Genomic DNA, 461,373 nt, shown 5'->3' on the forward strand with positions numbered 1-461,373 from the left:
ACAGCGGCACATCAAGCTTCGCTGCATCGCTCATGTGCACGCGAATTTCATCGCGGACCTGATCGACCAAATCCTCACGCACTTCCAGCACCAATTCATCGTGCACCTGCAGGATGACTTTGGCGTCGAGGCCTGATGCTGTCAGCCAGCTATCCACGGCAATCATGGCTTTCTTGATGATGTCCGCCGCGGTGCCTTGCATCGGGGCGTTGATCGCCGTGCGTTCGGCACCTTTGCGCAGGGCCGGGTTTTTCGCGTTGATTTCTGGCAGGTACAAGCGACGACCGAAGATGGTTTCAACGAAACCTTGTTCGGCGGCCTGGGCACGGGTGCGCTCCATGTACTCGAGCACGCCTGGGTAACGGGCGAAGTAACGGTCGATGTAGGCCTGGGATTGCTTGCGATCAACACCAATCTGTTTGGCCAGGCCAAACGCGCTCATGCCGTAGATCAAGCCGAAGTTGATCGCCTTGGCACTACGACGCTGATCAGTGGTGACCTCCGCCAGTTCAACGCCGAAAACTTCGGCGGCGGTGGCCTTGTGCACGTCCAGATCGTTGCGGAAGGCGTGCAGCAAACCTTCGTCCTTGGCCAGGTGAGCCATGATTCGCAGTTCGATTTGCGAATAGTCCGCTGCCAGCAGCTTGTAGCCTTTGGGTGCGACGAACGCCTGACGAATCCGACGACCTTCGGCAGTGCGGATCGGAATGTTCTGCAGGTTTGGATCGCTGGACGACAAACGTCCGGTTGCCGCTACGGCTTGGTGGTAAGAGGTGTGAATCCGTCCGGTGCGCGGGTTGATCTGCTCTGGCAGGCGATCGGTGTAGGTACTTTTCAGCTTGCTCATCGAGCGGTACTGCATCAGCACTTTGGGCAGCGGGAAATCCTGTTCGGCCAGTTCCGCCAGCACGGCTTCGGCGGTGGATGCCTGGCCCTTGGCGGTTTTGCTGAGGATTGGCAGGCCGAGTTTTTCGTACAGGATCACGCCCAATTGCTTCGGCGAACCGAGGTTGAATTCTTCCCCGGCAATGGCGAACGCCTCGCGCTCGAGGGCGACCATTTTCTCGCCCAGCTCAACGCTCTGAATGCCCAGCAGGTTGGCATCGACCAGCGCGCCTTGGCGTTCAATCCGTGCCAGCACCGGCACCAACGGCATTTCGATTTCGCTCAGGACCTTGCTCAGGCTCGGGATAGCGTTGAGTTTTTCCTGCAGGGTTTGATGCAGGCGCAGCGTTACGTCGGCGTCTTCGGCAGCGTAAGGCCCGGCCAGTTCCAGGGAGATCTGGTCAAAGGTCAGTTGCTTGGCGCCTTTGCCGGCGATGTCCTGAAAACTGGTAGTGGTGTGATTCAGGTACTTGAGCGCCAGGCTGTCCATGTCGTGACGGGTCGCGGTGGAGTCCAGCACGTAGGATTCGAGCATCGTATCGAAAGCGACGCCTTGGACGGTGATGCCGCAGCTCTGATCGCCACCGATGGCGCAGTTGGCCAGGATGTTCATGTCGAACTTGGCGTGCTGGCCAACCTTGAGTTTGCTCGGGTCTTCCAAAATCGGCTTCAGCGCGCGCAGCACGGTGTCGCGATCGAGCTGATCCGGCACGCCCATGTAGGAATGGGTCAGCGGGATGTAGGCCGCTTCGTTGGCTTGTACAGCGAAAGACAGGCCCACCAATTGCGCCTGCTGCGCATCGATGCCGGTGGTTTCGGTGTCGAAGGCAATCAGTTTGGCGTCGTTGAGCTTCTTCAGCCACAGGTCGAAATCAGCCTGGGTGAGGATCGTGGTGTACTTGAGTTCGGTATCGACGGCCGCTTCTTCAGCCACCGGAGCGGCGACTTCCTGGCCGGAACGCTTGGCGTCGCGCTGGTTGTCTTCGAACCAGCTCTTGAACTCCAGCAGGGTATAGAGCTCGGCGAGTTTGTCGTGATCCGGCTTGCCCATTTGCAGGTCGTCGAGGCCGATATCCAGCGGCACGTCGATCTTGATGGTCGCCAGTTGATAGGAGAGAAACGCCATCTCCTTGTGCTCTTCGAGCTTGGCCGGCAGGGTTTTTGCCCCGCGAATCGGCAGGGTCGGGACGATGTCGAGTTGCGCATAGAGCTCGGTCAGGCCGCCGTTCACGCCGACCAACAGGCCGGAAGCGGTCTTCGGGCCAATGCCCGGAACGCCCGGAATGTTGTCGGAAGAATCGCCCATGAGTGCCAGGTAATCGATGATCTGCTCGGGAGCGACGCCGAATTTCTCCTTCACGCCTTCCACGTCCAGTGCGCTACCGGTCATGGTATTGACCAAGGTAATGTGGCCGTCGACCAGCTGCGCCATGTCCTTGTCGCCGGTGGAGATCACCACCGGGCGGTCGGCCGCCGCACTGCTGCGGGCCAGCGTGCCGATCACGTCATCGGCTTCGACGCCTTCGACGCACAACAGCGGAAAGCCCAGGGCGATCACGCTCTGGTGCAGCGGCTCGATTTGCACGCGCATGTCGTCGGGCATGCTCGGACGGTTGGCTTTGTATTCGGCGTACATGTCATCGCGAAAAGTCCCACCCTTGGCGTCGAACACCACGGCGAACGGACTGTCCGGGTACTGCTTGCGCAGACTCTTGAGCATGTTCAGCACGCCTTTGACCGCACCGGTCGGCAAACCTTTGGAAGTGGTCAGCGGCGGGAGGGCGTGAAAGGCGCGGTACAGGTAAGAAGAACCGTCCACCAGGACGAGGGGGGCTTGGCTCATGAGCAGGATCAACCTTTTCGGCGGGTCCGGCGCTAGAATAGCGGGACCGTTGACGACAAAGGGACAAGGTTATCATGCGCACACTAAATCGCCTGTTGCTGGCTGGGTTGTTTGCATCCGTTCCGTTGGCCGTCATGGCGGCGGACGATGCACCGACACCGGAGCCGGAAGTTACGATCCGCACGGAAGGGGACAAAACCATCCAGGAATACCGTCAAAACGGTTTCCTGTATGCGATCAAGGTCACACCGAAAGGCGCACCACCGTATTTTCTGGTGCGCGCGGACGGGACAGATGCAAACTTCATCCGCTCGGATCAGCCGGATATGCTGATTCCGTCGTGGAAGATCTTTGAGTGGAAGTAGTTTCTTAATTTCAATCGGCGCTGGCTCAAGCAGCGGCGCCCGTACTGGCAGTTCAAACATGTCTGTGTTCACCCCGCTGGCTCGGCCCGAGCTGGAAACCTTTCTCGCCCCTTACGGGCTCGGCCGCCTGCTTGATTTCCAGGGGATTGCCGCCGGTAGCGAAAACACCAATTTTTTCATCAGCCTGGAGCAGGGCGAATTTGTCCTGACCCTGGTTGAGCGTGGTCCGGTTCAGGAAATGCCGTTCTTCATTGAACTGCTCGACGTGCTGCATGACGCCGACCTGCCAGTGCCTTATGCCTTGCGCACCACCGACGGCGTCGCCTTGCGCGAACTCGCCGGCAAACCTGCGTTGTTGCAGCCACGTCTGGCTGGCAAGCACATCAAGGAAGCCAATGCGCAGCATTGCGCTCAGGTGGGCGAGTTGCTCGGCCATCTGCATCTGGCGACCCAGGCCAACATGATCAAGCGCAAGACCGATCGCGGCCTGGACTGGATGCTGGAAGAGGGCACGCAGTTGCTGTCGCACCTCAATGCCGAGCAAAGCGATCTGCTGCAACGGGCGCTGGACGAAATCACACAGCAGAAGACGAAAATTCTGGCGCTGCCGCGAGCCAATATCCACGCCGACCTGTTCCGCGATAACGCGATGTTCGAAGGCACGCACCTGACCGGGTTGATCGACTTCTACAACGCGTGTTCGGGGCCGATGCTCTACGACGTGGCGATCGCCTTGAACGACTGGTGTTCGGACGAGAGCGGGTTGATCGACGGGCCGCGGGCGAGGGCGTTGCTCGGTGCTTATGCAGCGCTGCGACCGTTCACGGCGGCCGAGGCGGAGTTGTGGCCGACCATGCTGCGCGTGGCGTGTGTGCGGTTCTGGTTATCGCGGTTGATCGCCGCCGAGTCGTTTGCCGGGCAGGATGTGTTGATTCACGATCCGATGGAGTTTCAGCAGCGTCTGGCGCAGCGGCAGAAGGTCAGCACTCATTTGCCTTTCGCGCTTTAAAGTCAAAAGATCGCAGCCTTCGGCAGCTCCTACACCGATCTTTGTAGGAGCTGCCGAAGGCTGCGATCTTTTTTATGGGGTTACAACGACTCCAGACACCCCGCCAAATCATTCCCCAACTTCTCCAGCACCTGCTCATACCCCTGAGCGGTCGCTGGCGTGTACCCGCCCAGCGCGTCCAGTTCCGCCAGCTTCACCGGCAGACCCGCCACCAGGGTTTCCGCCAGGCGCGGACGCAGAGGCGGTTCGCTGAACACGCAGGTTTTGCCGACTTCCTGCAATCGAGTGCGCATCGCCGCGACGTGCTGGGCGCCGGGTTGGACCTCGGCAGCGACGCTGAATACGCCGGTGTGCTTGAGGCCGTAGGCGTCTTCAAAGTAGTCGAAGGCCTCGTGGAATACGAAGTACGGTTTGCCCGCGATGCCAGCCAGACGCGCCTTCAAGCGAAGATCCATGGCATCCAGACGCTCATCGAACGCCTTGAGGTTGCTTTGATAACGCGCGGCATTGGCCGGATCGGCTGCGCTCAGGTCTGCGGCCATTTTTGTGGCGATGACACGGGCGTTGACCGGCGAAAGCCACAAGTGCGCGTCCAGGCTGCCTGGACGGTGATCGTGGTCATGCTCGTCGGCTTCTTCGGCGTGGGAGTGGCTATCTTCGGCGAAATGTCGCAGTTTCAGGCCCGGTAAATCCTGCACGGCGACGCTGGGCAGCGTACGACCATTCAGCACGCGGGGCAGGAAACCTTCCATGCTCGGACCGATCCAGTAAACCAGATCCACCGATTGCACCTTCCGTACGTCGGATGGGCGCAAGGCATAGTTATGAGGCGAGGCGCCGGGCGGCAGCAAGACTTCCGGAATCGCCACACCGTCCTGCACCGCAGCGGCGATCAGCTGCAGAGGCTTGATACTGGTGAGAACTTTGACTTCGGCGTGAGCTGAGCTGATCAGCAGAAAACTTGCGATAAATGCGACAAAGATAGAAAAAAGTCGGGACACGATGACCACTCGAAGAGGCGAGAACGGGTAACATAATAACGTCTCTCACAAAACTCGTCGCCGCTCATGCCTAAAACACCGATTGCCAGCCGTCCCCACGACCACTCTCATTGCGTCCATAGCGCATTGTCTGAGGCCGATGCTTTGTGCGCACGTCAAGGCCTGCGCCTGACCGCCTTGCGCCGGCGGGTGCTGGAACTGGTCTGGCAAAGCCACAAGCCGTTGGGTGCCTACGACATTCTCGCGGTACTCAGCGAGCAGGACGGCCGCCGTGCGGCGCCGCCGACCGTATACCGTGCGCTGGACTTCCTGCTGGAAAACGGCCTCGTCCACCGCATCTCCTCGCTGAACGCCTTCGTCGGCTGCAATCACCCGGGGCACGCCCACCAGGGCCAGTTCCTGATTTGCCGCGAATGCCACGCCGCCATCGAGCTCGAACAGAAATCCATCAGCGACGCGATCATCAGTAGCGCCAAGGATGTCGGATTTGTCGTCGAGGGCCAGACCGTTGAAGTGGTCGGCCTCTGCTCGGGTTGCCAGGGGGTTTGATGAGCAACGCGCTGATCCGCCTCGAGAAGGTTGCCGTCACCTTTGCCGGGCAAAACGTGCTGGATAACATCGAGCTGAGCGTCGAGCCCGGACAGATCGTCACCCTGATCGGCCCTAACGGCGCCGGCAAGACCACGCTGGTGCGCGCTGTACTCGGTCTGTTGAAACCGGACAGCGGCAGCGTGTGGCGCAAGCCGAAACTGCGGGTCGGTTACATGCCGCAAAAACTTCACGTCGATCCGACGTTGCCGCTGTCAGTGCTGCGCTTCTTGCGTCTGGTGCCGGGCGTGGACCGCGCCACGGCCTTGGCGGCACTCAAGGAAGTCGGCGCCGAACAGGTGATCGACAGCCCGGTGCAAAGTGTTTCCGGAGGCGAAATGCAGCGCGTGCTGCTGGCCCGGGCATTGCTGCGCGAGCCGGAACTGCTGGTGCTCGACGAACCTGTGCAAGGCGTCGATGTGGCCGGTCAGGCTGAGCTCTACAGCTTGATCACACGATTGCGCGACCGCCACGGCTGCGGCGTGTTGATGGTGTCCCACGATCTGCACCTGGTGATGAGCACCACCGACCAAGTGGTCTGCCTCAACCGTCACGTCTGCTGCTCCGGGCATCCCGAGCAAGTCAGCGGTGATCCGGCTTTCGTCGAGCTGTTCGGAAAGAACGCACAAAGCCTGGCGATTTATCACCACCATCACGACCACGCCCATGACTTGCATGGCTCGGTGGTCAGCGCCGCCCCGTCGGCCCCTACCCACGTTCACGGAGATAGCTGCAAGCATGGCTGATTTTCTGCTCTACGCCCTGCTTGCAGGTCTGGCCCTGGCGTTGGTCGCGGGCCCGCTGGGTTCGTTCGTGGTCTGGCGGCGCATGGCTTATTTCGGCGACACCCTTTCCCATGCCGCGCTGCTCGGCGTGGCGCTGGGTTTTCTGCTGGATGTCAGCCCGACTGTTGCGGTCACCGTAGGCTGCCTGCTGTTGGCGGTGTTGCTGGTGACTTTGCAACAGCGCCAACCGCTGGCGTCCGACACGCTTTTGGGAATTCTCGCACCGAGCACGCTCTCTTTGGGTTTGGTCGTACTAAGCTTCATGCACGAAGTGCGGATCGACCTGATGGCTTATCTGTTCGGCGACTTGCTGGCGATCAGCCCGACCGATCTGGCCTGGATACTCGGCGGCAGCGCGGCTGTTCTGGCCTTGCTGGTGACGTTGTGGCGGCCATTGCTGGCAATCACGGTGCATGAAGAACTGGCCAAGGTTGAAGGTCTGCCGGTGGCGGCGTTGCGCTTGACCCTGATGTTGTTGATCGCTGTGGTGATCGCGGTGGCGATGAAAATCGTCGGTGTGTTGCTGATTACGTCCTTGCTGATCATCCCGGCGGCTGCGGCACAACGTCACGCCCGGTCACCGGAGCAGATGGCACTGGGCGCGAGCCTGCTGGGTATGCTCGCGGTCTGTGGCGGGCTGGCGCTGTCATGGTTCAAGGACACCCCGGCGGGCCCATCGATTGTTGTGGCGGCCGCCGCGCTGTTTCTGCTGAGTTTTGTCCTGCCCCGTCGAGGGGTGTAGACTTGCTCGTTTTTTGCGCAAATAGAGAGTCGCAGGAATGAAGCTGTTAGCCTCCCGTTATCTGCTCCTTGTTGCATTTTCGCTGCTACTGGGCGCTTGTCAAAGCACGCCACCGGCGGCCACCGAGGCTACCGGTTCACGGGCCACGGCCATCGCACAGCTGCAACAAAGCCTGGCCAGCAGCGAACTGGCGACTGCCGAAGATCAGCTGGCTGCCTTGCAGGCCGAGTCGCCGAATGATCAATCCCTTGAGCAATACCAGCGGCAACTGGCCGAAGCCTATCTGCGCCGCAGTCAGATCGTGCTGCAAAAGGGTGATGTGAATGCGGCTGCCACGGCGCTGAGTCGCGCCCGGTCGTTGATGCCCAAGGCTCCGGCGCTGACTGGCGGGGTCAACAATGCCATCGTTGATGCCCGCAAAGCTGAACTGGATAGAGCCGAAGCTGCGCTCATGGCTGCCGAAGCCAAGCCACAGGCCAAGGTCATTGATCCAACGGCTGAAAGCACTACGGTTGCGTTGAACCTGACGGATATGACCAAGCTTCGTCGTCAACTGGATGCGATCGCCGCCGATGTGGTGAATTACCAGTGCGACGTGAGTATTCAGGCGCCACGCACCCAGGACTTCCCGTGGTTGACCACGTTGCTGACCAAACGCGTGAAGAAGCTCGATTCGGATTTTGACCTGAACCTGGAGAAGCAGATTCTGCGCAACGTGCCGGCGCAGATGGTTTTGAGTCCGCGTAAACCCTAAAAGCATCGCGAGCAAGCTCGCTCCTACAGGTTCGGTGTCGTTCGTTGATTATGTGAACGACTCAATACCTGTAGGAGCATGGCTTGCCCGCGATGGCGTCCTCTCTATCTACACAAACCTTAAGCCGGAATCGCCTTGGCCTTAGGCTCCCTGTCCCACACCCGATGCTGCCCGATCGCGGCAAAAAACGGCTTGATCAACTTCGCATCCGCCCCCACGATCAACCCCGCATCAGCCTCCAGCTTCAACACATCCAGCAACTGTTTGGCCTCGCCCTGCAGCGCAATCGCCTTCAAGTGCTTGTACGCCTCCAGCACGTAATGCAGCGCCACGCCGTCAGTGCTCAACGCCTTGATCGACGCCGCGCCACCGGGCACAAACACCGCGTCGAACGCCACCGAAGGCAAGCCTTCCATCGACGCATCGACCGGCAGTGCCTTGCCATCGGCGGTGGTCACCGGAGCAGAAGTCGGGCCGAGCAGTTTGGCGTGCGCACCTTCTGCCTTCAGCGCTTTCTTCATGGCATCAATCGCTGCACCATCGACGCCATTGGCTGCCAGGATTGCCACTTTGCGGGTTTTGATATCCGCCGGCAGCAAGTTGGCCTGGCTCAGGGCCGGCGAGCGATCCGGTGAGGTTTTGCGTACTTCGACCGTCCCGGCTTTGGGCGCGGGCAACCCCAGGTTCTGCGCCACACGCTTGGCCAGTTCAAGATCGATATTGGCCAGAATCTCATTCACCTGGCGCGCGCGGATGAACTCCCGCTCAACCTTGCCCAACTCGAAGCTGTAAGCCGAGATGATGTGCTCCTGCTCGTGCTTGCTCATGCTGTGGAAAAACAGCCGCGCTTGGGAGAAGTGGTCGCTGAATGATTCGCTGCGCTGACGGATCTTGTTGGCGTCGATGCGTTCTGGGTAACTTTCGAAACCGCCATCTTGTGCTGCCGGCGGTGTTTCTTTCGGCCAACCGCTATCAATGGAGTTCGGCTCGTAGGACGCACGGCCCTTGTCGATGGTGGTGCGATGCAACGCGTCCCGTTGACCATTGTGGAACGGTGCCACCGGGCGGTTGATCGGAATCTCGTGAAAGTTCGGCCCACCGAGTCGGCTGATCTGCGTATCGGTGTAGGAAAACAGCCGACCTTGCAGCAATGGATCGTTGGAAAAGTCGATCCCCGGCACGATATGCCCAGGGCAGAAGGCAACCTGTTCGGTTTCGGCGAAGAAGTTGTCGGGGTTACGGTTGAGGGTCATCTTGCCCAACGGGGTGATCGGCACCAGTTCTTCCGGAATCAGCTTGGTCGGGTCGAGGATGTCGAAGTCGAATTTATGTTCGTTTTCCTCCTCGATGATCTGTACGCCCAGTTCCCATTGCGGGTAATCGCCCATCTCGATCGACTCCCAGAGATCGCGACGGTGGTAATCCGTGTCTTTACCGGCGAGTTTCTGCGCTTCATCCCACACCAGCGAACAGGTCCCGGCAGTGGGGCGCCAGTGGAATTTGACGAAGCGCGATTTACCTTCGGCATTGATCAGGCGGAAGGTGTGCACACCGAAGCCTTGCATGCTGCGCAGACTTTTCGGGATCGCCCGGTCGGACATGGTCCAGATCACCATGTGCGCCGACTCCGGTACCAGAGAGACAAAATCCCAAAAGGTATCGTGAGCTGAACCGCCGGTGGGCATCTCATTGTGCGGCTCGGGTTTCACCGCGTGCACGAAGTCAGGGAACTTGATCGCATCCTGAATGAAAAACACCGGCATGTTGTTGCCCACCAGGTCGAAGTTGCCTTCGTCGGTGAAAAACTTCACCGCGAAACCTCGTACGTCCCGCACGGTATCGCCCGACCCGCGAGGGCCCTGCACCGTGGAGAAACGGACGAAGACCGGGGTTTTTTGGCTTGGGTCTTGTAGGAACCCGGCCTTGGTCAGCACGGAATGGGTTTCATAGCTCTGGAAGTAGCCGTGAGCACCGGTGCCGCGGGCGTGGACGATACGCTCGGGAATGCGTTCATGGTCAAAGTGCGTGATCTTTTCACGCATGATGAAATCTTCCAGCAACGATGGCCCGCGGGCGCCGACCTTCAGCGTGTTCTGGTTGTCCGAGACTTTCACACCCTGATTGGTACGCAGGGCCTGTTCAGTGGCGTCGGAGCGAAACTGTTCCAGGCTGTCGAGCTTGGCATTGGTGTTACCGCGGTCCGGGGTATCGGTCCCGGCCAGTGCGCTTTTGGTTGCGGCAGGTTTTTTAGTACTCATCAGACAAAACTCCTCGTTGCGATTCCCGCCGTAGCCAGGACTCTTGAGCAATACCCCAGGCACGGACCGGGGGCGTTTTCGAGTTGCCTAATTAGTGACTGATGACGTTTTGTGCCGTTCCTTTTTTCTAACCTTTGATCGCGTTATTGCCAAATGGAAGGTTGAATGCGGAATAAATGCTAATAACCTCTATACGGACAGGCTAAAATGCGCGCCCGGCTAACCGCTGATCCTTTTCCAACGCGCCCCACAAGGTTCGCTACGTGATCGAGTTTCAAAACGTCCACAAAACCTACCGCGTCGCCGGTAAGGATATTCCCGCCCTGCATCCGACCAGTCTGACGATTGAGAACGGTCAGGTCTTCGGTCTGATCGGCCATTCCGGTGCGGGAAAAAGTACCCTGCTGCGTCTGATCAATCGCCTGGAAGAGTCCAGTGGCGGCAAGATATTCGTCGACGGCGAAGAAGTCACCGCGCTCGACGCCAACAGCCTGCGACGTTTCCGTCAGCAGGTCGGGATGATTTTCCAGCACTTCAACTTGCTGGCGTCCAAGACCGTGGCCGACAACGTCGCGCTGCCGCTGACACTGGCCGGTGAACTGTCGCGCAGCGACATCGACCGGCGTGTGGCCGAATTGCTGAAGCGGGTCGGCCTGTCCGACCACGCCAAGAAGTACCCGGCGCAGTTGTCCGGTGGCCAGAAGCAGCGCGTCGGCATTGCCCGCGCCCTGGCCACCAAGCCGAAAATCCTGCTGTGCGACGAAGCCACCAGCGCACTGGACCCGCAGACCACTGCGTCGGTCCTGCAATTGCTGGCCGAGATCAATCGCGAGTTGAAGCTGACCATCGTCTTGATCACCCACGAGATGGACGTGATCCGCCGGGTCTGTGACCAGGTGGCGGTGATGGACGCTGGCGTGATCGTCGAGCAAGGTTCGGTGGCCGAGGTGTTCCTGCATCCGAAGCACCCGACCACCAAGCGCTTCGTGCAAGAAGACGAGCAGATCGACGAAAGCGAGCAGCGCGACGACTTCGCTCACGTTCCAGGCCGCATCGTGCGTCTGACCTTCCAGGGCGAAGCGACCTACGCGCCATTGCTGGGTACCGTCGCCCGGGAAACGGGTGTGGACTACAGCATCCTGGCCGGTCGTATCGACCGCATCAAAGACGTGCCCTACGGGCAGTTGACCCTGGCCGTTACCGGTGGCGACATGGAAGCGGCGTTCGCCCACTTCACCGCAGCTGACGTCCACATGGAGGTGCTGCGCTGATGGAAGTCCTGACAAGTTTCTTCGTCAATATCGACTGGTTCGAAATCTGGCTGGCCACCGGCGACACCTTTCTGATGCTCTTCGGTTCGCTGTTGTTCACCGTTTTGCTCGGCCTGCCGCTGGGCGTGCTGTTGTTCCTCTGCAGCCCGCGTCAGTTGCTGGAAGCCAAAGGCGTCTACGCGATGCTGTCGCTGGTGGTGAACATCCTGCGTTCGCTGCCGTTCATCATTCTGCTGATTGTGATGATCCCGTTCACCGTGTTGATCACCGGTACGTCCCTGGGTGTCGCCGGTGCGATTCCACCGCTGGTGGTGGGCGCTACGCCATTCTTCGCGCGGCTGGTGGAAACCGCCCTGCGTGAAGTGGATCGCGGCATCATCGAGGCAACCCAGGCCATGGGCGCGACGACCCGGCAGATCATCACCAATGCCTTGCTGCCGGAAGCCCGCCCGGGCATCTTCGCGGCGATTACGGTGACAGCTATTACACTGGTGTCCTACACGGCGATGGCAGGTGTGGTCGGCGCGGGTGGTTTGGGTGACCTGGCGATCCGTTTCGGTTACCAGCGTTTCCAGCCTGATGTGATGGTCGTGACGGTGATGTTGCTGCTGGTGATCGTTCAGGTACTGCAAACTGTTGGCGACAAATTGGTTGTCCATTTCTCCAGAAAATAAAGCGTTCACGTAAATAAGACATGAGCCGGCCATTCGCTGGCAGGCGCCAAACTCAGGCGCCTCACAAGGAGTTAGCTGAATGAAAAAACTACTCGTAGCGCTCGCAGCCGTTGCAGCGTTCTCTGCTCAGGCCGATGAAACCCTGACCGTCGCGGCTACCCCGGTTCCGCACGCAGAAATCCTCGAGTTCGTGAAACCGGCCCTGGCCAAAGAAGGCGTGGACCTGAAGGTCAAGGTCTTCACCGACTACATCCAGCCGAACGTGCAGGTAGCCGAAAAACGTCTGGACGCCAACTTCTTCCAGCACCAGCCGTACCTCGATGAATTCAACAAGGCCAAGGGCACCAATCTGGTGGCCGTTGCCGGCGTGCACCTGGAACCGCTGGGCGCTTACTCCAGCAAGTACAAAGCGCTGACCGAGCTGCCAGGCGGCGCCAACGTGGTGATCCCGAACGACGCCACCAACGGCGGCCGTGCGCTGTTGCTGCTGGCGAAGGCTGGCCTGATCAAGCTGAAGGACTCGAACAACATCCTCGCGACCGTCAAGGACATCACCGAGAATTCCAAGGACCTGAAATTCCGTGAACTGGAAGCCGCGACCATCCCGCGCGTGCTGACCCAGGTCGACCTGGCGCTGATCAACACCAACTACGCGCTGGAAGCCAAGCTTGACCCGTCCAAGGACGCGCTGGTCATCGAAGGCAGCGACTCGCCTTACGTGAACATCCTCGTTGCCCGTCCAGACGACAAGGACAGCGAAGCGATGAAGAAGCTGATTGCTGCCCTGCACAGCCCGGAAGTGAAAGCCTTCATCCTCGAGAAGTACAAAGGCGCGGTCGTGCCGGCGTTCTGATCTGAAGCTTTAACAAAAAATGGGGCGCATCGAATGCGCCCCATTTTTTTATGCCTGAAACACCGTCCCCTGTGGGAGCGAGCTTGCTCGCGATAGCGGTGTGACAGTCGACATAGATGTTGGATGTACCGGCCCCATCGCGAGCAAGCTCGCTCCCACAGGGGACGGTGTTTATTTAGTTGCGTTTGAGCATCACCGGCAGCTGCGCCACCAATTTCACGTTGTTCAACGGCGCCCGAATGAACCCACGCTGCGTCCCGTCCGGCCCGATCACCGCCAGGTTGCCGCTGTGGTCAACGGTGTAGTTCGGCTTGCTGGTGTCCGCCGGAATGAACGGAATACTCACCGCGTTGGCCAGTTTCTGAATGTCTTCAACCGACGAAGCCGTCAGCCCTTGGAACTGCGGATCGAAGTAGCCCAGGTACTGCTTGAGCTGCTGGGGCGTGTCGCGATTCGGGTCGACGCTGACCAGAATGATCTGCAACTTGGCCACAGCCTCTGGCGGCAGTTCGCTCTTGATCTGGCGCAGTTGGGCGAGGGTGGTCGGGCAGATGTCCGGGCAGAAGGTGTAGCCGAAGAACAGCAGCGACCATTTGTCTTTCAGCTCGTTGACCGCCACCGGTTTGCCGTTCTGGTCGGTCATCGTCACGTCCGGCAGGTTGCGGCTTTGCGGCAGCAGAATGATCCCGGCGTCGATCAATGCTGTCGGGTCGCCCTGGCCTTTACCGGACAGCACTTTGTTGATGGTCAGGCCCAGGACCAGCGCGATCAGGGCGACGAGGATGAAGACGGTTTTCTGGGTTCGAGTCATAGGTTCAACAGTAAGTAGTGGTCTACGAGCAGCGCGATAAACAGCAGGAACAAGTAGTAAATAGAGTACTTGAACGTGTTGATCGCCGCGTGCGGCCGAGTGCCACGGTACAGCACCACGGCCCATTGCAGAAACCTCGCGCCCAGTCCCAGCGCACAAATCAGGTAGAGCACGCCGCTCATGTGGATCACGTACGGCATCAGGCTCACGGCCAGCAGCGCGAAGGTATAAAGCAGGATATGGACCTTGGTGTAGTGCTCGCCATGGGTCACTGGCAGCATCGGGATGTCGGCCTTGGCGTACTCCTCTTTGCGGTGAATGGCCAGCGCCCAGAAGTGCGGCGGGGTCCAGGCGAAGATGATCAGCACCAGCAACAGTGGTTCGGCGCTGACGTGGCCGGTGGCAGCGGTCCAGCCGAGCAGCGGCGGGGCGGCTCCAGCCAGTCCGCCGATGACGATATTTTGCGGTGTCGCGCGTTTCAGGAAACCGGTGTAGACCACCGCATAGCCGAGCAGTGAGGCCAGGGTCAGCCACGCCGTCAGTGGATTGGTGAAGGCCAGCAGTACGGCTTGCCCAAGCACCGCCAATACCAAGGCAAACGTCAGCGCGGCCGCCGGCGACACTCGGCCTTCGGCCAGGGGACGTTTGTGCGTGCGGGCCATGACCGCATCGATGCGCCGGTCCACGACATGGTTGACCGCCGCCGCACCACCGGCACACAGCGCAATCCCCAGATTGCCGAACACCAGCACCGTCCACGGCACCCCGGCGCGGGTTGCGAGGAACATGCCGACCAGCGAGGTGATGAGCATCAGCACCACCACTTTCGGCTTGGTCAGCTCCAGGTAGTCACGCCAGATCGCCTGACTGTGACGTGCGCCGATCAGAGTCGCCATGGCATCTCTCCTTTTATTGTTATGGGCCCGGCTGAGTGTTTGCGCGGGCTGAACCGCCAGCGCGCAGGGGGTTGTTGCTTGACCCGAACCAGACTGGTTCGCGCGTGATAATTGACCAGCACCATCGTCAGCAACAGCGCCGCGCCGCCAGCGTTATGCGCGACGGCCACTGGCAGTGGCAGGTGAAACAGCACATTGCTGATGCCGAGGGTGATTTGCGCGGCGAGTGCGATCAGCACCAGCCCGGCCAGGCGCGTCATGCCGACCACCTTCAGTTGCCAGGCCAGCCCCAGCAACACGAGGGTCACCAGCAAAGCGCCGATGCGGTGAGTCAGATGAATCGCTGTGCGGGCATCGCTGTCCAGTTGTCCGCCGAGGTAATTGGGGCCGATGTGTTGGGTCAGGTGAAAGCCGTTGGCGAAGTCGGCAGCCGGCAGCCATTGACCATGACAGGTCGGGAAGTCGATACAGGCCACCGCTGCGTAGTTGGAACTGACCCAGCCACCGAGGGCAATTTGCAGGATCACCATAAGCAGTCCGGCGGTCGCCCAGTACTGCAAACGCCGTGGCACGGTCAGCGCTGGTAGCACGCCGGACAATCGCAACGTCAGCAAAAACAACAGGCTCAACGTCGCAAAGCCGCCGAGCAAATGCCCGGTCACCACTTGTGGCCAGAGCTTGAGGGTCACCGTCCACATGCCGAATGCCGCTTGGGCAATCACCACTGCCAGCAAAAACAACGGCAACTTCACCGGCTGCCCTGGGTGACGACGATGAACCCAGGCGCGGCCGGCCAATACCGAGATCAACAGCCCCAGCGTGCCGGCGAAGTAGCGGTGAACCATCTCGTTCCAGCCCTTATGGGCTTCGACGGGAGCGTCGGGAAAATGCAGTTCGGCATGGGCCAATTGAACTTCGCTTTTCGGCACGCTGATAAAGCCATAGCAACCCGGCCAGTCCGGGCAACCGAGCCCGGCGTGGGTCAGGCGGGTGTAGGCGCCGAGCAACACCACAATCAGTGCCAGCAAGGTGGCAAACAGCGCGAGGCGAAATCCAGGTTTGGCCATGACGATGCCCTTATCCGATGTTCGACAGTTTCAGCAAATGGCGCAGGTCGTTGAGCAGATCCTTACCCTTCACCGTCGGGTCGTAGCGCAGCACCAGATTGCCATGCGGATCGATGATCCACAGCTGCGGCACTGACTGGTCGCCGGCGGTCTTATGGAAGTCGGTCAAATTCAGTGGATAACGCTGTAATTGAGGATACTCGCGCGTGAGCTTGGCGTCGTAATCGCTGCTCAGCGGTTGCGCCGCGGCGATGGCGTGACTGGCGCGCCCGGCATCGCGGCCCAGTCCAATCTGGACTTGCCGCGCCAGGTACACCAGTTGCTGGCAGTCCACCGAGCAATCCTTGGGCGCGGTCACCAGTATCTGCCAACGATCCTCCTGCGCCTGCACGCCGAGGTCGGCGCGGGTCTGGCCGTTGCCGATCAGTTCGCCGTGATAGCTGCGACCTTCCGGCACCCAGAACTGCAATTTGTACATGCCGGTGGCGAGGATCATCGGACCGATCACCCCAAACAGGATCAGCAGCAACTGCAAGCGCCCTTTACGCCGACTCGCCGGCGTTTTCGCCTCAGACATGCTGGGTGGATTCATGGCCGCTCCCATGGTGTTTCTCCTTTGCGTTGTGCCAGCCGAGATAGAGATAGAGGCCGAACAGGGCGATCGACATGGCGAACCACTGCACGGCATAAGCCAGGTGTTTTTCCGGTCCCATGGCGACTACCGGCCAGTCAGCCTGGTAAGTCGCGGGACCGCTTTCTGCGCGTAATTCGTAGGCAAAACCTTCACGATCCAGCGCCGTCCAGAGCTTGGCCGGTTCGACCGCGGTGATCAGTTGTGGCCACGTGGTGGTATTCGGGTCGGCGTGCAATTGGAAAGTGGCGCCGGGGGAGACGTAGACCCAGGCAACGAGACTCAAGGCCTGAGTCGGTGTGGTGAATTGCGGTGGGGTGCGGCGATCCGGCCATGGCAGCCAGCCGCGATTGACCAGCAGCCAGAGCCCGGTCGCCTGATCCTGAAACGGTTGCAGCAGTTCGACGCCAACCTTGCCGTCGCGCTGACGGTTATCCAGCAACAGGCTGTGTGCGGTATCGAACTGGCCGTGTAGGTGAACCCGGCGGAAGGCCGGATCTGCGGTGTGTTGCAGCTCGGTGCTGGCCATCGGTTCGGCGGCCCGGCGCTCGGTGTAGCTTTGCAGCAGCGCGCTTTTCTCTGCGCCCCGGCTCAATTGCCAGAACCCGAGTGACACCAGCATGGGCAACAACACCGCGACCACCAGGGTCGGCACGATGCCCGGCCGAAAGCGCTTCATGGCGTCGCCAGAAAGTCGATAGTCGCGATAGCTATACTCAAGTGCATCGCCTTTCCCCCGGAGTCTCACCATGCTCAAAGCAGCCATCGTCCTGATGCTGATTGCCACGGTTGTCAGCCTGTTCAGCGGCCTGTTTTTTCTGGTCAAGGACGACAGCAGCTCGAACCGCCTCGTCATTGCCTTGAGTGTTCGTGTCGCGCTGGCCGCTATTACCGTCGGCTTGATTGCCTGGGGTTTTTTCAGCGGCCAGTTGGTGTCGCACGTACCTTGGTAAGCCTCAGAGCACGTAGACGAAAACGAAAAGACCGATCCACACCACGTCCACGAAGTGCCAGTACCAACTCGCGGCTTCAAACGCGAACTGATGATCGGCGTCGAAGTGCCCGCGCATGATCCGCATCAACATCACAAACAGGATGATGGTGCCGATGGTCACGTGGGCGCCGTGGAAGCCAGTGAGCATGAAGAAGGTCGCGCCGTAGATGCCCGAACCGAGCGTCAGGCCCAGTTCGTGGTAGGCGTGCATGTATTCTTCGGCCTGAAAACCAAGGAACGCGCAGCCCAGTAACACGGTGAGTGCCAGCCAGATTTTCAGCGCGCCGCGATGGCCCTTTTTCAAGGCGTGGTGAGCAATGGTCACAGTGACGCTGGAGCTCACCAGCAGAACGGTATTGAGCAGCGGCAGGCCCCAGGGGCTGATGACTTCCTTGGCTGGCGGGAAGAGTTTCGGATCAGGGGTCTGCAGCAATGGCCAGGCAAACTGGAAGTTCGGCCAGAGCATATGAGCGAGGCCTTTGGCCCCTTCACCCCCGAGCGCCGGGCCGGAAATGTTTCTCACATAAAACAGCGCGCCGAAGAACGCGATGAAGAACATCACCTCCGAGAAGATGAACCAGCTCATGCCCCAGCGGAACGAGCGATCCATCTGTGCGCTGTACAACCCCTGGCGGCTTTCCTTGATTACCGTACTGAACCAGCCGAACAACATGTAGGCCACCAGCAGGCCACCGACGAAAAAGATCAGCGGGCCGTGGGACTCCGGCCGCGCCGCCTTCAGGTCGTTGAACCAGGTGGCCAGGCCGAACACGGTGACGAACATACCGACCGTGGCAATGATCGGCCATTTGCTCTGTGCCGGAACGTAATAATGTTCATGAGTTGCCATTTATTGTTCTCCTTATCGGGCACGCTCAGCCGCCAGTGTTTGCAGCTACCGGTGGATGTCGGGCGGTGATATCGAACAGCGTGTAGGACAGCGTGAGGTGCTTCACATCCTTGGGCATGTCGCGATCAACGATGAAACGTACCGGCATCTCGATCCGTTGACCGGGCTGCAGCACTTGCTGGGTAAAGCAGAAACATTCTGTCTTGTGGAAGTACGCCGCCGCGGAACTGGGCGCGATGCTCGGAACTGCCTGGGCGCTCATCGGGCGATCGGTGGGGTTGTGCGCGATGAAGATCATCTCGTTCACCGCCCCCGGATTAGCCGTCAGCTCATCGCTCTTGGGGTAGAAATCCCAGGACATGTCGGCGGCATTGGTCGACAGGAACTGCACGCGAACCTGTCGCGAGGTGTCGACCGTTTGTTCGCCCTCATACTGCCCGCCGGTCTTGCCGTTTATGCCGAACGCCTTGCACATCACGTCGTAGATCGGCACCAGGGCAAACCCGAAGACAAACATCGCCACCACCACCAGCAACAGGCGCGTGACCAGTTTCTTCAACGAAATCGAATCAGCCATGGCTTCCAACCTCTACGCATAACCCGGTAGGAGCGGGCCTTTGTGGCGAGGGAGCTTGCTCCCGCTCGGCTGCGAAGCAGACGCAAAGCTTTTGGGGCCGCTTCGCGACCCAGCGGGAGCAAGCTCCCTCGCCACACAAGCTCGCTCCCACAAAGGCAAGGCTGTTCATTTCACTTCCGGCGGCGTGGTGAAGGTGTGATACGGCGCCGGCGACGGGATGCTCCACTCCAGACCTTCAGCCCCATCCCACGGTTTGGCCGGTGCTGGTGGGCCACCACGGATGGTCTTGATTACGATGAACAGGAAGAAGATCTGCGTGGCGCCGAACATGAACGCACCGATCGACGACACCATGTTGAAGTCGGCGAATTGCAGGTTGTAGTCCGGAATCCGCCGCGGCATGCCCGCCAGCCCCACGAAGTGCATCGGGAAGAACGCCATGTTCATGCCGATGAACGAGAGCCAGAAGTGCAGCTTGCCAAGGGTTTCGTCGTACATGTGGCCGGTCCATTTCGGCATCCAGTAGTAAGCCGAAGCGAAGATCCCGAAGATCGCCCCCGGTACCAGCACGTAGTGGAAGTGCGCGACCACAAAGTAGGTGTCCTGGTACTGGAAGTCCGCCGGGGCGATGGCCAGCATCAACCCGGAGAACCCGCCAATGGAAAACAGGATCACGAACGCCACCGCAAACAGCATCGGTGTCTCGAAGGTCAGCGAGCCTTGCCACATGGTGCTGGCCCAGTTGAACACCTTCACTCCAGTCGGCACCGCGATCAGCAACGTGGCGTACATGAAGAACAACTCGCCCACCAATGGAATGCCGACCACGAACATGTGGTGCGCCCAGACGATGAACGACAGGAACGCGATACTCGCCGTCGCATAGACCATCGAGGTGTAGCCGAACAGCGGCTTGCGTGAGAAGGCCGGAATGATCGAGCTGACGGCACCGAAGGCCGGCAGGATCATGATGTACACCTCAGGGTGACCGAAGAACCAGAACACGTGCTGGAACAACACCGGGTCACCGCCACCGGCGGCACTGAAGAAACTGGTGCCGAAGTGGATGTCCATCAGCATCATCGTCACGCAGCCGGCCAGTACCGGCATCACCGCGATCAGCAGGAACGCGGTAATCAGCCAGGTCCAGACGAACAACGGCATTTTCATCAGCGTCATGCCGGGCGCGCGCAGGTTGAGGATGGTGGCGATCACGTTGATCGCGCCCATGATCGAACTGATCCCCATCAAGTGGATGGCGAAGATGAAGAACGTCACGCTTTCCGGTGCGTAGGTCGTCGACAGCGGGGCGTAGAACGTCCAGCCGAAGTTCGGTCCACCGCCGGGGGTGAACAGAGTCGATACCAGCAGGATGAACGCCGCCGGCAATAGCCAGAAGCTGAAGTTGTTCATCCGTGGCAGGGCCATGTCCGGAGCGCCGATCATCAACGGGATCATCCAGTTGGCGAGGCCGACGAAGGCTGGCATCACCGCACCGAAGACCATCACCAGACCGTGCATGGTGGTCATCTGGTTGAAGAATTCCGGCTGGACGATTTGCAGTCCCGGCTGGAACAACTCGGCACGAATCACCATCGCGAACGAGCCGCCGAGCAAGAACATGGAGAACGCGAACCACAGGTACAGCGTGCCGATATCCTTGTGGTTGGTGGTCAGCACCCAGCGCATCAGGCCTTTGGCGGGGCCGTGGGCGTGGGCGGTGCCGGTATGAACATGGTCATCGACGACAGCAGTCATGTCCTGTCTCCTGCAAACAGATGGGCTGGGCAGGCCGGGGCGCGATGCCCCGACTGGTTCCTTACGTGCGCAATAGACCGGGTCATTTGCTTTCCGCCTGTTTCAGCTCCAGCACTTCTTTAGGGGTGACCATGTCGCCCTTGTTGTTGCCCCAGGCGTTACGTTCGTAGGTCACGACCGCTGCGATATCGACTTCCGAGAGCTGCTTGCCGAACGCCGCCATGGCGGTGCCGGGCTTGCCGTGGAAGACAATGCTCAGGTGTCCTTCTTTCGGTCCGGTGGCGATTTTCGAGCCCTTGAGCGCCGGGAACATCGGCGGCAGGCCCTGACCTTCGGCCTGGTGACAGGCGACGCAGGTGGTGTGGTAGATCTTGTCGCCGCGCTCTTTGAGCTCGTCGAGGGTCCATTCCTTGCTGGTCAGCTCTTTGAGCTGCAGGGCTTCAGCCTTGCGCTCGCCCAGCCATTTTTCGTAATCGGCCTTTTCCTTGACCTCGACCACAATGGGCATGAAGCCGTGGTCCTTGCCGCACAATTCGGCGCACTGGCCACGGTAGATGCCGGGCTTGTCGACACGGGTCCAGGCTTCGTTGACGAACCCCGGAATCGCATCGCGCTTGACCGCAAAGGCCGGCACCCACCAGGAGTGGATGACGTCGGCGGAAGTCACCAGGAAGCGCACCTTGGCGCCGATCGGCAGCACCAAAGGCTTATCGACCTCAAGCAAGTAGTGCTCGCTCTTGGCTTCCTTGTTGTGGATCTGATCGGCGGGCGTGGTCAGGTTGCTGAAGAACTCAACGTCCTGGCCCAGGTATTTGTAGTGCCACTTCCACTGATAGCCGGTGACCTGGATATCGATATCCGGCTCACTGGCGTCGTACATCTTGATCAGGGTTGCGGTCGCGGGAACCGCCATGGCCACCAGGATCAGGAAGGGCACGATGGTCCAGAGGATTTCAACGGTGGTGCTTTCATGAAATTTTGCGGCCACCTGCCCGGTCGAGCGGCGGTGGAGAATCATCGACCAGAACATGGCGCCGAAGACGATGATGCCGATCACTACACAGATCCAGAAAATGGTCATGTGCAGGTCAAATACTGCGTGACTGATTTCAGTCGCTCCTGGCGCCATATTCACAGTCCAGGCCGCTTGTGCCTGACTGAAAATCGACCACAACAGGAGGCCCATCCAGACGTGTGGATGTCGCATCATTGCGGGTTCCCCTTATCGTTCTTTTTATCCCGCCGGCTTTCACCTGCGGCAAGGGAGCGGCTTTGTCAGACTACGAACTTGAATCGCCGGGCCTTGCTACGTGTGCAGTCGGGCGTCATCAGCTAACTCCATTCCCACCCGAGTATAGACAGCGACTGCCACCTCGCAATGTGAGGGCGTAAATCATCTGAAACAGCTGGGACTTGCGTTCCAGGGCACGAATGGAGAAGGATGCAGACGAGTGGTGGCAAACCGATATAACTTTGATGTCTCAAGGATGAAATAATTATGACAAATGCGTCTTAGCATTTTTCGTATGCCAGCTAAGTTATGTCTTCCCTATTTCATTGCCTTTGTTTCCTGGAGTTTTCATGAACACCGCCGCATTGCGCGAGCAGATCCAAAAAGCCCAACAACACGAAGCCGAAACCGGCCAGCTGACTCGTCAGCTGGAAACCCAACTGCCACACCTTCACTCCGCCATCCAATTGCCGGATGTCGACGCCAACGGCGTGATGACGCGTTTTGTGGCCGCGTATATAGAGCAAGTGCCGGACCTGCTGGACGCAGCCAATGAAGTCGCCAGGGAAGCGGGTATCGAATCACAGATCAAACCGGTGCTGAAAATCGCCGAGCAGTTCTTCCTTCAGCCGCCGGCGATCATGGCCGGTCATGTCGGTCTGGACAGCCTGCTGGACGAAGCCTATCTGGCGCATCGGTTGGTTGAAGAGGTTAACGACCTGTACATCAAGCATTTTGGCCAGCCGCTGATCCCCTTGGACACGACTGTTGCCAACCTGATTGCTCACCAACTGATCGGCGAGGAGTTTGCCAATCAACTGGATGAGGCAGTGCATCACGCCGTGGACGAGATGCTTAACGAAGAGAGCTTCGCGCTGGAATCGGTGGAAGCCTACCGCGAGAAACTCAACAGTCCGGACACTGGCGCGGCGTGGAAGCGCTGGCCGTGCCTGTCGCGCCAGCTGGGCGTAGAGCTGGAACTGGATCAGCCAGCCGCTTGATACGTTGCCCATAAAAAAATCGCAGCCTGTTGGCTGCGATTTTTTTAAGCGGCTGCGGAGCCGACGCCCGTCGTGGTCCGCAATCGCCCTTCCAGCCTGCGCTTCAACCCCCGCGCTTCAATCAACAGTTTTGATCCCTTGGCTGCATTGGCCCGACCCCATTCCTCCAGCAACTCCAGACACGAGTGATCGATGTAGCTCAAGTTATTAAGTGGCACATGCACCGTCGCGCCTGCCGGAATGGTCCCCAGCACCTGGGTCAGCGCCGGCACTTTGAGAAAGGTCGCTGCACCTATCAATCGCAGTTCCATTTCGCCGTCCTTGGGCAGATCGATCAGGCTGATTTTCAGCCGCGAAGCCTTCCAGGCCAGTTTGGCCAGGGTCAGGCCGAAGCCGATCAGCACGCCAGTCAGCAGGTCGGTGAAGATGATCGCCAGGGCTGTTGCCGCGTAGGTGAACATCGGCATCCGCCCATAACGGCCCAGACCGCGGAAGGCCTTGAGGTCGACCAGTTTGAAACCGGTGTAAACCAGAACGCCCGCCAGGCTCGCCACCGGAATGCTTTGCAGCACGCTGGACAGCAGCAACACGAAAGCCAGCAGCCACAGGCCATGGAAGATCGCCGACAGTCGCGTGGTGGCGCCGGCCTGGACGTTGGCCGAACTGCGCACGATCACGCCGGTCATCGGTAGCGCGCCGAGCAGACCGCAGAGCATGTTGCCGACGCCTTGAGCCGACAATTCCCGGTCGAAGTCGGAGCGCTGGCCACTGTGCATGCGGTCCACCGCGGCGGCCGAGAGTAGGGTTTCGGCGCTGGCGATGAAGGCCACGGCAAATGCGGCGATCAGCAAGGTCGGATCAGCCAGATTGAGCAGATCCGCAGGTTTCAGCCAGTCGATGGCTTCCGCCAGGTTGGCTGGGACTTCCACTCGTTTGACCTGTAAGGCGAGCACCAGGCTGGCGACGGTCGCCAGGCCTACGCCAAGGAGCGCGCCGGGAATGAAGCGCAGGGAATGGGGGCGAAATTTCTCCCACAACCACATCACCGCAATCGTCGACAGCCCGAGCAAACCGGCTTGCCAACCGAAGGAGGGCAAGGCCTGGACGACGGCAGCCGGGAAGGCTGCCAGATTATCCAGCCCCGAAGGCTTGGGCACGGAGTCGAGCATCACATGCACCTGTGATAGCACGATCAAAACGCCAATCCCGGCGAGCATGCCGTACACCACCGCAGGCGCCGTGACCCGAAACCAGCAGCCCAGTTTCAAACGCCCGGCCACCAGCTGCAGAAAACCGGCCAGCAGCAGGATTGGCCCGAGCATGGCGATGCCGTGCTGGCGTACCAGTTCAAACACCAGAACCGCCAAACCGGCCGCCGGGCCGCTGACTTGCAATGGTGAACCGGCAATCCAGCCCACCACCAAGCCACCGATGATCCCGGTGATCAAACCCTTGGACGGCGGCAGCCCCGAGGCGATGGCGATGCCCATGCACAAGGGCAGGGCGACGAGAAACACAACCACGGACGCCAGCAGCTCCCGTGGCAGAACAGCTTTAAGTTGAGCAGCACGCATGGTGACTCTCCCGAAGTTTTCTTCAGGCGTGGCGAAGCCGGGCTGCCTGATCGGCAGCCTCGGCTAAACCACACAATGATTTAGGAAGATTTAGAAGCGCGCTTTAGGCGTCGCCACCGGAATCGGATGGCTGCCGTCGAGCGGCAGGAAACAACCCTTGTCCGCGTCGTAAGCTCTGATTTCGCTGGTTTCGATGTTGTAGATCCAACCATGGATAAACAGCTGACCATTGGCCATGCGCGAGGCCACCGACGGGTGTGTGCGCAAATGTTGCAGCTGAGCGATCACATTCTCCTCGGTGAGGACGTGCATGCTTTCGTTTTCGTCAGCGCAATGGCAGTTTTCCTGGACCATGGTTTTTGCCACTTCGGCATGACGCAGCCAGGCTTTGACCGTCGGCATTTTTTCCAGGCTTTGCGGGTTGAGCACTGCGCGCATCGCGCCACAGTCGGAGTGCCCGCAGATGATGATGTGCTGCACGCCGAGGGCCAGAACGGCGTATTCGATTGCCGTGGAAACACCGCCGTTCATTTGCCCATAAGGCGGCACAACGTTGCCGACGTTACGGGTCACGAACAGGTCGCCGGGGGCGCTTTGGGTGATCAGCTCAGGAACGATGCGCGAATCGGCGCAGGCGATGAACATCGCTCTGGGGCTCTGGGCCGTGGCGAGTTTTTTGAAGAGTTCTTCCTGCTGTGGAAAAACTTCGTGATGAAAATGCAAAAAGCCGTCAACGATATGCTTCAGCGCTGCATCGGCGGTTTCCGCCTCCGGTTGGGCTGAAGCCGACGCAGCCAACGGCTGTTTATCCTTGTCACTCATGATTCATCCTCTTTGGCGGAGTCAGGGAATTTTCCCGTTTTGTCCGGTGTGAAGCCAGTGGCTGTTTAAAAAAACATCCAGGCCGAGAATCTCGACCCGTCAGTCACTCGATGAACAAGGTAGCGGCCGAAACTTAACTCAAACTGAATAAAACGCTCTAGAACGTGTGTTCCAGGTCACAGAAAACGTGACCGGCGTAGTGGCAAAGTGTATTCCACACTACTCAACCATAGGCCAATTGTCCTCAAATCAACGACATCTGGCGACCCGGCGGACAGAAGGCTTCGCAGTCCAGATTGAAACCTTCCCGACGATTGAGCCCCAGGCGTTTGATGGTTTTGGCAAATCGTTGCGCCAGCAGATCGGCAAACGGCCCTTCGCCACGCATCCTGGCACCGAAGCGACTGTCGTAGAGCTCGCCACCACGGCTCTGACGAATCAGGCTCAACACATGCGCGGCACGCTGAGGATAGTGGGCCGCCAGCCACTCTTCGAACAGCGGCGCAACTTCCAGCGGCAGGCGCAGCATCATGTAGGCCGCACTTTGCGCCCCCGCGGCATGCGCTTCGGTGAGCAGGCTTTCGAGTTCGCTGTCGTTGATCATCGGAATCATCGGCGAGCACAGAACGCCCACCGGAATTCCCGCTTCACGCATCACGCGGATCGCCCGCAACCGGGCCTTGGGTGCAGCGGCGCGCGGTTCGAGGATGCGTTTGAGCTCATCGTCCAGAGTGGTGAGGCTGATCATCACCGCCACCAGCCTTTGCTCGGCGAGTTCGACCAGCAGGTCCAGATCCCGAAGAATCAGCGAGCCCTTGGTAATGATGGTCACCGGGTGACGATAACGCAGCAGCACTTCGAGGGTTTTGCGGGTGATTTTGTGTTCGCGCTCGATCGGCTGATAAGGGTCCGTGTTGGAGCCCAGATTGATCGGCGCACATTGATAGCCGCGCTTGGACAGTTGTTCTTCCAGCACATCGGCGGCGTTGGTCTTGGCGATCAGTTTGGTTTCGAAGTCCAGACCTGGCGACATGTCCCAATAAGCGTGGCTGGGCCGCGCGTAGCAATAGATGCAGCCATGCTCGCAGCCGCGATAGGGATTGATCGAACGATCGAAGGGCAAGTCCGGCGAGTTGTTGCGAGTGATGATGGTTTTCGCCGTTTCGATGCGCACCTCGGTGCCTTGGGTGATCGGCGCTTCCTGATACCAACCGTCATCCTCGGCCACCGAGCGATTCGGCGCGAAGCGGTTGTGCGGGTTGGTCGCGGTACCGCGGCCGCGAGGTGGTAGGGGAGTAGCCATCGACAAGACCCTTTGGCTGTATGTTCATACAGTATACGGCCTCGACAAATTCGGCCAGTGCCGTTCGGCGCCTGATCACTCTAAAAAGCCTGGTTCTTTGTATTTCTACCAATTGGTTAAAGTGTTCGTCATTATGAGATACATATAACGCCTGGCATAATTATAAGAGCTATAAGTAATATCCTCCTCACACGAAGTTCTCGTGTTCAATTATTAAATGGAATTAATTAATGTCGAATTACAATCAGCGCGGTATTTTTTTGCAGCTGTTGCCAGCGTCTATTGTTAGTCCAAAAGAAGTTCGGGTTTCCATGCAGTTTGCCCTAAAGGAAGAGGGTTACGATCCGGAAAACCGTGCTGTCACTTACTCTCTGCTGGACTCGAGCACCCGCGAGGCCGTATCGAACGACGGCGGCAAGACTTTCACCATGGGTCCTGCCCGTGCTGATGTGGACGGTGATGGTGACATCGACGCACAAGACAAGGCCGTTCTGCTGGCCTTGGCGAGTGCCTATTCGAAGATCGCCAATCCGTAATCGCGATTGAACGCATGCAGTCGGTGAATATTGAGTGCGCGGTAGGTTGTCACTGAACCTAAAAAAGCGGTATGGAGTTTCCATACCGCTTTTTTATTTTATTTAATGAGTCGTTGTTTGGCCAATGTCATCATTTGAAGTCGTTTTCATATCGTCTTCCCTTAACGCCATTACATCACTGGCTTTAACAGTGGCACCTTTATTTCCCCAACTAGTGGCAATGAAACTCACCACATCCGCCACTTCCTGATCCGATAAGCGCCAGGCGAATCCCGGCATGGTAAAGGTCGAAGGCGCCGTATGAGTCGCCGGCAGCGTACCGCCCTTGAGCACGATGTGAATCAGCGACGTCGGATCCTCCGACTGCAACACCGGGTTGCCTGCCAGTGCCGGGAACACTTTGGTGTAGCCATGACCATCGGTACGGTGACAGGCCGCGCAGTTGTCGATGTACACCGAAGCGCCGGGCTTGCTGTCGTCCCCGTTCCACAGCGCCTGTGCGACCTGTTTGTCGTACTGATGCGGCTGATCATTGGGATCATTCGCCGGCAAGGACTTGAGGTAACGGGCAATCGCGGTCAGATCGTTGTCGGTCATGTATTGCATGCTGTGCGTCACCACATCACTCATGCCACCAAACACCGCGCTGCGGTCGCTGCGACCGGTCTTGAGAAACTGCACCAGTTGTTCTTCGCTCCAGCTGCCGAGGCCGTCTTTGTGATCGCCGCGCAGACTTTTCGCGATCCAGCCTTCAAGCGGCGCACTGCCTGACAGAAATGCGCTGCCTTCGCCTGCATTCAGGGCTTTTTCCTGCATGGTCAGGGCACGCGGCGTATGGCACGCGCCGCAATGTCCAAGGCCTTCCACCAGATAAGCCCCACGACTGACCACCGCATCTTCGCCGGGTGCCGCTTTGTAGTCCGCCACGGCCGGGGCAAACATCCAGCGCCAGCCCGCAAGCGGCCAGCGCATGCTCAAAGGCCAAGGGATGTCGCTGGCCTTGTTCTCCTGGGCGACAGGCGCCACGCCGTGCATGAAGTAGGCGTACAAGGCTTTCATGTCGGTTTCGTTGACGCTGGCGTAGGACGGATAGGGCATCGCCGGGTACAACGTACTACCGTTTTTGACGACGCCATGTCGGACTGCCTTGTCGAAGTCCTCGAAGCCGTAGTCGCCCAGGCCGGTTTTATCCGGCGTGATATTGGTGGAATAGATCGTCCCGATCGGCGTTTCCATCGGCAGGCCACCGGCGAACGGCTTGCCATCCTTGGCGGTGTGGCAGGCCACGCAGTCACCCGCGCGGGCGAGGTACTCGCCTTGTTTGATCAGGTTTTGATCAACTTCTGCGGCGTTGATCGAGCCACAACTGAGCAGCGCCAGGGTCGCGATAACAAGTGCTTTCATGGTCATCGCTCCTTAAGCCTGAACCAGCGGGCCGGGGTTTTTCAGGTACTGCTCGCGGATCGCCCGGGCCGACCAGTAGGTCAACGCTGCCACCAGGCCGGTAGGGTTGTAGCCCAGGCCTTGTGGGAAAGCTGACGCTCCGGGGACGAAAACGTTGTGTACGTCCCAGCTCTGCAAGTAACGGTTCAGGGCGCTGGTTTTCGGATTGGTGCCCATGATCGCGCCACCGTTGAGGTGGGTGGTCTGGTAAGACGCGGTGTTGAAGTGATCGCCAACCTTCTTGCCAATCACGGCGATGGCTTTGGGGCCCATCGCTTCGGCGATCTTGCCCATTTTTTCGACCATGAAGCGGTTCATCTTGATGTCGTTTTCCTGCCAGTCGAAGGTCATCCGCAACAGCGGCAAGCCGTAGGCATCGCGGTACACCGGGTCCAGATCGAGGTAGTTGCCGCGGTAGGATTGATGCGCGCCGTGGGCATCCATCGACACTTGATGGGTGTAGTAATCGGCGGTGGCACGTTTCCAGGCACTGCCCCAGGCCGGGGTGCCCGGCGGGTTGGATGTGCCTGCGATCGGTCGGCTGCCGGCCTGGTTGACCCACATCGGCGAGCCGCCGACGAAGCCATGGGGGCCGTGATCGAAGTTGTCGGCGTTGAAGTCGTCCACCGCCACGCCGTTCCCGCCGGCACCAATAAAGTTGTTGGTGTGGGTGTCTTTGTCGAAGTAGGCCTTGATGGTGGCCATGTTCTGGTAAGCGAAGTTCTTGCCGACCACGCCTTCGCCAGTGATCGGGTCGTAGGGCTTGCCGATACCCGAAAGCAACATCAGCCGCACATTGTGGAACTGGAAGGCACCGAGGATCACCAGGTCGGCGGGCTGCTCGATCTCCCGGCCCTGGCCGTCGATGTAAGTCACGCCTGTCGCCTTGCTCTTGGTGCTGTCGAGATTGACCCGCAGTACGTGGGAGTTGGGCCGCAGCTCGAAATTGGGCAGCGGTTTGAGCGCCGGCAAAATGTTTACGTTCGGCGATGCCTTGGAATACATGTAGCAGACATAGCCGCTGCAAAAACCGCAGAAGTTGCACGGGCCCATCTGCGCGCCGTAGGGGTTGGTGTAGGGGCCTGACGTATTGGCCGAGGGCAGGTTGTAGGGTTTGTAACCCACCGCGGTGGCCGCTTTCTGAAACAGCTGTGCGGAGACAGTGTTCTTCTGCGATTCCAGCGGGAAATGATTCGAACGGTCCGGCGCGTACGGGTTGCCGCCCTTGCCTTCGCCGACCAACTGACCGTTCACCGTCCAGGCCTGACCCGAAGTGCCAAATACCTTCTCGGCGTAATCGAAAAACGGTTCCAGCTCTTCATAGCTGACGCCGAAGTCCTGGATGGTCATGTCCTTGGGGATGAAGCTTTTGCCGTAGCGTTCTTCATAGTGGCTGCGCATGCGCAACTCGATCGGGTCGACCCGAAAGTGCACGCCGGACCAATGCAGACCCGCGCCACCGACACCATTGCCGGGCAGGAAGGCGCCCAATTGGCGGTTCGGCAACGCGATGTCATTCACGCTATGGCGAATGGTCACGGTCTCTTTGGAAATGTCCTGGAAGAGTTTTTTCCGCACGCTGTAGGTGAGTTCGTCGATCACCTGTGGATAGTTGCCGTCGGGGTAAGTGTCCTGCATCGGCCCGCGCTCCAGCGCCAGCACATTCAGGCCGGCTTCTGTCAGTTCCTTGGCCATGATCGCGCCCGTCCAGCCAAAACCGACGATCACTGCGTCGACCTTCTTCATTACCGTTGCCATGCTTACGCCCTCTCGCCGCGAATCGAAACTGCCGGGAAGGGGTATTGCTCGTTGCGTTCCACCCAATCCATGAAATCGGCGCGGGCGCCGGGGAAGCCGATCATGGTCCAGCCGACCATGCCTTTATTGCCGCCGTGAATCGGGTCGCAGAAGAACCCTTCTTTGGTGTTTTGCAGCAGCAGGTTGAAGAAAATCTTCGCTGGAACACTGTCGAACTGAGGTTTTCCGGCCTCGAGTTGTTTGAGCAAATCGTCTCGGGTAGCGCTGTCTTGCTCAGCAAATACTTTACCGTTGAACGTTTTCGACCAAGCATCCGTCGCGGCGATGCCCAGGCGATAAATCTCTTTGGGCACCAGTTTGCTCTGCCAGCCCATTTCCGGAGCAGCGTCTGCGTTGAATGGTCCCTGCATGAACCACAGTGCACCGGCCGCGTAAGGCGTGTTCATCTGGCGGTCGATGTATTCGGGCACACCGGCTTCCAGGGCGCCTGGCCCTTGGGCATCGCTCGGAATCAGCTGGGCGACAGCCGCCTGGATGAACGTCCATTCTTCGGCGGTGAAGTAGCTGGGTTCATAGGTGCTGGTGCTGACCGGCGCTTTGCCGGAACTGGCCGGGGCTGCTTCGGGCGCGGCCATCAGGACCGTGCTGCCCAGACCGGTGCTGGCAACGGTGACCACCGGGATCAAGGTCAGGGATTTGCGCAAAAACTCACGCCGCGGGTTGTCTCGATCTTGATCGGACATAGGGGGGCACCTCATCAGGCATTAGCGGTTTTTCAGCCGTCTCGCAGGACGACTTTTCGTTTTGACACCGATGCAGAACGCCAGCAAACGGGGAGCAATAGGGCGCATCGGTAATATGGAGAAACAAATGGTAGCAGGCTAAGCATAAAGATGAACCGATTCAGCTGAAAAACCTCGGTTTTGCGACGAAAGCGATCGGCTGATTCACGATTCTTTGACAGAGGGGTCACAGGCCTTTGACCGCTCGGGGTTGAAGCTGGGCGTCATCTTCCCGATTCTTCCTGAACGGTCACCCCGAGCATGTCTCTACTGCGTTGTTTCCCAGCGATTTGCCTGTCGCTGGCCGCATTTTTAAACCTGACGCTGGCCCTTGCCGACGACAGTGCGTTGCCCCGACCTGCGGAGTGGGCTCAATCGGTTGAGGTGCAATACAACCTCTTCAAAATGTCCCCGACGCTCTATCGCAGTGCATTGCCCGACAGAGGCGCCGTGCCGTTACTGGAAAAACTCAAGGTCGGGACCGTTATCACGTTCCTGCCCGAGTCGGACTCAAGTTGGTTGGCGACGCCAGGTATCGCACAAGTACAGCTCCCCTATCGCACCAACCATGTGGATGACGCGGATGTGCTCAAGGCCCTTCGCGCGATCCAGACCGCCGAAGCCAAGGGGCCGGTGCTGATGCACTGCAAACATGGTTCCGACCGCACGGGCCTGATGGCGGCCATGTACCGGGTCGTGGTGCAGGGCTGGAGCAAGGAAGACGCCCTGAACGAAATGACCCAGGGCGGCTTTGGTGACAGCACTCATTTCAAGGACGGCATCCGTTACATGATGCAGGCCGATGTCGAGAAGCTCCGCACCGCGTTGGCCAACGGCGATTGCAGCACGAGCCCGTTCGCCAGTTGTTCGATGAAGAGCTGGTTCAAATCGGCCCATGTCGAGTAAACCGTTACGTCAGCCGGCAACGGCCTCTGACGAAAGCGCGAAAAGATCTTCGGCGATCGGCTGTTCAAGAAACGCTAGATGCTCGGCGCGAACCGCCGAATAAGACGGCAGATCCCAGGCCTGCAAAGGCGGATTGGTGTCGGGCATGGCGTCTTCCTTGAGTAGAGGCTGAATGTGGTCAGCCTATAAAGGAAGCGCAGGGGAAAGGTGGTAGATAGTTACCACCTTCCACTCCATTCAGGATTGGAAGGTGGTGTTGACTCAGTGTTGCTCGTCAGGCTTTTTCTTCAGTTTCGGGTTCGGGAAAAACTGCACGGCCTGAACCTTGGCGTCCGGCACCTTCAGCGCCGAGGTGTTGACCCGCGTGCCCAATTCCTTGGGCACGGACAGGCCTTGTTCATTCAGCGTGTCGGAATAGCCACAGGCCACGCACTCACGATGTGGGACTTCGTCTTCGTTCCACATCATCAACTTGTCCGGCTCGCTGCAGGCCGGGCAGACTGCCCCGGCAATAAAGCGCCTCTTGGTAATCACTGGACCCTCACTCATGCTGCCGCGACCTCACTCAGGCCGCTGTGACGCAAGAGTGCGTCAATCGAAGGCGGACGTCCGCGGAAGTCGACGAACAGCACCATCGGCTCCTGGGAGCCACCGCGCGCCAGGATCGCTTCGCGGAAGGCGCGGCCGGTTTCGGCGTTGAGTACGCCTTCTTCTTCGAATTTCGAGAAGGCATCCGCCGACAGCACTTCAGCCCATTTGTAGCTGTAGTAGCCCGCCGCATAACCGCCGGCGAAGATGTGCGCAAAGCTGTTCGGGAAACGGTTGTAGGCGGGTGGACGCATCACCGAGACTTCGTCGCGCACACCTTCAAGTACCTGCGCCACGCTACGGCCGTCACCGTGGGTGGCGTGCAGGTCGAAGTCGAATAGCGAGAACTCCAGCTGACGGACCATCATCAGACCGGACTGGAAGTTCTTCGCGGCGAGCATTTTCTCCAGCAGGTCCTGAGGCAGCGGCTCGCCTGTCTCGTAGTGGCCGGAGATCAGCGCCAGACCTTCCGGCTCCCAGCACCAGTTTTCCATGAACTGACTTGGCAGCTCGACCGCGTCCCAGGCCACGCCGTTGATGCCGGATACGCCGGCGTGTTCAACGCGGGTCAACAGGTGATGCAGGCCGTGACCGAATTCGTGGAACAGGGTGGTCACTTCATCGTGGGTCAGCAGGGCTGGCTTGCCGCTGTCTGCCGGGGTGAAGTTGCACACCAGGTTCGCCACCGGACTCTGCAATTCGCCGCTGATCGTGCGGCGACGGTCGCGGGCGCCGTCCATCCAGGCACCGCCACGCTTGTTGGCGCGGGCGTAGAGGTCGAAGAAGAAGCGGCCGACGTGTTGGCCGTTTTCCTTGATTTCGAACAGGCGAACATCCGGGTGCCAGGTGTCGAAGCCTTTCAGTTCGGCGATTTCGATGCCGTACAGACGCTGGACGATAGCGAACAGTCCGCCCAGCACTTTGTCGATCGGGAAGTAAGCGCGAAGGGCTTCCTGGGCGACGCTGTAGCGCTGCTCGCGAAGCTTTTCACCGTAGAAACCGCTGTCCCAGCTTTGCAGGTCCGGGCAGCCTTGTTCGGCGGCGTATGCCTTGAGCTGTTCCAGGTCCTGGGCGGCGAACGGCTTGCTGCGCTTGGCCAGATCGCGCAGGAAACTCAGCACCTGATCGCTGGATTCGGCCATTTTGGTGGCCAGGCTCAGCTCCGAGAAGCTGGCGAAGCCCAAGAGTTTTGCAAGCTCCTGACGCAGGTCGAGGATTTCTTCCATGACCGGGCCGTTATCGTTCTGACCGGCATTCGGGCCTTGGTCCGACGCACGGGTGCAGTAGGCGGCGTAGACTTCTTCGCGCAGGGCGCGGTCCTGGGCGTAGGTCATCACCGCGTAATAGCTTGGGAATTCCAGGGTGATCAGGAAGCCTTCCAGGCCTTTGGCCTGTGCAGCCGCGGCCATTTGCGCCTTGGCCGAATCGGTCAGGCCGGCGAGGGTCGCTTCATCAGTGACGTGCTTGGTCCAGGCCTGAGTGGCATCGAGCAACTGGTTGGAGAAGCGGCTGCCCAGCTCCGACAATTTGCTCTGCACTTCGGCATAACGCTTCTGTTCGGCTTCCGGCAGGTCGATACCCGACAGACGGAAGTCACGCAGGGAGTGTTCCAGGATAGTTTTCTGCGCCACCTCGAAACCGGCAGCTTCGGGGCTGTTACCCAGCGCTTCGAACGCCTCGAACAACTCGCGGTTCTGGCCGAGTTCGGTGGAGTAGGCGCTCAAGGCCGGCAGGCAGGACTCGTAGGCTTCGCGCAATTCGGCGCTGTTGCACACGGCATTCAGGTGGCTGACCGGGCTCCAGGCGGCGCCCAGTCGATCATTCAGCTCGTCCATCGCCAGTACCAGGCCGGCCCAGGTCGGTTGTTTGCCCTGGGTTTTGAGGATCTCGATAATGGCGGCGCGGTTGTCAGCCAGGATCTGTTCAATAGCCGGTTGCACGTGTTCGGCACGGATCGCCGAGAACGGCGGCAGGTCGTAGGACTGCAAAAGAGGGTTGTTCACGCTCACGGTTGGCACCTTGGCTGGAAGAAACATTGCGCCATCTTAATTACAATCGACGCTCACCGCAGCTATCAGCAAAAGAGAGAGAGCCTATCGTGACCCTTCGCAAGTATCAGAACCACACGCCACTCCTGGGCAAAGGCGCCTTTGTCGACGGTTCGGCGGTGGTGATCGGCGACGTCGAAATCGGCGAAGACAGCTCGGTCTGGCCGCTGACGGTGATTCGTGGCGACATGCACCGCATCCGTATCGGCGCTCGCACCAGCGTGCAGGATGGCTGTGTGCTGCACATCACCCATGCCGGGCCGTTCAACCCCGATGGCTTTCCGTTGCTGATTGGCGACGATGTGACCATCGCGCATAAAGTCATGCTCCACGGCTGCACCGTGGGCAATCGGATTCTAATCGGCATGGGCAGCATCGTCATGGACGGCGCAGTGGTCGAGGACGATGTGATCATCGGTGCTGGCAGTCTGGTGCCGCCGGGCAAACGCCTGGAAAGCGGCTTCCTTTATGTGGGCAGCCCGGTGAAACAGGTCCGGCCACTGACTGACAAAGAAAAAGCCTTTTTCACCTACAGCGCGGCGAACTACGTGAAGCTCAAGAATTTGCATCTGGCCGAAGGCTACGACCAGCTCTGACCCTGCGCCCTTATTCAGGATTCAACATGCATTACCAAACCGTATTGTTCGACCTCGATGGCACCCTGACCGATCCACGTGAGGGCATCACCCGCTCGATCCAGTTCGCCTTGAGCAAACTGGGTATCGATGAACCTGACCTGACCAAACTCGAACACTTCATCGGCCCGCCGTTGTTGCAGGCGTTCATGCAGTTCTACGACTTCGACGAGCCCAAGGCGTGGGAAGCGGTGAATTTCTATCGCGAACGCTTCAAGGTCACCGGCCTGTATGAGAACCGCGTATTCGACGGCGTTACACCACTGTTGGAAACCCTCGGCGGGCAAGGGCGACAGCTGTACATCGCGACGTCCAAACCGTGGATTTTTGCCCGGGAAATTGCCCGGCACTTCGACTTCGCCAAGCACTTCAAAGTGATCTATGGCAGCGAACTGGATGGAACCCGGACCAACAAAGTCGAGCTGATCGCCCACTTGATGGCCGAAGAAGGCCTGGACCCGGCCAACACCTTGATGATCGGCGACCGTAAGCACGACCTGATCGGTGCGCGCAGTAACGGGCTGGATGCGGCGGCTGTCGGTTATGGCTTTGGCAGCCGGGAAGAGTTGAGCGCTGAAACGCCGACCTGGCACTTCGAGACGCTGGAAGAGATGCATCAGGCGTTTTTGCAGCGTTAATTAAACCGCCATCGCGAGCAAGCTTTGCTCCTACGGGGGGGGCGTGCCCACTCTTGTTGCCTGACTCGAGCCCGTAGGAGCAAGGCCTGCCCGCGATGGCGTCTTTGCTGACACATCCTGAGCAACAGTTTTACCACCGATCCTCTTTTGCCGTTCTAGCCTCTCTGACTTAGGCCACGATCAAGGAGGATCATCAATGCCAAGCCAGCATCATGCCCACCGACTACGTTCCGGACGATACTCGGAGGAGGGGCAAATCTACTTGCTGACTGCTGTCGTCCGAAACCGTCAGCCTGTTTTTTCCAGTTTTCAAACGGGCCGATTAGTAGTCGATGCATTTCAAAAGGCCCAGCAAGAGCAATTCGCCAACTCATTGGCCTGGGTTGTAATGCCCGATCATTTCCATTGGCTTATCGAACTTCAAAACATTCCCTTGCCGACCCTGATGGCCCGCACGAAATCACGCACAACGGTCACATTAAACCGGGCGCTTCAGAGAGAAGGTCCGATTTGGCAGCCGGGATTCCACGATCGCGCCATTCGCAAAGAAGAAGATCTGCAGGCAGTTGCTCGATACATCGTCGCCAATCCATTGCGAGCGGGATTGGTCGAGAGGGTTGGGGATTATCCGCTGTGGGATGCAATTTGGTTGTGAACCAACGCTAGCGAATCCTTGCTGACGCCATCGCGGGCAAGCCTTGCTCCTACAGAAATCGCGTATTTCCTGTAGGAGCAAGGCTTGCCCGCGATGGCGGCAGTTCAGTCGACGGAGATCTTTTCTGCTAATGCTTTCAACGCCGCCTTGCGCTCCACAACCGGCAACGCGCCGAGCTGCTCGACTGCCGAATAAAACTTCACCCAATCCCCACCCTCCTGTCTGAACAACGCCGCAAACGCCGGCACCCATTGGTCGTACAGCCCAAATGGCAACAGCCGGGCATTGTTCATCGGCGCATTGATCCATGCGTCATAGCGTTTGTCCCCGGCCCATTGGCTGTCGCGCAGCTGCCGGTATTCACCCCGCAATCGTTCGAACTCGTCGGCTTTGCGCTGGCGCATCTGGTCGGCGGGCAGGGGCAGGGTGTACAGCCGTTCGAGTCGCGTGCGGGTATCCAGAACCAATTGTATGAACTGGTCCCGTTGCTGCACCTGCGCGCCGCTGTCCGGCGCCAAGCCGCGGAATGCACGCCATTGGCGGGTGCCTTCCTGTTCGACGAAGGTGGCGAAAGACTCATTGAACTCGGTGTCGTCCTTCACATAAAAACGTTGATGCGCCAGTTCATGGAAGATCAGCGTGGCCAATCGTTCGTCACCCCAGGCCATCATCGAACTGATAATCGGATCGTTGAACCAGCCGAGCGTCGAATAAGCCTCGACGCCACCGATCGACACGTCCATACCTTGCAATCGTTGCAATGCAGCATCACCGCGGGCCGCGCTCTGACTGTAATAACCGCGATAGGCGACGCAACCGGCGATCGGGAAGCAATGGTTCTGTGGTGTCAGGGAAAATTCCGGCGTGGCAAACACGTTCCAGACTACGAACGGCCGGCCAATGTCGGCGTACAAACGGTAACTCTGATTATCCGGCAGCTGCAGCTGTTGGCTGGCGAACGTGCGGGCCTTTTGCGATTGAGTCAGGTGCGCACGCAATAGCGGATCGCGACCGGGATCGGCAATCACTCTGGAAACCGGCTCCCGCGCCCGCAGCAATTGCAGCTGACCACTGGCCAATTGGCCGTAATAGCTGACGCCGGCGCAACCGTTGAGAAACAAAAACAACACGCCCGGAAACAAAATGCGTAAAACGCGATCAAGTAACCCAAGGCTTGGAAGCGGCCTGATCAAAATGAATCATCCCTGGAGAGTCTGCCCGCAAGACTATCCCGCCTGACTGGAGCTCCGCTATGCGCACGTTGATGCTGACAGGAAGCCTGCTGTTGCTGGCAGGTTGTGCTGGATTCGGATTACCCCGCCATGATCCGGCTCAAGCGTGGATCGACCTGGAGTCGAAGCAGGAAGACACCGCGCTGCAAGCGCTTGAAGTCGATGACAAGGCCGCCACCGACAAGCGCTATTTCGAGGTTCAGCCGGGTAGCCATGAGCTCACCGTTCGTTACCAATTCCCGGTCGCGCCAACCAACATCGGACCCGACGCCGAACCACTGTGGCGTGACTGTCAGCTAAACGTGAAATTCAACGACTTCAATGCCGGCGAGCGGTATCAGCTGAAAGCAGGAAATATCGGCTTTCGGCCGTGGGCAAAGCTCTATGATCAGCAGCGAAAAGTGATTGGCCAGGGTGTACCGGCAGGCTGCCAACGCACCTGATCGGCGTTATTCTAAAGGACTAGTCCTTGAGAAAATCATCATGCGCAGGTTAACGCTGTTACTTGCTGCAAGCATCGTTGCTGGCTGTCAGAGCCCGTTACCAGCGGTTAATCCGCAGATGGCCTGGGTCGAGTTTTCTACGCCATTCCCCAACGATAAATTGCTCATGGCCGAACGCCTGGACAATCAGCGGTTGCGCGACGGGCGTTTTTTCCAGGTCACCCCCGGTAGCCATGAGCTGATCGTCCGATTCGACTTTGAAGTGCCCGGTGGTGGGGGCTTAGGTGTGATGAATGGCCCCTCGGAACGCTTGTGCTACCTGACCATCAACTACGATCATTTCGAAGCCGGTCAGCGTTATGTGCTGGAAGGCCGTTCGATAGCGTTCACTCCCGGCGCCCGGTTGTATAACGCCAAGCGTGAAATCGTCGCTGAGGATCGAGAGTCCTATTGCCTCCTGTGAGGTGAATCAGCGGTCGTTCTTCTGGTAGATGATTTTCTTCGTGCCGCCTTCGCACGAGCCAACGACCATATTCTGATCGTGTACTTCGTCGTTGGTGACGATTTCCAGCGTGTAGGACGAGACGTTATTGGCCTGGATCTTGGCTTCAATCTCGGCCTTGAGTTCTTCACAGGATTTCGCTGCCGCCAGGGCCGATGTGGCCAGCGCGCAACAGATAACCGCCAAGGCAAAACGTTTCATGGTTGAAGCTCCTTTGAGGCAGCGCGCACGGTAATGCGCTTTAGCTGCTGTCATTTATTCGACCACAATCTCGCCAGCCAGGTTTTGTTTCAGCGCAAAAAAAGAACGCAGCCTGCCGAGGCTGCGATCTTTTATCGGGGCGCGCGACCACCCCCTATCAGCTGACCAATGTTGCATCCAGGCTGATTTTCGCATTCAACACTTTGGAAACCGGGCAGCCTTCTTTGGCTTTATTGCTCAATTCCTCAAATTGAGCCTGAGTCGCCCCAGGAATCTTCGCTTTGAGGATCAATTTCACTGCCGTGATCGCGAATCCGCCGTCCACCTGGTCCAGGGTGACTTCGGCATTGGTATCGATGCTGTCAGCCTTGAGACCGGCATCGCCGAGAATCATCGAAAACGCCATGGAGAAGCAGCCCGCGTGTGCTGCGCCGATCAGCTCTTCCGGATTGGTGCCCTTGCCACCTTCGAAACGGGCCTTGAAGCCGTAGGGCGCTTCTCTGAGGACACCGGTTTCCGTGGAAATCGAGCCGATGCCGGTTTTCAGATCACCTTCCCAATGAGCCGATGCTTTCTTTGTGATAGCCATGTCTGCCTCCTCAAGATCCGGCGCGAAGCGTCGCGCCTTTGTGGTTTTCGGTTGCTAGGGTTCTGAGGATAGACCTTGGTGCAAAGTTCACCTCATCTGATCGGTCCTCTTATTTCGTAGGAATTTTGGCTCTGCTATTGAAACTCGGGTATATGCCCTCATTGCATAAAACACGCTTATAGATTCGGCAGGTTTTCGTTTGTAAGAAAAAACCTGCGCCCTCAATTGGAGAAGCAGGCTTATGAAACGACTGTCCGATATCAAGTTCTCGACCCTCGATCTGGTGCCCGTGCGGGAGAACGGCAGCGCGGCCCAGTCGCTGCGCAATTCCCTGGACCTGGCGCAGCACGTCGAAAAATTCGGCTACAACCGCTTCTGGGTTGCCGAACACCACAACATGGACGGCATTGCCAGTTCGGCGACTTCGGTACTGCTTGGCTACCTGGCTGGCGGCACCTCGACCATTCGTGTCGGCTCGGGTGGCGTGATGTTGCCCAACCACGCGCCGCTGGTGATTGCCGAGCAGTTCGGCACGCTCGAAAGTCTGTACCCGGGCCGGATCGACCTGGGCCTGGGCCGTGCCCCCGGTTCCGACCAGATGACCGCCCGCGCTTTGCGTCGTGAACGCTCCGGCAGCGCCGACGAGTTTCCGGAAGACGTGGCGGAGCTGATGCGCTACCTCGGCCCGCGCACCCCGGACCAACGGATCATCGCAATGCCAGGCACCGGCACCAATGTCCCGGTCTGGCTGCTGGGCTCCAGCCTGTTCAGTGCACAACTGGCCGGTGAACGCGGTTTGCCCTACGCCTTCGCTTCACATTTCGCACCGCGCTTCATGCATGAGGCCATTCGCGTCTATCGCAATCACTTCAAGCCTTCAGCGGTATTGGATAAACCTTACGTGATGCTCGGTGTGCCGTTGGTGGCTGCTGACACCGACGAGCAGGCCGATTATCTGGCGACCTCGGTCTATCAGCGCATCTTGGCGTTGATGCGTGGCCAGAGCCTGGTGCAACGTCCGCCGGTAAAAACCATGGACGGCCTGTGGCTGCCTCATGAAAAAGAAGCAGTTGGCGATTTCCTTGGCCTGGCGATGGTTGGCAGTCCGCAGAAAATCCGCGCCAAACTGGAAGTGCTGATCGAGCAGACCCAGGCTGACGAGCTGATTTTCACCTGCGACCTGTACGAACATGCCGATCGCGTGCACTCCTATGAGCTGCTGGCCCAGGTCATGAAGGGCTGACACTCAAATAGTGAGCACAAAAAAGCCGACGTCATTACGTCGGCTTTTTCATTTTCGAGGGAGGTCAGCCCTGCTTGTAGACGATTTGCTTGGAGCCTTTTTCACAGGTGCCGACGACTTTCCCACCGGCAGCAGTGCCTTTATCAACGATTTCCAGTGAATAATTAGAAATGCCCTTGGCATCCAGTTTCGCGGCGATTTCGGCTTTCAGCTCTTCGCACGACTTGCCCTGAGCCAGGGCTGTCCCCGCAAGGCTCAATAAACATACCGCTAAAATAAAATTCCTCATCGGTCGCATTCCCTGGTCGGATCTATAGGGGCACCCAGCAATCAGCCGGATGTAAACATGTAGCGCTTTGCCATTCCCTATGGCGCTCGGCCAGCGCGCAGGCTCAGAAGATTAGCTCAAACTCAGCTACTGGCAATCCGGAACCCGACTTTGAGCGTCACCTGAAAGTGCGCTGCCTTACCGTCCTTGATGTGCCCGCGGGTTTCGGTCACTTCAAACCATTCCATATATTTAAGGCTTTTGCTGGCCTCGGCCAGTGCGTTGTTGATGGCGTCTTCAATGCTGCTGGTGGACGAGCCGACGAGTTCGACTTTCTTGTAGGTGTGATGGTCAGTCATGGCGTTCTCCTCAGGGTGTGAAATACAGCCTAGCAGTGATTTTTCGTATTACTTCTGTCGGCCAATCCGAAGTGGAAGTTCAGATTTACTGCACTTTCTCGAACCCCTGAAGTCCCAACCAACACACGCAACTCAATCAATGCAGGAGAGCCACCATGGCCAACACCTCTTTACGTAAAGCCTCATTGCAAAGCATGGAAGCCGAGATCGAGAGTCTGCTGAAATCTTTGGAAAATTTGAAAGACGACGCCTCGGACGAGTCGCGTAAAACCCTTAAAGCCTTGAAAGGAAACGCCGAGAACGCGCTGAAGCATTCGCGCCATCTGCTCAGCGATGCGTACGAAGAAGTCAAAGTCAAAACCCGTGAAACCGGGATTGCCACGCGGGACTACGCTCAGGAACACCCTTGGACGACAGCGGGTGTCGCCGTCGGTGCATTGGGTCTGCTCGCGGCTTATCTGCTGTGCAAACGCGGTGACTAATCCGTCTGGCGCAGCTCGTTTTTGAGCCACTGCGCCAGTTGCCGAGCGCGCCCGTCCGCGGCGCGCTTGGGTAGCCACAACGCCAGTTGCGCCGGGGTTTCACTGAAGCCCCATGGCGCAACCAGGCGCCCGGCCTTCAAGTCCTCGGCCACCAGCGGCTCGGGCGCAATCGCCACACCCAGGCCGGCCACCGCGGCCTCCAGCAGATAATACAAATGCTCGAAACCCTGTCCGTACTTCAACGCTTTGGCGTCGAGGTCGCTTTGCTGTGCCCAGCTTGGCCAGGCCTGAGGGCGTGAGGTGGTGTGCAGCAATGGCTCGCTCAGCAACGCTGCGGGCGGTGCATTTTGCAGTCGTTCGTAGCCGGCGAAGCGCGGGCTCATGACCGGGCCGATCCGTTCGCTCGCCAACTCATAGACTTGCATGTCCGCTGGCCACGGTGGTTCGGCAAACACCAGCAAGGCGTCCAGTCCCGGGCGACGTGGATCGAGATCGCCCTCGCCAGCTGACAGGTGCAGGCGCAGGTCTGGCAGGTCGGTATTCAACCGTCCCAGCCTGGGAATAAACCAGCGTGCCAGCAAGCTGCCCGAGCAACCCAGTACGAACGGCGCATCGACGGTGCTTTGGGTCAGCTCTGCGCACACAGTCCGTAAACGCTCGAACGCCTCGCCGCTGGCATCGCGCAAACGAATGCCGGAATCTGTGAGTTTAAGGCCGCGTCCATCCTTGATGAACAGGCTCACGCCCAAGTGTTCTTCAAGCACCTTGAGTTGCCGGCTGACCGCACCATGGGTGACGTGCAGCTGTTCGGCGGCCTTGCTGACGCTGTTCAGACGGGCAGTCGCTTCGAAGGCCCGAAGGGCGTTCAGCGGAGGAAGGTCATGGCTCATTTTATGTGTGAGTTTTCCTGACAGGTTACGGCGATCTTATCGGTTTTCAGCTCAAAACATCAGGGGTAGAGTTAACCCCATTGTCATCTCACGCATTCAACTGGAGCGACCCATGACCCAGACTAATCTGCGCAACGGCCCCGACGCCAACGGCCTCTTTGGCGCGTTCGGCGGCCGTTACGTCGCCGAAACCCTGATGCCGTTGATCCTCGATCTGGCCCGTGAATACGAATTGGCCAAGGAAGATCCTGCATTCAAAGAAGAATTGGCCTACTTCCAGCGCGACTACGTGGGTCGTCCAAGCCCACTGTACTTTGCCGAACGTCTGACAGAGTTCTGCGGCGGCGCGAAGATTTACCTCAAGCGCGAAGAGCTCAACCATACCGGCGCGCACAAGATCAACAACTGCATCGGCCAGATCCTGCTGGCGCGGCGCATGGGCAAGAAACGCATCATTGCCGAGACCGGCGCTGGCATGCACGGCGTGGCGACCGCCACCGTTGCTGCGCGTTTTGGCCTCGATTGCGTGATCTACATGGGCACCACTGACATCGAACGTCAGCAGGCCAACGTATTCCGCATGAAGCTGCTGGGCGCCGAAGTGATCCCGGTCGTGGCCGGTACCGGCACCCTGAAAGACGCGATGAACGAAGCCCTGCGTGACTGGGTGACCAACGTCGATAGCACCTTCTACCTGATCGGTACTGTGGCCGGTCCGCACCCTTATCCAGCCATGGTTCGCGACTTCCAGGCCGTTATCGGCAAAGAAACCCGTACTCAACTGCAAGACCAGGAAGGTCGTCTGCCGGACAGCCTGGTGGCGTGCATCGGTGGCGGCTCCAACGCCATGGGCCTGTTCCACCCGTTCCTTGATGACAAGAGCGTCGAGATCATCGGCGTTGAAGCGGCCGGCTACGGTATTGAAACCGGCAAGCACGCAGCCAGCCTGAACGGCGGCGTACCGGGCGTACTGCACGGCAACCGTACATTCCTGCTGCAGGACGACGATGGCCAGATCATCGACGCTCACTCGATCTCTGCCGGCCTCGATTATCCAGGCATCGGCCCGGAACACGCCTGGTTGCATGATATCGGCCGCGTCCAGTACACCTCGGTAACCGACGACGAAGCCCTCGACGCGTTTCACAAATGCTGCCGCCTGGAAGGGATTATTCCTGCACTGGAAAGCGCCCATGCCCTGGCTGAAGTGTTCAAACGCGCACCGACCCTGCCGAAAGATCACCTGATGGTGGTTAACCTGTCCGGTCGCGGGGACAAAGACATGCAGACTGTGATGCACCACATGGAACAATCGAAGCAGGAGAAACACTGATGAGCCGCCTGCAAACGCGTTTTGCCGAACTCAAGGAACAGAATCGTGCCGCCCTGGTGACCTTCGTGACCGCTGGCGACCCGAGCTATGACACTTCTCTGGCGATCCTCAAAGGCTTGCCCGGCGCGGGTGCCGACGTGATCGAGTTGGGCATGCCCTTCACTGATCCAATGGCCGATGGCCCGGCAATCCAGTTGGCCAACATCCGCGCCCTCGGCGCCAAGCAGAACCTGGCGAAAACCCTGCAAATGGTTCGCGAGTTCCGTGAAGGCAATACCGAGACGCCGCTGGTGCTGATGGGTTACTTCAACCCGATTCACATGTATGGCGTGCCGCGCTTCATCGCCGACGCCAAAGAGGCCGGCGTTGACGGTTTGATCGTGGTCGACCTGCCACCCGAGCATAACGGCGAACTGTGCGACCCGGCCCAGGCTGCCGGTCTGGACTTCATCCGTCTGACCACCCCGACGACTGATGATGTGCGCCTGCCGACCGTCCTGAACGGCAGCTCCGGCTTCGTCTACTACGTGTCCGTGGCCGGTGTGACCGGTGCCGGCGCAGCAACGCTGGAACACGTTGAAGAAGCGGTTGCCCGTCTGCGTCGCCACACCGATCTGCCGATCAGCATCGGTTTCGGTATTCGTACACCAGAGCAAGCGGCGTCCATCGCGCGTCTGGCTGATGGCGTGGTGGTGGGTTCGGCGTTGATCGATCACATCGCCAATGCCTCGACTCCCGATCAAGCCATTGATGGTGTGTTGAGCCTTTGCTCGGCGCTGGCCGAAGGCGTGCGTAAAGCCCGCGTCAGCTGAAGGTAAAGTTCCTGATACAGAGGAATTAGAGCCTCGCGGCACAGACTAAACAGCAAGACAGAGGGCTTCAGGACTACGTTCTGAAGCCCTTTTTGCTGTATGTGCAGTGAGGAAAGACCCGATGAAAATGCCGAAACGTCTGATTGCCAGCCTGGGTGTGCTGATGCTCAGTGCCACCCCGTTGCTGAATGCGAGTGCTGATCAGCGCGACGATCACGACCGCGGCGGCCAGCAGCAAGGCCATTACGATAACCGCGGTGACAATCATGGCGACGATCACCGTGGCCCGCAGGACAATCATCGCGGCGGCCCTCCGCCACGGGACTTCGGCCCGGTGCGCCAGACTATCCACGATAACCATGGCTATTTCGTACGCGGTGTTCCCCCACCTCCGGGTATTCATCTGGTTCGTGGCCGGCCATTGCCTCACGGCTATTACGGCGAGCGCCTGGATAACCGGGCCTTGGGTCGGCTGCCGTATTACCCAGGGTACGAATGGCGCCGTGCGGGTGGCGACATTGTGCTGATCGCCGTAGGAACCGGGATCGTTTATGAAATTCTCGAAGGGGTGCTTTGAATAGCAGGTAGTTGTTGAAGGCTTCGCGGATTAGCCGCGAAGCCTGTTACTTACGGCAACTCCAGCCCGCCCGCAGCCTTGTGCAACTTCCTCAGATGCTCGCCAACCTGCTTCAGGTTGGCTTCATTGGCGGCCATCTCGGCTGCACGGCTCGGTTCGAGCAGCGCTCTCACTTCTTTGTCCAGATCGCCTGTCAGCGCCTGAAGTTGTTTCTGGCGCAGGCTGCTTTCCGATTCCAGACGCTGCCACTCACTTGGCTGCGGCAATCCATAACCACCGGTGCCGAGCAGCTCCGCCGGACGGCTGAGAAAGCCGCTGTTGGCAAGAATTTGCTGCAAAGTTGCGTTGGCCTTGTCCATGCCGCCGTTCTTCAGTTCCCGAGCGCCCAGATAGCGCTGCTTTACTTCGTCCTGGGCCAGCACCAATTGTTGGCGGAAGGCTGCCTGCTCCAATAACAGCAAGGCTGCGCTGGTGCGCAAATCGGCTTGGTCGATCCATTGCCGGCGCTCTTCAGCTTTCAATGCGAGCCAGTCTTCGACCTTTTCCTGCTTGATCGGCAAGTGCTTCTTCAGCACTTCGAACATCGCTTGATAACGATCGCGGAAGGAGTCGAATCGATAGCCCAGACGCAGCGCTTCGCGGGGATCATCCAGCACGCTGGTGTCCGCCAGTCCGCGGCCCTTGAGCACTTCCAGCAAACCGTTGGGCATGATGCTGTCCAATCCGACCAGTTTTGTATTGTTGGTGCTGCTACGCAGTAACTTCAGGCCCTCTACAGCGCAGTTGTTGGACAGGAAGAAGTAGTTGCCGTCGTAACTCCAGTGCATTTCGGCGGCGTGTTCCACCACGTCTTCGATCTCGCTGCGCGACAGGGTCAACGGCACCGAAGCCAGGCTGCGCAGTTCGGTCTTGGTGTACTCGTCGATCACCTGGGCTAGCGGCAGGACAAACAGGCGTGACGGATATTTGCCCACCAGTCCGTCCCAACTCGACAGCTGTACGTCACCGACGAAGGCGCGGTAGGACAGCACCAGATGCTGATCCAGATCCAGTCGACAATCCGGCCCACGTGGTCGGCCGGGTGCACAGATCACCAACCGCAACATGCTGTGACCCCAGCGGCTGACCCAGTTCTGGTTGGCTTCAGCCAGCAGATAGTCGACGGCGTACACCCGTTCCGGATCGACCTGGCCCAGTGGTGTTTTGGCGAAATCGTTGCCGGCATTGAGGAAGGAGAAGGATTTGCCGCAGGTGTCTTTAGCGGCGGGCGCCCAGCCGAAATGTTCTTTGTAGTAGCGGTACAACGCAGGACGGCGACAGGCGTAGGCCGGGTCGAGAAGGAAATACTCCATGTTGACCGCGACGAACTCCTTGGGGCTGCTCGTCTCGTAAATGTCCGGGCTGCGGGCAATCTGCCGGTTGTACTGTTCGCGTTCGCCACGACGGCCGACATACTGTGGCCAGCCGGCGAGGTCGAGCAGGTGCGGGTCGTCGCTGAGCGTAAAGCGTCGGTCGGACTGGCCGCGGCATTCATCCGGGATACCGACTAGCCCTGAGCTGCTGTTGCGCCGGGTGCAGCGCTGAATCAGCGTGCGCTCCGCGTCTGGCCACAGGCGCGAGCGGTCATAGATATGAGTGAGTTCGTGCAGCACCGTGGCAAGCATTTCGCGGCGCACGGTGCCATGGGGACGATAGGTCTTTTTGGTCGCGGCGCTGCCGTCAGTGAGGCTGGCAAGCAGGTTGCGGTTGAGATCGAGCTCGGACACCAGCGACGCCTGGCCGTAAGCGTTACTTGGCATGTCATCGGTCCAGCCGACGTCGATGCGTCGGTCGAGCTGCTCGATGAATCGCGGCGGCAGCGCCTGCATGGCTTCATCGAGCAACGCCTGACTGGCCTGTTGTTGAGCGGGGCTGAGGCCGTCGGTCTTGAGCCGTAATTGCAAGTCAGCTTGGGCCATGTTGCCGAGCAGCAACATGACCCCGGCCAACAGCCAGGCGCCTGGCGACCTCACAGTGCGAGGATGGCTTCGGCGAGAACCTGATCACTGGCGTCGCGAGCTTCCGGTACGCGGGTGCGCAACGTGTTGAAGGCCGCTTCCAGGTGCGCGCCACGAATCTCGCCATCGCTGGCGACGAAACTGGCCGCATCGTCGTGCGCTTCACGAACGATCTTCGAGTCACGGATGGACGTCGTGGTATCGGAAGTGAAATCAAGGGTGCGCCGGGTGGCGTTGATGAGAATGTTACTGGTGGCAACCAGGGTGTGCGCCTGAGTCACATCGGCCAATAACAGCAGGCCAAGGGTGGCAACAATCAGGGGGCTACGCATGGAACGACTCCGCAAGAACAAGGATAACTATTGGACGAGAATTGCCTGCGCCAGTTCAAGGTCGCTGACATGAAGTTTTGGCTGGGTCCGGCGCAGATAAATAAGGGCGGACTCCAGTTGTACTCCTCGCAGTTGACCGTCACTGGCAATGAACGCCGCAGCGTCATCCTGAGCCGCGAGTAGCAGCTTACGGTCGAAGGGGGCGGAGGTCACCATGCTTGTGGCGTAGCCGGTAGCCACGATGCCTTGTGTAGACAGATTGAAGGCGTCATAGGCATGGACCGAGCCCACCCAGCAGGCTGCCACGAAAAGCGGAGAGATCAACAGATTTGAAAGAAAACGCATGAGACTCGAAAGCTGAAGGCGAGTCGCAAGGCTAGCGCAACGTCCGGTCTAGAGCTAGCGCCGAAACATTGGGACACGGCTGGCGTGTCCCACGTCATTGATGTCGCTTAGATAGTCAGTATGGCTTGCGCCAGTTGTGCGTCAGTTGCGTTCAGCTGAGGTGCCTGGTGGCGAATATGGCCGAGTGCGCTTTCCAGTTTCACGCCACGAATGGTGCCTTCGCTGGCCACGAAGCTGGCGGCGTCATCACGGGCAGCGCGTACGATTTTGTCATCGCGAAAAGAAGAAGTGACATCGGAGGTCGCATCGGACGTGGCCTTGAGCGCGCCGACGACGGCATCGGTGGTCACGATAAAGCTGGTGGCGTGGGAATTGGCGGCCACGGCAAGCAGGGCTGCAGCGCTGAGCAGACGAAGACGGGACATGGTGAAACTCCTTTGGGAAAACTGATTGAGAGGTGGCGCAGTGTCTGTTGAGTCAGACGCCAATCATGCAGCGTTCGCCACGTTTCATCTGGATATTAGGCCTATGAGTGTCGGTTCGAACAGTCCCGTCTGTTCAAGCAGGAAGCTAGCGCCAGAACGGTTTATCCAATTCGTTGAGACGATCCGCGTGGCTGATGTTCAGGTCTGAGAGTTGCCGGTCATCAAGTTGGCCCAGTAAACGCCGGGTTCGGGCCCTTTCCAGGTTATTGGCAACGCCCCTCAGTAATCTACGAAACCAGAGGAAACGAGGCGTTGATAGAGGCGTGGAAACGGAAACATCCAGTAAGTGATTCATGGCGCGGTCCTTTTGCTGGCAGTTCGGGATTTCATGGTGATCCCGTCCTCACTTTCGCAACAGACACACTGAGCTGAAATTGTACTGGTTCAGTTGTTAGATTGGTAAAACTGTACTGGTTAGGCTGAGTCTCTACTGTATGACCCATGTTGAGGGTCCAAAACGACAAAGCCCGTCGTGGTTTCCCACGACGGGCTTTGTTTTTTCAATTTGGAGTGCTGGCGGTGGACCCGGTGGGTCAGAGCCAGCGACGCTAACTTAGCGCCAGAACGGCTTGCTCAGCTCTTCGTAGCGTTGTGCTTCGCTAATCCCTGCGTCAGCCAGCAGACGCGAATCCAGACGAGCCAGTTGATGGCGGCTGGAGATGCGGCGCTGCCACAGCATCAGGTTGGCGAGAACGCGAAGAGGCGTGGAAGCCTGGGTTTTTACAGCGTTGTCTTCGAAAAACAGCTCGGAACTGAGTGTACGTTCCATGGTTGACATCCTTCCGCTTATGGCGGGATTAGGTAGTGGTTTAACTGATGCCAATGATCCTCTCGTTTGGCCAGTCTCTCTAGATACAGTTCACCTGTATTGTGAGGGACCAGTTAACTGTTAAAGGGCGGTGTACTGGTATAAATTGAGGCAACTGTACTTGTCCGCACCAATATAGTGCGTTTTTGCTTGTTTGGCTCGAAAAGGTAGGCAATTACGGTAGGGAAAGACCGGTACAGCAGTACAGTTTTATTCAGGATTAGGTCTGGCAACAGCAAGCTGACGAAACTGTGTTTGCGTCAGCTGCTATCTGTACCAATTACACAGTCAGCATCCGCCCGGTTTCTTCCAGGTTTATGTGCCAACTCAGGGCATCACGCAGGATATGCGGCGTGTGCCCGCCGAGTGCACAAGCGGCTGTGAAGTAGTCATCCAGGGCTTGGCGATAGTCCGGGTGCACGCAGTTGTCGATGATGACCCGAGCGCGCTCTCGCGGCGCCAGGCCACGCAAGTCCGCCAGTCCTATCTCGGTGACAAGAATGTCGACGTCATGCTCAGTGTGATCAACGTGGCTGACCATCGGCACCACACTGGAAATCGCGCCGCCCTTGGCGATCGATTTGGTTACGAAGATCGCCAAATGCGCGTTGCGCGCAAAGTCGCCCGAGCCGCCGATGCCGTTCATCATCCGCGTGCCGCAGATGTGGGTGGAGTTGACGTTGCCGTACAAGTCGAACTCAAGCGCCGTGTTGATGCCGATGATGCCGAGCCGGCGCACCACTTCCGGGTGGTTGGAAATTTCTTGCGGTCGCAGGACCAGTTTGTCCTTGTAGCGCTCAAGGTTGCCGAAAACATCGGTATTGCGGCGGCTCGACAAGGTGATCGAACTGCCCGAAGCAAAGCTCAGCTTCCCGGCGTCGATCAGGTCGAAGGTCGAGTCCTGAAGCACTTCGGAGTACATCGTCAGGTCTTCGAACGGCGAGTCGATCAAGCCGCACATCACCGAGTTGGCGATGTTGCCAATCCCGGCCTGCAGCGGGCCGAGCTTGTTAGTCATGCGCCCGGCAGCCACTTCCTGCTTGAAGAAGTCGATCAGGTGGTCGGCAATGGCCTGGGTATCAACGTCCGGCGGCAGCACGGTGGACGGCGAGTCGGACTGATTGGTGATCACGATCGCGACGATCTTTTCCGGCGGAATCGGGATGGCAGTGCTGCCAATGCGATCGTCGACCTTTACCAGCGGAATCGGTGTACGGGTCGGCCGATAGGTCGGGATATAGATGTCGTGCAGACCTTCGAGATTCGGGTTGTGCGCCAGGTTGATCTCGACGATCACCTGTTTGGCGAAAATCGCGAAGCTGGCCGAGTTACCCACCGAAGTGGTCGGCACGATATGGCCCTGCTCGGTGATCGCTACGGCCTCAATCACCGCGATGTCCGGCAGTTTGAGCTGCTGGTTGCGCAATTGCTCAACGGTTTCCGAGAGATGCTGGTCAATGAACATCACTTCGCCGGCGTTAATGGCCTTGCGCAGGGTGCTATCGACCTGGAAGGGCATGCGTCGTGACAATACGCCGGCTTCGGTGAGCTGTTTATCGAGGTCGTTGCCCAGGCTGGCGCCGGTCATCAGCGTGATTTTCAGCGGGGTGATTTTGGCGCGTTCGGCCAATGCGTGGGGCACGGCTTTGGCTTCGCCGGCGCGAGTGAAACCACTCATGCCGACGGTCATGCCGTCCTCAATCAGAGCGGCAGCGTCAGCGGCGCTCATCACCTTATCCAACAACGAAGGCAAGCGAATACGATCACGGTACATGGATTGTTATCTCGGGCAACGAAAGCAAGGTGTGCAGTTTAGTGATTTCAAAAAAATTCCTCCCGCTACCATGGTCGAATGCAGAGCCCTGATTTAGAGCCTTTGGTCGGTTTTTAGCGGGCAATAAAAAACCCCAGCCTACTAAAGGCTGAGGTTTTGGGTATTGCTGCTTCCGCAGGTTTTACTCGATGGCTTTGACCATGTCTTCGATAACTTTCTTGGCGTCGCCGAAGACCATCATGGTTTTGTCCAGGTAGAACAGTTCGTTGTCCAGACCGGCATAGCCGCTGGCCATTGAGCGCTTGTTGACGATCACGGTCTTGGCTTTATAAGCCTCGAGGATCGGCATGCCGGCAATCGGCGATTTCGGATCGTTCTTCGCCGCCGGGTTGACCACGTCGTTGGCGCCGAGCACCAGCACCACGTCGGCCTGGCCGAACTCGGAGTTGATGTCATCCATCTCGAACACCTGCTCGTAAGGCACTTCGGCTTCGGCCAGCAGGACGTTCATGTGCCCTGGCATCCGACCGGCGACCGGGTGGATCGCAAACTTCACAGTGACTCCCCGGTGAGTCAGCTTCTCCGCCAGCTCCATCAGTGAGTGTTGGGCGCGTGCCACCGCCAGGCCATAACCCGGAACGATGATCACGGTGTCGGCGTTGGTCAGCAGGAAGGTCGCATCGTCAGCCGAACCGGATTTCACCGGACGGGCCTCTTTCGAGCCTGCCGGGCCAGTTGCATCTACCGTGTTGCCGAAACCACCGAGCAGTACGTTGAAGAACGAACGGTTCATCGCTTTGCACATGATGTACGAGAGGATCGCACCGGACGAACCCACCAGCGAACCTGCGATGATCAGCATCGAGTTGTTCAGCGAGAAGCCGATCCCCGCCGCTGCCCAGCCGGAGTAGCTGTTAAGCATCGACACAACCACCGGCATGTCCGCGCCGCCGATCGGGATGATGATCAGCACGCCCAGCACGAAGGCCAGGGCCAGCATCAGCGCGAAGGCGTTCAGGTTGCCGGTCAGCATGAAGGTCACGCCGAGGCCCAGTGTCGCCAGGCCCAGCAGCAGGTTCAGCTTGTGCTGGCCGCCGAACTGAACGGGCGCGCCCTGGAACAGGCGGAACTTGTACTTGCCCGACAGCTTGCCGAACGCGATCACCGAACCGGAGAAGGTGATTGCACCGATGGCGGCACCGAGGAACAGCTCCAGGCGGTTACCGGCAGGAATCGCATCACCCAGTTGCTTGACGATGCCCAGCGATTGCGGCTCTACAACAGCAGCGATCGCAATGAACACCGCGGCCATACCGATCATGCTGTGCATGAAGGCGACCAGTTCCGGCATTTTGGTCATTTCAACGCGCTTGGCCATGATCGACCCGGCGGTACCGCCGACCAACAGACCTACGATGACGTAACCGATACCGGCGGTGGCCAACTCGGCGCCCAGCTTATAGACGAGGCCCACTGTGGTGAGGATCGCCAGCGCCATGCCGAGCATGCCGTACACATTGCCGCGCCGCGACGTGGTCGGGTGCGAGAGGCCTTTGAGGGCCTGGATGAAGCAGATCGACGCGATCAAGTAGAGCGTCGTGACGAGATTCATGCTCATTACTTAGGCGCCTCTTCTTTTACTGCTTTTGGGGCTTTTTTCTTGAACATCTCAAGCATCCTGCGGGTAACCAGGAAGCCACCAAATACGTTCACCGCTGCCAGAGCTACCGCCAGGGTGCCCATGGTTTTGCCCAGTGGCGTCACGGTCAACGCCGCGGCCAGCATGGCGCCGACGATCACAATCGCCGAAATGGCGTTAGTCACCGCCATCAAAGGCGTGTGCAGTGCAGGTGTAACGTTCCAGACCACGTGATAACCGACATAAATCGCCAGCACGAAGATGATCAGGTTGTAGATACCGGGGGAGATAAGCTCTTCCATCGTCTGAATCCCTGCTTAGGCGTTTTTGCGGATGACTTGGCCGTCGCGGCACATCAGGCACGCGGCGACGATGTCGTCTTCGAGGTTGATCTCGAACTGGCCTTCTTTGTTGAAGACCAGCTTCAGGAAGTCCAGCAGGTTGCGCGCGTACAGGGCCGAAGCATCCGCCGCGACTGCACCGGCCAGGTTGGTCGGACCGCAAATGGTCACGCCATTCTCGACGACGACCTGGTCAGCCACGGTCAGCGGACAGTTGCCGCCCTGGGCTGCCGCGAGGTCGATGACCACCGAACCCGGTTTCATCTGCGCCACGGTTTCCGCGCTCAACAGCGTCGGTGCCTTGCGGCCCGGGATCAGAGCGGTGGTGATGACGATGTCAGCCTGTTTGGCGCGTTCGTGCACGGCCAGGGCCTGACGTTGCATCCAGCTGGCGGGCATTGGTCGCGCGTAACCGCCGACACCGACAGCGCATTCGCGCTCTTCATCGGTCTCGTAAGGCACGTCGACGAACTTGGCGCCGAGGGATTCGATCTGCTCTTTTACCGCAGGACGCACGTCAGACGCTTCGATCACGGCACCCAGACGTTTCGCCGTAGCGATCGCCTGCAAACCAGCCACGCCAGCGCCGAGAATCAGCACGCGCGCCGCTTTCACGGTACCCGCAGCAGTCATCAGCATTGGCATGAAGCGTGGATAGTGGTGAGCGGCCAGCAACACGGCTTTATAGCCGGCGATGTTGGCTTGGGAGGACAGCACATCCAGGCTCTGAGCGCGGGAGGTGCGTGGTGCGGCCTCCAGTGCGAAAGCGGTAATGCCGCACTCAGCCAGCTTGGCAATGGTTTCATTGCTGAACGGGTTGAGCATGCCCACCACAACGGTGCCGCTTTTAATCAGCGTCAGTTCGCTGTCGCTGGGGGCGACCACCTTGAGAATCAGCTCGGCACCAAACGCATCGTTGGCGCTGCCAATAATTGCGCCTGCCGCTTCATAGGCACTGTCGACAACGCTGGCGTTAATGCCGGCGCCGCTTTGCACAGTGACCTTATGACCCTGGCCGATCAGCTTCTTGATGGTTTCCGGGGTTGCAGCAACCCGCGTTTCACCGGTCTGGGTTTCGAGAGGAACACCAATGTGCACGTCAAATCTCCTGCGTGATCTTATTGAGTAAACCCAGGCACTTCGGATGGTGCGGCTGGGGGCGGCCGATCAGCACGATCCCGCCAAATCAGGGCGGGGCGCGGCATTTTGCAGGCGAACTTAATGCCCTTCAAGGGTTTATGACGGGTGACGGAAAATTAACTACAAGTCACCCCGTGACCGAATGTCGCAACTGACCGGCTCAATCCCTTGCAGGCCGTGACTTGTAAGGATTCTTGTAAAAATTGAAGAATTTTCACATCGGTCAGGTGAATGAGTCGTTATTGCTCCGCAATAGAGGCTCAAGGCCACGTTTTCAGGCTCTTGTGGGACGTTTGTACTGCTTGTCGGTACAGTCTTCGAATATGCGACAAATACTTATATCTGTAGTGCTTTGATTTTGCTGACTACGGGGTCAGCTAGTAGCGCAAGGCCTTTATCCTTCTAGGCTGTAGCTCTGTGCCTGATTGACCAGCCAATCGCGAAATGCCCTTAAAGAGGCCGATTCGACCTTTCGCTCGGGAATCATCAAGTAATACGCCTTGATGCTTGATAACGCTTGGGCGTTGGCAATGACCAGGCGCTTCTCGGCCAGTTCGCGTTGAATCAGGAACGGTGGAATCAGCGCTATTCCCATATCGTGCATGGCGGCTTGAGCAAGCATGGAGAATAGCTCGTAGCGCGGTCCTGTCATGTCTCGCGGGATATTTAGGTTTTGAGAGTTGAACCACTGACGCCAGGCATAAGGGCGAGTGGTCTGCTGCAGCAGGGGCAATTCGGCGATCTCGCCGGGAGACAGGGTTGTCTTTTTCCCCAGGAGGTTGGGGCTGCACACCGGCATCGGATTCTCACCCATCAGCCTGTGGGATTCGGTACCTGACCAGTCCGCGTCGCCAAAATAGATAGCGGCATCGAAGTCGGTGTCGGCAAACAGGAAGGGGCGTGTTCGGTTGGTGAGGTTGACCGTCACTTCCGGATGCTTTTGCTGGAAGTCCTTGAGTCGTGGCAGCAGCCATTGAGTGCCGAAGGTTGGAACCACTGCCAGTTCGATCACGTTAGCGCCTTGCTGGCCCATCACTGACAAGGTGTCCCGTTCAACCGCATCGAGTTGGGTGGCCACCCGGCGGCTGTAGGAAAGACCGGCCTCCGTCAGCTTGACCCCGCGTCGCGAGCGTCGGAACAGTTCTACGCCGAGGAACTCCTCAAGGCTGGCGATCTGTCGGCAAATGGCGCCCTGAGTGAGCGAAAGCTCCTGAGCTGCCTTGGTAAAACTTTCATGGCGAGCGGCCGCTTCAAAGCTGATCAGGGCCGTTGTGCTGGGGATTTTCCTGCGCATGTACGTCAACCTCACTAATACATTGCATAAAAGCTACTTTGCGATGTTTCGGAGTGAGAAATTAGCACAACAGTATGCAAAATCCTCGTTTGCCGTAACGCCGAACCCGGCCTAGGATCAGCCCACGTTATTTGACCCGATTCGAGAGGACACACTCATGGGCGGTAAAGCTAGCTTCAACTGGATCGATCCCCTGCTGCTGGATCAACAGCTCACCGAAGAAGAACGCATGATCCGCGACACCGCTGAGCAATTCGCTCAACAGAAGCTCGCGCCGCGTGTTCTCGAAGCTTTCCGCCATGAAAAGACCGACCCGGCGATCTTCCGCGAGATGGGTGAGATCGGCCTGTTGGGCGCAACTATCCCTGAGCAGTATGGTGGTAGCGGCCTGAACTACGTCAGCTACGGCCTGATAGCCCGTGAGGTCGAGCGTGTCGACTCCGGCTATCGTTCGATGATGAGTGTGCAGTCCTCGCTGGTCATGGTGCCGATCAATGAATTCGGTACCGAAGCCCAGAAACAGAAATACCTGCCGAAACTGGCTTCAGGCGAATGGATTGGCTGCTTCGGTCTGACCGAGCCCAACCACGGTTCCGACCCGGGCGCGATGATTACTCGTGCACGCAAAGTGGAAGGCGGCTACAGCCTGACCGGCAACAAGATGTGGATCACCAACAGCCCGATCGCTGATGTGTTCGTGGTCTGGGGCAAGGACGACGCTGGCGACATCCGCGGCTTCGTTCTGGAGAAAGGCTGGAAGGGCCTGAGTGCTCCTGCGATTCACGGCAAGGTTGGCCTGCGTGCATCCATCACCGGCGAGATCGTCATGGACAACGTGTTTGTCCCTGAAGAGAACATCTTCCCGGATGTCCGTGGCTTGAAAGGTCCTTTTACCTGCCTCAACTCAGCACGTTATGGCATTTCCTGGGGCGCGCTGGGTGCTGCCGAGTTCTGCTGGCACACCGCTCGCCAATACACCTTGGATCGTCAGCAGTTCGGCCGTCCATTGGCCGCAACTCAGCTGATCCAGAAGAAGCTGGCCGACATGCAGACTGAAATCACCCTGGCGCTGCAAGGTTGCCTGCGTCTGGGTCGTATGAAAGATGAAGGTACTGCGGCGGTCGAGATCACTTCGATGATGAAGCGCAACTCCTGTGGCAAGTCCCTGGACATTGCTCGTATGGCGCGCGACATGCTGGGTGGTAATGGTATTTCCGATGAGTTCGGTGTTGCTCGCCACTTGGTCAACCTGGAAGTGGTGAATACCTATGAAGGTACGCATGACGTCCACGCACTGATCCTCGGTCGTGCGCAGACTGGCATCCAGGCGTTCTATTAATAGGAGAACGGCCATGGGCGCGCTTTCGCATCTACGGGTTCTGGATTTATCGCGGGTGCTGGCCGGGCCCTGGGCCGGGCAGATCCTTGCTGACCTTGGCGCCGAAGTGATCAAGGTCGAGCGCCCGGGCAATGGCGATGACACGCGCGCCTGGGGGCCTCCCTTCCTTAAAGACGCTTATGGCGAGAACACTAGCGAGGCCGCTTATTACTTGTCGGCCAATCGCAACAAGCAATCGGTGACCATCGACTTCACCCGGCCTGAAGGGCAGAAGCTGGTGCGTGATCTGGCGGCGAAGTCGGACATCCTGATCGAGAACTTCAAAGTCGGTGGTCTGGCGGCATATGGTTTGGACTATGAGTCGCTAAAGGCGATCAATCCGAATCTGATCTATTGCTCGATTACCGGGTTTGGCCAGACTGGCCCTTACGCCAAGCGCGCGGGTTATGACTTCATGATCCAGGGGCTGGGCGGTCTGATGAGTCTGACGGGGCGACCCGAAGGGGATGAGGGTGCCGGGCCGGTGAAAGTCGGCGTGGCGCTGACGGACATTTTGACCGGTCTCTATTCGACCGTGGCGATCCTTGCAGCGCTTGCGCATCGGGATCATGACGGCGGCGGCCAGCATATTGATATGGCGCTGCTGGATGTTCAGGTGGCTTGTCTGGCTAACCAGGCAATGAATTACCTGACTACGGGCAATGCTCCGAAGCGCCTGGGTAATGCTCATCCGAATATCGTGCCTTATCAGGACTTTCCTACGGCGGATGGAGACTTCATCCTCACCGTGGGTAATGACGGGCAGTTTCGCAAGTTTGCTGAAGTGGCTGGTCAGCCGCAGTGGGCAGATGATCCACGCTTTACGAACAACAAGTTGCGGGTGGCGAATCGTGCGGTGTTGATTCCGCTTATTCGCCAAGCGACTGTGTTCAAGACGACTGCTGAGTGGGTGCTGCAGCTGGAGCAAGCGGGTGTGCCGTGCGGGCCGATCAATGATCTGGCTCAGATGTTTGCGGATCCTCAGGTTAAGGCGCGCGGGTTGGCGATCGAGCTGCCTCATGTGCTGGCCGGGATGGTGCCGCAGGTGGCGAGTCCGATTCGTCTGTCCGAAACGCCTGTGGAGTATCGCAATGCGCCTCCTCTTTTAGGGGAGCATACGCTGGAGGTTCTGCAGCGGGTGTTGGGTCTGGATGCCGGCGTTGTGGCTGCATTCAAAGAGGCAGGGGTGCTCTGAGGATTTCTTCTATATAGAAGGAGTGGTTTTACTCTCCTATATAGAGAGGAAACGGGCTGTTTTTCGGCGTTCTGCAAGTGTTTGATAGAAAAGCGCAATTAAGGGTTGACGGCAGATGCTGGAAGTCTATAATTCGCCCCACTTCCGGCGCAGTCGAAACGGAAAACTCCTTGGTAAACAATGAGTTACGCAGTTTTCGACAGCGAGTTGCTTCAGGTCATCGAAGCCCAGAAGGAGTTGATTGAGCGGGGTTGTTTGGCTCGATTGACGATTCGATCTTCTCGGTCGAAAGCGGAACAAAAGAGGTGTTGACAGCAGCGAGTAACGCTGTAGAATTCGCCTCCCGCTAACGAGAGATCGAAAGCGCAAGTGGTTGAAGTTGCAAAGGAAACTTTGAAAACTTCGGAAAATAACCGCTTGACAGCAACAGAGGCTGCTGTAGAATGCGCGCCTCGGTTGAGACGAAAGATCTTAACCAACCGCTCTTTAACAACTGAATCAAGCAATTCGTGTGGGTGCTTGTGGAGTCAGACTGATAGTCAACAAGATTATCAGCATCACAAGTTACTCCGCGAGAAATCAAAGATGTAACCAACGATTGCTGAGCCAAGTTTAGGGTTTCTTAAAAACCCAAAGATGTTTGAACTGAAGAGTTTGATCATGGCTCAGATTGAACGCTGGCGGCAGGCCTAACACATGCAAGTCGAGCGGCAGCACGGGTACTTGTACCTGGTGGCGAGCGGCGGACGGGTGAGTAATGCCTAGGAATCTGCCTGGTAGTGGGGGATAACGCTCGGAAACGGACGCTAATACCGCATACGTCCTACGGGAGAAAGCAGGGGACCTTCGGGCCTTGCGCTATCAGATGAGCCTAGGTCGGATTAGCTAGTTGGTGAGGTAATGGCTCACCAAGGCGACGATCCGTAACTGGTCTGAGAGGATGATCAGTCACACTGGAACTGAGACACGGTCCAGACTCCTACGGGAGGCAGCAGTGGGGAATATTGGACAATGGGCGAAAGCCTGATCCAGCCATGCCGCGTGTGTGAAGAAGGTCTTCGGATTGTAAAGCACTTTAAGTTGGGAGGAAGGGCATTAACCTAATACGTTGGTGTCTTGACGTTACCGACAGAATAAGCACCGGCTAACTCTGTGCCAGCAGCCGCGGTAATACAGAGGGTGCAAGCGTTAATCGGAATTACTGGGCGTAAAGCGCGCGTAGGTGGTTTGTTAAGTTGGATGTGAAATCCCCGGGCTCAACCTGGGAACTGCATTCAAAACTGACAAGCTAGAGTATGGTAGAGGGTGGTGGAATTTCCTGTGTAGCGGTGAAATGCGTAGATATAGGAAGGAACACCAGTGGCGAAGGCGACCACCTGGACTGATACTGACACTGAGGTGCGAAAGCGTGGGGAGCAAACAGGATTAGATACCCTGGTAGTCCACGCCGTAAACGATGTCAACTAGCCGTTGGGAGCCTTGAGCTCTTAGTGGCGCAGCTAACGCATTAAGTTGACCGCCTGGGGAGTACGGCCGCAAGGTTAAAACTCAAATGAATTGACGGGGGCCCGCACAAGCGGTGGAGCATGTGGTTTAATTCGAAGCAACGCGAAGAACCTTACCAGGCCTTGACATCCAATGAACTTTCCAGAGATGGATTGGTGCCTTCGGGAACATTGAGACAGGTGCTGCATGGCTGTCGTCAGCTCGTGTCGTGAGATGTTGGGTTAAGTCCCGTAACGAGCGCAACCCTTGTCCTTAGTTACCAGCACGTAATGGTGGGCACTCTAAGGAGACTGCCGGTGACAAACCGGAGGAAGGTGGGGATGACGTCAAGTCATCATGGCCCTTACGGCCTGGGCTACACACGTGCTACAATGGTCGGTACAGAGGGTTGCCAAGCCGCGAGGTGGAGCTAATCCCAGAAAACCGATCGTAGTCCGGATCGCAGTCTGCAACTCGACTGCGTGAAGTCGGAATCGCTAGTAATCGCGAATCAGAATGTCGCGGTGAATACGTTCCCGGGCCTTGTACACACCGCCCGTCACACCATGGGAGTGGGTTGCACCAGAAGTAGCTAGTCTAACCTTCGGGAGGACGGTTACCACGGTGTGATTCATGACTGGGGTGAAGTCGTAACAAGGTAGCCGTAGGGGAACCTGCGGCTGGATCACCTCCTTAATCGACGACATCAGCTGCTCCATAAGTTCCCACACGAATTGCTTGATTCATTGAAGAAGACGATAAAGAAGCAGCCCGAAATTGGGTCTGTAGCTCAGTTGGTTAGAGCGCACCCCTGATAAGGGTGAGGTCGGCAGTTCGAATCTGCCCAGACCCACCAATTTTGTGTGGGAACCTGTAGAAATACGGGGCCATAGCTCAGCTGGGAGAGCGCCTGCCTTGCACGCAGGAGGTCAACGGTTCGATCCCGTTTGGCTCCACCACTACTGCTTCTGTTTGTTGAAAGCTTAGAAATGAGCATTCCATCGTAGGATGGTGAATGTTGATTTCTAGTCTTTGGATTAGATCGTTCTTTAAAAATTTGGGTATGTGATAGAAAGATAGACTGGACGTTACTTTCACTGGTAACGGATCAGGCTAAGGTAAAATTTGTGAGTTGCTCTTAATTGAGTATTATCGAATTTTCGGCGAATGTCGTCTTCACAGTATAACCAGATTGCTTGGGGTTATATGGTCAAGTGAAGAAGCGCATACGGTGGATGCCTTGGCAGTCAGAGGCGATGAAAGACGTGGTAGCCTGCGAAAAGCTTCGGGGAGTCGGCAAACAGACTTTGATCCGGAGATGTCTGAATGGGGGAACCCAGCCATCATAAGATGGTTATCTTAAGCTGAATACATAGGCTTAAGAGGCGAACCAGGGGAACTGAAACATCTAAGTACCCTGAGGAAAAGAAATCAACCGAGATTCCCTTAGTAGTGGCGAGCGAACGGGGACTAGCCCTTAAGTGGCTTTGAGATTAGCGGAACGTTCTGGAAAGTACGGCCATAGTGGGTGATAGCCCTGTACGCGAAAATCTCTTAGTCATGAAATCGAGTAGGACGGAGCACGAGAAACTTTGTCTGAATATGGGGGGACCATCCTCCAAGGCTAAATACTACTGACTGACCGATAGTGAACTAGTACCGTGAGGGAAAGGCGAAAAGAACCCCGGAGAGGGGAGTGAAATAGATCCTGAAACCGTATGCGTACAAGCAGTGGGAGCCCACTTTGTTGGGTGACTGCGTACCTTTTGTATAATGGGTCAGCGACTTATTTTCAGTGGCGAGCTTAACCGAATAGGGGAGGCGTAGCGAAAGCGAGTCTTAATAGGGCGTCTAGTCGCTGGGAATAGACCCGAAACCGGGCGATCTATCCATGGGCAGGTTGAAGGTTGGGTAACACTAACTGGAGGACCGAACCGACTACCGTTGAAAAGTTAGCGGATGACCTGTGGATCGGAGTGAAAGGCTAATCAAGCTCGGAGATAGCTGGTTCTCCTCGAAAGCTATTTAGGTAGCGCCTCATGTATCACTGTAGGGGGTAGAGCACTGTTTCGGCTAGGGGGTCATCCCGACTTACCAAACCGATGCAAACTCCGAATACCTACAAGTGCCGAGCATGGGAGACACACGGCGGGTGCTAACGTCCGTCGTGAAAAGGGAAACAACCCAGACCGTCAGCTAAGGTCCCAAAGTTATGGTTAAGTGGGAAACGATGTGGGAAGGCTTAGACAGCTAGGAGGTTGGCTTAGAAGCAGCCACCCTTTAAAGAAAGCGTAATAGCTCACTAGTCGAGTCGGCCTGCGCGGAAGATGTAACGGGGCTCAAACCATACACCGAAGCTACGGGTATCACTTAGGTGATGCGGTAGAGGAGCGTTCTGTAAGCCTGTGAAGGTGAGTTGAGAAGCTTGCTGGAGGTATCAGAAGTGCGAATGCTGACATGAGTAACGACAATGGGTGTGAAAAACACCCACGCCGAAAGACCAAGGTTTCCTGCGCAACGTTAATCGACGCAGGGTTAGTCGGTCCCTAAGGCGAGGCTGAAAAGCGTAGTCGATGGAAAACAGGTTAATATTCCTGTACTTCTGGTTATTGCGATGGAGGGACGGAGAAGGCTAGGCCAGCTTGGCGTTGGTTGTCCAAGTTTAAGGTGGTAGGCTGGAATCTTAGGTAAATCCGGGATTCTAAGGCCGAGAGCTGATGACGAGTTACCCTTTGGGTGACGAAGTGGTTGATGCCATGCTTCCAAGAAAAGCTTCTAAGCTTCAGGTAACCAGGAACCGTACCCCAAACCGACACAGGTGGTTGGGTAGAGAATACCAAGGCGCTTGAGAGAACTCGGGTGAAGGAACTAGGCAAAATGGCACCGTAACTTCGGGAGAAGGTGCGCCGGTGAGGGTGAAGCATTTACTGCGTAAGCCCATGCCGGTCGAAGATACCAGGCCGCTGCGACTGTTTATTAAAAACACAGCACTCTGCAAACACGAAAGTGGACGTATAGGGTGTGACGCCTGCCCGGTGCCGGAAGGTTAATTGATGGGGTTAGCTAACGCGAAGCTCTTGATCGAAGCCCCGGTAAACGGCGGCCGTAACTATAACGGTCCTAAGGTAGCGAAATTCCTTGTCGGGTAAGTTCCGACCTGCACGAATGGCGTAACGATGGCGGCGCTGTCTCCACCCGAGACTCAGTGAAATTGAAATCGCTGTGAAGATGCAGTGTATCCGCGGCTAGACGGAAAGACCCCGTGAACCTTTACTATAGCTTTGCACTGGACTTTGAATTTGCTTGTGTAGGATAGGTGGGAGGCTTTGAAGCGTGGACGCCAGTTCGCGTGGAGCCAACCTTGAAATACCACCCTGGCAACTTTGAGGTTCTAACTCAGGTCCGTTATCCGGATCGAGGACAGTGTATGGTGGGTAGTTTGACTGGGGCGGTCTCCTCCTAAAGAGTAACGGAGGAGTACGAAGGTGCGCTCAGACCGGTCGGAAATCGGTCGTAGAGTATAAAGGCAAAAGCGCGCTTGACTGCGAGACAGACACGTCGAGCAGGTACGAAAGTAGGTCTTAGTGATCCGGTGGTTCTGTATGGAAGGGCCATCGCTCAACGGATAAAAGGTACTCCGGGGATAACAGGCTGATACCGCCCAAGAGTTCATATCGACGGCGGTGTTTGGCACCTCGATGTCGGCTCATCACATCCTGGGGCTGAAGCCGGTCCCAAGGGTATGGCTGTTCGCCATTTAAAGTGGTACGCGAGCTGGGTTTAGAACGTCGTGAGACAGTTCGGTCCCTATCTGCCGTGGACGTTTGAGATTTGAGAGGGGCTGCTCCTAGTACGAGAGGACCGGAGTGGACGAACCTCTGGTGTTCCGGTTGTCACGCCAGTGGCATTGCCGGGTAGCTATGTTCGGAATAGATAACCGCTGAAAGCATCTAAGCGGGAAACTAGCCTCAAGATGAGATCTCACTGGGACCTTGAGTCCCCTGAAGGGCCGTCGAAGACTACGACGTTGATAGGTTGGGTGTGTAAGCGCTGTGAGGCGTTGAGCTAACCAATACTAATTGCCCGTGAGGCTTGACCATATAACACCCAAGCAATTTGTGAACTCGAAAGAGGCCAGATTGCGGTGTGTGAAGACGAAACGAACCGAAAGTTCGAGATACTCACCAAACACCAAACTATCGCATACCCATTCGCTGGAGCGTGAACCTGAAAAGGCCCACGACCTGGCTACCGAATTTCTTGACGACCATAGAGCATTGGAACCACCTGATCCCATCCCGAACTCAGCAGTGAAACGATGCATCGCCGATGGTAGTGTGGGGTTTCCCCATGTGAGAGTAGGTCATCGTCAAGATTAAATTCCGAAACCCCTATCTGCGTATGCAGGTAGGGGTTTTGTTTTAGTAGAAGTCACCAATTTTGCTGGCACGTTACGCTGTAACGGGCTGGTCACAGAATTTCTTGACGACCATAGAGCATTGGAACCACCTGATCCCATCCCGAACTCAGCAGTGAAACGATGCATCGCCGATGGTAGTGTGGGGTTTCCCCATGTGAGAGTAGGTCATCGTCAAGATTGAATTCCGAAACCCCTGTCTGCTAACGCAGACAGGGGTTTTGTCGTTCTGGGCTCGCTAAAAGAAGAGCGATTAGAACTGGTAGCTCACTGTCGCGGCGACATTGCGTTCTTCGCCCAGGTAGCAGAAGTTCAGGCTGGCACAGGAGGAGACATAGGACTCATTTGTCAGGTTGTTCGCGTTCAGGCGAACATCCACGCCCTTCAACCCTACTTTGCCTAAGTCGTAACCCACAGACGCATCGAACAGCGTGTAGGACGGCACCTTCATGGTGTTTTCCGCGTCGGCCCAGCTATAGCCGACATATCGCACACCACCACCCAATCGCAGACCATCGAGTGCCGCGCTGTCGAACTTGTAGTCAGCCCAGATCGAAGCCATATGCCGTGGCGCCTGGGTCGGCGAGTTGCCCTTGTTCTCGATCACGTCGGTGGCCGTGCTCAAGGTGCTGATCATCGACTTCGAGTACTCGATGTCGGTGAAGGTGTAGCTGCCGAGCACTTTAAAGTTGTCAGTCAGCTGCATGTGCGCTTCCAGTTCCAGACCCTGAGAGCGGACAGCACCTACGGCGCGATAGAAGTTTTCCTGCGGCAGTTTGGTCGCCAGGTTCTCCTGATCGATGCGGAACAGCGACGCGGTGAACAAGTTATCGGTGCCCGGCGGTTGGTACTTCAGGCCCACCTCCCACTGAGTGCCATCGGTCGGTGCCAGGGGATTTCCGGCACTGTCCGAGTAAGAGTTCGGGCTGAACGACTCGGAGTAGCTGATGTAAGGCGCAATGCCGCTATCAAACAGGTACAGCGCCCCGGCGCGACCAGTCAGCTTGGTGCGCTTGTCACTGATTTCAGTGCCCACCGGCCGGCCGGTTTCAGCCAGCCGATTCTCATCGGACGTTTCGACCCAGTCTTGGCGCAACCCGAGCGAGAAGCGCCAGTTGTCCATCTCGATCAGGTCCTGCAGGTACACGCCGGTTTGTTCCAGGCGACGCAGGTAGCTGGTCGGACTGTAGAAGTCGATGTCCGAATTTCCATACACCGGGTTGAACGCATCAATCGGTGCAAGACCACCACTGGTCCAGTCGACCACGGTTTTGCGACGCTGGTAGTCCGCTCCCATCAGCACGGTGTGTTTGGTTGCACCGGTGAGGAACTCTGCTTGCAGCATGTTATCGACAATGAAGGCATGAAGTTTCTCGTCGCCACCGGTGTAATAACGATTCAACTGATTACTGGTCGGTGTGGTCCAGCCATAGGCATAGACCTGATCCAGCTTCACTTTGGAATCGAGGTAACGAAAGTTCTGTCGTGCAGTGAAGACGTCGTTGAAGCGATGCTCGAACTGATAACCGAAGGACTGCTGATCGCGCTGGAAGCCATCAATGCTCGGTTCACCTTCGAAGAAGTGCGGGGAGATCCGATTCCCATTGCGCTGATGGATTGTGCCGTCGGCCGGCACACCGCCGTGATAGCCGCCGTCCGGATCGTGCTGCAGATAGGCTTGCAGGGTCAGCGAGGTGTCTTCGGTGAAATCGATGCTCACCGTAGGCGCGAGGGCGAAGCGTTTTTCTTTGTTGTGATCGAACTGTGTGTCGGACTGATCCGCCAGCCCTGTCAGGCGATAGGCGATGCGTTTGTCATCATCCACAGGGCCGCTGAAGTCGAAACCCATGCCGCGCTGACCCTGGGTGCCCACTGTGGCTTGAACCTGATGATAGGCCTCATACAGCGGCTTCTTGCTGGTCAGCGCCACCAGGCCACCGGGTGAGCTGCGACCGTAGAGCACCGATGAGGGCCCTTTGAGAATATCGACGCGCTCGAGGAAATACGGGTCCACTTGCATGGTGCTGTAGGTGCCGCTGTCCCCCATGGACTTCAAGCCATCCAGATAGATGTTATCCACCGAACCATCGTTGAAGCCGCGCAGCGCCACGTAGTCATAGCGGTGGGTTGCACCATAAGGGTTGGTCAGCACGCCGGGGGTGTAACGCATGGCCTGGGAGACGGTTTGCGAACCTTGATCGTCCATTTGCTCGCGGGTCACCACGGAGACGCTTTGCGAGGTTTCCAGCAACGCAGTACTGGTCTTGGTGGCGATCTGGCTATGCGTTGCGTTGTAGCCGTCCATGCTGCCCAGCGCATTGCCGAGGGCAAAACCTTTGATGTCGGTGGTGGGCAATGCCAGCGCTTCGGTTTCGGCGACCTGGCGCAACACGTAGCTACTGCCATCCTGACTCACGGCCTCCAAACCCGAACCGCTGAGCAAACGTCGCAGTGCCTGATCCGCCGAAAACTCGCCCTGCACGCCGGGTGACTGAAGGCCCTCGGTTTGCGAAGGCGTCGTCGACAAGGTAATCCCCGCCTGACGCGCAAACTGGTTGAGCACATCGCTCAATGGGCCCGCGGCAATGTTGTAACGGTGGCTGCTGACCTCGCTGCCCTCTGCCGCTACGCCCAGTGTCGGCAGCACGCCGACACCCAGCGCGGTAGAGAACAACGCAGCGCGTACGGCGTAGCGCAGGACGCCTGAATCGGCGGCGAAATGAAGAGGATTCTTACTGGTGGTGCGCACAGTCATTGTAGGTTTCCGTAGGAAGTCGCTGAGGTCAGGATTGAAGTGCTTACTGACTAAGCCGGACTTGCCCGGAAAACCCGCCAAAAATAATTCAGGCCTGTCGCTCCAGCGTCACCCACCAGCGAGTGCGATAACGCAGTTGTACCGGCAGGGTTTGCGGCAGGATGGCCAGCAACCTGTCGGTGTTCTCCAGGCGGAAAACCCCGGACAGTCGCAAGTCGGCAATGTCCGCTGAGCACGTCAGATAACCGTGGCGATAGCGTCCGACTTCATCAAGGAAATCCCCCAGCCGCATATTGCGAGTCACGATCAGCCCGTCGACCCAAGCGCCGGCATCCATGTTCAACGGTGGCGCCAACCTCGCCTGGTGATGATCGATCAGATAACTCTGCCCGGCCTGCACCTGGGTCGGTGTGCCATCGGTGGCAAGTGGTGAATGTATGAGGACCATGCCGCCGGTAACACTGAGCCGCGTGCAGTCGCCGTCCTGCCGCAGGATGAAACGTGCTCCCACGCCTTCATACACACCTTGGCGACTTTGCACCCGCAGCGGTCGATCAAACGGAGATCCTTCGTCGATCCCGCCGCACGTCACGATGATCTCGCCGCGAGTCAGTTTGATCAGCCGTTGCTGCGCGTTGTAATCCAGATCCACGGCACTGGCGGTGTTGAGTTCCAGTCGTGTGCCGTCGGGCAATTGGAAACCGCGCCGTTCGCCCGTGGCGGTGGCGAAATCGGAGGTCCACTGTTGCCAGCCCACGGCATCTTTGCCCAGCCACGCCGCCGACCCCATCAGCAACGCACCCGACAGCAGCTTCAAGGCCTGGCGGCGTCCCAGTCCCTGGGCGCTGTTTTCCAACGTATTGAAGGCCACATGAGCACCGGGCACTGCCCGCAGGTTGCTGCTCAACTCGGCTTGCAGCGACTGCACCCGTTGCCAGGCCAGTTCGTGTTCATGGTGTTCGGCCCGCCAGACCTCGCATTGCTGACGTAGCCTGGAATTAGCCGAGTTGTTACGCAGACGCAGCAGCCAATGGATGGCTTGTTTAACCACCTGCTGGTGCGGTTCACCGCGCCGATTCAGCGACAAGTTATCCACAGGCATCACGTTTCATACCGCAGCACGTAGCAGTGATACAGCGCGTCGGCGACATAGCGCTCAACTGAACGCAGAGACAAACCCATCTGCTCGGCGATGTGTTTGTGGGTAAGCCCTTCGCACTGCGCCAGCAGAAATGCCTGACGTACTTTCGGCTTCAGGCCTTCGAGCATACGGGCGATGCTTTCCAGCAACTCAAGCACTAATGCCCGCGATTCGACGCTCGGGGTTTCCGACTCGGGCAAATGGGCGATGGTTTCCAGGTAAGCGCGTTCGATTTCTTCACGGCGCCAAAGGTCGATCACCAACCCACGGGCGATCGTTCGCAGAAAGGCGCGGGGAGCCTTGAGTTCCAGGCGTTCGGTTCTGTGCAGCAGACGCACAAAAGTGTCCTGGGCCAGGTCCGCCGCATCGGCTGCATTACCCAATCGAGCGCGCAGCCACGTATTGAGCCAACCGTGATGGCTACAGTAAAGCGCCTGTACTGCAAACTCAGGTGAGGACATGAACGCGACAGCCCGAACGTCACAAATGATAATTACTCGCATTGTCATCAAGGGTTGGGGATTTTGCAACTGCCGTACGAACAACCGTCATCACAAAAGGCTGACTGGGCGCTCTGGCACGCCGTTCGGCGGGTATCCGACAGGAATGCCGACCATTTCGTACAAACGCCTAAGTTTTCTCCGATTTGTGCCGACAGCCTGAGGAGACATGCGTGCACCAAAGTAGAGCGGCCCCAGAGCCCTGCCTGCGCTGTTACATGGAATGTTGCTACCCGGAACGCATCCCCACTTTTTGCATAAGAAGTCCCATGAAATGAATCTCAAATTCAGCCATAAAATCCTTCTGGCCGCCTCCGGCGTCGTGGTGCTGGCTTTTGCGTTGTTCACTTTGTACAACGACTATCTGCAGCGAAACACCATCCGCCAAAACCTTGAGTCGAGCGTCCAGCAGGCCGGCGATCTGACCGCCAGCAGCGTGCAGAACTGGATGAGCGGCCGCGTGCTGGTGCTGGAAAACCTCGCGCAAAACGTCGCCCATCAAGGCGCCAATGCCGACCTCCCGGGGCTGGTCAATCAACCGGCTCTGACCTCGAACTTCCAGTTCACCTATGTGGGCCAGGCCAACGGCGTGTTTACTCAGCGCCCGGACGCGAAGATGCCTGACGGTTACGATCCGCGTCAGCGTCCCTGGTACAAACAGGCCGTGGCTGCCGACAAGACCATGCTGACCCCGCCTTACATGGCTGCCGTCGGTGGCCTGGTGGTGACCATCGCCCTGCCGGTGAAAAAGAACGGCGAGTTGCTCGGCGTGGTCGGTGGTGACCTGAGCCTGGAAACGCTGGTGAAGATCATCAACTCGGTGGACTTCGGTGGCATCGGCCATGCGTTCCTGGTCAGTGCCGACGGTCAGGTGATCGTCAGCCCGGACAAAGACCATGTGATGAAAAACCTGAAGGACATCTACCCGAACGCCGGCGTGCGCATCGAGAAGGGCAATCAGGAAGTTACCCTGAACAAGCAGGACCGTATCCTTTCGTTTACTCCGGTCAGTGGTTTGCCGAATGCCGAGTGGTACATCGGTCTGTCGATCGACAAGGACAAGGCCTACGCACCACTCAGCCAGTTCCGCACTTCTGCGCTGATCGCGATGTTCATCGCCGTGACGGCCATAGCAGTACTGCTGAGCCTGCTGATCAACGTGCTGATGCGTCCGCTGACCACCATGAGTCGTGCGATGCAGGACATCGCTCAGGGCGAGGGCGACCTGACCCGACGTCTGGCCGTGGAAAGCAAGGACGAGTTCGGTGAGCTGGGCGGTTCGTTCAACCAGTTCGTGGAACGAATTCACGCGTCGATTTCCGAAGTGTCGTCGGCAACCCGCCAGGTTCACGACCTGTCACAACGGGTGATGGCTTCCTCCAACGCCTCGATCGTCGGTTCCGACGAGCAAAGCGCCCGCACCAACAGTGTGGCCGCGGCGATCAACCAGTTGGGCGCCGCCACCCAGGAAATCGCCCGCAACGCCGCCGATGCTTCCCAGCACGCCAGCGGCGCGAGCGAGCAGGCCGATGACGGTCGTCAGGTGGTGGAGAAAACCATTCTGGCGATGACCGAGTTGTCGCAGAAAATCAGCCTGTCCTGCACGCAGATCGAAACCCTGAACGCCAGCACCGACAACATCGGGCACATTCTGGATGTGATCAAAGGCATCTCCCAGCAGACCAACTTGCTCGCGCTCAACGCGGCCATCGAAGCGGCCCGTGCCGGTGAAGCCGGTCGTGGTTTTGCGGTGGTGGCGGACGAGGTGCGTAACCTCGCTCACCGTACTCAGGAATCGGCGGAGGAGATCCACAAGATGATCACCTCGCTGCAGATCGGTTCTCGCGAAGCGGTGACGACCATGAACGCCAGTCAGGTCTCCAGCGAACAGAGCGTCGAAGTGGCGAACCAGGCCGGTCTGCGACTGGTCAGCGTGACCCAGCGCATCGGCGAAATCGACGGCATGAACCAGTCGGTGGCCGCGGCGACCGAAGAGCAGACGGCGGTCGTGGAAACCCTCAATGTCGACGTTAACCAGATCAACCTGCTGAACCAGCAGAGCGTGGCCAACCTCAATGAAACATTGAAGGATTGCGATGCGTTGTCCCTGCAGGCGAACCGGTTGAAGCAGTTGGTCGACAGCTTCAAAATCTGATTCAGGTCTGTTGGACCGCGTTATCGTTCAATCGCGAGCAAGCTCGCTCCCACATTTGACCGCATTCCATTTGAAGGAACTCGGCCAACCTGTGGGAGCGAGCTTGCTCGCGATAGCGGTGGATAAGTCACCGCTGAACCAAAGCCTTACGCAAACAGCTTCAGCACATTGTTCATCGAGTCATCGGCAAAGCCCTGCACGAAATCCTTGAACCCCGGCAATGCTTCGGCACCGCCCTGTGCGGGTTCGGCGATGATGGTCCAGGTCGCTCGGGATTTGCCCGCGCCCAGCGGTTCGACACTCATCGCCGCCCACAAATTGGCCACGCCCAAGGTGTTGTAAATCGTGGTCCAGGTCATGTTCAGCGCCTGGTCATCCCGGGAGTTGAGTTGCTCGACCACCAGGTTGCCGTCCTTGAAGAATTTCTTGCGCAGGGACGACACGCCTTCACCGGTCATCTCGATGTGCGACAGCGCCGGAATGAATTGATCGAAACCGGCAAAGTTGCCGACCACCGCCCAGACCTGCGCGGCATCCGCCGGCACTTTCACTGAAGACACGACGTGGCAGCCTTGAGGATTTTTGATCAGGGTATCGGGTTGTAGGGTTTTCATGGTTTTGCTCCGGTTGAGTGAATCAGATGAAGTTGATTTCTTTGAGGTAGTCGCAGCCGCGACGAAGCAGCGCCGGGGATTTTTCCGGGTAATGCGCACCCATCTGCCGCACGCCCGCCTGGGCGTTGGCATGGCCGATCATTGAGATGTCGCCGATGTCTTCCTCGAAGCCGTTGAGGTAGAAACCGAGCACGCCAAACAACGCGTTGTCGCTGTCGACCCGGCCCAGTTGCTGCTGCCAGTCGGCGACGCTGACCATGGAAAACTCCCGGCCCGCCTCACGAAATGACGCGACGTAGTTGTCCCAGCTCAGAGGCTCGGGGTTGTGCAGGTTGAACACCGCTTTTTCGGCTGAATAACGGCTGGCATGGAAGGCGATGAAGCGGGCGAGAAAGTCCACCGGCATCAGGTCGAAATTCAGCGCGAACTCCGGCACCTGGCCGAGCTGGATCGAACCTTTGAGCATCAGCATCAAGCGGTTCTTGTGCGGCTGGCAGACGCCGGTGAGGCTGTTGAAACTGATGTTGCCGGGGCGATAAAGATTGACCCGTACGCCGCGTTCGCGAGCGCGTTCGAGGATCCGCTCACCGACCCATTTGGACAGGTTGTAGCCGTTCTTGATGTAGATCGGCGGGGTTTGTGCGGCGGGCAATTCCAGCACCCGGCCATCGGCGGCAATCGTGCTGGAAGCCGAGAGCGTCGAGACGAAGTTGAAGATCTTTTTGCTGCGCCCTTCACACAACCGAAGGCACTCGAAAATCGGCTCGACGTTGTCCCGCGCCAGCGACTCGTAATCGAGTACGTGATTGACGTTGGCGGCGTTATGCACCAACGCGCCGAACTGCCGATCCAGTCGCTCATAAACATCCGCTTCGAGCCCCAATGACGGACGCGTAATGTCCGCCGCATAAACCCGCACCCGACTCAGGTCCAGATGGTCCAGGCGGTTTTCTCGCAACGCATGGGCAAAGCGCTCGGTCGCCGATTGCCCACCGCCGTCACGCACCAGGCAGGCGACTTCGCTGGCGCCCCAGGCGAGCAACGCTTCGACGATGTGCACGCCGACAAAGCTGTTGGCGCCGGTAACGATCACCTTGTGCACATCGCCCATACGGTTGACTGGCAACGGCTGGATATCCAGTTCGCGGAAGGCATCGGCCAAGGCTTTTTCGCTCAATACCTCTTCGGTGCCGGAGCCGCGCACCAAGGTCGCCAACTTCGCGATGGTCGGCAATTCGATGAAGCGGTTGATCGAGATGCTGCGACCGAACTCTTCACGCAAACGCAAGAGCATGCGCGACAGCAGGATCGAGTGGCCGCCCAGATTGAAGAAGCTTTCGTCGGTGGAAATATCGCTGGCTGGCAGCTCCAGCAGCTCGGCCCAGATCTCCAATAACAGCGCCTCATCGGCACTGGCGGGCAAGCGCCGCAGCGTGTTTTCGGAGACATTCACGGGCATTGCCAGCAGCGCCTTGCGGTCGACCTTGCCGTTGCTGGCGAACGGCATGTTCGGCAGTTCGGTCCACGCTGTGGGCTGCATGTAATCCGGCAGAAACTGCATCGAGTGGGCTTTCAGCGCTTCGCGAGCGGTGCCGGGTTGGTCCTCCTGAGGCTGCGCGAGGAACGCCAGAATCCGTCGATGGCTGTCGATGACCACCGCCACCTGGCGGTACAACTGACTGTCACGCAGGCAGCGTTCGATCTCTTCCGGCTCGACCCGAAAGCCGCGAATCTTCACCTGATTGTCTCGTCGCCCGCACAGCTCAATGCCGTCGCGGGTCCACTTCGCCATGTCGCCGGTGCGATAGGCGCGCAGGCTCTGGCCATTCGGCAGGCTCAGGTTCAGATAACGTTCGGCGGTCTGCTGCGGGTTGTTCAGGTAGCCCAGGCACACGCCCGGCCCGACGATGTACAACTCACCGACGGTTTGCTCGGTCACCGGTTGAAAATCCTCATCGAGAATCAGCACCTGACTGTTGGCTATAGGTGCGCCGAGGGTGCGGTTGCTGTCGCCGGTGCGCAGTTGCCGCGCGGTAATCAACACCGTCGCTTCGGTCGGGCCATAGAGGTTGTAGAGGTTGCCCTGACGGGTGAGCTGCTCGATGACATAAGGTTCGCAGACATCGCCGCCGGTCATCACATGATCGAGGCATTGCAATTGATCCAGCGGCAGGATGCTCAACAACGCTGGCGGCAAAAAGGCGTGGCTCAGATGCTGATGGCGGATCAGCTCGACCAGTTGCAACGGATCGCGGCGCTGATCGTCGCCGGGCACGATCAGTTCGGCGCCCTGGAGCAGGGTCGGGAAGATATCGATCAGCGACGAGTCGAAACTCAACGACGAAAACTGCAGCACGCGGCTCTGTTCGGTCAGCTGCACATAGTCGGCGTACCACGCGGTGAAGTGCGCGAGGTTGGCCTGGCTAAGCAACACGCCTTTGGGATGGCCGGTGGTGCCCGAGGTGTAGAGCGCCATGCACGGCGCATCTGGATCGGGTCGTTGGTGCATCAAGGGTTGATCGAGATCCACGTCATCGATGTCGATGCGGCTGATGTCGAGTCCCGGCATTTGCGCCGCAAGCGGATGCTCACCGTCATGCAGCAGCAACATCGCCCCGGCGTTTTCCAGAATGTACTGCTGACGTTGCAGGGGATGGCTCGGCTCCAGCGGCAGGTACACCGCGCCACTGCCAAGAATCGCGAGAATCCCCGCGTACAACGCGCTGCATTTTGGCAGGCAGATCCCGATCACCAACGGCCCGTGATGCTGCGCGAGCAACGGCTGCAGACGCTGCTGGATGGCGCGGCTGTGGGCGTGCAAATGCCGATAGCTCAGGGACGTGCCGGCAATGTTCAGTGCGGGTCGTTCGGCACACTGGAGGAAGCGCTGCTCAAGGCGCTCGATCATCGGGATTTGGCTGAGCGCCAGCAGCGCGGGTGCCGCCGTGAGGTTGAGCCGATGGAAAAACGCGAGGTTCTCCAAGTAGAGCAAGTTTTCCACGTGCTCGAAGCGAGCGGGAGCAACAGGCTCAGCCAGTAGAAAATAGTCGGCATCGCGAGAGTAACGGCTGACCAGCAGCGCCACGTGATCGACCAATTCTGCCACTGCCCGCAGACGCAATACCTGGCCGTTGCCCGAAGGTTCATCGGTGATCGGCACGCGAGTGAACAGCGTTGAACCGTAGGTGCACAGCACGTCCAGCGGCGGCAGGCCAGTCATCCCAGGCACACCGATACCCAGTTGCAGCGTCAGTCGCGGCACATCGCCGACGTCTTGAACAGGCAGGCTGGCGTCGTCGATCAGCAAATCAGCATTACCCAACGGCTGCTCGTCGACGGCTGTCAGGCGCACCAGAGAATGACCGTGTTGTTCAAGTTCCAGCGCCAGGTCGGTCAGGGCCTGGCTGTGTCCAATGAGCAAAATGTCGAGACGTCTCATGATGGGCTCCTCGTTAAACCAGGTAATCGCTGAGGGCGTCTTGCACGCACGGCGAATCGAGCAGCGAACTGCTGCGGAAAAACCGCACGATGTTGGCGACCAGCGGGTGATGACGATTGATCGGGAAGGCCAGCCCCGACACTTCGCTCTTCAGTGCGTGGCGTGCGCCATCGGTGATCTGCAAGGATTCGATCAGGCGGAAGTCGAACGACTTCTGGATGTCGTTGGTCAAGTAATGGCCGAGGAACACCGGCAGGATGTGCGCGATGCAGCGGCGGTCGTCCTCGCTCGCGGTGTGCCAGTAGATGCGCACCAGCCGCGCCCAGAACCCGGAGTGGCGACCTTCGTCGAGCAAGTGGTCGGCCATCAGGCCCTTGATCGATTGCTTGACCGTGTCGTCCTTGGCGAACGCGGCGACATCGCCGGTCACGGTGTTCTCGGCGATGGCCACACAGATCAATTCCACGGCACTGCGCAAGTGTTCCGGCGCAAGCGCCACGGCCGCTGGAATGGCTCGGCTGAGTTCGATTTCATCCGGCAGGTCGATGGGTGTGATGCCGGTCATGGCGACGGTCTGTTGCATGAAATCCATCGCCACGAGTGCGTGGTAATCCTCGTCCACCACCACGGTCATGGCGTCGTAGCGGCAGGCGAACGGGAAGGCCACGGCGAAGCGATTCTTGGCGATGCTGCGGGCGGTCTTGTCGACGATTTCGGTTTCGAAAATCACCACGTCGTTGATGAATTTGTAGAGCGTCTGCACCAGCGCAAAGTCGCGCTGCTCCGGGCATTCGTGCAGGAAGGTTTCGCTCAGCACCAACGGTTGGCGGCTCAACGGGTAGATCAGCTTGTCGTCGTTCTCCAGCACACGCCGGGGGCGGGTACGGATGGTCGCGCGGCTTTCCCAGGCGTCGGCGAATGATTGGTAGTCGGCGGCGTTCATGCGTTCACCTCAGCAACCGGTTCGGTCATGCTCAGGCGCAGGCCGTCCCACAGGGCGATGCGGCTTTCCACGGCGGCGATGGCGCTGGCGTAGACGTCTGCCTCGCGTTGCTGATCGCCATTGACCAGCCGGGCGAGGAGTTTTTCAGCGGCGGGGCCGTGGTCTTCGGAGTCGACTTCGATGTGCCGTTCGAGGTAGTAACGGAAGGTCGGCGCCTGTTCGATGCCGATGCCCCAGTCATCGAGAATTCGCTGGAACATCTGCGGGATGACGCTCTCGCGACCATGCAGAAATGCCGCCGCAACGCTGTGCCCCGGCGCATGCAACGCGGTGTGTAACGTGTTGCGCACGAACTGCGCTGCCGCCGGATCGACGTCCACGCTTTGCAGTGCCACGTCGTAACTCACGCCTTCTTTTTGCAGCTCGACGAAGCGTTCGACCACCGCCGTGCTGGCGCCGACTTCGCGCATGGCATCCAGGTACAACTCGAAATGGCTGTAGTGACCCTGGGCTGGGCGATCATCGGATTCCTCGCCCAGCACAATTTCATTGATCAGCCGAGCCGCTTGCGGGTCTCTTGGCGGCAACCAGGGCAGTTGCACGCAGGTGAGTTCCTGTTGCAGACGTTTGGTCAGCGACATGAAATCCCACACCGCAAAGACATGGGTTTCCATGAAACGTTGAAGCACCGACAGCGAATGGATTTCGGAGAAGATCGGATGCGCACTAAGTTCTGCTTTCTTCTGGTTGAGGCGGTCTTTATTCGTTTTCATGAGTGAGCCTATAAGTTGTCTGGAATGCCGTTATGGGGGCTGTGATCAATAAGCAACTGTCGGTTTAAGTTTTCTGTTGGCGAGCGAACGCCTCAAACTTATTGATGTGTGTGCATTAAAATTAAGTTGCCGGGTAACGGCTTGCGGCCTGTATTCAAGGGCGGCGGAGAGAAACTAATACACGAATAAAGTGTCGGGCAAGTTGTTTTTTAATTAATTGAAAGTTCATATTTGTTCGGCGCGAGAAGTTTCAATAAGACTTTTGTTTTAAGTTTTATTTTGGCGTAGTTGCTCCTTCCGACTGATAAGTGTCAGAATTTAAATAAAGAGTGAATGCCTCACTCGAAGCAACTTTCTAGTTGAATCGCTGAAGTGGATAGAGGGAGTGGAAGTTGGCTGGGAGCGACGCCGGTTCTTCCTTTTCCCGTGGCAAGACTCCTTCCTTAGGTTCTTGGTGCGGGGACTGCTTCGCAGGTGCGGTGCGTCGCCCGTTCATTATTTATTGGCAGCCCAAGAGTGAGCGTAAATCACGACAGCCGCTATCACCGGCGTGTCATCGACTCGGAGTCATGGTGGGTCTTGAGAGGAGTAAATCGAGGGTAGGGCTTTGGGGAGGGGCGTAGCGCAGCGCGGCAAGCGAGAACGAGCAGTTCGATCTGCTCGCTCAGGCTTGCCGGCGTGGTTTACTTGGAGGTTTTCTTGTTCAGCGCTTCAGGGCTGTTGAGGTAGCGGGTGATGACCTCGACGCCCCGGTTGAGGTGTTGTTCGAGCAACTTCACCGCGCGCTCGACGTCCCGGTCTTCGACGGCCAGCAACAGCGCCCGGTGATCTTCCTGGGACAGTTTGCCCAGGCCCATGGCTTCCAGGTTGAAGCGCAGGAAGCGCTCCTCTTCGTTCAGTCCGTCTTCCACCAGCCTCAATAGCCGTTGGTTCGGCGCCTTGCAGTACAGCGCCATGTGGAAAAGCCGATTGAGCCGGCCGATTTCGGTGTAGTTGTTTTCCGTTTCCAGGTCGTCGATATGACGGGCGGCCTGCTCGAAATCCTCCTTATCGAGCAACGGGATCGACAGACGCAGGGCTTCGGATTCCAGCAGGATCCGCAGTGCATAGGTTTCCACGGCATCGCCCTGAACCAGCGGCGCGACGACCGCGCCTTTATGAGCGATCACGTTGAGCAACGCCTGGGCTTCGAGCTGGCGCAAGGCTTCGCGCACTGGCATGCGGCTGACACCGAAAAGATCGGCCAAATCTTGCTGACGCAGGGCGGTGCCGCAGGGAATGCGACCGTCGAGAATGGCCGAACGCAGGGTTTCTTCGATCACCGAGCGTGCCAGGTGAGCGGGAATCGGCCCGTTGACCTTGATGCTGTTCAGAGGATTGGGCTTCTGTGTCACAACTACGCACCCTGTTTGACTGAAATAAATTTGGATCCAATGGGACACTAGTGACTGCCTGACAGGTTGTCAAACGGACAAAAGGTCGCCCTGACGTGGCCGCGATGTCTTTTATGGCACCTGCCATACAAAGTTTAGCGCGCTAGCAGTGATCTCACCGTGCCATTGTCTTTTACCGGGCTAACCTGCACCATCGACCGATTTCCACCTGCCTGACCTGGATGCCTCGCATTGGCGGTACGTTTCGCGATCCCTCGGACTTTGCGCTGGCTGTGCTGCGCGTTGCTGCTGGCCGGCGTTATGCTGGGCGGGCTGCATGCCGATTGGGATTTTTCGCTGATCAGCCGTCGCGCGCAGGCATTGTACGGGCCATTGGGCGAAGGGCAGCCACGCATTGATGCCTGGCAGCATTTATTGGTTACGCAAAAGCAAGTTGGCGAGCTCGAACAGCTTAAAGTGGTCAACCAGTTCTTCAATAAGCAGATGCGTTACGAGGAAGACATCGACCTGTGGCACGAGGTCGACTATTGGGAAACACCCATCGAGGCTCTTTGGAAGGGCGCCGGCGATTGCGAAGATTATGCGATCGCCAAGTATTTCAGCCTGCGTCATCTCGGCGTCGCCAGTGACAAGCTGCGCATCACTTACGTCAAGGCCTTGCGCCTGAATCGGGCGCACATGGTGTTGACCTACTACTCAAGTCCCGAGGCCATGCCGCTGGTACTCGACAGCCTGATCGATGCGATCAAGCCGGCCAGCCAACGAACCGATTTGCTGCCGGTCTACTCTTTTAATGCCGAAGGGTTGTGGTTGCCGGGCGCCAAGGGCAACAAGAAAGTCGGTGACACCAAACGCCTGTCTCGTTGGCAGGATGTGTTGAAGAAAATGCAGGCCGAAGGTTTCCCGGTCGAGACGACTAACTAGGAGCACGCGCTCAGATGTCCTTGTTCAAACAGCTGTTGATCGCTATCTGTCTGTTCCTGGTGATCGCCTTCACCGGTAGCTTCGTGGTCAGCCTGGAAAGCTCGCGCACCCAATACGTCAACCAGTTGCGCTCTCACGCCCAGGACGCTGCGACGGCATTGGCACTGTCCCTGACACCGAACATCGACGATCCGGCGATGGTCGAGTTGCTGGTCAGCTCGATCTTCGACAGCGGTTATTACGCGAGCATCCGCGTGGTCGACCTCAAGACCGATCAGACCATCGTCGAGCGCAGCGGCATTCCAGCGGTGAACAACGTGCCGGACTGGTTCGTCAAAATGATCGGGCTGGAAGCGGCCGGTGGTGATGCCCTCGTCAGCCGTGGCTGGGAGCAGGCGGCGCGGGTCGAGGTGGTCAGCCATCCGATGTTCGCGTTGGCCAAACTCTGGCAAAGCGCACTGGGCAGTCTTGGTTGGTTGCTGATCTGCGGTGCGGTGAGCGCGGTGCTGGGCGCGCTGTTGTTGCGCCGGCAACTGAAGCCGCTGGATTACATGGTCAAGCAATCCCACGCCATCGCTCGCCGCGAATTCCTCAGCCTGCCGCAACTGCCGCGCACACCGGAACTGCGGCGAGTCGTGCAGGCCATGAACCAGATGGTCGAGAAGCTTAAAGCGCTGTTCCAGGAACAGGCCGAGCGCAGTGAAAAGCTGCGGGCCGAGTCCTATCAGGACAACCTGACGGGGCTGGCCAACCGTCGTTATTTCGAAATGCAATTGAACGCCCGAGTGAGCAATCCGGAGCAGGCGAGTTCCGGTTATTTGCTGCTATTGCGGGTCAGGGACCTGGCCGGGTTGAACCAGCGGTTGGGCGGTCAACGCACTGACCAGTTGTTGAAAGCGGTTGGCGAGCAGTTGTCCCGAGAGTGCGCAAAATACCCGGAAACCCTGAACCTCGTGACGCGGATTCGCGGCGGTGAGTTCGCCGTGCTGGCGCCGGGGCTGGTGCGCGAAGAAGCGCTGCAACTGGCGCAGAACCTCGACAGTGCCTTGGCGAGTCTGCACGCGACGGGCGCCACCGACGTGGCCTCTGTGGCCTCGATCGGGCTGGCGCCGTTTGTTTTTGGCGACTCCCCGCAAGCGGTGCTCGGGCTGGGCGATCAGGCGTTGGCTCAGGCGGAAGGCCAGGGCGATTCGAGCTGGGTCTGCCTGGATCACAGCGCGTCAGCCAGCGTCGGCGACGACCATCATGCCTGGCACAACTTATTGGAAAAGGCGTTGAACCAGCAGCGTTTCGAGCTGTATTTCCAGCCGGTGGTGGCCGCCCAGGACACGCAGTTGGTGCTGCATTACAAGGTGCTGTCGCGTTTGATCGACGATGAGGGCCAGACCATTCCCGCCGGACGCTTCCTGCCGTGGCTCGAGCGCTTTGGCTGGACCGCGCGGCTTGATCGGCTGATGTTGGAGCTGGTACTTGAGCAGATGGCCGACCATAAAGAGTCGCTGGCGCTGAACCTGTCATCAGCGACGCTGGCCGATCCGCAGGCATTGAATAAAGTCTTCGAGACCCTGCGTCAGCATTCGGATCTCGGGGAGCGATTGACCCTGGAAATCGGTGAGGAGCAGTTGCCGGAGCAAGCCATGCTGGAAGAGCTGACGCGACGTCTGCGCGAACTCGGGTTCTCCCTGAGCCTGCAACGCTTTGGCGGGCGCTTCAGCATGATCGGCAACCTGGCGCGTCTTGGGTTGGCGTATCTGAAGATCGACGGCAGTTACATCCGGGCGATTGATCACGAGAGCGACAAGCGCCTGTTCATCGAGGCGATTCAGCGGGCGGCGCACAGCATCGATTTGCCGTTGATTGCCGAGCGGGTCGAGACGGAAGGGGAGTTGATGGTGATTCGTGAGATGGGGTTGTATGGGGTTCAGGGGCAATTGTTTGGTGAGCCGAAGCCTTGGCAGTAATGCGTCGTCGGTGATGCCGCCATCGCGAGCAAGCTCGCTCCCACAGGGGATTTGGTTGTACGCACAATAGCGGTACGACGCATAACCAATGTGGGAGCGAGCTTGCTCGCGATGGCGTCAGCGCAGGCAACGAAGACGGTGGGCGTTAGATCAACCCCGTCTCATTATCATCGATCAATTGACTCAACCCGCCCAACGCCTCACGGGCCTGGGTCCGGTCCATGAGTTTGGCCTGGGCGGCGGCCGGCAGGTCGGTGACGCGGATCACACCCTTGCTGGTCAACACCTGGATCAAGTCGTCGAGTACCCGGATCATTTCCAGGTCGCTCTGCTTGAGCTGTTTGAGGCTGGTTTCCACTACTTCATTGGCATACCAGGCCTGGATTTCATGGTGGTCGGCCGGCAGTGTTTCCGTGGCCTCGGCGTAGGCGGCGGCTTCCACGCGCACTAACTGACCTTGCGCATCGCGTTGCACGTAGAACATTGAACATCCCTCGGAAATGGACCAGCGTCATGCTTTCAGCAGCATAGGCCAACTGGACGCGAGTATGCGGTGCGGCGACGAAATCGTCACCGGGGTGTTGTGCGCAAACGTGACGGCCGCCCCAGAAGGGCGGCCGTTTTTCGTTGGATCAGCTGTTGTTGTGATCGATTTTGATGGTCGGGTCACTGCCGGCAATCAACGAATTGATGTTGGCGCTGGACCAATTGTTGCCTTCCAGTTTTATCGTCACATCGGGTTGCGCCGCTGCAGCGTCAGCGCCATTGAACTTGCCGGCTGAGCTGACTTGCAGGGACGAAACGCCATCCACGGTGGTGATCTTCAGGAAGTTGTCGATAGTGCTGCCGGTTTCACCCTGCAGCAGATCGCGCAAGTCGATGCGATCACCCTCGCTGGCCTTGAAGTCCTTGATCACGTCGTTGCCAGTGTCGCCAGCCTTCCAGACGAAGGTGTCGGCACCTGAGCCGCCGATCAGAATATCGTTGCCCTGACCGCCCATCAGCGAGTCGTTACCGCTGCCACCGAGCAGAATGTCATTGCCCTTGCCGGCGTCGAGCAGGTCATTGCCACCCTGGCCGAAGAGAATGTCATTGCCGGCACCGCCCAGCAGCGAGTCATTGCCGTCATGCGCCCCGGACACATCGAACACGGTGTAGTGCTCGGTGATGAACTGGTGCACGTTGCTGGTGGTGACTTTGCTGACGTCCACGCCGGTTTGCTGGGCGACGAATGCCTGCATCGCCTGATAACCCTCACCGGCGACGCCGTTGAAGCTCACCAGGTCGCCGAACAGGATGTCGTTGCCATCGCCGCCATTGACCGTGTCGGCGCCTGGCATCGTCGCTTCGGTGTGACCGATGATCGAGTTGGCCAGGTCCGTCGGGTTGATGTTGGTCTGTGGTTTACCGTCGGTGTCGTACGGTTTCAGGTCGTTGGGGCTGATCTCGTTGTTCAGGCCAATCGCTTCGACCTGAGACAACTTGGCCAGCAAGGCGAAGCTGTCGCTGGAATTGTACGCCGAGTTATCGTAGTTAGAATTGGTGGCTTTGCCGGTACCGCCCAGCTCGGACAGCTCAAAGGTCCCGTCGCCTTGGGCATGGACCTGACCGAGATCGTAGCCATACCAAAAGAATCCGTACTTGACTGACAGTGTCAGACTACCGTCCTTGTCGACGCTAATCTTGTGGTCGGAATCGAGCTGGGCGTTATAACTTTCCCCCAACTTGTAGCTGCCCATTTTGAGCACATCATCCAGTTTCACGTTGTCATACAGCGTCGGATTGCCTTGCTCATCCTTCTGATAATAGGTTGGCTTACCGTCTGTGATGAAGTAGGTCAGATTAGTTGCGCCGGCACCCATGCTTTTGAAGAAGTTGGCCGTAGCCTTGAACACATCCTCGTAGTTAGTACCTCCGCCGGACGTCATCGAATCGAGTACCGCTTTGAGCTGGGTCAACGCGGTTGGATCGTTCAGGTTGACCGAGACCGACTTGTTGACCCGGTCATCGAAGTCTGCAATGAAGATGTTCACGGTACCTGAGCCGGTGGCACCGATGCTCTGCTTGAGCGTGTTGAACACCGACGTCAGCGAGTCCTTCGCAGACTTGACCGAGGCGTCGCTCATACTGCCCGAGCTGTCGACCATGAACGCGATGTTGTAATTGGTGCCCGGCACCACGGTCAGCCCGCCGATGTCCGCAACCATGATGTCGTTGCCGCCGGTGCCGACGACATTGTCATTTGCTGCGGTGGCGGTGATCGAGTTATAGACCGCCGGATTGATCGTGATCGGTATCTGTATCGAACTGGTGGCCGAATCACCCTGGCTTTCGGTCGAGACTGCCGTAACTGTCAGCGTGTTGGTACCGGTGGCGTACGGTGCCGGGGTGTAGCTCAACTTGCTCACATCCCACCCGCTGAGGTTGACGACAGCGTTACCGGTCGTGCCCGTGAAGGTGTGCGTGCCGTCGGTCAGGGTCGCACCTGCCGGGATGCCGCCGATCGTGGTGATGGTCTGGGTTTCAGAACCATCAGTGTCCGGCGACGTTACCTTCAAGCCCAACGCAACGCTGCTGTTCTCGGCCACCTGAGAAGTGGTGGCGGTCACGATTGGTGCATCTGCGACCGCGGTCACACTGATGTCCAAGGTGGTGCTTGAGCCGGTGCTGGTGGTGTAGGTCACGGTCGGAACCTTACCGCTCCAATTGCTGGCCGGGGTGAAGGTGTAAGCCCCGTTCGCCGCAAGCACCAAGGTGCCCATGTTGGCGATGGTCGCCGTGGCGCCTGCTGTGTACTCGGTGCCACCCACCGTGAACTTGGCCACGCTCAGGACGTTATCCACATCGCGGTCGTTAGTCAGTACGTTACCGGTGGCGACCTTGTCCTCGAGGACTGTGTTGATGTCAGCAGTCAGCACACTCGCGTCGTCGACCGGGGTGACACTGATGTTCAGGGTCGATGTGTCGTTGGTTCCCGAACCGTCGGTGACGGTGTAGCTGACGGTCGGCACGCTGCCGTTGTAGTTGGCGACTGGGGTGAAGGTGTACGCACCGTTCGCCCCGATCACCAGGGTGCCGACGTTGGCGATAGTCGCCGTGGCGCCTGCCACATAGGTGGTCGCACCGACGGTGAAGTTGACCACGCTGACCGCGCCATCAACGCTGCTCGTGCCGGTGAGAACGCTGCCGGTAAGGGCAGTGTCTTCCAGGGTGGAGACCGTTTCGTTGGCGTCGGTGAAGCTGTCGTCAACCGGTGTGACGCTGATGTTCAGGGTCGAGGTGTCGTTGGTTCCGGAACCGTCGGTGACGGTGTAGCTGACCGTCGGTACCGTGCCGTTGTAGTTGGCGGCTGGGGTGAAGGTGTACGCACCGTTGGCCCCGATTACCAAGGTGCCGACGTTGGCGATAGTCGCCGTGCTGCCTGCCGTGTAAGTGGTCGCACCGATGGTGAAGTTGACCACGCTGACCGCGCCATCGACGCTGCTCGTGCCGGTGAGGACGCTGCCGGTAAGGGCGGTGTCTTCCAGGGTGGAGACCGTTTCGTTGGCGTCGGTGAAACTGTCATCGACCGGCGTGACGCTGATGTTCAGGGTCGAGGTGTCGTTGGTTCCGGAACCGTCGGTGACGGTGTAGCTGACCGTCGGTACAGTGCCGTTGTAGTTGGCGGTCGGAGTGAAGGTGTACGCACCGTTCGCCCCGATGACCAGGGTGCCGACGTTGGCGATGGTCGCCGTGCTGCCTGCCACATAGGTGGTCGCACCGATGGTGAAGTTCACCACGCTGACCGCGCCGTCAACGCTCGAGGTACCGGTCAGCACGTTGCCGGTAGCCACGGTGTCTTCGTTGGTCGTAACGGTTTCGCTGATGTCGGTGAAGCTGTCGTCGACCGGGGTGACGCTGATGTTCAGGGTCGAGGTGTCGTTGGTTCCGGAACCGTCGGTGACGGTGTAGCTGACCGTCGGTACCGTGCCGTTGTAGTTGGCGGTCGGAGTGAAGGTGTACGCACCGTTGGCCCCGATTACCAGGGTCCCGACGTTGGCGATAGTCGCCGTGCTTCCAGCCGCGTAAGTGGTCGCACCGATGGTGAAGTTGACCACGCTGACCGCGCCGTCAACGCTCGAAGTACCGATCAGCACGTTGCCGGTAGCCACGGTGTCTTCGTTGGTCGTAACGGTTTCGCTGATGTCGGTGAAGCTGTCGTCGACCGGGATGACGCTGATGTTCAGGGTCGAGGTGTCGTTGGTTCCGGAACCGTCGGTGACGGTGTAGCTGACCGTCGGTACCGTGCCGTTGTAGTTGGCGGCCGGAGTGAAGGTGTAAGCCCCGTTCGCCCCGATGACCAGAGTGCCGACGTTGGCGATAGTCGCCGTGCTTCCAGCCGTGTAAGTGGTCGCACCGATGGTGAAGTTGACCACGCTGACCGCGCCATCGACGCTGCTTGTGCCGGTGAGGACGCTGCCGCTAATGGCGGTGTCTTCCAGGGTGGAGAGCGTTTCGTTGGCGTCGGTGAAGCTGTCGTCAACCGGCGTGACGTTGATGTTCAGGGTCGAGGTGTCGTTGGTTCCCGAACCGTCGGTGACGGTGTAGGTGACGGTCGGCACCGTGCCGTTGTAGTTGGCGGCCGGAGTGAAGGTGTACGCACCGTTGGCCCCGATGACCAGTGTGCCGACGTTGGTGATAGTCGCCGTGGCGCCTGCCGTGTAAGTGGTCGCACCGATGGTGAAGTTGACCACGCTGACCGCGCCATCGACGCTGCTCGTGCCGGTGAGGACGCTGCCGGTAAGGGCGGTATCTTCCAGGGTGGAGACCGTTTCGTTGGCGTCGGTGAAGCTGTCATCGACGGGCGTGACGCTGATATTCAGGGTCGATGTAACGTTGCTGCCCGAACCATCAGTGACGGTGTAGCTGACGCTCGGCACCGTGCCGTTGTAGTTGGCGGTCGGAGTGAAGGTGTACGCCCCGTTCGCCCCGATCACCAGGGTCCCGACGTTGGCGATGGTCGCCGTGGCGCCTGCCACATAGGTGGTCGCACCGACGGTGAAGTTGACCACGCTGACTGCGCCATCCACGCTCGAAGTACCGGTCAGCACATTGCCGATGGCTGAGGTGTCTTCGTTGGTCGTAACGGTTTCGCTGATGTCGGTGAAGCTGTCGTCAACCGGTGTGACGCTGATATTCAGGGTCGAGGTGACGTTGCTGCCCGAACCGTCGGTGACGGTGTAGCTGACCGTCGGTACCGTGCCGTTGTAGTTGGCGGTCGGAGTAAAGGTATAAGCCCCGTTCGCCCCGATCACCAGGGTCCCGACGTTGGCGATGGTCGCCGTGGTGCCTGCCACATAGGTGGTCGCACCGACGGTGAAGCTGAGCACGCTGACTGGACCGTCGACGCTGCTCGTGCCGGTCAGCACGTTGCCGATGGCTGAGGTGTCTTCGTTGACCGTGACGGTTTCGCTGGCATCGATGAAGTTGTCGTTGACCGGCGTGACGCTGATATTCAGGGTCGATGTAACGTTGCTGCCCGAACCGTCGGTGACGGTGTAGCTGACGCTCGGCACGCTGCCGTTGTAGTTGGCAGTCGGAGTGAAGGTGTAAGCACCGTTCGCCCCGATGACCAGGGTGCCGACGTTGGCGATGGTCGCGGTGCTTCCTGCGGCATAGTTGGTATCACCGATGGTGAAGTTGACCACGCTGACCGGACCGTCGACGCTCGAAGTGCCCGACAGCACGTTGCCGGTAGCCACGGTGTCTTCGTTAACCGTGACGGTTTCACTGGCATCGGTGAAGTTGTCGTTGACCGGCGTGACGCTGATGTTCAGGGTCGAGGTGACGTTGGTTCCCGAACCGTCGGTGACGGTGTAGCTGACGCTCGGCACGCTGCCGTTGTAATTGGCAGTCGGAGTGAAGGTGTACGCACCGTTCGCCCCGATGACCAGGGTCCCGACGTTGGCGATGGTCGCCGTGGCGCCTGCCGCGTAAGTGGTCGCACCGATGGTGAAGTTGATCACGCTGACTGCGCCATCCACGCTCGAAGTACCGGTCAGCACATTGCCGATGGCTGAGGTGTCTTCGTTGGTCGTAACGGTTTCGCTGACGTCGGTGAAGTTGTCGTCGACCGGGGTGACGCTGATATTCAGGGTCGAGGTGACGTTGCTGCCCGAACCGTCGGTGACGGTGTAGCTGACGCTCGGCACGCTGCCGTTGTAATTAGCAGTCGGAGTGAAGGTGTAAGCACCGTTCGCCCCGATCACTAGGGTCCCGACGTTGGCGATGGTCGCCGTGCTGCCTGCCACATAGGTGGTCGCACCGACGGTGAAGTTGACCACGCTGACTGCGCCATCCACGCTCGAAGTACCGGTCAGCACGTTGCCGATGGCTGAGGTGTCTTCGTTGACCGTAACGGTTTCACTGGCATCGATGAAGTTGTCGTTGACCGGGGTGACGCTGATATTCAGGGTCGATGTAACGTTGCTGCCCGAACCATCGGTGACGGTGTAGCTGACGCTCGGCACGCTGCCGTTGTAATTGGCAGTTGGAGTGAAGGTGTACGCACCGTTCGCCCCGATGACCAAGGTGCCGACGTTGGCGATGGTCGCGGTGTTGCCGGCGGCGTAGGTGGTTTCACCAATGGTGAAGTTGATCACGCTGACCGGGCCGTCGACGCTCGAAGTGCCCGACAGCACGCTGCCGGTAGCCACGGAGTCTTCGTTAACGGTGACGGTTTCGCTGGCGTCGGTGAAGTTGTCATTAACCGGCGTAACACTGATGTTCAGCGTACTGCTCGAGCCGGTGTTGGTGGTGTATGTCACCTGTGGAACGTTGCCATTCCAGTCGGCAGCCGGCTTGAAGGTGTAGTCGCCGTTGCTGGCGATGATCAGCGTTCCGACACCGGTAATGGTCGCGGTCTGGCCCGCCGTGAAGCTGCCGTTGACCCCGGTCACGTTGAAGCTGGTGACGCTCAGGACGTTATCGACATCGCTGTCGTTGCCCAGCACGTTGCCGGTCGCGTTGTGGTCTTCGTCGACAGTGATCTTGTCCGCCTGCAGCACGCTTGCGTCATTGACGGCACCGACGTGCACCACCAACGGCAGCGAGGTGCTGGCGCTTGGGGCATCGCCGTCTTTGGCGGTGGCCGTGACGGTCAGGGGGATGTCGCCATTAAAGTTCGTCGGCGGTGTCAGCTTGAGCGTGGACAGGTTCCAACCAGTAATGTCCACCGACGTCGAGCCGTCGGCAGCATTGAAGGTGTGGGTGCCGTCGGTGAGTCTGGAACCTGCCGGCAAGCCGTTCAGTGTGAGAGTGAGTGTTTCCGAACCATCGACGTCGTTGGTGTGGGCCTGGATGGTCGACAACAGGATCGCCTGGTCTTCAAGACCCGAGTTGAGCACCTGAGCGACATTGATATTGTCCAGCAGGCCGCCCAGGCTGTTGCTGTCCCCGGCGCGGAACTCGAGCTTCTGGTTACCATCGGCAGTGACCGGAATGTCGAAACTGTAGTGCTGCATGCCGGTGGTCGAAGTGTTCAGGGTGCCAATGAGTTGGCCGCCCCAGTACACATTGATGAGCGAATTATCCACACCAGCACGCGGTGCATAGTCGAACGACACGTTATAGGTGCTGCCGGCCTTGGCATCGATAGTGGTGTAGAGGTTGCTCGCATCGCCGGTGTTGCGCTCCAGTTCAATGACCTGGTTATCGGCGCCGGCGCCGTAGACGCTGGCCTTGCCGATTTCGACCATGCCACCGCTGTTGTCCGTATGCCAAACGCCGTTGCCGAGCTTGCTGACATTGACGTCGCCAACGGCGCCGTTCAAAGCGACCTCCTGGAAGTTGGTCGAGACGACCATACCGCCGCCGGCCAGTGACAGGCTTGGGGTATCGGTTACTGGCGCAACGACAATGGTGCCGGTTGCCGAAGACGCGGAGGGCATGCCCTGGTTGTCGGTCGAGGTGTAGGTGAAATGGGTGGTACCACTCCAGTCGCCGGTGGGCTTGAAGTAAACCGTTGCACCGTTGGCGGTTGCGGTGATCACGCTGCTGGCGGTCAACGCGATGGTCCCGGCGGCGTCAGCGTAAAACACGCCATTGGCCGGCAGGCTGGTCAGGTTGAAGTGGCCGACGCTGCCGTCGATGTCATTGCCGCCGAGCTGCGCGGCGATCAATTGATCTTCATTGCCAGTGGCCGAGGTGGTACTGACGGTCGGAGCGTCGTTGACCGAGGTGACCGTGATGTTCAGCGTGCTGATGGAATTGGTGTTGGTGGTGTAGCTGATCTGTGGCGCGGTGCCATTCCAGTTCGCCGTTGGGGTGAAGCTGTAGTCGCCGTTAGCGGCGATAGTCACAGTGCCGACACCGGCGATCGTTGCGACTTGACCGGCGGTGAAGGAGCCGGTGACACCGGCGACGGTGAAGGTCGCAACACTCAGAGCATTGTCGACATCGATGTCATTGCCGAGCACGTTGCCGGTTGCAACGTGGTCTTCATCGACAGTGTTGGTATCCGCAGTCAGGACGCTCGGGTCATTGACCGGTGTTACGTTGATATTCAGGGTCGAGGTGACATTGCTGCCGGAACCGTCGGTGACGGTGTAGCTGACCGTGGGCACCGTGCCGTTGTAGTTGGTCGCCGGGGTGAAGGTGTAAGCGCCAGTGGACCCGATCACCAGGGTACCGACATTGGCGATAGTCGCGGTTTCACCGGCCTGGTACTGAGTACCGCCGACCGTGAAATTAACCACGCTGACCGGGCCATCAACGCTCGAGGTACCCGCCAGCACGCTGCCGGTCACTGGGGTATCTTCCGGACCGGAGACCGTTTCGCTGATGTCGGTGAAGCTGTCATCCACCGGGGTAACGCTGATGTTCAGGGTCGACGTAACGTCAGTGCCGGAACCGTCGGTGACGGTGTAGCTGACCGTCGGCACCGCGCCGTTGTAGTTGGCCGCCGGGGTAAAGGTGTAGGCGCCAGTGGACCCGATGACCAGGGTGCCGACATTGGCGATAGTCGCGGTGCTGCCGGCGGCGTAGGTGGTTTCACCGATGGTGAAATTAACCACGCTGACCGGACCGTCGACACTGCTAGTGCCGGCGAGGCCGCTGCCAGTCACTGGGGCGTCTTCCGGACCGGAGACCGTTTCGCTGATGTCGGTGAAGCTGTCATCCACCGGGGTGACGCTGATGTTCAGGGTCGACGTAACGTCAGTGCCGGAACCGTCGGTGACGGTGTAGCTGACCGTCGGTACCGCGCCGTTGTAGTTGGCCGCCGGGGTGAAGGTGTAAGCGCCAGTGGACCCGATGACCAGGGTGCCGACATTGGTGATAGTCGCGGTGCTGCCGGCGGCGTAGGTGGTTTCACCGATGGTGAAATTAACCACGCTGACCGGGCCGTCGACACTGCTGGTGCCGGCGAGGACGCTGCCAGTCACTGGGGCGTCTTCCGGACCGGAGACCGTTTCGCTGATGTCGGTGAAGCTGTCATCGACCGGGGTGACGCTGATGTTCAGGGTCGAGGTAACGTCAGTGCCGGAACCGTCGGTGACGGTGTAGCTGACCGTCGGTACCGCGCCGTTGTAGTTGGCCGCCGGGGTGAAGGTGTAAGCGCCAGTGGACCCGATGACCAGGGTGCCGACATTGGTGATAGTCGCGGTGCTGCCGGCGGCGTAGGTGGTTTCACCGATGGTGAAATTAACCACGCTGACCGGGCCGTCGACACTGCTGGTGCCGGCGAGGACGCTGCCAGTCACTGGGGCGTCTTCCGGACCGGAGACCGTTTCGCTGATGTCGGTGAAGCTGTCATCGACCGGGGTGACGCTGATGTTCAGGGTCGAGGTGACGTCAGAACCGGAACCGTCGGTGACGGTGTAGCTGACCGTCGGCACCGCGCCGTTGTAGTTGGCGGCCGGAGTAAAGGTGTAAGCGCCAGTGGCCCCGATGACCAGGGTGCCGACATTGGCGATAGTCGCGGTGCTGCCGGCGGCGTAGGTGGTTTCGCCGACCGTGAAATTAACCACGCTGACCGGACCGTCGACACTGCTAGTGCCGGCGAGGACGCTGCCAGTCACTGGGGTATCTTCCGGACCGGAGACCGTTTCGCTGATGTCGGTGAAGCTGTCATCGACCGGGGTAACGTTGATGTTCAGAGTCGAGGTAACGTCAGTACCGGAACCGTCGGTGACGGTGTAGCTGACCGTCGGCACCGCGCCGTTGTAGTTGGCCGCCGGGGTGAAGGTGTAGACGCCAGTGGACCCGATCACCAGGGTGCCGACATTGGTGATAGTCGCGGTGCTGCCGGCGGCGTAGGTGGTTTCACCGACCGTGAAATTAACCACGCTGACCGGACCGTCGACACTGCTAGTGCCGGCGAGGACGCTGCCAGTCACTGGGGCGTCTTCCGGACCGGAGACCGTTTCGCTGACGTCGGTGAAGCTGTCATCCACCGGGGTAACGTTGATGTTCAGGGTCGAGGTGACGTCAGTGCCGGAACCGTCGGTGACGGTGTAGCTGACCGTCGGCACCGCGCCGTTGTAGTTGGCCGCCGGGGTAAAGGTGTAGGCGCCAGTGGACCCGATGACCAGGGTGCCGACATTGGCGATAGTCGCGGTGCTGCCGGCGGCGTAGGTGGTTTCACCGATGGTGAAATTAACCACGCTGACCGGACCGTCGACACTGCTAGTGCCGGCGAGGCCGCTGCCAGTCACTGGGGCGTCTTCCGGACCGGAGACCGTTTCGCTGATGTCGGTGAAGCTGTCATCCACCGGGGTGACGCTGATGTTCAGGGTCGACGTAACGTCAGTGCCGGAACCGTCGGTGACGGTGTAGCTGACCGTCGGTACCGCGCCGTTGTAGTTGGCCGCCGGGGTGAAGGTGTAAGCGCCAGTGGACCCGATGACCAGGGTGCCGACATTGGTGATAGTCGCGGTGCTGCCGGCGGCGTAGGTGGTTTCACCGATGGTGAAATTAACCACGCTGACCGGGCCGTCGACACTGCTGGTGCCGGCGAGGACGCTGCCAGTCACTGGGGCGTCTTCCGGACCGGAGACCGTTTCGCTGATGTCGGTGAAGCTGTCATCGACCGGGGTGACGCTGATGTTCAGGGTCGAGGTAACGTCAGTGCCGGAACCGTCGGTGACGGTGTAGCTGACCGTCGGTACCGCGCCGTTGTAGTTGGCCGCCGGGGTGAAGGTGTAAGCGCCAGTGGACCCGATGACCAGGGTGCCGACATTGGTGATAGTCGCGGTGCTGCCGGCGGCGTAGGTGGTTTCACCGATGGTGAAATTAACCACGCTGACCGGGCCGTCGACACTGCTGGTGCCGGCGAGGACGCTGCCAGTCACTGGGGCGTCTTCCGGACCGGAGACCGTTTCGCTGATGTCGGTGAAGCTGTCATCGACCGGGGTGACGCTGATGTTCAGGGTCGAGGTGACGTCAGAACCGGAACCGTCGGTGACGGTGTAGCTGACCGTCGGCACCGCGCCGTTGTAGTTGGCGGCCGGAGTAAAGGTGTAAGCGCCAGTGGCCCCGATGACCAGGGTGCCGACATTGGCGATAGTCGCGGTGCTGCCGGCGGCGTAGGTGGTTTCGCCGACCGTGAAATTAACCACGCTGACCGGACCGTCGACACTGCTAGTGCCGGCGAGGACGCTGCCAGTCACTGGGGTATCTTCCGGACCGGAGACCGTTTCGCTGATGTCGGTGAAGCTGTCATCGACCGGGGTAACGTTGATGTTCAGAGTCGAGGTAACGTCAGTACCGGAACCGTCGGTGACGGTGTAGCTGACCGTCGGCACCGCGCCGTTGTAGTTGGCCGCCGGGGTGAAGGTGTAGACGCCAGTGGACCCGATCACCAGGGTGCCGACATTGGTGATAGTCGCGGTGCTGCCGGCGGCGTAGGTGGTTTCACCGACCGTGAAATTAACCACGCTGACCGGACCGTCGACACTGCTAGTGCCGGCGAGGACGCTGCCAGTCACTGGGGCGTCTTCCGGACCGGAGACCGTTTCGCTGACGTCGGTGAAGCTGTCATCCACCGGGGTAACGTTGATGTTCAGGGTCGAGGTGACGTCAGTGCCGGAACCGTCGGTGACGGTGTAGCTGACCGTCGGTACCGCGCCGTTGTAGTCGGCGGCCGGGGTAAAGGTGTAGGCGCCAGTGGACCCGATGACCAGGGTGCCGACATTGGTGATAGTCGCGGTGCTGCCGGCGGCGTAGGTGGTTTCGCCGACCGTGAAATTAACCACGCTGACCGGGCCGTCGACACTGCTGGTGCCGGCGAGGACGCTGCCAGTCACTGGGGCGTCTTCCGGACCGGAGACCGTTTCGCTGATGTCGGTGAAGCTGTCATCGACCGGGGTGACGCTGATGTTCAGGGTCGAGGTAACGTCAGTGCCGGAACCGTCGGTGACGGTGTAGCTGACCGTCGGTACCGCGCCGTTGTAGTTGGCCGCCGGGGTGAAGGTGTAAGCGCCAGTGGACCCGATGACCAGGGTGCCGACATTGGTGATAGTCGCGGTGCTGCCGGCGGCGTAGGTGGTTTCACCGATGGTGAAATTAACCACGCTGACCGGGCCGTCGACACTGCTGGTGCCGGCGAGGACGCTGCCAGTCACTGGGGCGTCTTCCGGACCGGAGACCGTTTCGCTGATGTCGGTGAAGCTGTCATCGACCGGGGTGACGCTGATGTTCAGGGTCGAGGTGACGTCAGAACCGGAACCGTCGGTGACGGTGTAGCTGACCGTCGGCACCGCGCCGTTGTAGTTGGCGGCCGGAGTAAAGGTGTAAGCGCCAGTGGCCCCGATGACCAGGGTGCCGACATTGGCGATAGTCGCGGTGCTGCCGGCGGCGTAGGTGGTTTCGCCGACCGTGAAATTAACCACGCTGACCGGACCGTCGACACTGCTAGTGCCGGCGAGGACGCTGCCAGTCACTGGGGTATCTTCCGGACCGGAGACCGTTTCGCTGATGTCGGTGAAGCTGTCATCGACCGGGGTAACGTTGATGTTCAGAGTCGAGGTAACGTCAGTACCGGAACCGTCGGTGACGGTGTAGCTGACCGTCGGCACCGCGCCGTTGTAGTTGGCCGCCGGGGTGAAGGTGTAGACGCCAGTGGACCCGATCACCAGGGTGCCGACATTGGTGATAGTCGCGGTGCTGCCGGCGGCGTAGGTGGTTTCACCGACCGTGAAATTAACCACGCTGACCGGACCGTCGACACTGCTAGTGCCGGCGAGGACGCTGCCAGTCACTGGGGCGTCTTCCGGACCGGAGACCGTTTCGCTGACGTCGGTGAAGCTGTCATCCACCGGGGTAACGTTGATGTTCAGGGTCGAGGTGACGTCAGTGCCGGAACCGTCGGTGACGGTGTAGCTGACCGTCGGTACCGCGCCGTTGTAGTCGGCGGCCGGGGTAAAGGTGTAGGCGCCAGTGGACCCGATGACCAGGGTGCCGACATTGGTGATAGTCGCGGTGCTGCCGGCGGCGTAGGTGGTTTCGCCGACCGTGAAATTAACCACGCTGACCGGACCATCGACGCTCGAGGTACCCGCCAGCACGCTGCCGGTCACTGGGGTATCTTCCGGACCGGAGACCGTTTCGCTGATGTCGGTGAAGCTGTCATCGACCGGGGTGACGCTGATGTTCAGGGTCGAGGTGACGTCAGTGCCGGAACCGTCGGTGACGGTGTAGCTGACCGTCGGTACCGCGCCGTTGTAGTCGGCGGCCGGGGTAAAGGTGTAGGCGCCAGTGGACCCGATCACCAGGGTGCCGACATTGGTGATAGTCGCGGTGCTGCCGGCGGCGTAGGTGGTTTCGCCGACCGTGAAATTAACCACACTGACCGGGCCGTCGACACTGCTGGTGCCGGTGAGGACGCTGCCGGTGACCGGAGCGTCTTCGCCGGTGGTCACGGTTTCGCTGATGTCGGTGAAGCTGTCATCGACCGGGGTAACGCTGATGTTCAGGGTCGAGGTGACGTCAGAACCCGAACCGTCGGTGACGGTGTAGCTGACCGTCGGCACCGCGCCGTTGTAGTTGGCCGCCGGGGTAAAGGTGTAGGCGCCAGTGGACCCGATCACCAGGGTGCCGACATTGGTGATAGTCGCGGTGCTGCCGGCGGCGTAGGTGGTTTCACCGATGGTGAAATTAACCACGCTGACCGGACCATCGACGCTCGAGGTACCCGCCAGCACGCTGCCGGTGACCGGAGCGTCTTCGCCGGTGGTCACGGTTTCGCTGACGTCGGTGAAGCTGTCATCCACCGGGGTGACGCTGATGTTCAGGGTCGAGGTGACGTCAGAACCCGAACCGTCGGTGACGGTGTAGCTGACCGTCGGTACCGCGCCGTTGTAGTTGGCCGCCGGGGTAAAGGTGTAGGCGCCAGTGGACCCGATCACCAGGGTGCCGACATTGGTGATAGTCGCGGTGCTGCCGGCGGCGTAGGTGGTTTCACCGATGGTGAAATTAACCACGCTGACCGGACCATCGACGCTCGAGGTACCCGCCAGCACGCTGCCGGTGACCGGAGCGTCTTCGCCGGTGGTCACGGTTTCGCTGACGTCGGTGAAGCTGTCATCCACCGGGGTGACGCTGATGTTCAGGGTCGAGGTGACGTCAGAACCCGAACCGTCGGTGACGGTGTAGCTGACCGTCGGTACCGCGCCGTTGTAGTTGGCCGCCGGGGTAAAGGTGTAGGCGCCAGTGGACCCGATGACCAGGGTGCCGACGTTGGCGAGGGTCGCGGTTTCACCGGCCTGGTATTGAGTACCGCCAACCGTGAAATTAACCACGCTGACCGGGCCATCAACGCTCGAGGTACCGGCGAGCACGCTGCCGGTGACCGGGACGTCTTCGCCGGTGGTCACGGTTTCGCTGATGTCGGTGAAGCTGTCATCCACCGGGGTAACGTTGATGTTCAGGGTCGAGGTGACGTCAGAACCGGAACCGTCGGTGACGGTGTAGCTGACCGTCGGCACCGCGCCGTTGTAGTTGGCGGCCGGAGTAAAGGTGTAAGCGCCAGTGGCCCCGATGACCAGGGTGCCGACATTGGCGATAGTCGCGGTGCTGCCGGCGGCGTAGGTGGTTTCGCCGACCGTGAAATTAACCACGCTGACCGGACCGTCGACACTGCTAGTGCCGGCGAGGACGCTGCCAGTCACTGGGGTATCTTCCGGACCGGAGACCGTTTCGCTGATGTCGGTGAAGCTGTCATCGACCGGGGTAACGTTGATGTTCAGAGTCGAGGTAACGTCAGTACCGGAACCGTCGGTGACGGTGTAGCTGACCGTCGGCACCGCGCCGTTGTAGTTGGCCGCCGGGGTGAAGGTGTAGACGCCAGTGGACCCGATCACCAGGGTGCCGACATTGGTGATAGTCGCGGTGCTGCCGGCGGCGTAGGTGGTTTCACCGACCGTGAAATTAACCACGCTGACCGGACCGTCGACACTGCTAGTGCCGGCGAGGACGCTGCCAGTCACTGGGGCGTCTTCCGGACCGGAGACCGTTTCGCTGACGTCGGTGAAGCTGTCATCCACCGGGGTAACGTTGATGTTCAGGGTCGAGGTGACGTCAGTGCCGGAACCGTCGGTGACGGTGTAGCTGACCGTCGGTACCGCGCCGTTGTAGTCGGCGGCCGGGGTAAAGGTGTAGGCGCCAGTGGACCCGATGACCAGGGTGCCGACATTGGTGATAGTCGCGGTGCTGCCGGCGGCGTAGGTGGTTTCGCCGACCGTGAAATTAACCACGCTGACCGGACCATCGACGCTCGAGGTACCCGCCAGCACGCTGCCGGTCACTGGGGTATCTTCCGGACCGGAGACCGTTTCGCTGATGTCGGTGAAGCTGTCATCGACCGGGGTGACGCTGATGTTCAGGGTCGAGGTGACGTCAGTGCCGGAACCGTCGGTGACGGTGTAGCTGACCGTCGGTACCGCGCCGTTGTAGTCGGCGGCCGGGGTAAAGGTGTAGGCGCCAGTGGACCCGATCACCAGGGTGCCGACATTGGTGATAGTCGCGGTGCTGCCGGCGGCGTAGGTGGTTTCGCCGACCGTGAAATTAACCACACTGACCGGGCCGTCGACACTGCTGGTGCCGGTGAGGACGCTGCCGGTGACCGGAGCGTCTTCGCCGGTGGTCACGGTTTCGCTGATGTCGGTGAAGCTGTCATCGACCGGGGTAACGCTGATGTTCAGGGTCGAGGTGACGTCAGAACCCGAACCGTCGGTGACGGTGTAGCTGACCGTCGGCACCGCGCCGTTGTAGTTGGCCGCCGGGGTAAAGGTGTAGGCGCCAGTGGACCCGATCACCAGGGTGCCGACATTGGTGATAGTCGCGGTGCTGCCGGCGGCGTAGGTGGTTTCACCGATGGTGAAATTAACCACGCTGACCGGACCATCGACGCTCGAGGTACCCGCCAGCACGCTGCCGGTGACCGGAGCGTCTTCGCCGGTGGTCACGGTTTCGCTGACGTCGGTGAAGCTGTCATCCACCGGGGTGACGCTGATGTTCAGGGTCGAGGTGACGTCAGAACCCGAACCGTCGGTGACGGTGTAGCTGACCGTCGGTACCGCGCCGTTGTAGTTGGCCGCCGGGGTAAAGGTGTAGGCGCCAGTGGACCCGATCACCAGGGTGCCGACATTGGTGATAGTCGCGGTGCTGCCGGCGGCGTAGGTGGTTTCACCGATGGTGAAATTAACCACGCTGACCGGACCATCGACGCTCGAGGTACCCGCCAGCACGCTGCCGGTGACCGGAGCGTCTTCGCCGGTGGTCACGGTTTCGCTGACGTCGGTGAAGCTGTCATCCACCGGGGTGACGCTGATGTTCAGGGTCGAGGTGACGTCAGAACCCGAACCGTCGGTGACGGTGTAGCTGACCGTCGGTACCGCGCCGTTGTAGTTGGCCGCCGGGGTAAAGGTGTAGGCGCCAGTGGACCCGATGACCAGGGTGCCGACGTTGGCGAGGGTCGCGGTTTCACCGGCCTGGTATTGAGTACCGCCAACCGTGAAATTAACCACGCTGACCGGGCCATCAACGCTCGAGGTACCGGCGAGCACGCTGCCGGTGACCGGGACGTCTTCGCCGGTGGTCACGGTTTCGCTGATGTCGGTGAAGCTGTCATCCACCGGGGTAACGTTGATGTTCAGGGTCGAGGTAACGTCAGTACCGGAACCATCGGTGACGGTGTAGCTGACCGTCGGTACCGCGCCGTTGTAGTTGGCCGCCGGGGTAAAGGTGTAGGCGCCAGTGGACCCGATCACCAGGGTGCCGACATTGGTGATAGTCGCGGTGCTGCCGGCGGCGTAGGTGGTTTCACCGATGGTGAAATTAACCACGCTGACCGGACCATCGACGCTCGAGGTACCCGCCAGCACGCTGCCGGTGACCGGAGCGTCTTCGCCGGTGGTCACGGTTTCGCTGACGTCGGTGAAGCTGTCATCCACCGGGGTGACGCTGATGTTCAGGGTCGAGGTGACGTCAGAACCCGAACCGTCGGTGACGGTGTAGCTGACCGTCGGTACCGCGCCGTTGTAGTTGGCCGCCGGGGTAAAGGTGTAGGCGCCAGTGGACCCGATGACCAGGGTGCCGACGTTGGCGAGGGTCGCGGTTTCACCGGCCTGGTATTGAGTACCGCCAACCGTGAAATTAACCACGCTGACCGGGCCATCAACGCTCGAGGTACCGGCGAGCACGCTGCCGGTGACCGGGACGTCTTCGCCGGTGGTCACGGTTTCGCTGACGTCGGTGAAGCTGTCATCCACCGGGGTGACGCTGATGTTCAGAGTCGACGTAACGTCAGTGCCGGAACCGTCGGTGACGGTGTAGCTGACCGTCGGCACCGCGCCGTTGTAGTTGGCGGCCGGAGTAAAGGTGTAGGCGCCAGTGGACCCGATCACCAGGGTGCCGACATTGGTGATAGTCGCGGTGCTGCCGGCGGCGTAGGTGGTTTCACCGATGGTGAAATTAACCACGCTGACCGGACCATCGACGCTCGAGGTACCCGCCAGCACGCTGCCGGTGACCGGAGCGTCTTCGCCGGTGGTCACGGTTTCGCTGACGTCGGTGAAGCTGTCATCCACCGGGGTGACGCTGATGTTCAGGGTCGAGGTGACGTCAGAACCCGAACCGTCGGTGACGGTGTAGCTGACCGTCGGTACCGCGCCGTTGTAGTTGGCCGCCGGGGTAAAGGTGTAGGCGCCAGTGGACCCGATGACCAGGGTGCCGACGTTGGCGAGGGTCGCGGTTTCACCGGCCTGGTATTGAGTACCGCCAACCGTGAAATTAACCACGCTGACCGGGCCATCAACGCTCGAGGTACCGGCGAGCACGCTGCCGGTGACCGGGACGTCTTCGCCGGTGGTCACGGTTTCGCTGACGTCGGTGAAGCTGTCATCCACCGGGGTGACGCTGATGTTCAGAGTCGACGTAACGTCAGTGCCGGAACCGTCGGTGACGGTGTAGCTGACCGTCGGCACCGCGCCGTTGTAGTTGGCGGCCGGAGTAAAGGTGTAGGCGCCAGTGGACCCGATGACCAGGGTGCCGACATTGGCGATAGTCGCGGTTTCACCGGCCTGGTACTGAGTACCGCCGACCGTGAAATTAACCACGCTGACCGGGCCATCAACGCTCGACGTACCCGCCAGCACGCTGCCGGTGACCGAGACGTCTTCGCCGGTGGTCACGGTTTCGCTGATGTCGGTGAAGCTGTCATCGACCGGGGTAACGTTGATGTTCAGGGTCGAGGTAACGTCAGTACCGGAACCATCGGTGACGGTGTAGCTGACCGTCGGTACCGCGCCGTTGTAGTTGGCCGCCGGGGTAAAGGTGTAGGCGCCAGTGGACCCGATCACCAGGGTGCCGACATTGGTGATAGTCGCGGTGCTGCCGGCGGCGTAGGTGGTTTCACCGATGGTGAAATTAACCACGCTGACCGGACCATCGACGCTCGAGGTACCCGCCAGCACGCTGCCGGTGACCGGAGCGTCTTCGCCGGTGGTCACGGTTTCGCTGACGTCGGTGAAGCTGTCATCCACCGGGGTGACGCTGATGTTCAGGGTCGAGGTGACGTCAGAACCCGAACCGTCGGTGACGGTGTAGCTGACCGTCGGTACCGCGCCGTTGTAGTTGGCCGCCGGGGTAAAGGTGTAGGCGCCAGTGGACCCGATGACCAGGGTGCCGACGTTGGCGAGGGTCGCGGTTTCACCGGCCTGGTATTGAGTACCGCCAACCGTGAAATTAACCACGCTGACCGGGCCATCAACGCTCGAGGTACCGGCGAGCACGCTGCCGGTGACCGGGACGTCTTCGCCGGTGGTCACGGTTTCGCTGACGTCGGTGAAGCTGTCATCCACCGGGGTGACGCTGATGTTCAGGGTCGAGGTGACGTCAGTACCGGAACCGTCGGTGACGGTGTAGCTGACCGTCGGTACCGCGCCGTTGTAGTTGGCCGCCGGGGTAAAGGTGTAGGCGCCAGTGGACCCGATCACCAGGGTGCCGACGTTGGTGATAGTCGCGGTTTCACCGGCCTGGTACTGAGTACCGCCGACCGTGAAATTAACCACGCTGACCGGACCGTCGACACTGCTAGTGCCGGAGAGGACGCTGCCAGTCACTGGGGCGTCTTCCGGACCGGAGACCGTTTCGCTGATGTCGGTGAAGCTGTCATCCACCGGGGTGACGCTGATGTTCAGGGTCGAGGTAACGTTAGTACCGGAACCGTCGGTGACGGTGTAGCTGACCGTCGGTACCGCGCCGTTGTAGTTGGCCGCCGGAGTAAAGGTGTAAGCGCCAGTGGCCCCGATCACCAGGGTGCCGACATTGGTGATAGTCGCGGTTTCACCGGCCTGGTACTGAGTACCGCCGACCGTGAAATTAACCACGCTGACCGGGCCATCAACGCTCGAGGTACCCGCCAGCACGCTGCCGGTCACTGGGGTATCTTCCGGACCGGAGACCGTTTCGCTGATGTCGGTGAAGCTGTCATCGACCGGGGTGACGCTGATGTTCAGGGTCGAGGTGACGTCAGTGCCGGAACCGTCGGTGACGGTGTAGCTGACCGTCGGTACCGCGCCGTTGTAGTTGGCGGCCGGGGTGAAGGTGTAAGCGCCAGTGGACCCGATCACCAGGGTGCCGACATTGGCGATAGTCGCGGTGCTGCCGGCGGCGTAGGTGGTCTCACCGATGGTGAAATTAACCACGCTGACCGGACCGTCGACACTGCTAGTGCCGGCGAGGACGCTGCCAGTCACTGGGGCGTCTTCCGGACCGGAGACCGTTTCGCTGATGTCGGTGAAGCTGTCATCCACCGGGGTGACGCTGATGTTCAGGGTCGAGGTGACGTCAGAACCCGAACCGTCGGTGACGGTGTAGCTGACCGTCGGCACCGCGCCGTTGTAGTTGGCCGCCGGGGTGAAGGTGTAGACGCCAGTGGACCCGATCACCAGGGTGCCGACATTGGCGATAGTCGCGGTGCTGCCGGCGGCGTAGGTGGTTTCACCGATGGTGAAATTAACCACACTGACCGGACCATCGACGCTCGAGGTACCCGCCAGCACGCTGCCGGTCACTGGGGTATCTTCCGGACCGGAGACCGTTTCGCTGATGTCGGTGAAGCTGTCATCCACCGGGGTGACGCTGATGTTCAGGGTCGAGGTGACGTCAGAACCGGAACCGTCGGTGACGGTGTAGCTGACCGTCGGCACCGCGCCGTTGTAGTTGGCCGCCGGAGTAAAGGTGTAGGCGCCAGTGGACCCGATCACCAGGGTGCCGACATTGGCGATAGTCGCGGTGCTGCCGGCGGCGTAGGTGGTTTCACCGATGGTGAAATTAACCACACTGACCGGACCATCGACGCTCGAGGTACCCGCCAGCACGCTGCCGGTCACTGGGGTATCTTCCGGACCGGAGACCGTTTCGCTGATGTCGGTGAAGCTGTCATCCACCGGGGTGACGCTGATGTTCAGGGTCGAGGTGACGTCAGAACCCGAACCGTCGGTGACGGTGTAGCTGACCGTCGGCACCGCGCCGTTGTAGTTGGCCGCCGGGGTGAAGGTGTAGACGCCAGTGGACCCGATCACCAGGGTGCCGACATTGGCGATAGTCGCGGTGCTGCCGGCGGCGTAGGTGGTTTCACCGATGGTGAAATTAACCACACTGACCGGACCATCGACGCTCGAGGTACCCGCCAGCACGCTGCCGGTCACTGGGGTATCTTCCGGACCGGAGACCGTTTCGCTGATGTCGGTGAAGCTGTCATCCACCGGGGTGACGCTGATGTTCAGGGTCGAGGTGACGTCAGAACCGGAACCGTCGGTGACGGTGTAGCTGACCGTCGGCACCGCGCCGTTGTAGTTGGCCGCCGGGGTGAAGGTGTAAGCGCCAGTGGACCCGATGACCAGGGTGCCGACGTTGGTGATAGTCGCGGTTTCACCGGCCTGGTACTGAGTACCGCCGACCGTGAAATTAACCACGCTGACCGGGCCATCAACGCTCGAGGTACCCGCCAGCACGCTGCCGGTCACTGGGGTATCTTCCGGACCGGAGACCGTTTCGCTGACGTCGGTGAAGCTGTCATCCACCGGGGTGACGCTGATGTTCAGGGTCGAGGTGACGTCAGAACCCGAACCGTCGGTGACGGTGTAGCTGACCGTCGGCACCGCGCCGTTGTAGTTGGCCGCCGGGGTGAAGGTGTAGACGCCAGTGGACCCGATCACCAGGGTGCCGACATTGGCGATAGTCGCGGTGCTGCCGGCGGCGTAGGTGGTTTCACCGATGGTGAAATTAACCACACTGACCGGACCATCGACGCTCGAGGTACCCGCCAGCACGCTGCCGGTCACTGGGGTATCTTCCGGACCGGAGACCGTTTCGCTGATGTCGGTGAAGCTGTCATCCACCGGGGTGACGCTGATGTTCAGGGTCGAGGTGACGTCAGAACCGGAACCGTCGGTGACGGTGTAGCTGACCGTCGGCACCGCGCCGTTGTAGTTGGCCGCCGGAGTAAAGGTGTAGGCGCCAGTGGCCCCGATCACCAGGGTGCCGACATTGGCGATAGTCGCGGTTTCACCGGCCTGGTACTGAGTACCGCCGACCGTGAAATTAACCACGCTGACCGGACCGTCGACACTGCTGGTGCCGGCGAGGACGCTGCCAGTCACTGGGGCGTCTTCCGGACCGGAGACCGTTTCGCTGATGTCGGTGAAGCTGTCATCGACCGGGGTGACGCTGATGTTCAGGGTCGAGGTGACGTCAGAACCGGAACCGTCGGTGACGGTGTAGCTGACCGTCGGCACCGCGCCGTTGTAGTTGGCCGCCGGGGTGAAGGTGTAAGCGCCAGTGGACCCGATGACCAGGGTGCCGACGTTGGTGATAGTCGCGGTTTCACCGGCCTGGTACTGAGTACCGCCGACCGTGAAATTAACCACGCTGACCGGGCCATCAACGCTCGAGGTACCCGCCAGCACGCTGCCGGTCACTGGGGTATCTTCCGGACCGGAGACCGTTTCGCTGACGTCGGTGAAGCTGTCATCCACCGGGGTGACGCTGATGTTCAGGGTCGAGGTGACGTCAGAACCCGAACCGTCGGTGACGGTGTAGCTGACCGTCGGCACCGCGCCGTTGTAGTTGGCCGCCGGGGTGAAGGTGTAGACGCCAGTGGACCCGATCACCAGGGTGCCGACATTGGCGATAGTCGCGGTGCTGCCGGCGGCGTAGGTGGTTTCACCGATGGTGAAATTAACCACACTGACCGGACCATCGACGCTCGAGGTACCCGCCAGCACGCTGCCGGTCACTGGGGTATCTTCCGGACCGGAGACCGTTTCGCTGATGTCGGTGAAGCTGTCATCCACCGGGGTGACGCTGATGTTCAGGGTCGAGGTGACGTCAGAACCGGAACCGTCGGTGACGGTGTAGCTGACCGTCGGCACCGCGCCGTTGTAGTTGGCCGCCGGAGTAAAGGTGTAGGCGCCAGTGGCCCCGATCACCAGGGTGCCGACATTGGCGATAGTCGCGGTTTCACCGGCCTGGTACTGAGTACCGCCGACCGTGAAATTAACCACGCTGACCGGACCGTCGACACTGCTGGTGCCGGCGAGGACGCTGCCAGTCACTGGGGCGTCTTCCGGACCGGAGACCGTTTCGCTGATGTCGGTGAAGCTGTCATCGACCGGGGTGACGCTGATGTTCAGGGTCGAGGTGACGTCAGAACCGGAACCGTCGGTGACGGTGTAGCTGACCGTCGGCACCGCGCCGTTGTAGTTGGCCGCCGGGGTGAAGGTGTAAGCGCCAGTGGACCCGATGACCAGGGTGCCGACGTTGGTGATAGTCGCGGTTTCACCGGCCTGGTACTGAGTACCGCCGACCGTGAAATTAACCACGCTGACCGGGCCATCAACGCTCGAGGTACCCGCCAGCACGCTGCCGGTCACTGGGGTATCTTCCGGACCGGAGACCGTTTCGCTGACGTCGGTGAAGCTGTCATCCACCGGGGTGACGCTGATGTTCAGGGTCGAGGTGACGTCAGAACCGGAACCGTCGGTGACGGTGTAGCTGACCGTCGGCACCGCGCCGTTGTAGTTGGCCGCCGGAGTAAAGGTGTAGGCGCCAGTGGCCCCGATCACCAGGGTGCCGACATTGGCGATAGTCGCGGTTTCACCGGCCTGGTACTGAGTACCGCCGACCGTGAAATTAACCACGCTGACCGGACCGTCGACACTGCTGGTGCCGGCGAGGACGCTGCCAGTCACTGGGGCGTCTTCCGGACCGGAGACCGTTTCGCTGATGTCGGTGAAGCTGTCATCGACCGGGGTGACGCTGATGTTCAGGGTCGAGGTGACGTCAGAACCGGAACCGTCGGTGACGGTGTAGCTGACCGTCGGCACCGCGCCGTTGTAGTTGGCCGCCGGGGTGAAGGTGTAAGCGCCAGTGGACCCGATGACCAGGGTGCCGACGTTGGTGATAGTCGCGGTTTCACCGGCCTGGTACTGAGTACCGCCGACCGTGAAATTAACCACGCTGACCGGGCCATCAACGCTCGAGGTACCCGCCAGCACGCTGCCGGTCACTGGGGTATCTTCCGGACCGGAGACCGTTTCGCTGACGTCGGTGAAGCTGTCATCGACCGGGGTAACGCTGATGTTCAGGGTCGAGGTGACGTCAGTGCCGGAACCGTCGGTGACGGTGTAGCTGACCGTCGGTACCGCGCCGTTGTAGTTGGCCGCCGGGGTGAAGGTGTAGGCGCCAGTGGCCCCGATGACCAGGGTGCCGACATTGGCGATAGTCGCGGTTTCACCGGCCTGGTACTGAGTACCGCCGACCGTGAAATTAACCACGCTGACCGGGCCATCAACGCTCGAGGTACCGGCGAGCACGCTGCCGGTGACCGGGACGTCTTCGCCGGTGGTCACGGTTTCGCTGATGTCGGTGAAGCTGTCATCCACCGGGGTGACGCTGATGTTCAGGGTCGAGGTAACGTCAGTACCCGAACCGTCGGTGACGGTGTAGCTGACCGTCGGTACCGCGCCGTTGTAGTTGGCCGCCGGGGTGAAGGTGTAGGCGCCAGTGGCCCCGATGACCAGGGTGCCGACATTGGCAATGGTGGCGGTCTGGCCGGCTGTGAAGGTGGCATTGACACCGGCGATGCTAAAGGTAGCCACACTCAGGACATTGTCGACGTCGCTGTCATTGCCCAGCACATTGCCGGTCGCAACGGTGTCTTCTGCAATGGTTTGGGTGTCTGCAGTCAAAACGCTCGGATCATCGACCGCCGTCACGGTGAGATCCAGCGTGCTGGTCGAGCCGGTGTTGGTGGTGTAAGTGACTTGCGGCACGGCGCCGTTGTAGTTGGTGTCTGGAGTAAAGGTGTAGTTGCCATTGGTGCCGATGGTCAACATGCCGACGCCGACGATGGTCGCCGTCTGGCCTGCGGTGAAGCTGCCGGTCATGCCGGCGACGGTGAAGCTGGCGACGCTGAGGGTCGTTTCGGCATCGCTATCGTTGTTCAGTACATTGCCGGTCGCGACGCTGTCTTCGGCCTGAGTGCCAGTATCAGCGATCAGTACACTCGGAGCGTTGGTGGCCGTGGTGTTCTGGCTACCGGTATCGAGCGTGGTGGTTGTGGCAGCGGAATCAGGACCTTCGGTTGGGAAACCAATGGTCGGGTCTACCCGGCCAGCAGTTGCATCCAGCATCACGAAGCTGTGGCCGCCACCTGCCGCGCCGCCTGTGCCGGCAGCTGTCGGGCCGGCCGCAGTGGCTTCAAGATCGGTGGTCGGGTCGGCGCCGGCAACGATGGCTTGCTGCAGTTCTTCAACCGATGGCGCGGCTTGTGCAGTGGCTTGCGCAAGGTCAGTGCTGGAATCCGGATCGCTGGCGCTCCACTGAGTGTCGCGGCCCAGGTCCAGGGTCCGGCCGTCAGCCAGTTCGAGCGTAACGGCGCCCGCCGCGCCGGTGTCTACCTGATCGCCGACAAACAACCGATCGCCTTCAACGAGTACGCGGCGCACGCCCTCTGGGGACACAGCGAAAACCTGACCGACAATGCTTTTGACGATGGCCACAACACTGCTCATTGAAGACTCTCCGGGTGTCACATTCAGTAGACGTCCATGGACCTGAGAGCGGTAGATCGCGCTCAGTCTGGATGTACTTTCAAGATATTAGAGGCACAACTTTGACGCGGTTATTCGTCAACAAATTGGCTATATTTTTTCGCTATAAACTTTATGCCAAACTATTGACCTTCTGCCTGTCATCCTAAACACTCGCCTCCGTAATGTCACATTGATATTTAGGCACTGGCCTGCCCCGCGAGTGTGACGCAGTTCAAAAATCAAACTTTCCGACATACGGTCATTCCGGTTGTCATCATCCGATGCAGCGGCACGTTCTGCAGTGATTCAAGACAAGCAATTCCGGGAAACTCCAATAATGCGTTTGCACCTGCTCACGGCTTTACCCTTCGCCCTTGCCGCCAGTTTTGTTCAGGCGCAGTCCCTTCCGGAAGCCATGCAACAGGCACTGGATGTCCATCCGGAAATCCAGGCAGGCGTTAACAGTCGATTGGCCGCGGATTATCAGTTAAAGGCAGCAAAAGGGGGATACCTCCCACGGGTCGATCTGCTGGGCGGTTATGGTCGCGAAGGCACTGACAATGTCACCACGCGTGCCGCCGGCAACAACAATCACTGGGAAAACCTCAATCGCAGCGAGTCGAGCGTGCGGTTGTCGCAAATGGTTTTTGACGGTTTTGCGACCTCCAGTGAAGTGGGGCGTCAACAAGCCACTGTTAATTCCCGTGCCTACTCTTTGCTGGGCACGTCCGAACGCACCGCGCTCACTGTCGCTCAGGTGTATCTCGACGTACTGACCCGCCGCGAATTCGTACGCCTGGCGACCGAGAACCTGAAGAGCCACGAACGGATTTTCGACCAGATCAAACTGCGCACCCAGCGTGGCGTGGGCAGCGGCGCCGACCTCGATCAGGCCGAAGCGCGTATGGCTCAGGCCCGCAACAACCTGATCACCGAGCAGACCAACCTGGCCGACGCCGAAACCAACTTCCTCGCCGCCGTCGGCCAGATGCCCGATCAGCTGGAGCGTCCTTCCGATTTCATGGCGCTGTTGCCAGCCAACCTCAATGAAGCCAGGGCGCAGATGCTGGAAAACAGCCCGATCCTGCGTTCCGCCGAGTCTGACATTGCCGCTGCCGAGAAACAGTACGAAGCCGCCAAGTCGAGCTTCTACCCACGCTTCGATGCCGAGTTGGGTCGCACCGCCGACAACGACCTCGACGGCCAGAACGGTCACAGCAATGAATGGCAGGCCATGTTGCGCATGCGCTTCAATCTGTATGCCGGTGGCAGCAACAAGGCTGATCTGGAATCCAAGTCCTACCTGTCCAACCAGGCACTGGATATTCGCAACAACGCCCTGCGCGTGTTGAACGAAGAGCTGGGTCTGGCCTGGAATGCCTTGAACAACGCCAATGCCCAAGTGCCGATCGCCCAGCAATATGTCGATCACAGCACCAGCGTGCGCACCGCGTACCAGAAGCAGTTCAGTCTCGGCGAGCGCACCTTGCTCGACCTGCTCGACAGTGAAAACGAACTGTTCTCGGCTTCTCGTCGCCTGGCGGAGATCAAGAACATTCAGTTATTTACTCAGTACCGAATCAAGGCGACCATGGGCGAGTTGCTCAAGAGCCAGGGAGTGGTCGCACCGTTGGCATCCGTTGTGCAAAACGACGTGAAGCCCAAGGTTCAACTGCCCGGTATGAATTGAGCAGAACCTTCATTGTTCAATTGTTAGCCCAAGAGTGTGCCGAGCGTGGAATCAGAAGTCAGTCGAGTTCAACTCATTCATGATCCACGCGCGCTGCACGACGATCCATTACTGGACGGCTTGCTGGCTCTTTGCACCCTGCATCAGAAACCGGCCAGCGCCGCGATGTTGACCACCGGCCTGCCGTTGCCCAAGCAGCGCCTGAGCGTTGAGCTGCTGCCCCGCGCGGCCGCTCGCGCCGGCCTGCAAGGGCGGGTGCTGGTACGCAAACTGGAGCAGATTCCGGCGATTGCCATGCCGGCGCTGTTGCTGCTCAAGGATGGTCGCAGTGCCGTCCTGCTCGGCTGGCTGGGTGAAGACCAGGCACGGCTGCTGATCAGTGAAAGCGATGGCGGCGAAAGTGTTGTCAGCCGCGAACTGTTGGCCGATGACTACATCGGCAAAGTGTTCTTCGCTCAACCCCAGCACAAATTCGACGTCAATCACGGCACGCTGATCCCGCGCGCACGCTCGTGGTTCCGCGACACCCTCAAGCGTTCGCGCTGGCTGTACGCCGACGCCATCGCCGCCAGTTTCCTGATCAACATCATTGCCATGGCCGCGCCGCTGTTCGTGATGAACGTCTACGACCGCGTCGTGCCGAACCAGGCCGAATCGACCCTGTGGGTGTTGGCCATCGGCATCACCGGCGCGTACCTGTTCGACCTGATACTCAAGAGCCTGCGCAGCCTCTGCCTGGACCTGGCCGGGAAGAAAACCGATCTGATCATCTCGGCCACGTTGTTCGAGCGCATCGTCGGCATGGCCATGAAGTACCGCCCGGCGCGGGTCGGCAGCTTTGCCCAGAACATCCATGAGTTTCAGAGCCTGCGCGACTTCCTCGCCTCGCTGACCCTCACCAGCCTGATCGACCTGCCGTTTACGTTGCTGATCTTCATGGTCATCGCGATTCTCGGCGGGCATCTGGTGTGGATTCCGGTGCTGGCGTTCCCGATTGCCCTGCTGATCGGCTATGCCTTGCAGAAACCACTGGTGGCGACCATGGAACGGACCATGGCGCTGGGCGCCGAGCGTCAGTCGAGCTTGATCGAAACCCTCGCCGGCCTCGATGCAGTGAAGGTCAACAACGCCGAAAGCGAACGCCAGTATCAGTGGGAGCAGACCATCGGCACCCTCAGCCGCCTCGAGCTGCGGGTGAAAATGCTCTCCGGTCTGGCGATGAACATCACCTTGCTGATCCAGCAACTGGCCGGGGTGATCATGATCGTCTTCGGCGTGTACCAGATCATCGATGGTCACCTGAGCATGGGCGGTTTGATCGCCTGCTACATGCTCAGCGGTCGCGCGCTCAGCCCGCTGGCCTCGCTGTCCGGCCTGTTGACGCGTTACCAGCAAGCGCGGGTGACCATGACCTCGGTCGACCAGATGATGGAGCTGCCGCAAGAGCGCAATTTCGAGGAACGCCCACTGAGCCGCAAGGTGCTGCAAGGCGCCATCGAATGCCGGCAGATGAACTTCACCTACCCGAACCAACAGAACGCGGCGCTGAAGAACATCAACCTGGTCATCAAGCCTGGCGAGAAGATCGGCATCATCGGTCGCAGCGGCTCGGGGAAAAGCTCCCTGGCCAAACTGCTCGTAGGCCTTTACCAGCCGGATGACGGCGCCCTGTTGGTGGATGGCGTCGATATCCGTCAGATCGACGTCAGCGAATTGCGCCACAACATTGGCTACGTGGCTCAGGATATCCAGCTGCTGGCCGGGACCCTGCGCGACAACCTCGTGTCGGGCGCGCGCTATGTCGAAGACGAAATGGTGCTGCAAGCTGCCGAACTGGCCGGCGTCCACGAATTCGCCCGTCTGCACCCACAAGGTTATGAGCTGCAAGTCGGCGAGCGTGGGCAGAATCTGTCTGGCGGTCAGCGCCAGAACGTCGCCCTGGCCCGTGCGTTGCTGCTCAACCCGCCGATCCTGCTGCTCGACGAACCGACCAGCGCCATGGACAACACCGGCGAAGAACGCCTCAAGCAACGCCTCACGGCAGTGGTTGAAAACAAAACCGTGGTGCTGGTAACGCACCGGGCTTCGCTGTTGTCGCTGGTGGATCGTCTGATCGTCATCGACCGCGGCCAGATACTCGCCGACGGCCCGAAAGCCGCGGTGATGGAAGCGTTGAAGAAGGGGCAGATCAGTGTTGCTTAAGTCGGGTTTCAAGAATTCGATCGGCCGTTATTTCAAGGGCTCCGATTCGCTGCATGGCCAGCCACTTCCCGAGGTCAACAAAGCCCTGATCGAAGACGCCCCGCGCGTGGTGCGGCTGACCATCTGGGCGATCATCGGTTTCTTCGTGTTCCTGATGCTCTGGGCCAACTTCGCCGTGATCGACGAAGTCACCAAGGGCGACGGCAAGGCGATTCCGTCGTCCAAGATCCAGAAAATCCAGAACCTTGAGGGCGGTATCGTCTCCGAGTTGTTCGTGACCGAAGGGCAGATCGTCGAGGCCGGTGCGCCGCTGATTCGCCTGGACGACACGCGATTCGCCTCCAACGTTGGCGAAACCGAGGCTGATCGGCTGTCGATGCTCCTGCGAGTCGAGCGCTTGAGCGCGGAAGTCGACGACCGTGCGCTGAACTTCCCCGCTGATGTGCTGAAGGCCGTACCCGGCCAGGCGGCCAGTGAAGAGTCGCTGTACATCAGTCGCCGTCAGCAGCTGCACGATGAAATTGGCGGTTTAGAGGAGCAGTTGATCCAGCGTCAGCAAGAGCTGCGCGAGTACACCTCCAAACAGTCGCAGTACCGTAACGGTCTCGCGCTGCAACGCCAGGAAATCAACATGTCCGAGCCGTTGGTGGCCCAGGGCGCGGTATCGCCGGTTGAAGTGCTGCGGCTCAAGCGCGCCGAGGTCGAAACCCGCGGGCAACTGGATGCGACCACCCTGGCCATTCCTCGCGCCCAATCGGCAATCAAGGAAGTGCAGCGCAAGATCGACGAGACTCGCGGCAAATTCCGCAGCGAAGCACTGACTCAACTCAATGAAGCACGCACTGATCTGAACAAGGCCCAGGCTACCGGCAAGGCGCTGGAAGACCGGGTCAGCCGGACGCTGGTGACATCGCCGGTTCGCGGCATCGTCAACAAGTTGCTGGTGAACACCATTGGCGGCGTGATTCAGCCGGGCAGCGACCTGGTGGAAATCGTGCCGCTGGACGACACCTTGCTGGTAGAGGCGAAAGTTCGCCCACAAGACATTGCGTTCCTGCATCCGGGGCAAGAAGCGACGGTGAAGTTCACGGCTTACGACTACACCATTTATGGTGGGCTGAAGGCCAAGCTTGAGCAGATCGGTGCCGACACCATTACCGATGAAGATAAGAAAACCACTTACTACATCATCAAGCTGCGCACTGATCGCAGCCACTTGGGGACAGATGAAAAGCCATTGCTGATCATCCCGGGGATGGTGGCTTCGGTGGATATCATCACGGGCAAGAAGACCGTTCTCAGCTATCTGCTCAAGCCGATCATTCGGGCCCGCGCCGAAGCTTTGCACGAGCGGTAGGTCTCTGCCGGGGCTGATGGCCTCATCGCGAGCAAGCTCGGCTCCTACAGGAGATCGTGTGGCCGACTACATCCCTGTAGGAGCCGAGCTTGCTCGCGATGGCGGCCTCAAAGGCGTCCACCTCAAAAGCCATATCGTTATTCTCTAACGGTATTTAAATTTCAGTTCTTATATCTATAAAGTCATTCTCCTGCGTACCTGCCGACCAATCGGCGCGCCGCACGACACGAACCAACACGGGACCTCCGTGAGTTTCTTGATCGACGCGCGCGCCCTTGAGCGTGCCGTGCGTGGGAGTGATTTATGTCTGCAGCAACGGCTTCCCCAAGCGCCGCGAACATCGCGCCGCAAACCTTCGACATCAGCCCGTTCAGTGGCGCTGTCGGTGCCGAAATCATCGGCCTCGACCTGTCCCGCCCGATCAATGATCAGGACTTCGCCCGCATCCACCGCGCGCACCTGGGTCATCACGTCGTGGTGTTCCGCGACCAGCGCATTACCCCCGAGCAACAAATTGCTTTCAGCCGCCGTTTTGGCGTGTTGCAGATTCATGTGCTCAAGCAATTCCTGTTGGCCGGGCATCCGGAAATTCTCATCGTTTCCAACATCATCGAGAACGGCCAATCCATCGGCCTCGGCGATGCCGGCAAATTCTGGCATTCCGACCTGTCCTATAAAGAGCTGCCAAGCCTGGGCTCGATGCTGCACGCCCAGGAGCTGCCGTCCGAGGGCGGCGACACGCTCTTCGCCGATATGCACAAAGCCTGGGACAACCTGCCCGAAGCGCTGCGCAAAGCCGTCGAAGGTCGCTCGGCCGCGCACTCCTATACCGCGCGCTACAGCGAGACCAAATTCGAAGGCAACTGGCGCCCGACGCTGACGCCCGAGCAGCTCGCCCAGGTTGCCGAAGTGGTTCATCCGATCGTCCGCACACACCCGGAAAACGGTCGCAAAGCGTTGTTCGTCAGTGAGGGTTTTACCACCCGCATCGTTGGCCTGCCGGAAGACGAGAGCAAGCAACTGCTCGATGAGCTCTACGCCCACAGCGTGCTGCCGCAAAACATCTACCGCCATCAATGGCAGGCCCACGACCTGGTGTTCTGGGACAACCGTTCGCTGATTCATCTCGCCGCCGGATGCCCAAGCTACCTGCGCCGCAAGTTGTATCGCACCACCATCCAGGGCGACGCGCCTTTCTGATTTGTCGGAGAAACTCTCATGTCCAAACGTCTTCCATTTGCACCGTTGGCCGCGGCCATCGGCCTGGGTTTCAGCCTGATCGCCGGCAGCTTGGTGGCGCCGACCGTGGCCCACGCCGAAGGTGAAATTCGCATCGCCGAGCAGTTCGGCATCGTTTACCTGCTGCTTAACGTCGTGCGCGATCAAAACCTGATCGAGAAGTATGGCAAGCAGGAAGGCATCGACATCAAGGTCGACTGGACCCAGCTCTCCGGTGGTGCGGCGGTCAACGATGCGCTGCTCTCCGGTTCGATTGATATCGCCGGTGCGGGCGTCGGTCCGCTGCTGACCATCTGGGACCGCACCCACGGCAAGCAAAACGTCAAAGCCGTCGCCTCCCTCGGCAATTTCCCGTACTACCTGGTGAGCAACAATCCCAAGGTCAAAACCATCGCTGACTTCACTGAGAAGGACCGCATCGCGGTGCCGGCGGTCGGCGTGTCAGTGCAATCGCGCATCCTGCAATACGCGGCCGCGAAGCAGTGGGGCGACAAGGAATTCAATCGCCTGGACAAGTACACCATCGCCGTTCCACACCCCGACGCCACGGCGGCGCTGATTGCTGGCGGCACTGAGTTGACCGGGCACTTTTCCAACCCGCCGTTCCAGGACCAAGAGCTGGCCAACCCTAACGTCCACGTTGTGCTGAATTCCAATGACGTGCTCGGTCCGAACTCGCCGACGGTGCTGTTTGCCACCGAAAAATTCCGCGACGAGAACCCGAAAACCTATAAGGCGTTCGTCCAGGCGCTGACTGAGGCGGCCGAGTTTGCCCAGAACGATAAAGGCGCGGCGGCGGACACTTACATCCGTGTCACCAAAGCGAAAATCGATCGTGCCGCGCTGCTGAAAATCATCGATAACCCGCAGTTCGAATTCAGCGTCACGCCGAAAAACACTTACCCGCTGGCCGAATTCCTCTACCGCGTCGGCGCGATCAAAAACAAACCGGATTCGTGGAAGGACTACTTCTTCCAGGACGCCAAACCGCTGCAAGGGAGCTGACCGAGATGAACGCCCCTTTGCAAGGCCACACGGTCAGCAAACCGATCGCGGCAGCCCAAGCGCTGCTGTCGGTCGACAATGTAAGCCTCGAGTACCGCACGCCTCAGCGTGTGGTTCGTGCGACCCATCAGGTCAGTTTTGAAATCGATCCGGCGGACCGCTTTGTGCTGCTTGGTCCGTCCGGTTGCGGCAAATCAACGTTGCTCAAGGCAGTCGCTGGGTTCATCCAGCCGTGTGAAGGGGAAATTCGTCTTCAGGGGCAAACCGTTCATGCCCCGGGGCCGGACCGGATCGTGGTGTTCCAGGAGTTCGATCAACTGCCACCGTGGAAAACCGTCAAACAGAACGTGATGTTCCCGCTGCTTGCCTCGAAAACCCTCAAGCGCAAAGAGGCCGAGGAACGAGCGCTGCACTATCTGGACAAGGTTGGTCTGGCGGCGTTTGCCGACGCCTACCCGCATACCTTGTCCGGCGGCATGAAAGCGCGTGTGGCGATTGCTCGGGCGTTGGCGATGCAGCCGAAAATCCTCTTGATGGACGAACCCTTCGCCGCCCTCGATGCGCTGACCCGCCGCAAGATGCAGGAAGAATTGCTGCTGCTCTGGGAAGAAGTGCGTTTCACGCTGCTGTTCGTCACGCACTCCATCGAAGAAGCGCTGGTGGTGGGCAATCGAATCCTGCTGCTGTCGCCGCATCCGGGGCGAGTGCGGGCGGAAGTCCACAGCCATCAATACGACTTGCACAGCCTCGGCGGCGTGGCCTTTCAGGAGTCGGCGCGGCGCATTCATCGGTTGTTGTTCGATGAAGGTCAGTCCCCGGAAACCGAGCGTGAGCTGGATTTCTCCGACATCCGCATCGCTTATTGAGCCATTGAGAGGAGTGCCCGATGAGCCTTTTATCATCCCCGCGTGAAGAATTTGAAACGGTGTTGCAACCGCTGACGAGTGTGCCGCTGGAGCGTGAATTACCGCTCGGTCAGCGCCTATGGCAACAAGGCTGGTTACGCAAAAGCCTGATCCTGATTTTGCTCGCGGTCCTGTGGGAGGTGGTTGCCCGCGTACAGAACAACGACCTGCTGCTGCCGAGTTTTCTGCAAACCGGGAGCGCTCTGTATGACGGTTTGCTCAGTGGCGAGTTGCTGGGCAAGGTGTGGATTTCCCTGGTGGTGTTGCTCAAGGGTTACCTGATCGGCATTGTGCTGGCGTTTGCCCTGACCACGCTGGCGGTGTCGACGCAGTTCGGTCGCGACCTGTTGAGTACGTTGACCTCGATGTTCAACCCGCTGCCGGCGATTGCGTTGTTGCCGCTGGCACTGCTGTGGTTTGGCTTGGGGCAGAACAGTCTGATTTTCGTGTTGGTGCATTCGGTGCTCTGGGCATTGGCGTTGAACACTTATGCCGGGTTTCTCGGTGTCTCGGAAACCCTGCGCATGGCCGGGCGCAATTACGGTTTGAAAGGCATGCGTTTCGTGTTGTTCATCCTGATACCGGCAGCGTTGCCGTCGATTCTCGCCGGGCTGAAAATCGGCTGGGCCTTTGCCTGGCGCACGCTAATCGCTGCTGAATTGGTGTTCGGCGCCACCAGTGGCAAGGGTGGCTTGGGCTGGTACATCTTCCAGAACCGCAATGAGCTGTACACCGACAAGGTGTTTGCCGGGTTGGCGGTGGTGATCCTGATCGGCTTGCTGGTGGAAAACCTGGTGTTCAGCACGCTGGAGCGGGTCACGGTGAAGCGTTGGGGGATGCAGCGCTAAGTTCTGCGGTGTCTAGTCTGACCCCATCGCGAGCAAGCTCGCTCCCACAGGGGTCTTCAGCGGTTGCAGATTATGAATACGACAAAGATCCCATGTGGGAGCGAGCTTGCTCGCGATGGGGCCGAACCTGCCACCGCATGGTTCGGGGATGTTTGTTAGCATTGCGTTTGAATCATTCCAGATCAGACACGAGTGCTCAGCATGCAACTCCCGGACATGAACTTGTTGGTCGCCCTCGATGCCTTGCTCGACGAGGGCAGTGTGGTGGGCGCCGCACGGCGGATGAACCTCAGCCCGGCGGCCATGAGCCGGACGCTGACGCGCATTCGCGAGGCCATCGGCGATCCGATCCTGGTGCGCGCCGGTCGTGGCCTGGTGCCGACGCCCAAGGCGCTGGCGTTGCGCGAGCAGGTGCGTGACGTGGTGGAGCAGGCCGCGCTGTTGTTTCGTTCGGCCGATGCGGTGGAACTGGGCACGTTGCGCCGTCGGTTCAACATTCGCGCCAATGACTTTTTCGTCGGTGTTTATGGCGGGAAACTGTTCGACACCATGGATCGTCAGGCGCCGCACTGCGAACTGCGTTTTGTGCCGGAAGGCGATGGCGATGACGAGGCGCTGCGCGAAGGACGGATCGATCTGAGCATCAGCAATACCCGGCCGCTAACCCCGGAAGTGAAGATTCAGAATCTGTTCTCTACTCATTTCGTCGGCCTGGTTCGCGAAGACCATCCACTGTTCGATGAAGAGATCACGGCCGAGCGTTTCGCCGGATTTTCCCATATCAGCATGTCCCGTCGCGGCATCGCCCGTGGCCCGATCGATACCGCGCTCAATGCCTTGGGGCTGGAGCGGCGGGTGGCGGTGATTGCGCCGAGTTTCCATGCGGCAATGTTTGCGTTGCCTGATTCCGATTTGATTCTGCCGGTGCCCAAGGAAGCATTGCTGAGCGTCCAGCGCCTGGGCCTGAAGCTGCGTTCCTTCACGCTGCCGATTCCGCTGCCGACCATAATGCTGACCCAGTCCTGGCACCCACGCTTCGACAAAGACCCGGCCCATCGCTGGCTGCGCGAGACCCTCAAAACCTGCTGCGACGACACGTGGCTGGCCGCACAGCCGACCTCAAGTTGATCACTTACCCCTGTGGGAGCGAGCTTGCTCGCGATAGCGGTGGATCATTCAGCATTAATGTTGAATGTGATGGCCCTATCGCGAGCAAGCTCGCTCCCACAGGGGTTTTGTATTGCTGCATCAAACGCACTTATAAGCTGCCAATAAGTCAATTTTCGTAAGGTCCCACGCTTCTTAAAATGCTTCGGTATTCAAACCCCGGAGCTTGCAGTCATGACTTCCCTCACGGTCACGGCACCTCTCGCCGCGGCCAGCCCGGCTGCCGTCACGCCACCAGTCTTTGGTCCGCGAATCATCATCGGCCTGGTGGGCGTGTTGTTGGCGGTGCTGGTGTCGGGGCTGAACGAGATGGTGACCAAGGTTGCCCTCGCCGACATCCGCGGTGCATTGGCCATCGGCTACGACGAAGGCACCTGGCTGGTCGCCAGTTATACCGCGACCTCGGTGGCGGCCATGGCTTTTGCGCCGTGGTGCTCGGTGACGTTCTCACTGCGACGTTTCACCCTCTGCGCCATTAGCGCATTCACCCTGTTGGGCGTGTTGTGCCCGTTCGCTCCAAACTATGAAAGCCTGCTGGTCATGCGCACCTTGCAAGGCCTGGCGGGCGGTGCGTTGCCGCCGATGCTGATGACCGTCGCGCTGCGCTTTTTGCCGGCCAACGTGAAGCTCTATGGTCTGGCCGGTTATGCCCTGACCGCGACGTTCGGCCCGGGGCTCGGCACGCCACTGGCCGGGTTGTGGACCGAACACGTCGGATGGCAGTGGACCTTCTGGCAAATCATCGCACCGTGCCTGATCGCCATGGTCGCGGTGGCGTATGGCTTGCCCCAGGACCCGCTGCGCCTGGAGCGCTTCAAGCAATTCAACTGGCGCGGCTTGCTGCTGGGGTTTCCGGCGATCTGCATGCTGGTGATCGGCATTTTGCAGGGCAATCGGCTGGACTGGTTCGAGTCGAGCCTGATCTGCGGATTGCTCGGCGGTGGATTGCTGTTGTTGGTGCTGTTCCTGATCAACGAATGGTCGCAACCGATACCGTTTTTCAAGATGCAGATGCTCGGCATCCGCAACCTGTCGTTCGCCTTGCTGACCCTGGCCGGGGTGCTGGTGGTGCTGCTGGCAGTGATCATCATTCCGTCCAGCTACCTGGCGCAGGTCCAGGGTTATCGCCCGGTTCAGACCGCGCCGATCATGCTGCTGGCGGCGCTGCCGCAGTTGATCGCGCTGCCGTTGGTGGCGGCGTTGTGCAACCTGCGATGGGTCGATTGCCGCTGGGTGCTGGGGATCGGCCTGAGCATGCTGACGCTGTCCTGCATCGGTGGGTCGCAGCTGACGTCGGTGTGGATTCGCGACGACTTCTATGTGCTGCAACTGCTGCAAATCTTCGGTCAGCCAATGGCGGTGTTGCCGTTGTTGATGCTCTCCACCGGCAGCATCAGCCCGATGGAAGGGCCCTTCGCTTCGGCCTGGTTCAACACCGTAAAAGGCCTGGCGGCGGTGATCGCCACCGGCGTACTGGAGGCGTTGACCACCTCAAGGCTGCATTTCCACTCGATGATGCTGGTGGACAACCTCGGCAACTCACCCCTGGTCGACAGCGACAGCCCGGGCCTTGCCCACCGGCTGCATGAGCAGGCCGTGGTGCTGACGGCATCGGATCTTTATCTGTGCATGGCCGGCGTCGCACTGGCGCTGATCCTGCTGATTTTCTGGCTGCCGACGCGGATCTATCCGCCGCGCGCGCCGACTTGAATGCTCCACTGAAACAGAAGGTTTTTATGACGACTCAATCAAAGCAAAAAGTGGCCGTTGGCGTCGCCGCGGTGGTGGCGCTCGGTGTGCTGGTGTATTTGCTGGCGCCCGGCCTGTTCGGCAAGCGTACGCAGCAGAACACCAATGACGCCTTTGTCTCGGCGGACTTCACGCTGGTGGTGCCGCGCGTGGCCGGGTTCATCAAGGAAGTGCTGGTGGAGGACAACCAGCAGGTCAAGGCCGGGCAATTGCTGGCGCTGATTGATGACCGCGATTTGCGTGCCGCCGCCCAAGCCGCTGACGCCGAAACGTTAGTGGCCAGGGCGCAACTGCAAAATGCCCGTGCGACCCTTGAACGCCAGGCTTCGGTGATCGCTCAAGCCCAGGCCACGGTCGTGTCGGCCAAGGCTGAAATGGCCTTCGCCGAGCATGAACTGAATCGCTACAACCACCTCGCCGGGGTAGGCGCCGGCACGGTGCAGAACGCCCAACAAGCGCGGACCCGCATCGATCAGGCCACTGCGCGGCTGGCTAACGTGACGGCGGTGCTGGCGGCGGAGCGCAAGCAGGTGGAAATCCTCACCGCTCAGCGTGACGCGGCGGAAGGAGGGCTGAAACGGGCGCAAGCGGCGCTGGAAATGGCCAGCTACGAGCTGTCCTACACACGCATCGTTGCACCTCAGGACGGCATGGTCGGCGAGCGCGCCGTTCGGGTCGGTGCCTATGTCACGCCGGGGAGCAAAATCCTCGCGGTGGTGCCGCTTGCGCAGGCCTATGTGGTCGCCAATTTCCAGGAGACCCAACTGACCGACGTGCAGCCGGGGCAGGACGTGCAAGTGCGTGTGGACAGCCTCGGCGGTGAGGCCCTGAGCGGTCGCGTCGAGAGCATCGCACCGGCCACGGGTGTGACGTTCGCCTCGGTCAAGCCGGACAATGCCACCGGCAACTTCACCAAGGTGGTGCAGCGGATTCCCGTGAAAATCGTCCTTGATCCGGGTCAGCCATTGGCGGAGCGGTTGCGCGTGGGGATGTCGGTTGAGGCGAGTATTGATACCGCCAGTGCGGGCGAGCATGAGGTTGCTCAGCGATGAAGACTTTTGTTGCCGGGGCTGACGTCATCGCGAGCAAGCTCGCTCCCACAAGGGACCGCGTTTCAATGTGGGAGCGAGCTTGCTCGCGAAGAGGCCGCCAGCCTCAACTCACCCTTTGTGCCTTGCTCGTCATGAGTCTTTCAGCCTGCACCGTCGGCCCGGACTTTCAAAAGCCTCAACCCCAGCAAATCGCCGAGTGGTCGAAACCATCCAAGTCCACCGCCAGCCAAGCCACCGCTGAAACCATGGATGAGCGTTGGTGGGAGGTGTTCCACGACCCGAAACTCTCGGCCCTGACTCAACGTGCCTTGACCGACAACCTCGACCTGAAACTCGCCAGCAGCCGTTTGCAGCAAAGCCGCGCTGTGCGTCAGGTGATCACCGCCGACCGTTACCCGAATACCGCCGCCACTGGCAGCTACGGGCGTAAACGCAACAGCGGCGAAGGCTTGAACGATCCGTCGGGACACAACGGTGACTCGGCGTACAACCTGTGGGACGCAGGCTTCTCCGCATCCTGGGAACTGGATTTCTGGGGCCGTGTGCGCCGAGAAACCGAAGCCGCCGACGCCACTCTGGAAGTCGCGGAAAACGACCGACGCGGCGTGCTGCTGTCGGTGCTCGCCGAAACCGCTCAGGACTACATTCAGCTGCGCGGTGTGCAAAGTACACGAGCCGTCACCGAGGAGAACCTCGACGTCGCCCGCCACAGCCTGAAACTCTCGCAGCTGCGCCTGGCCGACGGTGTCGCCACCGACCTGGATGTCGCCGAAGCTGCCGCCCAGGTGGCGGCCATCGAATCGCGTCTGCCCGCGCTGGTGCAGCGCCAGTCGCAACTGATCAACGCCTTGAGCCTGCTGATGGGCGAGCCGCCGCAAGCGCTGTCTGCCGAGTTATCCACAGACGCGCCGGTGCCGCAAACCCCGCGTCAGGTCGCCATCGGCCTGCCGTCGCAACTGGCCGAGCGTCGCCCGGACATCCGCCAGGCCGAAGCCCGCCTGCATGCCGCGACCGCGAGCATTGGTGTGGCCAAGGGTGATTTCTATCCGCGGATCACCCTGTCGGGCAACATCGGATCGCAAGCCATGCAGCTCAGCGATTTCGGTTCCTGGGGCTCGCGCTCGTTCGGTATTGGCCCGCAATTCAGCCTGCCGCTGTTTGACGGCGGTCGCCTGCGCGGCGTGCTGCACTTGCGCGAAGCCCAACAACAGGAAGCCGCCATCGCCTACCAGCAAACCGTGCTGCGCGCCTGGCATGAAATCGACGATCAACTGACGGCCTACAACGCCAGCCAACTGCGCCGCGACAGCCTCGCCGAAGCCGTCCGCCAGAACCAGATCGCCCTGCGCACTGCGCAACAGCAATACGTGGAAGGGGTGGTGGATTTCGTTAATGTGCTGACGGTGCAGGGCGCGTTGTTAGCGACTCAGGAGCAGTTCGTGGAGAGTTCGACCGGGGTGTCGCTGGCGATGGTCGGGTTGTACAAGGCGTTGGGTGGGGGATGGGAGTCGGTGTATCCGCTGGCGGAGACGGCACGGCGTTGACTTGCTTGTAGGAATCAAAACAGCTTTTCCCCAGTACTGGGATCCGCATCGCTGCCGAATGTCGTTGGTCATAAAACCAGCATCGACGACGGCACTGTCGCTGTCCTACAGTGATTGCAAGCATCAAGGTTTTTCACCGGCAGTCTTGAGGGGAGGCAATGGAGGCGCGCAGAGAAACGCCGCTTGACGGCACCCAAGGCCCGCACGAGGCACCCGGCGTCTGGGCGATTGTTCAGCGAATGCTTCGATGGGTGCGCGAGCATTGGCTGCTGCCGATCCTGGCATTGGCCGCACTCGTGCGTTTTTATGACCTTACCGCGGCGGCGATCTGGGGCGATGAAGGTTCCAGTCTGCTGCTGAGCCAGTATTCGCTGGCCGGGATCTGGGTGCATGCCGCCCATGATGTGCATCCGCCGCTGTATTTCATGCTGCTGCATGGCTGGATCGAGCTGTTCGGCAATGGCATTTTTTCGATTCGAAGCCTGAGCGCGCTACCGGGGATTGCCACCGTGGCGCTGGGCGTCTGGCTGGTGGACTTGCTCGCCACGCGCCGCGCCGCGTTGTTGGCCGGCGTCCTGTTGGCGCTGCTGCCTACCGCCGTGCGTTACAGCCAGGAAGTGCGCATGTATTCGTTGCTGGGGCTGTGGCTGATCGGTGCCACGATCGCCCTGGTTTACTGGATCAAACGCCCCGGGCGTAAGCGCTATCTGGTGATTTACGCGCTGCTGATGAGCGCGGCGTTCTACACCCATTACTTCACGGCCCTGTGCGTGCTGTGTCACTGGCTGTATCTGGGGCTGATCCGCGTACAGCCTGGCTATCGCTTGCGACATATCCAGCAGCCCGGCTGGTGGGTGGCGAACATGGCGATCGTGTTGGTGTACTTGCCGTGGGTGCCCAACCTGATCGATCTGATTCAACACATGGATCAACTCAAAGCCAATGGCGATGTGGGGTGGGAGACACCGGTCACCTTCGCCTCGTTGCCTTCGATGATCTGGTCGTTCCTGATCCAGGACGATGGCGAGACCCTGACTACACCGATTTTCATCACGTTACCCTTGGCATTACTGGCCTTGGTGTGGGTGGCGCTGGCGCGGGATCGCAGTGTCATTCGCGGCAGTGCATTGCTGGTGATCTACACCGTTTTGCCATTGTTACTGGTGTTTTCGGTGTCGTTCATCTCGCCGGTGTTCATCGAGCGTTACCTCACCGCGTACGCCCTCGGCCTGCCGATGATTGCCGCATTGGCCATTGATCGCCTGTACGCCGTCTTCCGGGTGTTGGCCGCGACGGTGCTGGTGTTGTTTATCGGCGTCGAACTGGTGGGCCTGAACAACAACGCCACGGTGGATACCAACGATCAAATCAGCGTCATGGTCGACTACGTGAACCAGCACTTCGTTGCCGGTGACCGGATCGTCACCAGCGACATGCTCTGGTACCTCAGTTACGTCTATTACAACCGCACCGACGCCAAACCGCTGCTGTACACCCTGCCGTCGGCCAAGGGTGTTTCGAGTCGGCCGAATGCCTATGGTTTCGGCACACTGGTGACTCAGGATATTTACCTCGACAGCCTTGGCGATTTGCCCAAAGGCAGTGGCCGAGTGTGGTTGATCGGCACCGTCGATGTGCCGGACGAATTCGCGCCGTTGCCCGCAGGCTGGCAGAACGTTGGCGTAACGCAGGCGGGAGGCGCCAACGCGCGCCTGTTCGTGTTGCATTGAGTCTGTAACCAAAATCGCGTTTTCAGACGATTTAGCTTCGCCATCGAAGGACTCCATACAAGCGAGCTTCCTCGCGATGGCGGCGGTCAATTCACCACAAATCTACCCGGCTAAACCTTGACCCGAGCCTGCATGATCTCCGACTCCTCCCAATGATCCAGCACTCGCTCTACGAGCAACTGCACGCCATCGGCCATGCGGCTGAGCGCCAAGGCTACCGAGCGCCGTGTCCCGTCCACATCGTCCGCCAGATTGGCAGCGATGGCGCTGATGGACAGCAGGTCTTCGGAGGCGTTGGCCAGAAGGGTTTCGGTGTTGACCTCGGGGGCGACGGTGAAGAGGTTGCCTTTGCGGTGCCTGGGCGGCTTTTCGGTGGTCGGGGGGAAGTAGTGGGCGAAGGCGCGGTCGGCGGCTTCTTTGAGTTTTTCGGTTTCGAGTGGATCTTCGGAGTCGATTCCAGAGTTCTCTGGAGGATTGGGCGTTACTTTGAACATGGGATACTCGCTTTGATTGCAATGAGGCTGACCTGATGTTCGCTTGCACGCAAAAATTAGGGTGGCAGCTATGTGCGGGGTGCAAGACCGAGTAAAGCTAAATCCCAAAAAACCTCGGCAGACCCGAAGGTCTCCCGCACACAGCCGCCATAAAGCAATCACACCAAGCATAGAAATGCCTGATGACTAGCCAGAAGCAGTATTGGGAAATGTTTTTACCCGGACTTGCACGTCCGTGTCACCGTTTATTCAGTGACAAAGCCAGACTAGACCTGGGCTTGGGCCGGAACAAGTTCACCAACACCGCTACAACTTGAAGGAAATCTCCGACGCGGCTACCGGACGTTGGTGTCTATGGGGAAGGTCAAAAGATCGCAGCCTTCGGCAGCTCCTACATGGGCGCGGCGTACACCTGTAGGAGCTGCCGAAGGCTGCGATCTTTTGGGGCCATCAAGGTTTTGAAGACAAATCCGCCATCCCCTTGAGCAACTCGATCGGCAGCGGAAAGACAATCGTCGAACTCTTGTCCCCGGCAATCGAACTCAGCGTCTGCATATAGCGCAGCTGCATGGCCCCTGGCTGGCGCCCGAGCATTTCAGCGGCCTGCATGAGTTTTTCAGAAGCCTGCAATTCGCCTTCGGCGTGAATCACCTTGGCCCGTCGCTCCCGCTCGGCTTCGGCCTGTTTAGCGATGGCGCGGATCATCGATTCGTTGAGGTCCACGTGCTTGATCTCGACGTTGGCGACCTTGATGCCCCACGCATCGGTCTGGGCGTCGAGCACTTGCTGGATGTCGATGTTCAACCGCTCACGCTCGGCCAGCAGTTCATCGAGTTCATGTTTACCGAGCACTGCCCGCAACGTGGTCTGAGCCAATTGGCTGGTGGCCATGAGAAAGTCTTCAACCTGAATAATCGCTTTCTGCGGATCGAGGACGCGGAAATACAGCACCGCGTTGACCTTGACCGAGACGTTGTCGCGGGTGATCACGTCTTGTGGCGGCACGTCGAGCACCACGGTGCGCAAGTCGACGCGAACCATTTGCTGCACCACTGGAATCAGCAGGATCAGGCCAGGGCCTTTGACCTGCCAGAAGCGTCCGAGCTGGAAGACCACCCCGCGCTCGTATTCGCGCAGGATGCGGAAGGTCGACCCCGCCAGTGCAATCACCAGTAACAGCAGCGCGGCAAAACCCAGTTGCAGGCCCATGGTTATTCTCCACCCGGCGCCGCGTCAGCCGCGGCCACTTCCAGCAATAATCCCTTGCGTGCCACCACCCGGACCCTTTGCCCGGGTTGCAGCGGCGTGGCGCTGAGCACTTGCCACTTTTCTCCTTGCAGGTGCACCCAACCGTTGTAGGCATTGCCGGCCAGCGACATCACCGGAGTCACGCTACCCACCAGTCCTGCATCGCCACTGACGTTTTCGCGCGGTCGGGTTTTCAAAGCGTGGATCAGCAGGAAAATCAGCAACAGGGCACTGATCAGTCCCAGGCCGATCATCAACGGAACCGGCACCTCGGTGTTGGTCAGAATCACCGCACCGATCACGAACATCACAATGCCGCCCAGACCGATCACGCCGTAATTGGGCAAGGCCGCCTCGGCGATCAGAAACGCTATGCCGAACGTGATCAGCCAGATCCCGATGGGGTTGGGCACCAGCAGGACGACGGTGTCCGCCGCGAATACCGATCCGCTCAAGGCCAACAGCAGCGCAACTGCACAACAACGAGTGTTCACGTGACCCTCCGGGAGAGTCATTGATGGTTCTTTATACAGTCTAGCTGAGCTCTGAATTGTACGAATTTTGATCAGTTGTCGGCGTTATTCCGGCGGGCAGATTTCCCGCGCGATGGCGCCAGCGGGCCTAGACTTTTAGTGGAGAGAAAAGGTTTAACCATCGTCCGCGAAACGTTGTTGCGGACTCCGAGGTGCATCATGCGTATGGCAAGAACTGTGCAGGACAGCCTCAATAAGGCTCACTGCGAATTTGACGTCGTCACCCATCCGCACTCGGCCAGCAGCCTTGAAACGGCGCGGGTCGCGGGTATTCCTGCCGAACGGGTGGCCAAATCGGTGATCCTCGACGACAACCACGGTCATTTCCTGATGGCTGTGCTGCCGGCGAGTCGTCACCTGGACCTGAGCAAAGTACGCGGCAGTGGCGAATGGCAGATCACCCGGGAAAGCACCCTGGCGCATCTGTTCCAGGATTGCGAACGCGGCGCGGTGCCTGCGTTGGGCGAACCCTATGGCCTGGACATGGTCATCGACCCACTGCTGACCCGGCAAAAAGACATCTACCTGGAGGCTGGTAACCACAACAACCTGGTGCACATGAGCGTGCCGGAATTCCTGAAAATGGTGCCGCATGCTGAAGTGTGTGAGTTGAGTCAGTAGTTTTTCGGCGTCAGTTACACCGCCATCGCGAGCAAGCTCGCCCCCACAGGAATCGCGTTACCCTGTGGGAGCGAGCTTGCTGGCGATTGACCGCGAAGCGGTCACCAATCATTTGCCATGAAAAAGGAGCTCGACATGGAATCCCCAACCCACAGCCTCCCCTCCCTGTTCAAACAACTCGGCCTGCCTGACGACGCCGAAAGCATCGACAAATTCATCGCCACCCACTCACCGCTTAAACCCGAGCTGCACCTGGCTGATGCGTTCTTCTGGAGCGAGAGCCAAGCGCAGTTTTTGCGCGACGATATTCTGGATGACGCCGATTGGGCGGAGGTGGTGGATCAGTTGGATGTGTTGTTGCGGAAGGGGCGGGGGGTGTAAAAAATCTGAGCGCAAAACCTTGTCACAGCTTTTCTGAAAGGTATTACCTGAGCTGAAGTAGCTTTCATGGCGTTGAGTCCGACTATGAGACCGAGTCATGCAACGTGTTTTGGCAGAAAGAGTCATCAGCATCTCTGAGCTCGCGAAAAACGCAGGAGCTACAGTGCGCGAAGCGCAAGCCGGACCTATTGCGGTGCTGGAAAACAATAAGATCAAGGCATATCTGGTTTCGGCAGATCTTTATGAAGCGATGCTGGTGCGTCTAGGCGATTTCAATCTGGTGTCCTGATGGATCGTAAAAAAGCTGTCCGTCCGCATGAGAATTGTTTCAAAACTTGACCAACTTTCCCCTCAAATGCCATATTGATAGTTAGCAAACTAACAGTGTGTGTTTCCCCTCGTGCCGAAGAACCTCGACGCTCTCCAGATGAACATCAGCAGCTCCATGGTGGTGGCCGCCAGGCATTGGCGCAGGATCTGCCAGACCACGCTGGTCAACTATGGAATCTCCGAAGCCTGCGCCGTTCCGTTGTTGATGATCGGGCGATTGGGCGAGGGTGTGCGGCAGGTGACGGTGGCGCAGGCGGCCGGGATGGAGAGCCCGTCCCTGGTGCGCCTGCTGGATCAGCTGTGTCATGCCGGCTACGTCTGTCGTACCGAAGACGCCCATGACCGGCGCGCCAAATGCCTGAGCCTGACCGAGACCGGCCGTGAATTGGTGCAAGCCGTCGAAATCGAGCTGGTGCGCTTGCGCCATGAAGTGCTCGAAGGGATCAATCAGAGTGATCTGGAAGCGGCGTTGCGGGTGCTGAGAGCTTTTGAATCGGCCAATCATCTGCCGGTGATCAACCCTTGAGCGGATTTTTTACCGGCATGCCCCCGGCGCGGGACTGGTTCTACGGTGTGCGAACGTTCGCGGCATCGATGATCGCGTTGTACATCGCCATGCTCATGCAAATGCCCCGGCCTTATTGGGCGATGGCCACGGTCTACATCGTTTCCAGTCCATTTGTCGGCCCTACCAGTTCCAAGGCGTTGTACCGCGCCGTTGGCACCCTTCTCGGTGCCGCTGCCGCGGTCTTTTTCGTGCCGATGTTTGTCCAGAGCCCCTATGTGCTGGTGGTGGTCATCGCGCTGTGGACCGGGACGTTGCTGTTCCTCTCAATGCACCTGCGCACCGCCAACAATTATGCGCTGATGCTCGCCGGGTACACCTTGCCGCTGATTGCCCTGCCGGTGGTGAATAACCCCTTGGCAGTGTGGGACATCGCCGAAGCACGGACCGAAGAAATCTTCCTCGGCATCGCCGTGGCGGCGGTGGTCGGCGCCATGTTCTGGCCCCGGCGGCTGGCGCCGGTGTTCAACGATTCGGTGAACAAATGGTTTGCCGATGCCTCGACTTACAGCCTGCGTTTCCTCAGCCGCAACGTGCAGCCGGACGAAGTCAGCGCGCTGCGTTCCTCGATGGTCGCGACCTTCAACACGCTGGAATTGATGATCGGTCAGTTGCCCCACGAAGGCGCGCGGCCGCAAACGGTGCGCAACACCAAGGAACTGCGCGGCCGCATGATTCACCTGCTGCCAGTGATCGATGCCCTGGACGATGCGTTGTACGCCCTCGAACGTCGCACCCCCGAGCTTGTAGATAAGTTCGCGCCGTTGCTGGTTGCGACCACCGAATGGCTCGATCACAAAGACGCCGACCTCGCCCGCTGGCAGACGCTGAAAGACCAACTCGAAGCCCTGCAACCGCCCGCCGAGGCGCTGGATGATCGCAAGCAGCTGCTGTTTTCCAACGCCCTGTATCGCCTCGGCGAGTGGATCGATGTGTGGCAGGACTGCCGCAGCCTGCAGTACGCCATCCAGTGCGAAAGCCAGGACAGCTGGCGCGCGGTGTATCGGCACTGGCGGCTCGGTCGGCTTTCGCCATTTCTCGACCGTGGGCTGATGCTCTATTCGGCGGCGTCCACGGTCACCGCCATCATCGTCGCGTCGGTGCTGTGGATTCTGCTTGGCTGGACCGACGGTGGCGCCGCGGTGATTCTGGCGGCGGTGGCGTGCAGCTTTTTCGCTTCGATGGACGACCCGGCGCCGCAGATCTTCCGATTCTTTTTCTGGACGGCGATGTCGGTGTTGTTCGCCAGTCTCTATCTGTTTTTGGTCCTGCCCAACCTGCATGACTTCCCGATGCTGGTGCTGGCGTTTGCCGTGCCGTTCATTTGCATCGGCACCCTGACGGTCAAGCCGCAGTTCTATCTGGGCATGCTGCTGACCCTCGTCAACACCTCGTCTTTCATCAGCATTCAGGGCGCCTACGACGCGGATTTCCTCAGCTTCGCCAACTCCAACCTGGCCGGTCCCGTGGGCTTGTTGTTCGCGTTCGTCTGGACCCTGATCGCCCGGCCGTTCGGCGCCGAACTGGCGGCCAAGCGCCTGACCCGTTTCAGCTGGCGCGACATTGTCAGCCTCACCGAGCCGGCCACGTTGTCTGAGCACCGGCACTTGGGTGTGCAGATGCTCGATCGCCTGATGCAGCATCTGCCGCGCCTGGCCATGACCGGACAGGACACCGGCATCGCCCTGCGGGAAGTGCGCGTGGCGCTGAACCTGCTGGATTTGCTCGCCTATACACCGCGAGTACTCGGCGCACCGCAAGTGCTGCTGCACCAGGTGGTGGCCGAGGTTGGCGAGTATTTCAAAGCCTGCCTCAAGGCTGGAGAACGGTTGCCGGCACCGAGTCCGTTGCTGATGACCCTTGATCGCACCCGTCGCGCTCTCAACACGGAGTGCGATGAAGGTGCGCGTCTGCATCTGCTGCACGCCCTGAGCGGGTTGCGTCTGTCGCTGCTGCCAGGGGTGGAATTCGTCGGCGCCGGCGAGCTTGAAGAACCGCTTCCCCATGGCATCGATGGAGCGCCTTTATGATCGGTGACCTGGATATCAGCGGGGTGTTTCTGCCCACGCTGCTGGTGCTGATGGGCATTACGTACGTGTTGTTCCTGTTGGTGCACGGGTTGCTGACGCGTCTGCACTTTTACCGTCTGGTCTGGCACCGGGCATTGTTTAACGTGGCTCTCTACGCTTTGCTGCTCGGCGCCGTGGACTCACTCAGTCGATACCTGATGACATGAAAAAACCTTTTTTGACCATCGGTCGCGTGGTACTGACCCTGCTGATCGTGACCTTCGCCGTTGTCGTGGTCTGGCGCATGGTGATGTATTACATGTTCGCGCCCTGGACCCGGGACGGCCACATTCGCGCCGACATCGTGCAGATCGCGCCGGACGTGTCCGGGTTGATCCAGCGCGTCGAAGTGCGTGACAACCAATTAGTGAAACGTGGCCAGGTGCTGTTCAGCATTGATCAGGACCGTTTCAAACTGGCCCTGCGTCAGGCCAAGGCGGCGGTCGCCGACCGTCAGGAAACCCTGGCGCAGGCGCAACGCGAAGCCAAGCGTAACCGTGGCCTCGGCAATCTGGTGCCGGGCGAGCAACTGGAAGAGAGCCAGTCCCGGGTGGCTCGCGCCGAAGTGGCGTTGATGGAAGCCCAGGTGGCGGTGGACAGTGCCCAGCTCAACCTCGACCGCTCGACCATTCGCAGCCCGGTGGACGGCTACGTCAACGACCGTGCACCGCGCAATCAGGAATTCGTCACCGCCGGGCGTCCGGTGTTGTCGGTGGTGGACAGCAATTCATTCCACATCGACGGTTATTTCGAAGAAACCAAACTGGACGGCATTCATGTCGGCCAGAGCGTCGATATTCGGGTGATCGGCGACCGCGCTCGCCTGCGCGGGCACGTGGAAAGCATCGTCGCCGGCATCGAAGACCGCGACCGCAGCAGCGGCAGCAACCTGCTGCCCAACGTCAACCCGGCGTTCAGTTGGGTGCGGCTGGCCCAGCGGATTCCGGTGCGGATCGCTTTCGACGACGTGCCGGAGGATTTCCGCATGATCGCCGGTCGCACGGCGACGGTTTCTATTATGGATGACCACCAGCAGGAGCCCGCGAAATGAGCAGGGCCTCGGGTTTGGCTATCGCCGGATTAGGCCTGTTGCTGTCGGCCTGCCAAGTGGTCGGGCCGGATTATCACTTGCCGGACGAGGCCGCCGTACACCGTGAAGACTTGCAGGGCAACTTGGCGGTGAACGGCAAAAATGTCGTCTCGGCACCGGTGCCCAGCGATTGGTGGCGTTTGTATCAGGATCCGCGCCTCGATCAATTGGTCCAGCAGGCCATGGCCTCCAACACTGATTTACGCGTGGCGGCGGCGAACCTTTCCCGAGCCCGCGCGCAGGTCGATGAAGCTCAAGCGGCAGGTGGCTGGAGCGGCGGGGTGAAGATGGGCGCCCAGCGTTTGCAGGAGTCCGGCGAAGCATTCCTGCTGCCGGAGAAAGTGCCGGTGGCCAACGTCGGCGACATTGGCATTACCACCTCGTATCAGTTCGATTTGTTCGGCACTTTGCAGCGCGGCATCGAAGCGGCCAAGGCCAATGCCGATGCGACCCAAGCCGCAGCCGATACTGCGCGGATTACTTTGGTGGCCGACGTCGTTCGGGCCTACACCCAAGTCTGCGCAGCCAACGAAGAGCAGGAAATCGCCCAGCATTCCCTCGACTTGCAAGCCCAGAGCACCACGTTGATCCAGCGCTTGCGCGACGCCGGGCGTGGTGATGAAACCCAGGTCACCCGCTCGCAAACCCAATTCAAATCCCTGCGCGCCGACATGCCGCGTTATGAGGCGGCCCGGCAGGCCGGGTTGTTCCGCTTGTCGATGTTGCTGGCCAAACCGCTGGACCAACTGCCAGCCGGCACCGAGCGCTGCACGGAGCTGCCGAAGATTGCGCAATTGTTGCCGGTCGGTGACGGCGCGACGTTGCTCAAGCGCCGTCCCGATGTGCGGCAGGCCGAGCGTCGACTGGCTGCGTCGACCGCCGGCATCGGCATCGCCACCGGCGAGTTGTACCCGGACATCAGCATCGGCGCGACCGTCGGCACCGTCGGCCTCCTGGAAAACCTCGGCAAGCCGGCGACCAATCGCTGGGGCTTCGGGCCGTTGCTGACCTGGACCGTGCCGTCCAACGGTTCCCGGGCGCGAATCCGCGAGGCCGAGGCGACGACCCAAGGCGCGCTGGCGCATTTCGATGGCGTAGTGCTCAACGCCATCCGCGAAACCCAAACCGGCCTGGCCCAGTACTCCGCGTTGCTGCAGCGTCGCGATGCGTTGGCCGACGCCGAGCAATCGGCGCAGCTGGCGGCAGACCAGACCCACCGCTTCTTCCAGGCCGGCCGCGCGTCGTTCCTGGCGGACTTGCAAGCGACCCGCACCTACACCGACGTGCGGGCGCAACTGGCTTCCGCCAGCACGCAGGTTGCCATGAGCCAGATCGATTTGTTCCTGGCATTGGGCGGCGGCTGGGAAAGCGGACGAACGCAAGGCACGAACTCCGGCAAACCCTGAGGCCGTTGCTATGCTTTGATTTGATGAGGTCGCGCGTCGAACTCATCAATCAAGGCTCGCGTTGGTCATGGGGATTCCAATAATGAAAAACCCTTATGCTCCCGGCTTCTGGTGCGCTATAGCGGCATTGGTGTTGCTGTCGGCCACTTATTTCTACGGCATCATGCTGGCCCACCAGATCGACAAGGCGCTGGTGTTCCTCGACAGCGCCGCGGCACTGATTGCCGTGATGGCAATCGTGGTGGTGGCTTGGGCTTCGGTCCAGGGCGCGCGCATCAAAAAAAGACAGCTCGAACAAGGCAAGACCCTGGTGCTGATCTGGGACACCAAAGTCGCGCTGCGCCGTGTCGAAACGGTGTTCGATCGGTATTTTTGGGGCAGTTACTGGCAACCGGGGCGTACGTTCCAGGAAGTCATGGGCGAACTTACCGGCACACCGCTGGAAAAAAGCCTCGAAACCCTGAAAAAACAATGCCAGGCGCTGGACAAGCAAGTGTCCGAGGAGGGCTGGCACTGGCTCAATAACGCCCGTGAACTCTCCGATGTCGCCACCGCCATGGCCCGCGAACGTTATCAACTGGACTTCTGCGATCCGCGCTCGGAATCCCCAAGCGGCACGGCGGTGATCAATCGCGACTTCGAAGTGCTGGTCTATACATGGACCGCACGGCTCAAGAGCTTTGATCATCAACTTGATGAGATTGAAACGCAGTATTCGTGATTGTGTGTTTGCAGGACTGACGCCATCGCGAGCAAGCTCGCTCCCACAGGTTTAGCGCAACTCCTGTGGGAGCGAGCTTGCTCGCGATGGCGATTTCATATCCGCCGAAACTCTCAACCCCCACGCGCGGTCCATAGACACTCTTTAACCTTTAATCATTGGGTCGCCTGGTGCGCCTGATGCTAATCTCCATCGCACTTTTAGCGCAGTCGTGACCGTAACCCGTCATGGGTTCAGGGAAGACGACCACACCTTCAACAACGGACATTGATCGGGTAATTCATGAATAAATCAGCAGGCGTGCTTCTTGGAATCGTCGTTGCCATCGGCGCAATCAGCGCCGGCGGTGCCTGGTACACCGGCACCAAACTCGAAGGTGTGCTGAACACCTCGATCGCCGACGCCAACAAAGAGCTGCAAGCCGCGCTGGTCGGTTCCAACGGCACCGCGTCCCTGGAGTTGGTATCGCTGGAGCGCCATGTGTTCAGCAGCACCGCGCATTACCGCCTCAAGGGCGAAGGCGAGATGTTCGGTGAAGCTCCGGTGGAGTTGCTGTTCGTCGATCGCATCGAACACGGTCCGCTGCCGTTTTCGCGCCTGATGTCGTTGAAGTGGTTGCCGGTCCTGGCCACCAGTCACTACGAACTGGAAAGAACGCCGACCACCGAGAAATGGTTCGTCGCTGCCAAGGACAAATCGCCACTCACGGGCGTAGTCAACATCGGTTACGACAATGCCACCAACGGCACCCTGCAATTGCAGCCGCTGGACGTGGCGCTGGACGACAAGTCCAACCTGAAATTCTCCGGGCTGAACCTCGATGTCGCCGCCAGCGCTCAAGCGCAGAAGGTCAAGGCCGACGGTTACATGGACAGCCTGACATTGAGCACGGTGGCTGAAGATCAGACGCCGGTGAAGGTCGAACTGAACGGCCTGACCCTGGCCAGCAACCTGACAAAAAGTACCTACGGCTACTACACCGGCGAGAACACCGTCGAGCTGACCGACAGCAAGACCACCTTCGGCGCCAAGCAGTCGGTCTTGGGTTTCAAGAAATTTGAAATGAAGAACCAGACCGAGGAATCCGGCACCAGCGCTTCGGGGCGTGCCGATTACAAGGTGGGTGAAGTGTCCTTGAACGGCAAGGCTGTCGGGTCTGCGCAGATGGCCATGAGCCTGAAGAACCTCGACATCCCGGCAACAATGTCGCTGATGCAGATTTACCAGACCAAACTGCAACCGTACGAGAGGGCCGCCGCTGAGGCCGTCGCTGCGGGTGAACCGGCGCCAGAGCTGGTCCTGACCCCGGCCGAAGAGGCGCAGGTTAAAACCGGCCTGGAGAAACTGCTGGCCGCCGGCCCGCAGGTCGCGCTGGAAAATCTGTCGTTCAACACCGCCAATGGCGAAAGCCGCGCCAACCTGGTGCTTGACCTGACCAAACCTCAATCCATGGACCTGCCACCGGACCAGTTGACCCAACAGCTGATCGCGCTGCTGGACGTCAACGTGAAAGTGTCCAAGCCAATGCTCGTTGACCTGCTGAGCGTGCAGTCGCAAATCGACGGTCAGACCGACGCCAAGCTCATCGCCGATCAGGCCACCGCCACCGCCGACATGTTTGGCAGCATGGCAGTCGGTACGCAGTTGGCAAAACTGGAAGACAACAACATCGTCGCCAAACTGCACTACGCCAATAATCAGGTGGATTTCAACGGCCAGAAGATGACCGTCGAAGAGTTTGTCGGGTTTGTCATGAGCAAATTCGGCGGGAATGTCACCGTCCAGTAAAACCAGGGCTTACAGACCGACGCCCGGCCTCTGCGCAACGCAGACGCCGGGCGTTTTGCTGTCTGGCTTGTGGCGAGGGAGCTTGCTCCCGCTGGAGGCCAAAGGACTCCCACATCCCGTTAATTCAGGTCGCGAATCAACCGCCATGCCTCGTCCACCGGTAACGGCTGTTTCATCCGTTCGGCGAGCATCGCTATCGCGCGTTCTTCTTCGCAAGCCACCGCGGCGACCGCCAATCCGTCCTTGCCGAACAGGCCGATAAAGGGAGGGTGGTCAGGGTCACCTTTGAACTCGACCTCATCCCAGGTCGCGGCGAGGCCAAGGTAGTCGTAGTTTTTACCGAAGTGCCAGGTCCAGAAATAGGGCACGTCGAGGTAATGCTCGTCGCCGCCGAGCATGTTCATCGCCGCGATCCGTGCCTGTTGCTGTGCCAGGCGCCAATGTTCAATTCGTTGGGGCTGGCCGTTGAGCGGGAAGGTCGCGATATCGCCGGCGGCCCAAAGCCCATCGGTCACGCGCATCCCGCCGTCGACCTTCAGCGACTGGTCTTTTTCCAGGGGAAGGCCGGTAAATGCGCCAGTTGCCGGGCTGACGCCAATACCGACCAACACCAGATCTGCCGGTAAACGTTGACCGTTGTCCAGGCGCACCGCTTCGACTTTGGCTGTTCCTTCGATGTGCGTTGCGTTGCCATCCGTATGAAACACCACGCCGTTGGCCTCGTGCAGGGCACGTATCGATTTGCCGACGGCATCGCCAAACTGTTTGGCAAAAGGCACTGCGTGGCGGGCCAGAACGGTGACGTCCAGACCGTATTGACGCAGGGAGGAAGCGGATTCCATGGCAATAAAACTGTCGCCGATAATCACCGCCCGTTGGCCCGGTTTTGCCGAGCCCAGAATCCGCTGTGCCTGATCCTTCGAACGCAGCACGAACACCTGCGGCAGGTCGGCGCTAGGCAGCGTAAGCGGATTGGGTGTGCCACCGGTGGCGAGCAGGGCAGCGTCGTAGCTCAGCGATTGACCATCAGACAGGTGCAACGTTTTGTTCGCGGCGTCCAGGCTCGTCACTTCAGCGTTTATTCGCTCAATGCGCTGTTCGCGGTAAAAGTTTTCATCACGCAGCGGCGGGACTTCTTCCGGCGGCATCTCCCCGGCAATCACGAATTTGCTTAATACCGTGCGGTCGTAACCGGCGTCTATTTCACGGTCGATCAATAGCACTCGGCCACCGAAGCCCTTTTCGCGCAACGCTGCCGCGCACGCCGTACCTGCCGCACCGGCACCGATGATCACAAACGTTCGCTCGTCGTCCGCCGGAGGAGTGTGGGCGTCGGACATCGGCTGATCATCGACCCAGACCTCGTCATCGCGCACTTCCAGCGGATAGCGTTTGAGGCTGTCCAGGGCCGGCGGTTCGCACAGCGCACCGTCCTCGATCCGATACGCCGCCTTGTGCCAAGGGCAGATCAAGCGTCCGTGGCACAGAGCACCGTCGGCCAGCGGCGCCCCGGCATGGGGGCATTCGCCCTGAAAGGCGCGTAATTGATCGCCCACCCGCAGCAGGACAATTTTCGTGTCTGCGATCTGGACCTCAAGGCCCCTATTTTCGGACACATCGGCGAAACGGGCGACGCGATGCAGTGCCATGATCACTCTCCAGGCAAGCGTTTCACTTAACAGTTTGGCGCTTATCTGGAGGTTCAGCCAATTCCCGCTGCCACCGAATGAACGGTCCGGCTATAGTTTGCACGCCGACGACGGCCCCACCCGCACAAGGTGCTCCGGTATGACCCGATTGACCTCTCTGAACCCTTGGCTGGCGGCCGTTGCAGTCGCCCTTTGCGTGCAATTTCCGGCGCAGGCCCAGGAGCGTTTCACCCTGAACATCCCAGGTGTCACCGACGATCGACTGTTCACCTCGGCTGCCGCCAGCGATGCGCCCAATTGCGGTGGGCACAACCAGTCACCGGCCTTGAATTGGAACGCCGGCCCGGCGGGCACCCTCAGTTACGCCATTGTCATGCACGATCCTGACGGGCAAAAAGGCCAAGGCGTTGATCACTGGGTGCATTACGGCATCAAAGCCACGACGCATCAGATTGCTGCCGGCGTCGGCGCAAAATCCGCCCTTGAAGGCGTCGGTGGCACCAACAGCAAAGGCACCACCGGTTATGTCGGTCCTTGCCCGCCGGTTGGCGACAGCGCGCACCACTACATCATCCAGCTCTATGCCCTGGACCTGGCGCCGGAAGCTTTGCCCGCCGGCCTGACGCGCGCGCAGCTACTGGAAAAAATCAAAGGCCATGTGCTGAAAAACAGCAGTGTGGTGCGGCGTTATCACCGCTGAAATTAATTTCGGCCGATTTAACCCGAACCTGAAGAGGGGCTCGTCTCAGAGGATGAATGGATCAATTTCCTCCTGAGGTCAGCCCCCATGTCCCTCCCTCTGCATTTCCTCCGCCCGGCCGCCCAGGGTTTCGCCGCCGGGTTGCTGCTGGCGATTGCCGGTTGCGGCGTTTCGTCCAAGCCTGATTCCGCCTCGGCTCCGCCACCGGCTCAAGGGGCACTGCCCGCTGAAACATTGGTGCGCAACGAGGCTGTCATGGCGGACACCTCGATGGCCAAGCGCAGCGTGCGTCCGGCGCCGAGCTATGCGCCGATGCCGGCGGGCGAGGCATCTGCGCAGGGATATCGGGATGAGCAGCGGGAGCAGTATCAAGCGCTGGCGGATAACCCGATTCACAGCGTGGCCGAAACGCCCGTCTCAACCTTCAGCGCCGACGTCGACACCGGTGCTTACGCCAACGTCCGCCGCTTGCTCAATCAGGGGCGCCTGCCACCGGAAGGTGCGGTGCGACTGGAGGAGATGGTCAATTACTTCCCCTACGATTACGCATTGCCCACCGATGGCTCGCCCTTCGGCGTGACCACAGAGCTGGCGCCGTCGCCGTGGAGCCCGCATACCCGATTGCTGCGGATCGGCATCAAGGCCTCGGACCGCGCGGTCGCGGAACTGGCCCCGGCGAACCTGGTGTTTCTGGTGGACGTGTCCGGCTCGATGGACCGACGCGAGGGGTTGCCGCTGGTCAAAAGCACCCTAAAATTGCTGGTCGATCAATTGCGCGAACAGGACCGGGTTTCATTGGTCGTCTATGCCGGCGATTCGCGGGTGGTGCTGGAGCCGACGTCCGGACGCGACAAAGCGAAAATTCGTACAGCTATCGATCAATTAACTGCCGGCGGCTCCACCGCTGGGGCGTCCGGTATCGAACTGGCCTATCAGATGGCGCAGCAGGCGTTTATTCCCAAGGGCATCAACCGCATCCTGCTGGCCACCGACGGTGACTTCAACGTCGGCATCAGCGACTTCGACAGCCTCAAGCAAATGGCTGTGGATAAACGCAAGACCGGCGTTTCCCTGACCACATTGGGTTTTGGTGTGGATAACTACAATGAACACCTGATGGAACAGTTGGCCGATGCCGGCGACGGCAATTATGCCTACATCGACAACCTGCGCGAGGCGCGCAAGGTGCTGGTGGATCAGCTCGGTTCGACCCTCGCGGTCGTGGCGAAGAACGTGAAGCTGCAAGTGGAGTTCAACCCGGCACAGGTCAGTGAGTATCGACTGTTGGGGTATGAAAACCGGGCGTTGAAGCGTGAGGATTTCAGTAACGACAAGGTCGATGCCGGCGAAATCGGCGCAGGACATACGGTGACGGCGTTGTATGAAATTGTGCCGAAGGGCGAGAAGGGCTGGCTGGAGCCGCTGCGGTATGGCAATCCTGGGGCCGCTGTTTCCGAAAAGGCTGGGGAATTGGCGATGTTGCGTGTGCGCTATCAGTTGCCTGAGGGTGGGAATAGTCGCTTGATCGAGCGGCCGATCGTCAACGGTCAGGTCGGCAAAGCCAGTGATGACCTGCGTTTTGCAGCGGCCGTCGCGGCGTTTTCCCAGCAACTGAAGGACGGGCGTTATACCGGCGATTTCAGCCTGAAGGACACCGAGGCTTTGGCGCGAGGTGCGCGGGGCGAGGATCGATTTGGTCTGCGTGCAGAGTTCGTGCAATTGGTGGAGTTGGCGCAAAGTCTGCGAACCACGACCGCATCAAATAGTGAGCCGCATAAAGGAGGCTACAACTGAAATGTCTGCTCCTGAATCGAGCGACGAATCGCTGCTGGCCCGTTATCGCGCAGGCGACGGGCCGGCGTTCGAGATTCTGTACGCCCGTCACCGCCAAGGGCTCTACCGATTCCTGCTCGGCCTGAGCGGCAAGTCCGAGCTGGCCGAAGAGGTTTACCAGGAAACCTGGTTGAGCCTGATCCGCAGCACCAGTCAGCCACAAGGCCGGGCGAATTTTCGTACCTGGCTTTACCAGATTGCCCGTAACCGCCTGATCGATCACTGGCGCAAACACGGAATCCACAACCCCTTGCACGACAGCTATGACGAACAGATCCACGCGCTGAGCGATGACACGGCCGATCCCGAACAACTACTAAGCCTGAGCCGCGACAACCAGCGCCTCGAAGCGGCCCTGCAAAACCTGCCCGCTGACCAGCGCGAAGTGTTCCTGCTGCGCGCCCACGGCGAACTCGATTTGCCGCAGATCGCCACCCTCACCGAAACACCGCTGGAAACCGTCAAAAGCCGCTTGCGCTACGCCCAGCAAAAACTGCGTCGGCTGCTGGCCGAGGAGGTACTGACATGACTGACGCCCGTCCTACGCCAGAAGACGAAGTGTTGAAGCACTATCGTGAACACGCGACCGGCGAACCACCGGCCCATCTCGACGCGTTCCTCCTGGCTGCCGCACACCGTGAAGTCCCTGCGCAGAAGCCAGGTCTGTGGAAACGCTGGGTTCAGGCCTGCCAGAAACCCCGTTGGCAGGTCGCATTTGCCAGCCTTGTCGGTGTCGCGCTGATGCTTGCACTGGTGCAACGTACGGAGGAGCAACCGCCGAGTTACGACTTCGCTCCTGCCCCCAAAGCGTCTGCACCGGCCGCCAAAAAAGAAGCACCGTCATCGGTTGCGCGTTCTCTGGCTGCCCCGGCCGGCGCCATGTCCGCCCCCGCGCCTGCGGCGCCAATGGCCGATTTTGCTGCCCCAGCGCAGAGCGAATCGATCAGCGCTGAAATGGCTGACGAAGCGAAGGTCAGTAAACACCCGGCGATAGCTCCGGCAAAGTTTATCGACGATCAATTAAGGGAAGTGATCCGCCTGCAAAAGGCTGGTCAGGCTCAAGCGGCCGCTGACCTGATGGCGACATTGCACAAACGCTTTCCCAAAGAAAATCTCACGGCCAGACTCAAGGATTTGCAGAAAAACTGAGAGGCAGAGCGGTCAGTCATTTGGCATCGACACCCGAAAGCGCGCACTATCGACCCATAGCCGATGCGTTGGAGGTAGCCATGGCGAAAAAAATCGACCGCATCGCCCAAATGCTCAACTGCCCGGTGAAGGGTCAGGAATTACGGCGAGCTGTTACCGAGAGTCGTAAGGAGTTTCTGCTGGCGAAGCAGGCAGAGGAAGCGCTTGAGGAAGACGTTCTTGATGAAGAAGAGGTTGAGGACGAAGAGGATGATGAATACGACGAGTTCGATTGGACGACTGAATGAAAAACCGCATTAAGCCCGTTTCCGACGATGACACGGACTCACAGCTTGATCGGTTACAAGCTTCCGCAATTATTGAAGCCATTGCAGCTAGCCGTAACGATCCACGTCCTAATATTGCTGCCGTAACAGTGTTTGCAGAGATTGATGCGCTCATTGATGCCGTTGACGCAGAGCAAAGCGGCTCGTAGGAGGCTCTACTCTTCAAATTGCGGATCCCGACAATTGTCTAGTCCTGAAATAGGTTTACACCTGTTTCACCCTAACGCTCGATGCATCGCATCGGGCGTTTGTATTTTAAGGACGGTTGTCTCTGCTTTGATTGGCGCGCCAGTGCCCGACTGCAGTTGACGAGAAGTCCTCAACCCATACAATCGCCCTCAACACGGCCTCTATCGGTTGAAGTGCTTCGGTGCTGAGACTGCTTAGGGGTTTTTTATTGCCTAGGATTTTTCCGTCTTACCGGTCGCGTTTCTGTCAGTCTTGGTCACTTCCATCCGTCCAGGCCCAGAAGAATCAGATTCGGGAAGCCATCTTCCAGCTGGGAGCATCAATTGGCCTCCATGCGCTTGGGGTGTGGACAGGGCCGATGAGTCAGGATTCACGGTTGCTTTCTTTTGCGCGGTATCATAATTTCATACCATGAATAACAAACAGCTCAGCACCCTGAAAGCAGTATTCTCAAGGCCGACCCCAGCCGCGCTGGAGTGGGCCCGTATCGAGTCTTTATTCGGTGCCGCTGGCGCCAAGACCATTGAAGGCAATGGGTCCCGGGTGCGCTTTGAGCTGAACGGTGTGGTCGCCACCTTTCACCGACCACACCCGGACAAAGAAGCAAAGCCCTACCAGGTTCGTGATGCTCGGGCTTTCCTTGAACAAGCAGGAGTCACCCCATGAGCGTAATGAATTACAAAGGCTATGCCGCCCGAATTGAATACAGCGAGGAAGATGGCCTGTTTGTCGGCCATATTGCTGGTATCAGAGATATTGTTGGGTTTCATGGCGAGTCAGTACAGGAGCTTCGAGATGCATTTGAAGAGGCCGTCACTGATTATCTGGAGACTTGCGCCAAGCTCGGACGCACGCCGCAGAAGCCCTATTCTGGCCACCTCAGTCTGCGTTTAGCGCCGGCACTCCACGCAACTGTCGCCGTAAAAGCGCAGCTAGCCCACAAGAGTATCAATCAGTGGGTAGCTGACGTTCTTGATCGTGAGGTGCATGCCTGACCACTGCCATTGCACCTTCCTGAAAAGAAGCCAGAAGGTGTAAACCTTATTCAGGACGAAGCAACACCCACAAAAAAGCCCCAGACCCTAAGATCTGAGGCTTTCTCGTTTCTACGTTTGGTGCACCAGGCGGGATTCGAACCCACGACCACTGCCTTCGGAGGGCAGTACTCTATCCAGCTGAGCTACTGGTGCAATGCGGGCGCCATGATACTCATATGCACCGCGGGCGTCCATGCTGCTGAATCGCCTGCGTTTTTCCAAAGCGTAACCTGTGTTTGCTACGTTGATCAGAAAAATTAGGCAAATGCGGCGTTTTCGTTCTTTTTTTCGAACAGGCTATTGTCCTTTACCCCCTTTGATCCTAGGATTCGTTTGAGATTTCAAACGCTCTTGTCTGGGTGCTGAACCGCACGAGTTTCAATCAGTGCGCTATTTATGTGCTTCAGCCCGGTGAATGATTTCCCTGACGGCAGCCTATAAGGCGCCTTTCTACAATCATAATTCGCTCCGCGCTTGCCGCGGTGCTGTTAAGGAAAGCCGACATGCAGCTTAAAGACACCCAGTTGTTCCGCCAGCAAGCCTTTATCGATGGCGCTTGGGTTGATGCGGACAATGGTCAGACGATCAAGGTCAACAACCCGGCAACGGGCGAAATTCTGGGCACCGTGCCGAAAATGGGCGCTGCCGAAACCCGCCGTGCAATCGAAGCCGCTGACAAAGCGCTGCCGGCCTGGCGTGCACTGACCGCCAAGGACCGCGCCAACAAGCTGCGTCGCTGGTTCGAACTGATCATCGAGAACCAGGACGACCTCGCTCGCCTGATGACCCTCGAACAAGGCAAGCCATTGGCCGAAGCCAAGGGCGAAATCGTTTACGCCGCTTCCTTTATCGAGTGGTTCGCTGAAGAAGCCAAGCGCGTTTACGGTGACGTGATTCCGGGTCACCAGCCAGACAAGCGCCTGATCGTGATCAAGCAGCCAATCGGCGTGACCGCTGCAATCACCCCGTGGAACTTCCCGGCCGCGATGATCACCCGTAAAGCCGGCCCGGCCCTGGCCGCCGGTTGCACCATGGTGCTCAAGCCTGCTTCGCAAACTCCGTTTTCCGCATTCGCTTTGGCTGAACTGGCCCAGCGTGCCGGCATTCCAGCCGGTGTGTTCAGCGTGGTGTCCGGCAGCGCCGGCGACATCGGCAGCGAGCTGACCAGCAACCCGATCGTGCGCAAACTGTCCTTCACTGGCTCGACCGAAATCGGTCGTCAGCTGATGGCTGAATGCGCCAAGGACATTAAGAAAGTGTCCCTGGAATTGGGCGGCAACGCGCCGTTCATCGTGTTCGACGACGCGGACCTGGATAAGGCCGTCGAAGGCGCGATCATTTCCAAATACCGCAACAACGGCCAGACCTGCGTCTGCGCCAACCGTCTGTACATTCAGGATTCGGTCTACGACGCATTCGCTGAGAAGCTGAAAGTGGCAGTCGCCAAACTCAAGATCGGTAACGGTCTGGAAGAAGGCACCACCACTGGCCCGCTGATCGACGAAAAAGCCGTGGCCAAGGTTCAAGAGCACATTGCTGACGCAATCAGCAAAGGCGCAACCGTTCTGGCCGGTGGCAAGGTTATGGAAGGCAACTTCTTCGAACCGACCATTCTGACCAACGTGCCGAAGAACGCTGCCGTGGCCAAGGAAGAAACCTTCGGTCCATTGGCTCCGCTGTTCCGCTTCAAAGACGAAGCCGAAGTGATCGCGATGTCCAACGACACCGAGTTCGGTCTGGCTTCGTACTTCTATGCTCGCGACCTGGGTCGTGTGTTCCGTGTGGCTGAAGCCCTGGAATACGGCATGGTCGGCGTCAACACCGGGTTGATCTCCAACGAAGTCGCGCCGTTCGGCGGCATCAAGGCGTCGGGCCTGGGCCGTGAAGGCTCCAAGTACGGCATCGAAGATTACCTGGAAATCAAATACCTCTGCCTGGGCATCTAAGCTCGAAGGGATAAGCCCGGCAAGGCATTGCTTCAAACGCAAAGGGCACGAGAGCGCTGTCCCTTTGCGTGCTTCAAACGGAATTTTCTCTGTGGCCGGGAAAGCTGTGGCAGTCGATCATCGCATGCTGCCGTAGTTGCCTCCCTGCCGCATTTTCCTTGAACCACGCCGCCCGATGAGCGGTGAATGAGGACTTTATGAGCAAGACTAACGCATCCCTGATGAAACGCCGCGAAGCCGCTGTACCACGCGGTGTTGGCCAGATTCACCCGATCTTCGCCGAGTCCGCGAAGAACGCCACCGTGACCGACGTTGAAGGTCGCGAGTTCATCGACTTCGCCGGCGGTATCGCCGTGCTGAACACCGGCCACGTGCACCCGAAAATCATCGCCGCCGTGACCGAGCAGCTGAACAAGCTGACCCACACTTGCTTCCAGGTACTGGCTTACGAACCTTACGTAGAAGTGTGCGAAAAAATCAACGCCAAGGTTCCGGGTGATTTCGACAAGAAAACCCTGCTGGTGACCACCGGTTCCGAAGCCGTGGAAAACTCGATCAAGATCGCCCGTGCCGCCACTGGCCGTGCCGGTGTGATCGCGTTCACCGGCGCTTACCACGGCCGTACCATGATGACCCTGGGCCTGACCGGTAAAGTCGTGCCTTACTCGGCCGGCATGGGCCTGATGCCGGGCGGCATCTTCCGCGCGCTGTACCCGAACGAACTGCACGGTGTGAGCATCGACGATTCGATCGCCAGCATCGAACGCATCTTCAAGAACGACGCCGAGCCGCGTGACATAGCTGCAATCATCATCGAGCCGGTTCAGGGCGAAGGTGGTTTCTACGTCGCGCCTAAAGAGTTCATGAAGCGTCTGCGCGCGCTGTGCGACCAGCACGGCATCCTGCTGATCGCTGACGAAGTACAAACTGGCGCTGGTCGTACCGGCACTTTCTTCGCCATGGAACAGATGGGCGTTGCTGCCGACCTGACCACCTTCGCCAAATCCATCGCTGGCGGCTTCCCGTTGGCCGGTGTTTGCGGCAAGGCTGAATACATGGACGCCATTGCTCCAGGCGGCCTGGGCGGCACTTACGCCGGTAGCCCGATCGCTTGCGCCGCGGCCCTGGCCGTAATGGAAGTGTTCGAAGAAGAGCACCTGCTGGATCGCTGCAAGGCTGTCGGCGAGCGTCTGGTCACTGGCCTGAAAGCCATCCAGGCGAAATACCCGGTGATCGGCGAAGTCCGTGCCCTGGGTGCGATGATCGCGGTAGAGCTGTTCGTTGATGGCGACAGCCACAAGCCGAACGCTCCAGCGGTAGCCGCCGTTGTGGCCAAGGCTCGCGACAAGGGTCTGATCCTGCTGTCCTGCGGCACTTACGGCAACGTTCTGCGCGTCCTGGTACCGCTGACTTCGCCGGACGAGCAACTGGACAAAGGTCTGGCAATCATCGAAGAGTGCTTCTCCGAGCTGTGATCTCCAAGCTCTGATCGATTTGTGAACTGATCGACAAAAAAACCCGCTTCGGCGGGTTTTTTTGTGTCCCCGGAACCCAACGATGGCAAATGCGCTGTATCGAATGGCCGGCATTGACTAAGGTGCAAGCACTACTTTGGAGTGTGTAAATGACTGCTGTGGTGTTACCCGTTGCGCCGCGTGTGCTGATTGCCGAGGCCGACCCCTGGTCCCGCGACCTGCTCCAGCAGGTTTTGTTGAATGTGCGCTGCGACGCGCGGCTGGATCTGTGCGCCGATGGTCAGGAAGCGCTGCACCTGTTGGCGGAAAATCCTTACGACCTGGTGATCGTCGACTGGGAGCTGCCCGGCGTCGATGGTTTGAATGTCTTGCGCAGTGTCCGTCAGCGTAAACGCAACCCGCCGCTGCCATTCATCCTGATGAGCAGTCGCAACGACAGCGCCAGCGTGCGCGAAGTCTTGCCGCTTACGCCTGCGGCGTACCTGACCAAGCCCCTGAACATGGAAAATCTGACCCACCGCCTGCAGGAGTTGCTGCTGAACGCCGGTGAAGAGGTGTCTTGCGAGACGCCATCATTGGCGCCGGGCATCACCTTGTCGGCGTACCTGGAGCGTCGTCGTGAGTCTGCGGACGGTGCACCGCTGATGACTGACGTGCAGTTGGCGGTCAAACGCAGCCTCAACCCCAACGGCCTCGATTTGACTGTGCTGGAGGACGAGATCCGCACCGATCCGCAGGTCACCGCCGTGCTGATCGCGGCCGCCAACAGTGCCGCCCATCACCTGGGTGCCACGGTGCAGACCCTGTCCCAGGCGCTGCACCGCCTTGGCACCGGGCAAAGCATGAACCTGATTCTGGGGCTGGCCCTCAAACGCAGTGCCCGCCTCAGTGACCCGTTTCTGGCCGACTATGCCGAGCGCTATTGGGAGCTGTCGCTGCGCACCGCCGAGTATGGCCGGACCCTGGCGCGCTTGCTGGATCTGGATCAGGAGCGCTGTTATTGCGCCGGTATGCTGCATCGCCTCGGCGACCTGGCGCTGTTGCGGTGTTTGCAGGAATGGAAGCAGTCCGGTGGAGAGCTGGATGAATGGGAGGAGGTCGGCGAGGCGCTGGCCGAATTCGGCGCGGCTTATGGTTCGGCGCTTCGCACTCGCTGGCGCCTGCCGCTGGAGCTGCGAGAGTTGATTGCGGCGGTCTACCAGTTCGGTGGCGGGGTTTACTCCCGCGAAGCGCTGGTGATGAACATGGCCGCCCAATTGGCGCGGCTGACCGAGCATGAGGGCATTGAGGAACTGGCGAAGAGCCGGACGGCGCGGTTGCTCAAGATCGGGTTGCCGGAATTGATGCGTTTGCGCAAAAAATAGGCATCACACAAAACCTGTGGGAGCGAGCTTGCTCGCGATGACGTACTGACATTCAACATTGATGCTGGCTGACAGTCCGCTATCGCGAGCAAGCTCGCTCCCACATTGGATCAGTGTTGGGCCTGGGTTCGGGGTCAGCCGCAGACGATGCGGTTCTTGCCCTGGTGTTTGGCTTGGTACATCGCCGCATCCGCGCGGGCAAACAGGCTGTCGACGCTTTCGTCCTCGGCGGTGAGGCTGGTCAGGCCCTGGCTGACGGTGATGCCGAAGGTCTGGTCGCCATGGCTGAAACTTAAGCGCTGAATCTCCCGTTGCAGGCGCTCGGCCACTTGCATGGCCATGTCTGGCGCACAGCCGGGAAACACTGCTGCGAATTCCTCACCGCCAACTCGCCCGAACACATCACCTCGACGCAACGTCGCGCGACCGCTCTCGGCGATTCGTTGCAGCACGTTGTCGCCTTCCTGGTGGCCGTAGGAATCGTTGATCACTTTGAAGTCATCGATGTCCAGCAGCAGGAATGCCAGCGGCGTGCCTTGGTGCCGTGCCTGTTCGAATTCACGGTGGGCGCATTCGAAGAAGTGTCGGCGGTTGCTACTCTGGGTCAGGACGTCGGTGGTGGCCAAGCGTTGCAGCTCGGTTTCCATCTGCTTCTTGTCAGTAATGTCTTCGGCAATGCCGACGATGATCACCGGTTGCCCCGGCTCGGCCTGACGGTTGATGAAGCACTTGTCACTGAGCCAGCGGACCTGGCCGTCGGCGGCAATGATTCGGTATTCGCGGTCTTCATCGGCGCCTTTGACCAGTACATCGGCCAGGCTGCGTTCGGCATAGTCCAGATCGTCGGGGTAAATGCTGTCGCGCCATTGGTTGTAGTCGGACAGCAACAAGCCAGCGGAGCGGCCGAAAATCCGTTCATAAGCAGGGCTGACATAGAGCACCCGACGGGATTCCCAGTCGAAGGCCCAAAGCACCGCGTTGACGCTCACCAGCAGAGCGCTGAACAGTTGTTCGCGTTCGCTCAGGCGCGCCACTTCGCCTTGTGCATGCATCAGCGCCAGCAGGGTTTGCGCGGCCTCGGGCCACTGCGGGAGGGATGAGTCTTGCAGGCTTTTATTGACCATCGACACAAAATCTCAAAGGGCGTGTGCCGCTCGAGGTTCGAAAGCGACCAATACCAGGGCCCGCCTGGATGGCGAAGTGTCTTTGAGATAGGGGATTTGGAGCTAAGTTCCGAAGGGTGCGCCCACGAACGGAGCGCACCGATCAACGGCGTCAGACGGCGGCGGGGCGCAGGGAGTAGGTTTTCAACTGATCGGCGAAGTCGCGCAGGGATTGAATCCCGCTGGCTTCGGCTTCGTGTACCCAATCCTTGATGGCGGCCAGCATATCGTGACCATTTGAGCTGGTCTTGACCCAGATCTGCTGCAAGGCCAGGCGTTTCTCGTAAATTACCTTCAGCGCCTGACTGTGCTCGAGCATGGTCTGGATGCGAATGTGGTGTTTGTCATCCAGCAGGCTGGTTTCCCGCGAGAGCAGGCGCTTGGCGCGGTGGAACTGGTGACGGACCGAGTGATCGACCTTTTCCAGCTCCTGTTTGACCAGCGGTGCGATCACCAATTTGCGGTACTGGGCCATGATCTGGAAGCGGTTGTTGAGGATCGCCATGGCGGTGTCCATGTCCAGGTTGCCTTTGCCTTCGACCCGATGGGCGATGGGCGCGACCCGCTGAACCTTGGCCAGGCGCAGGAAGCTGAAGACCTGGATCCAGGCCCAGCCGAGATCGAATTCCCACTTCTTCACCGACAGTTTTGCCGAATTAGGGTAGGTGTGATGGTTGTTATGCAGTTCTTCGCCGCCGATCAGGATGCCCCACGGCACCAGATTGGTTGCCGCATCGCGGCATTCGAAGTTGCGGTAGCCGATGGCATGGCCCAGGCCATTGACCACGCCGGCGGCCCAGACCGGGATCCACATCATCTGGATAGCCCAGATGGTGATGCCGATGGTGCCGAACAGCAGCAGGTCGATGACGCCCATGATCGCGACGCCCAGCAGCGGGAAACGGCTGTACAGGTTGCGTTCGATCCAGTCTTCGGGGCAGTTCTTGCCGTAGATGCGCAGGGTCTCGGGGTTTTCCGCCTCGGCACGGTACAGCTCGGCGCCTTTGCGCAGAACGGTGGACAGGCCCTTGATGACCGGGCTGTGCGGGTCATCGACGGTTTCGCATTTGGCGTGGTGCTTGCGGTGGATAGCGGTCCACTCGCGGGTGTTCTGTGCCGTGGTCAGCCACAGCCAGAAGCGGAAGAAATGTTTCAGGCCAGCATTCAGCTCGAGCGAGCGATGGGCTGAATAACGATGCAGATAGACCGTGACGCCGATGATCGTCACGTGGGTCATCAGCAGGGTGACTGCCACCAGTGACCAGGGCGACAAGCCGAGAAAACCTTCGTACCACATAGGCTGTTGGGCCCTCGATAAAGAAATAAACAGCCGTAGCATTATCACTTAGCTCACAGATAAAACCAGTCGCCCTTTCAGATAAGAGTGGCTGGATGTTTCTTTAAACTATAATTCCATCCTTTTTGAAGGGATATGGACAGCCGAATGACTGCCACCTATCGCGATGCTTTGCGTGCAGCACTGCTTTACCTTCTGGTTTCTATAGGTTGGCTGCTGTTCAGCGGCTATTTATTGAACAGTTTCTTCGATAGCTCTGCTGAGCTAATGCAATGGCAACTGATCAACGGTTATGCCTGGGTGGTATTCAGCGCCGGTTTGATTTTTCTCGCCCGGGCGCGATTGTTCCGTTGCCTGGGGGTCGGTGCAAAATTGCGTGAGCGCACTAAAGAGCGCGAGCGTTTGCGTCAGGCGGCCGCGGTGTTCGATTGCACGCGTGAAGGGGTGCTGGTCACCGACAACAAAGGATTGATCGTCCATGTAAACCGGGCCTTCATGGCAATCACCGGCTATCAAAGCGAGGAGGTGATCGGCCAGCGCCCCAGTCTGTTCAAGTCCGGTCATCACCCGCCGGCTTTCTACCAGGCGATGTTCGCGACACTCAACAGCACCGGCGAGTGGAGCGGGGAAATCTGGAATCGCCGCAAAAGTGGCGAAATCTACCCGCAATGGCAGACCATCCGCGTCATTGACGACGAGAGGGGGCGTCGCAGCCATTACGTGGCAGTGTTTTCCGACATAAGCGCAATCAAGAACTCCGAACATGAGCTGACGCACCTGGCTCACTACGATCCGCTGACCGACCTTCCCAACCGCTTGTTGTTCACCGACCGCACCGAGCAGGCCCTGGCTTCGGCGCAGATCCACAAGCGCGGCTGCGCGTTACTGATGATCGATCTTGATCACTTCAAGATGATCAACGACAGCCTCGGGCATAGCATTGGGGACCAGTTGCTCAAGGGTGTGGCCGAGCGCTTGAAAGCGATGGTCGGTCCGGGAATCACGCTGGCGCGCCTCGGCGGTGACGAGTTCGCCGTGCTGGCTGAAAGCTGTCCGCAAATGGTGCACGCGGCGGCGCTGGCTCAGCGGATCATCGATGGCCTCAAAGAGCCGTTCCAGATCGACGGGCATCAGTTGTTCGTCAATATCAGCGTCGGCATCAGCCTGTTCCCCGGCGACGCCTTGAGCGCCGAGCAGCTGTTGCGCAACTCCGACTCGGCGCTGTTCAAGGCCAAGAGTGCCGGCCGCAACGGCTACGCCCTCTATACCGAAGAATTGACCGCCCATGCCCAGCAACGGGTCGAGACTGCATTCGAATTGCGCCGTGCGCTGGAGCAGCAGGAGTTGCGGGTTTATTACCAGCCGGTTCACGACCTCAAGACCAGCCGCCTGATCGGCGTCGAGGCGTTGGTGCGCTGGGAGCACCCGCAGCGAGGGTTGGTGTCGCCGGCAGAATTCATTCCCATTGCCGAGCGCACCGGACTGATCGCCGAAATTGATGCCTGGGTGATGCGTCAGGCGTGTGAGCAGATGTGCCAGTGGCAGCAGGCCGGGGTGGTGTTGTCGTTTGTCGCGGTAAATGTTTCTTCTCGATTGTTCGCTCGCCGTGAGCTGTTTGGGCAGGTGGCGAAGGTGCTGCACGAAACCGGGCTGGATCCTGCCTGTCTGGAGCTGGAAGTCACTGAGAGCGCTGTGATGGATGACCCGGAAGTCGCGCTGGAACAGATGCACAGGTTGCGTGAATTAGGTGTGCGGCTGGCCATCGATGACTTCGGTACAGGCTATTCGTCGTTGCTGCGCCTCAAGCGAATGCCGGTCCAGAAACTCAAGATCGATCAGGGCTTCGTTGCCGGGTTGCCGTGGGATGAGGATGACGCGGCGATTGTGCGTGTGATCATTGCGCTGGCCCAGAGCATGGGAATGCAGGTTCATGCCGAGGGAATCGAGCAGGTCGAGCAGGCGCGTTTCCTGCTCGAACACGGCTGCGATCTGGGGCAGGGCTACTGGTTTGGGCGACCGGTGCCGGCTGCACAGCTCAATTGGGCGCGGACTCCCGTTATCAAATAACACGCGCATCTGTTTTTTGTGGCGAGGGAGCTTGCTCCCGCTGGGTCGCGTAGCGGCCCCAAAATGTCACGTCTGCTGCGCAGCCGAGCGGGAGCAAGCTCCCTCGCCACAGGTTTCGAGGCGACCGTAAAAATCGCTAAACCCTCGCAAACCCTCGTCCTGCCAAATAATTTAATTTGGTTATATAAACATTCTTAAATAGTCTTTTTAAGAATATCCGCGCTTATCTACTATTGGTCTCACGCCGCAAGCAGTCTCGCCACTGCCAGGCAACCTCTAGTTGAAGGAGCAGCACCATGAGCGCATCCCTACGTAGCGTTGACGGCCAGGACGAAGCAACCATTTTGCGTGAGATCCAGAGCGCCTTGCGCGATCTGCGTTTTGGCGCGGTGGAAATCACTGTGCACAACGCCCAAGTGGTCCAGATCGAACGCAAAGAGAAATTCCGGTTGCAGAACCCAAGCAACAAACCGAGCTGAAACAAAGATCAAAAGATCGCAGCCTGCGGCAGCTCCTACGGGGGCTTTGTGTAGGAGCTGCCGAAGGCTGCGATCTTTGACAGGCAACCCCGATTCCAGACCATAAAAAGCCATTACAAACAAAATTCCAGGAGCTTTCACCATGTCGTCGATTCGTCATTTCGCTTTGGCCGCCCTGGCCAGTGCCCTTTTTGCTGGTTCCGCGGTTGCCAAGGATTACGAACTGCTTAACGTGTCGTACGACCCGACTCGCGAGCTGTATCAGGACTACAACGCCGAATTCGTCAAGTTCTGGCAGGCAGACCACGCCGGCGACAGCGTGAAAATCCAGCAGTCCCACGGTGGTTCGGGCAAGCAGGGCCGGGCAGTGATCGACGGTCTGCGTGCTGACGTGGTGACCTTGGCCCTGGCCGGTGACATCGACGAAATCGCCAAACTCGGCAAGACCCTGCCGGCGGATTGGCAGAAGCGTCTGCCGGAAGCGAGCACGCCTTACACCTCGACGATCGTGTTCCTGGTGCGCAAGGGCAACCCTAAAGGCATCAAGGACTGGGGCGACCTGACCAAGAATGGCGTGGAAGTCATCACCCCGAACCCGAAAACCTCCGGCGGCGCACGCTGGAACTTCCTCGCGGCGTGGGCCTATGGCCTGAAAGCCAATGGCGGTAACGAAGCGAAAGCCAAGGAATACGTGCAAACCCTGTTCAAACACGTTCCTGTGCTGGACACCGGTGCTCGCGGTTCGACCATTACCTTCGTCAACAACGGTCAGGGCGACGTGTTGCTGGCCTGGGAAAACGAAGCCTTCCTGGCCCTGAAAGAAGACGGTGGCGCTGACAAGTTCGACATCGTCGTGCCTTCGCTGTCGATCCTCGCCGAACCTCCGGTAGCTGTGGTCGACAAGAACGCCGAGAAAAAGGGCAACACCGAGATCGCCGAAGCGTACCTCAAGCACCTGTACAGCCCGGCCGGCCAGGAAATCGCGGCAAAAAACTTCTATCGTCCACGTGACAAGGATGTTGCCGCCAAGTACGCCAAGCAGTTCCCGACACTGGACCTGGTGACCATCGACAAGGATTTCGGCGGCTGGAAAACCGCTCAACCGAAATTCTTCAACGACGGTGGCGTGTTCGACCAGATTTATCAGGCGCAATAACCTGAAATAAGCCATAAACGAGCCCCGGATTTACGTTCGGGGCTTTGCGCGTTCTCAACCAAGGACTCTTATGTCGCGTCGTATCTCCCCCGTCATACCCGGCTTCGGGCTGACGCTGGGCTACACCTTGGTGTACCTCAGCCTGATTGTGCTCATTCCACTGGCGGCGATGTTCGTGCATGCCGCTCAACTCACCTGGGACCAGTTCTGGGCGATTATCTCGGCGCCACGGGTGCTCGCAGCGTTGAAGCTCAGCTTCGGCACCGCGCTCTATGCCGCGATCATCAACGGCATCATCGGCACGCTGCTGGCCTGGGTGCTGGTGCGCTATACCTTCCCGGGACGCAAAGTCATCGACGCGATGATCGACTTGCCCTTCGCGTTGCCCACTGCGGTGGCCGGTATCGCACTGACTGCGTTGTACACCCCCACTGGCTTGGTGGGTCAGTTCGCAGCGGACCTGGGTTTCAAGATCGCCTACACCCCCCTCGGCATCACCCTTGCCCTCACTTTTGTGACACTTCCATTCGTAGTACGTACCGTACAGCCAGTATTGGCTGATATCCCTCGTGAAGTGGAAGAAGCGGCGGCGTGCCTGGGTGCAAAACCGTTGCAGGTTTTCCGCCATATTCTGGTGCCCGCGCTGCTGCCAGCTTGGCTGACTGGTTTTGCGTTGGCCTTTGCCCGCGGGGTCGGCGAGTACGGTTCGGTGATTTTCATCGCCGGCAACATGCCGATGAAAACCGAGATCCTGCCGCTGCTGATCATGGTCAAACTCGACCAGTACGATTACACCGGCGCCACGTCCATTGGTGTACTGATGCTGGTGGTTTCTTTCGTCTTGTTGCTGCTGATCAACTTGCTGCAGCGGCGCATCGAAACCCCATAAGGAGGCGCGAAAATGTCCCAATCGTCTATTAGCGCCGCTTCCTCGGCCAACGCCGCCCGCCGTGGCAGTGCCACTTCGCGGCGAATCCTGATCAGCCTTGGCTGGCTGGTTTTTGCGCTGTTTCTGTTGCTGCCATTGTTCATCGTGGTGTCCCAGGGGCTGAAAAATGGCCTCGGTGCGTTCTTCACCGCGATTTTCGAACCCGACGCTTTGTCGGCCCTGAAGCTCACGGTGATCGCCGTGCTGATTTCAGTGCCGCTGAACCTGGTGTTCGGCGTCAGCGCCGCGTGGTGCGTGAGTAAATACTCGTTCCGCGGCAAGAGCATGCTGGTGACCCTGATCGACTTGCCGTTTTCGGTGTCGCCGGTGATCGCCGGTCTGGTCTACGTGCTGATGTTCGGCGCTCAGGGCCTGTTTGGTCCGTGGTTGCAGGACCACGACATCCAGATCGTCTTCGCCTTGCCGGGCATCGTGCTGGCGACGATCTTCGTCACCGTGCCGTTCGTGGCACGCGAGCTGATCCCGCTGATGCAGGAACAAGGCACGCAGGAAGAAGAGGCCGCGCGCCTGCTCGGGGCCAATGGCTGGCAGATGTTCTGGCACGTCACCGTTCCCAACATCAAATGGGGCCTGATCTACGGCGTGGTGCTGTGTACGGCGCGGGCCATGGGTGAGTTCGGTGCGGTGTCGGTGGTTTCCGGGCACATTCGCGGGGTGACCAACACCCTGCCGCTGCACGTCGAGATCCTCTACAACGAATACAACCACGTGGCCGCGTTCGCCGTGGCGAGCCTGTTGCTGATCCTGGCGCTCTTCATCCTGCTGCTCAAGCAGTGGAGCGAAAACCGTATTAACCGCCTGCGCGCCAGCGCCGCGGAGGAATAAGTCATGTCGATCGAAGTGCGTAACGTCAGCAAGAATTTTCACGCGTTCAAGGCGCTGGACAACATCAGCCTGGACATTCAAAGCGGCGAACTCGTGGCGCTGCTGGGCCCGTCCGGCTGCGGCAAGACCACCCTGCTGCGGATCATCGCCGGTCTGGAAACCCCGGATAAGGGCAACATCGTGTTCCACGGTGAAGACGTCTCCGGCCATGACGTGCGTGATCGCAACGTCGGTTTCGTGTTCCAGCACTACGCGCTGTTCCGCCACATGACCGTGTTCGACAACGTCGCGTTCGGCCTGCGCATGAAGCCGAAAAACCAGCGCCCGAGCGAAAGCCAGATCGCGGTGAAAGTCCACGAACTGCTGAACATGGTGCAACTGGATTGGCTGTCGGATCGCTACCCGGAACAACTCTCCGGTGGTCAGCGTCAGCGTATTGCCTTGGCTCGTGCCTTGGCGGTTGAACCGAAAGTCCTGCTGCTCGACGAACCCTTCGGCGCCCTCGACGCCAAGGTCCGTAAAGAACTGCGTCGCTGGTTGGCGCGGCTGCACGAAGACATCAACCTGACCTCGGTGTTCGTGACTCACGACCAGGAAGAAGCGATGGAAGTCGCCGACCGCATCGTGGTGATGAACAAGGGCGTGATCGAGCAGATCGGCTCACCGGGCGACGTCTACGAAAACCCGGCCAGCGATTTCGTTTATCACTTCCTGGGTGACTCGAACCGGTTGCATCTGGGGGAAGACAACCATGTGCTGTTCCGTCCTCACGAAGTGTCGCTGTCGCGTCATGAGCTGGAGGATCACCACGCGGCCGAGGTGCGGGATATTCGTCCGTTGGGCGCGACGACACGGGTGACGCTGAAGGTCGAAGGCCAGAGCGAATTGATCGAAGCTGAAGTGGTGAAAGATCACGACAGCCTGATCGGGTTGGCGAAGGGCGAGACGCTGTTCTTCAAGCCGAAGGTCTGGCAGAAAGTCGCCAACATCTAAAGCAAAAGCTTCGCGAGCAAGCCCGCTCCCACAGTGATTTGCGTCGTTCACAAATCCCCTGTGGGAGCGAGCTTGCTCGCGATGGCGTCTTATGCCGCAGCGCGATTCGGATTGATTCGCACACCCCCAGCCCGCGCCTCGATCTGCTCTTTCAGGTCATGCCGCAACCCAACCAAAAACGCCAACTCAACCACCACAAACAACGGCCCGACAATCAACCCCGTCACATCATCGACAAACGCCGGTTTGCGTCCTTCGTAGTGATGACCGACAAATTGAATCGCCCAACCCACCACAAACATCCCGATGCCGCTCGCAAGCCAGACCAGCGTGCTTTGCTGCGCGAGTACATGACCCAGCCAGATGCAAAGGCCCAGCAACACCGTCATCAGCACACCCAGCCGTAACTCCAATCGCAGATAAAACCACGCCGAAGCCAGCGCCAAAAGCACTGCCGGTGATACCCAAACCCCGGCCAGCGACCACTCGGGCCGTGACAGCAGCACCGCAACGGCGACGACAATCAGCGGAATACCGATAAAGTGGGTGGCAATATTGCGCGGGTCACGGTGGTAGGCGGCGTATTGACTGAGATGGTCGACGAGGCTTTTCATTGTTGTTCCTCCTGTTGGGTGATGGATCATGTCCCGGGTCCACATTTCGCTCTGTCAGGCAGGCGACAATCTCCAGGAGTTTTCATGGACATGCAGGTTTGGCGTTCGCGGCTGGATAACGGGCAGTGGTTCAGCCATTTACCTGTTTCCTTACAGGATAGTCTGCTGGCCGCGGCCAGGGTGCGGCGGTTGTCGCCAGGCCAGCGGCTGTTCAAGCGCGGCGATCCACCGTGCGGGCTGTACGCGGTGCTCGAAGGTTCGGTGCGGATCGGCGCAGTGAGCGAGCAGGGCAAGGAGGCGTTGCTGAGCCTGGTGGAGTCGCCTCACTGGTTCGGCGAAATCTGTCTGTTTGATGGTCAGCCGCGCACTCATGATGCGTTCGGTCTGGGTCATTGCGTCCTGTTGCACATCTCGCAAACCGTGCTGCTGACGTTGCTTGATCAACAACCGGCGTACTGGCGGCAACTGGCATTGCTGATGAGCCAGAAACTGCGCCTGACCTTCATCAATCTCGAACAACTGAGCCTCATGCCAACCGCCGCTCGACTGGCTCATCGCTTGCTGATGATCGCCGAGGGTTACGGCGAAATCGACCCGCCGCGACGGGTGTTGCAACTACCCCAGGAACAATTGGCGTCGATGCTGTCGCTGTCGCGCCAGACCACCAACCAGATTCTCAAGGACTTGCAGGGGCAGGGGATTGTGAATCTCAAGTACGGCGAGATCGAAATTCTGGATGCGCAACGATTGCGGATGTTGGCAATTATCTAAAACCCGGCGTTAGTGGTGGGCTTTGGACGCGAAGGCGCCTAGCCTGTGATGACGACAATCGAGGTGTGCCATGCGTGTGCTGTTAGTGGAAGACGAACCTGAGACCGCCAAACTCCTGGCTAAAGGTCTGAGCGAGGCAAGTTACTCAGTCGATGTGGCGGTCAACGGTATGGACGGCCGTCGTTTCATCGAGTCTGGCGAATACGAGCTGATCATCCTCGACGTGATGCTCCCGGGGCTCAATGGCTGGCAGTTGCTGCAGCAGATCCGCAAGCTCGGTGATACGCCGGTGCTGTTCCTGACCACCAAGGACGGCATCGAGGATCGCCTGCGCGATCTGGAGTTGCATGAGGATGATTACTTGCTCAAGCCGTTTGCTGTGAGTGAACTGGTGAAGCGAGTGCGCAAGTTGTTGCGGCGGGATCGGGGGCGCTGAGGCGTTTCTGTAGTGTCTGGTCTGGCCTCATCGCGAGCAAGCTCGCTCCCACATTTGATCTCCAGCGGATACGAAAATCGGTGAACACCACAGAACCCATGTGGGAGCGAGCTTGCTCGCGATGTGGCCGGACGAAGCAACACACCTCCCGGATCTGTCACCGCAACCCATCCCGAAACTGCCCCGGTGTCATCCCGGTCCAGCGCTTGAATGCGCGGCTGAAGCTGCTCGTGTCCGCAAATCCCAGCAGGTAGCTGATCTCGCTCAATGAGCATTGCGGATCGCGCAGGTGCAGCAGCGCCAGATTCTCGCGGCTTTCGTTGAGCAACGTATCGAACCGGCAACCCTCGTCCGCCAAGTGCCGTTGCAGGCTGCGCAAACTCAGGTGCAGGGCCTGGGCGATGTGTTCGGCGCTGGGCTCGCCTTCCGGCAATTGCTCCTCAATGGCGTCGCGAACCTTGCGTTCCCAGGTCAGGGGTTTGAGTTGGGCGAGGGTGCGTTTGAGCACGGCTTCGTTGTGCTCGGCCAGTTCCGGGTTGGCGTCGTCCAGGTGGCTGTCGAAGTCCACGACGGCGAATTCCAGTCGGTCTTCATCGGCGGCGAAGTACACCGGTGAGCGGAAGACTTTGTGCCATTGATGCGGGTCCGCCGGTTCCGGGCGGCGCAGGTACACCGCCAGCGGCGCGTAATCGCGGCCCAGACGATTGCGGCAGGTGCGTACGTAAATTGCCGTGAAAGCATCGATGGCTTCGAAGGCCGGGGCCGGATTGCCAGGCGGGATTTTCAGGCGGAAGCGGTAGCGGTCCTCGGCGCGGGTCAGTTCCAAGTCCAGGGCATCGCTGACCACCTGGTGATAACGCACGATGCGCTCGAACACTTCTCGCAGACTGCCGCTGGCGACCAGCGCATAACCGAGTGCGTGAAACGTGGTGGGGCTGACGAAGCGCGATACCCGCAAACCAATAGCCGGATCACCGCTGACCTGCACCGCGATTTCCCACAGGCGCGTGGTGCCGGACAACGGGTAACGGGCGTTCGGGTCGTCCATCAGTTGCGGGTCGAGCCCCGCCTGTTGGCACAGGGCGGTGCTGTCGAGGCCCAGGGCATCGAGTTGCTTGCGCAGGGCGCGGGTCCAGCTGGCGAGGGAGGTCGGTTCAGTCATGCTGATTGGCGCTTCCGGTCAACAGGTTGGCGTTCACGGCTACCGCTTTGCGAGGGTTCACAAGGCAGGATGCGAACATCAATAACCAGAGGATGGAAGCATGCACGGTACTTCTGCAAGTCCCCAGCGACTGAATGCAGCACAACGATCAGCGCATATTCGTGAAGTGGTGCTGGCCAAGGGCGTCGAACTGCGTCAGCGCTACCCGATTCTCAACCATCAGGACGCCCTGGGCGCGGGCATTCTGGCCTTCGCGCTGGTCGGGATGATTGGCTCGGCAACGCTCTACATGACCGGGTACATGGCCTGGTGGGTATGTCTGCTGCTCAATGCGTTTTTCGCCTCGTTGACCCACGAGCTGGAACACGACCTGATTCATAGCATGTACTTCCGCAAACAGCGCGTACCGCACAACCTGATGATGGGACTGGTGTGGCTGGCGCGGCCGAGCACGATCAATCCGTGGATTCGTCGGCATCTGCACCTCAATCACCACAAGGTCTCCGGCACAGAATCCGACATGGAAGAGCGCGCCATCACCAACGGCGAACCCTGGGGTTTTGCGCGGCTGTTGATGGTCGGCGACAACGTGATGTCGGCGTTCATCCGTATGCTGCGGGCCAAGACCTGGGCTCAGAAGATCAGCATCATCAAACGTGCGCTGAAGGTCTACGCGCCACTGGCGCTGGTGCATTGGGGCGCCTGGTACATGTTCCTGGGCTTCCATGCGGCCAATGGCATCGCCTATCTGATGGGAACGTCGATTGAATGGTCGACGACTACTTTGTCGATGATGCAGGTGATCGACATCGCTGCCGTGGTGATCATCGGCCCGAACGTGTTGCGTACCTTTTGCCTGCATTTCGTCAGCTCGAACATGCACTACTACGGTGACGTGGAACCGGGCAATGTGATCCAGCAAACCCAGGTGCTGAACCCTTGGTGGATGTGGCCGTTGCAGGCGTTCTGCTTCAACTTTGGCAGCAGCCACGGGATTCATCATTTTGTGGTGAAGGAACCGTTTTACATCCGTCAGATGACCGTGCCGGTGGCGCATAAAGTGATGCGCGAGATGGGTGTGCGGTTCAATGATTTCGGGACGTTTGGGCGGGCGAACCGGTTTGTGCGCAAGGAAGCAACAAAGGCGCAGGAGGTTCGTGCCGCTCAAGCTTGATCGATGCGTCCGGAAACTCAAAACGGCAAAGGTGCCCGTCATCAATCTGACCCAAAAGGGCGATAGGTTATGACGCAAGCAGGGTTGCCTGGTGGTTACGGTATCGCTGATTGATATATGCGTTTTGGATCTAATAAAGTAATTAAATATTCCTTTATTGGATAACCGTTTCAGTCAATCATCGCATCCAGTGATGTTGTTCGCGCTAGCAGATTTTGAGTTTCCGGGGCCGTCTCCTTGGCAGGGTGCGGTCCCTTTTTTTGTCTATTCAAAACTGCCGCATATTCCTTATAGATCTTAATAAATAGCTTCTTATTCCTTAACGAATATAACTCTCCTCCCTATACTTGCTCAGGAACAGACACGCAGCAGGAGAGCTCCCCCCATGCGCAACGAATCAATTCGCTATCTGATTGTGCCGGGCTGGCAAGGATCGCCGGAAGATCATTGGCAAAGCCATTGGCAGAACAGCCTGCCGAACAGCGCGCGGGTGGAGCAGGCCGACTGGCTGACGCCGCGTCGTGAAGACTGGGTCGCAGCACTGGCTGAGGCAATTGCCGCCGACAGCACGCCGGTGATCCTGATCGCCCATAGCCTGGGTTGCATCACTGTCGCGCATTGGGCTGCCACCGCGCCCGTGCAATTTTTGCGTCAGGTTCGCGGCGCCTTGCTGGTCGCCCCCGCGGACGTCGAGCGTCCGGCCTGCGCACCGGCCCTGCGCAATTTCGCACCGATTCCGACCAACCTGCTGCCGTTCCCGAGTCAGGTTGTCAGCTCCGACAACGACAGCGCCGTGAGCACACCGCGTGCATTGGAACTGGCTCGTAACTGGGGCGCCGAGGCGGGGATTTTGTCGGGTGCCGGACACATCAACGTGAAGTCCGGTCACCAACGCTGGGAGCAGGGTTTTGCCTATCTCTATCGCCTGCAAAACCGAATGGAACACCACGCCCTGCGACGTGCTTGAACCTTATTTTTTTTAAAACGCCCACCCGTCTCCCGACGGTTTTGGGCGGGAGTCTGCCATGAGTTTTGAAGCCTTCGGTCAGCCGCTGCTGACCTTCCCCGACGCAGAAAAAAGTCCTCTGAGCATTCGCGCCAAGGCGCTGGTGTTTGTCGATCCGCGTTCCCGTCAGCTACGCCAGGAGCTGGAGCTATTGGCTCCGCGTTCGATCTCGGTGTTGATCCGTGGCGAAACCGGCAGCGGCAAAGAGTTGCTCGCGCGGCACATCCATCGTGCGAGTGATCGCGGTGGGTTGTTCGTCTCGGTCAATTGCGGCGCGATCAGCCCGACTTACGCCGACGCTGAATTGTTCGGTTATGCCGCCGGCAGCTATAGCGGTTCGGCCAGCAGTCGCGCCGGCTGGTTCGGTTCTGCCAACGGCGGAACGCTTTATCTGGATGAGATCGGCGACCTGCCGCTGCCGATCCAGATCAAATTGCTCGCGGCGCTGGAAAACCACGAAGTCACTCGGGTCGGCGCTCACCAACCGAGCCCGGTGGACGTGCGCCTGGTCGCCGCTACCAGTATCGACCTGGCCCAAGCGGTGGCCGCCGGAAAATTCAATGAGCGGCTCTACCACTACCTCAGCGAAGGCCAACTCGAACTGCCGGCCTTGCGTCAACGGGTGGGCGATATTTTGTCGCTGTCCGAATATTTCCTCGGTATCTATAGCCAACGCCTGGACCTGCCGGTGCCGCTGATCAGCGAAGCCGCGCAGCATTTGTTAGAGCAACACAGTTGGCCGGGCAACACCCGGGAGCTGGAAAACGTCATTCACTTTGCGTTGCTGGTCAGCACCGGCGATGAGATTTTGCCGGAGCATTTGAATCTGCCCGAGGCGCCGCCGTCATTGGTGCAGATCGAGCAACAAGCTGCTCAGCTGATTAAAAACGGCACGGCTGCCGAGCGATCTGCACTCAAGCATTTGCTCGAAAGCCTGACGCAGACGCTGTAGCGATCTGTATGAACAAAATGGAATATGAAAGTGAATAAAAGATATTGTTCGGGAATAAAAAATCCCGGTATTGTCCGCGTCACGCCAGCGATAGCACTTCACTGGCACTCGTACTAAACAAGCCGTCGTCGATGACGACCGTGATTTTCGATAAGGACACTGCATGAAAAAGGTTCTGTTGTTCACCGCATTGGCGGCTGCCCTGACCGCGGGCCTGGCCCAGGCTGGCGAGAAACTGGTGGTTGCGGCGACCCCGGTTCCACACGCCGAGATTCTGGAACTGATCAAACCAACCCTCGCCAAAGAAGGCGTGGATCTGGAAATCAAAGTCTTCACCGACTACGTTCAGCCGAACGTACAGGTCGACCAGAAGCGTCTGGACGCCAACTACTTCCAGACCCTGCCGTACCTGAAGAGCTTCAATGAAGGCAAAGGTACCAACCTGGTGACCGTGATCGGCGTGCACGTCGAACCGTTCGGCGGCTACTCGAAGAAAGTCAAAACCCTGGCTGAGCTGAAAGACGGCGCAACCATCGCTATCCCGAACGAAGGCAGCAACAGCGGCCGTGCTCTGATCCTGCTGCAGAAGGCTGGCCTGATCGAGTTGAAAGACCCGAAAAACGCTCTGGCCACCCCGAAAGACATCGCCAAGAACCCGCACAACTTCAAGTTCAAGGAACTGGAATCGGCCATGCTGCCGCGTGTTCTGGACCAGGTCGACCTGGACATGATCAACACCAACTACGCGCTGGAAGCCGGTCTGAACCCGGCTAAAGATGCGCTGGTGATCGAAGGTGCAGATTCGCCTTACGTGAACTTCCTGGTGGCTCGTCCCGACAACAAGGACAGCGTTGCCATCCAGAAACTGGCCAAGGCCTTGACCAGTCCTGAAGTGAAAGCATTCATCGCCAAGAAGTACAGCGGCGCGGTACTGCCGGCGTTCTGATTCGCGAGATAAACCCCTTCAAGGTTTCAAACGCCGACGGCTGATATAGCGTCGGCGTTTTTTTGCGACAAGTTCAAAAGATCGCAGCCTCGTTTCACTCGACAGCTCCTACAGGGGATACGTATTTCAATGTAGGAGCTGTCGAGTGAAACGAGGCTGCGATCTTTTGCTTTAAGGTTCAGGCCACTCTGGCCTTCAACGCCCTGCGCAACGCCATCAACAACTTCACGATGTCCTGCGGATCCAGCCGCTGTGGCACTTTTACGTCAGCCATTTTCTCTTCCTTGTGATGGTTCGGCCGGGGGAGTCTGGCCAAAAGCGGTCCGTCCTTGGAGGGGGATTATGAAAAAAAGATCCTTCCTACAGCGCAAAGAAAAATAGTCGTCTTCCGCTGCCACAGCAAATTCGGAGGATAGTTTTTTGCGTGATATCAATATGCTTTAACGGTATTTAAATTCTTATTTTTATACCTTTAAAGTCGGTGCCTGCCGGGTAGTTATCCACTGCCCATGGACTGCACCACCGTCGCTTACCCTGCGGCGTCCAGGATGTTCAATGAACTTCGATTACGCATTTATCCTCAGCACCCTGCCGGCGTTTCTTAAAGCTGTGGGCGTGACGCTGCAGGTCGGCTTCATCGCTATTGGCACGTCGTTGCTGGTGGCGCTGATCAACGCGACAATTCTGGTGTTCCGCACGCCGTATCTGCAGCGGCTGGTCGGGCTCTATGTAGAGCTCGCCCGCAACACGCCGCTGCTCATTCAACTGTTCTTCGTCTACTTCGCCTTGCCGGCGCTGGGCATCAAGGTCTCGGGCTTTGCGGCGGCGATCATCACCATGACCTTCCTCGGCGGCGCCTACCTCACCGAAGTGCTGCGCGCCGGCGTCGACGCGGTGCCTCAGGCGCAGCTCGAGTCCGGGCGCTCCATCGGCCTGTCCCACGGGCAATTGCTGCGCTACGTGATCCTGCCGCAAGCCGGCATCCTCAGCCTGCCGTCGCTGTTCGCCAATTTCATTTTCCTGCTCAAGGAAACCACCGTGGTCTCAGCGGTGGCGGTGCCGGAGATTCTCTACACCACAAAAAGCTACATCGCGCTCTACTACAAAACCTACGAAATGCTCGCCGTGCTGACGCTGATTTGCGTGCTGCTGTTTTTGCCGCTGTCGCTGCTGCTCAGCCGTCTGGAAAGGAGGCTTCAGCATGGCCAGTTCGGGTCTTGAGTTGCTCTGGGTGTCATTGCCGCAATTGGGCAAGGGCGCTGCGCAAACCCTGTCGATCTCTTTCCTGAGCATCGCCATCAGCACCGTTGGCGGTGTGCTCTACGGCGTGTTGCGCACGCTGAATTCGAAATGGCTGAACGCAATCCTGCGGGTTTATCTGGAATTGTTCCGCGCAATTCCGGTGCTGGTCTGGCTGTATTTGCTGTTCTTCGGTCTGCCGATTTTCTTCGGCCTGAGCATTCCGAGTTTCTGGTGCGCAGTGCTGGTGTTGTCGTTGTGGGGCGCCAGCGAAGTCGGGGAAGTGGTTCGCGGCGCGCTGCATTCGCTGCCGCGCGGGCAGCGTGAGGCAGGGTTGTCGATTGGCTTGGACGGCCCGCAACTCTACGGCTACGTGCTGCTGCCACAAGCGCTGAAACGCATGACGCCACCGACCATCAACGTCTACACACGCATCATCAAGACCAGTTCCCTGGCGGTGCTGATTGGCGTGGTCGACGTGATCAAGGTCGGTCAGCAGATCATCGAACGCACCTACGAATCAGTGCTGATCTACGGCGCACTGTTCCTGTTTTTCTTTTTCATCTGCTACCCGCTCTCGGCCGCCTCGCGCGTGCTGGAGCGGCGCTGGACGCAAGCATGAGCGCATTGATCGAGTTCAAGGGTTTCAACAAATTTTTCGGCGAGCAGCAGGTGCTCAAAGAGATCGACCTGCAAGTGAAGTCAGGCGAAGTGATCGTCATCCTCGGCCCCAGCGGCTGCGGTAAAAGCACCTTGCTGCGTTGCCTCAACGGTCTTGAAGTCGCCCACAGCGGCAGCTTGAATTTTGCCGGTCGCGAGTTGCTGGACAAGGGCACCGACTGGCGCGAAGTGCGGCAGCAGATCGGCATGGTGTTCCAGAGTTACCACCTGTTCCCGCACATGAGCGTGCTCGACAACCTGTTGCTCGGCCCGGTCAAAGTGCAGAAACGCGACCGTCGCGAGGCCCGTGCCCAGGCCGAAGCCTTGCTTGAGCGCGTGGGCCTTTCGGACAAGCGCGATGCTTATCCAAGTCAGCTCTCCGGTGGCCAGCAACAACGCATCGCCATCGTCCGTTCGCTGTGCATGAACCCGAAAGTCATGTTGTTCGATGAAGTCACCGCCGCCCTCGACCCGGAAATGGTCAAGGAAGTGCTGGAAGTCATTCAGGGCCTGGCCCGCGAGGGCATGACCCTGCTGATCGTCACCCACGAAATGGCCTTCGCCCGCGCCGTGGCTGACCGCATTGTGTTCATGGATGCCGGGCGAATCCTTGAGCAAAACCCTCCCGAGATTTTCTTTACGAACCCGCAAACCGCACGAGCGCAGCAGTTCCTGGAGAAGTTCTCCTACGTCGCCGCACTACCCAAAACGACTCAAAAAAAGGAACTGGAACTGCTATGAAAACTGCCAAGTCTTCTCTGCTGCTACTCCCGCTGCTCGGCCTCGCGTTGCTGGCCGGTTGCAACAAAACCGAAGAACCCACCAAACCGGCGGCCACCAGTGCCAGTTATCTGGAAAAAATCAAAGCCCGGGACAAGTTGATCGTCGGTGTCTTCACCGATAAACCGCCGTTTGGTTTCGTCAATGAAGCCGGGCGTTACGTCGGTTTCGATACCGACATCGGCCGTCAATTTGCCAAAGATCTGCTGGGCGATGAGAACAAGGTCGAGTTCGTCGCAGTGGAACCGGCGAGCCGGATTCCGTTCCTGCAAAGCGACAAGGTCGATTTGATTCTGGCCAACATGACCGTTACCCCGGAGCGTAAGGAAGCGGTGGAGTTCACCAATCCGAACCTCAAGGTGGCGGTGCAGGCGCTGGTGCCGCAGGCCAGTTCGGTGAAAAACCTTGATGACCTGGCGACTCGCACCACCATCGTCACCACCGGCACTACGGCCGATATCTGGCTGACCAAGAACCATCCGGACTGGAAGCTTCTGAAGTTCGAGAAAAACTCTGAATCTCTGCAAGCGTTGGCCAATGGGCGCGGCGATGCGTACGCGCAGGACAACCTGGTGCTGTTCAGCTGGGCGAAACAGAACCCTGGCTATCGCGTGCTGACCCAGACGTTGGGCGCTGAAGCACCGATTGCGCCGGCGGTGAAGAAGGGCAATATCGAACTGCGTGATTGGGTGAATGTCGAGTTGGCGAAGCTGGGTGAAGAGAAGTTTTTGCTCAAACTGTATGACCAATATGTGCGTAAAGAGCTGAGCGATGACACCAAGCCTGAGAGCGTGATTGTCGAGGGTGGGAAGTGGCAGGGGTGATTGGATTTTGAAATGTGGGTGGGTCTAAGATCCACCCCTCACTGTAGAGACCGGTACATCCTTTACACATTTGACCGGGTACATCGTTTACACATTTAACAGGCTTGATACGCGTTTGGCACCGCGTTCAAGCCTGCCTAAAGGGAAAGAGCAAAGGTACAACTCCCACACGCCATCAGCCACTTCCTTCAGCGCGACGTGCTCGTCGATCAGTGCCTCGCCCAGAAAGATCAGGGCCCCTTGCCACTTGATCTCACCATTCTTGCGCACCCGCCGTACTTCGACGTCGGCCCCGTATTCGACCGCCGGCAAATAGCCTGGATAAGGTCTGAGTGACGGGCGATAGATATCCGCTGGCGTCTTCATCTCCAGCGCCGTATGAGGCCGTGCGTGATTGAAATCCTGTACGAAGTCCTCAAAGGCAAGCTGCTGACGCAGCAGGTTTTCTGCCGGCGGCCTGAGCACGGCAGCCTTTAGCGTGCGGTGCATGCGTTCATGCCGACCGTTCTGATCCGGGCGTCCTGGCTTGATTGTTTCGGGGTGGACACCATGCCTGATGAACCAGACGGACAGCCTGGAGAGGCGGGCCAAGCCTGTCGACGCAAATGGCGCGCCGTTATCGGTGCGGATCACATCAGGCATGCCGAACTCCCGGAACGCCCACTCGAAGCCCTGACGCGTAGGTTCACCGTGGGTGCTGGGAAGCGCCCGGCATTCCAGAAGATAGCGACTGGCATGGTCGGTGATGGTCAGCGGATAGCACCAGTGGCCGTCCTGGGTTTTGAATTGCCCTTTGAAATCGGCGCACCAGGTTTGATTGGGTTCGTCGGCCTGACGTAGATGCACGGGCCCATGCGGACGGGGCTGGCGCAGCCGTCGAGGAATCACCAGACCGGCCTTTTTCAGCCACTCTCCAGCGGTGCTGGCAGCCGGCCAAGCGATCTGCGGCTGCGCATTGCGCAGGCGCTGGATCAGTTGCTTCGGCCCGCGATCCGGGTGCTCGCTTTTCTTCGCAAGCAACGTGGCAATGATTTCATCGCGGGTTTGGTGCGGACAGCTCAGCGGTTTTCGCGAGCGCTCTTTCAAGCCATCTACGCCGCAGGTTGCATACCGATCAAGCCACTTATCGACCGTCGGACGGCTAACGCCATATCGTCGACTCAGTTGGCTCTTGCTGTAACTGCCGCTAAGCCAGTCATGGATTAATTTCACTCGCTGATCCATCGGGGACTCTCGATTCCAGGGCATGGTCAGTACCTCCTGACCATGATTGATACCTGTAAACCATGTCCCCGGTCTCAAACGTAAAGGATGTACCCGGTTTTTACCCACCCCAGCCCTCTCCCCACAGGGGAGAGGGGGAAAGGGAGCAGATTGGGGGCCTTTCAGAACCTGAGTTCGACTCGGACTTTCAGGTCGATGAAACTCGAAAGTACAACTCGGTCAGTCCCCTCGCCCCGCGGGGAGAGGGCTAGGGTGAGGGGGGGGATCTAAAGCCCAGCCAATCAATCCGGCCAATACCACGCTGGCTCATCCAGTATCCGCTGCCCGACAATCCCGGTCTGGCCAAGACTCTTCTCCAGCACAATGCAATTGCACTCCGGATCCTCCTGCAACGCAGAAATCAACCGCCGCGCATGAGAAACCACCCACACCTGACACTGCTCCGACGCCCGGATAATCAACCGCGCCAACGCCGGCAACAGGTCCGGGTGCAGACTGGTTTCCGGCTCGTTCAGCACCATCAGCGTCGGCGGCCGAGGCGTCAGCAGCGCCGCGACCAGCAGCAAATAGCGCAACGTTCCGTCCGACAGCTCGGCCGCCGACAAGGGCCGCAACAATCCTTCCTGGTAAAACTCGATCGCAAACCGACCACCCTGAAGCGGCGCGATGTTCAATCGCGCGCCAGGGAAGGCGTCGCTGACGGCGGCCTGCAAGGCTTCGGGGTCGCCGATTTCGCGGATCGTCTGCAACGCGGCCGCCAGATCCCGGCCATCGTGATGCAACACCGGCGTGCGGGTGCCCAATTGCGGTTGGCGCACCGGCGCGTCGGCGTCGCTGCGAAAGTGATCATAGAACCGCCAGCGGCGGATGAATTCACGCAGCTGCAGGACTTCCGGCGAAGTGCGAAAGCTGCCGACCTGATCGAACAGGCTGTCGAAATTCGGCGTGTGCTGAGCCAGCACTTCCCAACCACGACCATCGCGGGCGCGGATCATCGGGCCGTTGCGGTCTACCAGCAGGCTGGCCGGGCGGTAAAACGGGCCGGACCAGATGCATTCCTTCTTGATTTCCGGGTCCAGAGAAAACTCGGAAAGGCTCGGCTCCGGCAGACCCAACGCGATCGAGTAGCTGAAATCTTCCCCGGCAAACCCCAGGCGCAGGCGTTTGGCGCCGTGCCGAACGCTCGCCTCGATCGGGACTTCGCCATTTCGCATCCGTCGGCTGATGTTTTCCGGCCCGGCCCAGAAGGACGAATCCAGCCCACCCTCGCGGGCCAACGCATTGACCACGCCGCCCTGAGCGGTTTCCGCCAGCAGGCGCAGCGCGCGGTAGAGGTTGGATTTACCGCTGCCGTTGGGGCCGGTGATCAGGTTCAACCGACCCAACGGAATCACCAATTTATTGATCGAGCGGTAATTGGCCACCGCGAGGGTTTTGAGCATGGGAAGCTTCCTGCTGCATGGTTCGCCAGTTTGCCTTATTGTCAGCAACACGGTGATCCCTGTGGCGAGCGAGCTTGCTCGCGCTGGGCTGCGAAGCGGCCCCAATGCCATTCAATGAGGTGTCTCAGGCAAAACGAGATAGCAGGTTTTGCGTCTGCTGCGCAGCCGAGCGGGAGCAAGCTCCCTCGCCACAGGGAATGCAGCAACCCCATGCACCTGTTGAACCCTGTTCTAAGCTCACAGTCGTATCGCCATTGGCACGTTCGTGCAACGCAAAGGAGTCTGCATGGTGGGTCCCGGATTGAAAGCAGTGGTTGGCCTGAGCCTCCTTGTCCTGCTGAGTGCCTGTGGCGATAAAAAACCGGTCGAAAAAGACCGTCCGCGGGTATTCGTGCAAGAGGTAAAACCTGCGGATTACGCGGCGACGGTGACCCTGACCGGTGATGTTCAGGCGCGGGTCCAGACCGACCTGTCGTTCCGCGTTGCCGGCAAGATCATCCAGCGTACAGTCGATGTCGGTGATCGGGTTTCGGCTAAACAAGTGCTGGCCAAGCTCGATCCCAAGGACCTGCAAACCAGCGTCGACTCGGCTCAGGCGCAGGTTGTTGCCGAGCAGGCCCGGGTCAAACAGACCGCCGCCGCTTTCGTTCGCCAGCAAAAACTCCTGCCCAAGGGCTACACCAGCCAAAGTGAATACGATTCCGCCCAAGCCGCCTTGCGCAGCAGCCAAAGCGCCCTGACGGCGGCCCAGGCGCAACTGGCCAACGCCCGTGAACAACTGAGCTACACCGCGTTGGTCGCCGACGCGCCGGGGGTGATTACCGCACGCCAGGCCGAGGTCGGCCAGGTGGTGCAGGCCACCGTGCCGATTTTCAGCCTGGCCCGGGACGGTGAGCGCGATGCGGTGTTCAACGTCTACGAATCGCTGCTGACAGAGCCGCCAGAGGGTAAAACGGTGGTCGTCAGCCTGCTCGACAAACCTGAGATCAAAACCACCGGCACCGTTCGGGAAATCACCCCGGCAGTCTCTGCGCAGACTGGCACGGTGCAGGTCAAAGTTACTCTCAACGGATTACCGGAAGGCATGCAGCTCGGTTCGGTGGTGAGTGCCACGGCCAAGACGCCAGGCAAGTCGGCGGTCGAACTGCCCTGGTCGGCTCTGACGAAAAATCTCAGCGACCCGGCCGTGTGGCTGGTGGACGATGAGGGCAAGGCACAGCTGCACACCGTCACTGTCGGTCGCTACCTGACCGGCAAAGTGATCATTAGCGCCGGCCTGAAGGGTGGCGAAAAAGTCGTCATCGCCGGCGGCCAGTTGCTGCACCCCGGCGTGAAGGTGGAAATCGCCGAGAACACCTATAAGGATTTAGCCGAGGGAGCCCAGCCATGAAGCGTCTGTTACTGGTTTGCGCCGGTGTGATGCTGGTGGCCTGCTCGAAAAAAGAACCGCCGCCGGAGCCAGTGCGTCCGGTGCTGTCCATCAAGGTCCAGTCCCTGGACGAAGAAAGCCTGGGCCGCTTCGCCGGCAGTATCCAGGCCCGGTATGAAAGCAATGTCGGGTTCCGGGTGCCGGGGCGTATCGCCAGCCGTAACGTTGATGTCGGTGCCGAAGTCGATAAGGGCGCGCTGCTCGCCACGCTCGACCCCACCGATCAGCAGAACCAGTTGCGTTCCGCTCAGGGCAATCTGGCCAGCGTCCAGGCGCAACTCATCAACGCCCAGGCCAACGCCCGGCGTCAGCAAGAGTTGTTCGATCGTGGCGTGGGTGCCCAGGCACAACTCGACGTCGCACAGACCGACCTCAAAACCACCCAGGCCTCCCTCGATCAAGCGAAGGCTGCGGTCGATCAGGCCAAGGACCAGCTCAACTACGTCGAACTGCGTGCCGACCACAAAGCCGTGGTCACCGCGTGGAATGCCGAAGCCGGGCAAGTCGTCAGCGCCGGCCAGCAAGTGGTGACCCTGGCGCAGCCGGACATCAAGGAAGCGGTGATCGACCTGCCGGACACCCTGGTCGACCAGTTGCCGGAAGACGTGGTGTTTCAGGTTGCCGTCCAGCTCGACCCGAGCATCACCACCACTGCCATCGTTCGCGAAATCGAACCCCAGGCGCAAAGTGCGACTCGTACCCGTCGCGCCCGCCTGACACTGACCGACACGCCGCCGGGGTTTCGCCTGGGCACGGCGATCAGCGTGACCCTCAGCTCCGCAATCAAACCGCGTATCGAACTGCCACTGACCGCGCTCCAGGAGGTCGATGGCAAATCGCGGATCTGGATCATCGACCCGCAGACCCAAACCGTTTCCCCACGAGACGTCAGCCTGATCAGCCGCACTGATTCAACGATGGTCCTGGCCAACGGCGTGAAGTCCGGCGAGCGAGTGGTCAGTGCCGGCGTGAACAGCCTGAAACCTGGGCAAAAAGTAAAAATCGATGAGGACAGCCCGCAATGAAAGGGAGTTTCAACTTATCCGAATGGGCCCTCAAACATCAGTCGTTTGTCTGGTATTTGATGTTCGTCGCGCTGCTGATGGGCGTGTTCTCGTACATGAACCTCGGCCGCGAGGAAGACCCGTCGTTCACCATCAAAACCATGGTGATCCAGACCCGGTGGCCGGGCGCGACCCAGGAAGAAACTCTCAAGCAGGTCACTGACCGGATCGAGAAAAAACTCGAAGAGCTCGACTCGCTCGACTACGTGAAAAGCTACACCCGCCCCGGCGAGTCGACGGTTTTCGTTAACTTGCGTGATACCACCAGCGCCAAGGACATTCCGGAAATCTGGTATCAGGTGCGCAAGAAGATCAACGACATTCGCGGCGACTTCCCCCAAGGCCTGCAAGGGCCGGGATTCAACGATGAATTCGGTGATGTGTTCGGCTCGGTGTACGCCTTTACCGCCGACGGTTTGTCGATGCGCCAATTGCGCGATTACGTCGAACAGGTCCGCGCCGAGATCCGCGAAGTGCCGGGGCTGGGCAAGGTCGAGATGGTCGGTGAGCAGGACGAAGTCCTCTACCTGAACTTCTCCACTCGCAAACTGGCGGCGCTGGGCATCGATCAGCGTCAGGTGGTGCAGAGCCTGCAATCGCAGAACGCGGTGACCCCGGCCGGGGTGATCGAGGCCGGTCCCGAGCGGATTTCCGTGCGGACTTCGGGGCAATTTGCCTCCGAGAAGGACCTGGAAAACGTCAACCTGCGACTCAACGACCGCTTTTACCGTTTGGCCGACATCGCCGAGATCAGCCGTGGCTACGTTGACCCGGCGACGCCGGAATTCCGCTTTAACGGCCATCCTGCCATCGGCCTCGCTATTGCGATGAAAAAGGGCGGCAACATCCAGGAGTTCGGCAAGGCGTTGCACCAGCGCATGACCGACCTGACCGCGGACTTGCCGGTGGGCATCGGTGTGCACACGGTTTCCGACCAGGCCGAAGTGGTGGAAAAAGCCGTCGGCGGCTTCACCAGCGCGTTGTTCGAAGCGGTGGTGATCGTGCTGATCGTCAGCTTCGTCAGCCTCGGCGTACGTGCCGGTCTGGTGGTGGCGTGCTCGATTCCGCTGGTGCTGGCGATGGTCTTCGTCTTCATGGAATACAGCGGCATCACCATGCAGCGGATTTCCCTCGGCGCGCTGATCATTGCGCTCGGGCTGCTGGTGGACGACGCGATGATCACCGTCGAGATGATGGTCACGCGCCTGGAAATGGGCGAGACCAAGGAGCAAGCAGCCACGTTCGCTTATACCTCGACCGCGTTCCCGATGCTCACCGGTACGCTGGTGACGGTGGCCGGTTTCGTGCCCATCGGTTTGAACGCGAGTTCGGCCGGCGAGTACACCTTCACGCTGTTCGCGGTGATCGCGGTGGCCATGATCGTGTCGTGGATTGTCGCAGTGCTGTTCGCCCCGGTGATCGGCGTGCATATCCTCAGCGCCAACGTGAAACCTCACGACGCAGAACCGGGGCGCATCGGTCGGGCGTTCAATTACGGCTTGCTTTGGGCCATGCGTAATCGCTGGTGGGCGATCGGCATCACCGTTGCACTGTTTGTGGCGTCGGTGTTTTCCATGCAGTTCGTGCAGAACCAGTTCTTCCCGTCCTCGGACCGCCCGGAAATTCTCGTTGACCTGAACCTGCCGCAAAACGCCTCGATCGCCGAAACCCGCAAGGCGGTGGACAAGCTCGAGGCGACGCTCAAGGGCGACCCGGACATCGTGCGCTGGAGCACCTACATCGGCGAAGGTGCGATCCGTTTTTACCTGCCCCTCGACCAGCAATTGCAGAACCCGTACTACGCGCAACTGGTGATCGTCAGCAAAGGGCTGGAATCGCGTAACGCGCTAAGCCAGCGCTTGAGCGAGCGGCTGCGCAAGGATTTTGTCGGTATCGGCAGCTACGTCCAGGCGCTGGAAATGGGCCCGCCGGTGGGGCGGCCGATTCAGTACCGGGTCAGCGGCAAGGACATCGATCAGGTGCGCAAGCACGCCATCGCCCTGGCCACCGAACTGGATAAAAACTCGCACATCGGCGAGATCATTTACGACTGGAACGAACCGGGAAAAGTCCTGCGCATCGACATCGCACAGGACAAGGCGCGGCAACTGGGGCTGTCGTCGGAAGACGTGGCCAATCTGATGAACAGCATTGTGGTCGGTGCGCCGGTGACACAGGTCGATGACGATATCTACCTGATCAACGTGGTGGGGCGTGCGGTAGACGCCGAACGCGGCACCCCGGAAACCCTGCAGAATTTACAGATCGTCACGCCGGGCGGCACGTCGATTCCGCTGCTGGCTTTCGCCTCCGTGCGCTATGAACTTGAGCAGCCGCTGGTCTGGCGCCGCGACCGCAAACCGACCATCACCATCAAGGCTGCGGTGCGTGACGAAATTCAGCCGACCGACCTGGTGAAACAACTCCAACCCGACATCGATAAATTCGCCGCCAGTTTGCCGGTGGGCTACAAGGTCGCTACCGGCGGCACCGTCGAGGAAAGCGGCAAGGCCCAGGGGCCAATTGCCAAGGTTGTGCCGTTGATGCTGTTTTTGATGGCGACCTTCCTGATGATCCAGTTGCACAGCGTGCAGAAGCTGTTTCTGGTGGCCAGTGTCGCGCCGCTCGGGCTGATTGGCGTGGTAATAGCGCTGATCCCGACGGGCACGCCGATGGGCTTTGTGGCGATTCTGGGGATTCTGGCGCTGATCGGCATCATCATCCGCAACTCGGTGATTCTGGTGACGCAGATCGACGCTTTGGAGAAGGCCGGTCATGCACCGTGGGATGCGGTGGTGCAAGCCACGGAGCATCGTCGCCGGCCGATTCTGCTGACGGCTGCGGCGGCGAGCCTGGGGATGATCCCGATCGCACGGGAAGTGTTCTGGGGGCCGATGGCCTACGCGATGATTGGCGGGATTATTATTGCGACGTTGCTGACGTTGCTGTTTTTGCCGGCGCTTTATGTGGCCTGGTACAAAATCCGCGAACCGAAGAAAGAGGTGCAATAGCGAGCGCTACGCGCTCATCGCGAGCAAGCTCGCTCCCACAGGGATCCGCGTCCGTCTGGACAACTCGGTCAACTGTGGGAGCGAGCTTGCTCGCGATGGCGGCCGAATTGGCTACACCGGCTTACGCCAAACACTCGCCAACCAAGGCTGCTGCTCCCTCGGCAACCCCGCCGGCCGGTAGTAATGCTCCAACTCCACAAACCCCGCCGCCGTCAGCAATTGCTGCCACGTCTCAAGGTCGTGATAAGCCCCATAACGCGGCCCATTCCACCCTTCCTGATTCTCGCCACGCGGATTGGAACTGAACAACACGCCACCCGGCTTCAAAGCCCCGCGCAATTCCTTCAACACTCGAGGCAATTCCTGGCGCGGAATATGAAACAACACCGCATTGGCGAAGATCCCGTCAAAGCGCTCAGCCGGCAAATCCAGCTTCAGAAAATCTTGCTGCCAGACCTCACAACCACTGTCTTCGCGCGCCATCTGCGCAAACTTCTCCGAGCCATCAAGCCCGACAGCGGTGTGGCCCATGCGCTTGAAGGTTTGCAAATCACGACCCGGTCCACAGCCAAAGTCGAGAATGTCGAACGGTGCCTCACCCTGAACATGCCGCAGCAGCGCATCAATGTTCTGGCTGACATCATGATCGCGAGTCCCTTCGCGAAAACTTTCAGCCACCGAGTTGTAATGGCCCAGGGTGGTGGAGGTGATCTGCTCGAGGTCGGTGGGGGTCTGTTTCATGGTCGGCTGCGCAGGCAATGTGAGTTCGCCGAATATACGCCATGAGACAGAAGGCTGCTGCGCAGCCATCGTCGGAACGCCGCCCGGAGCAAGCTCGCTCCCACACTGGACCGCGCCGAACACAAATTTTGTGTTCACCGAAGATTAAATGTGGGAGCGAGCTTGCTCGCGATAGCGATACAACTGACGACCAATGACTTGAGCCAGGCTCAGCGCTTGTTGAGCCCCCGCGCCAACCGATCCCCGCCCAATTGAATCGCCGCCACCAACACCACCAGCAACACAATCACCGTCAACATGATCTGGCTATCAAACCGCTGATACCCGTACCGATAAGCGATGTCACCCAACCCGCCGGCACCAATCGCCCCCGCCATGGCCGATGAGTTGATCATGGTCACCAGGGTGATGGTGAAACCGCCGACAATCCCCGGCAGCGACTCGGGCAACAACACATGCCAAACGATGTGCCAGCGCCGACAACCCATCGCCTGCGCCGCTTCGATCAACCCGTGATCAACCTCACGCAAACTGACTTCGGCAATGCGCGCAAAGAACGGCGTGGCAGCGATGGTCAGCGGCACCACTGCCGCCCAGACGCCGTACGTGGTGCCGACGATCAACCGCGTAAACGGAATCAGCGCCACCATCAAAATCAGAAACGGAATCGAGCGGAACAGGTTCACGAACGCGCCCAGCGCACGGTTCAGCGCCGGCGCTTCATAGATCCCGCCCTTGGAGCTGGTGACCAGAATCACCGCCAGAGGAATGCCCGCCAGCAGCGCGATCAATGACGACACGCCAACCATCAAAAAGGTGTCGATGAAGCCTTGCAGCAAGCGATCAAACCACATAACCCAGCACCTCCACCTGTTGCGCCCAGTTGCCGGCGCGTTGACGCAATTCCTCTGCGCCGAGGGACGAACCGGTCACCGCCAGCAGCAATTGCCCAAGGGCATGGCCCTGAATCCGTTCCACGCCACCTTGCAACAAGCGCACGCGACCACCGAGGGCACTGAACAACGCGGCCAAGTCGGGCTCATCGCTGGCGCTGCCGGTGAACTGCAAACGCAGCACAACAGCGGCGTCCGAGGACTGTGGGTGTGGCTGCAAGCGGCTTTGCAGTTCTTCCGGCAAACCGTGTTGCAACGGCGCCAGCAAGGTTTTGCTGACCTCGTGCTGGGGGTTGCCAAAGACTTCCCAGACCGGCCCTTGTTCGACGATTCGCCCGTGTTCCAGCACCACGACCCGATCACAGATATCGCGAATCACCGCCATCTCGTGGGTGATCAGCACGATGGTCAGGCCCAGGCGTTGATTGATCTCGCGCAGCAGGCCGAGGATCGATTGTGTGGTTTCCGGGTCCAGCGCCGAAGTGGCTTCGTCGCACAGCAGAATCGCCGGGTCATGCACCAAGGCGCGGGCGATGCCAACGCGCTGTTTCTGCCCGCCGGAAAGCTGCGCCGGGTAGGCCTTGTGTTTCTCCTGCAGGCCCACCAGTTCCAGCAATTCGCGGACTTTCTGCTCGCGTTTTTCCTTGGGCACACCGGCGACTTTCAGCGGCAATTCGACGTTCTGCCAAACCGTCTTGGCCGACATCAGGTTGAAGTGCTGGAAGATCATGCCGATGCGCCGACGCAGCGCCACCAGGCGGTCTTCATCGAACTCGCCGATGTCGACCTGATCGATCAGCACGCGTCCCGTGCTCGGTTGTTCCAGGCGGTTGATGGTGCGGATCAGCGACGACTTGCCGGCGCCGCTGCGGCCGATGATGCCGAACACTTCGCCGCGCTGGATCGCCAGGTCGATGCCGTGCAGCGCTGCGACCGGACCTTGCTGACCGTTGTAGGTTTTGCCCAGGCCGATGAAGCGTACGTGAGCGCGGTTGAGCTGCGGATGCAGTTCGGTTTGTTCGATTTTGTGGGGCTCTGGAATCTCCAGTCGCAGTTGAGTGGCTGCCGTCATATTCAGCTTTCCCAGCCAGCTTGGTAGAGCTTGCCGTGGGCCTTATCCAGCGCTGCACGAACGGCCGGCGAATGCTGGTAGATGTCGACGAATTTGATCAGGCGCGGGTCGGTTTTGCTTTTCGGCTGGATCACGAACTGGATCACGTATTCCTTGTGATCGAGACCGTCGAACAGCAGGGCGGAGCCAGCATCGAAGGTCTTCGACAAGCGGATGTAGGCTGGGTAACCCTGGACCAGATCGGCGTCGTCATAGGCGCGTACCAGTTGCACGGCTTCGACCTGCAGGATTTTGATTTTCTTCGGATTGGCGATGATGTCTTCTTCGGTGGCCTTGTAGCCGACACCTGGTTTAAGCGTGATCAGCCCGGCCTTGGCCAACAGTTGCAAGCCACGACCGCTGTTGATCGGGTCATTGGCGATCGCCACGCTGGCGCCTTCCGGTAGCTCGTCGAAGCTTTTGTATTTCTTCGAGTAGAGGCCGACGTTGTTGATGATTCCCGGCGCGAACGGCACGAGGTCAAAACCGGCGGCGGCCTTGGCGTTCTCCAGGAACGGGACGTGCTGGAAGTAGTTCACGTCGATGTCGCCGGCAGCGAGGCTGACGTTAGGGGCGATCCAGTCGCTGAACTCCACCAGGTCGACTTGCAGGCCTTGTTTCTTGGCTTCTTCGACGGCAGCTTCCAGGGGAATGGCGAAAGCGGCGGTGGTGCCGACTTTCAGCGGCGCGTCGGCGGCGAAGGTGATGGAGCTGAAAAGGCCGAGGGCCAGGGCCAGTGCTTTGACTGGGTGAGAGAGGTAGTTCTTGGTCATGATGAGGTTTCCAGTCAGTGCATAGATGTGTGGTGTTTGGTCGGGCCTCATCGCGAGCAGGCTCGCTCCCACAGGAGTTGTGTGAACACCCGAGATCCAATGTGGGAGCGAGCTTGCTCGCGATGCTTTTAACGTCGAAACGCTGATCCAGTGTGTTGCTCAGGCAAATGCGCCTCTCCGTGAAACAGCTTTTCCCGCAGGCTGCCGTTGTCGTAAGCGGTCTTGTACGACCCGCGTCGTTGCAACTCCGGAATCACCAAATCGATGAAATCTGCATAGCTTTCCGGCGTGACTATTCGCGTCAGGTTGAAGCCATCCAGACCGGTCTCGGCGATCCACGATTCCAGCTCATCAGCCACTTGCTCAGGCGACCCAATCACAGTGATGTAGCGACCACCGAGGGCGTGTTGCTCGAGTAATTTGCGGCGAGTCCAGTCGTTGTTTTGCAGGTTCTTGGTGGCGGACTGGATCGCGTTGCTCTTCACGTACTGGATCGGTTCGTCGATTTCGTACTCGGAGAAATCGATCCCTGTGGAGGCCGAGAAATGCGCCACGCCGGCCTCGGCGCTGGCGTAGCTCAAGTACTCGGCGTGCTTGGCCCAGGCCAGCTCTTCGGTGGCGCCGACAATCACGTTCAGCCCCATGAACACCTTGATGTCCTCGGGATTGCGCCCGGCCTCGACGGCACTGGCGCGCACCTTGTCCACTTGAACCTTGGTCGACGGTTTGTTCTGGCCGCTGATGAACACGCACTCGGCATGTCGCCCGGCGAACAGCAAGCCGCGATCCGAACTGCCGGCCTGGAACAGCACGGGTGTGCGCTGCGGCGAGGGTTCGCAGAGGTGATAACCCTCGACCTGATAGAACTCGCCCTTGTGCTCGACCTTGTGCACTTTCTCGGGCTGCGCGTAGATCCGCTGCTGCGGATCGTTAAGCACCGCGCCGTTTTCCCAGCTGCCTTCCCAGAGTTTGTAGAGCACTTGCAGGTATTCATCGGCCTGGTCGTAACGACGGTCGTGTTCCACCTGTTCGCTCAAACCCATGGCCTTGGCGGCGCTGTCGAGGTAGCCGGTGACGATGTTCCAGCCGACCCGGCCGCGACTCAGGTGATCGAGCGTCGACATACGTCGGGCGAACAGATACGGCGGTTCGTAAGTCAGGTTGGCGGTGAGGCCGAAGCCAAGGTTTTTTGTCACTGCGGCCATCGCCGAAACCAGCAGCAGCGGGTCATTGACTGGCAACTGGATTGATTCTTTGAGCGGCACGTCTACCGAGTTTTGATAGACGTCGTACACGCCGACGATGTCAGCGATGAACAGACCGTCGAACAGCCCACGCTCCAGCAACTGTGCCAGTTCGGTCCAGTATTCGATCGTTTTGTACTGAGTGGAGTTATCCCGTGGATGCGTCCACAGGCCATGGTTGATGTGCCCGATGCAATTCATGTTGAACGCATTGAGCAGGATCTTCTTTTTGGCATCGGCCATCAGATGGTCCCCCGCAATGGCGGGTTTTCATCGTTGAGGTAGTAATTGCCGACCGCGTGATACTTCCAGCGCACAGGGTCGTGCAGGGTGTGCACTCGGGCGTTGCGCCAGTGACGATCCAGACCATGTTCGATCAGGGTTGCCTGGCTGCCGGCCAGTTCAAACAGCGTGCTGCCAGCGGCGAGGGAAATCTCGGTGCTGATGGCGCGGGCTTCGGCGACAGCAATCGACGCGGCGGCGACGGTCTGGGCATTGGTCGTGGCCTGAGCCTTGTCGAGGAATTCGCCGGAGCGTTCCAGCAAGGCTTCGGCGGCGTGCAGACGAATGCTCAAGTGGCCGAAGCTCTTGATGGTCAGCGGGTCCTCGGTGGCTTTGTCGTTGCCGGAATCGATCCACGGCCGGGTCTTGGTGCGCACGAAGTGCAGCGCATCTTCATAGGCGGCGCGGGCGATACCGGTGTCGATAGCGGCATGAAGAATCTGCGCCAGCGGGCCAACGGTGGTCGGGCGCTCGAACGCGCTCTGAAACGGGATCACGTCTTCGGCGGCGACGTAAACATCTTCAAACACCACCGAACCGCTGCCGGTGGTGCGCTGGCCAAAGCCGCTCCAGTCGTCGATCACTGTCAGACCCTTGGCGTTACGAGGGACGAAAGCGAGTTGCTGAACGCCGTTTTCGTCCACGACCGACGTCGGAATGCGCTGGGCATAAATCGCACCCGTGGCGTAAAACTTGCGGCCGTTGATGCGGTAACCGTCACCGTCGCGGGTCAGGCTGGTGACGCGGTCGTGGGCGGTTTTGGTGCCGAGTTCCGCGAGGGCATTGCCGAAGCGTTGGCCGGCCAGCACTTCTGCGTACAGGCGTTTTTTCTGCTCTTCGCTGCCGTTCACCCGCAACACTTCGAGCGCGTAGAAATGGTTCTGCGGGATCTGGCCGAGGGAACCGTCAGCCTGGGCAATCAAGGCGATTACCTTGGCCAGCGTGACGTTGGAAACCCCGGCACCGCCGTATTCTTTTGGCACGCTGATGCCCCAAAGACCCGAGCGGGAAAACACTTCCAGTTCCGGGTGTGGCAAACGGCGTTCGCGGTCGCGCAGGGCACTGTCGCGTTTGAAATCTTCGGCCAGGTCACTGGCGACGATCAGGGCTTGCTCATCGCTGGTTATGACCGCGACGTGGTGAGAAAGAGTCATGTGTTTCTCCAGAGATCTGGTCAAAAGCGTTCTGGTCGTTAAATCCAGGAATGCCGGGCGGGCAGCGTGCCGTTCAAGTGGTAAGTGCCGACTGCGTGATATTTCCAGCGCACCGGGTCGTGCAGCGTGTGCACGCGGGCGTTGCGCCAGTGGCGATCGAGGTTGAATTCGGCGAGGGTGGCGCGGCTGCCGGCCAGTTCGAAAAGCTTTTCGCTGGCCAGCAGCGAGATCTCGGTGGTCAGCACTTTGGCTTCGGCCACGGCAATCGAGGCGCGGGCGGCGGACTCGGCGGTGAGCGGCGCGGCGTTGACTTGATCGAGCACTTGCCCGGCCTTGCGCAGCAGCGCTTCGGCGGCGTGCAGTTCGATCTTCAGTTTGCCGATGTCGGCGATCACATACAGGTCGTCGCTGGCCCGTTCGACCTTGGCGTCAATCCACGGCCGTGCACGGGTTTTCACGAACGCGATGGCGTCGTCGATGGCGCCCCGGGCGATGCCGGCGTCAATGGCCGCTTGAATCAGCTGCGACACGGCACCCTGAATATTCGGGCTGTCATTGATCTTCCAGTTATCCACCACCAGCTCGGCGTCGACCTGCACGTTGTTGAGCAAAATGGTGCCGCTGGCGGTGGTGCGTTGGCCGAAGCCTGACCAGTCATCCACGATGCGCAGGCCTGGTGTACCGCGGCGAACGAAAGCCAGAACCTGCTTGCCATCGTCGTTCAGCGCCTTGACGGCGACCCAGTGGGCGAACAGGGCGCCGGTGGAATAGAACTTCTGCCCGTTGAGGACGAAGCCGTCGCCGCTGGCGGTGATTCGCGCCTTGAGTTCAAGGGTGTTTTTGGTGCCGCGTTCAGGTCCCGCGTTACCGATTCGCCAGCCGTCGAGCACGCTTTTGAACAGCTGCTTTTTTTGCGATTCAGTGGCGCTGCCGAGCACCAGGTTGAGAATGCCGAACTGGTTCTGCGGGATCTGCCCCAATGCCGGGTCGGCCGCGGAAATGATCGCGAATACGTCGGCTACGGTGACGAATGAAACCTGCGGGCCCCCGTACTCACGCGGGATGGCAATGCTGCCTAGGCCGCTGCGAGTGAACTGTTCGATTTCCGACCACGGCAGCTTGCGCTGCTGGTCGCGTTTGGCTGCTTGCAGACGGGCGACTTGCGCCAGCTCATGGGCGGCCTTGATGGCTTGTGCGTCGTTACGCAAGACCTGCGCGGGCAACAACAACGGGGCGATGTCCAGATCACTCTGGACGATTGCATCTGCCAGACTGGACATCAGTGCCGCTCCTTGGCTGCACGCAATGCCCTGGCGATCTGCACTGGGGTGATTGTGTTCCGGACCATACCTACCTCACATCTCATGGAAACGTCGCGATGGTTGCGACGAACGAAAACAAGAATGTCCGGTGGTCCGGTGCATATACCCTAAGCGTGTATAAAAAATTAATAAACTAACTTTTAGGAATATGCATAGAAGGCGGTGCCTCAGAGTCATGTAGCAGCTGGCGAAGCCTGCGTTCGGCTGCGCAGCAGTCGTCAAACCTGAGCTCGCGGTTTAACTGAATGACCGCAGTGTCTGATTTCACGACTGCTGCGCAGCCGAACGCAGGCTTCGCCAGCTGCTACAAGGAATCTCAGTGTTTGCGGGGTTCGGCGGCCATGAGCATCTCTTTCGGCCGGGCCTTCAAATACGGATTGGCACAACCGATCTTCAGCCTGCGCGGTGGTGCCCAGCGGGAGTTGTTGCCCACCCGGTCGAGGATGCAGTAAGTCACTTCCAGCCGCAGGTCTTCGCCGGCTTCGAGAATGATCGCCGGCGGCACCCAGACCTGGATCGGCTGGCCCACATCGCCGGCCTTGAGTCGTGGCAGATCCATGCGCACATCGCCCCAACGCAGGGTGATTTCGTCGTCGGCGGCCATGTTCAGGTAAGGCTCGATGGTCAACGGAACGCCGCGCTTGATCTGGTTCGGATTGACTCCCTGACGGCGAATGGTCTCGGGGATGTTCACAGGCTCCAGACTCTGGTTTTCGTCGCCGCACAGCGCAGACGGTTGGCCGCCGGGGCAGTCGAGTTTGATCTGCACCCGTCTGGCGGCTGAAAGGGTTGGCCCTTGCCCGATCTGCATGATCCGGTAGTGAATGCGTGAGGTGCCATTGGCGATGAAACTCTCGGGCACACGCAGTTGGACCGGTTGGCCGACATCGTCGGCCGTCAGCACTCTGGAGGCCACGTAGCAGTTATCCCAGAACAGTTCGATCAGGTCGCCTTCGTCTATGCCGGAGTAGGGCGCCACATCGATCAGCAGGTGCGCCGCCGAGGTGATGTTGATGCAGGTCTTGTGAGATTGCGCCAGGGTCGGGGCCGCAAGTTCGGGTTTGTTCGAAGTGCTTGTCATGGGGTTTCTCCTTGAAGCCTTGCAGCGAAAGTCCGTTTCTGAAAGTTCGAAAGGCGTGAATTACCGAGCAACAAAGTCATTCACTATTTGGGGGGTTCAATAATGAATGAGTGTGACGTTCAACGCCTGTTGGAGACTAGATAAGAGTGCGCTTGAATAGGTGTCAATAGAGTTGGCTAGTTAAGTATGGTATCTAGTGTTATTCAGAAAAATCCTACGCATTGAAGTTAATAAGCTGCACCGATCTGTCGAACTTGACCTTGTTTTATGGGCTTTCAGTGCGTTGCTGACGGCGAAGGCCAGTTCGGTGAGGGCGCTGGGTTTGGCGAATTTTAGGCGAGGTTATTCTGTTGCAGGACATATATATGTACCGCACGCAGCAATAAAAAATTATCTATTGTTCGGATGGATGAATAAGAGAGGAGAATATATCGGGAGATTTTTTAGTGGGGGTGGTTGTCACTTCCGTCCATGGAAGTTGACAAGTAGTGAGGCGGTGTTTCAGTGGTGAGCGTTATTCAGAAACTTGCTGAGAAACTGCTTCGTCCGCTCTTCTTTCGGGTTGGCAAACAGCGCCTTGGCTTCGCCTTGTTCGACAATCACACCCTTGTCGAAAAACACCACGCGGTTCGCCACGTCCCGGGCAAAGCCCATTTCGTGGGTGACGATGACCATGGTGCGTCGCTCTTCGGCGAGGCTGCGGATGGTCGCCAGCACTTCACCCACCAGCTCGGGGTCGAGGGCTGAGGTGGGTTCGTCGAACAGAATCACTTCCGGCTCCATCGCCAGCGCGCGGGCAATCGCCACACGCTGTTGTTGACCACCGGAAAGGCGTCGCGGGTAAGCATCTTCCTTGCCCGCCAGACCAACCCTGGCCATCAGCTTTTTACCCAGGGCAACGGCTTCGGCGTGCGGGATCTTCTTTACGATGATCGGGCCTTCGATAACGTTTTCCAGGGCGGTGCGATGAGGGAACAGGTTGAAGTTCTGGAACACGAAACCCACGTGCTGGCGCAAACGTCGTACCAGGCCTTGCTGTTGGTTCAGCGGACGGCTGCCATCGATCTCGATGTCACCGACCTTGATCCGGCCGCTGGTGGGTTCTTCCAGGAAATTCAGGCAACGCAGGAACGTGGTTTTACCCGAGCCGCTAGGCCCGATGATCGCCACCACCTCGCCTTCCTTCACCTCCAGATCGATGCCGTTGAGCACGACTTGACCCTTGAACTGCTTTGTCAGTTTTTCCACGACAATCATTGGGTCAGGACTCCTGGTCGTGCCGATTGACCCGCTCTTCCAACTTGTTCTGCAGGTGCGACAGCACCGTGGCCAGAATCCAGTAGATCAGCGCGGCGGCAAGGTACATGGTGAACACTTCGAAGGTGCGTGCTGTGATCAGCTGCGCCTGGCGGAACAGCTCCGGCACCTGGATGGTGGCGGCCAGCGCGGTGTCCTTGACCAGCGAAATGAAGCTGTTGCCCAGCGGCGGCAATGCGGTGCGCATCGCTTGCGGGATGATGGCCCGGCGCAGGGTCTGCGCACGGGTCATGCCGATGCTGGCGGCAGCTTCCCACTGACCGCGCTCAATGGAGCTGATCGCGGAACGCAGGATTTCACAGGCGTAAGCGGCCATGTTCAGCGAGAAGCCGATCAGGGCCGCCGGTAGCGGATCGAGTTCCATGCCCAATTGCGGCAAGCCGTAATAGATCACGAACAGTTGCACCAGCAACGGCGTTCCGCGAAAGAACGACACGTAGATGCGGGCGATCCAGCTCACCAGCTTGAAGCGCGACAGGCGCATCAGTGCCAGGCCGAAGCCCAGCATGAGGCCGAAGAACATCCCGCCCAGGCTCAAGATGACCGTGTAGTAGGCCCCCTTGAGCAAGAAGGGCAGGGAGTCCAGTGCGAGTTGGAAAGCTTCTTCCATTATTTGGTGACGTCAGCGCTGAAGTATTTTTCCGAAAGCTTTTTCAGCGTGCCGTCAGCGCGCAGCTTGTCGATGGCCTTGTTCACGGCGGCCAGCAATTCAGGCTCGCCTTTGCGCAGGGCAATACCGGCTTCCTGACGGGAGAACGCTTCGCCGGCGGCGACAGTGTCCTTGGCTTTCTTGGCGTATTCCAGCGCGGCGAGGCGGTCGATCAGAATGGCGTCGATTCGGCCGACACGCAGATCCTGGAACTTGGTCGGATCATCGTCATAGGTCTTGATAATGGCTTTAGGCTGATTGTCCTTGAGCCATTGTTCGTAGTTGGTGCCCAGGCCTACACCGACTTTCTTGCCGTCCAGATCGGCGGCGGTCTTGATGGTGTCTTTGTTCTTGGTCAGAACCAGCGCCTGAATCCCGGAAATGGTGTACGGCTCGGAGAAGTCATACTTCTTCTTGCGCTCTTCGGAGATGGTCACCTGGTTGATTACGGCGTCCAGACGTTTGGATTCCAGCGCCGCGAGGATGCCATCCCATTTGGTCGGTTGCAGTTTGACCTTCACGCCCAGCTCTTTGGCCAGGGCTTCGGAAAACTCGACTTCGAAGCCAGCCAGCTTGCCGTCAGCGTCGACGAAACTGAACGGTGGGTAAGTGCCTTCCAGGCCAACGTTGATCACGCCAGCGTCTTTGATTTTTTGCAGCTGCTCACCGGCAACCGCTTGCCCCAGCAGACCGGCGCTCAGCGCCAGGCCCAGCGAACCTACCAGCAGATTTCGTCGTAGTGCGGAAAAATTCATGACAAGCCCCTGTGTTTTCTTATGAAGACGCTTTTAGGAATGTTGGCAAATTCGGGATTTGAACGACTGCAATATCCTGCCCTAAAGCATCGTATGCGTCTCGCTGCAAATTCGCCTGCGGCGTGACTATATGATGGCGCTTTTAGATAGGAAAATAATAAATATCAACTTTGTTATTCTTTTTTCGAATATAAGTTGCCTTCGAAAAGATCGCAGCCTGCGGCAGCTCCTACATGGATCATGCCCGGCGCAAATTCCGGGTTAACGCTGATCAATGTAGGAGCTGCCGCAGGCTGCGATCTTTTGATCTTCGATCCTTACAAAAAACTTGTATAGGCAAACAACGCCGGCGCCCCACCGGTGTGCAGGAAGATGATCGGGCCGTCGTTGAAACGCTGACGACCGATGCCATCGAGCAACCCGGCCATGGCCTTGCCAGTGTAGACCGGGTCCAGTAACAGCCCTTCCTGACTCGCCACCAGCTTCACGGCGGCCAACGTCCCGGCATTCGGCTCGCCGTAGCGCGGGCCGAAATACTCGTCCCACAACTCGACCTTGAAACTCGCTGGCAGGCTCACGCCCAGCAGCTCGGCAGTTCGCTCAGCCAGGCCTTGGACTTTCGGGCGTTGGTCTTCATCACTGCGAGAAACCGTGACACCAATCACTGGCAATTCCGGCAGTGCTTCACTCAACGCCAACGCCAGACCGCTATGGGTCCCGGCACTGCCCGAAGCCAGAACCACGGCAGCGAATTGCAGCCCGGTGTCCTTGATCTGCTCGGCCAATTCCAGCCCGGCACGCACATAACCCAAAGCGCCCAATGCATTCGAACCACCAATCGGCACCAGATACGGCTTCTTGCCGTTGTTGCGTAGACGGTCGGCCAGCGCCTGCAATTGCTCGTCGGCGTTGTCGAGGTTTTCCACCAGCTCGACCTTGGCGTCGAACAGGTCCAACAACAGTCGATTGCCGTTACCGACATAGTTAGCGTCGTCGGTGCCGAGAGGGTTTTCCAGCAACGCAACGCAGCTCAGACCAAGCTTGGCCGCAATGGCGGCAGTCTGGCGCACGTGGTTGGACTGAAGCGCACCAGCGGTAATCAAGGTGTCGGCGCCTTGTGCCAGCGCATCGGCCGCCAGGTATTCGAGTTTGCGCAGCTTGTTGCCGCCCATCGCCAGCGGCGTCAGGTCATCGCGTTTGACATACACATCGCGGCCCAACCAGGTCGACAGGCGTTCGAGTTTTTCCAGGGCGGTAGGATGACCGAGCAGGTCGAGACGATTAAAGCGGGCAAGCTGTTGTTTGATCATGGGGTCCGTACTGGCGGAGGGAGATGACAGGACTATAGGCACGCCTATTTAGCGGGGCAACTGCCAATCGGCCTTATGCCAAAAAGTGCTGAGCACAGCACAATCGGTTCTTAATTCGGCTTCCAGACCATGCCGTAAAGTAATCGCGGTTAACGCGGCCAGACAGTCCGGCCGCCCGTGAGGAGTTTTTACCGTGAGCGAGCGTTCCAGTCATTGGCAACTGCAGACCATCGTCAGCCAACTGCGCACCGCGCGTGATCAGTGGCGTGTACAAAATGGCCGTGCCAGCACCGAACAGGGCGGTCGCGAGTTGCCTTCCCGAGCGGCCATGGCAGAGATTCTCGAAGCCCTCTGCGGCGCGTTGTTCCCAATGCGCCTGGGACCGGTGGATTTGCGCGAGGAGAGTGAAGACTTCTACGTCGGCCACACGCTGGACGTTGCGTTGAACGCGTTGCTGGCTCAGGCGCGACTCGAACTGCGCTACGCCGCTCGCCACAGTGCCCAGGCCGACACTGAAGTCGAGGCCAAGACCATTCAGATCATTCAGGACTTCGCCCTCGCATTGCCGGGGCTGCGCAGTCTGCTCGACACCGACGTGCTGGCGGCCTATCACGGTGATCCGGCGGCTCGCAGTGTCGATGAAGTGTTGCTGTGCTATCCGGGGATTCTGGCGGTGATTCACCATCGCCTGGCCCATCATTTGTACAGGGCCGGATTGCCGCTGCTGGCACGGATCAGCGCGGAAATCGCCCACTCGGCCACCGGCATCGATATTCACCCTGGCGCGCAGATTGGTCGCAGCTTCTTCATCGATCACGGGACGGGTGTGGTGATCGGCGAGACCGCCATCATCGGCGAGCGTGTGCGGATTTATCAGGCCGTGACGTTGGGCGCCAAGCGCTTCCCGGCGGATGAAGACGGTCAGTTGCAGAAGGGGCAACCGCGACATCCGATTGTCGAGGATGACGTGGTGATCTATGCCGGTGCGACGATTTTGGGGCGGATCACTATCGGCAAAGGCTCGACCATTGGCGGCAATGTCTGGCTGACCCGCAGCGTGCCGGCGGGGAGCAACCTGACTCAGGCGAATCTGCAGCATGATGACGGGACGCAGAAGTAAGTCCCCGGCTTTTTGGTGACAGATAAACTGTCTTCGCTGGCTGTAGGAGCTGTCGAGTGAAACGAGGCTGCGATCTTTTGACTTTGGTTTTTATGGTGCTTTGAAAAGATCGCAGCCTCGTTTCACTCGACAGCTCCTACAAAATCCTCCAAATCCCCCGTCATACCCATCCTTGAACTAGCGTACGAACAGTACCGCCGAGCCTTGCGATTAGTTCTTAGCACCCTATTCATGTTTAACTTGAACGCTCATTCAAGTTAAACCGCCGGTTTGCTGCCCGCTCACAACAGGAGGCTTGCCTTTGCCGAGTCCGTTATTGATTGCCCTGATTCACCCCCTTGAGGTGCACCTTTCATGAGTGCATCGCCCACCCCCGCCAGCGGTCAGGTCCGCATGAATCCGCCGGTGTTTTACTTCTCGGCGACGTTCATTTTGCTGTTCGGCATCATCGTCATCGCCATGCCTGAACAGGCCGGCGCCTGGCTTCTGGAAGCGCAAAACTGGGCGGCCAACACGGTCGGCTGGTACTACATGCTCGCGATGACCCTGTATCTGGTCTTCGTGGTGGTCACCGCCTTGTCCGGCTACGGCAAGATCAAGCTCGGTGCCGACCACGACGAGCCCGAATTCAGTTATCTGTCCTGGGCCGGCATGCTGTTCGCCGCCGGGATTAGCATCACGCTGTTCTTCTTTTGCGTGTCCGAACCGCTGACCCATTTGGCGCAACCGCCGCAAGGCGAGGCCGGCACGGCGGATGCAGCGCGTCAGGCAATGCAGATTCTGTTTCTGCACTGGGGCCTGCACGGCTGGGGTGTGTTCGCCTTTGTCGGCATGGCGCTGGCCTACTTCGCTTACCGACATAACCTGCCGCTGGCCCTGCGTTCAGCGCTCTATCCGCTGATCGGCAAGCGCATCAACGGCCCCATCGGTTACGCGGTGGACGGCTTCGGCATCATCGCCACGGTGTTCGGTCTCGGTGCCGACATGGGCTTTGGCGTGTTGCACCTCAACTCGGGTCTGGACTACCTGTTCGGCATCGCTCACACCCAGTGGATTCAGGTCGGCCTGATCACGCTGATGATGGGCGCGGCGATCATCGTCGCGGTGTCTGGCGTCGATAAAGGCGTGCGCGTGATGTCCGACATCAACATGCTGCTGGCCTGCGCGTTGCTGCTGTTCGTATTGTTCGCCGGCCCGACTCAGCACCTGCTCAACACCCTGATCCAGAACATCGGCGACTACCTCGGCGCCTTGCCGATGAAGAGTTTCGACCTGTACGCCTACGACAAACCGAGCGACTGGCTGGGCGGCTGGACGGTGTTCTACTGGGCCTGGTGGATCGCATGGTCGCCGTTCGTGGGCCTGTTCATTGCACGGATTTCCCGTGGCCGCACCATCCGCGAATTCGTCTTCGGCGTGCTGTTGATTCCGCTCGGCTTCACCCTGGCGTGGATGTCGATCTTCGGCAACAGCGCCATCGATCAAGTCCTCAACCACGGCATGAGCGCCCTCGGCATGTCGGCCATCGATAACCCATCGATGACCCTCTACTTGCTGCTGGAAACCTACCCGTGGAGCAAAACCGTCATCGCGGTCACGGTGTTCATCAGCTTCGTGTTCTTCGTGACGTCTGCCGACTCCGGCACCGTGGTGCTGTCGACGCTGTCCGCCAAGGGCGGCAATCCCGATGAAGACGGGCCGAAATGGCTGCGAGTGTTCTGGGGCGCAATGACCGCGTTGGTGACCAGTGCGCTGCTGTTCTCCGGCAGCATCGATGCGCTGAAGTCCGCGGTGGTGCTGACCTCGTTGCCGTTCTCGATGATCTTGCTGCTGATGATGTGGGGGCTGCACAAGGCGTTCTACCTGGAGTCGCAGAAGCAGATCGCGCAACTGCATTCCCTGGCGCCGGTGTCCGGATCGCGGCGTGGCGGCTGGCGTCAACGCCTGAGTCAGGCCGTGCATTTCCCGTCACGGGATGAGGTCTACCGCTTCCTCGATACGACGGTGCGACCGGCGATTGAAGAAGTCTCGGCGGTGTTCGTCGAGAAGGGTTTGAACGTGGTCACTCAGCCGGACCCGGCCAACGACAACGTCAGCCTGGAAATCGGTCATGGCGAGGAGCATCCGTTCATCTATCAAGTGCAGATGCGCGGCTATTTCACGCCGTCCTTCGCCCGTGGCGGCATGGGTTCCAAGGAACTCAATAACCGTCGTTATTACCGTGCCGAAGTGCATTTGAGCGAGGGCAGTCAGGACTACGATCTGGTGGGCTACACCAAGGAGCAGATCATCAACGACATCCTTGATCAGTACGAACGGCACCTGCAGTTCTTGCATTTGGTGCGTTGATCGAGAACCGGTGGCGCCGGGCCTTTTCAGGTCTTGGCGCTCAACACCATGAACAGCACCATTGCCGCCACCGGCACGCCGAATACGGCGCTGCCGACCACCAGCTCCGTGCTGAAGGGTTGCCCTGCGTTGACCATGCCGACTGCACCGTTGATCAACGTCAGCGCGAACCACAGTACGACAAAGCTATAGGCCAGGGTCTGGCGGCTGAAACCGATTTTCTCGCCGATGAACAGCATCAGCGCCAGCAGGATCAGGCCGAAGGTGATGATGATCGTGGTGTGCATGGCGTGTGCTCCTGAGATTGCGGCGTCAGTGTGAGCATAGTTAAACCAGCCCGCCATTAACCCGCAAAATCTGCCCGTTGACCCAGCCCGAATCCGGGCCGACCAGGAAGGACACAACGCGGGCGATGTCTTCTGGTTGAGTCAGACGTTCCAGCGGAGGCATCTTGGCGAAGGCCTGGATCTGCTCTTCGCTCTTGCCATGCAGGAACAGATCGGTAGCCACCGGACCGGGGGCCACGGCGTTGACGGTGATGTTGCGCCCGCGCATTTCCTTGGCAAACAACCGACACATGTCGCCACGGGTTCGGGTGTTTGTGGATTGGCTGGGGGAAGTGTTTGCGGGGGCACAGTAGCCGCTGGTCTATAGGGAAATCAGGCCTCTGCACGATAGGCTAATATTTATCAGAGTGTGTATGGTGTGTATTGGAATGGAGCTTCGTCGCGTAGTGTGCGCAGCAGATGCTGCCCACAAGGACGAAGGTGATGCGAAGTCGGGAAATGATCAGGATGATCGAGGAGGATGGTTGGTATCTGGTGGCCGTGAAAGGCAGCCATCATCAGTACAAGCATCTGTGCAAGCCAGGGAGGGTGACGATAAAGCACCCGGACTCGGATCTTCCAAAAGGAACGATCAACAGCATATTGAAACAGGCGGGTCTGAAATGAGGCCCGACACCGGATACGAAAGCCCCGAGCGGGCCACATCACAGGAAGGACTTACCGAAATGAAATTCCCGGTCGTTCTGCACAAGGATGCCGACTCAGAATACGGAGTAATTATCCCGGACGTGCCGGGTTGCTTCTCCGCGGGCGGTACTGTGGCGCAGGCATTTGAAAACGTGAAGGAAGCGCTGTCGTTGCACTACGAAGGCTTGGTGGCCGATGGCGATCCACTGCCGCAGGTGCATGAGATCGACGCTCATCTTGATAACCCTGATTACGCGGGCGGCGTGTGGGGGGTGGTCGAATTTGATATCACGCCTTACTTCGGAAAGTCGGTGCGCTTCAATGCCACACTGCCTGAGCAATTGCTTGAGCGTATTGATCAAACAGTCAGGCGGGATCAGCGGTACAGCTCAAGGTCTGGCTTTTTGGCTGCCGCTGCCCTGCGTGAGTTGTCGGCGTAAATGTTGATCGCTCCTACGCAGAACGTGAGAGCGATCAACTGGCGGCAAAGATGAAATATGTGAAACGTTTCAGCATTTTCTCGAGTCCGAGGATTATCGGCGTTTGTCTGGGCGTATGCTGGGCAACTTGCGAAGCAGTCGATACCAACTTCAAGACAGACAAGAGAGGATTCGATGACCTACACCGCTGCCGAAAACCGCTACGACTCCATCCCTTATCGCCGCGTGGGGCGCAGCGGGCTGGTGCTGCCGGCACTGTCTCTGGGCCTGTGGCACAACTTCGGCGACAGCACGCCGATCGACACCCAGCGTTCGTTGCTGCGTACCGCGTTTGATCTTGGCATCAACCATTTTGACCTGGCCAACAACTACGGCCCGCCGTATGGCAGCGCCGAGATCAATTTCGGTCGTTTGCTGCGTGAAGACTTCAAGCAGTATCGCGACGAACTGATTATCTCCAGCAAGGCCGGTTGGGACATGTGGGCCGGCCCTTATGGCCAAGGCGGCGGTTCGCGCAAATACGTGCTGGCCAGCCTCGATCAGAGCCTGCAGCGCCTGGGCCTGGACTACGTGGACATCTTCTATTCCCACCGCTTCGACCCGGATACCCCGCTGGAAGAAACCGCCAGCGCACTGGCTACTGCGGTGCAGCAGGGCAAGGCGCTGTACATCGGTATCTCCTCGTACTCGGGGGTTAAAACCCGTGAAATGGCCGCGCTGCTGAAAGAGTGGAAAGTGCCGTTGCTTATTCACCAACCGGCTTACAACCTGCTCAATCGATGGGTGGAAAAAGACCTGCTGGACACCACAGATGAACTCGGTACGGGCGTGATTGCGTTTACGCCGCTGGCTCAGGGGTTGTTGACCGACAAGTACCTCAACGGTGTGCCGGCTGATGCGCGGGTCAATCGTCCGGGGGGTGGTTCGTTGCAGGCGGCGCACCTGTCCGAAGCCAACATCGCTCATGTGCGTGCGCTGAATGAGATCGCCAAGCGTCGCGGTCAGAGTCTGGCGCAGCTGGCATTGGCGTGGACGCTACGCGATCCGCGCGTGACGTCGGCGCTGATCGGTGCGAGCCGGCCGGAGCAGATTATCGAGAATGTCGGGGCGTTGAAGAATTTGAGCTTTAGTGCCGAAGAGCTGGCGGAAATTGACCGGTTTGCCCAAGAGGGCGGGGTCAATCTTTGGGAGAAGCCTTCGACGGCTGAGTAAATACTCTTTGCCGGAACTTCTGGCGCCTGTCAGACCGCTATCGCGAGCAAGCTCGCTCCCACAGGGTTTGTGTTCGACGCAGATCCAATGTGGGAGCGAGCTTGCTCGCGATGGGGCCAGAGTAAACAGTAAAGAAGTCAGGGGTTACCGGAAAAACGGCACATCCCCCAACACCGTCGCCCGCTGCATCACCCGCCGAGCCGGCCGGTAATCATCCACGGCGTAATGCTGTGTCACGCGGTTATCCCAAAACGCCACGTCGTCCTTCTGCCAACGCCAGCGGATCGTAAACTCCGGCCGTGTCGCGTGGGCAAACAGAAACTTCAGAATCACCTCGCTTTCGGTTTCCGACAGCTCATTGATCTTCGACGTGAAGCCTTCATTGACGAACAAAGACCGGCGTCCGCTCACCGGATGAGTACGGATCACCGGGTGTGACAGCGGCGGGTTTTTCCTGCGCGCTTCTTCCCACTGAGCCAAGGCTTCCGGCGTGTTGCCATAGCGCTCCAGCGGGAACGAACGAGTGAAATCGTGGGTGGCCGTCAGCCCTTCGAGCAAGTTTTTCATCGGCGCGGACAGCGCTTCATACGCCGCGATACCGCTGGCCCACAGCGTGTCGCCACCAAACTCCGGCAGCAGCTTGGCGCTGAGCACCGCGCCCAGGGCTGGAGTCGGCAGGAAGGTCACGTCGGTGTGCCAGATGGCGTTGTCGCGCACGTCGGTGACGGCGGTGTCGAGGATCAGCACTTCGGGTTGTTCCGGTACATTCGGGTAGATCGGATGAATGTGCAGGTCGCCGAAATTGGCGGCGAAACGTGCCTGTTGCTGCGGTGTGATCGGCTGATCGCGGAAGAACAACACTTGATGTTTGAGCAGCGCCTGCTCGATGGCGTCGCGCTGTTCCAGATTCAGCGGTTGGCTGATGTCGACGCCGCTGATTTGCGCGCCGAGGGCGTAGCTTAAGGGGACGATGGTCAGGTTGCTCATGGTCTTTCTCTTCAATCCGGGGCGCCGAGCTTTTTGTGGGAGCGAGCTTGCTCGCGATTGTGTCAGTCAACATCGCGGTGACTGACACACCGCTATCGCGAGCAAGCTCGCTCCCACATTAAGATCCAAAAATATTCAATGAGCCAGGCCATGCCACGGCACCAGTTTGCGTTGCAGGGCGCGCAAGCCCATCTCCATGGCGAAGGCGATCAGCGCAATCACCAGAATCCCCAGCACCACCACATCGGTGACCAGGAACTGCGCAGCCGACTGCACCATGAAGCCCAAACCACTGGTGGCAGCGATCAGTTCGGCGGCAACCAGCGTCGACCAACCCACACCCAATCCAATCCGCACACCGGTCAAAATGTCCGGCAACGCACTCGGCAGAATCACATGTCGAATCAACTGCGCCCGGGTCGCACCCAAGGACTGTGCCGCGCGCAATTTGGCCGGGTCGACGGTACGCACGCCGGTCGCGGTAGCGATGGCGATCGGGGCGAAGATCGCGAGGTAGATCAGCAAGACTTTCGACAGCTCACCGATACCGCACCAGATCACGATCAGCGGTAGATAAGCCAGCGGTGGGATAGGGCGGTAGAACTCGATCAGCGGATCGAGAATGCCGCGAGCAATGCGGTTGTGGCCGATGGCGATGCCGACAGGCACGGCGGTCAGCACCGCGAAGCCCAGACCCAAGCCGATTCGGCTGAGACTCGCGCCAAGGTGCTGCCACAACGTCGAATCCATGTAGCCGGTGGTCACCAGCAGCCAGCCTTTTTGCAGTACGGCGGAGGGTGGCGGCAGGAACAGCGGTTCGATCATTCCAGTGGCGGTGACGGCCCACCAAATGACCACGAGCGCGACGAGCGTCAGCAGACTTATCAAGCGAGTACTAAGGCTGCGACGAACAGGAATCACCGTCGAGTGCGGTTTGACCGTGACGGCCGGAATCTCATAGCTGCTCATACGGTCTCCTGCCGCTGGGCGGCGCTGCGTTGGGAGAACACTTTGGCGAGCACGTGTTCGCGGGTTTCGATAAAGCGCGGGTCGGACTTGATCGATCGAGCCGACTCCCCAGCGGCATAACGCTGACCGAAATCCAGGCTCAGGCGTTCGACGATTTGCCCAGGATTCGGCGCCAGCAGAATCAGGTCCGTGGCGAGGAACACCGCTTCTTCGATGTCATGGGTAATCAGAAATACCGGTTTTGCGGTGCGCTGCCAGACTTGCAGCAGCAACTCCTGCATCTGTTCGCGGGTGAAGGCATCGAGGGCGCCGAAGGGTTCGTCCATCAGCAAAACGCGTGGATCGGCAGCGAGGGCACGGGCCAGACCGACACGTTGCTTCTGGCCGCCCGAGAGTTGCCAGATTCGGCGGTTTTCGAAACCGGAAAGGTCCACCAAAGCGAGCATTTCCCGAGCGCGCAGTTCACGTTTTTCCCGCGCAATGCCGGCCAGTTCCAGACCGAAACCGACATTGGCCAGCACGTCCTGCCAGGGCAGCAGGGCATCGTCCTGGAACACCACGCCGCGTTCGGCGCTCGGGCCTTTGACCGGCACGCCATCAAGGGTGATGCGCCCGGCGCTAGGCTCGACGAAACCGGCAATCAGGTTCAACAGCGAAGTCTTGCCACTGCCGGACGGGCCGAGGGCGACCAGCAATTGCTGGGGCCCAAGGCTCAAGGAAATATCCGCCAGTACCGGTTCGGCGGCGCCGGGGTACTGTGCGCTGATGCGCTCCAGCTGAAGCAAAGCCATCGCGGTTAACTCCGATCAGTTGGTGATGTACTTGGCGCTGACATACGGGGCGTAATCCGGCAGCACGGCTTCAACCTTGCCTTGTTCTTTCAGGAACGCGGCGGTGTCGGTTATGGCCTTGGTGGTCGGCGCGCCGAGGGTGATCACCTGATCAGCCGCCAGTGGGAAGACGTTGCCTTGCAGCAGCAATGGAATGTCGCTGGCCTTGGCGCCGGAGAGTTTCACCAGCTTGTCGACGTTGGATTGGTTGGCGAGCCAGGCTTTCGGGTCTTTGCGGTAGTCGGCGTAGGCATCGAGGGTCACTTTGGCGAACGCGGTGACGATTTCCGGGTGCTTCTCGGCGAAGTCTTTACGCACGATCCACGCATCGAAAGTCGGCGCGCCAAACTTGGCCAGTTCACCGGAAGTGATCAGCACTTTGCCGTTTTCCTTGGCGACACCGAGGGCTGGGTCCCACACGTAAGTGGCGTCGATGTCGCCGCGTTTCCACGCAGCAATGATGGCTGGCGGGGCAAGGTTGAGGACGGTGACTTTCGATGGGTCGATGTTCCAGTGCTTCAGCGCGGCCAGCAGGCTGTAGTGGCCGGTGGAAACGAACGGCACGGCGATTTTCTTGCCGATCAGGTCTTGTGGGGTTTTGATCCCGGAACCGTCGCGGGCAACCAGGGCTTCGGCGGCGCCGATCTGCGTGGCGATGAGGAAGGTTTCTACCGGGACTTTGCGAGTGATTGCCGCCGTCAGGGGGCTGGAACCGAGGTAACCGATCTGCACGTCGCCGGAAGCGATGGCGGCGATGATATCGGCGCCGTTGTCGAATTTGCGCCAGTCGATTTTGGCGTTGGTGGCTTTTTCGTACGCGCCGTCGGCTTGGGCGACTTTCGCCGGGTCTACGGTGGTCTGGTAGGCGACGGTGACGTCAGCCGCCTGGGCAAAGAAACTCACCGCAGCCAGAGACGCGGCCGCCAGGAGGCGAAGGGGGAAAGTCAGTTTCATTGAGAAGCTCCTTGTCAGGCGACCGAGAGTCGGCGTGAAAAGGAGACTAAATGATATAAGAATCCGAAAATAAATAACTTTTTCGAATGAGCTTATGAGCGGAATATTCTAAAGGATCAAAAGATCGCAGCCTTCGGCAGCTCCTACAAAGGTAGCCTGTGGATCCGAAATTGCGTGGTGCGGGCAAAAAAAATCGCAACCCTGGCACCGTCCCGTAGGAGCTGCCGAAGGCTGCGATCTTTTGACAGGCGCCGCTTAGTTGCTGATGGCCAGAATGCTCGCCTGATACGACCCGACAAACACATCGAAATCGCCGACTTCGTTCTGCTCCAGCTCAATCTGCTCAGCCAGCGACGAACGTGCCCGGTCTTCAAATTTCGCCTGGTCTTCGCTTGAAAGCGGCTCGCTGCGGAAAAACTCCGCATGTGCCTGGCTCTGACGCAGGGAGAACTGAGCGAAGCTCTCCTTGTGCTCAGCCATCGCCGCCAGCACCTGGGCCGATGGCGTCAGCGAAGGGTCCTTGACCTTGGCCAGTTGCGCATCCAGCGCCTTGCTATGTGCATCGCCGCCATGACTCTGATCCAGCATCGCCGCCAGGGGTGCAATCTTCTCCAGCAACTCGCCGGCCCACTCTTTCAGGTCCACCGGATGACCGTCGCGTTGCAATTGCAGGCCCGGACGGCGACCTTCCTTGACCACGCTGAGGAAGTTCGAGGTCGCATTGCCGCACGAGGTATTGGTCAGCAGCGGGCTGTCGTTCAGCGCGCAGTACAACAGGAATGCGTCGAGGAACCGCGACTGCGGCAGGTCGATGCCCATCGGCAGGAACGGGTTGATGTCCAGGCAACGCACTTCAACGTACTGAATGCCACGGGCCACCAGCGCCTGAATCGGCCGTTCGCCGGTGTAGGTCACGCGTTTCGGGCGGATGTTGGAGTAGTACTCGTTTTCGATCTGCAGGATGTTGGTGTTGAGCTGAACCCACTCACCGTCCTGATGCGTGCCGATTTCGACGTACGGCGCGTAAGGCGTCGCGACCGCTTTGCGCAGGCTGTCGGTGTAGCTGGCCAGATCGTTGTAGCACGGCGTCAGACCAGCCTGGGCGTTGCTCTGGTAACCCAGATCGCTCATGCGCAGGCTGGTGGCGTACGGCAAATACAAGGTGTCCGGATCCAGTTGTTCCAACTGATGCGAGCGACCACGCAGGAAACCGGCGTCCAGCGCAGGCGAAGCACCGAACAGGTACATCAGCAGCCAGCTGTAGCGACGGAAGTTACGGATCAGCGCGATGTAGGCCGACGACTGATAGTCGCGGTCGGTGCCGACAAAGCCTTCAGCCTCTTTAAGCAGTGGCCAGAGCTTTTCCGGCAGGGAAAAGTTGTAGTGAATCCCGGCAATGCACTGCATGGTCTTGCCGTAGCGCAGGGCCAGGCCCTTGCGGTAGACGTACTTGAGCTGACCGATGTTGGAGGTGCCGTAGTAGGCAATCGGGATGTCTTCCTCGGCCGGCAACGGGCACGGCATCGATGGACTCCACAGGTACTCGTTGCCGAGCTTGCTGTAGGCAAAACGGTGGATCTTGTCCAGGCTCGCCAGCGTATCCGCCGGGTCGGGCAGGGCAGGCGTGATGAACTCCAGCAGCGACTCGGAATAGTCGGTGGTGATTTGTTCGTTGGTCAGCGCGGAACCCAATTCTTCCGGGTGCGGCGTTTGCGCCAGGCGACCTTCGCCGGTCACGCGCAGGCATTCACGTTCGATGCCGTGAAGGCACTGTTCGAGCAGAGAGAGGTTAGCGCGCTCGCCGAGCAGAGCCAGGCGGCGGTTGAGAAGTTCGCTCAAGTTGGATTCCTTCACGCGTCAGTCGCCCCAATATGGGGGTGGGCAAGACGGTCTACAAGGGTGAAGTTGAAACTGGCGTTTTCGCCTGGTTTTTGAGCAGCACAGGCCAATGTCAGTTAGCCGAGTCGCCACAATCCCTGTGGGAGCGGGCTTGCTCGCGATGGCGGCGCATCAGACGACATAGATGTTGACTGACACGCCCTCATCGCGAGCAAGCTCGCTCTCACAGGTTTCTTAGCGCCGAAATTAACTCAAATTGATGATCACTAGCTACAGGACAGCGAACGTGCCTTGTGCTTTTGCGACGAGTTTGTCGCCTTGCATCACGTCGGCTTCGACCACCAGCGTGCGCCGGCCCGGGTGAATCACCCGCGCCGTGCACATCACTTCACCGTCTGCGACGGCGCGAATGTAGTTGATCTTGCACTCGATGGTTGCGCTCTGCTGGTCAAAGCCGTGGGTGCTGGAACAGGCCAGCCCCATGGCAATGTCCACCAGGCTGAACAAGGCCCCGCCGTGCAGCTTGCCGCCGCGATTGCGCAGTTCTGGCGCAAGCCCGAGGGCGACTTGCGCCACCCCGGTCTCCAGACTGTGCAAGCGACACCCCAGCAACTTGAAAAAAGCGCTTTCGGTCAGCCCGGCCGGGATGTCCATCAGCGTTTCTTCAACTGCTTGGCGTTGGCGAACAGCGAAGCCATGGCGTTGTTGGCCGGAGCCGCCGCCGTGGTTTCTTTACGCGGCGCGGTGTTCTGGGACTGGCGTGGCGCCGAACCCGGACGCGCACCACGGGCACCGTCGATTTTCTCGCCCGGCGTGTCGCTCATGCGCATCGACAGGCCAACGCGTTTGCGCGGGATGTCGACTTCCATGACCTTCACTTTCACCACGTCACCGGCCTTCACCGCTTCACGCGGATCCTTGATGAACTTCTCCGAAAGCGCAGAGATGTGCACCAAACCGTCTTGATGCACGCCGATGTCGACGAAAGCACCGAAGTTGGTCACGTTGGTCACCACGCCTTCGAGGATCATGCCCAGCTGCAGGTCCTTGAGGTCTTCGACGCCTTCCTGGAACTCGGCGGTCTTGAATTCGGGACGTGGATCGCGGCCAGGTTTTTCCAGCTCTTGCAGGATGTCGGTGACCGTTGGCAGACCGAAGGTTTCGTCGGTGTACTTTTTCGGATCAAGACGCTTGAGGAAGCTGGCGTCGCCGATCAGCGAGCGAATATCGCGGTCAGTCTCAGCGGCGATGCGCTGGACCAGCGGATAGGCTTCCGGGTGAACCGCAGACGAATCCAACGGGTTGTCACCGTTCATGACGCGCAGGAAGCCAGCGGCCTGTTCGAAGGTTTTCTCGCCCAGACGAGCGACTTTCTTCAACGCCGCACGGGTTTTGAAGGCGCCGTGCTCGTCGCGGTGGCTGACGATGTTTTGCGCCAGGGTCGCGTTGAGGCCGGAGATGCGGGCCAGCAGCGCCACGGAGGCGGTGTTCACGTCCACGCCCACGGCGTTCACGCAGTCTTCGACCACAGCGTCCAGGCCGCGCGCCAGTTTCAGCTGCGACACGTCGTGCTGGTACTGGCCGACGCCGATGGATTTCGGATCGATCTTCACCAGCTCAGCCAGTGGATCCTGCAGGCGACGGGCAATCGACACCGCGCCACGGATCGACACGTCGAGGTCCGGGAATTCTTTGGAAGCCAGTTCCGACGCCGAGTAAACCGATGCGCCGGCCTCGGAGACCATGACTTTGGTCATCTTCATGGCTGGGTATTTTTTGATCAGCTCAGCGGCCAGCTTGTCGGTTTCACGGCTGGCGGTGCCGTTGCCGATGGCGATCAGGTCCACGGCATGCTTGGCGCAAAGGGCAGCCAGAATCGCGATGGTCTGATCCCATTTGTTGTGCGGCACGTGCGGGTAAACCGTGGCGTGATCCAGCAGTTTGCCGGTGGAATCGACCACGGCCACCTTGCAACCGGTGCGCAGGCCCGGGTCGAGGCCCAATGTGGCACGCGGGCCAGCCGGCGCCGACAGCAGCAAGTCGTGCAGGTTATGGGCGAACACGTTGATTGCTTCGGTTTCTGCACCGTCGCGCAGTTCGCCCAGCAGGTCGGTTTCGAGGTGGGTGTAGAGCTTGACCTTCCAGGTCCAGCGCACCACTTCGCCCAGCCATTTGTCGGCGGCGCGGTTCTGGTTCTGAATGCCGAATTGCTGGCCGATCATGCCTTCGCACGGGTGCATGGCGCCCGGCAGTTCGTCGCCGACTTTCAGCGCCGAACTCAGAATGCCTTCGTTGCGACCACGGAAAATTGCGAGCGCGCGGTGCGACGGCATGCTTTTCAGCGGTTCATCGTGTTCGAAGTAGTCGCGGAACTTGGAGCCTTCCTCTTCTTTGCCGGCGATGACGCGGGCGCTGAGGGTGGCTTCCTGCTTGAGGTAGCTGCGCAGCTTGTCCAGCAGGCCGGCGTCTTCGGCGAAGCGCTCCATGAGGATGTATTTGGCGCCTTCGAGGGCAGCCTTCACATCGGCGACGCCTTTTTCGGCATCGACGAAGCGCGCGGCTTCAGCGTCTGGCGTCAGGCTCGGGTCGTTGAACAGGCCGTCGGCCAGCTCGCCGAGGCCGGCTTCCAGGGCGATCTGGCCCTTGGTGCGGCGCTTCTGCTTGTACGGCAGGTACAAGTCTTCGAGGCGGGTTTTGGTGTCGGCGAGCTTAATGTCGCGTTCAAGTTGCGGGGTCAGCTTGCCTTGTTCCTGGATGCTGGCAAGGATGCTGATACGCCGTTCGTCGAGTTCTCGCAGGTAGCGCAGACGCTCTTCCAGATGACGCAACTGGATGTCATCGAGGCTGCCGGTCACTTCTTTCCGGTAACGGGCGATGAAGGGCACCGTGGAGCCTTCATCGAGTAGCGCGACGGCCGCTTCGACCTGTTGTGGGCGTACACCGAGTTCCTCGGCGATGCGGCTGTTGATGCTGTCCATAAAACCACCTGACAAATTGTGAAAGCAGGCTCGCAGGCGCAGAGTTAAGGGCTCGGCGAGTCTGGTTGAGCGGCCTGGCCTGCGCCGCTACCTGGATCAACAGGTATCCCGTTGACCCGTGAAATCGAACAATTACTGCCGGCGCCATGAAAATAAAAAACGGCCACCTACAGTAATGATCAGACGTTGCCTGACACAAAAGGCCGCGCATTATAACCAGCGTTCTGTCATTCGGGGGCATCGCAGGCTGTAGGCAGAAAGGCCTGATTTCTGGCGATCAAGGAAAAATCTGCTAACAATGCACACGGTGCGTATAACGGCAGCTACGCCATAATGCGCGCCGAGATCAAAGGAGCATCTAATGAGCAGCACTGCAAACATTGCTGAAGGCGAAAAAATTCTTATTGTTGACGACGATCCAGGGCTGAGCAGCCTGCTGGAACGTTTTTTTGTCAGCAAGGGCTACCGCGCCCGCGCCGTGCCGAACACTGAACAAATGGATCGCCTGCTGGCGCGTGAAGTGTTCAACCTGGTCGTCCTCGACCTGATGCTGCCCGGCGAAGATGGTTTGACCGCTTGCCGCCGCCTGCGCACCGCGAACAATCAGATCCCGATCATCATGCTGACCGCCAAGGGCGATGAGCTGAGCCGCATCAAGGGCTTGGAGCTGGGCGCCGACGATTACCTGGCCAAGCCGTTCAACCCGGACGAGCTGATGGCTCGCGTCAAAGCCGTCCTGCGTCGTCAGTCGGCTCCAGTACCGGGCGCTCCGGGCAGCGAAGACGAAAGCGTGACCTTCGGTGACTACGAACTGTCCCTGGCCACCCGCGAGCTCAAACGCGGCGACGAAGTGCACATGCTCACCACCGGTGAGTTTGCGGTGCTCAAGGCGTTGGTCATGAACGCCCGTCAGCCGCTGACCCGCGACAAGCTGATGAATCTGGCCCGTGGTCGCGAGTGGGACGCCCTGGAGCGCTCCATCGACGTACAGATTTCCCGTCTGCGCCGGATGATCGAGCCCGATCCGTCCAAGCCGCGTTACATCCAGACAGTCTGGGGCGTGGGTTACGTGTTCGTTCCGGATGGCGCCGCCACCAAGTGATCGGTGATTTGTAGGAGCGGGTCTTGCGGGCAACGGGTCAGATGACCTTGCTCGCAGACTCGCGATCCGCAATATGCGAGCATCGCTCGCTCCTGCAAGTGTTTAGCGGTTATCCATGAAAACCCCCATTTGGTTCCCCCAGAGTTTCTTCTCCCGCACCCTTTGGCTGGTGCTGATCGTCGTCCTGTTCTCCAAGGCGCTGACCCTGGTTTATCTGTTGATGAACGAAGACGTGCTGGTGGACCGCCAATACAGCCACGGCGTCGCCCTGACGCTACGCGCTTATTGGGCGGCCGATGAAGAAAACCGCACGAAGATTGCCGATGCCGCGACCCTGATCCGGGTAGTGGGCGCTGGCGTGCCGGAAGGTGAGCAACACTGGCCTTACAGCGAGATCTATCAGCGGCAGATGCAAGCGGAGCTGGGTGCCGACACCGAAGTCCGATTGCGTATGCACTCGCCGCCGGCCCTGTGGGTTCGGGCGCCAAGTCTGGGTGATGGCTGGCTGAAAGTGCCGCTTTACCCGCATCCGTTGCGCGGCCAGAAAATCTGGAACGTGCTCGGCTGGTTCCTCGCTATCGGTCTGCTGTCCACCGCCTCGGCGTGGATCTTCGTCAGCCAGCTCAATCAACCATTGAAACGTCTGGTCTATGCCGCAAGGCAACTCGGCCAGGGTCGCAGTGTGCGCCTGCCGATCAGCGACACGCCGAGTGAAATGACCGAGGTTTACCGCGCCTTCAATCAGATGGCCGAAGACGTCGAACAGGCCGGCCGCGAGCGCGAGTTGATGCTGGCCGGGGTGTCCCACGACCTGCGTACACCGTTGACCCGGTTACGGCTATCTCTGGAGTTGATGGGCGACCACAGCGACCTGACGGATGACATGGTCCGTGACATCGAAGACATGGACGCGATTCTCGACCAGTTCCTGGCGTTCATTCGCGATGGTCGCGACGAGTCGGTGGAAGAGGTAGACCTGAGCGATCTGGTGCGCGAAGTCGCAGCGCCGTACAACCAGAATGAAGAGAAAGTGCGACTGCGCCTGGAGCCGATTCAGCCATTTCCGTTGCGTCGGGTGTCGATGAAGCGGTTGCTGAACAACCTGATTGGCAATGCCCTGCATCACGCGGGCAGCGGGGTTGAGGTGGCGGCTTATGTGTCCGGGGATACCAGCGCGCCGTATGTGGTGCTGAGTGTCATGGACCGTGGGGCGGGGATTGATCCGTCGGAGCTGGAGGCGATTTTCAACCCGTTTACTCGGGGTGATCGTGCCCGGGGCGGGAAGGGGACCGGGTTGGGCTTGGCGATCGTGAAGCGGATTGCTTCGATGCATGGGGGGAATGTTGAGCTGCGTAACCGTTCGGGTGGCGGGCTGGAAGCGCGGGTGCGGTTGCCGCTTGGGTTGATGTTGCCTAGAGATGCGGTGTAGCCAAGAGCCACCCCTCACTGTAGAGACCGGTACATCCTTTACACATTTGACCGGGTACATCGTTTACACATTTAACAGGCTTGATACGCGTTTGGCACCGCGTTCAAGCCTGCCTAAAGGGAAAGAGCAAAGGTACAACTCCCACACGCCATCAGCCACTTCCTTCAGCGCGACGTGCTCGTCGATCAGTGCCTCGCCCAGAAAGATCAGGGCCCCTTGCCACTTGATCTCACCATTCTTGCGCACCCGCCGTACTTCGACGTCGGCCCCGTATTCGACCGCCGGCAAATAGCCTGGATAAGGTCTGAGTGACGGGCGATAGATATCCGCTGGCGTCTTCATCTCCAGCGCCGTATGAGGCCGTGCGTGATTGAAATCCTGTACGAAGTCCTCAAAGGCAAGCTGCTGACGCAGCAGGTTTTCTGCCGGCGGCCTGAGCACGGCAGCCTTTAGCGTGCGGTGCATGCGTTCATGCCGACCGTTCTGATCCGGGCGTCCTGGCTTGATTGTTTCGGGGTGGACACCATGCCTGATGAACCAGACGGACAGCCTGGAGAGGCGGGCCAAGCCTGTCGACGCAAATGGCGCGCCGTTATCGGTGCGGATCACATCAGGCATGCCGAACTCCCGGAACGCCCACTCGAAGCCCTGACGCGTAGGTTCACCGTGGGTGCTGGGAAGCGCCCGGCATTCCAGAAGATAGCGACTGGCATGGTCGGTGATGGTCAGCGGATAGCACCAGTGGCCGTCCTGGGTTTTGAATTGCCCTTTGAAATCGGCGCACCAGGTTTGATTGGGTTCGTCGGCCTGACGTAGATGCACGGGCCCATGCGGACGGGGCTGGCGCAGCCGTCGAGGAATCACCAGACCGGCCTTTTTCAGCCACTCTCCAGCGGTGCTGGCAGCCGGCCAAGCGATCTGCGGCTGCGCATTGCGCAGGCGCTGGATCAGTTGCTTCGGCCCGCGATCCGGGTGCTCGCTTTTCTTCGCAAGCAACGTGGCAATGATTTCATCGCGGGTTTGGTGCGGACAGCTCAGCGGTTTTCGCGAGCGCTCTTTCAAGCCATCTACGCCGCAGGTTGCATACCGATCAAGCCACTTATCGACCGTCGGACGGCTAACGCCATATCGTCGACTCAGTTGGCTCTTGCTGTAACTGCCGCTAAGCCAGTCATGGATTAATTTCACTCGCTGATCCATCGGGGACTCTCGATTCCAGGGCATGGTCAGTACCTCCTGACCATGATTGATACCTGTAAACCATGTCCCCGGTCTCAAACGTAAAGGATGTACCCGGTTTTTACCCACCCCAGCCCTCTCCCCATAGGGGAGAGGGGGAAAGGGGGCAGATCTCCATGCTTTTCAAAACCTGAGTTCGACTCGGAATCTCAGGTCGATGTATAGCGAAAGCCACCTCGGTCAGTCCCCTCTACCCTCTGGGGAGAGGGTTAGGGTGAGGGGGCTCTTGGCTTTAGCCCTTGCCTTTGGTGCGCGTCATATTCGGCCCACCATTCTTCTCCAGATGCTCAATGATGATCCCCGCCACGTTCTTGCTGGTGGTGGTTTCAATCCCCTCCAGCCCTGGCGAAGAATTCACTTCCATCACCAGCGGCCCGTGATTGGAACGCAAGATATCCACACCCGCCACCGCCAACCCCATGACCTTCGCCGCACGCAATGCCGTCATGCGTTCTTCCGGCGTGATCTTGATCAGGCTGGCGGTGCCACCACGATGCAGGTTGGAGCGAAACTCCCCAGGCTTGGCTTGGCGCTTCATCGCCGCGATCACCTTGTCGCCCACCACGAAGCAGCGAATGTCTGCCCCGCCGGCTTCCTTGATGTATTCCTGAACCATGATGTTCTGCTTCAGGCCCATGAACGCCTCGATCACCGACTCGGCCGCTGTCGCCGTTTCACACATCACCACGCCGATGCCCTGAGTGCCTTCCAGCACCTTGATCACCAGCGGCGCGCCATTGACCATCTCGATCAAGTCGGGAATGTCGTCCGGGGAGTGCGCAAAACCAGTGACCGGCAAACCAATTCCCCGGCGCGACAGCAATTGCAGGGACCGCAGTTTGTCCCGCGAGCGGGCGATGGCCACCGATTCATTGAGTGGAAAAACGCCCATCATTTCGAACTGGCGCAACACCGCGCAGCCATAGAACGTCACCGACGCGCCGATCCGCGGGATCACCGCATCGAAACCTTCCAGCGGCTTGCCGCGGTAATGGATCTGCGGCTTGTGGCTGGCGATGTTCATGTAGGCGCGCAGGGTGTCGATCACCACCATTTCATGGCCACGCTCAGTACCGGCTTCGACCAGACGACGAGTGGAATACAGACGCGGGTTCCGCGACAGCACAGCGATCTTCATGCAACACCTGTGGAGGAGGTAGATACCGGGAACACCGGCTTGTCTTGAACATATTTAATACCCGGATTGACCACCAACTGGCCGTCGATCAGGGCTTTGGAACCGAGTAACAGGCGATAACGCATGGACTTGCGGCAGGCGAGGGTGAACTCGACCCGCCAGACCCGATCACCGAGCGCCAGGGTGGTGCTGACCACGTAACGCATCTGCGCGTGGCCGTTGGAGCTTTTGATAGTTTTCATCGTCACCAGCGGTGCTTCGCAGCGCCGGTGACGCAGTTGCACCACCGTGCCCAAGTGAGCAGTAAAGCGCACCCACTGCTCCCCGTCGCGCTCGAACGGCTCGATATCGGTGGCATGCAGGCTGGAGGTGCTGGCGCCGGTGTCGATTTTTGCGCGCAGGCCCGCGACTCCCAAATCCGGGAGCGCCACCCACTCGCGCAGACCGACAACGGTCAAATGGTCAAATGTCTTCAATAGGAATAAACCAGCGATTAATACGTCCAGGCCTCAGGAGTTACCTGAGCCAACGCTTTGAATGTAGGTTTGGCGAACCAGTAACCTTGCATCAGAAAAATTCCACAGTCCGCCAGGAAGTCCCGTTCTCCGGCGCTTTCGATCCCTTCGGCAATGACTGTAACGTTAAGCTCCGCACAGATTGTGACAATCCCTCGAACGATAGCCTGACGAACACGATCACGGTCGACATCGCGGATCAGTGCCATGTCGAGTTTGATCAGGTCCGGTTGGAAATCAGCCAGCAGATTGAGCCCCGAGTAGCCCGCGCCGAAATCGTCGATGGCGGTCTTGAAGCCGAATTCGCGGTATTCACGCAGAATATTGGTCAAATGGCGATAGTTATCTATGTGCTGGCTTTCCAGGGTTTCGAAAATCAACCGGTCGATGGGGAAGTTGTATTTTTTCGCTGCTTCCAGCGTGCTGCGAATACACAGCTCCGGGCGGTACACGGCGTTAGGCATGAAGTTGATCGAAAGATGTGTCTGCATCCCCAGATTCGCTGCGCCTTCAATGGCTCGGGTCCGGCAGAGCTGATCGAAGCGGTAGCGGTTGTCCTCGGTGATCTGATCGAGAATCGACAGCGCACCTTCACCCTTTACGCCGCGCACGAGTGCCTCATGGGCGAAAATCGACTGGTCTCGCAAATCGACGATCGGTTGGTAGGCGAAGGCAAAATCGAAGCCCAGTGGCTCGCTTTGCTGACAACCCTGGCACCCGCCCTGAGGCGAGGTCAATGAAGACGGAAATGTAGTCACTCGATCACTCCATGCCGGTGATCCGGCCAAGATCGCATTCTAGCTGGAGGGTCGAGTTATTGCGCCCGACAGAAACGGTAGTACAGTTCCGACTATTGGCTGAGAGAGGAATTCAAGTGGCACAAAAACAGGAAGAGGACGACAAAGTCCGTCTCGATAAATGGTTGTGGGCTGCGCGTTTTTATAAAACACGTGCCTTGGCCAAGGCGGCGATTGAAAGCGGCAAGGTGCATTGCCGGGGCGAGCGCTGCAAGCCGGGCAAGGAGCCGAGGATCGGCGACGAGTTTCAGATTCGCGCAGGGTTCGAGGAGCGCACGGTGGTGGTTCAGGCGCTGTCGATCGTGCGCCGTGGCGCACCAGAGGCTCAGGCGCTCTACGCCGAGACCGAAGCCAGCATCGCCAAGCGCGAGGCGGCTGCGGCCATGCGTAAGGCCGGTGCACTGGGCGTGAGCACCGATGGCAAGCCGAGCAAGAAGCAGCGACGGGATTTGTTCAAGTTTCGTGGAAGCAGCAACGACGAGTAAGTCAGTTGCTTCTGTGTAGCCTGTGAAGCAGCCTTCGCGAGCAAGCTCGCTCCCACAGGTATTTGCGCAGTCCTTGTGGGAGCGAACTTGCTCGCGATCGAGTGCGAAGCACTCGCCAGGCGTGCCTGACTAGTCAGATGCTACGCACCACCCACCACCCACCACCCACCACCCACCACCGCATCGAAGGGACGCAGACTTGTAATTGCCCAAACGTGTAGCCATATCGGGTTAATCGCCAGCAGCGCGTTGGATGGGTGAAAGCGCCACTCGTCGAAAACCACACACAGCCTCTGACCCGTAGGCCATAACCAGATGGCCAGTACGACAGGGCACAAAATTGCATAAGGCCAACCGGCGGAGTTTCCACCTTGCTTGGAACAAACCCGGATTGTTCATAAAATGCCTCTCACGGCTGAACATCGCGCACCAAAATGGTGCCGCAGAGGCGCAATTTCTCGCTGTTTGAAATCATCTTGTCATTACTTCAGATACCCAGACCTATGACCGATTTACCGGATACCGACTACACCCAACGCTTCATCTTCGATGACAGCGACACCCGCGGCGAACTGGTCGGGTTGGAGCGTAGCTACGCCGAAGTCCTCGCTAAACACCCGTACCCGGAGCCGGTTGCGCAACTGCTCGGCGAGCTGATGGCAGCGGCGTCGTTGTTGGTCGGCACGTTGAAATTCGATGGCTTGCTGATTCTCCAGGCCCGTTCCGAAGGTCCGATCCCGCTGCTGATGATCGAGTGCTCCAGCGAGCGCGAAATCCGTGGCCTGGCCCGATATGAAGCCGACCAGATCGCCCCCGACGCGACCCTCGCCGACCTGATGCCCAACGGCGTATTGGCGTTGACCGTCGACCCGACCCAGGGCCAGCGTTACCAGGGCATCGTCGACCTCGATGGCGAAACCCTGTCGGAGTGCTTCACTAACTACTTCGTGATGTCCCAACAAGTCGGTACGCGTTTCTGGTTGTACGCCGATGGTCGTCGCGCCCGTGGCCTGTTGCTGCAGCAACTGCCTGCTGATCGATTGAAAGACGAAGAAGAACGCGCCGCCAGCTGGCAGCACATCACTGCGCTGGGCAGCACCCTGACCGCCGATGAATTGCTGAGCCTGGACAACGAAACCATCCTCCATCGTCTCTACCACGAAGAGCAGGTTCGTCTGTTCGATGTGCAGAAACTGCGCTTCCGTTGCAGCTGCTCGCGCGAACGTTCTGCCAATGCGCTGGTCAGTTTGGGTCTGGAAGATGCCCAGTCACTCGTGATCGAACACGGTGGCAATATTGAAATTGACTGTCAGTTTTGCAACGAGCGCTACCTGTTCGACGCTGCCGACATCGCTCAATTATTCGCTGGAGCGGGCGTCGATACGCCGTCAGATACCCGTCACTAAAACGGTTCAGCGCAGGTAAATTCACTGGTTTGTGCCGGAATAACGCCGTTCTGACGGGAGGGCCCTACTATTTTTGGGCTTTTCTGGCATAATCCGGCCCACTTTTTGTCGCGGTAGTAGTGCACGACTTTCTACTACAAAACGTTTGGAGCACACTCGGCCACTGGCCGACGGGGAATCTCATGACGCAAGCCAATAACGCCGTGTACACCGATCTGAGTGTTGATGATCTGGTAAAAGAAGCTCTGAGTCGCGGTGAGGGCGAGCTTGCCGATACCGGCGCGCTGACTGTTCGCACCGGTCACCGCACCGGCCGCTCGCCAGTCGATCGTTTCATCGTTGACGAGCCGTCCACCTCGGCTTCCATCGCCTGGGGCCCGATCAACCGCAAGTTCCCGGCCGACAAGTTCGATGCCCTGTGGGACCGCGTTGAAGCGTTCAACAACGCGCAAGAGCACTTCGTTTCCCACGTACATGTAGGTGCGTCCGAAGACCACTACCTGGCCGTGAAGATGACCACCCAGACTGCCTGGCAGAACCTGTTCGGTCGTTGCCTTTTCATCAACCCGGAAAAGTACAACCCGGCTGGCCGTGATGAGTGGCAAGTGCTCAACGTTGCCAACTTCGAATGCGTGCCAGAGCGTGACGGCACCAACTCCGACGGTTGCGTGATCCTCAACTTCGCTCAAAAGAAAGTGCTGATCGCCGGCATGCGTTACGCCGGTGAAATGAAGAAAGCCATGTTCTCGGTGCAGAACTACCTGCTGCCGGCTGCCGACGTACTGCCAATGCACTGCGCCGCCAACATCGGCGAAGCGGGCGACGTGACCCTGTTCTTCGGTCTGTCCGGCACCGGCAAAACCACCCTGTCCGCCGATGAAAGCCGTTACCTGATCGGTGACGACGAGCACGGCTGGGGTGAAGGCGTTGTCTTCAACATCGAAGGCGGCTGCTACGCCAAGTGCATCGACCTGTCCGAGAAGAACGAGCCGGTCATCTGGAAAGCCATCAAGCACGGCGCAGTCCTGGAAAACGTCGTTATCGATGACGCCAAGCACGCCGATTACGCTGATGTCAGCCTGACCCAGAACAGCCGCGCCGCCTACCCGCTGGAGCACGTTGCCAAGCGTTCCGAGAAAAACCTCGGTGGCGAGCCAAACGCTGTGATCTTCCTGACCTGCGACCTGACCGGCGTGCTGCCGCCAGTGTCGATCCTCAGCGAAGAACAAGCGGCCTACCACTTCCTGTCCGGCTACACCGCACTGGTGGGCTCGACCGAAATGGGTTCCGGCAGCGGCATCAAGTCGACTTTCTCCACCTGCTTCGGCGCACCGTTCTTCCCGCGTCCGGCTGGCGAATACGCAGAGTTGCTGATCAAGCGCATCCGCGGCTTCGGCTCCAAGGTCTACCTGGTCAACACCGGCTGGACCGGCGGTGGCTACGGCGTCGGCAAACGCTTCAACATCCCGACCACTCGCGGCGTGATCGCAGCGATCCAGAGCGGCGCGTTGATCGGTGCTGAAACCGAACACCTCGACACCATCAACCTCGACGTGCCACTGGCCGTACCGGGCGTTGAAACTGGCCTGTTGAACCCACGTAACACTTGGGCTGACAAGGCTGCTTACGATGAAGCCGCTAAAGCATTGGCTGGATTGTTTGTTGAGAACTTCAAGAAGTTTGAAGTGAGCGACGCGATCAAGGCTGCTGGGCCGAAGTTGTAAGATTCGGTTTGATGTAATGAGAAAGCCGCCCTTTGGGGCGGCTTTTTTGTGGGCGCTCGGTTTAAACCGTCAAACGCACAACTGCCAATATTCCATCTGAATTGCCGCTAAACGACCAGAATAATGGCACTTACGCGTTCGGCGAGATGCCTTCCAATTCCTGTGTATCCCACCGTTGCAACTTGATCGCTTGGTAAATCATTCCGATAGTCAGCGGGACCTTGTCGCCACGCCCCTTGGCTCTGCGCTTGAGAAACACATCAAACCCTTCCGGTTGAAAGTAGCGATAGGCGTCGTAGTCGATGAAGTCGATGGCGAATTGTTCTTCCAATGCTTCCAGCAGGTTTCGCGCATCGATGCCGTCGCAGCCGAGGTCGAAGTTGATTGAGGTGGTGAGGCTGATGGTTTTGCGTTCGGGCAGGCCTAGCTCTTCGTGCAGCAGCTGCATGAGCAGATGCATGGTGTGGTCGTCGGGGAAGTTGGGGGCGAGGTTCATTGCGGATTTATCCGATACCGGGGGCAGAAACGGTCAATTCAGTAGTGGTGGCATATTCAACTGATCCCCAATGCAACGTTCGAAAATAACTTCGAGGCCACGGTAGTCGCAGGTTACCGCATCAATGTTCGCGGGAATCCATGCGCTGTCTTTGATCAGCCACCAATCAACTGCAAACCCTGCATTGATGATGATCTGCTCAAACAAGATTCGTTGAGCCCGACCGTTACCTTCGCGAAAAGGGTGAATTACGTTTAAATCACCATACGTTTCAGCAACCTTGACGACGAGTTCCGCTTTACTGGCGCCTACGAACCAAGCAGCACTTTCCATAACCCGAAAAATTTTCTCGGCTTCAGGGGCGATTCGGTCTGCTGTGCAGAAAAGTGTGTCTCCTTTCTGGATATTCACTGTCCTCAATAGTCCCGCCCATTCGTAGACATCGGAAAACAAGGATTTATGAATATGCTGTAAAAGGCTGAGGTCGTACGGAGGGGGGAGGAGGCGGAATTTGCTGACGGCGATTTCTGAGAGTTCTCGCTCTGCTTTTTGTAGTTGCTCTTCATCATGAATGTTGAGCAGGTTACGCAGAACGTCGCTGCCAGGGTAGCAATAGGGGTCTTGGCCGACCCCGTATTTATCCACCATTAACGTGGATTCTGACGATATTTATTGAGTACCGACTCCCGCGATGGGAGCGGTTTTTCAGCATCGGCACGCGAAGTGTCGAAGCCTTCAAGACGCAAGCTCGCCAAGTAATTTGAACGGCGCACCTTGTCGTAATAATCCTGTTTTTGCTGAAAAGTCAGTTCGCTCATGACATCTGCCTCTTTGTGCAATGCCCAAGTGTAGCTCAAACGATCTGGTTGATAGACCGGTATTTTTGATGCTTCGCGGAGGATGATCGTTCCCAGGTTGAGCGTGGCAACGTCTTCAACGTATCAACATGGAATTCGCGGGAAAGCCGTCGCCCACCCCGTACGATCTCGTCCATCTGTTGCACGCTTTCCAAGTTCATCAAAAAACTTGCTCATGGTTACCCCTGTGTTTGATGACGACTTTCAACGCTTTGCGTTCATCTGATCGTCCCACGCTCTGCGTGGTAACGCATCCCGTGACGCTCTGCGTCACAGTGGTTGCGGAGCGCCCCTTGAGGCATTCCCACGCAGAGCGTGGGAACGATCTTCGCTCGGCGTCAGGTTGGTGCTTTCCAGCCCATCATGCGTTGTTGGGCGACTTTCAGTAGGTCGCAGCCGTCCTGAGTCAACAGGTAGAGGGCGTGGGTGATATGCGGTATGTCTTCCACGTCACCGTTTTTGAAGCATTGGCAATGTAGGGTTTTGAGTAGGTCGCTGGAAGCGCGGATGCGCTGGAGGGCGGCTTCGAGGATGTCTTGCGGATTGGCCTCTGTGTCGATGATCAGGGGCGGGGAGTCGGTGAGGTTTGTTTCGAGTGGGCGGTAGCGGCTTGGAAACGGATTGAATGTGGTCACTGAAGAACACCTCTAATTAATTGGGAATGTGCGCTCTCTTTGTCGGGTGACCAAGCCCGAGTCGCTGAATTAGCAGCGACAGCCCGACTATAGGTGTGAGCAGCCGGGTGGCGATAGACGACAAAGAGTCCCCGCTTGTAGGAACGGGCCGAACCTCGGCTAGGCCCTTTCTATAGGAGTTTTCCGTGACGCAATTTCTCGCGTTTTTCCGCAATCAGCTTGGCCGAACCCCGCTCCCATCAATTCAACGAATATGCTGATACGAAGCAACATCCAGCAGGCCAGTGGTCAGCCCGGTCGCTGGCGCGTAGATCGTGCCTTTCACTGCCGAGAACTTGACCCCGTTGCTGCCCAGCGAAACATATCGCTCGCCTTGGTCCAGCTCGGTGAAGTAGGTGTATGAGCACTTTTCCATCGCTTTGTATTTCACAGCGGCGCTGGCCATGGCGTTGTGGTGGTTCTGCAGGTCCGCCGAGGTCAGGTTGAGGTTTTTGTCCAGCGGCACGCCCCAACGTTTCAGGCACGCTTCGGCAAAGTGGCGGACGATCAGGCCGGGTTCGGCCAGCGCTTTAGGGCCGCTGACACCGTCTGCTGCGGCGTTGCCAACCAGCGTGCCATGGCGGCCGGGCATCGGGTAAATGTGGGTTCGGGTGCCGGTGGCCGTTTGTGGGATGACGCAGCTGAAGCCTTTGGAGCGCTCGTTCCGAGCGTAGAAGCCGACGTATTCTTTTACGTTGGTATTCAGTTTTACTTTGTCTTCCTGAAAGTTGCCGATGCCCGGTACCGGATCAATCGCAAAGATATTGACCGGGATGTTCTTCAGCGCGCTGTCCTTGAACATGGCATTGGCCAGCATATGGCAACTAATACCGCCGCGGCTCCAGCCTACCAAGTTGACCTTTGTTGGAATTACGCCGTCCTTGCGAAACGTTTTAATGATTTGTTCTTGCAACTTCTGCTGGGTCACGCTGCGGTCGCCGTAGTTATATTTACGCCACAGCCAGGAGCCTTCGACGATCACGTCTTCGATTGGAATGCCTGCAGCCTTCAGGCGGTTGTATTCGGTCTCGGTCAGTTTTTCACGTTGCCAGTCACACTGGCCTTTGATGATGTTGATGGCGTGCTTTACGTTCTCCTCCCAGCCCTTGCCGAACAACGTGCCGCTCAGGCCGTAGTCCTTGGATTTGGTGAACAGCTCATCAGCTTGCAGGTTGCTGGTGCCAGGGCCGTCAATGACGATCCATTCGGCAAACTCTCGGCCAGCATGATGGGAGGCCAGTGCCGAAACCAGTTCGCCGTTCCAGTAAGTTGAATTTTGGTTGTCGAATTTAGTCGAGCCGGTACCGCAAAAGAAAATAGTCAATGTAGTCATTGTTGTGCTCTTGTTTGGTTTAAGAGCGTGCAGACTAGTTTGAGTTATTTAAATAATGAAGTGGTTAGTTGTTGCCGGGGTTGTAGTGTGTATTTGAAGTTTTAGTGTTCTATTCTTTGTTTGGCAACTTCCAGGAGCTCGCAACCATCCTGCGTTAGTAAATAAAGCGCATTCACTATATGAGGGATGTCTTTAACGTCGGCCTGTTTGAAGCACAGGCAATAAAGCGTTTCGAGCAAATCGCTGGCTGCGCGCAGGCGTTGGTGCGCTGCGTCGAGGACGGCACCGGTGCTGGCCGTGGTGTCGATGACGAGGACGGGCGTTTCGCTGTAGCTGGTTTTGAGTGGACGGTAGCGGTCTTGCATTTAGGTCAGTCCTGTAGGAAGTCGGGCAGTCTCGCTGGCAGGTCGACACCCTGTTTCAGCCGCGCCCGCAAACTATAGAAGGGCACGGCGCCGCGCGGCAATACAGCTTCGATGGACAGGTTTTGTAGGGGTTTTACCTGCCTTTTCGGACCGAACCTACGCGTTTCCCGAGGTTTTTTACGCCTAAACCCCTAGACGGCAAATTTCCTACGGGTTTGTCAGGCGCAACGCATCAAACCTCTGTATGGTGCGCGCCAGAATCAGTAGGACGTTTCGAAACGTCCGTCCAACGCTTAAAGGGAATTAAGTATGCAATGGCTACGTATGGCCTCGATTTTGTTGCTGTGGGCCGGGATTTGTCGCGCAGCAGGTGCTGCTGATGCCGGTAACTCGATGGTCCTGGCCAATATGGACCGCACCGGTTGGCCGGATGCGCTGACCAGTCAGGCGAGCATGGACACCGCTTTCCGTGCTGAAGTGCTTATGTTCGGCAAGGCATTGCTGGCCAGCGAAGCGCTGGACGAACAGAGCCTGAAACAACAACTGGGCGTGCAGGATGTGAAGCTCAAGTCGGTCAGGCAGGTGCGTGACGGGCTGTGGGACCGGCTGCTGACCACCTACCGCAGCGCCAGCCAGAACTGCGACGGCGATCCCTTCTGCCCCCGCGTGCGAAGCGTCGCTGATTTGCGTCAGTTGGCGGCGGCTTTCACTGGCGAAATCAGTCCGGCCCATGCTGTGTGGGCGAGCAAGAGCCGGGTGTTTCAGGAGCAGGTGTTGAACGAGCAGCTCCGGGTGGCCGTGATGGCGCCGTAGCCATCTACCCCGCGGTCGTCAGGATGTTCGCCAAGCCTGTTGGGCTGAACACTCCAGAGAGTCGCATGTAGCGAGCAACGGTGGCTCTCCGGGAAGCCCATCGCAGCCACTCAGCAGCAAGGATGTCAGGATCAGGGCGATTGCATAAAACAGTTTGTGAGGCATGGTCGTTCCTTGTTCAAGTGCCGCGCTCATCAGGCGTCCTGCCGTGATGTGAAGTGCGCGGACAGTGGTTGTGCGAGGCGACCTTAACGTCAGATTGAGCGGCACCGTGAGGAACAAAGTGTTTCGTTTGTTTCATCCTGTGGCAAAGGACCTTGGGTCGAGGCTGTATCATCCCGTATCGTTTTGGTCCCCGACCTTTTCTCGACTCGCTGCGTTTGCCGGCTAGGCTTTGGGCTTCGCAGCGGTCAACGGAGTGACAGCTTATGCACAACACCCTGGAACAGGTTTTCGGTTATCCACAGTTTCGGCCCGGCCAGGAAGCGGCGGTCAGCGCGGTGTTGGCCGGGCGTTCGGCCGCGGCGATTTTCCCCACCGGCTCGGGCAAGTCCCTTTGTTATCAATTGCCAGCCTTGCTGCTGCCGCACCTGACGCTGGTGGTCTCGCCGCTGCTGGCGTTGATGCAGGATCAACTGGCGTTCCTGCAGCGCCACGGCATTGCGGCGGGCAGTATCGATTCGGCCCAGAGCCGCGATGACGCCAGTGACGTGATGGCTCGGGCCAAGTCTGGCGAGCTGAAGATCTTGATGATTTCCGTGGAGCGCCTGAAGAACGAGCGTTTCCGCAATTTCTTGCAGCAGGTGCCGATCTCGTTGCTGGTGGTGGACGAGGCGCACTGCATCTCGGAGTGGGGCCACAATTTCCGTCCTGACTACCTCAAGCTCCCCGACTATCAGCGCCAGTTCAACATCCCTCAGGCGCTGCTGCTGACCGCCACCGCGACACCCAAGGTGATCGCCGACATGGAGGCCAAGTTCGCCATCGCCCCCGACGATGTGGTGACCACCGGTTTCTACCGGCCGAACCTCAATCTGTTGGTCGAGCCGGTGCGCGGGCAGGACAAACGCCGACGCCTTGTCGAATGGATGAGCCAGCGTCCCGACCAGCCGAGCATTGTCTACGTCACCCTGCAGAAAACCGCCGAGCACATTGCCGAACATCTGGTCCGCAACGGCATTCAGGCCGAGGCTTATCACGCCGGTCTGCCCCACGAACAACGCGAAGCCATCCAGCGCCGGTTCATGGGCGGGCAGTCCAATTGCATCGTTGCCACCATCGCCTTCGGCATGGGCATCGACAAAAGCGACATCCGCAACGTGGTGCATTTCGACCTGCCCAAATCCATCGAAAACTACAGCCAGGAAATCGGCCGCGCCGGGCGTGACGGGCAGCCGTCCGACTGCCTGGTATTGGCCAACCGCGACAGTCTCAACGTGCTGGAAAACTTCGTCTACGGCGATACGCCTGAGCTGGATGGCATCCGCTATGTGCTCGACGAGTTGCAAGCCGCCGCGCCCGAGGGGCAGTGGGAATTTCTGTTGGGGCCGTTGGCGGACCAAAGCAACATCCGCCAATTGCCACTCAAGACTTTACTGGTGCAATTGGAGCTGCGCGGAATCATTGCGCCGCGTTACGCCTATTACGCCGAATATCGCTTCAAGTACTTGCAGGAGCCCGAGGCTTTGCTGGCCCGTTTCGAGGGTGAGCGCAAGGACTTCGTCGCGGCGATCATCCAGACATCGAACCGTGCGCGGACCTGGGCCACGGTGAATTTCGACGCGCTGTATGAGCAGCATCAGGCCGAGCGTAATCGCGTGGTGAAGGCGCTGGATTATTTCCAGGAAAAGGGCTGGGTCGAGCTCGAAAGCAAGCAGATGACCGAGGTCTACAGCCTGTTGCAAACGGACTTCAACAGCCAGGCCCTGAGCGCCGAGCTACACGCCTATTTCACCCGGCACGAGCGCACCGAGATCGCGCGGATTCACGCGATGCTGGATTTGTTCGCCACGGACCATTGCCTGGGTTATCGCCTGGCCGAGTACTTCGGCGATGAAAATGCGCCGCAGCAGTGCGGGCATTGTTCGGTGTGTCACGGGGATGTGGCGCGGTTGCCGACGCCACCGGAATTACCGGCGCTTGTGGATAAAAACTTCGAGGCGTTGTGCGGTGATTTTATCCACAGGCATGAGCAGCACACCGGCAACGTTCCGTCGGCGGAACGCGTGACGCGGTTTTTATGCGGCATCGGCGTTCCGCTGTTCACCAAGCTCAAGGCACGGTCGATTCCCGGGTTTGCGGCGCTGGAGGATTATCCGTATGCCGAAGTCCGGACGTGGGCCGAGGCGCATTTGCCGGCGTAGATCCATCCGCTGAATGTTGCTCATCACAGGAATAAATTTCAAAAGTTCGCGGTGGCTGACTATGGTGAAGGCTGTCTTTGGATCGCCAACAAGAGAACAACTATGAGCCAGACAACGTTCAATATTCAGCGCGCCGCCGTCATTGGCGCAGGCACCATGGGCCGTGGCATTGTCATGTGTCTGGCCAACGCCGGCGTCCCGGTGCAGTGGGTCGATAACAATCCACAGATGCTTGAGCAGGCGCTGGCTACCGTGGCGGACACCTACGCACACAACGTGCGTCAGGGACGGATCGATCAGGCCGAGGCGGACGCTCGCATTGCGCGGGTAATGGCGGCTGCTGACTACGCGGCAATCCGCGATGTCGATCTGGTCATCGAAGCGGTGTACGAAAACCTCGAGCTCAAGCAGAAAATCTTCCGTGAACTGGACGATCTGCTCAAACCTGAAGCGATCCTGGCCAGTAATACCTCGGCGCTGGATATTGATGCCATCGCCTCGGTCACTCGCCGTCCGCAACAGGTCCTGGGCCTGCACTTCTTCAGCCCGGCGCACATCATGAAACTGCTGGAAATCGTTCGTGGTGCCGAGACTTCACCTGCGGTGCTTGAGGCCGCTCTGGCACTGGGCAAGCGCATGGACAAAGTCAGCGTGGTGTCGGGCAACTGCCATGGGTTCATCGGCAACCGCATGCTGCATCCGTATGTGCTCGAAGCGCGCAAGATGCTGCTCGAAGGCGCTTATCCCTATCAGGTCGATGCGGCACTGCAAGGTTTTGGCTTCGCCATGGGGCCGTTCCGCATGTACGACGTGGTCGGCATCGATCTGGAGTGGCGCGCTCGGCAGTTGGCCGGCATAGGGCAGGATGCGCCTGAGGTTCAGGTGGACAATCGTCTGTGCGAATTGGGTCGTTTCGGCCAGAAGAGTGGCAATGGCTATTACCACTATGAGTCGGGCAGTCGCCAGGCTGAGCACGATGTTGAAGTCGATGCGCTGGTGCTGAAGGTTAGCGAAGGGTTGGGCTTCCAGCGTCGCGAGATCGGGCCTGAGGAGATTCTGGAGCGCTGCTTGCTGGCACTGGTCAACGAGGGAGCGAAGATTCTTCAGGAAGGGATTGCCGAATCGGCGCACGACATCGATCTGGTGTACCTCAACGGTTATGGCTTCCCGGCGGACAAGGGTGGGCCGATGGCCTGGGCGGACCAGCAGGGATTGGCGGATATTCATCTGAGATTGTTGCAGCTGGAAACCAAGCAGGGTGATCAGTGGAAACCGGCTCGGTTGATCGGGGAGCTGGCGGCGGTGGGTAAAGGGTTTGCGGATCGGTAGACTTCACCGACTCGATCGCTCCCGCGCGCCGCGTGGGAATGCCTCATCCAGACGAGAGCCGCCCATGAATCAACGCACCGACTACCCCCACTTCCAACCCATCACCACCCGCTGGCACGACAACGACGCCTATGGTCACGTCAATAACGTTACCTATTACAGCTTCTTCGATACAGCGGTGAACACCTACCTGATCGAAGTCGGCGGCCTGGATATCCATGACGGCGAAGTGGTGGGCTTTGTGGTGAGTTCGGCCTGCGATTACTTCGCCTCCATTGCCTTCCCTGACCGGATAGAAATCGGTTTGCGGGTGGGCAAATTGGGCAACAGTTCGGTGCAATACGAATTGGCGGTGTTCAAGGCCGGGGAAGACGAAGCCTGCGCGGCAGGGCGCTTTGTGCATGTGTTTGTGGATCGGGCCTCTAATCAGCCGGTGGCGATTCCTGCCGGGATGCGCGGGGCGTTGCAGCGGTTGGTGGTTTGACGGGCAAAAAAAATCGCAGCCCTTGGGCTGCGATTTTTTGATCTACCGGTAAACGAGGTGATTCAACCTCAGTCGCGATAGCGATGTTTGTGCTTGCGATGCCCGTAATGGTGGCCGCGATCATGACGGCCTCCACGGTAGTAGCGACGATCATCATGGCCACCACGATAGGAACGACGATCATTATCATCGTCATCGCTCTTGTTGCCCATGTAGTTACCCAGCGCGCCACCGGCGCCGCCGCCTGCTGCGGAGCCGATCAGGCTGCCGGTGGTGCCGCCCATGCTGCGGCCGACCACGTTACCGCCTGCTGCGCCCAACGCACCGCCAATGGCTGCTTCGCCACGGCTGCGTTTGTCTGCGCCAACTGCGCTACCACCCGCGCCGCCCAGGGCCGCGCCAATGGTGGAACCTGTACTGCCGCCTAGTGACTGACCGACGACCGAGCCCAAAACCCCGCCCAATGCGCCGCCCACACCTGCTTCGGTGGTGCCGCCGGCAGAAGCGAAGCCACTGACCAGGCCAAGGGACAACAAGAGAATCGAGGAGAACTTCATAGAGGAACCTCAAGGGGATGACGGCGCGATCCTGAGGCTGTGTCATGGTCGTGACAATCGAAATCCGACGAGTAACACGACTTGAGCACATTTCTATAAGTTACTGTTTTTTAGCCGGAACTTAAGTATTTTTCGCCGGTCTTTAGCTACTTCGGATAGGCCGTTTTCATGCAAAAACGGCCTTTTTTGTGGGCGTTAGGAAAGTGATTGATCCGGAAGATTCGCTGGATATGCTTCCGTCATCGCGAGCTTGCTCGCGATGGGGCCAAAACAGGCAATACGTTAAGCCGACTTCGCCATAATCAACCCGGTTTCACTCGCCGCTTCCAACCGGATCGCCACAAACTTCGATGTCGGCGTATGGCTGCCATCCCCGATGCTTTCCAGCGGCACCAGCGGATTCACTTCCGGATAGTAAGCCGCCGCTTGCCCGGCAGGGATATCAAACGCCAGCAGCGTAAAGCCCTTCACCCGACGCTCACGGCCATCATCCCAGATCGAAACGATGTCAGCCTTCTGCCCCGGCTTGAACCCCAGGCGAATGATGTCGGCTTCATTGACGAACAACACATCACGCTGACCTTTTACGCCGCGATAGCGGTCATCAAGCCCATAAATCGTGGTGTTGTACTGATCGTGAGAGCGCATCGACTGCATGATCAGGTCCGGCAATACGCCGGTGGCGCGAGTGCGTTCATGCACCAGATCTTTAGGCAGGACGTTCGGACGGAAATTGGCGCGCCCCGACGCGGTATTCCAGCGGCGAGCACCGGCGCTGTTACCGAGGTAGAACCCGCCCGGGTTCTGGATCTTCTCGTTGAAGTCCTTGAAACCCGCAATGGTGTCGGCGATCAGGTCGCGGATGCGCCGGTAATCGGCCACCAGCCAGTTCCAGTCCACCGGTTTGCTGCCCAGGGTCGCGGCGGCGATGCCGGCAATGATCGACGGCTCGGAGCGCATCTGGTTCGACAGCGGCTGCAACTGGCCGTTGGAGGCGTGAACCATGCTGAACGAGTCTTCGACGGTCACCGCTTGCGGGCCTTCGGTCTGGATATCGATGTCGGTGCGGCCCAGGCACGGCAGGATCAACGCGTCTTTACCGTGCGCCAAATGGCTGCGGTTGAGCTTGGTGCTGATTTGCACGGTCAGGTCGCAGTTGCTCAGGGCCTGGAAGGTCCGGGAGCTGTCCGGGGTGGCTTGGGCGAAGTTGCCGCCCAGACCGATAAAGACTTTCGCGCGGCCGTCGGCCATGGCATGGATCGCCTCGACCACGTTGTGACCGTTTTCACGCGGCACCTTGAACTTGAAGCGACGCTCCAGGGAGTCGAGGAACGCCACCGGCGGACGCTCGTTGATGCCCATGGTCCGGTCGCCCTGCACGTTACTGTGGCCGCGCACCGGGCACAGGCCGGCGCCGGGTCGGCCGATGTTGCCGCGCAGCAACATCAGGTTGGCGATTTCCTGGATGGTCGCCACCGAATGGCGATGCTGTGTGATGCCCATCGCCCAGCACATGATCACGTTCTTGCCTTTGGCGTACATCCGCGCCGCTTGCTCGATTTCAACCAGCGTCAGTCCGGATTGCTCGACGATCTGCTCCCACGAGGTGTCGTCGACGATGCCCAGGTATTCCAGCACGTTGACACTGTGTTCATTGAGGAAGTCGTGGTCGAATATGGCAGGCTCGCCCGCCTTCTGTGCGTCACGCTCCCACTGCAGCAGGAACTTGGCCATGCCGCGCATGATCGCCATGTCGCCGCCCAGTGCCGGACGGAAGTACGCGGTGTTGGTCGGCTTGTCGCCGTTGGTGAGCATTTCGATCGGGTGTTGCGGGTGCTGGAAGCGTTCCAGGCCGCGCTCTTTCAACGGGTTGATGCATACCACCTGAGCGCCGCGTTTCACCGCTTCGCGCAACGGTTCGAGCATCCGTGGGTGGTTGGTACCAGGGTTCTGACCCCAGACAAAAATCGCGTCGGCGTGTTCGAAGTCGTCGAAGGTGACGGTGCCTTTGCCGACGCCGACACTTTGCGACATGGCCACACCACTGGCCTCGTGGCACATGTTCGAGCAATCGGGGAAGTTATTGGTGCCATAGGCACGCACGAACAATTGATACAGGTACGCCGCTTCGTTGCTGGCGCGGCCCGAGGTGTAGAACTCGGCCTGATCCGGGCTCGACAGGCCCTGCAAATGTTTGGCGATCAAGGAGAACGCCGCTTCCCAGCTGATCGGCTTGTAGCGATCGGTTTCGGCGTCATAGCTTAGGGGCTCGGTCAGACGCCCCTGATATTCCAGCCAATAGTCGCTCTGTTCCAGCAACGAACTGACGCTGTGTTTGGCAAAGAACGCACCGTCGACACGGCGTTTGGTCGCTTCCCAGTTCACCGCTTTGGCGCCGTTCTCGCAGAACGCCACCATGCCGGCTTCGTTGGAGTCGCCCCAAGCGCAGCCGGGGCAGTCGAACCCGCCGTTCTTGTTGGTCTTGAGCATCATGCGCAGGTTTTTCAGCGCGTTGTCGCTGGTCAACCAGGCCCGGGCAACGCTGGCCAGCGCGCCCCAGCCACCGGCCGGGCCTTTGTAGGGCTTATAACGCGGAACGGGTTTCTGGTCGGCTTGACGATGTTGACTCACGCTTGGTTCTCCGTCGCAGGGCTGTAGACCCGCGGCGCACTTTTCTGCGGCAGGTGGATGAGATTGAGGTTGTGACGACGGGCCCATTGCACGGCAAGGCCCGTGGGCGACGACAGGCTGACTAGGGTCTGGATGCCTGCGCGCAACACTTTCTGGATCAATTCGAGACTGCAACGGCTGGTGACAATAGCCAGCCCGCCGGTGGTCGGGATCTTCTGGCGAATCAGCCCGCCGATCAGCTTGTCGAGTGCGTTGTGTCGGCCGATGTCTTCGCGGCCCATCAGCAATTGACCCTGACTGTTCATAAACACGGCGGCGTGCACCGCGCCGGAGTACTGGCCAAGAGGCTGGAACGCACCGATGCGCTGACGCAAACCATCGAGCCATTCGGCGGGTGGCAAGGGGGCGCCGGGCAGGATCTGGAGGTCTGGCAATGCCTGCTCCACCGCTTCCACACCGCAGAGTCCGCAACCGCTGGTTCCAGCCATTTGCCGACGCTGTTGCTTGAGGTTCCAGAAGGCGCGGTTGGCAATGGTCACTTGCGCGTATTGCGCTGATCCCGAGCCGCTGAGTTGCAGGTCATAAATGTCGGAAGCGTCTTCGATGATGCCGCTGCCGAGGCTGAAACCGACGATGAAGTCTTCAAGGTCCGTCGGCGTCACCAACATGACCGCCTGACTGATGCCGTTATAAGCGATCGCCAACGCGACTTCTTCGGCCAGCGCGGTGCTGGCTGATTCGGTGTCTTGAAGGTCGCAGTAACTGTACGTCTGGCTTGCGGCGGGCGCTGGCGTTTCGAGGGCTGGCGCCGCGCAGACAGGGTGCTTGGCGTTCATGAGGCATCACCGACGGTTTAGGCTGCTTTAAGCCTAGGCGCGTCAACTTGTCGCGTCTAATCGCTAATACTGATCTACCGATAGATGGCGTCGATCAAGAGCTCGGCAGCGATTGCTGAAGAATCGCGAAACAGGCTTCCGCGAGCGCCGAACGCGGGGCGCTGCGACGCATGATCAGCCCCAGCCGGGCGAGGGTTTGAGCATTTTCGATGGGTTGCAGGCGCAAATGATCGGTGAGTTTTTCCAGGCCTCCGTCCAGCGGCATCACGGCGCAGCAAAATCCGCCGTGCACTGCTTGTAACAATTGGTGGACGGCATCGGTTTGTAGCAACGGCTGCGGGGTGAGGCCGCGACTGTGAAAGTTGTGGTCGATGGACTGCCGAAAATGCATGCCGCTGGTGAGCATGCCCAGCGGCAGTTCGATCAGGGACTCCCAGCTCAGCGGCGCCTCGCCGAAACTGAAGAAGCGCTGATCGTAGAGCAGGCCCATGCGGGTTTCGCTGAACGCCAGGGAATCGAAGCGTTCGCCGTCCAGTCGCTCCAGGTAGGAAACGCCGAGGTCCAGGCGATTGTTCGCCAGTTGTTCCAGGATTTGTTCAGAACTCAGGGCCGAGAGTTCGAAGCGCAAGTTCGGGTGTTCGGCGTGCAAGCGTTGCATCAGCGGCAGTGGATCGAAGCTCGACAGCGGCACCACGCCCAGACGCAACGTACCGACCAGATTGCCGCGACAGGCAGCCGCCTCGGCCTGCAAGCCGTCGTAGGCCGCCAGCACGGTGCGCGCCCACGCCAGCACCCGTTCACCCGGTGCGGTGAAACCTTCGAAGCGTTGACCGCGATTGACCAGCGGCAACTCGAGTTCTTCTTCGAGGCTGCGCAAGCGCATGGAGAGGGTCGGCTGAGTGATGTGACAACGCGCAGCGGCCTGGCCGAAATGCCGGGTTTCGTCGAGGGCGATGAGGAATTTCAGTTGCTTGATGTCCATCTTCGCTCCAGGGCGCGGGAAGGTTCGGATTCTAGCGCTTGGGGGGAAGCGGCGTCATTGGTCGGGTTGGAACCGCAAGTAACAGCCTTGGTCTAGGCTTTTGCGTCTGGAACCCAAAACCCAAGGAGAATGCACCATGAGTATTTTTAGCTTTGTGAAAGAAGCAGGCGAAAAACTTATCGATCTGCTGACGCCAGGCAACGCCAATGCCAGCGAGCAGTTGAAGGAACACATCAGCAAGGTCGGCCTGGGTAACCCGAATGTACAGGCGACGGTGGATGGCGACAAAGTCACCGTGACCGGCGAAGTCGGTAGTCAGGAAGAGAAGGAAAAAATCCTGCTGGCGGTGGGCAATATTGCCGGTGTCGGTAGTGTGGATGACCAGATCACCGTGACCGGGCCGGTGGTGAAGGCGGCGACATTTGTCACGGTCGTGAAGGGCGACACCCTCAGCGCGATTTCCTTGCGCGTGTATGGCGATGCCAACAAGTATCAAAAAATCTTCGAGGCCAACAAACCGATGCTCAAGGACGTGAACAAGATTTATCCGGGGCAGTCGTTGCGGATTCCTGAGTAACATCTGAAATCGCCATCGCGGGCAAGCCTTGCTCCTACAGGTCCGTGTCGTACGCACTTTTTGTGAACGACACGGACCTGTAGGAGCAAGGCTTGCCCGCGATGCAGGCGACGCGGTCTTAAAGCCCGGCAATCAACTCCCGATAATCCCCCACAGCCGCAAACTCGGCCGTGTCCTTCGGACCTTTACGGCTGTCCGGCTCACTCACGGCCAACAGATGTGCCACCCCAAAATTCCGCGCGCTGCGCAGGATCGGCAACGTATCGTCGATAAACAGACTGCGCACCGGGTCGAAACCGATGTCCGCCTGCAACGCCTCCCAGAACTGCGGATTCTCCTTGGGGAAACCGTAATCATGCGAGCTGATCAACCGCTCGAAGTACGGCGCCAGTTCGATTCTTTCCAGTTTCAATGACAGCGAATCGCGGTGTGCATTGGTGATCAGCACCACGCGCTTGCCGGCCTGTTTGATGGCGGCCAGAAAGGTGTCCGCATCCGGTCGCAACGCGATCAGGTGCGCGGTTTCCAGTTTCAGTTCGCGCACCGGCAGTTTGAGCTCGGCGCTCCAGAAATCCAGGCAATACCACTGCAACTGGCCGGCGTTGCGTTCGAACAACGGCTGCAACTCCATCTCGGCCATGGCCCGACTCACCCCGTGCAACTCGGCGTAACGCTGGGGCAGGTGCTCCATCCAGAAATGGTTGTCGTAGTGCAGGTCCAGCAGCGTGCCGTCCATATCCAGCAGAACGGTATCGATGTCGCGCCAGGGCAGCAGGGACATAAAAAACTTCTCCAGCGGTAAAAAAGATATCCGACGTAAACAATCAGGATAGGCCGGGTATAGTAACGCGTTCACGCCAAGGAGCTTTTCATGCGCCAGAAACCCACCATCCTCGCCCGCGAGATCGTCGCCACCAGCCGTTTGTTCTGCGTCGAAGAGCTGAAGTTGCGCTTTTCCAATGGCGTGGAGCGTACGTATGAGCGACTGCTGGGCAAGGGCGCCGGTTATGGCGCGGTGATGATCGTGGCGATGCTGGATGCGGACCACGCGGTGCTGGTTGAAGAGTATTGCGGCGGCACCGATGAATACGAGCTGTCCTTGCCTAAAGGCTTGATCGAGCCGGGCGAGGACGTGCTGGCGGCGGCCGAGCGGGAGCTCAAGGAAGAGGCCGGGTATGGCGCACGGCAACTGGAGCATCTGACAGAGTTGTCGTTGTCGCCCGGTTACATGAGCCAGAAGATCCAGGTGGTGCTGGCCACTGATCTGTACGAAGAAAGCCTTGAAGGCGATGAGCCCGAGCCGATGGGCGTGGACAAAATCAACCTGCGTGAGTTGTCGTCCCTGGCCCAGAACCCGCGATTCACTGAGGGCCGTGCATTGGCAGCACTGTATCTGGCCCGTGATCTACTGACTCAGCGTGGAGTGTTCCAGCCATGATTTTCCCCCATCCGTTGATGGCGCCTGTTGTTGAGTTGGCGCTGAAAGCCGGTGAAGCGATTTTGCCGTTCTGGCGTGCCAACATCGCCGTGACTGCAAAATCCGATGATTCCCCGGTGACGGCCGCCGACATGGCCGCTCACCATGTGATCCTGGCCGGGCTGACGGCGCTGGATCCGAGCATCCCGGTGCTGTCCGAAGAAGACGCCAACATTCCCCTGAGCGTGCGCGCCGGGTGGCAGCGTTGGTGGCTGGTGGACCCGCTGGACGGGACCAAGGAGTTCATCTCCGGTAGCGAAGAATTTACCGTCAACATCGCGCTGATCGAGCAGGGGCGAGTGGTGTTTGGCGTGGTGTCGATGCCGACCAACGGGCGCTTCTACGTCGGTGGTGCGGGTCTGGGTGCGTGGCGTGGCGATAAAGACGCGGCGCCTTCGCCGATTCAGGTTCGCGAGGTTCCTGCTGAGGGTGAAGCGTTTACCGTGGTTGCCAGTCGTCGGCATTCAAGTCCTGAGCAGGAGCGCCTGCTCGCCGGGTTGAGCGACAGTCTGGGTGAATTGCAATTGGCCAATATCGGCAGTTCGTTGAAGTTTTGTTTGCTCGCGGAAGGGGCGGCGGATTGTTACCCGCGGTTGGCGCCGACTTCGCAGTGGGACACGGCGGCGGCGCAAGGCGTGCTGGAAGGGGCGGGCGGTGAGGTGCTGGATTTGAGCGGTGCGCCGTTTAGTTATCCGGCGCGGGAGTCGTTGTTGAATGAGTTTTTCCTGGCGCTGCCGGCGAAGGCTGCGTGGCGAGAAAAACTGTTGGCGTTGGCGCGGGCGTAAAGATCCAAAGATCGCAGCCTCGTTTCACTCGACAGCTCCTACAGGGGGGACGCGTTTCTCTGTAGGAGCTGTCGAGTGAAACGAGGCTGCGATCTTTTGCTTAGCGGTGGAGTACGTACTGCCCAGTAAACTTCACGGCATCGTCATTACTGTCCGTATTGACGATCCGCGAATGCAGAGTCAACCGCGCTCTCCCATACCGCTTATACATCGCCAAAAACTTCTTCCACATCGCCGCACTCGGCGCATGGCAAATCGCTGTCGCGTCCATGGTCACCGGCAGCGGATAGCTGATCTGTCCTTCCTGAATCACGATGTGCCCTCCTTCAACCCCTTCTTCACGCAATCGCAGGTGCAACCAGCCCCAACCGGCCAGCACCGCGCCGCAATAAAGGCTGCCGCCGAACATGGTGCTTTTATGATTGACGTTGGCCTCCAGCGGCAAGTGCAGGCGCAGTTGCTGGTCGTGCCAGTCGAGCACTTTGAGGCCCATGTCCCGTGTAAGGGGAATGTCGCGATGGAGGACTGATTCCAGATGACGGCTGTCGCGGCTCATGCACGGATCTCTTTTTTGAAGATGATGGTTTGACGGTAGCTCAATCGGATTCGTCGGTGTGGCTGGTACCACCGTCGGCGAAGTTCAGCCCGTGTTTGCGCAGTTTGTCATGCAAGGTCTTGCGTGGGATGCCAAGGGCTTCGGCGAGGCTGCGCACCGAGCTGTGAGAACGCGCCAGTTCGGCGGCGATCAAACTCTTTTCGAAGTTTTCCACTTGTTCGCTGAGACCGCCGCTGACCACGTCGACCGTCATGCCGACAGCGCCTTCCGCTGCGCTGTTGTCCAGGGCAAGCTCCAGGCCCAAGGCAAAGCGTTCGGCGGCGTTCTGCAATTCCCGCACGTTACCCGGCCAGGTGTGGCGCAGCAGCAAGGCGCGTTGTCCCGGTTGCAACTCGTGGGGTGGCAGGCCGTGACGAGCGCTGGCTTCATCGGCGAAATGCTGGAACAGCATCAGTGCATCTTCGCCGCGCTCGCGCAGTGGCGGAATACGCAGTGGTGCGACGTTCAGGCGGTAATACAAGTCGGCACGGAAGCGGCCCTGATCGGCGGATTGACGCAGGTCTTCCTTGGTCGCAGCGATGATGCGGATGTCCAACGGGATCAGCTGATTGCCGCCCAAGCGCTCGACCACCCGCTCTTGCAGCAAGCGCAGCAATTTCACCTGCACATCCAGGCTCATGCTTTCGATTTCATCGAGGAACAATGTGCCGCCATTGGCGAATTCGAACTTGCCGATGCGACGCTTTTGCGCGCCGGTAAAAGCGCCTGGCTCATGACCGAACAGCTCGCTTTCGACCACCGACTCGGCCAGGGCGCCGGCATTGATCGCCACGAACGGACCGTTTCGACGGCTCGACAGATCGTGCAATGCACGTGCGACAACTTCTTTGCCGGCGCCGGTTTCGCCAAGGATCAGCACATCGGCCTTGGTCGCCGCCAATGCACCGATCTGCTCGCGCAGGCGCAGCATCGGCGCCGATTGCCCGACCAGTCGGGTGCTCAGTTCATTGCGATCGCTCAGGGCCAGGCGCAGGCTGCGGTTGTCCAGTACCAGCCGGCGCAGGGCCAGGGCGCGGCGCACGCTGTCGAGCAAGGCGTCGCTGGCAAAGGGTTTTTCCAGAAAGTCATAAGCCCCGGCGCGCATGGCTTGCACGGCCAGCGGCACATCGCCGTGACCGGTAATCAGTAGCACCGGCAGTTCCGGATCCTGGGCATGCAGTTCAGTCAGCAATTCGAGACCGTCCATGCCCGGCATGCGGATGTCACTGACCACCACGCCGGGCCAGTCACGCTCCAGTTGCGCGGCCAGGCCTTTGGCTTCGGCCAGTGGCAGGATTTTCAGGCCGGCGAGGTCCAGAGTCTGGCTCAGGGCCTGACGCAGGTGCGGATCGTCGTCGATCAGCACGACCTGGATGCGGTTGTCGATGGTCATGCACTTCGGTCCTCGGACGGTTGCAGGCTCACACCCGGTGCGCCTGCACGCAACTTCAGGGTAATCAGGGCGCCACCTTCCTTGTGGTTGGCGAACGACAGTTCACCACCGAAGGCACGCATCAGGGTTTCGCAAATCGCCAGCCCTAACCCAAGCCCCTGAGTGCGGGTCTTGGTGGTGTAGAAAGGCTCGCTGGCGCGGCCAAGTGCCTCCAGGCAGAACCCGGGGCCATTGTCGCGAATGTACAGATTGACGCCGTCGGCAGTGGATTGGGCACTCAACCAGAGCTTACGCGGCGGGCCTTTTTCCGTCAGGGCGTCCAGGGCGTTGGCCAGCAGATTGCCGAGTACCTGGCGCAGACGGGTTTCCCCGGCCTCGACCCACAGGGTGGCGGCCGGCAAGTCGCGGATCAGCTCGACTTCCATGCTGCGTCGACGCTTGGCCAGCAGTGCCAGCGCATCGTCCAGCGCCGGTTGCAGGGCGACGCTTTCCGGGGCGTGGCGATCGCGCCGGGCGAAGGCGCGCAGGTGGGCGATGATCGAGGCCATGCGCCCGGTCAGTTCGCTGATCAGCTTGAGGTTGCCGCGCGCATCGTCGGTGCGCTGATGATCGAGCAGCACTTCGGCGTTTTCTGCGTAGCTGCGGATCGCCGCCAGCGGTTGATTCAATTCGTGGCTGATGCTCGCCGACATGGTGCCAAGGGCTGACAGTTTGCCGGCCTGCACCAGATCATCCTGAGCGCGAACCAGCTCTTGCTGGGCCTGTTCACGTTCCAGTACTTCCTGTTTCAGTCGACGGTTGAGGCCTTCGAGGTCGCTGGTCCGCTCGGCTACCCGGCCTTCCAGTTCGCGACGGGCCTTGGCTTCGAAGGCGATTCGTTCGAGGTAATGCCGGCGGCGCTGCATCATCAGACCCAGCAGCAACATCAACACCAACAATGTCGCGCCGCCGATGGCGACGACCGTGCGTACCGGGCGATCGATCAAAGTGCGTGGGGCGAGGATGCTGACGTTCCAACCGGTTTCTGCGATTGGCTGGGTTTGTGTCAGCCAGGCGTTGGGGTTGAGCCGCAATGGTTTGGGATCGCGGGTCGGATAAGGTTGAATCGCGGTGATTGCCTTTCTTTCGTCTTCGCCCAACGGACGGGTCGAGCGGAATCGCCACTCGGGCCGCGACGTGAGAATGACCACGCCGTTATGGTCGGTCAGCAGCAGTTGTTCCGGGGTTTTGCCCCAGAGGCTTTCGGTGTGGTCCAGGTCGACCTTGACCACCAGCACGCCGATGATCTTTTCGCCGTTACGCACGGCGGCGGCGAAGAAATAGCCGCGCTTGGCCGATGTCGTGCCCAAACCGAAAAAACGCCCAAGCCGCCCGGCCATGGCTTCGCTGAAATACGGCCGGAAGGAAAAATTACGCCCGACGAAACTGTCGTGTTTGTCCCAGTTGGACGCGGCCAGGGTCTTGCCCGTGGTGTCCATCAGGTACATGACTTCGGCGCCGGTCTGGGCGCTGATGTTTTTCAACAAGCGATTGGCGTTGCCCTGGGTGACGCCATCGTCGGGCGCGCCGAGGACGGCTCGCAGGGCCGGCAGATCGCCGAGGATCTGCGGCAACACTTCATAACGGTGCAGGGTGCCCAGCAGGTTGGCGACGTAAAGGTCGAGGGTCTGACGGTTCTGCCCGGCCAGTTCGCTGCGGTAGTAACGCTCGGCCAGATGCTCCAGCGGCCACAGCAACGGCGCCAGGCACAGCGCGAGCAGGGCCAGGCTGCGCCAGCGGGGTCTGCGGGGAAGGGTCGGAGTCATGAGCATCGGGCGCCTGTGGGTACAGGCGCATTATGCCTAGGCTTGCGGGCGCAGTCTGCGCGCCGTGGGTCAGGCACGCCTGCGCGGTGAAGATTCAGACGGTGTTTCAGGAAAAGACGTCAGCGTCCTTGAAGAGCGCGGCGGCCTGATCTTTATGGGACAGTTTCGGTGCTTCGTCCAGTTGCCAATCAATGGCCAGGTCCGGGTCGTCCCAGCGAATGCAGCGCTCGGCGGACGGGGTGTAGTAGTCGGTGGTTTTGTAGAGGAATTCGGCGAACTCGCTCAGCACCACGAAACCGTGGGCGAAACCCTCCGGGACCCAGAGTTGGCGATGATTCTCGGCGGACAGACGCACGGCCACCCATTTGCCGAAATGTGGCGAGCTGCGGCGAATATCCACAGCCACGTCGAGTACTTCACCGACTGTGACGCGGACCAGTTTGCCCTGAGTGTTTTCCAGCTGGTAATGCAGGCCGCGCAATACGCCTTTTTGCGAGCGGGAATGGTTGTCTTGAACGAAATTCGTCTCCAGGCCGGTCGCTTCTTTGAAAGCCTTGGCATTGAAACTTTCATAAAAGAAACCGCGCTCGTCACCAAATACCCTGGGTTCGATGATCAGAACACCGGGAAGGTCGGTGGTGACTACTTTCATGGTCTTTCTCCAGCAATAGGCGTTGATGGGGCGCCATTCTTGCGCAAAGTGGCGGCAGGCGCGAGTAAACCGTGGTTCAGGCAATCAAATTCTGGAAGTGCAGGCCACGGTTGGCATTTATCAACATCGAAGTATTCAAGTATTGTTCAACTGGAAACTTGAGGTTTTCGACGCGCAAGGCACTGAAGAAGTACCAGTGCTTGGACTATAGGCACTGTCCAAATTCATTGACGTGAACAAAATTTCATCATCCACGATGAAAAAAGACCTTGTCAGGATGGCTATGTTGATCTTCTGCCGGGCGCATTCTTTGCGTTCAGCCGCTGTAGCTTGTTTCCCCAGGGGAAGGCAATCCGGGATGGGCGTAGGAAAGTTCAATAGAGAGGATGCAGGCTTGAAGGGGGGTTGCGTATCGCTCAAAGCAGTGGCGATATAAGCGCCTAATAAAATTTCAGGGGTCGTTGTATGCCACTCGCCACGTTGATTCATCGCGCCAGTTTGCCCAGCCCGCAAGTGTCTGCGGGGCAAGCGCTTGAGCTGTTGAAGGGACATTACGGCCTGAGTGGAAGGTTGCAGGCCCTCGGCAGCCAGCAGGATCTTAACTATCGGGTCGACAGCGACCAGGGGCGTTTTGTCCTGAAAATCTGCCGTGGCGATTACTCGGCGCTGGAGCTGCACGCCCAACACGCCGGGCTTAGGCATTTGGGTGAACACCCTGATGTGCATGTGCCACGAGTGATTCCCGCCAAAAACGGTGCAGACCTTCTTTCCCTGGAGGTCGGCGGCCAACCGGTGCATGTGCGCCTGCTCGATTACATCGAAGGCCAGTCGCTCACACATCTGGATCATCTGCCCGGTTCAGTGGTGGCCGGTTTTGGTCGGCTATGCGGTGAAATGGACCTCGCGCTGGCCGGTTTCGACCATCCGGGCCTTGAGCGCACCCTTCAATGGGACGCCCGTCACGCCAACGCGCTGATCGCGCATTTGCTGCCGGTCATCAACGACGACCAGCAACGCCGGCTGATCGCCGATGCGGCTGAACGGGCCGAGCGTCATTTGCAGCCGCTTGTGGATACGCTGCCGGTGCAGGCCATTCACATGGACATCACTGACGACAACGTGGTTTGGCAGCGAGATTCGCAACGCCAGTGGCAATTGCAGGGGGTGATCGATTTCGGCGACCTGGTTCGTACCTGGCGCATCACTGATCTGTCGGTGACCTGCGCGGCGCTGCTGCACCACGCTGATGGCGATCCTTTCTACATTTTGCCGGCGGTGCAGGCCTATCACGCTGTCAATCCGCTCACACACGAAGAACTATTGGCGCTCTGGCCACTGATCGTCGCCCGAGCGGTGGTGTTGGTGCTCAGCGGCGAACAGCAGGTCAACATTGATCCAGGCAACGAATACAGCCGCGACAATCTCACCCACGAGTGGGAGATTTTCCGCGTCGCTACATCAGTGCCGTTGGTGTTGATGGAAGCGGCGATCCTTACCTCGGTCGGCCAGAACCTGCCGAGCATCGGTAGCGAAGGCTTCGCGCCGCTGCTGCCGAGCCTGGTGGGGCGTGAGTTTGCGTTGATCGATTTGGGCGTGCTCAGTCCGCATTTCGAGGCCGGCAACTGGGAACAGGAGGGGATCGATCAACGTCTGTTGACCGAAGCTGCCGCAGCTCATGGTCTGGCGGCCAGTCGTTATGGGCAATATCGCCTGTCCCGCACCCGGCCGGACAACGCCAATGAACCGGACACGTGTCCATTGCACGTCGAGTTGCGAGTGCCCCACGGCACGGCGGTCGAGTCACCGTTTGCCGGGGTGGTGCATCAGCCGGCGGCAGGCGTGCTGCAATTGGATGGCCCGCAACTGAGTGTGCGGTTGTGGGGCGTGACGCCGTCGCTGCACACGGGCGCAGCGCTGGTCAAAGGCCAGGTGCTGGGCTCGGTCAGCGGGCCACTGATCGTGCAGTTGTGCCGAGGCGCTTCGTTCAATGCTCCCTTGTTTTGCACGCCGTCCCGCGCGGCTGCCTGGCAAGCGTTGTGCCCGTCGCCGGCGGTGCTGCTGGGACTGGCCTGTGACGCCGAGGAGGAACTCGATTCGCAGACGTTGCTGGCGCGCCGTGACGCCAGTTTCGCCCGTACCCAGAAGCACTATTACGTCGATCCACCGCGCATCGAACGCGGCTGGCGTAATCACCTGATCGACATGCAGGGCCGTTCCTACCTCGACATGCTCAACAACGTCGCGGTGCTTGGCCACGGTCATCCACGCATGGCTGCTGTCGCCAGCCGTCAGTGGTCGCTGCTCAACACCAACTCGCGTTTTAACTACGCGGCGATTGCCGAGTTCTCCGAACGTTTGCTGAAACTGTCGCCGGATTCCATGGACCGAGTGTTCCTGGTCAACAGCGGCAGCGAGGCCAACGACCTGGCAATCCGCCTGGCATGGGCCTACAGCGGCGGTCGCGACATGCTCAGCGTGCTAGAGGCCTATCACGGCTGGACAGTGGGAGCGGACGCGGTCTCGACCTCGATTGCCGACAACCCGAAGGCCTTGAGCAGCCGTCCGGACTGGGTGCATCCGGTTACTGCGCCGAATACTTATCGCGGCGAATTCCGTGGACCGGATAGCGCGCCGGACTACGTGCGCAGCGTCGAACACAACCTGGCGAAAATTGCCGAGCAGAAGCGTCAGCTGGCCGGTTTCATCTGCGAGCCGGTGTACGGCAATGCCGGCGGTATCTCGCTGCCACCGGGGTATTTGAAACAGGTTTATGCGCTGGTTCGTGCTCAGGGCGGTGTCTGTATCGCTGACGAAGTGCAGGTCGGTTACGGCCGCATGGGCAACTTTTTCTGGGGTTTCGAAGAGCAGGGCGTGGTGCCGGACATCATCACCATGGCCAAAGGCATGGGCAACGGCCAGCCGTTGGGCGCGGTGATCACCCGTCGGGAAATCGCCGAAGCGCTGGAGGCTGAGGGTTACTTCTTCTCGTCGGCCGGCGGCAGCCCGGTCAGTTGCCAGATCGGCATGGCGGTGCTGGATGTGATGGAGGAAGAAAAGCTCTGGGAAAACGCTCAGGTCGTGGGCGGGTATTTCAAGGAACGGCTTGAAGCGCTGATCGATATTCATCCGCTGGTGGGCGCGGTGCATGGTTCCGGCTTCTATCTGGGCGTCGAGTTGATCCGCAATCGCGAAACCCTGGAACCGGCGACCGAAGAAACCACGGCGCTGTGTGATCGATTGCGCGAACTGGGGATCTTCATGCAGCCGACTGGCGATTACCTGAACATCCTCAAGATCAAACCGCCGATGGTGACCTCGCGTCAGAGCGTGGATTTCTTTGTCGACATGCTTTCGAAGGTGCTCGCAGAGGGTCTCTAAACACCCATCCCTGTGGGAGCGAGCTTGCTCGCGATGAGGCCAGACCAGCCAACATTTATGTTGAATGTACGACCGCTATCGCGAGCAAGCTCGCTCCCACAGGGATAGCGTGAAGTTCGATTATTATCTGGGTTGCTTGAGTTGATTTCGACAGATGGACGGTTTAAAGCTTTAAAAGCCGATTTTTATCGGTTATAAAGTCGCCACTGCCCCGGTGTGGCCTCACCACGCCCGGTGCTTCCCATTTCTGTCATTGGTCGATGCCACACTCGACCCTCAAGCAATTGCCCCGGAGATGATTCATGAGCCGTATCGTTACCGTCGCCGCCACCCAGATGGCCTGTTCCTGGGACCTTGAAGCCAACATCGAGACCGCTGAGCGGCTGGTCCGTGAGGCCGCGGCGAAAGGCGCGCAGATCATCCTGATCCAGGAACTGTTCGAGGCTCCGTACTTCTGCCAGAAGCCGAACCCGGATTACCTGCAGTTGGCCACGACCGTTGAAGACAACGTCGCCATCAAGCACTTCCAGAAAGTCGCCAAAGAACTGCAAGTCGTTTTGCCGATCAGCTTCTACGAACTGGCGGGCCGCGCGCGTTTCAACAGCATCGCGATTATCGATGCCGACGGCAGCAACCTCGGGATTTATCGTAAAAGCCATATCCCGGACGGCCCTGGCTACCACGAAAAGTACTACTTCAATCCGGGCGATACCGGCTTCAAAGTCTGGAACACCCGTTACGCGAAAATCGGCGTGGGTATCTGCTGGGACCAGTGGTTCCCGGAATGCGCGCGCAGCATGGCGTTGCTGGGCGCGGAAATCCTGTTCTACCCGACCGCGATCGGCAGCGAGCCACACGACAAGACCATATCGTCCCGTGATCACTGGCAGCGCGTGCAACAAGGCCATGCCGGCGCCAACCTGATGCCGCTGATCGCCAGCAACCGTATCGGCAACGAAGAGCAGGACGGTTACGACATCACCTTTTACGGCTCATCGTTCATCGCCAACCAGTTCGGCGAGAAGGTTCAGGAGCTCGACAAGACCGAAGAAGGCGTACTGGTTCAGAGCTTCGACCTCGATGAGCTGGAGCACATCCGCAGCGCGTGGGGCTCGTTCCGTGATCGTCGCCCGAACCTGTATGGCACACTAAAGACCCTCGACGGTTCCCTGGAGTCCTGATCGCTATGACCACTTTGAACAGCACCCCTCGCGCTGATGGCTTTTACATGCCAGCCGAATGGGCGCCGCAAACCCAGACCTGGATGATCTGGCCCGAGCGTCCGGACAACTGGCGCCTGGGTGGCAAACCAGCGCAAGCCGCGCACGTCGCGGTGGCCAAAGCCATTGCCCGCTTCGAACCGGTGACCGTGGCGGTTTCCGCCGGCCAATACGAAAACGCCCGTGCCCGTCTGGACGTGCCGAATATTCGTGTGGTGGAAATGTCCAGTGACGACGCCTGGGTTCGCGACACTGGCCCGACGTTTGTCATCAATAACAGTGGCGAAGTCCGTGGTGTGAACTGGGACTTCAACTCGTGGGGCGGTTTCGACGGTGGTCTGTATTCGCCGTGGAATCGCGACTCGCAGGTCGGCGGCAAGATCCTCGAGATCGAGCGCAGCCAGCGCTACCGCACCGAGGGCTTTGTGCTCGAAGGCGGTTCGATCCACGTCGATGGCGAAGGCACGCTGATCACCACCGAAGAATGCCTGCTTAACCGCAATCGCAATCCGCACATGAACCGTGCAGAGATCGAAGCGGTGCTCAGTACGAATCTGGCTGTGGATAAAATCATCTGGCTGCCGGACGGTTTGTTCAACGACGAAACCGACGGCCATGTGGATAACTTCTGTTGCTACGTGCGTCCGGGCGAAGTGTTGCTGGCCTGGACTGATGACCCGCAGGACCCGAACTACCCGCGCTGCCAGGCGGCAATGAAAGTGCTGGAAAGCAGCACCGACGCCAAGGGTCGCCCATTCACGGTGCACAAGATGCCGATTCCGGGGCCGCTGTATGCGACCGAGGAAGAGTGCGCTGGTGTTGATCCGGTGGACGGGACTCAGGAACGTAATCCGACCGTTCGTCTGGCCGGTTCCTACGTGAACTTTCTGATTGTGAACGGCGGCATCATCGCGCCGAGCTTTGACGACCCGCTGGATGGCCCGGCAAAAGAGATTTTGCAGGCACTGTTCCCGCAGCACGAAGTGGTGATGGTGCCCGGCCGCGAACTGTTACTGGGAGGCGGTAACATCCACTGCCTTACCCAACAACAGCCAGCACCGCACAAGGAGTGAGTGAGGTTGTAACAGCTTGAGTTGATTGCAGAATCGCTTCGGCAAGCGTTTTGCCTTTTCCGTCTTGTAGAGAGCCCGCAGTCCTTCAGGACCGCGGGCTTTTTTGTATCCACTTGTCGACAGTTACGAAACCTTGGCACAGCTCTTGTATCTCTCATGGTGCAAAACAGGGAGGGGGAGAACTGCGATGTTCTGTCATAAACCTTGGATAAGTTAGCCGCTCAGAAACCAGGAGAGAGCGCGGAAATGAACGCCGAAATGAATGTGGTGAGCGAGCGGGCGTTGCATCCCCTGGCAGTAAACAGCGAATCGCTCCAGGTCCTGGCGCACTGGTTGAAGTCCAATGGAACGCGTCAGATCAGAGAACCTGATCCGCGCCGGATGATGATCGAACGCTACCCCGCTGGTTTATTCAGCGAAGCGGAGCTGGAAGCGTTGTGGGATGTGATGGAAGGATAAGAAGAAAAACAAACAACGGATTGGTAAAAGCGCTGCCGGGATGGCGGCGCTTTTTTATGGGCGAAAGGTTTTGTTGTGATCGATGGAGATCAAATGTGGGAGCGAGCTTGCTCGCGATAGCGGCCTGCTATTCAACATCAATGTTGACTGTTCCGGCCTCATCGCGAGCAAGCTCGCTCCCACAGGTTTTTGCGGTGTTTAGAAGCTGTAGGTTCCGGTCACGACCACGCTGCGCGGTTCACCCGGCTGAATCTGTGCCGCACTGGTGGCCGACGAGTAATAGGTCTTGTCGCTGATGTTGTTCAGCGCCGCGCGCAAATCCCAATCCTTCTGCCGGAACCCGGCCAATGCATCCCAACGGCCATAACCCGGCAGGACGGTGGTGTTGAGGTTGTCGGCATAACGCTGGCCCACCAGGGTCAGACCGGTTTCGGCGTACCAACCCATTTCCGGTTTCCAGGTCAGGAACAGGCTGCCGTTATGCTTGGCCACGTTGCTGATGCGTTTGCCTTCAAAGCCGTTGTTGTCCTTCTCGACCGTCGCGTCCTGCACACCCACGCCACCGCGCACGTACCAGTTGCCTGCGATCTTGCCGGTCCCGGTCAGCTCGATGCCGCGGGAACGTTGCACGCCGGTCATCAAGGTGACGGTCGGATCGTTGGGATCGCTGGTACGGCGGTTGTAGAGTTCCAGTTCGTAGATTGCCAACGTGGTGCTCAGGCGATCATCGAGCCAGTCGCTTTTCACGCCGATTTCTTTTTGCTTGGTCAGTTCGGGACTCAGGTCGTTGCTGTTGCCCGCAGCGCCCGGGGTGATACCGATCAAACCACCGCCGACCGGGGAAAAAGTCTTGGTCCAGGAGGCGTAGAAGGAATGATTCTGCAGCGGCGTCCACACCAGTCCTACACGCGGGCTGGTGCTATGGCTGTCGCGGTCTTCGGAAATGTCCCGCAGCTTGTTGGTCGATTCGATGTCAAAGGTGTCGTAACGCAAACCCGCCAGCAGTTGCCACTGATCGTTCAGACGCAGTTGATCCTGCACGTACACCGCACGGCTTTCGACTTCGGTGTGAGTACTGCTGGAAACCTGCATCCGCCCGGTATGGCGCAAATTGCGGTCGGGGTTGTACAGGTCCAGTGCCGGCACCGGCTGAGTCCCGCTCCCGGTGGCCGCGTTGTACAACGTAGGGTCGCGCCGCTGGCTGCCGATTTCGATGCCGGTCAGCAAACGATGCTCAAGGCCGAACGTGTCGAAACCGCCTTCCAGTTCGACGTTGTTGTAGACGTTGCGGGTGGTCAGGTCCTGCTGCCAGTGCTGGCGCGTGACCTTGTTGGTCGCCGGGGTGTAACCGGTCAGGTAGGTGTTGTCGAAATCGCTGTTGAGCTTGAACACGCCCAGGGTGTGGCGCAGCTGCCAGTTGTCGCTGAGTTCATAACTGAGTTTCGAGCGTAGGGATTGCGACTTGTCGTCGATGAAATCGTGCTCGCTGCCGTAGGTCGTATCCCGTCCTACGTCCGCCGGGCGCCCGTTTACACCGGGGATGCCGCGATCCGGCGTACGGTTGTAGCGGCTGTATTCGTACTGCACCAGCCAGTTCAGGTCCGGCGTCAGTTGCCAGCTCATCGACGGAGCGAACAGTTGGCGATTGCCGCTTACGCCGTCGCGGAAGCTGTTTTGATCCATGTTGCCCATGTTCAGTCGCAGGCTGATGTTCTCGCTCGGGTCGGTGCTGAGGTCGGCGTAGAGGCTGCGCAAATCATCGCTGCCGCCCTGGGCCTCGACGGTCGAGCGACGACCGAATTCAGGCAGTTTGCTGATCCGATTGACGATCCCGCCCTGACTGCCACGGCCATACAAAACGGCGGCCGGGCCTTTGAGGACTTCGATGCGTTCGATGTTGTGCAAATCGCGCACGTATTGGCTGTCGTCACGGATGCCGTCGAGGTAGAAGTCGTTGCTGGCGTCGAAACCGCGGATGCGCAGGCTGTCGAAGCGCGTGTCGGCGCCGCTGCTGACGTTGGGGATGCCGCTCAGCGCGGTGCCCAGATCGTTGGTGCCGTAATCCATGACGTTCGCGGTTTTAATCGAGTCGATCGCTTGTGGAACGTAGCGCACCGGCGTGGCGGTGCGGGTCGCGGTGCTGGTTTCTTTCACGCGCGGGTCATCGGCTTCAGCTTCAGCGCTGATCGACGTCTCGGGTAAAACGGTGGTGGCGGCGCAGGCAAAACCGGCAGAGAGAAATGCAGAAAGCCCAAGGGTGACGGGCGTGAGGCGAAAGGGGGCAGGCATCTGAAGCGCATCCGAAAGGGTGGAGTAATTCGAGGGCGCGAATGGTAATGCTTGCTATTTACTTCTGTTAATTATTCTTGAAAGGTTTCGTTGTTTGATTATTTCGAATTGTGTCGAGATGGCTACAGGGGGCGGTGAGATCATTTGACCGATTCATGAAACAGACTGAAAGCCATTGCAGCGTTTTTCAGAAACGGGCGGAGGACTAATCTGCCGGCATCTCGTTTTCCTACGCTTTTACCGGAGTCTTCCCATGATCCTTCACTACATTTACGACCCGTTATGCGGCTGGTGCTACGGCGCAAAACCGCTGGTGCAAGCCGCCCAGGCTGTGTTGCCAGTGATCGCCCACGGCGGCGGCATGATGACCGGCGCCAACCGCCAGACCGTCTCGCCACAACTGCGCAACTACGTGATGCCCCACGACCGTCGCATTGCCGAGTACACCGGCCAGCCGTTCGGTGAGGCGTATTTCGAAGGATTGCTGCGCGATGAGACAGCGGTGTTCGATTCCGCACCGCCGATTGCCGCGGTGCTGGCAGCCGAGCAGATCGCCGGCCGCGGATTGGAGTTGCTGGGACGTTTGCAGAGTGCTCACTACGAGGAAGGTCGACGCATTGCCGATGAAGCTGTGTTGTTAGAACTCGCGAAAGACATCGGTCTGGAATCTCAAGCGTTCCAGGCTGCTTTCAAAGCAGCTGAAACTGATCGCCACATCAAGGACAGTCGAGCACGCTTGGCCAAAGTCGGCGGCCAGGGTTTCCCGACTTTCGCCCTGGAACACAACGGCCAATTCACCCTGATCGATATCAGCCCGTGGCTCGGCAAGCCGCAAGCCTTTGCGGCATGGCTGAATCAGTCGCTTCCCGCACAAGCGTCATCATCGGAGCTTCAAGCCTGTGGCCTGAACGGCTGCGCCGATTGACGTCGACAAGCGATTTCTTAGACGTTTTTCGCCTATTCACAGACGATTCATGAAATTGACACATCGTTAAGGGCGCGGCTAGGATTCGCCCCACGCCTGTGGCTAACCGCCATGACTCATAAAATAACAAAAAGGCCCGCCACGATTTCTTCGTGCGCGGGCCTTTTTGTTTGGGGTGAAAAAAGAGTGCGATAGCGCCGTTTCAGCCGTTCGACACAGCGCGTATCAACCGATCATAAGGAAAAGAACAAAATGTTGAACAAGCGAATCAGCCTGATCGCTCTGGGGATGTTGAGTGCTACACAGGTCATGGCTAACGACCAGGCCGAATCCAAGGGTTTTGTTGAAGACAGCAGCCTCAAAGTGCTGCTGCGCAATGCCTACATCAATCGCGACAAAAAAGACGGCAACGACGACCAGCGTGAATGGGGTCAGGCTGCCATCGGCACCTACACCTCGGGCTTCACCCAAGGTACCGTCGGCGTCGGCGTTGATGCCTTCGGTCTGTACGGCTTGCGTCTGGACCGTGGTAGCCACAGCGGCGGCCAAGGCATCGACTTCTTCAAGGAAGGCGACAGCGGTAACCCGGCCGGCGACCTGGCCAAAGCCGGTGGCGCGGTAAAATTCCGCGTATCCAGCACCGTTCTGACTTACGGCGACCAGATGCCAGTCCTGCCGGTGCTGAACTACGACAACTCCCGCCTGCTGCCAGAAAGCTACACCGGCACCCTGATCACCTCCAAGGAGATCAAAGGCCTGGAGCTGAACGCCGGTCGCTTCACCGCCGAATCGCGCAAAAGCGCTGAAGGCCATGACAGCGGCGGCCTGAAGTCGATCAACGTGTTGGGCGGTAGTTACCAGTTCACCGAACAGTTCAAGGCTGCGCTGTACGCCTCCGACGTCGAAGACGTGCTGAAGAAGCAATACGTAAACGCCAACTACGTGTTCCCGATCGACAAGGATCAGTCCCTGACCCTGGACTTTAACGGCTACCGCACCAAGCTGGACGATTCCTACGTCCGCGAGAGCGGTGCCACCGGCGACGACAACAAAATCTGGAGCCTGGCCGCCACATTCGCCACCGGCGCGCACTCGTTCACGCTCGCCCACCAGCGCAGCACCGGCGACAGCAACCTGGGCTACCCGTACGGCGGCTACCAGAAAGACCAAGGTCGCGTCGGCGATGGCGGCAACACTATCTATCTGGCGAACTCCTACTGGTCCGACTTCAACGCCGAAGACGAACGCAGCTGGCAGCTGGGCTACGGCCTCGACTTCAGCACCTTCGGTATTCCAGGCCTGAGCTACAACTTCGCCTACGTGCGCGGCGACAACATCACCACCTCCACCAGCGAAGGCGGTACCGAGCGCGAAATCTTCAACCAGTTCAAGTACGTCGTGCAAAGCGGCCCGGCCAAAGACCTGAGCGTGAAACTGCGCAGCTCGATCCTGCGTGTGTCGCAGAAATCGAGTGAGTACAACTCCAGCGGTAACGAAGTACGTGTGTTCGTGGACTACCCGATCAATATTTTCTGATGATCGGTTGCGCCATCGAGGCCTGATACAAGGCTGAGAAAGAAAAAGCCCCGACTGGTTCGGGGCTTTTTTGTGGGCGCTGCAGGGCTCTGGCTTGCGTCACCTGGCGATTCGAGCCGCCCGTTACAGCCCGGATTCTCCGCCAGAAATGATCGAAACGATCATTTGAATGATTGATTTGCGCAAATTAAACCGAAGGCCTAAGATGAATTTGACTGAAACAATCAGTAAATGATCGGTTCAGTCAGTTTCGAGGTGATGCACGTCTTACCCTACAATTATAAAAGGAGACCCTCGTGGCCCAATTTCCTATCAAACGCACCATTGAGCGCATACCGGGCGGCATGATGATCGTGCCCCTGCTGATTGGCTCGCTGGTGGCAACCTTCCTGCCCGACACGCCAAAGTTTTTCGGCTCATTCACCAATGCACTGTTCACCGGGGCGCTACCGATCCTCGCGGTGTTCTACGTCTGCATGGGCGCAAGCATCAACATCAAGGCCACGCCTTACCTGCTCAAGAAGGGCGGTACGCTGCTCGCGACCAAAGTCGGCATCGCCGTCCTCATTGGTATTGTGCTTGGGCACTTCCTGGGTGAGCAGCCGGTTTCGTCAGGCCTTTTCGCCGGTATTTCCACGCTGGCGGTGGTCGCCGCGATGAACGACACCAACGGCGGCCTATATATGGCGCTGATGGGGCAGTACGGTCGCTCCGAAGACGTCGGCGCGTACTCGGTCATGTCGCTGGAGTCCGGTCCTTTTCTGACGATGGTCACTTTGGGTATCGCTGGGCTGTCGGCATTTCCCTGGCCGACGCTGGTGGGCAGCATCCTGCCACTGGCACTCGGCATGCTGTTGGGCAATCTCGACCGTGACATGCGCGACTTTCTGGCCAAAGCCGTTCCCGTCATGATCCCGTTCTTCGCCCTGGCCCTCGGCGCCAGCCTGGACTTGCATAACGTCTGGCAGGCCGGTTTGCTGGGTCTCGGCATGGGCGTTGCAGTTGTCGTGCTGACCGGTATCCCGTTGTTCTTCGCTGACCGTTTGACCGGTGGCACTGGCGTCGCAGGTGTTGCAGCCGCCACCACCGCCGGGAATGCCGCAGCTGTTCCTGCGCTGATCGCGGCAGCCAATCCGATATACGCAGAAGCGGCGAAGAGCGCGACCATACTGGTAGCGGCCTGCGTCGTGGTCACCGCGATCCTCGCGCCGCTGCTTACCGCCGCCGTCGCCAAGCGCGTGCAGCAGCGCAACCCTGTCGCCATTCCCGAGCCGGAGATTGAACCTCAAAAGCAGGAGGCCTTGCGATGAGGATTCTGATCATCGCAGACGATCTGTCGGGCGCGGCGGATTGCGCCATCGGCTTTGCGAGCGCGGGAATGCAAACGGTCGTCACGCTCGACCCTTTGAATGACAAGGCTGACGCTCAGGTGATCGCCGCCGATACCGACACTCGGCGCCTCTCACCGGCGCAGGCCGCCGAGCGCACCGTCGCCGCGTTCAAGGCGCTGCATCAGCCCGGGCAGCGGCTGTACAAGAAAATCGATTCGACCTTGCGCGGCAACTGGGCGGCTGAAGTCGCCGCCCTGCAACCGTTGGCAGGCCTGGCCATTGTGGCCCCGGCGTTTCCTGCTACAGGCCGTACGTTGCGCGGCGGTCGCGTGTTCGTGAACGGCCAGCCGCTGGAAACCACCGACACCTGGAAACTGGAAAACGCCGACCGCCCAGCCGATGTCGAAGCGATGCTCGTCACCGCAGGCCTGACCACTGCGAAACTGGACCTCGATACCTTGCGCGGCAACGAAGACGCGCTCGCCCGGCACATTGTCGAAGTCGCCCGCAGCGGCACGCAGGCGTTGATCGTCGATGCGCAAACCGAAGATGACCTGCTGACTCTCGCTCGCCTGACCGCGTCGATGGACCAGCCGTTGTTCTGGATCGGTTCGGGTGGCCTTGCGCGGGAAATAGCCAGTCTTCCTGCCAGCCTTTCTGATAGCTCCGAAGTACGGTTCGCAGCCATCGAACCCGATGCCGTCGAAAAAAGTCAGGCGCCGATTCTGATACTCGTCGGCAGTCTGTCTGGCGTCTGCGAGCGACAGTGCGCACTGCTCAAGGAGCGTGGCGGGGTCAGCGAACTGGTCGTCCCGCCTGAGGTTCTTCGCCAAGGCACAACCCATGGCGATTGGGCAATCTGGCAGGCGCGCATCGGCGAGCAGTTGGAAGGCTGGAGTGACCTGCTGCTGCGCATCGGCCGCGATGAGGCGTTCGATCCCCAGGAGGGCGCGCAACTCTCAACCATGCTGGCCGTGCTGGTAGAACCGCACTTCGCCAAGGTCGGTGGCCTGATCGCCACGGGCGGCGAGACGGCGCGGGCCATATTGACCACTGTCGGGATCGACAGCCTGCAATTGCTGACGGAAATCGAAGCTGGCGTCGCCTTCGCGCGACCGACCGTTTCCCGGCAAGGCCATCGTCCCGGAATTGTTACCAAGGCGGGCGCGTTCGGCACCGATCACGCCTTGTACGCGGCATGGCAACACCTGAGCGACTGCGCCGATCGCTCCCCGCCCAAACGCACACGAATCCAAGGACTCCAATGAACACTATGAGCAACTACCTCCCGATCATCGGCATCACCATGGGCGACGCCACCGGTGTCGGCCCGGAAATCATCGTCAAGAGCCTGACTCATGACGTCGTCTATCAACAATGCCGACCGCTGGTGATCGGCGATGCCCGTCGCCTTGAACAAGCCAACGTCATCGTCGGCGGCAGCGCCAAAGTGCGCCGCATCGAGGACGCCTCCCAGGCGTTGTACGAGGCCGGCACCATTGACTGCATCGACCTCGACCTGATCCCCGACGACCTGCCGTTCGGCGAGCTGTCGCCCATCGCCGGTGACGCTGCTTATCAATACATCGCCCGCGCTGTGCAACTCGCCGAGGCTAGCCAGATCGATGCGATCTGCACCGCGCCGCTGAACAAGGAAGCGCTTCACGCCGGCGGCCACAAATACCCCGGCCACACCGAAATGCTCGCGCACCTGACCAACGTCGACGAAGTGTCGATGATGCTGGTGGCGCCGCAGCTGCGGGTGATTCATGTCACGACCCACATCGGCATCATCGACGCGATCCGCAAGATTGAACCGGGCCTGGTCCAGCGCACCATCGAGCGCGGCAACGCGACGCTGATCAAGGCCGGCATCGCCAAGCCGCGTATCGGCGTGTGCGGGATCAATCCCCATGCCGGCGAAAACGGTTTGTTCGGCTATGGCGAAGAAGAGGAAAAAATCATCCCGGCGGTGAAGCTGTTGCAGGAACGCGGCCTCGACGTGACGGGCCCACTGCCCGCCGACACGCTGTTCTTCCGCGCCGGACGCGGCGACTTCGATCTGGTGGTGGCGATGTATCACGACCAGGGCCACGGCCCGGTCAAAGTGCTGGGACTTGAAGCGGGTGTGAACGTGACCGTCGGCCTGGACGTGATCCGTACTTCGGTCGACCACGGCACTGCTTTCGATATCGCCGGCAAGGGCATAGCCGATGAACGCAGCCTGCTCGAAGCGCTGCGCCAGGGTGCGGAGCTTGCCACGCGACGGGGATGAGTCGCAGGGACGCTGTCGTGTAAGATCGACCACCGTCCACACAACGAGACCCGCCATGAAAGCATCCGAACGCCACCGCGCCATCCTCGATTTCGTGCGTATTGGCGATGCCAACGTCGAGCAATTGAGCGCGGCGCTCGGGGTCTCGGAAGCGACGGTGCGGCGCGACCTGACCATGCTCGCCAAACAGCGACACCTGGTGCGCACTTATGGCGGCGCGACGGCGGTGGTTGGAGTTCATGAGCCGGAAGCTTCGCTCGAAGAACGCAAGACCAGCCAGTGGGAGCAGAAAGATGCCATCGCTCAGGCGGCTGCGGCTCACGTCCAGGACGGCGATACGGTATTGCTCGACGGCGGCACCACCTGCGCCGCACTGGCCCATCATCTGTGTTCGCGACAAGACGTGCATGTGGTCACCAACAACTTGCTGGCCGTGATGACCCTGGCCAATGCGCCGGGCGTGCGGTTGACCTTGATCGGCGGCGATTTGCGCGGTTCGAGCATGAGCACGTTGGGGCCGTTGGCCGAGCTGACGTTGAGCCGGTTGAGTGTCGACAAGGCCTTCCTCGGTGCTGACGGCGTGGTAGCCGAGTTTGGTTTGTGTGAAGCGAGCGCGCAGCAGGCGTATCTCAAGGAATGCATCATCAAACGGGCGGCGCAAATTGTGGTGCTGGCAGATACCGATAAATTGGGCCGCGCGCGGCAACAGCATTGGACGCCGATTGAGCGGGAGTGGCGGTTGATTACCGGGGCTACGGCCGATGAAGCGGCACTGGCGCCGTTTCATGCGATCAGCCAAATCACTGTGGAAACCGTGATCGTCGAAAAGCCTTAAAAAATCCGCAAACGAACAAAAGTTAAAAATAAGTTCGGATCTGTACTACTCTGAAGGCACAACCCTTTGCCCGAAGGAGTCCTTCCAATGGCCACTTCATCCCCCGTCCGCACCGCTCCTCAAGAACTCGACACCCCGGAAGCCGGTCGTGTGGCGCTCAAGTTCTTCTTCAACCTGATGGAGCGTTGGGGCTGCAGCGCCGAAGAACAGCGCACGCTGCTGGGCAAAGTCGGCAACACCACTTTCTATAAGTACAAACACCTGCCGCCCAATGTGCGTCTCCCTCATGACACGCTGGAGCGCATTTCCTACCTGATGGGCATCCACAAAGCCCTGAGCATCATCTTCAGCAACAACCGCGACCGCGCCTACAAATGGGTCAGCAGTCCGAACACTGCCGCGCCGTTCAATGGTCAATCCGCGTTGAGCTATATGCTTGCCGGCCGGGTGGTGGACATCGCTGACGTGCGTCGCTACCTCGATGGCGTCCGCGGTTGATGGTCCCGGAAGTCGTGCTCCCCGAGTGGAACCGTGCTTACCGGATGATCAACAGCGCGTTCCCCCCGATCACCCTGTTTGAAGACGTGCTCGACCCCGAAGACCTGCAAACCGCCTACGCCCTGGAAGCCCTGACCAACGACCGGTTGGTGCAAGAGGCCGGCGTGCTCTCCCGCGTGCTGCCCGAAGACCGAATCTCCGGCCCCGGCTCATCGCCGGTCATGGCCGCGTTCACCCACATCGGCAAAACCAGCCGCTTCACCGACGGCACCTACGGCGTCTACTACGCCGCCAGCAGCCAGGCCGCCGCCATCGCCGAAACAAGCTATCACCAGGAACGCTTCCTCGCCGCGACCAACGAGCCCGACATCGAGTTGACCCTGCGCACCTACGTCAACAAAGTCGTCAAACCGATGCACGACGTTCGCCAACACTACCCCGAGCTGCACAACCCGGACCCTGACGCTTACGGGCCGTCACAGGCGTTTGCCCGGCAACTGCGCGAAACCTTGTCGTGGGGGCTGCTTTACAACAGCGTCCGGCTGCCTGGGCATGAATGTGTCGCTGCGTTTCGTCCGCCGGCTGTGTCTATTCCGAAGCAAGGGAAGCACATTCGTTATGTGTGGAGTGCGAGCAGCCGGAAGATTTCGTTTGTGTTTGAAGTCAGCGAGGTGTGAGCCGGAAACTAAAAAGCGCCGATTGATTCGTAACACTGTTCACTTAACCGCGGGCGTCCACATCTGTGGCGAGGGGATTTATTCCCGTTCGGCTGCGAAGCAGTCGTAATCCAGACAACTTAGTCTGTCTGAAAAGACGCGGGGGGCCGCTTCGCAGCCCAACGGGGATAAATCCCCTCGCCACAGGTTCTTGCTCGACTGAAGAATGTCTTAAGTGAGCAATAATTATGGCCAGGCGTAATTTTCATCATTTGAATATCGGCTGCTGATACCTTTGTTGCTCGACAAAGGAGAGATCAGGAATGGATGTTGAACTGCGCCAGTTTCAGAAGGATTTACTGGGTCTTTACGCGAAATGAATGCGAGCCGCACGGTTCGAGTCTCCGAGACCAGGCCGCTGCAAATACAGGATTGCATCGATACTTACGTGTCGTCTTCAGCGACACATCAAAAGAACGTGTCGCTGAAACTGGAAAATAGTGACACGTAAAAAAGTGGCCTACGGCAGAAGTGGTTGAGTCCTACAGATTGTTCATCGCCCGAGAGGGGCCATCAGGGCTATAACTACGTCCGCGCTCATTACACCACGTAACTAATGATGTTCCCGTCCCCACCTTTATCCCCTCCAGCTAACTCCATACATTGAGCTCCAACGCCGACCCATTCATTCCGAAGGGAAGGTCACTTGGAGATTCCTCATGCCTTTCGTAAGCGTACGCATCACCCGCGATGGCGTTACCTCTGAGCAGAAAGCTCAGGTGATCGCCGAAATCACTGAAACCCTGGAACGCGTCCTGAAGAAGGATCCGCACCTGACCCACATCGTGATCGAAGAAGTCGACACCGATAACTGGGGCTACGCCGGCATCACCACCACCCAGTACCGCAGGCAACTGGCAGAGGCGGAGGGGCAATCATGACCGCGACCGTCTCCATCGATTTCATCTCCGACGTAGTGTGCCCGTGGTGTGCATTGGGCGCGACGGCGCTGGAGCAGGCGATCGAGAACGTGGCCGGTGAAGTCTCGGTGGAGCTGACCTACAAGCCTTTTGAGTTGAACCCGGACATGCCGGCAGTCGGCGAAAAAGCGGTTGAGCATTTGATGCGCAAATATGGACGAACCGCCGAAGACGTCGCCGCCGGCAAGGCGATGCAGATCGCTCGCGGTGAGGCCATCGGCTTCAAGTTCGATCTGGAGAAGCGCAGCCACTTCTACAACACGTTTGATGCTCACCGGTTGTTGATGTGGGCGTTGCAGGAAGGGCGGCAGGTCGCACTCAAGAAAATCCTGCTACGCGCTTACTTCACCGACGGCCGGAACCCGAGCGATCGCGAGACGCTGGTTGGTCTGGCTGTTGAAGCGGGACTGGATGCGGCAGGTGCTCAAGAGGTGTTGGCGTCCGGAGCGTTCGCCAAAGAAGTGCGTGAGCTTGAAGAGTTTTACCGCCAGCGCGGCATCAATTCGGTTCCGGCCATGGTGCTGAACGGTCGTCACCTGGTGTCCGGTTCGCAGTCGGTCGAGTACTACGAACAGATGTTGAGACAAATGGCCACGGCCCCTGCCGAAGCCTGATTACTTACTTTTTCAAACCATCATTTATTAGTTGAGGTTCATCATGAGCAACTCGAAAAAAGTCATCGTTATCACTGGCGCATCCCAAGGCCTCGGCGCCGGCATGGTCAAAGCCTTCCGCGATCTGGATTACCAAGTTGTCGCCACATCGCGTTCGATCCAGCCGTCCACCGACCCGGACATCCTCACCGTGGCGGGCGACATCGGCAACCCGGAAGTCGCGCAACAAGTCATCCGTGAAGCCATCGCACGTTTTGGCCGCATCGACACCCTGGTCAACAACGCCGGGATCTTCATCGCCAAGCCGTTCACCGCGTACACCGCGGAAGACTACGCCAATGTGCTGTCGGTGAACCTGAACGGCTTCTTCTACATCACCCAACTCGCGATCAACGAGATGGAAAAACAAGGCAAAGGCCACGTCGTCAACATCACCACCAGCCTGACAGACCACGCGATTGACGGTGTGCCGTCGGTACTGGCTTCGCTGACCAAAGGTGGTTTGAACGCTGCGACCAAGTCCCTGGCGATTGAGTACGCCAAGCGCGGGATTCGGGTGAACGCCGTTTCCCCAGGCATCATCAAGACCCCGATGCACGGCGAAGAAACCCATGAAGCGCTGGGCAATCTGCACCCGGTCGGCCACATGGGCGAGATCAGCGATATCGCTCAGGCGGTTGTGTATCTGGACAACGCCAACTTTGTCACCGGCGAAATCCTGCACGTTGATGGTGGGCAGAGTGCCGGTCACTAAGGCCTGACTTGTCCGAAGCGCCGTCGATCATTGTCGACGGCGTTTTTATTGGAGAACGCAGCATGACCATCCATGTTCACAAAGTTTTCCTGATCACCGGGGTCAGTTCAGGCTTCGGCCTGGCTTTTTCGCAAGCAGCACTGGCGGCGGGGCACACGGTGGTGGGTACGGTGCGGCGCGAATCCGAGCGTGCTGCGTTCGAAGCGCTGGACGCCCATCGCGCCAAAGCGTTCTTGCTCGATGTCACCGATTTTCCGGCGATTGAGCCGCTGGTGGCCGATATTCTGCGCGAGGTGGGCCAGATCGACGTGTTGGTGAACAACGCCGGTTATGGTCATGAGGGCATCCTCGAGGAGTCGCCGCTGACGGAGATGCAGCGTCAGTTCGACGTTAATGTGTTTGGCGCGGTGGCAATGATCAAGGCGGTTCTGCCCGGTATGCGTGAGCGGCGCAGCGGGCATATCGTCAACATCACCTCGATGGCCGGCTTCATCACCTTGCCGGGCATCGCCTACTACAGCGGTAGCAAATTCGCCCTCGAAGGCGTGAGTGAAGCGCTGGCCAAAGAAGTGGAAAGTCTGGGCATCCACGTGACCGCCATGGCGCCGGGCTCGTTTCGTACCGAATGGGCAGGCCGCTCGATGATCCGTTCGGGTCGCACATTGAGTGAGTACGACGCGGTGTTCGATCCGGTCCGCAAGGCGCGTGAAGAAAAAAGTGGCAAGCAGGCCGGCGATCCGCACAAGTCGGCGCAGGCATTGTTGACTCTGGTGGCTGCGGAAAAGCCGCCGGTTCATCTGTTACTGGGTAAGGATGCAGTGAGGCTGGTGCGCGAAAAGATTGCGCACCTTCAGGCGGAAATCGACGCTTGGGAGCATCTTTCGGAGTCGACGGAGTTCGACTGATCGAAACCCTCGTCGCCTGGAAACTCAAACCCCGGAAACAACAAAGCCCTCGTATTTCTACGAGGGCTTTGTTTTGTATGGTGCCGGCACCAGGAGTCGAACCCGGGACCTACTGATTACAAGTCAGTTGCTCTACCAACTGAGCTATACCGGCGTGTTAGGGCGACGATTATAGCGATTGGGTTGGTTCTGTAAACCCCTGAATTCAGACTATTTTTGCGCAAGCGTCAGACCGGCCCCGCGGACGCTTCTGCGGGGCCGGCCAATGTGATTGTTTTAAAGCATTACACGCCGTTTTTGACTGCTTGAATCAAGTCCTGACTCAACACCTGCGCGGGCGCCACTTGCACGCTTTGCGTGTAGAACGGCGGCAGGTTCTGGGCCAGTGTCGACAACGCTTGGGCGGGGGTGTTGCCCGGCAGCAGCACGTATTGGAGGTTGGACGGATAGCTTTGCGGCACGGGGCCTTCCATGGTCGAGCCGTACGCGCCGAAGGTCATCACGGCCTGCGGGGTGGTGGGGTCGGGGGCGTAGAGGAAGACGAAGGTGCCGTACTTCGGATGCGTCAGGTATTGCCCGGCTTGGGCGCGAACCGTCGGGTCGGGGTCGTTCATCAGGGTCCAGCGCATGACCGCGTAGTTGCGGGTGGTTTCCATGAACGCTGTACGAATCGGCGACTGGTTTTCGACGCCTCCCAGACACACCAGCAGGTTGCCGAACGGATCGATGAGGGCCACCGAGTTGAACACCGGGCTGTGCTGTGCGGTTTGTAACAGTGGCGGGGCGAGTTCTGCGCCGGGGTCGCGTGGGTTGGCCGACTGCACGGTCAGCGCAAACGGGCTGAGCGCAGTCAGTGCCTGGCGGACTTTGCTGTTGGCCGGAAGGTTTGCAGGGTTTTGCAGTTGATCCGGTGGTAGACCGCTGTTGTTGCTGGCCTCGCGCACGGTGTTGACGCTGGCGGAGAAGATCGAGCTGGTGAGGAAGTAAGCCGCCGAGTCGATGGTCTGGCCGCCGAACACCGGGCTGGTCGAACCCTGATAGGCCCGGCTGACAGGCGCCGCAATCGCGTAGTAACCCCAGGTGTTCTGCGCCTGTTGGCGGATCTGCGGTGGCAGCGACGGAAAGGTGAACTGACTGTTGTAGTTGATGCCTGCATAGTCATCGATCGCACTGACGGCGACGTTAAATCCTGCAGTCAGTAGCGAACCGGCGCACATGGCGCATGGGTCCAGGGTGGTGACGACGGTCAACTGATTGGGCGGTGGCAAGTTCAATGGCGCGACGTTTTCGTAGTACCAGTCCACCAATTGCCGCTCGCCGTGGGCGGTCGGATCATGAGGTAGAAAGTACGTGGTGCCACTGCCGGGGAAAGGCATCAGCACGTTGTTGTGCAGCGCGGCGATGATCTCGCCCGTTGCGTTGTTGATGATGGCGCCACCCACCGCGAAGGTTTGCTGCAGCGCAGCATCAATGGCTTGGTTGGCGACGGTATCGACGGCTTCCTGTGCACTGTTCAATGTGCTCATGATTTTCCCAGCTCCTTGCTGTTTGAACGTCAGGCAATTCTGGCGTTTGGCAAAGATAGTTGAGGTTTCGCAGGTCCTTTATGTTGTTTTGGCTGAACGCTTATGCACAACGGGATCTGTACCGCACCTGCTTAGAGGCAAAGTTGTGGAGCCGTTCTCATTTGATCGCAAATGCCTGTTTTTCCAATTTTTTTACAGGTGTACGAAAATTGAACAGTTGTGTTTCAGCCCCGAAACAGCCGTATATATTGGATCCACGATAATTTCATCCCCAGAGTTATCCACAGGCTGAGGTGCTTTAACGGCGCTCAGCCAGGATCAGGAAATTACGCGGTGTAAGTGGGGCTTCGCAGAAGGTTCCGAGGCGAACCGCAAACCCTTGCTCGGAGAGGAAAAGGGCTCGATCGAGTACCAGCCACAGTTCCAACGGGCGTCGGAAAAGACCGCGCAACAGCTCCAGATTGCGCACTTCGGCCAATCGCTGCCAACCGGCGGCTTCAAGTGCTGACCAATCCTGCGGGCCGACTGTGGATAACTCTTTAAGCGCGGCCAAATGATGGCAGTAATCAGCGAAGGATTTGTCCAGCCAGGCACTGGGGAGGGAAGGGGTGGGCAGGTATTCGTCAATGCCGCGCAGCTGCCGCTGCAGCAGGTCGAAGGCCAGGCGTCGGGCCATGGAGGTGTCACGCTGACGTCGGACGCGAGCGCCAGCGGTGACGGTTTCGCTCATCGGTAGCGAAAGATCATCGAGGGACAGCTGTAGGTCGGAGCGCTTGGCCGACGAGGAAAGCGGCTGATACACGCTCAGACTGATCCGGTTGTAGCAGCAAGGCGCGATGGCCAATTGTTTGCAGCCAACGGCACTGGCGAGCTGGATCAGCCGCACATGCAGATCACCGCAGGCGTGGAGTGCTACCGGCGTGTGGGCAGTATTTAATAAAGAGGCGGTATCCGCAGCGAGTACATCTTGCTCGACATGCAGCGCATGCAATTGATGACGCTGGCTGAGTGCCTGACCGCTGGCGACCAGCGCCGGGTCGTATTCCAGGCAGGTCAGTTGTTGCCCGGTTTGCAGCAGACGTCGTCCCAAGTGGCCTTTGCCCGAGCACCAGTCCAGCCAATGGCTCGGCGCGTCAGCAAACTGCAAACGACTGGCGAAGGCTTCGATCTGCTGCCACTTGCGCCCCGGCACATCGACATTCAGCCGATGACCCGCCGTTTCAAGCGTAAGCGCTGGCAACTCATCCACCGCGCTCAACTCAAGGGACATCGCCGCCAATGAGGCAAACGGCTCCGGTGCGTCCAAAAGAGCTGGGTTGTTATGAGCGTGTTCCGCGTCCTCCAGCGATCGCCCTCGTAGCCAGGTCGCCAACTCGGGGTAGGACGCTTCCCAGGGAAGCTGCAGATGAGTAAACGGCCGGGGCTTCCACAGCGCCTGATGCTCGATCAGAAAAGCATCCAGCGCCGTGAAACGGGCGAGTAAGGCCTCCCCCGTCAGCACGCAGGAATCAACGCCCCTGGCAGGCATCGACGCGCAGCCAGCGCTCCAGCAGCTTGAAGCCGCGAACCAGCACGTAAGCCATCAGCAGATAGAACATGCCCGCCGCGAAGAAGATCTCCACCGGCAGGTAGGTCCGGGCAATGATGGTGCGGGCCATGCCGGTCAGTTCCAGCAGGGTCACGGTGCTGGCCAGGGCGCTGGCCTTGAGCATCAGGATCACTTCGTTGCTGTAGGCCGGCAGGCCGATGCGCGCTGCGCGGGGCAGGATAATGTAGAACATCGCTTTGGCTCGGGACATGCCCAGTGCCCGCGCAGCTTCAATCTCGCCCTTTGGAATCGCCTGAATCGAGCCGCGCAGAATCTCGGCGATGTAGGCCGCGGTGTGCAACGTCATGGTCGCTGTGGCGCACCAGAACGGATTGCGCAGGTACGGCCACATCGAGCTGTTACGGATCGCGTCGAACTGCGCCAGGCCGTAGTAGACCAGGAACAGTTGAACCAGCAACGGCGTGCCGCGGAAAAAGAAGATGTAGCCGTAGGGAAATGCCCGCACGTACCAGAGTCGTGACGAGCGTGCGATGCCCAGCGGAATCGCCAGCAGCAAACCGGCGATCACGGCGATGGCCACCAGTTCCAGGGTCAGCGTCGCGCCCTGAGCCAGTTTCGGCAGCCACTTGATGATGACTTCCCAGTTCATTGGGTGCTCCTCGCGAAGCCGCGAGCGGCGCGTTTTTCCATGAAGTGCATGCCGGTCATGGCGAGAACCGTCAAGCCCAGGTACATGAACGCGGCCACCATATAAAAGGTGAACGGCTGCTTGGACACGGTCACGCCGATTTGCGCGTGACGCATGATTTCTTCCAGGCCGATGACCGATACCAGTGCGGTGTCTTTCATCAGGATCATGAACAAGTTACCCAGGCCGGGCAGGGCGATGCGCCACATCTGCGGCATGATCAGTTTGGTGAAGATACGGAATTTCGACAGGCCCAACGCCACACCCGCTTCGCGGTGACCTTTGGGGATCGCCAAAATTGCACCACGAAATACTTCCGTGGCGTAGGCGCCGAAGCACAGCCCCAGCGCAATCACGCCGGCGGCGAAGGCATTGAGTTCGAGGTCGGGGTTGCCGAAGAACTCGCCCAGGGCACGCATCAGGTTGACCGTGCCGAAGTAGATCAACAGCACCCAGAGCAATTCCGGGATGCCGCGAACCAGTGTCGAATAAGTGCCGCCAAGCCATTGCAGCGGCTTGTACGGGGAAGTCTTGGCCAAGGCGCCGAGCAGACCGAGCACCAGCCCCAGGCACAAGGCCGAGAGTGCCAGTTTCACAGTCATCAGCGCACCAGCGGCGAGCGCCGGGCCGAATCCGTAGAGATCGATAGTCATGGATTTCTTTTCAAAACGCGGCAGGCAATGCCAGGGACTGGCGCCGTCAAATAACGGCGCCGGCCCGGCAGGTCAGAATCAATAGATGCTGAACGGGAAGTACTTGTCGTTGATCTTTTTGTAGGTGCCATCAGCGACGATTTCTTTCAGTGCGGTATTCAGCTTCGTACGAATCTCATCGCCTTTACGTACAGCGATACCGATCTTGTCGCTTTCTTCCACCGGGTCGCCTTTGAACTCATAAGAACGGCCGGCGTCGCTTTTCAGCCACTCGTAGTTGACGTACTTGTCGGCCAGGATGCCGTCCAGACGACCGGAGGTCAGGTCGAGGTAGGCGTTTTCCTGGGTGTCGTAGAGTTTGACTTCAACGCCTTCCATATTGTCTTCCAGCCAGGTGCCAGCGAGGGTCGCACGTTGTGCACCGATCACTTTGCCTTGCAGGGAGTCCTTGTCGGTTTTGAAGTCGACGTTTTTCGGTGCGATGAATTGCAGCTTGTTGGAGTAGTACGGGTCGGTGAAGTCCACCGCTTGCTTGCGCTCGTCGGTGATCGACATAGAGGAGATCAGGAAGTCGAATTTCTTGGCGTTCAGGGCCGGAATGATGCCGTCCCAGTCGGACGTGACCACGGTGCATTCAACTTTCATCTTGGCGCACAGGGCGTCGCCGATTTCTTTGTCGAAGCCGACGACATTGCCACTGGCATCTTTGTTGTTGAACGGCGGGTAGGCCGCTTCGATGCCCATCTTCAAGGTCTCGGCGGCAGCACCGGCGCTGAAGGCCAGGGTGACGGCAGCAGCCAGGAAGATTTTTTTGTAGTTCTGCATGCGGGTAGCTCCGTTAGCGGTTGCTGGACATGAATTGTTTGCAGCGCGCCGAAAGCGGGTTTTCGAATACCTGCTGTGGCGATCCTTGCTCTTCTACCAGGCCCTGGTGGAGGAACACCACCTCGCTGGACACCTGACGGGCGAAACCCATTTCATGGGTGACCAGCAGCATGGTGCGGCCTTCTTCGGCCAATGCGCGGATGACATTAAGTACTTCCTGGACCATTTCCGGGTCAAGGGCGGAGGTGGGCTCGTCGAACAGGATCACCTTGGGTTGCATTGCCAGCGTGCGGGCAATGGCCGCGCGTTGTTGCTGACCGCCGGAGAGTTGCGCCGGGTAGGCGTGGCGCTTGTCAGCGATGCCGACCTTGGCCAGCAAGGCTTCGGCGACTTCGATGGCCTCGGCCTTGCTCTGGCCGAGCACGCGGCGCGGGGCTTCGATGATGTTGTCGAGCACGCTCATGTGCGGCCAGAGATTAAAGTTTTGAAACACAAAACCGATCTCGCTGCGCAGGCGATTGATCTGCTTGCCGTCGGCAGCAACCAGTTCGCCGTTCTTGGCGGCTTTGAGCTTGAGTTCTTCACCGGCCACCAGGATCTGGCCCTGATGCGGGTTTTCCAACAGGTTGATGCAACGAAGGAAAGTGGACTTGCCGGAACCGGAAGAACCCAGGATCGAGATCACGTCGCCGTCGCGGGCGGTCAGCGAGATGCCTTTGAGCACCTCAAGCTGTCCGTAGCGTTTGTGCAAGTTGCGGATTTCAAGCGCGGGCGTGGCCTCAGCCATGTGCGTTCCTCATAGTGTTTCGCTCCAGCTGTTGGTTGGCCTTCCTGGCGAGGCGGCCAAGCTAGCATAGCGTCTGAATGGCAGCCAACAGCGCTACGGGCGGTAAACGGGTGGCCTGTGGCAGGTTGTCGCATCGGTACAGCAGACTGTCGCGCTGCTATCAACCGAACAGCTGTTTGAACCCTGCCTGTCGATAAAAAGCGCGGGGCTGTCCCAAAAAAGGGCGCGATGTTGCCAGCTTTGGCGGGGGGTTGGAAGCGCTAACCGGCCAAACGTTCCTCATCTGCACTTTTATTGTGCGTCGGGCATTTTCCGGGTGTGTTTCCGGTGCGCGAATTCGTTCTCAAAGTGAGTCGCAGGGTAACGCTCTGGCAAAGTGCCATTAATTTCAATGGGTTGCGATGACTGTCCGGTCTGGATGAGATCGCCGTGGTAGACGGCTTTGAAACATTTTGGCGCAATTATTGCGTACAGAATCCAGAACGCCCCGTTGGTTTCTTTTTACGAGAAAGAAATTCAGGCGGGATGCACGCATTCGCTTTTCCTTACAAAGGTAGTTTCAATGAGCAGTACCCCAAGCTCCAATGGCCTCGAACAGGGGCTCAAACCGCGTCATGTGACCATGTTGTCGATCGCCGGGGTTATCGGCGCCGGCCTGTTCGTCGGCTCGGGCCACGCCATCGCCGCCGCAGGCCCAGCCGTGCTGTTGGCCTACGCCGCTGCCGGTATGCTGGTGGTGCTGGTGATGCGCATGCTCGGCGAGATGGCCGTGGCTTCGCCGGACACCGGCTCCTTCTCGACGTATGCGGATCGCGCGATCGGTCATTGGGCCGGTTTCACCATCGGCTGGCTCTACTGGTGGTTCTGGGTATTGGTGATTCCGCTGGAAGCCAACGCCGCCGCGACCATCCTGCACGCCTGGTTCCCGAACGTGGCGATCTGGGCCTTCACCTTGGTCATCACCTTGCTGCTGACGGTGACGAACCTGTTCAGCGTGAAGAACTACGGTGAGTTCGAATTCTGGTTCGCCCTGGTCAAAGTCATCGCGATCATCGGTTTCATCGGCCTTGGCATCATGGCGATCTTCGGCTTCCTGCCGAACAGCCAGGTCAGCGGCGTTTCGCACCTGTTTGACACTCAAGGCTTCCTGCCAAACGGCATGGGCGCAGTGTTGGGCGCGATCCTGACCACCATGTTTTCCTTCATGGGCACCGAGATCGTGACCATTGCGGCCGCTGAGTCGAAGAACCCTGGCCAGCAAATCTCCAAGGCCACCAACTCGGTGATCTGGCGGATTGGCTTGTTCTACCTCGTATCGATCTTCATCGTTGTGGCCCTGGTGCCTTGGAACGACCCGGTGCTGGCAGCTGTCGGCTCCTACCAGACCGTGCTTGAGCGCATGGGCATCCCGAATGCCAAGCTGATCGTCGACATCGTGGTGCTGGTTGCTGTGACCAGCTGCCTGAACTCGGCGCTGTACACCGCCTCACGCATGATGTTCTCCCTGGGCAAGCGCGGTGATGCACCGGCCGTTTCCCAGCGCACCAACAAGAGCGGCACGCCGTACTGGGCCGTCATGTTGTCCACTGGTGCTGCGTTCATCGCGGTTTTCGCCAACTACGTGGCCCCGGCCGCCGTGTTCGAATTCCTGCTGGCCAGCTCCGGCGCTATCGCGCTGCTGGTGTACCTGGTGATCGCGATTTCGCAACTGCGTATGCGCAAGCAGCGTATGGCGCGAGGCGAGAAAATCGCATTCAGCATGTGGCTGTTCCCGGCCCTGACCTACGCGGTGATCATATTCATCGTTGCGGCCCTGACCATCATGCTGTTCCAGGAAGCGCATCGCGTGGAGATCCTCGCGACCGGTCTGCTGAGTTTGCTGGTGGTGGCTGCCGGTTTGTTTGTGGCTCGTCGTCGCAAGCTGCAGAAGATGGGTGCGGTGGTGCTGAACTGATTCGCACCGCATAACGCAAAACGGCCGCTGTCAGTGATGACAAGCGGCCGTTTTTGTTTCTTAAGCGAGTGTTTACTCAGCCTTTTCTTCCTGCGCATCCAGCGACTCGCGATAGCTGTCGAGCGCCGTGCCGAAGTCGGTGATGAACTGCGGATCTGTCAGCCAGGCTTGGGCGGTGTCGCGGTCCATGCCGTCGGCCCACATGCGGTAATCGATCAGCATGTCGGCGGCCAGGTGAGTGGCGGCCATGGCTTCGTTGTCGGCGTTTTCCATGTCCAGCAGTTCTGGATGGTCGCTGATGATGCCGGCGAGGTTCGACAGGAGGGTCAGCAGCATGTCGTTGCGGCTGGTGGCTTCTGCGTCGCGCATTTTGCTGAACATCGCCAGGGTGTATTCCGGGATCGGCTCGCCGATTTCGCCCAGGTCATCGTCCAGCGCGGCGGGTTTTCTGCCGTGGATATTGATTTGCTTGGCTTTGATCTTGGCGCGTTTGGCGCGTTTTTGCTGCTTGTTCAGGGAGGCCATGGGAACTCAGTTCGGTTTCTGTTGGTTTTGGGCCGCGATAGCTTCGGAAGCTGCCACGTAATCAATTTGGAAGGCCGGGGATTCGATCCAGGCCAGGGCACTGGCTTCGTCCGCTTCGGTGGACCATTGGCGGTATTCGATCAGCGCGGCGATGATGAAGTCTGTCGCTGTTTCTTCGCCTTCCTGCTCCAGCACCAGCGCGAGCAGCGGGTGTTCAAGAAACGCCGCGCACATAGCTTGTTGGCTGATCTTTTCCGCGTCGATCATTTCTTTGAACAGCTCGGTCAGGTCCACCGATTCGAAGTCGATGCGATCGTCGTTCGGGTCCAGCTCAACCGGCGCGGCAGCCCGTTGGGTGCGGTTCTGCTTGGCCTTGGCTTTGGCGCGTGTGGCGCGTTTGTTCTGCTTGTTGGCGGATGCCATGGGCGTCGTTCCGTATTTCGTTGAGTGGGCAAGTCAATCAGCTGCGTGGCACTAGCCGCCCGGGTGTGTCGGGGGCCAGTTCGCCGGTCTGCAGCCAGGACAATGCAATGGGCCATAGTGTGGCTTGGTATGCGCTACGAAAAAAGGCGAAATGTCCGACTTCTTGTTCGCCGATGTCTTCGGGGGCGATTCGCAAGTGGGCGTTCGTGCTGTTGGTGAAGTAACCCAGCAGCCGTTCGATGGCCGGAATCGTGCCGTAAGGATCGTCGCTGATGCTGATGGCCAGGTTTTGTGCGGTGACGGATGAGAAGGGCAGCCGCCCGGATTTTGCGTGAAGGACGCGACCGCTGGGGCGTTTCTCGTAGTGCGCGGTGGGCATGCTCCAGTCGCGAACCACGCCAGCGGGGGTGTCCTCTAGCCAGCCGAGACGTTTGCCGGGGAAGTAGCCGCAAAGCAATGTCATCAACGGCATCACCAGATGCCACTTGCCGAACATCCGCCAGCGATGGGCGGGCGCGTAATCGCGCCAGTAGGCGAATTGCGCACCGACGGTCACCAGGCGTCGAATCATATGCCCGGAAGCTCCCAGGCCCGCTGCACAGCCTCCAAAGCTGTGGCCTACAACATCGATGGGTTGCCCGGGGAATTCACGCTGAGCGCGCTTGAGCATCGCCTCAAAGTCCAGCGCGCCCCAATCTGACCATGAAGCCCGAAGCCCTTTCAGCGACGCGGGTCGCGATTCGCCGATGCCACGGTAGTCGTAAGTGATCACGTCGAAGCCGTTGGCGAACAGGTAATCGGCGAAGCGTGAGTAATGGCGGCAGCGGACCGATGTTGCGGCGTTGATGATGACGACTGGGCGGGTAGCGTCCTGACGGGGGTGCCTCCAGGTAAAGCCGCCAAGGATGCAGCCGTCTGCGGCGGGCTCCTTGAACGGTTCGCCCGCCGTAGATACTCGCGGTGGCAACTCGGTTTGAGTGGGTGCCAGTGAGGGCATGTCCTGCAAATTCATCGGTATCGGACCTTTGCGGGTAGCTGCCAACGATAGTCTTCGCGCGGCGTATGAACAATCCATCGGTGTTTATCCGGGTAACTGGTCGAGCAGTCTCTCTTCAATTGCCGCCCGCTCCCGATCCAGTTCCGCACGAAGCTCCTCCTCGCTTGGCAGCACCAGCTTGTACTTGCTGGCGAACAGTTGCTCGTTGCCCTGCAACATCGAGTAGCGCACCACTGACTCGTTTTTTTGCGCACAAAGGATGATGCCGACGGTTGGCCCGTCCTCATCGTTGCGCTTGAGGTCGTCATACATGCGTACATACATGTCCATCTGCCCGACATCCTGATGAGTTAATTCGCCGCGCTTGAGATCGAAGATGACGAAGCATTTGAGAAGGTAGTTGTAGAACACCAGATCGATGTAGAAGTCTCTACCCTCGGTATTTATGCGTTGTTGGCGGGCGACGAAAGCGAAACCTTTGCCCAGCTCAAGCAGGAAGCCTTGGAGTTGCTCGATGAGTGCTTGTTCAAGTTCGGTTTCCAGAACAACTCCTGCATTGGGCAGGCCGAGAAATTCCAGCATCACGGGATCCCGGATGAATTCTCGAGGGCTGTCGTTCATCGCATGGATGTTAGTAGTGGCTTCTGTCATGACGGTGAGCTTGTCTCGACTCATAAGCAGGCGCTCGTAATAGAGCGTGCTGATCTGGCGTTCCAGGGCGCGGCTTGACCAGTTTTGGTTGGCAGATTCGTCCATATACCATTTGCGTGCAGTGTCACTATCGACTCGCAGCAGTCTGCGGTAGTGGGTCCAGCTCAATTCGAGACGCAGTGCGTCTCGAATTGGAAACGTCTGATAAAACAATCGCATTTTTCGCAAGTTAGTCTCATCAAAACCCTTCCCGAACTCCGCCGTCAGTACTTTCGCCAGCGTCGAAAGCAACTGCTTGCCATACACCGCCCGCCGAGCGCCTTCCTGCTCGAACTCCACAATATGCCGTCCGATCTGCCAACAGGTTTGCACCTGTACGGTATCGACCGCTCGCAGCACCTTCTGACGCGCTTCGCGGATCAATTCGCCAAGATTGCCGAGCAGTGAAGTGATCTGTGGATCTTGAGTGTTACCGGGTTTGAGGGAGCTCATGACATTTTCCGCAGCTGAAGGAAACAGGCGGAAGAGGATGGCAAGAGAGTGATAGCCCGCGCTGCCGGGCGTTGCTGGCAAACCGGAAGGAAAGTCCGACTGGTTTTGCGGGATCACGCCGACGGCAATCCGCGCTTGAGGAATACAACGTGTAGTCCGATTCGCAGTGAACCCAAGTACTAATCAATCTAAAACTTGGCCAATCAGCAGGAAATCTAACAGGAGAAACGATTGGGTTCTGCGGAGCCCGGGAGTCACCGCTATGAAGTACGTCCATTCACTCCTGTTGCCCCTCGCCGCTGTTGGCGTATTGATGTTTCCCGTCATGTTGAGCGCTGCCAGTCTTGAACCCGTCGACAGCTCGGGCGTGCAAGTCAAGCCGCAGCAGCAAGGCGGGATTTCTTACCTGTCCGGGGGGATCGGCGAGGATGAGTCGAAAGCCATCCAGCAAGCCACTGGCTATAACCTGCACATGACATTCTCTATCGGTGCGGCGAACAAATACGTTCCCGATGTGGATGTGGTCATTCAGAAAGAACCAGGGCAGACGGTGCTGACGCTGAGTCAGGCTGGCCCGCTGGTGTACGTTCAGCTACCTCCCGGCAAGTACACCGTGGTGGCGACGCGTAATGGCGAGGCGAAGCATGACACTACGGATGTAGGAAGCGGCACGGCACGCAATCTGGTTTTCCACTGGAGTGGTGAAGAATAAATGGATGAGGTATTTACGGCGATCAGCCTTCCTTTGCCATTACACTCCCGCGCCTCATAAAGCGCGTTAGAAGGGATGCTGAACTTGAAAGGGATTTTGCGTGTGGGTTCTGTAGTGAGCCTTGTTTTGATGCTGGCGGGTTGCGGAACAATGATCGGCCGAATGGGTAACGCAACGACAGTCGACTACTACAAAGGCGTTGATGGCAATCTGCAGTTGCTTGGCGTGAGGGGCGGGGATGGAATGCCGGCGGCTGTTATTTGTTACTTCATGATCGTCTGCCCGCTTATCACGGTGGTTTCCCTGCCCGTGGATGCCGCGCTGGACACCGTGTTGCTGCCGGTCGATTACGTCAACACGCTATGAGGCTTGCTTCAGCCTGAAGCGAAGGTTCATCAGCCAAAAGGCGACTCGGCTTTCGTGATGCGGCGGCAGATGGGGCGGGCGAACTGCACCTGATTAAATCGCAGGCATAAAAAAACCCTGAATCTTGCGATTCAGGGTTTTCGGTATTTGGTGCCCAGAGACGGAATCGAACCGCCGACACGGGGATTTTCAATCCCCTGCTCTACCGACTGAGCTATCTGGGCAACGGGGCGCATTAAACTGGTTTTTCAGGGGGTCGTCAAGAAAGTTTTCAAAAAAATTTTAATTATTACCGTCGCTTACGTTCCGACCCTCGAAAAAGCGGGATTATTCAGCCGGCGGAACGTAGCCGTCAGCCTTGGCGTATTCCTCGCCGGAAAAGAACTTGTCCATCTCGCCCTGAAGATATTTGCGGTCTTCGGCGTTCATCATGTTCAGGCGTTTTTCGTTGATCAGCAGAGTCTGGTGCTTCTGCCAGTCTGCCCAGGCTTTGGCCGAGACGTGGTCAAAAATGTCCTGACCTTTTGCGCCTGGAAATGGAGCGCGCTCCAGGGCGGGCAATTCTTCTTTGTACTTGCGGCACATGATGGTGCGGGTCATGACGACTCTCCTGCGTTCAATACGGCGGCCGCGCGTTCGAGCAATGTTTTGACCGGGGCGGCAAGGCCCAGGCGCGGCGGGGTGGCGAGGTTATACCAGAGCCAGTCGGCCTCGGCCACGTGATGGCCGGCCTCCTGGACCTGAACCAGCCAGGGTTCGATGGACAACTGAAAATGACTGAAGGTGTGTACCAGGCTAGGCAGCGCCTGTTGGCTGCCTAGCTCCAGCGAATGCTGTGAAGCCAGATGTTGCAGATCGTCGAGGTCGTCGAGTTCCGGCAGGCTCCATAAACCGCCCCACAAGCCCGTGGAAGGGCGACGGTAAAGCAGAATCGCGCCTTCGCTGTTGGCGAGCATCGGCATCAGCGTGCGCTTCTGTGGCACGGCTTTGCGCGGTTTAGGGATCGGGTAGCGCGTCTCCAGGCCAAGCATGTGCGCTTCGCAGCCCTTTTCGAGCGGGCAGAGCAGGCAGCTCGGTTTGCTACGGGTGCAAAGCGTGGCGCCCAGATCCATCATCGCCTGGGTGTAGGCGTTGACCCGATCATGCGGCGTAAAGCGCTCAGCGTTCGCCCACAGCTGTTTGGCGACCTTTGGCTCGCCCGGATAACCCTCTTGCGCGGTAAAGCGCGCCAGCACCCGTTTGACGTTGCCGTCGAGGATCGGCGCCCGCAGGCCCATGCTCAGGCTGGCGATGGCGCCGGCCGTGGATAGGCCAATGCCCGGTAGATCAACCAGCTTTTCCACATCGCGGGGAAACTCGCCACCGTACTGCTCGACAACAATCTTCGCGGTCTTCTGCAGATTACGTGCACGGGTGTAGTAACCCAGGCCTGTCCACAGGTGTAGCACTTCGTCTTCCGGTGCGGCGGCCAGCGCTTCGACCGTCGGCAACGAGGCCATGAAGCGGTCGAAGTAGTTCAGCACCGTGCTGACCTGGGTCTGCTGCAACATGATTTCCGAAACCCACACCCGATACGGTGTTATGCCCTGTTGCCAAGGCAAATCGTGACGGCCATGGCGGTCGTACCAGTCCAGCACCGCCGATGAAAACTGCTCGGTTCTCATCGCTTGAACAGCCCCTTCAACGCGTTTTTCAGTTCAGGGCTGACCTTGTCGCCAAGCTTCTCGTCGATTTTTTCGCTGATCCGTTCGCCGGCCAGTTTGCTCGCGACCTGGCCCATGCGTTCGTTATCGAGGCGGCAAGCCTTGGCGCCCAGTTCCAGCGGGCCACGGCAGCGCAGCGGCCACTCGATGCCGACGAACTTCTCGCCGACCTGGCAGGCCGGGTCCGGCATGTCGCTCTTGTCGCCTTCGACGATAACGCCCACGCGGTAGTCCATGCCCAATACCCGAAGATCGACATCGCCGTCGCCGTTGATGGTCATGCCCGGGATGCGCACTTTCAGGTCCGGGTTGCTGGCCACGCCGTTACGGAAGGTCAGGTTGCCCTTGAGCTCCTGGAACGGTGTGTCCTTGCCCCGAGGTTCGCCGCTGAGGGATTTACGGTTCAGGGTGGCGATGCCTTTGCACAGCTGTTGTTCGAGGTTGGCATTGAGCAGCACGCCGTTGTTGATGACGAAACTGGCGTTGCCGTTGAGGGTTTCGATCAGCGCTTTCTGGCTGTTGCCGTTGCCGGTCAGGTTGCTGTTGAGTGTCACCAGGCCTTTGACCGGCGGATTTTTACCCTGGCTTTCAAGGATTTTTTCCACCGGTACTTTGGTGATGCTCGTCTGCATGTTCAGCGCTGGCACCTGTTGGCGCACGTCGAGCGTACCTTTGGCGTCGAAGTTGCCGTCGTACAGGTCGCCGCGAAGGCTTTCCAGTGTCAGCAGGCCGCCTTGGCCTGTGGCTTTGAGCGCAGCGTTCTGGATCGGCAATTTATCGAGGGTCAGCTGGCCGAAGGTGAGGTCAGCGTCTACGTCGAGTTTGCTCAGGCGCTCCACCGGCAGCAGGCGCTCGTTGCTCCACGCGTCTTTGGTCGGTGCTTGCGGTAGCGGCGTGCTGCCCGCACCGGCCATGGCATCGGCTTCGGTGCTGGCCACTTCGGCCTGGCGTACTTGCGTCGCGCTACTGGCTTCGGCGGATTTTGGTGGCAGGTAACGGTCGACGTTGAAGGTATCGGCCTTGAGGTTCGCCCGCAGCGATTGCTTGGCGAAGTCCTCGACGGCGATGCGGCCACTGAAGGTGCTGTCGTCGACTTTGAGGTTGATGTTGTCCAGGATCACGCTGGTCGGCGTGCCGGCAAGGCGGCTGACCAGTTCAACTTTGCTCAGGCTGCCTTCAGCCATCGCCGGAAGCTTCTGGCCGATGCTGTCGACGAATTTCGCCAGATCGAACTGGGCGATCGACAGGCCGCCGCTGATTTGCGGGGTTTTGTCGAGGTCGTTAACCTTCAGTTCGCCCAATGCGCGCAGTTGGTTGGCAGAGATCTTGATGCCAGTCCATTCGGCGACGTTCGCGGCTTTATCGAGCAGTAACTGGCCCTGGGCGGCGAAGGTCATGGTTTTGCCTTGCAGCGGATCGCCAGCCACTTCGCCAGAGAGTTTCATGTCTTCGAGTTTGTAGCGCTGCAGTGCGCGCTCGAAACGCAGCTCGCCGTTGAGCTCGGTACGGACACGCAAAACCGGCTGGTTGGTGCCCAGGAACGCGGTGAGTTTGACCGGGATGTTCGTGGAGTCATGCACCGGGCCGGTACTCAGCTGGATGCTTTCGGCGCTGAATTGCTTGCCGGTTTTCTCGTCGCTGTATTCAACGCGGGCGTTGTTGACGGTCAGGCTGTCGATGTCCAGGCGGGTCGGCTGGGCCGGTTTTTCCGCTTGGGCGGTGGTCTCGGTCGCTGGTTCGCCAGTGGTCGCGGGCGGGGTGGCCGGCGCCGGTGCTTTGCCGATGTCTTGCCAGTTGCCGTGGCCGTCCTTGTCGCGGGTCAGGCGCAGGTTCAGGCCCTCGACGCGTACATCGCTCATCTGCACTTCACGGCGCAGCAGCGGCAGCACACGGACCGACAGGCCGAGCATCTGCAAGTCAGCGAATGGTTCGGTGGGCTTGGCCAGGGTCGCGACGCTGGCTTCGTGCAATTCCAGGCCTAGCCACGGGAACAGGCTCCAACCGATATCGCCATTGAGCGTCAGCTCGATGTGGGCCTTGTCGCGGGCTATCTGGCGAATCTCGTCTTTATAGTCGTTGGGATCAAAGAGGTGGGTCAGGGCAAAGCCCAGCGCCACAATGATCAGCAACAGCCCGAGAAGTACCAGACCCAGGATTTTGCCGAACGCTTTCATGGGCGAGTCCTTGTAGTTAGTCGAATTCGAAATTTAGCCGGGGAGTATAGCGCTCCGTAGCGGACGACCGGTCAGCGATCACGTCGGCAATGCATCCAGCGGTATTTTCAATTTGGCCGCCAGCGCTTGTGCCTCCAGATGCCCGGCAGGCGCCAGCAAGCGCAATGTAGCGCCCGATTGTGACGCCATTTTCTGCGCTTCATTCACCAGGCGCTCGGCCACGCCACGACGACGGGTAATTTTTCGTACACATAGTTGGGACAGATGCCAGACATCCGAGTGCCGTTGCAGACGTGCCGCGCCCAAAAGCCGATCGTTGAAGCGGCCGGCGATCAGCGAACCGTCCAGCAGACAGGCTTCGATCAGCTGCAAATCTCCGGCGAACGGGGCAAACAGCCAGTCCGGAGCATCGCGGTAGATCTTCTGCAGATCTTGCTGATCCTGATAAGTGGCTTCGTTTAGCGGCTCGACAACGATCGGCATGGTGTCTCCCTTGAAAGTAATCCGGTCCCGTAGGAGCTGCCGAAGGCTGCGATCTTTTGACTTTCTCTTCAGGTTACAAAAATCAAAAGATCGCAGCCTTCGGCAGCTCCTACGCCTGAAAACATGTTCTTGCGGTTATACGAGAACTGATGACATACAAAAGGTGATATCACTTTGATTTTTCTGTCACGTACAGATGGTAACCTCTGCCGGTTCGTCCGTCCTTCTGCGACGTGATGTCGCACCAAAATGGAGCTTCACCTCAAAAACAGTCATGCGTGCGCATAAAGGCTGGGGGTGAGGAGCGCTGACGAACCATTCTAATAATTGGGGGATACACAATGACCACGAGCATCACGGCGGACGGCCTCAAAGCCGACCAGCCCGCGTTCCTGTCCAAGGAACGCATCATCGCCAAGCCCGGTTTCAACCGTTGGCTGGTACCACCGGCCGCCTTGGCCATTCACCTTTGCATCGGCATGGCCTACGGCTTTTCGGTGTTCTGGTTGCCACTGTCCAAAGCCCTGGGCGTGACCAAGGCAGTGGCCTGCGCGCCGGACATGAGCTTCATCTCGCAAGTCTTCTCGTCCCAATGCGACTGGCCGATCTCGATGCTCGGCTGGATCTACACCCTGTTCTTCATCTTCCTCGGTTGCTCGGCCGCCATCTGGGGCGGCTGGCTGGAACACGCCGGGCCACGCAAGGCTGGCGTTGTATCGGCGCTTTGCTGGTGTGGCGGTCTGCTGATTTCAGCGCTGGGGGTTTATACCCACCAGATATGGCTGATGTGGATCGGCTCCGGGGTCATTGGCGGTATCGGCCTGGGCCTGGGTTACATCTCGCCGGTCTCGACCCTGATCAAGTGGTTCCCGGACAAGCGCGGCATGGCGACCGGCATGGCGATCATGGGTTTCGGTGGTGGCGCGATGGTTGGTGCTCCGCTGGCCGCAGCCTTGATGGGCCACTTCGCTTCGCCAACCAGCGTCGGCGTATGGCAGAGCTTTCTGGTGATGGCCGCGATCTACTTCGTGTTCATGATCGGTGGCGCACTGTCCTACCGCGTTCCGCCAACCGGCTGGAAGCCTGAAGGCTGGACCGCTCCGGCGAAGAAAGCTTCCAATGCGATGATCACCCACCGTCACGTCCACGTGAATGTGGCGTGGAAAACCCCGCAATTCCGTCTGGTGTGGCTGGTGCTGTGCCTGAACGTTTCGGCGGGTATCGGCATCCTCGGCATGGCTTCGCCACTGTTGCAGGAAGTATTCGCCGGTAAATTGCTGGGCACTGACCAGACGTTTGGTCAACTGGACGCTGGGCAACTGGCCTCGATCGCTGCGATTGCTGCCGGATTTACCGGTTTGCTGAGTCTGTTCAACATCGGTGGCCGGTTCTTCTGGGCCTCGTTCTCGGATTACCTGGGCCGCAAAAACACTTATTTCGTGTTCTTCGCTCTTGGTTTTGCGCTGTACGCGTTGATCCCGAACCTCGGTCACCTGGGCAACGTTGCGCTGTTCGTGGCGGCCTTCTGCATCATCCTGTCGATGTATGGCGGTGGTTTTGCGACGGTCCCTGCGTATCTCGCGGACCTGTTCGGTACGCAAATGGTCGGCGCGATCCATGGCCGTCTGCTGACGGCCTGGGCGGCGGCGGGCGTGTTGGGGCCGGTGTTGGTGAACTACCTGCGTGAGTATCAGCTGAGCATCGGTGTTGAACGCGCCGCGGCTTACGACATCACCCTGTACATCCTCGCGGGCCTGCTGGTGCTGGGTTTCATCTGCAACCTGCTGGTGCGTCCGGTAGCTGACAAGTACTTCATGACCGACGCTGAACTGGCCGCCGAACAGGCGCTGGGCCACGACAAAGGTGCTGACAGCAGCACCGTATTGGAGTGGAAAGCGGGTGCGGGCACCAAGCCTTTGGCAGTGGCTGCGTGGCTGGTGGTGGGTATTCCGTTGGCGTGGGGTGTTTGGGTGACCCTGCAGAAAACGGCTGTCCTGTTCCACTAATAAACGTTTAGCGCAGTACCCCTGTGGGAGCGGGCTTGCGTGGCGAGGGAGCTTGCTCCCGCTGGGTTGCGCAGCGACCCCAAAAGCTTTGCGACTGCTTCGCAGTCGAGCGGGAGCAAGCTCCCTCGCCACACAAGCTCGCTCCCACATTTGTTTTGTGGTGTGTACAAATGGCTTGTATGGACATGTCTATCCCCGACAGCGCCGGGTTCAGCCCGTCAGGGATATCACGTATCGTGTTTCTGTTTCCGGCCCGCGCCCCTATAATGGTTGCCTTTTTCGCCCAATGATTTTGCGGAGCTGGTGATGGCCGAACGTAAGGCGTCAGTCGAGCGCGACACTCTGGAAACCCAGATCAAAGCCTCGATCAACCTGGATGGCACCGGAAAGGCCCGATTTGATATCGGTGTTCCTTTTCTTGAGCACATGCTGGACCAGATCGCCCGTCACGGGCTGATCGACCTGGATATTGTCAGCAAGGGCGACCTGCATATCGACGACCACCACACGGTGGAAGACGTCGGTATCACCCTGGGTCAGGCCTTCGCCAAAGCCATCGGCGACAAGAAAGGCATCCGTCGCTACGGCCATGCCTACGTGCCGCTCGATGAAGCGCTGTCGCGCGTGGTGATCGACTTCTCCGGCCGTCCTGGCCTGCAGATGCATGTTCCCTATACCCGCGCCACCGTCGGCGGCTTCGACGTTGACCTGTTCCAGGAATTCTTCCAGGGCTTCGTCAACCATGCCCTCGTCAGCCTGCACATCGACAACCTGCGTGGCACCAACACCCACCACCAGATCGAAACCGTGTTCAAGGCTTTCGGCCGCGCACTGCGCATGGCGGTAGAGCTGGATGACCGCATGGCCGGTCAGATGCCGTCGACCAAAGGCGTTCTGTAATGCAGACGGTCGCGGTTATCGATTACGGCATGGGCAACCTGCACTCGGTGGCCAAGGCCCTCGAGCACGTCGGTGCCGGCAAGGTCTTGATCACCAGTGATGCCGATGTGATTCGCGAAGCCGACCGGGTGGTATTCCCCGGCGTCGGCGCGATTCGCGATTGCATGGCGGAGATCCGTCGCCTGGGCTTCGATTCGCTGGTGCGCGAAGTCAGCCAGGACCGCCCGTTTCTCGGCATCTGCGTCGGCATGCAAGCCTTGCTCGACAGCAGTGAAGAGAACGACGGCGTCGACTGCATCGGCCTGTTTCCGGGCGCGGTGAAGTTCTTTGGCAAAGACCTGCACGAAGATGGCGAACACCTGAAAGTCCCGCACATGGGCTGGAACGAAGTGAAGCAGACGGTCACACATCCGCTGTGGCACAACATTCCGGACCTGGCGCGTTTCTACTTCGTGCACAGCTACTACATCGCCGCCGGCAATGCGCGGCAAGTGGTGGGTGGCGGTCACTACGGTGTCGATTTCGCTGCGGCGCTGGCCGATGGCTCGCGTTTCGCCGTGCAGTTCCACCCGGAGAAGAGCCATACCCATGGCCTGCAATTGCTGCAGAACTTCGCCGCGTGGGATGGTCGCTGGTAATGGCCGTCAAGAAGAAGCCGCCGATCCTGACCCTCACTCCTGAACAGGAGAACGAGGCCAATCACAAGATCAAACGCTTTATGGAAGATCGCTTCGAACTGGACCTGGGTTCGTTCGAAGCGGCTGAAATCCTTGAGCTGTTTACCCGTGAAATTGCGCCGCACTATTACAACAGGGCGATTTTCGATGTGCAGACGCACCTCAAAGAGAGGTTCGAAAGCATCGAAAGCGACTTGTGGGCGCTCGAGAAAAACTGATTTTCGAGCGAAGCTGAACAATCGAATTTGAAGGTTTGCCAGATGCTGATTATTCCCGCTATCGATCTTAAAGACGGTGCCTGTGTTCGTCTGCGCCAGGGCCGCATGGAAGATTCCACGGTGTTCTCCGATGACCCGGTGAGCATGGCTGCCAAGTGGGTGGAAGGCGGTTGCCGCCGTCTGCATCTGGTCGACCTGAACGGCGCCTTCGAAGGCCAGCCGGTCAACGGCGAAGTGGTCACCGCCATCGCCAAGCGCTACCCGAACCTGCCGATCCAGATCGGCGGCGGTATCCGCTCCCTGGAAACCATCGAACACTACGTGAAGGCCGGCGTGAGCTACGTGATCATCGGCACCAAAGCCGTGAAAGATCCGGCCTTCGTCGCCGAAGCCTGCCGCGCGTTCCCGGGCAAAGTGATCGTCGGTCTGGATGCCAAAGACGGTTTTGTCGCCACTGACGGCTGGGCTGAAATCAGCACCATTCAGGTGATCGACCTGGCCAAGCAATTCGAAGCTGATGGCGTGTCCGCGATCGTTTATACCGACATCGCCAAAGACGGCATGATGCAGGGCTGCAACGTTCCGTTCACCGCTGCGCTGGCCGCCGCGACGAAGATTCCGGTCATCGCCTCCGGTGGCATCCACAATCTGGGTGACATCAAGTCGCTGCTCGACGCGAAAGCGCCAGGCATCATCGGCGCGATCACCGGCCGGGCGATCTACGAAGGCACTCTCGATGTCGCTGAAGCGCAAGCTTTCTGCGATTCGTACAAAGGCTGAGGACTGACCATGGCGCTGGCCAAACGCATCATCCCTTGCCTGGACGTGGATAACGGCCGGGTGGTCAAGGGCGTCAAGTTCGAGAACATCCGCGATGCCGGCGACCCGGTGGAAATCGCCCGCCGCTATGACGAGCAGGGTGCCGACGAGATTACTTTTCTCGACATCACCGCCAGCGTCGATGGTCGCGACACCACGCTGCATACCGTCGAGCGCATGGCCAGCCAGGTGTTCATCCCGCTGACCGTGGGCGGCGGTGTGCGTACCGTGCAGGACATTCGCAATCTGCTGAATGCTGGCGCGGACAAGGTTTCGATCAACACTGCTGCGGTATTCAATCCTGAGTTTGTTGGTGAAGCGGCTCAGCATTTCGGTTCGCAGTGCATCGTCGTTGCCATCGACGCGAAGAAGGTTTCACTACCGGGCGAAACCCCGCGCTGGGAAATCTTCACTCACGGTGGGCGCAAGCCAACCGGTCTCGACGCCGTTGAATGGGCGAAGAAGATGGAAGGCCTCGGTGCCGGTGAAATCCTGCTGACCAGCATGGACCAGGACGGCATGAAAAACGGCTTCGACCTGGGCGTTACCCGCGCCATCAGCGATGCGCTGGGTATCCCGGTGATCGCCTCTGGCGGCGTCGGCAACCTGCAACATTTGGCCGACGGCATTATCGAAGGCCACGCCAGCGCCGTATTGGCGGCGAGTATTTTTCACTTTGGTGAATACACCGTGCAGGAAGCCAAGGCCTACATGGCTCATCGCGGCATCGTGATGCGCTAAACAAACCGATACAGGCCAGTGGACATCATGGCGGGCTCAGGGCACTCTTGGGTACGCCATGGATTTCGGTAGCCAGACATGCTTAGACGCCTTCTTCTTGCCCTCGCCGGTGCTTCTCTATTGCTCGTCAATGGGGTACATGCCGCAGAAAATCCCGACACCGGCCTGGTGTTGCTGACTGAAAATTTCCCTCCGTACAACATGGCGAAGAACGGCAAGAACTTCGCTCAGGACGAGAACATCAATGGCATCGCGGTGGACATCGTCCGCGAGATGTTTAAACGCGCCGAAGTCACCTACAGCCTGACGCTGCGTTTCCCTTGGGAGCGAATCTACAAACTCGCCCTGGAGAAACCCGGTTACGGCGTATTTGTGATGGCACGGTTGCCGGACCGCGAGAACCTGTTCAAGTGGGTTGGCCCGATCGGGCCGGATGACTGGATCATGCTGGCCAAGGCCGACAGCAAGATCAGCCTTGAGTCGCTGGAGCAGGCGCGCAAATACAAGATTGGTGCGTATAAGGGCGATGCGATTGCCGAGACGTTGGCCAAGCAGGGATTGAAGCCGATAGTCGTGCTGCGGGATCAGGACAACGCGAAGAAGCTGGTCAATGGCCAGATTGATCTGTGGGCCACGGGTGATCCGGCCGGGCGTTACCTGGCGCGTCAGGACGGGGTGACAGGGCTCAAGACTGTGCTGCGATTTAATAGCGCCGAGTTGTACCTGGCATTGAACAAGGACGTGCCGGATGACGTCGTCGCCAAGCTTCAGGCAGCGCTGGATCAGCTACGCAAGGAAGGCGTGGTGGACGACATCATGGCGAAGTATCTGTAACCATCACTTCGATACAATCTGAGCCGGAGCCGGAGCCGGAGCCGGAGCCGGCGTCGCGCTCAAGTACACGGCACTTGTAAACACGTTATTCAACATCGCCCTTGTCAGCTGCAGTTCCCCCGAGGCGACGCCGATAATGCACAGTGCATGTGCGCCGCTTTGTGGCCCGATTTCAGTATTGATGTAAGCATCTTCAGCGCTGATGGCGGTGCTGTAATTGTCGGGAGCCTTGCAGTCGCTGGCGTTATGGACCGTTTTATAGCGGTAGAAGGGCGCGTGGAGGGAAAACCTGAAGTCCCACGTAGGCAATACGATCTGCCCCTCCGCGTTTTGCGTTCTATGAACGTATGACTTGAGTTTCCAAGGCTCCGAGACAGTCAGTTCGACCGGTTCCAGGGAACAGTCCTGCCCATTACTGGTAAAGATGCCGTCGATAAAGCAGTAGTACAGGAAGTCGGCGGAATAGCTGTAGTTGGAACGCGTTGCTTGGCAGGACGACGAATGTTCGCAGCCGGGGGGAGCTGACATGTTGCGGCAGGCTCCGACTTTACTGACGATGCCGGTGATTTCGTTGGTGCGGCGGTTCAGCATCGGGCTACCGGAGCTGCAAGCGTGAAGATCGCAGCTGTTTTTCATGGCCAAAGGAAACACCCCGGGATGATCGATGAACGTTCCGGCGGTTTGTTCAGCACAGGCGCTCAATCGAAGCCCCTGTTCGGTAAAGCCACCCGGCGCGCCAATGTTAAGCGCATCCTGACGCTCGTAGGTTTGATGGGACGCCAGTTTGAGCGGGTTGACCCCGGCCTGTATCAGCGACGCCAATGTTGCGTCGACCTCCAGTACTGCAAGATCGGTCCCGACCAGACTGCTCCATCGGGCAGTCCGGATGGCGTATCGGCGCTTTCGCTGTGGCGTGTCATGAAAGTAATGGAAGGTGACGCTGGCTATAAAAGGCAGATTGGTCCGCGCTGAACCGTACTGAAAGAACACGCAATGACCGCTGGTGAGCAGGTAAGCAGGGCCGGTGGCTTGGCCTTGCCTGTTTCGCGTATCCAGTAGAACGGCGCTGCAGGTCTCGCCCGATTGAAGACTGAGTCGTCCCACTCCGCTCCAGATTTCATAAAAATGTTCGCTGTTTTGCAGTGCCCTTGACGGTGAGTCGTTGACGGCGCCTTCGCCCAGATCGCGGGCCTGCACTGCGGAAATAGCCAGCAGGCCAATCAGGCCTGCGAAGCAAAAGAAGCTAAGGTATTTCATTTCCATTCCTTGGTGATGAAATTCAGGGTGAGCGCTATCGTGGCACGCGGCGGTGTACCGGCAGGTATAAATAGTTATCGCGAAATGGAGTGGGCTGCGAGGAATTATCGAGCGGTCGGGAGGCGGTACTGGCCATCCTTGCCGTGCGCTGCCGTTGCACGATTGCCGCGCACGCTGATCATCTGTTTGATGTCGATCCAGTCAATGCCCTGAGCCTTGAGCTTGGGTAATTCACGTTCAAGTACCGCTAATGTCTGCGGATACGGATGCCCGATCATCACCGCAGAACCCTGTTTGCGCGCCAGATTGATAGCCGTCTGTAGCTGAGTAAAGATCGCGGCTTCAGTGGGCTCGTCATCCAGGAACACATCCCGCGAAACGCTCGCCAAACCAATCTTCTGCGCCTCGGCGGCGGCCACGGTTTGAGCACTGGTGCGGCTGTCGACGAAGAACTTGTGTCGGCGTTGCAAATCGGCCATCAACCAGGCCATGGCGGCTGGCTGGGAGGTCATGCGACTGCCCATGTGATTATTGATGCCAGCGGTATAGGGCACGACCTTGAGCGCCGCGTTCAGGCGTTTCTCGAGTTCTTCGATGGGCAAATCGGGGTGCCAGGCGAACGGGCCGGTGGCCGGGTCCATGGGCATGTGCAGGATGACAATCTTGCCGGCGCGATGGGCCTCGCGGGCGAATTCGGTGGCGTGGGGTGTATCGGGCATGATCGCCGCGGTGACTGGACCGGGCAGGGACAGCACGCGGCGATCCTGGGGCAGGTTCTGCCCCAGGTCATCGATGATCAGACTGAGATAGGCCTTTTGCGGCGTCGTCGCGACGGGCGCTGCATGAGCAACACCCGCCAGACAGCACAGCAAGCCGAGGATGAACCGCAGTCGCATCTCAGCGGCCGGAGGTGATGCTCAACCCTTTGAGCAGGCTCAAGGCCTGGGCCAATTGGTAGTCGTCATCCTGCGGCATTGCCTTGGCTTTGCTGCTGGAAGTCGGTTTGTCGGCGCCGCCGTTGCCATTGCCCAGGTGACCTTGCAGATCGGCTTCCTTGAAGTACTCGCCGTCCTGCTCGTTGGTGATCTTGGCCTTGCGCACTTCGATGTCCGGGACGATGCCCTGAGCCTGGATCGAGCGGCCGTTCGGCGTGTAATACAGCGCCGTGGTGATCTTCAGTGCGCGTTCGTTGTTCAGCGGCAGGACAGTTTGTACCGAGCCTTTGCCGAAACTGGTGGTACCCATGACCACCGCGCGCTTCTGATCCTGCAAGGCGCCGGCGACAATTTCCGACGCCGAGGCGCTGCCGCCGTTGATCAGTGCGACCATTGGTACGGCTTCGCTTTCGTCTTTGCCGGTGGCAGAGAAGCGCAGTTCGGAGTTGGCGATACGGCCCTTGGTGTAAACGATAAGGCCCTTGGTGATGAAGTGGTCGACCACTTCCACCGCCGCTTGCAGCACGCCCCCCGGGTTATTACGCAGGTCGAGGATGATGCCTTTGAGCTTCTTGCCGTTGTCCTTGCGCAGCTTGGCCAGGGCCTTGGAGACTTCGTCGCCGGTCTTGACCTGGAACTGGGTGATGCGGATGTAGCCGTAGCCGGACTCCAGCAGCTGGCTCTTCACGCTCTTCACTTGAATGATGGCGCGGGCCAGGGTTACGTCGAACGGCGTGCCGCCGTCGCGCACCAGGGTCAGGGTGATTTTCTGGCCGATCTTGCCGCGCATCTTGTCCACGGCTTCGGTCATGCTCTGGCCGCGGGTCGGCTGGCCGTTGATCTTCACGATGAAGTCGCCGGCCTGAATGCCAGCCTTGGAAGCCGGGGTGTCATCGATCGGCGAAACCACCTTGATGAAACCGTCTTCTGCGCCGACTTCGATGCCCAGGCCGCCGAATTCACCGCTGGTGCTTTCCTGCAATTCAGCGAAGTCTTCCGGGCCCAGGTAGGCGGAGTGCGGGTCGAGGTTGCTGAGCATGCCCTTGATCGCGTTTTCCAGCAGGGTCTTGTCGTCCACCGGTTCGACATAGGCAGCCTTGATCCGGTCCATGACCTCGGCAAAGGTGCGCAACTCTTCCAGAGGCAACGGCGCCTTGGTGGTCGCAGCAGTGCCCGCAGGCGCGACTGCCGGAGCCGGTTGAGCGGCGAACGCCAGAGGCGCGCCGATCACCAGGGCGATCGTCAGGGCCAGCGAGGTAAGGCGGGACAAATGCAGCATGTCGAACGAACTCCTGAATTAGGTCGCGTGCTTATCCTTGCGCGCGACACCATTGCGCTGGATCACTCGGGTGACCCTGCTGACGAATAGCGAAATACAGCGCTGGCGTGTCTTGCCCGCCACTGTTGCCGACAGTGGAGATGGACTCACCGGCTTTTACCACGTCACCCGCAGACTTGAGCAGCGTCTGGTTGTGACCATAAAGACTCAAAAAACCGTTGCCGTGGTCGAGAATCACCAGCAATCCGGCGCCTCGCAACCAGTCGGCAAACACCACGCGACCGCCATGCACGGCGTGCACCTGGCTGCCGGCGGAGGCGCTGATCATCACGCCGTCCCACTTGGTGCGGGCGTCGTCGCCACGGGTTTCGCCAAAGCGTGCCAGCAGTCGACCATCAACGGGCCACGGAAGTTTTCCCCGGCTTGAAGCAAAGGGGCCACCAAAGGTCTCGCCTGAACTTGAAACCAGGGCGCCGGGTGTGGATTTAACGGGTTTGCGTGGGGCGTCAGTGGTGTCTGCATTTGCATTTGCATCTGCTGCAGCCTGAGCCTCACGTAAACGCTTTTTTTCGGCTTCCTGCTGGGCGATCAGCGCTTTTTGCCGCGCCTCTTCTGCCTCACGGGCCTGACGGGCCAGGGTTTCTTCAATGGTTTTAAGGACTTTAGACAGGTCTGCCTGATCCTGCTCGCGGGCTGCCAGCTTCTGATCGCGGGCCTTCACGTCGTCGCTGAGCTTGGCCAGGACTTGCTGGCGCTCCTTGCGGACTTTGTCGAGTTCGTCACGCTGGCTGTCGAGGCTGCTTTTCTGCACCAGCAATTGCGCCTGTTGCATGGCGATGTCTTTTTCGACATTGGCCAGTTGGCGCAGGGTTTCGTTGAAATTCTTCAGCTGCTCCAGGCGGGCCTGGCTCAGGTAGTCGTAATAGGTGAGGGTACGGGCGAATTTTTCCGGGTTCTGCTGGTTGAGCAGCAGCTTCAAGTACTCCTGACGGCCGTTCTGATAGGCCGCGCGGGCCTGAATGGCGATCAGTCGCTGCTGTTCAATGCGCGCGCTCTGGAGTTTTTTTTTCTCGGCATCGAGTCGCTGCAGCTCGGATTCGCTTTTCTTCAGCTCTTTTTGCAGGGCGTCGACCTGCTTCTCGAGCTTGCCCATCTCGGTCTCGGTGCCCTTGAGGTCTTTCTGCACACCGGATTTTTCTTCCTGGAGCTTGCCCAGCAGTTTTTTCAGCTCGGCAATGTCCTGACGCGTGGCGTCCAACTGTTGTTGGGTTTGCGCGCGCTCGTCAGCAAAGGCCGGTTGGAGCAGGCATGTCAGAGCAAGGGCTATCAGGACGCGAAGCATAGAGGCGGGCGACACCAGGGAAAGGGACGGCCTAGTATGCCCGCCAAGCGTGGCAAAAAAAATGCCCAATTGGGGCTGTGTGATGACTGGAGCAGAGTTACCTCTGAAAACACCCCAAAACCAATGTGGGAGCGAGCTTGCTCGCGATGGCGGCCTGACATTCAACATAGATGTTGGCTGTTAGATTGCTATCGCGAGCAAGCTCGCTCCCACAGGGTTTAGCGGCGTTTGCAGATACTGATTACACCAGTATCGAAGTACCCGTCATCTCGGTCGGTTTTTCCAGGCCCATCAACATCAGCATGGTCGGTGCCACATCCGCCAGCACACCGCCGTCGCGAACCTTGAAGTCACGCTTGCCGACATAGATGAACGGGACCGGTTCGGTGGTGTGGGCGGTATGCGCCTGGCCGGTGGACTCGTCGGACATCTGCTCGACGTTGCCGTGGTCGGCAGTGATCAGCGCTTCGCCGCCGACTGTTTCCAGTGCATCGACGATGCGGCCGACGCACAGGTCGAGGCATTCAACGGCTTTGACGGCTGCGTCGAACACGCCGCTATGGCCGACCATGTCGCCGTTGGCGTAGTTGACCACGATCACGTCGTAACGCTGGTTTTCGATGGCATCGACGATGCGGTCGGTGACTTCCGGGGCGCTCATCTCGGGCTGCAAGTCATAAGTGGCGACTTTCGGCGACGGGATCAGGATGCGCTCTTCGCCCGGGAACGGTTCTTCGCGGCCGCCGGAGAAGAAGAAGGTCACGTGGGCGTATTTCTCGGTTTCAGCGATGCGCAGCTGGGTCTTGCCGTTTTTCGCCAGGTAGTCGCCCAGCACGTTGTCCAGACTGCCCGCAGCGAAGGCCGATGGCGCAGGAATGCTGGCGGCGTATTGGGTCAGCATGACGAAGCCGGCCAGTTTCGGCTGGCGCGCACGTTCGAATTCCTTGAAATCGTCTTCGACGAATACGCGGGTCAGTTCACGGGCGCGGTCGGCGCGGAAGTTCATGAACACCACGGCGTCGCCGTCTTCGACTTTCACCGGCTCACCGATGGAGGTGGCTTTGACGAATTCGTCGCTCTCGCCACGTTCGTACGCGGCTTGTAGACCTTCTTGTGCGGTGGCAGCGTTGAATTCGCCGTTGCCATCGACAATCAGGTTGTAAGCCTGGGACACGCGGTCCCAACGGTTGTCGCGGTCCATGGCGAAGTATCGGCCAACAATGCTGGCGATCCGGCCTTTGCCGAGGGCCTGGAAGGCCGCATCCAGCAGTTCGATGGACGACTGAGCGCTTTTCGGCGGTGTGTCGCGACCATCAAGGAAGGCGTGCAGATAGATTTTTTCAGCGCCACGTTTGTAGGCCAGTTCGGCCATGGCAACCAGGTGATCCTGGTGGCTGTGAACGCCGCCATCGGACAGCAGGCCCATGAAGTGCACGGCTTTGCCGGCAGCGACGGCTTTATCGACGGCGGCGCAGATGGTCGGGTTCTCGAAGAACTCGCCGTCGCGGATCGATTTGGTCACGCGGGTGAAGTCTTGATACACCACGCGGCCGGCACCGAGGTTCATGTGTCCGACTTCGGAGTTGCCCATCTGGCCATCCGGCAGGCCGACGTCCATGCCGCTGCCCGAGATCAGGCCGTTCGGCACGGTGGCCCACAGGCGGTCCAGGACGGGCTTCTTCGCCGCAAACACGGCGTTGGATTCAGGGCTCTCACTGTGACCGAAGCCGTCGAGAATAATCAGGACCAAAGGTTTAGGCGTGGTAGTCATGGATTCCACTCGTGGCTGAGTTAAAAGAGGGCGATGGAAAAGGGAGTGGCAGTTTAAAGCTAAGTTCCGACGGCGTCACCGCCGGACGGGGTTTGGCCCACCATAGTGGCTGTGTATACTGGCCGACATTTTAACGCCCTGGAACCTCCTTCGATGGTTGCTCACCTGATTGAATTTGCCACTAACCACTATCTGCTCGTCGGTATCTTCGTCGTACTGCTGGCGTTGCTGATCGCTTATCAGATGCAAGGCGGCGGCCGCAGCCTGAGCACCGGTGAGCTGACCGGGCTGGTCAACAAGGACGCGGGCGTTGTGATCGACATTCGTTCGGTCAAGGATTTCGCCGCCGGTCACATTGTTGGCGCGTTGAATATTCCCCACGACAAACTGGCCGCTCGCATTGCCGAACTGGAAAAGCACAAGGCCAAGACCATCATTCTAGTCGACGCGATGGGCCAGACCGCCGGCACCCACGCCCGCGAACTGATGAAATCCGGCTTCACCGCCGCCAAGCTGTCCGGCGGTATTTCCAGCTGGAAAGGCGATAACCTGCCGCTGGTGAAGTGATATGAGCAACGTCGTCGTCTATTCCAGCGATTACTGCCCTTACTGTTCGCGAGCCAAGTACCTGCTCGAGAACAAAGGCGTGGCCTTCGAAGAGATCAAGGTCGATGGCAAGCCGCAGGTGCGTGCCGCCATGGCTCAGAAGGCCGGACGTACGTCCGTGCCGCAGATCTGGATCGGCAGCACCCACGTGGGTGGTTGTGATGATTTGTTCGCCCTTGAGCGCGCCGGCAAGCTGGACGCCATGCTCAAGGCCTGAATGCCTTCCCTATAAGACCCCAAGATCAGAAAGGATCTGAGATGACTGACCAACAGAACACTGCAGCTAGCGAAGAAGAAACCGCACCGCAATTCTCCTTGCAGCGCATCTACGTACGTGACTTGTCCTTCGAAGCCCCGAAAAGCCCGGCAATCTTCCGCCAGCAGTGGGAACCGAGCGTCGGTCTGGATCTGAACACCCGTCAAAAGGCTTTGGAAGGCGACTTCCACGAAGTCGTGCTGACCCTGTCCGTCACTGTGAAGAACGGTGAAGAAGTGGCGTTCATTGCTGAAGTGCAACAGGCCGGGATCTTCCTGATCAAGAACCTCGACGACGCTTCGATGAGCCACACTCTCGGCGCGTTCTGCCCGAACATCCTGTTCCCGTACGCTCGCGAAACCCTGGACAGCCTGGTCACCCGTGGTTCGTTCCCGGCCCTGATGCTGGCCCCGGTGAACTTCGACGCGCTGTACGCACAAGAACTGCAACGCATGCAGGCGGCGGGCGAGACTCCAACCGTTCAGTAAAAAGAAGCTTCGTTTGCTCCATGAAAAAAGCGCCGTTGAAGGCGCTTTTTTCATGGGGCAAACGAAACCTTCGAGTAGGAGCTGCCGAAGGCTGCGATCTTTTGACTTTGATTTTTTAAGATCAAAAGATCGCAGCCTTCGGCAGCTCCTACATTGGATTGCGGGGTTACTTGAACCCGAGCTGGCGCCAGCCTTCGTACACGGCGACCGCCACGGTGTTCGACAGGTTCAGGCTGCGGCAGCCTTCACGCATCGGCAGGCGCAAACGCTGTTCGCCGGGCAGGGCATCGAGCACTTCCGCCGGCAAACCACGGCTTTCCGGGCCGAACAGGAATGCATCGCCCTCGGCGAAGCTGGCATCGTGGAACGGCCGCGAGCCCTTGGTGGTGAAGGCGAACAGCCGAGGATGACCGAGGCTTTCCAGACAGCTGGCGAGGTCTGCGTGGCGCTGCAGGGTGGCATACTCGTGGTAATCGAGGCCGGCCCGGCGCAGGCGCTTGTCGTCCATCTCGAAGCCCAGCGGTTCGATCAAATGCAGGTGGCAGCCACTGTTGGCGCACAGCCTGATAACGTTGCCGGTATTCGGCGGAATTTCTGGTTGGAAAAGGATGACGTGAAACATGCACGGCTCCGAAGGTAAAGATGAGCGGCATTCTACGCCTGAAGCGGACCCGCGTTCGAAGCTATTCCCGCGAGTGATGGCTTCGCTGGCGATTGTCGGGGTGATGGTGGGGCTGATGATCGGTCGCCTGACCACGCCCGACCCCAGCGAATTGCAGCAGGTCGAGGTCACGAATGATGGGTTCGTGGTGTGGTTCAACAACGAACCCAAGGCTCACGGCGAGTTCGTCGACGGTAGCCTCGCGTTGCTGTTCGAGGCTGAAGGCAAGGCACAGAAAGGTCAGCTCAAAATCAACGACAAGAGCGTGAACTGGCGCGTGCGTTTGAGTGATGGGGGGTTGTTGCTGACGGTGGTGGCGGCCCGGCCACTGCAGGGCGAGTGGGCCGGTAGCGAGGTCGATGACCGCTGGCGGCTGGAGATCCATCTCCGAGAGCAATAAAAGAGGGAATCCCCGGCCTGCCTGTACCAAGGTCCCCAAAACGGCAGGGCTCGCGCATTGCGTCGTGAGCCCGGTGTAAAGAAGGAACCCCTGACCTGCCTGTATCAAGGGCCCCAAAACTGCTTGGGCTCGTCGCTTGTGCGGTGTGAGCCCGATGTAAAGAGGGGAATCCCCGGCCTGCCTGTACCAAGGTCCCCGAAACCGGGTAGTGAACTGAATCACTGAATGGACTATTGCAGGGGGCGTGCCAGGTTTTAACAAGTTGAAACAGAATGTCGCGCAGAAACGTCGAAAGCCCCGTATTCCGGGGCTTTCGTGTTTTTTCGATAGGGGTTCGATTGTGAACGCAGAGGTGTATTCGGATCAGTTGTCGTGCGCGATTGCGGTTCACGGTGCATTGCGGCGGTGCACGATGGCCCCAAAAGCATCGCGAGCAAGCTCGCTCCCACAGTGGATTTTCAGAGTGCTCACCATCGAGTGAACACCTTCGAACCCTGTGGGAGCGAGCTTGCTCGCGATTGGATGTAACTGTCAGCGAAGGACTAAAGGCTGCTTAGCCCTCTTCCCCCTCATCATCATCCCCACCATCAACCTTCATCCCCAATTCCTTGATCTTGCGCGTCAGGGTATTACGCCCCCAGCCCAGCAAAACGGCGGCATCGCGGCGGCGGCCGGCGGTGTGTTTGAGGGCGGTTTCGATCATGATCCGCTCGAAGGCCGGCACGGCGCTGTCCAGCAGGCTCGACTGGCCACGAGCCAACGCCTGATCGGCCCACTGGCGCAGCGCTTGCTCCCAGTTGGTCACCGGCGCCGAATCCTGTGGCAGGTTCAGCAGCTCCGGCGGCAGGTCGCTGATGTGCACTTCGCGACCCGAAGCCATCACCGTGATCCAGCGGCAGGTGTTCTCCAGCTGACGCACGTTGCCGCCCCACGGCAGGTTCTTCAGGTATTCCTCGGTTTCGCTTTTCAGCAGCTTCGGCTCCACCGCCAGTTCTTGCGCGGCGCGGCTGAGGAAGTGCTTGGCCAGGGTCGGGATGTCTTCGCGACGGTCCGAGAGCCGTGGAATGTGGATGCGGATCACGTTGAGGCGGTGGAACAAGTCCTCACGGAATTTCCCGGCGTGCACCAGGGTTTCCAGATTCTGGTGAGTCGCGGCGATGATTCGCACATCGACCTTCACCGGCACATGACCGCCGACGCGATAGAACTCGCCGTCCGCCAACACCCGCAGCAAACGAGTCTGGGTGTCTGCCGGCATGTCGCCGATTTCATCGAGGAACAGCGTGCCGCCGTCAGCCTGTTCAAAACGCCCGCGACGCAGGTTGGCCGCGCCGGTGAACGCGCCTTTCTCATGGCCGAACAGCTCGGATTCCATCAGGTCTTTCGGGATCGCCGCCATGTTCAGCGCAATGAACGGTGAAGCCGCCCGTGGGCTGTGCCGGTGCAGTGCGTGCGCTACCAGTTCTTTACCGGTACCGGATTCGCCGTTGATCAGCACGGTGATGTTGGAGTGGCTCAAGCGCCCGATGGCGCGAAACACTTCCTGCATCGCCGGTGCTTCACCGATGATTTCCGGGGTGCGGGTCAAGGCGACCGGGACTTCCAGGCCTTGCTGTTCCTGAGCATGCTGGTTCGCGCGTTTGACCAGCGAAACCGCTTCGTCGACGTCGAACGGTTTTGGCAGGTATTCGAACGCGCCGCCCTGATAGGACGCGACAGCGCTGTCCAGATCGGAGTGAGCGGTCATGATGATGACCGGAAGCCGTGGGTGTTGTTCGCGAATCCGCGCCAGAAGGTCCAGGCCACTGGCACCCGGCATGCGGATGTCGGAGATGATCACGTCCGGCTGCTGGCGCGCCAGGCGGCTCATCACGCCATCGGCGCTGTCGAAGCTTTGCGTGGTCATGCCTTCTTGCTGCAAGGCTTTTTCCAGGACCCAACGGATAGAACGGTCGTCATCGACGATCCACACGGTTTCACTACGGCTCATGTCGATGTGGCTCCTTGTTCCAGTGGCAGAAAGATCGAGAAGGTGGTGTGGCCTGGATGGCTGTCACATTCGATCAGGCCCTGGTGCTGGCTGATGATGTTCTGGGTAATGGCCAGGCCCAGCCCGGTACCGTCCGGACGGCCGCTGACCATGGGAAAGAAGATGGTTTCCTGCAACTCCGCGGGAATGCCCGGGCCGTTGTCGATGATTTCGATCTTGGTCACCAGGCGATGACGCACGTGGCCGATGGTGAACTGGCGCATGGCGCGGGTACGCAGGCTGATGCGGCCAAGGCGCAGCTCGTTCTGGCTGCTGATGGCCTGCATCGCATTGCGCACGATGTTCAGCACGGCCTGAATCATCTGTTCGCGGTCGATCAACACGTCGGGAATGCTTGGGTCGTAGTCGCGCACCAAAGTGATGCAACCCTGGCTTTCGGCCTCCACCAGATGACAAACGCGTTCCAGAACTTCGTGGACGTTGCACATCGCCAGTGACGGAAGCTTATTGGAGCCAAGCATGCGATCGACCAGATTGCGCAGGCGGTCGGCCTCTTCAATGATCACGTTGGTGTAGTCGCGCAGGCTTTCTTCCGGCAGTTCGCGGGCGAGCAATTGCGCCGCGCCGCGTATCCCGCCGAGAGGGTTCTTGATTTCGTGAGCGAGACCGCGCACCAGCATCTTGCTGGTTTCCTGCTTCGACAGCTGCGCCTCTTCCTTGGTGATCCGCAGCAAGCGGTCACGGGGGTGGACTTCCAGAAGCAGCATCGTGGCGCCGTTAGCCAGGATCGGTGTTACCGCGTAATCGACGGTCAGTGTCTGGCCGGTGAGGGCGGTGAGCATCGCCTCGCGCTTGGTGAACGGATGTGCCTGCTGGACCGCCTGACGCAGGGAGTTCAGCGCTTCGGTGGATTCGGTGAACAACTCACTGATGAACTGCCCATGGCTACGCTGGCCGCTGATGGCCAGGAGCATCTCCGCCGCCGGGTTCATGTACTCGAGGCGCAGTTCGGCGTCGAGCAGAATGGTGGCGGTGGTCAGGTTGTCGAGTAGCAATCGATGCAGTGCGTCGCTAATGGTCATCAGGACCTCTTTTGGAGCAGGGCGCGCGCATGAATAAAGCGCTGATACTAGGAAAATGCAAAAACCAAACCAAGGCTCCGAAAAGAAGCGTTTAAGGCCTGAAACGGGCGTTTGACGCTCGTTTGCGTGGCGTTCTGCCAGCTTTGGCGGGTACTTTCGAACCAAAATGGGTTGGTATGTGGGTACGGTGCAACCAATTGCACCAATATAGTGCGCAAAGCTGAACGACGTCAGAAGAAACGCATGAAGGGATTTTTTTCTTCTACGGGTTTGTCTTTGAGCGGACATTCCGGCCGTTGGCCGTAATCGGGGAGGGTGCAGGGTTTGACCTGGCGCTTCTGCGCGAGGGAGATGCGCAGCATGTGGAACGGCTGGCTGGCTGTGCGCTCGACCGTGCGGCCCTGCTCGTCGAGGATTTCTACGGAGAGGTTATGGCTGCCGCGATCGATATTGCTCAGGGCGAACACCGGGCTCAGGCCGGGCGCTGCGGTGGGTTGGCCGTCGAGTAGCAGTTGGTAGCGATGGCCCCGTTGCAGGCCGGGTTCGTTGGTGACGCTGACAATTATCTCGCCAGCACTGCTGCGTACCGTGGCGTCTGGCTCCGGCACCAGGATTCTCAGCATGTCGTAGTGGAAAAGCGCTTTGGCTTCGGTTTTCTTCGGGGCTGTCATCGGCGCAGCACCGGTTGGGTTGGCGGACATGCGATTACTTGGCGCCATCGGCACGCGCTTGGCGTTGCCGGAGCCTGGCTGGTCGGTGTAGACCCGATTGCCCTGGGCGTCGACGTAGGTGAACACCTCGGCCGTCACCGGCAGGGCGATCAAGCATGCGATCAGCAGCCACAGCCTCACGGCTTATGCACCCGTTGGACGGTGAACGTCACGGAGGGGCTTTGTTGAACGATGTTTTCCCCATCGATCACCTGCACCGCGAGGCTGTGTGTGCCGCGGTCAATATTGACCAGTTGCAGGATCGGTACGTTGCTCGGCTGGCCATAAGGTTGATCGTCCAGCAACAGCCTGAACAGATGAGGGCCTTGCAGGCGGGGTTTGATCAGCACGTTGACGGTAAAGGTGCCGTTGTTGGCCCGCAGCGCTTCGGTGGTGGGTAAGTTGGTCAGCTCCAGCACCTCGTAAGCGCTGCTCGGCTGTTCGCTGCTGGTGGCTTCGACAGGTGGCGCAGAAGGAGCTTGGGGCTCAACCCTGTTCAGCGGTGGCAACTCGACAGGCTGAGCCTTCACGCCATCGGGCGGTTGATTGCTGTAGGCGGTGTTGCCGTCGGCGTCGGTGTACTTATAGATCTGCGCGGCGGCGGGCAGGGCGATCAGCAGCAGGATGAATAGAAAACCACGACCCATAAAATCGACCAGAAACTGAAGGCGTTGGCTTGCAGCATAGGCGAGGGGCGCCGGTTAACCCAACTCCTCAACATTCGCTCACACAAACGCCCTCGTTCGCCTTGCCAGCAATCAACTGCTGAAATTAAGCATGCGTTGCTTCTTCTCGGGTGCCGCTGGTGGCTTTGGGCAGCCCTCGGGACCGGGGAATGTCTGCTGCCCGGTTTCGTCGTAAAGCACCGTGCAGCCCACCGGACCTTTGTCATAAAAAGCCCGGCTCTTGACCGCGCCGTTGCGGTGATAACACAGCTGTTCACCGGTCAAGTCGCCGCCCCACTCGTAGTTCTTGAACTTCTGTTGGTTGACGGTCATCCAGCTGAAGCCCACCGAGTTCTTCTGGCACTCGATCTGCCCGTTGTCGTAGTAGGTGCGGTCGGTAATCTGGTCGTTGTCGCCGATGATTCTCTCGCGAGTCTTGCGACCGGTTTCGTAGTTGTATTCAACGGAAGCCTGTCTATCTCCGTAGAGGAAGTTGGTCTCCGATGACAGCTTTCCGTGGGTAAAGTAGCGAGAGATGCCACAGCGGCCGATGGTAGGACCGTCCTTGTCGTAACGGCACCAGTTGGATTCTTCATAGAGCACTTCGTTTTCGTCGTAGCCCTTCATCAGGCCGACAAATCGCCCCAGTTCGACACGTCCGACGGTGGCCGGTGTGCCGTCGCGAAGGAAGGTCAGGTACGGGCCTTCGCGTTGGTCGTTGTGCCAGGAAATATCGTTGAGCAGTACCTTGCCGTCTTCGCTGTAGCCCAGTGAGCGTCCTTCCAGCTTGCCGTTTTCGTATTGCTGCGAGTATTGCAGCTGGCCGTTGGGGCCATAGCCTTCGCGAGTGCCGGATAACACATCAGCCTTGTAGTGCTCGATCTTGCTTAGTACGCCGTTGGAGTCGGTCTCGCGCAGTTCACCTTCTTTTTTGCCGGCAACGAAGTTCACATTTTGGGTATGTCCCTTGTCAGCCTTGAGCTTCCATGGACCACTTTTCAGGCCGTCTTCGTAGTTGCCTGCGCCGACTTCAGTAATCCAGGGACCTTCGCGCTTATCGTCGCGGTAGTTGCCACGTTCAGTCGTGCCATTCGTACGCTGCTCGCTCGGGCCGTTGAGTTTGTCGTGAATGTAAGTAGAAAAACCGCTGACATCCGACTCTCCTTCCTCGCTCGACAGCACCCAGCGACCTTCGCGCAAGTCATTCTGGTATTCGCCCGTTTGGGTTTGCCCGTCAATCGTCTCAGTCCATTGGCCCTGGCGTTTGCCGTCTACATAGGCTCCACCAGCGGAATACTGAAAGCCTTTGGCGAACGACCAGATGCCCGTGCGTGCGCCGTGGCTGTAGGCGCCTTGGGTGGTAATGGTGCCGAAGTCATAAGCGACGGAGGCGCCATCTTCGCTGCCGCTGAAGGTCGCCGGATCGGTTTCCCAGGCGATGCGATTGACCTGATAGTTGTACAGCGTGCGACTGCCATCGTTGATTGAGGTGTCGATGCCTCGCCAGAAGGTGACGGTCAAAAAGCGTCCGTCTTTTTCCTGAAAGGTCTTTTTGTAGTAGTTCTGCCCGTTGCCGGGTGAGGTGGTGTTGAGAGGCTGGGTGCGCTCGTCGAAATAGCCAACCAGTGTCCCTTGGGTGAGGTCGAGTTGGTCGAACTCAGGTATGCCTGACTCTTCGTAGAAGAAGCGGTAATTAAGTGGCGTGAGCTTGGCCAGTGCCTTCTTGATCGCCAGGGCGTCGAGGTTTTTCTGGCCTGCTGCCATGCGGTCGAGGGCCTTTTGCAAGCCATTGACTCGACTGTAGAGATGATCGTTGGCGTCGTATTTGTAGGCATGGACCTTGTACTGCGCCCGTTGCCTGAACAGCACGAACCGGGTCGGGGCTTCGCTGTCCAGTGGCATCAGGAATACCGACTCGATCGATGCAGCGCCGAAATCATCCAGCAGTTGTGGTTGTTCATCGTCGCTATCGCAAATGCAGTAATAACCTTTAACGCCACCCGCCTCCTTGATGAACGCAAGGGTGGCCGAGCTTTCCTGAAGGCCCTGAATCAGCGGATGGGCCAAGGACTTGCCGTCATAAAACGGCGCCGCGTTGACGGCCGTGCAGCCAAAGCCAGCCATCAGGGCGAGTAACCACAACCACTTCATACGAATCCTTTCGTCAAGGCGCCGGGCAGGGCGCGAGAGCGGCGGATTATCCATGGATGTGTGTCCGGGGGAAACGAGCGCCCACAAAAAAGGCCTCCCGAAGGAGGCCTCTTTTTTGTCACGCCGCTTGCGCAGGCGCTACCGGATCAGCAGCTGTAGTACAGCTCGTATTCCAGTGGGTGTACGAAGGTGCGTACTTTGATTTCTTCTTCGCTTTTCAGGGCGATGTAAGCGTCGATGAAGTCGTCGCTGAAAACGCCGCCTTTGGTCAGGAACGCACGACCTTTGTCCAGCTCTTCCAGGGCTTCTTTCAGGCTGCCGCAAACTTGTGGGATCTCTTTCGCCTCTTCAGGCGGCAGGTCATACAGGTTTTTGTCAGCAGCATCGCCAGGGTGGATCTTGTTCTGGATACCGTCCAGGCCGGCCATTACCAGGGCAGCGAAGGCCAGGTACGGGTTGGCTGCCGGATCCGGGAAGCGAGCTTCGATACGGCGAGCGCGAGGGCTGGACACGTAAGGAATACGGATCGAAGCGGAACGGTTGCGAGCCGAGTAGGCCAGCATTACCGGAGCTTCGAAACCTGGGACCAGACGCTTGTAGGAGTTGGTCGACGGGTTGGTGAAGCCGTTCAGTGCCTTACCGTGCTTGATGATGCCGCCGATGAAGTACAGAGCGGTGTCGGACAGGCCGGCATAGCCTTCGCCAGCGAAGGTGTTCTTGCCATCTTTGGCGATGGACAGGTGAACGTGCATACCCGAACCGTTGTCGCCGTACAGAGGCTTAGGCATGAAGGTCGCGGTGCGGCCGTATGCATCAGCAACGTTGTGTACGCAGTACTTCAGGGTCTGAACTTCGTCAGCCTTGGCCACCAGGGTGTTGAACTTCACACCGATTTCGTTCTGGCCAGCAGTTGCCACTTCGTGGTGGTGAACTTCGATGACCAGGCCCATTTCTTCCATGGCGTTGCACATGGAGGTACGGATTTCGTGGTCGTGGTCAAACGGCGGAACCGGGAAGTAGCCGCCTTTGACGCCTGGACGGTGGCCTTTGTTGCCGCCTTCCACGTCCTGGTCGGACATCCACGAACCTTGTTCGGAGTAGATCTTGAACATCGAGCCGGAGATATCGGACTTGAACTTCACTTGGTCGAAGATGAAGAATTCAGGCTCTGGACCAACAAATACGGTGTCGCCGATACCGGTCGACTTCAGGTATTCCTCGGCACGCTTGGCGATCGCACGTGGGTCACGGTCGTAGCCTTGCATGGTCGAAGGCTCGATCACGTCGCAAACCAGGATCAGGGTTGGCTCTTCGGTGAACGGGTCGAGAACGGCAGTGCTGTCGTCCGGCATCAGGATCATGTCGGAGGCTTCGATGCCTTTCCAGCCAGCGATGGAGGAACCGTCGAACATTTTGCCTTCTTCGAAGAAAGCTTCATCCAGCGCGTCGCGAGCCGGCATGGTCACGTGGTGCTGAGTGCCTTTGGTGTCAGTGAAGCGCAGATCAATCCACTTGACGTCATGATCTTTGATGAGTTGAACCGACTTCGACATAGTGTCCTCCGGGTGGCTTCGGGCTTAGTAGTGGATGCCCTTAGAATGTGGGTGATGCCGGCGCGAATACTCTGCCAAGGCAACCTGCCTCACAAGGGAGCAAATTGCATGCCAGTGCCCCACCATGGGTTTTTTGCCCCAATTTCACGCTTATAAAGGTGCAAAGCGGAGCAAAGCAGGAAATAGCGCCCCGTAATGTAGCGTCAATTTCAACAAATGACCCGTTTTGGTGCGCGCAAAACCTTCTGCACATTAACTGGTTAAACCTTGAGCAATTTCCGCTATAATCCGCGCCCCCCTTTTTCGGCTGGCCCAGCGCGCGCTGTTTTCATGAAACTAATCGTAAAAGTCTTCCCCGAGATCACCATCAAGAGCCGCCCGGTACGGATGCGTTTCATCCGCCAGTTGGCCAAAAACATCCGTACCGTGCTCCGCGACCTGGACCCGGCTGTGGTGGTGAACGGTGTGTGGGACAATCTCGAGCTGGAAACCCGCGTCAGCGAGCCCAAAGCCCTGAAGGAGATGACCGAGCGCCTGAGCTGCATGCCGGGCATCGCGCATTTCCTGCAGGTCGACGAATACCCGCTGGGCGACTTCGACGACATCGTCGCCAAGTGCAAGCAGCACTTCGGTGATGCGTTGGCCGGGAAGATTTTTTCGGTGCGCTGCAAGCGTGCCGGCAAGCATGAATTCAGCTCGATGGACGTCGAGAAATACGTCGGCAGCCAACTGCGTCGTCAGTGCGGCGCCGCCGGAATCTCGCTGAAAGAGCCGGAAATCGAAGTTCGCATCGAAATTCGCGACAAACGGTTGTTCGTGATCCACAACCAGCACAACAGCATCGGCGGTTATCCGCTGGGTGCCCTGGAACAGACACTTGTGCTGATGTCCGGCGGCTTCGATTCCACCGTCGCCGCTTACCAGATCATGCGCCGCGGGCTGATGAGCCATTTCTGCTTCTTCAATCTGGGCGGACGAGCCCATGAACTGGGCGTCATGGAAGTCGCGCACTTCATCTGGAAGAAGTACGGCAGCTCCCAACGCGTGTTATTTGTGAGTGTGCCGTTCGAGGAAGTACTGGGAGAAATTCTCGGGAAAGTCGATAACAGTCATATGGGCGTAGTTTTGAAGCGTATGATGTTGCGCGCTGCTTCCCGTATTGCCGATCGGCTGGAGATCGATGCGCTGGTCACCGGCGAAGCGATTTCCCAGGTGTCGAGCCAGACGCTGCCGAACCTGTCCGTGATCGACTGCGTGACCGACAAGCTGGTCTTGCGTCCGCTGATCGCCAGTCACAAGCAGGACATCATCGACCTGGCCAACGAAATCGGTACTGCCGACTTCGCCAAGCACATGCCGGAATACTGCGGGGTCATCTCGGTGAACCCCAAGACCCACGCCAAGCGTCCACGCGTGGAGTACGAAGAACAACAGTTCGACATGGCAGTACTTGAGCGTGCGCTCGAGAACGCCAAACTGGTGCCGATCGATCGCGTGATCGACGAATTGGGCCAGGACTTGCAGATCGAAGAAGTCAGCGAAGCACTGGCTGGTCAGATCGTCATCGACATCCGTCATCCGGATGCCGCTGAAGATGACCCGCTGGGCCTCGTTGGCATTGAGGTACAAGCGATGCCGTTTTATGCATTGAACGCTCGTTTCAAGGAACTGGACCCTACTCGCCAGTACCTGCTGTATTGCGACAAAGGCGTGATGAGTCGCCTGCATGCCCACCATTTGCTCAGTGAGGGGCATGCCAATGTGCGCGTTTATCGACCGAGCTAAGTGCCCGGGGCTGTTTGCCTGTGGCCTGCGTCACCGGCCCCCCGACGCCGCCGTCAAGCTGTAACGGCTTTGCCGGACTCTACTGTTAATCGCTGCCAAGACTTGTCAGCACACCGAATCCTCTGATCGAGATACACAAGTGATCGAAAATCTACGCAACATCGCCATCATTGCTCACGTTGACCATGGTAAGACCACCCTGGTAGACAAACTCTTGCGTCAATCCGGCACCCTGGAGCGCAACGAGCTCAACGACGAGCGCGTGATGGACTCCAACGACCAGGAGAAAGAACGCGGTATTACCATTCTGGCGAAAAACACCGCCATCAACTGGAACGGCCACCACATCAACATCGTGGACACCCCGGGCCACGCCGACTTCGGCGGCGAAGTTGAACGCGTAATGTCGATGGTTGACTCCGTTCTGCTGCTGGTTGACGCTCAAGACGGCCCTATGCCGCAAACCCGTTTCGTGACCAAGAAGGCTTTCGAAGCCGGCCTGCGTCCAATCGTGGTCATCAACAAGGTTGACCGTCCAGGCGCGCGTCCGGACTGGGTTCTGGACCAGATCTTCGACCTGTTCGACAACCTCGGTGCTACCGAAGAACAGCTGGACTTCAAAGTCGTCTACGCCTCGGCCCTGAACGGCATTGCCGGTCTGGAACACACCGACATGGCTGAAGACATGACCCCGCTGTACCAGGCGATCATCGACCACGTACCGGCTCCGAAAGTTGACCGTGACGGTCCGTTCCAGATGCAAATCTCGGCACTGGACTACAACAGCTTCCTGGGTGTTATCGGCGTTGGCCGTATCGCCCGTGGTCGCGTCAAGCCGAACACTCAAGTTGTGGCTATCGACGCCGACGGCAAGCGTCGTAACGGTCGTATCCTGAAGCTGATGGGTCACCACGGTCTGCACCGTATCGACGTTGACGAAGCAGCTGCCGGCGACATCGTCTGCATCAGCGGCTTCGACCAGCTGTTCATCTCCGACACTCTGTGCGACCCACTGAACGTCGAAGCGATGAAGCCGCTGACCGTTGACGAACCAACTGTTTCCATGACCTTCCAGGTTAACGACTCGCCGTTCTGCGGTCGTGAAGGCAAGTTCGTCACCAGCCGTAACATCAAAGAGCGTCTGGACAAAGAACTGCTCTACAACGTTGCCCTGCGCGTTGAAGAAGGCGACACCGCCGACAAGTTCAAAGTCTCCGGCCGTGGTGAGCTGCACCTCTCGGTACTGATCGAAACCATGCGTCGCGAAGGCTTCGAAATGGGTGTTGGTCGTCCGGAAGTGATCATCCGCATGGTTGACGGCGTCAAGCACGAACCGTACGAAAACGTGACCATCGACCTGCCAGAAGAATCGCAAGGTTCGATCATGGAACAGATCGGTATCCGTAAAGGCGACCTGACCAACATGGTTCCGGATGGCAAGGGCCGTGTGCGCCTTGAGTACAACATCCCGGCTCGTGGCTTGATCGGTTTCCGTAACGAGTTCCTGACCCTGACCTCCGGTGCAGGCATCCTGACCTCGATCTTCGACCGTTACGACGTGATGAAGTCCGGCGACATGTCCGGCCGTCAGAACGGCGTGCTGGTTTCGGTTGCTACCGGTAAGGCTCTGACTTACTCGCTGGAAACCCTGCAAGCTCGCGGCAAACTGTTCCTGGGTCACGGTGAAGACGTGTACGAAGGTCAAATCGTCGGCATCAACAGCCGCGACAACGACCTGGGCGTCAACCCAACCAAAGGCAAGAAGCTCGACAACATGCGTGCTTCGGGTAAAGACGAAACCATCGCTTTGGTTCCGCCTATCCGTTTCACCCTGGAACAAGCTCTTGAGTTCGTGCAAGAAGACGAACTGTGCGAAGTCACTCCTAAGTCCATCCGTCTTCGTAAGAAGATCCTGGGCGAAAGCGAGCGTACCCGCGCTGCCAAGAAAGCCGGTAACTGAGTTTCGACTTAGTTAGCTGCTAAAAAAACGCCCCCGACCGCAAGGTCGGGGGCGTTTTTGTTTGTCTGGGGTTTGGTGTCGTCTGGGCTGACGCCATCGCGAGCAAGCTCGCTCCCACAGTGATTTGTGGTGTTCACATAAGTTGTGTTCAGCGCTGAACCCTGTGGGAGCGAGCTTGCTCGCGATGAGGCCCGGTCAGGCAGCGAGATTCTGGATCAGAACTTCTCGAACGTCCGACGGCTCTCGCTGGTCTCGCGCGCCACTTCTTTCGGCTTGTAAGCGCAATACCCCGGCCGCGGCCCGATTTTCGGGTGGTTGCGGCAAGTATCCGGGCGCTTTTCATAAATAGTGCACAGACGGCTCTTACGATCCAGGTACAGGCAATCGTTGTTGCTCATGCGCTGGAGGGTGAAGATCTCGGACTTCTGGTTGTAACGCTCGACGATCCCTTCCTTCTGCAAACGCTTGGCGATGTTCTTCGGCGGCTCGCCGCGCTCGAATTCATCGACGATGCCGATACGGATCAGATCCTTGATCTTGACCTCGACCGGCAGGGTGCAGCAGCTGGAAACGCACGAACCACACATCGGGGCGGAGTACTTGGCCCAGGTATCGAGGCGATCGATCTCCGCGGCGGCGATCAGGTTGGACTTCATCATCGGTTGTTACCAGCGTGCATCAGGGCGCGCGATCATACCGGGACTGGTGGATTTTTGAACAACCTTTCGCCAGATTTTTTCGTATTCCGCCCAATAACACCTGTAACCCGGCACGGCCCCTGCATTCATTCCGGTGCGCGGCAAGGTAATGTCAATCTATCTCATACTAACGGGAAAAATTGCCGAACCAGAGTTCCAACGGCCTGTCAGACCGTCTAGGCTCAACTACTCCACGCTCGCTCGAGGTCCTATCGATGACTCAAGAACCACTTGTTCGCGAAGCAGAGGTGGCCGCATTCCGCGACGCCGTCTTGACCAAACTCACCTACGCGGTGGGCAAAGACCCGGATCACGCCTTCGACCACGACTGGTTCGAAGCCATTGCCCTGGCGGCGCGCGATCACATGGTCGAGCACTGGATGGATCACACCCGGCAGATCTACCGCAAAGGTCAAAAGCGGGTTTATTACCTCTCCCTCGAATTTCTGATCGGCCGTCTGCTCTACGACAGCCTGAGCAACCTTGGCCTGCTGGACGTCGCCCGCGAGGCCCTGACTGAACTCGGCGTCGACCTTGAACGCATCCGCCTGCTGGAACCCGACGCAGCGCTGGGCAACGGCGGCCTCGGTCGTCTGGCCGCGTGCTTCATGGAAAGCATGTCGACCCTCGGCATTGCCGGCCACGGTTATGGCATTCGTTATGAACACGGCTTGTTCCGCCAGGCCATCGTCGATGGCTGGCAGCAGGAACAGACCGAACACTGGCTGGATTTCGGTAACCCTTGGGAGTTCGAACGACCAGAGGTCGTTTATCCGATCGGCTTCGGCGGCAGTGTCGAAACCGTCACCGACGAAATGGGCAAGACCAAGCAAGTCTGGACGCCGGCGGAAACCGTTCGCGCGATTGCGTATGACACGCCGGTCGTCGGCTGGCGCGGGGCGAGCGTCAACACGCTGCGCCTGTGGCGCGCCCGGGCCATGGAAGATTTGCACCTGGAACGCTTCAACGCCGGCGACCACTTGGGCGCCGTGGCAGAAGTCGCCCGTGCCGAAAGTATTTCCCGGGTGCTCTACCCGGCGGACAGCACCGAAGCGGGCCAGGAACTGCGCCTGCGTCAGGAGTATTTCTTCGTCGCCGCGTCCTTGCAGGACTTGCTGCGCCGTCATCGCAACATGCACACCTCGGTCCTGACCTTGGGTGATCATGCTGCGATCCAGCTCAACGACACCCACCCTTCGATTGCCGTGGCCGAACTGATGCGGCAACTGGTCGATGTCTATGACGTCGCGTGGGATGCGGCATGGCAGGTCACCGTCGACACGCTGTCCTACACCAACCACACGCTGCTGCCGGAAGCGCTGGAAACCTGGCCGGTCGGTTTGATGGAGCGGATGCTGCCGCGGCACATGCAGATCATTTACTTGATCAACGCCCAGCATATCGATTCGCTGCGGGCCAAGGGTATCCATGACTTCGAGGTGCTGCGCGCGGTGTCGTTGATCGAGGAAGACAACGGTCGCCGTGTGCGCATGGGCAACCTCGCGTTCCTTGGCTCCCACAGCGTCAACGGCGTGTCGGGCCTGCACACGCAGCTGATGCGCAAAACGGTGTTCTCCGAACTGCACAAACTCTATCCGGACCGGATCAACAACAAGACCAACGGCATCACCTTCCGCCGCTGGCTCTACCAGGCCAACCCGGAGCTGACCTCGATGATGGTCGACGCGCTCGGCCCGGATCTGCTGGACAACCCCGAAGAGCGTTTGCTCGGCCTGGAACCGTTCGCCGAGAAGGCCGCGTTCCGCAAGGCGTTCGCCGAACAGCGCCTGCACAGCAAGAAAGCCCTGGCGTACATCATTCATGAGCGACTTGGCATTGCGGTCAACCCAGCCGCAATGTTCGACGTGCAGGTCAAACGGATCCACGAATACAAACGTCAGTTGCTCAACCTGTTGCACACCGTTGCGCTGTATCAGGCGATTCGTGCCGAGCCGGAAATCGATTGGGTGCCGCGGGTGAAGATCTTCGCCGGCAAGGCGGCGGCCAGTTATCACCAGGCCAAGTTGATCATCAAACTGACCAACGACATCGCCCGGGTGGTGAACAACGACCCGACCGTGCGCGGTTTGCTCAAAGTGGTGTTCTTGCCCAACTACAACGTTAGTCTGGCGGAGAGCATCATTCCGGCAGCGGATTTGTCGGAGCAGATTTCCACCGCAGGCTTCGAAGCCTCGGGCACCAGCAACATGAAGTTCGGCCTCAACGGCGCGCTGACCATCGGTACCCTGGACGGCGCCAACGTGGAAATGTCTGAACGCATCGGCGTTGAACACATGTTCATCTTCGGCCTCAGCGCTCAGCAGGTTGAAGCGCGCAAGCAGAACCATGAGTTCAACGCGACGCCGGATATTGCGGCATCCCACCGGCTGAATGACGTGCTGCAAGCGATTCGCGGCGGGGTGTTCTCGCCGGATGATCCTTCTCGTTACACAGGATTGATCGATTCGCTGATCGACTACGATCGCTTCCTGGTCTGCGCCGATTTCGACTCTTACTGGGACGCGCAGATGCGCGTTGAAGCCCATTGGCACGATTCGAAGGAATGGTGGCGTTCGGCGGTGTTGAGCACCTCCCGGATGGGCTGGTTCTCGTCCGACCGGACCATTCGCGAGTACGCCACGGATATCTGGAAAGCGCTGGAGTAACTTTTAGCAATAATTGCGAGCAAGGCCCGACGGTTGTTGGGCCTGATCGATATACTAAGCGCCGGTTACACCGGGCCAAAGTATGGCTAGGCTCAGTCAAAGGCAATCCAATGTGGGAGCGAGCTTGCTCGCGATGGGGCCCGTACATTCAACATCAATGGTGAATGTACGGGCCCCATCGCGAGCAAGCTCGCTCCCACAAGGTTTGTGTTGTTTCAAACTAGACTGAGCCAGATGCTGTATCGCCCGGATTCGCCCCGCAGCGGGGCCGCTTAGGGATATCGACCATGCAATGGATGTTCATGCTGATTGGGCTGGTGCTGGGTTGGGTGCTCGACGAGTCGTTCAGCGATGCGCTGTTGGGCGCGTTGCTCGGGTTGGGTATTGGCCAGGCCATTCGCATTGGCCGCTTGAGTTCACAAGCTGACGAGCAACGTAAGCTACTTGATCAGGCTCAGATCGCGTTGAATGTGGTGCAGCAACGGCTGTCATTGCTGGAAGTGTCAGGCGTCAAGACGCCGGAAACCCACGAGCCCGCGCCGTCTCCTGAGTTCACACTCGACGAAATCCCTGCCGAGGCCCCGGAGCTGATCTGGGAACTCCCACCCGAACTCGAACCGGTCACCTCAGCCACCGCTGAAGCGAGCCGTCCAGTGCCCGTCGATGCCTGGAAACCCGAACCGGTCGCCCGCGAACCACAACAGCCCGCTGCGCCTCGCGGCCCGAACTTCATCGACCGCGCCATCAGCGGCGCCCGCAACTGGCTGTTCGGTGGCAACACCGTGCTGCGGGTCGGTGTGGTGCTGTTGTTTCTCGGTCTGGCCTTCCTGCTGCGTTACGCCACCGAGGGCATGGTGGTGCCGATCGAGTTGCGTTACGCCGGTGTTGCGGCAGCGGCATTGGGGCTTCTGGGGCTGGGTTGGTGGCTGAGAACACGCAACAGCAATTACGCGTTGATGCTGCAAGGCACCGGGATCGCGGTGTTGTACCTGACCGTGTTTGCCGCGATGCGCCTGCATCCGCTGCTCGATCCTACGGCGGCGTTGGGCCTGCTGGTCGCGGTGACGGTGTTCTCGGCGATCCTCGCCATCACCCAGGATGCCTTGGGCCTGGCTGCCGCTGCAGCGTTGGGCGGTTTTGCCGCGCCGATCCTGACCTCCACCGGTGCCGGCAACCATGTCGCGCTGTTCAGCTACTTCGCCTTACTCAACGCCGGCATCCTCGCCATCGCCTGGTTCAAGGCCTGGCGGCTGCTTAACCTGATCGGCTTCGTCGGCACCTTCGGCATCGGTTTCGCCTGGGGCCTGCGTTCCTATACCCCGGAACTGCTGTGGAGCACCGAGCCGTTCCTGATTGTGTTCTTCCTGATGTACCTGGCCATTGGTCTGCTGTTCGCGCGGCGCAAGTTGCTGGAAATGAGCGACGCACCCGAGGACGGCAGCCGTGAAGCGCTGCTTCATTGGTCGGCGCGCAAGGGCGATTACGTCGACGGCACGATGCTGTTCGGTCCTCCGCTGGTGGGCTTCGGCTTGCAGTTCGCGTTGGTCCAGCACTTGGAATTCGCCGCAGCCTTCAGCGCGTTGGCGTTGGGCATGATTTACATGGGCCTGGCGCGGCTGCTGATGGGCGGACGAGCGTTACTGCTGGCGGAAACCTGTCTGGCGCTGGGTGTGATCTTCGCCAGCCTGGCGATTCCGTTGGGGCTCGATGCGCGCTGGACTGCTGCTGCCTGGGCCGTCGAAGGCGCCGGCATCTTCTGGCTCGGTCTGCGTCAGCAACGACCGCTGGCGCGAGCCTTTGCCTTGCTGCTGCAACTGGGCTCGGCGCTGGCGTTTATCAGTGAACTGCGGATCGGAGAAAGCAGCCTGCTCGACGGTGCGCCGCTCGGTGCGTTGATGCTCGGCGTGGCGTTGTTGTTCAGCTTCTACCAGTTGCGCAAAGCCTTGCCCGAGCAGACGTCGGAATGGGAGCGCAAAGGGTTGCCGGTATTGGCTTGCCTCGGTCTGACCTTCCTCTATCTGCTGGCGCCGTTGTTTTTCTTCACTCACGGCACGGCGATCAGTTGGGCGCTGGCGGGGTTGGCGACTTTGTTCGTTGGCTTGCGTCTGCAATCGCGCACGTTCCTGTTCACCGCGTTCGCCGTGCAGTTGCTCGGCGGTGCGTTGTTCCTGTTGCGGCTGCAGGGTTCGAGCGGTGAGTCTGGCGCCGTGTTCAGTGCGGGTTGGAGTGGTTTGCTGAGCGCGTCGTTGATCGGCCTGGCGCTGATCGCTGGCATGTTGCTGGCGGCGCGCGATGAGATGGTCCGCAGCGACGTGCGATTGCTGCGCGGCTTGTCAGTGGTGTTGCTCGCCGGTCTGGTGTTGATCAATCTCGCGGTGCTGTTCGTCCTGCCTTGGCAAACGGCGAGTGCGGTATGGGCGGCCAGTGGTCTGTTCATCATCTGGCTGAGTCTGTACCTGAAGCAGCGCGTGAGTTTTGTCTTCGGTCTGCTGTTGCAAGTCATCGGCGGCGCAGCGTTCCTGATGGCCGGGCCTGATTTGCTCGGGCCGCTTGCGAGCGAAGGATTGAAGCCTCTGGCTCATAGCGGTTTCTGGACGCCGCTGGTGTTGGGCCTGGCCGCGATGGTTGGGGCCTGGCGTTTGCAGCTCGGCAACCATGCTTCGGCCTTCGATGTGCTGAGCTTGCAGCGTTTGTCCGAAGTGCTGCTGGTGTGGGGCGCGGGTTGGTGGGCGCTGGCGTGGGTGAGTGAAGTGCTGCGCTTCGCACCATTGAATCTGCAAGCGACGTTGTTACTGGCCGTTGCGGCGCTGAGCGTTGCGCTGTGGACAGTCTTGGCGCTGCGCCTGAAATGGTCGTCGCTGGGCTTGCTCTGCACCTTGCTGATGCCTGCGGCCGGTTTGGTGTTGCTGGCTGCGTGGCACTCGCGTTATCACCCGGCGGCCGATTTTGGTTGGCTGGTATGGGCGGCCGTGTTTGTTGTGCACTTCATCTCCCTGCGGCGTTTGGCGCCGATGTTGCCGGCGCGCGCCCTCAGTACCGCGCACGTGCTCGGCTGCTGGCTGTTGATCGGTGTGTTGGCCCTGGAGCTGCGTTACGGCTTGTTGCTGTTGTCCGAGCAGTACAACGCCTGGCGCTGGTTGGGTTGGGCGATTCTGCCGAGCGTGTATCTGGTGCTAATGGCGGCACCCCGTGCCTGGCCATGGCCGGTGTCGGCTTATTCGCGCGAATACCGTGTGTACGCGGCGGCACCGCTGGCGTTGCTGATGCTCGGCTGGTTCTGGCTGGCGAACGTCGTCAGCGACGGCACCGCCGAGCCGTTGCCTTACGTGCCGCTGATCAACCCGCTGGAGTTGGGTCTGCTGTTTGCGCTGTTCGGCGTCTACGTGTGGTCCCGCAGCGCCGTGACGCAACTGTCGGTCCGCAAGGACTACTTTGATCACGCCACGCAACTGATCGCTGGCGCCTCGCTGTTTGTGTTCTTTACTGCGCTGGTGATGCGCACTGCCCACCATTGGGGTGGTGTGCCGTTCGAGCTGGATGCGTTGCTTGAATCCATGCTGGTGCAGGCCGGTCTGTCCATCGTCTGGACCTTGATGGCCCTGAGTCTGATGATCGGCGGCCATCTGCGTCATCGCCGCGAAGTCTGGCTGATCGGTGCGGCGCTGATTGGTGTGGTGGTGGCCAAACTGTTCTTTGTCGAATTGAGTAACCGCGGCGGACTCGCCCGGATCGTGTCGTTTATCGGCGTTGGCGTGTTGCTGTTGGTGGTGGGCTATTTCGCCCCGTTGCCGCCCAAGCGCGCCGAGGCTGTGCCGGAGGCTGAAAAACCGGCTCCGCAAACCGAAGGAGTGTCGTCTTGAGTCAGAAGCTGAACCTTGTCTGGTTGGGCGCTGTTGCGCTGGGTGTGGCGCTGTCGGCCAGTGCTCAGGAAAAATTGGCGGACTTCGCTACGCAGGTGCCGTTGTCGGTCAGCGGCGAAGGTCCGTGGTATCGCCTCGAATTGCCGTTGAGCGTGCAATTGAATGCGCGGCAAACCGATCTCAGCGATGTGCGCGTGTTCAATGCCGCCGGTGAGGCTCAGGCGTATGCCTTGGCTCGTGCGCCGGCGCAGACCAGCGACAACCGCACCCTGACCGACGTGAAATGGTTCCCGCTGTACAACTCGGCGGATTCCACCGAGCACGCACCGAGCGTAAGGGTGCAATCGAGCGCCAACGGCACGCTGGTCGAAGTGCAACCGTCCAGTCAGCTGGAGGTGGGTGAAGAAATGCTGCGCGGTTGGTTGCTCGACGCCAGCAGCATCAAAGCACCGTTGCAGCAGTTGATCCTCGACTGGACCAGCGAGCGCGACGGCTTCCAGCGTTTCACCATCGAAGCCAGCGACGACCTGCAGCATTGGCAGTCGTGGGGCGAAGGGCAGGTGGCGCGCCTGACGTTCGCCGACGAACGGGTCGAGCAACATGAAGTCGCTCTGCCGGGTCAGTCGGCCCGTTATCTGCGCTTGCTGTGGAACACGCCGCAATCGGCACCGACGTTGACCTCGGCGCAACTGCAAAGCGCCAAGACCCGCAGCCTGCCGCTACCGCTTGTCTGGTCGCAACCGCTGGCCGGCAGCAGCGTAAAGGCCGGTGAATACACCTGGCAATTACCCATGGGGCTGAATGTCGAACGCTTGCAGGTCGAGTTGAGCCAGCCCAACAGTTTGGCGCCCGTGACCTTGTCCGGTCGTCGGGAAAGCAGCCTGCCGTGGCAGCCGCTGAGCAGCGGTTTGCTCTATCGCCTGACCCAGAATGGCCAGGACGTGGTGCAGAACGAATTGCAGCTGTCGGGGCAAACCGTGCAGCAGTTGAAGCTGACGGTGGACGAGCGCGGCGGCGGTCTGGGTGCTGAGGCACCGACTGTGCGATTCGCCGTGCGCTCCATTCAATTGGTGTTCCTGGCGCGCGGGGCGGGGCCTTATACGCTCGCGCTGGGAAGTGCCACGGTGAAGGCGGCGAACCTGCCGCTGTCGACGTTGATTCCGGATTACAGCGCTGCAAAGTTGGCGACATTGGGCAAGGCTACGGTGGACGGCGGGGCGGTGGCCACGCCAGCGTCGACCGTGACAACGGCTGCGCCGACGGACACCAACTGGAAGAAATTCGGGTTGTGGGCGGTGTTGCTGCTCAGCGTTTTGTTTCTGGGCGCGATGGCGTTCAGTCTGTTGCGCAAGCCGCCGCTCAAGCCTTGAAACTGGCAGCAACGCCCTGTGCACATCCGGGCGGTTTCGAACTACGCTCAACCGGGCGCATGAACTCTATTGGGTGTAACACGTCTGATAGGAGGAAATGCGCCCCGACTCGCGTTAAACTGCGCGGGTTTTTAGCCCCCCCATTCCACCGGAGCCTTCCATGTCTCGCGTTACCCTGAGTCGCTATTTGATTGAGCAGACCCGTAGCAACAACACCCCTGCCGATCTGCGTTTCCTGATCGAAGTGGTGGCGCGCGCCTGCAAAGAAATCAGCCACGCCGTGTCCAAGGGCGCCCTCGGTGGTGTTCTGGGCAGCATGGGCACCGAAAACGTCCAAGGCGAAGTGCAGAAGAAACTCGACGTGATCTCCAACGAGATCCTGCTCGAAGCCAACGAATGGGGCGGTCACCTGGCCGGCATGGCGTCCGAAGAAATGGACAATGCCTACCAGATCCCGGGCAAATACCCGAAAGGCGCCTACCTGTTGGTATTCGACCCACTGGACGGCTCGTCGAACATCGATATCAACGCACCGGTCGGTACTATTTTCTCGGTGCTGCGTTGCCCGAGCGAATACCTGAGCCAGAACGAAGCCTTGAACGAAAAGGCCTTCCTGCAGCCAGGCACCGAGCAGGTAGCCGCCGGTTATGCCATCTACGGCCCACAGACCATGCTGGTGCTGACCTTGGGTGACGGCGTAAAAGGCTTCACCCTGGACCGTGAAATGGGCAGCTTCGTGCTGACCCACGAAGACATCACGATCCCGGAGTCCACTCAGGAATTCGCGATCAACGCATCCAACCAGCGTCACTGGGAAGCCCCGGTACAACGCTACGTCGGCGAATTGCTGGCGGGCGATGAAGGCCCGCTGAAAAAGAACTACAACATGCGCTGGGTCGCCGCGATGGTCGCGGACGTGCACCGCATCCTGACCCGTGGCGGTCTGTTCATGTACCCACGTGACAGCCGCGAGCCGTCGAAGCCGGGCAAACTGCGTCTGATGTACGAAGCCAACCCGATGTCGTTCCTGGTTGAACAGGCTGGCGGCGCTTCCACCGATGGCCATCAGCGCATCCTCGACATCAAGCCAGATGGCCTGCACCAGCGCGTAGCGGTGTTCCTCGGCTCGAAAGAAGAAGTTGCACGCGTCACGGCTTACCACAAGGAATAAACCATGACCGCGCCCTGGCAGCCGTTGCTCGAATGGTGGTTCGGAACCCTCGAATCCCCCAACGAAATAGCGGCTGACAAGGGCAAGTTATGGTTCGGCAAACGCGACAGCCAGGACCTCGAAGCGCGCACGCGTTTCGGGGACTGGGTCGAGCAGGCACTGGCCGGCGGATTGACCGAGTGGGCGCAACGCCCCGAAGGTTGGCTGGCTCTGGTGCTGTTACTCGATCAACTCCCGCGAATGATCTTTCGCGATACTCCCAAATCCTTTTCAGGCGATCACAGGGCTCAGGCACTGGTGGCGCAGGGCATTGCTGCGGATTTCGATCGGCAGTTGCGGCCGATCCAGCGGGTGTTCATTTACCTGGTGTTTGAGCATTGCGAGAATCTGGCGGTGCAGAACGAAGCGGTTTCGCGGTTTATCGATCTGGTGGCGCAGCAGCCTGAGGGTGATCGGGCGGTGTTTGCCGATAACCTGGATTATGCCGAGCGGCATCAGAAAGTAATTGCGCGGTTTGGACGGTTTCCGCATCGCAATGCGGTGTTGGGAAGGGAGTCTACGGCTGAGGAGATGGCGTTTCTTTCGAAGCCCGGATCTCGCTTTTAGATTTTCTTTGCGGCTAATGCCGTCATCGCGAGCAAGCTCGCTCCCACATGGGTTCTATGCCGTACACAAAATTTGTGTCCAGTGAAGATCCACTGTGGGAGCGAGCTTGCTCGCGATGGGGCCCTAAAGGGCGCTTTAGATTCTGAAACTGCCCACCAACTGCTTCAACCGCGCCGCCTGCTGCTCTAGGTCTGAACACGCACGCAACGTCGACTGCAAGTTCTCCACCCCTTCCTGATTCAGCGTGTTGATCTCGGTGATGTCGACGTTGATCGACTCCACCACCGCCGTTTGCTCTTCCGTCGCAGTGGCCACCGACTGGTTCATCCCGTCGATCTCACCAATACGCTGAGTCACGCTGCCCAGACGTTCGCCTGCCTGATTGGCGATGCCGACGCTGCTTTCGCTTTGGCGCTGGCTGTCGGTCATGGTGATCACGGCTTCCCGGGCGCCGACTTGCAGTTCCTCGATCATCTTCTGCACTTGCTGTGCCGAATCCTGAGTACGGTGCGCGAGGTTACGCACTTCGTCCGCTACCACGGCAAAACCACGACCGGCTTCACCGGCACGGGCCGCTTCGATGGCGGCGTTGAGTGCCAGCAGGTTGGTCTGCTGGGAGATGCTGGTGATCACTTCCAGAATCTGCCCGATGTTGACCGTGTTGCTGTTGAGCGTTTCGATATTGCCGCACGAATCGCTGATCTTCGCCGAGAGCTGCTGCATCGCCGCGATGGTTTTATCCACGACTTGCTGACCGTCTTCGGCCAATGCGCGAGCATCGCTCGAATGCTGAGAGGCGAGGGCGGCGTTCTGGGCGATTTCCTGGGCGGCGGCGCCCAGCTCGTTGATGGCGGCGGCGACGCTGCTGGTGCGCGAGGCTTGCTGGTCGGAGTTGAACATCGACGAGTTCGACGCGGCAACCACACGCAAGGCGACTTCGTTGACCTGGCCGGTGGCTGAGGACACTTCGCGAATCGACGTGTGAATACGCTCCACAAAACGGTTGAACGAGGTGCCCAGCGCACCGAATTCGTCGTGGCCGTGAATGGTCAGGCGTTTGGTCAGGTCACCTTCGCCTTCGGCGATATCATGCATGGCGCGGCCCATGGTCAACAGCGGCTGCATCAAGAAACTGATCAGCATGCCCAACAGCGCGATGATGATCACCACGGCAATGACCATGGCGATGATCGCCGAGGTGCGAAATTCGCTGAGCATCGAGAACGCGGTGTCCTGATCCAGCACCAGCGCCACGTACCAGTCTGCCGAGGGCACACCGTTGACGTGGGTAAAGGAGATGAATTGGGTCTTGCCGTCGATCTCGACTTCTTTCATGCCCGGGCTGACTTTCGGCGCGCCGTTCGGGTAGGCGTCGGTCAGGCTCTTGAGCACCAGTTTGCTGTCCGGGTGGATCAGGATCTTGCCGTCGGCGCTGACGATGAATGCATGGCCGTGGCCGCCGAAGTTCAGCGAGTTGATGATCGCGCTGACGCTGGACAGGTCAATGTCCGCGCCAGCGACGCCGATCATTTGGTTCTGATGTTTCACCGGGGTGGCAACGGTGATCACCAGTTTGCCCGACGACGCGGCGATGTAAGGTTCGGTGACGATGGTCTGTTGCGCACCGTTGGCCGCCTTGTACCAGCCTCGGGCGCGGGGGTCGTAGTCCGCCGTACGATTGCCGGCCGGGACCGAGAACATCACGCCGTCGGTGCCACCGAAGTAGCTCAGCTGAAAATTACTGGTGTAGGCGGGCAGGTCGATGGCGCGCTTGAGGTTGGCTTGGGCGCTGCCGTCCACGGCGATCTGCTGGGACAGCGATTGCAGCAACTGCATGCGGCTTTCCAGCCAGGTCTGGATGTTGCTGGTGGTCAGGCTGCCGAGTTCCTGCATCGAGGATTCGGTACTGCTGCGCAGGGTTTGCCGCTGGCGGTAGTCGTTGAAGAGGATGAAACAAGCGAATGCAACGGCCACCACGAGGGCGGCAGCCAACAAGATCTTGTGGCTGAACTTCATGTTTCTGGTCATTAAATGAGCTACCGCGAAGAGGCTGGTCAACAAAGGGGCGTCAATTTGCCACAGTCGTGGGCTTTGCGCTGCTTTTATGTCGACAGACCGGCGCCAAAGATTAGGCGGCTTTTTGCGAAAACCGACGAAATACTCAATAGCGAAAGAAAGTTGCTGATTTTTCGGAAAAAGGCGGACGAGCGGCCTGATAAATAGCCGGCCGGCCAGGGAACCAGACAGGGGTTTTCTCTTCTAAGCTTCTGCTTGGCAGTCATGCCATTCCCCTTCGCCCCAGGAGCTACACCATGTCGCTGCGTTCTATTGCCCTGCTTTCGTTCTGCGTGTTGTTGGCCGCGTGCAGCAAGGTTAATCAGGAAAACTACTCGAAGCTGTCGTCAGGCATGCCCAAGGCCGAGGTAGAAACCTTGCTGGGCAAACCCGCCGATTGCTCGGGCGCGCTCGGCATGTCCAGCTGTACCTGGGGCGACAAGAACAGCTTTATCAGCGTGCAGTACGCCGGTGACAAAGTGCTGATGTTTTCCGGCCAAGGCCTGAAGTAATCCGGGGTTATACGCCCACGGGAGAAAAACAATGAAGCGGTTACTGATAGTCCTTTTAGCCGGCCTGGTATTGGCCGGCTGCGCCACTTCTGGCGTAGATCCGTTGGCACCGAAAACCGCCAATAGCGTCAATCTCAAGAAGTACCAAGGGACCTGGTACGAATTGGCCCGTCTGCCGATGTATTTCCAGCGCAACTGCGCGCAATCCGAAGCCCATTACACGCTCAAGCCTGACGGCAAAGTGTTGGTGCTGAATCGCTGCCTGACGGCAGACTGGCAATGGGAAGAGGCCAAAGGCGTGGCCTGGCCACAGGAACCGGGCAAAACCGACAAGCTATGGGTCGAGTTCGATACCTGGTTTTCACGGCTGATTCCGGGTGTGGCGAAGGGCGAGTACTGGGTGTTGTATGTCAGCGATGACTACAAGACCGCCATTGTTGGCGATCCGAGCCGCAAGTATCTGTGGCTGCTGTCACGGACCCCGACGGTCAATGGTGTAGTGCGTGAGGAACTGCTGAGCAAGGCACGTCAGCAGGGTTACGACACTACGCGGCTGATCTGGCGCGCGACAGATACGCAGATGGCCAAGACCTCTAACTAGCGGGTTACCAGAAACCAAATGTGGGAGCGAGCTTGCTCGCGATAGCGGACTGTCAGTCAACATTGATGTTGAATCTGACGGCCCCATCGCGAGCAAGCTCGCTCCCACAGTTTTTTGCGTTAGCCCAACAGATCGCGCAGGACTTGGGTGAACGCGCGGTTGCTTTCTTCTTCCCCAGCATGACGCCCGTCGCGTACAACCCACTGGCCATTGACCAGCACATCCCGCACCTGGCGATCGCCACCGGCAAACAACCAACGATTGAGAATCCCGTCGCCACTGGCCGTTGCCAGGTACGGATCGTTGCCATCCAGTACCAGCCAATCCGCACGCTTGCCAACTTCCAGCGCACCGATCGGCTGACCCAGCGCCTGAGCCCCGCCATCCAGCGCCGCGTCGTACAGCGTGCGGCCAACCATCGGCTGATCCGCGCCATACAAACGATTACGGCGTTGGTCGCGCAGACGCTGGCCGTATTCCAGCCAACGCAATTCTTCCACCACGCTCAATGACACATGGCTGTCGGAACCGATGCCCATGCGCCCGCCCTGAGCGAGGAAATCCACCGCCGGGAAAATCCCGTCGCCGAGGTTGGCTTCGGTGGTCAGGCACAAGCCGGCGATGGCGCGACTCTTGGCCATCAACGTGACTTCTTCCGGGTTGGCGTGGGTTGCGTGAACCAGGCACCAGCGCTGATCGACTTCGGTGTTCTCGTACAGCCATTGCAGCGGGCGACGACCGCTCCAGCTCAGGCAGTCGTCGACTTCCTTCTGCTGTTCGGCGATGTGAATGTGCACCGGGCACTGCTTGTCGCTGGCGGCCAGCACTTCGCTGATCTGCTGCGGTGTTACCGCGCGCAACGAGTGGAAACACAAACCCAACGACTGCGCCGGTTGCTGCGCCAGGATCGGCTGCAAGCGCGACTGAAGCTTGAGGTAGTTTTCGGTGCTGTTGATAAAGCGGCGCTGGCCTTCGTTCGGGGCCTGGCCACCGAAACCGGAATGGCTGTAGAGCACTGGCAGCAGGGTCAGGCCGATCCCGGCGGAACTGGCGGCCTGGCTGATGCGCAGCGCCAGTTCGGCCGGGTCCGCGTAAGGCTGGCCGTTGGTGTCGTGGTGTACATAGTGAAATTCCGCGACCGAGGTGTAACCGGCCTTGAGCATTTCGATGTACAGCTGACGGGCGATGACGCCGAGTTGGTCCGGGCTGATTTTTCCGACGAGGCGATACATCAAATCACGCCAGGTCCAGAAACTGTCATTCGGATTACCCGCCACTTCCGCCAGCCCGGCCATGGCCCGCTGGAAGGCGTGGGAGTGTAGATTCGGCATTCCCGGCAGCAGCGGACCGCTAAGCCGTTCGGCGCCATCTGCGTTGGAATCGGCCTGGATATGGGTCAACACGCCATCGGCGCTGACCTCAAGACGTACATTGTTGGCCCATCCACTAGGCAGCAGCGCGCGTTCGGCAAAGAAGGCGGACATGGTTCAGCACCCCATCGTGTGTTATTTGTATATACATATACAGACGTTTGCCTGCTCGGTAAACTCCGGCAAGCTAGCAATCTCTAACTGATGATCAAGGATTAACCGTGCCGACTCCGCCCCAAGTGTCACCGTTGGCCGCGAACATGGGCGACAGTCCGGCGCCCTTGTACGCCCGTGTCAAACAGATGATCACCCAGCAAATCGACAGTGGAAACTGGCCGCCGCACTACCGCGTTCCGTCGGAAAGCGAGCTGGTTAACCAGTTGGGTTTCAGCCGCATGACCATCAACCGCGCCTTGCGCGAAATGACCGCCGACGGTCTGCTGGTGCGTATGCAGGGTGTCGGCACGTTCGTCGCCGAGCCGAAAAGTCAGTCCGCGCTGTTTGAAGTCCACAACATCGCCGACGAAATCGCCTCCCGTGGCCATCGCCATACCTGCAAGGTCATCACCCTCGAGGAAGAGGCGGCTGGTTCCGAGCGGGCACTGGCGCTGGACATGCGTGAAGGCCAGAAAGTCTTTCACTCGCTGATCGTGCATTTCGAAAACGATATTCCGGTGCAAATCGAAGACCGTTTCGTCAATGCGCTGGTGGCACCGGAATACCTCAAGCAGGATTTCACCCTGCAAACGCCTTACGCCTACCTGAACCAGGTCGCTCCGTTGACCGAAGGCGAGCACGTGGTCGAGGCGATTCTGGCCGAGGCCAGCGAGTGCAAGTTGCTGCAGATTGAAAAGGGCGAGCCGTGCCTGCTGATTCGTCGCCGCACCTGGTCCGGCCGTCAGCCAGTGACCGCCGCCCGTTTGATCCACCCCGGTTCCCGTCATCGTCTGGAAGGACGCTTTCATAAATGAGTGAGTTGAAGGTTTTACGCGCAGTTGATTACCCACGCATGCCATGGAAAAACGGCGGCGGCAGCACTGAAGAAATCACCCGTGATGGAGGTGCCGGCCTTGAGGGTTTCGGCTGGCGCCTGTCGATTGCCGACATCGGCGAGTCGGGCGGTTTCTCGACATTCGCCGGCTATGAGCGGGTGATCACGGTGCTGCAAGGCGACGGCATGACCTTGCGGGTTGATGGTCAGGACACTCGGCCATTGTTACCGCTGGACCCATTTGCTTTCAGCGGCGAGAGCCAGGTTTCCTGCGCATTGCTCGGCGGGCCGATTCGCGACTTCAACCTGATTTATGCACCGCAGCGTTATAGCGCGCGATTGCAGTGGCTGGACGGCGAGCAGCGGTTTTTCAGCTCGGCAGGCACGGTGCTGGTATTTAGTGTCACCGACGAGCTTGAAGTGAAGGTCGGTAACAGTGCCTCACAGCTCGGTCGCCATGATTGCCTGCAACTCGACGGTAACGCCGGCCTGCTGGAAGTCTCCAGCAACGGCCCGTGCTGTGTGATCGAACTGATCGCACGCTGATTCAAAATCCCTAAAAGATCGCAGCCTCGTTTCACTCGACAGCTCCTACAGAGAATGGCGTTCATCCTGTAGGAGCTGTCGAGTGAAGCGAGGCTGCGATCTTTTGCTTTCCAGCGTTTCCCAATGCGCACCACTTTGTTACCGAACGCCCCAGCGTGGCGCAAAACCACGCCCAAGTAACAGCGGTCACACCCCTCGCAAAATCCCCCCGAAAAATTTCATCTTTGCCAGAACCCTTGATCCAGGCGCTTTCCAGCCCTTTCAAAACTTTTCTTGAGCACTCATCCAGCAAGTTGGCCGCTTGATTGCATATGCTTGTATGTACAAGTAAAGACGTATGCGTATGAGTCGATCGAGACTCCTCGCAACGTCCACTGATTCGCTTGTGTCGCTTTGACGCGCACAGGCTGGCTTACCCACCGCCAGGGTTGGTTTGGATTGATCGCTGAGGAGTCTTTTTCGTGACTGACAATACCCAGAAACCTACTAAGTTTCGTGACGTTGAAATTCGTGCCGCTCGTGGTAACAAGCTGACCGCCAAGAGCTGGCTGACTGAAGCGCCGCTGCGCATGTTGATGAACAACCTCGACCCGGAAGTCGCCGAGAACCCTAAAGAACTGGTGGTTTACGGTGGTATCGGTCGTGCGGCGCGTAACTGGGAATGCTACGACAAGATCGTCGAAAGCCTGACCAACCTGAATGACGACGAGACCCTGCTGGTGCAATCCGGCAAGCCGGTCGGCGTGTTCAAGACCCACAGCAATGCCCCGCGCGTACTGATCGCCAACTCCAACCTGGTGCCACACTGGGCGAGCTGGGAACACTTCAACGAACTCGACGCCAAAGGCCTGGCCATGTACGGCCAGATGACCGCCGGCAGCTGGATCTACATCGGCAGCCAGGGCATCGTTCAAGGCACCTACGAAACCTTCGTCGAAGCCGGTCGCCAACACTACAACGATGACCTGAAAGGTCGTTGGGTCCTGACCGCAGGCCTCGGCGGCATGGGCGGCGCTCAACCTCTGGCCGCGACCCTGGCCGGCGCTTGCTCGCTGAACATCGAATGCCAACAAGTCAGCATCGATTTCCGTTTGAACAGCCGTTACGTCGATGAGCAAGCCACCGACCTCGACGACGCTCTGGCACGTATCGCCAAATACACCAAGGAAGGCAAAGCGATTTCCATTGCCCTGCTCGGCAACGCGGCTGAAATCCTGCCGGAACTGGTCAAGCGCGGCGTGCGCCCGGACATGGTCACTGACCAGACCAGCGCCCACGACCCGCTCAACGGTTACCTGCCAGCCGGCTGGACCTGGGAAGAGTACCGCGCTCGCGCCAAGACCGAGCCAGCCGCTGTCGTCAAAGCCGCCAAGCAATCGATGGCCGTGCACGTTAAAGCGATGTTGGACTTCCAGAAAATGGGCATTCCAACCTTCGACTACGGCAACAACATCCGTCAGATGGCCCAAGAAGAAGGCGTCGAGAACGCATTCGACTTCCCGGGTTTCGTACCGGCTTACATCCGTCCGCTGTTCTGCCGCGGTATCGGTCCATTCCGTTGGGCTGCACTGTCGGGCGATCCGCAAGACATCTACAAAACCGACGCCAAAGTAAAAGAGCTGATCCCGGACGACGCACACCTGCACAACTGGCTGGACATGGCGCGCGAGCGCATCAGCTTCCAGGGTCTGCCGGCACGTATCTGCTGGGTTGGCCTGGGCCTGCGCGCCAAGCTCGGTCTGGCGTTCAACGAAATGGTTCGCAGCGGTGAATTGTCCGCGCCAATCGTGATCGGTCGCGACCACCTGGACTCCGGTTCGGTAGCCAGCCCGAACCGCGAAACCGAATCCATGCAGGACGGTTCCGATGCCGTGTCCGACTGGCCACTGCTCAACGCTCTGCTCAACACCGCGAGCGGCGCGACCTGGGTTTCCCTGCACCACGGCGGCGGCGTCGGCATGGGCTTCTCCCAGCACTCGGGCATGGTGATTGTCTGCGACGGTACTGACGAAGCGGCCGAGCGTATCGCTCGCGTCCTGCACAACGACCCGGCGACCGGTGTCATGCGTCACGCTGATGCGGGTTACCAGATCGCGATTGACTGCGCCAAGGAACAGGGCCTGAACCTGCCGATGATTACCGGCAAATAAAACGCAAAACCCTGTAGGAGCTGCCGCAGGCTGCGATCTTTTGATTTTGATCTTGAAAAGATCGCAGCCTCGTTTCACTCGACAGCTCCTACGGGAGTCACACCAACACCGAATAACAATCCACAGAGGTTGAATCATGGCTGTTAACAGCGATCGTGCAGGCAGTAAACCGTTGATCGAGAAACGTTCGATCGACTACATCCCGGAAGCGGAAAGACACGGTCGTCTGTTAAGCCAGTTCACCCTGTGGATGGGTGCCAACCTGCAAATCACCGCGATTGTCACCGGGGCCCTGGCCGTGGTGCTGGGCGGTGATGTGTTCTGGTCGTTGATCGGATTGCTGATCGGTCAACTGCTCGGTGGTGGCGTAATGGCGCTGCATGCCGCGCAAGGGCCCAAGCTTGGCCTGCCGCAGATGATTTCCAGTCGGGTGCAGTTCGGCGTTTACGGCGCCGCTATCCCGATTGTGCTGGTGTGCCTGATGTACCTCGGCTTCACCGCCACCGGCACCGTACTGTCCGGCCAGGCGCTGGGTCAGTTGTTCGGGGTCAGTGACACCATCGGTATCCTCGTTTTCGCCAGTGTCATCGTGCTGGTCACGGTGCTCGGTTATCGGGTGATCCATTGGATAGGCCGTGTTGCCAGTGTCATTGGCGTGATTGCCTTTGTTTATCTGTTCAGCCGTCTGATCAGTCAGGTTGACGTTGGCGCACTTCTGCAAATCCGTCACTTCAGTTGGAGCAGCTTCCTGCTCGCGGTGTCGCTCGCGGCATCCTGGCAGATCGCCTTCGGCCCTTATGTGGCTGATTATTCACGCTACCTGCCGAGCAAGGTTTCAGCGGTGAAAACCTTCTTCGCTGCAGGCGCAGGTTCGGTCATTGGCGCCCAGGTGGCGATGGTCCTTGGCGTGTTCGCTGCCGCTTCGGCCAACGGCCAATTCGCCGGCCACGAAGTCGCCTATATCGTGGGCCTGGGTGGTACCGGTGCCACCGCAGCGCTGCTGTACTTCAGCATTGCATTCGGCAAGGTCACCATTTCCACGCTCAACTCCTACGGCAGCTTCATGTGCATTGCGACCATCATCAGCGGTTTCCGTGGTGAGCTGAAGGTCACGCGCTTGCAGCGTCTGGTCTTCGTGCTGGTCATCGTCGGTGCTGCGACCTTGATGGCGTTGCTCGGTCAGCACTCGTTCCTCGGTGCGTTCAAGTCCTTCATCCTGTTCCTGCTGGCGTTCTTCACGCCATGGAGCGCGATCAACCTGGTGGACTACTACTGCATCACCCGCGAACGCTATGACGTGCCGGCGCTGGCCGATCCGAACGGTCGCTACGGTCGTTGGAACGCCCTCGGGCTCAGCGTCTATGTCTTCGGTGTACTGGTGCAGCTGCCGTTCATCGCCACCAAGTTCTATACCGGTCCGCTGGTAGACGCCCTGGGTGGTGTGGATATTTCCTGGATCATCGGTCTGGTGCTTCCCGCAGCCCTGTATTACGTGTGCGCAAAAAAATGGCACGGCTCGGTACCCGATCACCTGATTCTGCCAGTTGAGCAGGACAGCGTTGTAGAACAAAAAACAAGTGGGGCTGGTCGCGCTGCGGCGCAGGCCTGATTGGATGTGGACAGGGCTGGATGCCTCTTGACTGCCGTAAGCCAACTCATGATTAGGAGCGTCACTACAATGAAATCGAACAAGACCCTGCTGACCACATTGCTTTCCATGGGCCTGCTGGCCAGTGCCGGCGCCACTCAGGCGGCGGGTTGGTGCGAGTCGGGCAAACCGGTGAAGTTCGCCGGCCTGAACTGGGAAAGCGCCATGCTGCTGACCGACGTGCTGCAAGTCGTGTTGGAGAAAGGCTACGACTGCAAGACCGACAGCCTGCCGGGCAACTCCATCACCATGGAAAACGCCCTGAGCAGCAACGATATTCAAATCTTCGCCGAAGAGTGGGTCGGCCGTAGCGAAGTCTGGAACAAGGCTGAGAAGGCCGGCAAGGTTGTCGGTATCGGCGCTCCGGTCGTGGGTGCTGTCGAAGGCTGGTACGTGCCGCGTTATGTGATCGAAGGCGACGCCAAGCGCAAGCTGGAGCCTAAAGCTCCGGACCTGAAAGCGATCGCCGATCTGGGTAAATACGCTGCAGTGTTCAAGGATCAGGAAGAGCCATCCAAAGGCCGTTTCTATAACTGCCCGGCCGGTTGGACCTGCGAGCTGGATAACAGCGAAATGCTGAAAAGCTACGGCCTGGAAAGCACCTACACCAACTTCCGTCCGGGCACCGGTCCGGCACTGGATGCCGCGGTACTGTCGAGCTACAAGCGTGGCGAGCCGATCCTGTTCTACTACTGGTCGCCAACCCCGCTGATGGGCCAGGTCGACCTGGTGAAACTCGAAGAGAAACCAGGCGTGAACAAGGAAGTGACCATTAAGGTCGGCGTGTCCAAGGTCTTCCACGAACAAGCCCCGGAACTGGTGGCTGTGCTGGAAAAGGTCAACCTGCCAATCGACCTGCTCAACCAGAACCTCGGGCGCATGGCCAAAGAGCGGATCGAGTCACCAAAACTGGCGAAAATCTTCCTCAAGGAACATCCTGAAGTCTGGCACGCATGGGTGAGCGAAGACGCAGCCAAAAAGATCGACGCGGCCTTGTAGGTTGAGCCTCTTCGACTGCCCTGAGCGGCAGTCGGATGCTTGATCGCAACCCCTTGATTGAGAGTCTCTTATGTTTCCCGAAAGCTTTACCTTTTCCATCGCCGACTGGGTCAACAGTTGGGTCGATTCACTGGTCACCAACTACGGCGACGTGTTCCGGCACATCTCCGACACCCTGTTGTGGGCCATCGTCAATCTTGAAGGGCTGCTGCGTGCGGCGCCCTGGTGGCTGATGCTGGCGATCGTGGCGGGCGTTGCCTGGCACGCGACCCGCAAAGTCGTGACCACCGCCGTGATCGTAGGCTTGTTGTTCCTGGTGGGTGCGGTCGGCCTCTGGGACAAGCTGATGCAGACCCTGGCGCTGATGATGGTGGCGACCATCATTTCGGTGATGATCGGCATTCCGCTGGGCATTCTTTCGGCACGCAGCAATCGCCTGCGTTCGATCTTGATGCCGTTGCTGGACATCATGCAGACCATGCCGAGTTTCGTGTACCTGATCCCGGTGCTGATGCTGTTCGGCCTGGGCAAGGTCCCGGCGATTTTCGCCACCGTGATCTACGCCGCACCACCGCTGATCCGCCTGACTGATCTGGGTATTCGCCAGGTCGACGGCGAAGTGATGGAAGCGATCAACGCCTTCGGCGCCAACCGCTGGCAGCAACTGTTTGGCGTGCAACTTCCGCTGGCCCTGCCGAGCATCATGGCCGGGATTAACCAGACCACCATGATGGCCCTGTCGATGGTAGTGATTGCCTCGATGATCGGTGCCCGTGGCCTGGGTGAAGACGTGTTGGTGGGGATTCAGACCCTCAACGTTGGACGTGGTCTTGAGGCGGGTCTGGCGATCGTGATTCTGGCAGTGGTTATCGACCGTATTACTCAGGCGTATGGTCGGGCACGGCATGAGGTGAGCAAATGAACAACGAAGCCATCAGCAAGATCGAAGTCAAAAACGTCTTCAAGATTTTCGGCAACCGTTCCAAGGATGCGCTGGCCATGATTGGCCAGGGCAAAACCAAAGATCAGGTGCTGTCCGAAACCGGCTGTGTGGTCGGCGTGAACGACTTGTCCCTGAGCATCGGCACCGGCGAGATCTTCGTGATCATGGGCCTGTCGGGTTCCGGCAAGTCGACGCTGGTGCGCCACTTCAATCGCCTGATCGACCCGACCAGCGGCGCGATCCTGGTGGACGGCGTGGACATCCTGCAATACGACATGGAAGCCCTGCGCGAATTTCGCCGGCACAAGATCAGCATGGTGTTCCAGAGCTTCGGCCTGCTGCCGCACAAGACCGTGGTGGATAACGTCGCCTACGGCCTGAAAGTGCGTGGCGAGACCAAGCAAATGTGCTCCGAGCGCGCGCTGCACTGGATCAACACCGTGGGCCTCAAGGGCTACGAAAACAAATACCCGCATCAGCTCTCGGGCGGCATGCGTCAGCGTGTTGGCCTGGCTCGCGCCTTGGCGGCAGACACCGACATCATCCTGATGGACGAAGCCTTCAGTGCCCTCGACCCGCTGATTCGCGCCGAGATGCAGGACCAGTTGCTGGAACTGCAAAAGACCCTGCACAAGACCATCGTCTTCATCACCCACGACCTCGACGAGGCCGTGCGCATCGGCAACCGCATTGCGATTCTCAAGGATGGCCGCCTGATTCAGGTCGGCACGCCAAGAGAGATCCTGCATTCGCCGGCGGATGAGTATGTGGATCGGTTCGTACAGCGTCGGGCGGCAGTGGTTTAAAGGTTTGCGGTGTTTGTGCTGGCCTCATCGCGGGCAAGCCTTGCTCCTACAGGTCCGCGGTGAAACCCCGTAGGAGCAAAGCTTGCTCGCGATAGCGTCGGCAAAGCTGCATCAATATTCAGATGTACGGTTGAGGTTAATGATGTCCCAGGCTGAAAAAATCGTTATCGCCGACGCCCCGTTGCGTTGGCAGGATGTGGTCGCCGTCGCCCGCCATGGCGCACAACTTGAGCTGTCGCCACAGACCTGGGCACGGATCGAAAATGCCCAGGCGATCGTCCAGCGCATCGTCGTCAGCGGCGAGCGCGCCTATGGCGTCAACACCGGCCTCGGCGCGCTGTGCAATGTCTCGCTCAAAGACGAGCAACTCAGTCAACTGTCGCGCAACACCCTGCTCAGTCACGCCTGTGGCGTTGGCGCGCCACTGGCCGACGAACAGACCCGCGCAATCATCTGCGCCGCCATTCGCAACTACAGCCATGGCAAATCCGGCATTCATCGCCGGGTCGTCGAAGGTCTTCTGGCGCTGCTCAATCGCGGCATTACCCCGCAAGTGCCGTCCCAGGGTTCCGTGGGTTACCTGACCCACATGGCCCACATCAGCATCGCGCTGCTGGGTGTCGGCAATGTCAGCTATCGCGGACAGATTGTTTCCGCACAGCAGGCCCTAGCCGAAGAAGGTCTGCAACCGGTCCAGCTGGGCGCCAAAGATGGCCTGTGCCTGGTGAACGGCACGCCGTGCATGTCCGGCCTCAGCTGCCTGGCACTCGCCGACGCCACGCGTCTGCTGCAATGGGCCGACGTGATCGGCGCCATGAGCTTCGAAGCCCAGCGCGGTCAGATCGCTGCGTTCGATGCCGAGATCATCGCGCTCAAACCGCATCCAGGCATGCAGCAAGTCGGCATCAACCTGCGTGCGTTGCTCGATGGCAGTGAAGTGATTGCCAGCAGCAAGGGCATTCGTACTCAGGATGCATTGAGCATCCGTTCGATTCCGCAGGTTCACGGCGCCGCTCGCGATCAGCTTGAGCACGCGAAAAAGCAGATCGAAACCGAACTCAACTCTGTCACCGACAACCCGATGCTGCTGGGCACACCGGATGACTTCCGGGTGGTGTCCCAGGCCAACCCGCACGGTCAATCCGTTGCATTGGCGGCGGATTTGCTGGCCATCGCCATGGCTGAAATCGGCTCCATCGCCGAACGTCGCCTCGACCGCTTGATCAACCCGCATGTCAGCGGTTTGCCGGCATTCCTGGTGGCCAATCCAGGGGTGAACTCCGGGATGATGATCGTCCAGTACGTCGCCGCTTCGCTGTGTGCGGAAAACCGTCAGTTGGCGCAACCGGCGGTACTCGACAACTACGTCACCTCGGGCTTGCAGGAAGATCACCTGAGCCTGGGCACCAACGCTGCGCTGAAGCTGCATCGCGCCCTGGAAAACTGCACCCAGATCCTCGCCATCGAGTACCTGTTGGCGTCTCAGGCGTTTGAATTCTTGAAAGAGCAACGCTTCGGCGCCGGCACCGATGCCGCCTGGCGTCTGCTGCGCGAGCGAGTTCCGGCCTACGACCAGGACCGCTGGCTGGCACCGGACATCGCCAGTGCCGCCGCCGTTTTGAAAGACCCGATTTTGCTGCACAAAGTGTTACCGAACCTGAACTGATTTCCACCACACCAGCGTGCCAAGGCGCGGCTCCCCAAAAGCGAGACGCGACGGACAACGGACATCTCCGGAGCGTCTGGTGAGTTAATGACAAACTCTCAAAAGGAGCACGAAATGACTGCGTTAAACCTTATTCCCGGCCAACTGAGCCTTGCCCAACTGCGTGATGTCTATCAGCAGCCGGTCAAAATCACCCTCGATGAAAGCGCCTCGAACCAGATTGAAGCCAGCGTTGCCTGCGTGGAACAGATCCTCGCCGAGAACCGCACCGCTTATGGCATCAACACCGGTTTCGGCCTGCTGGCGTCGACCCGTATCGCCAGTGAAGACCTGGAAAACCTGCAGCGCTCGCTGGTGCTGTCCCACGCCGCCGGTGTCGGCGAGCCGATCAGCGACGCACTGGTTCGCTTGGTCATGGTGCTCAAGGTCAACAGCCTGAGCCGTGGCTTCTCCGGCATTCGTCGCAAGGTCATCGACGCGCTGATCGCCCTGATCAACGCCGAGGTTTACCCGCACATTCCATTGAAAGGTTCGGTCGGTGCCTCCGGTGACCTGGCGCCTTTGGCCCACATGTCGCTGGTGCTGCTGGGCGAAGGCAAGGCCCGCTACAAAGGCGAATGGATGGAAGCAACCGAAGCACTGAAAGTGGCCGGTCTGACCCCGCTGACCCTGGCCGCGAAAGAAGGTCTGGCTCTGCTCAACGGTACTCAAGTTTCCACCGCTTACGCGCTGCGTGGTCTGTTCGAAGGCGAAGACCTGTTCGCTGGCGCTGTGGCGCTGGGCGCACTGACCGTTGAAGCCGTGCTGGGCTCGCGCTCGCCGTTTGATGCCCGCATCCACGCCGCTCGTGGCCAGAAAGGCCAGATCGACGCCGCTGCCGCTTACCGCGATCTGCTGGGCGAGCGCAGTGAAGTGTCCGACTCGCACCAGAACTGCGAAAAGGTCCAGGACCCGTACTCCCTGCGCTGCCAGCCGCAAGTCATGGGCGCTTGCCTGACCCAGTTCCGTCAGGCTGCCGAAGTGCTTGTGATCGAAGCCAACGCCGTTTCGGATAACCCGCTGGTATTCGCCGCTGAAGGCGACGTGATCTCCGGCGGTAACTTCCACGCCGAACCGGTCGCCATGGCTGCCGACAACATGGCGTTGGCCATCGCTGAAATCGGTTCCCTGAGCGAACGTCGTATCTCGCTGATGATGGACAAGCACATGTCGCAACTGCCGCCGTTCCTGGTGGCCAATGGCGGCGTGAACTCCGGCTTCATGATTGCCCAGGTGACCGCTGCGGCACTGGCCAGCGAGAACAAGGCGTTGTCCCATCCGCACTCGGTGGACAGCCTGCCGACTTCCGCGAACCAGGAAGACCACGTTTCCATGGCGCCAGCTGCCGGCAAGCGCCTGTGGGAAATGGCCGAAAACACTCGCGGTGTTCTCGCGGTGGAATGGTTGGCTGCGGTCCAAGGTCTGGATCTGCGTGATGGCCTGAAGACTTCTTCGAAGCTGGAAGAGGCCCGCGGGATTCTGCGTGCGCAAGTGCCTTTCTATGAGAAGGATCGCTTCTTTGCGCCGGACATCAACGCGGCGAGCGAGTTGTTGGCGAGCCGTTGCCTGAACGCGCTGGTACCGGCGAAGTTGCTGCCTAGCCTGTGATGACCTCTTCGCGAGCAGGCTCGCTCCCACAGGGTTTACGCAACCCAATGTGGGAGCGAGCTTGCTCGCGATTCGATTTTGCGTCGAATAAGAATAATTAAGGACGAGCAATGCAACAGTCAGAAAAGGGTTTGAAACGCGGGCTCTCTGCCCGACATATTCGCTTCATGGCGCTGGGGTCGGCGATCGGCACCGGGCTGTTTTACGGTTCTGCCTCGGCCATTCAAATGGCCGGTCCTGCGGTACTGCTCGCTTACCTGATCGGTGGTGCGGCGGTGTTCATGGTCATGCGCGCCCTCGGTGAGATGGCGGTGCACAACCCGGTGGCGGGCTCTTTCGGCCACTACGCCAGCACTTATCTTGGGCCGATGGCGGGCTTCATCCTCGGTTGGACCTACGCGTTTGAAATGGTCATCGTCGGCATGGCCGACGTCACCGCATTCGGCATTTACATGGGCTTCTGGTTTCCGGAGGTCGCCCGCTGGATCTGGGTGCTGGGCATCGTTTCGGTGGTCGGTGGCTTGAACCTGTGCAACGTCAAAGTCTTCGGTGAAATGGAGTTCTGGCTGTCGCTGCTGAAGGTCGCGGCCATCGTCGCGATGATCCTCGGTGGCTTCGGCATCATGCTGTTCGGTATCAGCACGGCGCCCGGCGCCCAGGCGACCGACATCAGCAATCTCTGGAGCCATGGCGGCTTCATGCCCAATGGTGTGGGCGGTTTGATCGCTTCGTTCGCGGTGGTGATGTTTGCGTTTGGCGGCATTGAAATCATCGGCGTAACGGCCGGTGAAGCCAAAGACCCGCAGCGCGTGCTGCCCCGGGCGATCAATGCCGTACCGTTGCGTATCCTGCTGTTCTACGTGCTGACGATGTTCGTACTGATGTCGATTTTTCCATGGCAGCAGATCGGCAGCCAAGGCAGTCCATTTGTGCAGATTTTCGACAACCTGGGGATCAGCTCGGCGGCGACCATTCTCAATATCGTGGTGATCTCGGCGGCAGTGTCGGCGATCAACAGTGACATCTTCGGCGCTGGCCGCATGATGTACGGTCTGGCCCAGCAAGGGCATGCGCCCAAGGGCTTCGCCCGCTTGTCGCGCAACGGCGTGCCATGGATGACGGTAGTGGTGATGAGTGTCGCGCTGCTGCTGGGCGTGCTGCTGAACTACCTGATTCCGGAAAACGTATTTCTGTTGATCGCCTCCATCGCCACCTTTGCGACGGTGTGGGTCTGGTTGATGATTCTGTTCACCCAAGTGGCCATGCGTCGTTCCATGAGTGCCGAACAGGTCGCCCAACTGAAATTCCCGGTGCCGTTCTGGCCCTATGCGCCGATGGCGGCGATTGCCTTCATGCTGTTCATCTTTGGCGTGCTGGGCTATTTCCCGGACACCCAGGCGGCTCTGATCGTCGGCGTGGTCTGGATTGTATTACTGGTGCTGGCCTACCTGACGTGGGTGAAACCGGCGGCAGGGAAGACCGTACCCGTGGAGCGGGAACCATCTTTTTCTCATCGATAACCTAACGGAGGCCACGGATGAAAACTCTCTGGCAACACTGCCACGTCGCAACCATGGCGCAAGGCGCCTACTCGATCATCGAGGATGCGGCCATCGTGACGTCAGGAGCGCACATTGAGTGGATCGGCCCACGCGCTGAACTGCCGTCGGGCGAGTACCCGGCAGTCAATGATCTTAAAGGGGCCTGGGTGACGCCGGGTCTGATCGACTGTCACACCCACACGGTGTTCGGCGGTAACCGCAGCGGTGAATTCGAACAGCGTCTGCAAGGCGTCAGCTATGCAGAAATCGCAGCGGCCGGTGGTGGTATCGCCAGCACCGTGCGCGCCACTCGCGCGGCCACTGAAGATGAACTGTTCGCTAGCGCCGCCAAGCGCCTGAAGAGCCTGATGCGCGACGGCGTGACCACGGTCGAAATGAAATCCGGCTACGGCCTGGACCTGGCCAGCGAACGCAAGATCCTGCGGGTCATCCGACGCCTCGGCGCCGAGCTCCCGGTCAGCGTGCGCAGCACCTGCCTGGCCGCTCACGCCTTGCCGCCGGAATACACGGATCGCGCCGACGACTACATCGATCACATCTGCGCCGAGATGCTCCCGGCCCTGGCCGCCGAAGGGCTGGTGGATGCGGTGGACGCGTTCTGCGAATACCTGGCGTTTTCGCCGGCGCAGGTCGAGCGGGTGTTCATCACCGCGCAGAAGCTCGGTTTGCCGGTGAAGCTGCATGCGGAACAGTTGTCGTCGTTGCATGGTTCGAGTCTGGCCGCGCGTTACCACGCACTGTCGGCCGATCACCTGGAATTCATGACCGAAGACGACGCCATCGCCATGGCCAAGTCCGGTACCGTCGCGGTGTTGCTGCCCGGCGCGTTCTACTTTCTGCGGGAAACCCAATTGCCGCCGATGGAAGCTTTGCGCAAACACGGCGTGAAAATCGCCATCGCCACCGACCTCAACCCAGGCACCTCACCGGCACTGTCGTTGCGTTTGATGCTGAACATGGCGTGCACCTGTTTCCGCATGACCCCGGAAGAAGCCCTGGCGGGTGCAACGATTCATGCCGCCGCCGCGCTGGGCATGGCTGAAACTCACGGTTCGCTGGAAGTCGGCAAGTGTGCAGATTTCGTCGCCTGGCAAATCGATCGTCCGGCCGACCTGTCGTACTGGCTGGGCGGTGACCTGGAAAAACGCGTCGTGCGTCACGGCGTTGAAGTGAGCATTTAGGAGAACAGTTGTGGATAAAGTTCTGAACTTCAAACAAGGCCGCGTGCCGCTGCTGATCAGCATGCCCCACGCCGGCCTGCGCCTGACCCCGACGGTCGAAGCCGGGTTGATCCCCGACGCGAAAAGCCTGCCGGACACTGACTGGCATATCCCGCAGCTCTATGAATTTGCTGCCGAGCTGGGCGCCAGCACCTTGGCCGCCGAATACTCGCGTTTTGTCATCGACCTGAATCGACCGTCTGACGACAAGCCTTTGTATGTCGGCGCGACCACCGGTCTGTACCCGGCGACGCTGTTCGACGGCATTCCGTTGTTCCGCGAAGGGCATGAGCCATCGGCCGCAGAACGCGCGACTTACCTGGAGCAGATCTGGACGCCGTACCACAGCACGTTGCAGAACGAGCTGGCGCGACTGAAGGCCGAGTTCGGCTACGCGCTGCTGTTCGATGCGCACTCGATCCGCTCGATCATCCCGCACCTGTTCGACGGCAAGCTGCCGGACTTCAACCTCGGCACCTTCAACGGCGCCAGTTGCGATCCGCAGTTGGCCACTCAGCTGGAAGCCATCTGCGCGCGCCACGGCGATTACAGCCATGTGCTGAACGGTCGTTTCAAGGGCGGCCACATCACCCGTCATTACGGCAATCCGGCCGAGAACATCCATGCGGTGCAACTGGAGTTGGGCCAGTGCACGTATATGGAAGAGTTCGAGCCGTTCCGTTATCGCCCGGACCTGGCGGCGCCGACGCAAGTGGTGCTCAAGGAATTGCTGCAAGGGTTGTTGGCTTGGGGCGAGAAACACTACAGCGCATAAGATCAAAAGATCGCAGCCTTCGGCAGCTCCTACATTGACCGTGTGAAAACCCGATCCTGTAGGAGCTGCCGAAGGCTGCGATCTTTTTGGTGCTGTCGCCACCGTGCAAAACACGGTCGCCACAGTTCGCTTTTACCCTCTCGACGCTGCGTAATGTTCTGGGCACGGTGCATGAAGACACCGAGCCCACAATAATCCGCTGCCGCACGAGATCCTCCCGATGAAAAGACTGTTCACCCGCTGTCTCTCAATCCTCTGCGGCACTGCTCTTCTGAGCACCAGCGTTCTGGCCAGTGACGACGCTTCCTGCAAGGCCGTGCGCATGGGCGTGGTCAACTGGACCGACGTGATCGCCACCAGTGGCATGGCCGATGTGCTGCTCAATGGCCTCGGTTACGAAAGCAAGCAAACCAGCGCCGTGCAGCAAATCATCTTCGCCGGCATCCGCGACAAGCGCCTCGACATCTTCCTCGGTTACTGGAAACCGGCGATGGACAAAAACATCGCGCCGTTCGTGGCCGCCAATCAAGTGAAGGTCATGGACAAACCGAGCCTGGCCGACGCTCAGGCAACCCTCGCCGTACCGGAGTACGTCGCCGCAGCGGGCCTGAAAACCTTCGCCGATATCGCCAAATTCAAGGATCAGCTCGGCGGCAAGATCTACGGTATCGAGCCGGGCAGCGGCGCCAACACCACCATCAAAACCATGATCGAGACCAATCAATTTGGCTTGAAGGATTTCAAGCTGATCGAGTCGGGTGAGGCTGGCATGCTTGCCGCCGTTCAGCGGGCGGTGAATCGCAAGGAATTCGTGGTGTTCGTCGGCTGGACCCCGCACCCGATGAACATCAACATGAAGATCGCCTACCTGACCGGCAGCGAAGACGTTTACGGCCCGAACGAAGGCGCCGCCACCGTCTCCACCGTGACCGCCCCGGATTACGCCCAGCGCTGCCCGAACGTAAACCGTCTGCTGGAAAACCTGACCTTCACCGCCGCCCAGGAAAGCCAGTTGATGGTGCCGATCATGGAGCGCAAGACGCCTCAGGACGTTGCCAAACAATGGCTGCGCGATCATCCCGAGGATCTTCAGCGCTGGCTTGCCGGTGTCACCAGTTTTGATGGCAAGGATGGCGTGGCGACCGTTCAGACCAGTTTGAAAAACTGACACCGGTCCAGATGTATGCAGAACCTGTGGGAGCGAGCTTGCTCGCGATGAGGCAATAACAGTCAACATCGATGTTGCCTGTCAGTCCGCCATCGCGAGCAAGCTCGCTCCCACAGGTCATTAGGTCCGTCTCAAAAACCTGAACAGGCTGGCATCAGACTCATGGCTCCTTACCCGCTTTCAGTACAGATGGCGGCTTTCGTCGAGAAAACCGTCAGCTTCAACAGCACCGACAGCAGTCTCGGTGGTTTGCGCCAGGCTTATAGCGACATGTGCCGGGCGTTCACCCCGTCACCTCCCGCCGGGCTTTATGTGGTCGATTTTGAATTGGCCGGCGTGCCGGTGCGGTCTTATCAACCGCCGGTTTCGCCACCGACCAGCGGTTGTCCATGCATCGTGTATCTGCACGGCGGCGGTTGGGTGGTGGGGGACCTGGATTCCCACGACTTCATCTGCGCCGAACTGGCGTCGACGCTTGGCGTGTTGGTGATCGCCGTCGATTATCGGTTGGCGCCGGAATATCCGTTTCCGGCGGCGTTCGAGGATTGTCTGGGTGTCTGGCGCGCGCTACGGACCGGGCCATTCCGGCTCGATCCCGAGCGAACGCTGGTGGCCGGGGACAGCGCCGGTGGCAACCTTGCGGCGGCGTTGTGTCTGGCGTTGCGCGATGCGGGCGAGCCATTGCCGGCAGCTCAGGTGCTGATTTATCCGGGACTGGGCGGTGATCACCGATTGCCGTCGCGCAGCGAATGCGTCGATGCTCCCTTACTCAGCAGCAGCGATCTGGATTGTTATCACGCCCTGTACTTGCGCGGCACCGGACAGCCAAGTGCCTATGCGATGCCGTTGCTCGCCGAGGATTTCAGTGGGTTGCCGCCGGCCTTGATCGCCGTGGCGCAATTCGACCCGCTGCGCGATGACGGCATGCTCTACGCTGAGCGACTGAACGCAGCCGGCGTGGCCGCGACGCTCTATTACGGCGAGGGGTTGGTTCACGGCTGTTTGCGGGCTCGGGGGCAAGTCGCCGAGGTCGACGCACTCTATGAAACGCTGCTCGGCTATTTGTCTGAAAAAACGGGCTGAAAAACTCTGACTCTGCAAGGCATGCTCATTGGCGTAATTCGGGTTTATGATGCCGGACGGCAGAATAATAGAAGTCCCCCCAGGGATGACCTCGACCCCTTACGGAGCGCGCAATGCAGACTTTGTACCCGCAGATCAAACCCCACGCCCGGCACGATCTGGCCGTCGATAAAACCCACACGCTGTATGTCGACGAAAGTGGTTCGCCGGAAGGTTTGCCGGTTGTATTCATCCACGGCGGCCCCGGCGCCGGGTGTGATGCCCAGAGCCGTCGGTATTTCGATCCGAACCTGTATCGCATTGTGACCTTCGACCAGCGCGGTTGCGGTCGTTCCACGCCCCACGCCAGCCTCGAAAACAACACCACCTGGGATCTGGTCGCCGACCTTGAGCGAATTCGCCAGCACCTTGGCATCGAAAAATGGGTGTTGTTCGGCGGTTCGTGGGGCTCGACCCTGGCGCTGGCCTACGCGCAAACCCACCCGGAGCGTGTGCACGGTCTGATTCTGCGCGGGATTTTTCTTTGCCGCCCGCAGGAAATCGAGTGGTTCTACCAGTGTGGCGCCAGCCGTCTGTTCCCCGATTACTGGCAAGATTACATCGCGCCGATCCCGCTGGACGAGCGCGAAGACTTGCTCTCGGCTTTCCACAAGCGCCTGATCGGCAACGATCAGATTGCCCAGATGCACGCGGCCAAGGCCTGGTCCACCTGGGAAGGCCGGACGGCCACCCTGCGCCCGAACCCGATGGTGGTCGATCGTTTCTCCGAGCCACAGCGCGCGCTGTCGATCGCCCGCATCGAATGTCACTACTTCACCAACAATGCGTTCCTTGAGCCCAACCAGCTGATCCGCGACATGGGCAAGATCGCCCATTTGCCTGGCGTGATCGTCCACGGTCGCTACGACGTGATCTGCCCGCTGGACAACGCCTGGGAACTGCATCAGAACTGGCCGAACAGTGAATTGCAGGTGATCCGTGACGCCGGCCATGCCGCCTCCGAACCGGGCATTACTGACGCACTGGTTCGTGCCGCCGATCAGATGGCCCATCGTCTGCTCGACCTGGCCCCTGAAGAAGCATGAAGGGCCTGCTGCAACGCGTGCGTGGCGCGCGAGTCGAGGTAGCGGGGGAGGTGGTTGGCGCCGTCGATCAGGGATTGCTGGTGCTGGTGGCGGTCGAGCCCGAGGATACTCGGGCCAGCGCCGACAAACTTCTGCAGAAACTGCTTAACTATCGTGTGTTCAGTGACGCCGAGGGCAAGATGAATCTGTCCCTGGCGGATGTAGGCGGTGGGTTGCTGCTGGTCTCACAGTTCACCCTGGCCGCCGATACCAAGAGCGGGTTGCGCCCGAGTTTTTCGACCGCTGCCCCTCCGGCCCTTGGCGAGGAACTTTTCGACTATCTATTAAGCAAAGCGAAACAGGTGCATGGCACTGTGGCATCAGGTAGATTCGGCGCGGATATGCAGGTGCACCTGGTCAACGACGGCCCGGTAACCTTCCTGTTACAGACCTGAAAGCGCTTGAAACATGTTTTTAAGGGCATTTCGACTGAAAACAGGCGTTTTTCGCGATAAATACTTTGTTACCCCTGATGCGTTGTAACGCGGCCTACTAGATAATCGCGCGCTACGGGGATCAGCGTTCGTTGGTCCATTTTGACTTAGGTAGAGACTTGTCCTGGACCTCTTGGGGAATCATTTAGCCCCATAGGAGTCGGAACAATGCTCGCCAACTTGGCAAGAGTGGTCTGTAGGGTCGGTTTTTTCATGCCGCACACCCCACAGGCACTTTAACTGGCCGTTGGTTTCTTGATCTGTTTTCGGCGAGGGTTGCTCGTGATTGTTAGTCCCTGTAATGCACCAAAATTGTCTGCCAAACGGTTACGAAGCGCTCTGGTAGCGGGCTCTGCACTGCTCTGCCTGCTCAGCGCCGGTCAGCTTTGGGCATTCAATCTGGATGATGTATCGGTCAAGGCAAAAGAGCTGGCCGGGCAGAAATACGAAGCTCCGCGCAGTAACCTGCCGAACGAGTTCCGCGAGATGAAATTCGCGGACTATCAAAAAATTCGCTTCCTGACCGAAAAAGCCGAGTGGGCCGATCAGAAGACTCCGTTCAAGCTGTCGTTTTATCATCAGGGTATGCATTTCGATACGCCGGTGAAAATCAACGAAATCACAGCTAACACCGTCGAAGAGATCAAATACGACCCAAGTCGTTTCGATTTCGGCGATGTGAAGTTCGATCCTAAAGCCACCGAACAACTGGGTTATGCCGGTTTCCGCGTGCTTTACCCGATCAACAAGGCTGACAAGCAAGACGAAATCATGACCATGCTCGGCGCGAGTTACTTCCGCGTTGTCGGCAAGGGTCACACCTATGGCTTGTCCGCTCGCGGCATGGCCATCGATACCGCGTTGCCGTCCGGCGAAGAATTCCCGCGTTTCACCGAGTTCTGGATTCAACAGCCGAAACCGGGTGACAAGCACCTGGTGATCTTCGCCCTGCTGGATTCGCCACGCGCTACCGGTGCCTATCGCCTGACCTTGCGTCCGGGCAGCGACACCGTTGTCGACGTCAAGGCCAAGATGTTCCTGCGTGACAAGGTCACCAAGCTTGGTGTTGCGCCGCTGACCAGCATGTTCCTGTTCGGCGCCAATCAGCCGTCGAAAGTGCTGAACTACCGTCGCGAACTGCACGACTCCAGCGGTCTGTCGATCCATGCCGGCAACGGCGAGTGGATCTGGCGCCCACTGAACAACCCGAAACACCTGGCGGTGAGCAACTTCTCGATCGAGAACCCGCGCGGTTTCGGCCTGCTGCAACGTGGCCGCGACTTCAGCCACTACGAAGACCTCGACGACCGCTACGACAAGCGCCCAAGTGCCTGGATCGAACCAAAAGGCGATTGGGGCAAGGGCTCCGTCGATCTGGTAGAGATTCCGACTGCCGACGAAACCAACGACAATATCGTTGCGTTCTGGAGTCCGGAAAAACTGCCTGAGCCTGGCCAGCCGCTGGACGTCGCTTATCGCATGCACTGGACCATCGACGAAGCCGCACTTCATGCGCCGGACAGCGCCTGGGTCCAACAGACCCTGCGTTCCACGGGTGACGTGAAACAGTCCAACCTGATTCGTCAGCCGGACGGTAGCGTTGCTTATCTGGTGGACTTCGAAGGCCCGTCTCTTGCGGCATTGCCGGCAGATACGGACGTTCGTAGCCAGGTCAGCGTTGGCGAGAATGGCGAGCTGGTCGAGAACAGTGTGCGTTACAACCCTGAAACCAAGGGCTGGCGCCTGACGCTGCGGATGAAAATCAAGGATCCGGGCAAGCCTACCGAGATGCGTGCTGCACTGGTCAAGAACATCGTGACTGCCGACCTGGCCAAAACATCGTTGCCGGCCTCCAATTCTTCCGTCGCCAAGGCTGACAAGATTGCCGCTCGGCAGCAGGAGAAGCTGGACAAGGAAGCCAAGGAAACCAAGCAAACTGAGACCAAGCAGACTGAAGCCAAGCAGGTTGAAGCCAAGCCGGTCGAAGCCAAGCCAGCTGCAGATTCCAAGGACAAGGACAAGGACAACAAAGACGCCAAGCAGCCAGTCGCTGCCGAAGCGGCCCCAGCCACACCGGAATCGGTACCGACTGAAGAAGTCTTGACCGAGACCTGGAGCTATCAGTTGCCTGCCGATGAGTAATTCTCAAGTACAGCCAGAGACTCTTGCCGAGTATCTGGCGCATCTACCGATGACCGACGAGCAGCGCGCGGAACTCGCGGGCTGCCAGTCTTTCAGCGAATTGCATGAGCGCCTTTCGTCCTCGACGTTCGACGCGCCGACCGAGGCTGCTCAAGCTTCGGTGGGTCGTCGCCTGACCCTGAACACCGCCGAAGAACTGGCCGACGCTGAAATGCTGGTGCTCGACGCCAGCGGCCGGGTTTGCCTTCGGGCAACCCCGCCGATTCGTCGGACCAAAGTCGTGCCGGAGCCGTGGCGCACCAACATTCTGGTGCGTGGCTGGCGTCGTCTGACCGGTCGCACCAATCCGCCGGCCCCGCCGAAGGATGAGCGTGTGCTACCGGCTGCTCGCTGGCGCACTGTCGGTTCGATCCGACGCTACATTCTGCTGGTGCTGATGCTCGGCCAGACCATCGTCGCCGGCTGGTACATGAAAGGCATCATGCCGTACCAGGGCTGGTCGTTCGTCGACCTGAACGAAGTGCTGCATCAACCGCTGTCGCAAACGGCTACGCAAGTGCTGCCGTATGCACTGCAAACCAGCATCCTGATCTTGTTCGGGATTCTGTTCTGCTGGGTGTCGGCGGGTTTCTGGACGGCACTGATGGGCTTCCTCGAGTTGCTCACCGGTCACGACAAATACCGCATTTCCGGTAAAAGCGCGGGTAACGAGCCGATCCCTACGGACGCTCGCACCGCACTGGTGATGCCGATCTGCAACGAAGACGTGCCACGGGTGTTTGCCGGTTTGCGGGCGACCTTCGAGTCGGTTGCGGCCACGGGCAACCTGGATCGCTTCGACTTCTTTGTCCTCAGCGATAGTAACGACGCCGACATCTGCGTCGCCGAGCAACAAGCCTGGCTGGACGTCTGCCGTGAAGCCAAGGGCTTCGGCAAGATCTTCTATCGCCGCCGTCGCCGTCGCGTCAAGCGTAAAAGCGGTAACCTCGACGACTTCTGCCGTCGTTGGGGCGGTGATTACAAGTACATGGTCGTGCTCGACGCGGACTCCGTGATGAGCGGCGATTGCCTGACCAGTCTGGTGCGCTTGATGGAAGCTACCCCGGACGCCGGTATCATTCAGACCGCGCCGCGCGCTTCGGGCATGGACACGCTGTATGCACGCATGCAGCAGTTCGCCACCCGCGTGTACGGTCCGCTGTTTACCGCCGGTCTGCACTTCTGGCAGTTGGGCGAATCCCACTACTGGGGCCACAACGCGATCATCCGCATGAAGCCGTTCATCGAGCACTGCGCCCTGGCGCCGTTGCCCGGTAAAGGCGCGTTTGCCGGTGCAATTCTGTCTCACGACTTCGTTGAAGCGGCGCTGATGCGCCGTGCCGGCTGGGGGGTGTGGATTGCCTACGACTTGCCGGGTAGCTACGAAGAATTGCCGCCGAACCTGCTGGACGAACTCAAGCGTGACCGTCGCTGGTGTCACGGCAACCTGATGAACTTCCGGTTGTTCCTGGTAAAAGGCATGCACCCTGTGCACCGTGCGGTGTTCCTGACGGGCGTGATGTCTTACTTGTCGGCGCCGTTGTGGTTCTTCTTCCTCGTGCTGTCGACGGCGCTGCTGGCGGTCAACACGCTGATGGAGCCGCAGTACTTCCTTGAGCCACGCCAGCTGTATCCGTTGTGGCCACAATGGCACCCGGACAAGGCGATCGCGCTGTTCTCGACCACCGTCGTGCTGCTGTTCCTGCCGAAGTTGTTGAGCATCATCCTGATCTGGGCCAAGGGCGCGAAAGAGTTCGGTGGCAAGTTCAAGGTGACGTTGTCGATGCTGCTGGAGATGCTGTTCTCCATGCTGCTGGCGCCGGTGCGGATGATTTTCCACACCCGCTTCGTGCTCGCCGCGTTCCTCGGCTGGGCCGCGACCTGGAACTCGCCGCAACGTGACGACGACTCCACGCCATGGAGCGAAGCGGTCAAACGCCACGGTCCGCAAACCTTGCTGGGCTTCTTCTGGGCCCTGCTGGTGATCTGGCTAAACCCGAGTTTCCTCTGGTGGCTGGTGCCGATCGTCGGTTCGTTGATGCTGTCGATTCCGGTGTCGGTGATCTCCAGTCGAGTTGGCCTGGGCCTCAAGTCCCGTGACGAAAGCCTGTTCCTGATCCCTGAGGAATACAATCCGCCACAGGCGCTGCTGGCGACCGACCAGTACACCCACGAAAATCGTTGGCATGCGCTGAACGACGGCTTCGTCCGGGCAGTGGTCGATCCACAGCAGAACGCCTTGGCGTGCTCGCTGGCGACGTCCCGTCACCGTCAGGCCGAGCCGATCGAGTGGCTGCGGATCGAACGGGTGCGTCATGCGCTGAAAGCCGGGCCTGAGGGTCTGAGCAACAATGAGCGCGTGGAACTGCTCAGTGACCCGGTGGCATTGGGTCGTCTGCATGAGCAGATCTGGAACGAAGGTCACCCCGAGTGGCTGGAGGCGTGGCGTAAATCGGTGAAAGCCGATCCCCATGCGCCGCTGTTACCGCTCAAGCCACTGAGTGCGCAGCCTCAGTTGGCCTAATAAAAAACCCCGCGAAAGCGGGGTTTTTTTTGCGCGGCGTCGAGCAACAATTCCTGCTTAAACCCTTGTGCAAACGAACGAGTGCGTTAGCATCCGTCCCCGAATTGGTGCGCCCGGACAACTTTCTGTTCGTATCTGCCGGTTTTCCAAGGGAAACCCGCGGTTTGCGCGCCTCACAACGCGATGGTTTTGGGGACTTGATGATGAAGAAGTATCTCTCGATGCTGCTGGTCGGCGTCACGGCATTGGTTGCAGTCAACGCGGCACACGCCGGTGCTATCGATGACGCGGTCAAGCGCGGCACGCTGAAAGTCGGCATGGACCCGACCTACATGCCGTTCGAAATGACCAACAAGCGCGGCGAGATCATCGGCTTCGAAGTCGACATCCTCAAAGCCATGACCAAGGCCATGGGCGTCAAGCTGGAGATGGTTTCCACCGGCTACGACGGCATCATCCCGGCCCTGCTGACCGACAAGTTCGACATGATCGGCAGCGGCATGACCCTGACCCAGGAACGCAACCTGCGCCTGAACTTCAGCGAACCGTTCATCGTGGTGGGCCAGACCCTGCTGATCCGCAAGGAGCTGGAAGGCACCATCAAGTCCTATAAAGACCTGAACACCGCCGACTACCGCATCACTTCCAAGCTCGGCACCACCGGCGAGATGGTCGCCAAAAAGCTTATTTCCAAAGCCAACTACCACGGCTACGACAACGAGCAAGAAGCCGTGCTCGACGTGGTCAACGGCAAGGCCGACGCCTTCATCTACGACGCGCCTTACAACGTCGTGGCCGTGAACAAGGTCGGTGCCGGCAAACTGGTGTTCCTCGACAAGCCGTTCACCTACGAGCCTTTGGCCTTCGGTCTGAAGAAGGGTGACTACGACAGCATCAACTTCATCAATAACTTCCTGCGCCAGATCCACGAAGACGGCACCTACGATCGCATCCATGACAAGTGGTTCAAAGACACCGCTTGGCTCAAGGACATGGAATAAGGATTTCTGCAGCGGTGAATCAGTAACACCGCGCCGCTCCAATCGCGAGCAAGCTCGCTCCCACAGTTGATCGATGTGAACACAACCTTTGTTTACGGCGCAGATCCTGTGGGAGCGAGCTTGCTCGCGATGGCGCCCTCCTTGGCGACACAAATTTCGGAATCTGCTTACAGATGAAACAGAAAAAAGCCCAATGGCCGTGGCACGTGTTAACCGTGCTGCTGCTGATCGGCCTGGCCGGCGCGTTGTATTACGCCACCTCGCTGATGTCCTACGAATGGCGCTGGAACCGTGTGCCGCAATACTTCGCCTATCACGCCGAAGAATCCCAGCGTGCCGCCGATATCTCCACCGTCAGCGAACTGGTGCGCAAGGGCGACAAGGCTGAAGTCACCCTGCGCAATGATGCCGGTACAGAGCAGCACCTGACCGTCGACGACAACAGCCTGCAAGTCGCCCAAGGTGATGACGTGGCCGAAGGCGACGTGATTGGCGTGACCCGTCATTGGGCCGCCGGACCGCTGATGTGGGGGCTCTGGACCACCTTGTGGTTGTCCGTGGTTTCAGGTGTGCTCGGTCTGCTGATCGGCCTGGCCACGGGCCTGTGCCGACTGTCGAGCAACCCGACCTTGCGCGATCTCTCGACGATCTACGTCGAACTGGTCCGCGGTACGCCGCTGCTGGTGCAGATCTTCATTTTCTACTTCTTCATCGGCACCGTGATGAACCTCTCCCGGGAGTTCGCCGGGATTGCCGCGCTGTCGCTGTTCACTGGCGCTTATGTGGCGGAAATCATCCGTTCCGGCGTGCAATCCATCGCCCGTGGCCAGAACGAAGCCGCGCGCTCCCTGGGCCTGAGCGCTGGTCAGTCGATGCGCCACGTGGTGCTGCCGCAAGCGTTCAAACGAGTGCTGCCACCGCTGGCCGGCCAGTTCATCAGTCTGGTCAAGGACACCTCGCTGGTGTCGGTGATCGCCATTACCGAACTGCTGAAAAGCGGTCGCGAAGTCATTACCACCTCGTTCTCGCCGTTCGAAATCCTGTTCTGCGTGGCCGGTCTGTACCTGTTGATCAACCTGCCGCTGTCGAAAATCGCCAGCCGGCTTGAGCGGAGGCTCGCACAAAGTGATTGAAGTCCGCGATCTGGTAAAAGTTTTCGACACCCGCGGCCACGTGGTTCGCGCGGTGGATAACGTTTCGACGCACGTGGCCAAGGGGGAAGTGCTGGTGGTGATCGGCCCGTCCGGTTCCGGCAAGTCGACCTTCCTGCGCTGCCTCAATGGCCTGGAAGAGTTCGACTCGGGCTCGGTGAGCATCGACGGATTGCAACTGGCCGACCCGAAAACCGACGTGAATGCCTATCGCCGCGAAGTCGGCATGGTGTTCCAGCATTTCAACCTGTTCCCGCACATGACCGTGCTGGAAAACCTCTGCCTGGCCCAGAAAGTCGTGCGCAAGCGCGGCAAGAAGGAGCGCGAGGCCAAGGCCTTGGCGTTGCTGGAGAAGGTTGGTATTGCGCAGAAGGCCAACGAGTTTCCGTCGCGCCTGTCCGGCGGTCAGCAACAGCGCGTGGCCATCGCCCGGGCATTGGCCATGGAGCCGAAGGTCATGCTGTTCGATGAGCCGACCTCGGCCCTCGACCCGGAAATGGTCGGCGAAGTGCTGGACGTGATGAAAACCCTGGCGGTGGAAGGCATGACCATGGTTTGTGTCACCCACGAAATGGGCTTCGCCCGGGAAGTGGCGGATCGGGTGCTGTTTTTCGATCACGGCAAATTGCTGGAAGACGCTTCACCGGCCGAATTCTTCGATGCGCCGAAGGATCCGCGAGCTCAGGCGTTTTTGCGGCAGGTCCTCTAACTTCAGCGCCGGCCTAAAAGCATCGCGGGCAAGCCTTGCTCCTACAGTTTGATGTTGTGCCCGATTCTTGCGGTAAACAACAAACTGTAGGAGCAGGGCTTGCCCGCGATGGCATCACCTCGGTCCCAAGCGAGCCGAGGCACTCGCATCACCTCAAACCTTGAACCGTCCCACCAGCATCTGCAGATGCGTCCCCAACCGCGCCAGCTCAACGCTGGAGGCCGCGGTCTCTTCACTGGCTGCCGAGGTCTGCTCTGACACGTCGCGCACGTTCAGAACACTACGGTTGATCTCTTCAGCCACCGCGCTCTGCTGTTCTGCCGCTGCAGCGATCTGCTGGTTCATCGACTGAATCGCTGAGACGGTGCGGGTAATGCTTTCCAGAGAGCCACCGGCGCGGCGGGTCAGTTCGACGCTGCTGTCGGTCAGGCTGCGGCTGTTGTCCATGATGGTCGCGACTTGCTGGGTGCCAGTTTGCAGGCCGACGATCAGCTCTTCAATTTCTTCGGTGGACTTCTGGGTGCGCTGGGCCAGGCTGCGGACTTCGTCGGCGACCACCGCAAAACCACGTCCGGCCTCACCGGCACGGGCGGCCTCGATGGCGGCGTTGAGGGCCAGCAGGTTGGTTTGCTGGGCCACGGATTTGATCACGTCGAGCACGCTGCCGATCTTGTCGCTTTCGCGTTTGAGATGACCCATGGCCTCGGTGGAGTTGCCGACTTCTTTCGCCAGACGCTCGATCTGGGCGATGGCTTCGCCGACCACTTTGTCACCTTCGCGGGCCTGCTGGTCGGCGGCGACGGCGGCTTCGGAGGCTTCTTCGGCGTTACGCGCGACTTCCTGCACGGTGGCGGTCATTTCGTTCATGGCGGTGGCCACCTGGTCGGTCTCGACCTTCTGGCTGTTGACCCCGGCGCGGGTCTGCTCAGTGACTGCCGACAGTTCTTCGGCAGCGTTGGCGATTTGCGTGACGCCGTCACTGATGCCGCCGATCAACTCGCGCAGGCCCAGGGTCATGCTCTGCATGGCACGCTGTAGCTGGCCGAGTTCGTCCTGACGCTCAGAGATAAGGTTTTGGGTCAGGTCGCCGGCAGCAACACGCTCCGCCACTTTGAGGGTCTGGCTCAGGGGAATCACGATCTGGCGAGTGATGGCCCAAGCGGCAAGCATGCCAAAGGCGAGCGCCAGGACGGTGGCCAGCAGCAGCAGGTTTTTGGCGTGCGCGGCGTCGGTGTCTCGGACGATGGTTTGCGACACGGTAAGTTTTTTGCTGGTGTCGCGCAGGATCTGGCCTTGATCGGCCATGCGTTGGAGGGCTGCGGCGCTGGCGACCTGAGAGTCGCGGAATTGGCTGACGGCGGCGCGGTAGGCTTTCAACGCGTCCGTCGCTTGCTGCAGGTTGGCGATGTGCTGTTCCGGCAGTTTGGAGGGCAGGCTTTCGAGGTTTTTCAACGCGTTGTCGATGGCGTCCAGAGCGGGTTGCTCTGCTTCGGTTTTGCCGCTGTAGGTGTAACCGCGCACCTGAAAGCGCGCTTGCTGGATCAGTTTGCTCAGGTCGATCACGCTGTTGAAATCGGCGACGCTGTCACCTTGCAGCATGGATTTTTCGACTTCGGCGACACGGGCCACGGCGTTGTCAGCTGTGGCGCCGAGTTTGCCGCGGGCGTCTTCGCGGGTGGCGCCGGCCTGGGTCATGGCCGTGAAGGCTTGTTTGTACTCACTGACGGCGGCCAGTTGCTGGTCGATCATGGCAACGTCGGCCGGTTGTTCGATCAGCGTGCGCGCGGTTTTCAGGCCGGTATCGAGTTGGCCGAGCAGGTCGTTGACCGCTCCGGGGCCTTGTTCGCCGCGACGCATTTCGTAATCCAGACGGGCCAGGCGCAGGTCTTTGGTCAGGTCATTGAGGCTGGCAATAAACCCCAGCTTATCGCCGCGACTCATCACGCTGCTCAGGCCGGTCCAACCGGTGAAGGTGATCAACAAGGTAAGAAGCAGCACCAGACCGAAGCCGACACCCAGTTTGCGATTGACGCTGACGTTCCCCAGTTTCTCGGCTAGCCATCGGTACATGCTGCAACTCCCTCGAACCATTTGTTGGTTTTATGGGAACTGTATCGGCTGGCGGGCGGGAATCTGTAGGCGTACACGTTGGTTCGGGCGACGAATTTTCCTGTGGGAGCGAGCTTGCTCGCGATGGCGGACTGCCAGTTAACCCATGCGTTGACTGACCCACCGCTATCGCGAGCAAGCTCGCTCCCACAGGGATAGTGTCTGGTTTTAGAAAAGGCGTGCGAGCAGCGCAGTGACGGCGGTTTCGACCCGCAGGATGCGGTCGCCGAGCTGCACCGGTTGCAGGCCGGATTTGCCCAGTAGGTCGATTTCGTAAGGAATCCAGCCGCCTTCGGGGCCGATGGCCAGGGTCACCGGTTCGTTCAGGCCACGAGGGCAGGGCGGGTAGTTGCCGGGGTGGCCGACCAGGCCGAGGGTGCCCTCGGTGATCGCCGGCAGACGGTCTTCGACGAACGGCTTGAAGCGCTTCTCGATGACGACTTCCGGCAGCACGCTGTCCCGGGCCTGTTCAAGGCCGAGGATCAGTTGTTCGCGAATCGCCTCGGGCTCCAGGAACGGGGTTTGCCAGAAGCTCTTCTCGACGCGATAGCTGTTCACCAGAATGATTCGCGGCACACCCATGGCCGCCACGGTCTGAAACACCCTACGCAGCATTTTCGGCCGTGGCAGGGCCAGCACCAGGGTCAGCGGCAGCTTGGCCGGTGGTGGCTGGTCGAGGGTGACGCGCAATTCGGCTTCATCGGCGTCCAGGCGCAGCAGTTCGGCCGACCCCATCAGCCCGCCGATACGGCCGACCCGCAGGCTGTCACCGACAACGGAGCGGTGGACTTCCTGCATGTGCGTCAACCGGCGATCACGCAGGATCGCCCGGTCGGCCGCAATGAAGTCGGCCTCTTCGAGAAGCAGCAGGTTCACGGTTGAGTCGCTGGCGGCTGGTCGTTGTGATCGTCGGCCGGCTGGTCGTCCGGGTGCTCGCCGCGTTTGGTGATCAGGCTGCCGAACAGGATGCCGATTTCAAACAGCAGCCACATCGGTACGGCCAACAGTGTCTGCGAGAAGATGTCCGGCGGCGTCAGGATCATGCCGACCACGAAGCAGCCGATGACCACGTACGGGCGGATTTTCTTCAGGTAAGCGACGTTGACCACGCCGATCCACACCAGCAGCACCACGGCCACCGGAATCTCGAACGCTACGCCGAAGGCGAAGAACAGCGTCATGACGAAGTCGAGGTAGCTGCTGATGTCGGTCATCATTTCCACGCCGGCCGGGGTGGCAGCGGCGAAGAATTTGAAGATCAGCGGGAACACCAGGTAATAGGCGAACGCCATGCCGGTGTAGAACAGCAGGATGCTGGACACCAGCAGCGGCACCGCAATGCGTTTCTCATGCTTGTACAGGCCTGGCGCGATAAAGCCCCAGATCTGATGCAGGATCACCGGGATCGCCAGGAACAGCGAGACCATCATCGTCAGCTTGAGTGGCGTCAGGAACGGCGACGAAACATCGGTGGCGATCATCGTCGCGCCCACGGGCAGGTACTGACGCAGCGGCGTGGAGACGAAGGTGTAGATCTGCTGGGTGAAGGCAAACAACCCGGCGAAGATGATGAAGATCGCCGCTACACAACGCAGCAGGCGGGTACGCAACTCGGTGAGGTGCGAAACCAGCGGCATGTGCTGGTCATTTTCGGGGAGATCGCTCATGAGACTCGCGGCGGCAAAGTGGTGTCGTGAGGAGCCGGCGTTGTCGGCGCGGCAGCAGGAGCAACAGGTTCTACGGTCGCGACAAGCGGTGCCGGTTCAACAGCTTTCACTGTTTCCCTCGGTGCCGCGACAGGTGTAGCTTCTGCAATCGGAGCATGAATCGTCTGCTCCGCCACAGGTTCAACCGGCTGAACCGGTGTGGCCTCTTGCTGAGTCGGCGTGAAAATCTTCCGCGCCTCCTGCTCCAGCGACAGAATGTGCTCGTTGTGCAGTTGCCGACGAATCTCGTCGGCACCGATTTCACGTTCAACTTCCGTTTTGATCGCGTTGAAGCTGCGCTTCAGGCGGCCGACCCACAGGCCGGCGGTGCGCGCAGCCCCCGGCAGCCGCTCGGGGCCCAGCACCAGCAGGGCCACGAGGCCGACGAGCAGCAGTTCAGAGAAGCTGATACCAAACATTAGTCAGTGCTCACACGTCTTTGCGGATCGGCTCTTCGACTTTTTGCGCCTGCACATCGATGGTGTGCGGCTGGTTCACAGACTGCGTGGTCTGTGGCTGAACGGGTGGAACCGGTTGGGCCGGGGTTACCGTCGGGTCAGCTGGCTTGTCTTCATCGTTCATGGCTTTTTTGAAGCCCTTGATCGACTCACCGACGTCAGTGCCCAGGTTTTTCAGTTTCTTGGTGCCGAACACCAGCACGACAACAACCAGGATGACGATCCAGTGTTTCCAGTCAAAAATGCCCATGTTGCTGCTCCTCTCTAATAGTTGTTCAGGCGGACGGGCGCGAGGCTTTCTCAGCGTGTCCGGACAGACCGAAACGACGGTCCAGTTCATCGAGTACAGCCTGTGGATGCTGCCCCAGTTGGGCGAGCATGACCATGCTGTGGAACCACAAATCGGCGGTTTCGTAGATCACATCGCTGCAGTCACCGCTGATGGCGGCATCCTTGGCAGCAATGATGGTTTCGACCGACTCTTCGCCGACTTTTTCCAGAATCTTGTTCAAGCCCTTGTGGTACAGGCTGGCGACATACGAGCTGTCGGCGGCGGCGCCTTTGCGCTCTTCCAGCACTTCGGCCAGACGGGTCAGAGTGTCACTCATGGCTGTGTCCTGCGGAATAGATGGCGTGCGGGTCTTTGAGCACCGGGTCGACGGTTTTCCAGTCGCCGTTCTCGAAGACGCGGTAGAAGCAGCTCTGACGGCCGGTATGGCAAGCGATGTCGCCGATCTGCTCGACCATCAGGATGATCACGTCGGCGTCACAGTCCAGGCGCATCTCCTGCAGAGTTTGCACGTGGCCGGACTCTTCGCCCTTGCGCCACAGCTTGCCGCGGGAACGTGACCAGTAAATGGCGCGGTTCTCGGCAGCAGTCAGTTCCAGCGCTTCACGGTTCATCCAGGCCATCATCAGGACGCGCCCGGTCTTGTGATCCTGGGCAATCGCCGGCACAAGGCCATCGGCGTCCCACTTGATCTCGTCCAGCCAGTTTTTCATCTTCGACTCCGACAGCGGTTCCACACTTCATGAGTAGAACCCAAGCGTTGAAACAGTGTGCCAGCGTGCGGGGGCGCTGGCTATCGGCGAACGACCAGATACAAACCGACCGCCACCATGATGCCGGCCGGCCAATGACCCAGTTCGTTCAGCGGCCCACCGGCAGCGAGTATGGTGCCGCCGGCCAGGTGCGCACAGCCGAGCAGTCGCAGCAGCCAATCGTCCTTGCGACGGTGCCACGGTGGCGGCGGGTCGTAGGCGTGGGGCTGGGACATGCGTTCGAGCAGGTCACGGGCCATGTTGGCCAGGTGCGGAAGCTGTTCGAACTGGCTCTGCACGTTGCCGATCAAGGCTTTGGGGCTGACGCGCTCACGCATCCAGCGTTCGAGGAACGGCTGGGCGGTGTTCCACAAATCGAGGTCCGGGTACAACTGACGGCCCAGGCCTTCGATGTTCAGCAGGGTTTTTTGCAGCAAAACGAGCTGCGGCTGCACTTCCATGTTGAAGCGTCGAGCGGTCTGGAACAGGCGCATCAGCACCTGACCGAAGGAAATATCTTTTAACGGTTTTTCGAAGATCGGCTCGCACACGGTGCGGATCGCCGCCTCGAATTCATTGAGTTTGGTTTCCGCTGGTACCCAGCCCGAATCGATGTGCAACTGCGCGACGCGACGGTAATCACGCTTGAAGAACGCGAACAGGTTGCGCGCCAGGTAGTCCTGGTCTTCCGGGGTCAGGCTGCCGACGATGCCGCAGTCGATCGCAATGTACTGCGGACTCCACGGGTTCACGGTGCTGACGAAGATGTTGCCGGGGTGCATGTCGGCGTGGAAGAAGCTGTCGCGGAACACCTGGGTGAAGAAGATCTCGACGCCGCGTTCGGCGAGCATTTTCATGTCGGTGCGCTGGTCGGCCAGGGTCGCCAGGTCGGTGACCTGAATGCCGTAGATGCGCTCCATCACCAGCACTTTCGGCCGGCACCAGTCCCAATAGACTTGCGGCACGTAGAGCAGCGGCGAACCGTCGAAGTTACGTCGCAACTGGCTGGCGTTGGCCGCCTCGCGCAGCAGGTCGAGTTCGTCGTAGATGGTTTTTTCGTAGTCCTGGACCACGTCCACCGGGTGCAGCAGGCGCGCGTCGGCCGAGAGCTTTTCGGCGGCGCGGGCGAGGATGAACAGCCACGCCAGGTCCTGCTTGATGATCGGTTTCAGGCCCGGGCGGATCACCTTGACCACCACTTCTTCACCGGTTTTCAGCTGCGCGGCATGCACCTGGGCTACCGAGGCCGAGGCCAGCGGCTCGACGTCGAAACGGCTGAACACTTCACTGATCTTTTTGCCGAGCTGTTCTTCGATCAGATTGACCGACACTTGCGAGTCGAACGGCGGCACGCGGTCCTGCAGCTTCATCAGCTCATCGGCGATGTCTTCCGGCAGCAAGTCGCGGCGGGTGGACAGGATTTGCCCGAACTTGATGAAAATCGGTCCCAGGTCCTGCAACGCCAGACGCAATCGCGCGCCACGGCTCAGGTCCAGCGTCTTGCGCGGGAACCAGCGCCACGGCAAGGCGTAGCGCAGCGCCAGCAGAAACCATGGCAGTGGCAGGGCGAACAAAAGGTCATCGAGGCGGTAGCGAATCACAACGCGCTGGATGCGCAACAGACGGCGGACGGCAAGCAGCTTCATGCGTTATCGCTTGGGTCGAGGGATCGGGAAAGGCGCTCGAAACGCGCCTCGAGACGTTCCAGATCGAGTTTGATCTGGTCCAGTTCACTGAAACGGGCTTCGGCTTCGCGTTGACCGACGAGGGTGCGCGATTCTTCGGCCAGGTACTCGCCAAGGTTCTGGTTCAGGCTGGCGAACCCTTGCTGATACCAGCGTGCGCGACTGCGCAGATGACCGCCGAGCAGTTGCGTGGCGACCGGTCCCAGCCAGCGCGAGAGTTCGTACTCCCAGTCCAGCTCAAGGTCCTGAAGGATCGCCGCCAGTTCCAGCAGCACGCCGCTGTCGCCGTCGAGTTCGACTTCAGGAGCATGCAGGACCGAAGTCTTGTCCTTGCTCATGGCCAGTTTCAGCAGGCTGGAGGCCGGTGCGCGCAAGGTGCAGTCGGCACCGGTTTCCCAGTGCGAAGCCAGCATCAAGCCTTCGTCGCTGGGCAGGATGAACACTTGCAGCGCCGGGCTGCGGCAGTCGACGGCAATCACCTTGCCACTCAAATGTGCCAGCCGCGGCAGCGCCGTGCTGTCGAGACGCAGCACCCGGTTCAGACCGAGTTCAACGCTGGCGAGCAGACCGGCCAGCAACATCAGGGTTTGATGCCACGGTGCAGGGCGACGATGCCTGCGGTCATGTTGTGGTAGGTCACGCGGTCGAAACCGGCCTCGACCATCATCGACTTCAGGGTTTCCTGATTCGGGTGCATGCGGATCGATTCGGCCAGGTAGCGATAGCTTTCCGAGTCGTTGGTGATCAGCTTGCCCATCAGCGGCATGAAGGCGAACGAGTAGGCGTCGTAGGCTTTGGACATCAGCGCGTTGGTTGGCTTGGAGAACTCCAGCACCAGCAAACGGCCGCCCGGTTTCAGTACGCGCAGCATCGAGCGCAGGGCGTCTTCTTTATGGGTCACGTTGCGCAGGCCGAAAGCGATGGTCACGCAGTCGAAATGGTTGTCCGGGAACGGCAGCTTTTCAGCGTCGGCCTGAACGAATTCGACGTTGCCGGCCACACCCAGATCCAGCAGGCGGTCACGACCGACCTTGAGCATGGATTCGTTGATGTCGGCCAACACGACCTGGCCGGTCGGGCCAACGAGGTGCGAGAACTTCTTGGTCAGGTCGCCGGTACCGCCGGCGATGTCCAGCACGCGGTTACCGGTGCGAACGCCCGACAGCTCGATCGCGAAACGCTTCCACAGACGGTGCATGCCGCCCGACAGGAGGTCGTTCATCAAGTCGTACTTGGCGGCTACCGAGTGGAAAACTTCAGCGACTTTTTCCGCTTTCTGGCTTTCCGGAACGTTTTTGAAGCCGAAGTGAGTGGTGGGTTCGGCATCGCTGCCTTTGCGCTGATCAGTCATATCGCTGTCACCAAAAGAGAATGCGGGACATTCTAATCCCGGTGGCCTGCTTTGTCTTGGCAAGGCTGCAGGTAAGATAGGTAACCACCGGGACGTTTTGCCGCAGTAGCGGTCAAGATGCTTCAGGAAAGTATTCATAAAGCAGGAGTCATTCGATGGCCCGTATTAGTGTTGAGCGTTCCCACGGCCTGGGTAAGGAAGCGGCCCGCGAGAAGGCCGACCAGTTGGCGCAGAAACTGTCCGATCAATATGGCCTGGAGCCGCAATGGTCCGGCGACACGCTGAACCTCAGACGCTCCGGTGTGAAAGGCGCGGTGTATGTGGGCGAGGATTCGATCAAGGTCGATGTCGAACTTGGCCTGTTGATGTCGGCCATGAGCGGCACCATCAAATCGGAAATCGAAAAGGCCCTCGATAAAGCCCTCACATAACTCACGCTTTTTTGTAGGAGCAAAGCTTGCTCGCGATGGCATCACCACGGACTAATTGAAATACCGCGGTGTCTGCATCGCGAGCAAGCTTTGCTCCTACAGGTGAGTGGTGGGGCATCACCGATTTGTGTCAGTTGTTAGGGTGCCGTTTCTAATTATTCTCACTACTTTGTGCCTGAGCCCGACACTTTCGCGGGCAGTTCCTCAAACCTTCTGCGCGTGAGGTGCACCATGGCCAAAGTTATTTTGAAGAAAAAAATCGACGCTTCGACAGCTGCTCTGGGCGACGTTAAATCTTATGCCCGCAAGATCTGGCTGGCAGGCCTGGGTGCCTACACCAAGGTCGGGCAAGAGGGCGGCGAGTACTTTCAAGAGTTGATCAAAGCCGGTCAAGATGTTGAAAAGAAAGGCAAAAAAGTAGTTGCCGAGAAACTTGAAGCGGCCAATGCCGAGATCGATGAAGCCAAGAGTGAAGTCACTACTTTCAAAGGTAAGGTCGAACTTCAACTCGACAAGGTCGAGAAGGCTTTTGACTCGCGTGTCGCAAGTACCTTGAATCGTATCGGCATTCCGTCTAAACATGACGTTGAGACACTCTCTGCCAAGCTCGATGAGCTGACGGCATTGCTCGAACGCGTCGCGCGTAAATCTTAAGGAGAACGGGATGGCTGGTAAAAAGAACACCGAAAAAGAAGGCAGCTCGTGGATCGGGAAAGTCGAAGACTACTCCCGCAAAATCTGGCTGGCTGGTTTAGGCGTGTACTCGAAGATCGACACTGACGGCAGCAAACTCTTCGATACATTGGTTAAAGACGGCGAGAAAGCCGAGAAGCTCACCAAGAGCGCTGTCGGCAAGAAAGTCGATGCTGCCAAGGACTCTGCTTCGTCGGCCAAGTCGCGCATCAGCGGCGTGAAAGATCGCGCACTGGGCAAGTGGGATGAGCTGGAAGGGGCTTTCGACAAGCGTCTGAACAGCGCCATTTCGCGCCTGGGGGTACCGAGCCGCAATGAAGTCAAAGCACTGCACAGCAAGGTCGATACCCTGACCAAGCAAATCGAAAAACTCACCGGTGCCAAGGTCGCGCCTGTTGCGGCGAAAACCGCGGCGGCCAAACCTGCGGCGAAGTCTGCTGCCAAACCACTGGCTAAAGCTGCCGCTAAACCGGCTGTCAAACCAGCGGCCAAAACTGCCGCAGCGAAACCTGCAGCAGCCAAGCCAGCGGCCAAAGCAGCAGCAAAACCAGCCGCTAAACCGGCTGCCAAAACTGCAGCGGCCAAGCCCGCTACCAAGCCAGCGGCCAAACCTGCCGCAGCGAAGAAGCCAGCGGTGAAAAAGCCGGCAGCTCCGAAAGCGGCTGCACCAAAACCAGCAGTGGCTGCCGCCAAACCGGCAACCCCGGCGCCGGTCAGCACATCGAACTCTGCTACTGCGCCGACCCCTGCTGCAACCCCGACTGTCGCGCCAGCTCCTTCGACGCCAACCAGTCAGTCCTGATTTTCAGGGCTCAAGAAAACGCCCGGCCTGCAAAGGTCGGGCGTTTTTGTTTGTGCGCGGCAATTCCCTGTAGGAGCCGAGCTTGCTCGCGATGGCGGTGTGCCAGTCGGCATTATGTTGGCTGACACACCGCCATCGCGAGCAAGCTCAGCTCCTACAAAGAGTTATTCGTGTTCTTCGAGGTATTGGAGCGCCAACTGCTCCGTCGCCACCTTGATCGGCGGCAGCAAATGCGGCGCCACCAGCATCATGATCTGGTACACCACCAACCTCACCTCACCCTCGCGATCAAGAATCCGCTGATAGTCCAGCGAGAACAGCAGCGTCATGGTGATCTGTTCCACCAGCTGCCCCAGCGCCTGGGTATCGCTGACCAATTGCCCCTGAGCCTTCAATCGTGCGAGCAACGAAGCCAGCGTGCGCTTCAACGCGTTGAGCAGGTTACGTATCCCCTTGGCCAGTTTCGGCAAGCGCCCGGCGAGGTTCGACAGGTCCTGGAACAGAAACCGGTAATGGGCCAGGCGCTCGACGATCAGGTGCAGGAACAGCCAGTAATCTTCCGGTGCAAGTTCCACATCGGCCGGAGGATCGAGCAGGGGCGTCAATTCGGCCTGGAAGCGCTCGAACAGTCCGAGAATCAACGGTTCCTTGCCGTGGAAGTGGTAGTAGAGGTTGCCCGGGCTGATGCCCATTTCGTTGGCAACTTCCATGGTGGAGACGTTCGGCTCGCCCTTCTGATTGAACAACTGCAAAGCACATTCGAGAATCCGGTCGCGGGTTTTCATCCAGTCTTCTTAATGGTCGAGTCATGCCACGGCCGGCGCCGGCCGTGGTTCGTTGTCAGTCAGCGCACGCGCACATAAGTGCCGGGTGCCGCTTCCATCGGTGGATAGTTCTGGTTGCCAAGCGCCATGTGGGTTTCTTTTAGCGCGCCTGAACGTTCTTGAATCCAGCCCAGCCATTCGGTCCACCAACTGCCGTCGACTTGCTTGGCGTCGTAATACCAGGCCCGTGGGTCACCGCTTAGCTTCGTGCTCTCGACGAAGTTGGCTTTCGGGTTTGATGGTGGGTTGAGAATGCTCTGCACATGGCCGCTGTTGGACAACACGAAGCGTCGCTCGCCGCCCAGCAGCAGGGCCGAGCGATACACCGCATCCCACGGGGTGATGTGGTCATTGATGCCCGCCACGCTGAAACTGTCGACGTTGACTTTCTGTAAGTCGATCGGTGTGCCACACACTTCCAGACCACCCGGATGACTCAGCGGGTTGTGTTTGAAGAAGTCCAGCAAGTCGCCATGCAAGGCTGCCGGCAAACGTGTGTTGTCGTTGTTCCAGTAAAGGATGTCGAACGCCGGCGGCTCTTTGCCCAACAGGTAGTTGTTAACGAAATAGCTCCAGATCAAATCGTTGGGGCGCATCCAGGCGAAGATCTTGGCCATGTCGCGACCGTCCAGCACGCCTTTCTGATAGGAGCGACGCTTGGCCGCTTCAAGCGTCTGTTCGTCGGCGAAGAGGGTCGCAGGCGAGTCCATCTGACTGTCGAGCAGGCTCACGAGATAGGTCGCGCTGGACACCCGCCGAAGTTGTCGCTTGGCCTGCAAATGGCCTTGCAGCGCGGCAATGGTCAGCCCGCCCGCGCAGGCGCCCATGAGATTGACCTCACGAGCACCAGTGATCGCCCGGCACACATTCATCGCTTCTTCCACGGCTTCGACGTACGTCGACAGCCCCCATTCGCGATGACGCACATCCGGATTGCGCCAGCTGATCATGAAGGTTTGCAAGCCGTTCTTCAGGGCGAACTGGACGAAGCTGTTGTGCGGGCTCAGGTCGAAAATGTAGTACTTGTTAATCTGTGGCGGCACCACCAGCAGCGGTTTGGAATACTGCTTTTCGCTCATGGGCTTGTACTGGATCAACTCCAGCAGCTCATTGCGAAACACCACGGAGCCCGTAGTGGTGGCGACCGTTTTGCCGACCTCGAAAGCTTGCTTGGTGACTTGTCTGGGCAGACCGTCGTTGTGCAGGAAGTCGTCGACCAGGTGGCTTATGCCTCGCACCAGGCTGTTGCCGCCGGAGTTGAAGATCTCTTTGATCGCCAGCGGATTAAGCAGGCTGTTGGACGGTGCCATGGCGTCGTTGAGCAAGGCGAACGCGAAGTGCGCGCGGGAGCGATCGTCCGGGGTCATGTTGCTGTCGTCGATCCAGTGTTTGACCTGCTTCTGCCAGCTTAGGTAGGCCTGCAAACTGCGGCGATAAAAAGGGTTGAGGCTCCACGCCGGGTCGGCAAAGCGATTGTCCTGCGGATTGGTCGGGTGCAGGGTTTCACCCAGCAGTACGCGGCCCAGTTGACCGCCCAGCTTCAAGGCGTGTCGGGCGGTGTGCACCGGGTTGCGCAAACCATGGGCGGCAACGCTGCGCAGGGTGGAAAACAGATCCCGGCCACGCAGGCCGGTAATCGCACTCTGTGCGTTGATGAACGCGGCGGGAGTGGGCAAAAATTCCCTCGCTGGTTTTTCGCGCATGAATCAACACTCCTTCGTCTTCAGGCCAAATACAGATACACCGAACCAGAACACCATAGACGCTGTTGCGGATTGTTGCGCGGCGCTGCGTCTTCCCGACTGACAATGGGCCGATTAGCCGCCCAATGGCGCGGGATGCGGATGCATCACGGCACGCTGACGTTCTTCCTCGAGAAACTTCATGATGATCGGTGCCACTGCTTCGGCCCGGGTAATCAAAAACAGATGCCCGTCATCGATGATGTGCAACTGGGCGTTGGGAATCCGCCAGGCCAGTAACCGCATGTTGACCAACGGAATCAGTGGATCGTCGTCACCGGCCAGCACCAGGGTTGGCTGGTGGATCTTGTGTAACCAGTGAATGCTGGTCCAGCCGAGGCCGGCGAACAGCTGCCAGTAGTAACCGAGTTTGCCGGCCGAGCGGACCTTGGCGGCATGGCTGGCGGCCAGGGTTGGATCGCGACGGAACGCACCGCCATAGATCATCGGCGCAATGCGAATCACGTGAGACGGCTGGATGTAGCGTCGTGGGCTGGCCATCATCCACAGGACTTTCGGCTTGCCCGGCACCATCACCGTGCCAGCCGCCGTGGCCGCCAGAACGAGTTTCTTGCAGCGCTCGGGATAGTCGTAAGCGAACTGCTGGGCCAGGGCGCCCCCCCAGGAAACACCGATTACGTTGACTTGCCCGTAGTCGAGATAGTCGAGCATCCGCGCCGTGAGTTTCGCCAGGCCCGGAAAGCGATACGGTCGCCTTGGCGTCGACGAACCGCCGACACCAGGGACGTCGAAGGCGATGACTTCCAGGTCCGGGTCCAGCGCCGCGACGAACGGAAACACCAGCTCCAGGTTGGCGCCGATGCCGTTGAAAATCAGCAAGGGCGTCAAGTGAGGCTTGCCGGGGCGTACCGCCGTGCGGAGGGTCTGGCCATCCAGGTCGACGGTACGAAATATGAACGGTTGCGGCATGCGCGGAGCCCTGTAGGTGTGTATGGGAGCAGGCTTGCCCGCTCCCACGTGTGTTACTTCAATTACCGCTCATGCACATAGGTGCCCGGCGCAGCTTCGCCCGCCGGATAAGCCTTGTTGCCCAAACTGCTCGGAGACTTCTTCAGCTTGCCGGAACGCTCGGCTTGCCATGCCTGCCAGTGCAGCCACCAGGAATCGGTGTGCTTGGTGGAGTTCTCTTGCCACTCCTCGGCCTTGACCGGCATCTCGGTGCTGGTCATGTAGCGTGATTTCGGATTGCCCGGCGGGTTCAGAATGCTCTGGATATGCCCGCTGCTGGACAGCACGAATTCAACCTTGCCACCGAACAGTTGCGCCGACTTGTAGCAGGACTTCCACGGGGTGATGTGGTCGTTGGTGCCGGCCAGGGAGAAGATGTCGGCAGTGACCTGCTTCAGATCGATCGGTGTGCCGCACACTTCCAGTGCGTCGGGACGGATCAACGGGTTGGTTTTGAACATCTCGATCAGGTCGCCGTGGAACGCTGCGGGCAACCGTGTGGTGTCGTTGTTCCAGAACAGGATGTCGAACACCGGCGGCTCGTTGCCCAGCAGGTAGTTGTTGACCCAGTAGTTCCAGATCAGGTCGTTGGGGCGCATCCAGGCGAAAACTTTCGCCATGTCGCGGCCTTCCAGTACGCCGGCCTGATAGGAGTGGCGCTTGGCGGATTCGAGGGTCTGCTCGTCGACGAACAGTGCCACGTCGCTGTCCAGGGTGGTGTCCAGCACGCTGACTAGCAGCGTCAGGGCGTTGACCTTGGTCTCGCCGAGCGCGGCGTAGTGGCCCAGCAGGGCGGTGCAGGTGATGCCTCCAGAGCAGGCGCCGAGCATGTTGATGTCTTTGCTGCCGGTGATCGCGGTGACCACGTCGACCGCTTCCTTGAGCGCTTCGATGTAGGTCGACAGACCCCACTCGCGCTGCTCCTTGGTCGGGTTGCGCCAGCTGACGATGAACGTCTGCATGTTGTTGCGCAGGCAGAAGCGCGCCAGGCTCTTGTCCGGGCTCAGGTCGAAAACATAGAACTTGTTGATCTGCGGTGGCACCACCAGCAGTGGGCGCTCGTGCACCTGTTCGGTGGTCGGCCGATACTGGATCAGCTCCAGCACGTCATTGCGAAACACCACCGCGCCTTCGGTGACGCCCAGGCTCTTGCCAACCTCGAACGCGCCCATGTTGACCTGGCTCGGCATGCCACCGTTGTGCACCAGATCCTTGGCCAGATGGGAAAGGCCGTCGAGCAGGCTTTTGCCACCGGTTTCGAAGAAGCGTTTGACCGCCGCCGGGTTGGCTGCACTGTTGGTCGGGGCCATGGCTTCGGTCATGAGGTTGATCACGAAATGCCCGCGTGCGACGTCCTTGGGCGAGAGGTTGCTTTCGCCGATCCAGTCGTGGAGCTCCTTGCGCCACGCCAGGTAAGTTTGCAAATAACGTTTGTAGAGCGGGTTCTGGCTCCAGGCCGGGTCGTGGAAGCGACGGTCATCGCTTGTCGGTTGCAGCGCGGATTTGCCGAACAGCACGTTCTTCAGTTCGATACCGAAATGAGCGACATGCTTTGCACTGTGAATCGGTTGTTTGATGGCCTGGGTCAGCACCATGCGGGCAGAGCCCAACAGATCTTTTCTACGCAGTCCAACGACCGGATTCAGCCCCAAGGTATTTTCCGAGGCCTGTACTTTCAGGTCATCGTTATTCTTGTTACTCATCTACGACGCTCCATTGTCCTGAGACGAGTACCTGGGTCCAGCTGTGCAGTCCACAGCCAATGCCAGGTACTACTACTCGGGTGACCGTTAATTCTGCATCGCTGCTTTTTAGTTCAGAGAGCACTGCAGGGACCTTGCCAGATCCATTGGTTACCCGAGTTTAATTTTTTTCGCAAGCAGGCCAATCGTCGGCCCGGAAGCGGAGCATTCAAACAGATGGAATTAGAAAATGCCCTCTAATGAGCGAAAGGCCCGAGCTAGAGCATCAGCTTGACGATGGATTCGTTCGGATCGCGGGTCTTTCCGGCGGCTTTGAGTTCGGCAAGATAATCGTTCCAGAGATCCTCTTGGCGCACGCCTAGCTGGTACAGATATTCCCAGGTGAACAGGCCGCTGTCGTGGCCGTCGTCGAAGGTCAATTTCAGTGCGTACTGACCGGCCGGTTCTACCTTGGTCAGGCCTACGCCGATCTTGCCAAATTGCAGGATAGGTTTGCCGTGGCCCTGGACCTCGGCGGAAGGAGAGTGCACGCGCAGGAACTCGGCGGGCAGGTGATGCTCCTCGCCGGACGCGTATTTCAGCGACAGGGTTTTCGAGGCTTTGTGCAGTTTGATGTCGGTGGGGAGTTGGGTCGTCATGGGGCCGGTCGTCCGTCTTAATGGAGGCCCTGTGTCGGTGGGTGATCCTGTGGCGAGGGAGCTTGCTCCCGCTCGGCTGCGCAGCAGTCGTAAATCCGGCGAATGGGGTTTTGCTGATAAACCGCATTCGCCGATTTTGGGGCCGCTTCGCGACCCAGCGGGAGCAAGCTCCCTCGCCACAGAAGCCCGCTCACACAGAAGGTGACCTACAGGATATAACGGGACAGGTCTTCGTTCTGCGCCAATTCGCCCAAGTGGCTGTTGACGTAGTCGGCGTCGATCAGGATCGCCTTTTCGTCGTGGGCGCTGGCCAGATCACCGGCGCTGAACGACACCTCTTCAAGCAGACGCTCAAGCAGCGTGTGCAGGCGACGGGCACCGATATTCTCGGTCTTCTCGTTGACCTGCCAGGCGATCTCGGCGATACGCTTGATGCCGTCCGGCTGGAACTCGATTACCAGGCCTTCGGTTTTCAACAGGGCACAATACTGCTCGGTGAGCGACGCGTGCGGTTCGCTGAGAATGCGTTCGAAATCTTCAGGCGTCAGCGCCTTCAGTTCGACACGAATCGGCAGGCGACCTTGGAGCTCAGGCACCAGATCGCTCGGCTTGCTCAGGTGGAACGCACCGGACGCGATGAACAGGATGTGGTCGGTCTTGACCATGCCCAGTTTGGTGTTGACGGTGCAGCCTTCGATTAGCGGCAGCAGGTCGCGCTGTACGCCTTCACGGGAGACGTCGATGCCACCGGAGTTGCCGCGCTTGGCAACTTTGTCGATTTCGTCGATGAACACGATGCCGTGCTGCTCGACCGCTTCCAGTGCCTTGGCCTTCAACTCTTCTTCGTTGACCAGGCGACCGGCTTCTTCGTCACGCACCAGTTTCAGCGCTTCCTTGACCTTGATCTTGCGGCTTTTCTTTTTGCCCTTGCCCATGTTGGCAAACAGGCTTTGCAACTGGTTGGTCATTTCTTCCATGCCCGGTGGCGCGGAGATATCGACGCCGGCCATTTCGGCGACTTCGATTTCGATCTCTTTGTCATCCAGCTGACCTTCGCGCAGGCGCTTGCGGAACAGCTGACGGGTGTTGGAGTCGGCCGACGGTGCGGCGTCGTCGTTGCTGAAGCCCATGCGTGCCGGTGGCAGCAGCGCGTCGAGGATGCGTTCTTCGGCGGCGTCTTCGGCGCGGTGGCGAACCTTGGTCATTTCCTGTTCGCGCAGCAGCTTGATCGCCGCATCGGCCAGGTCACGAATGATCGATTCAACGTCGCGACCGACATAGCCGACTTCGGTGAACTTGGTCGCTTCGACCTTGATGAACGGCGCGTTGGCCAGTTTGGCCAGGCGACGAGCAATCTCGGTTTTACCGACACCGGTCGGGCCGATCATCAGGATGTTCTTGGGGGTCACTTCAACGCGCAGCTCTTCAGGCAGCTGCATCCGGCGCCAGCGGTTACGCAGCGCGATGGCGACGGCGCGCTTGGCATCGTCCTGGCCGATGATATGGCGATTGAGTTCGTGGACGATTTCACGGGGAGTCATGGACATAGTAATTGGCGGTCCTCAAGTAAAAGTGAGCCGTGGCATGGTGGCCAAAACAGGCTTACTCAGCGAGGTCCTGCTCCTCAATGGTGAAGGTGTGGTTGGTGAATACACAGATGTCGCCGGCGATGCCGAGGGCGGTTTCGACGATTTCCCGGGCCGACAGATCGGTTTTCTTCAGCAGCGCGCTGGCGGCGGCCTGGGCGTAACCGCCGCCGGAGCCCATGGCGATCAGACCTTCTTCAGGTTCGACCACGTCGCCGTTGCCGGTGATGATCAGAGAGGCGTCTTTGTTCGCAACCGCGAGCATGGCCTCGAGGCGGCTGAGGGAGCGGTCAGTGCGCCATTCTTTGGCGAGTTCGACAGCGGCGCGAACCAGGTGGCCCTGATGTTTCTCAAGCTGGCCTTCGAAACGCTCGAAGAGGGTGAAGGCGTCAGCGGTGGCTCCGGCAAAGCCGGCGATAACCTGGCCGTGGTACAGGCGGCGAACTTTCTTCGCGTTGCCTTTCATCACGGTATTGCCGAGAGAAACCTGGCCGTCGCCGCCCATGACGACTTTGCCGTGGCGGCGAACTGAAACGATGGTGGTCAAGGGAGAGTCTCCACGCAGCGGGGCGAAAATGCCTTATGCCAACTCATATGGGGGTGGTGGAGCGTATTTCAACTGTAGGAAGGGAGAGGGGACGAGCGGTGTGTCGTTCGCGAAGGAGGATGTAAGTGAATCCCTGTGGCGAGGGAGCTTGCTCCCGTTCGGCTGCGAAGCAGTCGTAAACCCGGTTACCGCAGTCTGTCTGACGGACCGCGGTAGCCGGGTTTGGGAGTGCTGCGCACTCCAGCGGGAGCAAGCTCCCTCGCCACAAAAGCAGGTTGTTTCTGCTAGGTCAGCGGCTTTGGCGTTGTTGTAACAACAGGTTGCTGAACCCGCTGCCGGCCAGTTGTTTCTGAGCCGTGGTCAGTTGCTCGCGGTTGCTGAACGGTCCGACCAATACCCGATACCAGGTTTCGTCCTTCACGGTGCCGGATTCAACCGCCACAGCCTGACCGAGCAAAATGATCTGTGCCCGAACCTTGTCCGCATCAGCCTCCTTGCGGAACGAGCCGGCCTGCAGGAAGAACTTGGTCACTGGCGCCGCTTTGGACACCGGTGGCGCTGGCGGCGGAGTAATCCCGGCCAGTGCTGCCTGAGCCCGCGCGGTATCGATCTTCGCCGCTTGCTCTGGCGTAACCGGCGTCGTTGGAATGGCCGGTACTTGTGGCGTCGGCAGGGTTTTCTCCGGCACGGCATCCGGCGGTACGATGACTTCCGATTCCGGCAGCAACGTGTAGAAGTCGTACTTCGGCTTCACCGGTTGCGTCGGGCTCGGCGGAGTCTTGTTGGCCTCGACGATCTTGGCTTTCTGCTGCTCGATCTTCTCGCGCTTGACGCTCTCGCTGCCCTTGCCCGGTTCCAGCTTCATCAGGAACACAATAAACGCGCCGACCGTCAGGCCGATGGCCATCCACAGCCAGCCCGGGATCGGTTGCTTTGCAGGAGCTTGGTAACGGCTGGCGCCACGCTTGGGTGCAGGTTTTTTCTTGGCAGCCAACTTACATACGCTCCAGAGTTTCCAGACCCAAGAGTTCCAGGCCTTGCTTGAGTGTGCGGCCGGTCAGCGCGGCGAGGCGCAGACGACTCTGCATTTGCGTCGGGGTGTCGGCGCTGAGGATCGGGCAGTTCTCGTAGAAGCTGGAGAACAGGCCGGCGACATCGTACAGGTAGGTGCAGAGGATGTGCGGCGTGCCTTTGTCGGAAACGTTGTTGAGCACTTCGCCGAACTGAGCGAGCTTCGCCGCCAGCTCGTGTTCGTGCGGTGCTTCGAGGACGATCTGACCTTCGACTTCGCTGAAGTCCTTGCCGAGTTTGCGGAACACGCCGGCCACGCGTGTGTAGGCGTACAGCAGGTACGGTGCGGTGTTGCCTTCGAAGTTCAACATCAGGTCGAAGTTGAAGCTGTAGTCGCTGGTGCGGTGCTTGGACAGGTCGGCGTATTTCACCGCGCCAATGCCCACGACCTTGGCAATGTTGCGCAGTTCGTCTTCAGCCAGTTCCGGGTTCTTTTCTTTCACCAGGTTGTAGGCACGTTCCTGGGCTTCGGTCAGCAGGTCGATCAGCTTCACGGTGCCGCCGTCACGGGTCTTGAATGGACGGCCATCGGCGCCGTTCATGGTGCCGAAGCCCATGTGTTCCATTTCCATCGGGTGCGTCACGAAGCCGGCCAGGCGCGCGACCTGGAATACTTGCTGGAAGTGCAAGGCCTGACGCTGGTCGACGAAGTACAGCGCGCGATCAGCCTTCAACTTGCCACTGCGGTAACGCACGGCCGCCAGGTCGGTGGTGGCGTAGAGGTAACCGCCGTCAGCCTTGACGATGATCACCGGCAGCGGGTCGCCGTCGGCGTTCTTGAATTCATCGAGGAACACGCACTGGGCGCCGTTGCTCTCGACCAGCAGGCCAGCGGCCTTGAGATCGTTGACTACGTTGATCAGGTCGTCGTTGTAGGCGCTTTCGCCCATCACGTCGGCCATGGTCAGTTTGACGTTCAGCAGTTCGTAGATTTTCTGGCAGTGCGACAGCGAGATGTCTTTGAACTTGGTCCACAGCGCCAGGCAGTCCGGGTCGCCGGCTTGCAGCTTGACCACCAGGCCACGGGCGCGGTCAGCGAACTCTTCGGATTCGTCGAAGCGTTGCTTGGCGGCGCGGTAGAAGTTTTCCAGGTCCGACAGCTCGTCGCTGGTGATCGGGTTTTCCTGAAGGTAAGCCATCAGCATGCCGAACTGGGTGCCCCAGTCGCCGACGTGGTTCTGACGGATCACTTCGTCGCCGAGGAACTCCAGCACCCGCGCCACGCCGTCGCCGATGATCGTCGAGCGCAAGTGGCCGACGTGCATCTCTTTGGCGAGGTTCGGTGCTGACAGGTCGACGACGGTGCGCTGCACCGGGCCGGCTTTGCGCACGCCGATGTGCTCGTCGGCCAGGGCGGCGTCCAAGCGAGTGGCCAGGGCCTGGGTGTTCTGGAAGAAGTTCAGGAAGCCGGGGCCGGCGATTTCGGTCTTGGTGACGTTTTCATCAGCTGGCAGCGCGGCGATGATTTTCTCTGCCAGGTCACGCGGCTTCATGCCGGCCGGTTTGGCCAGCATCATCGCGATGTTGCTGGCGAAGTCGCCGTGAGTCTTGTCGCGGGAGTTTTCCACCTGGATCGCCGGCGACAGGCCTTCAGGCAACACACCTTCGTTGACGAGTTGGGTGATGGCTTGTTGGATCAGCTGGCGAATGGTGTCTTTCATGGTGTTCTCTTTCGACCGCAAGCGCGGCGGCGCCTGGATGCGCTAGTGGAAAAACTGGGCATTATCCGTTGCGAAGACGGGCTTGCCAACTATAGCGGGCAGGTTATGGATATGTGGTGACAAATCGGCCGCCATCGCGTGTAGGAGCATGGCTTGCCCGCGATGGCGATCTCAAGGGCGCTATCGCGGGCAAGCCTTGCTCCTACGCGCGATGACGATGGCTCTATCAATACAAATCCACAGGATCGACATCAAGGGACCAGCGTACCGCCCGCCCACTCGGCATCTGTTCCAACACCAGCAGCCAGCTGCTTAATAGTCGATGCAACGGCGCCCGAGCCGTCGCTTGCAGCAACAACTGCGCACGATAACGCCCGGCCCGGCGCTCCATCGGCGCAGGCACTGGCCCTAGCAGTTCAATCCCGGTCAGGTTCTGTTCGGCCAGCAAACGCTCAGCCTCACTGCACGCCTCATCAAGAAAACCTTCAGCTTGCCCCGGTTTGTGCGCTTCGGCCCGCAGCAGCGCCAAGTGCGCAAACGGTGGTAACCCCGCCGAGCGACGTTCGCTCAACGCCTGTTCGGCAAAGGCGAAATAGCCCTGTTCAGTCAATTGCACCAGCAGCGGATGGTCGGCCAGGTGCGTCTGGATGATCACTTTGCCCGGCTCTTCAGCCCGGCCCGCGCGCCCGGCAACCTGGACGATCAACTGCGCCATGCGCTCGCTGGCGCGGAAGTCGCCGGAGAACAGCCCGCCGTCGGCATCGAGAATCGATACCAGGGTCACCCGTGGAAAGTGATGCCCTTTGGCAAGCATTTGCGTGCCGACCAGAATGCACGGCTGGCCCTTCTGAATGGTCGCGAACAGCTGATTCATCGCATCCTTGCGCGAAGTGCTATCGCGGTCGACCCGCAGCACCGGGACGTCCGGAAACAAAATCCCCAATCGTTCTTCGGCGCGCTCGGTGCCGGCGCCGACTGGCCTTAAATCGACCTTGCCGCACTTCGGGCAATGCCGAGGGACGCGTTCGACGTAGCCGCAATGATGGCAACGCAGTTCGCCGGAGCGCTGGTGCACGGTCATGCGCGCATCGCAGCGCTGGCACTCGGACATCCAGCCGCAGTCGTGACACAGCAAGGTCGGGGCAAAGCCGCGGCGGTTGAGGAACACCAATACTTGTTGGCCAGCAGCCAGCGTCTGACCGATGGCCTGCTGCATCGGCCCGGAAATGCCGCTGTCCAGTGGACGACTTTTCACGTCCAGGCGCAGGAAACGCGGCTGTTTGGCGCCACCGGCACGCTCGTTCAAGCGTAAGAGTCCGTATCGACCGGTGTAGGCGTTGTGCAGGCTTTCCAGCGAAGGCGTGGCGGAGCCGAGGACAATCGGGATGTTTTCCTGGCGTGCGCGGACCAATGCCAGGTCGCGGGCGTGATAGCGCAGGCCTTCCTGCTGTTTATAGGAACCGTCGTGCTCTTCATCGATGATGATCAGGCCGGGGTTCTTCATCGGCGTGAACAGCGCCGAACGGGTGCCGATAATAATGTCGGCATCACCGTCCCGGGCGGCGAGCCAGGCTTCGAGGCGTTCGCGGTCGTTGACTGCCGAGTGGATCAGCGCGATGCGTGCATTGAAGCGCTGCTCGAAGCGCGCCAGGGTCTGCGGGCCGAGGTTGATCTCCGGGATCAGCACCAGCGCCTGCTTGCCTGCTTCAAGAGTTTCTCGGATCAGTTGCAAATAGACTTCGGTCTTGCCGCTGCCGGTGACACCGGCCAGCAGGAACGCGTGATAACTGTCGAATCCGGCGCGAATCGCTTCATAAGCGGCGCGTTGCTCAGGGTTGAGCGGCAGTTCCGGCTGCGCCAGCCAGTGTTCGTGGCGGGCGTCGGGGGCGTGCTTGCGGATTTCGACTTGCACCAGATCCTTGGCCAGCAGCAAATCCAGGCTGTCCTTGCTCAGCATCAGTTTGCTCAACAACTGATGGGCGACGCCGTGGGGATGCTGGGCCAGGGTCGCCAGGGCCTCCCGTTGACGCGGGGCGCGAGCGATGCGCGGGTCATCAAGGCTGGCGCCGGGCGCGGCGGACCAGAAGCGTTCCTGACGTGCTTCGGCCAGTTCGCCCTGACGCAGTAACACCGGCAGCGCCCAGCTCAAGGTGTCGCCGAGGCTGTGCTGGTAATACTGGGAGGTCCACAGGCACAGTTTGAACAGCGCTGGCGGCAGCGGCGGCGTGGCATCGAGCAGGGCCAGGGCCGGCTTGAGTTTTTCTACCGGGACTTCGCTGGTGTCGGTGACCTCCACCAGAATCCCGATCATTTCCCTCCGGCCGAACGGGACCCGCAGGCGCATGCCCGGCTGCAACTGGGCACGCAGGACCCCGGCCGGGGCACGGTAATCGAACAGGCGGCGCAGGGGCGAAGGCAGGGCGAGGCGCAAAATGGCGTCGGGCACGCGGTTGTTTTCTCGATGATGGGGCGGTGAAGAAGGCCGGGAGCCTAGCAGACGGTCGGTGTAAGGGACAGCTTGCGTGATTGCAAAGGTCTGGTAGAATCCGCGGCCTAATTATGTGCGGTATTCAACAATAGTGTTGAGTGGCGGCACACTAGCCTGAGGAATACACCATGAAAGCCGATATCCATCCAGCGTACGAAACCATCGAAGTAACTTGCAGCTGCGGCAACAAGTTCGAAACTCGTTCGAACCTGTGCAAGCCACTGGGTACTGACGTATGCAACGAGTGCCACCCGTTCTACACCGGTAAGCAGAAGACTCTGGATACTGGCGGCCGTGTACAGCGCTTCGCAGACCGCTTCGGTGCTTTCGGCAAGAAAGCTCCTGCTGCTGCAGAGTAAGGTTGCAAAGCCCCATGGGCTTTACCTTGCTGATGAAAAAGGCGTCCCTCGCGGGCGCCTTTTTTGTGTCTGCGATTTGGCTTTCCGGTGCCCAGGCCTTCTGCCCGGCGCCGAGCGGGCTGACACCCGTTGTGGTGCAACGGGTGGTGGATGGTGACACGCTGCGCCTGAGCGATGGCCGCAGTGTGCGCATGATCGGTTTGAATACGCCGGAGCTGGGCAAGAAAGGCCGCTCCGACGAGCCGTTCGCGGTGGTCGCGCGCCAACGTCTGGAGGCTCTGGTGGCCGCCAGCGACGGGCGGGTCGGTTTATTGCCCGGTAAAGAAAGCCAAGACCATTACGGCCGCGCCTTGGCGCATGTCTACAGCGCCGATGGCGCCAACCTTGAAGCGCAGATGCTCGCTGAAGGGCTCGGTTTCCAGGTAGCGGTCGCGCCGAATGTCGATCTGGTCGACTGCCAGCAAGCGGCTGAACACAGCGCCCGTCAGGCCGGACTCGGGTTGTGGCGTCAATCCCCTGTGCTGAAAGCGGAGCAGATCAGCGCTTCCGGTTTCGCTGTGCTCAGCGGTCGTGTGAGCAAGGTTCAGCGCAATCGCGGCGGGGTTTGGATCGAGTTGCAGGATTCGGTTGTACTGCGCGTTGCACCCAATTTGCTGGGACAGTTCGATGTGGCGAGTCTCGAGCGGCTGAAGGGCAGGCAGATCGAGGCCCGTGGCTGGGTGCTGGACCGTTCGCGGCGCGGCGGACTGAAAGAAGGGCAGGCGCGCTGGCTTCTGCCGTTGACCGACCCGGCGATGCTTCAGATGGCACAGTGATAAAAAATTGTAGACATTTTCAATGTGGATTGTGAACAGTCAATCCCTTGTGTTCCGCGGCTCTTGGTCCAAAGTCGTAGGGCCGGGCGCTTGACAGGGGTGACCGGTCAGTCTTGTAGGGACTTTGCGACACGAGTATCCTCGGCGGTCCGTCTGTCCCACAGTAAAAAGCGGAATGCCCATATGTCTGATTTGAAAACTGCCGCTCTCGAATATCATGCCCATCCTCGTCCAGGGAAGCTGAGCGTCGAGCTCACCAAAGCCACCGCTACCGCCCGCGACCTGTCGCTGGCCTACAGCCCCGGTGTAGCCGAACCAGTCCGCGAAATCGCCCGCGACCCTGAACTCGCCTACAAGTACACCGGCAAGGGCAATCTGGTTGCAGTCATTTCCGATGGCACCGCAATTCTTGGCCTGGGTAACCTCGGCCCATTGGCTTCCAAGCCAGTGATGGAAGGTAAAGGCGTGCTGTTCAAGCGCTTCGCCGGCATCGACGTTTTCGACATCGAAGTCGACTCCGAAAGCCCGCAAGCCTTCATCGACACCGTCAAGCGCATCTCTATCACCTTCGGTGGCATCAACCTGGAAGACATCAAGGCACCTGAGTGCTTTGAGATCGAACGCGCTCTGATCGAGCAGTGCGACATTCCGGTATTCCACGATGACCAGCACGGCACCGCGATCGTTACTGCGGCCGGCATGATCAACGCCCTGGAAATCGCTGGCAAAACCCTCGCTGACGCCAAGATCGTCTGCCTGGGCGCCGGTGCTGCCGCCATCTCCTGCATGAAATTGCTGGTGAGCATGGGTGCCAACATCGAAAACATCTTCATGGTTGACCGTACCGGCGTGATCCACTCCGGCCGTGACGACCTGAACCAGTACAAGGCTGTTTTCGCTCACTCGACTGAAAAACGCACGCTGGCCGACGCCCTGAAAGGCGCCGACGTGTTCGTTGGCCTGTCCGGCCCGAACCTGCTGAGCGCTGAAGGCCTGAAGTCCATGGCGGCCAACCCGATCGTGTTCGCGTGCTCCAACCCGGATCCAGAGATCGCCCCGGAACTGGCTCACGCCACCCGTGACGACGTGATCATGGCGACCGGCCGTTCGGACTACCCGAACCAGGTCAACAACGTGCTGGGCTTCCCGTTCATCTTCCGTGGTGCCCTGGACGTTCGCGCCAAGCGCATCAACGAAGAAATGAAAGTGGCTGCGGCCAACGCCCTGCGTGAACTGGCCAAGCTGCCGGTTCCACAGGAAGTCTGCGACGCCTACGGCGGCATCAAACTGGAATTCGGTCGTGAGTACATCATCCCGAAACCAATGGATGCACGTCTGATCACCGTGATCTCCGATGCCGTGGCCAAGGCTGCAATCGAGACCGGCGTAGCGACCCTGCCGTATCCGAAGAACTACCCGCTGAAAAGCGTGGATGACGTGTTCAACGGCTAAGTCGTTGTAGCGCTTCAACAGAAAGCCCCGGCTCGAATGAGTCGGGGCTTTTTTTTGCCTGTGGGTTTTGCAGCGGTTGTGCTGGCCTCATCGCGAGCAAGCTCGCTCCCACAGGGGTACGCATTCCAATGTGGGAGCGAGCTTGCTCGCGATGAGGCCAGCACTGGCGAGTAGATTTTCAGGCTGTACAGAAATTGCAGATACAAAAAAGCCCCGCTCTTCTTTCGAAGGCGGGGCTTTTTGCAGCTTTAGCCGATCAGAACAAATCGATCGGCGCCGCTTCATCCGCAGGCAGTGGGCTGCCCGGCGCAGTGCCGTTGCCCAGCTCGTTCGCCGACGGTGGCGTGTCCTCGGCCTTGAACAGCTCGAAGTAGGCGCCTGGCGTGCCTGGGGTGGCTGCACGGCCGCTGACCGGGTCGACTCGCAGGCTGAGGATGCCTTCCGGCTCTTGCTGCGTATGCGGCGGCAGGCCTTTGAGTGCGGCGCCCATGTAACTCATCCAGATCGGCAGGGCGACGGTGCCGCCGAACTCTTTGCGACCCAGGCTTTCAGGCTGGTCGAAACCGGTCCAGACAGTGGTCACATAATCGGCGTTGTAGCCCGAGAACCAGGCGTCCTTGGATTCGTTGGTGGTACCGGTCTTGCCCGCAATGTCGCTTCGGCCCAAGGCCAGGGCGCGGCGGCCGGTGCCGAGTTTGATCACGTCCTCGAGCATGCTGTTGAGGATGAACGTGGTGCGACCATCGACGACGCGCTCGGCCACGGCCGGCGTTTGTGGTGCTGGCTGGGCGGTCAAGGCTTCGCCCGGGGTTGCGTTGACGGTGAAGGCGTTGGCCGCGACAGGGGCGGCGATGCCATCAGTGGCGACGCTGCCTTTCGGGACGCTCGGCGGGTTGGCGACGAACAGCGTGTCGCCATTGCGGCTTTCGATCTTGTCGATGATGTAGGGGCTGATCTTGTAGCCGCCGTTGGCGAAGGTGCTCCAGCCGGTGGCGATTTCCATTGGCGTCAGCGTCGCGGTGCCCAAGGCCAGCGACAGGTTGGGCGGCAGGTCCTGTTTGTTGAAGCCAAAGCGCGTGATGTAATCGATGGTCTTGCCAACGCCCATGGCTTGCACCAACCGGATCGAAACCAGGTTACGCGACTTGTACAGGCCTTCACGCAAGCGGATCGGGCCGAGGAACGTGTTGGTATCGTTCTTTGGACGCCAGACCTTGTCCAGGTACTCGTCGACGAACACGATCGGTGCGTCGTTCACCAGGCTGGAGGCGGTGTAGCCATTATCCAGTGCGGCACTGTAGACGAACGGCTTGAAACTCGAACCCGGCTGGCGCTTGGCCTGCATGGCGCGGTTGTAGTTGCTCTGTTCAAAGGCGAAGCCGCCGACCAGGGAACGAATGGCACCGTTCTGCGGATCGAGGGAAACCAGTGCGCCCTGAGCCTGCGGGATCTGGCTGAATTTCAGCGAATTGTCCGGCTGGCGTTGCACACGAATCAGGTCGCCGACCTGGGCGACGTCCGAAGGCTGCTTCGGATTGGCGCCCATGCTGTTGGTATTCAGGAACGGACGCGCCCATTTCATGCTGTCCCAGCCGACGTGTTCGTCACCGGTACGGGTCATCACTTGCAGGCCGGTCTTGTCGACCTGGGTGACGATGGCGGGCTCAAGGCTACTGATGGTGCGCTGTTTGGTCAGCTCGGTTGTCCAGGCCTCGCGAGTCTTGCCCGGCAGGCGCGACTCGGGGCCGCGATAACCATGACGCTGGTCGTAGGTCATCAACCCTTCGTGGACTGCGGTGTTGGCCATTTCCTGCAGGTTGCTCGGCACCGTGGTGGTGACACGGAAACCCTCGGTATAGGCGTCGCTGCCATAACGGCCGACCATTTCGGCGCGGGCCATTTCAGCGATGTACGGTGCGTTCACTTCCGGGGTTGGCACGTGATAACTGGCGTTCAGCGGCTCGTTGATCGCGGTGGTGTAGTCGGCTTCGGTGATTTTGCCGAGCTTGTACATGCGCCCAAGGATCCAGTCGCGACGTTCCTTGCTGCGCGCCGGGTTGGCCAGCGGGTTGAAGCGCGAGGGGGCTTTTGGCAGGCCGGCGATCATCGCCATCTGCGCCAGGCTGACATCACGAATCGACTTGCCGTAGTAAACCTGTGCAGCGGCTTCGATACCGTAGGCGCGGTTACCCAGATAGATCTTGTTGACGTACAGCTCAAGAATTTCGTCCTTGGTCAGCTGCCGTTCGATCTGCAGGGCCAGGAGAATTTCGGTGGTTTTGCGCGAGAAGCTGCGTTCGCTGGTCAGGAAGAAGTTCTTCGCTACCTGCATGGTGATGGTGCTGCCGCCGGACTGAATGTGTCCGCTTTTTACCAACTGGGTGGCCGCGCGCATCAGGCTGCTGGGGTCGACACCGTAGTGATTGGCGAAATTGTCGTCTTCAGCACTTAGTAACGCATTAATGAAATTGGGGGGAATGTCGGCGAACCGGATCGGTGTGCGGCGCATTTCGCCAAATTCTGCGATCAGCTTGTTGTCGCTGCTGTAGACCCGCAAAGGAATCTGCAACTGGATGCTTCTCAGCGCCTCCACGGATGGCAAACCCGGACTAAGGTAGAGAAAGGCGCCGCTAAGACCGAGGAGCAGTCCGCAGAAAACGGCGACGATGGACCAACCGAAAAATTTCAGCAGACGAATCAAGGCTTTTGGACATCCAGGGCAAAGAATGAATTTGGCATCAGGGTTCAGATAAACAGGGAACGACCCGCGCTTGAAGTAAAAACCGGAAAAAAACGCTGGGCATTATAAGCATTTTTCCGTCGAGGGCGTCATTTGCGCTGCTGTCAAGACGGGTGGTTTGAACGCAACGGATATTACAGAGTCCGTAAGACACGGATAGTCATAGGGAATTGGTAGTGCTAGGACTCTTCAATAAAAAGGCCAATACGCTTCTGGGGATCGACATCAGCTCCACGTCGGTCAAGCTTCTGGAGCTAAGCCGCCAAGGCGACCGCTATCGGGTCGAGGCCTATGCGGTGGAACCTTTACCCACCAATGCGGTGGTCGAGAAAAATATCGCCGAGCTCGAAGGCGTAGGGCAGGCACTCGCGCGCGTGCTACTCAAGGCCAGAACCAACCTCAAGAACGTGGCCGTGGCCGTGGCCGGTTCGGCGGTGATTACCAAGACCATCGAGATGGACGCCGGTCTTTCCGATGACGAAATGGAAAACCAGCTGAAGATCGAGGCTGATCAATACATCCCTTATCCATTGGACGAAGTGGCCATCGACTTTGAGGTCCAGGGCGTTTCTGCGCGCAACCCCGAGCGAGTCAATGTGCTGCTGGCGGCCTGTCGCAAGGAAAACGTCGAGGTGCGGGAAGCGGCCCTGGCTCTGGCCGGCCTGACGGCGCGCGTGGTCGACGTCGAGGCTTATGCGCTGGAGCGTTGCTACGGATTGCTGGCGAGGCAACTGGCGGCCTCTCAGGAGCGTCTGACGGTAGCCGTGGTCGATATCGGCGCCACCATGACCACCCTGAGCGTGCTGCACCAGGGGCGGATCATCTACACCCGCGAGCAATTGTTCGGCGGTCGTCAACTGACGGAGGAAATCCAGCGACGTTATGGCCTGACCGTTGAGCAGGCGGGGCTGGCGAAGAAGCAGGGTGGTTTGCCGGACGATTACGTCAGTGAGGTGTTGCAGCCGTTCCGCGATGCGCTGGTGCAGCAGGTGTCGCGTTCGTTGCAGTTTTTCTTCGCCTCCGGTCAGTACAACTCGGTTGATCACATTCTGTTGGCCGGCGGTACCGCATCGGTCCCGGGACTGGACCGGTTGATCGAGCAACGATTGGGTACGCCGACGCAAGTGGCCAACCCGTTCTCCGACATGACCCTAAGCAGCAAGGTCAACGCCGGTGCCCTGGCCAGCGATGCGCCGGCACTGATGATCGCCTGCGGGCTGGCCCTCAGGAGTTTCGACTGATGGCGCGGATCAATCTTTTACCCTGGCGCGAAGAGCAGCGTGAAGCGCGCCGCAAACGCTTTTTGCTGGCGCTGGTCGGTGTGATGGTGGGGGCCGTGGGCGCGGTGCTGATCGCAAACCAGGCCATCAGTGGCGCTATCGATCGGCAAGTGGCTCGTAACGATTACATCGGTAAACAGATTGCCGTGGTCGACGAGCGGATTAAACAGATCAGCGATTTGAAGGCCCGTCGCCAGCAACTGGTCGAGCGCATGCGCATCATTCAGGACCTGCAAGGCAACCGTCCGATCAGCGGGCGGATCTTCGACCAGTTAGCGCGTACCTTGCCGGACGGGGTGTACTTCACCGAGGTGAAAATGGCCGGCAAAACCCTTTCTATTACGGGCGCGGCAGAATCCAACAACCGTGTTTCGGACCTGATGCGTAATCTGGATGCGTCGGACTGGTTCAATGCGCCAACCCTGACGGAGGTCAAAGCGACGACCGCCGGTCAGCTGGATCAGGCCAACGTCTTTCAGCTGACCGTTCGTCAGACTCAGCCCGCCGCTGCGGAGGGCGGCAAATGAGGCTGTCTGACTGGTTCGAAGGCCTGCGCAAGATCGACATCAATGACCTGGACACCAATAACATGGGTTCATGGCCGCCAGCCATCAAGGCACTGGCGGGTATTCTGCTCATGATTCTGGTGCTTTCGCTGGGCTACAGTTTTTCCATCAGCGACCTTCAGAGCCACCTCGAACTCAAGCGCGAGGAAGAGTCGACCCTCAAGGAGCAATTCGCCAACAAAGCCCATATGGCGGCGAATCTGGAGCTGTATACGCAGCAGATGAAGGAAATGGAGAACTCCTTTGGCGTGCTGCTGCGGCAATTGCCCAGTGACACCGAAGTGCCCGGCCTGCTGGAGGACATCACTCGCACCGGCCTGGGCAGTGGCCTGGAGTTCGAAGAGATCAAACTGCTGCCGGAGAACACGCAGCAGTTCTACATCGAGCTACCGATCCAGATCACCGTCACCGGTGCCTATCACGATCTTGCCACCTTCGTCAGCGGCGTCGCCGGGCTGCCACGGATTGTCACCCTGCATGACTTCGACCTTGCGCCGGCCAACCCGGAAGGTGGTCCGAAGTTGCGCATGAGCATCCTCGCCAAGACCTACCGCTACAACGACAAGGGGCTGCAAAAATGAGCCCGATTCGTTGTTTTTCGATGGTGGTGTTGGTCGCCGGCCTGGCCGGTTGCGGCAGCGAAAATGACTTCAGCGACCTGGACGCGTACATGAACGAAATGCGTTTGCGTGCGCCCGGCAAGATTGAACCAACGCCGACATTTCGGTCTTACCCAACATTCACCTACAGCGCCGCCAACCTGCGAAGCCCGTTTTCCCGACAGATCAGAGTCGATCTGGCCGGCCAGAAGCACGGCTCGCGCAACGTCAAACCTGACCCGAATCGGGTCAAGCAGTACCTCGAAGGTTTCAACATCGAGCAGTTTGAAATGGTCGGGACGATCGCCAATGCGACCGGCTCCTTTGCGCTGCTGCGCGGGGCGGGCGGGGTGCATCGGTTGAAAGTCGGCGATTACCTGGGGCGTAACGATGGGCGGGTCGTCGCCATCAGTGGCTCGCAGGTCGATGTGGTCGAAATCGTTCCCGACGGCGAAGGCGCCTGGCTGGAGCGGCCGCGGACCATCCCTTTGAAAGAGCACTCATAGTGGAACTCGAATAATGAACAGGATTTTCTCAACCTTCGGTATTTCGCTATGGATAGCGTTGCTGTCGCCGATGGTACTAGCGGCCAACCTCAAAGCGCTGGATGTCGCCGCGCTTCCGGGGGACCGCGTCGAGTTGAAGTTGTCGTTCGATGGGCCACCGCCGCCGCCCCACGGTTACACCACGGAATCGCCTGCACGGATTGCGCTGGATCTGCCTGGCGTCGTCAGTCAGCTAAAAAGCAAAAATCGTGAACTGGGCGGCGGAAATGCCCGCAGCGCCACGGTGGTGCAAGCCAAGGACCGTACGCGGCTGATCATCAACCTGACCCAGTTGACTCCGTACAACACACGGGTTGAAGGCAACACGCTGTTCGTTGTGGTCGGCCAAGGTGCCAACAAAACGGCCTCCAGCCCGGCGCCCAAAAAGCCGCGCGCAGCGACTGCAACGCCAGCCCCGGCGAAAGCCTATGCGCCGGTAGGCAAGGCCATTCGGGGCGTGGATTTCCAGCGCGGCACCCAGGGCGAAGGCAATGTGGTCATCGATCTGTCGGATCCTTCCATCGCCCCGGACATTCAGGAGCGCGACGGCAAGATCATCCTCGGTTTCGCCAAGACCCAATTGCCTGAACCCTTGCGTGTCCGTCTGGACGTCAAGGATTTCGCCACGCCGGTGCAGTTCGTCAACGCCAGTGCGACGGGCGATCGGGCCACGATCGTTATTGAGCCCAGCGGCGCCTTCGATTATTCGACTTACCAGACCGACAACAAGCTGACCGTCAGCATCCGGCCGATGACCGTCGATGACTTGCAGAAACGCAACACCGAACGTTTCGCCTACACCGGTGAAAAGCTCTCGCTGAATTTCCAGGACATCGATGTGCGCTCGGTGCTGCAACTGATCGCCGATTTCACCAACCTCAACCTGGTGGCCAGCGACACCGTGCAGGGCGGCATCACCCTACGTTTGCAGAACGTGCCGTGGGATCAGGCGCTGGATCTGGTGTTGAAAACCAAGGGCCTGGATAAGCGCAAGATCGGTAACGTTTTGCTGGTCGCACCAGCTGACGAAATCGCTGCCCGCGAGCGTCAGGAACTGGAGTCACAGAAGCAAATCGCCGACCTGGCCCCCCTGCGTCGCGAACTGTTGCAGGTCAACTACGCCAAAGCTGCCGATATCGCCAAGCTGTTCCAGTCGGTGACCAGTGCCGAGGCAAAAGCCGACGAGCGGGGCTCGATCACGGTGGATGAACGGACCAACAACATCATTGCCTACCAGACCCAGGATCGACTCGACGAACTGCGCCGTATCGTCGCGCAACTGGATATCCCGGTGCGTCAGGTGATGATCGAGGCGCGCATCGTCGAAGCTAACGTCGACTATGACAAGAGCCTCGGTGTGCGCTGGGGCGGATCATTGCAGAACAAGGGCAACTGGAACACCTCGGGCGTCAGCAATAATGGGGCTAATGCTTCGTCGACCATCGGTACGCCTGGCAGCACCAGCACCAACTCGCCGTTCGTCGACCTGGGCACCGCCGCCAACACCTCGGGGCTCGGCATCGCATTCATCACCGACAATGTGCTGCTGGATCTCGAGCTGACGGCCATGGAGAAGACCGGTAACGGCGAAATCGTCTCGCAGCCCAAGGTGGTCACCTCGGACAAGGAAACCGCGAAAATCCTCAAGGGCACAGAGATTCCCTATCAGGAAGCCAGCTCCAGCGGCGCTACCTCGGTGTCGTTCAAGGAGGCTTCGCTGTCGCTGGAAGTGACGCCGCAGATCACTCCGGACAACCGGATCATCATGGAGGTCAAGGTCACCAAGGACGAACCGGACTACCTGAACAAAGTGCAGGATGTGCCGCCGATCAAGAAAAACGAGGTCAATGCCAAGGTCCTGGTCAACGACGGCGAGACCATCGTGATTGGCGGAGTTTTCTCAAATACTCAGAGCAAGGTTGTAGATAAGGTGCCATTTCTCGGTGATGTGCCGTATCTTGGCCGCCTTTTCCGGCGTGACGTGGTTTCGGAGAAAAAATCCGAGCTGCTGGTATTTCTCACTCCGCGTATCATGAATAACCAGGCGATTGCTGTGAGTCATTGATTCTGTGCGAAATTTGATTCTTGTTGGACCGATGGGGGCTGGAAAAAGCACCATCGGCCGGTTGCTGGCCAAAGAGCTGCGCCTGCCATTCAAAGATTCCGATAAGGAAATTGAATTGCGCACGGGCGCCAATATCCCGTGGATTTTCGATAAGGAAGGCGAACCGGGCTTTCGTGACCGCGAGCAGGCGATGATTGCCGAGCTGTGCGGCTGCGACGGCGTGGTGCTGGCGACCGGTGGCGGCGCGGTGATGCGCGAGGCCAATCGCCGGGCGCTGCACGCCGGCGGGCGGGTGGTCTATCTGCATGCGTCAGTCGAGCAGCAGGTGGGTCGCACGTCCCGCGATCGCAATCGACCCCTGTTGCGTACTGCCGATCCGGCCAAGACCCTTCGGGATCTGCTGGCGATCCGCGATCCGCTTTATCGTGAAATCGCCGATCTGGTGGTCGAAACCGATGAGCGGCCGCCGCGAATGGTGGTGCTCGATATTCTCGAACGCTTGCAGCAGCTACCTCCCCGTTAAAGCGCAGCGCGAAATGCGCTATCCTCGGCGTCCTGTCATGGCCGCTCAAGGTTGTGGCAGATGGCTACCGAACGGCGTCACACCAGCAGACGCCGTGGACATTCGTTAACTCAAGGCAGGACGCCTGATTCCATCTTCACTGTGGGGACACATGCAGACACTCAAGGTCGATCTAGGCGAGCGCAGCTACCCGATTCATATTGGCGAAGGTTTGTTGGATCAGCCTGAGCTGCTGGCCCCGCATATCCGCGGACGGCAAGTGGCGATCATCTCCAACGAGACCGTTGCGCCGCTCTATCTCGAGCGTCTGACCCGCAGCCTCGCACAGTTCTCGGTGGTTTCCGTGGTGCTGCCGGACGGCGAAGCGTTCAAGACCTGGGAAACCCTGCAACTGATTTTCGACGGTCTGCTGACCGCGCGGCACGACCGCCGTACCACGGTCATCGCCCTCGGTGGCGGTGTGATTGGTGACATGGCCGGTTTTGCGGCCGCCTGCTACCAGCGTGGTGTCGATTTCATCCAGATCCCGACCACGCTGCTGTCGCAAGTCGACTCTTCGGTGGGCGGCAAGACCGGGATCAACCATCCGCTGGGCAAGAATATGGTCGGCGCTTTCTATCAGCCGAACGTGGTGCTGATTGATACCGCTACCCTCAATACCCTGCCGGCCCGCGAACTGTCCGCCGGGCTTGCCGAGGTCATCAAATACGGGCTGATCTGCGACGAGCCGTTCCTGACCTGGCTTGAAGACAACGTTGATCGCCTGCGCGCCCTGGACCAGGTCGCCCTGACTTACGCCATCGAGCGCTCTTGCGCGGCCAAGGCTGAGGTGGTCGGTGCCGACGAACGGGAGACCGGTGTTCGCGCCACGCTCAACCTGGGTCACACCTTCGGCCATGCCATCGAAACCCACATGGGCTATGGTGTCTGGCTACATGGTGAGGCGGTCGCTGCTGGCACCGTAATGGCCTTGGAAATGTCCGCGCGCCTGGGCTGGATCAGCGAGCAAGAGCGCGATCGCGGCATTCGTCTGTTCCAGCGTGCCGGCCTGCCGGTCATCCCGCCTGAAGAGATGACTGAAGCCGATTTTCTCGAACACATGGCAATTGACAAGAAAGTGATCGACGGTCGTTTGCGCCTGGTGCTGCTGCGCCACATGGGCGAAGCGGTGGTGACCGACGATTATCCGAAAGAGGTTTTACAGGCCACGCTGGGAGCGGATTACCGCGCTCTGGCTCAGCTTAAAGGTTAATAAGATCCCGATGACTAGTTTGCACGCCGACGAGGCTTTCCTCGGCCATTACCAGTTGAGTCATGACCCTTTTTCTCCACGGGTGCCTGGCTTCAAATTCTTCCCGGCCCAGCGCAAACCGGTGCTGGGGCAACTGCATCACCTGGCGCGCTACAGTCAGTTGCTGCTGGTCGTCACCGGCCCGCAAGGCAGTGGCAAGACGCTGTTGCGTCAAGCCCTGGTGGCCAGCACCAACAAACAGTCGGTGCAGAGCGTGGTGGTTTCCGCCCGTGGCGCCGGTGATGCGGCCGGCATGCTGCGTCAGGTGGCTCAGGCGCTGAACGTCGCCCAGCCCGAGATCGGCGCGATTCTGGCTCAAGTGGTGCAGCTTGCACTGACGGGGCAGGAAGTCTATTTGCTGGTGGATGACGCCGAGCAACTCGACGAGTCCGCGCTGGAAGCCTTGCTGGCCCTGGCCGCCGGTGCACCGGAAGGTCGCCCGCATGTGTTCCTGTTCGGTGAGTCGTCGCTGATTGCTCAACTGGAGGCGCTGACCCTCGAGGAAGAGCGGTTCCACGTCATCGAGTTGCAGCCTTACACCGAAGAAGAAACCCGCGAATATCTGGAGCAGCGACTCGAAGGCGCCGGCCGGGGTATCGAACTTTTCACCGCAGATCAGATCTCTGATATTCACGAAAGCTCCGACGGTTGGCCTGGCACCATCAACCAGGTTGCCCGCGATGCAATGATCGAAGCCATGATTGCCAGCCGCTCAGCGGTGAAGCGTCCAAGTATGGGGTTCAACATGCCGAAGAAACACGTATTGGCGATTTCCGCCGTTGTCGTGGTCGCGGTAGCCGCCGCCTGGTTGATGCCGGGTCGCAGCAAAGCACCGACCACTGGCGCACCTGTCAACGAACAGGCGCAACTGCCGCTCGGCCAGGGCACGCCACAACCTAACAGCGGCGGCGCGCCTGCCGTCGAATTCGCCGGTAACTCGCAACCGATGCCATTGCCGCTGGTCGGCAACTCGCAGCCGGTCATGCGTGGTCCGTTGGCCGAAGCCGCCGGTGGCATCACCGAAGGCGACGACGGCGTGCCGATCGAAGGTTCGAGCGCTACGCCGCCGACCGTGACCACCACCGCGCCTCCAGCAGGTCTGTCGGCCGGTCCTGCGCCGACGCCAGCCGCCAAGCCTGTGCCTGCACCGACTCAGGTCGCGACTGCCAAGCCAGCCCCGGTTGCGCCTGCCGTGAAACCGGCTCCAGCGCCAGCCAAGCCAGCCGCCGTTGCCGCCGCCAAGCCTGCCGAGAAACCAGCCACCGCGGCCAAGGCCACTGGCGGCACCTGGTACGCAGGGCAAGCGCCGGGTAACTACGTGGTGCAGATCCTCGGCACCAGCTCTGAAGCGGCCGCGCAATCCTTCGTCAAGGAGCAGGGCGGCGAGTACCGTTATTTCAAGAAAGTCCTCAACGGCAAGCCGCTTTACGTCATCACTTACGGTAGCTTCGCCAACCGCGATGCAGCCGTTACCGCCATCAAGGCCTTGCCAGCGAAGGTTCAGGCTGGTAAACCTTGGCCTCGCACTGTCGCCAGCGTCCAACAGGAACTGGCTACAGCTCGCTGATGATTCGGCGGCCTTACCCAGGCCGCCTCTCCCAGCACCTCAAAATTTCTACAAGCGCATGCCGCCTCTACAGGCCGCGTGCCTTGTGGTGTCTGCGTCACAGTAGTCTTTGAGTCGTTGCGGTCAAAATTAAAAAAGTTTTGACTAGCACAGCATATCGCTTTAAACCTTTCACAAATGCGACATAGATTTGCGACATTTCGTCGTCAAATTTGTGAGCCTCTGTGTCGGTGTGTACAATGACCTCCCTTTTGCCCCCGCAAAGCTGGCGTACGTTCGGCGCGGATGGTAAGTGGTTGAATTGAAAAGAAATTTGCCTCGATAAGAGGCAGCCTGGTGAGAAAGTGTCTATGAAAGCAGGTCTGTACCAACCAGATGAATTCAAGGATAACTGCGGTTTCGGCCTGATAGCCCATATGCAGGGCGAGCCCAGTCATACCCTTTTGCAAACGGCCATCGAGGCCCTGACCTGCATGACCCACCGCGGTGGGATCAACGCCGACGGCAAGACCGGTGACGGTTGCGGTCTGCTGATTCAAAAGCCGGATGTGTTCCTGCGAGCCATCGCCCAGGAAACGTTCGGCGTCGAACTGCCCAAGCAATATGCGGTGGGCATGGTCTTCTTCAACCAGGACCCGGTCAAAGCCGAAGCCGCTCGCGAGAACATGAACCGCGAGATCCTCGCTGCTGGCCTGACCCTCGTCGGCTGGCGCAAAGTGCCGATCGACACCAGCGTCCTTGGTCGCCTGGCCCTTGAGCGCCTGCCGCAGATCGAACAAGTGTTCATCGCCGGCGATGGCCTGAGCGATCAGGACATGGCCGTCAAGCTGTTCACCTCCCGTCGTCGCTCGTCCGTGGCCAACGCCGCCGACGTCGATCACTACGTCTGCAGCTTTTCGCACAAGACCATCATTTATAAAGGCCTGATGATGCCGGCGGATTTGACCGCCTTCTATCCAGACCTCAGCGACCAGCGCCTGCAAACCTCGATTTGCGTGTTCCACCAGCGCTTCTCGACCAACACCCTGCCGAAATGGCCGCTGGCTCAGCCGTTCCGCTTCCTCGCCCACAACGGCGAGATCAACACCATCACCGGTAACCGCAACTGGGCCGTGGCCCGTCGCACCAAGTTCACCAATGATCTGATGGATCTGGAAGAACTCGGCCCGCTGGTCAACCGTGTTGGCTCCGACTCCTCCAGCATGGACAACATGCTTGAGCTGATGGTCACCGGTGGTATCGACCTGTTCCGTGGCGTGCGGATGATCATTCCGCCTGCGTGGCAGAACGTCGAAACCATGGACCCGGACCTGCGTGCGTTCTATGAATACAACTCGATGCACATGGAACCGTGGGACGGCCCGGCCGGCGTGGTAATGACCGACGGTCGCTACGCGGTGTGCCTGCTCGACCGTAACGGTCTGCGTCCGGCGCGTTGGGTCACCACCAAGAACGGTTTCATCACCCTGGCCTCGGAAATCGGTGTCTGGAACTACCAGCCTGAAGACGTGATCGCCAAGGGCCGCGTTGGCCCGGGTCAGATCTTCGCCGTGGACACCGAAACCGGCCAGATCCTCGACACCGACGCCATCGACAACCGCTTGAAGTCCCGTCATCCGTACAAGCAATGGCTGCGCAAGAATGCCCTGCGCATCCAGGCGACCATGGAAGACAACGACCACGGTTCGGCGTTCTACGACGTCGATCAACTCAAGCAGTACATGAAGATGTACCAGGTCACTTTCGAAGAACGTGATCAGGTGCTGCGTCCGCTCGGCGAGCAAGGCTACGAAGCCGTTGGTTCGATGGGCGACGATACGCCGATGGCTGTGCTGTCCCAGCGCGTGCGTACGCCGTACGACTATTTCCGTCAGCAGTTCGCGCAGGTCACCAACCCGCCGATCGACCCGCTGCGTGAAGCCATCGTCATGTCGCTGGAAATCTGCCTCGGTGCCGAGCGCAACATCTTCCAGGAGTCGCCGGAACACGCCTCGCGCGTGATCCTCAGCTCGCCGGTCATTTCTCCGGCCAAGTGGCGCTCGCTGATGAACCTCGATCGTCCGGGCTTCGAGCGCGCGATCATCGACCTCAACTACGACGAAAGCGTCGGCCTCGAAGCGGCGATCCGCAACGTCGCCGATCAGGCTGAAGAAGCTGTGCGCTCCGGCCGTACCCAAGTGGTGCTGAGTGACCGTCACATTGCCCCGGGCAAGTTGCCGATCCACGCTTCCCTGGCCACCGGCGCGGTGCACCACCGCCTGACCGAAAAAGGCCTGCGTTGCGATTCCAACATCCTGGTTGAAACCGCGACGGCTCGCGATCCGCATCACTTCGCGGTGTTGATCGGTTTCGGCGCCTCGGCGGTCTATCCGTTCCTGGCCTACGAAGTGCTGGGCGACCTGATCCGTACCGGTGAAGTGCTGGGCGACCTCTACGAGGTGTTCAAGAACTACCGCAAAGGCATCACCAAAGGTCTGCTGAAGATCCTGTCGAAGATGGGTATCTCGACCATCACGTCGTACCGCGGTGCGCAGTTGTTCGAAGCCATCGGCCTGTCCGAAGAAGTCTGCGAACTGAGCTTCCGTGGTGTACCGAGCCGCATCAAAGGTGCGCGTTTCGTCGACATCGAAGCCGAGCAGAAAGCCCTGGCTGCCGAAGCCTGGAGCCCGCGCAAGCCAATCCAGCAGGGCGGTTTGCTGAAGTTCGTCCACGGTGGCGAATATCACGCTTACAACCCGGACGTGGTCAACACCCTGCAAGCCGCTGTGCAGCAGGGCGACTACAGCAAGTTCAAGGAATACACGGCGCTGGTGGACAACCGTCCGGTGTCGATGATCCGTGACATGTTCAAGGTCAAAACCCTGGACACGCCGCTGGACATCAGCGAGATCGAACCGCTGGAGTCGGTGCTCAAGCGCTTTGACTCCGCAGGCATCTCCCTCGGCGCCTTGTCGCCGGAAGCTCACGAAGCCCTGGCCGAAGCCATGAACCGCCTCGGTGCGCGTTCCAACTCCGGCGAAGGCGGCGAAGACCCGGCGCGTTACGGCACCATCAAGAGCTCGAAAATCAAACAGGTTGCGACTGGCCGTTTCGGTGTGACCCCGGAATACCTGGTCAACGCTGAAGTGCTGCAGATCAAAGTCGCTCAGGGCGCCAAGCCCGGCGAAGGTGGTCAGCTGCCAGGCGGCAAGGTCAACGGTCTGATCGCCAAGCTGCGTTACGCAGTGCCGGGCGTGACCCTGATCTCGCCTCCACCGCACCACGACATCTATTCGATCGAAGATTTGTCGCAGCTGATTTTTGACCTGAAACAAGTCAACCCGAAGGCTTTGGTCTCGGTGAAGCTGGTTGCAGAAGCGGGCGTCGGCACCATCGCCGCCGGTGTGGCCAAGGCCTACGCGGACTTGATCACCATCTCCGGCTACGACGGCGGCACCGGTGCATCGCCACTGACCTCGATCAAATACGCGGGCGCTCCGTGGGAACTCGGCCTGGCCGAAACCCACCAGACCCTGCGCGGCAACGACCTGCGCGGCAAAGTGCGGGTACAAACCGACGGCGGCCTGAAAACCGGCCTCGACGTGATCAAGGCTGCCATCCTCGGCGCTGAAAGCTTCGGCTTCGGCACCGCGCCAATGATCGCGCTGGGCTGCAAATACCTGCGTATCTGCCACCTGAACAACTGCGCCACCGGCGTCGCGACTCAGAACGAGAAGCTGCGCAAGGATCACTACATCGGGACCGTCGACATGGTGGTGAATTTCTTCACCTACGTCGCCGAAGAAACCCGTGAGTGGCTGGCCAAGCTGGGCGTGCGCTCCCTCGAAGAGCTGATCGGTCGTACCGATCTGCTGGAAATCCTCGAAGGCCAGACCGCCAAGCAGCAACACCTGGACCTGACGCCATTGCTGGGCAGCGATCACATCCCGGCGGACAAGCCTCAGTTCTGCCAGGTCGAGCGCAACCCACCGTTCGACAAAGGCCTGCTGGCCGAGAAAATGGTCGGCATGGCCACCTCGGCCATCAACGACATGAGCGGCGCCGATTTTGCGCTGGATATCTGCAACTGCGACCGTTCGATCGGCGCGCGGATCTCCGGTGAAATCGCTCGCAAACACGGCAACCAAGGCATGGCGAATGCGCCGATCACCTTCCGCTTCAAAGGGACGGCCGGTCAGAGCTTCGGTGTGTGGAACGCTGGCGGCCTGAACATGTACCTGGAAGGCGACGCCAACGACTACGTCGGCAAAGGCATGACCGGCGGCAAACTGGTCATCGTTCCGCCGAAGGGCAGCGCCTTCAAGACTCAGGACAGCGCCATTATCGGCAACACCTGCCTGTACGGCGCCACCGGCGGCAAACTGTTCGCTGCCGGTACCGCAGGCGAGCGTTTTGCGGTGCGTAACTCCGGTGCTCACACGGTTGTGGAAGGCACTGGCGATCACTGCTGCGAGTACATGACCGGTGGTTTCGTCTGCGTATTGGGCAAGACCGGTTACAACTTCGGCTCAGGCATGACCGGCGGTTTCGCCTACGTGCTCGACCAGGACAACACCTTCGTTGACCGGGTCAACCACGAACTGGTGGAAATCCAGCGGATCAGCGGTGAGGCGATGGAAGCCTATCGCAGCCACTTGCAACGCGTGCTGAACGAATACGTCGAGGAAACCGACAGCGAGTGGGGTCGTAACCTCGCTGAAAACCTCGATGACTATCTGCGTCGTTTCTGGCTGGTCAAGCCCAAGGCTGCCAACCTGAAATCGTTGCTTTCCAGCACCCGTGCCAACCCGCAGTGATATGCGCCTGAAGAGTTTGATGAGGTTTTAACAATGGCTGAACGTCTGAATAACGACTTCCAGTTCATCGATGTCGGGCGCAAAGATCCGAAGAAGAAACTGTTGCGTCAACGCAAGAAAGAGTTCGTGGAGATCTACGAACCCTTCAAACCCCAGCATTCGGCCGATCAGGCCCACCGCTGCCTGGGTTGCGGTAACCCGTATTGCGAATGGAAGTGCCCGGTGCACAACTTCATTCCAAACTGGCTGAAGCTGGTGGCCGAGGGCAACATTCTTCAGGCTGCCGAGCTGTCGCACCAGACCAACACCCTGCCGGAAGTGTGCGGCCGGGTGTGCCCGCAGGATCGTCTGTGCGAGGGTGCCTGCACCCTCAACGACGGCTTCGGCGCGGTGACCATCGGTTCGGTCGAGAAGTACATCACCGACACCGCGTTCGCCATGGGCTGGCGCCCGGACATGTCCAAGGTCATACCGACCGGCAAGCGTGTTGCGGTGATCGGCGCAGGCCCGGCAGGTTTGGGTTGTGCCGACGTACTGGTGCGTGGCGGCGTGACCCCGGTGGTGTTCGACAAGAACCCGGAAATCGGCGGTTTGCTGACCTTCGGCATCCCCGAGTTCAAGCTGGAAAAGACCGTGCTGAGCAATCGCCGCGAAGTCTTCACCGGCATGGGCATCGAGTTCCGTCTGAACACCGAAGTGGGCAAGGACGTGACCGTCGAGCAACTGCTCGAAGAATACGATGCCGTGTTCATGGGCATGGGCACCTACACCTACATGAAGGGCGGCTTTGCCGGTGAAGATTTGCCGGGCGTGCATGACGCGCTGGACTTCCTGATCGCCAACGTCAATCGCAACCTGGGCTTTGAAAAGTCGCCGGAAGATTTCGTCGACATGAAAGGCAAGAAGGTGGTGGTACTGGGTGGCGGCGACACGGCGATGGACTGCAACCGTACTTCGATTCGCCAGGGCGCCAAGTCGGTGACCTGCGCTTATCGTCGTGACGAAGCGAACATGCCGGGCTCGCGTAAAGAAGTGAAGAACGCCAAGGAAGAAGGGGTGAAATTCCTCTACAACCGCCAGCCAATCGCCATCGTCGGCGAAGACCGCGTCGAAGGCGTGAAGGTGGTCGAGACCCGTCTCGGCGAACCGGACGCCCGTGGCCGTCGCAGCCCTGAGCCGATTCCGGGTTCCGAAGAGATCATCCCGGCTGATGCCGTGGTCATCGCGTTCGGTTTCCGTCCGAGCCCGGCGTCGTGGTTCGAACAGCACAGCATCCAGACCGACAGCCAGGGCCGCGTTGTGGCCCCGGAACAAGGTCAGTACAAGCACCAGACCAGCAACCCGAAAATCTTCGCCGGTGGCGACATGGTTCGCGGTTCTGACCTGGTGGTGACGGCGATCTTCGAAGGCCGCAATGCCGCCGAAGGGATCCTGGATTACCTGGGCGTCTGATCACTTTCTAAAACTGGAATGCGATCAAAATGTGGGAGCGAGCTTGCTCGCGATAGCGGTAGATCAGTCAGCAGAGATGTTGAATGTGAAGCCCCCATCGCGAGCAAGCTCGCTCCCACAGTTGTTTTGTGGTGTTGCGAAAACTGCATTCCACCGCGACAAATTGACCCGATAGACAAAAGGCTGACCTGCAACCGTGCCTTTTGCGTCGCGCTCTGAGAAAATGCCCGCACTTTTTTTCCGGATGCCGACATGACTGCCCTGAAGAACGACCGTTTCCTTCGCGCCCTGCTCAAGCAACCCGTAGACGTCACGCCTGTCTGGATGATGCGTCAGGCCGGTCGCTACCTGCCGGAATACCGCGCCAGCCGTGCCAAGGCCGGCGACTTCATGAGCCTGTGCATGAACCCGGAGTTCGCTTGCGAAGTCACGATGCAGCCGCTCGACCGCTATCCGCAACTGGACGCGGCGATCCTGTTCTCCGACATCCTGACCATCCCCGATGCCATGGGCCAAGGCCTGTACTTCGAAACCGGTGAGGGCCCGCGCTTCAAGAAAGTCATCAGCACGATGGCTGACATCGAAGCGCTGCCGATTCCTGATCCGCACAAAGACCTCGGCTACGTCATGGACGCGGTCAGCACCATCCGCCGCGAATTGAACGGCCGCGTGCCGCTGATCGGTTTCGCCGGCAGCCCATGGACCCTGGCCACCTACATGGTCGAAGGCGGCTCGTCGAAAGACTACCGCAAGACCAAAACCATGCTCTACGACAACCCGCAAGCCTTGCACCTGCTGCTCGACAAACTCGCGCAGACGGTCACCAGCTACCTGAACGGCCAGATCATGGCCGGGGCGCAAGCGGTGCAGATCTTCGATAGTTGGGGTGGCAGCCTTTCGGCGGCGGCGTACCAGGAATTCTCCCTGGCCTACATGCGCAAAATCGTCAGCGGCCTGATCCGCGAGCACGAAGGCCGCAAAGTGCCGGTCATCCTGTTCACCAAGAACGGCGGCCTGTGGCTCGAAAGCATTGCCGACGCTGGCGCTGATGCATTGGGCCTGGACTGGACCTGCGACATCGGCAGCGCCCGTGATCGCGTCGGCAGCAAAGTCGCCCTGCAAGGCAACATGGACCCAACCGTGCTGTACGCCAAGCCAGAAGCCATCCGCACCGAAGTCGGCCGCATCCTCGCCAGCTACGGCAAGGGTAGCGGTCACGTGTTCAACCTCGGCCATGGCATCACGCCTGAGGTCGACCCGGAACACGCTGGCGCCTTCCTGCGCGCGGTGCATGAACTGTCGGCGCAGTACCACGAGTGATCGTGACGGTCTGATAAACACCCGGCTTTAATGTGGGAGCGAGCTTGCTCGCGATGAGGCCATAACATTCAACATCTAAGTTGTCTGTTATACCGCCATCGCGAGCAAGCTCGCTCCCACAGTTGTTTATGGCTGACTGGATATTTGTGTTTAAGCCTTTACACCACCGAGCGGTGGCAACTTCGCCAGTTTCAACGCCACCAGCAGCGCAATCACCAGCAACCCGCCAATGAACAACCCGATCCCGTTCCACCCGCCCATGTGCCAGAACATCCCGCCCGCCGTCCCGGCGATGCTCGAACCGGCGTAATAGCTGAACAGATAAAGCGACGACGCCTGCCCCTTGGCTTTGATCGCCCGACGCCCAATCCAGCTACTCGCCACCGAATGAGCGCCGAAGAAACCGAAGGTGAAGATCAGCATGCCAATGATCACCACCGGCAGCGGCGTCAACATGGTCAGTGCAAGGCCTGCGAGCATCAGCACGATGGTCGCCCAAAGCACTTTGCGCCGGCCCAGTTTGTCGGCCAACGAGCCGATTTTCGCTGAACTGTAGATACCCGACAGATACACCACCGAGAGCAGCCCGACGAAGGCCTGATCCATGTGATACGGCTCGGCCAGCAGGCGATAACCGATGTAGTTGAAGAGGGTGACGAACGCGCCCATCAGCACAAAAGCTTCGAGGAACAGCAGCGGCAGGCCGGCGTCGCGAAAGTGCATGGTGAAGCCGTCAATCAAACTGCGTGGGTGCAATGAGCGGGCGCGGAAGTTGCGCGACTCGGGGAGGATTTTCCAGAACACTGCCGCCGCGATCAGCGCCAGACCACCGATCACCAGCATCGCCGTGTGCCAGCTGACGAAATCGATCAACACGCCGGTGATCAAGCGTCCGCACATCCCGCCAATCGCGTTGCCGCCAATGTACAAACCCATGGCCAGACCGATGTGCTGTGGATGGATCTCTTCACTCAAGTAAGTCATGGCGACCGCTGCCAGTCCGCTTAACGACAACCCCACCAGCGCGCGCATGACCAGCACACCCTGCCAGCTCGGCATCATTGAACTGGCGATGGTGCAGAGTGCGGCGGCGAACAGCGCCGCGACCATCACCGGTTTGCGTCCGATGCGATCAGAGATCGGGCCGGTGATCAGCAGACCAATGGCGAGCATGCCGGTGGCGACCGAGAGGATCAGGCTGCTCTGCGCTGCATTGATGGAGAATTCGTGGGACAACAGCGGCATCATCGGTTGCACGCAATAGAGCAGGGCGAAGGTCGCGAAGCCGCCGGAGAACAGCGCCAACACCGTGCGCATGAACATCGGTGTGCCTTTTTCGATGTAGATCTCCTTTAGTTCGGCGACAACATCGTCCACCGCTGCGGGCGGAACTTCATGGGCAAGTGGAGCGACAGCAGTTTTCACTTCGGACCTCGGAGGACGCAGCCGGTCAGGCAATGAAAAAAGCATATAGCTGCCTAATGATTCAATCCAATATATTGTTCGACCTGTTTGATAGGTTTAACGACCTAATGGAGTTTTCATGGAATTGCGTCACCTGCGCTACTTCATCGCCGTCGCTGAAGAACTGCACTTCGGCCGCGCCGCCCAGGTGCTGGGCATCTCGCAACCGCCGCTGAGTCAGCAGATTCAGGCGCTGGAACAGGAGGTGGGCGCGCGGTTGTTCGAGCGCACCAATCGTCGGGTCGAGCTCAGTGAAGCCGGCCGGCTGTTTCTGGAAGAGGCGCGGTTGGTGCTGGCGCAGGTCGACAAGGCAGCGGATGTTGCACGGCGGGCGCAGTTGGGTGAGTTGGGCGAACTGAAGATTGGCTTCACCTCGTCGGCGCCGTTCAACTCGACCATTCCACAGGCGATTTTTTCATTTCGCCAGCGATTTCCGGCGGTGCACCTGAACCTGCGGGAGATGAGCAGCACCCAGGTCGCCGATGCGTTGGTGGATGAGTCGATTGAAGTCGGGATCATGCGGCCGCTTGGGTTGCCGGACTCGCTCAGCGTGGTGGAGCTGATGCGTGAGCCGCTGGTGGCGGTGCTCAGTTCCAAGCATCCATTAGTGACCGATAGTGAGGAAGGCTTGTTTCTGTCAGCTCTGGCCCTCGAACCCTTCGTATTTTTCCCACGCAGTTATGGCAGTGGTCTGTACGCACAATTGCTCAGCCTGGCCCGGGATGCCGGTTTCAGTCCGCACTTTGCTCAGGAGGCGGGCGAGGCGATGACGATCATTGGTCTGGTGGCGGCGGGGCTGGGTGTATCCGTGCTGCCGGCGTCCTATCAGCGGATGCGCATCGAAGGGGTGGTCTATCGGCCTCTGCTCGATCCTGAGGCGGTGTCAGCAGTGTGGCTGGTGCAACGTAAGGATCAGAAGTCACCGATGGCCAAGGCGTTTGTGGAGTTGTTGACGCGTAAGGTTGAAGGAATCTGAACAGGTTGCCGCACTTGGGACATTCGAAGTTACGGATCCGCCTTAGGGATTTGTCCGATTCTTGCGCAAAATCGATTTCTTTCGATGAGTGCCATGGATGCCACTTCTATATCAACCCAAGGAAGGCAGCGTGCTGATTTGCGATTTCAGGGGCTATGAAATCCCTGAGATGATCAAGGTCAGACCCGTTGTCGTGATACCTAAACACAGAACGAACAGCTTGCTGGTAACGGTTGTGCCGTTGAGTACTACCGCTCCAGATCGCGTACTTGAACATCATCTGGAACTTCAAAGTCATCTCCATGGTGCGAGTCCAATCTGTTGGGCAAAGTGCGATATGGTTGCGACAGTAAGTCTCTCCAGACTCGACCGGATCAAAAGCCGAGACCGTCAGGGGAAGCGCGTTTATGTCATTTCACAACTTGAAACAGATGAGTTCTACGCAATCAAAGTCGCAGTGCGTAGCGCCCTTGGGCTGTGATGGCATAAGGTTTGGTGTGGTTGGGCGAACTGCCATCCGTTGCCCCCTGTTCAATTTCAAGCAATACTGCCCGCGTTCCCGAAAGGGGCTTGTGAGACTCTGAGGATCTTGGGTAACCAGCCATCGCAGAGCCAGACAGGTACAGGGCGATGACAAGCCGACCTGTTTGTGAAGGGGCGCCGAAAGGCGCCCTTTGTCGTTTCTGGCGTTACTGAAATCGTTGAATGACGCAAATCATGACCCGCGCAGGAATATCCGTGGGGCGGTTACGTTGATTGAATTGCTGACGCGCAAGCTGACGCCATAGAGATTCAATGTTTTGTTGGGCACGGCCGATAACCGTTGTGGGACTCATCAAAACAATGGAGATACAGGATGTTCAAGCAGTTAACCTTCACCGCTTTGCTGGCATTGACCGCTCTGACCGGTGGTTGTGCTTCGGTAAAAATGGCTGATGAAAGCCAGGACGCTCAGGCCAAGACCTTCCAGGTCACCCCGGACAAAGCCAATATCTACGTTTATCGCAACGAGAGTATGGGGGCAGGCGTGAAAATGCCGGTGGCACTCAATGGCAAGCCGGTAGGGCAGACCGTCGCCAAGTCTTACCTGATGCTATCCGTCCCGGCCGGTCAACAGACCCTGTTGTCTTCGGCGGAAAACGATTCGGAACTGAAACTCACCGCAGAAGCCGGCAAGAACTACTTTGTCTGGCAGGAAGTGAAAGTGGGCTTCATCAAGGCGCGCAACAACCTGCAAGTCGTCGACGATAAGACAGGCCGCGCTGGCGTCGCTGAAAGCAAATTGATTCAAGCTCAGTAAGCAGTTACACAACTGATCGTTCCCACGCTCCCGCGTGGGAACGATCAAGTTCGCTGAGTCTTACGACCAACGCCGAAAGATCAGCGAAGTATTAACCCCGCCAAACGCAAAGTTGTTGTTCATCACGTACTGGTTGCTCATCTGCCGGAACTCGCCGCGCAGGTAATCGAGTTTGCCGCAGTGTGGGTCGACGTCGTCGAGGTTGAGGGTGTGGACGTACAGGTCGTGGTTCATCATTTCGATGCTGAACCAGGATTCCAGCGCACCGCAGGCTCCGAGGGTGTGTCCGAGGAAACTCTTCTGCGAGCTGATCGGCATGTGCTCGCCGAACAACGCGCTCGTTGCCAGTGTTTCGGCAATGTCGCCCTGTTCAGTGGCCGTGCCGTGACCATTCACGTAGCCGATGTCAGAAGGCTGTAACCCGGCGTCTTCCAGCGCCAGTTCCATGGCCCGGCGCATGGTGACCTGCTCGGGACGGGTGGCGTGCTGGCCGTCGGCGTTGCTGCCGAAACCGACGAGTTCGGCGTGGATGTGCGCACCGCGAGCCAAGGCGTGTTCGAGTTCTTCGAGCACCAGCATGCCGCTGCCTTCACCGATCACCAGGCCATCGCGGCCGCTGTCGTAGGGGCGTGGGGAAGTCTGCGGTGCATCGTTTTTCAGGCTGGTGGCGTAGAGCGCATCGAAGACCATCGCTTCGGTGGGGCACAGTTCTTCGGCACCGCCGGCGAGCATCAATGGCAGGCGACCAAACTTGACCGACTCGTAGGCATAACCGATGCCCTGACTGCCGCTGGTGCAAGCGCTGGAGGTCGGGATCAGCCGGCCGGTGAGGCCGAAGAAGATGCTGATGTTCGCCGCCGTGGTGTGCGGCATCATGCGCACATAGGAGTTGGCGTTCAGGCCCTCGGCCACCGAGTTGAGCAGCATGTTGCCGAACGCCTTGATCTCGTCGGTGCTGCCGGTGGATGAGCCGCAGGAAACGCCCATGCGCCCGTCCTTGATCGATTCGTCGCCCAACAGCCCGGCATCGGCCAATGCCTGTTCTGCCGCGCCGACCGCCAGGCGCGAGACCCGGCCCATGCTGCGCAATTGTTTGCGGGTCCAGTGGCTCGGCACTTTGAAGTCGTCGATCGGCCCCGCCAGGCGCGTGTTGAGTTCGGTGAAGCGATCCCACTCGTCCATCCGGCGGATACCGCTGCGGTTGGCCGCGAAGTTAGCGGCGATGGTGTCCCAATCGCTGCCCAGTGAGGTGATGCCGGCCATGCCGGTGACGACGACGCGCTTCATCAGCACAGGCCTCCGTTGACGGCCAGAACCTGCCGGGTGATGTACGACGCTTCCGCCGACATCAGGAAATTCACCGCGCTGGCCACCTCTTCCGGGGTGCCCATGCGTTGTGCGGGGATCATTTTCATCATTTCTTCCACCGGCACGTTTTCATCGAGCATCGCGGTGTCGATCAAGCCGGGTGCGACACAGTTAACGGTAATTTTGCGCTTGCCCAACTCGATCGCCAACGCCTTCGCCGCGCCGATCAACCCGGCTTTGGAGGCGCTGTAGTTGACCTGTCCACGGTTGCCGATCAACCCGGAAACCGAGGTGATGCAAACAATCCGGCCGGCCGCGCGACGACGAATCATCGGCATCATCACCGGGTGCAGCACGTTGTAAAAACCGTCGAGGTTGGTGCGCATCACCATGTCCCAATCATCCTCGCTCAAGGCCGGAAAAGCACCGTCGCGCGTCAGACCGGCGTTCAGCACCACGCCGTAATAGGCGCCGTGGGTTTCCACGTCGGCTTCGAGAATGGCTTTGCAGCTGGCGCGATCGGACACGTCGAATTGCAGAATGCGCACGTTGCGCCCCAAGGCTTCGATTTCGGCCTTCACGGCTTCAGCGTCCGCCAGGCCACTGCGGCAATGCAGCACGATGTCATGCCCGGCCTGGGCCAGACGCAAAGCGATAGCACGGCCGATGCCACGGCTGGAACCGGTGATCAGTACGGATTCAGTCATGGCTGGGTTCCTTGGGTTTCATGAAGGTATTGAGCAGCCTGAGGCGGACGGAACACGTTCAGACGAGCGGTGGCGTGAATGCCGGGCGCGGTGATGTGGCATTCGAACACGCCCATGCCGTTGTCGTCTTCCAACGAGCGGATGCCGTGGATGGTCAGCTCGGTGCCGGCGGGGAAGTGCTCGACGTTGCATTCGAATTTGCGGGTGCCGAGCAGAAACCCCAGCTCCACCGCATCGCCACGCTGACGGGCATGGCAACCGGCGTAGGCGGCGACGCTCTGGGCCATCAGTTCGATGCCGACCCAGGCCGGCAGGCTGCCGTCCGGGCGGTTGAACAGGCCATCGGGTCTGACCGTGAGACGGGTGTAAATCTGCTCGTCATCGAACGACAGGATCTGCTCGATGAAGATCATGTCGCCAGCGTGCGGCAGCAGTTCGGCGATCGGCCAGTCAATCATGGGGCGTCTCCGATAATCAGGCTGACGTTGTTACCACCGAAGGCAAAGGAATTGCTCATCAGATAGCGAGGTGCAATGGACGTCAGGCGATTGGCCGGGGTCACCCAATTCAGGGGGGGCAATTCGGGATCCGGTTGGCCGTCCCAGACGTGAGGCGGCAGGGCGTGCTCGCGATTGCCTGCACTCAGGCTCAACCAGCAGAACGCCGCTTCCAGAGCGCCGGCAGCGCCGAGGGTGTGGCCGGTCATGGGTTTGGTCGACGAACACGGCACACCCGCCGGGAACAACGTCGCCACCGCCAGGCTTTCCATGGCGTCGTTGTGTTGGGTGGCGGTGCCGTGCAGGTTCAGATAATCGATCTGTTGTGGTTGCAGTTGTGCTCGGCTCAGGGCTTTGCGCATCGCTTGCAGGGCGCCACGGCCGGTCGGTTCCGGCGCAGAAATGTGGTGCGCATCGGAGCTGGCGCCACTGCCGAGCAGGGCAATCGGCTGGCTGTCGCCGACACTTTTGCTCATCAAAAACAGCACCGCCGCTTCGCCAATGTTGATGCCGTTACGGTTCACCGAAAACGGGTTGCAGCGTTGCCCGGACACCGCTTCCAGCGCCGAGAACCCATTGAGGGTCAGCTTGCACAAGCTGTCGACGCCGCCGCACAGCACCGCGTCGCAAATGCCCAGGTCCAACAGTCGCTGAGCACTCATCAGCGCTCGGGCGCTGGACGTGCAGGCCGTGGAAATCACATAGGCCGGGCCGCTCAGTTGCAGCCAGTCGGCGAGGAAGTTCGCCGGCGCGCCGAGTTCCTGTTGCTGATAGTCGTAATCGGCCGGGAACTGATGCTCGCGGATGTAATGGGCCAGGCCGCGACTGGCTTCGTCGATGCCCGAGGTGCTGGTGCCCAGAACGATACCAATGCGGTCGCGGCCGTAGGTCTGGATCGCTTGGTCGATGTCTTCGCGAATTTGCAGCGCGGCTTCCAGCAGCAATTGATTATTGCGGGTGCTTTGCTGCGCAAGCTCAGCCGGGATCGGCGCCAGTTCGCCTTGAACCGCGGCCACGGGCAGCGACCGTTCCACCACCCAGCCGGCCTCATTGCGCATGCCCGAACAGTCACCGGCAAACAGGTTGCGGGTGACTTCGGACTTGTCACGACCCAGGGCGCAGATCACCCCGAGGGCGTTCAGGTAGGCCGTCATGGCGTGTCCCCACTGAGCGGCGTGACTTGATATTTCGGGCCTTTGGGCAGGTTCAATTCAAAGCTCATGGGTTGTGAGTAGCGGATTTCCCAGTGCTCTGGCAAGGATCGTTGCGAGCCATGCTGCCACGCGGCGGGATAGTTGCCCGACAGTTCATCTTTTGGGGTCAGCGCAAACAGCAGCGCGGCGAACAGCTCTCGCGCTTCCGGATTGGGCGGCAGCAGACCGTCAGCCTGCCACTCGCCATCGACCAGTTTCTGGCGTGCCTGTGGAATGCCCAGCAAGTCCATCATCGACCAGCGAATGCCAGGGCCTTCACGCTGAATCACCAGCACCCAGTCCTGACGTTGATCGGCCGCCAGGCGCTGGATATGCAATTGCAGCGGCAACGACAGGTTCGGCGTTTGCTCGGGCAGCGGCGCCCGGCTGGCACAGGCGCTCAGCAACAGGACTGCGCCGAGGAGCAAAAATCTCAGGATGCCCGCTATCCCTGTGGGAGCGAGCTTGCTCGCGATGAGGGCACTACATTCAACAGTTATGTTGGCTGACCCACCGCTATCGCGAGCAAGCTCGCTCCCACAGGGACCGCAGGTTGAGCGACTGACAATGAACATCAAACACACCTTTCAAGAGGTTTGCGCGCGACCACATTGACCAGGGTTTCTTCCCGTTGGCCGAAGGGCTTTGGCTGGCGCAGACCCAAGCGTTCAAACAGGCCGAAATCCTTGGCGCGGCTCCACCACAAGTATGGATAAGACACGTTTTGCGGGCCGAGTTCGAAACCCTGCTGGCGAATCATGTCCAGATACCCGGCGGCGCTCTTCTGCACGTGCATCGGATGGCGGAACAACCAGCGGATCACCCAGGTATCAATGTAAGCCTCGGTGGATTCGGCGAACAGCAGATAGCCACCGGGCTTGAGCACGCGGTAGAACTCGGCCAGTGTCTGTTCCTGCTGCACCAGATGATGGAAGGTCTGGTGACAGAACAGCAGATCGACGCTGGCGTCCGGGACGTTGATGCTCGCGCAGTCGCTGCCGGTCAGCTCCACCTCCATGCCCTGACGGACGGCTTCTTCGCCGGCCAGGTTCAGGCTGTGAGGATCGGCGTCCAGACCGATCAGGCGCTGGGGGGCAAATGTCTGGCGCAAGTACTGGAACGACTTGCCCTGACCGCACCCGGCATCCAGCAGCACCGGGTTGCTCGGCGGTGTTTCGCTGAACAGGCTGCGAAGGTCACTGATCGCTACTCGCAACACATGGTGCTGCCAGGTGTGGCTGCGCAGGAACCAGAAACCAAAACGGGTCTCTTCGACGTAGGTGTCGCTCAAGTAACTCATGTGGCATCCCTTGCACAGAGCTCCGAGAGCATCCGCAGCCGGCGCTTGGGTTCGGCGACGAACGGATTACGCTCGTCCCAGGCATACCCGGCGAGGATTGAGCTGATCATGCGGCGAATATCCGGCGAGCCGCCCTCATGGTAAATCACATCCTGGAACGTCCCGGCGTACCAGCCCTCGACGTAGCACCGGAACGTGTCGACGCCGCGCTTGAGGGGGATGGCGAACTCAGTCTGCCAATCGACATTTTCGCCTTGCAGTTGGCGATGCAGAACGCCGGCGGCCATGCTCGCCGAGCGCATGGCGATGGTCACGCCGGAGGAGAACACCGGGTCGAGGAATTCCGCTGCGTTGCCGAGCAGGGCAAAGCCTGGCCCGTGCAGCGTTTTGACGTTGGCCGAGTAGCCGCCGATGGTTCGAGCAGGCGTATCCCACACGGCGTTGTTCAACACGCCGGCCAGGCTTGGAGTTTCAGCGATAAACCCACGCAGGCACTCATCCAGGTTCTCCATGCGGCCTTCGAAGTGTTCGGCTGCCGCGACCACGCCCACCGAACAACGGCCGTCGCTGAACGGGATGGTCCAGAACCAGATATCGCGGTGGATCGGATGGGTGGTGATGAGGATTTTTTCCCGCTCGAAGGCCGGGTTGTCGATGTGGTCTTCGACGTGGGTGAACACGGCCTGGCGCACCGGGAAATCCGACGGCGCTTCAAGGTCGAGCAAGCGCGGCAACACACGGCCGTAGCCGCTGGCATCCAGCACGAAATCGGCTTCGACGCGGTACTGGCTGCCGTCTTCGCGAAGCACGTCGAGCTGTGGTTTCGGCAGGGTGAAATCGACGCTGACGATGGCTTCGCCGTAACGAACGTCGACGCCTTGCAGCGCGGCCTGATCGGCCAGCAGCTTGTCGAAATCGGCACGCAGGACCTGGAAGGTGGTCGGCTTGCCGTTGCTGAAAGTCTCGCCAAAATCAAAGGCGCTGTATTGCTCGCCCCAAGCGAATGCCGCACCGTTTTTCAACTGGAATCCGGCGGCGTTCACCGCCTCGAGCATGCCGGCTTCTTCGACGAAATCCAGGCAGTGGGACAACAGGCTTTCACCGATGGAAAACCGTGGGAAATGCTGGCGTTCGATCATCAATACATCGTGACCTTTGCGCTTGAGCAGCGCGGCGGCGATGGCGCCCGATGGACCTGCACCGATCACCACGACCTGACGATGTTCCATTTCAACTGTTGGCACGGGGGCTCCTTGCCGGGACGGCGATGTTCAGAGGGGTTCGGTGCATGCCGGCGAGTGCCGGCAGCAGTGTCGCGATCAGGCCCATCACCATCAACGCGAAGTACAGCGCCGGGCTGATGAGTTGTTGTTGCAGCAGCAGGTTGAGAAAGACGATCTCGCTCAAGCCACGAATATTCAGCAAGACACTTTCCCGCCAGCGACTGGCGCCTTCAAACGAGGCGCCGGCCCAGCCGAGGCCCAGCCAGTTGCCCAGCAGTTTACTGGCAATCGGGAACAGCAGCAGCGCGGCCAATTGCACCCAGCCGAGGCTGGCCATGGCCGCGTGGACGTTGATCTGCACGATGCCGAACGTGAGGATCAGCGGGATCGCGATATACGTCTGCAAGTGACTCATCCAGATCACCGGCAACGGCAGCACCAGCGGCACTTTGAGCGCGGCCATCCACAGCAGGTAACCGATGCCGAAAATCAGCGCATTGAGCTTGAAGTGTTCCGCCACGACCAGCAGTGCGAAGAAGCAACCGCTGTGCAGCAACGGTTGGCGCAAGCGGAGCAGGCGCAGGAGCAACGGCAGGCAGGCGCCGGCCAGCGGCAGCAAGAGGCTGCTCAGGTGCAGGCTGCCCTGGGCGATGGCGAACAGGGTCCAGCAAGTGAGGTCGATGAGGATCGCGGTCTGCACCAGTCGCCGGGTGGCGGCAGGCGGGTATTTGATGTGTCGCAGGTACAAATACAAAACCGGAATCGCAGTGATGGCGAACAGCAGGCCGACCGCCAGGGAACTGATCCAGGGTTGCGGCGGTAGCAGCCAGACCGCTGTCGCGAGGCCGCAGGCAAACGGAATACAGAAACTCGGCAGGGCAATTTTCAGGCTCTGACGGTCGAGTCGAAGGTCAATCACGTCACTGAGAATGTGCCCCAGCAACAAGGCAAAGCTCAGGCTGTAGACGTTTTTCAGCCAGACCGGCGCGACCAGCGCGGCGCCGCTCAATTGCCACTGGGGTTCGATCCAGAAGTACATCAGCAGCGGCAGGCCGAAGGTGGCCAGCAGCAACTGGCTGACAATCGGGATCACGCCGAAGTGACGACCGACACGGGTGGCCACGGCGAACAGCGCCAGGGCCATGACCCAGAACACGGCGATCATCATGTTGCCGACTCCGTGACCGGGGCGGCGTGAACCTGGCGTCCGGCCCACGGCGCAAGAATGAAGCTGAAGGCCAGACCGAGGCTCACCGACAGACCGAAGTTGCTCACCGCCGGCGTGCTGGACACCGCCAGCAAACCGAACGACAGCCACGTAGTTACCGCCGCCAGCAAGGTGCCCAGCAGGCTCACGGCAGCGCCGCCGACCTGTTCACGCATGAGGATCGCGTAATCGACGCTGATGGCCGTCACCAGCAGCAGGCCGAACAGGCTGAACAGCGTCAGCGGTTGCCCCATCCAACCGAGACTGGCCAGGCTGCACAGCGCGGCCAGCAGCGGCAGAGAGACGATTCGCAGCGCGCCGCCGAAGCCGAACGGCAAGATCAGCACCAGCACGATCAGCACGCAGGAAGCGAGTTTCAACTCTGCGGCGCTGATCTGGGTGTCGGCGAACACCTTGTTCAACTCGCCGAGGCGATCCACCAGTTCCACGCCCGGTAAATCCAGCGCCTGGACTCGCAGCAAAGAGGGGTTGTTCAGGCCTTGCAGACTGACCATTGCCGCTACGCCGTCATCGGTCGGTCCCAGCCACAGCGTGCGATAGGGCTCGGCCAAAGGACCGAGCAGCGCTGCGTCGATGTCTTCGGTGGGAAGTGCCTGCAACTTCGTAAGCTCTGCTTGCAGCGCCTCCGCTGGCACGCCGACATCGAGCAGCGGTTGCCAGAACTGCGGCAACTTGTTCAGCGCTTCACGCACTTTCCGCTGTTCGGTGGGTTGGCTGACCAATTGATTGAGCGACAGATAACCCTGGAGTTTTTCCAGGTTGACCAACTGATCCAGCCGCTCGCTCAGCGCGGTTTGGCGTTCCAGCAGTTGCTGCTGATTGGCCGCGCGCACCAGGAAGAACTGGCTGGTGGGTTGATAGCCGGTGATGCGTGCAATGGTTTGTGCTTCGTCAGTCAGTTGCTGCGGTGCACCGACCCACTGGCGAATGTCGTTTTTGGTGTCGAGCTGCAACAGACCGCCCACACAAAAGGCAATCAGCAGCGCCAGCAGCACCGGCGTGCTCGCGAGTTTGAGCAACGCTTCACGGCGCCCCAGCAAATACTCGGCCACCCGAAGCGGCCACTGCGCTGGACGCAGGTCTGTACCCTTGAGCAGTGCCGGCAGCAGGCACACCGCGGACAAATAAGCGCCGAGCAGACCGGCGGCAGAGAACACGGCGATCTGGGTCAGCGCCGGGAACGGTGTCCAGGCCAGGGCCAGGTAACCGATGCAACTGGTGATCAGGCTCAGCGTCAGGCCCGGCAACGTCAGGCGCAGGGCCGGCCAACTGTGCCAGGGTTTCAGGCTCCAGCTCTTGGACAGGTAATGCAGCGGGTAATCGACCGCTACGCCGATCAGGCTGGAACCGAGCACCAGCGTCATCACGTGCATATGGCCGAACAGCGCCACACAGGCCACCGCGCCGAAGAGCATGCCGACCAGCACCGGGACGAAGGCCAGCAACACCCGCCAGCGCCGGAAGGCCAGCAGCAACAGCAATAGAATGCCCGCCGTGGCGCCGCCACCGACCCAGGTCATTTCCCGGGTGGCTTGCTTTTGCCCACTGGCCGCATAGAGCAAGCCGCTGGCGGCAAGCAATTGAACATTTGCCTGGGCGGCTTCTTCACGGCTGTGCTGGAGCAGGTCGGCCACTTGCAGCGGCAAGTTCATGTCGAAGGCGTTGCCAGTGGTGCGCGAGCGCAGCAGCACCCAACTCTTGCCGTCGGCATCGGCGACCAGCGCACCGCTGCCGATGTCCAATTGCACCGAACCGTGCTGCGGCTGGCTGTTCTGGATGCGCCCGGTCAGGCCCAGCCAATCATCCTGGCTCGGCACGAGGCTGAAGCCGGTGAAAGGGTCGAACAGCGCTTGTACTCGCTGCTGGATAAAGGCGTCGGGATGCTCGATCAGTTGCTGCCGGTCAGCCGCTGAGAGCATCGCCAGTCGGCCATTGAGCAATTGCGTGCGCAGCGCCGGCAAGTCGGCTTGCAGGTTCCACTGGACCTTTTCGAACAAGCCGCTGGCCTGCCACTGTTCACCCAGTTTCTGCGCCATGGCGACCGCTTGCTGGCGATCGGTGTGGCCGACCAGCACCAGCATTTCGCGGTTCAGCGGTTCTTGCATGCGTTGTTCGGCGCGCAGTTCCAGCGCGTCCGGCGCCGTGCCCGGCACCAGTTCCATCAGGTTGGCCGACAGCGGTGCGCCGTCACGCCATTGCCAACCGGCGAGCGCGAGCACCGCCAGCAGCAGGATCAGAAATAGCCGCGGAAGACTCCGTTCACTCGGCAAAGTCATGTTGCTCCGCGTCGCTCAACGGTTGGGCGCTGGTGCTGTCCTGCATGCGCAAAAGCGTGCTGTCGCCCTGGGTTTCGAGCAGCTCGATGCTGTGCACCAGTTCGCCGCCGGTAATGTTGATTTGAGTGAACACCTGCTTGAGCAGCATGGAGCGCGGGGTCAGCGTCAGCTTCCAGTTCTGTGCGTCGCCGCTCAGTGAAAGCTCGAAATCCCGTTGCAGCCCGCTGCTGTCGCCTTGCAGAACTGCGAGGAACAAACGGTTCTGCTCGGCGCCGGCACTCTTGCTCGGCAGCATTTGCCAGCCATTGGCGTCACGCCGGGCAATGCCTTTGGCGCTGATGCGGTAATCCTGTTGCAGCGGGGTTTTCAGTAGCCAGAGCAAACCGTGGTTTTTAGCGAGAACGAAAGTGCCCTTGCTGGTCAGCGGCTGGGGCAGGGCGCGCAGGTGTTTTTCCTGGATGAAGTTGCCGTGGATCACGTCAGGTTTTGCCAGTTGATCGCTCAACTGCTGCAAATCAAAAGCCTGCGCCAGCGAAGAAAAGCCAACCATCAACATCAGCCCCACCACGAACCTGTAGCAGCTGGCGAAGCCTGCGTTCGGCTGCGCAGCAGTCGCCCTGCGGTTCTTCTGATGTATCGCATGTGCAGGTTTTGCGACGGCTTCGCCGCCGAACGCAGCCTCGCGGGCTCGGCAGCTGCTACAGACGGTTTTCAGCAGGTTCATGCGAGCATCCTTTCAACAGCGTCGGTGAAGACCTTGGGTGAGGCCAACTGCATTTCGCGGCTGCTCATGTCGACGGCGACCTGCACGGAACTGGCGCGGGTCAAGCGTTCGCCGGTTTCCAGATCGCTGATCAGGTAGCTGATCTTCAGACGGTTCTCCCATTCCACCAGATTGGCGCGCACGTTGAGCTTTTGGCCGAACACGGCGCCGCGCACATAACGCAATTGCAGATCGATCACCGGCCAGGCGTAGCCCGACTCGACCATGGCCGTGTAGTTGTGGCCGATCTTGTCCAGCAGCGCGCAGCGGGCGACTTCCAGGTATTTGATGTAATGGCCGTGCCAGACGACGTTCATGGTGTCGACATCAAAGAACGGCACGAGGATTTCCGTATCGGTGTGAAGCACTCCCTTGCTACGCATGCAGCCTCCAGTGTTGCTCGGCGATGCGGTGCAGGCACAGGCGCAATTCACCTTCCAGCGCACGGTCTTCGATGACCGGCGGGAAGTCCTTGGCCAACTCTTCGTGCATGGCGGCCAAGGCCGGCGGCAATGGCCGTGCATCCTCGGCCTTGCTGCGCAGCCAGACGCCTTGGTTGGCGGCCAGCAGGGTGGCAGCGGCGACCTGTTCGGTCAGCTCCAGCACGCGGATCGCATCGCGGGCGGCGATGGTGCCCATACTCACTTTGTCCTGGTTGTGGCACTCGGTGGAGCGCGAGAAGACGCTGGCTGGCATGGTGTTTTTCAGCGCTTCGGCGGTCCAGGCGCTGGTGCCGATCTGCACGGCTTTGAAGCCATGGTTGAGCATCGCCCGGTCAGCGGTGGCGCCGGACAGGTTGCTCGGCAAGCCGTGGTTGTAACGCTCATCCACCAGAAGGGCGAGTTGACGATCAAGCAGATCGGCGACGTTGGCCACCAGGTTTTTCAGGCTGTCCATGGCGAACGCGATGTGGCCGCCGTAGAAGTGCCCGCCGTGCAGCACGCGTTCGGCTTCGGCGTCGATAATCGGGTTGTCGTTGGCGCTGTTGAGTTCGATCTCGATGAACGAACGCAGCCAGTTCAGGCTGTCGGCCAATACGCCGAGGACGTGGGGTGCACAACGCAGGGAATAACGGTCTTGCAGGCGATGCAGCGGCGCGGTCGGCGCGTCGATCGCCAGATCCTTGCGCAGCCACGCGGCGACTTGCATCTGCCCCGGATGCGGTTTGGTGGCGAACAGGCGCTCGTCGAAGTGCTCGGGGTTGCCTTGCAGGGCGACCACGTTCAACGCGGTGATGCGCGTGGCCAGTTGCAGCAGGTAATCGGCGCGGGCGTAGGCCAGGCACGCGAGGCCGGTCATGACGGCGGTGCCGTTCATCAAGGCGAGGGCTTCTTTGGGGCGCAGTACCAGCGGCTCCCAACCCAGTTCGCGGTGCACGTCGGCAGCTTGGCGGCGTTCGCCATGGAACATCACTTCGCGCTCGCCGGACAACGTCGCGGCGACATAGGACAGTGGCGTCAGATCACCGCTGGCGCCCACCGAGCCTTCTTCCGGGATCAGCGGCAGAATGTCGTGTTCGAGGAAGGCTTGCAGGCGTTCCAGTAGTTCCACGCGCACCCCGGACACGCCGTGGCACAGCGACTGCAAACGTGCCGCCAGTACCGCGCGAGTGGCTTGTGCGTCGAGCAGTTTGCCCAGGCCGCAGCCGTGGAACGTATACAAATGACGGGGCAACGCCTCGACGTGATGCAGCGGCACCGCGACCACGCAAGAATCGCCGTAACCGGTGGTCACGCCGTAGATCACGCCTTCCTTGTCCAGCAGGGAGTCCAGGAATCGCGCACCCTTGGCGATACGCTCACGGTACGCAGGGTCGCTTTGCAACTGCGTCGGCACCTGACGGTTGGCCAGGGCCAGCACGTCTTCGATGCGCAAAGGGAGTTCGCCGAAGGTTACCGGCTCAAGCGTTGGCGTCGTCATCGGTCTTCCAGAAAGGGTAAAAGTTGAACCATTGTTGGGGCGCTTCAAGGCAATAGTGACCCAAGCGTTCGGCATAGCGGGAGGCCCACTGATGAATGACCTGCTCGCGGTCGCTGCGCTTCCACACCACGGCCTCGGCGAACGGTTCGAGGGTCAGTCGATAGTCGCCCGTCGGCTTCTTCAGGCACAGCATCAGGTTGATCGGGCATTTCAGCAGGCCGGCCAGCAACCATGGGCCCTGAGGGAACGCGGCTTGATGGCCGAGGAAATCCACGGTCACGCTGCGCCCGCCATGCAGCGGCACGCGGTCGCCGGCAATCGCCAGCCACTCGCCGCGCTCCAGGCGCTCATGGAGTTGCAGCATGATCAGCGGGTCCAGTTCGCTGACCTGAATCAGTCGTAGATTGGTCGCGCCGGCTTCACCCAGCAAGCGGTTGAATTGTTCGGCGTGCTTGGTATGCACCAGCACGTTCATCGTGACTTTTTCGCCGATCTCGGCCAGCGCACGGCAGACCTCGAGATTGCCCAGGTGCGCGCCCACCAGCATCTGCCCGCGGGTGCCGCGCAGTTGATTGCGCAGCAAGGCCGGGTCGATGATTTCGATCTGCTCGATGCTCAACTTGCCGTTCCATACGTCGAGCTTGTCGAGCATGGAATCGGCGAAGGCCATGAACTGGCCGAACACTCGCCAATGGGTCGGGCGCAATTCATTGCGACCACTCCAGTCGGCGAGCCGCTGCTGGTATTGCCAGGCGCTGCGACGGGCGCTGCGCCCGAACAGGAAAAAGTACAGAACGATGCCGTACAGCAGCGGGCTCAGCAGCCGCCGGCCCAGCACTTTGGCGCAGAGTGCGGTGAATTTCATCAGCCAGAAGCTGCCGCGCTCTTCGCGGTCAGCCCAGTGCTTTTTATCCGCGTCAGTGCTCATGCTCGCCACCGTCGCCAGAGAATCACTGGTGCCCGCAGCAACATGCCGAAGAACAACCGGGTGTGCATGCTCGTAATCAGTACGTTGTCGTGGAACAGACGAAAATGCGAGACGCCATCCAGTGGGTAGTGGACTTTGGTTTGCAGCCATTGCATGGGCAGATTGCGCCAGGCCAGCCGCACGAGAATGTCCGAGTCGAAGTCCATACGCTTGCCGATCTTCGCCGAATCGATCAGCGCCAGGGTCGGTGGTAACGGATAGACACGGAAGCCGCACATGGAATCGCGAATCTGCAACGACAGGGTGTTGATCCAGACCATGACGTGAGTCAGATAACGGGCGTACAAGCGACCTTTCGGCACGCTGGCGTCGTATCGCGGATAGCCGCAGATCACCGCCTCGGGATGGGCGCGTGACAGTTCGATGAAGGTCCGGACGTCTTGCAGATCATGCTGACCGTCGGCGTCCACCTGCAAGGCATGGCTGAAGCCCAGGCGCGAGGCTTCGCGAAAACCGGTCATGACCGCGCCACCCTTGCCCTGGTTGGCGCCGAGCCGGATCAGGAACACCTTGTCGCGCAGGGCCAGTTGATCGAGCACCTTTGCACAGGCCGGGCTACTGGCGTCGTCCACGAGAATGCATGGCAGGCCGCTTGCGAGCAGCGCGTCAACCACCGTGGTGATGGCGGTTTCGTGGTTGTAGACCGGGACGATTGCGCAGGGGTTATGCACGATCTAAAACCTCCACAGAACCCTTGTGGCGAGGGAGCTTGCTCCCGCTCGAGCGCGAAGCGTTCGCAATGAAATCTACGCCGGATGGTTTTGGGGCCGCTTCGCAACCCAGCGGGAGCAAGCTCCCTCGCCACAGATTATTCATCGCCTGTAGCCTTTAGTAAAATCCGCCCACTGGAGCAGGTCGCGGTCTCGTTGCGATAGGTGAAATACAACTTGCTGCGCGTCGGGTCGAAGCGCAGGTGCAGCTGGACTTCATCGCCAGGGCGCACCAGTTGCTGGAATTTCAGCACTTCCATACCGGCGAATTTTGCCGGCAGGTCCATCAATTGCTGACCCAGCGTTAACGCCCACTCCACTTGCACCACACCGGGCAATACCGGCGCCTGAGGGAAGTGGCCGCTGAAGTAGGCGAGGTCGGGCGGTACCGCCAGTTGCAGGCTCCATTCGCCATCGACTTCGACCTGCTCCAGCACTTCCGGCGCCTTTGGGCGCGGCGCCAGCAGCAGGGCTTCAACGGTGGCCTGGGGCAGTTTGCCCTGAGCGTTCAGCGGCAGTTGCCGCAGCAGGCGCCAGCGTCGTGGCAACGCCAGGGCTTCGCAATGCTGGCTCAAATGCTGACGCAGTTCTTGCGTGAGGGTGCGTCGACCCTGATTGCGCAATGCATGCAGGCCTGATTCGGTCAGCACCAGCAGCGCACCCAATGAAGCGCGGTTTTCCTGAACCACGCCAAGACGCGCTTCGGCGACCCAGTCGTGGGCCATCAGGGCCTGTTCCAGCATCGGTAGCGAGATACGTTTTTCTTCCAGTTTGACGATCCGGTCCAGCCGTCCGAGCAGTTCGAATCGGCCGTCGGCAGCGATTCGCGCGGCATCGGCGGTGTGTTCGATATGCCCGGGAGGCAAGTACGGCGAAGCAATGAGCAGGGCGCCGTCGCTGTCCTGGCTCAACTCGATATCAGCAAAGGGTTGCCAGAGCGCGGGGCCCTGGCGCCAGGCGATCCCGCCGGTTTCCGAGCTGCCGAGGATTTCCGTCGGCCATTGCTGCAGGCGTTGCTGAAGGCTTTGTGCGGCCTCGGCCGGCAAGGCGCCGCCGGAGGAAAATACCCGGCGAACCGCACTTAACGCGGGCCAGTCGAGGTTGTCGCCCATGCGCTTGAGCAGCGCCGGGCTGGCGACCCAGGCGAATGTCGGGTGTTCGCGGCTGGCACGCTGCAGATCTTCAGGAAATGCCAGCTGCTTGCGCACAAACGAGCGCCCGGCGCACAGCGGCCAGAGCACTCGAAACAACAATCCGTAAATATGCTGAGTGGCGACACTGCCGATGATGCAAGCCGCGCCCAGATCGGCACCCCAGAGCCGCTCCAGCGCTTCGACTTCATTGGCCAGTTGGCGCAGGGTTTTGTCGATGCGCTTGGGTTCGCCACTGGAGCCGGACGTGCACAGGCTCAGCGAACAGCAATCCAGATCCAGTGCGGCGGCCATCAACGGCGGATGCCGATAATCGCTCAGGTGCGCGTCATCGGCCTGATCGGTCAGCCACAGATCGACTTCGGTCGACCAGCGCTGACGAGTCTGGGCTTGCAGGTCTGCGGGCAGCAGCACGCTGACCCCAGCGCGCCAGGCACCCAGCAGGGCAATCGCCAGGTCGGCGGCATCCTCAAAGTGCACGGCAATGCGCCGCACACCCTGGGCTTGCAGGCCCGCGGCGAGGCTTAACGCCTGTTCGCACAGTTGCGCGTGATTCAGTGCCGGTTCGGCCGTCACGGCACGTTCCGGTTGCGCCTTGAGCAACAGGTGCTCAAGTTTTATCCAATTCATGGGTGGCCTCGTACCCGTTGTCGTATAAGCCATTCAATGGCAAACAGCAGGCCCATCAATCCGTAGGAAATCAGGCCGGTGTACAACATCCACCAACTGAGCGGCGCCCAGAGGGTCAGGGCGGCGGCGAGCAAACCGTTACAGAGAAAAAACACGCACCAGACGATCGTCACCTGGCGGGTATAAACAATCGCCTTGGCCGGCAGTTGCGGTTCGCGCAAACGCGCCAGGCGTTCGATGATCGGCGGGCCAACGATCAAGCTCAGGCCAAACAGCCCGAGCATGAACGCGCTGATCAGCACCGGGTACCAGCGCAGCAGCAGCGGGCTGTCGAACAACGCCAGCAACAGGCAAAAAGCAATCGCGGTGACTGCCATCCACAAACTGCCGGGCTTGCGCGTACCGAGCAGTGCCCGGGCCAGCCACAGGCTGCCCAGCAGCAGACCAAACTGCCACGGCGCGAAATGTTCCATGCCGAAATACACCGCGAAGGGGTACAGCAGGCCCGCCAGCAGCAGGCCGAGGCCGATCAGTCGGCTCATGCGGCCGGCTGAACCAGACGGTAGACCGCCTCGACCACGTCGCTAACGGTACGCACCGATTTGAACTCTTCGGCAGCGATTTTCTTGCCGGTCTGGCGTTTGATGTGATCGATCAGGTCGACCGCGTCAATACTGTCGATTTCCAGATCCTGATACAGGTTGGATTCGAGGCTCACGCGCTCGGGGTCCAGCTCGAAGAGTTCGACCAGAGCATCGCGCAGGGTGTTGAAGATGTCGTCACGAGTTTGCATGATCCGGTCTCAAGCTGCCTGTTTTGCAGTGACGAACGCCGCAAGGCTCGCCACGTTGCTGAAGTGATTGCGGGTGTCTTTGGCGTCGGCGTCGATTTTGATGCCGTACTTTTTCTGGATTGCCAGACCGAGTTCCAGAGCGTCTACCGAATCCAGGCCCAGGCCTTCGCCGAACAGCGTCTGGTCGTCGCCGATGTCTTGTGCGCTGATGTCTTCAAGGCCAAGGGCGTCGATGATCAGTTCTTTGATTTCACGGTGTAGATCGCTCATCTTCGGCGAGCTCCTTAATATAGTAATGATGCAAATAGTCATTGAGCTTGCGCGAGGCCTGAGGAGCAGGGCCTAGCGAGGCGAAGGCTTGTGGATCTATATCGGCCCCGACACGGAAACTGAAGTGCACACGGCGTTTGGGGATCCGATACCAGGGTTCGGCCTTGGTCAACGTGGTCGGGCTGACCTTGATGATCACCGGGGTGAGGATTTTCGCACCGCGCAGAGCGATTGCCGCAGCACCCCGATGGAAGGCAGGCGCCTGACCGGGCTGAGTGCGGGTGCCTTCAGGAAAGATGATCAGGGTCTGGCCGCTTTTCAGCGCGTCGGCAGCGGCATCGAGCATGTCCATGCTGCCGTCGTTGCTGATGTATTCGATGCAGCGCAGCGGGCCGCGGGTAAATGGGTTCTCCCAGAGGCTTTTCTTGACCACGCAGTTGGCGTGGCGCACCAGGCCGATCAGGAACACCACATCAATCAGCGACGGGTGATTGGCGATGATCATTTGCCCCGGCCGACCGAGTTTTTCGGCGCCCTGGATGTCGTAAGTCAGCACGCCGGTGCGAGCCATGAATCGCACAAAAAACCAGAACAGGCGGGCGACGGTGTGCCGCGCTCGCCGCCGGTGTGTCCGGGCATCGCCGGGCAGGCAATTCAGCAGCGGGAAAACCACAAGCCGCAGGCACAGCCCGCCCAACCCGAACAGGGTGAAGCTTGCGGCGGTAGCCAGCAGGCGCCAGTAGTAGGCGTCGCGGTTTTTTTCGGTTACAGGTTGCGTTGCCAGGTCCATACACGATTTTTCCAGGCATGTTGGCAGGTTGTCTGCTGGCCGAGCAGGGTACTCAATAGGTTCAGGGCATGGGGCCAGTGGGCTTTGGACAACTCATCCGCGGCGCTGTTCAGGGACAACTGCCAGTCGTTTCCGGGGGTGATCAGCAGGCCGACCGCGTAAGGGAACGGCACGTCGTCGATCCAGGTCGAGTAGGCTTCGGGCGGTTGCTCTTCGGTGACGATCAGCAGTACCGCGGGAGCGCCCTCGGAAAGCAAAGCCGCGGCCTCTAGCATGCCGTGTTCAAGGCCATCGCCGGCTGCAGCGAGGGCCGTCATTTCGCTGGTTTCGCCGCGCATGATCGACCACAGGCCGATGATCGCGTTGTGCACGGACAGGCTGAATTGAGTCGGCGACAGCGGCTGATCGGCAGCCAGATCGCTGAGAATATCGAAAGTGCGCGGGGTTTCGCCGTGGCGAGAAATAAAGACCAACGGTAGGTCCTGGCGGCCATCGGCCAAGGGCCAGCCGACACTGAACGCCATCCGCGCGAGACGACTGAGTCGCCGGCGCTGCATGGCCGGCAGAAACGAGACGTCGGGGGCGGCATCGCTGCTCGCAAGCACGACCGGTTGTCGGCTCCAGGCCTGCCAATCGTCCACGCTTTCGAGCCCAGGGGCCCACGCGCGCCATTGGGCGATGTTGAAATTGATCACAGACATTCATCCCGCCCCTGCGGGCTTCCTTGACGCGGTGAGTCGCAAAAAACGCGAACTACCTTACGTAGCGCTTAGCGCCGAGTGGCGCGCATTATCCCGTTGCGGCGGGCGCGTAGCAAATGATGGTTACATTTTGCTCAATGAAATGTACCGGTTGGTTCGTGCATGGCTGTCACTTGGCCATTATCCACATTGTGGAGGGCATGTCTGTCGGCTCTGTCAGTGGTCAACGGCAGAGTTAGCGGTTTTTTTATTGAGAGATTGCCGATGACTGTGTAGTCCCGATGCTGGCGAGGTAGCTAAGCAGCGCCGTGGACTACTACACTCGGTCATTCTTTGAGACACGGGGGTTTTGACATGCGGCGCGTGGTGTTCAATCAGAAAGGTGGCGTAGGCAAATCCAGCATTGCCTGCAATCTGGCGGCGGTCAGTGCCAGCGAGGGCTATCGCACCCTCTTGGTGGATCTCGATGCCCAGGCCAACTCCACTCAGTACCTGACGGGGCTCACCGGTAGTGACATTCCGATGGGGATCGCTGATTTTTTCAAACAGACCCTGTCTTCCGGACCGTTCTCTAAAAAAAGCCAGGTCGATATCTACGAAACCCCGTTCGACAACCTCCACGTCATCACGGCCACTGCCGAGCTGGCTGACTTGCAGCCCAAGCTTGAGGCCAAACACAAGATCAACAAGCTGCGCAAATTGCTCGAGGAGCTGGACGGCGATTACGACCGGATCTATCTCGATACCCCGCCAGCGTTGAATTTCTACGCGGTATCTGCATTGATTGCCGCTGATCGTGTGCTGATCCCCTTCGACTGCGACAGCTTCTCGCGTCAGGCGTTGTACGGCCTGTTGGCAGAAATCGAAGAATTGAAGGACGACCACAACGAAGGGCTGGAAGTCGAAGGGATCGTCGTCAACCAGTTCCAGGCTCGCGCCAGTCTGCCCCAGCAAATCCTCGACGAACTGATCGCCGAAGGCCTGCCGGTATTACCGGTTTACCTGGGCAGCTCGGTGCGCATGCGTGAATCCCACCAGGCCAACACGCCGCTGATCCACCTCGACCCGCGTCATAAGCTGACGCAGCAATTCGTCGATCTGCACAACCTCCTCGAAAACACCTGATTCCTGTAAACAACACCGAACCACTGTGGGAGCGAGCCCTGTGGTGAGGGGATAAATCCCCTCGCCACAGGGCTCGCTCCCACATTTAATCGCTGTGTTCTTAAATCCCCTGGCTACGCAACCAGCTCATCAACTGCGGTAACGGGAAGGCGCCGCTCTGACGTGCCACTTCCCGGCCGTTCTTGAACAGAATCAGACTCGGGATCGAACGGATCCCCAGCTGCGCCGACAACTGCTGGTTTGCCTCGCTGTCCAGCTTGGCCAGTCGACACTTGCCCGCCAATTGCACCGCCGCCTGCTCGAACACCGGCGCAAACGACTTGCACGGCCCACACCAATCCGCCCAGACATCCACCAGCAACGGCAGATCGCCTTTGATCTGGCTGGCGTAATCGCTTTGCTTCAGTTCGAAGGGTTTATTCAGCAGAACTTCGGCTTTGCAGCGACCGCATTTTGGATGGTCGTTGAGGCGCTCGGCGGGGATGCGGTTGAGGCCGTTGCAGTGTGGGCAGGGAATCAGCAGTGGCTCGGACATGTCATGGGCTCCGGGAAGTAGTGAGGCGTAGATGGCGCCGGCCGGGATGAATATCAAGCTCGCGCCATGAGCTGGAGACTTGAGATCAAGCCTTTTCGCCCGGCTGTAGAAGCGTCTGCCATTTGGCGCTGGTGTCGACGATAGAGTATTGGTCGTTGCAGGTGAGGATGACGCCGATTTTCTTGCAGAACACCACTTCGACAAGGTTGTCCTCGGTCGTGCAGGAGGTAATGTCTTCCAGCGGCATGAACACCTCTACGTCCTGTATCGCGTAATGCACCTCGCCTCCCGGATGCATCTGGTAGCCCCATCCTCCTAACGGCCCGCGCAGTTGATAAACCGCTGCTTTCGCGCCTTGCGCGGCGGCCAGCTTGTGCAGCGGTAGCTGCGTGACCCCGACCAGCTGGATAAACCCCCTGGCTGGCCCGCCCAGAAATTTGAGCGCGGTCCTTTCTTCGTCGCTTAGCTGACGAACCGGCACGGCGTTCGAGATAAAGGATCGGGTCGATCTGGCCAGGGAAAAAAACTTCCAGGCAATGGGGGTCACGGTAAAGAGCGCGAGAACGCAAAATCCCAGAACCAGTAGCCCTTCAAAGTCGCTTTTGCTGATCAAACCGATACCTCGCCTGGTTGCTGGGCGTTATACGTTGCTGCGCATTCTGTTGAGGCTGATAGTTGAGCGATGAAAATCGCCAGCGAAAGCACTTGGAGCAGCATGAGTCTGATTGACAGCAATCCTTGCACGGGCACGTCCTTGTCTTTGTCCTGAAAATGCATCGGTTTTTGGGGGGGGAATCAGTCGAAATCCATGAAGCAATCATGCTCGGCGTAATAACCAATTGCTTTCAACAACTCGCGGTCCGTCACTGAGGGTTTGTGTAGCAGGGCACTCATCACCACATCCTCCAGAAGCTCGTCGCTGAACCAGAACTCAAGACCTTGACGGGTGACAAAGTCCGGGTAAATTTCTTCGTCGTTGTCGGTAATCTGGGGAAATGCCTCGACCACGCACAGGGTTTGCAAGGTGATGGTGCTGGAGTCTTGAGCGCCGTAGACACAGAAATGCAGGGTTTTTTCCTGTTTTCTGAGAATCCCGATCAACTCGCCAACGCTGAGATGCTGCTGGTAGCGCATGGAACGTCCCTGTTGCATTTGATGTGACCAGCACTGGTGGCCACCGTGAAAAAAACCTGGCCCTGATGTGTCCGCGCGGCCGGCCTGATCTCAGGCCTGGGGCGCGAGGGGCTTCACCAGACCCATCTGTCTCTGACGGGCCTCACGACGAACAACTGATCTCCAGATGCTTGCCCCACTCCGGTGGCCGCTCGGCATAACTCTCCATCCCCGGCTGCTCCTCGAACGGATTGCTCAGCACCGCGTGCAGCCGACGTACCTCTGAATAGTCGCCGCTTTCCGCCGCATCGATGGCTTTCTGCGCCAGGTAGTTGCGCAGGATGTAGAGCGGATTGACTGCATGCATGCGTTTGCGACGTTGTTCCTGATCAACCTCGCCTTCACGCGTCACCCGGGCGATGTAGAGCTCACCCCAGGCATCGAAGCCCTTGATGTCGACGAAGTCATCGCGCAAGCGGGCGACGGCCAATTCAGGTGATTCTTCCCCCAAACGGCGGAAGAACAGGCTGTAGTCGACGCCGCTGTTCTGCATCAGTTGCAGCAGGTGCTCCAGCAGTTTCTGGTCATCGTCTTCGGCCGTGGTGAAGCCGAGGCGACGGCGCATCAGGTCCAGGTAATGGGCCTGGTACAACGGAAAGTACAGACCGAGGGTTTCGCGCAGGGCTTCGACACTGATGAACGGCGTCAGGGCCTGGGCCAGGGCGCTGAGGTTCCACTGGCCGATTGGCACCTGGTTGCTGAAGGAGTAACGGCCCTGATCATCGGAGTGGTTGCAGATGAAGTGGGCGTCGAAATCGTCGAGGAACGCGAACGGGCCGTAGTCGAAGGTAATGCCGAGGATCGACATGTTGTCGGTGTTCATCACGCCGTGGCAGAAGCCATAGGCCTGCCATTTGGCAATCAGTTCGGCATTGCGCTCGACGATTTCGCGAAACATCGCCAGGTACGGTTCCGGCTGTTCCAGGCATTCCGGGAAATGCATGGCCAGCACGTGGTCGCCGAGTTCTTTCTGCTTCTCGGGACGTTTGGTGTAGTAGAAATATTCGAAATGCCCGAAACGCACATGGCTCGGCGCCATGCGCAGGACCATGGCCGCGCGTTCCTGCTTCTCGCGCCACACCGGCGTGTCGGAGCCGATTACGCATAGGGCGCGGGTGGTCGGGATGTTCAGGGCATACAGCGCTTCGGAGGCAAGAAATTCGCGGATCGAGGACCGCAGCACCGCCCGCCCATCACCCATGCGTGAAAAGGGCGTCTGGCCGGCACCCTTGAGGTGCAGGTCCCAATGCTCGCCGGCCTCGTTGTAGACCTCGCCCAGCAACAGCCCGCGACCATCGCCAAGCTGTGGGTTGTAGGAACCGAACTGATGACCTGAATAGACCATCGCTCTCGGGATCGCGTCAGCCCAGAGCTTATGGCCGCTGAACAGTTCGGCAAACTCCGGGGTTTCGGCCACGTCAGGGTCGAGATCGAGCAGCGCCATGGCGGCGGGGCTGGCCACCACCAGGCGCGGGTTGTCGATCGGCTCGGGCAGCACGTGGGCGGAAAACGTATCGCCCAGGCGGGCGAAACGATTATCGAAGGTCAGTTCGTCGAGGGCTTTCAAGGGCCATCTCCAGCAGAATGTCCGAGCATTCTGCTAGGGATAAGCCGCTTAGTCGAGCGTGGCGGCTGGTGGCTCTTGCAGCGGTTTGCCATCGGGTTTGGGCGCAATGGTTTTGGCTTCAGGATCGACGGGCACCATTCTGTATTCCTGACCCTGGATGTTCTTGAGGTAAACCTCCATCTGCCGGAACGAGATGTTGATGTGCTGTTTCTTGAACTCGCGATTGATGAAGCGGTTGACCTCATCGAGCACCGGGTTACGGTCACCGAGGTCGCGCACATGCATGCGCAACTCGTGGTCGAGGGTGCTTTCGCCGAAGTTCAGGAAGTACACGTGGGGTTCCGGGTCTTTCAACACTCGCGGGTTATCGCGCGCGGCCTTGAGTAGCAATTCCTTGACCAGGTCCAGGTCCGAGCCGTAATCGACACCGAGCTTGAGGGTCACTCGGGTGATGGTGTCGGTCAGGGACCAGTTGATCAGTTGTCCTGTAATGAACGTCTTGTTCGGGACGATGATGTCCTTGCGGTCGAAGTCGGTGATGGTCGTGGCGCGGATGCGGATCTTGCTCACCGTACCGGACAGGTTACCAATGGTGATGGTGTCGCCGATCCGCACCGGACGTTCGAACAGGATCATGATCCCGGAGATGAAGTTCGCGAAGATTTCCTGCATCCCGAAGCCGAGACCCACCGACAGCGCCGCCACCAGCCATTGCAACTTGTCCCAACTCACGCCGAGTGTCGACAGCGTCGAGACGAAACCGATGCCAGCGATCACGTAGGACAGCAAGGTGGTGGTGGCGTACGCACTGCCCTGAGCCAGGTTCAGCTTCGACAGCACCAACACTTCCAGCAGCCCCGGCAAGTTACGCGCAAGGGCGAAGGTGATGCCGATGATGATCAGCGCGCCGAGCATGTCACCAATGCTGATCGGCACCATGCTCATGTTGGCGCCAGTACCGCTGGTGTATTCGTAGAGGGTGACGTTATCCAGGTACGAGAACACAGAGATCAGGTCCGACCAGACCCAGTACAGCGCCGCGATGAAACCGCCAAGCAGTGCCAGGCGGATCAGGCGCAGGGACTGCTCGTTGACCTTCTCGATATCCAGCGTTGGCTCTTCGATCACCGCTTCGCCGTCGCCGGCCTCTTTCGCGGCCTGGCGTTTGGCCAGGGCGCGCTGGTAGGCCAGGCGGCGTGCCGCAACGCTGAGGCCGCGCACGAAGGTGGCCTCGATCACCAGCCAGAACATCAGCAGGTAAAGGGTGTTGATCAACCGGTCACTGAGCTTCAGCGCGGTGTAGTAATAGCCGAAGCACACCGCCACGAACAACGCGACAGGCAGGACGGTGAACATGATCCCCACGGCCTTGCGGAACAGCGAAGCGTTCTGGTGAGTCGGGCTGCTGATCAGCAGGCGGCTGAGCAGCCAGGCCATCAACGCGTAGCAGGTCAGCACCACCGGCATGCCGAGTACGTCATCGGCCAGGGTCGCGGGTTGCAGCTCGGCGACCGCCACCACCGCGACCAACGCCATGACCACCAGCCCGAGTCGACGGACCCAGCCCTGCAGGAATTCGACCTGAGGTTTTTCCCAACGGAAATGCAGCTCGGCCACGCCGCCCGGCGCGAGGACCCGGTAAGCGGTGTAGAACACTAGCCACGCCTGGGCCATTTGCAGCAGTGCCGCGCCCATGTTCGCGTTCTGTCCGCGGGCGTCGATTTGCAAGGCCAGGCCACACAAGGCCAGACCCAGGGAGACCGGCATCGCCAGCAGAATGTTGATCAGGATTGCCTGCGGCGTGTGCCACTGGCTGTCGCGCTTGAAGTGGCCGATGTCCTGGTGAACCTTGCTCAGTCGGGCATACAGGCTTTTGCGCCGCCACAGCAGGGCACCGATCAACAGTGCCAGGGGCAGGAACAGCAGCGGCCGTTGGGTCAGGCCGTCACTTAATTCGCTCAGGCTGGAAGCCCACGGCAGCGTGGTGACCTGACGTTCCAGGCGCTCCGGCACGGCGCGCATCCATTCCAGGTCCAGCGGCTTGTTGCTGGGAATCCAGAACATTTGCTCATCGAGGGTCGCCCGCAGGCTTTGCGCGGTGCTGAGCAGTTGCTTCTGATTGAGTTGCAACGTGATGGATTCGTTGAGCACCGCACTGAGTTCGCGGTTCAGCCGCTCCAGCAGGTCGGCGCGGGTCGTGGCCAGTTCCAGCAGGCTCTTGCGCAATTGCGGGGTGACTTGCTCGGGAGGCTGAGTCGACAGCAGGTTGTCGACGTAGGTCGCCGGATTGCTGAGCAGTTCCCGTTGCTGGCTGACTTCGAATTGATACAGGCGAATATCGGCAATCTGGTCGGCCAGGTCACGGTCGAGCTTGAGGCGTGGCAGGGACTGTTTCTGTTTGTAGAGAATCTTGGAGAGCAGCAGGCTGCCCTTGAGCACGTTGATTTGCTCGTCCAGCGCCGAATCGCTCTGGGTCACGTTGTCCAGTTGCTGCTTGGTCTGCAGGTTCTGCTGGGTGACTTCGTTGAGGCGGTCAGTACTTTTGAGCAGGTAGTCCGAAAGTTTCAGGTTGGCCGCGCTCTCGGTAGCCAGCAGGGTGCTGCCGCCGGACTTCTGCGCTTCGATGGACTGCTGCGTCACCGTCTCTTGGGACTGGGCCAGGCGCTTCTGGTTGATCAGGGTTTGCAGCTCCTGGATTTCCTGATCCAGGCGATCGGATTTTTCCGAAAGCAAGTCATGCTGGCTGTTGCCCAAGTCCTGCAACTGGTTGTTGCCGGCCAGTTCCTGGCGACGCAACGGGATCAGGGCATTCAGTGCCGCGAGTTCGGCGTTGAGCAGGTCGCGTTGCTCAGGGGTCAAGGTCTTGCCGGCGTCTTTGCCGATCTTGAGGATGTTGTTGATCTGCTGGATGCGAGTCTGGCTGGTGGAAATTTCGGCCTGTGCGCGCTCGGGGCGGGTCTGGGCAGTAATCACCAGACTGTTGGCGTCAGCCAGGGCTTTCTGCAGATCGCTTTGCTGGGTGGAGCGCTCGGTGAGCATTTGCTCCAGTTGCTGAATAGGCTCTTTGGCATAGCGCTGCGGTACTGGCAGCACTTTGGAGGCTTTGAGCTTGGTCAGTTCTCGCTGGTTCTCGATGTTCTGCTTTGGGGCGTTGGCCAGTTGCTGCTTGAGATCGGCCAGTTTCTGCTCGTAATCACGCTTGTTGTTGAGCTGTGTCAGCGTGCTTTGCAGGATGCTCTGCAGGGCTTTCTGATCGGCTTCCGGCAATTTGCGGTCGGCGATCTTGTTCAGGTTCGCCTGCACGGCTTCGCTGGACGGCGGTTCGGCCGCTTGCAATGTACCGACAGAAAGACTCAAGCCCAGCAGGGCCGTGATGATAAACGTGCGCAGGGTTGACATAGAGACCGATCGAAAGCGAGACGAAGTGTGGAGTTTAGAGGAACAAGCCCGGACCGGGGCGACTTCCTTCGGGGAATCTGACGCCTACTTTACCGATCTTGTTCCCTTCCATGACCGCGACGGTCCAAATGGTGTTGTTCCACTCCACCTGGTCACCGACTACTGGGGCACCGCCCACTTTCTGGGCAATGAAATGGCCGAGCGACATGTCCGGATCGATGCCTTCGACTTTCAACCCGTACAGCGCCGCGACCGCAGCCAACTGGGCGTCTCCTTCGAGTACGAAGTCGCCGAAGAAGCGCAAATCGAGGCCCCGTTGCGGTGCTTGGCTGAAGAGTTTTCCGAGGGCCGGAAGGTTGTGTTCATGGCCGATTACGCACAGCAAATCGTCGACTTCGAGCACCGTACTACCCGACGGATGGAGCAGTTGTTGGCCACGAAACAGTGCTGCAATCCGGGTGCCTTCGGGCATTTTCAGTTCGCGAAGGGGTGAGCCGATGCACCATTTCTCGGCACCGAGGCGATAAACGAACAGCTCCCACTCACTGGTGACATGCACTTCCAGGGCTGCGCGGGAGATCGGCGCCGGCTCCGGCGGAACGGTCACTTTCAACAGCTTTGCCACCCACGGCAGGCTCGTACCCTGCACCAGCAGCGACACCAACACGATAAAGAAGGCGAGGTTGAAATAGAGTTGGGCGTTGGGCAGGCCGGCCATCAGCGGGAACACCGCCAGAATGATCGGGACCGCGCCGCGTAACCCGACCCAGGAAATGAACGCCTTCTCGCGCCCATGGAACGCCTTGAACGGCAGCAGGCCGACGATCACCGACAACGGCCGCGCAAACAGAATCATCCACAGCGCCAGGCCCAGAGCGGGCAGGGCAATCGGCAACAAGTCGTGGGGAGTTACCAGCAGCCCCAGCACCAGGAACATGCCGATTTGTGCCAGCCAGGCCATGCCATCGAGCATGTGCAAAATGCCGTGGCGGCTGCGCACCGGGCGATTGCCGATGACCAGGCCGCACAGGTAAACCGCCAAAAAGCCGCTGCCATGCAAGGCGTTGGTCAGGGCAAACACGACCAGTCCGCCAGCAATGACCAGGATCGGATAAAGGCCGGTGGCCAAGTGGATACGGTTGACCAGTTGCAGCATGACCCAGCCGCCGCCCAGGCCGATGACGGCACCGATACCGAACTCACGCATCAAGTGCCCGAGCAGGCTCCAATGCAGACCGGTCTGGCCGCTGGCGAGCATGTCGATCAGGGTCACGGTGAGGAACACCGCCATCGGGTCGTTGCTGCCGGACTCGATCTCGAGGCTGGCGGTCACCCGTTCGTTCAGGCCTTTGCCGCCGAGCAGCGAGAACACCGCCGCGGCGTCGGTGGAGCCGACGATAGCGCCGATCAGCAGGCCCTGAATCAGGTTCAGGTTGAACAGCCACGCGGCGGCCATGCCGGTCAGCCCGGTGGTGATCAACACCCCGACCGTCGCCAGCGAAAGCGCCGGCCATAACGCCACGCGGAAGCTGGAAACCCGGGTGCGCAAACCGCCGTCGAGCAGGATGACTGCCAGCGCGAGGTTGCCGACCAGATAAGCCGTTGGGTAGTTATCGAAAATAATGCCGGCGCCATCGACGCCGGCCGACATGCCCACCGCGAGGATGATCACCAGAATCGGGATACCGAGGCGCGATGAAAGTGAGCTCACCAGAATGCTTGCACCTACCAGCAACGCGCCGATCAAGAACAGGCTGTTGATGGTCGTCGCATTCAAAGGCAGTACTCCAGAAAGCTGAAAGGCGGGCGCAAACTGACCATGCAGTCTGCGTGCCAGCGATTCTAACCTGTTGAAATGTGATGCTGTCAAAAAGGTTTTTCAGATCAAAAGATCGCAGCCTCGTTTCACTCGACAGCTCCTACAAAGGATCTGCGTAAACCTGTAGGAGCTGTCGAGTGAAACGAGGCTGCGATCTTTTCGGCAGTGATGCGATCTTTGTTTAGAGGCTAAACCGCCCAACCATGTTGTTCAGGTCCAGCGCCAACCGCGACAGCTCATTGCTCGCGGCACTCGTCTGATTCGCCCCGGTCGCCGACTGCACCGACAGATCACGGATGTTCACCAGGTTGCGATCCACTTCGCGGGCAACCTGTGCCTGCTCTTCGGCCGCACTGGCGATGACAAGGTTGCGTTCGTTGATTTCGACGATCGCGCTATTAATAGTGTCCAGCGACATGCCCGCACCACGGGCGATGTTCAAGGTCGATTCAGCACGCTCGGTGCTGTTGCGCATCGAATCCACCGCGTGTTCGGTACCGCTCTGGATACTGCCGATCATGCGTTCGATTTCGCTGGTCGACTGCTGGGTGCGATGGGCCAAGGCACGAACCTCGTCCGCTACCACGGCGAAACCACGACCGGCCTCACCGGCACGGGCGGCTTCGATGGCTGCGTTCAATGCCAGCAAGTTGGTCTGGTCAGCCAGACCGCGAATCACGTCCAGCACTTTACCGATGTCACGGGACTCGTTGGCCAGGTCGCCAATCAGGGTCGCGGTGCTTTGCACATCGGCGCTCATGCGTTCGATGGCGCTGACGGTTTCTTGCACCAGGTCACGGCCATCACCGGCGGAGGTGGTGGCATTTTTCGAGGCTTCGGACGTGCTGACGGCATTGCGCGCGACTTCTTCCACGGCGCTGGTCATTTCGTTGACCGCGGTGGCGGCCTGTTCGATTTCGTTGTTTTGCTGGGTCAGGCCACGGGCGCTTTCGTCGGTGACACTGTTGAGCTCTTCAGCGGCGGACGCCAGTTGCGTGGCGGAACCAGAAATCCGTTGCAGGGTGTCGCGCAGCTTGTCCTGCATCTTCGACATGGCCAGCAGCAAGCGGCCGGCTTCATCCTCACCGTCTACTGTGATCGGGCGAGTCAGGTTGCCTTCAGCAATTTCTTCGGCAGCGCTCAGGGCATTGGCGATCGGCTTGGTGATGCTGTTGGTCAGCAACCAGGCGAAAAGCAGGGTCAGGCCGGTCGCGATCACTAGCAGGGCGACCACCAGGTTGAAGGCCGAGGAGTACTGGTCCGCAGCTTGCTGATTGGTGTCGAGGGTCTGCTGAGTGTTGATCTCAAGCAACTTCGCGAGGGCCGAGTTGACCGCTTCGGAGTTGGAGAGCAATTCGCTGTTGAGCATGGTGCGCAGTTCGTCGACCTGGTTGTTGCGCGACAGCGTCTTCATCCGGTCTTCGAGTTGGCGATACTGCGCCAATAACTGCACGTATTGATCATAAGCCGCGCGTTCCTGCGGGCCGTCGATCAGCGGTTCGTAGACTCGTTGAGCGTCGCGAATCTGCTGATTGCGCAGTTCAAACAGCTCGAAGGTTTTCTGCTGCACGTCCGATTCGCGATTCACCAGCAAACGGTAGGACAACACCCGCAGGCGCAGGGTGAGTTGCGTGAACTCGTCGAGGCTTTTGATGCTCGGCACGCTGCTCAAGGTGATGTCCTCGGCGGCACCGCGAATCTTGCTCATCTGGTTCAAGGCAAACACACCCAGAATCAGCATCAGGCCGCCAATCAGGGCAAAACCGAGGAACGCCCGTGGCGCGATATTCATATTACGAAGGGACATGGTGTTTACCGAAAAGGGCGCATCCGTGCGGCGCTGAGACTGACGTATGGGTGACTTATCGGTCATACGACTAAAGTCTTGAGGCCCTGCGCGTTTTTGTCGCACAAAGGCTCCGGCGACGAAGTGCAGGAACCAGATCCGCCAATCACAGTCTTTAAAGTTCGCGAGGAAGGTCGCCTGCCAGGAAAATCAAGGCCTTGCGCCCCAATAACCCTGGCATCCGTGGTGACTTTTCTTTATCGTACGCGCCCCTTGAAAATGCTTGGAAAATCAAAATGTTGGAAGCATCCCTAAGCCAATTGGAACAGCTGGTCAGCGACCTGGTGCAACAGAACCAGACCCTGCTCGGCACTAACCAAACCCTGAGCGCAGAATTGGCCCAGGCCAAGGATGAAAACGAAAGCCTGCAGCTGAGCCTGATGGAACAGGAAGAGAAACAAGGTGCCACCGCCGCACGTATCCAGGCCCTGGTTGAGCGCGTTAGCGCCGGCCCAGTCAGCGCATGAATCACGGCGCCGCAGGGGTAAAAGTCGTCTCGATCCTGGGGGAGGACTATTCGATCAAGGCGCCGGCCGGGGAAGAGCAAACCCTGCTGGACGCCGCATTAATGTTGAAGGCTGCTTTGGCCGACACCAAAAAGAAGTACCCGACCCTGATCGGTGACCGCTTGCTGGTGCTGGCCGCGATGAATCTGTGCTCCCAGCAGATCGAAATGCAGAAACAGCACAAGCAGGAACTCGACCGTTACCAAGAGCAAGTCAGCGCCACGGTTGAAGTGATCTCCAAGACGATCGGCCAGCAAGGCTGACTCCGCACATCAAGGCGCCTTGGTCATCCGGGGCGCTACAACTCAAAAGACTCCCCCGTATCGGTTTTTCAAACTGCCGGGCGCCAGTTGACTCTCCTTAGTTGCGCGCCATTGGCTTCTTTAACGAATTCCGTATTGGTGACGACGTAAGTATTCGAGCCGATCTTGACGTGGTTGCCAGGCTCGAGAAGGGCAAGGTATTCGTTGCCACTGAACGGTTGCGACGTCTTGTACGTGGTGTTGTTGGCCAGGAAGATTTCAGCGAAGTATCGAACGACTATTTCGTTGGATTCGGAAAATTGCTTTTTGGTCACCGTCTGGGTAGTGCTACCTACTACGACCGTATCGCCGACGCTGGCTGCTTTGATAAACGCATCATTGTCGAGCATTGCTTGGGGCACTGAAGAACCCTTGTCACCAGTCATGTTCCAGCTCCTTGTCATTCCCGGCAGTTGATCCTGCGGAGTGGAAAGACTAAGCCTGGAGACAAAGCTCTGTAACCTGTCAAAGTTGACAGGTCTTCATTGCAGCTGACAGACGGTCTCCGCCGATAGGGCGCCACTCTTTATAAAAATTGCGTGCAAGTAATTGTTGTATGTGAGCGTAGTTTTTAACGGTTTGTATACAATCGGCACGCCAGTTGCAGCGTTTCAGCCTCTTATTCTTTGGGGGTGCTCCATGCAGTTCTGGCGACGCAGTATTCAATGGCAGTTGATCCTGAGCATGGGCACCGCCCTGCTGGTCAGTATTCTGATCGTGGTTGGCATTTATACCCTCGTGGTCAACCGTCTCGCCGAGCGCTATCTGGTCGAACAAGCGCTACCGTCGAGCATCGAAGCGATGCGCAACGACATCGAGCGAATCCTCGTTCAACCCCTCACCGCCGCCAAGGACATCGCCAGCAATAGCATGGTGCGCGACTGGTTGGTCGGGGGTGAAAACAGTGCTCAGACCAACACCTTCGTCACCTATCTGGAAGGCATTCGCGCCGAGCACAAAGCCTTTACCGCGCTGATCGTCGGCACTGCTTCAAACCACTACTTCACGGAAAAAGGCCTGGACCGGACCCTCAGCCGCTCCAACCCCAAAGACGCCTGGTTCTACTCGTTCCTCGACAGCAACCAGCCGCGCACCCTCAACATCGACAATGACACCGCGACCGGAGAGTTGGCGCTGTTCATCGACCTCAAGGTCGAGCAGGCCGGCAAAGTTGTGGGCGTTGCCGGGCTTGGCCTGAGCATGAAAGAGCTGTCGGAGCTGATCCACAACTTCAACTTCGGTGAGCGCGGCAAGGTCTATCTCGTGCGTTCCGACGGTTTGATCCAGGTTCACCCCGAAGCGCAGTTCAGCGGCAAACGCTCCTTGTCCGAACAGATTGGCGCCCCGGCAGCGCAAGCCGTCATGGGCCAACAAGCTGCCACCCACAGCAGCTTCGATCGCGATGGCGAAGATTTCCTGGCATTGAGCCTGCCGTTGCGGGACTTGGGTTGGACCCTGGTGGCCGAAGTGCCGCAGTCGCAGATCTACGCCGAAGCCCGCCGCGCGATGTGGATGAGCAGCGGTATCGGCCTGGCGGTGGCGCTGGTTTGCCTGATGCTGGTGGTGTTGTTGGCCCGTGGATTGGTGCGGCCGATCCGTCAGGTAACAGCGGCGCTGGTAGCCATCGGTAGCGGTGGTGGAGATTTGACCCACAGGTTAGATTCCAGTCGCGCCGATGAACTGGGCGACCTGGCTCGCGGCTTCAATCGATTCCTGGAAAGTCAGCGCGACATGATCGGCGAAGTGCTGACCACCAGCGAGCGTTTACGCACGGCAGTCGGCCAGGTGGCGCGGGTGGTGGACAACACCGCCGAACGCTCCGGCCGGCAGCAGGAAATGACCGACATGGTCGCCACCGCCGTCCACGAAATGGGCCTGACCGTGCAGGAAATCGCCCAGAACGCCGGCAACGCTGCGGTGGCTTCGCAAACTGCCCGCGATGAGGCGATGCAGGCGCGGGAAGTGGTGGGCGGGTCGATCCGGCATATTGAGAGCATGTCCGATGAGATTGGCCTCGCTGCCAGTGCGGTGGGCGAGTTGGCTCATCAGGTGGCATCCATCGATCAGGTGTTGGCAGTGATTCGCGGGATTTCCGAGCAGACCAATTTGCTGGCGCTCAACGCGGCCATCGAAGCGGCGCGGGCCGGGGACATGGGCCGTGGGTTTGCAGTAGTCGCGGATGAAGTGCGGACGTTGGCGCGGCGGACGCAGTCGTCGACTGATGAGATTCAGCAGATGATTGGCAGCCTCAAGCAAGGCGCGGAGAACGCGGTGTCGTCGATGCATTCCGGGCAAGCGGCGACGGGCACGGGCGTCGAGTCGAGCCAGCGCACCGGGGCGTCGTTGACGGCGATTACCGGACAGGTGGAACGCATCAGCGACATGAACCATCAGGTGGCGGCGGCGACGGAAGAGCAGTCGGCGGTGACGGAAGAGATTAACCGGAACGTGCAGGGGATTTCTGATTTGGCCCGTGCCACCGCGGGGGAGGTCAGGGCTTGTCGCGAGGATTGTCAGACGTTGCAGCGGTTGGCCGATGATTTGGCGCGACAGATGGGTAGCTTCAAGCTGAGCTAAACATTTGGTGCGTGCACTGACGCCATCGCGAGCAAGCTCGCTCCCACATTGGAACACGGTCAACTGTGGGAGCGAGCTTGCTCGCGATTGGTATTCAGCAGCGCTGCAAGTTTGTGATCAGAACCATTCATCCTGCATCGTCAGACACACATCATCCCGAGCCTCAAGAATCGCCAATTCATGGTGGCAACCCGGCACTTCCCACGTCAGAAAATACCGCGCCGCCTGCAACTTGCCTTTATAGAAGCTCACATCCGCCACATTCCCTTTGGCCAGCCCTTCCTCAGCGCGAATCGCCTGCTCCAGCCAGCGCCAGCCAATCACCGTGTGCCCGAACACTTTCAGGTACAGCGCCGAGTTCGCCAGGCTGCTATTAACCTTGCCTTGCCCCAAATCCGTCAGCAAACCAATGGTCACGGTTTGCAGACGCGCCACCAGTTTCTCCAGCGGCTCACGCAGCGCGGTCAACGATTCATACGCTTGAGCGCGCTCGGCGGTATCGGCAATCAGACGGATCAATTGCTTGAGCCCCGCACCACCGTTCTGTGCCAGTTTGCGGCCCAGCAAGTCCAGCGATTGAATGCCGTGAGTCCCTTCGTGGATCGGGTTCAAGCGGTTGTCGCGGTAATACTGCTCCACCGGGTATTCGCGGGTGTAACCATGGCCACCGAGTATCTGGATCGCCAGTTCGTTAGCTTTCAGGCAAAACTCCGACGGCCAGGATTTGACGATCGGCGTGAGCAAATCCAGCAGTTCGTGGGCCTGTTTGCGCTCGGCTTCAGTCTCAAGGGTCGTGGTGTCGTCAAACAACCGTGCCGCGTACAACCCTAAGTCGAACGAGCCTTCGACGTAGGCTTTCTGGGTCAGCAACATGCGTTTGACGTCGGCATGTTGAATGATCGCCACCGGTGCGGTGTTCGGGTCCTTGCTGTCCGGCACGCGACCTTGCGGACGTTCGCGGGCGTACTCCAGGGAGTACAAATAACCGGCGTAACCGAGCATCACCGCGCCCATGCCGACGCCGATCCGCGCCTCGTTCATCATCTGGAACATGTAGCTCAAGCCGTGATGAGGCTTGCCCACGAGGTAGCCGACACACTCGCCGTTGTCGCCGAAGTTCAGCGCGGTGGACGTGGTACCGCGCCAGCCCATCTTGTGGAACAAGCCGGCCAGCAGCACATCGTTACGTTTGCCCAGACTGCCGTCATCGTTGACCAGAAACTTGGGCACGATGAACAGCGAAATCCCTTTCACACCCGCCGGTGCATCCGGCAGCTTGGCCAGCACCATGTGCACGATGTTTTCCGACAGCGGGTGATCACCGCCGGAGATGAAGATCTTGTTGCCCTTGAGTCGATACGTGCCGTCAGACGCAGGCTCTGCGCGGGTACGAATATCCGACAGCGACGAGCCGGCATGCGGTTCGGTCAGCGCCATGGTGCCGAAGAAGCGACCGTCGATCATCGGTTGCAGGAAGCGCTGTTTCTGCTCCTCCGTGCCGAAGCTTTCGATCAGGTTCGCCGCGCCCATGGTCAGGAACGGATAAGAGGTCGACGCCGCGTTGGCGGATTGAAAGTGCGCAAAACAGGCCTGGGACAACAGCGTAGGAAGTTGCATCCCGCCCGCGTCGAAACTGCGTGCGGCGTTGAGGAAGCCGGCTTCAAGGAAGGCATCCACCGCCGGTTTCACTTCCGGAATCAGAATTGCCTGACCGTTCTCGTAGCGCGGTTCGTTTTCGTCGCCCTTGCGATTGTGCGGGGCGAAAAACTTCTCGGCGATGTTGCGGGCAGTGCCGATGGCAGCATCGAAAGTCTCGCGGTTGTGCTCGGCGAAACGCTCACGCTGGGTCAGGCCCTCGGCATCAAGGACTTCATACAGCTCGAAAGCCAGATTGCGGGAACTGAGCAACGTCTCGGACATGGCGGCCTACCTTTTTTTGGAATGGACCGAGTCTAGGCGTGGGGAGGGCGGGGTGAACAGGATGATTGATCTTGGTGATGGAGAAGCAAAAGATCGCAGCCTTCGGCAGCTCCTACAGAGAAACACGATCCCCTGTAGGAGCTGCCGAAGGCTGCGATCTATTGATCTTGCTTCTAAAACGCCGGACACCCATTGCGGATGCCCGGTCTTATTGCGGTTTAACCGATAGTCATCAAGCTCGCATTACCACCCGCCGCAGCAGTGTTAACGCTCAACGCCCGCTCGATCACCAGACGCTCCAGCGCAATGTTGGTCTCGCCTTGCGACAAACCATGAACCCCGACAATCGCACCGGCACGCTTGGCCACTTGCTGGCAGACCGCGCGCAGCTGATCGGAATGGCCGTGATGCAGAACCGCATCAAACAGCACTTCGTCCTTGCTCCAGTCGGAAACCAGCTTGATCTTCGCCTGAACTTCCTTCGGCAGACGTGCGAACAATGCCTTGGTCAATTCAGCTTCCGGCCATACCGCCGAACCGCCGACGGCCAATACCGCCGCCAGTTGCGTCAGCAGATCGCCTTCGACTTCCGCCAGGCACAGCACGTGTTCGCGCGGCAGGATGGCGTAGCTGTTGCGCTCGCCGGTCGGGCCCGCCAGAACACGGGTGATCCCGCTTTGCGATTGCGCCGCGAACTGCACGCACAGGGTGCTCAGGTCGGCAAACTTGTTACTGTCAGCCCAGGCTTGCAGGGCCTTCAGCGGTTTGCTCATGGCATCACGCAGACGAACGTCCGGTGCCGTGATGGCATCACCGCGAGCGAAGGATTGTTCGATTGCATCGGTAGGACGCGTCGACAGCAGACGGTACAGGTACAACGGACCGCCGGCTTTCGGGCCAGTACCCGACAGGCCTTCGCCACCGAACGGTTGTACACCCACCACAGCACCCACGATGTTGCGGTTCACGTAGACGTTACCGGCGTTGACGTTGTCGATCACCTTGGCGATGGTCTCGTCGATGCGAGTGTGCACGCCCAAGGTCAGGCCGTAGCCGGAAGCGTTGATCTGACCGATCAACTGATCGATGTCTTTGCGCTTGTAGCGAACCACGTGCAGCACCGGACCGAAGATCTCCCGTTGCAGCTCGTCGAAGCTTTCCAGTTCGATCAGCGTCGGCATCACGAAGGTGCCGCGTTTGACTTCTTCGGTGTTGGCGATGGCCACCTGGTACACGCTGCGACCTTTGTCACGCATGCCCTGGATGTGCTTCTCGATACCGGCCTTGGCTTCGGCGTCGATTACCGGGCCGATGTCCACGGACAGCCGCTCCGGGTTGCCGAGGCGGCATTCAGCCATGGCACCTTTAAGCATTTCGATGACGCGGTCAGCGGAATCTTCCTGCAAGCACAGCACGCGCAGTGCCGAGCAACGTTGACCAGCGCTGTCGAAGGCCGACGACACCACGTCGATCACAACTTGTTCGGTCAGTGCCGAAGAGTCGACGATCATCGCGTTCTGGCCACCGGTTTCGGCGATCAGCGGAATCGGGCGACCTTGTGCATCCAGACGACCCGCGACGTTGCGTTGCAGCAAACGGGCGACTTCGGTGGAGCCGGTGAACATCACGCCTTTGACCCGATCGTCGCCGACCAGACGGGCACCGACGGTTTCGCCACGGCCCGGCAGCAGTTGCAGCACGCCTTCCGGAATCCCGGCTTCGAGCAGCAAACGCACGGCTTGAGCAGCCACCAGCGGGGTTTGTTCCGCAGGCTTGGCGAGTACCGGGTTACCGGCGGCCAATGCAGCAGCGACTTGGCCACTGAAAATTGCCAGCGGGAAGTTCCACGGGCTGATGCAGACCACCGGACCCAATGGGCGGTGGGCGTCGTTGGTGAAATCGTTGCGCGCCTGCACCGCGTAATAACGCAGGAAGTCCACGGCTTCACGCACTTCGGCGATGGCGTTGGCGAAGGTCTTGCCGGCTTCGCGAGCCAGCAGGCCCATCAGCGGCTGGATCTCGCCTTCCATCAAGTCGGCGGCACGTTCCAGAATCGCGGCGCGTTCGGCGGGCGGGGTGGCCTGCCAGATCGGCGCAGCATTCAGGGCGCACTGGATCGCGTTGTCGACGTCTTCGACGGTCGCTTCCTGTACATAGCCAACCACGTCACGCAGATCGGACGGGTTCAGGACTGGCGCAGGGGTTTCAGTGTTTGAGGTGCAACCGAGCATCGGCGCGGCTTTCCAGTTGTTATGAGCGGTTGCCAGCAAGGCGCAGGACAGCGAAGCCAGACGATGTTCGTTGGCCATGTCGATGCCGCTGGAGTTGGCGCGCTCGGCACCATAAAGATCACGCGGCAGTGGGATGCGCGGGTGCGGCAGGCCGAAGCCGCCTTCCAGCGTAGCCATCCGCTCGATGCTGGCCACAGGATCGGCCACCAGCGCCTGAATCGAGATGGACTGATCGGCGATCTGGTTGACGAACGAGGTATTCGCACCGTTTTCCAACAGGCGACGCACCAGGTACGCCAACAGCGTTTCGTGAGTGCCGACCGGTGCGTACACGCGGCACGGACGGTTCAACTTGCCTTCGGAAACTTTGCCTACAACCTGTTCGTACAACGGTTCGCCCATGCCGTGCAGGCACTGGAACTCGTACTGGCCGGGGTAATAGTTCTGACCGGCGATGTGGTAAATGGCCGACAAGGTGTGGGCGTTGTGCGTGGCGAACTGCGGGTAGATGACTTCCGGTACCGACAGCAGTTTGCGGGCGCAGGCGATGTAGGAAACGTCGGTGTACACCTTGCGGGTGTAGACCGGATAGCCTTCCAGGCCTTCGACCTGGGCGCGTTTGATTTCGCTGTCCCAGTACGCGCCTTTCACCAGGCGGATCATCAGGCGATGACGGCTGCGGCGAGCCAGGTCGATCACGTAGTCGATCACGTACGGGCAACGCTTTTGATAAGCCTGGATCACGAAACCGATGCCGTTCCAGCCGGTCAGTTGCGGCTCGAAGCACAGGCGTTCCAGCAGATCCAGCGACAGCTCGAGGCGGTCAGCTTCTTCGGCGTCGATGTTCAGGCCGATGTCGTATTGCTTGGCCAGCAAGGTCAGCGACAGCAGGCGCGGGTACAGCTCGTCCATCACGCGCTCGTACTGCGCACGGCTGTAACGCGGGTGCAGTGCCGACAGCTTGATGGAAATGCCAGGACCTTCATAAATCCCACGACCGTGGGACGCTTTGCCGATCGAGTGGATGGCTTGTTCGTACGAGGCCAGGTACTTCTGGGCGTCGTGCTCGGTGAGTGCGGCTTCACCCAGCATGTCGTAGGAATAGCGGAAGCCTTTGGCTTCGAACTTGCTGGCGTTGGCCAGGGCTTCGGCGATGGTTTCGCCGGTCACGAACTGCTCGCCCATCAGGCGCATGGCCATGTCGACGCCCTTGCGGATCATCGGCTCGCCGCTCTTGCCGATGATGCGGCTCAAGGACGAAGTCAGGCCGGCTTCGTTGTGGGTGGCGACCAGTTTGCCGGTCAGCAGCAAGCCCCACGTGGCGGCGTTGACGAACAGCGACGGGCTGTTGCCCAAGTGCGGGTGCCAGTTGCCTGTGCTGATTTTGTCGCGGATCAGTGCGTCACGCGTGCCTTTGTCCGGGATGCGCAGCAGCGCTTCGGCCAGGCACATCAGCGCCACGCCTTCCTGGGACGACAGGGAAAATTCCTGCAACAGGCCCTGAACAATCCCGGCACGGCCGCCGGCGCTCTTCTGATTGCGCAGTTTTTCGGCAATCGAGGCGGCGAGCTTGTTGGTGGCTTCGGCCATGGCGATCGGCAGGCGAGCCTGCTCGATCAGCATCGGCACCACTTCCGGCTCAGGGCGACGGTAAGCGGCGGTGATCGAAGCGCGCAGTACCGATTGCGGCAGGATGCTTTCGGCGAATTCCAGGAAGCACTGGTGCGCGTGGTCGGCGTGGACTTCGCCGGCGTCGTCAGCGTCTTTGCTGATCAAACCGCTCAGCTCGGTCAGGGTTGCACCACCCTCGAGTTTTTCCAGGTAATTGAAAATTGCCTGCTTGATCAGCCAGTGTGGCGTGCGATCAATCGAGGTCGCGGCAGCCTTGAGGCGCTCGCGGGTCGGGTCGTCAAGTTTGACCCCAAGGGTGGTGGTAGCCATATTTTTATCCTCATGTTTGCCACAACCGCGTGGCATCAGCTGGCGGCAAGATTAGCCGTGCAACCGTCGAGGTGCAACCGGGTGCAACCCTTTTTTTGTCGGAATAATACGCAGCTCGTCAGGAAATAAATTCCGGTACGAACGTACCGCTCCTGCTTGGTGCTTTTGCTTCTAGTAAACCGACAGGACTGCGCTAAAAGGGAGCAAAAACGGGGTTTTTTCAGGTAAATCCGACTAGGTGCAACTTATTCTCAAGAAACTGGTTGCACCTTATTTGCTTTGTTGAATAGCATTCGCGCCCAAGGTGCAACCGGTCAAAAAAGACAGGTGCACCGGCTGATGGCTTTCCTGGGGAAACATCAGTCATAAATGCGCGGGCCCCGAAATCGTCTGAACAAACATTGTCGTTTGTCGGCGGCTTCACACTCTGCCGCTACATAAAAACAAAGCCAGGGCATCACTTAATGAGCGTAAGCAATCCAACACTGATCACGTTCGTGATCTACATCGCAGCAATGGTGCTGATCGGCTTCATGGCCTATCGCTCCACCAACAACCTTTCTGACTACATTCTGGGCGGTCGCAGCCTGGGCAGCGTCGTGACTGCATTGTCCGCCGGCGCCTCCGACATGAGCGGATGGTTGTTGATGGGCCTGCCGGGCGCTATCTACATGTCCGGTCTGTCCGAAAGCTGGATCGCCATCGGCCTGATCATCGGTGCTTACCTGAACTGGCTGTTCGTCGCCGGCCGTCTGCGCGTGCAGACCGAGCACAACGGCGATGCGCTGACCCTGCCGGATTACTTCTCCAGCCGTTTCGAAGACAAAAGCGGCCTGCTGCGGATCATCTCCGCGGTCGTGATCCTGGTGTTCTTCACCATCTACTGCGCATCCGGCATCGTGGCCGGCGCCCGTCTGTTTGAAAGCACCTTCGGCATGTCCTACGAGACTGCACTGTGGGCTGGCGCTGCAGCGACGATTGCCTACACCTTCGTCGGTGGTTTCCTGGCAGTGAGCTGGACTGACACCGTACAAGCCACGCTGATGATCTTCGCCCTGTTGCTGACGCCGATCATCGTGCTGCTGGCCACCGGTGGCATCGATACCACGTTCCTGGCCATCGAAGCGCAAGATCCAAGCAACTTCGACATGCTGAAAAACACCACCTTCATCGGCATCATCTCGTTGATGGGCTGGGGCCTTGGCTACTTCGGTCAGCCGCACATCCTGGCGCGTTTCATGGCGGCGGATTCGGTCAAGTCGATCGCTAACGCTCGCCGCATCTCTATGACCTGGATGATCCTGTGCCTGGGCGGCACCGTGGCTGTAGGCTTCTTCGGTATTGCCTACTTCTCGGCAAACCCTGCCGTGGCAATGCCCGTGAGCGAAAACCACGAACGTGTGTTCATCGAACTGGCCAAAATTCTGTTCAATCCATGGGTTGCCGGTGTACTGCTGTCGGCCATTCTGGCTGCTGTGATGAGCACCCTGAGCTGCCAATTGCTGGTTTGCTCGAGCGCCCTGACCGAAGACTTCTACAAAACCTTCCTGCGTAAAACCGCCTCCCAGGTAGAACTGGTCTGGGTCGGTCGTGCCATGGTGCTGCTGGTTGCCTTGATCGCTATCGCTCTGGCCGCTAACCCGGAAAACCGTGTACTGGGTCTGGTCAGCTACGCCTGGGCTGGTTTCGGCGCTGCTTTCGGTCCGGTTGTCCTGATCTCCGTGATCTGGAAAGACATGACCCGCGACGGTGCACTGGCCGGTATCCTGGTCGGCGCGATCACCGTGATCGTCTGGAAACACTTCGAACTGCTGGGCCTGTACGAAATCATCCCTGGTTTCATCTTCGCCAGCCTGGCGATCTACATCGTCAGCAAACTGGGCGCGCCTACTAAAGGCATGCTTCAGCGCTTCGCTGCTGCCGAGGCAGATTTCCGCCTGAACAAGTGATCGGGATGAGCTGATGCTCTGACCTTTCGCCAAACATGAAAACGGCCCGCTTCCTTTTGGAGGCGGGCCGTTTTTTTTGGACCATGCAAATCTCGAATCCCTATCTATCCCCTGTGGGAGCGAGCTTGCTCGCGATAGCGGTAGATCATTCAATAATTATGTCGACTGATCCGACGCCATCGCGAGCAAGCTCGCTCCCACAGTGGTTAGTGGTGGTTTTGAAGGAGATGTCTGTAGCCAAACACGCTGATTGTTGAAGGGGAAATCTCTAAAAAAGTAGGGCAAATCTGATTTCCCTGTCCCTCCATCAATGCCCCTTGTCGCTCATGCAGAATCGCCCGCCTTCATTCTGCAGAGACACATCGGATGTTCGCTCCTGCCAATCAACCGCGTTTCACGTTGACGATCGACGGCGTCCAGAATGAACTCAAGGTACTTGAGTTCTCGGGCACGGAAGCCATCAGCCAGCCCTACCGTTTTGACCTGGAACTGGTCAGCGAACGGCCGGATATCGAACTCGAAAGCCTGCTGCACCGTCAGGCCTTTCTGAGTTTCGATGCTCAGGGTTCCGGCATTCATGGTCAGATTTTTCGGGTCGGCCAAAGCGATTCCGGACAACGCCTGACGGGCTACCAAATCAGCCTCGTGCCGCGTCTGGCCTACCTCGGTCAGCGCATCAATCAGCGGATCTTCCAGCACAAAAACGTGCCGGCGATCATCACGCAGGTCCTTAAGGATCACGGCATCCAGCGCGATGCCTTCGAGTTCCGGCTAGGCAGTGACTACCCAGAGCGCGAGTACTGCGTGCAATACGCTGAAAGCGATCTGGCGTTCATCCAGAGGCTGTGTGCCGAGATCGGCATTCACTACCACTTTCAGCACAGCATCGACGGGCACCTGTTGGTGTTTGGTGATGACCAGACGGTGTTCCCTCGTCTGCCCGAGCCGACGCTATACCTTCCGGGCAGCGGAATGGCGGCGGATGCGCCGGCCATCAAGCGTTTCAACGTGCGACTGGAAACCCGGACGACAGCGGTAACCCGTCGCGACTACGACTTCAAAAAACCTCGCCTGCAACTTGAAAGCCGCCTCGACAGCGAGCTGCGACCGGTGCTTGAGGACTATCACTTTCCTGGCCAATTCACCGACCGCGAACACGGCAAGCATCTGGCCCAACGAGCACTCGAACGCCACAACGCCGACTTCCGCCAGGCCGAAGGTCGTGGCGACGAATCGGCGTTGGTCAGCGGGCATTTCCTGCACTTGGCCGAGCATCCGCGTCAGGCATGGAATGACCTGTGGTTGATCACCGAAATCGAACACCGTGGCCGCCAGCCGCAAGTGCTGGAAGAGTCAGTCACCAGCGACGGCCCGGATGATTTCCAGGGCTATCGCAATACCTTTCTGGCAACACCGTGGGACGTTTCGTTTCGCCCTCCACTCGGGCCGGAAAAACCACGCATGCTCGGCTATCAACCCGCGGTGGTCACTGGCCCGACTGACAGCGAAATCCATTGCGACGAGTTCGGTCGGGTCAAGGTTCAGCTGGCTTGGGACCGTGACGGTCAGCTCGATGAACACTCCAGTTGCTGGCTGCGCGTCGCCACCGGCTGGGCGCACGACCGTTATGGCAGCGTGATGATCCCGCGAGTCGGCATGGAAGTGCTGGTGGGATTCGTCGACGCCGATGCCGATAAACCGCTGGTGATGGGTTGCCTGCCAAACGCCGCAACCCCGGTGCCGCTCGATCTGCCTGCCGACAAAACCCGCAGCATTTTCCGCAGCCAGAGCAGTCCCGGTGGCGGCGGTTACAACGAATTGCGCATCGAGGATCGCAAAGGTGCCGAGGAAATCTACCTGCGCGCCCAGCGAAACTGGACCCAGCACGTACTGAATGATCAACAGGTGCAGGTCGATAACGCCCGCAGCATTGTCGTCACCGGCATTGCTCGCCATGAGCTGAAGGCCGACGAACAACGCATCACCCATGGCCAGCGCCAGACCGAAGTGAAGCTGGATGATCACTTGGTGGTGGTTGGTGATCGACACATTCGCGTGACCAGTCAGGCGCTGAATGCCAGTCAGCAATTCCATGTCAGCGCCGGCCAGCAAGTGGTGATCGACGGCGGGGCCAGCGCGACGATTCAGGCGGGCGGGCAGTGGATCAATATTGGTCCCGGTGGGATTTTCAGCAGCGTGCCGATTCAGGTCGGTGGTGCGTTGATGCCGGCCATGGCAGCCGCGCCGTCCTTGCCGGATACGCCGTTGCAACTTGTCGCCGCCCCGGCAGCGCTGCTGAGTGCCGCACAGATTCTGAGCCTGAAAAGCGACGCGCCGTTCTGTGAGGAATGTGAGCGCTGCAAGGAGGGTGTCTGTGCAGCCTGATGCCTTGTCACCCCGCGACTGGTTGGATCGCCAACCGCTCAAACCTTCCGAGCAATTGTTCGCGGTTTTCAGCAGCGCGAGCAGCGCTGAACCGTTCAAAGCCTGGCAGCGTTCGATCGCCGCTCAAGCACCCAGTCCGATCTGGGCCGACACCGCTTACGCCGAGTGGGAACCGGTAATGCCCTATGTCGGAATCGTCGCTGCTGGCAGTGAGTTTCTGGAGTGGGTTGCCACAACCGAGTCTCGTGATTGGGGTTGGCTGGCAGTTTCTTCTGCCCCTCAGGAGGTGTTGGTTGAGCATCTTCGCAGCCTCACCCAAGTCCTTTTGCCCAATGGTAATGCGGTGTTCTTTCGCTTTTGGGATGGGCGTTATTTGTTGCCGATTCTTCAGTCCACCGACGATAACGCCACGCAGTTAATGCCTGTGATTGACCGCGTTTTGATCAATGGCCAGCCGCTCGCCATCGGTGGCAGTGCGTTGAAAATCTCCAGGGTTTTTCCGTGGTGGGAAGTTTCCGAATCGCTGCTTAAACACCTCGCCAACGAGTCCGCAACAACTCGCATTAACAACTTGCTGATGTGGTTGAGCGAGGACCGACCTGATCTTTATGAGGCGTTTTCGGCGGGCGTATTGCGGCACAAGGTCGCGATCTTTCTGGAGGCGTCGGATCTGCCTCAAGCACCGAAATCAGCCTTGGTGGATTACTTGATAACGGAGCTGGACTGATGGATCAGATTGTACGGATCGAGCAGGAGCTCGACGGTTTCAAGGACACACTGGTTTTGTATCGCCAACAGCTTGGCCAATTCTTGAGCCGGAATGCGGACAAGGTCAGCCGGACGATGGACATGCCTTCGCTGTTGGACATGGAGCGGCTGATAAAGCTTGGCGATACGACGACAGCGGTGAGTAGTCGCGACGATGTTTTTTTCTCGGGTTTGGCGCGGTGTCCTGCGAACGGAATTCTGGAGATCGAGAGTAAGTTCGAATCGGTTTATGACATTCCATTGGGGAATATTTCGGTCGATGTGATTGCCAGCGATGGCGGAGAGAGCAAGTCGGTCGAGCTCAATGAGAACGGTAAAGGACAGTTCAAGGGCACCCCCGGCAAGTTCTATCGTGTTCATGTCCAGAGTGAAGTCACTCCAGAGCAAATTGATGATCTCTTCTCGTCCTATGACGGCCTGACCCTAGAACTGGAAAGTTGGCTACGCAAAGAGTGGGAAGGTTTTAAGCCGCAGTGGTCGCAGCAATCTGCGTCAGCGTCATTAGCGGCTGTAGGCAATGGAATGCTCGCAGGAGGTTGGGCAGCCATTCAGGGGGTTTGGGATGGCATCGGTGAACTCACCGACATCCTGAAGAACCCCAACGCTTTTGCCGAGAAGCTTGGCGAAAGTGCTGGGCAACTTGCCGGTCTGGCAGTAGCCGCCCCCGACCTGATGGAAAAAGCCATGTTGCTGGCCAGCGACGAGGCGGCGCTCTGTTTGCTGATGCGCACCGCAGTGCTATGGCTTGAAGCATTGCCACCTTCGCAACTCGCCGGGTCCTCGGCGGAAGCCATTTCCAAGGTCGTGGTTGGATTGATCATCGACTTGTTGATTGGCTTGGTGCTGAGCGTGGTTGGAGTCGGCATTGCTTGGCTGACAGTGCGCCTGGCCAAGTACGGCGCGCAGATTTTTCAGGCCGCAATGGGCTTCGTGAAGTCGATGGTCACGATCATCAACAACTTCATAGAGTACGTCGATCGCTACAAAAAAGTCGCCGCGCGGGGCATCGCGTCGGGGTTGAAAAAGGGTCGGATGCAACTGCGCTGGGACGCCCGACGCAACGCTTCGCTAAAGAAAGACGAACATCACGACGACGCGTCGAATCAAGCGAAAAACCCCAACGGCGACAGCGCCGATTCCGTTGATAAAACCGCCACCAACAAATGCCCGGTGTCGATGGTCACGGGCGAAGAACTGCTGACCCTGACCGACGGTGCGCTGGACGGCATCTTGCCGTTCGATTTCACCCGGCTCTATCGCACCAGCGCCGCCGAGATCGATTGCGGCCTCGGTTTCGGCTGGAGTCACAGCCTCGCGCATCGACTGGAAATCGACGGCGAGACCGTCATCTGGATCGACCACGAAAACCGTCGGACCACTTTCCCGCTGCCAAACAGTGAACGCCCGGCGATCCACAACAGCCTGTCGCGGGCGGCGATTTATCTCGGAGATCAACCAGAAGAACTGATCCTCGCCCAGGCCGGTGACGACACGCGCTTCTATCACTTTCAAAACGGCCGACTGACAACGATCAGCGACGCTTACGACAACCGCCTGCGCATCACCCGCGATCGACAAGACCGCATCAAACGCCTCGACAACGGTGCCGGTCGCGCATTGTTGCTGCGCTATGACCGCAGCCATTTGGTCGCCGTGGAGTATCAGCGCTTTCATCCGGCCGACACCCTCGACGAGGCCTGGCACACCGAACAGACGCTGGTCACGTATCACTACGACGAACGCGATCAACTGATCGAAGCCACCAACGCCGTCGGCGAAAGCGAGCGCTACGACTACGACGATCAGCACGTCATCCTGCAGCGGCAACTGACTGGTGGGGCGAGTTTCTTCTGGGACTGGGAAAGGTCCGGCAAGGCTGCCCGATGTGTCCGCCATTGGGCGTCGTTTTCGCAGATGGACACGCGTTATGTCTGGGATGACGAGGGCAGTGTCACCGTCCAGAACATCGATGGCAGTGAAGAGGTTTACGTCCACGACGACCGCGCACGGCTGGTGCGCAAGGTCGAGCTGGACGGCGGCGAGCACCTCAAGGCTTACGACGACAACGGTCTGCTGATTGCCGAGCAGGATTCGCTCGGCGCCGTCACCGAATACCGTTACGACGAAGTCGGACGATTGGTTGCGCTGATTCCGCCGGAAGACGAGCCGACGGCCTACGAGTACCGCAACGGTTTCCTGCACGCACGGTTTCGCGGCAAAGCCGTCTGGAAATATCAGCGCAACGCCCAGGGTGACATCACGGAAGCGACCGATCCTGACGGTCATGTCACCCACTATCACTACGACGAAAAAGGTCAGCTGCTGTCGATCCGATACCCGGACAACAGTCGGCATGTGTTCGTCTGGAATGGCTTGGGGCAGTTGGTTGAGGAAACGCTACCGGATGGTGGTGTGCGACGGTTTTCCTACGATGCGTTGGGGCGGCAGATTACCCGGCAGGACGAACACGGCGCCGTCACGAAGTACCAATGGGATGGCGTTGGCCGACTGATCCAGACCACGCTTCCCACAGGCGCCAGCCGCGCGTTCAGCTACAACGCCTACGGCAAGATCACCGCCGAACGCGATGAACTGGGCCGCGTCACCCGCTACGAATACGTCGACGACCTGCATCTGGTCAGCCGCCGGATCAATCCCGACGGCACCCAGTTGAAGTACCGCTACGACAACGCCCAGCTGTTACTCACGGAAATCGAAAACGAATCCGGCGAAAAATATCTCCTGGACTACACGCTCAATGGCTTGATCCGACAGGAAACTGGATTCGACGGCCAACGCACGGCGTACGCCTACGACCTCAACGGCCATCTGCTGGAGAAAACCGAGTTCGGCGAGGATGGCTCGCAGTTGGTGACGGCTTATCAGCGGGATTCGGTGGGGCGTCTACTGGTCAAAACCCTGCCCGACGGCATCAAGGTTGAATACCGCTACGACAGCCTCGGACGACTGGTCAGCGTCGATGACGGTCACGACCATCCGCTGGAATTCGAGTACGACCAGCAGGATCGTCTGATCAGCGAGCACCAAGGCTGGGGCACGTTACGTTATGGCTACGACGCCTGCGGCCAACTGAGTCGCCTGCGCCTGCCGGACGGCTGCAAACTCGACTACCACCACGCCAAGGGCGGTGGGCTGACGGCCATCGACCTCAACGGCGCGCGACTCACCACTCACCAATTCGCCTTCGGCCGCGAACAGCAACGCCAGCAGGGGCAACTGCTCAGCGAATATGCCTACGACGATCAGGGCCGATTGAAGGCCCACGCTGTCAGTCAACAGCACCAAACGCTGTATCGCCGCGACTATGCCTACAGCGCCAGCGGCAATCTCGACAGCATCGCCGACACCCGTCACGGCCAACGCAATTACCAATACGACCCGCTCAACCGCCTGACCCGCGTACGCCACACCCGCGACGACCCACCGGAAAGCTTCGCCCACGACCCGGCGGGCAACCTGCTGATGCAGGACCGCCCCGGCGGCGCAACCGTCAAAGGCAATCGCCTGCTCATGCAAGGCGACCGCCACTACGACTACGACGCCTTCGGCAACCTCATCCGCGAACGCCGCGGCACCGCGCAAAAACTCGTCACCGAATACCGCTACGACTGCCAGCACCGCTTGGTCGGCGTCACGACCCCGGACGGCCGCAGCGCCAACTACCGCTACGACGCCTTCGGCCGCCGCATCGCCAAAACCGTCGACGGCCACACCACCGAGTTCTTCTGGCAAGGCGATAACCTCATCGCCGAAAGCAGCCGCGAACATTACCGCAGCTACGTCTACGAACCCGGCAGCTTCCGCCCGCTGGCCATGCTCGACGGCAAAGGGCCGCGCAAAGCCTGCCCGTTCTACTACCAACTCGATCACCTGGGCACGCCGCAAGAACTCACGGATTACAGCGGCGAAATCGTCTGGTCGGCGAAGTACAACGCCTACGGCAAAGTCACTCGCCTCGCGTTTGGTGGGGGCGAGCAGCTCGAGCAACCGTTGCGGTTTCAAGGGCAGTACTTCGACGCTGAGAGTGGTCTGCATTACAACCGGTATCGGTACTATGATCCGGAGGTTGGACGGTACCTGACGCCGGATCCGATCAAGTTAGCGGGCGGGCTGAACCAGTACCAGTACACGCCGAATCCGACGGGGTGGGTTGATCCGTTGGGGTTGAGCGGGAATTGCCCGCCGCCGAATAAGCCTGGGTGTGGGGCGCCGGATGATACGACTGGCGTTAAGGTTGATGAGGGTGAGCCGGCGCTGCCGAAGCTGACGGGGGATCAGCGTAGGGCGCGGATTGATGAATTGGCGGAGGCGGTTGTTCATAGGCGATTGAAAGAAATGGAAGATTCAATTGATGAGGCCCACTTTCTACAGAAACATGGGGCTCAAACCACTCTGCAGTCCCAGCTTCAGCGAGTGCAAGAAGGCAGGAACCCTGGGACCGGCGAAATAGATAGGTACGAGAGAGGAAGGCGAAGGGGCGAGCCCGTAATACCCTCTGCGGCGACACACTTTCTCAGCCATCGCGATCAGATGAATGCGATACAGCGCGCACAGTTGATTTTTAAACAGAGTGGTTTGAATGCTTCCAAGCGTCCAATTGAAATGGGTAAAAAAGTAGGAGAGGGATTTAAGAGAGACGGCTTGCAGTACGGTGAACAAACCAGAGCAATAGTTTACTTGAATTCAGCGGGTCAGCCCATAACAGCTTTTACGGATTTTGACTAATGAAAAATTCTTACGATATCTGGGATATACGTAGTTTGCTTTTCGTTTTTGATATAGAAAATACACGTGACTTGAAAAGGGAAGAAATAATAGTTTCGAAGGACGTGAATGATGAGAATGAGCTCGCTGAGCTATTTGATCTCTTGCTGCGTCCGGAGTTTTTTTTCTATAGCCAAAAAGAGCGGCAATTACTTATTGATACTTTGGAGTATTTTTTAGGTTGTGGCGACAATTTCGATGGAGTTTTTTCAAAAATTGACACTTATTTTGATGAGGATGTTAAGGATCAGAGAGGGTTTATGATAGTTCTTCTTAACTGTTTGCAGCGTTATAAATCTGAGGGCGATGATAAATAATAGTGTAGATGAACTTGTCCGTTTTTGAAAAGGTAGTGAGGCCAGCGAATGACTAAGAGATATGAAGCCGTAGTGCTGGCAGTAGGTCCAGTGGTTGAAGAGGAGGTCTTGTTGCTCGTTAAGGGCTTGGAAGTTAAATGCTTCGCAAGCTACTGCCCATCAAAAATTGAAGTGGGAGAAACCTATGAAGTGGAATTCGATTTGGTGCTTGCCGATACTGATGTAGTTGCTGCGGCAGAGGAGCCAATCACTACACTGATAGAAATGAAAGATGACGGATTTTCATGCGCGCTTTATGGGTATTTGGATGGGAGTGTGTTTCGATCTTTTGTGGATTTTTCGGATCAGGACATTCACTACGACTATCCTCATCTGAACGGGCGATTCGTAAAAGTTAAGGTAGATCGAATAGACGTTTCTTTCTGACGGAAGTTACGGGGCTTACGGACATAGAATAAATAAATCTGTTCCCTTTCACTTAATGTGCTGCTGGGCCGTTTGAAGTGATATCAGTCGAAAAATGATGGAGCATGAATTGTGCCTGAAGTTATTGAGGGAAGATGGTCGTTTGATGATTTCAAGCGCTGGACTTGTAGAGAGACAGACGCGGAGTTGTTTGACGATGATTACGCGGAGGATCCTGATGCTGTTGATATGAATATTTTAGGAGAGTGTGGAGATGCAGGGATTTTAGAGTTGATTTCGAATCCGGACTGTAGAGCTCGATCATACTTTGCTGATCTGTTAGCTCTCAGTCTATGCAATGTGTTTCGGTCTGGCAGGGACCTTCCGTTTCATTTTTCTCGATTTCTTGGGATTAAGTCTCTGGAAGACTATATGTCGGAAGTTGAAGAAGTGGCGGTGCGTGTTTACGAAACATGTTTGGTGATCGATAGTATGAAAAATATCGCCGATCCTGCTATTCAATCTCTATACAAGCAAATTATGGATTTTAGGCATGATGAAACTAGCTGCGTGCTTGAGTTTTATTGGAGCTGTCGGAGAAAAACAGATCTCAGTTTGTTTGAGACTGATGCGGATAGTTAAGCAGTGCGAGTTAGGTCTATTGCTCAACGTCGGAAATTCGTTCCGATTTTGTACTTGATTAGATGGATTCAGCTTTTTAGAGGTTGGTTATTTTGTTGAAGGTTGTTGAAAAAGAAAGCACTGCATCATTGCGTGAGCGAATGGATAGCGCCGGATGCGTGTTCAAGTTTGTGGTTCTTTCACCGGAATCTGAGATTGAAGCTGGTGAAAGCATGCATCGACAGGCGTTGATAGCGCTTCATGAGATGCTGATGACAGAGGCGATGGAGTGGCACGAAAATCTCATCAAAGATCCAAAATATGAGGATTATCCGGAGCCGCTGATTAGTTGGGATTTGGAAAATGCCATAGCTACTCCACTCAGTCGGGATGAGGTGCGGCATCTGACTTCCACTGATAAAGACGATATTTTTGAGCGATTAGCGCTATACGCCTGCTTTGTAAATCCTCCGTATCGTGCTCGGTTTAAAGGGGGGGAGACAGAGGCACAGTCGGTTTTTCTCAAATGGTGCGAACTCCTTGGGTTAAGCGAAATAGATGATGTCTCAGTGGTGAATTGGGTCGAACGGCTCAATACAGGTCTGCATGGTTATGACGACACCATTGAACGTGTCGAGTCATGGAGCAATTATTTTGATGCAGGCTTGGAGTGGTGGGGAGTGTGGTGTCTTACGATCTGGAATCCCAAGCGTCGAACTATTAGCGCGTTGATTGCTAGCACCACAGACTGATTCAGCTGTTTAGAAGTCTCGCAACAATCGCGAAATTTCTGGGCAAGGTCATCGGAAGTTTCCTTCAACGCGTATCGGTTTCCATGAACTGGTGTGAAATGTTATCCATCGATAGTCTCTGGTGGTCGCTGAAAATTCAGTGGCAGGGTGTAGGAACCCTTCAAGACTAGAGAGGACGCTTTGGCGTCGACACCTGAATTGCGGCCATCAACATGCGTCCGTAAGATCAGTTGCGGCGGCCGTGTGCGGGCACGCTTCGGTGTGGTCGAGTTCTCTGGTCTCGATATTCCTACCCCGCGCATAGCTGCCACCCAAGCCTGTAGGAAGGCCGATGGTAGCGACCATTTACTACCAGAGGTTTCAAAAATGAAAAGTATTCACCCCGATCCACCCTACGAAAAACCAACCCCCCATCCCCAAAGCCGCTTCATGGCACTCACCAGCAATTGCGACGACATGCCCACCCTGTTCGTCGACGCCCAAGCGCCGCTGGATGTCTTGTATGACGCTGCCAACTACCGAATTCGCGCCGTCACCCAAGTGATGGAGAACCTGTCCATGCGCGGTTCGATCGAGTGTCAGTCCTTCATTCTTAGTGATTTTGCTTTGCTCTGTGCCATCCCATTGCGGGATGGGTGTGATGTGCTGGATGTGTTAGGGCGACGATTGAAGGCTCGGCCTTAGGAGTAACGCCGGACGCTTTCCCTGATGCGATTCAGTCAAACAACTTTGGCTGAGTCGCACGAGTTGTAGCAGCTGGCGAAGCCTGCGTCCGGCTGCGCAGCAGTCGTAAAATCAGCACTCGCGATTTTTCAGACACACCGTGCAAGCAGGGTTTACGACTGCTGCGCAGCCGGACGCAGGCTTCGCCAGCTGCTACAGGTTGTGTGGCAGCTTGCCCGCTCGGCTGTGAGGTCCTGACGTTCGCCGCCGTACAAGGTAAACTTCCCGCCCTTCGCAGGAGCAGCCATGAATTATCGTCACGCCTTCCATGCCGGCAATCACGCCGATGTGTTCAAACACCTGACTTTGACCCGCATCATCGCTTTGATGTCGCGCAAGGAGCAGCCGTTTGCCTATCTCGACACTCACGCCGGCATTGGTCTGTATGACCTGCAGGGTGATCAGGCGAGCCGTACCGGTGAGTACCTGGAAGGTATTGCGCGTTTGTGGGATCAGCCGGATCTGCCGGCGTTGACCGCTGATTACATGAAGGTGCTGCACGACATGAACCCGGATGGCCAGTTGCGCTATTACCCGGGGTCGCCGGAGTTGGCGCGGCGTCTGACGCGGCCGCAGGATCGGGTGATGCTCAATGAGAAGCACCCGGAAGACGGTGTGTTGCTCAAAGACAATATGGCGGGCGACCGTCGGGTGAAGGTGCATCTGGGCGAAGGCTGGCACGTGCCGCGTGCGATGTTGCCGGTGCAGGAGAAGCGGGCGGTGATGTTGATTGATCCGCCGTTCGAGCAGCTGGATGAGATGCAGCGCTGTGCGGCGTCGCTGAAAGAGGCGATTGGCCGGATGCGGCAGACCGTGGCAGCGATCTGGTACCCGGTGAAGGACCAGCGCATGTTGCGTCGTTTTTATCAGGACCTGGCGGGTACGGGCGCGCCGAAATTGTTGCGGGTGGAGTTGCTGGTGCATCCGCTGGATACGCCGAACAGTCTGAATGGCTCGGGGCTGGCGATTGCGAATCCGCCGTGGGGTCTGGAAGAGGAGTTGCGTGAGTTGCTGCCGTGGTTGTCCAAGAAGCTTGGGCAGACCCAGGGTGGGTGGCAGATGGATTGGTTGATTGCCGAATAGGGTCAATCGACGAGCAAGATCAAAAGATCGCAGCCTCGTTTCACTCGACAGCTCCTACAGGGGGAATGCATTTCTCTGTAGGAGCTGTCGAGTGAAACGAGGCTGCGATCTTTTGCTTTTTGGGGTTTAGATCGGGCAAGTCACGCCTGTACCGCCAATCCCGCAATACCCTTCAGGGTTTTTGGCCAGGTACTGCTGGTGATAAGCCTCGGCAAAGAAGAACGTCGGGGCTTCGTCGATTTCAGTGGTGATCGTGCCTTTGCCAGCCTTGGTCAACTCGGCCTGGAACACTTGCTCGCTGTGCTTGGCGGCTGCCAACTGAGTCGGGTTGGTGGCGTAGATTACCGAGCGGTACTGCGTGCCGAGGTCATTACCCTGGCGCATGCCCTGAGTCGGGTTGTGCAGTTCCCAGAACATCTTCAGCAGCTCTTCGTAGCTGACTTTTGCCGGCTCGTAGACCACCAATACCACTTCACTGTGGCCGGTCAGGCCCGAGCAGACTTCTTCATATGTCGGGTTCGGCGTAAAGCCGCCGGCGTAACCCACCGCCGTACTGACCACGCCTTCGCGCTGCCAGAACTTGCGCTCTGCGCCCCAGAAGCAGCCGAGGCCGAAGATCGCGAAATCCACGTCCATCGCGAACGGGCCCAGCAGAGGGGCGTCGTGGACGAAGTGTTTTTCCGGCACGGTCATTGGGGTTTCACGGCCAGGCAGAGCTTGTTCTTTAGTCGGGAGCACGTTTTTGTTCACCAGAATTTCCGAGCGCAAGACCATCATCAGTCCCCTCAGTCAGGTTGAATGTAAATTGTCAGACACGCAGTTTGCCCGAGTGTTACGCCGCTGTCAGGCGATCGGGCCACGCGGATAGCGCTTGAGCTTTTCGATCAGCTCTACGCCGGGGATCGGACGGTCGAACAGGTAACCCTGGCCGACGTCGCAGCGGTGACGGCGCAGGAACGCCAACTGCTCGGCGGTTTCGATGCCTTCAGCCACGACCTTGAGTTTCAGGTTGTGGGCCATGGCGATCACCGCGGAGGTGATTTCCATGTCGTCCTGGTTGTCGGGGATTTCGTGGATGAAGCTTCGATCAATCTTAATGATGTCGATCGGGAATTTTTTCAAGTAACTGAGCGACGAGTAACCGGTGCCGAAGTCATCCATGGCCAGGGTCAGGCCCAGACGCTTGAGCTGATCGAGCTGCAAGTGGGTGTCTTCGGTGGCCTCCAGCAGCAGGCCTTCGGTGAGTTCGAGTTCCAGCAGGTTTGCCGGCAGCGCTTCTTCTTTGAGGATGTTGGCGATGGACGACACCAGATCCGGATCGGAGAACTGCTTGGGCGACAGGTTGATTGCCACCTGAAGATTACCCAGGCCAGCGGCGGTCAGGTCTTTGCTCATGCGGCAGGCCTGGCGGGCGATCCATTTGCCGATGGGTATGATCAAGCCGGTTTCTTCGGCGACGCTGATGAACTGGTCCGGGCGGATCATGCCTTTTTCCGGATGGTTCCAGCGCAGCAAGGCTTCCATCCCGAGCAGGCGACCGCTGCGCAGGCAGAGCTTGGGCTGGTAGAACACGTCCAGCTCGTTCTGGGTCAGGGCGCGGCGCAGGTTGTTTTCGACGAACAGTTTGTAACTGGCTTCGGCGTTCAGCGCTTCGGTGAACACTTGGACCTGATGTTTACCGTTGGCCTTGGCCTTGTGCAGCGCGAGGCCTGCGTTGCGCATCAGGGTTTGCGGGTCGCGGCCGTGCAGTGGCGCGCAGGCCAGGCCCACGGAGCCGGTGACGCTGATCAGTTGGTTGTCGACGAACATTGGCTTGTCGAGGGTCGCCAGTAATTGATTGGCAATCTGTTGACCCGCACGCAGGTCGGTGTCGTCCAGCAGCACGGCGAATTCGTTACTGGCAAACCGCGCCAGGCTGCCACTCGGGCTCAAGCTGTTGCGCAGGCGTCGGGCCAGGCTGATCAACAGTTTGTCGCCGGTCTGGTGGCCGAGGCTGTCGTTGATCCGCTTGAAGTTGTCGATGTCCACCAGCAACAAGCTGATTGGGGTATCGCTGTCTCGGGCGAAACGTTCATCGAGGTTGCGGATGAAGGCCGGGCGGTTGCCGAGGTTGGTCAGGTTGTCGGTGTAAGCCAGTCGTTCGATGCGCTGCTGAGCGAGCTTGGTCTGGGTGATGTCTTCGTAGATGCCGATGTAATGCGTCAGCTCGCGGTTGTCGCCGTAGACCTTGGAAATCGACAGCTGGCCCCAGTAGGGTTCGAGGTTTTTGCGGCGGCTTTTGAACTCACCCTGCCAGCTGTTGCTCTTGGCCAGCGCCGAGTGCGCGTCGAATAACAGTTCGCTGAGATTTTCCAGTGCCGGCAGTTCCGACAGCCGCTGGCCGTGGACTTCTTCGGTGGTGTACTGGGTGATCGCCGTGAAGCTCGGGTTGACGTATTCCACCACGCCATCGCAATTGACCAGCAAAAAGGCGTTGGCGCTTTGCTCTACCGCACGCTGGAACAGGTGCAGGGCGCTGGTGGCGGTGCGGCGGTTGTGGTTGTTGATGACTTGGGCAAACTGATCCGCCAACTCACCGGCGAAAGCAATTTCGTCCGATTGCCAGGCGCGGGTCGTACCGGTCTGCTCCAGGCAGAGTACGCCGACCACTTGGCCATCGACGCGGATGCTGGCGTCGAGCATCGCATTCACATCGCGCGAGCGCAGGTGTTCGGCCATTTCCCGGGTGCGCGGGTCGCGCATGGCGTTGTGGGCGTCGATGGCGCGGCCGGTGTGCAATGCGTCCAGGTAATCAGGGAAGAGGCTGACGTCGATCGGCTCTGGTAGCAGGTATTCCTGGCTGGCGCGGTGATAGGCCGAAATCGGTACGAGCTGTGAACCTTCGAGGTTCCACAGGCTGGCGCAGTCGATTTCGTAAATGTCACAGGCACTGCGAGTGATCAGTTCGGCGGCTTCTTTCAGGGAGTTGTTGCTGCTGTAGCGCTGGCGGGTCAGCAGCAGGATCAAGTCTTGCTGGGCGCGCACCCGGTCCAGGTGCAGGAGCTGTTCCTGCTGGGCGCGCTGATTGAGTTCCAGAGCGATTTGCAGGCGAGAGTTCTGGGTTTCGAGGTCCAGGGCCGGCAGCAGTTGCTCGCCCTCGAACAGGCCGTCGACCACCAGCAGGTAGCCGCGCAGCAGGTGTCGATTGTGTTGTTTGTAGGCTTCGCCCAGTTCCAGCAGGTTCAAGGAGCCGGCGGCGGTGTGCAGGGTGTAGCGGATCAGGTAATGCGGGCTTTCGGTGAGTTGCTGCTGAACCGCGTCATGCAGCTGATAGCGCGCTTCGGGCTCCATCAGGCTGGCGTAGGGTGAGCCGACCAGAGCACAGAGTTCCACAGCCGGTAGGCCGAATTGTCGTTCGCAATTGGGATCGAGAAACAGCAGCGCCCAACTCGCTTCATTCAGCCGTTCGAAACGAAGCATGCCGAGCCGCGAGGGCACAGGCAACTGCGTCACTACCTCGGCCACCATACGGCTGGCGGCATCGGGTTGGCTCTTCATATGGAGGGAAACTCGCTTCGAATAGGCTGATCGCGCCGGGCTCTCGCCCTCTTTACTGTTACCTGCGGCAAGGTTGCATCATTGCGACACTGACTGACAAGAGACATGAAGGCCAAGTGCTATAAGAATATGTCGGCCAGCGCGAAGATTTCTCCAGCGCAGGGCCGAAAGTAATATTTTTAGCCGAAAAGATCGCAGCCTTCGGCAGCTCCTACGTTGGGATGGTGTACACCCTGTAGGAGCTGCCGAAGGCTGCGATCTTTTTGGGATCACCGAAGTGCTATGCCGACCGACTGCAAAAGGTTGCCGTCCCGGTCGTGATAGTTGACCTGAACCTTCTCCTGATCAACGACCAGATGGGCAAAGTTGTCCTGGCTGACCACCTGGCTGGTCAGTTCATGCTGATAGTCGCCGACGGCTGTTCGCGCCAACGGTTGATCGAGGATGAAAGTGGATTCCTTGGCGTACGGCAGCAGTTTGCTGTTGCACAAGGGTGAGGAGACGATGGTGTGCACCTCGAAGTCCGGGTCCTCGCTGTGGGTCAGACGACTGGTCAAAGAGCCGTGGACATCGCCGGAAACGAAGAAGACATTCTTGATGCGGTGTGTTCGGATTGTCTCCAGCAGCCGCAGACGCTGTTCGGGAAAGGCCTTCCACGCGTCGTCGCCATGGGCTTTGCGGTCGGGGTAGAACATCACGCTGGTGACCACGAATTTGACCCTGGCCGGGCTGTGAATCAACCATTTGCACAAGACCTGTTCCTGCTCTTCGTCGAGGATGCGTCGATCATTGACCGACAGGTTGCGTCGGGTTCGACTGTCAGTGACAAACCATTCGATATCGCCTTCGGCGAATTGATACCAATACTGTTCCAGTTTTCTATTTACTTGCCCGCTGGCAAGAAGTTCATGCGCCGGGCTATGACTGGCTTGATACAACTCATACGCCGCGATGGAATTTTTGTATAAGTAGGCGTCGGCCTTACTTTCGTTGGCGGGCCAGTTGTCTTCAATTTCGTGATCATCGAGGATCATGTAAGTCGGCACGCCGGACATTAACTTTGCAATATTGGGTTGGGAAAAAGCTGCACGGTACTTACTGAGTATTTCCTTGTATTCCCGGTCGGGAGCAACGACGTTCAGGTCATCGACATAGATTTGATCGCCGGTCATCAGCATGGCGCTGATGGGCGGTTCGGCCTGCTGCGCCAGATTCGTGATCGAGGCGAAAATCCGGTCCCCAAGATGTGGCGCAGACGGGATGCCAGCAGTCATGCGCAGGTAACGGCATGAACCGACGATATAGGCCCGTGGAATCGTGACTTTGCTGGACTGCGTGCGAAACCGGTAGATATCCCGCGGCCATTGCAGCGGCAGTTCCTGAACCGTTTCCACGGTGTGCACCGGGCTCATGGGGCTGAACCAGCCTGCCTGGTATTCGTACTCGGTATCGGTGGCAAGGTCATTGAGTGCAATCACATCGGACATATCATGCAAAATCGTCAGCTTTGCAAATACACCTTGGGACCAGCGTTCTTCGCCAGGTCGGCGATAACGAACGCCCGCAAATACAGGTGCATTATTTTGAAGTTTGCCGCGCAAGAAGATACGTGCATGATTAGTTGTGGTGTGGCCAATAATAGGGCCGACAGTCGGTTTGAACATGTTCGAATCCATTCGAAGTAATGCTAACTAAGCAAAATAAGTTGATAAGAGTTGTGGTGGCAACTAGTTGAACTAAGCTTAGTTATTGGCTCGCAAAAAATATCGAGAAGAAGTGGACTGGAGTTGTGGGCGACGTAAGCCGCGAATGTAGGAAAGGGGCGTTGGGTGACTTTCTTCCAGGCAAAAAAAGCCCCGCCAAACTGGCGGGGTTGAGGTACGAGCGTGGCGCTCGGAAAACGTGGAACGCGACGGGCCCTCCGGTGAAGGAGGGCCGATCGGTGTTACAGCAGGATGGTGCGGATGTCCGCCAGCAGGTCGCTCAGACGCTTGGTGAAGCGTGCAGCAGCGGCGCCGTTGATCACACGGTGATCGTAGGACAGCGACAGTGGCAGCATCAGTTTCGGCTGGAAGGCTTTGCCGTCCCAGACTGGCTGAATGGTTGCCTTGGAAACACCGAGGATCGCCACTTCCGGCGCGTTGACGATCGGCGTGAAGCCGGTGCCGCCAATGTGGCCGAGGCTGGAAATGGTGAAGCAGGCGCCTTGCATGTCGTCAGCGGTGAGCTTTTTGTCGCGGGCTTTGGCGGCCAGCACGGCGGCTTCGGCTGCCAATTGCAACAGGCTCTTCTGGTCGACGTTCTTGATGACCGGTACCAGCAGGCCTTCAGGGGTGTCGACGGCGAAGCCGATGTTCACGTACTTCTTGCGGATGATCGCCTTGCCACTTGGTGCCAGCGAACTGTTGAAGTCCGGCAGTTCCTTGAGCAGGTGCGCGCAGGATTTGAGCAGCAGCGGCAGGATGGTCAGCTTGACGCCAGCCTTCTCTGCAACGGCTTTCTGAGCGATACGGAACGCTTCCAGGTCGGTGATATCAGCCGAATCGAACTGAGTCACGTGTGGAATGTTCAACCAGCTGCGGTGCAGGCTCGACGCGCCGATTTGCATCAGGCGGGTCATCGGCACTTCTTCGGTTTCACCGAAGCGGCTGAAGTCCACGACCGGAATCGGCGGGATGCCCGCGCCGCCGGTTGCGCCTGCAGCAGCGGCCGGTGCTTCCTTGGCCTTCTGCATCATGGCTTTGACGTAAACCTGCACGTCTTCTTTCAGCACACGACCGTGCGGGCCGCTTGGGCTGACCGCGCTCAGCTCAACGCCGAACTCGCGAGCCAGTTGGCGCACCGCAGGACCTGCGTGAACCTTGGCGCCCGGCTTGGCCGGTGCAGCAGCAGGTGCGGCCGGTGCCGGAGCAGCAGGCGCAGCGGCGGCTGGAGCTGGAGCACTCGGAGCGCTAGGAGCAGCAGCGGCCGGAGCCGGGGCAGCAGCAGGCGCAGCGCCTTTGACTTTCAGCTTCAGGATCAGATCGCCGGTACCGACTTCGTCATCCAGCTTGATGGAAACGCTTTCCACCACGCCAGCGGCAGGCGATGGAATTTCCATGCTCGCCTTGTCGGATTCCAGGGTGATCAGCGACTGATCAGCTTCAACGGTGTCGCCGGCCTTGACCAGGACTTCGATGATCTTGGCCTTGCCTGCCGAACCGATGTCCGGGACATGAATGTCCTGAACACTGTCAGCAACCGGTGCAGCCGGGGCCGCAGCGGCTGGCGCTGGAGCAGCGGCAGCAGGTGCCGCCGCCTGAGCTGGCGCGGCCGCAGCCGGTGCCGCAGCACCTGCCACTTCCAGATCCAGAATCAGGTCGCCAGTACCGACTTCATCGTTGAGCTTGACGCTGATGGCCTTGACCACGCCAGCGGCGGGCGAAGGGATTTCCATGCTGGCCTTATCGGATTCCAGGGTGATCAGCGACTGATCAGCCTCGACGGTGTCGCCGACCTTGACCTGGATCTCGATGATCTGTGCCTTGCCCGACGAACCGATGTCCGGCACGTGCACTTGCTGAACCGAAGCGGCAGCAGGCGCGGCAGCTGGCGCTGGAGCAGCGGCGGCAGGTGCAGCGGCCGGTTTCGCTTCAGCTTTTGCAGCCGGCGCAGCGGCAGGAGCAGGGGCCGCAGCTGCTGCACCTTCGACTTCCAGCTCCAGCAGTTCGTCGCCTTCTTTCAGGCGATCGCCCAGTTTCACTTTGATGCTTTTGACGATGCCGGCCTTGGGAGCAGGGATTTCCATGCTCGCCTTGTCCGACTCAAGCGTCAGGATGCTCTGGTCGGCTTCCACACGGTCGCCGACTTTCACAAATAGTTCGATTACTTCACCTTCACCGCTGCCGATGTCAGGTACGCGAATGAGTTCGCTCACAGAGTGTCTCCTCAGCAGTCCAGTGGGTTGCGTTTTTCCGGGTTGATCCCGAACTTGGCGATGGCTTCAGACACCACCTTAGGTTCGATATCACCACGGTCAGCCAAGGCTTCCAGGGCTGCCAACACCACGAAATGACGGTCGACTTCGAAGAAGTGACGCAGCTTCTTGCGGCTGTCACTGCGGCCGAAACCGTCGGTGCCCAGGACTTTGAATTCCTTGGACGGGACCCACTGACGAATTTGCTCAGCGAACAGCTTCATGTAGTCGGTAGAGGCAATGACCGGACCTTGACGGCCGTTCAGGCACTCTTCGACATAGCTCAGTTTAGGCTTCTGGCCCGGGTGCAGACGGTTGCTGCGCTCTACGGCCAGGCCGTCGCGACGCAGTTCGTTGAAGCTGGTAACGCTCCACACGTCAGCGCCGACGTTGAACTGTTCACGCAGGATTTTCGCCGCTTCGCGAACTTCGCGCAGGATGGTGCCGGAGCCCATCAGCTGAACGTGGTGCGCCGCTTCGCGGGTGTCTTCCTCGAGCAGGTACATGCCCTTGATGATGCCTTCCTCGACACCGGCCGGCATGGCTGGCTGCTGGTAGGACTCGTTCATCACGGTGATGTAGTAGAAAACGTCCTGCTGCTGCTCGGTCATCTTCTTCATGCCGTCCTGGATGATCACCGCCAGCTCGTAGCCGTAGGTTGGATCAAAGGTGCGGCAGTTCGGGATGGTGGCAGCCAGGATGTGGCTGTGACCGTCTTCGTGTTGCAGGCCTTCGCCGTTCAGCGTGGTCCGGCCGGCGGTGCCGCCGATCAGGAAGCCACGGGTACGGCTGTCGCCAGCGGCCCAGGCGAGGTCGCCGATACGCTGGAAGCCGAACATCGAGTAGAAGATGTAGAACGGCAGCATTGGCTGGTTGTGGCTGGAGTACGAAGTACCGGCAGCGATGAAGGAGCTCATGGCGCCCGCTTCGTTGATGCCTTCTTCGAGGATCTGGCCCTTCTTGTCTTCTTTGTAGAACATCACCTGGTCTTTATCGACTGGCTCGTAGAGCTGGCCGACGGACGAGTAGATGCCCAACTGACGGAACATGCCTTCCATACCAAAGGTACGGGCTTCGTCCGGGATGATCGGAACGATGCGCGAACCGATTTCCTTGTCCTTGACCAGCTGCGCGAGGATCCGCACGAAGGCCATGGTGGTAGAGATTTCACGGTCGCCCGAGCCGTCCAGGATTGCCTTGAGGGTATCCAGCGGTGGCGTCGGGATGTCGAAGCTTTTGGCACGGCGCTGTGGCACGAAACCGCCCAGTGCAGTGCGGCGCTCGCTCAGGTAACGGGCTTCAGCGCTGTTTGGTTCCGGTTTGAAGAACGGCAGGTTTTCCAGTTCTTCGTCTTTGACCGGAATGTCGAAACGATCGCGGAACAGCTTCAGGCTTTCAACATCAACTTTTTTGGTGTTGTGCGCAGTGTTCTTCGCTTCGCCGGCACCGGTGCCATAACCTTTGATGGTCTTGGCCAGGATGACGGTCGGTTGTTCTTTGTGGTTGACCGCTTCGTGGTACGCCGCGTAGACCTTGTACGGGTCGTGACCGCCACGGTTGAGTTTCCAGATCTCGTCGTCGGACAAGTCTTCAACCATCGCCTTGAGTTCTGGCGAGTTGAAGAAGTGTTCACGAACGAACGCGCCGTCTTTGGCTTTGTAGTTCTGGTACTCGCCGTCGATGACTTCGTCCATGCGGCGTTGCAGGATACCGTCGACGTCTTTGGCCAACAGTGGGTCCCAGAAACGGCCCCAGATGACTTTGGTCACGTTCCACTGAGCACCGCGGAACACGCCTTCGAGTTCCTGGATGATCTTGCCGTTGCCGCGAACCGGGCCATCAAGGCGCTGCAGGTTGCAGTTGATGACGAAGATCAGGTTGTCGAGCTTCTCGCGGCCAGCCAGCGAGATCGCGCCCAGGGATTCCGGCTCGTCGCACTCGCCGTCGCCCAGGAAGCACCAGACTTTTTGCTTGCCTTCAGGGATAAAGCCACGGGCTTCCAGGTACTTCATGAAGCGCGCCTGGTAGATCGCCTGGATCGGGCCCAGACCCATGGATACGGTCGGGAACTGCCAGAAATCAGGCATCAGCCAAGGGTGCGGGTAGGACGACAGGCCCTGACCGTCCACTTCCTGGCGGAAGTTGTTCATCTGGTCTTCGGTGATGCGGCCTTCCATGAACGCACGGGCGTAAACGCCTGGCGAGGTGTGGCCCTGGAAGTAGATCAGGTCGCCGCCGTGTTCGTCGGTCGGGGCCTGGAAGAAATAGTTGAAGCCGATGTCGTACAGGGTTGCGCTGGAGGCGAAGCTGGAGATGTGACCGCCCAGGTCAGAATCTTTCAGGTTCGTACGCATCACCATGGCCATCGCGTTCCAGCGTACCAACGAGCGAATGCGGCGTTCCATGAACAGGTCGCCAGGCATGCGTGCTTCGTGGGTAACGGGGATCGTGTTGCGGTATGGCGTGGTGATGGCATAAGGCAATTGCGAACCGCTACGGGTTGCGAGTTCGCCCATACGGGTCATCAGATAGTGAGCGCGGTCTTCGCCTTCTTTGTCGAGAACCGATTCCAGGGCGTCCAGCCATTCCTGGGTTTCGACGGGATCGAGGTCTTGCATGGCTTGCTCCAGGGCGGAAAGGCTTCCAGAATCGGTTGCCTGAGTTTGCGACTGGCCTTGTGGGCAGACGATATAAATTCTTGGATTGCCGAGAGGTTGTTCCGGCGGCGTGTAGTTTTACTACAAATCTTCGGGCATTTCAGCCTTTCGAATGTATATACGAGTAGTAAAACTACAGATGAGCGGCTTGTGGCCTCCAGCTGCGTTGTGAGAATAATCGTTAAGGTTGGTCTTTTGCCAACCAGAAAAGGTGAAAGCTTGATGCTGTCTGCCAAAATTAAAGAAATTTCAGCTATTTCTAACCTTTGTTCGACAGTCGATCACGTAGTGCATTCTCGCGAATCACTACATGCAGCCCTCTACACGCCGATCAAGGATAGACCATGAGCCTCCCTTCGCTTGCCGAACTGCCTGGCATCCTCCTGCCGTTTGTCACCCGCGCCGAGCAGTCGTTCCGTACGGCCGTCGCCGGGCTGGATGACGACCATGGCCTGTCTGGCTGGACGCCTGATCGCTGGGCGCAATTCGCCCGTGTCACCGCTGCCAGCGACTTCGTGATTGAACAAAGTGTCCGTGACCCATTGATGTTGCTGGAGCTGGTGCAGTCCGGTGAGCTGGACCGAAGTTTTGCGCCCGGCGAACTATGCGCACAAATTGCGGCAGCGGTGAGTGCAGCGGAAACCGACGATGAGCTCGGTCGCGCCCTGCGTCGTCAACGTACCCGTCATCAAGTGCGGATCATCTGGCGCGACCTGACGCGTCAGTGTGATCTGATCCAGACCTGCCGCGACCTCTCGGACATGGCCGATGCCAGCATCGATCAGGCCTATCAGTGGTTGTACTCGCGGCATTGTCAGCAGTTTGGCGTGCCGACTGGCCGGCGCAGCGGCGAGCCGCAGCAAATGGTCATTCTCGGCATGGGCAAGCTCGGTGCGGTGGAGCTCAACCTGTCGTCGGACATCGACCTGATCTTCGCCTACCCCGAGGGCGGCGAAACCGTCGGCGTCAAACGCTCGCTGGATAACCAGGAATTTTTCATTCGTCTCGGCCAGCGCCTGATCAAGGCCCTGGACCCGATGACCGTCGACGGTTTTGTATTCCGCGTCGACATGCGTCTGCGGCCTTACGGTTCGGCCGGCGCATTGGTGTTGAGCTTCAACGCGCTGGAGCAGTATTACCAGGATCAGGGTCGCGACTGGGAACGCTACGCGATGATCAAGTCGCGGGTGGTGGCCGGCGATCAAGTGGCTGGCGCGCAATTACAAGACATGCTGCGGCCGTTCGTTTACCGGCGTTACCTCGACTTCTCGGCGATCGAAGCGCTGCGCACCATGAAGCAGCTGATTCAGCAGGAAGTCCGGCGCAAGGGCATGGCCGACAACATCAAACTCGGCTCCGGTGGCATTCGTGAAGTCGAATTTATCGCCCAGGCATTCCAGTTGATCCACGGCGGCCGCGACCTGAGCTTGCAGCAACGTCCTCTATTAAAAGTACTGAGCACGCTGGAAGGTCAGGGTTACCTGCCGCCGGCGGTGATCAGCGAACTGCGCGAAGGCTACGAATTCCTGCGTTACACCGAGCACGCGATCCAGGCGATTGCCGACCGCCAGACCCAGATGCTGCCGGACGGCGCTGAGGATCAGGCGCGCATTGCCTTTATGCTGGGTTTTGACGATTGGGCGGCTTTCCATGAGCGGCTGATGTATTGGCGCGATCGCGTGGCGTGGCACTTCGGTCAGGTGATCGCCGATCCCGACGAAGAGGAAGGCACCGAAAGCGAAGTGGTGGTCGGCGGCGAATGGTTGCCGTTGTGGGAAGAGGCTCAGGACGAAGAGGCCGCTTGCCGCCAGTTGGAAGAGGGCGGCTTCGCCGATGCCACCAAGGCCCTGAAAGCGTTGGCCGGTTTGCGTAGCAGCCCGCAGTTGCGGGCGATGCAGCGCTTGGGGCGTGAGCGCCTCGATGCCTTTATTCCGCGGTTGCTGGCTCAGGCTGTCGAACACGCCAATCCGGATCTGGTGCTGGAAAGAGTCTTGCCGCTGGTGGAAGCCGTGGCCCGTCGTTCCGCCTATCTGGTGTTGCTGACCGAGAATCCCGGCGCGCTGCGACGTTTGTTGACCTTGTGCGCCGCGAGCCCGTGGATCGCCGAACAGATCACCCGCTTCCCGCTGCTGCTCGACGAATTGCTCAATGAAGGTCGGTTGTTCAAACCGCCACTGGCGCCGGAACTGACCGCCGAGTTGCGCGAGCGTTTGACGCGGATTCCCGAAGACGACCTCGAACAGCAAATGGAAGCCCTGCGACATTTCAAACTGGCGCACCGCTTGCGGGTCGCCGCTTCGGAAATCGCCGGCAGCCTGCCATTGATGAAGGTCAGTGATTACCTGACCTGGCTCGCCGAAGCGATTCTCGAACAAGTGCTGGCCCTGGCCTGGCGTCAGACCGTGGCCAAATACGGTACGCCGCTGCGTACCGACGGCACCTTGTGCGATCCCGGCTTCATCATTGTCGGTTACGGGAAAGTCGGCGGTCTGGAACTGGGGCATGGTTCGGACCTGGACCTGGTGTTCATCCACGACGGCGACCCGCAGGCGGAAACCGACGGGCCGAAGCCTATCGACGGCGCGCAATTCTTTACCCGGCTGGGCCAACGGATCATTCACTTGCTCACGGCCCAGACCAACTCCGGTCAGCTGTATGAAGTGGACATGCGTCTGCGGCCGTCCGGCGCGTCGGGGTTGCTGGTGAGTTCGCTCGGTGCGTTTGCCCGGTATCAGGAAAATGAAGCCTGGACCTGGGAACATCAGGCGCTGGTGCGGGCGCGGGTGCTGGTGGGCAGTCCGGACGTCGGCCAGGCGTTCGAGAAAGTCCGCGCGGCGGTATTGGGCAAGTCGCGGGACTTGGCGATATTGCGCCAAGAGGTCAGCGAGATGCGCGCCAAAATGCGCGATAACCTTGGCAGCAAGAGCACCGCGGCGGGCACCGGGGCAAATGCCTTCGAGGCCACGGCGCCGTTCGATCTCAAGCAGGACGCCGGAGGTATCGTCGATATCGAATTTATGGTGCAATACGCGGCCCTGGCGTGGTCCGAATCGCACCCGCCATTGCTGCGCTGGACTGACAATATCCGCATTCTGGAAGGGCTGGAGGAGGAAGGGCTGATGCCCGCCGAAGACGCCAGCCTGTTGCGCGAGGCCTATAAAGCCTATCGTTCAGCCGCTCACCGGCAGGCCTTGCAGAAGGACGCCGGGGTGATACCGGGCGACCAGTTCGTGGACGAACGGCGGCAGGTAGTGCGGATCTGGCGCGAGCTGGGGCTAAGCTGAAACCGGATATTAGAAACACCGAATACCCAATGTGGGAGCGAGCTTGCTCGCGATGAGGCCGTCACATACAACATTTATGCTGACTGTCACGCCGCCATCGCGAGCAAGCTCGCTCCCACAGTAGATCTGCAGTGTTTTGTAGAATTCTCGAGGCGGGGAGGCGTATGCCTCCCCGGCTCGTTTATGGAAACCACATGAAAATTCTGATCGTTGGGCCCAGTTGGGTCGGTGACATGGTGATGGCGCAGACACTGTTTCAGTGTCTCAAGCAACGCCACCCGCAATGCGAAATCGACGTGCTGGCCCCCGAGTGGAGCCGGCCGATTCTTGAGCGCATGCCCGAAGTACGCCAGGCCTTGAGCTTTCCGCTCGGTCACGGTGCTTTGGAGCTGGCGACGCGTCGGCGCATTGGCAAATCCCTGGCCGGCCAGTACGACCAGGCGATCCTGCTGCCCAATTCCCTGAAGTCGGCATTGGTGCCGTTCTTCGCCGGCATCCCGAAACGTACCGGCTGGCGTGGCGAATTCCGCTACGGCCTGCTCAATGACGTGCGCACGCTGGATAAAGAACGTTACCCGTTGATGATCGAGCGCTTCATGGCCCTGGCTTACGAGTCCGGTGCCGAGCTGCCGACACCTTATCCACGGCCGAGCCTGCAGATTGACCCGGTCACTCGCGAAGCGGCAATAGCCAAGTTCGGCCTGGCTCTCGACCGCCCGGTGTTGGTGCTGTGCCCTGGTGCCGAGTTTGGCGAGTCCAAGCGCTGGCCGTCCGAGCACTATGCCAAGGTTGCCGAAGCGAAGATCCGCGAAGGTTGGCAAGTCTGGCTGTTCGGTTCGAAAAACGACCACGCCGTCGGCGAAGACATCCGTTCGCGGCTGATTCCCGGTTTGCGTGAAGAGTCGGTGAACCTCAGCGGCGGCACCTCCCTGGCCGAAGCCATCGACCTGATGTCCTGCGCCGACGCGGTGGTGTCCAACGACTCCGGCCTGATGCACGTCGCCGCCGCGCTGAATCGCCCGTTGGTGGCAGTCTACGGCTCGACGTCGCCGGGGTTCACGCCGCCGCTGGCCGAGCACGTCGAGATCGTGCGCCTGGGCATCGAATGCAGTCCCTGCTTCGATCGCACATGCCGCTTCGGTCATTACAACTGCCTGCGTCAGCTAATGCCGCAAGCGGTGAACGAAGCCTTGCAGCGTTTGCAAGGCACTGTGGTCGAGGTCAAATAGTTTGCGGGTACTGCTGATCAAGACCTCTTCGCTGGGCGACGTGATTCACGCGTTGCCGGCGCTGACCGACGCGGCACGGGCGATCCCCGGCATCCAGTTCGATTGGGTGGTGGAAGAAGGCTTCGCCGAAATCCCGACCTGGCACCCGGCCGTGGGCAAGGTGATTCCGGTGGCGATCCGTCGCTGGCGCAAAAACATCTGGCAGACCATCAAGAGTGGCGAGTGGAAGCGCTTCAAGCAAAGCGTTCGCGCCAACAAATATGACTTGGTGATCGATGCCCAGGGCCTGCTGAAAAGCGCGTTGCTGACCCGATACGCCAAAGCCCCGGTGGCCGGCCTGGATAAAAACTCGGCCCGTGAGCCGATTGCCGCACGCTTCTATTCCCGGCGTCTGGCCGTGGCCCGTGGGCAACACGCGGTGGAGCGAGTGCGTCAGCTATTTGCTGTGGCCCTGGGTTACGACCTGCCAAAAGGCTTGGGCGATTACGGCCTGAACATCGAACGACTGGTGGAATTGCCGCGCAAAAATCCTTACGTGGTGTTCCTGCACGGCACCACGTGGGACACCAAGCATTGGCCTGAAGCCTACTGGCGCGAGTTGGCCGAGCGCGTCGGCTATCTCGGTGTCGCGGTGAAACTGCCGTGGGGTAATCCGATCGAGAAAGCCCGGGCCGAGCGCATCGCCAAAGACATGAGGCACGTCGAAGTGCTGCCCAAGCTGAATCTTGCGGGTGTCGGCAAAGTGCTGGCCGGCGCGCAAGCCTGCGTGGCGGTGGACACGGGCCTCGGTCATCTGGCCGCAGCGCTCGACGTACCGACTCTGTCTCTGTTCGGCCCGACCAACCCGGGTCTGACCGGTGCCTACGGTAAAGCGCAGATTCACATCGCCAGCGATTTCCCCTGCGCACCGTGTATGCAAAAGAAGTGTACGTATCAACCGACGGCCGAAGATGCCCGTCAGTTTGACCTTAAACGCGAGTGGCCCCTGTGCTTCACGCGTCTGAATCCCGAGCGTGTCGCGACCCGACTGAGCACGTTGTTACTGGCTGAGGAGCTGCGCTGATGCAATTGGCATTCGTCTTGTACAAGTACTTTCCATTCGGGGGCTTGCAGCGCGATTTCATGCGCATCGCCCTGGAATGTCAGCAACGCGGTCATCAGATTCGGGTCTACACGCTGATCTGGGAAGGCGACATTCCGCCGGGCTTCGAAGTGTTGGTGGCGCCGGTCAAAGCGTTCTTCAATCATCGACGCAACGAGAAACTCAGCGAATGGATGGAAGCGGATCTGGCCAAGCGTCCGGTGGACCGTTTGATCGGTTTCAACAAAATGCCGGGGCTGGACGTCTACTACGCCGCCGACGGCTGCTTCGAAGACAAGGCGCAAAACCTGCGTAATTCGCTGTACCGTCGTTGGGGCCGCTACCGGCACTTCGCCGAGTACGAGCGCGCGGTGTTCGCCAAGGATGCGAAGACCGAAGTGCTGATGATTTCCGAAGTTCAGCAGCCGCTGTTCATCAAGCACTACGACACGCCGCTTGAGCGCTTCCATTTGCTGCCGCCAGGTATCTCTCAGGACCGTCGCGCGCCGGCCAATGCCGCCGAGATCCGTGTCGAATTCCGTCGCGAATTCAACCTGAAAGACGATGATCTGCTGCTGGTGCAAATCGGCTCCGGGTTCAAGACCAAAGGTGTGGATCGCAGCCTCAAGGCGCTGGCCGCATTGCCCGCTGATCTGAAGAAACGCACCCGGCTGTTTGTAATTGGCCAGGACGACCCCAAATTATTCCAGATGCAGAGCGCCACATTGGGGCTCGGCGATAACGTGACGTTCCTCAAGGGCCGCAGCGACATCCCGCGTTTTCTGCTCGGCGCCGATCTGTTGATTCACCCGGCGTACAACGAAAACACCGGGACTGTGTTGCTCGAAGCCCTGGTGGCCGGGTTGCCGGTGCTGGTGAGTGCGGTGTGTGGTTACGCCCATTACATCGCCGAGGCCGACGCCGGTCTGGTGCTGGACGAACCTTTCGATCAGGCGCAGCTGACTCAGTACCTGACCGGCATGTTGAACGACGCTCAAGCACGGGCGGCCTGGAGCCGCAATGGTCTGGCCTTCGCCGAGACGGCCGACCTCTACAGCATGCCGCAGCACGCGGCCGATGTGATTCTGGCGGAGCACGCTTAATGAAGTTGATGCTGGCTGAACCGTTCAAGAGCCTTTGGGCCGGACGCGACCCGTTCGCCGAAGTCGAGGGTCTCCAGGGCGAGGTATACCGCGAACTTGAAGCGCGCCGGACCCTGCGTACCGAAGTCGATGGCAATGGCTTTTTCGTGAAGATCCACCGTGGCATTGGCTGGGGCGAGATCTTCAAGAACCTGCTCACTGCCAAACTGCCGGTGCTCGGTGCCGGCCAGGAATGGAAGGCCATTCAGCGCCTGCAAGAAGTCGGCGTGCCGACCATGACTGCCGTGGCTTATGGTGAGAAGGGCAGCAACCCGGCGGACCAGCATTCGTTCATCGTCACCGAAGAGCTGGCGCCCACTGTCAGCCTCGAAGACTTCAGCATCGACTGGGTCAAGCAACCGCCCGAGCCAAAACTCAAGCGCGCCCTGATCGCCGAAGTCGCGCGCATGACCGGCATGATGCACCGCGCCGGCGTCAACCATCGCGACTGCTACATCTGCCACTTTCTGCTGCACACCGACAAACCGGTGACGGCCGACGATTTCAGGCTCTCGGTGATCGACCTGCACCGCGCCCAGACCCGTCCGGCGATCACTCAGCGCTGGCGCAACAAGGATCTGGCGGCGCTGTACTTTTCAGCGCTGGACATTGGCCTGACCCGGCGCGACAAACTGCGCTTCCTCAAAGGCTACTTCCAGCAGCCGCTGCGCCAGATTCTGGCTGAAGAAGCGCCGCTGCTTGCCTGGCTGGAAGGCAAAGCCAACAAACTCTACGACCGTAAACAGCGATACGGGGATGCGCTCTGATGGCGGGTTGGAAACTGGAGCCTGAGTACAGCGATCTGGCAGAAGATTTCGGCAGTCTTGAGGCTGTGTTTGCGCTTCAGGGTGAGCGCCTGACGCGCGACCTGTTGTCCGAGGTCATTCGCGTCGAGCGCAATGGCGTCAACTATTACGTCAAACGCTACGTGGGTGCGGGCAAAGGTCTGCGCCGTTACCTGGGCAAGCCTCGGGTGAAAGCCGAGTGGCAGAATCTCAAGCGCTTCGCCAAGTGGGGCATTCCTACCGCCGAAGTGGTGGCCTGGGGCCTGGAACGTCGTGGTGCGGCGTACGATCGCGGTGCGATGATTACCCGTGAACTGCCCAATACCGAAGACTTGTCGGCCCTGGCCGAGCGGCATGATCCAAAGCTGGCGGACCGCGCCTGGGTCGATAACGTCAGCCGGCAGCTGGCGGGTTATACCCGGACCATGCACGACCACCGCTTCACCCATAACGATTTGAAGTGGCGCAACCTGCTGATCGACGATGAGCCCCGGCTATTTTTGATCGACTGCCCGAACGGTGATTTCTGGCGCGGCTTCTGGCTCAAGTACCGGATCACCAAGGACCTGGCCTGTCTGGACAAGGTCGCCAAGTATCACTTGTCGGCTACCCAGCGCCTGCGGTTTTACCTGCAATACCGCCAGTGTGATCGGCTGAATGCCGCCGACAAAAAACGGATCCGGCACGTGGTGAGATTTTTCGAGGGACGCGAATGACTGATTTCCTGGCGGCTGAAGACCGTGCACTGCTTGAGCGTCACGGCCTCGACAATTTCGACGCACTCTGGGCCAAGCAGCTCGACGCTGTGGACGAGCCCAACACCGGTCGCGGTGGCTGGAGCAGCGTGTTTCGGCTGGATCTGGAAGGTCATGGCTACTACCTCAAACGCCAGAGCAACTACCAGATGCGCACCTTGCATGCGCCCTTTGGCGAGCCGAGTTTTGCCCGTGAATTTCGCAATATCAGTCGCTATGAAAAGTTCGGTATTCCAGCGCTGAAGGCGGCGTTTTTCGGTGAGCGCAAAGTCGATGGCGAAGTCCGGGCGATTCTGCTAACCCGTGCCCTGGATGGTTGGGATGATCTGGATTCGCTGTTGCAGCGCTGGTCGGACCTGAGTTCGGCGCAGCATTCGGCCATTATGAAGGCCTGTGGGCAACTGGCCCGGTGCCTGCACGGCGCGCGTCAGGTTCACGGTTGCTTCTACCCCAAGCACATTTTTCTCCAGGCCACCGGCGACGGTTACCTGGCCCAGCTGATCGACCTGGAAAAGACCCGGCCGTTGCTGTTTGGTCTGCGTGATCGGGCCAAAGACCTGGAGCCGTTGCTGCGTCGGGCGCCTGAGTGGAGCGAAGCGCAGTTGCGCGAGCTGCTGGCCGCCTATCTGGATCAATCGCAAGACAGTTCGCTGATCGACAGCTGGCTGGCGCGACTGACCGCGCGGCGCACTCACAAGGAGACGCGCTGATGCGTTTGTCCGAGCTGAAAAACGCTGGCCGCAGCCCGAGCCTGCCGCTGAACATTCCACTGGCCGATGCCGCCGGCCCTGCCGAGCTGCAGTTGCTGAGTCTGTTGCGGGTGTTGCCGGGGCAGCGTTATGTCGGTGCGGGTGTCTGGCGCGGGCGGCCGGTGCTGGCCAAGTTGTTGGTCGGCAGCAAAGCGGCGCGGCATTTTCAGCGGGAACGCAACGGTGTGCATTTGCTCGCCGCCCAGGGCCTGACCACGCCGCAACTGTTGGTCGACGGCCTGAAGGACGGCGAGGGCGGCTGGCTGCTGTTCGAGTTCATCGAGGGCGCCGAGAGCCTCGGTGAAACCTGGAAACAGGTCGAGCATTTGCCGGTGCTGGCGGATATGCAAGGGGCTGTGCTGGCCGAGGCGTTGGGCGCTATCGGCCAAATGCATCGCAAGGGGCTCTGGCAGGAAGACCTGCACCTGGACAACCTCTTGCGCCAGCGCGGCCGGTTGTATTTGATCGATGGCGGCGGCGTCTGCTCCGAAACCCCTGGCCAGCCGCTCTCGCGGCAGAAAGTCCTGGAAAACCTCGGGGTGTTTTTTGCCCAGTTGCCCAAGACGCTGGAACCCTACACCGAAGAATTGCTGGTGTATTACCTGCTGAGCAACGGCGAGCATGCCTTGCCGATGGAAGCGTTGCAGAAGCAAATCAACAAGGTGCGCAGCTGGCGCCTGAAGGACTTCCTGATCAAGGTCGGCCGCGAATGCACGCTGTTCAGTGTCCAGCGCGGAGCGTTCGGCTTACGGGCGATTCGTCGCGAGGAAGAGGCGGCGATGCTGCAGGTGCTGGCGCAGGCCGATGCGCTGCTCGATCAGGGCCATCTGTACAAGACCGGCGGCGCGGCGAGCGTCGGTAAGGTCGAGGTGGCTGGTCGTACGCTGGTGATCAAGCGCTACAACATCAAAGGTTTTGCCCACTGGCTCAAACGCTTCTGGCGCCCGAGCCGTGCCTGGCATTCCTGGCGTGAAGGCAATCGCCTGGCGTTTCTCGGCATTGCCACGCCCAAGCCGTTGGCGTTGCTGGAGAAGCGTTTTCTCTGGTTGCGCAGTCGGGCATATCTGGTGACCGAGTATTTACCGGGGCCGGACATCATCGAGCGGTTTGCGCCTTACGTTGAAAGTGGTGAGGCACCGGAAGCCGAATTGCTGGCGCTGGATCATTTGTTTTCCGAGCTGATTGGCGAGCGGATCAGTCACGGGGATTTCAAGGGGCATAACCTGTTCTGGCAGCACGATCGCTGGGCGCTGATTGATCTGGATTCGATGTGTCAGCATGCCTCGCTCAGCAGCTTCGCCCCGGCCTATGCGCGGGATCGGGCAAGGTTTATGCGTAACTGGCCTGAGAGCAGTGCGCTGTATCAGGTTATTGATCAGCGTCTGCCCAAAGACATCTCCAGCGCTGCTTGAATCGGACCTTCGGTCCTATCGCGAGCAAGCTCGCTCCCACAGTGGTTCTCCGTTGCAACACAAATCCCCTGTGGGAGCGAGCTTGCTCGCGATGGGGCCAGAACAGTCACCCGAGATTAAGGGACAGGTTTTTATGAATCGTCCTACATGATCTACAGAGCCCATGAACTGTGCCCTGAATAGCCGCGATGCTAGTTTGCCTGACGTTCACGGAGGGCAGATTTTGACGATAAAAATGACGGTGTTACTGAGCACTTTTGCACTGGTTTTATCAGGCTGCGGGACCGCTTTTACGGTGCTGCAGGATGACGAGGATGCGGCTCGTAGCCTCAGAAAGCAAAAGACCTACTGTCAATCCATACCGCGTATCTACAGTGGCCTGGCCTACGACTTTTGCGTATTAAACGCAGCGCCTGATCCCACGGGTTTTCTTTTGCCGTTCGTGTTGGCGGATTTCACCCTCTCGGGTGTTTTCGACACCGTCCTCCTGCCCTATACGGTTTACCGCCAAGCGACCGACGGCAATATCAGTATTTACTGGCGAGCAGGCCGCGGGTAACTCTTTTGTATTCCTGCGTGTCAGTGCTACACCTAACGCACTTGGCTCGAAGAACAAAAGGTGAATAGCTCTTGTTGACCCCGATTTTGCCCTATCAACAGTTTTTTCTTTTTGAAAACGAAAGCGAAGCTGAAACTAATGTTGAGGCGGCAAAGCTTTTACCTCCGTCCGGGAGGTACAGCGATTTCATAATCTATGTGGATGAGAGCGGCGATCATGGGATGCAAACATTAGATCCAAACTACCCAATGTTTGTGCTGGCATTTTGTGTGTTTCATAAAAGGCATTATTGCGAAAAGGTTATTCCTGCCCTTCAGAAATTCAAATTTAATCATATGGGTCATGACCTGATCGGTCTGCATGAATTGGAAATTCGAAAAGAAAAGGGAGCGTTCTCTAGTCTTTTCACATCAAGGCAACACAAGCATTCCTTTCTCGATGAGTTAACGGGAATCATTGAGGCCAGCAATTTCGTCCTGATCAGCTGCGTTATCGACAAAGCCGCTCTTCGCGAAAAGCAAGGTCCTGTCCACAATCCCTATCACGTCGCGCTCGGATTCTGCCTTGAAACGCTTTATGAGTATTTGCAGGAAAAGAATCAACAGAGCGTTTTAACTCATGTGATTTTCGAGCGTCGAGGGAAGCGGGAGGATAATGAGCTTGAGCTGGAGTTTCGTCGCATGTGCGATGGCGCGAACAGATTGGGTATACAACTGCCGTTCGACATCGTCTTTGCAACCAAACAAGTGAATTCCACGGGGTTACAGCTAGCGGATCTTGTTGCAAGACCCATTGGTATGAGCGTTTTGCGGGCGGGGCAAGAAAATCGTGCCTTTGACGTGCTCAAGCGCAAGTTCTACTGCAGTGGTGGGCGTAACAATGTGGGAGAGGGTTTCGAGAATTGGGGGTTAAAAATTTTCCCTCTCTCAGAAAGCGAAAAGCCCCGGTGAAACTCACCGAGGCCACAACGCCGACCGGGATCCCCCAGTCCATTTGCGCAGGAGTCTAAGTCGAGGTCCTTCATCTGTCAACGCGCCAGCTTGCCACTTCCCGCTAGAGGCTTGCCGTCGCTTTTAAGCTATAATCCCGCCCTTTAGCTGCCACTCGCCCTTTGCGAGGGCACATTCATCTTTGAGGCGCCTTGCGCCTGCATGCAGACTAAAGAGGCTAGACCCCTGTGGCATTGACGATTCTTGGCCTGTCCGGCGCCCTTAGCCATGATCCTTCCGCAGCTTTGTACATCGACGGCAAGCTGGTCGCGGCGGCTGAGGAAGAGCGCTTTGTGCGCGATAAACATGCAAAGAACCGCATGCCTTACGAGTCGGCGAAGTTCTGCCTCGAGCAGGCCGGCATCAAGCCATCCGACGTTGATGTGGTAGCGATTCCGTTCGCGCCGATCAGCCTGTTCGGCAAGGCTCGCTGGCATTACGCCAAGCGTTACTGGTACGCCCCGGACCGCGCGCTCGACGCGATCCTGATGGGTAACCGTCGCTACAAACGCTATCGCAACAAGATTGTCTGGTGCCTCGAGCAATTGGGTTTCGATCCGAAGAAAATCAAGATCGAGCCGGTCGAGCATCACCTGGCCCACGCCTCCAGCGCTTATCACTGCTCCGGTTTCAAAGAGAAAACCGCGATCCTCGGGATCGACGGCAAGGGTGAGTACGCCACGACCTTTTTCGGTTACGGCGAAAACGGCAAGATCCACAAGATCAAGGAATTCTTCGATCCGGACTCCCTCGGCGGCCTGTACGGCGCGATCACCGAGTTTCTCGGTTTCGAGATGCTCGACGGTGAGTTCAAGGTCATGGGCATGGCGCCGTATGGCGATGCCAGCAAATACGATTTCTCGCGCCTGGCTTCGTTCGAGAACGGCGAGCTGGTGATCAACACCGACTACGCCAACGTCATCGGCCTGCGTCGTTATAAAGAGAAGGGCAAAGGTTTCTACTTCTCGCCGAAGCTGATCGAGTGGCTGGGTCCGAAGCGCGAAGGCGACATCGCCGACGAGCCGTACATCCATTACGCCGCGAGCATGCAAGCGCTGTTCGAAAAGATCTCGCTGCAGATGATCGACCATTACCTGGGCGACGTGCTCAAGGAAACCGGCAAGCTGGCCTTCGCCGGTGGCTGTGCGTTGAACGTCAAGCTGAACCAGAAAATCATCGCCCGCGATGACGTTAAAGAACTGTTCGTGCAGCCTGCGTCCGGCGATGCCGGCACCGCGGTCGGCGCGGCGGCCTATGTGTCCCACGCCCGTGGTGTGCCGGTCGAGAAGATGGAACACGTCTACCTCGGTCCGTCGTACACCAACGAAGACGTGCTCGCCGCGTGTGCCCGTCACCCGAGCAAGCCGGTATGGCGCAAGCTTGAGAACATGCCGGAAAATATCGCCAAAATCATGGTCGATGGCAACCCGG

The 461,373-nt window shown here is 59.4% G+C and carries 386 protein-coding genes, 5 tRNA genes, 4 rRNA genes and 6 pseudogenes (2 of these 401 cut by a window edge); 209 read left to right on the plus strand and 192 right to left on the minus strand.

The annotated features are described in order from the left end of the window. Positions 1 to 2,728: the 5' portion of a DNA polymerase I gene (gene polA / locus ACA079_RS00265; protein WP_497702197.1), read on the minus strand. It extends 44 nt beyond the left edge of the window; 2,728 of the gene's 2,772 nt are visible here — the first part of the coding sequence; it begins with the start codon at positions 2,726 to 2,728; its stop codon lies beyond the left edge, outside the window. A gap of 74 nt (positions 2,729 to 2,802) precedes the next feature. Between polA and ACA079_RS00270 the strand changes: the two genes are divergently transcribed. Both ACA079_RS00270 and ACA079_RS00275 read left to right on the plus strand, forming a co-directional pair. Continuing rightward, complete coding sequence (locus tag ACA079_RS00270; protein WP_046055305.1) at positions 2,803 to 3,093, plus strand: DUF2782 domain-containing protein; 291 nt, start codon at positions 2,803 to 2,805, stop codon at positions 3,091 to 3,093. Positions 3,094 to 3,151: 58 nt separating this feature from the next. Continuing rightward, positions 3,152 to 4,102, plus strand: a complete 951-nt coding sequence (locus tag ACA079_RS00275; protein WP_497702198.1) for a homoserine kinase — start codon at positions 3,152 to 3,154, stop codon at positions 4,100 to 4,102. Between the two features lie 80 nt (positions 4,103 to 4,182). Here ACA079_RS00275 and znuA read toward each other — a convergent pair whose 3' ends face one another. Further along, on the minus strand, positions 4,183 to 5,103 hold the full coding sequence (gene znuA, locus ACA079_RS00280; RefSeq protein WP_497702199.1) for a zinc ABC transporter substrate-binding protein ZnuA: 921 nt from the start codon (positions 5,101 to 5,103) through the stop codon (positions 4,183 to 4,185). A gap of 66 nt (positions 5,104 to 5,169) precedes the next feature. Here znuA and zur point away from each other — a divergent pair, with 66 nt between their 5' ends. From zur to ACA079_RS00300, 4 genes are read left to right on the plus strand one after another with little or no spacing between them, the layout of a single operon-like run. Next, positions 5,170 to 5,652 (plus strand): zinc uptake transcriptional repressor Zur, encoded by a 483-nt coding sequence (zur, locus tag ACA079_RS00285; RefSeq protein WP_033059798.1) that lies wholly within the window; start codon positions 5,170 to 5,172, stop codon positions 5,650 to 5,652. After that, positions 5,652 to 6,437: a zinc ABC transporter ATP-binding protein ZnuC gene (gene znuC / locus ACA079_RS00290; protein ID WP_497702200.1), complete on the plus strand. Its 786-nt coding sequence runs from the start codon at positions 5,652 to 5,654 to the stop codon at positions 6,435 to 6,437. The genes zur and znuC overlap by 1 nt, the downstream gene beginning before the upstream one ends. Continuing rightward, positions 6,430 to 7,218 (plus strand): zinc ABC transporter permease subunit ZnuB, encoded by a 789-nt coding sequence (gene znuB, locus ACA079_RS00295; RefSeq protein WP_497702201.1) that lies wholly within the window; start codon positions 6,430 to 6,432, stop codon positions 7,216 to 7,218. Before znuC ends, znuB begins: the two co-directional genes overlap by 8 nt. A 37-nt stretch (positions 7,219 to 7,255) precedes the next feature. After that, entirely contained in the window at positions 7,256 to 7,972 is a 717-nt protein-coding gene (locus ACA079_RS00300) for a PA5502 family lipoprotein (protein WP_497702202.1), read from the plus strand. 119 nt (positions 7,973 to 8,091) lie between these two features. Here ACA079_RS00300 and katE read toward each other — a convergent pair whose 3' ends face one another. Next, positions 8,092 to 10,230, minus strand: a complete 2,139-nt coding sequence (gene katE, locus ACA079_RS00305; RefSeq protein ID WP_497702203.1) for a catalase HPII — start codon at positions 10,228 to 10,230, stop codon at positions 8,092 to 8,094. Between the two features lie 263 nt (positions 10,231 to 10,493). On the opposite strand from katE, the gene ACA079_RS00310 reads away from it, so the two are divergent. From ACA079_RS00310 to ACA079_RS00320, 3 genes are all read left to right on the plus strand, one after another. After that, positions 10,494 to 11,501, plus strand: a complete 1,008-nt coding sequence (locus ACA079_RS00310; RefSeq protein ID WP_140676009.1) for a methionine ABC transporter ATP-binding protein — start codon at positions 10,494 to 10,496, stop codon at positions 11,499 to 11,501. Beyond that, positions 11,501 to 12,175, plus strand: coding sequence for a methionine ABC transporter permease (locus tag ACA079_RS00315; RefSeq protein WP_033059807.1), 675 nt, complete (start codon positions 11,501 to 11,503; stop codon positions 12,173 to 12,175). The genes ACA079_RS00310 and ACA079_RS00315 overlap by 1 nt, the downstream gene beginning before the upstream one ends. A gap of 79 nt (positions 12,176 to 12,254) precedes the next feature. Further along, on the plus strand, positions 12,255 to 13,028 hold the full coding sequence (locus ACA079_RS00320) for a MetQ/NlpA family ABC transporter substrate-binding protein (protein WP_497702204.1): 774 nt from the start codon (positions 12,255 to 12,257) through the stop codon (positions 13,026 to 13,028). 175 nt (positions 13,029 to 13,203) lie between these two features. Here the strand turns inward: ACA079_RS00320 and ACA079_RS00325 are convergent, their stop codons facing one another. From ACA079_RS00325 to ACA079_RS00345, 5 genes are read right to left on the minus strand one after another with little or no spacing between them, the layout of a single operon-like run. Then, positions 13,204 to 13,839: an SCO family protein gene (locus ACA079_RS00325; protein ID WP_497702205.1), complete on the minus strand. Its 636-nt coding sequence runs from the start codon at positions 13,837 to 13,839 to the stop codon at positions 13,204 to 13,206. After that, entirely contained in the window at positions 13,836 to 14,735 is a 900-nt protein-coding gene (cyoE, locus tag ACA079_RS00330; RefSeq protein WP_140676021.1) for a heme o synthase, read from the minus strand. The genes ACA079_RS00325 and cyoE overlap by 4 nt, the downstream gene beginning before the upstream one ends. Beyond that, complete coding sequence (locus tag ACA079_RS00335; RefSeq protein WP_497702206.1) at positions 14,723 to 15,802, minus strand: COX15/CtaA family protein; 1,080 nt, start codon at positions 15,800 to 15,802, stop codon at positions 14,723 to 14,725. The genes cyoE and ACA079_RS00335 overlap by 13 nt, the downstream gene beginning before the upstream one ends. A 10-nt stretch (positions 15,803 to 15,812) precedes the next feature. Next, positions 15,813 to 16,406, minus strand: a complete 594-nt coding sequence (locus ACA079_RS00340; protein ID WP_497702207.1) for a PA_0111/PP_0108 family redox-active disulfide protein — start codon at positions 16,404 to 16,406, stop codon at positions 15,813 to 15,815. After that, positions 16,372 to 17,112, minus strand: a complete 741-nt coding sequence (locus ACA079_RS00345; RefSeq protein WP_497702208.1) for an SURF1 family protein — start codon at positions 17,110 to 17,112, stop codon at positions 16,372 to 16,374. Before ACA079_RS00345 ends, ACA079_RS00340 begins: the two co-directional genes overlap by 35 nt. A gap of 70 nt (positions 17,113 to 17,182) precedes the next feature. Between ACA079_RS00345 and ACA079_RS00350 the strand changes: the two genes are divergently transcribed. After that, entirely contained in the window at positions 17,183 to 17,386 is a 204-nt protein-coding gene (locus ACA079_RS00350) for a twin transmembrane helix small protein (RefSeq protein ID WP_008152470.1), read from the plus strand. A 3-nt stretch (positions 17,387 to 17,389) separates the two neighbouring features. Here ACA079_RS00350 and ACA079_RS00355 read toward each other — a convergent pair whose 3' ends face one another. The 4 genes from ACA079_RS00355 to coxB all read right to left on the minus strand — a co-directional run bounded on the left by ACA079_RS00355 (position 17,390) and on the right by coxB (position 21,822). Next, the gene (locus ACA079_RS00355) at positions 17,390 to 18,277 is read right to left on the minus strand and encodes a cytochrome c oxidase subunit 3 (protein ID WP_497702209.1); all 888 of its coding nucleotides are present in this window, start codon (positions 18,275 to 18,277) and stop codon (positions 17,390 to 17,392) included. Positions 18,278 to 18,302: 25 nt separating this feature from the next. Beyond that, positions 18,303 to 18,854 (minus strand): cytochrome c oxidase assembly protein, encoded by a 552-nt coding sequence (locus ACA079_RS00360; RefSeq protein ID WP_497702210.1) that lies wholly within the window; start codon positions 18,852 to 18,854, stop codon positions 18,303 to 18,305. A gap of 165 nt (positions 18,855 to 19,019) precedes the next feature. Further along, the gene (gene ctaD, locus ACA079_RS00365; RefSeq protein ID WP_008152477.1) at positions 19,020 to 20,612 is read right to left on the minus strand and encodes a cytochrome c oxidase subunit I; all 1,593 of its coding nucleotides are present in this window, start codon (positions 20,610 to 20,612) and stop codon (positions 19,020 to 19,022) included. Between the two features lie 82 nt (positions 20,613 to 20,694). Further along, entirely contained in the window at positions 20,695 to 21,822 is a 1,128-nt protein-coding gene (coxB, locus tag ACA079_RS00370; RefSeq protein WP_497702211.1) for a cytochrome c oxidase subunit II, read from the minus strand. A gap of 371 nt (positions 21,823 to 22,193) precedes the next feature. Between coxB and ACA079_RS00375 the strand changes: the two genes are divergently transcribed. Further along, positions 22,194 to 22,844, plus strand: coding sequence for a hypothetical protein (locus tag ACA079_RS00375; RefSeq protein WP_497702212.1), 651 nt, complete (start codon positions 22,194 to 22,196; stop codon positions 22,842 to 22,844). Between the two features lie 44 nt (positions 22,845 to 22,888). Here the strand turns inward: ACA079_RS00375 and ACA079_RS00380 are convergent, their stop codons facing one another. The 3 genes from ACA079_RS00380 to ACA079_RS00390 all read right to left on the minus strand — a co-directional run bounded on the left by ACA079_RS00380 (position 22,889) and on the right by ACA079_RS00390 (position 26,543). After that, positions 22,889 to 24,418, minus strand: a complete 1,530-nt coding sequence (locus ACA079_RS00380) for a SulP family inorganic anion transporter (protein WP_415772491.1) — start codon at positions 24,416 to 24,418, stop codon at positions 22,889 to 22,891. Positions 24,419 to 24,508: 90 nt separating this feature from the next. Then, the gene (locus ACA079_RS00385; RefSeq protein ID WP_415758468.1) at positions 24,509 to 25,240 is read right to left on the minus strand and encodes a carbonic anhydrase; all 732 of its coding nucleotides are present in this window, start codon (positions 25,238 to 25,240) and stop codon (positions 24,509 to 24,511) included. Between the two features lie 244 nt (positions 25,241 to 25,484). Beyond that, positions 25,485 to 26,543: a PA0069 family radical SAM protein gene (locus ACA079_RS00390; protein WP_497702213.1), complete on the minus strand. Its 1,059-nt coding sequence runs from the start codon at positions 26,541 to 26,543 to the stop codon at positions 25,485 to 25,487. 230 nt (positions 26,544 to 26,773) lie between these two features. Here ACA079_RS00390 and ACA079_RS00395 point away from each other — a divergent pair, with 230 nt between their 5' ends. Further along, complete coding sequence (locus tag ACA079_RS00395; protein ID WP_497702214.1) at positions 26,774 to 27,079, plus strand: hypothetical protein; 306 nt, start codon at positions 26,774 to 26,776, stop codon at positions 27,077 to 27,079. Positions 27,080 to 27,181: 102 nt separating this feature from the next. Here the strand turns inward: ACA079_RS00395 and ACA079_RS00400 are convergent, their stop codons facing one another. From ACA079_RS00400 to ACA079_RS00410, 3 genes are read right to left on the minus strand one after another with little or no spacing between them, the layout of a single operon-like run. Beyond that, on the minus strand, positions 27,182 to 28,483 hold the full coding sequence (locus tag ACA079_RS00400) for a c-type cytochrome (RefSeq protein ID WP_497702215.1): 1,302 nt from the start codon (positions 28,481 to 28,483) through the stop codon (positions 27,182 to 27,184). 12 nt (positions 28,484 to 28,495) lie between these two features. Beyond that, complete coding sequence (locus tag ACA079_RS00405; RefSeq protein WP_497702216.1) at positions 28,496 to 30,280, minus strand: GMC family oxidoreductase; 1,785 nt, start codon at positions 30,278 to 30,280, stop codon at positions 28,496 to 28,498. Between the two features lie 2 nt (positions 30,281 to 30,282). After that, positions 30,283 to 31,023, minus strand: coding sequence for a gluconate 2-dehydrogenase subunit 3 family protein (locus ACA079_RS00410; RefSeq protein WP_462000360.1), 741 nt, complete (start codon positions 31,021 to 31,023; stop codon positions 30,283 to 30,285). Between the two features lie 300 nt (positions 31,024 to 31,323). Between ACA079_RS00410 and ACA079_RS00415 the strand changes: the two genes are divergently transcribed. Next, positions 31,324 to 31,968, plus strand: coding sequence for a phosphatase domain-containing protein (locus ACA079_RS00415; RefSeq protein ID WP_497702217.1), 645 nt, complete (start codon positions 31,324 to 31,326; stop codon positions 31,966 to 31,968). A 9-nt stretch (positions 31,969 to 31,977) separates the two neighbouring features. Here ACA079_RS00415 and ACA079_RS00420 read toward each other — a convergent pair whose 3' ends face one another. From ACA079_RS00420 to prlC, 3 genes are all read right to left on the minus strand, one after another. Further along, complete coding sequence (locus ACA079_RS00420; protein ID WP_497702218.1) at positions 31,978 to 32,115, minus strand: hypothetical protein; 138 nt, start codon at positions 32,113 to 32,115, stop codon at positions 31,978 to 31,980. A gap of 114 nt (positions 32,116 to 32,229) precedes the next feature. Further along, the gene (locus ACA079_RS00425; RefSeq protein WP_059403677.1) at positions 32,230 to 32,517 is read right to left on the minus strand and encodes a YheV family putative zinc ribbon protein; all 288 of its coding nucleotides are present in this window, start codon (positions 32,515 to 32,517) and stop codon (positions 32,230 to 32,232) included. Continuing rightward, the gene (prlC, locus tag ACA079_RS00430) at positions 32,514 to 34,565 is read right to left on the minus strand and encodes an oligopeptidase A (RefSeq protein ID WP_497702219.1); all 2,052 of its coding nucleotides are present in this window, start codon (positions 34,563 to 34,565) and stop codon (positions 32,514 to 32,516) included. The genes ACA079_RS00425 and prlC overlap by 4 nt, the downstream gene beginning before the upstream one ends. Positions 34,566 to 34,654: 89 nt before the next feature. Between prlC and ACA079_RS00435 the strand changes: the two genes are divergently transcribed. The 3 genes from ACA079_RS00435 (at position 34,655) to ACA079_RS00445 (ending at position 36,532) form a co-directional block, all read left to right on the plus strand. Continuing rightward, positions 34,655 to 35,200, plus strand: a complete 546-nt coding sequence (locus ACA079_RS00435; RefSeq protein WP_415758460.1) for a gamma carbonic anhydrase family protein — start codon at positions 34,655 to 34,657, stop codon at positions 35,198 to 35,200. Between the two features lie 26 nt (positions 35,201 to 35,226). Beyond that, positions 35,227 to 35,877, plus strand: a complete 651-nt coding sequence (locus ACA079_RS00440) for an HAD family hydrolase (protein WP_497702220.1) — start codon at positions 35,227 to 35,229, stop codon at positions 35,875 to 35,877. Positions 35,878 to 36,073: 196 nt separating this feature from the next. Beyond that, on the plus strand, positions 36,074 to 36,532 hold the full coding sequence (locus ACA079_RS00445) for an REP-associated tyrosine transposase (RefSeq protein ID WP_095126745.1): 459 nt from the start codon (positions 36,074 to 36,076) through the stop codon (positions 36,530 to 36,532). Positions 36,533 to 36,636: 104 nt separating this feature from the next. Here ACA079_RS00445 and ACA079_RS00450 read toward each other — a convergent pair whose 3' ends face one another. After that, positions 36,637 to 37,725: an aminopeptidase gene (locus ACA079_RS00450; RefSeq protein ID WP_497702221.1), complete on the minus strand. Its 1,089-nt coding sequence runs from the start codon at positions 37,723 to 37,725 to the stop codon at positions 36,637 to 36,639. A 59-nt stretch (positions 37,726 to 37,784) separates the two neighbouring features. Between ACA079_RS00450 and ACA079_RS00455 the strand changes: the two genes are divergently transcribed. Both ACA079_RS00455 and ACA079_RS00460 read left to right on the plus strand, forming a co-directional pair. Further along, positions 37,785 to 38,207 carry a PA0061/PA0062 family lipoprotein gene (locus ACA079_RS00455; RefSeq protein WP_497702222.1) on the plus strand — a complete coding sequence of 141 codons (423 nt, stop codon included), beginning with the start codon at positions 37,785 to 37,787 and terminating at the stop codon, positions 38,205 to 38,207. Positions 38,208 to 38,247: 40 nt separating this feature from the next. Continuing rightward, positions 38,248 to 38,670 (plus strand): PA0061/PA0062 family lipoprotein, encoded by a 423-nt coding sequence (locus ACA079_RS00460; RefSeq protein ID WP_497702223.1) that lies wholly within the window; start codon positions 38,248 to 38,250, stop codon positions 38,668 to 38,670. Positions 38,671 to 38,676: 6 nt separating this feature from the next. Here the strand turns inward: ACA079_RS00460 and ACA079_RS00465 are convergent, their stop codons facing one another. Then, positions 38,677 to 38,910 (minus strand): DUF1161 domain-containing protein, encoded by a 234-nt coding sequence (locus ACA079_RS00465; RefSeq protein WP_046044848.1) that lies wholly within the window; start codon positions 38,908 to 38,910, stop codon positions 38,677 to 38,679. Positions 38,911 to 39,067: 157 nt separating this feature from the next. Next, positions 39,068 to 39,499 (minus strand): OsmC family protein, encoded by a 432-nt coding sequence (locus tag ACA079_RS00470; RefSeq protein ID WP_008152515.1) that lies wholly within the window; start codon positions 39,497 to 39,499, stop codon positions 39,068 to 39,070. 241 nt (positions 39,500 to 39,740) lie between these two features. Here ACA079_RS00470 and ACA079_RS00475 point away from each other — a divergent pair, with 241 nt between their 5' ends. After that, positions 39,741 to 40,742, plus strand: a complete 1,002-nt coding sequence (locus tag ACA079_RS00475) for an LLM class flavin-dependent oxidoreductase (protein ID WP_076029117.1) — start codon at positions 39,741 to 39,743, stop codon at positions 40,740 to 40,742. 64 nt (positions 40,743 to 40,806) lie between these two features. Here the strand turns inward: ACA079_RS00475 and ACA079_RS00480 are convergent, their stop codons facing one another. Together ACA079_RS00480 and ACA079_RS00485 are read right to left on the minus strand one after the other, a co-directional pair. After that, a complete protein-coding gene (locus ACA079_RS00480; protein WP_497702224.1) occupies positions 40,807 to 41,031 on the minus strand; it encodes a DUF1161 domain-containing protein in 225 nt (74 codons plus the stop codon). 122 nt (positions 41,032 to 41,153) lie between these two features. After that, positions 41,154 to 41,369 carry a dodecin gene (locus tag ACA079_RS00485; protein ID WP_008027736.1) on the minus strand — a complete coding sequence of 72 codons (216 nt, stop codon included), beginning with the start codon at positions 41,367 to 41,369 and terminating at the stop codon, positions 41,154 to 41,156. Positions 41,370 to 41,524: 155 nt separating this feature from the next. On the opposite strand from ACA079_RS00485, the gene ACA079_RS00490 reads away from it, so the two are divergent. Then, on the plus strand, positions 41,525 to 41,851 hold the full coding sequence (locus ACA079_RS00490; RefSeq protein WP_497702225.1) for an ElaB/YgaM/YqjD family protein: 327 nt from the start codon (positions 41,525 to 41,527) through the stop codon (positions 41,849 to 41,851). Here ACA079_RS00490 and ACA079_RS00495 read toward each other — a convergent pair. Further along, positions 41,848 to 42,741, minus strand: coding sequence for a LysR family transcriptional regulator (locus ACA079_RS00495; protein ID WP_497702226.1), 894 nt, complete (start codon positions 42,739 to 42,741; stop codon positions 41,848 to 41,850). The two genes, ACA079_RS00490 and ACA079_RS00495, sit on opposite strands and share 4 nt — an antisense overlap. Before the next feature lie 112 nt (positions 42,742 to 42,853). Here ACA079_RS00495 and trpB point away from each other — a divergent pair, with 112 nt between their 5' ends. The 3 genes from trpB to ACA079_RS00510 all read left to right on the plus strand — a co-directional run bounded on the left by trpB (position 42,854) and on the right by ACA079_RS00510 (position 45,463). Beyond that, positions 42,854 to 44,074, plus strand: coding sequence for a tryptophan synthase subunit beta (gene trpB / locus ACA079_RS00500; protein ID WP_497702227.1), 1,221 nt, complete (start codon positions 42,854 to 42,856; stop codon positions 44,072 to 44,074). Continuing rightward, complete coding sequence (gene trpA, locus ACA079_RS00505; RefSeq protein WP_033059869.1) at positions 44,074 to 44,886, plus strand: tryptophan synthase subunit alpha; 813 nt, start codon at positions 44,074 to 44,076, stop codon at positions 44,884 to 44,886. The genes trpB and trpA overlap by 1 nt, the downstream gene beginning before the upstream one ends. A 121-nt stretch (positions 44,887 to 45,007) precedes the next feature. Next, the gene (locus tag ACA079_RS00510; protein ID WP_497702228.1) at positions 45,008 to 45,463 is read left to right on the plus strand and encodes an anti-virulence regulator CigR family protein; all 456 of its coding nucleotides are present in this window, start codon (positions 45,008 to 45,010) and stop codon (positions 45,461 to 45,463) included. A gap of 50 nt (positions 45,464 to 45,513) precedes the next feature. On the opposite strand, the gene ACA079_RS00515 is transcribed toward ACA079_RS00510, so the two are convergent. The 11 genes from ACA079_RS00515 to ACA079_RS00565 all read right to left on the minus strand — a co-directional run bounded on the left by ACA079_RS00515 (position 45,514) and on the right by ACA079_RS00565 (position 55,618). Next, entirely contained in the window at positions 45,514 to 47,475 is a 1,962-nt protein-coding gene (locus ACA079_RS00515) for a DUF7844 domain-containing protein (RefSeq protein ID WP_497702229.1), read from the minus strand. Further along, positions 47,472 to 47,792, minus strand: coding sequence for a DUF2388 domain-containing protein (locus ACA079_RS00520; RefSeq protein WP_497702230.1), 321 nt, complete (start codon positions 47,790 to 47,792; stop codon positions 47,472 to 47,474). The genes ACA079_RS00515 and ACA079_RS00520 overlap by 4 nt, the downstream gene beginning before the upstream one ends. A 27-nt stretch (positions 47,793 to 47,819) precedes the next feature. Beyond that, positions 47,820 to 48,137, minus strand: coding sequence for a DUF2388 domain-containing protein (locus ACA079_RS00525; RefSeq protein WP_497702231.1), 318 nt, complete (start codon positions 48,135 to 48,137; stop codon positions 47,820 to 47,822). 107 nt (positions 48,138 to 48,244) lie between these two features. After that, positions 48,245 to 48,562 carry a DUF2388 domain-containing protein gene (locus tag ACA079_RS00530; RefSeq protein WP_497702232.1) on the minus strand — a complete coding sequence of 106 codons (318 nt, stop codon included), beginning with the start codon at positions 48,560 to 48,562 and terminating at the stop codon, positions 48,245 to 48,247. 145 nt (positions 48,563 to 48,707) lie between these two features. Then, positions 48,708 to 48,917 (minus strand): DUF1127 domain-containing protein, encoded by a 210-nt coding sequence (locus ACA079_RS00535; RefSeq protein WP_497702233.1) that lies wholly within the window; start codon positions 48,915 to 48,917, stop codon positions 48,708 to 48,710. 258 nt (positions 48,918 to 49,175) lie between these two features. Further along, the gene (locus tag ACA079_RS00540; RefSeq protein WP_008154465.1) at positions 49,176 to 49,391 is read right to left on the minus strand and encodes a DUF1127 domain-containing protein; all 216 of its coding nucleotides are present in this window, start codon (positions 49,389 to 49,391) and stop codon (positions 49,176 to 49,178) included. Positions 49,392 to 49,710: 319 nt separating this feature from the next. Continuing rightward, positions 49,711 to 51,204 (minus strand): succinyl-CoA:acetate CoA-transferase ScpC, encoded by a 1,494-nt coding sequence (gene scpC, locus ACA079_RS00545; RefSeq protein ID WP_497702234.1) that lies wholly within the window; start codon positions 51,202 to 51,204, stop codon positions 49,711 to 49,713. Positions 51,205 to 51,385: 181 nt separating this feature from the next. Further along, positions 51,386 to 52,822, minus strand: coding sequence for an NAD(P)(+) transhydrogenase (Re/Si-specific) subunit beta (locus ACA079_RS00550; RefSeq protein WP_497269716.1), 1,437 nt, complete (start codon positions 52,820 to 52,822; stop codon positions 51,386 to 51,388). Further along, positions 52,822 to 53,145: an NAD(P) transhydrogenase subunit alpha part 2 gene (locus ACA079_RS00555; RefSeq protein ID WP_003187010.1), complete on the minus strand. Its 324-nt coding sequence runs from the start codon at positions 53,143 to 53,145 to the stop codon at positions 52,822 to 52,824. The genes ACA079_RS00550 and ACA079_RS00555 overlap by 1 nt, the downstream gene beginning before the upstream one ends. A 15-nt stretch (positions 53,146 to 53,160) precedes the next feature. After that, a complete protein-coding gene (locus ACA079_RS00560) occupies positions 53,161 to 54,282 on the minus strand; it encodes a Re/Si-specific NAD(P)(+) transhydrogenase subunit alpha (protein WP_046044834.1) in 1,122 nt (373 codons plus the stop codon). Positions 54,283 to 54,718: 436 nt separating this feature from the next. Beyond that, positions 54,719 to 55,618 (minus strand): LysR family transcriptional regulator, encoded by a 900-nt coding sequence (locus ACA079_RS00565; RefSeq protein WP_497702235.1) that lies wholly within the window; start codon positions 55,616 to 55,618, stop codon positions 54,719 to 54,721. A 157-nt stretch (positions 55,619 to 55,775) separates the two neighbouring features. Between ACA079_RS00565 and ACA079_RS00570 the strand changes: the two genes are divergently transcribed. The 8 genes from ACA079_RS00570 (at position 55,776) to rrf (ACA079_RS00605) (ending at position 64,273) form a co-directional block, all read left to right on the plus strand. Beyond that, positions 55,776 to 56,957 (plus strand): acyl-CoA dehydrogenase, encoded by a 1,182-nt coding sequence (locus ACA079_RS00570; RefSeq protein WP_123369330.1) that lies wholly within the window; start codon positions 55,776 to 55,778, stop codon positions 56,955 to 56,957. A 13-nt stretch (positions 56,958 to 56,970) separates the two neighbouring features. Next, positions 56,971 to 58,191, plus strand: a complete 1,221-nt coding sequence (locus ACA079_RS00575; protein WP_497702236.1) for a CaiB/BaiF CoA transferase family protein — start codon at positions 56,971 to 56,973, stop codon at positions 58,189 to 58,191. 642 nt (positions 58,192 to 58,833) lie between these two features. Further along, positions 58,834 to 60,372 (plus strand): 16S ribosomal RNA (locus tag ACA079_RS00580). 83 nt (positions 60,373 to 60,455) lie between these two features. Then, positions 60,456 to 60,532, plus strand: a tRNA-Ile gene (locus ACA079_RS00585). Between the two features lie 27 nt (positions 60,533 to 60,559). Beyond that, a tRNA-Ala gene (locus ACA079_RS00590) sits at positions 60,560 to 60,635 on the plus strand. A gap of 249 nt (positions 60,636 to 60,884) precedes the next feature. After that, positions 60,885 to 63,776 (plus strand): 23S ribosomal RNA (locus tag ACA079_RS00595). Positions 63,777 to 63,935: 159 nt separating this feature from the next. After that, positions 63,936 to 64,051, plus strand: a 5S ribosomal RNA gene (gene rrf / locus ACA079_RS00600). A 106-nt stretch (positions 64,052 to 64,157) separates the two neighbouring features. Then, a 5S ribosomal RNA gene (gene rrf, locus ACA079_RS00605) occupies positions 64,158 to 64,273 on the plus strand. Together the 16S, 23S and 5S rRNA genes with 2 tRNA genes alongside form the textbook arrangement of a ribosomal RNA operon. 73 nt (positions 64,274 to 64,346) lie before the next feature. Here rrf (ACA079_RS00605) and ACA079_RS00610 read toward each other — a convergent pair. The 3 genes from ACA079_RS00610 to ACA079_RS00620 all read right to left on the minus strand — a co-directional run bounded on the left by ACA079_RS00610 (position 64,347) and on the right by ACA079_RS00620 (position 68,450). Beyond that, positions 64,347 to 66,848, minus strand: coding sequence for a TonB-dependent siderophore receptor (locus ACA079_RS00610; protein WP_497702237.1), 2,502 nt, complete (start codon positions 66,846 to 66,848; stop codon positions 64,347 to 64,349). A gap of 88 nt (positions 66,849 to 66,936) precedes the next feature. Beyond that, positions 66,937 to 67,950: a FecR domain-containing protein gene (locus ACA079_RS00615; protein WP_497702238.1), complete on the minus strand. Its 1,014-nt coding sequence runs from the start codon at positions 67,948 to 67,950 to the stop codon at positions 66,937 to 66,939. Continuing rightward, entirely contained in the window at positions 67,950 to 68,450 is a 501-nt protein-coding gene (locus ACA079_RS00620; RefSeq protein ID WP_497702239.1) for a sigma-70 family RNA polymerase sigma factor, read from the minus strand. Before ACA079_RS00620 ends, ACA079_RS00615 begins: the two co-directional genes overlap by 1 nt. 313 nt (positions 68,451 to 68,763) lie before the next feature. On the opposite strand from ACA079_RS00620, the gene ACA079_RS00625 reads away from it, so the two are divergent. Beyond that, the gene (locus ACA079_RS00625; protein ID WP_497702240.1) at positions 68,764 to 70,644 is read left to right on the plus strand and encodes a methyl-accepting chemotaxis protein; all 1,881 of its coding nucleotides are present in this window, start codon (positions 68,764 to 68,766) and stop codon (positions 70,642 to 70,644) included. Positions 70,645 to 70,790: 146 nt separating this feature from the next. On the opposite strand, the gene ACA079_RS00630 is transcribed toward ACA079_RS00625, so the two are convergent. The 5 genes from ACA079_RS00630 to ACA079_RS00650 all read right to left on the minus strand — a co-directional run bounded on the left by ACA079_RS00630 (position 70,791) and on the right by ACA079_RS00650 (position 77,807). Then, positions 70,791 to 71,258: an SRPBCC family protein gene (locus ACA079_RS00630; RefSeq protein WP_497702241.1), complete on the minus strand. Its 468-nt coding sequence runs from the start codon at positions 71,256 to 71,258 to the stop codon at positions 70,791 to 70,793. A 22-nt stretch (positions 71,259 to 71,280) separates the two neighbouring features. After that, on the minus strand, positions 71,281 to 74,697 hold the full coding sequence (locus ACA079_RS00635; protein ID WP_497702242.1) for an amino acid adenylation domain-containing protein: 3,417 nt from the start codon (positions 74,695 to 74,697) through the stop codon (positions 71,281 to 71,283). A gap of 13 nt (positions 74,698 to 74,710) precedes the next feature. Further along, the gene (locus ACA079_RS00640) at positions 74,711 to 75,640 is read right to left on the minus strand and encodes a diiron oxygenase (protein ID WP_497702243.1); all 930 of its coding nucleotides are present in this window, start codon (positions 75,638 to 75,640) and stop codon (positions 74,711 to 74,713) included. Next, complete coding sequence (locus tag ACA079_RS00645) at positions 75,637 to 76,413, minus strand: DUF3050 domain-containing protein (RefSeq protein ID WP_497702244.1); 777 nt, start codon at positions 76,411 to 76,413, stop codon at positions 75,637 to 75,639. The genes ACA079_RS00640 and ACA079_RS00645 overlap by 4 nt, the downstream gene beginning before the upstream one ends. 683 nt (positions 76,414 to 77,096) lie before the next feature. After that, on the minus strand, positions 77,097 to 77,807 hold the full coding sequence (locus ACA079_RS00650; RefSeq protein ID WP_497702245.1) for a GntR family transcriptional regulator: 711 nt from the start codon (positions 77,805 to 77,807) through the stop codon (positions 77,097 to 77,099). A 231-nt stretch (positions 77,808 to 78,038) separates the two neighbouring features. On the opposite strand from ACA079_RS00650, the gene lapG reads away from it, so the two are divergent. Beyond that, the gene (gene lapG / locus ACA079_RS00655; protein ID WP_033056174.1) at positions 78,039 to 78,731 is read left to right on the plus strand and encodes a cysteine protease LapG; all 693 of its coding nucleotides are present in this window, start codon (positions 78,039 to 78,041) and stop codon (positions 78,729 to 78,731) included. Positions 78,732 to 78,745: 14 nt separating this feature from the next. Next, positions 78,746 to 80,692: a cyclic di-GMP receptor LapD gene (gene lapD / locus ACA079_RS00660; RefSeq protein WP_497702246.1), complete on the plus strand. Its 1,947-nt coding sequence runs from the start codon at positions 78,746 to 78,748 to the stop codon at positions 80,690 to 80,692. 145 nt (positions 80,693 to 80,837) lie between these two features. Here lapD and ACA079_RS00665 read toward each other — a convergent pair whose 3' ends face one another. Together ACA079_RS00665 and ACA079_RS00670 are read right to left on the minus strand one after the other, a co-directional pair. Then, positions 80,838 to 81,176 carry a tryptophan synthase subunit beta gene (locus ACA079_RS00665; RefSeq protein ID WP_497702247.1) on the minus strand — a complete coding sequence of 113 codons (339 nt, stop codon included), beginning with the start codon at positions 81,174 to 81,176 and terminating at the stop codon, positions 80,838 to 80,840. A 148-nt stretch (positions 81,177 to 81,324) separates the two neighbouring features. Beyond that, entirely contained in the window at positions 81,325 to 106,248 is a 24,924-nt protein-coding gene (locus ACA079_RS00670; protein ID WP_497702248.1) for a cadherin-like domain-containing protein, read from the minus strand. Between the two features lie 358 nt (positions 106,249 to 106,606). Between ACA079_RS00670 and ACA079_RS00675 the strand changes: the two genes are divergently transcribed. The 12 genes from ACA079_RS00675 (at position 106,607) to ACA079_RS00730 (ending at position 122,757) form a co-directional block, all read left to right on the plus strand. Next, on the plus strand, positions 106,607 to 107,959 hold the full coding sequence (locus tag ACA079_RS00675; protein ID WP_497702249.1) for a TolC family outer membrane protein: 1,353 nt from the start codon (positions 106,607 to 106,609) through the stop codon (positions 107,957 to 107,959). Positions 107,960 to 108,004: 45 nt separating this feature from the next. Beyond that, the gene (locus ACA079_RS00680; RefSeq protein WP_497702250.1) at positions 108,005 to 110,161 is read left to right on the plus strand and encodes a type I secretion system permease/ATPase; all 2,157 of its coding nucleotides are present in this window, start codon (positions 108,005 to 108,007) and stop codon (positions 110,159 to 110,161) included. Next, positions 110,151 to 111,518, plus strand: a complete 1,368-nt coding sequence (locus ACA079_RS00685) for an HlyD family type I secretion periplasmic adaptor subunit (protein WP_497702251.1) — start codon at positions 110,151 to 110,153, stop codon at positions 111,516 to 111,518. Before ACA079_RS00680 ends, ACA079_RS00685 begins: the two co-directional genes overlap by 11 nt. A gap of 303 nt (positions 111,519 to 111,821) precedes the next feature. Then, positions 111,822 to 112,718, plus strand: a complete 897-nt coding sequence (locus ACA079_RS00690) for a TauD/TfdA dioxygenase family protein (protein ID WP_497702252.1) — start codon at positions 111,822 to 111,824, stop codon at positions 112,716 to 112,718. An 18-nt stretch (positions 112,719 to 112,736) separates the two neighbouring features. Continuing rightward, positions 112,737 to 113,762 carry an ABC transporter substrate-binding protein gene (locus ACA079_RS00695; protein ID WP_046047244.1) on the plus strand — a complete coding sequence of 342 codons (1,026 nt, stop codon included), beginning with the start codon at positions 112,737 to 112,739 and terminating at the stop codon, positions 113,760 to 113,762. A gap of 5 nt (positions 113,763 to 113,767) precedes the next feature. Further along, positions 113,768 to 114,628, plus strand: coding sequence for an ABC transporter ATP-binding protein (locus ACA079_RS00700; RefSeq protein WP_348124776.1), 861 nt, complete (start codon positions 113,768 to 113,770; stop codon positions 114,626 to 114,628). Between the two features lie 20 nt (positions 114,629 to 114,648). Further along, entirely contained in the window at positions 114,649 to 115,515 is an 867-nt protein-coding gene (locus ACA079_RS00705; protein ID WP_033058673.1) for an ABC transporter permease, read from the plus strand. A 201-nt stretch (positions 115,516 to 115,716) separates the two neighbouring features. Next, positions 115,717 to 116,643 carry a LysR family transcriptional regulator gene (locus ACA079_RS00710; RefSeq protein WP_497702253.1) on the plus strand — a complete coding sequence of 309 codons (927 nt, stop codon included), beginning with the start codon at positions 115,717 to 115,719 and terminating at the stop codon, positions 116,641 to 116,643. A 213-nt stretch (positions 116,644 to 116,856) separates the two neighbouring features. Then, positions 116,857 to 118,392, plus strand: coding sequence for an MFS transporter (locus tag ACA079_RS00715; protein WP_497702254.1), 1,536 nt, complete (start codon positions 116,857 to 116,859; stop codon positions 118,390 to 118,392). 26 nt (positions 118,393 to 118,418) lie between these two features. Further along, a complete protein-coding gene (locus ACA079_RS00720; RefSeq protein WP_497702255.1) occupies positions 118,419 to 119,483 on the plus strand; it encodes an HlyD family secretion protein in 1,065 nt (354 codons plus the stop codon). Continuing rightward, entirely contained in the window at positions 119,480 to 121,027 is a 1,548-nt protein-coding gene (locus ACA079_RS00725) for an efflux transporter outer membrane subunit (RefSeq protein ID WP_497702256.1), read from the plus strand. Before ACA079_RS00720 ends, ACA079_RS00725 begins: the two co-directional genes overlap by 4 nt. A 158-nt stretch (positions 121,028 to 121,185) precedes the next feature. Continuing rightward, the gene (locus ACA079_RS00730; RefSeq protein WP_497702257.1) at positions 121,186 to 122,757 is read left to right on the plus strand and encodes a glycosyltransferase family 39 protein; all 1,572 of its coding nucleotides are present in this window, start codon (positions 121,186 to 121,188) and stop codon (positions 122,755 to 122,757) included. 110 nt (positions 122,758 to 122,867) lie between these two features. Here ACA079_RS00730 and ACA079_RS00735 read toward each other — a convergent pair whose 3' ends face one another. The 3 genes from ACA079_RS00735 to ACA079_RS00745 form a co-directional block, all read right to left on the minus strand. Further along, entirely contained in the window at positions 122,868 to 123,251 is a 384-nt protein-coding gene (locus ACA079_RS00735; protein ID WP_497702258.1) for a DUF6124 family protein, read from the minus strand. Positions 123,252 to 123,701: 450 nt separating this feature from the next. Further along, entirely contained in the window at positions 123,702 to 124,460 is a 759-nt protein-coding gene (locus tag ACA079_RS00740; protein ID WP_129439535.1) for a slipin family protein, read from the minus strand. Between the two features lie 2 nt (positions 124,461 to 124,462). Continuing rightward, on the minus strand, positions 124,463 to 124,993 hold the full coding sequence (locus ACA079_RS00745) for an NfeD family protein (RefSeq protein ID WP_149631092.1): 531 nt from the start codon (positions 124,991 to 124,993) through the stop codon (positions 124,463 to 124,465). 198 nt (positions 124,994 to 125,191) lie between these two features. On the opposite strand from ACA079_RS00745, the gene ACA079_RS00750 reads away from it, so the two are divergent. The 10 genes from ACA079_RS00750 (at position 125,192) to ACA079_RS00795 (ending at position 134,003) form a co-directional block, all read left to right on the plus strand. Continuing rightward, positions 125,192 to 125,653, plus strand: a complete 462-nt coding sequence (locus ACA079_RS00750; RefSeq protein WP_497702259.1) for an aminoacyl-tRNA deacylase — start codon at positions 125,192 to 125,194, stop codon at positions 125,651 to 125,653. Positions 125,654 to 125,788: 135 nt separating this feature from the next. Further along, complete coding sequence (locus ACA079_RS00755; protein WP_033058635.1) at positions 125,789 to 126,034, plus strand: DUF2789 domain-containing protein; 246 nt, start codon at positions 125,789 to 125,791, stop codon at positions 126,032 to 126,034. A 97-nt stretch (positions 126,035 to 126,131) separates the two neighbouring features. Next, positions 126,132 to 126,323 (plus strand): type II toxin-antitoxin system Phd/YefM family antitoxin, encoded by a 192-nt coding sequence (locus tag ACA079_RS00760; RefSeq protein ID WP_497702260.1) that lies wholly within the window; start codon positions 126,132 to 126,134, stop codon positions 126,321 to 126,323. A gap of 138 nt (positions 126,324 to 126,461) precedes the next feature. Continuing rightward, on the plus strand, positions 126,462 to 126,890 hold the full coding sequence (locus ACA079_RS00765) for a MarR family winged helix-turn-helix transcriptional regulator (RefSeq protein ID WP_497702261.1): 429 nt from the start codon (positions 126,462 to 126,464) through the stop codon (positions 126,888 to 126,890). Then, positions 126,887 to 128,959 (plus strand): FUSC family protein, encoded by a 2,073-nt coding sequence (locus ACA079_RS00770; protein WP_497702262.1) that lies wholly within the window; start codon positions 126,887 to 126,889, stop codon positions 128,957 to 128,959. Before ACA079_RS00765 ends, ACA079_RS00770 begins: the two co-directional genes overlap by 4 nt. Continuing rightward, positions 128,956 to 129,165 (plus strand): DUF1656 domain-containing protein, encoded by a 210-nt coding sequence (locus ACA079_RS00775; RefSeq protein ID WP_008148151.1) that lies wholly within the window; start codon positions 128,956 to 128,958, stop codon positions 129,163 to 129,165. Before ACA079_RS00770 ends, ACA079_RS00775 begins: the two co-directional genes overlap by 4 nt. Further along, a complete protein-coding gene (locus ACA079_RS00780) occupies positions 129,162 to 130,049 on the plus strand; it encodes an efflux RND transporter periplasmic adaptor subunit (RefSeq protein ID WP_497702263.1) in 888 nt (295 codons plus the stop codon). The genes ACA079_RS00775 and ACA079_RS00780 overlap by 4 nt, the downstream gene beginning before the upstream one ends. After that, positions 130,046 to 131,494, plus strand: coding sequence for an efflux transporter outer membrane subunit (locus ACA079_RS00785; RefSeq protein ID WP_497702264.1), 1,449 nt, complete (start codon positions 130,046 to 130,048; stop codon positions 131,492 to 131,494). The genes ACA079_RS00780 and ACA079_RS00785 overlap by 4 nt, the downstream gene beginning before the upstream one ends. A gap of 82 nt (positions 131,495 to 131,576) precedes the next feature. Further along, positions 131,577 to 132,215 carry an NADH:ubiquinone oxidoreductase subunit N gene (locus ACA079_RS00790; protein WP_497702265.1) on the plus strand — a complete coding sequence of 213 codons (639 nt, stop codon included), beginning with the start codon at positions 131,577 to 131,579 and terminating at the stop codon, positions 132,213 to 132,215. Between the two features lie 282 nt (positions 132,216 to 132,497). After that, the gene (locus tag ACA079_RS00795; protein WP_497702266.1) at positions 132,498 to 134,003 is read left to right on the plus strand and encodes a YdgA family protein; all 1,506 of its coding nucleotides are present in this window, start codon (positions 132,498 to 132,500) and stop codon (positions 134,001 to 134,003) included. A gap of 119 nt (positions 134,004 to 134,122) precedes the next feature. Here the strand turns inward: ACA079_RS00795 and ACA079_RS00800 are convergent, their stop codons facing one another. After that, entirely contained in the window at positions 134,123 to 135,652 is a 1,530-nt protein-coding gene (locus tag ACA079_RS00800) for an FAD-dependent oxidoreductase (protein WP_497702267.1), read from the minus strand. 139 nt (positions 135,653 to 135,791) lie between these two features. Here ACA079_RS00800 and ACA079_RS00805 point away from each other — a divergent pair, with 139 nt between their 5' ends. The 8 genes from ACA079_RS00805 to ACA079_RS00840 all read left to right on the plus strand — a co-directional run bounded on the left by ACA079_RS00805 (position 135,792) and on the right by ACA079_RS00840 (position 140,844). Next, positions 135,792 to 136,352, plus strand: coding sequence for a YbhB/YbcL family Raf kinase inhibitor-like protein (locus tag ACA079_RS00805; protein ID WP_129439513.1), 561 nt, complete (start codon positions 135,792 to 135,794; stop codon positions 136,350 to 136,352). 87 nt (positions 136,353 to 136,439) lie between these two features. Then, the gene (locus ACA079_RS00810) at positions 136,440 to 138,146 is read left to right on the plus strand and encodes a vWA domain-containing protein (protein ID WP_497702268.1); all 1,707 of its coding nucleotides are present in this window, start codon (positions 136,440 to 136,442) and stop codon (positions 138,144 to 138,146) included. 1 nt (position 138,147) lies between these two features. Next, entirely contained in the window at positions 138,148 to 138,714 is a 567-nt protein-coding gene (locus ACA079_RS00815; protein ID WP_497702269.1) for an RNA polymerase sigma factor, read from the plus strand. Beyond that, positions 138,711 to 139,334 carry a hypothetical protein gene (locus ACA079_RS00820; protein WP_497702270.1) on the plus strand — a complete coding sequence of 208 codons (624 nt, stop codon included), beginning with the start codon at positions 138,711 to 138,713 and terminating at the stop codon, positions 139,332 to 139,334. The genes ACA079_RS00815 and ACA079_RS00820 overlap by 4 nt, the downstream gene beginning before the upstream one ends. A 20-nt stretch (positions 139,335 to 139,354) precedes the next feature. Beyond that, a complete protein-coding gene (locus tag ACA079_RS00825; RefSeq protein WP_497702271.1) occupies positions 139,355 to 139,621 on the plus strand; it encodes a hypothetical protein in 267 nt (88 codons plus the stop codon). After that, positions 139,618 to 139,809: a hypothetical protein gene (locus ACA079_RS00830; RefSeq protein WP_497702272.1), complete on the plus strand. Its 192-nt coding sequence runs from the start codon at positions 139,618 to 139,620 to the stop codon at positions 139,807 to 139,809. Before ACA079_RS00825 ends, ACA079_RS00830 begins: the two co-directional genes overlap by 4 nt. Positions 139,810 to 140,260: 451 nt before the next feature. Continuing rightward, positions 140,261 to 140,515, plus strand: a complete 255-nt coding sequence (locus ACA079_RS00835) for a type II toxin-antitoxin system HicA family toxin (RefSeq protein ID WP_046047280.1) — start codon at positions 140,261 to 140,263, stop codon at positions 140,513 to 140,515. After that, positions 140,512 to 140,844, plus strand: a complete 333-nt coding sequence (locus tag ACA079_RS00840) for a type II toxin-antitoxin system HicB family antitoxin (RefSeq protein ID WP_056746376.1) — start codon at positions 140,512 to 140,514, stop codon at positions 140,842 to 140,844. Before ACA079_RS00835 ends, ACA079_RS00840 begins: the two co-directional genes overlap by 4 nt. Positions 140,845 to 140,962: 118 nt before the next feature. Here the strand turns inward: ACA079_RS00840 and ACA079_RS00845 are convergent. Further along, positions 140,963 to 141,039: transfer RNA gene (locus tag ACA079_RS00845), tRNA-Arg, on the minus strand. 350 nt (positions 141,040 to 141,389) lie between these two features. On the opposite strand from ACA079_RS00845, the gene gabD reads away from it, so the two are divergent. The 3 genes from gabD (at position 141,390) to ACA079_RS00860 (ending at position 145,671) form a co-directional block, all read left to right on the plus strand. Continuing rightward, complete coding sequence (gabD, locus tag ACA079_RS00850; RefSeq protein WP_008148203.1) at positions 141,390 to 142,832, plus strand: NADP-dependent succinate-semialdehyde dehydrogenase; 1,443 nt, start codon at positions 141,390 to 141,392, stop codon at positions 142,830 to 142,832. A 197-nt stretch (positions 142,833 to 143,029) separates the two neighbouring features. Then, positions 143,030 to 144,307, plus strand: a complete 1,278-nt coding sequence (gabT, locus tag ACA079_RS00855; protein ID WP_008148205.1) for a 4-aminobutyrate--2-oxoglutarate transaminase — start codon at positions 143,030 to 143,032, stop codon at positions 144,305 to 144,307. Positions 144,308 to 144,456: 149 nt separating this feature from the next. Continuing rightward, the gene (locus ACA079_RS00860; protein WP_497702273.1) at positions 144,457 to 145,671 is read left to right on the plus strand and encodes an HDOD domain-containing protein; all 1,215 of its coding nucleotides are present in this window, start codon (positions 144,457 to 144,459) and stop codon (positions 145,669 to 145,671) included. 134 nt (positions 145,672 to 145,805) lie between these two features. Here the strand turns inward: ACA079_RS00860 and ACA079_RS00865 are convergent, their stop codons facing one another. Further along, positions 145,806 to 146,795, minus strand: a complete 990-nt coding sequence (locus tag ACA079_RS00865) for a GGDEF domain-containing protein (protein WP_497702274.1) — start codon at positions 146,793 to 146,795, stop codon at positions 145,806 to 145,808. A gap of 151 nt (positions 146,796 to 146,946) precedes the next feature. Beyond that, complete coding sequence (gene desA / locus ACA079_RS00870) at positions 146,947 to 148,131, minus strand: delta-9 fatty acid desaturase DesA (RefSeq protein WP_056745676.1); 1,185 nt, start codon at positions 148,129 to 148,131, stop codon at positions 146,947 to 146,949. Between the two features lie 147 nt (positions 148,132 to 148,278). Between desA and dibA the strand changes: the two genes are divergently transcribed. The 6 genes from dibA (at position 148,279) to ACA079_RS00900 (ending at position 154,600) form a co-directional block, all read left to right on the plus strand. Then, positions 148,279 to 150,198, plus strand: a complete 1,920-nt coding sequence (dibA, locus tag ACA079_RS00875) for a phosphodiesterase DibA (RefSeq protein ID WP_497702275.1) — start codon at positions 148,279 to 148,281, stop codon at positions 150,196 to 150,198. 296 nt (positions 150,199 to 150,494) lie between these two features. Then, positions 150,495 to 150,677 (plus strand): sulfur starvation response protein OscA, encoded by a 183-nt coding sequence (gene oscA / locus ACA079_RS00880; RefSeq protein WP_007945260.1) that lies wholly within the window; start codon positions 150,495 to 150,497, stop codon positions 150,675 to 150,677. 142 nt (positions 150,678 to 150,819) lie between these two features. Next, a complete protein-coding gene (locus ACA079_RS00885) occupies positions 150,820 to 151,833 on the plus strand; it encodes a sulfate ABC transporter substrate-binding protein (RefSeq protein WP_497702276.1) in 1,014 nt (337 codons plus the stop codon). A 70-nt stretch (positions 151,834 to 151,903) separates the two neighbouring features. Further along, positions 151,904 to 152,722 carry a sulfate ABC transporter permease subunit CysT gene (gene cysT, locus ACA079_RS00890; RefSeq protein ID WP_033058556.1) on the plus strand — a complete coding sequence of 273 codons (819 nt, stop codon included), beginning with the start codon at positions 151,904 to 151,906 and terminating at the stop codon, positions 152,720 to 152,722. A gap of 12 nt (positions 152,723 to 152,734) precedes the next feature. Next, positions 152,735 to 153,607: a sulfate ABC transporter permease subunit CysW gene (cysW, locus tag ACA079_RS00895; RefSeq protein WP_046047287.1), complete on the plus strand. Its 873-nt coding sequence runs from the start codon at positions 152,735 to 152,737 to the stop codon at positions 153,605 to 153,607. A gap of 3 nt (positions 153,608 to 153,610) precedes the next feature. Next, positions 153,611 to 154,600 carry a sulfate/molybdate ABC transporter ATP-binding protein gene (locus ACA079_RS00900; RefSeq protein WP_134419292.1) on the plus strand — a complete coding sequence of 330 codons (990 nt, stop codon included), beginning with the start codon at positions 153,611 to 153,613 and terminating at the stop codon, positions 154,598 to 154,600. A gap of 89 nt (positions 154,601 to 154,689) precedes the next feature. Here ACA079_RS00900 and ACA079_RS00905 read toward each other — a convergent pair whose 3' ends face one another. Further along, positions 154,690 to 155,214, minus strand: coding sequence for an Mpo1 family 2-hydroxy fatty acid dioxygenase (locus ACA079_RS00905; RefSeq protein WP_497702277.1), 525 nt, complete (start codon positions 155,212 to 155,214; stop codon positions 154,690 to 154,692). Between the two features lie 84 nt (positions 155,215 to 155,298). Between ACA079_RS00905 and ACA079_RS00910 the strand changes: the two genes are divergently transcribed. Together ACA079_RS00910 and ACA079_RS00915 are read left to right on the plus strand one after the other, a co-directional pair. Beyond that, on the plus strand, positions 155,299 to 155,985 hold the full coding sequence (locus ACA079_RS00910) for a Crp/Fnr family transcriptional regulator (RefSeq protein ID WP_497702278.1): 687 nt from the start codon (positions 155,299 to 155,301) through the stop codon (positions 155,983 to 155,985). Positions 155,986 to 156,055: 70 nt separating this feature from the next. Further along, a complete protein-coding gene (locus ACA079_RS00915; RefSeq protein WP_223432435.1) occupies positions 156,056 to 156,421 on the plus strand; it encodes a response regulator in 366 nt (121 codons plus the stop codon). 157 nt (positions 156,422 to 156,578) lie between these two features. On the opposite strand, the gene ACA079_RS00920 is transcribed toward ACA079_RS00915, so the two are convergent. After that, positions 156,579 to 157,583, minus strand: a complete 1,005-nt coding sequence (locus ACA079_RS00920) for an AraC family transcriptional regulator (RefSeq protein WP_033058545.1) — start codon at positions 157,581 to 157,583, stop codon at positions 156,579 to 156,581. Positions 157,584 to 157,683: 100 nt separating this feature from the next. Between ACA079_RS00920 and ACA079_RS00925 the strand changes: the two genes are divergently transcribed. The 8 genes from ACA079_RS00925 to ACA079_RS00960 all read left to right on the plus strand — a co-directional run bounded on the left by ACA079_RS00925 (position 157,684) and on the right by ACA079_RS00960 (position 165,164). Continuing rightward, positions 157,684 to 158,757, plus strand: coding sequence for a fatty acid desaturase (locus ACA079_RS00925; protein ID WP_497702279.1), 1,074 nt, complete (start codon positions 157,684 to 157,686; stop codon positions 158,755 to 158,757). Positions 158,758 to 159,142: 385 nt separating this feature from the next. Further along, on the plus strand, positions 159,143 to 159,724 hold the full coding sequence (locus tag ACA079_RS00930; RefSeq protein ID WP_095127649.1) for an alpha/beta hydrolase: 582 nt from the start codon (positions 159,143 to 159,145) through the stop codon (positions 159,722 to 159,724). 58 nt (positions 159,725 to 159,782) lie between these two features. Further along, the gene (locus tag ACA079_RS00935; RefSeq protein ID WP_497702280.1) at positions 159,783 to 160,715 is read left to right on the plus strand and encodes a sigma 54-interacting transcriptional regulator; all 933 of its coding nucleotides are present in this window, start codon (positions 159,783 to 159,785) and stop codon (positions 160,713 to 160,715) included. A 163-nt stretch (positions 160,716 to 160,878) separates the two neighbouring features. Further along, on the plus strand, positions 160,879 to 161,661 hold the full coding sequence (locus tag ACA079_RS00940) for a MetQ/NlpA family ABC transporter substrate-binding protein (RefSeq protein ID WP_046052269.1): 783 nt from the start codon (positions 160,879 to 160,881) through the stop codon (positions 161,659 to 161,661). A gap of 555 nt (positions 161,662 to 162,216) precedes the next feature. After that, the gene (locus ACA079_RS00945; protein WP_008148239.1) at positions 162,217 to 162,882 is read left to right on the plus strand and encodes an amino acid ABC transporter permease; all 666 of its coding nucleotides are present in this window, start codon (positions 162,217 to 162,219) and stop codon (positions 162,880 to 162,882) included. Next, positions 162,863 to 163,522: an amino acid ABC transporter permease gene (locus tag ACA079_RS00950; protein ID WP_046047295.1), complete on the plus strand. Its 660-nt coding sequence runs from the start codon at positions 162,863 to 162,865 to the stop codon at positions 163,520 to 163,522. Before ACA079_RS00945 ends, ACA079_RS00950 begins: the two co-directional genes overlap by 20 nt. Beyond that, positions 163,519 to 164,301, plus strand: coding sequence for an amino acid ABC transporter ATP-binding protein (locus ACA079_RS00955; RefSeq protein ID WP_497702281.1), 783 nt, complete (start codon positions 163,519 to 163,521; stop codon positions 164,299 to 164,301). Before ACA079_RS00950 ends, ACA079_RS00955 begins: the two co-directional genes overlap by 4 nt. After that, positions 164,298 to 165,164 carry a transporter substrate-binding domain-containing protein gene (locus ACA079_RS00960; protein ID WP_046052266.1) on the plus strand — a complete coding sequence of 289 codons (867 nt, stop codon included), beginning with the start codon at positions 164,298 to 164,300 and terminating at the stop codon, positions 165,162 to 165,164. The genes ACA079_RS00955 and ACA079_RS00960 overlap by 4 nt, the downstream gene beginning before the upstream one ends. Before the next feature lie 87 nt (positions 165,165 to 165,251). On the opposite strand, the gene ACA079_RS00965 is transcribed toward ACA079_RS00960, so the two are convergent. Both ACA079_RS00965 and ACA079_RS00970 read right to left on the minus strand, forming a co-directional pair. Further along, positions 165,252 to 166,412, minus strand: a complete 1,161-nt coding sequence (locus tag ACA079_RS00965) for an integrase core domain-containing protein (protein ID WP_497701980.1) — start codon at positions 166,410 to 166,412, stop codon at positions 165,252 to 165,254. 257 nt (positions 166,413 to 166,669) lie between these two features. Next, positions 166,670 to 167,830, minus strand: coding sequence for an AAA family ATPase (locus tag ACA079_RS00970; RefSeq protein ID WP_497702282.1), 1,161 nt, complete (start codon positions 167,828 to 167,830; stop codon positions 166,670 to 166,672). A gap of 286 nt (positions 167,831 to 168,116) precedes the next feature. Here ACA079_RS00970 and ACA079_RS00975 point away from each other — a divergent pair, with 286 nt between their 5' ends. Genes ACA079_RS00975 through ACA079_RS00985 form a run of 3 tightly spaced genes read left to right on the plus strand, consistent with a single transcriptional unit; the run spans position 168,117 to position 173,334 of the window. Beyond that, the gene (locus tag ACA079_RS00975) at positions 168,117 to 169,220 is read left to right on the plus strand and encodes an efflux RND transporter periplasmic adaptor subunit (protein ID WP_497702283.1); all 1,104 of its coding nucleotides are present in this window, start codon (positions 168,117 to 168,119) and stop codon (positions 169,218 to 169,220) included. Beyond that, complete coding sequence (locus ACA079_RS00980; protein ID WP_497702284.1) at positions 169,217 to 170,284, plus strand: efflux RND transporter periplasmic adaptor subunit; 1,068 nt, start codon at positions 169,217 to 169,219, stop codon at positions 170,282 to 170,284. Before ACA079_RS00975 ends, ACA079_RS00980 begins: the two co-directional genes overlap by 4 nt. Next, the gene (locus ACA079_RS00985) at positions 170,281 to 173,334 is read left to right on the plus strand and encodes an efflux RND transporter permease subunit (RefSeq protein WP_497702285.1); all 3,054 of its coding nucleotides are present in this window, start codon (positions 170,281 to 170,283) and stop codon (positions 173,332 to 173,334) included. Before ACA079_RS00980 ends, ACA079_RS00985 begins: the two co-directional genes overlap by 4 nt. 111 nt (positions 173,335 to 173,445) lie before the next feature. Here the strand turns inward: ACA079_RS00985 and ACA079_RS00990 are convergent, their stop codons facing one another. The 12 genes from ACA079_RS00990 to ACA079_RS01045 all read right to left on the minus strand — a co-directional run bounded on the left by ACA079_RS00990 (position 173,446) and on the right by ACA079_RS01045 (position 185,966). Then, complete coding sequence (locus tag ACA079_RS00990) at positions 173,446 to 174,075, minus strand: class I SAM-dependent methyltransferase (RefSeq protein WP_497702286.1); 630 nt, start codon at positions 174,073 to 174,075, stop codon at positions 173,446 to 173,448. Positions 174,076 to 174,284: 209 nt separating this feature from the next. Then, positions 174,285 to 174,929: a methionine ABC transporter permease gene (locus ACA079_RS00995; protein WP_129439456.1), complete on the minus strand. Its 645-nt coding sequence runs from the start codon at positions 174,927 to 174,929 to the stop codon at positions 174,285 to 174,287. Further along, complete coding sequence (locus ACA079_RS01000) at positions 174,919 to 176,040, minus strand: methionine ABC transporter ATP-binding protein (protein WP_497702287.1); 1,122 nt, start codon at positions 176,038 to 176,040, stop codon at positions 174,919 to 174,921. The genes ACA079_RS00995 and ACA079_RS01000 overlap by 11 nt, the downstream gene beginning before the upstream one ends. 2 nt (positions 176,041 to 176,042) lie before the next feature. After that, positions 176,043 to 176,852 carry a MetQ/NlpA family ABC transporter substrate-binding protein gene (locus ACA079_RS01005; RefSeq protein WP_462003528.1) on the minus strand — a complete coding sequence of 270 codons (810 nt, stop codon included), beginning with the start codon at positions 176,850 to 176,852 and terminating at the stop codon, positions 176,043 to 176,045. A 128-nt stretch (positions 176,853 to 176,980) separates the two neighbouring features. Next, positions 176,981 to 178,339 (minus strand): LLM class flavin-dependent oxidoreductase, encoded by a 1,359-nt coding sequence (locus ACA079_RS01010; protein ID WP_497702288.1) that lies wholly within the window; start codon positions 178,337 to 178,339, stop codon positions 176,981 to 176,983. After that, complete coding sequence (locus tag ACA079_RS01015) at positions 178,339 to 179,532, minus strand: SfnB family sulfur acquisition oxidoreductase (protein ID WP_497702289.1); 1,194 nt, start codon at positions 179,530 to 179,532, stop codon at positions 178,339 to 178,341. The genes ACA079_RS01010 and ACA079_RS01015 overlap by 1 nt, the downstream gene beginning before the upstream one ends. A gap of 38 nt (positions 179,533 to 179,570) precedes the next feature. Continuing rightward, positions 179,571 to 180,812: an SfnB family sulfur acquisition oxidoreductase gene (locus ACA079_RS01020; protein WP_046047306.1), complete on the minus strand. Its 1,242-nt coding sequence runs from the start codon at positions 180,810 to 180,812 to the stop codon at positions 179,571 to 179,573. Positions 180,813 to 181,170: 358 nt separating this feature from the next. Beyond that, positions 181,171 to 181,935 carry a hypothetical protein gene (locus ACA079_RS01025; protein ID WP_497702290.1) on the minus strand — a complete coding sequence of 255 codons (765 nt, stop codon included), beginning with the start codon at positions 181,933 to 181,935 and terminating at the stop codon, positions 181,171 to 181,173. A 501-nt stretch (positions 181,936 to 182,436) separates the two neighbouring features. Then, positions 182,437 to 183,192, minus strand: a complete 756-nt coding sequence (gene tcyN, locus ACA079_RS01030) for an L-cystine ABC transporter ATP-binding protein TcyN (protein WP_056745630.1) — start codon at positions 183,190 to 183,192, stop codon at positions 182,437 to 182,439. Between the two features lie 4 nt (positions 183,193 to 183,196). Further along, a complete protein-coding gene (gene tcyL / locus ACA079_RS01035; protein WP_010464804.1) occupies positions 183,197 to 183,862 on the minus strand; it encodes a cystine ABC transporter permease in 666 nt (221 codons plus the stop codon). Next, a complete protein-coding gene (gene tcyJ / locus ACA079_RS01040; protein WP_497702291.1) occupies positions 183,862 to 184,656 on the minus strand; it encodes a cystine ABC transporter substrate-binding protein in 795 nt (264 codons plus the stop codon). The genes tcyL and tcyJ overlap by 1 nt, the downstream gene beginning before the upstream one ends. Before the next feature lie 317 nt (positions 184,657 to 184,973). Beyond that, complete coding sequence (locus ACA079_RS01045) at positions 184,974 to 185,966, minus strand: D-cysteine desulfhydrase (protein WP_497702292.1); 993 nt, start codon at positions 185,964 to 185,966, stop codon at positions 184,974 to 184,976. Between the two features lie 193 nt (positions 185,967 to 186,159). On the opposite strand from ACA079_RS01045, the gene epsC reads away from it, so the two are divergent. Beyond that, a complete protein-coding gene (epsC, locus tag ACA079_RS01050; RefSeq protein ID WP_046045486.1) occupies positions 186,160 to 187,086 on the plus strand; it encodes a serine O-acetyltransferase EpsC in 927 nt (308 codons plus the stop codon). A gap of 393 nt (positions 187,087 to 187,479) precedes the next feature. Beyond that, positions 187,480 to 189,435 carry a choline transporter BetT gene (gene betT / locus ACA079_RS01055; RefSeq protein ID WP_166793821.1) on the plus strand — a complete coding sequence of 652 codons (1,956 nt, stop codon included), beginning with the start codon at positions 187,480 to 187,482 and terminating at the stop codon, positions 189,433 to 189,435. Between the two features lie 26 nt (positions 189,436 to 189,461). On the opposite strand, the gene ACA079_RS01060 is transcribed toward betT, so the two are convergent. Together ACA079_RS01060 and ACA079_RS01065 are read right to left on the minus strand one after the other, a co-directional pair. Then, positions 189,462 to 189,722: a hypothetical protein gene (locus ACA079_RS01060; RefSeq protein ID WP_497702293.1), complete on the minus strand. Its 261-nt coding sequence runs from the start codon at positions 189,720 to 189,722 to the stop codon at positions 189,462 to 189,464. A 40-nt stretch (positions 189,723 to 189,762) separates the two neighbouring features. Continuing rightward, a pseudogene (locus ACA079_RS01065) lies at positions 189,763 to 190,014 on the minus strand (SDR family oxidoreductase); the annotation flags it as partial. 191 nt (positions 190,015 to 190,205) lie between these two features. Here ACA079_RS01065 and ACA079_RS01070 point away from each other — a divergent pair. From ACA079_RS01070 to mgrA, 3 genes are all read left to right on the plus strand, one after another. Next, positions 190,206 to 190,388 carry a type II toxin-antitoxin system HicA family toxin gene (locus tag ACA079_RS01070; protein ID WP_309676139.1) on the plus strand — a complete coding sequence of 61 codons (183 nt, stop codon included), beginning with the start codon at positions 190,206 to 190,208 and terminating at the stop codon, positions 190,386 to 190,388. Next, positions 190,385 to 190,849 carry a type II toxin-antitoxin system HicB family antitoxin gene (locus ACA079_RS01075; RefSeq protein WP_192409809.1) on the plus strand — a complete coding sequence of 155 codons (465 nt, stop codon included), beginning with the start codon at positions 190,385 to 190,387 and terminating at the stop codon, positions 190,847 to 190,849. The genes ACA079_RS01070 and ACA079_RS01075 overlap by 4 nt, the downstream gene beginning before the upstream one ends. 174 nt (positions 190,850 to 191,023) lie before the next feature. Further along, positions 191,024 to 192,061, plus strand: a complete 1,038-nt coding sequence (gene mgrA / locus ACA079_RS01080; protein WP_282483092.1) for an L-glyceraldehyde 3-phosphate reductase — start codon at positions 191,024 to 191,026, stop codon at positions 192,059 to 192,061. Between the two features lie 144 nt (positions 192,062 to 192,205). On the opposite strand, the gene tauD is transcribed toward mgrA, so the two are convergent. The 7 genes from tauD to ACA079_RS01115 form a co-directional block, all read right to left on the minus strand. Further along, positions 192,206 to 193,048: a taurine dioxygenase gene (gene tauD, locus ACA079_RS01085; protein WP_497702294.1), complete on the minus strand. Its 843-nt coding sequence runs from the start codon at positions 193,046 to 193,048 to the stop codon at positions 192,206 to 192,208. Between the two features lie 135 nt (positions 193,049 to 193,183). Next, on the minus strand, positions 193,184 to 194,017 hold the full coding sequence (gene tauC / locus ACA079_RS01090; protein WP_497702295.1) for a taurine ABC transporter permease TauC: 834 nt from the start codon (positions 194,015 to 194,017) through the stop codon (positions 193,184 to 193,186). After that, positions 194,014 to 194,808: a taurine ABC transporter ATP-binding subunit gene (tauB, locus tag ACA079_RS01095; protein ID WP_056745614.1), complete on the minus strand. Its 795-nt coding sequence runs from the start codon at positions 194,806 to 194,808 to the stop codon at positions 194,014 to 194,016. Before tauB ends, tauC begins: the two co-directional genes overlap by 4 nt. Positions 194,809 to 194,823: 15 nt before the next feature. Continuing rightward, positions 194,824 to 195,801 carry a taurine ABC transporter substrate-binding protein gene (tauA, locus tag ACA079_RS01100; RefSeq protein WP_008149275.1) on the minus strand — a complete coding sequence of 326 codons (978 nt, stop codon included), beginning with the start codon at positions 195,799 to 195,801 and terminating at the stop codon, positions 194,824 to 194,826. Positions 195,802 to 196,056: 255 nt separating this feature from the next. Beyond that, positions 196,057 to 197,640, minus strand: a complete 1,584-nt coding sequence (gene gshA / locus ACA079_RS01105; RefSeq protein ID WP_497702296.1) for a glutamate--cysteine ligase — start codon at positions 197,638 to 197,640, stop codon at positions 196,057 to 196,059. A 270-nt stretch (positions 197,641 to 197,910) separates the two neighbouring features. Further along, positions 197,911 to 198,294, minus strand: a complete 384-nt coding sequence (locus tag ACA079_RS01110; RefSeq protein WP_008149280.1) for a PaaI family thioesterase — start codon at positions 198,292 to 198,294, stop codon at positions 197,911 to 197,913. Further along, entirely contained in the window at positions 198,294 to 200,618 is a 2,325-nt protein-coding gene (locus ACA079_RS01115; RefSeq protein WP_497702297.1) for a Tex family protein, read from the minus strand. Before ACA079_RS01115 ends, ACA079_RS01110 begins: the two co-directional genes overlap by 1 nt. A 361-nt stretch (positions 200,619 to 200,979) precedes the next feature. Here ACA079_RS01115 and ompR point away from each other — a divergent pair, with 361 nt between their 5' ends. Further along, positions 200,980 to 201,720, plus strand: coding sequence for an osmolarity response regulator transcription factor OmpR (ompR, locus tag ACA079_RS01120; protein ID WP_008149284.1), 741 nt, complete (start codon positions 200,980 to 200,982; stop codon positions 201,718 to 201,720). 115 nt (positions 201,721 to 201,835) lie between these two features. Further along, entirely contained in the window at positions 201,836 to 203,149 is a 1,314-nt protein-coding gene (locus ACA079_RS01125) for an ATP-binding protein (protein WP_497702298.1), read from the plus strand. A gap of 63 nt (positions 203,150 to 203,212) precedes the next feature. Here ACA079_RS01125 and ACA079_RS01130 read toward each other — a convergent pair whose 3' ends face one another. From ACA079_RS01130 to rimA, 4 genes are all read right to left on the minus strand, one after another. Next, positions 203,213 to 204,373, minus strand: a complete 1,161-nt coding sequence (locus ACA079_RS01130) for an integrase core domain-containing protein (RefSeq protein WP_497701980.1) — start codon at positions 204,371 to 204,373, stop codon at positions 203,213 to 203,215. A 247-nt stretch (positions 204,374 to 204,620) separates the two neighbouring features. Continuing rightward, the gene (gene rimK, locus ACA079_RS01135) at positions 204,621 to 205,526 is read right to left on the minus strand and encodes a 30S ribosomal protein S6--L-glutamate ligase (protein ID WP_134419496.1); all 906 of its coding nucleotides are present in this window, start codon (positions 205,524 to 205,526) and stop codon (positions 204,621 to 204,623) included. After that, on the minus strand, positions 205,523 to 206,002 hold the full coding sequence (gene rimB, locus ACA079_RS01140) for a retropepsin-like aspartic endopeptidase RimB (RefSeq protein ID WP_008149289.1): 480 nt from the start codon (positions 206,000 to 206,002) through the stop codon (positions 205,523 to 205,525). The genes rimK and rimB overlap by 4 nt, the downstream gene beginning before the upstream one ends. Positions 206,003 to 206,019: 17 nt before the next feature. Beyond that, positions 206,020 to 206,799 (minus strand): S6 modification regulatory phosphodiesterase RimA, encoded by a 780-nt coding sequence (gene rimA, locus ACA079_RS01145; protein WP_497702299.1) that lies wholly within the window; start codon positions 206,797 to 206,799, stop codon positions 206,020 to 206,022. Between the two features lie 116 nt (positions 206,800 to 206,915). Between rimA and ACA079_RS01150 the strand changes: the two genes are divergently transcribed. Then, complete coding sequence (locus tag ACA079_RS01150) at positions 206,916 to 207,323, plus strand: RNA-binding S4 domain-containing protein (protein ID WP_253434830.1); 408 nt, start codon at positions 206,916 to 206,918, stop codon at positions 207,321 to 207,323. A 170-nt stretch (positions 207,324 to 207,493) separates the two neighbouring features. Here ACA079_RS01150 and ACA079_RS01155 read toward each other — a convergent pair. After that, positions 207,494 to 207,722, minus strand: a pseudogene (locus tag ACA079_RS01155) (phosphatase PAP2 family protein); the annotation flags it as partial. A 104-nt stretch (positions 207,723 to 207,826) separates the two neighbouring features. On the opposite strand from ACA079_RS01155, the gene hslO reads away from it, so the two are divergent. Continuing rightward, on the plus strand, positions 207,827 to 208,729 hold the full coding sequence (gene hslO / locus ACA079_RS01160) for an Hsp33 family molecular chaperone HslO (protein ID WP_497702300.1): 903 nt from the start codon (positions 207,827 to 207,829) through the stop codon (positions 208,727 to 208,729). A 182-nt stretch (positions 208,730 to 208,911) separates the two neighbouring features. Beyond that, positions 208,912 to 210,453, plus strand: a complete 1,542-nt coding sequence (locus ACA079_RS01165) for a phosphoenolpyruvate carboxykinase (protein WP_497702301.1) — start codon at positions 208,912 to 208,914, stop codon at positions 210,451 to 210,453. A 130-nt stretch (positions 210,454 to 210,583) separates the two neighbouring features. On the opposite strand, the gene ACA079_RS01170 is transcribed toward ACA079_RS01165, so the two are convergent. The 7 genes and pseudogenes from ACA079_RS01170 to ACA079_RS01200 all read right to left on the minus strand — a co-directional run bounded on the left by ACA079_RS01170 (position 210,584) and on the right by ACA079_RS01200 (position 214,178). After that, on the minus strand, positions 210,584 to 210,949 hold the full coding sequence (locus tag ACA079_RS01170) for a DUF1493 family protein (RefSeq protein WP_497702302.1): 366 nt from the start codon (positions 210,947 to 210,949) through the stop codon (positions 210,584 to 210,586). 33 nt (positions 210,950 to 210,982) lie between these two features. Continuing rightward, positions 210,983 to 211,597, minus strand: coding sequence for a putative adenosine monophosphate-protein transferase Fic (locus ACA079_RS01175; RefSeq protein ID WP_497702303.1), 615 nt, complete (start codon positions 211,595 to 211,597; stop codon positions 210,983 to 210,985). Continuing rightward, a complete protein-coding gene (locus tag ACA079_RS01180) occupies positions 211,597 to 211,767 on the minus strand; it encodes a YhfG family protein (protein ID WP_497702304.1) in 171 nt (56 codons plus the stop codon). Before ACA079_RS01180 ends, ACA079_RS01175 begins: the two co-directional genes overlap by 1 nt. 113 nt (positions 211,768 to 211,880) lie before the next feature. Further along, a pseudogene (locus ACA079_RS01185) lies at positions 211,881 to 211,983 on the minus strand (transcriptional regulator); the annotation flags it as partial. A gap of 161 nt (positions 211,984 to 212,144) precedes the next feature. After that, a complete protein-coding gene (locus tag ACA079_RS01190; protein ID WP_497702305.1) occupies positions 212,145 to 212,441 on the minus strand; it encodes a hypothetical protein in 297 nt (98 codons plus the stop codon). A gap of 244 nt (positions 212,442 to 212,685) precedes the next feature. After that, positions 212,686 to 213,813: a hypothetical protein gene (locus ACA079_RS01195; RefSeq protein WP_497702306.1), complete on the minus strand. Its 1,128-nt coding sequence runs from the start codon at positions 213,811 to 213,813 to the stop codon at positions 212,686 to 212,688. A gap of 101 nt (positions 213,814 to 213,914) precedes the next feature. Next, on the minus strand, positions 213,915 to 214,178 hold the full coding sequence (locus ACA079_RS01200; protein ID WP_129439404.1) for a hypothetical protein: 264 nt from the start codon (positions 214,176 to 214,178) through the stop codon (positions 213,915 to 213,917). A gap of 309 nt (positions 214,179 to 214,487) precedes the next feature. On the opposite strand from ACA079_RS01200, the gene ACA079_RS01205 reads away from it, so the two are divergent. From ACA079_RS01205 to ACA079_RS01220, 4 genes are all read left to right on the plus strand, one after another. Then, the gene (locus tag ACA079_RS01205; protein WP_497702307.1) at positions 214,488 to 214,991 is read left to right on the plus strand and encodes a polysaccharide deacetylase; all 504 of its coding nucleotides are present in this window, start codon (positions 214,488 to 214,490) and stop codon (positions 214,989 to 214,991) included. A 428-nt stretch (positions 214,992 to 215,419) separates the two neighbouring features. Continuing rightward, complete coding sequence (locus ACA079_RS01210; protein WP_497702308.1) at positions 215,420 to 217,354, plus strand: RecQ family ATP-dependent DNA helicase; 1,935 nt, start codon at positions 215,420 to 215,422, stop codon at positions 217,352 to 217,354. Positions 217,355 to 217,456: 102 nt separating this feature from the next. Then, positions 217,457 to 218,683, plus strand: a complete 1,227-nt coding sequence (locus ACA079_RS01215; protein ID WP_497702309.1) for a 3-hydroxyacyl-CoA dehydrogenase — start codon at positions 217,457 to 217,459, stop codon at positions 218,681 to 218,683. 64 nt (positions 218,684 to 218,747) lie between these two features. Next, positions 218,748 to 219,167, plus strand: coding sequence for an acyl-CoA thioesterase (locus ACA079_RS01220; RefSeq protein WP_497702310.1), 420 nt, complete (start codon positions 218,748 to 218,750; stop codon positions 219,165 to 219,167). A gap of 68 nt (positions 219,168 to 219,235) precedes the next feature. Here the strand turns inward: ACA079_RS01220 and ACA079_RS01225 are convergent, their stop codons facing one another. The 4 genes from ACA079_RS01225 to ACA079_RS01240 all read right to left on the minus strand — a co-directional run bounded on the left by ACA079_RS01225 (position 219,236) and on the right by ACA079_RS01240 (position 224,173). Then, on the minus strand, positions 219,236 to 219,724 hold the full coding sequence (locus tag ACA079_RS01225; RefSeq protein ID WP_497702311.1) for a glycine zipper domain-containing protein: 489 nt from the start codon (positions 219,722 to 219,724) through the stop codon (positions 219,236 to 219,238). Between the two features lie 282 nt (positions 219,725 to 220,006). After that, positions 220,007 to 222,355, minus strand: a complete 2,349-nt coding sequence (locus tag ACA079_RS01230) for an FdhF/YdeP family oxidoreductase (RefSeq protein WP_497702312.1) — start codon at positions 222,353 to 222,355, stop codon at positions 220,007 to 220,009. Continuing rightward, positions 222,352 to 223,191, minus strand: coding sequence for a formate dehydrogenase accessory sulfurtransferase FdhD (fdhD, locus tag ACA079_RS01235; protein WP_497702313.1), 840 nt, complete (start codon positions 223,189 to 223,191; stop codon positions 222,352 to 222,354). The genes ACA079_RS01230 and fdhD overlap by 4 nt, the downstream gene beginning before the upstream one ends. 94 nt (positions 223,192 to 223,285) lie before the next feature. Next, the gene (locus ACA079_RS01240; protein ID WP_283189635.1) at positions 223,286 to 224,173 is read right to left on the minus strand and encodes a LysR family transcriptional regulator; all 888 of its coding nucleotides are present in this window, start codon (positions 224,171 to 224,173) and stop codon (positions 223,286 to 223,288) included. 136 nt (positions 224,174 to 224,309) lie between these two features. Here ACA079_RS01240 and lysM point away from each other — a divergent pair, with 136 nt between their 5' ends. Continuing rightward, a complete protein-coding gene (lysM, locus tag ACA079_RS01245; protein ID WP_017335932.1) occupies positions 224,310 to 224,750 on the plus strand; it encodes a peptidoglycan-binding protein LysM in 441 nt (146 codons plus the stop codon). Positions 224,751 to 224,868: 118 nt separating this feature from the next. Here lysM and yrfG read toward each other — a convergent pair whose 3' ends face one another. Beyond that, entirely contained in the window at positions 224,869 to 225,531 is a 663-nt protein-coding gene (yrfG, locus tag ACA079_RS01250) for a GMP/IMP nucleotidase (RefSeq protein WP_497702314.1), read from the minus strand. A 90-nt stretch (positions 225,532 to 225,621) separates the two neighbouring features. Between yrfG and nudE the strand changes: the two genes are divergently transcribed. Together nudE and cysQ are read left to right on the plus strand one after the other, a co-directional pair. Then, a complete protein-coding gene (gene nudE / locus ACA079_RS01255) occupies positions 225,622 to 226,188 on the plus strand; it encodes an ADP compounds hydrolase NudE (RefSeq protein ID WP_497702315.1) in 567 nt (188 codons plus the stop codon). Further along, on the plus strand, positions 226,185 to 227,012 hold the full coding sequence (cysQ, locus tag ACA079_RS01260) for a 3'(2'),5'-bisphosphate nucleotidase CysQ (protein ID WP_497702316.1): 828 nt from the start codon (positions 226,185 to 226,187) through the stop codon (positions 227,010 to 227,012). Before nudE ends, cysQ begins: the two co-directional genes overlap by 4 nt. Positions 227,013 to 227,112: 100 nt before the next feature. On the opposite strand, the gene ACA079_RS01265 is transcribed toward cysQ, so the two are convergent. The 4 genes from ACA079_RS01265 to rfbC form a co-directional block, all read right to left on the minus strand. Next, complete coding sequence (locus ACA079_RS01265; RefSeq protein WP_497702317.1) at positions 227,113 to 227,568, minus strand: thioesterase domain-containing protein; 456 nt, start codon at positions 227,566 to 227,568, stop codon at positions 227,113 to 227,115. A gap of 40 nt (positions 227,569 to 227,608) precedes the next feature. Beyond that, positions 227,609 to 229,000 (minus strand): sigma-54-dependent transcriptional regulator, encoded by a 1,392-nt coding sequence (locus tag ACA079_RS01270; RefSeq protein WP_497702318.1) that lies wholly within the window; start codon positions 228,998 to 229,000, stop codon positions 227,609 to 227,611. Beyond that, complete coding sequence (locus tag ACA079_RS01275; protein ID WP_497702319.1) at positions 228,997 to 230,805, minus strand: sensor histidine kinase; 1,809 nt, start codon at positions 230,803 to 230,805, stop codon at positions 228,997 to 228,999. Before ACA079_RS01275 ends, ACA079_RS01270 begins: the two co-directional genes overlap by 4 nt. A gap of 106 nt (positions 230,806 to 230,911) precedes the next feature. Continuing rightward, complete coding sequence (gene rfbC, locus ACA079_RS01280; protein ID WP_497702320.1) at positions 230,912 to 231,457, minus strand: dTDP-4-dehydrorhamnose 3,5-epimerase; 546 nt, start codon at positions 231,455 to 231,457, stop codon at positions 230,912 to 230,914. A gap of 465 nt (positions 231,458 to 231,922) precedes the next feature. Here rfbC and ACA079_RS01285 point away from each other — a divergent pair, with 465 nt between their 5' ends. The 4 genes from ACA079_RS01285 (at position 231,923) to ACA079_RS01300 (ending at position 237,587) form a co-directional block, all read left to right on the plus strand. After that, the gene (locus tag ACA079_RS01285; protein ID WP_497702321.1) at positions 231,923 to 234,835 is read left to right on the plus strand and encodes an aminotransferase; all 2,913 of its coding nucleotides are present in this window, start codon (positions 231,923 to 231,925) and stop codon (positions 234,833 to 234,835) included. A 302-nt stretch (positions 234,836 to 235,137) separates the two neighbouring features. Next, positions 235,138 to 236,016 (plus strand): N-carbamoylputrescine amidase, encoded by an 879-nt coding sequence (gene aguB, locus ACA079_RS01290; protein ID WP_415772738.1) that lies wholly within the window; start codon positions 235,138 to 235,140, stop codon positions 236,014 to 236,016. Between the two features lie 5 nt (positions 236,017 to 236,021). Next, positions 236,022 to 237,128 (plus strand): agmatine deiminase, encoded by a 1,107-nt coding sequence (aguA, locus tag ACA079_RS01295; protein WP_497702322.1) that lies wholly within the window; start codon positions 236,022 to 236,024, stop codon positions 237,126 to 237,128. A gap of 246 nt (positions 237,129 to 237,374) precedes the next feature. Further along, a complete protein-coding gene (locus ACA079_RS01300) occupies positions 237,375 to 237,587 on the plus strand; it encodes a hypothetical protein (RefSeq protein WP_046045525.1) in 213 nt (70 codons plus the stop codon). Positions 237,588 to 237,785: 198 nt separating this feature from the next. Here the strand turns inward: ACA079_RS01300 and ACA079_RS01305 are convergent, their stop codons facing one another. After that, the gene (locus ACA079_RS01305) at positions 237,786 to 239,876 is read right to left on the minus strand and encodes a TonB-dependent receptor (RefSeq protein ID WP_497702323.1); all 2,091 of its coding nucleotides are present in this window, start codon (positions 239,874 to 239,876) and stop codon (positions 237,786 to 237,788) included. 253 nt (positions 239,877 to 240,129) lie between these two features. On the opposite strand from ACA079_RS01305, the gene ACA079_RS01310 reads away from it, so the two are divergent. The 12 genes from ACA079_RS01310 (at position 240,130) to ACA079_RS01365 (ending at position 251,185) form a co-directional block, all read left to right on the plus strand. After that, entirely contained in the window at positions 240,130 to 240,801 is a 672-nt protein-coding gene (locus ACA079_RS01310) for a DsbA family protein (RefSeq protein WP_497702324.1), read from the plus strand. 252 nt (positions 240,802 to 241,053) lie between these two features. Next, complete coding sequence (locus ACA079_RS01315) at positions 241,054 to 242,337, plus strand: OprD family porin (RefSeq protein WP_497702325.1); 1,284 nt, start codon at positions 241,054 to 241,056, stop codon at positions 242,335 to 242,337. 296 nt (positions 242,338 to 242,633) lie between these two features. After that, the gene (locus ACA079_RS01320; RefSeq protein ID WP_497702326.1) at positions 242,634 to 243,647 is read left to right on the plus strand and encodes a 2-keto-3-deoxygluconate permease; all 1,014 of its coding nucleotides are present in this window, start codon (positions 242,634 to 242,636) and stop codon (positions 243,645 to 243,647) included. Further along, a complete protein-coding gene (locus ACA079_RS01325) occupies positions 243,644 to 244,936 on the plus strand; it encodes a four-carbon acid sugar kinase family protein (RefSeq protein ID WP_497702327.1) in 1,293 nt (430 codons plus the stop codon). Before ACA079_RS01320 ends, ACA079_RS01325 begins: the two co-directional genes overlap by 4 nt. Before the next feature lie 5 nt (positions 244,937 to 244,941). Beyond that, positions 244,942 to 245,943 carry a 4-hydroxythreonine-4-phosphate dehydrogenase PdxA gene (gene pdxA, locus ACA079_RS01330; RefSeq protein ID WP_497702328.1) on the plus strand — a complete coding sequence of 334 codons (1,002 nt, stop codon included), beginning with the start codon at positions 244,942 to 244,944 and terminating at the stop codon, positions 245,941 to 245,943. 55 nt (positions 245,944 to 245,998) lie between these two features. Then, the gene (locus ACA079_RS01335) at positions 245,999 to 246,778 is read left to right on the plus strand and encodes a DeoR/GlpR family DNA-binding transcription regulator (protein WP_497702329.1); all 780 of its coding nucleotides are present in this window, start codon (positions 245,999 to 246,001) and stop codon (positions 246,776 to 246,778) included. 87 nt (positions 246,779 to 246,865) lie between these two features. Then, a complete protein-coding gene (locus ACA079_RS01340; protein WP_497702330.1) occupies positions 246,866 to 247,276 on the plus strand; it encodes an MbcA/ParS/Xre antitoxin family protein in 411 nt (136 codons plus the stop codon). Beyond that, entirely contained in the window at positions 247,276 to 247,953 is a 678-nt protein-coding gene (locus tag ACA079_RS01345; RefSeq protein WP_497702331.1) for an RES family NAD+ phosphorylase, read from the plus strand. Before ACA079_RS01340 ends, ACA079_RS01345 begins: the two co-directional genes overlap by 1 nt. Positions 247,954 to 248,651: 698 nt before the next feature. Then, positions 248,652 to 248,873, plus strand: coding sequence for a tautomerase family protein (locus ACA079_RS01350; protein WP_497702332.1), 222 nt, complete (start codon positions 248,652 to 248,654; stop codon positions 248,871 to 248,873). After that, positions 248,870 to 249,526, plus strand: a complete 657-nt coding sequence (locus tag ACA079_RS01355; protein WP_497702333.1) for a DsbA family oxidoreductase — start codon at positions 248,870 to 248,872, stop codon at positions 249,524 to 249,526. The genes ACA079_RS01350 and ACA079_RS01355 overlap by 4 nt, the downstream gene beginning before the upstream one ends. Before the next feature lie 43 nt (positions 249,527 to 249,569). Further along, positions 249,570 to 250,280, plus strand: coding sequence for an SDR family NAD(P)-dependent oxidoreductase (locus ACA079_RS01360; RefSeq protein WP_497702334.1), 711 nt, complete (start codon positions 249,570 to 249,572; stop codon positions 250,278 to 250,280). Positions 250,281 to 250,342: 62 nt separating this feature from the next. After that, positions 250,343 to 251,185 (plus strand): oxidoreductase, encoded by an 843-nt coding sequence (locus tag ACA079_RS01365; RefSeq protein WP_497702335.1) that lies wholly within the window; start codon positions 250,343 to 250,345, stop codon positions 251,183 to 251,185. Positions 251,186 to 251,263: 78 nt separating this feature from the next. On the opposite strand, the gene ACA079_RS01370 is transcribed toward ACA079_RS01365, so the two are convergent. The 7 genes from ACA079_RS01370 to ACA079_RS01400 form a co-directional block, all read right to left on the minus strand. After that, positions 251,264 to 251,339, minus strand: a tRNA-Thr gene (locus tag ACA079_RS01370). A 130-nt stretch (positions 251,340 to 251,469) separates the two neighbouring features. Then, complete coding sequence (locus ACA079_RS01375) at positions 251,470 to 252,711, minus strand: nucleoside deaminase (RefSeq protein ID WP_497702336.1); 1,242 nt, start codon at positions 252,709 to 252,711, stop codon at positions 251,470 to 251,472. A 298-nt stretch (positions 252,712 to 253,009) separates the two neighbouring features. Further along, positions 253,010 to 254,239, minus strand: a complete 1,230-nt coding sequence (locus ACA079_RS01380; protein ID WP_497702337.1) for a methyltransferase — start codon at positions 254,237 to 254,239, stop codon at positions 253,010 to 253,012. After that, complete coding sequence (locus ACA079_RS01385) at positions 254,220 to 254,909, minus strand: ABC transporter permease (protein ID WP_497702338.1); 690 nt, start codon at positions 254,907 to 254,909, stop codon at positions 254,220 to 254,222. The genes ACA079_RS01380 and ACA079_RS01385 overlap by 20 nt, the downstream gene beginning before the upstream one ends. Then, a complete protein-coding gene (locus ACA079_RS01390; protein WP_008149380.1) occupies positions 254,906 to 255,601 on the minus strand; it encodes an ABC transporter permease in 696 nt (231 codons plus the stop codon). Before ACA079_RS01390 ends, ACA079_RS01385 begins: the two co-directional genes overlap by 4 nt. Positions 255,602 to 255,679: 78 nt before the next feature. Continuing rightward, a complete protein-coding gene (locus ACA079_RS01395; protein ID WP_046052200.1) occupies positions 255,680 to 256,426 on the minus strand; it encodes an ABC transporter substrate-binding protein in 747 nt (248 codons plus the stop codon). 13 nt (positions 256,427 to 256,439) lie between these two features. Beyond that, positions 256,440 to 257,213, minus strand: coding sequence for an ABC transporter ATP-binding protein (locus ACA079_RS01400; RefSeq protein ID WP_007897462.1), 774 nt, complete (start codon positions 257,211 to 257,213; stop codon positions 256,440 to 256,442). A gap of 562 nt (positions 257,214 to 257,775) precedes the next feature. Here ACA079_RS01400 and gabP point away from each other — a divergent pair. Beyond that, positions 257,776 to 259,167: a GABA permease gene (gene gabP / locus ACA079_RS01405; RefSeq protein WP_497269948.1), complete on the plus strand. Its 1,392-nt coding sequence runs from the start codon at positions 257,776 to 257,778 to the stop codon at positions 259,165 to 259,167. A 72-nt stretch (positions 259,168 to 259,239) separates the two neighbouring features. On the opposite strand, the gene ACA079_RS01410 is transcribed toward gabP, so the two are convergent. From ACA079_RS01410 to ACA079_RS01425, 4 genes are all read right to left on the minus strand, one after another. Further along, complete coding sequence (locus ACA079_RS01410; protein ID WP_046045548.1) at positions 259,240 to 259,692, minus strand: hypothetical protein; 453 nt, start codon at positions 259,690 to 259,692, stop codon at positions 259,240 to 259,242. 6 nt (positions 259,693 to 259,698) lie between these two features. Next, positions 259,699 to 260,115 (minus strand): hypothetical protein, encoded by a 417-nt coding sequence (locus ACA079_RS01415; RefSeq protein ID WP_403139131.1) that lies wholly within the window; start codon positions 260,113 to 260,115, stop codon positions 259,699 to 259,701. A 37-nt stretch (positions 260,116 to 260,152) separates the two neighbouring features. Next, positions 260,153 to 261,127: an alpha/beta hydrolase family protein gene (locus tag ACA079_RS01420; RefSeq protein ID WP_497702339.1), complete on the minus strand. Its 975-nt coding sequence runs from the start codon at positions 261,125 to 261,127 to the stop codon at positions 260,153 to 260,155. Between the two features lie 69 nt (positions 261,128 to 261,196). Beyond that, complete coding sequence (locus ACA079_RS01425; RefSeq protein ID WP_497704264.1) at positions 261,197 to 262,255, minus strand: PDDEXK nuclease domain-containing protein; 1,059 nt, start codon at positions 262,253 to 262,255, stop codon at positions 261,197 to 261,199. Positions 262,256 to 262,517: 262 nt separating this feature from the next. Here ACA079_RS01425 and ACA079_RS01430 point away from each other — a divergent pair, with 262 nt between their 5' ends. Together ACA079_RS01430 and ACA079_RS01435 are read left to right on the plus strand one after the other, a co-directional pair. Continuing rightward, positions 262,518 to 262,967: a carboxypeptidase regulatory-like domain-containing protein gene (locus tag ACA079_RS01430; RefSeq protein WP_497702340.1), complete on the plus strand. Its 450-nt coding sequence runs from the start codon at positions 262,518 to 262,520 to the stop codon at positions 262,965 to 262,967. An 84-nt stretch (positions 262,968 to 263,051) separates the two neighbouring features. After that, a complete protein-coding gene (locus ACA079_RS01435; protein WP_497702341.1) occupies positions 263,052 to 263,333 on the plus strand; it encodes a YceK/YidQ family lipoprotein in 282 nt (93 codons plus the stop codon). A 148-nt stretch (positions 263,334 to 263,481) separates the two neighbouring features. On the opposite strand, the gene ACA079_RS01440 is transcribed toward ACA079_RS01435, so the two are convergent. The 5 genes from ACA079_RS01440 to ACA079_RS01460 form a co-directional block, all read right to left on the minus strand. Further along, positions 263,482 to 263,557 (minus strand) — tRNA-Phe (locus ACA079_RS01440). 103 nt (positions 263,558 to 263,660) lie between these two features. Continuing rightward, entirely contained in the window at positions 263,661 to 263,933 is a 273-nt protein-coding gene (locus ACA079_RS01445) for an oxidative damage protection protein (RefSeq protein WP_008149405.1), read from the minus strand. Continuing rightward, positions 263,930 to 264,997: an A/G-specific adenine glycosylase gene (gene mutY, locus ACA079_RS01450; RefSeq protein WP_497702342.1), complete on the minus strand. Its 1,068-nt coding sequence runs from the start codon at positions 264,995 to 264,997 to the stop codon at positions 263,930 to 263,932. The genes ACA079_RS01445 and mutY overlap by 4 nt, the downstream gene beginning before the upstream one ends. Next, positions 264,994 to 267,210 carry an AsmA family protein gene (locus tag ACA079_RS01455; RefSeq protein WP_497702343.1) on the minus strand — a complete coding sequence of 739 codons (2,217 nt, stop codon included), beginning with the start codon at positions 267,208 to 267,210 and terminating at the stop codon, positions 264,994 to 264,996. Before ACA079_RS01455 ends, mutY begins: the two co-directional genes overlap by 4 nt. A 78-nt stretch (positions 267,211 to 267,288) precedes the next feature. Next, entirely contained in the window at positions 267,289 to 267,693 is a 405-nt protein-coding gene (locus ACA079_RS01460; RefSeq protein WP_497702344.1) for an acetyl-CoA sensor PanZ family protein, read from the minus strand. Between the two features lie 341 nt (positions 267,694 to 268,034). Between ACA079_RS01460 and ACA079_RS01465 the strand changes: the two genes are divergently transcribed. The 7 genes from ACA079_RS01465 (at position 268,035) to ACA079_RS01495 (ending at position 273,888) form a co-directional block, all read left to right on the plus strand. Further along, on the plus strand, positions 268,035 to 269,699 hold the full coding sequence (locus ACA079_RS01465) for an OFA family MFS transporter (protein WP_497702345.1): 1,665 nt from the start codon (positions 268,035 to 268,037) through the stop codon (positions 269,697 to 269,699). Positions 269,700 to 270,005: 306 nt separating this feature from the next. Beyond that, positions 270,006 to 270,599 (plus strand): imidazoleglycerol-phosphate dehydratase HisB, encoded by a 594-nt coding sequence (gene hisB, locus ACA079_RS01470; protein ID WP_003218037.1) that lies wholly within the window; start codon positions 270,006 to 270,008, stop codon positions 270,597 to 270,599. Next, the gene (gene hisH, locus ACA079_RS01475; RefSeq protein WP_310266503.1) at positions 270,599 to 271,237 is read left to right on the plus strand and encodes an imidazole glycerol phosphate synthase subunit HisH; all 639 of its coding nucleotides are present in this window, start codon (positions 270,599 to 270,601) and stop codon (positions 271,235 to 271,237) included. Before hisB ends, hisH begins: the two co-directional genes overlap by 1 nt. After that, positions 271,237 to 271,494, plus strand: coding sequence for a DUF2164 domain-containing protein (locus tag ACA079_RS01480; RefSeq protein WP_008024930.1), 258 nt, complete (start codon positions 271,237 to 271,239; stop codon positions 271,492 to 271,494). The genes hisH and ACA079_RS01480 overlap by 1 nt, the downstream gene beginning before the upstream one ends. Positions 271,495 to 271,536: 42 nt before the next feature. Continuing rightward, positions 271,537 to 272,274 (plus strand): 1-(5-phosphoribosyl)-5-[(5-phosphoribosylamino)methylideneamino]imidazole-4-carboxamide isomerase, encoded by a 738-nt coding sequence (hisA, locus tag ACA079_RS01485; protein WP_033058290.1) that lies wholly within the window; start codon positions 271,537 to 271,539, stop codon positions 272,272 to 272,274. 9 nt (positions 272,275 to 272,283) lie between these two features. Continuing rightward, positions 272,284 to 273,054, plus strand: coding sequence for an imidazole glycerol phosphate synthase subunit HisF (gene hisF, locus ACA079_RS01490; RefSeq protein WP_121731627.1), 771 nt, complete (start codon positions 272,284 to 272,286; stop codon positions 273,052 to 273,054). Positions 273,055 to 273,132: 78 nt separating this feature from the next. Then, positions 273,133 to 273,888 carry a substrate-binding periplasmic protein gene (locus ACA079_RS01495; RefSeq protein ID WP_497702346.1) on the plus strand — a complete coding sequence of 252 codons (756 nt, stop codon included), beginning with the start codon at positions 273,133 to 273,135 and terminating at the stop codon, positions 273,886 to 273,888. 3 nt (positions 273,889 to 273,891) lie between these two features. Here ACA079_RS01495 and ACA079_RS01500 read toward each other — a convergent pair whose 3' ends face one another. The 5 genes from ACA079_RS01500 to gpmI all read right to left on the minus strand — a co-directional run bounded on the left by ACA079_RS01500 (position 273,892) and on the right by gpmI (position 280,472). After that, positions 273,892 to 275,145, minus strand: coding sequence for a trypsin-like serine peptidase (locus tag ACA079_RS01500; RefSeq protein WP_497702347.1), 1,254 nt, complete (start codon positions 275,143 to 275,145; stop codon positions 273,892 to 273,894). A gap of 104 nt (positions 275,146 to 275,249) precedes the next feature. Further along, positions 275,250 to 276,041 (minus strand): divergent polysaccharide deacetylase family protein, encoded by a 792-nt coding sequence (locus ACA079_RS01505; protein WP_497702348.1) that lies wholly within the window; start codon positions 276,039 to 276,041, stop codon positions 275,250 to 275,252. 1 nt (position 276,042) lies between these two features. Further along, positions 276,043 to 277,359, minus strand: a complete 1,317-nt coding sequence (locus ACA079_RS01510; RefSeq protein ID WP_497702349.1) for a S41 family peptidase — start codon at positions 277,357 to 277,359, stop codon at positions 276,043 to 276,045. A 31-nt stretch (positions 277,360 to 277,390) separates the two neighbouring features. Further along, positions 277,391 to 278,701 (minus strand): murein hydrolase activator EnvC family protein, encoded by a 1,311-nt coding sequence (locus ACA079_RS01515; RefSeq protein WP_497702350.1) that lies wholly within the window; start codon positions 278,699 to 278,701, stop codon positions 277,391 to 277,393. Between the two features lie 241 nt (positions 278,702 to 278,942). Next, positions 278,943 to 280,472: a 2,3-bisphosphoglycerate-independent phosphoglycerate mutase gene (gene gpmI / locus ACA079_RS01520; protein ID WP_497702351.1), complete on the minus strand. Its 1,530-nt coding sequence runs from the start codon at positions 280,470 to 280,472 to the stop codon at positions 278,943 to 278,945. Between the two features lie 153 nt (positions 280,473 to 280,625). Between gpmI and ACA079_RS01525 the strand changes: the two genes are divergently transcribed. Genes ACA079_RS01525 through secB form a run of 3 tightly spaced genes read left to right on the plus strand, consistent with a single transcriptional unit; the run spans position 280,626 to position 281,822 of the window. Then, positions 280,626 to 281,039 carry a rhodanese-like domain-containing protein gene (locus ACA079_RS01525; protein WP_461978618.1) on the plus strand — a complete coding sequence of 138 codons (414 nt, stop codon included), beginning with the start codon at positions 280,626 to 280,628 and terminating at the stop codon, positions 281,037 to 281,039. Between the two features lies 1 nt (position 281,040). Beyond that, positions 281,041 to 281,295, plus strand: a complete 255-nt coding sequence (gene grxC / locus ACA079_RS01530) for a glutaredoxin 3 (RefSeq protein ID WP_008149430.1) — start codon at positions 281,041 to 281,043, stop codon at positions 281,293 to 281,295. Positions 281,296 to 281,336: 41 nt separating this feature from the next. Beyond that, positions 281,337 to 281,822 (plus strand): protein-export chaperone SecB, encoded by a 486-nt coding sequence (gene secB / locus ACA079_RS01535; protein WP_007897410.1) that lies wholly within the window; start codon positions 281,337 to 281,339, stop codon positions 281,820 to 281,822. A gap of 166 nt (positions 281,823 to 281,988) precedes the next feature. On the opposite strand, the gene ACA079_RS01540 is transcribed toward secB, so the two are convergent. Beyond that, entirely contained in the window at positions 281,989 to 282,444 is a 456-nt protein-coding gene (locus ACA079_RS01540; RefSeq protein ID WP_007949025.1) for a tRNA (cytidine(34)-2'-O)-methyltransferase, read from the minus strand. On the opposite strand from ACA079_RS01540, the gene ACA079_RS01545 reads away from it, so the two are divergent. Then, entirely contained in the window at positions 282,443 to 282,883 is a 441-nt protein-coding gene (locus ACA079_RS01545; RefSeq protein WP_497702352.1) for a hypothetical protein, read from the plus strand. The genes ACA079_RS01540 and ACA079_RS01545 overlap by 2 nt on opposite strands. 553 nt (positions 282,884 to 283,436) lie before the next feature. On the opposite strand, the gene ntrC is transcribed toward ACA079_RS01545, so the two are convergent. From ntrC to glnA, 6 genes are all read right to left on the minus strand, one after another. Continuing rightward, entirely contained in the window at positions 283,437 to 284,873 is a 1,437-nt protein-coding gene (gene ntrC / locus ACA079_RS01550) for a nitrogen regulation protein NR(I) (RefSeq protein WP_046052178.1), read from the minus strand. Further along, positions 284,870 to 285,955 carry a nitrogen regulation protein NR(II) gene (glnL, locus tag ACA079_RS01555; RefSeq protein WP_008149435.1) on the minus strand — a complete coding sequence of 362 codons (1,086 nt, stop codon included), beginning with the start codon at positions 285,953 to 285,955 and terminating at the stop codon, positions 284,870 to 284,872. The genes ntrC and glnL overlap by 4 nt, the downstream gene beginning before the upstream one ends. A gap of 230 nt (positions 285,956 to 286,185) precedes the next feature. Continuing rightward, positions 286,186 to 286,806 (minus strand): DUF4124 domain-containing protein, encoded by a 621-nt coding sequence (locus ACA079_RS01560; protein WP_497702353.1) that lies wholly within the window; start codon positions 286,804 to 286,806, stop codon positions 286,186 to 286,188. Further along, positions 286,803 to 287,312, minus strand: a complete 510-nt coding sequence (locus tag ACA079_RS01565) for a DUF4124 domain-containing protein (protein ID WP_497702354.1) — start codon at positions 287,310 to 287,312, stop codon at positions 286,803 to 286,805. Before ACA079_RS01565 ends, ACA079_RS01560 begins: the two co-directional genes overlap by 4 nt. 111 nt (positions 287,313 to 287,423) lie before the next feature. After that, positions 287,424 to 289,481, minus strand: a complete 2,058-nt coding sequence (locus ACA079_RS01570) for a toxin-antitoxin system YwqK family antitoxin (RefSeq protein WP_497702355.1) — start codon at positions 289,479 to 289,481, stop codon at positions 287,424 to 287,426. Positions 289,482 to 289,627: 146 nt separating this feature from the next. Next, positions 289,628 to 291,034 (minus strand): glutamate--ammonia ligase, encoded by a 1,407-nt coding sequence (gene glnA, locus ACA079_RS01575; protein ID WP_008149440.1) that lies wholly within the window; start codon positions 291,032 to 291,034, stop codon positions 289,628 to 289,630. 330 nt (positions 291,035 to 291,364) lie between these two features. On the opposite strand from glnA, the gene thiI reads away from it, so the two are divergent. Next, complete coding sequence (thiI, locus tag ACA079_RS01580) at positions 291,365 to 292,819, plus strand: tRNA uracil 4-sulfurtransferase ThiI (RefSeq protein WP_497702356.1); 1,455 nt, start codon at positions 291,365 to 291,367, stop codon at positions 292,817 to 292,819. Between the two features lie 139 nt (positions 292,820 to 292,958). Further along, entirely contained in the window at positions 292,959 to 294,779 is a 1,821-nt protein-coding gene (typA, locus tag ACA079_RS01585) for a translational GTPase TypA (RefSeq protein WP_033055293.1), read from the plus strand. A gap of 215 nt (positions 294,780 to 294,994) precedes the next feature. Here the strand turns inward: typA and ACA079_RS01590 are convergent, their stop codons facing one another. Continuing rightward, positions 294,995 to 295,438, minus strand: coding sequence for a YkgJ family cysteine cluster protein (locus ACA079_RS01590; protein ID WP_223431148.1), 444 nt, complete (start codon positions 295,436 to 295,438; stop codon positions 294,995 to 294,997). A 254-nt stretch (positions 295,439 to 295,692) separates the two neighbouring features. Here ACA079_RS01590 and ACA079_RS01595 point away from each other — a divergent pair, with 254 nt between their 5' ends. The 5 genes from ACA079_RS01595 (at position 295,693) to ACA079_RS01615 (ending at position 305,150) form a co-directional block, all read left to right on the plus strand. Next, the gene (locus tag ACA079_RS01595; protein WP_497702357.1) at positions 295,693 to 298,143 is read left to right on the plus strand and encodes a glycogen/starch/alpha-glucan phosphorylase; all 2,451 of its coding nucleotides are present in this window, start codon (positions 295,693 to 295,695) and stop codon (positions 298,141 to 298,143) included. Between the two features lie 287 nt (positions 298,144 to 298,430). Then, positions 298,431 to 302,003: a DUF2339 domain-containing protein gene (locus ACA079_RS01600; RefSeq protein WP_497702358.1), complete on the plus strand. Its 3,573-nt coding sequence runs from the start codon at positions 298,431 to 298,433 to the stop codon at positions 302,001 to 302,003. Further along, positions 302,000 to 303,373 (plus strand): DUF3999 domain-containing protein, encoded by a 1,374-nt coding sequence (locus ACA079_RS01605; RefSeq protein ID WP_497702359.1) that lies wholly within the window; start codon positions 302,000 to 302,002, stop codon positions 303,371 to 303,373. Before ACA079_RS01600 ends, ACA079_RS01605 begins: the two co-directional genes overlap by 4 nt. Positions 303,374 to 303,533: 160 nt before the next feature. Next, a complete protein-coding gene (locus ACA079_RS01610; RefSeq protein ID WP_033055301.1) occupies positions 303,534 to 304,544 on the plus strand; it encodes a class 1 fructose-bisphosphatase in 1,011 nt (336 codons plus the stop codon). Positions 304,545 to 304,547: 3 nt separating this feature from the next. Next, positions 304,548 to 305,150 carry a DUF924 family protein gene (locus ACA079_RS01615; protein ID WP_497702360.1) on the plus strand — a complete coding sequence of 201 codons (603 nt, stop codon included), beginning with the start codon at positions 304,548 to 304,550 and terminating at the stop codon, positions 305,148 to 305,150. A gap of 135 nt (positions 305,151 to 305,285) precedes the next feature. Here the strand turns inward: ACA079_RS01615 and ACA079_RS01620 are convergent, their stop codons facing one another. Further along, positions 305,286 to 307,178, minus strand: coding sequence for a methyl-accepting chemotaxis protein (locus ACA079_RS01620; protein ID WP_497702361.1), 1,893 nt, complete (start codon positions 307,176 to 307,178; stop codon positions 305,286 to 305,288). A gap of 284 nt (positions 307,179 to 307,462) precedes the next feature. On the opposite strand from ACA079_RS01620, the gene ACA079_RS01625 reads away from it, so the two are divergent. Continuing rightward, entirely contained in the window at positions 307,463 to 307,717 is a 255-nt protein-coding gene (locus tag ACA079_RS01625; protein ID WP_046052167.1) for a lipoprotein, read from the plus strand. A 31-nt stretch (positions 307,718 to 307,748) separates the two neighbouring features. Then, positions 307,749 to 308,318, plus strand: coding sequence for a lipocalin family protein (locus ACA079_RS01630; RefSeq protein ID WP_497702362.1), 570 nt, complete (start codon positions 307,749 to 307,751; stop codon positions 308,316 to 308,318). A 119-nt stretch (positions 308,319 to 308,437) separates the two neighbouring features. Here the strand turns inward: ACA079_RS01630 and ACA079_RS01635 are convergent, their stop codons facing one another. After that, positions 308,438 to 309,802, minus strand: a complete 1,365-nt coding sequence (locus ACA079_RS01635) for a formimidoylglutamate deiminase (RefSeq protein ID WP_095127540.1) — start codon at positions 309,800 to 309,802, stop codon at positions 308,438 to 308,440. Between the two features lie 146 nt (positions 309,803 to 309,948). Between ACA079_RS01635 and hutC the strand changes: the two genes are divergently transcribed. The 21 genes from hutC to ACA079_RS01740 all read left to right on the plus strand — a co-directional run bounded on the left by hutC (position 309,949) and on the right by ACA079_RS01740 (position 336,016). Beyond that, complete coding sequence (gene hutC / locus ACA079_RS01640; protein ID WP_201192620.1) at positions 309,949 to 310,659, plus strand: histidine utilization transcriptional repressor HutC; 711 nt, start codon at positions 309,949 to 309,951, stop codon at positions 310,657 to 310,659. Continuing rightward, positions 310,656 to 311,225, plus strand: coding sequence for a HutD/Ves family protein (locus ACA079_RS01645; RefSeq protein WP_497702363.1), 570 nt, complete (start codon positions 310,656 to 310,658; stop codon positions 311,223 to 311,225). Before hutC ends, ACA079_RS01645 begins: the two co-directional genes overlap by 4 nt. Before the next feature lie 461 nt (positions 311,226 to 311,686). After that, complete coding sequence (gene hutU / locus ACA079_RS01650) at positions 311,687 to 313,375, plus strand: urocanate hydratase (protein ID WP_497702364.1); 1,689 nt, start codon at positions 311,687 to 311,689, stop codon at positions 313,373 to 313,375. Positions 313,376 to 313,511: 136 nt separating this feature from the next. Then, positions 313,512 to 314,984 carry a purine-cytosine permease family protein gene (locus ACA079_RS01655; RefSeq protein WP_497702365.1) on the plus strand — a complete coding sequence of 491 codons (1,473 nt, stop codon included), beginning with the start codon at positions 313,512 to 313,514 and terminating at the stop codon, positions 314,982 to 314,984. A 69-nt stretch (positions 314,985 to 315,053) separates the two neighbouring features. After that, positions 315,054 to 316,022, plus strand: a complete 969-nt coding sequence (locus ACA079_RS01660; protein ID WP_497270017.1) for an ABC transporter substrate-binding protein — start codon at positions 315,054 to 315,056, stop codon at positions 316,020 to 316,022. Positions 316,023 to 316,092: 70 nt separating this feature from the next. Then, positions 316,093 to 316,944: an ABC transporter permease gene (locus tag ACA079_RS01665; protein ID WP_111449402.1), complete on the plus strand. Its 852-nt coding sequence runs from the start codon at positions 316,093 to 316,095 to the stop codon at positions 316,942 to 316,944. Next, positions 316,941 to 317,771 carry a quaternary amine ABC transporter ATP-binding protein gene (locus ACA079_RS01670; protein ID WP_008149478.1) on the plus strand — a complete coding sequence of 277 codons (831 nt, stop codon included), beginning with the start codon at positions 316,941 to 316,943 and terminating at the stop codon, positions 317,769 to 317,771. The genes ACA079_RS01665 and ACA079_RS01670 overlap by 4 nt, the downstream gene beginning before the upstream one ends. 142 nt (positions 317,772 to 317,913) lie before the next feature. Continuing rightward, positions 317,914 to 319,437 carry a histidine ammonia-lyase gene (gene hutH, locus ACA079_RS01675; RefSeq protein ID WP_497702366.1) on the plus strand — a complete coding sequence of 508 codons (1,524 nt, stop codon included), beginning with the start codon at positions 317,914 to 317,916 and terminating at the stop codon, positions 319,435 to 319,437. Positions 319,438 to 319,551: 114 nt separating this feature from the next. Further along, the gene (gene hutH / locus ACA079_RS01680) at positions 319,552 to 321,084 is read left to right on the plus strand and encodes a histidine ammonia-lyase (protein ID WP_497702367.1); all 1,533 of its coding nucleotides are present in this window, start codon (positions 319,552 to 319,554) and stop codon (positions 321,082 to 321,084) included. 110 nt (positions 321,085 to 321,194) lie between these two features. Beyond that, on the plus strand, positions 321,195 to 322,604 hold the full coding sequence (locus tag ACA079_RS01685) for an amino acid permease (RefSeq protein WP_497702368.1): 1,410 nt from the start codon (positions 321,195 to 321,197) through the stop codon (positions 322,602 to 322,604). A 17-nt stretch (positions 322,605 to 322,621) separates the two neighbouring features. Beyond that, positions 322,622 to 323,827 carry an imidazolonepropionase gene (gene hutI / locus ACA079_RS01690; RefSeq protein ID WP_497702369.1) on the plus strand — a complete coding sequence of 402 codons (1,206 nt, stop codon included), beginning with the start codon at positions 322,622 to 322,624 and terminating at the stop codon, positions 323,825 to 323,827. A gap of 10 nt (positions 323,828 to 323,837) precedes the next feature. Beyond that, entirely contained in the window at positions 323,838 to 324,641 is an 804-nt protein-coding gene (gene hutG, locus ACA079_RS01695) for an N-formylglutamate deformylase (RefSeq protein ID WP_497702370.1), read from the plus strand. 220 nt (positions 324,642 to 324,861) lie between these two features. Further along, on the plus strand, positions 324,862 to 325,809 hold the full coding sequence (locus tag ACA079_RS01700) for a choline ABC transporter substrate-binding protein (protein ID WP_497702371.1): 948 nt from the start codon (positions 324,862 to 324,864) through the stop codon (positions 325,807 to 325,809). Positions 325,810 to 325,971: 162 nt separating this feature from the next. Then, on the plus strand, positions 325,972 to 326,892 hold the full coding sequence (locus ACA079_RS01705; protein WP_497702372.1) for an alpha/beta hydrolase: 921 nt from the start codon (positions 325,972 to 325,974) through the stop codon (positions 326,890 to 326,892). A 113-nt stretch (positions 326,893 to 327,005) separates the two neighbouring features. After that, entirely contained in the window at positions 327,006 to 327,977 is a 972-nt protein-coding gene (gene pip, locus ACA079_RS01710; RefSeq protein WP_497702373.1) for a prolyl aminopeptidase, read from the plus strand. Then, complete coding sequence (gene dtd, locus ACA079_RS01715) at positions 327,974 to 328,411, plus strand: D-aminoacyl-tRNA deacylase (RefSeq protein WP_415772835.1); 438 nt, start codon at positions 327,974 to 327,976, stop codon at positions 328,409 to 328,411. Before pip ends, dtd begins: the two co-directional genes overlap by 4 nt. Before the next feature lie 321 nt (positions 328,412 to 328,732). After that, positions 328,733 to 330,592: a glucan biosynthesis protein G gene (locus ACA079_RS01720; RefSeq protein ID WP_497702374.1), complete on the plus strand. Its 1,860-nt coding sequence runs from the start codon at positions 328,733 to 328,735 to the stop codon at positions 330,590 to 330,592. Beyond that, positions 330,585 to 333,155 (plus strand): glucans biosynthesis glucosyltransferase MdoH, encoded by a 2,571-nt coding sequence (mdoH, locus tag ACA079_RS01725; protein WP_497702375.1) that lies wholly within the window; start codon positions 330,585 to 330,587, stop codon positions 333,153 to 333,155. Before ACA079_RS01720 ends, mdoH begins: the two co-directional genes overlap by 8 nt. 203 nt (positions 333,156 to 333,358) lie before the next feature. After that, on the plus strand, positions 333,359 to 334,156 hold the full coding sequence (locus ACA079_RS01730; RefSeq protein ID WP_497702376.1) for a transporter substrate-binding domain-containing protein: 798 nt from the start codon (positions 333,359 to 333,361) through the stop codon (positions 334,154 to 334,156). Between the two features lie 173 nt (positions 334,157 to 334,329). Further along, positions 334,330 to 335,289, plus strand: a complete 960-nt coding sequence (locus tag ACA079_RS01735) for an amino acid ABC transporter permease (RefSeq protein WP_497632476.1) — start codon at positions 334,330 to 334,332, stop codon at positions 335,287 to 335,289. Then, complete coding sequence (locus ACA079_RS01740; protein WP_046045596.1) at positions 335,282 to 336,016, plus strand: amino acid ABC transporter ATP-binding protein; 735 nt, start codon at positions 335,282 to 335,284, stop codon at positions 336,014 to 336,016. Before ACA079_RS01735 ends, ACA079_RS01740 begins: the two co-directional genes overlap by 8 nt. Positions 336,017 to 336,169: 153 nt before the next feature. Here the strand turns inward: ACA079_RS01740 and ACA079_RS01745 are convergent, their stop codons facing one another. The 11 genes and pseudogenes from ACA079_RS01745 to ubiE all read right to left on the minus strand — a co-directional run bounded on the left by ACA079_RS01745 (position 336,170) and on the right by ubiE (position 344,366). Then, complete coding sequence (locus tag ACA079_RS01745; protein ID WP_497704265.1) at positions 336,170 to 337,042, minus strand: methyl-accepting chemotaxis protein; 873 nt, start codon at positions 337,040 to 337,042, stop codon at positions 336,170 to 336,172. Beyond that, positions 337,028 to 338,107, minus strand: a pseudogene (locus ACA079_RS01750) (methyl-accepting chemotaxis protein); the annotation flags it as partial. The gene ACA079_RS01745 and the pseudogene ACA079_RS01750, both read right to left, overlap by 15 nt. A gap of 186 nt (positions 338,108 to 338,293) precedes the next feature. After that, positions 338,294 to 339,001, minus strand: coding sequence for a 16S rRNA (uracil(1498)-N(3))-methyltransferase (locus ACA079_RS01755; protein WP_497702377.1), 708 nt, complete (start codon positions 338,999 to 339,001; stop codon positions 338,294 to 338,296). Beyond that, positions 338,998 to 339,792 (minus strand): twin-arginine translocase subunit TatC, encoded by a 795-nt coding sequence (tatC, locus tag ACA079_RS01760; protein ID WP_415772843.1) that lies wholly within the window; start codon positions 339,790 to 339,792, stop codon positions 338,998 to 339,000. Before tatC ends, ACA079_RS01755 begins: the two co-directional genes overlap by 4 nt. Further along, complete coding sequence (gene tatB / locus ACA079_RS01765; RefSeq protein ID WP_497702378.1) at positions 339,789 to 340,250, minus strand: Sec-independent protein translocase protein TatB; 462 nt, start codon at positions 340,248 to 340,250, stop codon at positions 339,789 to 339,791. The genes tatC and tatB overlap by 4 nt, the downstream gene beginning before the upstream one ends. Before the next feature lie 10 nt (positions 340,251 to 340,260). Next, the gene (locus tag ACA079_RS01770; protein ID WP_129439192.1) at positions 340,261 to 340,539 is read right to left on the minus strand and encodes a twin-arginine translocase TatA/TatE family subunit; all 279 of its coding nucleotides are present in this window, start codon (positions 340,537 to 340,539) and stop codon (positions 340,261 to 340,263) included. 25 nt (positions 340,540 to 340,564) lie between these two features. Further along, positions 340,565 to 340,897, minus strand: a complete 333-nt coding sequence (locus ACA079_RS01775; protein WP_008047820.1) for a phosphoribosyl-ATP diphosphatase — start codon at positions 340,895 to 340,897, stop codon at positions 340,565 to 340,567. Continuing rightward, the gene (hisI, locus tag ACA079_RS01780) at positions 340,890 to 341,291 is read right to left on the minus strand and encodes a phosphoribosyl-AMP cyclohydrolase (protein WP_497702379.1); all 402 of its coding nucleotides are present in this window, start codon (positions 341,289 to 341,291) and stop codon (positions 340,890 to 340,892) included. The genes ACA079_RS01775 and hisI overlap by 8 nt, the downstream gene beginning before the upstream one ends. 80 nt (positions 341,292 to 341,371) lie before the next feature. Beyond that, entirely contained in the window at positions 341,372 to 342,976 is a 1,605-nt protein-coding gene (gene ubiB, locus ACA079_RS01785; protein WP_497702380.1) for a ubiquinone biosynthesis regulatory protein kinase UbiB, read from the minus strand. Further along, complete coding sequence (locus ACA079_RS01790) at positions 342,973 to 343,596, minus strand: ubiquinone biosynthesis accessory factor UbiJ (protein ID WP_111449382.1); 624 nt, start codon at positions 343,594 to 343,596, stop codon at positions 342,973 to 342,975. Before ACA079_RS01790 ends, ubiB begins: the two co-directional genes overlap by 4 nt. Beyond that, entirely contained in the window at positions 343,596 to 344,366 is a 771-nt protein-coding gene (ubiE, locus tag ACA079_RS01795) for a bifunctional demethylmenaquinone methyltransferase/2-methoxy-6-polyprenyl-1,4-benzoquinol methylase UbiE (RefSeq protein ID WP_007948968.1), read from the minus strand. Before ubiE ends, ACA079_RS01790 begins: the two co-directional genes overlap by 1 nt. A 155-nt stretch (positions 344,367 to 344,521) precedes the next feature. On the opposite strand from ubiE, the gene ACA079_RS01800 reads away from it, so the two are divergent. From ACA079_RS01800 to ACA079_RS01810, 3 genes are all read left to right on the plus strand, one after another. Further along, positions 344,522 to 344,797 carry a polyhydroxyalkanoic acid system family protein gene (locus ACA079_RS01800; RefSeq protein ID WP_497702381.1) on the plus strand — a complete coding sequence of 92 codons (276 nt, stop codon included), beginning with the start codon at positions 344,522 to 344,524 and terminating at the stop codon, positions 344,795 to 344,797. A gap of 231 nt (positions 344,798 to 345,028) precedes the next feature. Then, positions 345,029 to 345,451, plus strand: coding sequence for a phasin family protein (locus tag ACA079_RS01805; RefSeq protein ID WP_497702382.1), 423 nt, complete (start codon positions 345,029 to 345,031; stop codon positions 345,449 to 345,451). A 10-nt stretch (positions 345,452 to 345,461) separates the two neighbouring features. Further along, on the plus strand, positions 345,462 to 346,292 hold the full coding sequence (locus ACA079_RS01810; protein WP_497702383.1) for a phasin family protein: 831 nt from the start codon (positions 345,462 to 345,464) through the stop codon (positions 346,290 to 346,292). 164 nt (positions 346,293 to 346,456) lie between these two features. Here ACA079_RS01810 and ACA079_RS01815 read toward each other — a convergent pair whose 3' ends face one another. The 10 genes from ACA079_RS01815 to ACA079_RS01860 form a co-directional block, all read right to left on the minus strand. Then, the gene (locus tag ACA079_RS01815; protein ID WP_415772855.1) at positions 346,457 to 347,077 is read right to left on the minus strand and encodes a TetR/AcrR family transcriptional regulator; all 621 of its coding nucleotides are present in this window, start codon (positions 347,075 to 347,077) and stop codon (positions 346,457 to 346,459) included. A gap of 59 nt (positions 347,078 to 347,136) precedes the next feature. After that, complete coding sequence (gene phaC / locus ACA079_RS01820) at positions 347,137 to 348,819, minus strand: class II poly(R)-hydroxyalkanoic acid synthase (protein WP_497702384.1); 1,683 nt, start codon at positions 348,817 to 348,819, stop codon at positions 347,137 to 347,139. 114 nt (positions 348,820 to 348,933) lie between these two features. Next, complete coding sequence (phaZ, locus tag ACA079_RS01825; protein ID WP_046052139.1) at positions 348,934 to 349,788, minus strand: poly(3-hydroxyalkanoate) depolymerase; 855 nt, start codon at positions 349,786 to 349,788, stop codon at positions 348,934 to 348,936. Positions 349,789 to 349,850: 62 nt separating this feature from the next. After that, on the minus strand, positions 349,851 to 351,530 hold the full coding sequence (gene phaC / locus ACA079_RS01830; RefSeq protein WP_497702385.1) for a class II poly(R)-hydroxyalkanoic acid synthase: 1,680 nt from the start codon (positions 351,528 to 351,530) through the stop codon (positions 349,851 to 349,853). A 257-nt stretch (positions 351,531 to 351,787) separates the two neighbouring features. Beyond that, entirely contained in the window at positions 351,788 to 352,168 is a 381-nt protein-coding gene (locus tag ACA079_RS01835) for a gamma-butyrobetaine hydroxylase family protein (RefSeq protein WP_033055352.1), read from the minus strand. Between the two features lie 206 nt (positions 352,169 to 352,374). Continuing rightward, complete coding sequence (gene hslU / locus ACA079_RS01840; protein WP_497702386.1) at positions 352,375 to 353,715, minus strand: ATP-dependent protease ATPase subunit HslU; 1,341 nt, start codon at positions 353,713 to 353,715, stop codon at positions 352,375 to 352,377. 55 nt (positions 353,716 to 353,770) lie between these two features. After that, positions 353,771 to 354,301 carry an ATP-dependent protease subunit HslV gene (hslV, locus tag ACA079_RS01845; protein ID WP_007899242.1) on the minus strand — a complete coding sequence of 177 codons (531 nt, stop codon included), beginning with the start codon at positions 354,299 to 354,301 and terminating at the stop codon, positions 353,771 to 353,773. 289 nt (positions 354,302 to 354,590) lie between these two features. After that, complete coding sequence (locus ACA079_RS01850; RefSeq protein ID WP_033055354.1) at positions 354,591 to 355,295, minus strand: SPOR domain-containing protein; 705 nt, start codon at positions 355,293 to 355,295, stop codon at positions 354,591 to 354,593. 1 nt (position 355,296) lies between these two features. Then, positions 355,297 to 357,033, minus strand: coding sequence for an arginine--tRNA ligase (gene argS / locus ACA079_RS01855; protein ID WP_497702387.1), 1,737 nt, complete (start codon positions 357,031 to 357,033; stop codon positions 355,297 to 355,299). A gap of 226 nt (positions 357,034 to 357,259) precedes the next feature. Further along, the gene (locus ACA079_RS01860; protein ID WP_033055356.1) at positions 357,260 to 359,479 is read right to left on the minus strand and encodes a primosomal protein N'; all 2,220 of its coding nucleotides are present in this window, start codon (positions 359,477 to 359,479) and stop codon (positions 357,260 to 357,262) included. A gap of 170 nt (positions 359,480 to 359,649) precedes the next feature. On the opposite strand from ACA079_RS01860, the gene rpmE reads away from it, so the two are divergent. The 3 genes from rpmE (at position 359,650) to ACA079_RS01875 (ending at position 362,147) form a co-directional block, all read left to right on the plus strand. After that, on the plus strand, positions 359,650 to 359,880 hold the full coding sequence (gene rpmE, locus ACA079_RS01865; protein ID WP_008080648.1) for a 50S ribosomal protein L31: 231 nt from the start codon (positions 359,650 to 359,652) through the stop codon (positions 359,878 to 359,880). A 14-nt stretch (positions 359,881 to 359,894) separates the two neighbouring features. Further along, positions 359,895 to 360,695, plus strand: a complete 801-nt coding sequence (locus tag ACA079_RS01870) for a thermonuclease family protein (RefSeq protein ID WP_497702388.1) — start codon at positions 359,895 to 359,897, stop codon at positions 360,693 to 360,695. Between the two features lie 183 nt (positions 360,696 to 360,878). Continuing rightward, complete coding sequence (locus ACA079_RS01875) at positions 360,879 to 362,147, plus strand: malic enzyme-like NAD(P)-binding protein (RefSeq protein ID WP_008149557.1); 1,269 nt, start codon at positions 360,879 to 360,881, stop codon at positions 362,145 to 362,147. A 256-nt stretch (positions 362,148 to 362,403) separates the two neighbouring features. Here ACA079_RS01875 and ACA079_RS01880 read toward each other — a convergent pair whose 3' ends face one another. Next, on the minus strand, positions 362,404 to 364,845 hold the full coding sequence (locus ACA079_RS01880; RefSeq protein ID WP_497704266.1) for a penicillin-binding protein 1A: 2,442 nt from the start codon (positions 364,843 to 364,845) through the stop codon (positions 362,404 to 362,406). A 218-nt stretch (positions 364,846 to 365,063) separates the two neighbouring features. Between ACA079_RS01880 and ACA079_RS01885 the strand changes: the two genes are divergently transcribed. The 11 genes from ACA079_RS01885 (at position 365,064) to hemE (ending at position 380,891) form a co-directional block, all read left to right on the plus strand. After that, positions 365,064 to 366,128, plus strand: coding sequence for a pilus assembly protein PilM (locus tag ACA079_RS01885; protein ID WP_497702389.1), 1,065 nt, complete (start codon positions 365,064 to 365,066; stop codon positions 366,126 to 366,128). Continuing rightward, complete coding sequence (locus ACA079_RS01890) at positions 366,128 to 366,694, plus strand: PilN domain-containing protein (RefSeq protein ID WP_415758255.1); 567 nt, start codon at positions 366,128 to 366,130, stop codon at positions 366,692 to 366,694. Before ACA079_RS01885 ends, ACA079_RS01890 begins: the two co-directional genes overlap by 1 nt. Beyond that, the gene (pilO, locus tag ACA079_RS01895) at positions 366,691 to 367,314 is read left to right on the plus strand and encodes a type 4a pilus biogenesis protein PilO (protein ID WP_436274940.1); all 624 of its coding nucleotides are present in this window, start codon (positions 366,691 to 366,693) and stop codon (positions 367,312 to 367,314) included. The genes ACA079_RS01890 and pilO overlap by 4 nt, the downstream gene beginning before the upstream one ends. Continuing rightward, on the plus strand, positions 367,311 to 367,838 hold the full coding sequence (locus tag ACA079_RS01900; protein WP_497702390.1) for a pilus assembly protein PilP: 528 nt from the start codon (positions 367,311 to 367,313) through the stop codon (positions 367,836 to 367,838). The genes pilO and ACA079_RS01900 overlap by 4 nt, the downstream gene beginning before the upstream one ends. Positions 367,839 to 367,851: 13 nt before the next feature. After that, entirely contained in the window at positions 367,852 to 369,942 is a 2,091-nt protein-coding gene (locus tag ACA079_RS01905; RefSeq protein WP_497702391.1) for a type IV pilus secretin PilQ, read from the plus strand. A 4-nt stretch (positions 369,943 to 369,946) separates the two neighbouring features. After that, complete coding sequence (gene aroK / locus ACA079_RS01910; RefSeq protein WP_010464421.1) at positions 369,947 to 370,465, plus strand: shikimate kinase AroK; 519 nt, start codon at positions 369,947 to 369,949, stop codon at positions 370,463 to 370,465. A 151-nt stretch (positions 370,466 to 370,616) separates the two neighbouring features. Then, positions 370,617 to 371,717, plus strand: coding sequence for a 3-dehydroquinate synthase (aroB, locus tag ACA079_RS01915; RefSeq protein ID WP_497702392.1), 1,101 nt, complete (start codon positions 370,617 to 370,619; stop codon positions 371,715 to 371,717). A gap of 10 nt (positions 371,718 to 371,727) precedes the next feature. Next, positions 371,728 to 373,323: an AAA family ATPase gene (locus tag ACA079_RS01920; RefSeq protein ID WP_497702393.1), complete on the plus strand. Its 1,596-nt coding sequence runs from the start codon at positions 371,728 to 371,730 to the stop codon at positions 373,321 to 373,323. A 350-nt stretch (positions 373,324 to 373,673) separates the two neighbouring features. Further along, positions 373,674 to 378,119, plus strand: coding sequence for a glutamate synthase large subunit (gene gltB, locus ACA079_RS01925; RefSeq protein WP_497702394.1), 4,446 nt, complete (start codon positions 373,674 to 373,676; stop codon positions 378,117 to 378,119). Between the two features lie 33 nt (positions 378,120 to 378,152). Continuing rightward, entirely contained in the window at positions 378,153 to 379,571 is a 1,419-nt protein-coding gene (locus ACA079_RS01930; RefSeq protein ID WP_008149580.1) for an FAD-dependent oxidoreductase, read from the plus strand. 252 nt (positions 379,572 to 379,823) lie between these two features. After that, positions 379,824 to 380,891, plus strand: coding sequence for a uroporphyrinogen decarboxylase (gene hemE / locus ACA079_RS01935; protein ID WP_008149581.1), 1,068 nt, complete (start codon positions 379,824 to 379,826; stop codon positions 380,889 to 380,891). A gap of 150 nt (positions 380,892 to 381,041) precedes the next feature. On the opposite strand, the gene ACA079_RS01940 is transcribed toward hemE, so the two are convergent. Continuing rightward, positions 381,042 to 382,268: an MFS transporter gene (locus ACA079_RS01940; protein WP_497704267.1), complete on the minus strand. Its 1,227-nt coding sequence runs from the start codon at positions 382,266 to 382,268 to the stop codon at positions 381,042 to 381,044. A 166-nt stretch (positions 382,269 to 382,434) separates the two neighbouring features. Between ACA079_RS01940 and ACA079_RS01945 the strand changes: the two genes are divergently transcribed. The 3 genes from ACA079_RS01945 (at position 382,435) to ACA079_RS01955 (ending at position 384,631) form a co-directional block, all read left to right on the plus strand. After that, positions 382,435 to 383,331, plus strand: coding sequence for a LysR family transcriptional regulator (locus tag ACA079_RS01945; protein WP_008149588.1), 897 nt, complete (start codon positions 382,435 to 382,437; stop codon positions 383,329 to 383,331). A gap of 97 nt (positions 383,332 to 383,428) precedes the next feature. Next, on the plus strand, positions 383,429 to 383,812 hold the full coding sequence (locus ACA079_RS01950) for a type II toxin-antitoxin system PemK/MazF family toxin (protein ID WP_497702395.1): 384 nt from the start codon (positions 383,429 to 383,431) through the stop codon (positions 383,810 to 383,812). 375 nt (positions 383,813 to 384,187) lie between these two features. Then, complete coding sequence (locus tag ACA079_RS01955) at positions 384,188 to 384,631, plus strand: DUF2846 domain-containing protein (protein WP_497702396.1); 444 nt, start codon at positions 384,188 to 384,190, stop codon at positions 384,629 to 384,631. 60 nt (positions 384,632 to 384,691) lie between these two features. On the opposite strand, the gene ACA079_RS01960 is transcribed toward ACA079_RS01955, so the two are convergent. The 20 genes from ACA079_RS01960 to ACA079_RS02055 form a co-directional block, all read right to left on the minus strand. After that, entirely contained in the window at positions 384,692 to 385,918 is a 1,227-nt protein-coding gene (locus ACA079_RS01960) for a beta-ketoacyl-ACP synthase (protein WP_497702397.1), read from the minus strand. Then, positions 385,918 to 386,646 carry a 3-oxoacyl-ACP reductase FabG gene (gene fabG, locus ACA079_RS01965; protein ID WP_134419685.1) on the minus strand — a complete coding sequence of 243 codons (729 nt, stop codon included), beginning with the start codon at positions 386,644 to 386,646 and terminating at the stop codon, positions 385,918 to 385,920. Before fabG ends, ACA079_RS01960 begins: the two co-directional genes overlap by 1 nt. Beyond that, on the minus strand, positions 386,643 to 387,104 hold the full coding sequence (locus ACA079_RS01970; RefSeq protein ID WP_095127485.1) for a hotdog family protein: 462 nt from the start codon (positions 387,102 to 387,104) through the stop codon (positions 386,643 to 386,645). Before ACA079_RS01970 ends, fabG begins: the two co-directional genes overlap by 4 nt. Further along, positions 387,101 to 388,297, minus strand: a complete 1,197-nt coding sequence (locus tag ACA079_RS01975) for a beta-ketoacyl-[acyl-carrier-protein] synthase family protein (protein ID WP_497702398.1) — start codon at positions 388,295 to 388,297, stop codon at positions 387,101 to 387,103. The genes ACA079_RS01970 and ACA079_RS01975 overlap by 4 nt, the downstream gene beginning before the upstream one ends. After that, positions 388,294 to 388,776 carry a hypothetical protein gene (locus ACA079_RS01980; RefSeq protein WP_497704268.1) on the minus strand — a complete coding sequence of 161 codons (483 nt, stop codon included), beginning with the start codon at positions 388,774 to 388,776 and terminating at the stop codon, positions 388,294 to 388,296. Before ACA079_RS01980 ends, ACA079_RS01975 begins: the two co-directional genes overlap by 4 nt. A gap of 134 nt (positions 388,777 to 388,910) precedes the next feature. Then, positions 388,911 to 389,636 carry a class I SAM-dependent methyltransferase gene (locus ACA079_RS01985; protein ID WP_497702399.1) on the minus strand — a complete coding sequence of 242 codons (726 nt, stop codon included), beginning with the start codon at positions 389,634 to 389,636 and terminating at the stop codon, positions 388,911 to 388,913. Further along, positions 389,633 to 390,880: an NAD(P)/FAD-dependent oxidoreductase gene (locus ACA079_RS01990; protein ID WP_497702400.1), complete on the minus strand. Its 1,248-nt coding sequence runs from the start codon at positions 390,878 to 390,880 to the stop codon at positions 389,633 to 389,635. The genes ACA079_RS01985 and ACA079_RS01990 overlap by 4 nt, the downstream gene beginning before the upstream one ends. Next, positions 390,867 to 392,027 carry a cation:proton antiporter gene (locus ACA079_RS01995; RefSeq protein ID WP_497702401.1) on the minus strand — a complete coding sequence of 387 codons (1,161 nt, stop codon included), beginning with the start codon at positions 392,025 to 392,027 and terminating at the stop codon, positions 390,867 to 390,869. The genes ACA079_RS01990 and ACA079_RS01995 overlap by 14 nt, the downstream gene beginning before the upstream one ends. Beyond that, positions 392,024 to 394,363: an MMPL family transporter gene (locus ACA079_RS02000; RefSeq protein ID WP_497702402.1), complete on the minus strand. Its 2,340-nt coding sequence runs from the start codon at positions 394,361 to 394,363 to the stop codon at positions 392,024 to 392,026. Before ACA079_RS02000 ends, ACA079_RS01995 begins: the two co-directional genes overlap by 4 nt. Next, positions 394,347 to 394,919, minus strand: a complete 573-nt coding sequence (locus ACA079_RS02005) for an outer membrane lipoprotein carrier protein LolA (protein WP_497704269.1) — start codon at positions 394,917 to 394,919, stop codon at positions 394,347 to 394,349. The genes ACA079_RS02000 and ACA079_RS02005 overlap by 17 nt, the downstream gene beginning before the upstream one ends. 164 nt (positions 394,920 to 395,083) lie before the next feature. Further along, entirely contained in the window at positions 395,084 to 395,509 is a 426-nt protein-coding gene (locus tag ACA079_RS02010; protein WP_033055401.1) for an acyl-CoA thioesterase, read from the minus strand. Continuing rightward, entirely contained in the window at positions 395,502 to 397,046 is a 1,545-nt protein-coding gene (locus tag ACA079_RS02015; protein WP_497702403.1) for an HAL/PAL/TAL family ammonia-lyase, read from the minus strand. The genes ACA079_RS02010 and ACA079_RS02015 overlap by 8 nt, the downstream gene beginning before the upstream one ends. Further along, the gene (locus tag ACA079_RS02020; protein WP_415772900.1) at positions 397,027 to 397,974 is read right to left on the minus strand and encodes a lysophospholipid acyltransferase family protein; all 948 of its coding nucleotides are present in this window, start codon (positions 397,972 to 397,974) and stop codon (positions 397,027 to 397,029) included. The genes ACA079_RS02015 and ACA079_RS02020 overlap by 20 nt, the downstream gene beginning before the upstream one ends. Beyond that, the gene (locus tag ACA079_RS02025) at positions 397,971 to 398,705 is read right to left on the minus strand and encodes a glycosyltransferase family 2 protein (RefSeq protein ID WP_497702404.1); all 735 of its coding nucleotides are present in this window, start codon (positions 398,703 to 398,705) and stop codon (positions 397,971 to 397,973) included. Before ACA079_RS02025 ends, ACA079_RS02020 begins: the two co-directional genes overlap by 4 nt. Positions 398,706 to 398,842: 137 nt before the next feature. Further along, entirely contained in the window at positions 398,843 to 400,525 is a 1,683-nt protein-coding gene (locus ACA079_RS02030; protein ID WP_497702405.1) for an ApeI family dehydratase, read from the minus strand. After that, positions 400,522 to 401,067 carry a COG4648 family protein gene (locus ACA079_RS02035; protein WP_403138964.1) on the minus strand — a complete coding sequence of 182 codons (546 nt, stop codon included), beginning with the start codon at positions 401,065 to 401,067 and terminating at the stop codon, positions 400,522 to 400,524. Before ACA079_RS02035 ends, ACA079_RS02030 begins: the two co-directional genes overlap by 4 nt. Next, positions 401,064 to 401,318: an acyl carrier protein gene (locus tag ACA079_RS02040; RefSeq protein WP_007992314.1), complete on the minus strand. Its 255-nt coding sequence runs from the start codon at positions 401,316 to 401,318 to the stop codon at positions 401,064 to 401,066. The genes ACA079_RS02035 and ACA079_RS02040 overlap by 4 nt, the downstream gene beginning before the upstream one ends. 9 nt (positions 401,319 to 401,327) lie before the next feature. Then, complete coding sequence (locus ACA079_RS02045) at positions 401,328 to 401,588, minus strand: phosphopantetheine-binding protein (protein ID WP_008149626.1); 261 nt, start codon at positions 401,586 to 401,588, stop codon at positions 401,328 to 401,330. Then, on the minus strand, positions 401,569 to 402,378 hold the full coding sequence (locus tag ACA079_RS02050; RefSeq protein WP_095127474.1) for a lysophospholipid acyltransferase family protein: 810 nt from the start codon (positions 402,376 to 402,378) through the stop codon (positions 401,569 to 401,571). The genes ACA079_RS02045 and ACA079_RS02050 overlap by 20 nt, the downstream gene beginning before the upstream one ends. Next, positions 402,354 to 403,079: a beta-ketoacyl synthase chain length factor gene (locus ACA079_RS02055; protein ID WP_403138960.1), complete on the minus strand. Its 726-nt coding sequence runs from the start codon at positions 403,077 to 403,079 to the stop codon at positions 402,354 to 402,356. The genes ACA079_RS02050 and ACA079_RS02055 overlap by 25 nt, the downstream gene beginning before the upstream one ends. Positions 403,080 to 403,433: 354 nt before the next feature. Here ACA079_RS02055 and ACA079_RS02060 point away from each other — a divergent pair, with 354 nt between their 5' ends. Next, entirely contained in the window at positions 403,434 to 404,204 is a 771-nt protein-coding gene (locus ACA079_RS02060) for a ParA family protein (protein WP_497702406.1), read from the plus strand. A gap of 100 nt (positions 404,205 to 404,304) precedes the next feature. On the opposite strand, the gene trxC is transcribed toward ACA079_RS02060, so the two are convergent. The 8 genes and pseudogenes from trxC to ACA079_RS02100 all read right to left on the minus strand — a co-directional run. After that, a complete protein-coding gene (gene trxC, locus ACA079_RS02065) occupies positions 404,305 to 404,739 on the minus strand; it encodes a thioredoxin TrxC (RefSeq protein WP_497702407.1) in 435 nt (144 codons plus the stop codon). 85 nt (positions 404,740 to 404,824) lie between these two features. Further along, positions 404,825 to 405,352, minus strand: a complete 528-nt coding sequence (locus ACA079_RS02070) for a hypothetical protein (protein ID WP_497702408.1) — start codon at positions 405,350 to 405,352, stop codon at positions 404,825 to 404,827. Positions 405,353 to 405,534: 182 nt separating this feature from the next. Further along, positions 405,535 to 405,891 carry a DUF7716 domain-containing protein gene (locus tag ACA079_RS02075; RefSeq protein ID WP_497702409.1) on the minus strand — a complete coding sequence of 119 codons (357 nt, stop codon included), beginning with the start codon at positions 405,889 to 405,891 and terminating at the stop codon, positions 405,535 to 405,537. A gap of 124 nt (positions 405,892 to 406,015) precedes the next feature. After that, positions 406,016 to 407,479: a protein adenylyltransferase SelO gene (gene selO, locus ACA079_RS02080; protein ID WP_497702410.1), complete on the minus strand. Its 1,464-nt coding sequence runs from the start codon at positions 407,477 to 407,479 to the stop codon at positions 406,016 to 406,018. Positions 407,480 to 407,527: 48 nt separating this feature from the next. Next, complete coding sequence (mscK, locus tag ACA079_RS02085) at positions 407,528 to 410,878, minus strand: mechanosensitive channel MscK (RefSeq protein WP_497702411.1); 3,351 nt, start codon at positions 410,876 to 410,878, stop codon at positions 407,528 to 407,530. 34 nt (positions 410,879 to 410,912) lie between these two features. Continuing rightward, entirely contained in the window at positions 410,913 to 412,655 is a 1,743-nt protein-coding gene (locus tag ACA079_RS02090; RefSeq protein WP_008149642.1) for a potassium/proton antiporter, read from the minus strand. Between the two features lie 223 nt (positions 412,656 to 412,878). Further along, the gene (locus tag ACA079_RS02095; protein ID WP_371925560.1) at positions 412,879 to 413,751 is read right to left on the minus strand and encodes a methyl-accepting chemotaxis protein; all 873 of its coding nucleotides are present in this window, start codon (positions 413,749 to 413,751) and stop codon (positions 412,879 to 412,881) included. Beyond that, positions 413,734 to 414,570 (minus strand): annotated as a pseudogene (locus ACA079_RS02100) (MCP four helix bundle domain-containing protein); the annotation flags it as partial. The gene ACA079_RS02095 and the pseudogene ACA079_RS02100, both read right to left, overlap by 18 nt. A 209-nt stretch (positions 414,571 to 414,779) precedes the next feature. Between ACA079_RS02100 and ACA079_RS02105 the strand changes: the two are divergent. Next, positions 414,780 to 415,010, plus strand: a complete 231-nt coding sequence (locus ACA079_RS02105) for a hypothetical protein (protein ID WP_008149645.1) — start codon at positions 414,780 to 414,782, stop codon at positions 415,008 to 415,010. Further along, entirely contained in the window at positions 415,007 to 415,312 is a 306-nt protein-coding gene (locus ACA079_RS02110; RefSeq protein ID WP_282481040.1) for a cell division protein ZapA, read from the plus strand. The genes ACA079_RS02105 and ACA079_RS02110 overlap by 4 nt, the downstream gene beginning before the upstream one ends. A 68-nt stretch (positions 415,313 to 415,380) precedes the next feature. On the opposite strand, the gene ACA079_RS02115 is transcribed toward ACA079_RS02110, so the two are convergent. Continuing rightward, on the minus strand, positions 415,381 to 415,737 hold the full coding sequence (locus ACA079_RS02115; protein ID WP_497702412.1) for a hypothetical protein: 357 nt from the start codon (positions 415,735 to 415,737) through the stop codon (positions 415,381 to 415,383). Between the two features lie 298 nt (positions 415,738 to 416,035). On the opposite strand from ACA079_RS02115, the pseudogene ACA079_RS02120 reads away from it, so the two are divergent. Both ACA079_RS02120 and ACA079_RS02125 read left to right on the plus strand, forming a co-directional pair. Continuing rightward, positions 416,036 to 417,061: pseudogene (locus tag ACA079_RS02120) on the plus strand (HAMP domain-containing protein); the annotation flags it as partial. Between the two features lie 135 nt (positions 417,062 to 417,196). After that, a complete protein-coding gene (locus tag ACA079_RS02125) occupies positions 417,197 to 417,928 on the plus strand; it encodes a methyl-accepting chemotaxis protein (protein ID WP_371925561.1) in 732 nt (243 codons plus the stop codon). A gap of 117 nt (positions 417,929 to 418,045) precedes the next feature. Here the strand turns inward: ACA079_RS02125 and ACA079_RS02130 are convergent, their stop codons facing one another. Together ACA079_RS02130 and putA are read right to left on the minus strand one after the other, a co-directional pair. Next, positions 418,046 to 419,848, minus strand: a complete 1,803-nt coding sequence (locus tag ACA079_RS02130; RefSeq protein ID WP_497702413.1) for an acyl-CoA dehydrogenase — start codon at positions 419,846 to 419,848, stop codon at positions 418,046 to 418,048. Positions 419,849 to 420,066: 218 nt separating this feature from the next. Continuing rightward, entirely contained in the window at positions 420,067 to 424,020 is a 3,954-nt protein-coding gene (gene putA, locus ACA079_RS02135; RefSeq protein ID WP_497702414.1) for a trifunctional transcriptional regulator/proline dehydrogenase/L-glutamate gamma-semialdehyde dehydrogenase, read from the minus strand. A 464-nt stretch (positions 424,021 to 424,484) separates the two neighbouring features. On the opposite strand from putA, the gene putP reads away from it, so the two are divergent. From putP to ACA079_RS02185, 10 genes are all read left to right on the plus strand, one after another. Then, positions 424,485 to 425,969 (plus strand): sodium/proline symporter PutP, encoded by a 1,485-nt coding sequence (gene putP, locus ACA079_RS02140; RefSeq protein WP_497702415.1) that lies wholly within the window; start codon positions 424,485 to 424,487, stop codon positions 425,967 to 425,969. A gap of 366 nt (positions 425,970 to 426,335) precedes the next feature. After that, positions 426,336 to 428,354, plus strand: coding sequence for a type VI secretion system Vgr family protein (locus ACA079_RS02145; RefSeq protein ID WP_497702416.1), 2,019 nt, complete (start codon positions 426,336 to 426,338; stop codon positions 428,352 to 428,354). After that, on the plus strand, positions 428,344 to 429,081 hold the full coding sequence (locus tag ACA079_RS02150; protein WP_497702417.1) for a DUF4123 domain-containing protein: 738 nt from the start codon (positions 428,344 to 428,346) through the stop codon (positions 429,079 to 429,081). Before ACA079_RS02145 ends, ACA079_RS02150 begins: the two co-directional genes overlap by 11 nt. Further along, entirely contained in the window at positions 429,081 to 433,868 is a 4,788-nt protein-coding gene (locus ACA079_RS02155; protein ID WP_497702418.1) for an RHS repeat-associated core domain-containing protein, read from the plus strand. The genes ACA079_RS02150 and ACA079_RS02155 overlap by 1 nt, the downstream gene beginning before the upstream one ends. Further along, on the plus strand, positions 433,868 to 434,224 hold the full coding sequence (locus tag ACA079_RS02160) for a hypothetical protein (protein WP_497702419.1): 357 nt from the start codon (positions 433,868 to 433,870) through the stop codon (positions 434,222 to 434,224). The genes ACA079_RS02155 and ACA079_RS02160 overlap by 1 nt, the downstream gene beginning before the upstream one ends. A gap of 48 nt (positions 434,225 to 434,272) precedes the next feature. Further along, positions 434,273 to 434,650, plus strand: a complete 378-nt coding sequence (locus ACA079_RS02165) for a UCP019853 family protein (RefSeq protein ID WP_497702420.1) — start codon at positions 434,273 to 434,275, stop codon at positions 434,648 to 434,650. A gap of 111 nt (positions 434,651 to 434,761) precedes the next feature. Beyond that, positions 434,762 to 435,271: a hypothetical protein gene (locus tag ACA079_RS02170; protein WP_497702421.1), complete on the plus strand. Its 510-nt coding sequence runs from the start codon at positions 434,762 to 434,764 to the stop codon at positions 435,269 to 435,271. Between the two features lie 92 nt (positions 435,272 to 435,363). Beyond that, the gene (locus ACA079_RS02175; protein WP_462003696.1) at positions 435,364 to 436,002 is read left to right on the plus strand and encodes a hypothetical protein; all 639 of its coding nucleotides are present in this window, start codon (positions 435,364 to 435,366) and stop codon (positions 436,000 to 436,002) included. A 366-nt stretch (positions 436,003 to 436,368) separates the two neighbouring features. Beyond that, on the plus strand, positions 436,369 to 436,686 hold the full coding sequence (locus ACA079_RS02180; protein WP_497702422.1) for a hypothetical protein: 318 nt from the start codon (positions 436,369 to 436,371) through the stop codon (positions 436,684 to 436,686). 285 nt (positions 436,687 to 436,971) lie between these two features. Next, on the plus strand, positions 436,972 to 437,808 hold the full coding sequence (locus ACA079_RS02185) for a 23S rRNA (adenine(2030)-N(6))-methyltransferase RlmJ (RefSeq protein WP_033055449.1): 837 nt from the start codon (positions 436,972 to 436,974) through the stop codon (positions 437,806 to 437,808). Between the two features lie 126 nt (positions 437,809 to 437,934). On the opposite strand, the gene msrA is transcribed toward ACA079_RS02185, so the two are convergent. From msrA to aceE, 5 genes are all read right to left on the minus strand, one after another. Beyond that, the gene (gene msrA / locus ACA079_RS02190; protein ID WP_497704270.1) at positions 437,935 to 438,582 is read right to left on the minus strand and encodes a peptide-methionine (S)-S-oxide reductase MsrA; all 648 of its coding nucleotides are present in this window, start codon (positions 438,580 to 438,582) and stop codon (positions 437,935 to 437,937) included. A 69-nt stretch (positions 438,583 to 438,651) separates the two neighbouring features. Beyond that, the gene (locus ACA079_RS02195) at positions 438,652 to 441,345 is read right to left on the minus strand and encodes a putative bifunctional diguanylate cyclase/phosphodiesterase (RefSeq protein ID WP_497702423.1); all 2,694 of its coding nucleotides are present in this window, start codon (positions 441,343 to 441,345) and stop codon (positions 438,652 to 438,654) included. 269 nt (positions 441,346 to 441,614) lie between these two features. Beyond that, positions 441,615 to 443,009 carry an alkaline phosphatase D family protein gene (locus tag ACA079_RS02200; RefSeq protein ID WP_497702424.1) on the minus strand — a complete coding sequence of 465 codons (1,395 nt, stop codon included), beginning with the start codon at positions 443,007 to 443,009 and terminating at the stop codon, positions 441,615 to 441,617. A gap of 281 nt (positions 443,010 to 443,290) precedes the next feature. Next, positions 443,291 to 445,261 (minus strand): dihydrolipoyllysine-residue acetyltransferase, encoded by a 1,971-nt coding sequence (gene aceF, locus ACA079_RS02205; RefSeq protein ID WP_497702425.1) that lies wholly within the window; start codon positions 445,259 to 445,261, stop codon positions 443,291 to 443,293. A gap of 11 nt (positions 445,262 to 445,272) precedes the next feature. After that, on the minus strand, positions 445,273 to 447,918 hold the full coding sequence (gene aceE / locus ACA079_RS02210) for a pyruvate dehydrogenase (acetyl-transferring), homodimeric type (RefSeq protein ID WP_497702426.1): 2,646 nt from the start codon (positions 447,916 to 447,918) through the stop codon (positions 445,273 to 445,275). A 383-nt stretch (positions 447,919 to 448,301) separates the two neighbouring features. Here aceE and glnE point away from each other — a divergent pair, with 383 nt between their 5' ends. From glnE to ACA079_RS02265, 11 genes are all read left to right on the plus strand, one after another. Further along, positions 448,302 to 451,241, plus strand: a complete 2,940-nt coding sequence (glnE, locus tag ACA079_RS02215; RefSeq protein WP_497702427.1) for a bifunctional [glutamate--ammonia ligase]-adenylyl-L-tyrosine phosphorylase/[glutamate--ammonia-ligase] adenylyltransferase — start codon at positions 448,302 to 448,304, stop codon at positions 451,239 to 451,241. 194 nt (positions 451,242 to 451,435) lie between these two features. Then, positions 451,436 to 452,470: a lipopolysaccharide heptosyltransferase II gene (gene waaF / locus ACA079_RS02220; protein ID WP_497702428.1), complete on the plus strand. Its 1,035-nt coding sequence runs from the start codon at positions 451,436 to 451,438 to the stop codon at positions 452,468 to 452,470. 1 nt (position 452,471) lies between these two features. Then, positions 452,472 to 453,533 (plus strand): lipopolysaccharide heptosyltransferase I, encoded by a 1,062-nt coding sequence (gene waaC / locus ACA079_RS02225; protein ID WP_497702429.1) that lies wholly within the window; start codon positions 452,472 to 452,474, stop codon positions 453,531 to 453,533. Next, positions 453,533 to 454,654 carry a glycosyltransferase family 4 protein gene (locus ACA079_RS02230; protein ID WP_497702430.1) on the plus strand — a complete coding sequence of 374 codons (1,122 nt, stop codon included), beginning with the start codon at positions 453,533 to 453,535 and terminating at the stop codon, positions 454,652 to 454,654. The genes waaC and ACA079_RS02230 overlap by 1 nt, the downstream gene beginning before the upstream one ends. Further along, complete coding sequence (rfaP, locus tag ACA079_RS02235; RefSeq protein ID WP_497702431.1) at positions 454,654 to 455,460, plus strand: lipopolysaccharide core heptose(I) kinase RfaP; 807 nt, start codon at positions 454,654 to 454,656, stop codon at positions 455,458 to 455,460. The genes ACA079_RS02230 and rfaP overlap by 1 nt, the downstream gene beginning before the upstream one ends. Next, positions 455,460 to 456,194 carry a lipopolysaccharide kinase InaA family protein gene (locus ACA079_RS02240; RefSeq protein ID WP_497702432.1) on the plus strand — a complete coding sequence of 245 codons (735 nt, stop codon included), beginning with the start codon at positions 455,460 to 455,462 and terminating at the stop codon, positions 456,192 to 456,194. The genes rfaP and ACA079_RS02240 overlap by 1 nt, the downstream gene beginning before the upstream one ends. Next, positions 456,191 to 456,943, plus strand: a complete 753-nt coding sequence (locus tag ACA079_RS02245) for a lipopolysaccharide kinase InaA family protein (protein ID WP_497702433.1) — start codon at positions 456,191 to 456,193, stop codon at positions 456,941 to 456,943. The genes ACA079_RS02240 and ACA079_RS02245 overlap by 4 nt, the downstream gene beginning before the upstream one ends. Then, entirely contained in the window at positions 456,943 to 458,394 is a 1,452-nt protein-coding gene (locus ACA079_RS02250) for a lipopolysaccharide kinase InaA family protein (protein WP_497702434.1), read from the plus strand. The genes ACA079_RS02245 and ACA079_RS02250 overlap by 1 nt, the downstream gene beginning before the upstream one ends. Positions 458,395 to 458,617: 223 nt before the next feature. After that, complete coding sequence (locus tag ACA079_RS02255; RefSeq protein WP_497704271.1) at positions 458,618 to 458,953, plus strand: YceK/YidQ family lipoprotein; 336 nt, start codon at positions 458,618 to 458,620, stop codon at positions 458,951 to 458,953. A gap of 71 nt (positions 458,954 to 459,024) precedes the next feature. Then, positions 459,025 to 459,903, plus strand: a complete 879-nt coding sequence (locus ACA079_RS02260; protein WP_497702435.1) for a DUF3800 domain-containing protein — start codon at positions 459,025 to 459,027, stop codon at positions 459,901 to 459,903. A gap of 227 nt (positions 459,904 to 460,130) precedes the next feature. Then, positions 460,131 to 461,373: the 5' portion of a carbamoyltransferase family protein gene (locus tag ACA079_RS02265; RefSeq protein WP_008146248.1), read on the plus strand. The gene runs 515 nt beyond the window's last position; 1,243 of the gene's 1,758 nt are visible here — the first part of the coding sequence; it begins with the start codon at positions 460,131 to 460,133; its stop codon lies off the right edge, out of view.

The organism is Pseudomonas sp. LBUM1645, assembly GCF_059716185.1.

What these genes read in the sequence shown, in the direction of transcription:
- ACA079_RS00270 (WP_046055305.1), top strand. Translation starts at nt 2,803, where the DNA reads ATGCGCACACTAAATCGCCTGTTGCTGGCTGGGTTGTTTGCATCCGTT.
- ACA079_RS00275 (WP_497702198.1), top strand. Translation starts at nt 3,152, where the DNA reads ATGTCTGTGTTCACCCCGCTGGCTCGGCCCGAGCTGGAAACCTTTCTC.
- zur (WP_033059798.1), top strand. Translation starts at nt 5,170, where the DNA reads ATGCCTAAAACACCGATTGCCAGCCGTCCCCACGACCACTCTCATTGC.
- znuC (WP_497702200.1), top strand. Translation starts at nt 5,652, where the DNA reads ATGAGCAACGCGCTGATCCGCCTCGAGAAGGTTGCCGTCACCTTTGCC.
- znuB (WP_497702201.1), top strand. Translation starts at nt 6,430, where the DNA reads ATGGCTGATTTTCTGCTCTACGCCCTGCTTGCAGGTCTGGCCCTGGCG.
- ACA079_RS00300 (WP_497702202.1), top strand. Translation starts at nt 7,256, where the DNA reads ATGAAGCTGTTAGCCTCCCGTTATCTGCTCCTTGTTGCATTTTCGCTG.
- katE (WP_497702203.1), bottom strand. Translation starts at nt 10,230, where the DNA reads ATGAGTACTAAAAAACCTGCCGCAACCAAAAGCGCACTGGCCGGGACC.
- ACA079_RS00315 (WP_033059807.1), top strand. Translation starts at nt 11,501, where the DNA reads ATGGAAGTCCTGACAAGTTTCTTCGTCAATATCGACTGGTTCGAAATC.
- ACA079_RS00320 (WP_497702204.1), top strand. Translation starts at nt 12,255, where the DNA reads ATGAAAAAACTACTCGTAGCGCTCGCAGCCGTTGCAGCGTTCTCTGCT.
- ACA079_RS00325 (WP_497702205.1), bottom strand. Translation starts at nt 13,839, where the DNA reads ATGACTCGAACCCAGAAAACCGTCTTCATCCTCGTCGCCCTGATCGCG.
- cyoE (WP_140676021.1), bottom strand. Translation starts at nt 14,735, where the DNA reads ATGGCGACTCTGATCGGCGCACGTCACAGTCAGGCGATCTGGCGTGAC.
- ACA079_RS00335 (WP_497702206.1), bottom strand. Translation starts at nt 15,802, where the DNA reads ATGGCCAAACCTGGATTTCGCCTCGCGCTGTTTGCCACCTTGCTGGCA.
- ACA079_RS00340 (WP_497702207.1), bottom strand. Translation starts at nt 16,406, where the DNA reads ATGGGAGCGGCCATGAATCCACCCAGCATGTCTGAGGCGAAAACGCCG.
- ACA079_RS00345 (WP_497702208.1), bottom strand. Translation starts at nt 17,112, where the DNA reads ATGAAGCGCTTTCGGCCGGGCATCGTGCCGACCCTGGTGGTCGCGGTG.
- ACA079_RS00350 (WP_008152470.1), top strand. Translation starts at nt 17,183, where the DNA reads ATGCTCAAAGCAGCCATCGTCCTGATGCTGATTGCCACGGTTGTCAGC.
- ACA079_RS00355 (WP_497702209.1), bottom strand. Translation starts at nt 18,277, where the DNA reads ATGGCAACTCATGAACATTATTACGTTCCGGCACAGAGCAAATGGCCG.
- ACA079_RS00360 (WP_497702210.1), bottom strand. Translation starts at nt 18,854, where the DNA reads ATGGCTGATTCGATTTCGTTGAAGAAACTGGTCACGCGCCTGTTGCTG.
- ctaD (WP_008152477.1), bottom strand. Translation starts at nt 20,612, where the DNA reads ATGACTGCTGTCGTCGATGACCATGTTCATACCGGCACCGCCCACGCC.
- coxB (WP_497702211.1), bottom strand. Translation starts at nt 21,822, where the DNA reads ATGATGCGACATCCACACGTCTGGATGGGCCTCCTGTTGTGGTCGATT.
- ACA079_RS00375 (WP_497702212.1), top strand. Translation starts at nt 22,194, where the DNA reads ATGAACACCGCCGCATTGCGCGAGCAGATCCAAAAAGCCCAACAACAC.
- ACA079_RS00380 (WP_415772491.1), bottom strand. Translation starts at nt 24,418, where the DNA reads ATGCGTGCTGCTCAACTTAAAGCTGTTCTGCCACGGGAGCTGCTGGCG.
- ACA079_RS00385 (WP_415758468.1), bottom strand. Translation starts at nt 25,240, where the DNA reads ATGAGTGACAAGGATAAACAGCCGTTGGCTGCGTCGGCTTCAGCCCAA.
- ACA079_RS00390 (WP_497702213.1), bottom strand. Translation starts at nt 26,543, where the DNA reads ATGGCTACTCCCCTACCACCTCGCGGCCGCGGTACCGCGACCAACCCG.
- ACA079_RS00395 (WP_497702214.1), top strand. Translation starts at nt 26,774, where the DNA reads ATGTCGAATTACAATCAGCGCGGTATTTTTTTGCAGCTGTTGCCAGCG.
- ACA079_RS00400 (WP_497702215.1), bottom strand. Translation starts at nt 28,483, where the DNA reads ATGAAAGCACTTGTTATCGCGACCCTGGCGCTGCTCAGTTGTGGCTCG.
- ACA079_RS00405 (WP_497702216.1), bottom strand. Translation starts at nt 30,280, where the DNA reads ATGGCAACGGTAATGAAGAAGGTCGACGCAGTGATCGTCGGTTTTGGC.
- ACA079_RS00410 (WP_462000360.1), bottom strand. Translation starts at nt 31,023, where the DNA reads ATGTCCGATCAAGATCGAGACAACCCGCGGCGTGAGTTTTTGCGCAAA.
- ACA079_RS00415 (WP_497702217.1), top strand. Translation starts at nt 31,324, where the DNA reads ATGTCTCTACTGCGTTGTTTCCCAGCGATTTGCCTGTCGCTGGCCGCA.
- ACA079_RS00420 (WP_497702218.1), bottom strand. Translation starts at nt 32,115, where the DNA reads ATGCCCGACACCAATCCGCCTTTGCAGGCCTGGGATCTGCCGTCTTAT.
- ACA079_RS00425 (WP_059403677.1), bottom strand. Translation starts at nt 32,517, where the DNA reads ATGAGTGAGGGTCCAGTGATTACCAAGAGGCGCTTTATTGCCGGGGCA.
- ACA079_RS00440 (WP_497702220.1), top strand. Translation starts at nt 35,227, where the DNA reads ATGCATTACCAAACCGTATTGTTCGACCTCGATGGCACCCTGACCGAT.
- ACA079_RS00445 (WP_095126745.1), top strand. Translation starts at nt 36,074, where the DNA reads ATGCCAAGCCAGCATCATGCCCACCGACTACGTTCCGGACGATACTCG.
- ACA079_RS00455 (WP_497702222.1), top strand. Translation starts at nt 37,785, where the DNA reads ATGCGCACGTTGATGCTGACAGGAAGCCTGCTGTTGCTGGCAGGTTGT.
- ACA079_RS00460 (WP_497702223.1), top strand. Translation starts at nt 38,248, where the DNA reads ATGCGCAGGTTAACGCTGTTACTTGCTGCAAGCATCGTTGCTGGCTGT.
- ACA079_RS00465 (WP_046044848.1), bottom strand. Translation starts at nt 38,910, where the DNA reads ATGAAACGTTTTGCCTTGGCGGTTATCTGTTGCGCGCTGGCCACATCG.
- ACA079_RS00470 (WP_008152515.1), bottom strand. Translation starts at nt 39,499, where the DNA reads ATGGCTATCACAAAGAAAGCATCGGCTCATTGGGAAGGTGATCTGAAA.
- ACA079_RS00475 (WP_076029117.1), top strand. Translation starts at nt 39,741, where the DNA reads ATGAAACGACTGTCCGATATCAAGTTCTCGACCCTCGATCTGGTGCCC.
- ACA079_RS00480 (WP_497702224.1), bottom strand. Translation starts at nt 41,031, where the DNA reads ATGAGGAATTTTATTTTAGCGGTATGTTTATTGAGCCTTGCGGGGACA.
- ACA079_RS00485 (WP_008027736.1), bottom strand. Translation starts at nt 41,369, where the DNA reads ATGACTGACCATCACACCTACAAGAAAGTCGAACTCGTCGGCTCGTCC.
- ACA079_RS00490 (WP_497702225.1), top strand. Translation starts at nt 41,525, where the DNA reads ATGGCCAACACCTCTTTACGTAAAGCCTCATTGCAAAGCATGGAAGCC.
- ACA079_RS00495 (WP_497702226.1), bottom strand. Translation starts at nt 42,741, where the DNA reads ATGAGCCATGACCTTCCTCCGCTGAACGCCCTTCGGGCCTTCGAAGCG.
- trpB (WP_497702227.1), top strand. Translation starts at nt 42,854, where the DNA reads ATGACCCAGACTAATCTGCGCAACGGCCCCGACGCCAACGGCCTCTTT.
- trpA (WP_033059869.1), top strand. Translation starts at nt 44,074, where the DNA reads ATGAGCCGCCTGCAAACGCGTTTTGCCGAACTCAAGGAACAGAATCGT.
- ACA079_RS00510 (WP_497702228.1), top strand. Translation starts at nt 45,008, where the DNA reads ATGAAAATGCCGAAACGTCTGATTGCCAGCCTGGGTGTGCTGATGCTC.
- ACA079_RS00520 (WP_497702230.1), bottom strand. Translation starts at nt 47,792, where the DNA reads ATGCGTAGCCCCCTGATTGTTGCCACCCTTGGCCTGCTGTTATTGGCC.
- ACA079_RS00525 (WP_497702231.1), bottom strand. Translation starts at nt 48,137, where the DNA reads ATGCGTTTTCTTTCAAATCTGTTGATCTCTCCGCTTTTCGTGGCAGCC.
- ACA079_RS00530 (WP_497702232.1), bottom strand. Translation starts at nt 48,562, where the DNA reads ATGTCCCGTCTTCGTCTGCTCAGCGCTGCAGCCCTGCTTGCCGTGGCC.
- ACA079_RS00535 (WP_497702233.1), bottom strand. Translation starts at nt 48,917, where the DNA reads ATGAATCACTTACTGGATGTTTCCGTTTCCACGCCTCTATCAACGCCT.
- ACA079_RS00540 (WP_008154465.1), bottom strand. Translation starts at nt 49,391, where the DNA reads ATGGAACGTACACTCAGTTCCGAGCTGTTTTTCGAAGACAACGCTGTA.
- scpC (WP_497702234.1), bottom strand. Translation starts at nt 51,204, where the DNA reads ATGTACCGTGATCGTATTCGCTTGCCTTCGTTGTTGGATAAGGTGATG.
- ACA079_RS00550 (WP_497269716.1), bottom strand. Translation starts at nt 52,822, where the DNA reads ATGAGCATGAATCTCGTCACGACGCTCTACTTGATCGCGTCGATCTGC.
- ACA079_RS00555 (WP_003187010.1), bottom strand. Translation starts at nt 53,145, where the DNA reads ATGGAAGAGCTTATCTCCCCCGGTATCTACAACCTGATCATCTTCGTG.
- ACA079_RS00565 (WP_497702235.1), bottom strand. Translation starts at nt 55,618, where the DNA reads ATGCGCAGGAAAATCCCCAGCACAACGGCCCTGATCAGCTTTGAAGCG.
- ACA079_RS00570 (WP_123369330.1), top strand. Translation starts at nt 55,776, where the DNA reads ATGGGCGGTAAAGCTAGCTTCAACTGGATCGATCCCCTGCTGCTGGAT.
- ACA079_RS00575 (WP_497702236.1), top strand. Translation starts at nt 56,971, where the DNA reads ATGGGCGCGCTTTCGCATCTACGGGTTCTGGATTTATCGCGGGTGCTG.
- ACA079_RS00610 (WP_497702237.1), bottom strand. Translation starts at nt 66,848, where the DNA reads ATGACTGTGCGCACCACCAGTAAGAATCCTCTTCATTTCGCCGCCGAT.
- ACA079_RS00615 (WP_497702238.1), bottom strand. Translation starts at nt 67,950, where the DNA reads ATGCCTGTGGATAACTTGTCGCTGAATCGGCGCGGTGAACCGCACCAG.
- ACA079_RS00620 (WP_497702239.1), bottom strand. Translation starts at nt 68,450, where the DNA reads ATGTCCTCACCTGAGTTTGCAGTACAGGCGCTTTACTGTAGCCATCAC.
- ACA079_RS00625 (WP_497702240.1), top strand. Translation starts at nt 68,764, where the DNA reads ATGAATCTCAAATTCAGCCATAAAATCCTTCTGGCCGCCTCCGGCGTC.
- ACA079_RS00630 (WP_497702241.1), bottom strand. Translation starts at nt 71,258, where the DNA reads ATGAAAACCCTACAACCCGATACCCTGATCAAAAATCCTCAAGGCTGC.
- ACA079_RS00635 (WP_497702242.1), bottom strand. Translation starts at nt 74,697, where the DNA reads ATGAGACGTCTCGACATTTTGCTCATTGGACACAGCCAGGCCCTGACC.
- ACA079_RS00640 (WP_497702243.1), bottom strand. Translation starts at nt 75,640, where the DNA reads ATGAACGCCGCCGACTACCAATCATTCGCCGACGCCTGGGAAAGCCGC.
- ACA079_RS00645 (WP_497702244.1), bottom strand. Translation starts at nt 76,413, where the DNA reads ATGAAAACGAATAAAGACCGCCTCAACCAGAAGAAAGCAGAACTTAGT.
- lapD (WP_497702246.1), top strand. Translation starts at nt 78,746, where the DNA reads ATGTCCTTGTTCAAACAGCTGTTGATCGCTATCTGTCTGTTCCTGGTG.
- ACA079_RS00665 (WP_497702247.1), bottom strand. Translation starts at nt 81,176, where the DNA reads ATGTTCTACGTGCAACGCGATGCGCAAGGTCAGTTAGTGCGCGTGGAA.
- ACA079_RS00670 (WP_497702248.1), bottom strand. Translation starts at nt 106,248, where the DNA reads ATGAGCAGTGTTGTGGCCATCGTCAAAAGCATTGTCGGTCAGGTTTTC.
- ACA079_RS00675 (WP_497702249.1), top strand. Translation starts at nt 106,607, where the DNA reads ATGCGTTTGCACCTGCTCACGGCTTTACCCTTCGCCCTTGCCGCCAGT.
- ACA079_RS00690 (WP_497702252.1), top strand. Translation starts at nt 111,822, where the DNA reads ATGTCTGCAGCAACGGCTTCCCCAAGCGCCGCGAACATCGCGCCGCAA.
- ACA079_RS00695 (WP_046047244.1), top strand. Translation starts at nt 112,737, where the DNA reads ATGTCCAAACGTCTTCCATTTGCACCGTTGGCCGCGGCCATCGGCCTG.
- ACA079_RS00700 (WP_348124776.1), top strand. Translation starts at nt 113,768, where the DNA reads ATGAACGCCCCTTTGCAAGGCCACACGGTCAGCAAACCGATCGCGGCA.
- ACA079_RS00705 (WP_033058673.1), top strand. Translation starts at nt 114,649, where the DNA reads ATGAGCCTTTTATCATCCCCGCGTGAAGAATTTGAAACGGTGTTGCAA.
- ACA079_RS00710 (WP_497702253.1), top strand. Translation starts at nt 115,717, where the DNA reads ATGCAACTCCCGGACATGAACTTGTTGGTCGCCCTCGATGCCTTGCTC.
- ACA079_RS00715 (WP_497702254.1), top strand. Translation starts at nt 116,857, where the DNA reads ATGACTTCCCTCACGGTCACGGCACCTCTCGCCGCGGCCAGCCCGGCT.
- ACA079_RS00720 (WP_497702255.1), top strand. Translation starts at nt 118,419, where the DNA reads ATGACGACTCAATCAAAGCAAAAAGTGGCCGTTGGCGTCGCCGCGGTG.
- ACA079_RS00725 (WP_497702256.1), top strand. Translation starts at nt 119,480, where the DNA reads ATGAAGACTTTTGTTGCCGGGGCTGACGTCATCGCGAGCAAGCTCGCT.
- ACA079_RS00730 (WP_497702257.1), top strand. Translation starts at nt 121,186, where the DNA reads ATGGAGGCGCGCAGAGAAACGCCGCTTGACGGCACCCAAGGCCCGCAC.
- ACA079_RS00735 (WP_497702258.1), bottom strand. Translation starts at nt 123,251, where the DNA reads ATGTTCAAAGTAACGCCCAATCCTCCAGAGAACTCTGGAATCGACTCC.
- ACA079_RS00740 (WP_129439535.1), bottom strand. Translation starts at nt 124,460, where the DNA reads ATGGGCCTGCAACTGGGTTTTGCCGCGCTGCTGTTACTGGTGATTGCA.
- ACA079_RS00750 (WP_497702259.1), top strand. Translation starts at nt 125,192, where the DNA reads ATGCGTATGGCAAGAACTGTGCAGGACAGCCTCAATAAGGCTCACTGC.
- ACA079_RS00755 (WP_033058635.1), top strand. Translation starts at nt 125,789, where the DNA reads ATGGAATCCCCAACCCACAGCCTCCCCTCCCTGTTCAAACAACTCGGC.
- ACA079_RS00760 (WP_497702260.1), top strand. Translation starts at nt 126,132, where the DNA reads ATGCAACGTGTTTTGGCAGAAAGAGTCATCAGCATCTCTGAGCTCGCG.
- ACA079_RS00765 (WP_497702261.1), top strand. Translation starts at nt 126,462, where the DNA reads ATGAACATCAGCAGCTCCATGGTGGTGGCCGCCAGGCATTGGCGCAGG.
- ACA079_RS00775 (WP_008148151.1), top strand. Translation starts at nt 128,956, where the DNA reads ATGATCGGTGACCTGGATATCAGCGGGGTGTTTCTGCCCACGCTGCTG.
- ACA079_RS00780 (WP_497702263.1), top strand. Translation starts at nt 129,162, where the DNA reads ATGAAAAAACCTTTTTTGACCATCGGTCGCGTGGTACTGACCCTGCTG.
- ACA079_RS00785 (WP_497702264.1), top strand. Translation starts at nt 130,046, where the DNA reads ATGAGCAGGGCCTCGGGTTTGGCTATCGCCGGATTAGGCCTGTTGCTG.
- ACA079_RS00790 (WP_497702265.1), top strand. Translation starts at nt 131,577, where the DNA reads ATGAAAAACCCTTATGCTCCCGGCTTCTGGTGCGCTATAGCGGCATTG.
- ACA079_RS00795 (WP_497702266.1), top strand. Translation starts at nt 132,498, where the DNA reads ATGAATAAATCAGCAGGCGTGCTTCTTGGAATCGTCGTTGCCATCGGC.
- ACA079_RS00800 (WP_497702267.1), bottom strand. Translation starts at nt 135,652, where the DNA reads ATGGCACTGCATCGCGTCGCCCGTTTCGCCGATGTGTCCGAAAATAGG.
- ACA079_RS00805 (WP_129439513.1), top strand. Translation starts at nt 135,792, where the DNA reads ATGACCCGATTGACCTCTCTGAACCCTTGGCTGGCGGCCGTTGCAGTC.
- ACA079_RS00810 (WP_497702268.1), top strand. Translation starts at nt 136,440, where the DNA reads ATGTCCCTCCCTCTGCATTTCCTCCGCCCGGCCGCCCAGGGTTTCGCC.
- ACA079_RS00815 (WP_497702269.1), top strand. Translation starts at nt 138,148, where the DNA reads ATGTCTGCTCCTGAATCGAGCGACGAATCGCTGCTGGCCCGTTATCGC.
- ACA079_RS00820 (WP_497702270.1), top strand. Translation starts at nt 138,711, where the DNA reads ATGACTGACGCCCGTCCTACGCCAGAAGACGAAGTGTTGAAGCACTAT.
- ACA079_RS00830 (WP_497702272.1), top strand. Translation starts at nt 139,618, where the DNA reads ATGAAAAACCGCATTAAGCCCGTTTCCGACGATGACACGGACTCACAG.
- ACA079_RS00835 (WP_046047280.1), top strand. Translation starts at nt 140,261, where the DNA reads ATGAATAACAAACAGCTCAGCACCCTGAAAGCAGTATTCTCAAGGCCG.
- ACA079_RS00840 (WP_056746376.1), top strand. Translation starts at nt 140,512, where the DNA reads ATGAGCGTAATGAATTACAAAGGCTATGCCGCCCGAATTGAATACAGC.
- gabD (WP_008148203.1), top strand. Translation starts at nt 141,390, where the DNA reads ATGCAGCTTAAAGACACCCAGTTGTTCCGCCAGCAAGCCTTTATCGAT.
- gabT (WP_008148205.1), top strand. Translation starts at nt 143,030, where the DNA reads ATGAGCAAGACTAACGCATCCCTGATGAAACGCCGCGAAGCCGCTGTA.
- ACA079_RS00860 (WP_497702273.1), top strand. Translation starts at nt 144,457, where the DNA reads ATGACTGCTGTGGTGTTACCCGTTGCGCCGCGTGTGCTGATTGCCGAG.
- ACA079_RS00865 (WP_497702274.1), bottom strand. Translation starts at nt 146,795, where the DNA reads ATGGTCAATAAAAGCCTGCAAGACTCATCCCTCCCGCAGTGGCCCGAG.
- desA (WP_056745676.1), bottom strand. Translation starts at nt 148,131, where the DNA reads ATGTGGTACGAAGGTTTTCTCGGCTTGTCGCCCTGGTCACTGGTGGCA.
- dibA (WP_497702275.1), top strand. Translation starts at nt 148,279, where the DNA reads ATGACTGCCACCTATCGCGATGCTTTGCGTGCAGCACTGCTTTACCTT.
- oscA (WP_007945260.1), top strand. Translation starts at nt 150,495, where the DNA reads ATGAGCGCATCCCTACGTAGCGTTGACGGCCAGGACGAAGCAACCATT.
- ACA079_RS00885 (WP_497702276.1), top strand. Translation starts at nt 150,820, where the DNA reads ATGTCGTCGATTCGTCATTTCGCTTTGGCCGCCCTGGCCAGTGCCCTT.
- cysT (WP_033058556.1), top strand. Translation starts at nt 151,904, where the DNA reads ATGTCGCGTCGTATCTCCCCCGTCATACCCGGCTTCGGGCTGACGCTG.
- cysW (WP_046047287.1), top strand. Translation starts at nt 152,735, where the DNA reads ATGTCCCAATCGTCTATTAGCGCCGCTTCCTCGGCCAACGCCGCCCGC.
- ACA079_RS00900 (WP_134419292.1), top strand. Translation starts at nt 153,611, where the DNA reads ATGTCGATCGAAGTGCGTAACGTCAGCAAGAATTTTCACGCGTTCAAG.
- ACA079_RS00905 (WP_497702277.1), bottom strand. Translation starts at nt 155,214, where the DNA reads ATGAAAAGCCTCGTCGACCATCTCAGTCAATACGCCGCCTACCACCGT.
- ACA079_RS00910 (WP_497702278.1), top strand. Translation starts at nt 155,299, where the DNA reads ATGGACATGCAGGTTTGGCGTTCGCGGCTGGATAACGGGCAGTGGTTC.
- ACA079_RS00915 (WP_223432435.1), top strand. Translation starts at nt 156,056, where the DNA reads ATGCGTGTGCTGTTAGTGGAAGACGAACCTGAGACCGCCAAACTCCTG.
- ACA079_RS00920 (WP_033058545.1), bottom strand. Translation starts at nt 157,583, where the DNA reads ATGACTGAACCGACCTCCCTCGCCAGCTGGACCCGCGCCCTGCGCAAG.
- ACA079_RS00925 (WP_497702279.1), top strand. Translation starts at nt 157,684, where the DNA reads ATGCACGGTACTTCTGCAAGTCCCCAGCGACTGAATGCAGCACAACGA.
- ACA079_RS00930 (WP_095127649.1), top strand. Translation starts at nt 159,143, where the DNA reads ATGCGCAACGAATCAATTCGCTATCTGATTGTGCCGGGCTGGCAAGGA.
- ACA079_RS00935 (WP_497702280.1), top strand. Translation starts at nt 159,783, where the DNA reads ATGAGTTTTGAAGCCTTCGGTCAGCCGCTGCTGACCTTCCCCGACGCA.
- ACA079_RS00940 (WP_046052269.1), top strand. Translation starts at nt 160,879, where the DNA reads ATGAAAAAGGTTCTGTTGTTCACCGCATTGGCGGCTGCCCTGACCGCG.
- ACA079_RS00945 (WP_008148239.1), top strand. Translation starts at nt 162,217, where the DNA reads ATGAACTTCGATTACGCATTTATCCTCAGCACCCTGCCGGCGTTTCTT.
- ACA079_RS00950 (WP_046047295.1), top strand. Translation starts at nt 162,863, where the DNA reads ATGGCCAGTTCGGGTCTTGAGTTGCTCTGGGTGTCATTGCCGCAATTG.
- ACA079_RS00955 (WP_497702281.1), top strand. Translation starts at nt 163,519, where the DNA reads ATGAGCGCATTGATCGAGTTCAAGGGTTTCAACAAATTTTTCGGCGAG.
- ACA079_RS00960 (WP_046052266.1), top strand. Translation starts at nt 164,298, where the DNA reads ATGAAAACTGCCAAGTCTTCTCTGCTGCTACTCCCGCTGCTCGGCCTC.
- ACA079_RS00965 (WP_497701980.1), bottom strand. Translation starts at nt 166,412, where the DNA reads ATGCCCTGGAATCGAGAGTCCCCGATGGATCAGCGAGTGAAATTAATC.
- ACA079_RS00970 (WP_497702282.1), bottom strand. Translation starts at nt 167,830, where the DNA reads ATGCTCAAAACCCTCGCGGTGGCCAATTACCGCTCGATCAATAAATTG.
- ACA079_RS00975 (WP_497702283.1), top strand. Translation starts at nt 168,117, where the DNA reads ATGGTGGGTCCCGGATTGAAAGCAGTGGTTGGCCTGAGCCTCCTTGTC.
- ACA079_RS00980 (WP_497702284.1), top strand. Translation starts at nt 169,217, where the DNA reads ATGAAGCGTCTGTTACTGGTTTGCGCCGGTGTGATGCTGGTGGCCTGC.
- ACA079_RS00985 (WP_497702285.1), top strand. Translation starts at nt 170,281, where the DNA reads ATGAAAGGGAGTTTCAACTTATCCGAATGGGCCCTCAAACATCAGTCG.
- ACA079_RS00990 (WP_497702286.1), bottom strand. Translation starts at nt 174,075, where the DNA reads ATGAAACAGACCCCCACCGACCTCGAGCAGATCACCTCCACCACCCTG.
- ACA079_RS00995 (WP_129439456.1), bottom strand. Translation starts at nt 174,929, where the DNA reads ATGTGGTTTGATCGCTTGCTGCAAGGCTTCATCGACACCTTTTTGATG.
- ACA079_RS01000 (WP_497702287.1), bottom strand. Translation starts at nt 176,040, where the DNA reads ATGACGGCAGCCACTCAACTGCGACTGGAGATTCCAGAGCCCCACAAA.
- ACA079_RS01005 (WP_462003528.1), bottom strand. Translation starts at nt 176,852, where the DNA reads ATGACCAAGAACTACCTCTCTCACCCAGTCAAAGCACTGGCCCTGGCC.
- ACA079_RS01010 (WP_497702288.1), bottom strand. Translation starts at nt 178,339, where the DNA reads ATGGCCGATGCCAAAAAGAAGATCCTGCTCAATGCGTTCAACATGAAT.
- ACA079_RS01015 (WP_497702289.1), bottom strand. Translation starts at nt 179,532, where the DNA reads ATGACTCTTTCTCACCACGTCGCGGTCATAACCAGCGATGAGCAAGCC.
- ACA079_RS01020 (WP_046047306.1), bottom strand. Translation starts at nt 180,812, where the DNA reads ATGTCCAGTCTGGCAGATGCAATCGTCCAGAGTGATCTGGACATCGCC.
- ACA079_RS01025 (WP_497702290.1), bottom strand. Translation starts at nt 181,935, where the DNA reads ATGACAAGCACTTCGAACAAACCCGAACTTGCGGCCCCGACCCTGGCG.
- tcyN (WP_056745630.1), bottom strand. Translation starts at nt 183,192, where the DNA reads ATGATTGTCGTGGAAAAACTGACAAAGCAGTTCAAGGGTCAAGTCGTG.
- tcyL (WP_010464804.1), bottom strand. Translation starts at nt 183,862, where the DNA reads ATGGAAGAAGCTTTCCAACTCGCACTGGACTCCCTGCCCTTCTTGCTC.
- tcyJ (WP_497702291.1), bottom strand. Translation starts at nt 184,656, where the DNA reads ATGAATTTTTCCGCACTACGACGAAATCTGCTGGTAGGTTCGCTGGGC.
- ACA079_RS01045 (WP_497702292.1), bottom strand. Translation starts at nt 185,966, where the DNA reads ATGATCAAACAACAGCTTGCCCGCTTTAATCGTCTCGACCTGCTCGGT.
- betT (WP_166793821.1), top strand. Translation starts at nt 187,480, where the DNA reads ATGAATCCGCCGGTGTTTTACTTCTCGGCGACGTTCATTTTGCTGTTC.
- ACA079_RS01060 (WP_497702293.1), bottom strand. Translation starts at nt 189,722, where the DNA reads ATGCACACCACGATCATCATCACCTTCGGCCTGATCCTGCTGGCGCTG.
- ACA079_RS01070 (WP_309676139.1), top strand. Translation starts at nt 190,206, where the DNA reads ATGCGAAGTCGGGAAATGATCAGGATGATCGAGGAGGATGGTTGGTAT.
- ACA079_RS01075 (WP_192409809.1), top strand. Translation starts at nt 190,385, where the DNA reads ATGAGGCCCGACACCGGATACGAAAGCCCCGAGCGGGCCACATCACAG.
- mgrA (WP_282483092.1), top strand. Translation starts at nt 191,024, where the DNA reads ATGACCTACACCGCTGCCGAAAACCGCTACGACTCCATCCCTTATCGC.
- tauD (WP_497702294.1), bottom strand. Translation starts at nt 193,048, where the DNA reads ATGAGCAACCTGACCATCGTCCCCTTAAGCTACGCCCTCGGCGCGCAA.
- tauC (WP_497702295.1), bottom strand. Translation starts at nt 194,017, where the DNA reads ATGAGCAGCTATGAGATTCCGGCCGTCACGGTCAAACCGCACTCGACG.
- tauB (WP_056745614.1), bottom strand. Translation starts at nt 194,808, where the DNA reads ATGGCTTTGCTTCAGCTGGAGCGCATCAGCGCACAGTACCCCGGCGCC.
- tauA (WP_008149275.1), bottom strand. Translation starts at nt 195,801, where the DNA reads ATGAAACTGACTTTCCCCCTTCGCCTCCTGGCGGCCGCGTCTCTGGCT.
- ACA079_RS01110 (WP_008149280.1), bottom strand. Translation starts at nt 198,294, where the DNA reads ATGGACATCCCGGCCGGGCTGACCGAAAGCGCTTTTTTCAAGTTGCTG.
- ACA079_RS01115 (WP_497702297.1), bottom strand. Translation starts at nt 200,618, where the DNA reads ATGGACAGCATCAACAGCCGCATCGCCGAGGAACTCGGTGTACGCCCA.
- ompR (WP_008149284.1), top strand. Translation starts at nt 200,980, where the DNA reads ATGAGCAGCACTGCAAACATTGCTGAAGGCGAAAAAATTCTTATTGTT.
- ACA079_RS01125 (WP_497702298.1), top strand. Translation starts at nt 201,836, where the DNA reads ATGAAAACCCCCATTTGGTTCCCCCAGAGTTTCTTCTCCCGCACCCTT.
- ACA079_RS01130 (WP_497701980.1), bottom strand. Translation starts at nt 204,373, where the DNA reads ATGCCCTGGAATCGAGAGTCCCCGATGGATCAGCGAGTGAAATTAATC.
- rimK (WP_134419496.1), bottom strand. Translation starts at nt 205,526, where the DNA reads ATGAAGATCGCTGTGCTGTCGCGGAACCCGCGTCTGTATTCCACTCGT.
- hslO (WP_497702300.1), top strand. Translation starts at nt 207,827, where the DNA reads ATGACCGATTTACCGGATACCGACTACACCCAACGCTTCATCTTCGAT.
- ACA079_RS01165 (WP_497702301.1), top strand. Translation starts at nt 208,912, where the DNA reads ATGACGCAAGCCAATAACGCCGTGTACACCGATCTGAGTGTTGATGAT.
- ACA079_RS01170 (WP_497702302.1), bottom strand. Translation starts at nt 210,949, where the DNA reads ATGAACCTCGCCCCCAACTTCCCCGACGACCACACCATGCATCTGCTC.
- ACA079_RS01175 (WP_497702303.1), bottom strand. Translation starts at nt 211,597, where the DNA reads ATGGTGGATAAATACGGGGTCGGCCAAGACCCCTATTGCTACCCTGGC.
- ACA079_RS01180 (WP_497702304.1), bottom strand. Translation starts at nt 211,767, where the DNA reads ATGAGCGAACTGACTTTTCAGCAAAAACAGGATTATTACGACAAGGTG.
- ACA079_RS01195 (WP_497702306.1), bottom strand. Translation starts at nt 213,813, where the DNA reads ATGACTACATTGACTATTTTCTTTTGCGGTACCGGCTCGACTAAATTC.
- ACA079_RS01200 (WP_129439404.1), bottom strand. Translation starts at nt 214,178, where the DNA reads ATGCAAGACCGCTACCGTCCACTCAAAACCAGCTACAGCGAAACGCCC.
- ACA079_RS01205 (WP_497702307.1), top strand. Translation starts at nt 214,488, where the DNA reads ATGCAATGGCTACGTATGGCCTCGATTTTGTTGCTGTGGGCCGGGATT.
- ACA079_RS01210 (WP_497702308.1), top strand. Translation starts at nt 215,420, where the DNA reads ATGCACAACACCCTGGAACAGGTTTTCGGTTATCCACAGTTTCGGCCC.
- ACA079_RS01215 (WP_497702309.1), top strand. Translation starts at nt 217,457, where the DNA reads ATGAGCCAGACAACGTTCAATATTCAGCGCGCCGCCGTCATTGGCGCA.
- ACA079_RS01220 (WP_497702310.1), top strand. Translation starts at nt 218,748, where the DNA reads ATGAATCAACGCACCGACTACCCCCACTTCCAACCCATCACCACCCGC.
- ACA079_RS01225 (WP_497702311.1), bottom strand. Translation starts at nt 219,724, where the DNA reads ATGAAGTTCTCCTCGATTCTCTTGTTGTCCCTTGGCCTGGTCAGTGGC.
- fdhD (WP_497702313.1), bottom strand. Translation starts at nt 223,191, where the DNA reads ATGAACGCCAAGCACCCTGTCTGCGCGGCGCCAGCCCTCGAAACGCCA.
- ACA079_RS01240 (WP_283189635.1), bottom strand. Translation starts at nt 224,173, where the DNA reads ATGGACATCAAGCAACTGAAATTCCTCATCGCCCTCGACGAAACCCGG.
- lysM (WP_017335932.1), top strand. Translation starts at nt 224,310, where the DNA reads ATGAGTATTTTTAGCTTTGTGAAAGAAGCAGGCGAAAAACTTATCGAT.
- yrfG (WP_497702314.1), bottom strand. Translation starts at nt 225,531, where the DNA reads ATGTCCCTGCTGCCCTGGCGCGACATCGATACCGTTCTGCTGGATATG.
- nudE (WP_497702315.1), top strand. Translation starts at nt 225,622, where the DNA reads ATGCGCCAGAAACCCACCATCCTCGCCCGCGAGATCGTCGCCACCAGC.
- cysQ (WP_497702316.1), top strand. Translation starts at nt 226,185, where the DNA reads ATGATTTTCCCCCATCCGTTGATGGCGCCTGTTGTTGAGTTGGCGCTG.
- ACA079_RS01265 (WP_497702317.1), bottom strand. Translation starts at nt 227,568, where the DNA reads ATGAGCCGCGACAGCCGTCATCTGGAATCAGTCCTCCATCGCGACATT.
- ACA079_RS01270 (WP_497702318.1), bottom strand. Translation starts at nt 229,000, where the DNA reads ATGACCATCGACAACCGCATCCAGGTCGTGCTGATCGACGACGATCCG.
- ACA079_RS01275 (WP_497702319.1), bottom strand. Translation starts at nt 230,805, where the DNA reads ATGACTCCGACCCTTCCCCGCAGACCCCGCTGGCGCAGCCTGGCCCTG.
- rfbC (WP_497702320.1), bottom strand. Translation starts at nt 231,457, where the DNA reads ATGAAAGTAGTCACCACCGACCTTCCCGGTGTTCTGATCATCGAACCC.
- ACA079_RS01285 (WP_497702321.1), top strand. Translation starts at nt 231,923, where the DNA reads ATGCCACTCGCCACGTTGATTCATCGCGCCAGTTTGCCCAGCCCGCAA.
- aguB (WP_415772738.1), top strand. Translation starts at nt 235,138, where the DNA reads ATGAGCCGTATCGTTACCGTCGCCGCCACCCAGATGGCCTGTTCCTGG.
- aguA (WP_497702322.1), top strand. Translation starts at nt 236,022, where the DNA reads ATGACCACTTTGAACAGCACCCCTCGCGCTGATGGCTTTTACATGCCA.
- ACA079_RS01300 (WP_046045525.1), top strand. Translation starts at nt 237,375, where the DNA reads ATGAACGCCGAAATGAATGTGGTGAGCGAGCGGGCGTTGCATCCCCTG.
- ACA079_RS01305 (WP_497702323.1), bottom strand. Translation starts at nt 239,876, where the DNA reads ATGCCTGCCCCCTTTCGCCTCACGCCCGTCACCCTTGGGCTTTCTGCA.
- ACA079_RS01310 (WP_497702324.1), top strand. Translation starts at nt 240,130, where the DNA reads ATGATCCTTCACTACATTTACGACCCGTTATGCGGCTGGTGCTACGGC.
- ACA079_RS01315 (WP_497702325.1), top strand. Translation starts at nt 241,054, where the DNA reads ATGTTGAACAAGCGAATCAGCCTGATCGCTCTGGGGATGTTGAGTGCT.
- ACA079_RS01325 (WP_497702327.1), top strand. Translation starts at nt 243,644, where the DNA reads ATGAGGATTCTGATCATCGCAGACGATCTGTCGGGCGCGGCGGATTGC.
- pdxA (WP_497702328.1), top strand. Translation starts at nt 244,942, where the DNA reads ATGAGCAACTACCTCCCGATCATCGGCATCACCATGGGCGACGCCACC.
- ACA079_RS01335 (WP_497702329.1), top strand. Translation starts at nt 245,999, where the DNA reads ATGAAAGCATCCGAACGCCACCGCGCCATCCTCGATTTCGTGCGTATT.
- ACA079_RS01340 (WP_497702330.1), top strand. Translation starts at nt 246,866, where the DNA reads ATGGCCACTTCATCCCCCGTCCGCACCGCTCCTCAAGAACTCGACACC.
- ACA079_RS01345 (WP_497702331.1), top strand. Translation starts at nt 247,276, where the DNA reads ATGGTCCCGGAAGTCGTGCTCCCCGAGTGGAACCGTGCTTACCGGATG.
- ACA079_RS01350 (WP_497702332.1), top strand. Translation starts at nt 248,652, where the DNA reads ATGCCTTTCGTAAGCGTACGCATCACCCGCGATGGCGTTACCTCTGAG.
- ACA079_RS01355 (WP_497702333.1), top strand. Translation starts at nt 248,870, where the DNA reads ATGACCGCGACCGTCTCCATCGATTTCATCTCCGACGTAGTGTGCCCG.
- ACA079_RS01360 (WP_497702334.1), top strand. Translation starts at nt 249,570, where the DNA reads ATGAGCAACTCGAAAAAAGTCATCGTTATCACTGGCGCATCCCAAGGC.
- ACA079_RS01365 (WP_497702335.1), top strand. Translation starts at nt 250,343, where the DNA reads ATGACCATCCATGTTCACAAAGTTTTCCTGATCACCGGGGTCAGTTCA.
- ACA079_RS01375 (WP_497702336.1), bottom strand. Translation starts at nt 252,711, where the DNA reads ATGAGCACATTGAACAGTGCACAGGAAGCCGTCGATACCGTCGCCAAC.
- ACA079_RS01380 (WP_497702337.1), bottom strand. Translation starts at nt 254,239, where the DNA reads ATGCCTGCCAGGGGCGTTGATTCCTGCGTGCTGACGGGGGAGGCCTTA.
- ACA079_RS01385 (WP_497702338.1), bottom strand. Translation starts at nt 254,909, where the DNA reads ATGAACTGGGAAGTCATCATCAAGTGGCTGCCGAAACTGGCTCAGGGC.
- ACA079_RS01390 (WP_008149380.1), bottom strand. Translation starts at nt 255,601, where the DNA reads ATGACTATCGATCTCTACGGATTCGGCCCGGCGCTCGCCGCTGGTGCG.
- ACA079_RS01395 (WP_046052200.1), bottom strand. Translation starts at nt 256,426, where the DNA reads ATGCAGAACTACAAAAAAATCTTCCTGGCTGCTGCCGTCACCCTGGCC.
- ACA079_RS01400 (WP_007897462.1), bottom strand. Translation starts at nt 257,213, where the DNA reads ATGGCTGAGGCCACGCCCGCGCTTGAAATCCGCAACTTGCACAAACGC.
- gabP (WP_497269948.1), top strand. Translation starts at nt 257,776, where the DNA reads ATGAGCAGTACCCCAAGCTCCAATGGCCTCGAACAGGGGCTCAAACCG.
- ACA079_RS01410 (WP_046045548.1), bottom strand. Translation starts at nt 259,692, where the DNA reads ATGGCCTCCCTGAACAAGCAGCAAAAACGCGCCAAACGCGCCAAGATC.
- ACA079_RS01415 (WP_403139131.1), bottom strand. Translation starts at nt 260,115, where the DNA reads ATGGCATCCGCCAACAAGCAGAACAAACGCGCCACACGCGCCAAAGCC.
- ACA079_RS01420 (WP_497702339.1), bottom strand. Translation starts at nt 261,127, where the DNA reads ATGAATTTGCAGGACATGCCCTCACTGGCACCCACTCAAACCGAGTTG.
- ACA079_RS01425 (WP_497704264.1), bottom strand. Translation starts at nt 262,255, where the DNA reads ATGAGCTCCCTCAAACCCGGTAACACTCAAGATCCACAGATCACTTCA.
- ACA079_RS01430 (WP_497702340.1), top strand. Translation starts at nt 262,518, where the DNA reads ATGAAGTACGTCCATTCACTCCTGTTGCCCCTCGCCGCTGTTGGCGTA.
- ACA079_RS01445 (WP_008149405.1), bottom strand. Translation starts at nt 263,933, where the DNA reads ATGACCCGCACCATCATGTGCCGCAAGTACAAAGAAGAATTGCCCGCC.
- mutY (WP_497702342.1), bottom strand. Translation starts at nt 264,997, where the DNA reads ATGAGAACCGAGCAGTTTTCATCGGCGGTGCTGGACTGGTACGACCGC.
- ACA079_RS01455 (WP_497702343.1), bottom strand. Translation starts at nt 267,210, where the DNA reads ATGAAAGCGTTCGGCAAAATCCTGGGTCTGGTACTTCTCGGGCTGTTG.
- ACA079_RS01460 (WP_497702344.1), bottom strand. Translation starts at nt 267,693, where the DNA reads ATGCCGATCGTTGTCGAGCCGCTAAACGAAGCCACTTATCAGGATCAG.
- ACA079_RS01465 (WP_497702345.1), top strand. Translation starts at nt 268,035, where the DNA reads ATGACCACGAGCATCACGGCGGACGGCCTCAAAGCCGACCAGCCCGCG.
- hisB (WP_003218037.1), top strand. Translation starts at nt 270,006, where the DNA reads ATGGCCGAACGTAAGGCGTCAGTCGAGCGCGACACTCTGGAAACCCAG.
- hisH (WP_310266503.1), top strand. Translation starts at nt 270,599, where the DNA reads ATGCAGACGGTCGCGGTTATCGATTACGGCATGGGCAACCTGCACTCG.
- ACA079_RS01480 (WP_008024930.1), top strand. Translation starts at nt 271,237, where the DNA reads ATGGCCGTCAAGAAGAAGCCGCCGATCCTGACCCTCACTCCTGAACAG.
- hisA (WP_033058290.1), top strand. Translation starts at nt 271,537, where the DNA reads ATGCTGATTATTCCCGCTATCGATCTTAAAGACGGTGCCTGTGTTCGT.
- hisF (WP_121731627.1), top strand. Translation starts at nt 272,284, where the DNA reads ATGGCGCTGGCCAAACGCATCATCCCTTGCCTGGACGTGGATAACGGC.
- ACA079_RS01495 (WP_497702346.1), top strand. Translation starts at nt 273,133, where the DNA reads ATGCTTAGACGCCTTCTTCTTGCCCTCGCCGGTGCTTCTCTATTGCTC.
- ACA079_RS01500 (WP_497702347.1), bottom strand. Translation starts at nt 275,145, where the DNA reads ATGAAATACCTTAGCTTCTTTTGCTTCGCAGGCCTGATTGGCCTGCTG.
- ACA079_RS01505 (WP_497702348.1), bottom strand. Translation starts at nt 276,041, where the DNA reads ATGCGACTGCGGTTCATCCTCGGCTTGCTGTGCTGTCTGGCGGGTGTT.
- ACA079_RS01510 (WP_497702349.1), bottom strand. Translation starts at nt 277,359, where the DNA reads ATGCTGCATTTGTCCCGCCTTACCTCGCTGGCCCTGACGATCGCCCTG.
- ACA079_RS01515 (WP_497702350.1), bottom strand. Translation starts at nt 278,701, where the DNA reads ATGCTTCGCGTCCTGATAGCCCTTGCTCTGACATGCCTGCTCCAACCG.
- gpmI (WP_497702351.1), bottom strand. Translation starts at nt 280,472, where the DNA reads ATGACTACCACGCCTAAACCTTTGGTCCTGATTATTCTCGACGGCTTC.
- ACA079_RS01525 (WP_461978618.1), top strand. Translation starts at nt 280,626, where the DNA reads ATGGTTGCTCACCTGATTGAATTTGCCACTAACCACTATCTGCTCGTC.
- grxC (WP_008149430.1), top strand. Translation starts at nt 281,041, where the DNA reads ATGAGCAACGTCGTCGTCTATTCCAGCGATTACTGCCCTTACTGTTCG.
- secB (WP_007897410.1), top strand. Translation starts at nt 281,337, where the DNA reads ATGACTGACCAACAGAACACTGCAGCTAGCGAAGAAGAAACCGCACCG.
- ACA079_RS01545 (WP_497702352.1), top strand. Translation starts at nt 282,443, where the DNA reads ATGCACGGCTCCGAAGGTAAAGATGAGCGGCATTCTACGCCTGAAGCG.
- ACA079_RS01540 (WP_007949025.1), bottom strand. Translation starts at nt 282,444, where the DNA reads ATGTTTCACGTCATCCTTTTCCAACCAGAAATTCCGCCGAATACCGGC.
- ntrC (WP_046052178.1), bottom strand. Translation starts at nt 284,873, where the DNA reads ATGAGCCGTAGTGAAACCGTGTGGATCGTCGATGACGACCGTTCTATC.
- glnL (WP_008149435.1), bottom strand. Translation starts at nt 285,955, where the DNA reads ATGACCATTAGCGACGCACTGCATCGATTGCTACTCGACAACCTGACC.
- ACA079_RS01565 (WP_497702354.1), bottom strand. Translation starts at nt 287,312, where the DNA reads ATGGGTCGTGGTTTTCTATTCATCCTGCTGCTGATCGCCCTGCCCGCC.
- ACA079_RS01570 (WP_497702355.1), bottom strand. Translation starts at nt 289,481, where the DNA reads ATGAAGTGGTTGTGGTTACTCGCCCTGATGGCTGGCTTTGGCTGCACG.
- glnA (WP_008149440.1), bottom strand. Translation starts at nt 291,034, where the DNA reads ATGTCGAAGTCGGTTCAACTCATCAAAGATCATGACGTCAAGTGGATT.
- thiI (WP_497702356.1), top strand. Translation starts at nt 291,365, where the DNA reads ATGAAACTAATCGTAAAAGTCTTCCCCGAGATCACCATCAAGAGCCGC.
- ACA079_RS01590 (WP_223431148.1), bottom strand. Translation starts at nt 295,438, where the DNA reads ATGATGAAGTCCAACCTGATCGCCGCCGCGGAGATCGATCGCCTCGAT.
- ACA079_RS01595 (WP_497702357.1), top strand. Translation starts at nt 295,693, where the DNA reads ATGACTCAAGAACCACTTGTTCGCGAAGCAGAGGTGGCCGCATTCCGC.
- ACA079_RS01600 (WP_497702358.1), top strand. Translation starts at nt 298,431, where the DNA reads ATGCAATGGATGTTCATGCTGATTGGGCTGGTGCTGGGTTGGGTGCTC.
- ACA079_RS01610 (WP_033055301.1), top strand. Translation starts at nt 303,534, where the DNA reads ATGTCTCGCGTTACCCTGAGTCGCTATTTGATTGAGCAGACCCGTAGC.
- ACA079_RS01615 (WP_497702360.1), top strand. Translation starts at nt 304,548, where the DNA reads ATGACCGCGCCCTGGCAGCCGTTGCTCGAATGGTGGTTCGGAACCCTC.
- ACA079_RS01620 (WP_497702361.1), bottom strand. Translation starts at nt 307,178, where the DNA reads ATGACCAGAAACATGAAGTTCAGCCACAAGATCTTGTTGGCTGCCGCC.
- ACA079_RS01625 (WP_046052167.1), top strand. Translation starts at nt 307,463, where the DNA reads ATGTCGCTGCGTTCTATTGCCCTGCTTTCGTTCTGCGTGTTGTTGGCC.
- ACA079_RS01630 (WP_497702362.1), top strand. Translation starts at nt 307,749, where the DNA reads ATGAAGCGGTTACTGATAGTCCTTTTAGCCGGCCTGGTATTGGCCGGC.
- ACA079_RS01635 (WP_095127540.1), bottom strand. Translation starts at nt 309,802, where the DNA reads ATGTCCGCCTTCTTTGCCGAACGCGCGCTGCTGCCTAGTGGATGGGCC.
- hutC (WP_201192620.1), top strand. Translation starts at nt 309,949, where the DNA reads ATGGGCGACAGTCCGGCGCCCTTGTACGCCCGTGTCAAACAGATGATC.
- ACA079_RS01645 (WP_497702363.1), top strand. Translation starts at nt 310,656, where the DNA reads ATGAGTGAGTTGAAGGTTTTACGCGCAGTTGATTACCCACGCATGCCA.
- ACA079_RS01655 (WP_497702365.1), top strand. Translation starts at nt 313,512, where the DNA reads ATGGCTGTTAACAGCGATCGTGCAGGCAGTAAACCGTTGATCGAGAAA.
- ACA079_RS01660 (WP_497270017.1), top strand. Translation starts at nt 315,054, where the DNA reads ATGAAATCGAACAAGACCCTGCTGACCACATTGCTTTCCATGGGCCTG.
- ACA079_RS01665 (WP_111449402.1), top strand. Translation starts at nt 316,093, where the DNA reads ATGTTTCCCGAAAGCTTTACCTTTTCCATCGCCGACTGGGTCAACAGT.
- ACA079_RS01670 (WP_008149478.1), top strand. Translation starts at nt 316,941, where the DNA reads ATGAACAACGAAGCCATCAGCAAGATCGAAGTCAAAAACGTCTTCAAG.
- hutH (WP_497702366.1), top strand. Translation starts at nt 317,914, where the DNA reads ATGTCCCAGGCTGAAAAAATCGTTATCGCCGACGCCCCGTTGCGTTGG.
- hutH (WP_497702367.1), top strand. Translation starts at nt 319,552, where the DNA reads ATGACTGCGTTAAACCTTATTCCCGGCCAACTGAGCCTTGCCCAACTG.
- ACA079_RS01685 (WP_497702368.1), top strand. Translation starts at nt 321,195, where the DNA reads ATGCAACAGTCAGAAAAGGGTTTGAAACGCGGGCTCTCTGCCCGACAT.
- hutI (WP_497702369.1), top strand. Translation starts at nt 322,622, where the DNA reads ATGAAAACTCTCTGGCAACACTGCCACGTCGCAACCATGGCGCAAGGC.
- ACA079_RS01700 (WP_497702371.1), top strand. Translation starts at nt 324,862, where the DNA reads ATGAAAAGACTGTTCACCCGCTGTCTCTCAATCCTCTGCGGCACTGCT.
- ACA079_RS01705 (WP_497702372.1), top strand. Translation starts at nt 325,972, where the DNA reads ATGGCTCCTTACCCGCTTTCAGTACAGATGGCGGCTTTCGTCGAGAAA.
- pip (WP_497702373.1), top strand. Translation starts at nt 327,006, where the DNA reads ATGCAGACTTTGTACCCGCAGATCAAACCCCACGCCCGGCACGATCTG.
- dtd (WP_415772835.1), top strand. Translation starts at nt 327,974, where the DNA reads ATGAAGGGCCTGCTGCAACGCGTGCGTGGCGCGCGAGTCGAGGTAGCG.
- mdoH (WP_497702375.1), top strand. Translation starts at nt 330,585, where the DNA reads ATGAGTAATTCTCAAGTACAGCCAGAGACTCTTGCCGAGTATCTGGCG.
- ACA079_RS01730 (WP_497702376.1), top strand. Translation starts at nt 333,359, where the DNA reads ATGAAGAAGTATCTCTCGATGCTGCTGGTCGGCGTCACGGCATTGGTT.
- ACA079_RS01735 (WP_497632476.1), top strand. Translation starts at nt 334,330, where the DNA reads ATGAAACAGAAAAAAGCCCAATGGCCGTGGCACGTGTTAACCGTGCTG.
- ACA079_RS01745 (WP_497704265.1), bottom strand. Translation starts at nt 337,042, where the DNA reads ATGCAGAGCATGACCCTGGGCCTGCGCGAGTTGATCGGCGGCATCAGT.
- tatC (WP_415772843.1), bottom strand. Translation starts at nt 339,792, where the DNA reads ATGAGCGATCTCCCCGAAAATGACCAGCACATGCCGCTGGTTTCGCAC.
- tatB (WP_497702378.1), bottom strand. Translation starts at nt 340,250, where the DNA reads ATGTTTGGTATCAGCTTCTCTGAACTGCTGCTCGTCGGCCTCGTGGCC.
- ACA079_RS01770 (WP_129439192.1), bottom strand. Translation starts at nt 340,539, where the DNA reads ATGGGCATTTTTGACTGGAAACACTGGATCGTCATCCTGGTTGTTGTC.
- ACA079_RS01775 (WP_008047820.1), bottom strand. Translation starts at nt 340,897, where the DNA reads ATGAGTGACACTCTGACCCGTCTGGCCGAAGTGCTGGAAGAGCGCAAA.
- hisI (WP_497702379.1), bottom strand. Translation starts at nt 341,291, where the DNA reads ATGAAAAACTGGCTGGACGAGATCAAGTGGGACGCCGATGGCCTTGTG.
- ubiB (WP_497702380.1), bottom strand. Translation starts at nt 342,976, where the DNA reads ATGAAGCTGCTTGCCGTCCGCCGTCTGTTGCGCATCCAGCGCGTTGTG.
- ACA079_RS01790 (WP_111449382.1), bottom strand. Translation starts at nt 343,596, where the DNA reads ATGTTGCTGGCCGGTCTGCTCGCCAGCGTTGAACTCGGTCTGAACCGG.
- ubiE (WP_007948968.1), bottom strand. Translation starts at nt 344,366, where the DNA reads ATGACTGATCAGCGCAAAGGCAGCGATGCCGAACCCACCACTCACTTC.
- ACA079_RS01800 (WP_497702381.1), top strand. Translation starts at nt 344,522, where the DNA reads ATGGCCCGTATTAGTGTTGAGCGTTCCCACGGCCTGGGTAAGGAAGCG.
- ACA079_RS01805 (WP_497702382.1), top strand. Translation starts at nt 345,029, where the DNA reads ATGGCCAAAGTTATTTTGAAGAAAAAAATCGACGCTTCGACAGCTGCT.
- ACA079_RS01810 (WP_497702383.1), top strand. Translation starts at nt 345,462, where the DNA reads ATGGCTGGTAAAAAGAACACCGAAAAAGAAGGCAGCTCGTGGATCGGG.
- ACA079_RS01815 (WP_415772855.1), bottom strand. Translation starts at nt 347,077, where the DNA reads ATGAAAACCCGCGACCGGATTCTCGAATGTGCTTTGCAGTTGTTCAAT.
- phaC (WP_497702384.1), bottom strand. Translation starts at nt 348,819, where the DNA reads ATGCGCGAAAAACCAGCGAGGGAATTTTTGCCCACTCCCGCCGCGTTC.
- phaZ (WP_046052139.1), bottom strand. Translation starts at nt 349,788, where the DNA reads ATGCCGCAACCGTTCATATTTCGTACCGTCGACCTGGATGGCCAGACC.
- phaC (WP_497702385.1), bottom strand. Translation starts at nt 351,530, where the DNA reads ATGAGTAACAAGAATAACGATGACCTGAAAGTACAGGCCTCGGAAAAT.
- ACA079_RS01835 (WP_033055352.1), bottom strand. Translation starts at nt 352,168, where the DNA reads ATGACGACCCAACTCCCCACCGACATCAAACTGCACAAAGCCTCGAAA.
- hslU (WP_497702386.1), bottom strand. Translation starts at nt 353,715, where the DNA reads ATGTCCATGACTCCCCGTGAAATCGTCCACGAACTCAATCGCCATATC.
- argS (WP_497702387.1), bottom strand. Translation starts at nt 357,033, where the DNA reads ATGAAAGACACCATTCGCCAGCTGATCCAACAAGCCATCACCCAACTC.
- rpmE (WP_008080648.1), top strand. Translation starts at nt 359,650, where the DNA reads ATGAAAGCCGATATCCATCCAGCGTACGAAACCATCGAAGTAACTTGC.
- ACA079_RS01870 (WP_497702388.1), top strand. Translation starts at nt 359,895, where the DNA reads ATGGGCTTTACCTTGCTGATGAAAAAGGCGTCCCTCGCGGGCGCCTTT.
- ACA079_RS01875 (WP_008149557.1), top strand. Translation starts at nt 360,879, where the DNA reads ATGTCTGATTTGAAAACTGCCGCTCTCGAATATCATGCCCATCCTCGT.
- ACA079_RS01890 (WP_415758255.1), top strand. Translation starts at nt 366,128, where the DNA reads ATGGCGCGGATCAATCTTTTACCCTGGCGCGAAGAGCAGCGTGAAGCG.
- pilO (WP_436274940.1), top strand. Translation starts at nt 366,691, where the DNA reads ATGAGGCTGTCTGACTGGTTCGAAGGCCTGCGCAAGATCGACATCAAT.
- ACA079_RS01900 (WP_497702390.1), top strand. Translation starts at nt 367,311, where the DNA reads ATGAGCCCGATTCGTTGTTTTTCGATGGTGGTGTTGGTCGCCGGCCTG.
- ACA079_RS01905 (WP_497702391.1), top strand. Translation starts at nt 367,852, where the DNA reads ATGAACAGGATTTTCTCAACCTTCGGTATTTCGCTATGGATAGCGTTG.
- aroB (WP_497702392.1), top strand. Translation starts at nt 370,617, where the DNA reads ATGCAGACACTCAAGGTCGATCTAGGCGAGCGCAGCTACCCGATTCAT.
- ACA079_RS01920 (WP_497702393.1), top strand. Translation starts at nt 371,728, where the DNA reads ATGACTAGTTTGCACGCCGACGAGGCTTTCCTCGGCCATTACCAGTTG.
- gltB (WP_497702394.1), top strand. Translation starts at nt 373,674, where the DNA reads ATGAAAGCAGGTCTGTACCAACCAGATGAATTCAAGGATAACTGCGGT.
- ACA079_RS01930 (WP_008149580.1), top strand. Translation starts at nt 378,153, where the DNA reads ATGGCTGAACGTCTGAATAACGACTTCCAGTTCATCGATGTCGGGCGC.
- hemE (WP_008149581.1), top strand. Translation starts at nt 379,824, where the DNA reads ATGACTGCCCTGAAGAACGACCGTTTCCTTCGCGCCCTGCTCAAGCAA.
- ACA079_RS01945 (WP_008149588.1), top strand. Translation starts at nt 382,435, where the DNA reads ATGGAATTGCGTCACCTGCGCTACTTCATCGCCGTCGCTGAAGAACTG.
- ACA079_RS01950 (WP_497702395.1), top strand. Translation starts at nt 383,429, where the DNA reads ATGCCACTTCTATATCAACCCAAGGAAGGCAGCGTGCTGATTTGCGAT.
- ACA079_RS01955 (WP_497702396.1), top strand. Translation starts at nt 384,188, where the DNA reads ATGTTCAAGCAGTTAACCTTCACCGCTTTGCTGGCATTGACCGCTCTG.
- ACA079_RS01960 (WP_497702397.1), bottom strand. Translation starts at nt 385,918, where the DNA reads ATGAAGCGCGTCGTCGTCACCGGCATGGCCGGCATCACCTCACTGGGC.
- fabG (WP_134419685.1), bottom strand. Translation starts at nt 386,646, where the DNA reads ATGACTGAATCCGTACTGATCACCGGTTCCAGCCGTGGCATCGGCCGT.
- ACA079_RS01970 (WP_095127485.1), bottom strand. Translation starts at nt 387,104, where the DNA reads ATGATTGACTGGCCGATCGCCGAACTGCTGCCGCACGCTGGCGACATG.
- ACA079_RS01975 (WP_497702398.1), bottom strand. Translation starts at nt 388,297, where the DNA reads ATGACGGCCTACCTGAACGCCCTCGGGGTGATCTGCGCCCTGGGTCGT.
- ACA079_RS01985 (WP_497702399.1), bottom strand. Translation starts at nt 389,636, where the DNA reads ATGAGTTACTTGAGCGACACCTACGTCGAAGAGACCCGTTTTGGTTTC.
- ACA079_RS01995 (WP_497702401.1), bottom strand. Translation starts at nt 392,027, where the DNA reads ATGATGATCGCCGTGTTCTGGGTCATGGCCCTGGCGCTGTTCGCCGTG.
- ACA079_RS02000 (WP_497702402.1), bottom strand. Translation starts at nt 394,363, where the DNA reads ATGACTTTGCCGAGTGAACGGAGTCTTCCGCGGCTATTTCTGATCCTG.
- ACA079_RS02005 (WP_497704269.1), bottom strand. Translation starts at nt 394,919, where the DNA reads ATGTTGATGGTTGGCTTTTCTTCGCTGGCGCAGGCTTTTGATTTGCAG.
- ACA079_RS02010 (WP_033055401.1), bottom strand. Translation starts at nt 395,509, where the DNA reads ATGCGTAGCAAGGGAGTGCTTCACACCGATACGGAAATCCTCGTGCCG.
- ACA079_RS02015 (WP_497702403.1), bottom strand. Translation starts at nt 397,046, where the DNA reads ATGACGACGCCAACGCTTGAGCCGGTAACCTTCGGCGAACTCCCTTTG.
- ACA079_RS02020 (WP_415772900.1), bottom strand. Translation starts at nt 397,974, where the DNA reads ATGAGCACTGACGCGGATAAAAAGCACTGGGCTGACCGCGAAGAGCGC.
- ACA079_RS02030 (WP_497702405.1), bottom strand. Translation starts at nt 400,525, where the DNA reads ATGAATTGGATAAAACTTGAGCACCTGTTGCTCAAGGCGCAACCGGAA.
- ACA079_RS02035 (WP_403138964.1), bottom strand. Translation starts at nt 401,067, where the DNA reads ATGAGCCGACTGATCGGCCTCGGCCTGCTGCTGGCGGGCCTGCTGTAC.
- ACA079_RS02040 (WP_007992314.1), bottom strand. Translation starts at nt 401,318, where the DNA reads ATGCAAACTCGTGACGACATCTTCAACACCCTGCGCGATGCTCTGGTC.
- ACA079_RS02045 (WP_008149626.1), bottom strand. Translation starts at nt 401,588, where the DNA reads ATGAGCGATCTACACCGTGAAATCAAAGAACTGATCATCGACGCCCTT.
- ACA079_RS02050 (WP_095127474.1), bottom strand. Translation starts at nt 402,378, where the DNA reads ATGGACCTGGCAACGCAACCTGTAACCGAAAAAAACCGCGACGCCTAC.
- ACA079_RS02055 (WP_403138960.1), bottom strand. Translation starts at nt 403,079, where the DNA reads ATGTCTGTGATCAATTTCAACATCGCCCAATGGCGCGCGTGGGCCCCT.
- ACA079_RS02060 (WP_497702406.1), top strand. Translation starts at nt 403,434, where the DNA reads ATGCGGCGCGTGGTGTTCAATCAGAAAGGTGGCGTAGGCAAATCCAGC.
- trxC (WP_497702407.1), bottom strand. Translation starts at nt 404,739, where the DNA reads ATGTCCGAGCCACTGCTGATTCCCTGCCCACACTGCAACGGCCTCAAC.
- ACA079_RS02075 (WP_497702409.1), bottom strand. Translation starts at nt 405,891, where the DNA reads ATGCAACAGGGACGTTCCATGCGCTACCAGCAGCATCTCAGCGTTGGC.
- mscK (WP_497702411.1), bottom strand. Translation starts at nt 410,878, where the DNA reads ATGTCAACCCTGCGCACGTTTATCATCACGGCCCTGCTGGGCTTGAGT.
- ACA079_RS02095 (WP_371925560.1), bottom strand. Translation starts at nt 413,751, where the DNA reads ATGTCGAAGATGCAGGACAAGCTGCGCGACACCCTGCAACGGATTTCT.
- ACA079_RS02105 (WP_008149645.1), top strand. Translation starts at nt 414,780, where the DNA reads ATGTTGGAAGCATCCCTAAGCCAATTGGAACAGCTGGTCAGCGACCTG.
- ACA079_RS02110 (WP_282481040.1), top strand. Translation starts at nt 415,007, where the DNA reads ATGAATCACGGCGCCGCAGGGGTAAAAGTCGTCTCGATCCTGGGGGAG.
- ACA079_RS02115 (WP_497702412.1), bottom strand. Translation starts at nt 415,737, where the DNA reads ATGACTGGTGACAAGGGTTCTTCAGTGCCCCAAGCAATGCTCGACAAT.
- ACA079_RS02125 (WP_371925561.1), top strand. Translation starts at nt 417,197, where the DNA reads ATGGTCGCCACCGCCGTCCACGAAATGGGCCTGACCGTGCAGGAAATC.
- ACA079_RS02130 (WP_497702413.1), bottom strand. Translation starts at nt 419,848, where the DNA reads ATGTCCGAGACGTTGCTCAGTTCCCGCAATCTGGCTTTCGAGCTGTAT.
- putA (WP_497702414.1), bottom strand. Translation starts at nt 424,020, where the DNA reads ATGGCTACCACCACCCTTGGGGTCAAACTTGACGACCCGACCCGCGAG.
- putP (WP_497702415.1), top strand. Translation starts at nt 424,485, where the DNA reads ATGAGCGTAAGCAATCCAACACTGATCACGTTCGTGATCTACATCGCA.
- ACA079_RS02145 (WP_497702416.1), top strand. Translation starts at nt 426,336, where the DNA reads ATGTTCGCTCCTGCCAATCAACCGCGTTTCACGTTGACGATCGACGGC.
- ACA079_RS02155 (WP_497702418.1), top strand. Translation starts at nt 429,081, where the DNA reads ATGGATCAGATTGTACGGATCGAGCAGGAGCTCGACGGTTTCAAGGAC.
- ACA079_RS02160 (WP_497702419.1), top strand. Translation starts at nt 433,868, where the DNA reads ATGAAAAATTCTTACGATATCTGGGATATACGTAGTTTGCTTTTCGTT.
- ACA079_RS02165 (WP_497702420.1), top strand. Translation starts at nt 434,273, where the DNA reads ATGACTAAGAGATATGAAGCCGTAGTGCTGGCAGTAGGTCCAGTGGTT.
- ACA079_RS02180 (WP_497702422.1), top strand. Translation starts at nt 436,369, where the DNA reads ATGAAAAGTATTCACCCCGATCCACCCTACGAAAAACCAACCCCCCAT.
- ACA079_RS02185 (WP_033055449.1), top strand. Translation starts at nt 436,972, where the DNA reads ATGAATTATCGTCACGCCTTCCATGCCGGCAATCACGCCGATGTGTTC.
- msrA (WP_497704270.1), bottom strand. Translation starts at nt 438,582, where the DNA reads ATGGTCTTGCGCTCGGAAATTCTGGTGAACAAAAACGTGCTCCCGACT.
- ACA079_RS02195 (WP_497702423.1), bottom strand. Translation starts at nt 441,345, where the DNA reads ATGAAGAGCCAACCCGATGCCGCCAGCCGTATGGTGGCCGAGGTAGTG.
- ACA079_RS02200 (WP_497702424.1), bottom strand. Translation starts at nt 443,009, where the DNA reads ATGTTCAAACCGACTGTCGGCCCTATTATTGGCCACACCACAACTAAT.
- aceE (WP_497702426.1), bottom strand. Translation starts at nt 447,918, where the DNA reads ATGCAAGACCTCGATCCCGTCGAAACCCAGGAATGGCTGGACGCCCTG.
- glnE (WP_497702427.1), top strand. Translation starts at nt 448,302, where the DNA reads ATGAGCCTCCCTTCGCTTGCCGAACTGCCTGGCATCCTCCTGCCGTTT.
- waaF (WP_497702428.1), top strand. Translation starts at nt 451,436, where the DNA reads ATGAAAATTCTGATCGTTGGGCCCAGTTGGGTCGGTGACATGGTGATG.
- ACA079_RS02230 (WP_497702430.1), top strand. Translation starts at nt 453,533, where the DNA reads ATGCAATTGGCATTCGTCTTGTACAAGTACTTTCCATTCGGGGGCTTG.
- rfaP (WP_497702431.1), top strand. Translation starts at nt 454,654, where the DNA reads ATGAAGTTGATGCTGGCTGAACCGTTCAAGAGCCTTTGGGCCGGACGC.
- ACA079_RS02240 (WP_497702432.1), top strand. Translation starts at nt 455,460, where the DNA reads ATGGCGGGTTGGAAACTGGAGCCTGAGTACAGCGATCTGGCAGAAGAT.
- ACA079_RS02245 (WP_497702433.1), top strand. Translation starts at nt 456,191, where the DNA reads ATGACTGATTTCCTGGCGGCTGAAGACCGTGCACTGCTTGAGCGTCAC.
- ACA079_RS02250 (WP_497702434.1), top strand. Translation starts at nt 456,943, where the DNA reads ATGCGTTTGTCCGAGCTGAAAAACGCTGGCCGCAGCCCGAGCCTGCCG.